Annotated in this window: 343 protein-coding genes, 1 tRNA gene, 5 pseudogenes and 2 riboswitches (1 of these 351 running past the window's edge); of the genes and pseudogenes, 196 read left to right on the forward strand and 153 right to left on the reverse strand. The window is 39.2% G+C overall.

Annotated elements, in window-relative coordinates:
* Positions 1-282 carry the 3' portion of a hypothetical protein gene (locus ALFOR1_RS06140; protein ID WP_104642379.1) on the forward strand. 141 nt of this gene lie to the left of the window's left edge, so the window shows 282 of its 423 coding nt (coding positions 142-423); its start codon lies off the left edge, out of view; its stop codon occupies positions 280-282.
* Positions 283-745: 463 nt separating this feature from the next.
* On the opposite strand, the gene ALFOR1_RS06145 is transcribed toward ALFOR1_RS06140, so the two are convergent.
* Positions 746-1210 carry an SEL1-like repeat protein gene (locus tag ALFOR1_RS06145; protein WP_104642380.1) on the reverse strand — a complete coding sequence of 155 codons (465 nt, stop codon included), beginning with the start codon at positions 1208-1210 and terminating at the stop codon, positions 746-748.
* A gap of 118 nt (positions 1211-1328) precedes the next feature.
* On the opposite strand from ALFOR1_RS06145, the gene ALFOR1_RS06150 reads away from it, so the two are divergent.
* Positions 1329-2621, forward strand: a complete 1293-nt coding sequence (locus ALFOR1_RS06150) for an NCS2 family permease (RefSeq protein WP_058548833.1) — start codon at positions 1329-1331, stop codon at positions 2619-2621.
* A 133-nt stretch (positions 2622-2754) separates the two neighbouring features.
* Here the strand turns inward: ALFOR1_RS06150 and ALFOR1_RS06155 are convergent, their stop codons facing one another.
* Positions 2755-3513: a hypothetical protein gene (locus ALFOR1_RS06155; RefSeq protein WP_058548834.1), complete on the reverse strand. Its 759-nt coding sequence runs from the start codon at positions 3511-3513 to the stop codon at positions 2755-2757.
* 320 nt (positions 3514-3833) lie between these two features.
* Between ALFOR1_RS06155 and cysB the strand changes: the two genes are divergently transcribed.
* Positions 3834-4811, forward strand: a complete 978-nt coding sequence (gene cysB / locus ALFOR1_RS06160; RefSeq protein WP_058548835.1) for an HTH-type transcriptional regulator CysB — start codon at positions 3834-3836, stop codon at positions 4809-4811.
* Positions 4812-4901: 90 nt separating this feature from the next.
* On the opposite strand, the gene ALFOR1_RS06165 is transcribed toward cysB, so the two are convergent.
* The 3 genes from ALFOR1_RS06165 to pabB form a co-directional block, all read right to left on the reverse strand.
* Positions 4902-6278, reverse strand: a complete 1377-nt coding sequence (locus ALFOR1_RS06165; RefSeq protein ID WP_104642381.1) for an L-serine ammonia-lyase — start codon at positions 6276-6278, stop codon at positions 4902-4904.
* Positions 6279-6379: 101 nt separating this feature from the next.
* A complete protein-coding gene (locus tag ALFOR1_RS06170; RefSeq protein ID WP_104643626.1) occupies positions 6380-6955 on the reverse strand; it encodes an NUDIX hydrolase in 576 nt (191 codons plus the stop codon).
* 6 nt (positions 6956-6961) lie between these two features.
* Entirely contained in the window at positions 6962-8308 is a 1347-nt protein-coding gene (gene pabB, locus ALFOR1_RS06175) for an aminodeoxychorismate synthase component I (RefSeq protein WP_104642382.1), read from the reverse strand.
* Between the two features lie 167 nt (positions 8309-8475).
* Here pabB and ALFOR1_RS06180 point away from each other — a divergent pair, with 167 nt between their 5' ends.
* The 5 genes from ALFOR1_RS06180 (at position 8476) to ALFOR1_RS06200 (ending at position 16649) form a co-directional block, all read left to right on the forward strand.
* A complete protein-coding gene (locus tag ALFOR1_RS06180) occupies positions 8476-10002 on the forward strand; it encodes a fumarate hydratase (protein WP_104642383.1) in 1527 nt (508 codons plus the stop codon).
* A 422-nt stretch (positions 10003-10424) separates the two neighbouring features.
* Positions 10425-11465, forward strand: coding sequence for a Leu/Phe/Val dehydrogenase (locus ALFOR1_RS06185; RefSeq protein ID WP_058548839.1), 1041 nt, complete (start codon positions 10425-10427; stop codon positions 11463-11465).
* A 105-nt stretch (positions 11466-11570) separates the two neighbouring features.
* Positions 11571-12209: a CatA-like O-acetyltransferase gene (locus ALFOR1_RS06190; RefSeq protein ID WP_104643627.1), complete on the forward strand. Its 639-nt coding sequence runs from the start codon at positions 11571-11573 to the stop codon at positions 12207-12209.
* A 336-nt stretch (positions 12210-12545) separates the two neighbouring features.
* Positions 12546-13370 (forward strand): M90 family metallopeptidase, encoded by an 825-nt coding sequence (locus ALFOR1_RS06195; RefSeq protein ID WP_104642384.1) that lies wholly within the window; start codon positions 12546-12548, stop codon positions 13368-13370.
* 105 nt (positions 13371-13475) lie between these two features.
* Complete coding sequence (locus ALFOR1_RS06200) at positions 13476-16649, forward strand: amidohydrolase family protein (RefSeq protein ID WP_104642385.1); 3174 nt, start codon at positions 13476-13478, stop codon at positions 16647-16649.
* 289 nt (positions 16650-16938) lie between these two features.
* Here ALFOR1_RS06200 and ALFOR1_RS06205 read toward each other — a convergent pair whose 3' ends face one another.
* Positions 16939-17307 carry a hypothetical protein gene (locus ALFOR1_RS06205; RefSeq protein ID WP_104642386.1) on the reverse strand — a complete coding sequence of 123 codons (369 nt, stop codon included), beginning with the start codon at positions 17305-17307 and terminating at the stop codon, positions 16939-16941.
* 150 nt (positions 17308-17457) lie between these two features.
* Here ALFOR1_RS06205 and ALFOR1_RS06210 point away from each other — a divergent pair, with 150 nt between their 5' ends.
* Positions 17458-18210 carry a Nif3-like dinuclear metal center hexameric protein gene (locus tag ALFOR1_RS06210; protein ID WP_104642387.1) on the forward strand — a complete coding sequence of 251 codons (753 nt, stop codon included), beginning with the start codon at positions 17458-17460 and terminating at the stop codon, positions 18208-18210.
* Positions 18211-18229: 19 nt separating this feature from the next.
* Here the strand turns inward: ALFOR1_RS06210 and ALFOR1_RS06215 are convergent, their stop codons facing one another.
* From ALFOR1_RS06215 to ALFOR1_RS06225, 3 genes are all read right to left on the reverse strand, one after another.
* A complete protein-coding gene (locus ALFOR1_RS06215; protein ID WP_173827045.1) occupies positions 18230-18994 on the reverse strand; it encodes a YdcF family protein in 765 nt (254 codons plus the stop codon).
* A 52-nt stretch (positions 18995-19046) separates the two neighbouring features.
* Positions 19047-19934, reverse strand: coding sequence for a LysR substrate-binding domain-containing protein (locus tag ALFOR1_RS06220; RefSeq protein ID WP_058548844.1), 888 nt, complete (start codon positions 19932-19934; stop codon positions 19047-19049).
* Between the two features lie 1018 nt (positions 19935-20952).
* Positions 20953-23322, reverse strand: coding sequence for a bifunctional diguanylate cyclase/phosphodiesterase (locus ALFOR1_RS06225; RefSeq protein ID WP_104642389.1), 2370 nt, complete (start codon positions 23320-23322; stop codon positions 20953-20955).
* Positions 23323-23505: 183 nt separating this feature from the next.
* Between ALFOR1_RS06225 and pyrC the strand changes: the two genes are divergently transcribed.
* The 9 genes from pyrC (at position 23506) to ALFOR1_RS06270 (ending at position 33043) form a co-directional block, all read left to right on the forward strand.
* The gene (gene pyrC, locus ALFOR1_RS06230; protein ID WP_104642390.1) at positions 23506-24558 is read left to right on the forward strand and encodes a dihydroorotase; all 1053 of its coding nucleotides are present in this window, start codon (positions 23506-23508) and stop codon (positions 24556-24558) included.
* Between the two features lie 455 nt (positions 24559-25013).
* Positions 25014-25217, forward strand: a complete 204-nt coding sequence (locus tag ALFOR1_RS06235; protein ID WP_004588138.1) for a cold-shock protein — start codon at positions 25014-25016, stop codon at positions 25215-25217.
* Positions 25218-26957: 1740 nt separating this feature from the next.
* Positions 26958-27728 (forward strand): DUF3450 domain-containing protein, encoded by a 771-nt coding sequence (locus ALFOR1_RS06240; RefSeq protein ID WP_058548847.1) that lies wholly within the window; start codon positions 26958-26960, stop codon positions 27726-27728.
* 7 nt (positions 27729-27735) lie between these two features.
* Complete coding sequence (locus tag ALFOR1_RS06245) at positions 27736-29100, forward strand: MotA/TolQ/ExbB proton channel family protein (protein ID WP_104642391.1); 1365 nt, start codon at positions 27736-27738, stop codon at positions 29098-29100.
* Positions 29100-29624 carry a MotA/TolQ/ExbB proton channel family protein gene (locus ALFOR1_RS06250; RefSeq protein WP_058548849.1) on the forward strand — a complete coding sequence of 175 codons (525 nt, stop codon included), beginning with the start codon at positions 29100-29102 and terminating at the stop codon, positions 29622-29624. The genes ALFOR1_RS06245 and ALFOR1_RS06250 overlap by 1 nt, the downstream gene beginning before the upstream one ends.
* Before the next feature lie 14 nt (positions 29625-29638).
* Positions 29639-30043 carry an ExbD/TolR family protein gene (locus ALFOR1_RS06255; RefSeq protein ID WP_006792384.1) on the forward strand — a complete coding sequence of 135 codons (405 nt, stop codon included), beginning with the start codon at positions 29639-29641 and terminating at the stop codon, positions 30041-30043.
* Positions 30043-30660, forward strand: coding sequence for an energy transducer TonB (locus ALFOR1_RS06260; protein WP_058548850.1), 618 nt, complete (start codon positions 30043-30045; stop codon positions 30658-30660). The genes ALFOR1_RS06255 and ALFOR1_RS06260 overlap by 1 nt, the downstream gene beginning before the upstream one ends.
* Before the next feature lie 11 nt (positions 30661-30671).
* The gene (locus tag ALFOR1_RS06265; protein ID WP_058548851.1) at positions 30672-31931 is read left to right on the forward strand and encodes a tetratricopeptide repeat protein; all 1260 of its coding nucleotides are present in this window, start codon (positions 30672-30674) and stop codon (positions 31929-31931) included.
* A 62-nt stretch (positions 31932-31993) separates the two neighbouring features.
* Positions 31994-33043, forward strand: a complete 1050-nt coding sequence (locus ALFOR1_RS06270) for a hypothetical protein (RefSeq protein WP_104642392.1) — start codon at positions 31994-31996, stop codon at positions 33041-33043.
* A 30-nt stretch (positions 33044-33073) separates the two neighbouring features.
* On the opposite strand, the gene ALFOR1_RS06275 is transcribed toward ALFOR1_RS06270, so the two are convergent.
* On the reverse strand, positions 33074-33400 hold the full coding sequence (locus tag ALFOR1_RS06275; protein ID WP_058548853.1) for a hypothetical protein: 327 nt from the start codon (positions 33398-33400) through the stop codon (positions 33074-33076).
* Between the two features lie 58 nt (positions 33401-33458).
* Entirely contained in the window at positions 33459-34439 is a 981-nt protein-coding gene (locus tag ALFOR1_RS06280) for a tRNA-dihydrouridine synthase (protein WP_104642393.1), read from the reverse strand.
* A gap of 234 nt (positions 34440-34673) precedes the next feature.
* On the opposite strand from ALFOR1_RS06280, the gene ALFOR1_RS06285 reads away from it, so the two are divergent.
* The 12 genes from ALFOR1_RS06285 to adk all read left to right on the forward strand — a co-directional run bounded on the left by ALFOR1_RS06285 (position 34674) and on the right by adk (position 46890).
* On the forward strand, positions 34674-35159 hold the full coding sequence (locus ALFOR1_RS06285; RefSeq protein ID WP_104642394.1) for an HvfA family oxazolone/thioamide-modified RiPP metallophore: 486 nt from the start codon (positions 34674-34676) through the stop codon (positions 35157-35159).
* An 84-nt stretch (positions 35160-35243) separates the two neighbouring features.
* A complete protein-coding gene (locus ALFOR1_RS06290) occupies positions 35244-36101 on the forward strand; it encodes an HvfB family MNIO-type RiPP peptide maturase (RefSeq protein ID WP_373864951.1) in 858 nt (285 codons plus the stop codon).
* A 25-nt stretch (positions 36102-36126) separates the two neighbouring features.
* Positions 36127-36879 carry an HvfC family RiPP maturation protein gene (locus ALFOR1_RS06295; RefSeq protein WP_104643629.1) on the forward strand — a complete coding sequence of 251 codons (753 nt, stop codon included), beginning with the start codon at positions 36127-36129 and terminating at the stop codon, positions 36877-36879.
* A gap of 72 nt (positions 36880-36951) precedes the next feature.
* Positions 36952-37074 carry a hypothetical protein gene (locus ALFOR1_RS20615; RefSeq protein WP_008132255.1) on the forward strand — a complete coding sequence of 41 codons (123 nt, stop codon included), beginning with the start codon at positions 36952-36954 and terminating at the stop codon, positions 37072-37074.
* A 172-nt stretch (positions 37075-37246) separates the two neighbouring features.
* Positions 37247-37792 carry an adenine phosphoribosyltransferase gene (apt, locus tag ALFOR1_RS06300; protein WP_104642395.1) on the forward strand — a complete coding sequence of 182 codons (546 nt, stop codon included), beginning with the start codon at positions 37247-37249 and terminating at the stop codon, positions 37790-37792.
* Between the two features lie 3 nt (positions 37793-37795).
* On the forward strand, positions 37796-40315 hold the full coding sequence (dnaX, locus tag ALFOR1_RS06305) for a DNA polymerase III subunit gamma/tau (RefSeq protein WP_104642396.1): 2520 nt from the start codon (positions 37796-37798) through the stop codon (positions 40313-40315).
* A gap of 59 nt (positions 40316-40374) precedes the next feature.
* Positions 40375-40701, forward strand: coding sequence for a YbaB/EbfC family nucleoid-associated protein (locus tag ALFOR1_RS06310; protein ID WP_058548860.1), 327 nt, complete (start codon positions 40375-40377; stop codon positions 40699-40701).
* Between the two features lie 6 nt (positions 40702-40707).
* Positions 40708-41316 (forward strand): recombination mediator RecR, encoded by a 609-nt coding sequence (gene recR, locus ALFOR1_RS06315; protein WP_058548861.1) that lies wholly within the window; start codon positions 40708-40710, stop codon positions 41314-41316.
* Between the two features lie 134 nt (positions 41317-41450).
* The gene (locus ALFOR1_RS06320; protein WP_104642397.1) at positions 41451-43352 is read left to right on the forward strand and encodes an MFS transporter; all 1902 of its coding nucleotides are present in this window, start codon (positions 41451-41453) and stop codon (positions 43350-43352) included.
* Positions 43352-44065, forward strand: coding sequence for an RluA family pseudouridine synthase (locus ALFOR1_RS06325; protein WP_104642398.1), 714 nt, complete (start codon positions 43352-43354; stop codon positions 44063-44065). Before ALFOR1_RS06320 ends, ALFOR1_RS06325 begins: the two co-directional genes overlap by 1 nt.
* 88 nt (positions 44066-44153) lie before the next feature.
* A complete protein-coding gene (htpG, locus tag ALFOR1_RS06330) occupies positions 44154-46067 on the forward strand; it encodes a molecular chaperone HtpG (protein ID WP_104642399.1) in 1914 nt (637 codons plus the stop codon).
* Positions 46068-46245: 178 nt separating this feature from the next.
* On the forward strand, positions 46246-46890 hold the full coding sequence (gene adk / locus ALFOR1_RS06335) for an adenylate kinase (RefSeq protein WP_058548865.1): 645 nt from the start codon (positions 46246-46248) through the stop codon (positions 46888-46890).
* Positions 46891-46976: 86 nt separating this feature from the next.
* Here adk and tpx read toward each other — a convergent pair whose 3' ends face one another.
* Positions 46977-47558: a thiol peroxidase gene (gene tpx, locus ALFOR1_RS06340; protein WP_104642400.1), complete on the reverse strand. Its 582-nt coding sequence runs from the start codon at positions 47556-47558 to the stop codon at positions 46977-46979.
* A 288-nt stretch (positions 47559-47846) separates the two neighbouring features.
* Between tpx and ALFOR1_RS06345 the strand changes: the two genes are divergently transcribed.
* A complete protein-coding gene (locus ALFOR1_RS06345; RefSeq protein ID WP_104642401.1) occupies positions 47847-48851 on the forward strand; it encodes a response regulator in 1005 nt (334 codons plus the stop codon).
* Between the two features lie 3 nt (positions 48852-48854).
* Entirely contained in the window at positions 48855-49826 is a 972-nt protein-coding gene (locus ALFOR1_RS06350; protein ID WP_058548868.1) for a sensor domain-containing diguanylate cyclase, read from the forward strand.
* A gap of 23 nt (positions 49827-49849) precedes the next feature.
* On the opposite strand, the gene ALFOR1_RS20620 is transcribed toward ALFOR1_RS06350, so the two are convergent.
* The 5 genes from ALFOR1_RS20620 to ALFOR1_RS06370 all read right to left on the reverse strand — a co-directional run bounded on the left by ALFOR1_RS20620 (position 49850) and on the right by ALFOR1_RS06370 (position 55637).
* Positions 49850-49981 carry an adenine nucleotide alpha hydrolase family protein gene (locus ALFOR1_RS20620; protein ID WP_255318943.1) on the reverse strand — a complete coding sequence of 44 codons (132 nt, stop codon included), beginning with the start codon at positions 49979-49981 and terminating at the stop codon, positions 49850-49852.
* Positions 49982-50075: 94 nt separating this feature from the next.
* Positions 50076-51590 (reverse strand): SpoVR family protein, encoded by a 1515-nt coding sequence (locus tag ALFOR1_RS06355; RefSeq protein ID WP_104642402.1) that lies wholly within the window; start codon positions 51588-51590, stop codon positions 50076-50078.
* A gap of 19 nt (positions 51591-51609) precedes the next feature.
* A complete protein-coding gene (locus ALFOR1_RS06360) occupies positions 51610-52893 on the reverse strand; it encodes a YeaH/YhbH family protein (protein ID WP_104642403.1) in 1284 nt (427 codons plus the stop codon).
* A gap of 31 nt (positions 52894-52924) precedes the next feature.
* Complete coding sequence (locus ALFOR1_RS06365) at positions 52925-54847, reverse strand: PrkA family serine protein kinase (protein ID WP_058548871.1); 1923 nt, start codon at positions 54845-54847, stop codon at positions 52925-52927.
* A gap of 208 nt (positions 54848-55055) precedes the next feature.
* Positions 55056-55637 carry a superoxide dismutase gene (locus ALFOR1_RS06370; protein ID WP_058549160.1) on the reverse strand — a complete coding sequence of 194 codons (582 nt, stop codon included), beginning with the start codon at positions 55635-55637 and terminating at the stop codon, positions 55056-55058.
* 267 nt (positions 55638-55904) lie between these two features.
* On the opposite strand from ALFOR1_RS06370, the gene ALFOR1_RS06375 reads away from it, so the two are divergent.
* From ALFOR1_RS06375 to ALFOR1_RS06390, 4 genes are all read left to right on the forward strand, one after another.
* Positions 55905-56243, forward strand: a complete 339-nt coding sequence (locus ALFOR1_RS06375) for a Grx4 family monothiol glutaredoxin (RefSeq protein ID WP_058548872.1) — start codon at positions 55905-55907, stop codon at positions 56241-56243.
* A gap of 673 nt (positions 56244-56916) precedes the next feature.
* A complete protein-coding gene (gltB, locus tag ALFOR1_RS06380) occupies positions 56917-61374 on the forward strand; it encodes a glutamate synthase large subunit (RefSeq protein WP_104642404.1) in 4458 nt (1485 codons plus the stop codon).
* Between the two features lie 9 nt (positions 61375-61383).
* Positions 61384-62799 (forward strand): FAD-dependent oxidoreductase, encoded by a 1416-nt coding sequence (locus tag ALFOR1_RS06385; protein WP_104642405.1) that lies wholly within the window; start codon positions 61384-61386, stop codon positions 62797-62799.
* A gap of 919 nt (positions 62800-63718) precedes the next feature.
* Complete coding sequence (locus ALFOR1_RS06390; RefSeq protein WP_232007047.1) at positions 63719-64777, forward strand: GGDEF domain-containing protein; 1059 nt, start codon at positions 63719-63721, stop codon at positions 64775-64777.
* Between the two features lie 138 nt (positions 64778-64915).
* Here the strand turns inward: ALFOR1_RS06390 and ALFOR1_RS06395 are convergent, their stop codons facing one another.
* The 4 genes from ALFOR1_RS06395 to nadK form a co-directional block, all read right to left on the reverse strand.
* Positions 64916-65230: a hypothetical protein gene (locus ALFOR1_RS06395; protein WP_104642406.1), complete on the reverse strand. Its 315-nt coding sequence runs from the start codon at positions 65228-65230 to the stop codon at positions 64916-64918.
* 199 nt (positions 65231-65429) lie between these two features.
* Positions 65430-67103, reverse strand: coding sequence for a DNA repair protein RecN (gene recN / locus ALFOR1_RS06400; protein WP_104642407.1), 1674 nt, complete (start codon positions 67101-67103; stop codon positions 65430-65432).
* A 75-nt stretch (positions 67104-67178) separates the two neighbouring features.
* Positions 67179-67736 carry a hypothetical protein gene (locus ALFOR1_RS06405; protein ID WP_104642408.1) on the reverse strand — a complete coding sequence of 186 codons (558 nt, stop codon included), beginning with the start codon at positions 67734-67736 and terminating at the stop codon, positions 67179-67181.
* A gap of 76 nt (positions 67737-67812) precedes the next feature.
* A complete protein-coding gene (gene nadK, locus ALFOR1_RS06410) occupies positions 67813-68697 on the reverse strand; it encodes an NAD(+) kinase (protein WP_058548878.1) in 885 nt (294 codons plus the stop codon).
* A gap of 154 nt (positions 68698-68851) precedes the next feature.
* Between nadK and ALFOR1_RS06415 the strand changes: the two genes are divergently transcribed.
* Together ALFOR1_RS06415 and grpE are read left to right on the forward strand one after the other, a co-directional pair.
* Positions 68852-69817: an HrcA family transcriptional regulator gene (locus tag ALFOR1_RS06415; protein ID WP_058548879.1), complete on the forward strand. Its 966-nt coding sequence runs from the start codon at positions 68852-68854 to the stop codon at positions 69815-69817.
* A 58-nt stretch (positions 69818-69875) separates the two neighbouring features.
* The gene (grpE, locus tag ALFOR1_RS06420) at positions 69876-70490 is read left to right on the forward strand and encodes a nucleotide exchange factor GrpE (RefSeq protein ID WP_104642409.1); all 615 of its coding nucleotides are present in this window, start codon (positions 69876-69878) and stop codon (positions 70488-70490) included.
* A 30-nt stretch (positions 70491-70520) separates the two neighbouring features.
* On the opposite strand, the gene ALFOR1_RS06425 is transcribed toward grpE, so the two are convergent.
* Complete coding sequence (locus tag ALFOR1_RS06425; RefSeq protein ID WP_104642410.1) at positions 70521-71723, reverse strand: Bcr/CflA family efflux MFS transporter; 1203 nt, start codon at positions 71721-71723, stop codon at positions 70521-70523.
* 186 nt (positions 71724-71909) lie between these two features.
* Here ALFOR1_RS06425 and ALFOR1_RS06430 point away from each other — a divergent pair, with 186 nt between their 5' ends.
* On the forward strand, positions 71910-72707 hold the full coding sequence (locus ALFOR1_RS06430; protein WP_058548882.1) for a M48 family metallopeptidase: 798 nt from the start codon (positions 71910-71912) through the stop codon (positions 72705-72707).
* Between the two features lie 110 nt (positions 72708-72817).
* On the opposite strand, the gene ALFOR1_RS06435 is transcribed toward ALFOR1_RS06430, so the two are convergent.
* The 3 genes from ALFOR1_RS06435 to ALFOR1_RS06445 all read right to left on the reverse strand — a co-directional run bounded on the left by ALFOR1_RS06435 (position 72818) and on the right by ALFOR1_RS06445 (position 76219).
* Positions 72818-73834, reverse strand: coding sequence for an alpha/beta fold hydrolase (locus tag ALFOR1_RS06435; RefSeq protein ID WP_058548883.1), 1017 nt, complete (start codon positions 73832-73834; stop codon positions 72818-72820).
* A 151-nt stretch (positions 73835-73985) separates the two neighbouring features.
* A complete protein-coding gene (locus ALFOR1_RS06440) occupies positions 73986-74774 on the reverse strand; it encodes a nucleoside-binding protein (protein ID WP_104642411.1) in 789 nt (262 codons plus the stop codon).
* A 131-nt stretch (positions 74775-74905) separates the two neighbouring features.
* A complete protein-coding gene (locus ALFOR1_RS06445) occupies positions 74906-76219 on the reverse strand; it encodes a Na+/H+ antiporter NhaC family protein (protein WP_058548885.1) in 1314 nt (437 codons plus the stop codon).
* Between the two features lie 354 nt (positions 76220-76573).
* Here ALFOR1_RS06445 and dapB point away from each other — a divergent pair, with 354 nt between their 5' ends.
* From dapB to ALFOR1_RS06480, 7 genes are all read left to right on the forward strand, one after another.
* Positions 76574-77377: a 4-hydroxy-tetrahydrodipicolinate reductase gene (dapB, locus tag ALFOR1_RS06450; RefSeq protein WP_104642412.1), complete on the forward strand. Its 804-nt coding sequence runs from the start codon at positions 76574-76576 to the stop codon at positions 77375-77377.
* 365 nt (positions 77378-77742) lie between these two features.
* Positions 77743-78879 carry a glutamine-hydrolyzing carbamoyl-phosphate synthase small subunit gene (gene carA / locus ALFOR1_RS06455; protein ID WP_058548887.1) on the forward strand — a complete coding sequence of 379 codons (1137 nt, stop codon included), beginning with the start codon at positions 77743-77745 and terminating at the stop codon, positions 78877-78879.
* 16 nt (positions 78880-78895) lie between these two features.
* A complete protein-coding gene (gene carB, locus ALFOR1_RS06460; RefSeq protein ID WP_104642413.1) occupies positions 78896-82114 on the forward strand; it encodes a carbamoyl-phosphate synthase large subunit in 3219 nt (1072 codons plus the stop codon).
* 47 nt (positions 82115-82161) lie between these two features.
* The gene (gene greA / locus ALFOR1_RS06465; RefSeq protein ID WP_104643631.1) at positions 82162-82638 is read left to right on the forward strand and encodes a transcription elongation factor GreA; all 477 of its coding nucleotides are present in this window, start codon (positions 82162-82164) and stop codon (positions 82636-82638) included.
* 321 nt (positions 82639-82959) lie between these two features.
* The gene (locus ALFOR1_RS06470) at positions 82960-84018 is read left to right on the forward strand and encodes a S66 family peptidase (protein WP_104642414.1); all 1059 of its coding nucleotides are present in this window, start codon (positions 82960-82962) and stop codon (positions 84016-84018) included.
* Between the two features lie 67 nt (positions 84019-84085).
* Positions 84086-84274, forward strand: a riboswitch (FMN riboswitch).
* A gap of 143 nt (positions 84275-84417) precedes the next feature.
* Complete coding sequence (gene ribB / locus ALFOR1_RS06475) at positions 84418-85071, forward strand: 3,4-dihydroxy-2-butanone-4-phosphate synthase (RefSeq protein ID WP_104642415.1); 654 nt, start codon at positions 84418-84420, stop codon at positions 85069-85071.
* Between the two features lie 484 nt (positions 85072-85555).
* On the forward strand, positions 85556-86140 hold the full coding sequence (locus ALFOR1_RS06480; RefSeq protein WP_104642416.1) for a class I SAM-dependent methyltransferase: 585 nt from the start codon (positions 85556-85558) through the stop codon (positions 86138-86140).
* Positions 86141-86202: 62 nt separating this feature from the next.
* Here ALFOR1_RS06480 and ALFOR1_RS06485 read toward each other — a convergent pair whose 3' ends face one another.
* On the reverse strand, positions 86203-87711 hold the full coding sequence (locus ALFOR1_RS06485) for an OmpA family protein (protein WP_104642417.1): 1509 nt from the start codon (positions 87709-87711) through the stop codon (positions 86203-86205).
* A gap of 238 nt (positions 87712-87949) precedes the next feature.
* Between ALFOR1_RS06485 and ALFOR1_RS06490 the strand changes: the two genes are divergently transcribed.
* Both ALFOR1_RS06490 and rhlP read left to right on the forward strand, forming a co-directional pair.
* The gene (locus ALFOR1_RS06490; RefSeq protein WP_104642418.1) at positions 87950-88294 is read left to right on the forward strand and encodes a VOC family protein; all 345 of its coding nucleotides are present in this window, start codon (positions 87950-87952) and stop codon (positions 88292-88294) included.
* Positions 88295-88306: 12 nt separating this feature from the next.
* Positions 88307-89137 carry a rhombotarget lipoprotein gene (gene rhlP / locus ALFOR1_RS06495; RefSeq protein ID WP_104642419.1) on the forward strand — a complete coding sequence of 277 codons (831 nt, stop codon included), beginning with the start codon at positions 88307-88309 and terminating at the stop codon, positions 89135-89137.
* A gap of 78 nt (positions 89138-89215) precedes the next feature.
* On the opposite strand, the gene ALFOR1_RS06500 is transcribed toward rhlP, so the two are convergent.
* From ALFOR1_RS06500 to ALFOR1_RS06525, 5 genes are all read right to left on the reverse strand, one after another.
* Positions 89216-90106 (reverse strand): dienelactone hydrolase family protein, encoded by an 891-nt coding sequence (locus ALFOR1_RS06500; RefSeq protein WP_104642420.1) that lies wholly within the window; start codon positions 90104-90106, stop codon positions 89216-89218.
* A 134-nt stretch (positions 90107-90240) separates the two neighbouring features.
* Positions 90241-90408, reverse strand: coding sequence for a hypothetical protein (locus ALFOR1_RS06505; RefSeq protein ID WP_158657434.1), 168 nt, complete (start codon positions 90406-90408; stop codon positions 90241-90243).
* Positions 90409-90540: 132 nt separating this feature from the next.
* A complete protein-coding gene (locus ALFOR1_RS06510) occupies positions 90541-92337 on the reverse strand; it encodes a SulP family inorganic anion transporter (protein ID WP_104642421.1) in 1797 nt (598 codons plus the stop codon).
* A gap of 617 nt (positions 92338-92954) precedes the next feature.
* Entirely contained in the window at positions 92955-96104 is a 3150-nt protein-coding gene (locus tag ALFOR1_RS06520) for an efflux RND transporter permease subunit (RefSeq protein ID WP_104642422.1), read from the reverse strand.
* Positions 96101-97282, reverse strand: a complete 1182-nt coding sequence (locus ALFOR1_RS06525; RefSeq protein WP_104642423.1) for an efflux RND transporter periplasmic adaptor subunit — start codon at positions 97280-97282, stop codon at positions 96101-96103. The genes ALFOR1_RS06520 and ALFOR1_RS06525 overlap by 4 nt, the downstream gene beginning before the upstream one ends.
* Before the next feature lie 169 nt (positions 97283-97451).
* Here ALFOR1_RS06525 and ALFOR1_RS06530 point away from each other — a divergent pair, with 169 nt between their 5' ends.
* Both ALFOR1_RS06530 and ALFOR1_RS06535 read left to right on the forward strand, forming a co-directional pair.
* A complete protein-coding gene (locus ALFOR1_RS06530) occupies positions 97452-97715 on the forward strand; it encodes a YkgJ family cysteine cluster protein (protein ID WP_058548899.1) in 264 nt (87 codons plus the stop codon).
* A 99-nt stretch (positions 97716-97814) separates the two neighbouring features.
* On the forward strand, positions 97815-98303 hold the full coding sequence (locus ALFOR1_RS06535) for a hypothetical protein (protein ID WP_104642424.1): 489 nt from the start codon (positions 97815-97817) through the stop codon (positions 98301-98303).
* Between the two features lie 59 nt (positions 98304-98362).
* On the opposite strand, the gene ALFOR1_RS06540 is transcribed toward ALFOR1_RS06535, so the two are convergent.
* Positions 98363-100216 (reverse strand): TonB-dependent receptor plug domain-containing protein, encoded by a 1854-nt coding sequence (locus ALFOR1_RS06540; protein WP_104642425.1) that lies wholly within the window; start codon positions 100214-100216, stop codon positions 98363-98365.
* Positions 100217-100556: 340 nt separating this feature from the next.
* Between ALFOR1_RS06540 and ALFOR1_RS06545 the strand changes: the two genes are divergently transcribed.
* A complete protein-coding gene (locus tag ALFOR1_RS06545) occupies positions 100557-101048 on the forward strand; it encodes a peptide-methionine (S)-S-oxide reductase (RefSeq protein ID WP_104642426.1) in 492 nt (163 codons plus the stop codon).
* Here the strand turns inward: ALFOR1_RS06545 and ALFOR1_RS06550 are convergent.
* The 5 genes from ALFOR1_RS06550 to ALFOR1_RS06570 all read right to left on the reverse strand — a co-directional run bounded on the left by ALFOR1_RS06550 (position 101045) and on the right by ALFOR1_RS06570 (position 107319).
* Positions 101045-101482, reverse strand: a complete 438-nt coding sequence (locus ALFOR1_RS06550; RefSeq protein ID WP_158657435.1) for a hypothetical protein — start codon at positions 101480-101482, stop codon at positions 101045-101047. The genes ALFOR1_RS06545 and ALFOR1_RS06550 overlap by 4 nt on opposite strands.
* A gap of 579 nt (positions 101483-102061) precedes the next feature.
* On the reverse strand, positions 102062-102613 hold the full coding sequence (locus tag ALFOR1_RS06555; RefSeq protein WP_104642428.1) for a DUF4136 domain-containing protein: 552 nt from the start codon (positions 102611-102613) through the stop codon (positions 102062-102064).
* Positions 102614-102721: 108 nt separating this feature from the next.
* A complete protein-coding gene (locus tag ALFOR1_RS06560) occupies positions 102722-105499 on the reverse strand; it encodes a coiled-coil domain-containing protein (protein WP_104642429.1) in 2778 nt (925 codons plus the stop codon).
* Entirely contained in the window at positions 105496-106044 is a 549-nt protein-coding gene (locus ALFOR1_RS06565) for a condensin complex protein MksE (protein WP_058548907.1), read from the reverse strand. The genes ALFOR1_RS06560 and ALFOR1_RS06565 overlap by 4 nt, the downstream gene beginning before the upstream one ends.
* 3 nt (positions 106045-106047) lie before the next feature.
* On the reverse strand, positions 106048-107319 hold the full coding sequence (locus ALFOR1_RS06570) for a hypothetical protein (RefSeq protein ID WP_104642430.1): 1272 nt from the start codon (positions 107317-107319) through the stop codon (positions 106048-106050).
* Between the two features lie 212 nt (positions 107320-107531).
* Between ALFOR1_RS06570 and nhaD the strand changes: the two genes are divergently transcribed.
* On the forward strand, positions 107532-108779 hold the full coding sequence (gene nhaD / locus ALFOR1_RS06575) for a sodium:proton antiporter NhaD (protein ID WP_058548909.1): 1248 nt from the start codon (positions 107532-107534) through the stop codon (positions 108777-108779).
* Between the two features lie 98 nt (positions 108780-108877).
* Positions 108878-109050, forward strand: a riboswitch (Lysine riboswitch).
* A 75-nt stretch (positions 109051-109125) separates the two neighbouring features.
* Entirely contained in the window at positions 109126-110517 is a 1392-nt protein-coding gene (gene lysC / locus ALFOR1_RS06580) for a lysine-sensitive aspartokinase 3 (protein WP_104642431.1), read from the forward strand.
* 9 nt (positions 110518-110526) lie between these two features.
* On the opposite strand, the gene ALFOR1_RS06585 is transcribed toward lysC, so the two are convergent.
* Complete coding sequence (locus tag ALFOR1_RS06585; protein ID WP_104642432.1) at positions 110527-111282, reverse strand: 4'-phosphopantetheinyl transferase family protein; 756 nt, start codon at positions 111280-111282, stop codon at positions 110527-110529.
* A 139-nt stretch (positions 111283-111421) separates the two neighbouring features.
* Here ALFOR1_RS06585 and ALFOR1_RS06590 point away from each other — a divergent pair, with 139 nt between their 5' ends.
* Positions 111422-112744 (forward strand): sodium-dependent transporter, encoded by a 1323-nt coding sequence (locus ALFOR1_RS06590; protein ID WP_104642433.1) that lies wholly within the window; start codon positions 111422-111424, stop codon positions 112742-112744.
* Between the two features lie 96 nt (positions 112745-112840).
* Here the strand turns inward: ALFOR1_RS06590 and ALFOR1_RS06595 are convergent, their stop codons facing one another.
* Both ALFOR1_RS06595 and ALFOR1_RS06600 read right to left on the reverse strand, forming a co-directional pair.
* Positions 112841-113821: a 2-hydroxyacid dehydrogenase gene (locus ALFOR1_RS06595; RefSeq protein WP_058548913.1), complete on the reverse strand. Its 981-nt coding sequence runs from the start codon at positions 113819-113821 to the stop codon at positions 112841-112843.
* Positions 113822-113917: 96 nt separating this feature from the next.
* The gene (locus ALFOR1_RS06600; RefSeq protein WP_104642434.1) at positions 113918-114463 is read right to left on the reverse strand and encodes a glutathione peroxidase; all 546 of its coding nucleotides are present in this window, start codon (positions 114461-114463) and stop codon (positions 113918-113920) included.
* A gap of 121 nt (positions 114464-114584) precedes the next feature.
* Here ALFOR1_RS06600 and ALFOR1_RS06605 point away from each other — a divergent pair, with 121 nt between their 5' ends.
* Entirely contained in the window at positions 114585-115466 is an 882-nt protein-coding gene (locus ALFOR1_RS06605; RefSeq protein WP_058548915.1) for an NAD(P)-dependent oxidoreductase, read from the forward strand.
* A 205-nt stretch (positions 115467-115671) separates the two neighbouring features.
* Here the strand turns inward: ALFOR1_RS06605 and sbcB are convergent, their stop codons facing one another.
* On the reverse strand, positions 115672-117117 hold the full coding sequence (gene sbcB / locus ALFOR1_RS06610; RefSeq protein WP_104642435.1) for an exodeoxyribonuclease I: 1446 nt from the start codon (positions 117115-117117) through the stop codon (positions 115672-115674).
* Positions 117118-117436: 319 nt separating this feature from the next.
* Here sbcB and ALFOR1_RS06615 point away from each other — a divergent pair, with 319 nt between their 5' ends.
* The 11 genes from ALFOR1_RS06615 to ALFOR1_RS06665 all read left to right on the forward strand — a co-directional run bounded on the left by ALFOR1_RS06615 (position 117437) and on the right by ALFOR1_RS06665 (position 129786).
* Positions 117437-117841, forward strand: coding sequence for a hypothetical protein (locus ALFOR1_RS06615; RefSeq protein ID WP_058548932.1), 405 nt, complete (start codon positions 117437-117439; stop codon positions 117839-117841).
* A gap of 386 nt (positions 117842-118227) precedes the next feature.
* On the forward strand, positions 118228-119493 hold the full coding sequence (locus ALFOR1_RS06620) for a cation:proton antiporter (protein ID WP_104642436.1): 1266 nt from the start codon (positions 118228-118230) through the stop codon (positions 119491-119493).
* Between the two features lie 278 nt (positions 119494-119771).
* On the forward strand, positions 119772-120179 hold the full coding sequence (locus ALFOR1_RS06625) for a hypothetical protein (RefSeq protein ID WP_058548934.1): 408 nt from the start codon (positions 119772-119774) through the stop codon (positions 120177-120179).
* Positions 120180-120627: 448 nt separating this feature from the next.
* Positions 120628-120966 (forward strand): methanolan biosynthesis protein EpsI, encoded by a 339-nt coding sequence (locus ALFOR1_RS06630; protein WP_104642437.1) that lies wholly within the window; start codon positions 120628-120630, stop codon positions 120964-120966.
* Complete coding sequence (locus ALFOR1_RS06635; protein ID WP_104642438.1) at positions 120959-122302, forward strand: SPFH domain-containing protein; 1344 nt, start codon at positions 120959-120961, stop codon at positions 122300-122302. Before ALFOR1_RS06630 ends, ALFOR1_RS06635 begins: the two co-directional genes overlap by 8 nt.
* Positions 122303-122486: 184 nt before the next feature.
* Positions 122487-122753, forward strand: coding sequence for a YrhK family protein (locus tag ALFOR1_RS06640; protein WP_104642439.1), 267 nt, complete (start codon positions 122487-122489; stop codon positions 122751-122753).
* Positions 122754-122827: 74 nt separating this feature from the next.
* Positions 122828-123343, forward strand: coding sequence for a M23 family metallopeptidase (locus tag ALFOR1_RS06645; RefSeq protein ID WP_104642440.1), 516 nt, complete (start codon positions 122828-122830; stop codon positions 123341-123343).
* A 234-nt stretch (positions 123344-123577) separates the two neighbouring features.
* On the forward strand, positions 123578-123988 hold the full coding sequence (locus tag ALFOR1_RS06650; protein ID WP_058548939.1) for a hypothetical protein: 411 nt from the start codon (positions 123578-123580) through the stop codon (positions 123986-123988).
* 521 nt (positions 123989-124509) lie between these two features.
* Positions 124510-127692 carry a pilus assembly protein gene (locus tag ALFOR1_RS06655; protein WP_104642441.1) on the forward strand — a complete coding sequence of 1061 codons (3183 nt, stop codon included), beginning with the start codon at positions 124510-124512 and terminating at the stop codon, positions 127690-127692.
* Positions 127693-127903: 211 nt separating this feature from the next.
* Complete coding sequence (locus ALFOR1_RS06660; RefSeq protein WP_104642442.1) at positions 127904-129352, forward strand: sensor histidine kinase; 1449 nt, start codon at positions 127904-127906, stop codon at positions 129350-129352.
* On the forward strand, positions 129352-129786 hold the full coding sequence (locus ALFOR1_RS06665) for a response regulator (RefSeq protein ID WP_058548942.1): 435 nt from the start codon (positions 129352-129354) through the stop codon (positions 129784-129786). The genes ALFOR1_RS06660 and ALFOR1_RS06665 overlap by 1 nt, the downstream gene beginning before the upstream one ends.
* 61 nt (positions 129787-129847) lie before the next feature.
* Here ALFOR1_RS06665 and ALFOR1_RS06670 read toward each other — a convergent pair whose 3' ends face one another.
* The 6 genes and pseudogenes from ALFOR1_RS06670 to ALFOR1_RS06695 all read right to left on the reverse strand — a co-directional run bounded on the left by ALFOR1_RS06670 (position 129848) and on the right by ALFOR1_RS06695 (position 138753).
* Positions 129848-131557, reverse strand: coding sequence for a two-component system response regulator (locus tag ALFOR1_RS06670; protein ID WP_104642443.1), 1710 nt, complete (start codon positions 131555-131557; stop codon positions 129848-129850).
* Between the two features lie 32 nt (positions 131558-131589).
* Positions 131590-133134, reverse strand: coding sequence for a PAS domain-containing sensor histidine kinase (locus ALFOR1_RS06675; RefSeq protein ID WP_104642444.1), 1545 nt, complete (start codon positions 133132-133134; stop codon positions 131590-131592).
* A gap of 204 nt (positions 133135-133338) precedes the next feature.
* Positions 133339-134508, reverse strand: a complete 1170-nt coding sequence (locus ALFOR1_RS06680) for an MFS transporter (protein WP_058548945.1) — start codon at positions 134506-134508, stop codon at positions 133339-133341.
* A gap of 285 nt (positions 134509-134793) precedes the next feature.
* Positions 134794-135794, reverse strand: a pseudogene (locus ALFOR1_RS06685) (LacI family DNA-binding transcriptional regulator).
* Between the two features lie 71 nt (positions 135795-135865).
* Entirely contained in the window at positions 135866-137392 is a 1527-nt protein-coding gene (locus tag ALFOR1_RS06690) for an MFS transporter (protein WP_058548947.1), read from the reverse strand.
* Positions 137393-137424: 32 nt separating this feature from the next.
* A complete protein-coding gene (locus ALFOR1_RS06695) occupies positions 137425-138753 on the reverse strand; it encodes a GH1 family beta-glucosidase (RefSeq protein ID WP_104642445.1) in 1329 nt (442 codons plus the stop codon).
* A 224-nt stretch (positions 138754-138977) separates the two neighbouring features.
* Here ALFOR1_RS06695 and ALFOR1_RS06700 point away from each other — a divergent pair, with 224 nt between their 5' ends.
* Complete coding sequence (locus ALFOR1_RS06700) at positions 138978-141545, forward strand: glycoside hydrolase family 3 protein (RefSeq protein ID WP_104642446.1); 2568 nt, start codon at positions 138978-138980, stop codon at positions 141543-141545.
* 88 nt (positions 141546-141633) lie between these two features.
* Here ALFOR1_RS06700 and ALFOR1_RS06705 read toward each other — a convergent pair whose 3' ends face one another.
* From ALFOR1_RS06705 to ALFOR1_RS06715, 3 genes are all read right to left on the reverse strand, one after another.
* Entirely contained in the window at positions 141634-143121 is a 1488-nt protein-coding gene (locus ALFOR1_RS06705) for a tryptophan halogenase family protein (RefSeq protein ID WP_104642447.1), read from the reverse strand.
* On the reverse strand, positions 143114-144664 hold the full coding sequence (locus tag ALFOR1_RS06710; RefSeq protein ID WP_104642448.1) for a tryptophan halogenase family protein: 1551 nt from the start codon (positions 144662-144664) through the stop codon (positions 143114-143116). Before ALFOR1_RS06710 ends, ALFOR1_RS06705 begins: the two co-directional genes overlap by 8 nt.
* A 95-nt stretch (positions 144665-144759) precedes the next feature.
* Complete coding sequence (locus ALFOR1_RS06715) at positions 144760-147729, reverse strand: TonB-dependent receptor (protein WP_104642449.1); 2970 nt, start codon at positions 147727-147729, stop codon at positions 144760-144762.
* Between the two features lie 572 nt (positions 147730-148301).
* On the opposite strand from ALFOR1_RS06715, the gene ALFOR1_RS06720 reads away from it, so the two are divergent.
* The 7 genes from ALFOR1_RS06720 (at position 148302) to ALFOR1_RS06750 (ending at position 153343) form a co-directional block, all read left to right on the forward strand.
* On the forward strand, positions 148302-149210 hold the full coding sequence (locus ALFOR1_RS06720) for an MBL fold metallo-hydrolase (RefSeq protein ID WP_104642450.1): 909 nt from the start codon (positions 148302-148304) through the stop codon (positions 149208-149210).
* Positions 149211-149288: 78 nt separating this feature from the next.
* Positions 149289-149939, forward strand: coding sequence for a hypothetical protein (locus ALFOR1_RS06725; RefSeq protein ID WP_104642451.1), 651 nt, complete (start codon positions 149289-149291; stop codon positions 149937-149939).
* Between the two features lie 3 nt (positions 149940-149942).
* A complete protein-coding gene (locus ALFOR1_RS06730) occupies positions 149943-150617 on the forward strand; it encodes a Crp/Fnr family transcriptional regulator (RefSeq protein WP_058548955.1) in 675 nt (224 codons plus the stop codon).
* A gap of 151 nt (positions 150618-150768) precedes the next feature.
* On the forward strand, positions 150769-151272 hold the full coding sequence (locus tag ALFOR1_RS06735; protein WP_104642452.1) for an Mpo1 family 2-hydroxy fatty acid dioxygenase: 504 nt from the start codon (positions 150769-150771) through the stop codon (positions 151270-151272).
* A 116-nt stretch (positions 151273-151388) separates the two neighbouring features.
* Complete coding sequence (locus tag ALFOR1_RS06740; protein WP_104642453.1) at positions 151389-152180, forward strand: SDR family oxidoreductase; 792 nt, start codon at positions 151389-151391, stop codon at positions 152178-152180.
* 61 nt (positions 152181-152241) lie between these two features.
* The gene (locus tag ALFOR1_RS06745) at positions 152242-152835 is read left to right on the forward strand and encodes a DUF2238 domain-containing protein (protein ID WP_104642454.1); all 594 of its coding nucleotides are present in this window, start codon (positions 152242-152244) and stop codon (positions 152833-152835) included.
* 64 nt (positions 152836-152899) lie between these two features.
* Entirely contained in the window at positions 152900-153343 is a 444-nt protein-coding gene (locus ALFOR1_RS06750) for a GNAT family N-acetyltransferase (protein ID WP_104642455.1), read from the forward strand.
* A 108-nt stretch (positions 153344-153451) separates the two neighbouring features.
* On the opposite strand, the gene ALFOR1_RS06755 is transcribed toward ALFOR1_RS06750, so the two are convergent.
* The 7 genes and pseudogenes from ALFOR1_RS06755 to ALFOR1_RS06785 all read right to left on the reverse strand — a co-directional run bounded on the left by ALFOR1_RS06755 (position 153452) and on the right by ALFOR1_RS06785 (position 157108).
* Positions 153452-153790, reverse strand: a complete 339-nt coding sequence (locus ALFOR1_RS06755; protein WP_024597909.1) for a hypothetical protein — start codon at positions 153788-153790, stop codon at positions 153452-153454.
* Positions 153791-153833: 43 nt separating this feature from the next.
* A complete protein-coding gene (locus ALFOR1_RS20670) occupies positions 153834-153977 on the reverse strand; it encodes a DUF3465 domain-containing protein (protein ID WP_232007048.1) in 144 nt (47 codons plus the stop codon).
* 126 nt (positions 153978-154103) lie between these two features.
* Positions 154104-154247 (reverse strand): annotated as a pseudogene (locus tag ALFOR1_RS06765) (transposase); the annotation flags it as partial.
* A gap of 90 nt (positions 154248-154337) precedes the next feature.
* Complete coding sequence (locus ALFOR1_RS06770) at positions 154338-154556, reverse strand: hypothetical protein (protein ID WP_104642456.1); 219 nt, start codon at positions 154554-154556, stop codon at positions 154338-154340.
* A gap of 83 nt (positions 154557-154639) precedes the next feature.
* Positions 154640-155014 carry a hypothetical protein gene (locus tag ALFOR1_RS06775; RefSeq protein ID WP_131692401.1) on the reverse strand — a complete coding sequence of 125 codons (375 nt, stop codon included), beginning with the start codon at positions 155012-155014 and terminating at the stop codon, positions 154640-154642.
* 600 nt (positions 155015-155614) lie between these two features.
* On the reverse strand, positions 155615-155794 hold the full coding sequence (locus tag ALFOR1_RS06780) for a DUF6435 family protein (protein ID WP_104642458.1): 180 nt from the start codon (positions 155792-155794) through the stop codon (positions 155615-155617).
* 138 nt (positions 155795-155932) lie between these two features.
* Positions 155933-157108 (reverse strand): PQQ-dependent sugar dehydrogenase, encoded by a 1176-nt coding sequence (locus ALFOR1_RS06785; protein ID WP_104642459.1) that lies wholly within the window; start codon positions 157106-157108, stop codon positions 155933-155935.
* A gap of 269 nt (positions 157109-157377) precedes the next feature.
* On the opposite strand from ALFOR1_RS06785, the gene ALFOR1_RS06790 reads away from it, so the two are divergent.
* The 3 genes from ALFOR1_RS06790 to ALFOR1_RS06800 all read left to right on the forward strand — a co-directional run bounded on the left by ALFOR1_RS06790 (position 157378) and on the right by ALFOR1_RS06800 (position 160664).
* Positions 157378-158421, forward strand: a complete 1044-nt coding sequence (locus ALFOR1_RS06790; RefSeq protein WP_104643632.1) for a flavin reductase family protein — start codon at positions 157378-157380, stop codon at positions 158419-158421.
* Positions 158418-159470 (forward strand): fatty acid desaturase family protein, encoded by a 1053-nt coding sequence (locus ALFOR1_RS06795; protein WP_104642460.1) that lies wholly within the window; start codon positions 158418-158420, stop codon positions 159468-159470. The genes ALFOR1_RS06790 and ALFOR1_RS06795 overlap by 4 nt, the downstream gene beginning before the upstream one ends.
* 192 nt (positions 159471-159662) lie before the next feature.
* Entirely contained in the window at positions 159663-160664 is a 1002-nt protein-coding gene (locus tag ALFOR1_RS06800) for a branched-chain amino acid aminotransferase (RefSeq protein WP_255318864.1), read from the forward strand.
* An 80-nt stretch (positions 160665-160744) separates the two neighbouring features.
* On the opposite strand, the gene ALFOR1_RS06805 is transcribed toward ALFOR1_RS06800, so the two are convergent.
* A complete protein-coding gene (locus ALFOR1_RS06805) occupies positions 160745-163312 on the reverse strand; it encodes a TonB-dependent receptor plug domain-containing protein (RefSeq protein ID WP_104642462.1) in 2568 nt (855 codons plus the stop codon).
* A gap of 532 nt (positions 163313-163844) precedes the next feature.
* The gene (locus ALFOR1_RS06810; protein ID WP_104642463.1) at positions 163845-164156 is read right to left on the reverse strand and encodes a DUF962 domain-containing protein; all 312 of its coding nucleotides are present in this window, start codon (positions 164154-164156) and stop codon (positions 163845-163847) included.
* 159 nt (positions 164157-164315) lie between these two features.
* Here ALFOR1_RS06810 and ALFOR1_RS06815 point away from each other — a divergent pair, with 159 nt between their 5' ends.
* A complete protein-coding gene (locus ALFOR1_RS06815) occupies positions 164316-166472 on the forward strand; it encodes a prolyl oligopeptidase family serine peptidase (RefSeq protein WP_104642464.1) in 2157 nt (718 codons plus the stop codon).
* A 115-nt stretch (positions 166473-166587) separates the two neighbouring features.
* Here ALFOR1_RS06815 and ALFOR1_RS06820 read toward each other — a convergent pair whose 3' ends face one another.
* Complete coding sequence (locus tag ALFOR1_RS06820; RefSeq protein WP_104642465.1) at positions 166588-167880, reverse strand: anti-phage deoxyguanosine triphosphatase; 1293 nt, start codon at positions 167878-167880, stop codon at positions 166588-166590.
* Between the two features lie 487 nt (positions 167881-168367).
* Between ALFOR1_RS06820 and ALFOR1_RS06825 the strand changes: the two genes are divergently transcribed.
* The gene (locus tag ALFOR1_RS06825) at positions 168368-169174 is read left to right on the forward strand and encodes a glucosaminidase domain-containing protein (protein ID WP_104642466.1); all 807 of its coding nucleotides are present in this window, start codon (positions 168368-168370) and stop codon (positions 169172-169174) included.
* On the forward strand, positions 169167-169835 hold the full coding sequence (locus ALFOR1_RS06830; protein ID WP_104642467.1) for a DUF2987 domain-containing protein: 669 nt from the start codon (positions 169167-169169) through the stop codon (positions 169833-169835). The genes ALFOR1_RS06825 and ALFOR1_RS06830 overlap by 8 nt, the downstream gene beginning before the upstream one ends.
* Before the next feature lie 49 nt (positions 169836-169884).
* On the opposite strand, the gene ALFOR1_RS06835 is transcribed toward ALFOR1_RS06830, so the two are convergent.
* From ALFOR1_RS06835 to ALFOR1_RS06845, 3 genes are all read right to left on the reverse strand, one after another.
* Positions 169885-170889 carry a LacI family DNA-binding transcriptional regulator gene (locus ALFOR1_RS06835; RefSeq protein ID WP_058548971.1) on the reverse strand — a complete coding sequence of 335 codons (1005 nt, stop codon included), beginning with the start codon at positions 170887-170889 and terminating at the stop codon, positions 169885-169887.
* Positions 170890-171019: 130 nt separating this feature from the next.
* Entirely contained in the window at positions 171020-172345 is a 1326-nt protein-coding gene (locus ALFOR1_RS06840; protein ID WP_104642468.1) for a glycoside-pentoside-hexuronide (GPH):cation symporter, read from the reverse strand.
* Positions 172346-172373: 28 nt separating this feature from the next.
* Entirely contained in the window at positions 172374-173702 is a 1329-nt protein-coding gene (locus ALFOR1_RS06845; RefSeq protein ID WP_104642469.1) for a GH1 family beta-glucosidase, read from the reverse strand.
* A 259-nt stretch (positions 173703-173961) separates the two neighbouring features.
* On the opposite strand from ALFOR1_RS06845, the pseudogene ALFOR1_RS06850 reads away from it, so the two are divergent.
* Both ALFOR1_RS06850 and ALFOR1_RS06855 read left to right on the forward strand, forming a co-directional pair.
* Positions 173962-175237, forward strand: a pseudogene (locus ALFOR1_RS06850) (sugar MFS transporter).
* Positions 175237-177789, forward strand: coding sequence for a glycoside hydrolase family 3 protein (locus ALFOR1_RS06855; protein WP_104642470.1), 2553 nt, complete (start codon positions 175237-175239; stop codon positions 177787-177789). The pseudogene ALFOR1_RS06850 and the gene ALFOR1_RS06855 overlap by 1 nt, the downstream one beginning before the upstream one ends.
* Before the next feature lie 390 nt (positions 177790-178179).
* Here the strand turns inward: ALFOR1_RS06855 and ALFOR1_RS06860 are convergent, their stop codons facing one another.
* Positions 178180-179343: a GGDEF domain-containing protein gene (locus tag ALFOR1_RS06860; protein WP_165491312.1), complete on the reverse strand. Its 1164-nt coding sequence runs from the start codon at positions 179341-179343 to the stop codon at positions 178180-178182.
* Between the two features lie 136 nt (positions 179344-179479).
* Positions 179480-180370, reverse strand: a complete 891-nt coding sequence (locus ALFOR1_RS06865; protein WP_104642471.1) for a TIGR01777 family oxidoreductase — start codon at positions 180368-180370, stop codon at positions 179480-179482.
* A gap of 353 nt (positions 180371-180723) precedes the next feature.
* On the opposite strand from ALFOR1_RS06865, the gene ALFOR1_RS06870 reads away from it, so the two are divergent.
* The gene (locus ALFOR1_RS06870; protein ID WP_104642472.1) at positions 180724-181758 is read left to right on the forward strand and encodes an AI-2E family transporter; all 1035 of its coding nucleotides are present in this window, start codon (positions 180724-180726) and stop codon (positions 181756-181758) included.
* 13 nt (positions 181759-181771) lie between these two features.
* On the opposite strand, the gene ALFOR1_RS06875 is transcribed toward ALFOR1_RS06870, so the two are convergent.
* From ALFOR1_RS06875 to ALFOR1_RS06895, 5 genes are all read right to left on the reverse strand, one after another.
* Positions 181772-182185, reverse strand: coding sequence for a lysozyme inhibitor LprI family protein (locus ALFOR1_RS06875; protein WP_058548978.1), 414 nt, complete (start codon positions 182183-182185; stop codon positions 181772-181774).
* Positions 182172-183509, reverse strand: a complete 1338-nt coding sequence (locus ALFOR1_RS06880; RefSeq protein ID WP_058548979.1) for an ATP-binding protein — start codon at positions 183507-183509, stop codon at positions 182172-182174. The genes ALFOR1_RS06875 and ALFOR1_RS06880 overlap by 14 nt, the downstream gene beginning before the upstream one ends.
* Complete coding sequence (locus ALFOR1_RS06885) at positions 183503-184177, reverse strand: response regulator transcription factor (RefSeq protein WP_058548980.1); 675 nt, start codon at positions 184175-184177, stop codon at positions 183503-183505. Before ALFOR1_RS06885 ends, ALFOR1_RS06880 begins: the two co-directional genes overlap by 7 nt.
* A gap of 3 nt (positions 184178-184180) precedes the next feature.
* Positions 184181-184441 (reverse strand): PepSY domain-containing protein, encoded by a 261-nt coding sequence (locus ALFOR1_RS06890; RefSeq protein WP_058548981.1) that lies wholly within the window; start codon positions 184439-184441, stop codon positions 184181-184183.
* A gap of 159 nt (positions 184442-184600) precedes the next feature.
* Positions 184601-184903: a YciI family protein gene (locus tag ALFOR1_RS06895; RefSeq protein WP_165491313.1), complete on the reverse strand. Its 303-nt coding sequence runs from the start codon at positions 184901-184903 to the stop codon at positions 184601-184603.
* 188 nt (positions 184904-185091) lie between these two features.
* Here ALFOR1_RS06895 and ALFOR1_RS06900 point away from each other — a divergent pair, with 188 nt between their 5' ends.
* On the forward strand, positions 185092-186516 hold the full coding sequence (locus ALFOR1_RS06900; protein ID WP_104642473.1) for a sodium-dependent transporter: 1425 nt from the start codon (positions 185092-185094) through the stop codon (positions 186514-186516).
* A 54-nt stretch (positions 186517-186570) separates the two neighbouring features.
* Here ALFOR1_RS06900 and ALFOR1_RS06905 read toward each other — a convergent pair whose 3' ends face one another.
* Entirely contained in the window at positions 186571-187212 is a 642-nt protein-coding gene (locus ALFOR1_RS06905; protein ID WP_104642474.1) for a CPBP family intramembrane glutamic endopeptidase, read from the reverse strand.
* A gap of 67 nt (positions 187213-187279) precedes the next feature.
* Positions 187280-187855: a septation protein IspZ gene (gene ispZ / locus ALFOR1_RS06910; RefSeq protein ID WP_104642475.1), complete on the reverse strand. Its 576-nt coding sequence runs from the start codon at positions 187853-187855 to the stop codon at positions 187280-187282.
* 172 nt (positions 187856-188027) lie between these two features.
* On the opposite strand from ispZ, the gene ALFOR1_RS06915 reads away from it, so the two are divergent.
* Positions 188028-188297, forward strand: coding sequence for an HU family DNA-binding protein (locus tag ALFOR1_RS06915; protein WP_058548986.1), 270 nt, complete (start codon positions 188028-188030; stop codon positions 188295-188297).
* 342 nt (positions 188298-188639) lie between these two features.
* Positions 188640-189218 (forward strand): type 1 glutamine amidotransferase domain-containing protein, encoded by a 579-nt coding sequence (locus ALFOR1_RS06920; protein ID WP_104642476.1) that lies wholly within the window; start codon positions 188640-188642, stop codon positions 189216-189218.
* Positions 189219-189291: 73 nt separating this feature from the next.
* Here the strand turns inward: ALFOR1_RS06920 and trpA are convergent, their stop codons facing one another.
* The 6 genes from trpA to ALFOR1_RS06950 are packed head-to-tail and all read right to left on the reverse strand — an operon-like array spanning position 189292 to position 195880.
* Positions 189292-190113 carry a tryptophan synthase subunit alpha gene (gene trpA, locus ALFOR1_RS06925; RefSeq protein WP_104642477.1) on the reverse strand — a complete coding sequence of 274 codons (822 nt, stop codon included), beginning with the start codon at positions 190111-190113 and terminating at the stop codon, positions 189292-189294.
* Complete coding sequence (trpB, locus tag ALFOR1_RS06930) at positions 190110-191294, reverse strand: tryptophan synthase subunit beta (RefSeq protein WP_058549169.1); 1185 nt, start codon at positions 191292-191294, stop codon at positions 190110-190112. The genes trpA and trpB overlap by 4 nt, the downstream gene beginning before the upstream one ends.
* Positions 191295-191301: 7 nt before the next feature.
* Positions 191302-192666 (reverse strand): bifunctional indole-3-glycerol-phosphate synthase TrpC/phosphoribosylanthranilate isomerase TrpF, encoded by a 1365-nt coding sequence (gene trpCF, locus ALFOR1_RS06935; RefSeq protein WP_104642478.1) that lies wholly within the window; start codon positions 192664-192666, stop codon positions 191302-191304.
* The gene (trpD, locus tag ALFOR1_RS06940; RefSeq protein ID WP_104642479.1) at positions 192659-193696 is read right to left on the reverse strand and encodes an anthranilate phosphoribosyltransferase; all 1038 of its coding nucleotides are present in this window, start codon (positions 193694-193696) and stop codon (positions 192659-192661) included. Before trpD ends, trpCF begins: the two co-directional genes overlap by 8 nt.
* Positions 193697-193707: 11 nt before the next feature.
* Complete coding sequence (locus ALFOR1_RS06945) at positions 193708-194310, reverse strand: aminodeoxychorismate/anthranilate synthase component II (protein WP_104642480.1); 603 nt, start codon at positions 194308-194310, stop codon at positions 193708-193710.
* Position 194311: 1 nt separating this feature from the next.
* On the reverse strand, positions 194312-195880 hold the full coding sequence (locus ALFOR1_RS06950) for an anthranilate synthase component 1 (protein ID WP_104642481.1): 1569 nt from the start codon (positions 195878-195880) through the stop codon (positions 194312-194314).
* A 450-nt stretch (positions 195881-196330) separates the two neighbouring features.
* On the opposite strand from ALFOR1_RS06950, the gene rnm reads away from it, so the two are divergent.
* Genes rnm through ALFOR1_RS06965 form a run of 3 tightly spaced genes read left to right on the forward strand, consistent with a single transcriptional unit; the run spans position 196331 to position 198651 of the window.
* Positions 196331-197185, forward strand: a complete 855-nt coding sequence (gene rnm, locus ALFOR1_RS06955) for an RNase RNM (RefSeq protein WP_058548993.1) — start codon at positions 196331-196333, stop codon at positions 197183-197185.
* On the forward strand, positions 197182-197802 hold the full coding sequence (locus ALFOR1_RS06960) for an L-threonylcarbamoyladenylate synthase (RefSeq protein ID WP_058548994.1): 621 nt from the start codon (positions 197182-197184) through the stop codon (positions 197800-197802). Before rnm ends, ALFOR1_RS06960 begins: the two co-directional genes overlap by 4 nt.
* A 6-nt stretch (positions 197803-197808) precedes the next feature.
* The gene (locus ALFOR1_RS06965) at positions 197809-198651 is read left to right on the forward strand and encodes a segregation and condensation protein A (protein WP_104642482.1); all 843 of its coding nucleotides are present in this window, start codon (positions 197809-197811) and stop codon (positions 198649-198651) included.
* Positions 198652-198708: 57 nt separating this feature from the next.
* On the opposite strand, the gene ALFOR1_RS06970 is transcribed toward ALFOR1_RS06965, so the two are convergent.
* Positions 198709-199554 carry a transporter substrate-binding domain-containing protein gene (locus ALFOR1_RS06970; RefSeq protein ID WP_104642483.1) on the reverse strand — a complete coding sequence of 282 codons (846 nt, stop codon included), beginning with the start codon at positions 199552-199554 and terminating at the stop codon, positions 198709-198711.
* A gap of 137 nt (positions 199555-199691) precedes the next feature.
* A complete protein-coding gene (locus ALFOR1_RS06975) occupies positions 199692-199859 on the reverse strand; it encodes a hypothetical protein (RefSeq protein ID WP_007375427.1) in 168 nt (55 codons plus the stop codon).
* 370 nt (positions 199860-200229) lie between these two features.
* On the opposite strand from ALFOR1_RS06975, the gene ALFOR1_RS06980 reads away from it, so the two are divergent.
* On the forward strand, positions 200230-200784 hold the full coding sequence (locus tag ALFOR1_RS06980; RefSeq protein ID WP_104642485.1) for a hypothetical protein: 555 nt from the start codon (positions 200230-200232) through the stop codon (positions 200782-200784).
* On the opposite strand, the gene ALFOR1_RS06985 is transcribed toward ALFOR1_RS06980, so the two are convergent.
* The gene (locus ALFOR1_RS06985; RefSeq protein ID WP_104642486.1) at positions 200771-201574 is read right to left on the reverse strand and encodes a M61 family metallopeptidase; all 804 of its coding nucleotides are present in this window, start codon (positions 201572-201574) and stop codon (positions 200771-200773) included. The genes ALFOR1_RS06980 and ALFOR1_RS06985 overlap by 14 nt on opposite strands.
* 392 nt (positions 201575-201966) lie before the next feature.
* Here ALFOR1_RS06985 and icd point away from each other — a divergent pair, with 392 nt between their 5' ends.
* Positions 201967-203238, forward strand: coding sequence for an NADP-dependent isocitrate dehydrogenase (gene icd, locus ALFOR1_RS06990; protein ID WP_104642487.1), 1272 nt, complete (start codon positions 201967-201969; stop codon positions 203236-203238).
* A gap of 12 nt (positions 203239-203250) precedes the next feature.
* Here the strand turns inward: icd and ALFOR1_RS06995 are convergent, their stop codons facing one another.
* The 4 genes from ALFOR1_RS06995 to ALFOR1_RS07010 form a co-directional block, all read right to left on the reverse strand.
* Positions 203251-203682, reverse strand: coding sequence for a hypothetical protein (locus ALFOR1_RS06995; protein ID WP_104642488.1), 432 nt, complete (start codon positions 203680-203682; stop codon positions 203251-203253).
* A gap of 410 nt (positions 203683-204092) precedes the next feature.
* Positions 204093-204299: a hypothetical protein gene (locus tag ALFOR1_RS07000; RefSeq protein ID WP_058549001.1), complete on the reverse strand. Its 207-nt coding sequence runs from the start codon at positions 204297-204299 to the stop codon at positions 204093-204095.
* 27 nt (positions 204300-204326) lie between these two features.
* Positions 204327-204776, reverse strand: a complete 450-nt coding sequence (locus ALFOR1_RS07005) for a GNAT family N-acetyltransferase (protein WP_058549170.1) — start codon at positions 204774-204776, stop codon at positions 204327-204329.
* A 79-nt stretch (positions 204777-204855) separates the two neighbouring features.
* Positions 204856-205803 (reverse strand): LysR family transcriptional regulator, encoded by a 948-nt coding sequence (locus tag ALFOR1_RS07010; protein WP_104642489.1) that lies wholly within the window; start codon positions 205801-205803, stop codon positions 204856-204858.
* Positions 205804-206184: 381 nt separating this feature from the next.
* Here ALFOR1_RS07010 and aceK point away from each other — a divergent pair, with 381 nt between their 5' ends.
* From aceK to ALFOR1_RS07025, 3 genes are all read left to right on the forward strand, one after another.
* A complete protein-coding gene (gene aceK, locus ALFOR1_RS07015) occupies positions 206185-207960 on the forward strand; it encodes a bifunctional isocitrate dehydrogenase kinase/phosphatase (RefSeq protein WP_104642490.1) in 1776 nt (591 codons plus the stop codon).
* Positions 207961-208011: 51 nt separating this feature from the next.
* The gene (locus ALFOR1_RS07020) at positions 208012-208974 is read left to right on the forward strand and encodes a zinc-binding dehydrogenase (RefSeq protein WP_104642491.1); all 963 of its coding nucleotides are present in this window, start codon (positions 208012-208014) and stop codon (positions 208972-208974) included.
* 103 nt (positions 208975-209077) lie between these two features.
* Positions 209078-209329, forward strand: coding sequence for a DUF2999 family protein (locus ALFOR1_RS07025; protein ID WP_007582532.1), 252 nt, complete (start codon positions 209078-209080; stop codon positions 209327-209329).
* Between the two features lie 73 nt (positions 209330-209402).
* On the opposite strand, the gene ALFOR1_RS07030 is transcribed toward ALFOR1_RS07025, so the two are convergent.
* Positions 209403-209903 carry a fasciclin domain-containing protein gene (locus ALFOR1_RS07030; RefSeq protein WP_104642492.1) on the reverse strand — a complete coding sequence of 167 codons (501 nt, stop codon included), beginning with the start codon at positions 209901-209903 and terminating at the stop codon, positions 209403-209405.
* 182 nt (positions 209904-210085) lie between these two features.
* Here ALFOR1_RS07030 and lepB point away from each other — a divergent pair, with 182 nt between their 5' ends.
* On the forward strand, positions 210086-210736 hold the full coding sequence (gene lepB, locus ALFOR1_RS07035; RefSeq protein WP_104642493.1) for a signal peptidase I: 651 nt from the start codon (positions 210086-210088) through the stop codon (positions 210734-210736).
* Positions 210737-210813: 77 nt separating this feature from the next.
* On the opposite strand, the gene ALFOR1_RS07040 is transcribed toward lepB, so the two are convergent.
* The 3 genes from ALFOR1_RS07040 to metG form a co-directional block, all read right to left on the reverse strand.
* Positions 210814-211380, reverse strand: coding sequence for a bifunctional 4-hydroxy-2-oxoglutarate aldolase/2-dehydro-3-deoxy-phosphogluconate aldolase (locus tag ALFOR1_RS07040; protein ID WP_104642494.1), 567 nt, complete (start codon positions 211378-211380; stop codon positions 210814-210816).
* Between the two features lie 155 nt (positions 211381-211535).
* Entirely contained in the window at positions 211536-211727 is a 192-nt protein-coding gene (locus tag ALFOR1_RS20470) for a hypothetical protein (RefSeq protein ID WP_227006927.1), read from the reverse strand.
* A 124-nt stretch (positions 211728-211851) separates the two neighbouring features.
* Complete coding sequence (metG, locus tag ALFOR1_RS07050; protein WP_104642495.1) at positions 211852-213873, reverse strand: methionine--tRNA ligase; 2022 nt, start codon at positions 213871-213873, stop codon at positions 211852-211854.
* A gap of 187 nt (positions 213874-214060) precedes the next feature.
* On the opposite strand from metG, the gene apbC reads away from it, so the two are divergent.
* Both apbC and dcd read left to right on the forward strand, forming a co-directional pair.
* Entirely contained in the window at positions 214061-215137 is a 1077-nt protein-coding gene (apbC, locus tag ALFOR1_RS07055; RefSeq protein ID WP_104642496.1) for an iron-sulfur cluster carrier protein ApbC, read from the forward strand.
* A gap of 5 nt (positions 215138-215142) precedes the next feature.
* Positions 215143-215727, forward strand: coding sequence for a dCTP deaminase (dcd, locus tag ALFOR1_RS07060; protein WP_104642497.1), 585 nt, complete (start codon positions 215143-215145; stop codon positions 215725-215727).
* Positions 215728-215743: 16 nt separating this feature from the next.
* Here dcd and ALFOR1_RS07065 read toward each other — a convergent pair whose 3' ends face one another.
* Both ALFOR1_RS07065 and ALFOR1_RS07070 read right to left on the reverse strand, forming a co-directional pair.
* Positions 215744-216529 (reverse strand): CLCA_X family protein, encoded by a 786-nt coding sequence (locus ALFOR1_RS07065; protein ID WP_104642498.1) that lies wholly within the window; start codon positions 216527-216529, stop codon positions 215744-215746.
* 20 nt (positions 216530-216549) lie between these two features.
* Positions 216550-217146 (reverse strand): tRNA-uridine aminocarboxypropyltransferase, encoded by a 597-nt coding sequence (locus tag ALFOR1_RS07070; RefSeq protein WP_104642499.1) that lies wholly within the window; start codon positions 217144-217146, stop codon positions 216550-216552.
* Between the two features lie 136 nt (positions 217147-217282).
* Here ALFOR1_RS07070 and ALFOR1_RS07075 point away from each other — a divergent pair, with 136 nt between their 5' ends.
* Together ALFOR1_RS07075 and ALFOR1_RS07080 are read left to right on the forward strand one after the other, a co-directional pair.
* Positions 217283-217627: an Hpt domain-containing protein gene (locus tag ALFOR1_RS07075; protein ID WP_058549012.1), complete on the forward strand. Its 345-nt coding sequence runs from the start codon at positions 217283-217285 to the stop codon at positions 217625-217627.
* Positions 217628-218041: 414 nt separating this feature from the next.
* Positions 218042-219259: a pyridoxal phosphate-dependent aminotransferase gene (locus ALFOR1_RS07080; protein ID WP_104642500.1), complete on the forward strand. Its 1218-nt coding sequence runs from the start codon at positions 218042-218044 to the stop codon at positions 219257-219259.
* Positions 219260-219320: 61 nt separating this feature from the next.
* Here ALFOR1_RS07080 and ALFOR1_RS07085 read toward each other — a convergent pair whose 3' ends face one another.
* From ALFOR1_RS07085 to ALFOR1_RS07100, 4 genes are read right to left on the reverse strand one after another with little or no spacing between them, the layout of a single operon-like run.
* Complete coding sequence (locus tag ALFOR1_RS07085) at positions 219321-219788, reverse strand: outer membrane lipoprotein (protein WP_058549014.1); 468 nt, start codon at positions 219786-219788, stop codon at positions 219321-219323.
* A 55-nt stretch (positions 219789-219843) separates the two neighbouring features.
* On the reverse strand, positions 219844-220461 hold the full coding sequence (gene lpoB, locus ALFOR1_RS07090; protein ID WP_058549015.1) for a penicillin-binding protein activator LpoB: 618 nt from the start codon (positions 220459-220461) through the stop codon (positions 219844-219846).
* Positions 220462-220472: 11 nt separating this feature from the next.
* Positions 220473-220898, reverse strand: coding sequence for a YcfL family protein (locus ALFOR1_RS07095; protein ID WP_104642501.1), 426 nt, complete (start codon positions 220896-220898; stop codon positions 220473-220475).
* Between the two features lie 8 nt (positions 220899-220906).
* Positions 220907-222271 (reverse strand): COG3014 family protein, encoded by a 1365-nt coding sequence (locus ALFOR1_RS07100; RefSeq protein WP_104642502.1) that lies wholly within the window; start codon positions 222269-222271, stop codon positions 220907-220909.
* 414 nt (positions 222272-222685) lie between these two features.
* Between ALFOR1_RS07100 and ALFOR1_RS07105 the strand changes: the two genes are divergently transcribed.
* Positions 222686-223555 carry a DMT family transporter gene (locus ALFOR1_RS07105; protein WP_104642503.1) on the forward strand — a complete coding sequence of 290 codons (870 nt, stop codon included), beginning with the start codon at positions 222686-222688 and terminating at the stop codon, positions 223553-223555.
* 18 nt (positions 223556-223573) lie between these two features.
* Here the strand turns inward: ALFOR1_RS07105 and ALFOR1_RS07110 are convergent, their stop codons facing one another.
* The 7 genes from ALFOR1_RS07110 to ALFOR1_RS07140 form a co-directional block, all read right to left on the reverse strand.
* A complete protein-coding gene (locus ALFOR1_RS07110; protein WP_104642504.1) occupies positions 223574-224260 on the reverse strand; it encodes a M15 family metallopeptidase in 687 nt (228 codons plus the stop codon).
* Positions 224260-225390 carry a succinyl-diaminopimelate desuccinylase gene (gene dapE, locus ALFOR1_RS07115; protein ID WP_104642505.1) on the reverse strand — a complete coding sequence of 377 codons (1131 nt, stop codon included), beginning with the start codon at positions 225388-225390 and terminating at the stop codon, positions 224260-224262. The genes ALFOR1_RS07110 and dapE overlap by 1 nt, the downstream gene beginning before the upstream one ends.
* Positions 225390-225734, reverse strand: a complete 345-nt coding sequence (locus tag ALFOR1_RS07120) for an ArsC family reductase (RefSeq protein WP_104642506.1) — start codon at positions 225732-225734, stop codon at positions 225390-225392. The genes dapE and ALFOR1_RS07120 overlap by 1 nt, the downstream gene beginning before the upstream one ends.
* A gap of 4 nt (positions 225735-225738) precedes the next feature.
* Positions 225739-226236: a PTS glucose transporter subunit IIA gene (locus tag ALFOR1_RS07125; protein WP_104642507.1), complete on the reverse strand. Its 498-nt coding sequence runs from the start codon at positions 226234-226236 to the stop codon at positions 225739-225741.
* A 3-nt stretch (positions 226237-226239) separates the two neighbouring features.
* Positions 226240-226626: an ACT domain-containing protein gene (locus ALFOR1_RS07130; RefSeq protein ID WP_104642508.1), complete on the reverse strand. Its 387-nt coding sequence runs from the start codon at positions 226624-226626 to the stop codon at positions 226240-226242.
* A gap of 227 nt (positions 226627-226853) precedes the next feature.
* Positions 226854-229013, reverse strand: coding sequence for a phosphate acetyltransferase (pta, locus tag ALFOR1_RS07135; RefSeq protein WP_104642509.1), 2160 nt, complete (start codon positions 229011-229013; stop codon positions 226854-226856).
* A gap of 2 nt (positions 229014-229015) precedes the next feature.
* Entirely contained in the window at positions 229016-230230 is a 1215-nt protein-coding gene (locus ALFOR1_RS07140) for an acetate kinase (protein ID WP_104642510.1), read from the reverse strand.
* Positions 230231-230486: 256 nt separating this feature from the next.
* Between ALFOR1_RS07140 and yfbV the strand changes: the two genes are divergently transcribed.
* Positions 230487-230933 (forward strand): terminus macrodomain insulation protein YfbV, encoded by a 447-nt coding sequence (gene yfbV, locus ALFOR1_RS07145; protein WP_104642511.1) that lies wholly within the window; start codon positions 230487-230489, stop codon positions 230931-230933.
* Here the strand turns inward: yfbV and ALFOR1_RS07150 are convergent.
* The 3 genes from ALFOR1_RS07150 to xthA are packed head-to-tail and all read right to left on the reverse strand — an operon-like array spanning position 230917 to position 233176.
* Positions 230917-231720 (reverse strand): putative RNA methyltransferase, encoded by an 804-nt coding sequence (locus ALFOR1_RS07150; RefSeq protein ID WP_104642512.1) that lies wholly within the window; start codon positions 231718-231720, stop codon positions 230917-230919. The genes yfbV and ALFOR1_RS07150 overlap by 17 nt on opposite strands.
* Positions 231717-232364, reverse strand: a complete 648-nt coding sequence (locus ALFOR1_RS07155; RefSeq protein ID WP_104642513.1) for an energy-coupling factor ABC transporter permease — start codon at positions 232362-232364, stop codon at positions 231717-231719. The genes ALFOR1_RS07150 and ALFOR1_RS07155 overlap by 4 nt, the downstream gene beginning before the upstream one ends.
* A 5-nt stretch (positions 232365-232369) precedes the next feature.
* A complete protein-coding gene (gene xthA / locus ALFOR1_RS07160; protein WP_104642514.1) occupies positions 232370-233176 on the reverse strand; it encodes an exodeoxyribonuclease III in 807 nt (268 codons plus the stop codon).
* 240 nt (positions 233177-233416) lie between these two features.
* Here xthA and ALFOR1_RS07165 point away from each other — a divergent pair, with 240 nt between their 5' ends.
* The 4 genes from ALFOR1_RS07165 (at position 233417) to rluB (ending at position 236198) form a co-directional block, all read left to right on the forward strand.
* Positions 233417-233848 carry an exonuclease III gene (locus tag ALFOR1_RS07165; protein ID WP_104642515.1) on the forward strand — a complete coding sequence of 144 codons (432 nt, stop codon included), beginning with the start codon at positions 233417-233419 and terminating at the stop codon, positions 233846-233848.
* Positions 233849-234070: 222 nt separating this feature from the next.
* The gene (locus ALFOR1_RS07170; protein ID WP_058549031.1) at positions 234071-234592 is read left to right on the forward strand and encodes an EF-hand domain-containing protein; all 522 of its coding nucleotides are present in this window, start codon (positions 234071-234073) and stop codon (positions 234590-234592) included.
* Positions 234593-234741: 149 nt separating this feature from the next.
* The gene (gene scpB, locus ALFOR1_RS07175; RefSeq protein ID WP_058549032.1) at positions 234742-235332 is read left to right on the forward strand and encodes an SMC-Scp complex subunit ScpB; all 591 of its coding nucleotides are present in this window, start codon (positions 234742-234744) and stop codon (positions 235330-235332) included.
* Complete coding sequence (gene rluB, locus ALFOR1_RS07180) at positions 235329-236198, forward strand: 23S rRNA pseudouridine(2605) synthase RluB (RefSeq protein ID WP_058549033.1); 870 nt, start codon at positions 235329-235331, stop codon at positions 236196-236198. The genes scpB and rluB overlap by 4 nt, the downstream gene beginning before the upstream one ends.
* Before the next feature lie 64 nt (positions 236199-236262).
* Here rluB and ALFOR1_RS07185 read toward each other — a convergent pair whose 3' ends face one another.
* Positions 236263-237009 carry a YciK family oxidoreductase gene (locus ALFOR1_RS07185; protein WP_058549034.1) on the reverse strand — a complete coding sequence of 249 codons (747 nt, stop codon included), beginning with the start codon at positions 237007-237009 and terminating at the stop codon, positions 236263-236265.
* A gap of 207 nt (positions 237010-237216) precedes the next feature.
* On the opposite strand from ALFOR1_RS07185, the gene ALFOR1_RS07190 reads away from it, so the two are divergent.
* Together ALFOR1_RS07190 and sohB are read left to right on the forward strand one after the other, a co-directional pair.
* Complete coding sequence (locus ALFOR1_RS07190; protein WP_104642516.1) at positions 237217-239646, forward strand: VolA/Pla-1 family phospholipase; 2430 nt, start codon at positions 237217-237219, stop codon at positions 239644-239646.
* A 101-nt stretch (positions 239647-239747) separates the two neighbouring features.
* Positions 239748-240764: a protease SohB gene (gene sohB / locus ALFOR1_RS07195; RefSeq protein WP_104642517.1), complete on the forward strand. Its 1017-nt coding sequence runs from the start codon at positions 239748-239750 to the stop codon at positions 240762-240764.
* A gap of 66 nt (positions 240765-240830) precedes the next feature.
* Here the strand turns inward: sohB and ALFOR1_RS07200 are convergent, their stop codons facing one another.
* Complete coding sequence (locus ALFOR1_RS07200) at positions 240831-242165, reverse strand: dicarboxylate/amino acid:cation symporter (RefSeq protein ID WP_104642518.1); 1335 nt, start codon at positions 242163-242165, stop codon at positions 240831-240833.
* Positions 242166-242358: 193 nt separating this feature from the next.
* Between ALFOR1_RS07200 and ALFOR1_RS07205 the strand changes: the two genes are divergently transcribed.
* Positions 242359-245664 carry an Ig-like domain-containing protein gene (locus ALFOR1_RS07205; RefSeq protein WP_104642519.1) on the forward strand — a complete coding sequence of 1102 codons (3306 nt, stop codon included), beginning with the start codon at positions 242359-242361 and terminating at the stop codon, positions 245662-245664.
* Between the two features lie 248 nt (positions 245665-245912).
* Positions 245913-248618: a type I DNA topoisomerase gene (gene topA / locus ALFOR1_RS07210; RefSeq protein WP_058549039.1), complete on the forward strand. Its 2706-nt coding sequence runs from the start codon at positions 245913-245915 to the stop codon at positions 248616-248618.
* A 302-nt stretch (positions 248619-248920) separates the two neighbouring features.
* Here topA and ALFOR1_RS07215 read toward each other — a convergent pair whose 3' ends face one another.
* The gene (locus ALFOR1_RS07215) at positions 248921-249163 is read right to left on the reverse strand and encodes a hypothetical protein (RefSeq protein WP_104642520.1); all 243 of its coding nucleotides are present in this window, start codon (positions 249161-249163) and stop codon (positions 248921-248923) included.
* A 242-nt stretch (positions 249164-249405) separates the two neighbouring features.
* Here ALFOR1_RS07215 and ALFOR1_RS07220 point away from each other — a divergent pair, with 242 nt between their 5' ends.
* Positions 249406-249957 (forward strand): TIGR00645 family protein, encoded by a 552-nt coding sequence (locus ALFOR1_RS07220; protein WP_104642521.1) that lies wholly within the window; start codon positions 249406-249408, stop codon positions 249955-249957.
* A gap of 121 nt (positions 249958-250078) precedes the next feature.
* Here the strand turns inward: ALFOR1_RS07220 and ALFOR1_RS07225 are convergent, their stop codons facing one another.
* A complete protein-coding gene (locus ALFOR1_RS07225) occupies positions 250079-251704 on the reverse strand; it encodes an alpha-glucosidase family protein (protein WP_104642522.1) in 1626 nt (541 codons plus the stop codon).
* 655 nt (positions 251705-252359) lie between these two features.
* Here ALFOR1_RS07225 and ALFOR1_RS07230 point away from each other — a divergent pair.
* From ALFOR1_RS07230 to ALFOR1_RS07255, 6 genes are all read left to right on the forward strand, one after another.
* Positions 252360-255152, forward strand: a complete 2793-nt coding sequence (locus ALFOR1_RS07230) for a TonB-dependent receptor (RefSeq protein WP_104642523.1) — start codon at positions 252360-252362, stop codon at positions 255150-255152.
* 121 nt (positions 255153-255273) lie between these two features.
* Positions 255274-256767 (forward strand): tryptophan halogenase family protein, encoded by a 1494-nt coding sequence (locus ALFOR1_RS07235; protein ID WP_104642524.1) that lies wholly within the window; start codon positions 255274-255276, stop codon positions 256765-256767.
* Positions 256767-258623, forward strand: coding sequence for a glycoside hydrolase family 13 protein (locus tag ALFOR1_RS07240; RefSeq protein ID WP_104642525.1), 1857 nt, complete (start codon positions 256767-256769; stop codon positions 258621-258623). Before ALFOR1_RS07235 ends, ALFOR1_RS07240 begins: the two co-directional genes overlap by 1 nt.
* Positions 258624-258710: 87 nt before the next feature.
* Positions 258711-260570 (forward strand): alpha-amylase family glycosyl hydrolase, encoded by a 1860-nt coding sequence (locus ALFOR1_RS07245; protein WP_104642526.1) that lies wholly within the window; start codon positions 258711-258713, stop codon positions 260568-260570.
* Entirely contained in the window at positions 260563-262059 is a 1497-nt protein-coding gene (locus ALFOR1_RS07250; protein ID WP_104642527.1) for an MFS transporter, read from the forward strand. The genes ALFOR1_RS07245 and ALFOR1_RS07250 overlap by 8 nt, the downstream gene beginning before the upstream one ends.
* Positions 262060-262068: 9 nt before the next feature.
* Complete coding sequence (locus ALFOR1_RS07255; protein WP_104642528.1) at positions 262069-264480, forward strand: glycoside hydrolase family 15 protein; 2412 nt, start codon at positions 262069-262071, stop codon at positions 264478-264480.
* Between the two features lie 104 nt (positions 264481-264584).
* Here the strand turns inward: ALFOR1_RS07255 and ALFOR1_RS07260 are convergent, their stop codons facing one another.
* Positions 264585-265601 (reverse strand): LacI family DNA-binding transcriptional regulator, encoded by a 1017-nt coding sequence (locus ALFOR1_RS07260; protein WP_104642529.1) that lies wholly within the window; start codon positions 265599-265601, stop codon positions 264585-264587.
* 279 nt (positions 265602-265880) lie between these two features.
* On the opposite strand from ALFOR1_RS07260, the gene glk reads away from it, so the two are divergent.
* The 7 genes from glk (at position 265881) to ALFOR1_RS07295 (ending at position 277117) form a co-directional block, all read left to right on the forward strand.
* The gene (glk, locus tag ALFOR1_RS07265; protein ID WP_104642530.1) at positions 265881-266873 is read left to right on the forward strand and encodes a glucokinase; all 993 of its coding nucleotides are present in this window, start codon (positions 265881-265883) and stop codon (positions 266871-266873) included.
* Between the two features lie 36 nt (positions 266874-266909).
* Positions 266910-267923 (forward strand): LacI family DNA-binding transcriptional regulator, encoded by a 1014-nt coding sequence (locus tag ALFOR1_RS07270; protein WP_024034047.1) that lies wholly within the window; start codon positions 266910-266912, stop codon positions 267921-267923.
* 323 nt (positions 267924-268246) lie between these two features.
* Positions 268247-270097, forward strand: coding sequence for a phosphogluconate dehydratase (edd, locus tag ALFOR1_RS07275; RefSeq protein ID WP_104642531.1), 1851 nt, complete (start codon positions 268247-268249; stop codon positions 270095-270097).
* 34 nt (positions 270098-270131) lie between these two features.
* A complete protein-coding gene (gene eda, locus ALFOR1_RS07280; protein ID WP_104642532.1) occupies positions 270132-270752 on the forward strand; it encodes a bifunctional 4-hydroxy-2-oxoglutarate aldolase/2-dehydro-3-deoxy-phosphogluconate aldolase in 621 nt (206 codons plus the stop codon).
* A 9-nt stretch (positions 270753-270761) separates the two neighbouring features.
* Positions 270762-271766, forward strand: a complete 1005-nt coding sequence (gap, locus tag ALFOR1_RS07285; RefSeq protein ID WP_058549053.1) for a type I glyceraldehyde-3-phosphate dehydrogenase — start codon at positions 270762-270764, stop codon at positions 271764-271766.
* A gap of 404 nt (positions 271767-272170) precedes the next feature.
* Positions 272171-275101, forward strand: a complete 2931-nt coding sequence (locus ALFOR1_RS07290) for a TonB-dependent receptor domain-containing protein (RefSeq protein WP_058549054.1) — start codon at positions 272171-272173, stop codon at positions 275099-275101.
* A 126-nt stretch (positions 275102-275227) separates the two neighbouring features.
* Positions 275228-277117, forward strand: coding sequence for an alpha/beta hydrolase family protein (locus ALFOR1_RS07295; RefSeq protein WP_227006928.1), 1890 nt, complete (start codon positions 275228-275230; stop codon positions 277115-277117).
* 122 nt (positions 277118-277239) lie between these two features.
* On the opposite strand, the gene ALFOR1_RS07300 is transcribed toward ALFOR1_RS07295, so the two are convergent.
* From ALFOR1_RS07300 to ALFOR1_RS07310, 3 genes are all read right to left on the reverse strand, one after another.
* Positions 277240-278526 carry a leucine-rich repeat domain-containing protein gene (locus tag ALFOR1_RS07300; RefSeq protein ID WP_104642534.1) on the reverse strand — a complete coding sequence of 429 codons (1287 nt, stop codon included), beginning with the start codon at positions 278524-278526 and terminating at the stop codon, positions 277240-277242.
* A 70-nt stretch (positions 278527-278596) separates the two neighbouring features.
* The gene (locus tag ALFOR1_RS07305; RefSeq protein WP_058549057.1) at positions 278597-279310 is read right to left on the reverse strand and encodes a YebC/PmpR family DNA-binding transcriptional regulator; all 714 of its coding nucleotides are present in this window, start codon (positions 279308-279310) and stop codon (positions 278597-278599) included.
* Between the two features lie 204 nt (positions 279311-279514).
* Positions 279515-281296, reverse strand: coding sequence for an ABCB family ABC transporter ATP-binding protein/permease (locus ALFOR1_RS07310; protein WP_104643635.1), 1782 nt, complete (start codon positions 281294-281296; stop codon positions 279515-279517).
* Between the two features lie 105 nt (positions 281297-281401).
* Here ALFOR1_RS07310 and ALFOR1_RS07315 point away from each other — a divergent pair, with 105 nt between their 5' ends.
* From ALFOR1_RS07315 to ALFOR1_RS07340, 6 genes are all read left to right on the forward strand, one after another.
* A complete protein-coding gene (locus ALFOR1_RS07315) occupies positions 281402-281863 on the forward strand; it encodes a hypothetical protein (RefSeq protein ID WP_104643636.1) in 462 nt (153 codons plus the stop codon).
* Between the two features lie 110 nt (positions 281864-281973).
* Positions 281974-283812, forward strand: coding sequence for a protein translocase subunit SecD (gene secD, locus ALFOR1_RS07320; RefSeq protein ID WP_104642535.1), 1839 nt, complete (start codon positions 281974-281976; stop codon positions 283810-283812).
* The gene (gene secF, locus ALFOR1_RS07325; RefSeq protein ID WP_104643637.1) at positions 283805-284737 is read left to right on the forward strand and encodes a protein translocase subunit SecF; all 933 of its coding nucleotides are present in this window, start codon (positions 283805-283807) and stop codon (positions 284735-284737) included. Before secD ends, secF begins: the two co-directional genes overlap by 8 nt.
* Positions 284738-284851: 114 nt before the next feature.
* Positions 284852-285328, forward strand: a complete 477-nt coding sequence (locus tag ALFOR1_RS07330; protein WP_104642536.1) for a GreA/GreB family elongation factor — start codon at positions 284852-284854, stop codon at positions 285326-285328.
* Between the two features lie 249 nt (positions 285329-285577).
* Complete coding sequence (locus ALFOR1_RS07335) at positions 285578-286117, forward strand: hypothetical protein (RefSeq protein WP_104642537.1); 540 nt, start codon at positions 285578-285580, stop codon at positions 286115-286117.
* A 677-nt stretch (positions 286118-286794) separates the two neighbouring features.
* Positions 286795-287166, forward strand: coding sequence for a hypothetical protein (locus tag ALFOR1_RS07340; protein ID WP_104643638.1), 372 nt, complete (start codon positions 286795-286797; stop codon positions 287164-287166).
* A 59-nt stretch (positions 287167-287225) separates the two neighbouring features.
* Here the strand turns inward: ALFOR1_RS07340 and ALFOR1_RS07345 are convergent, their stop codons facing one another.
* Positions 287226-287567, reverse strand: a complete 342-nt coding sequence (locus tag ALFOR1_RS07345) for a zinc ribbon domain-containing protein YjdM (protein ID WP_104642539.1) — start codon at positions 287565-287567, stop codon at positions 287226-287228.
* A gap of 305 nt (positions 287568-287872) precedes the next feature.
* Here ALFOR1_RS07345 and ALFOR1_RS07350 point away from each other — a divergent pair, with 305 nt between their 5' ends.
* From ALFOR1_RS07350 to ALFOR1_RS07360, 3 genes are read left to right on the forward strand one after another with little or no spacing between them, the layout of a single operon-like run.
* Positions 287873-289267: a RimK family protein gene (locus ALFOR1_RS07350; RefSeq protein WP_104642540.1), complete on the forward strand. Its 1395-nt coding sequence runs from the start codon at positions 287873-287875 to the stop codon at positions 289265-289267.
* A 3-nt stretch (positions 289268-289270) separates the two neighbouring features.
* On the forward strand, positions 289271-290380 hold the full coding sequence (locus tag ALFOR1_RS07355) for a GNAT family N-acetyltransferase/peptidase C39 family protein (protein WP_104642541.1): 1110 nt from the start codon (positions 289271-289273) through the stop codon (positions 290378-290380).
* A 17-nt stretch (positions 290381-290397) separates the two neighbouring features.
* Positions 290398-290910: an MgtC/SapB family protein gene (locus tag ALFOR1_RS07360; protein ID WP_104642542.1), complete on the forward strand. Its 513-nt coding sequence runs from the start codon at positions 290398-290400 to the stop codon at positions 290908-290910.
* Between the two features lie 45 nt (positions 290911-290955).
* Here ALFOR1_RS07360 and ALFOR1_RS07365 read toward each other — a convergent pair whose 3' ends face one another.
* Complete coding sequence (locus ALFOR1_RS07365) at positions 290956-292182, reverse strand: sensor domain-containing phosphodiesterase (RefSeq protein ID WP_104642543.1); 1227 nt, start codon at positions 292180-292182, stop codon at positions 290956-290958.
* 75 nt (positions 292183-292257) lie between these two features.
* Positions 292258-293268 (reverse strand): GlxA family transcriptional regulator, encoded by a 1011-nt coding sequence (locus ALFOR1_RS07370; protein WP_104642544.1) that lies wholly within the window; start codon positions 293266-293268, stop codon positions 292258-292260.
* Between the two features lie 124 nt (positions 293269-293392).
* Here ALFOR1_RS07370 and ALFOR1_RS07375 point away from each other — a divergent pair, with 124 nt between their 5' ends.
* From ALFOR1_RS07375 to ALFOR1_RS07385, 3 genes are all read left to right on the forward strand, one after another.
* A complete protein-coding gene (locus ALFOR1_RS07375) occupies positions 293393-295300 on the forward strand; it encodes a beta-ketoacyl synthase (RefSeq protein WP_104642545.1) in 1908 nt (635 codons plus the stop codon).
* Positions 295301-295654: 354 nt separating this feature from the next.
* Positions 295655-297469, forward strand: a complete 1815-nt coding sequence (locus ALFOR1_RS07380; RefSeq protein WP_104642546.1) for a CBM96 family carbohydrate-binding protein — start codon at positions 295655-295657, stop codon at positions 297467-297469.
* Between the two features lie 226 nt (positions 297470-297695).
* Positions 297696-298721, forward strand: a complete 1026-nt coding sequence (locus ALFOR1_RS07385; RefSeq protein WP_104642547.1) for an energy transducer TonB — start codon at positions 297696-297698, stop codon at positions 298719-298721.
* Between the two features lie 74 nt (positions 298722-298795).
* Here the strand turns inward: ALFOR1_RS07385 and ALFOR1_RS07390 are convergent, their stop codons facing one another.
* Entirely contained in the window at positions 298796-299980 is a 1185-nt protein-coding gene (locus tag ALFOR1_RS07390; protein ID WP_104642548.1) for a DUF1624 domain-containing protein, read from the reverse strand.
* Between the two features lie 139 nt (positions 299981-300119).
* Positions 300120-300536 carry an MgtC/SapB family protein gene (locus ALFOR1_RS07395; protein WP_058549073.1) on the reverse strand — a complete coding sequence of 139 codons (417 nt, stop codon included), beginning with the start codon at positions 300534-300536 and terminating at the stop codon, positions 300120-300122.
* A 347-nt stretch (positions 300537-300883) separates the two neighbouring features.
* Between ALFOR1_RS07395 and ALFOR1_RS07400 the strand changes: the two genes are divergently transcribed.
* Positions 300884-302389, forward strand: coding sequence for a BCCT family transporter (locus ALFOR1_RS07400; RefSeq protein ID WP_227006929.1), 1506 nt, complete (start codon positions 300884-300886; stop codon positions 302387-302389).
* Positions 302390-302543: 154 nt separating this feature from the next.
* Entirely contained in the window at positions 302544-302918 is a 375-nt protein-coding gene (locus tag ALFOR1_RS07405) for a hypothetical protein (protein WP_104642550.1), read from the forward strand.
* Here the strand turns inward: ALFOR1_RS07405 and fghA are convergent.
* Complete coding sequence (fghA, locus tag ALFOR1_RS07410) at positions 302872-303714, reverse strand: S-formylglutathione hydrolase (RefSeq protein WP_104642551.1); 843 nt, start codon at positions 303712-303714, stop codon at positions 302872-302874. The genes ALFOR1_RS07405 and fghA overlap by 47 nt on opposite strands.
* A gap of 68 nt (positions 303715-303782) precedes the next feature.
* A complete protein-coding gene (locus ALFOR1_RS07415; RefSeq protein WP_104642552.1) occupies positions 303783-304904 on the reverse strand; it encodes an S-(hydroxymethyl)glutathione dehydrogenase/class III alcohol dehydrogenase in 1122 nt (373 codons plus the stop codon).
* 131 nt (positions 304905-305035) lie between these two features.
* On the opposite strand from ALFOR1_RS07415, the gene ALFOR1_RS07420 reads away from it, so the two are divergent.
* The 5 genes from ALFOR1_RS07420 to ALFOR1_RS07440 all read left to right on the forward strand — a co-directional run bounded on the left by ALFOR1_RS07420 (position 305036) and on the right by ALFOR1_RS07440 (position 309760).
* Positions 305036-305908, forward strand: coding sequence for a LysR family transcriptional regulator (locus tag ALFOR1_RS07420; RefSeq protein WP_173827049.1), 873 nt, complete (start codon positions 305036-305038; stop codon positions 305906-305908).
* A gap of 137 nt (positions 305909-306045) precedes the next feature.
* Positions 306046-307263, forward strand: a complete 1218-nt coding sequence (locus ALFOR1_RS07425) for a lipoprotein-releasing ABC transporter permease subunit (RefSeq protein WP_104642554.1) — start codon at positions 306046-306048, stop codon at positions 307261-307263.
* Positions 307256-307954 (forward strand): lipoprotein-releasing ABC transporter ATP-binding protein LolD, encoded by a 699-nt coding sequence (gene lolD / locus ALFOR1_RS07430; protein WP_104642555.1) that lies wholly within the window; start codon positions 307256-307258, stop codon positions 307952-307954. The genes ALFOR1_RS07425 and lolD overlap by 8 nt, the downstream gene beginning before the upstream one ends.
* Complete coding sequence (locus tag ALFOR1_RS07435) at positions 307944-309188, forward strand: lipoprotein-releasing ABC transporter permease subunit (protein ID WP_104642556.1); 1245 nt, start codon at positions 307944-307946, stop codon at positions 309186-309188. Before lolD ends, ALFOR1_RS07435 begins: the two co-directional genes overlap by 11 nt.
* A gap of 107 nt (positions 309189-309295) precedes the next feature.
* The gene (locus tag ALFOR1_RS07440; RefSeq protein WP_104642557.1) at positions 309296-309760 is read left to right on the forward strand and encodes a YehS family protein; all 465 of its coding nucleotides are present in this window, start codon (positions 309296-309298) and stop codon (positions 309758-309760) included.
* 104 nt (positions 309761-309864) lie between these two features.
* Here ALFOR1_RS07440 and ALFOR1_RS07445 read toward each other — a convergent pair whose 3' ends face one another.
* From ALFOR1_RS07445 to ALFOR1_RS07455, 3 genes are all read right to left on the reverse strand, one after another.
* Complete coding sequence (locus ALFOR1_RS07445; protein ID WP_104642558.1) at positions 309865-311598, reverse strand: AMP-binding protein; 1734 nt, start codon at positions 311596-311598, stop codon at positions 309865-309867.
* Positions 311599-311776: 178 nt separating this feature from the next.
* The gene (locus ALFOR1_RS07450; RefSeq protein ID WP_104642559.1) at positions 311777-312949 is read right to left on the reverse strand and encodes a zinc-binding metallopeptidase family protein; all 1173 of its coding nucleotides are present in this window, start codon (positions 312947-312949) and stop codon (positions 311777-311779) included.
* 74 nt (positions 312950-313023) lie between these two features.
* Entirely contained in the window at positions 313024-313854 is an 831-nt protein-coding gene (locus ALFOR1_RS07455) for an SHOCT domain-containing protein (RefSeq protein ID WP_104642560.1), read from the reverse strand.
* 596 nt (positions 313855-314450) lie between these two features.
* On the opposite strand from ALFOR1_RS07455, the gene ALFOR1_RS07460 reads away from it, so the two are divergent.
* The 5 genes from ALFOR1_RS07460 (at position 314451) to ALFOR1_RS07480 (ending at position 323703) form a co-directional block, all read left to right on the forward strand.
* Positions 314451-317762 carry a transglutaminase family protein gene (locus tag ALFOR1_RS07460; protein WP_104642561.1) on the forward strand — a complete coding sequence of 1104 codons (3312 nt, stop codon included), beginning with the start codon at positions 314451-314453 and terminating at the stop codon, positions 317760-317762.
* Between the two features lie 118 nt (positions 317763-317880).
* A complete protein-coding gene (locus tag ALFOR1_RS07465) occupies positions 317881-320400 on the forward strand; it encodes a circularly permuted type 2 ATP-grasp protein (RefSeq protein WP_104643639.1) in 2520 nt (839 codons plus the stop codon).
* Entirely contained in the window at positions 320397-321275 is an 879-nt protein-coding gene (locus ALFOR1_RS07470; protein WP_104642562.1) for a transglutaminase family protein, read from the forward strand. Before ALFOR1_RS07465 ends, ALFOR1_RS07470 begins: the two co-directional genes overlap by 4 nt.
* A 42-nt stretch (positions 321276-321317) precedes the next feature.
* On the forward strand, positions 321318-322769 hold the full coding sequence (locus ALFOR1_RS07475; RefSeq protein ID WP_104642563.1) for a circularly permuted type 2 ATP-grasp protein: 1452 nt from the start codon (positions 321318-321320) through the stop codon (positions 322767-322769).
* A gap of 4 nt (positions 322770-322773) precedes the next feature.
* Complete coding sequence (locus ALFOR1_RS07480; protein WP_058549088.1) at positions 322774-323703, forward strand: alpha-E domain-containing protein; 930 nt, start codon at positions 322774-322776, stop codon at positions 323701-323703.
* 63 nt (positions 323704-323766) lie between these two features.
* Here ALFOR1_RS07480 and ALFOR1_RS07485 read toward each other — a convergent pair whose 3' ends face one another.
* Entirely contained in the window at positions 323767-324213 is a 447-nt protein-coding gene (locus tag ALFOR1_RS07485) for a DUF3010 family protein (protein ID WP_058403926.1), read from the reverse strand.
* A 382-nt stretch (positions 324214-324595) separates the two neighbouring features.
* Between ALFOR1_RS07485 and thrS the strand changes: the two genes are divergently transcribed.
* The 10 genes from thrS to ALFOR1_RS07535 all read left to right on the forward strand — a co-directional run bounded on the left by thrS (position 324596) and on the right by ALFOR1_RS07535 (position 335458).
* On the forward strand, positions 324596-326506 hold the full coding sequence (gene thrS, locus ALFOR1_RS07490) for a threonine--tRNA ligase (RefSeq protein WP_058549089.1): 1911 nt from the start codon (positions 324596-324598) through the stop codon (positions 326504-326506).
* Between the two features lie 63 nt (positions 326507-326569).
* Positions 326570-327130: a translation initiation factor IF-3 gene (infC, locus tag ALFOR1_RS07495; RefSeq protein ID WP_008466946.1), complete on the forward strand. Its 561-nt coding sequence runs from the start codon at positions 326570-326572 to the stop codon at positions 327128-327130.
* 211 nt (positions 327131-327341) lie between these two features.
* Complete coding sequence (gene rpmI, locus ALFOR1_RS07500; RefSeq protein ID WP_002960713.1) at positions 327342-327542, forward strand: 50S ribosomal protein L35; 201 nt, start codon at positions 327342-327344, stop codon at positions 327540-327542.
* Positions 327543-327557: 15 nt separating this feature from the next.
* Positions 327558-327920 (forward strand): 50S ribosomal protein L20, encoded by a 363-nt coding sequence (gene rplT / locus ALFOR1_RS07505; protein WP_004587841.1) that lies wholly within the window; start codon positions 327558-327560, stop codon positions 327918-327920.
* A gap of 713 nt (positions 327921-328633) precedes the next feature.
* A complete protein-coding gene (locus ALFOR1_RS07510; RefSeq protein ID WP_104642564.1) occupies positions 328634-330454 on the forward strand; it encodes a M14 family metallopeptidase in 1821 nt (606 codons plus the stop codon).
* Between the two features lies 1 nt (position 330455).
* Positions 330456-331097 carry an MBL fold metallo-hydrolase gene (locus tag ALFOR1_RS07515; protein WP_104642565.1) on the forward strand — a complete coding sequence of 214 codons (642 nt, stop codon included), beginning with the start codon at positions 330456-330458 and terminating at the stop codon, positions 331095-331097.
* A gap of 108 nt (positions 331098-331205) precedes the next feature.
* Positions 331206-331664: an Lrp/AsnC family transcriptional regulator gene (locus ALFOR1_RS07520; protein WP_002960703.1), complete on the forward strand. Its 459-nt coding sequence runs from the start codon at positions 331206-331208 to the stop codon at positions 331662-331664.
* 117 nt (positions 331665-331781) lie between these two features.
* The gene (locus tag ALFOR1_RS07525; RefSeq protein ID WP_058549092.1) at positions 331782-333338 is read left to right on the forward strand and encodes a SulP family inorganic anion transporter; all 1557 of its coding nucleotides are present in this window, start codon (positions 331782-331784) and stop codon (positions 333336-333338) included.
* A 225-nt stretch (positions 333339-333563) separates the two neighbouring features.
* The gene (locus ALFOR1_RS07530; protein WP_058549093.1) at positions 333564-334637 is read left to right on the forward strand and encodes a sensor histidine kinase; all 1074 of its coding nucleotides are present in this window, start codon (positions 333564-333566) and stop codon (positions 334635-334637) included.
* Positions 334634-335458: a LytR/AlgR family response regulator transcription factor gene (locus ALFOR1_RS07535; protein WP_058549094.1), complete on the forward strand. Its 825-nt coding sequence runs from the start codon at positions 334634-334636 to the stop codon at positions 335456-335458. Before ALFOR1_RS07530 ends, ALFOR1_RS07535 begins: the two co-directional genes overlap by 4 nt.
* A 71-nt stretch (positions 335459-335529) precedes the next feature.
* Here ALFOR1_RS07535 and pyk read toward each other — a convergent pair whose 3' ends face one another.
* Positions 335530-336966 carry a pyruvate kinase gene (gene pyk, locus ALFOR1_RS07540; protein ID WP_104642566.1) on the reverse strand — a complete coding sequence of 479 codons (1437 nt, stop codon included), beginning with the start codon at positions 336964-336966 and terminating at the stop codon, positions 335530-335532.
* Positions 336967-337345: 379 nt separating this feature from the next.
* Between pyk and gndA the strand changes: the two genes are divergently transcribed.
* On the forward strand, positions 337346-338719 hold the full coding sequence (gene gndA, locus ALFOR1_RS07545; RefSeq protein ID WP_104642567.1) for an NADP-dependent phosphogluconate dehydrogenase: 1374 nt from the start codon (positions 337346-337348) through the stop codon (positions 338717-338719).
* An 81-nt stretch (positions 338720-338800) separates the two neighbouring features.
* Here gndA and ansA read toward each other — a convergent pair whose 3' ends face one another.
* Positions 338801-339811 carry an asparaginase gene (gene ansA, locus ALFOR1_RS07550; protein WP_104642568.1) on the reverse strand — a complete coding sequence of 337 codons (1011 nt, stop codon included), beginning with the start codon at positions 339809-339811 and terminating at the stop codon, positions 338801-338803.
* 82 nt (positions 339812-339893) lie between these two features.
* Positions 339894-341759 (reverse strand): signal peptide peptidase SppA, encoded by a 1866-nt coding sequence (sppA, locus tag ALFOR1_RS07555; RefSeq protein WP_104642569.1) that lies wholly within the window; start codon positions 341757-341759, stop codon positions 339894-339896.
* Positions 341760-341978: 219 nt separating this feature from the next.
* Between sppA and ALFOR1_RS07560 the strand changes: the two genes are divergently transcribed.
* The 7 genes from ALFOR1_RS07560 (at position 341979) to ALFOR1_RS07590 (ending at position 347631) form a co-directional block, all read left to right on the forward strand.
* The gene (locus ALFOR1_RS07560) at positions 341979-343940 is read left to right on the forward strand and encodes an oxidoreductase (protein WP_104642570.1); all 1962 of its coding nucleotides are present in this window, start codon (positions 341979-341981) and stop codon (positions 343938-343940) included.
* A gap of 93 nt (positions 343941-344033) precedes the next feature.
* The gene (locus tag ALFOR1_RS07565; protein ID WP_104642571.1) at positions 344034-344717 is read left to right on the forward strand and encodes an HvfX family Cu-binding RiPP maturation protein; all 684 of its coding nucleotides are present in this window, start codon (positions 344034-344036) and stop codon (positions 344715-344717) included.
* A gap of 416 nt (positions 344718-345133) precedes the next feature.
* Positions 345134-345682, forward strand: a complete 549-nt coding sequence (locus tag ALFOR1_RS07570) for an NAD(P)H nitroreductase (protein ID WP_104642572.1) — start codon at positions 345134-345136, stop codon at positions 345680-345682.
* Between the two features lie 203 nt (positions 345683-345885).
* The gene (locus ALFOR1_RS07575; protein ID WP_058549101.1) at positions 345886-346263 is read left to right on the forward strand and encodes a hypothetical protein; all 378 of its coding nucleotides are present in this window, start codon (positions 345886-345888) and stop codon (positions 346261-346263) included.
* A 148-nt stretch (positions 346264-346411) separates the two neighbouring features.
* Positions 346412-346502, forward strand: a tRNA-Ser gene (locus tag ALFOR1_RS07580).
* A 52-nt stretch (positions 346503-346554) separates the two neighbouring features.
* Positions 346555-346941 (forward strand): hypothetical protein, encoded by a 387-nt coding sequence (locus ALFOR1_RS07585; protein ID WP_082660590.1) that lies wholly within the window; start codon positions 346555-346557, stop codon positions 346939-346941.
* A gap of 69 nt (positions 346942-347010) precedes the next feature.
* Positions 347011-347631, forward strand: coding sequence for an FKBP-type peptidyl-prolyl cis-trans isomerase (locus ALFOR1_RS07590; RefSeq protein ID WP_089347571.1), 621 nt, complete (start codon positions 347011-347013; stop codon positions 347629-347631).
* 148 nt (positions 347632-347779) lie between these two features.
* On the opposite strand, the gene ALFOR1_RS07595 is transcribed toward ALFOR1_RS07590, so the two are convergent.
* Both ALFOR1_RS07595 and ALFOR1_RS07600 read right to left on the reverse strand, forming a co-directional pair.
* Positions 347780-350155, reverse strand: a complete 2376-nt coding sequence (locus tag ALFOR1_RS07595) for a TonB-dependent receptor (protein ID WP_104642573.1) — start codon at positions 350153-350155, stop codon at positions 347780-347782.
* A gap of 133 nt (positions 350156-350288) precedes the next feature.
* The gene (locus tag ALFOR1_RS07600; protein WP_104642574.1) at positions 350289-350675 is read right to left on the reverse strand and encodes a YkgJ family cysteine cluster protein; all 387 of its coding nucleotides are present in this window, start codon (positions 350673-350675) and stop codon (positions 350289-350291) included.
* Positions 350676-350876: 201 nt separating this feature from the next.
* Here ALFOR1_RS07600 and ALFOR1_RS07605 point away from each other — a divergent pair, with 201 nt between their 5' ends.
* Positions 350877-351050 (forward strand): hypothetical protein, encoded by a 174-nt coding sequence (locus tag ALFOR1_RS07605; RefSeq protein ID WP_165491314.1) that lies wholly within the window; start codon positions 350877-350879, stop codon positions 351048-351050.
* Between the two features lie 265 nt (positions 351051-351315).
* Positions 351316-351744: a hypothetical protein gene (locus ALFOR1_RS07610; RefSeq protein WP_058549105.1), complete on the forward strand. Its 429-nt coding sequence runs from the start codon at positions 351316-351318 to the stop codon at positions 351742-351744.
* Positions 351745-351871: 127 nt separating this feature from the next.
* Here ALFOR1_RS07610 and ALFOR1_RS07615 read toward each other — a convergent pair whose 3' ends face one another.
* Positions 351872-352867 (reverse strand): alpha/beta fold hydrolase, encoded by a 996-nt coding sequence (locus tag ALFOR1_RS07615; protein WP_104642575.1) that lies wholly within the window; start codon positions 352865-352867, stop codon positions 351872-351874.
* 564 nt (positions 352868-353431) lie between these two features.
* Complete coding sequence (locus ALFOR1_RS07620) at positions 353432-353851, reverse strand: hypothetical protein (RefSeq protein ID WP_104643640.1); 420 nt, start codon at positions 353849-353851, stop codon at positions 353432-353434.
* Between the two features lie 284 nt (positions 353852-354135).
* Here ALFOR1_RS07620 and ALFOR1_RS07625 point away from each other — a divergent pair.
* Together ALFOR1_RS07625 and ALFOR1_RS07630 are read left to right on the forward strand one after the other, a co-directional pair.
* Positions 354136-354609: pseudogene (locus ALFOR1_RS07625) on the forward strand (hypothetical protein).
* A gap of 60 nt (positions 354610-354669) precedes the next feature.
* Entirely contained in the window at positions 354670-355227 is a 558-nt protein-coding gene (locus ALFOR1_RS07630; protein WP_370592839.1) for a DUF1287 domain-containing protein, read from the forward strand.
* Positions 355228-355292: 65 nt separating this feature from the next.
* On the opposite strand, the gene yfaE is transcribed toward ALFOR1_RS07630, so the two are convergent.
* The 5 genes from yfaE to ubiG all read right to left on the reverse strand — a co-directional run bounded on the left by yfaE (position 355293) and on the right by ubiG (position 361479).
* Positions 355293-355565, reverse strand: a complete 273-nt coding sequence (yfaE, locus tag ALFOR1_RS07635) for a class I ribonucleotide reductase maintenance protein YfaE (RefSeq protein ID WP_104642577.1) — start codon at positions 355563-355565, stop codon at positions 355293-355295.
* Positions 355565-356695: a class Ia ribonucleoside-diphosphate reductase subunit beta gene (gene nrdB / locus ALFOR1_RS07640; protein WP_058549111.1), complete on the reverse strand. Its 1131-nt coding sequence runs from the start codon at positions 356693-356695 to the stop codon at positions 355565-355567. Before nrdB ends, yfaE begins: the two co-directional genes overlap by 1 nt.
* Before the next feature lie 66 nt (positions 356696-356761).
* Positions 356762-359044, reverse strand: coding sequence for a class 1a ribonucleoside-diphosphate reductase subunit alpha (gene nrdA, locus ALFOR1_RS07645; RefSeq protein WP_104642578.1), 2283 nt, complete (start codon positions 359042-359044; stop codon positions 356762-356764).
* Positions 359045-360088: 1044 nt separating this feature from the next.
* Positions 360089-360769: an HAD family hydrolase gene (locus ALFOR1_RS07650; RefSeq protein WP_104642579.1), complete on the reverse strand. Its 681-nt coding sequence runs from the start codon at positions 360767-360769 to the stop codon at positions 360089-360091.
* Positions 360769-361479 carry a bifunctional 2-polyprenyl-6-hydroxyphenol methylase/3-demethylubiquinol 3-O-methyltransferase UbiG gene (gene ubiG / locus ALFOR1_RS07655; RefSeq protein ID WP_104642580.1) on the reverse strand — a complete coding sequence of 237 codons (711 nt, stop codon included), beginning with the start codon at positions 361477-361479 and terminating at the stop codon, positions 360769-360771. The genes ALFOR1_RS07650 and ubiG overlap by 1 nt, the downstream gene beginning before the upstream one ends.
* Before the next feature lie 178 nt (positions 361480-361657).
* Between ubiG and gyrA the strand changes: the two genes are divergently transcribed.
* The 10 genes from gyrA to ALFOR1_RS07705 all read left to right on the forward strand — a co-directional run bounded on the left by gyrA (position 361658) and on the right by ALFOR1_RS07705 (position 372427).
* Positions 361658-364357 carry a DNA topoisomerase (ATP-hydrolyzing) subunit A gene (gene gyrA / locus ALFOR1_RS07660; RefSeq protein WP_104642581.1) on the forward strand — a complete coding sequence of 900 codons (2700 nt, stop codon included), beginning with the start codon at positions 361658-361660 and terminating at the stop codon, positions 364355-364357.
* A gap of 116 nt (positions 364358-364473) precedes the next feature.
* Positions 364474-365556: a 3-phosphoserine/phosphohydroxythreonine transaminase gene (gene serC / locus ALFOR1_RS07665; protein ID WP_104642582.1), complete on the forward strand. Its 1083-nt coding sequence runs from the start codon at positions 364474-364476 to the stop codon at positions 365554-365556.
* On the forward strand, positions 365556-366833 hold the full coding sequence (gene aroA, locus ALFOR1_RS07670) for a 3-phosphoshikimate 1-carboxyvinyltransferase (RefSeq protein WP_104642583.1): 1278 nt from the start codon (positions 365556-365558) through the stop codon (positions 366831-366833). The genes serC and aroA overlap by 1 nt, the downstream gene beginning before the upstream one ends.
* Before the next feature lie 107 nt (positions 366834-366940).
* A complete protein-coding gene (gene cmk / locus ALFOR1_RS07675; RefSeq protein ID WP_058549118.1) occupies positions 366941-367651 on the forward strand; it encodes a (d)CMP kinase in 711 nt (236 codons plus the stop codon).
* Between the two features lie 95 nt (positions 367652-367746).
* Entirely contained in the window at positions 367747-369414 is a 1668-nt protein-coding gene (gene rpsA / locus ALFOR1_RS07680) for a 30S ribosomal protein S1 (RefSeq protein WP_058549119.1), read from the forward strand.
* 66 nt (positions 369415-369480) lie between these two features.
* Positions 369481-369768, forward strand: coding sequence for an integration host factor subunit beta (ihfB, locus tag ALFOR1_RS07685; protein WP_007583054.1), 288 nt, complete (start codon positions 369481-369483; stop codon positions 369766-369768).
* A 21-nt stretch (positions 369769-369789) separates the two neighbouring features.
* Positions 369790-370071 carry a lipopolysaccharide assembly protein LapA domain-containing protein gene (locus ALFOR1_RS07690; RefSeq protein WP_058549120.1) on the forward strand — a complete coding sequence of 94 codons (282 nt, stop codon included), beginning with the start codon at positions 369790-369792 and terminating at the stop codon, positions 370069-370071.
* Positions 370072-370073: 2 nt separating this feature from the next.
* Positions 370074-371210 carry a lipopolysaccharide assembly protein LapB gene (gene lapB / locus ALFOR1_RS07695; RefSeq protein WP_058549121.1) on the forward strand — a complete coding sequence of 379 codons (1137 nt, stop codon included), beginning with the start codon at positions 370074-370076 and terminating at the stop codon, positions 371208-371210.
* Between the two features lie 46 nt (positions 371211-371256).
* Positions 371257-371961, forward strand: a complete 705-nt coding sequence (gene pyrF, locus ALFOR1_RS07700; protein ID WP_104642584.1) for an orotidine-5'-phosphate decarboxylase — start codon at positions 371257-371259, stop codon at positions 371959-371961.
* 91 nt (positions 371962-372052) lie between these two features.
* A complete protein-coding gene (locus tag ALFOR1_RS07705) occupies positions 372053-372427 on the forward strand; it encodes a hypothetical protein (protein WP_104642585.1) in 375 nt (124 codons plus the stop codon).
* A gap of 22 nt (positions 372428-372449) precedes the next feature.
* On the opposite strand, the gene ALFOR1_RS07710 is transcribed toward ALFOR1_RS07705, so the two are convergent.
* Both ALFOR1_RS07710 and ALFOR1_RS07715 read right to left on the reverse strand, forming a co-directional pair.
* Entirely contained in the window at positions 372450-373283 is an 834-nt protein-coding gene (locus ALFOR1_RS07710; protein WP_104642586.1) for a CvfB family protein, read from the reverse strand.
* A 2-nt stretch (positions 373284-373285) separates the two neighbouring features.
* Positions 373286-374608 carry a DEAD/DEAH box helicase gene (locus tag ALFOR1_RS07715; protein ID WP_104642587.1) on the reverse strand — a complete coding sequence of 441 codons (1323 nt, stop codon included), beginning with the start codon at positions 374606-374608 and terminating at the stop codon, positions 373286-373288.
* A gap of 199 nt (positions 374609-374807) precedes the next feature.
* Here ALFOR1_RS07715 and trhO point away from each other — a divergent pair, with 199 nt between their 5' ends.
* The 5 genes and pseudogenes from trhO (at position 374808) to ALFOR1_RS07740 (ending at position 382875) form a co-directional block, all read left to right on the forward strand.
* Positions 374808-375815 (forward strand): oxygen-dependent tRNA uridine(34) hydroxylase TrhO, encoded by a 1008-nt coding sequence (gene trhO, locus ALFOR1_RS07720; protein ID WP_104642588.1) that lies wholly within the window; start codon positions 374808-374810, stop codon positions 375813-375815.
* Between the two features lie 214 nt (positions 375816-376029).
* Positions 376030-377041 (forward strand): annotated as a pseudogene (locus tag ALFOR1_RS07725) (efflux RND transporter periplasmic adaptor subunit).
* Positions 377042-377043: 2 nt separating this feature from the next.
* On the forward strand, positions 377044-380124 hold the full coding sequence (locus ALFOR1_RS07730) for an efflux RND transporter permease subunit (protein WP_104642589.1): 3081 nt from the start codon (positions 377044-377046) through the stop codon (positions 380122-380124).
* 142 nt (positions 380125-380266) lie between these two features.
* Complete coding sequence (locus ALFOR1_RS07735; RefSeq protein ID WP_104642590.1) at positions 380267-382165, forward strand: DUF294 nucleotidyltransferase-like domain-containing protein; 1899 nt, start codon at positions 380267-380269, stop codon at positions 382163-382165.
* Positions 382165-382875: a 3'-5' exonuclease gene (locus ALFOR1_RS07740; protein ID WP_104642591.1), complete on the forward strand. Its 711-nt coding sequence runs from the start codon at positions 382165-382167 to the stop codon at positions 382873-382875. The genes ALFOR1_RS07735 and ALFOR1_RS07740 overlap by 1 nt, the downstream gene beginning before the upstream one ends.
* A gap of 159 nt (positions 382876-383034) precedes the next feature.
* Here ALFOR1_RS07740 and ALFOR1_RS07745 read toward each other — a convergent pair whose 3' ends face one another.
* The gene (locus ALFOR1_RS07745; protein WP_104642592.1) at positions 383035-384615 is read right to left on the reverse strand and encodes a BCCT family transporter; all 1581 of its coding nucleotides are present in this window, start codon (positions 384613-384615) and stop codon (positions 383035-383037) included.
* 463 nt (positions 384616-385078) lie between these two features.
* On the opposite strand from ALFOR1_RS07745, the gene egtB reads away from it, so the two are divergent.
* Positions 385079-386350: an ergothioneine biosynthesis protein EgtB gene (gene egtB, locus ALFOR1_RS07750; RefSeq protein WP_104642593.1), complete on the forward strand. Its 1272-nt coding sequence runs from the start codon at positions 385079-385081 to the stop codon at positions 386348-386350.
* On the forward strand, positions 386347-387321 hold the full coding sequence (gene egtD, locus ALFOR1_RS07755; RefSeq protein ID WP_104642594.1) for an L-histidine N(alpha)-methyltransferase: 975 nt from the start codon (positions 386347-386349) through the stop codon (positions 387319-387321). The genes egtB and egtD overlap by 4 nt, the downstream gene beginning before the upstream one ends.
* Positions 387322-387327: 6 nt before the next feature.
* On the opposite strand, the gene ALFOR1_RS07760 is transcribed toward egtD, so the two are convergent.
* The 4 genes from ALFOR1_RS07760 to pxpB all read right to left on the reverse strand — a co-directional run bounded on the left by ALFOR1_RS07760 (position 387328) and on the right by pxpB (position 391929).
* Positions 387328-388113 (reverse strand): PhzF family phenazine biosynthesis protein, encoded by a 786-nt coding sequence (locus tag ALFOR1_RS07760; protein WP_331852083.1) that lies wholly within the window; start codon positions 388111-388113, stop codon positions 387328-387330.
* A gap of 37 nt (positions 388114-388150) precedes the next feature.
* Positions 388151-389824: an asparagine synthase B gene (gene asnB, locus ALFOR1_RS07765; protein WP_089347599.1), complete on the reverse strand. Its 1674-nt coding sequence runs from the start codon at positions 389822-389824 to the stop codon at positions 388151-388153.
* Positions 389825-390335: 511 nt separating this feature from the next.
* Entirely contained in the window at positions 390336-391268 is a 933-nt protein-coding gene (locus ALFOR1_RS07770) for a 5-oxoprolinase subunit C family protein (RefSeq protein ID WP_104642597.1), read from the reverse strand.
* Complete coding sequence (gene pxpB / locus ALFOR1_RS07775) at positions 391261-391929, reverse strand: 5-oxoprolinase subunit PxpB (RefSeq protein WP_104643641.1); 669 nt, start codon at positions 391927-391929, stop codon at positions 391261-391263. Before pxpB ends, ALFOR1_RS07770 begins: the two co-directional genes overlap by 8 nt.
* A 195-nt stretch (positions 391930-392124) precedes the next feature.
* Between pxpB and msrA the strand changes: the two genes are divergently transcribed.
* Both msrA and ALFOR1_RS07785 read left to right on the forward strand, forming a co-directional pair.
* Positions 392125-393414 carry a peptide-methionine (S)-S-oxide reductase MsrA gene (gene msrA / locus ALFOR1_RS07780; RefSeq protein ID WP_104642598.1) on the forward strand — a complete coding sequence of 430 codons (1290 nt, stop codon included), beginning with the start codon at positions 392125-392127 and terminating at the stop codon, positions 393412-393414.
* Positions 393415-393519: 105 nt separating this feature from the next.
* Positions 393520-394293, forward strand: a complete 774-nt coding sequence (locus ALFOR1_RS07785) for a type 2 periplasmic-binding domain-containing protein (protein WP_227006930.1) — start codon at positions 393520-393522, stop codon at positions 394291-394293.
* A 697-nt stretch (positions 394294-394990) separates the two neighbouring features.
* Here ALFOR1_RS07785 and ALFOR1_RS07790 read toward each other — a convergent pair.
* The 9 genes from ALFOR1_RS07790 to ALFOR1_RS07830 form a co-directional block, all read right to left on the reverse strand.
* Complete coding sequence (locus ALFOR1_RS07790) at positions 394991-395872, reverse strand: LysR family transcriptional regulator (RefSeq protein ID WP_058549139.1); 882 nt, start codon at positions 395870-395872, stop codon at positions 394991-394993.
* A gap of 336 nt (positions 395873-396208) precedes the next feature.
* A complete protein-coding gene (locus ALFOR1_RS07795; RefSeq protein ID WP_104642599.1) occupies positions 396209-396865 on the reverse strand; it encodes a 3-oxoacid CoA-transferase subunit B in 657 nt (218 codons plus the stop codon).
* Positions 396866-396879: 14 nt separating this feature from the next.
* Complete coding sequence (locus ALFOR1_RS07800; protein ID WP_104642600.1) at positions 396880-397578, reverse strand: CoA transferase subunit A; 699 nt, start codon at positions 397576-397578, stop codon at positions 396880-396882.
* Between the two features lie 45 nt (positions 397579-397623).
* Positions 397624-398526 carry a hydroxymethylglutaryl-CoA lyase gene (locus ALFOR1_RS07805; protein WP_058549142.1) on the reverse strand — a complete coding sequence of 301 codons (903 nt, stop codon included), beginning with the start codon at positions 398524-398526 and terminating at the stop codon, positions 397624-397626.
* Positions 398526-400517, reverse strand: a complete 1992-nt coding sequence (locus ALFOR1_RS07810) for an acetyl/propionyl/methylcrotonyl-CoA carboxylase subunit alpha (protein ID WP_104642601.1) — start codon at positions 400515-400517, stop codon at positions 398526-398528. Before ALFOR1_RS07810 ends, ALFOR1_RS07805 begins: the two co-directional genes overlap by 1 nt.
* 8 nt (positions 400518-400525) lie before the next feature.
* Positions 400526-401296, reverse strand: coding sequence for an enoyl-CoA hydratase/isomerase family protein (locus tag ALFOR1_RS07815; RefSeq protein WP_104642602.1), 771 nt, complete (start codon positions 401294-401296; stop codon positions 400526-400528).
* A gap of 12 nt (positions 401297-401308) precedes the next feature.
* Positions 401309-402916: a carboxyl transferase domain-containing protein gene (locus ALFOR1_RS07820; RefSeq protein ID WP_104642603.1), complete on the reverse strand. Its 1608-nt coding sequence runs from the start codon at positions 402914-402916 to the stop codon at positions 401309-401311.
* A gap of 10 nt (positions 402917-402926) precedes the next feature.
* Positions 402927-404102: an isovaleryl-CoA dehydrogenase gene (locus tag ALFOR1_RS07825; protein WP_058549146.1), complete on the reverse strand. Its 1176-nt coding sequence runs from the start codon at positions 404100-404102 to the stop codon at positions 402927-402929.
* Between the two features lie 48 nt (positions 404103-404150).
* The gene (locus ALFOR1_RS07830; RefSeq protein WP_104642604.1) at positions 404151-404585 is read right to left on the reverse strand and encodes a MerR family transcriptional regulator; all 435 of its coding nucleotides are present in this window, start codon (positions 404583-404585) and stop codon (positions 404151-404153) included.
* A gap of 330 nt (positions 404586-404915) precedes the next feature.
* Here ALFOR1_RS07830 and ALFOR1_RS07835 point away from each other — a divergent pair, with 330 nt between their 5' ends.
* The 7 genes from ALFOR1_RS07835 (at position 404916) to ALFOR1_RS07865 (ending at position 412624) form a co-directional block, all read left to right on the forward strand.
* Entirely contained in the window at positions 404916-406097 is a 1182-nt protein-coding gene (locus tag ALFOR1_RS07835; protein ID WP_104642605.1) for a thiolase family protein, read from the forward strand.
* A 103-nt stretch (positions 406098-406200) separates the two neighbouring features.
* Positions 406201-407691, forward strand: a complete 1491-nt coding sequence (locus ALFOR1_RS07840; RefSeq protein ID WP_104642606.1) for a CoA-acylating methylmalonate-semialdehyde dehydrogenase — start codon at positions 406201-406203, stop codon at positions 407689-407691.
* Between the two features lie 138 nt (positions 407692-407829).
* Entirely contained in the window at positions 407830-408987 is a 1158-nt protein-coding gene (locus ALFOR1_RS07845) for an acyl-CoA dehydrogenase family protein (RefSeq protein WP_104642607.1), read from the forward strand.
* Between the two features lie 10 nt (positions 408988-408997).
* The gene (locus tag ALFOR1_RS07850) at positions 408998-409783 is read left to right on the forward strand and encodes an enoyl-CoA hydratase (RefSeq protein WP_104642608.1); all 786 of its coding nucleotides are present in this window, start codon (positions 408998-409000) and stop codon (positions 409781-409783) included.
* Complete coding sequence (locus ALFOR1_RS07855; RefSeq protein WP_104642609.1) at positions 409783-410934, forward strand: enoyl-CoA hydratase/isomerase family protein; 1152 nt, start codon at positions 409783-409785, stop codon at positions 410932-410934. The genes ALFOR1_RS07850 and ALFOR1_RS07855 overlap by 1 nt, the downstream gene beginning before the upstream one ends.
* 10 nt (positions 410935-410944) lie before the next feature.
* A complete protein-coding gene (gene mmsB, locus ALFOR1_RS07860; RefSeq protein ID WP_104642610.1) occupies positions 410945-411844 on the forward strand; it encodes a 3-hydroxyisobutyrate dehydrogenase in 900 nt (299 codons plus the stop codon).
* 9 nt (positions 411845-411853) lie between these two features.
* On the forward strand, positions 411854-412624 hold the full coding sequence (locus ALFOR1_RS07865; RefSeq protein ID WP_104642611.1) for an SDR family oxidoreductase: 771 nt from the start codon (positions 411854-411856) through the stop codon (positions 412622-412624).
* A gap of 100 nt (positions 412625-412724) precedes the next feature.
* Here the strand turns inward: ALFOR1_RS07865 and ALFOR1_RS20475 are convergent, their stop codons facing one another.
* Positions 412725-412889, reverse strand: coding sequence for a phage integrase N-terminal SAM-like domain-containing protein (locus ALFOR1_RS20475; RefSeq protein ID WP_227006931.1), 165 nt, complete (start codon positions 412887-412889; stop codon positions 412725-412727).
* 305 nt (positions 412890-413194) lie between these two features.
* On the opposite strand from ALFOR1_RS20475, the gene ALFOR1_RS07875 reads away from it, so the two are divergent.
* A complete protein-coding gene (locus ALFOR1_RS07875; protein ID WP_131692412.1) occupies positions 413195-413425 on the forward strand; it encodes a hypothetical protein in 231 nt (76 codons plus the stop codon).
* Positions 413426-413586: the final 161 nt, after the last annotated feature.

Here is a 413586-nt window from a genome sequence, read left to right on the forward strand (position 1 = left end):
TTACTTTTAATCTTTGTATTGTCCCTATTAACATCTAAACGTAATTACAAAACCGCAGCTTTTAAAATAGTCCTCGCCTATTCAATCTATAGCGCAATGTTTGTTGGTGTTTTACTTCCATTTGGGCAAGCTATTTCATTTTTAATAGAGTCAGATTTTAATTTTCAAAGTTGGCAAAATATATATGGTAAATGGGCATTAATACAATTTGGTTCAGGTATTGTATTTAGTATAATTTCGCTCTATGCATTTTTCGGTTTAAAGCGTAATATCGTTAAATAACAATAGTCTAGGGTTACGACAGTTCGCTGTTGGCACACTAGCGAAGCTTGCCAGAGTACGCCTATAAAATTAACTATATCCTTAAACCTTTAATGTACTTGAGTGGCTAGCAACGTACGGGTGAACCCTTCCAGCGTTAATTGAGAAATTAGCTTAATTCCAGCATTGAATGGGAAATATTCCAAATTCCTATTGGAAAATCACTTATTAAATCCTCGCCGTATATAGATCCTAATTCCAAGCTTGAATGAGAAAGAACAGTTTAAAACTAGTGAAGTTAAAAAGTTTAAAAATAATCACTTAAAATCAATCGGTTACATTTAATTTAATGTGAGTCATAATATTTATATTAGTTGATATTTTTGTCAAAGGTGCGATGGCGGGTAGAGATAGATATTTTTATACAGTGTTTTATGCTCTATACAGTGTTTTATGCTCTATACAGTATTAAGCAAATGATTAATTAATCGATTTGAGGAGCATTAGGAATAAGGTGTGCGTACTGCAGCTGATGAATTTGCTCGTATAGGTTGGCGGCATAGCATTGAGCATCTTTAAATCGTTTAGTTTCTATATGCTTTCTTAGGTCGTTAACTGCAGCGCTAGCGGGTTCATAACCTTGGCTGCTAGCAAGGCTTAACCAAGCCGCAGCATGAAATACACTTTGTGGCACGCCTTCACCTTTTACAAAAAACAAACCTAAATAAAACTGTGCTCTTTGATTACCTGCCATTGCCGCTAGGCGCATCCACTTTGCAGCTAATGGAGCTTGTTTATTTTTTAAATAATACAGTGCTTTATTTAGTGTGCTTTGTTCATTATTTTTAGCATTAGCTACTGCAGGGTTGTTATCGGGTTGAGTAACAAAGCCTAAAATATTATCTAATTGTTGTTCTAAGTCGTGCCCGCTGGGTGTTGTTTTTAGCATATTGATTCATTTGTTATTTTAACTGCTTCAATAGTTTAGTATATCGCAAGGTAAAATGTCCTGTTAAAGATGATTTTTATGATAAAATCTGGCTACTTTTTACTATTACAAGCTTATTATGTTCGAAGCCTTATTTAAACTTAGCGAAAATAACTCAACAGTTAAACGCGAATGCGTGGCTGGCCTTACTACCTTTATCACTATGGTTTACATTGTATTTGTAAACCCAGCCATGCTTGCAGAGGCTGGAATGGATCAAGGGGCTGCATTTGTTGCTACCTGTATTGCTGCCGCAATAGGCTGTTTTATTATGGGATTATGGGCAAATTACCCGTTAGCGCTGGCTCCTGGCATGGGGTTAAACGCCTTTTTTACTTATGGTGTTGTACTGGGGATGGGTTATACCTGGCAAGCTGCGTTAGGGGCTGTATTTATGTCGGGGTGTATATTTTTATTTTTGAGCTTATTTAAAGTCAGAGAGTGGATTATTAACGCTATCCCTTTGGTATTAAAACGAGCCATTGCAACTGGTATTGGTGCTTTTTTAGCGTTAATTGCATTAAAAAATGCAGGTATTATTGTCGCAAGCCCTGCAACTCTTGTTCAATTAGGTGATATCACATCGGCAGGTCCATTATTAGCAATATTAAGCTTTTTTGTTATAGCAGCACTTTTATACCGCGATTTTAAAAGTGGTGTACTCATTAGTATTTTACTAGTGACTGGCATTGCTTTAAGTTTAGGGCTTGTTGAATATCATGGTGTGATAGCTATGCCGCCTTCAATTATGCCTACTTTTATGCAACTAGATTTTGCCGCGGCTTTTGAGCTTTCGATGCTAAGTGTAATCTTTGCATTTTTATTTGTTGATTTGTTTGATACCTCTGGAACTTTAGTTGCTGTTACTCAAAAAGCAGGACTCGCAGACGAGAAAGGGAATATGCCGCGTTTGGGTCGTGCTTTAAGTGCAGATAGCTCTGCAACAATTGCCGGTGCAATGCTTGGTACTTCAACTACAACGTCTTATATTGAGTCAGTAGCGGGTGTTTCTGTTGGTGGACGAACAGGCTTAACGGCTGTAGTTGTTGGCATATGCTTTTTATTAATGATGTTTTTTGCACCCCTTGCACAAATGGTACCGGCGTATGCAACAGCAGGCGCAATTCTTTACGTTGCTGTATTAATGCTACAAAATCTAAAGTTTGTAAATTGGGATGATATGACTGATGCAATTCCTGTTACTGTTGTATTGTTAATGACTCCACTTACTTTTTCTATTGCACATGGCATAGCGCTTGGTTTTATATCTTACACTGCGGTTAAAGTACTGTGTGGTAAGAAAGATCAAATTAGCATTAGCGTTTGGATTTTAACGGCATTATTTGTTATTAAATTTGCGTTCTTATCATAATAGAATAAAACGGTAATCATAAAAAACCCATACAAATTGATTTGTATGGGTTTTTTAATATTTGTAGCATGGATATAAAGAGTCGATAAGTTATCGCTGTTAATAACACCATGTATTATTTGGCAAACCTAATTTACCATTTCTTTTTAGGGGCAAATAAAACATCCAGATCGTCTTGTTCGGCTTCGGCTTTCTTTTTAAGGGCACTTGCATTAGAGGCTCTTAATTCAACACTAATTGCTTCTAGGTAGCCTTCAACTTCTTGGCGTTTTGATGTTACATACTCATCAGAGTAGGTAACAGCACTTAATGTTGCATATGCTTTTTCAAAATACTGTCTTGCTGAGCCAACCATGCTTGCTGAGCGAGCCGATAGACCTCGTTTTATTTGGCTTTCAATATTTATGCGTAATTGTAATTTTTCAAGACGTTTGTCCTCTACAGAAAAAACCTGACTATCAACACGGCCTTTACTGTGCTCAGAGCGTAAAATTGCGCGCAGCTTTTTTATACCTTGAATCAAACTTACCAGCTGCTTATCATTACTTGGTAATGCTAAAGACTCGCTATTATTACCTTGTACAGGGTTTGATAAGTGAGTTTTTGACTCGCTTAATCTACTTTTAAGCGCTTTAGAATTTGGCGAGTTTGAAACCATTGTATTTAATGCTTCATATACGCGGCGTTGTAATGCACGAATTATATTTTCGGATAAAGGAATATTTGCACTATTCATAAGTGCTTCTTCGGTTTCTTCAATAATTGCTTTTTGTTTTGTTAACTCTTTGCGGCGTTCAGCTTCTTGTTTTTCTTTATGTTGCTGCACAGCACTTACCCACAGCGCTATTACTATAAGCGCGACTATAAGTATTATTATGATAGAAACAATCATCTTTTAATTCTCTGATTCATAATCTAATTTGCTTAATCTTACATTAATTATACGTTAACTGTGTAGCTTTGCGTTGATAAACTTAAAAATACCCAGTTAATTAGGGTTTAGCTTTCTTAAAGTGTTGTAAGACGAAGGGATTATAAGATTAACCTGAATAAACATCGCTACCTCAAGCATATTTATTATGCTAGCCTTGAGTACTAATCAGATAATTGCATGCCTTAAGCACTAATGTGGCTTTTTATTCAAATAACACTTGGTTTTAACAGGTATTGCCTTTATAAATAATATGAATAACAACGTTAAAATTTGCAGCCATGAAATTACAACAACTCAGATACATAGTAGAAGTACAAAATCATAAATTAAATGTTTCAGCCACCGCTGAGAGCTTATTTACCTCGCAGCCGGGGATTTCTAAACAAGTACGAATGCTTGAAGATGAGTTAGGTGTACAAATTTTTGGTCGTAGTGGAAAGCATTTAACGCATGTAACAGGTGCTGGCGAAGATATTATTAATATTTCTCGTGAAATATTATCTAAAGTTGAAGGGATTAAAGCGGTAGCAAACGAACACACATTACCTGATCAAGGTAAGTTAAATATTGCAACCACACACACTCAAGCTCGTTATGCTTTACCAAATGTTATTCAAGGTTTTATGAAAAAATACCCTGCGGTATCACTGCATATGCATCAAGGCACACCTCAGCAAATCTCTGATGCTGCAGCACGTGGTGATGCAGATTTTGCAATTGCCACTGAAGCACTGCATTTATATTCAGATTTAGTTATGTTGCCTTGTTATCATTGGAATCGCAGTATAGTGGTGGCTAAAGATCACCCACTTGCCAAAAAAGCAGATAATTTAACTGTTTCTGATATTGCACAATACCCTCTAATTACTTATGTATTTGGTTTTACGGGTCGTTCGGAGCTTGATAAGGCATTTAGTGCTCATGGTCTTGAACCACACATTGTATTTACCGCAACCGATGCAGATGTTATTAAAACCTATGTACGGCTAGGGCTCGGCGTAGGCGTTGTTGCGTCTATGGCTATTGATCAGTTAAGCGATACAGATTTAGTGTGTATAGATGCTAGTCACTTGTTTGAAGCAAGTACGACTAAAATTGGCTTTAGAAAGGGCAGTTTTTTGCGTACGTATATGTATGATTTTATTGAACGTTTTGCCCCGCACCTAACGAAGGAGCGAGTAGAGCGAGCAAGTTTACTGCGCAATCAAGAAGACGTAGATAAACTTTTTGAAGACATAGAGTTACCTGTTAAGTAGCCTAATTAATCCGAGCTCTGGATAATTAAATTGAACGAATAATAAAAAGCCGCCCATTTTACAATAGGCGGCTTTTTGATTTTATCGCATTTAACATTCAATAATATTTACAGCTAACCCACCACGTGCGGTTTCTTTGTATTTAGTCTTCATGTCATTACCGGTATCAAGCATCGTTTTAATTACTTTATCAAGCGATACCTTTTGCTCTCCACTGCCACGAATAGCAAGGCGTGATGCGTTTATTGCCTTAATAGAGCCCATTGCATTGCGTTCAATACAGGGTACTTGCACTAAGCCACCAACAGGGTCGCAGGTAAGACCTAGGTTATGTTCCATGCCAATTTCAGCGGCGTTTTCAACTTGTACAACATTACCGCCTACTATTTCAGTAAGTGCACCCGCTGCCATTGAACACGCAACACCTACTTCACCTTGACAGCCTACTTCAGCGCCTGAGATCGAAGCATTCTTTTTGTATAAAATACCAATAGCCGCAGCTGTTAATAAGTAGCGTGTTGCTATATCGCGATCCACTTCTTTAATAAATGTGTGATAGTACATAAGTACAGCGGGCAATATACCAGCAGCGCCGTTAGTCGGAGCGGTAACAACACGGCCGCCGGCTGCGTTTTCTTCATTTACAGCAAGGGCAAATAAATCAACCCAGTCCATTGCGCGAAGAGGGTCGTTACTTACTTCAACATTAAGCTTTAAATATAAACTAGGGGCACGGCGTTTAACTTTTAGGCCTCCGGGTAAAATACCTTCGGTGCGCATACCGCGTTCAATGCAGGCTTTCATTACTTGCCAAATATTAAAGAGTTCATCTTTAATTGCTTCTTCGCTGCGTAGTGTTTTTTCATTTTTCATCATCAAGCTAGATACACTCAAGCCTGACTCTTTACACATTTCTAGCAAATCTTTGGCACTGCCAAATGGAAAGGGTGCAGGGTTTTCTTCTCTAATATCAAGCGCAGCTTGTTTTTCGTTTTCAAACTCTTCATCGGTAACAATAAAGCCGCCACCAATTGAGTAATAAACTTTATTATAAATTTTTTTGCCATTGTTTGAGGCAATAATTTCCATTGCATTTGAGTGCTTAGGCAGTGTTTTTCGACGGTGAAAAACAATTGCACCTTGTTTAGGGAATTTAGCTTTATGTGTTTGGTTTAGATAAATAACTTGCTCATTTTCAATAGTTGCCAAAATATCGTCTACTAAATCAGCATCTATTGTTTCTGGGTCGTAGCCTGCAAGGCCTAAAATTACCGCTTTACCAGAGCCGTGGCCTACGCCTGTTTGCCCTAATGAGCCGTATAACTCTACTTTTATATCGGTAACATTTGCTAATAATTGTTGTTCTTGTAAGTCATTAACAAATAAGCGTGATGCGCGCATTGGGCCAACAGTGTGTGATGAAGAAGGGCCAATACCAATGCTAAACATATCAAATGCACTGATCATAATGTGTGTCTCTACTTTGCTTTCTCAGCACGAGGCTGTTCTTTGAACGGTCGAGTATAATAACGTGGAATTGTTAGCATGTAACCAACAATAGTGAAGATTTAAACTGGTAGGGCAAGCTGTTTTGTAAAGTTTTTTATAATGCTTGCCGTTGCACCCCAAAGTAGTCCATGTTGAGTTGCAAAGCCTTGTAAGGTAATTGTTTTACCAAAGCGTTGAAAAGGCAAAGGCTGCCAATTAGCGTCGTTACTTAAATCGCTAAGTGAAAGTAAAAAACTAGCTTGAACTTCATTATGATCGTTCTCCCATGTAGTTGCTTTATTAAGTAAACCAACAAAGGGGCTAATATTAAAACCAGTTAAAGTAGAGTACTCAGGCAGTTGCCCAAGTACAGTTACATTACTTGGCGCAATATTAAGTTCCTCTTTAAGCTCACGAAGTGCAGTCGTACGAAGTTTAATATCGCTTTGTTCATACTTTCCACCGGGCAAACAAATTTCCCCTGGGTGATGATGCAAATAAGTAGGGCGTTTACACAATAAAATATGCGCATGATTATCTATATCGATAATCGGCAGCATGACCGCACTGGCGCGCTTTTTACGTGTATCTTTTAGCTGGTTAGGCGCAGTAATTGGGCTTAATTGAAACCGAGCCATAATATGTTCACTATTCAAAGCCACCTACTGTGTTAATAAAGGAAGGATTTTATTCACTTTATCGTATGTTTCTTGATATTCCAATTCGACTTTAGAATCAGCTACTATCCCTCCGCCGGCCCAACAGTAAATTTGTTGGTTATGGCAGACTAAAGTACGAATAGTAATACTGGTATCCATATTACCGCAGGCACTTAAATACCCTATAGAGCCACAGTAAATACTGCGTCGATGTGGCTCGAGTTCTTCAATTATTTCCATAGCCCTAATTTTAGGAGCGCCAGTAATTGAGCCGCCCGGAAAGGCCGCTTTTAACTGATCAACCGCTGTTTTACCTTCATCGAGCTCTGAGGTAACGGTGCTTACTAAATGATGTACTGCCGGAAAGCTTTCAATAGCAAATAAAGACGGCACGTTTACAGAGCCTGGTTTTGCAACTTTACCTAAATCGTTACGCAGTAAATCGACAATCATCACATTTTCTGCACGATCTTTTGCTGAGTTGGCCAGTAAATTAGCTTGATGCTGGTCCTCAAACGCATCGGCTTTGCGTGGTAGGGTGCCTTTAATGGGTTTGGTTTCAACTTTGTTATTATTTACCAAAATAAAACGCTCAGGGGAGATGGATAATATGGCCCCTTGCGGATGATTAATAAAGCTTGAAAAAGGGGCTTTGTTAGCCTCGCGCAATTTTATATAAGCGCTCCATGGTGAGCCTTTGTAGTGAGCGCTAAAGCGCTGTGCTAAATTAATTTGATAGCAGTCACCACTTTTTAAATAATCTTCGATTTTTGCAAATTTTGAAGCGTAGTCTGCTTGGCTCATATTAGATTGCCACTGGCTGTTAAGAGCAAAATTTTTACTTGTCACGCTTTTATCTAAGTATTGCTTATACAAGGCTAAGCGATCAACGTTTGGCTGAGATACATAAAACCAACTTTGCTGAAGCTTATCGTAAATTAGGGCATCTAAATAAAGGCCAATAGCCATTTGGGGTAAGTTAATATCATTAATAGCTTTACGTGGCATACTCTCAATTGTACGGCCTAGGTCGTAACCAAAGTAACCAAGCCAGCCACCATTAAAAGGCAAGTCGTAATCTGCTTTAGTGCAATCGAGCTTTAAAAGTTCGCTGTTCATAATTTCAAAGCATGATTGATTACTTTCAATATTATTAAAAAAACTTTGGTTATTTTTTACTTCAAGGGTACTTTGCGGCTCAATAGCAATAATATCAAAGCGGCTATTAATATGATTACTATTAGCTGAGTCTAAAAGAATTGCGTAAGGCAAATGCGCAAAATGCGCAAAAACTTCAATGCAGTTTTGCGTTATGGCTAATTTAGTACAATTTTTTTTATTGTTTAGCATTTACTGCCCCTTTAAGAACTGGCTCGAAACGGGCTGGGAGGGTATCATAAGTCAAATTTTTTTGGCAGCGTTTAAGTAAAAGCGCTGTAATTAAACAGTGCAAACCACCGTCACCGGTTTGATATAGATTACGCGACTATGCGTAACGGTAACTTAAGGAACCACTAATGAGTACAATCCGTCAGCAAGACTTTATTGATAGCATTGAAGATGCGTTGCAATACATCTCTTTTTATCACCCACTTGATTTTGTTCAAGCATTAGAAAAAGCTTACAACAAAGAACAAAGCAAAGCGGCAAAAGATGCAATAGCTCAAATCTTAATTAACTCGCGTATGTCGGCTGAGGGCAAACGTCCACTGTGTCAAGACACGGGTATTATTACGTGTTTTGTAAAAGTAGGTATGGATGTTAAGTGGGATAAAACAGATTTAACAGTTCAGCAAATGGTTGATGAAGGTACTCGCCGTGCGTATTTGAACCCAGATAACCCGCTACGTGCTTCTATTGTTGCAGACCCTGCAGGCACACGTAAAAACACGAAAGACAATACACCTTCAGTTGTACACATTGATTTAGTCGCTGGTGGTGAAGTAGAAGTAATGGTTGCGGCTAAAGGCGGCGGCTCTGAAAACAAAAGTAAAATGGTAATGCTAAACCCATCAGATGACGTTGCTGCATGGGTTGAAAAAACATTACCTACAATGGGTGCTGGTTGGTGTCCGCCAGGCATGCTAGGAATAGGTATAGGTGGCACTGCTGAAAAAGCAGCGGTAATGGCAAAAGAGTCGTTAATGGATCCGGTTGATATTCATGAGCTTATGGAGCGCGGCGCAGAAACTACGGAAGAAAAACTGCGTTTAGAAATTTTTGAACGTGCTAATAAATTAGGTATTGGCGCACAAGGTTTAGGTGGCTTAACAACGGTTGTTGATATTAAAATTAAAACAGCACCTACGCATGCTGCATCAAAACCAGTGGTAATGATCCCTAACTGTGCTGCAACTCGCCATGTACACTTTACTTTAGACGGTTCGGGCCCTGCTGACTTGAAAGCACCTAAACTTGAAGATTGGCCACAAGTAACATTTGAAGTAGGTGAGGGTACTCGCCGAGTTGATCTAAATACATTAACAAAAGCAGATGTTCAAGAATGGAAAATGGGTGAAACCGTTTTACTTTCAGGCACTATTTTAACAGGCCGTGATGCTGCGCATAAACGTTTGCAAGACATGATCAATTCAGGTGAAGGTTTACCTGAGGGCGTAGATTTTGATAACAAGTTTATTTACTACGTAGGTCCAGTTGATGCCGTTGGTGATGAAGCTGTAGGCCCAGCAGGCCCAACTACAGCAACACGTATGGATAAATTTACCGATATGATGCTAGAAAAAACTGGCATTGTAGGCATGATTGGTAAAGCCGAACGTGGCCCTGCTACAGTTGAATCTATTAAAGAGCATAAATCAGTTTACTTAATGGCTGTAGGCGGCGCAGCTTACTTAGTATCTAAAGCGATTAAAAAAGCACGTGTTGTAGCCTTTGAAGATTTAGGTATGGAAGCAATCTACGAATTTGAAGTAGAAGATATGCCAGTAACAGTTGCTGTAGATAGCGAAGGTGCAAATGCACATACGCAAGGCCCTGCAATTTGGAAAGCTAAAATTGAAGAGCTAGACGGTAAATTAAAATAAGCCGTTAATTTTAAAAAGCGAGTTTAGGCTCGCTTTTTAGTATTCTAAATTCTCTTATTAACTAATTTAACACCTCAGACCAGTTTTGATTACTCCCCTCTAATTTTCATAAACCTATACACTGTGCGCATTGCAGTATAATTGGCACTTGTACTTTAAACTTTACATCTATTAGTTTCTTCTCGTTTACGTAAGCGTAAGTTGTTGTGGTTTTTATTAATTTAGTTTTTAAAATTAAAATAGTTGTTTATTAAGGTTTTTTTATCTTTAAAATGGCTTTTGTTGGGTTGTTTAATTTAAGCTTGATGTTTTCATTGGGTTTATCATCCATTGGTGTGGCGAACCTGAATATGAAGTGGTAAAGTCTCGTGAATTTCCAGCGCGTATACCCTCTCACGGGTTAATTTTTCGGAGTATTTAAAGTGGCTGTATTTAACCAAGCTGAATTTGATAACCACGAACAAGTGGTTTTTTGTTCTGATGAAGAGTCAGGCTTAAAAGCAATTATTGCTGTACATAATACCAATTTAGGCCCTGCTGTTGGCGGCTGTAGAATGTGGGATTATGCAAATGACGACGATGCAGTTTACGATGTGTTGCGTTTAGCTAAAGGCATGACATATAAAAATGCAGTTGCACGCCTACCATTTGGTGGTGGTAAGTCAGTTATTATTGGTAACGCTAAAGAAATTAAATCAGAGCAGTTATTTCGTGCTTTTGGCCGAAAGCTAGAAGGGTTAGGTGGTAGCTATTACTGTGCAGAAGATGTAAATATCACTTGCGACGATGTTGCCCTGATGAATAAAGAGACAAACTACGTTTTGGGTCTTGAAGGTAAAAGTGGTAACCCATCGCCATTTACTGCTTACGGTACATTTTTAGGAATTAAAGCCGCATTACAGCATCAACGCGGTCATCAAAACTTTGCGGGTATTAAAGTGGCTGTACAAGGTTTAGGTTCAGTTGCTTATGCGCTGTGTAAGTATTTATCTGAAGCAGGTGCAGAGTTGTTTGTTACTGATATAAACCAAGACGCTATTGAAAGAGTAGTCAATGACTTTAATGCAACAGCGGTTGGTATTGATGAAATTTACGACTTAGATGTAGATGTATATGCGCCCTGTGCGTTAGGTGCAACGATTAACGACTTAACGATTCCGCGTTTAAAAGCGACGATTATTGCAGGCTGTGCTAATAATCAGCTGGCAGAGTCTCGCCACGGTGAAGTTATTCGTGAAAAAGGCATTCTATATGCACCAGATTACGTAATTAACGCTGGCGGTATTATTAATGTTTATTACGAAACAGCACCTGAAGGTTACAGTAAAGCTGCATCTAATAAGCATGTTGAGGTGATTTTTGATACTTTGACTGAAATTTTTGCTCGTAGCGAAAAAGAGCAAAAATCAACGCATTTAATTGCTGATGAGTTAGCACAAGAGATCATTAAAAACGGTCTTTAATCAGTAATTACACAATGAAAGGCGTACAGAGGTACGCCTTTTTTGTTTATACTTTAAGGTGTTAATTACACTCACACGGATATTATGACTTCTTCAACTCCTTTTATGCAGCCTTTTGATTTAGAAAGTTGGTCTCGCACGCAGCACTTTGAGCTTTTTAAAAACTTTGCTCAGCCTTACTTTAATGTTTGTGTGCGTATAGATGCACAGCAGCTTTATCAGTATTGTAAAACGCAGAGCTTATCTTTTTTTCAGGCTTATATATTTTGTACTTTAAAAGCATGCCATGCTTATGAGCCGGTAATGCTACGTATTTTAGAGCAAAAGCCTTGGTTGCTTAATCAAGTACGAGCAAGTGTGGTTGAGCTTGATAAAAATGATACATTTATTTTTAGTTATTTTAATAGTAAGAGCACATTTGCTGAGTTTGCAGTTCATGCCAGTGAAGTAAGTAAAAAAGCTAAATCTCAGCCGCTTTTTTCAGATGCGTTTGAGCAAACAGAAGGGCAAGCCGATTTAATTCACATCTCGGTTTTACCATGGTTAAACTTTAGCGCGTTTTCGCATGCGTTTAGTAATGGAGAGAGTTTAGGGATCCCTAAATTTGTGTTTGGTCAATTTGATAAAAGTACAGGAACCATGCCTCTATCTGTTGATGTACACCACTCGTTGATGGATGGATTGCATGTCGCTAAATTTATCAACGTACTGCAAAGTGCCTTTGATGACTTTTGTAATAGCTGATTGGCAGGTAAGCTAAAGCTTATTATTAAATAACCTGTACTCTGGATAATAAACCTATCTCTAGCTGCTACTTTAAGCGCTAACTGTGTTGAATTTACTTGCAATAGGCTAGCTATTGACGCGTAAATTCGCCTTGTTTTCATTAAAAATCTCTGGCTAGAGAAAATAAGCTTAAATATCATCATAATTCAATACGTTAGTAAATCTCTTAACCAGAATTCAGGTTAAATAATTTTAAAATAACGTGCGCTCTATATTAAATGTGAAGCCATATGCAGTTGAAAAACAACATCCCCGGACATATTTATATAACATAAATTAATTTAGGACGTCCTTATGATAAATGGACTGTTATTACTCATTTTAGTTGTGTTTGTTATTGTGTTTTGGCGATGGCCTTCAATACAAAACCGCTTATGGCAAAAAAAGTATAAAACTCTCTCCTTAAATTCTCAGCAAAAAGATATCTTACTCCGCTGCATGCCTATTTATAAAAAAATGACTGACGCAGATAGAGAAAAGCTAGAGCACCATATTGTCTGGTTTTTAAACGAGAAACGCTTTTTAGGGCGCGATGGTTTAAAGCTAACACCTGCCATGAAATTAATTGTAGCTGCCGACGCGTGTGTACTTGTGCTAAATAAGCCATGGCCGCTTTATAAAAACGTGAAGGAGATATTACTATACCCAAGCGCTTACTATGCGCCGCAATCAACCCGCGATAGGGCAGGGCTTGTTAGTTATCATAACGCTGTACGTTTGGGTGAGTCGTGGCCTGGCGGCACCTTAGTGCTTAGTTGGCACGATGTGCTGGAGGGAAACAGATTACCTAGCGATGGCCATAACTTGGTATTTCATGAATTTGCTCATCAGCTTGATCAAGAAACAGGTAAAACATCGGGTACGCCACTTTTAAAAAGCGCTGCACAATACACAGAATGGGGGCGTGTATTTAGCCGTGCATTTACTCAGTTAAAAACACATGTGGCGTATAGTATGAGCCATGTTATACATAGTTATGGTGCAACTAATGAGGCTGAATTTTTTGCTGTGATCACAGAAACATTCTTAGAAAAACCAGCTGAACTTAGACATCACGATCCTGAAATTTATCGTCTGCTGGTTGATTACTATCAATTTGATCCTATTGTTTGGCATTAAACCTACATAAACTGCGTTTTATCATATAACGCTGGCAAGTTAGGCTTGTTTTTGTTGCAATCATGTAAAATAGATTTAACTGCAACAATAACAAGCGAGAAACGCATGAAAAAAATGCTTCATACAGTATTGGCACTTTCAGTGTCATTGGCTCTAGGGCATGTAAATGCTGCCGAAAAAGATGAACAAAAATGGCAAGTAGACTCTCCTAAAGGCCAGTTTGTTGACGCTGCAATTAGCGTTGAACAAGGCACATGGATGAATATTGATGTAAGCCCTGATGGAAAAACAGTTGTGTTTGACCTGCTCGGTGATATTTATACAATGCCAATGAGTGGCGGTACAGCTACAAAACTTACCTCAGATATTGCATGGCAGATGCAGCCTCGCTTTAGTCCAAATGGAAAACACATTGCTTTTACCTCAGATCAGGGGGGTGGCGATAATATTTGGATAATGGATTTAAATGGCGAAAACCAACACGCGGTTACTGATGAAACCTTTAGGCTTTTAAACAGCCCCGCATGGAGCCCTGATGGCGATTACCTAGTTGCACGTAAGCACTTTACTGCAAGCCGCTCGTTGGGAGCTGGTGAAGTGTGGCTTTATCATAAGGCGGGTGGTAAAGGTGTTCAGCTTACTAAGCGCGAGAACGATCAAAAAGATTTAGGTGAGCCAATGTTCTCCCCAGATGGACGTTATGTTTACTTCTCACATGATGCAACGCCAGGTAAAACTTTTCATTATTCAAAAGATTCAGTAGCCGGTATTTATAAAATTAAACGCTACGACCGTGAAACGGGCGAGATAGAAACTGTTATTGACACTATGGGGGGAGCGATAAGGCCCACACCGTCGCCCGATGGCAAAAAGTTAGCGTACATTAAGCGCGATGACTTTCAAACCAGCCTTTATTTATACGATTTAAGCAGCGGCGAGCACACTAAGCTTTACGATAAACTTGAGCGTGACATGCAAGAAACGTGGGCAATTCATGGTGTTTATCCAACCATTGCATGGACGCCAGATAATGAAGAGCTGGTATTTTGGGCTGGTGGTACTATTCACAAGCTAGATGTTGCAGACAAATCTGTTAAAACCATACCTTTTAAAGTGCAAACAAGTAAAAAAATTCAAAAAGCAGTGCGATTTACACAAAATTTAGACACCGACGAGTTTGATGTAAAAATGCTGCGAAATGTACAGGTAAGCCCAGATGGCGCAACGGCTATTTTTGAAGCACTTGGTTATATTTATAAACGTGATTTAGAGTCGGGTAAGATTAAACGTTTAACTAAACAAACTGAGCATTATGAGTTATTCCCGCAATACTCTCGTGATGGTAAAAAAATCGTATACACCACTTGGAACGATAACAAGCAAGGCACGGTACGTGTTGTATCGTCGCGCAGCGGACGTGGCGATACCATTACCACAGAGCCTGGCAAGTATGTAGAGCCAACATTTAGCCCAAATGGTAAAACGGTTGTGTACCGAAAAGCCACAGGTGGCAGCATATTAAACCCTAAGTGGTCTTTAAACCCAGGCATTTATAGCGTAAGCGTTAAAGGTGGTAAAAGTGAGCTGATTTCTAAAAGCGGGTATCAACCACAGTTTGGTGATGAAAGTGATCGCGTTTTTATTATGAGCCCATGGCCAAAACCAACGCTTAGCGTAGTAGATCTTAAAAGTAAAAAAATACGTAAGCTTTATGAGTCTGAGCATGCAACTGAATTTAGAGTTTCACCAGATGGTCAATATTTAGCGTTTGCTGAGCGGTTTAAAGTGTTTGTAACACCTTTTGTAGAAAGTGGCTCAACAATTAATATAAGCCCTAAGGATAGCCAGTTCCCTATAGAGCAATTGTCTGCTCGTGCGGGTGAAAACATTAGCTGGAATACTAAAAGCAATACGCTTTATTGGACTTTAGGCCCAGAGCTTTACCATGCAAGTTTAGAGGGAATGTTTGCAATTAATAAAGCCGATGATGCTGACTTTAAAGTAAAAAGTGGCGATAACATCGGTTTTAGTAAAAAAATGGCTAAGCCTAAAGGCATGATTGCGTTAAAAGGCGCAAAAATTATTACCATGGATGGCGAAAAGGTCATTGAAAATGGTGTGATAATTACAGATGGCAAGCACATCAAATCAATTGGTACAGCTAATGAAGTAACCATACCAAAAGATGCAAAAGTAATTGATGTAACAGGTAAAACGATTATGCCTGGTATTGTTGATGCACATGCACATGGCTCTCAAGCAAGTGATGAAATAATTCCACAGCAAAATTGGAAAAACTTTGCAGGTTTAGCGCTGGGTGTCACTACAATTCATGACCCATCAAATGATACAACAGAAATATTTACTGCCAGTGAAATGCAAAAGGCAGGGATGATTGTTGGCCCGCGTATTTTCTCTACAGGGACCATTTTATATGGCGCAAATATGCCGGGTTATACGTCACACATAGATTCGTTAGAGGATGCTAAATTTCATTTAGAGCGACTTAAAAAAGTGGGGGCGTTTAGTGTTAAATCGTATAACCAACCACGGCGTGAGCAGCGCCAGCAAGTAATTGAAGCCGGGCGTGAACTGGAAATGATGGTAGTGCCAGAAGGTGGCTCATTATTGCAACATAACTTAAGTATGGTGGTTGATGGCCACACAGGTATTGAACATTCTATTCCTGTTGAACATATTTACGATGATATAAAGCAGTTATGGTCACAAAGTGATGTAGGCTATACACCTACATTAGTTGTTGCTTACGGTGGTATATGGGGTGAAAACTATTGGTATGATAAAACGGATGTGTGGAACCACCCACGTTTAAGTAAATTTGTGCCTAAAAATCAATTATTACCGCGCTCTATGCGCCGCGTAAAAGCGCCTGATCATCACTATAATCACTTTAATAATGCACGTGTGGCAAAAGAGCTGCAAGACTTGGGCGTACTGGTTAATTTAGGTGCCCATGGGCAGCGTGAAGGGCTTGGAGCACATTGGGAAATGTGGATGTTCGCTCAAGGCGGAATGAGCTCACTGGAGGCTATTAGAGCATCAACGCTCGACCCAGCCAAATATTTAGGGCTTGATAAAAACGTAGGCTCGCTTGAAGTAGGTAAACTTGCCGATTTAATGGTAATAGATGGCAATCCACTTAAAAATATTCGAGATTCGGATAAAGTTGATTACACCATGATCAATGGTCGTTTATTTGATGCAAGTACAATGAATGAAGTGGGTAAAAAGGCACGCGAACCGCTTTATTTTGAATAGCTTTAATTATTATTTTTAATTTTTATAAAGCGGCTAATAGCCGCTTTTTTAGCCCTGTATTATTAGCAAAGAATTTAGCATGCTAATAATCGCTTTTATTGGTGTTGTATTTGCTGCTCATTTGCATTTTTGGCGTGTTCTGAATGAGAATTTTTTAACGCAGGTAGCGACACGTTTAGCCCCGCAAAATAACTAAGTATTATTGCGGATGAGTATTACATGCTCAATTAATAAATAGCAGACACAAAAAAACCGCTTAACGCGGTTTCTTTAAAATCACAAATGTTGTTTAAACAACACCGCGCGGTAAGCGACAGTCATGATCTTTGCGAGCTAAAATTATAATCCAAAGCTCTTCAGCTGTGTAACCTTCTTCATTTTCGGTAATAACAGAGAACGGTGCTTTTTTCTGTGCTTTAACAGGCGCAGCAGTTTTCGTTTTAGTTTTTTTAGCCGGCGCTTTTTCTGCAGCTTTAGGTGTAGTTTTACCAGAGCTTAATTCTTCAGTCAGCTCAGCTACGTCAGCTAGGCGTAAATTTTTTCCGCCATCAATGCTGTACCAGCCTGGTTTAGTTGTAATTTCAGGTTTTTTACCATTAGCAGCTTCATATGCAGCTTCAAAGGCAGATAACACTTCTGTTTTGTCTAGTTTGCTCATCAGAGACCCTATACGTTGTGAACACAGATAAAGAAGTCGTATTTATACCTATTTTAAAACTGTTTTTCAATTTTTTGCGATTTTCCTTCCATTTTTCACCTATAAACGCCAAAATTTGCACAAAATTCAGTGTTAAGTAAGGTAACGTGTATGCAACGTAGAGAATTTAACCAACTTCTAAATGACATTTTAAAACCGCATTTAATTAAAGATTTTTGCCCGAATGGATTACAAGTTGAAGGTAAAAATGAAATTAAAACCATAATTACAGGTGTAACAGCAAGCCAAGCACTTATTGATGCAGCTATAGAAAAAAATGCAGATGCTATTTTGGTTCACCATGGTTTTTTTTGGAAAGGGGAATCTCAACCGATCACAGGTATGAAAAAGCGCCGTATAAGCGCACTACTTGCAAATGATATAAATTTATTTGGTTATCATTTACCACTGGATATTCACCCGTCTATTGGTAATAACGCGCAGCTAGCTAATTTACTTGGTATTGAGATAGAAACTGGGCTTGAGCCAACTACCAATAGTGTAGCAATGAAAGGACGTTTAAAAACTCCGCTCACAGGTAGTGAGTTTGCCAATAAAATTGCCAGCGTTTTGCACCGAGAGCCATTGTGCAGTATTGTTCGCGATGAAAAAATACAAACCATTGCATTGTGTACAGGTGGTGGGCAAGGCTATATAGATTTAGCAGCAGAGCAGGGAATTGATGCCTATTTAACAGGTGAAGCGTCTGAGCAAACTATTCACAGTTCGCGTGAGCAAAATATAGATTTTTTTGCTGCGGGGCATCATGCCACTGAGCGCTATGGAGTAAAAGCATTGGGTGAGCTACTAGCTAAAGATTATGGTTTTGAGGTTACCTTTATAGATATAGATAACCCGGTATAACTAAAATACTTATTAGATACTAAAGCGCTTCTGGATTTATCCAGCGGCGCAAATTAACCCACGCTTTTCCCAGCACTTCATGTGCATACTGTGTAACCACCCTTAAAGCCTCTGCATTTGGAATAAACTGCTTATATAAAGGAAGGGCTGCAAAATTATGGTAATCAGTCGCAGCTGTTATTACATCTATTCCTTGGGCGTTAAATAAATTTTTTGCACGGGGCATATGAAGTACAGAAGTAACCAAAGCAACGTTAAAATCAACCAGTTTGGGGGCTAACATTTTTGCCTCAGCAGCAGTATCCATAGCGTGTGGGTTTTGACTAATACGGTTTTTATTCACTCCTAAACTAATGGCTGTTTTATACATTAAGGCGCTATTAGTGACATTTTCGTAACCACCACCAGATACAATAAGTTGAGCATTAGGGTATTGCTTTGCAAGCTTTACACCTTCTACTAAACGGCTAAGTGCACAGTTACCAAGCTGGTTGTTGGCACTGAGCCCGGTATTTGGGTTTATGTCGCAGCCAAGTACAACAATCTTATCTATTTTAGGGTGTTTTAAAGTATTAAACGCAAGTGAGGTTGGCTCATTACTTTTAATAATTTGATGTGCGAAAAATGGCGTACTAAGAGAAAGTAAAACGAATAAGCTTAAACTCGAAAGAACAAGTGCTGATTTACGCCCTCTAAATGCAAGCAACAGCATTATAAAAGCAAACAGAGAAAATAAAGGGAGTGGCATGAGTAAGCCACCTAAAATCTTTTTTAATTCAAACATAATAAGTAACATAAATTATAATAGTGCTTTATGTTACTTATTAGCGTGTAATTTATCGACCGTTATTTAGTTTACACGTATTTAAAAAGTGGCGATAAACGGGGTTATCTTTCATATCTTTTTTCATTGCTAAATACATTGGGCGTGTTAAGCCAAGTGCACCAAGCGGAATTGATTTAATTAACCCTTGGCTTTCGTAAGGAGTAACGAGCCAATCAGGTAATGCCGCTACACCCATTCCAGCACTTACTAATTGAAATATAAGCAGCCCTTGGTCAACATTTTTTAGTGTGCCGTCAAAGCGTGCATTTTGAATGAAATGTTTAAAAATATCTTGGCGTTCACGTGGAATAGGGTACGAAATAATAGTTTCGTTTTTTAGATCAAGTGCGGTTACATATGCTTTTTTAGCAAGTTCGTGATCTGGTGCCACAATAAGCTTTAATTTAAAATCAAATAAATGTGCGTACTCTAGTTTGTCTGGTTCACGGATATCTGAGGTTAATACTAAATCTAGCTCATCACTTAATAAATCAGGAATAGCGTCGTAACTAAAGCCACGTTCGTAGTCTATTTTTATATCTGGCCAAAAATTATTAAACTCTTTAATCGTAGGCAGTAACCAATGAAAACACGCATGGCATTCTACGCTCAAACGCAGTTGTGAAATAGGTTGGTTAAGGCTTTCTTTTAATCTGCATTTTGTTGCTTCTACCTTTGGTAACACCTCGTTTGCGAGTTCCAGTAACAACATTCCCTGTGGCGTAAAGCGAACAGGTTGAGTTTTACGTTCAAATAACTGGCAATCTAATTTGTTTTCTAAGTCTTTTATTTGATGAGACAACGCCGATTGTGTCAAAAACAGCTCGCGTGCTGTATTAACCAAAGATCCAGTGTCTTTTAAGGTGGCAATGGTTTTTAAATGTTTAATGTCTATCATCTTTAAAAATTCTCATGGTGAAAGTGAGTTCGGCTTAGATTAATTACATACTACGCTTTTCTAAAAAACGTTTCAACGTCTAGATGGCTAAAGCAAGGTTATTTATTCTGGTTTTCCTTCTTAATATTAAATTACTTAATGAAGATGTTCATTTTAGGGCTTGTTTGATGAGTTAACTATGAGCTTAGCTCATGTTTAGTTTAAATCTACATAATTAATCTGGACTATAAATAATAAATCTATATCAAGCAGCTAAATTACATACTTATTAAGAACTGGCGGGGCTAAATGGATTGTTTTTTCAATGCGAAAGTGAATATTTAAACCCTAGTTTGGGTAGTGAATACAATAATTTGTTTAGTAAAATACCTAGGGCGTGTTGATCTTTGCGGATTGAAATTTGTTCAATCTAGGGGCGATTTAATCGCGGCACGAGGTTTGTAACCTAGTGGGCTCGGTAACTGCTCCTGCGTTACCCTACTGGCTTACATCCATGTAGGCAACAAAGAGTTTATCGCCCCTAGGCAAAACCCGAAGGGCAGCGCATGTTTGGCATTTATGCTGCGTTATCGCCTATTTATGGGGAGTAACCACCCTTCATAGGCTCTGCTTTGCCTAAAAACCAAACATACTGCTGCAAACTAAACCATTAAAGAACAACACGCCCTAACCAAATTAGAGGGATATTTTAAAGAATGAATAAACAAAGGTATCTAAAATGCAAACGCTGATAGGCGCATAAGGCACTCTGCATTGCAATTACCTAATGCTTCATTTAATACCAATCCGCAGTAATACTTAATCATTTTCATGGGCTAAATGTGTCGCTATCCGCGTTAAAAAATTCTCATTTAGAACAACTAAATAGCGAATTTTTTGCCTTGCTATCAACACGTTTATCCATCCTCAAAATAGATCACTTAATTATGCGGATTGGTATAAGGCGTTCATTAAGAGTCAATACATCAACTAAAATAGCGTAATGCTCCGGTTAGTTGATGTATTAATGTGTAGGTGTTTAAAGGGGCTTATTAATTAACTTAATTGCTTGGCTCGCGGTGACAGGCTTTGATTTTAAATAACCTTGTCCGTAATTGCAGGCGGTTAATTTTAAAATAGCAAGTTGCTCTTGTGTTTCGATACCTTCAGCAACAACCTCAAGTTGAAGTGATTGCGCCAGAGATAAAATAGCTTCAACAAGGGGGTTAGTTGAATCTTGAAGGTGATCAATAAAGCTTTTGTCTATTTTTAAAATGTGGATAGGTAATTGGTGCAAGTAACCAAGCGCCGAATAGCCTGTACCAAAATCATCGAGGCATAACTTCACTTTTAATGGTGAAAGCCCTTCGATTATGTGTGTTGCCAGCTCTAGGTTTTCTATTAAGCCAGACTCTGTAATTTCTAAGCATAAAGAGCCAAGAGGTAATTGGTACTTATTGTAAATTGAGTGAATTTGAGCAACAAAATCAAGGCTTGCAAAATGACGTGAAGATACATTAACGGTTACTTTTAAAAAACGATGACCTTGTTTGTGCCATTTAGAAATATGCTGTGCAGCTAGATCAAGCAGGTGCAAATCTAAGTTAATTATTTGCCCTGTTGTTTCAGCTATAGGTATAAAGTCATTAGGTGGTACAAAGCCTTTTTTAGGGTGATGCCAACGTACTAAAGCTTCAAAGCCTATTACTTCACTACTATTAATAGTAAATATTGGCTGAAAATAGAGTTCAAACTCATTATGCTCAATACCGTGCTGTAAATCGTTTTCAATATCTGCATGGGTTTTAAGCTTTTTACGCATAGTATTATTGAAAAACTTTACTTGCCCGCGACCGGTCGATTTTGCTTCATACATGGCAGCGTCAGCTTGTTGTAATAAAATATAGGCTTTATCGTCAATACTATCGCTGTAAGCTATACCAATGCTTGTTGAGGCTTGTAATAGGTGACCATCTACATTTAAAGGTTTAGAAAGTGCCGTTTGTATGCGTTTTAACGCTTCACTGACCTGATTTTTATGGGTGATATTTTCCATGAAGATAGCAAATTCGTCACCGCCTAAACGTGCAAAAGTATCGGTATTACGGACGGTGTTTTTAATGAGTTCACAAATTTTAATTAAAAAGTGATCACCCACCTCGTGGCCTAAAGCGTCATTTATACTTTTAAATCGGTCAAAATCTAAATATAAAAGTGCATGGCTTGTGCTTTTTTTTGCACGGGATAAGCGTAAGATAGCGTGTTTTATCCGCTCAATAAGTAAAGAGCGATTAGCAAGGCCTGTTAGTTCATCATGGAGTGCTTTGTGCTCTAGCTCTTGACGGGCTAATTGCCGGTCTATTGCCATACTTATTTGGCGGCTAACGTAGGTTAATAGAGCGCTGTCGTGTTCATTATATTGCAAATTTTTATCATAGCTCTGTACAACAATTACTCCACTTATTCTCTCATTTGTTTTAAATGGAACGCCAAGCCAGGATTCAGATAACCTACCAATAAGTTTAAAGTTGCCAGTATTAATGTGTTGCTGATATTGTGATTGGTTAAGTAATAAAACACGATCTGATTTTAACAAATAGTAAGAAGCCGTATCTTTTAGCTGCTCTTTTGAGATTTTTTTATGGGCATGACTTTGGATCCCTTCTTCGACTATATAAACCAGATCAAGAATATCAACTTGCTTATCGTACAAAGCAATAAAGAAGTTATCGGCAGGAAGTAAGCTATTTATAATGTTATGAAGTGCTTCAAAAAAAGTGTCTAGATCACTGGCTTTGTAGGTTAGATTAGCTATTTGTAATAAGCTATTTTCTAACTTTTGAGCATTGTTAAGCTGCTCAACTGTTTGCTGTAAGTTATTTACCGTATTTACCTGGTTTATTTTTGCACTAAGTAGATGAGCAACCGTTGTTAGTATTTCAAGGTGAGCATTAGTAAAGTAATTTTTGACAGGGTGCTCACAATCAATAACACCTAAAACTTGTTCCTTGTATATAAGCGGAACACAGAGCTCTGATTGAGCAGGGCGATTATCGGCAATATACCGACTGTCTTTAGTTACATCATCAATAATGACTGCTTTACCTGTACTTGCAACTGCACCTGTAATGCCTTCACTAAAGCGAATTATTTTACGCTCAGCTTGGTATTTATCCCGTGCATGAGCAATACCCATAGAGGCGACTTGATTTAATGTATCAGTGTCTCGATCTGCAAGGTAGATAACGCAATCAACAAATCCTAAGCGGTTGACTACATGTGTTGTAACGTACTCAAATAACTCATCGAGTGTGTCGAGTTGTAATAAGCTAGATGAAAATTGATTAATGATACTGAGTTGATCAGTTTTTATTTCAAGGGCTCTAGCTGCGTCGATTTGATAAGGCATAGGCAATTTATATTATTCTTTTTATTTTTTGATACAGGTACTAAGTTAACTCAATATTTTCTTGAGTACAAAATAAAGCGATAAATAGATTTTATAAAGCGTAAAGCGATTCTTTTTAATAAAATCTTTACTCCAAAACCTCATATGCCTATGATCGGATAAATTCAGCCGTGGAACAAAGTAATGACAAGTAATACATCTAACACCGTAACAACTCTCACTATCACTCGCCCAGATGACTGGCATGTACATTTAAGAGATGGTGATCAGTTAAAAGATACTGTGCGCGACATTAGCCGCTACATGGGTCGAGCTATTATTATGCCAAACCTTGTTCCACCTGCAACATGTACTGATACTGCATTAGCTTATCGTGAGCGCATTATGAATGCTGGTCCACAAGGGCAGTTTGAGCCTTTAATGGTGCTTTACTTGACGGATAAAACGACTCCAGACGAAATCAAGAAAGCCAAAGCAACGGGTAAAATTCTTGCTGCAAAATTATATCCAGCAGGAGCGACTACTAACTCTGATTCAGGCGTTACATCAGTTAAAAATATTTATCCTGTTTTAAAAGCGATGCAAGAAGTCGGTATGCTACTTTTAGTGCACGGTGAAGTAACAGATTCTTCAATAGATATTTTTGACCGTGAGAAGGTGTTTTTAGATACTATTTTAGGCGATGTTGTTGCTGATTTTCCTGAATTAAAAATAGTTTTGGAGCACATAACAACAAAAGATGCTGTTGAATTCGTTATGGCTGCACCGCAGAACGTAGCCGCGACCATTACAGCACACCATCTTCTTTATAACCGTAATCATATGTTAGCGGGTGGTATTCGCCCACATTATTACTGTTTGCCTATCCTTAAGCGTAATACTCATCAGCAAGCTTTAATGGGGGCTGCAATTAGTGGTAATAAAAAGTTTTTCTTAGGGACTGACTCTGCACCGCATTACAAAGACAAAAAAGAAGCTGCGTGCGGTTGTGCTGGGGCTTACACAGCTCATGCATCAATTGAGTTGTACGCTGAGGCTTTTGAAGATGCAGGTGCTTTAGATAAACTTGAAGGGTTTGCAAGTCACTTTGGAGCTGACTTTTATGGCCTTGAGCGCAATACAGATACAATTACATTAGAAAAGAGTCCTTGGAAAGTACCCGCAACTTATACTTTGGGTGATTCTAAAGTCGTGCCTATAAAGGCAGAAGACACTATTGATTGGCAAGTAAAATAGTACGATTAAATGTTTATAAAGCCACAAATGAAATTTTGTGGCTTTTTTAGTTTCTTACCATTGGGTTTCTAGCCTCTTAAAAGAATATGATATTTAAGTACTTTTTATAAAATGCTTAAATAAGCCCTCTATTTATAGTTTTTAAATCATACAATAGTATATTTAAGATTATTTCTGCTTTTAAATTAACCATTTATCATTAAATTAAAGAAAGTTAAGTTTCTTATTAAATAAATCCCAATTAATAGAGCCAAAAAAAAATTAATGTGTTAATCTTAACTTGCTTTGAGTTTTTGCGTATTGAATTTACGGATATTGTGCTGCGTTTAAGGTTACCGGTTAGGTTAAAACTTGTTCCTGTACTATACCTCCAGAATTTTGGGCACTGACTCAGGGAGGATATAGCCATAATAATATGGCTGAATTTTAATTATTGACTTACAGGAAAATTTAGTATGTCGGTTACTGGTAAAGTAAAGTTTTTCAACGAAGCTAAAGGCTTTGGTTTCATTGAACAAGAAAATGGTCCTGACGTGTTTGTACATTTCAGCGCAATCACTGGTTCTGGTTTTCGCACTCTTAGCGAAGGTCAAGCAGTGACATTCAGCATCAAACAAGGTCAAAAAGGCCCTGAAGCTGAGAACGTAGAAGTAGCATAATTTTAATTATGTGAACCTTAGTTCATCGTGGTGAAGCAGACATCTGTTTCACCATAATCCCCTAATCACAAACTCTAACTTTCCATTTAAACTCAAAATCCCCAGCTTACCTTGCAAACTCATTTAAAAAAACTGATAAAAATAACGACTGTTATCAGCATTGACCATTATGTACTACCACAATTGGTTTATGACGATTAGGTAATTATTAAAGTTTATTTTATCAAACCAAATAGTACTCATAACTTAATACCTTTGCTCAATATAGATTAATAATTAATTAAGTACCTCAGAATTTTATCCCCGATTAAAAGTACCTTTAACTCTATGTATTACTAAAATGATGAGCTTATATAAAAGGGAGTAGTGTTAGGGGGGGAGGCTATTGGCGTTCATAGGTAATATTTTTCTAAGAATGAAACTAAATAGTATCACGCGGTTTTAACCTAGTGGTATTAGAAACCATTCTTGCAATACCTAAATGTTCCATCATTATATTACAGCAGGCTGAAAAGGTTTCAGTATCCAGCCTACAAACTATACTTAGTATCAATCCACAATAATACTCAATCATTTTGCGGGGCTAAACGTGTTGCTACATGCGTTAAAAATTCTCATTTACGACCGCAGGGATGCAGAAGTTATAGCAATTGCCGAGAACAACTAAATAGCAAATATTTTACCCAACTATAAACACGTTTTCCGGCCTCAGAATAGATCACTTAATTAAGCGAATTGGTCTTATTGAGTAATAAAAAGAGTCAAGCAGGTTTAGGGCGAACCTAGATGGTTGCGCTTATTTAGATTTTACAATGTCATATCAAAGATGTGCGATGGCCACACTTTATAGACTCTGCCTTGATTGAATAGCTGACTAATTACTAGGGCGTATTGATCTTTGCGGATTGAAATTTGTTCAATCTAGGGGCGACTAAATCGCGGCGCGAGGTTTGTAACCTAGTGGGCTAAGTAAAAACCGAGTAAAGCTTCCGCGTCCTGCTCACGCCCCTTACCTACATCCATGTAGGCAACAAAGAGTTTATCGCCCCTAGGCAGAACACGAAGGGCAGCGCATGTTTGGCATTTATGCTGCGTTATCGCCTATTTATGGGGAGTAACCACACTTCATAGGCTCTGCCTTGCCTAAAAATCAAACATACTGCTGTAAATTCAATCATCAAAGATCAACACGCCCTGGGGTAGGAGTGCGAAATATAAATAGAAGCAAAGCTTTTATCTATATTTTCAAAATGGCTTTGCTCTACTCAATCAAGTGATACTAAAACCGCACACTGTTGTTTTTTTGTGCGACAAACGGTTTGTTTTATAGGACGAAGTGTAAAAAAGGTGAGGAAATGTACCGAGTAAGTTTAAAAAATAACTTTTGTTATAATTGTATCGTTTTTTTTGAGTTTTTTTCAGTGCGAATTCAGTTTTAGTTAAATGTTACAATTATGTTGTTGTTTGTCAGTGTAATGCGAATAAATACCCCCCTCAAAAGGCTTTAATTGATATATCAAAAAAAAATGTCGTTGCAATAATGTTAACAGTTGTATGCTAATACTTTAGTGCAACCTTTATCTTCGCTATTTATTTACTGATATCAGCAAACATCAAGTTGACAGCATCAATTGCATTTAGCATTATTGGTAGGTTGATATCTATTAAAAGATATCAGGGTTGTTCTCCTCGGAGGATAATTAAATTATAAAAGTAACATTACTTAATTGGTTGGGAACTATGTCTGTTAAAATCAGAAAGAGTCTTGTAGCAACTGCGTTGGTTGGCGCTTTTGCATTTGCAAGCAGCAATGTGATTGCAGATCCTTTGAATGACGTGCAAAAAGCAGGTCAACAAATTCAAAAGGCTGCTGTTAAGTCTCAAACTAAAATTGACAATGTATATGGTCAAACTCAGGAGCTAATCGCTGAGTACCGTAGCGTTGTTGATGAGACTGAACTTATGAAAGTATACAACGATCACGTAGCACGTTTGGTCGCTGACCAAAACGCTTCTATCGAGTCGTTTGACCGTCAAATCGCTACAATTGACAACACAAAGCAAAACGTTGTGCCTTTGATGTATCGCATGATCGATACGCTTGAGCAATTCATCAAAGCGGACGTTCCATTTAATCTTGAAACGCGTCTTGGACGTGTTGAGAAACTTCGCGACATCATGGCTTCTGCGTCTGTAACGACGTCAGAGAAATTCCGCCAAGTTCTAGAAGCGTACACAGTAGAAACTGCTTACAGTTCAGCTGTAACAGCTTCACAAGGTACTTTAGAAGTTGATGGCAAGAACATTAACGTTGATATCGGTCGTTTAGGTCGTATTTCATACGTAGCACAGTCTTTTGACTTAAAACACGCTTGGGTGTGGGATAACAACACTAAAGAGTGGAAGAAGTTAGGTGATGAATACCTAAAATCAGTTAAAGAAGTGATCCGTATGGCGCGTAAGCAAGCGACACTAGAACTTGTTAAACTACCAATTTTTGGCGCGGAGTAATTAAATAATGAAGAAACTATTTAAAGGTTTTGCTGTTGCAGCAGTACTATCTGTTTCTGCAGGTACCGCGCTTAATGCACACGCAAATACTGGTGCTTTAGATAAAATTCTTGAGCAAGTTAAGCAAGAGCGTATCTCTGAAGGTAAAATCAATAAGCAACGTGAGCAAGAGTTCCTTTCAGAACGTGCTGACAAGCAAGCATTACTTAATAAAGCAAAAAGCCAACTAGCTGCTGAAAAAGCACGTGGTGATAGCTTAGCTAAGCAATATGCACAAAACGAAAATACTTTAGCTGAAAAAGAGCAAGCTCTTCAAAACGCTCAAGGTACACTTGGTGAAATGTTTGGTGTTGTACGTCGTGCAGCTCAAGACGCTATCGGTTCTATCGAAGCTTCACTAGTAAGTGCTGAAAAGCCAGGTCGTGCTGAAGTATTACGTTCATTAGCAGCTGCTAAAGAACTTCCAACAGTTCGTGAACTTGAAGAACTTTGGATTTCACTTCAAACAGAAATGACTGAGTCAGCGAAAGTTTCTACTTTTGAAACTGAAGTTGCTGGTCTTGACGGTAATACTTCAATGAAGCAAGTAACTCGTATCGGTAACTTTAACTTAGTTACAGACGAAGGTTACTTAATCTACTCGCCAGAGACTAAGTCTATTCAGCCTTTAGGTAAACAACCTGATAGCTACATTTTAGACGGTATCTCTGCTCTTGAAGGTACTTCTGCAGATAACTATGCTGGCGTATACGTTGACCCGACTCGTGGTGCAATCTTACGTATCAACACGCAGAAGAAAACGCTTATGGAATACTACGAGCAAGGTGCTGAAGTTGGTTACATCATCACAGTACTATTAGCTGTAGGTCTATTAATCTTCTTAGTACGTTTTGTTGATTTAGCGCTTACTACTTCTAAGATCAAGTCTCAGCTTAAGAACTTGTCTACACCGAATACAAACAACCCACTGGGTCGTATTCTTAAAGTGTACCATGACAACAAGACTCAAGATGTTGAAAACCTTGAACTTAAACTTGATGAAGCTATTTTACGTGAAACTCCACGTGTTGAAGCTGGTATCAACATCATCAAGATTCTTGCTGCAATCGCACCATTACTAGGCCTACTAGGTACTGTAATCGGTATGATCTTAACGTTCCAAACAATCACATTGTTCGGTACAGGTGATCCGAAGATCATGGCAGGTAACATCTCTCTAGCTCTTGTAACTACAGCGCTAGGTCTTATCGCAGCACTACCACTTATCCTACTTCACTCAATTGTTGCAGGTCGTAGTAAGTCGGTATTACATATCCTTGATGAGCAAAGCGCTGGTATCATCGCTACTCACGCGGAGAAGGAGAAAGCCTAATGCTAGTCCTGATGGAGATATGGGAATCTATCAGGGATTTTGTTGGCACAGGCGGTCAGGTTTTATACGTGGTCGCGATAGCACTCTTTCTTATGTGGGTTTTAATGATTGAGCGCTATTGGTTCCTACTTGCTGAATTTCCTCGTTTGACGAAGGACATTGTAGCCAAGTGGGATGCCCGCCAAGACACTACGTCTTGGTACGCACACAGAATCCGTGAAGCATGGATTTCTGAAGCGTCTGAAAAATTAGATCAGCGTATGTTGTTGATTAAGACATTAGTAGCTATTTGTCCTTTAATAGGCTTACTTGGTACTGTAACGGGTATGATCGCGGTTTTCGAAACCATGGCAACTCAAGGTACTGGTAATGCACGTTTAATGGCATCAGGTATTTCAATGGCAACAATCCCAACAATGGCTGGAATGGTTGCGGCACTATCTGGAGTTTTCTTTAGCTCACGCCTTGAGGCAAGAGCGAGAATGGTGAAAGCCAAACTTGTAGATAGCATGCCTCATCACTAGAGAGAGAATTAAATATGGCACGTAAACAACGTTTTCGTGAAGAAGAAGAAGCAGCGGTAGATATGACGCCGATGCTTGACATCGTATTTATCATGCTTATTTTCTTTATCGTAACTACATCGTTCGTTAAAGAGGCTGGTATCGAGGTCAATAAACCTAAAGCGGCTCAAGCTACGAAGCAAAAAAATGCTAACATTTTTATTGCTATACGTAGTGATGGTGCTATCTGGATTGATAAACAGCAGGTTGACGTTGAACGTGTTTCAGCAAAAATCGAAAGTTTATTAGCAGAACAACCTACTGATGTTGTAATTTTGCAAGCTGATAAAGAAGCAAAACACGGCACAGTGGTTAAAGTTATGGACCAGATCAAAGCGACGGGTGATAACCTAAGAATTTCAATAGCTGGAGATCAGTAATGATTCGTTTTCTGTTTTCACTGATTGCAGGTGGGGCAGTTACTTTCGGCTTGTTCTACTTCATGGCTTACCTCATCTCTGGTGGGGCTGACCGTAATACGGAACAAAAAGAGCAGATCATAGTCGAAATAATGACGAATCCGCCTGAATCTAAGGTGCAGGAGAGGAAGCGTGTACCGCCTCCACCTCCGCCACCGCCAAAGCAGCCGCCTAAACCGCAGCCGCCACAGCCGGAAAATAATAATCCTAACCCTGGTGCTATGTCATTTAACATGGGTAGCATTGATGTAGGTAGTTCAGCTGGTGGACTAAGTGGTCCAGGTGCATTTGGACGAGATGGTGATGCGACACCTATCGTTCGTATTGAACCAAAATATCCAACGCAAGCAGCGCGTGATGGTAAAGAAGGTTGGGTTCAACTTTCATTCACAATTGATGAGTTAGGTGGTGTGACCGACGTTGAAGTAATCGACGCTGACCCTAAACGTATCTTTGACCGTGAAGCTAAACGTGCACTGCGTAAGTGGAAATACCGTCCTAAGATCATTGACGGGAAACCACAAAAACAACCAGGTTTACAAGTTCAACTAGACTTTAAACTTAACCAAGGCAACTAAGGAGGCGAGTAATGAGAAATTTTTCTAAAGTAACTGCTCTTGCAATTCTTATGTCTGTGTCAGGTGCTACATTAAGTGCATCTGTTTTAGCGGCGCCAGATTACGCAAAGATTGAAGAGCGTAAGAAAGCAAAAACTAAAATCATGGGCGAGCGTACTGGTAAAAAAGTAATTAAAGCATTTGATTTGTACAACGAAGAAAAAGTTGATGAAGCTATTGCTTTGCTTAGAGAGATTGAACCTTCGAATGACTTTGATAAAGCGACCGTAAATCGTTACTTAGGTAGCATGTACGCTCAAAAAGAAAAGTATGCCGATGCGATCAAATACGCTAAGCAAGCAGTTGCGCCTGATGTTTTAAACTTTGCTGACCAAGAACAGACACTAAAGCTGTTAGGTGATTTATACGCCGGTACTGAGAAGTACCAAGAAGCCAAAAAAGCTTATGTAGCTTGGATGGACTTTACAGGTGAAGAAGATCCAACAGTTTATACACGTATCGCTCAAGCTAACTATCAGCTAGAGCAATACCGTGACGTTTTTGAACCAGCTGATAAAGCAATTAAACTTCAAAAAGAGCCTAATAAAGGCCCTTACCAATTAAAACTAGGTGCATACTTTGAGTTAAAAGATTATGCAAACATGGTTAAGATTGGCGAAGAGATTGTTCGTGTGTGGCCAGATGATAAAAAGGCTTGGGTTAGCTTAGGTAAATATTACCTACAAACCGAAGACTATTCTAAAGGTCTAGCAACTATGGAAGTTGCATACAAGAACGGTTACTTTGAAAATGAAGTTGAATATAAAGTTTTATCAAACTTTTACTCTCTAAACGAGATTCCTTTTAAAGCAGCTATAACGTTAGAAAAGGCCGTTAAAGGAGATAAAGTAAAACGTACTAAGCAGAATGTTAGCGCGATTGCGAGTAACTACCATCGCTCTAAGAATCTAGAAAAAGCTGCTAAGTATTACGAAGAAGCTGCTAAATTTGATGAAGATGCTGAGCTTTACCGCAAAGCAGGTTCATTACTTTTACAATCTGAAAAATTCAGTGCTGCTGTTGTTCGTTTGAACAAAGCGTTAGAACTTGGTTCTGACAAAAAAGGTACTATTTATTCAGACTTAGCTGAAGCGTATTACTACCAAGGTAAGTATAAGCAAGCATATGCTGCTATTACTAAAGCTATGGACGACCCACGCACTCGTAAGTTTGCTAAAGGTTGGTCTACTTATATTAAAGATAAAGCCGCTCGCAACGGTGTTAAAATTTAACTTTAATTAGCTTAAGCAACTTATTAAAAAGCCCCTCAGGGGCTTTTTTTATTGGAAAAACTATGTATAAAACGCTCTCATTTTTATCACTTATGTGTCTGTTTTTAGCTGCATGCTCAAAGCAACCTCAACCATTTACATCATTTGAAGACGCGCAGACGGCTTTAAAATCTCTAAATACCGCACTTGTACAAACAAAAACAATAAAAATAGATACGTTAACTGACGAGCAACTCGTTTTCTCTGATGCGTATTTGGCTAAGCGTCATGCTATTTATCAAAGCTTAATGGATATGCAGCTTGAATCGAATCAAATTGCTCAAGTGAACTATTTAGTTATTGCTGAGCGATTTCCTGAGCGTTACTTTAATTGGCCAGCTCAGATAAACGTACTTGAAAACATGCTTGCTTTTGATGGTACAAAACACAAACCAGACAACATTATTAAATGGCTAAAATTGACTCAAGATCAATTAGATAGTGCTAAACAAAGTAATTTAAAGCTAAATAAAGTTGAGCTGTCTTTATTAAATTCGTATGTTGATGAAACACTTAAAAATAATAAAGTTCAAGGTGCTCTGCAAAGCCACTTAAGGGCATTTAGCGTGTATTTAAGTAATTACAAGGTTCGCGGGAGTGTAGGACTTCGCGGTCTTGCTAATGGTAGCGAGTGGTATCAAAGTAAGCTTAATTATTTTAGTGGCGCTGTTCACTCTCCACTTGAATGGGCTTCATTACTTAATAAAAAAATAAATATGTTAAAAGTTACAGAGTCTATATCTAATGTAGATGTCCCTAAAACACATGAATATTCTTTTATAGTTCAAGTTGTTAAAAGTAGTAAACAAATCCCAGGTTTAGGTTGGCAAAGCCATTACCTCGATTTACCATCAATGGCAGCTAACATGAATGCTTCTGCTTCTAATAGTGCTTTAATGCTAGTGATGATGGAAACTGATGTTGGTATTCATTATCACGCATGGACACTACCTCAGGCTAAGGTAAACTTAATTAAAAGATTAAAAATAAGCCCAGAGTTTGCGCAGTATCTAGTGGAAGATATTATTTTATATCCAGGGCAGTCATTTAGTTTTGCATCAACAACGTTATGATTATTACCTATGCTAACGTGATAAGTACGCTTATTTAGCGCACTTATCACAGCGCTGCGCTGCTGGATCCTTTTCAAGTAAGGTTGCGGGTATTTCTTTTTCGCAATCGCAGCAATATCCATACTGGCCTATATCAATTTGGCTTATTGCAGCCTCAAGTTGAGTCATTCTATTTATTAAAGGGGTGTATTCAGGTCCGAGTTTTTGCGCAACATGGTCAAGCCAATCATTTCTTCCAATGGTCAATAATTCACACTTTAATTGCTGGTAACAAGAGTGGGGGGATTCAGACAGCATTGCCATTATAGCTGATTGGACTTTAGTTATCTCATCATCGAGTTTTTGCTGATGGTTCATATCAGTATAACCTTTAAAATTGGCTTATCGTTATACTGATATTATCTAGGGTTTAAACTTAACCGTTATGATTTGAATCAAGTTGCGGTGCTTTGGCATATTTTTTTAATACACCTGCAACATCTTCTTTACTTTTCAAGCGTCTAATTTCATCAAATAGCTCAATTGCTTGAGGATACTGGCGTTTTAAGTAGCCAAGCCATTGTTTAGTTCGTGATGCAAAATACTTTTCGTCTTTTGCTGGGTCTTGATGAATAGCAGAATGAATTAGATGATAAATTATATGTTCCCACTCTAAAGCATTATATTGTTCATTGTTAACATGAGCTTTGATTTTTTTTGCTAAGTCAGGGTGAGAAAGAGCACCTCGGCCAAGCATTAAATCAGTGCACCCGCTGCGTTTTTGGCACAATAAAGCATCCTCAACCTGCCAAATTTCACCATTCGCAACCACTGCAATATTCTTGTTTTTTATAATAGGAGGGATCTTTTCCCAGTATGCAGGAGGATTGTAACCATCTCGTTTGGTGCGAGCATGTATAGCAACGCTATTTGCACCAGCACTTACTACTGCATCAACTATTTCCTGGCTATTAGAATCATCATCAAACCCTAGACGAATTTTTGCGCTTACCTCATGGTCATTATCTACAGCATCTCTTACGGCTTTAATAATGGTATACATGTGTTCAGGATCTTTTAGTAATACTGCGCCGCCACGGCTTTTATTAACCGTTTTTGCAGGGCAACCAAAGTTAAGGTCAACGCCATGAGAGCCGAGCGAGATTGCTCTTATTGCATTTTCAGCAAGAGGGTTTGCTTCTTGTCCAAGTAATTGTACACGTACTGGCGTTCCTGCGCGGGTATAACCATTATTGTGAAGCTCAGGACAAAATCTATGGAATACTTTATCGGGTAAGCATGCTTCTACAACTCTCACAAATTCAGTTACACATAAGTCGAATCCACCTATATCGGTAAGTAACTGGCGCATTTTGAAATCAACAACACCTTCCATAGGCGCTAAAACAAGCTTCATAAAATATTTAATGTTTTGCTAAAAATTGGACGCATAGTTTAACCGTAAATCTTAAATTGATAAATCTGTATTTGTCGTCCATATTTATTTCAATAAAGTGAATAGTAAAAAAAATGAAAATAAATGAAAGATTTTATTATCAGTCAGGTCTACTTAATTATACCAACTACATACAAATGTAAAAATTGCGTGAGTAGTTTTAGAATACAACCCTTGATAAAAGAGAGTCATAATATGAATACAGTTAAAAAAAATACAATCGCGTTAACTTTAGGTGCAGTAGTTGTTGGCTCTGCAAGTTTTGTATCTACAGATGTACAAGCTAACCCATTTGAGTTTCAAGAGCTAGTTACAGGTTACCAATTGGATGCTGCAGAAGGTAAATGTGGCGAAGGCAAATGTGGGGGCGACGCAAAAGATAAAAAAGAAGGTAAGTGCGGCGAAGGCAAATGCGGCGGTGACGCAAAAGATAAAAAAGAAGGTAAGTGCGGCGAAGGTAAATGTGGCGGTGACGCAAAAGCTAAGAAAGAAGGTAAGTGCGGCGAAGGCAAATGTGGCGGCGACGCAAAAGCTAAGAAAGAAGGTAAGTGCGGCGAAGGCAAATGTGGCGGCGACGCAAAAGCTAAGAAAGAAGGTAAGTGCGGCGAAGGCAAATGTGGTGGCGATACTAAAGCAAAAAAAGAAGGTAAATGTGGCGAAGGCAAGTGTGGTGGCCAATAATCATTTTGATGTAATTGCTTAAGTTATTCAGCTGCAATTATACTAAAAGGGCCATTGGGCCCTTTTTGCTTTAAGGAGACAATAATGAAAACAACTCAAAACGCCGGGTTTGGTATGGTAGGGCTCGGCCTTCGTCGTGAGATGCTTGATGAGCTACTTGAGCATGTACCCAAGCAAGTAGATTTTATGGAAGTGGCACCTGAGAACTGGTTAAAACTAGGTGGGCGTTTTAAAAAGCAATTTAAAACATTAACTGATGTTACTAACTTTGTTTGTCATGGATTATCGCTTTCAATTGGTTCACCTGAGCCATTAGATATTGAATTTGTGAAGTCACTTAAAACTTTTTTTGATGAGCACAATATTAAAATATTTAGTGAGCATTTAAGTTATTGCTCCGGCACTGGCCATATGTACGATTTAATGCCAATTCCGTTTACTCAAGATGCAATCGCACATGTTGTTCCTCGCATTAAGCAAGTACAGGATATTTTAGAGCGCCAAATAGCGATAGAGAATGTTTCTTACTATGGTGCGCCTGGCCAAGAGTTATCTGAGCTTGAATTCACCAATACTATTTTAGAGCAAGCTGATTGTAAGCTATTGCTAGATGTTAATAATATTTACGTTAACTCAATTAATCATGGATACAATGCTGAAGAGTTTTTAAATGGGCTGCCTTCAAAGCGTATCGCTTATGGCCATGTTGCAGGGCATTATAATGAAGCCGAAGATTTGATTGTAGATACCCACGGTGCAGATGTTATAGACCCTGTGTGGGAATTGCTAGATAAAGCTTATGCAAAGCACGGTGTTTTTCCTACACTGCTTGAGCGAGATTTTAATATTCCAACGATGAATGTATTAACTAAAGAGCTAGACATTATTCATGAGCTGCAAAGTAAGTATTTAAATTCGTCTTTAACTAAGCAAAGTGCTTAATATTTGTTTAAAAGAGTATGCAATTATGAGTTTTATTGAAGTACAAAACGAATTTATGGCACATATTCGCCAGCCTCAACAAAATAAAAAGCCCAGCGACATAGAAGACAGGCGAATGGCTATTTATCGTGACTTATTTTTTAATAATGTAGATGGATTTATTTCATCGGGTTTTCCGGTATTGAAAACCTTATATAGCGAAAAACAATGGAAAAAGCTCGTTAGGCAATTTTTTAGTAACCATGATTGCCATTCACCATACTTTTTAGATATAGCAGGCGAATTCATTAATTACTTATCAAGTGATTATAAAATACAAAAAAATGATCCTCCCTTTATGTTAGAGCTTGCTCATTACGAATGGATAGAGCTTGATGTATCTATTGCTATGGATAATCCGCAAGAGCAAAAGCTCAATGCAACTGATATTACACATGCTCCGCTATACTTATCGGTTACAGCGCGTAATTTAAGTTACCAATATCCGGTTCAAACTATCAGTGTAGACTTTCAACCTAAGCACCCAGCCGAGCAACCAAGTTATTTTGTTGTTTATAGAGATGCACAAGACGATGTGCAATTTTTGGCAACCAATGCAATGACGGCTTTATTACTTTCAATTATTGAAAATAGTAATGGCATTACCTTTGACGAAATTTGTGAACAGGTATTAAGCCATGCTCCACAGTTTAGCCCAGAACAAATAAACCAAGGCGCACTTGCTACGCTTAATGCAATGGCGGAGCGCAGAGTAATAGTGACAAAAAATCAAGATTAAGCCCTTTATAGATGTTTTTACATCGTCTATCATGGCAACCTAATTTATCGTGCTTAATAAAGGGTTGTACCCATGTCAGATGATAAAGATTTTAAAGATCCGTTTAATGCTACTTACTTTATTGCTTTTTTAGCGGTATTTGCAGGTATTGGTTGTTTAAATGCGATTTTAGGCTGGATCACTAGCTTAACTTAAAATGTATTTGCATCGAGAGGCTGTTGTTAGCATCAGCCTTGACCATTTTAATTTTAATCCTCGTAAATCTTCCCGCTCTTTCTTTTTTATAATTATTGCAAACTCGCAATTTAAGGTCAGTTAAGGTTATAATCACCTGCTTTGTAATATAAACCATTGAGCAGTTAAAATTATGACTCAAGTAACACCAGCAATTATCAAACACAGCATAACTACAATTGCTGATTATCCAAAAGCGGGCATTATGTTTCGCGATGTAACCACATTAATGGCAAACCCTGACGCGTTTAAAGCAACAATTGATGCTTTTATAAACGAGTATAAAGATCAAGGTTTTACTAAAATCATTGGTACAGAATCACGTGGCTTTATTTTTGGCGCACCTTTATCTTATGCTTTAGGTATTCCATTTATTCCTGTGCGTAAGCCGGGTAAATTACCACGAGAAGTTATTCGCCAAGATTACTTATTAGAATACGGTGAAGACACACTTGAGCTTCATGTTGATGCAATAGTACCAGGCGACAAAGTGTTGTTAGTTGATGATTTACTTGCAACAGGCGGTACAATTGAAGCCACGGCTAAGCTTGTAAATAAACTTGGCGGGGAAGCAACTGATGCAGCATTTGTAGTTTCACTTCCAGAGCTTGGCGGCGAACAACGCATCGAAAAAATGGGTATTAAAATCCTAAAATTGGTTGAATTTGAAGGCGAGTAATCGATGAGTTATCAGGTTCTAGCGAGAAAATGGCGTCCACAAACCTTTCATGAATTGGTTGGGCAGTCTCATGTTAAACAAGCGCTGGTTAATGCGCTTACACAAAATAGACTGCATCACGCGTATTTATTCACTGGAACCCGAGGTGTGGGTAAAACCACCATTGCGCGTATCTTTGCTAAAAGCTTAAATTGTGATGAAGGCATTTCTGCATCTCCTTGTGGAAAGTGTAGTAGCTGTACAGATATAGAAGCAGGTCGTTATATAGACTTACTTGAAATAGATGCAGCCTCTCGTACTAAAGTAGAAGATACCCGCGAAATACTTGATAACGTGCAATATGCGCCAACGCGCGGGCGTCATAAAGTATACCTAATAGATGAAGTTCACATGCTCTCAAAGCATAGCTTTAATGCCCTTTTAAAAACGTTAGAAGAGCCACCAGAGCATGTGAAATTTTTATTAGCGACAACCGATCCACAAAAATTACCTGTCACTATTTTATCTCGTTGCTTACAATTTAACTTAAATGCATTATCGCAAAGTGAAATTAAAGCTCAGTTAGAGCGTGTATTAACTCATGAGCAACTAAGTTTTGACAATGATGCGCTTAGCATTATTGCAAAAGCGGCTGATGGCAGTATGCGCGATGCGCTTAGTTTAACTGACCAAGCGATAGCGCAAACAAATGGTGATATAAATAATCAAGCAGTACAAACTATGCTTGGTTTAATGGATACGCATTATAGCCAAAGTTTACTTGCCGCATTATTAGCGCAAGATGGCCCAGCGCTTATGAATGAAATAGCGCAAGTTGCTAGTCGTAACCCAAATTATGTAGCATTACTTGATGATTTAATTGCACTTACGCATTTAGTTCAATTAAGTCAGCTTATTCCTGAAGCTGCAGCACTTGATGAAAAGAACGTTGATTATATTGCACATGTTGCTGAGCATACGAGTGCACAACAGATTCAAGTGTATTATCAACTCCTGTTAAATGGTAAAAAAGATTTACAGTGGGCACCAGAGCCTCGCCTAGGCTTTGAAATGATAATGCTAAGGCTATTAGCATTTGAGCCAACGCAAACCGAGCATAAACAGGCTGTGCCTTTAGCAGCTCAAGAGCCTGTTGAAAATAAACCAGTTAGAGCGAGTGCACTGCGAGATATATTAAATAAAAATAAAACATCGCAAAAAACAACAGGTAACCAAAGTAGTCCTTCAACTAACAGCACACAAGCTTTAGATAATACTTCACAGCTAAACACTCAAAAACAAGAGTCAATGGTTCAAGTACCACCTGTACAAGAGCCGTCAGTTGCCAATGAAGTTTCGAATACGCAGCCCGCTACAATTGAGGCCAAGCCGCCAGTTCAACAACCTGAACAGGTTAATGAGCAGCCAAAAAGTACTGTAATTTCAGATGCACAAGCTCAGCATCAAAGTGAAGATGAAGCTTATATGCAACATAGCGATGCTGAGCAAACACTCGCTTCGCAATTTGACGATATAATGAACAGTGCCGTAGAGCAGGGATTTAACCCTGCGCAAAGCACTAATTCAGAGTCACCCTCTGAGCCGGCATCAAGTGAAAGTGCGGTTAGCCAAAATACGAGTACACCAATTGCAGAGCAAGACGCTCAGGCGCAATCGGCTATTGCCCGTATTTTACGTGACAGAAATATATCGGGCGCAGGTAGACTTTCAGGTGCAAATACTCGCACTGCTGAAAATAACGCATCAGAGCCGTTAACCAAGCCAAGTGCAAAAGAACCTAGCCAGCATCCTAGAATGCCAAAAGTAGCAACGAGTCAAAATGCACAGCCAGCGAGTAATGAAAGCGCACCAAACCTTGATGCAATTGACGATGCACCACCATGGGCAACCAATAGTGCAGGTGAGAGTGAAAAAAAGCATGAGCTCCCAGTAACAGGGGGCCAAACAGAGTCACTTAATCAAGCAAATACAAAACCAGCACGTAAGATTGACTTTAAAGAAAAACATCAAACAATTACTGAAAACTTAGCGCCAGAGTTACTTGAACAAATTAATCCTCAAAAGGTGGTAGAAGCCGCCCCTGAAGAGCCAAGTATTCCGGTGCCCGATGATTTTCAAAGCCCGATCAGCGAAATTAGGTTTGCACATCAGCAAGATGAATGGGCTTATTTAATTAAGCGTATGGGCTTAGGGGGGCGTATGCGCCAGTTTGCGTTGCACTCCATTTTTACTAAGCAAGGTAACAATTTGCATATTGATGTTGATGAATCACAAAAACATTTAGATACACCTGTGCTTCGCCAAAAATTAGATGCAGCACTATCAAGCATTTATGAGCATAATGTATCGCTTAGCATTAATTTTGCAAAAGGGGTGATAGATTCACCTTACTTAATTCAACAAAAAATAGATGTAGGTCGTCATCAACAAGCAATCGATGTGATCACAACGGATGACAATATAGTGCAGTTTCAGCAGGTATTTAGCGCGGAAATTGACGAAAATAGCATTCAGGCATTGTAATTAAATACAATCGCCCTTATCTTCATGACAATTAAAGTTTAAAAGAAAGAGAGAAAATTATGTTTAAAGGTGGAATGGGTAACATGATGAAGCAAGCGCAGCAAATGCAAGAGCGCATGCAAAAAGCCCAAGACGAAATCGCAACACTAGAAGTTGTAGGTGAAGCGGGCGCAGGCCTAGTTAAAGTAACTATGCTTGGTAACCATAATGTACGTCGTGTTGAGCTTGATGAAAGTTTAATGGAAGACGACAAAGACATGATTGAAGATTTATTAGCAGCAGCATGTAATGACGCTGTACGACGCGTGGCTGATGAAACACAAGAGCGCATGGGCAAAGTAACTGGCGGTATGCAATTACCACCAGGTATGAAAATGCCGTTTTAAGCAAATATGCAACTTTCAGATAGTTTAACTCAGCTTATTGAAGCATTGCGCTGTCAGCCAGGCATAGGCCCAAAGTCAGCGCAGCGTATTGCCTTTCATTTACTTGAACGCGACCGCAAAGGTGGCACTCAACTTGGTAATGCGCTCACTAAAGCAATGACTGCGGTAGGACATTGTCAATCGTGCCGTACGTTTACAGAACAAGCACAATGTGACATTTGCTTAAGTACTAAACGTCAAGACAGTGGGATTTTGTGTGTTGTTGAATCACCAACAGATGTACTGGCAATTGAGCAAACAGGGCAATATCAAGGTTTATACTTTGTTTTAATGGGACATTTATCACCTATTGATGGTATTGGTCCTAAAGAAATTGGCCTTGATGTACTAGAGCAAAAGCTTTCTCATGGTGGTATAAACGAAGTTATTTTAGCGACTAACCCTACGGTTGAAGGCGAAACAACAGCGCATTATATTGCTCAGCTTTGCCATAAATATAAAGTAGGCGCATCAAGAATTGCTCATGGTATACCTGTCGGTGGTGAGCTCGATTTGGTCGATGGTACCACACTTATGCACGCCTTTAGCGGCCGTCGTGCGGTAATGCAAGACTAAAGCAGCTATTTGAAATTTACTTTAAAAGCCTACATTGTAAAATATGTAGGCTTTTTTTGTTTTTAAAGCAAAACATAAGGTAAGATTAGCGCTTTATATGATTAAGCATTAGTAGCGAGTGACTAAGGGACAAAATGCAAAATAATAAAAAACATCCAAGTGCATTACTAAACAGTAAGCGTTTTCTACCGCTTTTTGTTACGCAGTTTTTATCAGCCATAAACGATAACGTATACAAGCAGTCGGTGCTTATTTTATTGGTTTTTCAAGCGGCAACACTTGCAGACGGTGCATTATATTCGAATATTGCTGCAGGCTTGTTTATTTTACCATTTTTTTTATTTTCTGGTATGGCAGGGCAACTTGCCGAAAAAACAGAAAAATCAAAGCTTATTAGGCTTGTAAAGCTATGCGAAATACCAATTATGGTCATTGGCGCTGCATCAATTTTAACGCAGCAAGTATGGCTAATGCTTGCAACAATATTTTTTATGGGATTGCAAAGCACCTTTTTTGGCCCATTAAAATATTCAATATTACCTCAACATGTTGCTCCAAACGAGCTCACTAAAGCAAATGGTTTAGTGGAGTCGGGTACGTTTGTGGCAATTTTATTAGGGACTATATTTGGTACTTATTTTATTACTCAAACAGTGGGTCCTGTTGTAATAAGTATTGCAGTATTGGTACTGGCTACACTTGGGTATTTTAGTAGCCGCTTTATACCGGTAAGTGAAGCGAATGAGCCTAACTTGCACTTTACGTACAATATTTTTTCGTCAACTAAAAATGTATTTAAAGCGCTTAATGCACAAACAGAATCTGTGGGTAAATCTGTTTTAGGGATCAGTTGGTTTTGGCTTATAGGCGCTATTATTTTAACCGCACTACCAAATTACGTTAAACATGTGATGGGCGGCGATGAATTAGTAGTAACCAGTGCGTTGGTGGTCTTTTCTTTAAGTATTGCAATTGGTTCTCTGCTGTGTGAAAAGCTTTCACGCTCTCGTATTGAGCTTGGTATTGTGCCATTTGGGGCTATTTTAATAACGCTTTTTTTGTATTTATTAAGCCAAGAACCAGCAATTGAGACGTACATTACTCCAAGTGAAAACTTATTAACCCTTAAGCAAGTTTTAAATACTGGCGATATGATCTGGCATTTTATTTGGATGGCTGGAATTGGTATTGCTTCAGGTTTTTATACAGTGCCGCTGTATGCGTTAATTCAGCAGCGTACTGAGGAGTCGAGCCGATCACGCGTCATTGCCGCTAATAATGTTCTTAATGCATTGTTTATGGTTGGCAGCGCTATCTTAAGTATTATTACGCTGTCTGTTCTTAAGTGGCATATTTCATCACTACTTTTATTACTCGCAGGTCTTAACTTACTTATTTCAATACATATTTATACTAAAGTGCCTGAGTTTTTCTTACGCTTTGTTATTTATATATTAGCGATATGTATGTATCGCGTACGTACAAAATGTGAGGTTAATATTCCATCTGAAGGGGCTGCGGTGATTGTTTCAAACCACGTTAGCTTTGTAGATTGGATGTTTATTTTAGCTGCTTCACCAAGGCCTATACGCTTTATGGTATTTGCGCCTATTTATTATTCTCCTGCTTTACATTGGCTATTTAAAATGGCCAAAGCAATTCCAATAAATAGCGAAAAAACAAACCCAGAAGCGTTTAAAAAAGCGTTTGATGATGTAGCCAGTGCACTTGAGCGCGGCGAGCTTGTGGGCATATTTCCAGAAGGGAAATTAACTAGCGACGGTTCAATTGATATGTTTAGGCGTGGCATTGAGCGTATTATTGAACGCTCACCCGTGCCTGTTATTCCTGTGCACTTAGGTGGATTATGGGGCAGTGTGTTTAGCCGTAAAGCTAAGTGGCAATTACCTCGATTAAAGTACTCTTTAGTATCGGTTACAGCAGGTGAGCCAATAGCAGCAGATAAAGTGACTGCCGATAATTTACGCGAGCAAGTATTGGCTTTAAAAGCGCTGCATTCCAAAGATATTGATTAATGGTTGAACCTTTGAGTGCGCCTCATACAATTGTTGATAATTTTATAGCGCCCAAGTGCCATGAAGCTATTAAAATACTTTATCAAGATGATGCTATTTTGATTATTAATAAACCCAGTGGATTATTAAGTTTATCTGGGAAGAATCCACTTAACTGGGACTCAGTACACTACCGGTTAGTAAATGGTCAAAAAGGATTAACAGCGGCCTTTCCTGAGGCTAAATTACCGCATCGGCTAGATTTTGGCACATCAGGTATTATGATTGTTGGGTTAAATGCCTCTGCGTCTAAGCATTTAAATAAACAGTTTCAAAGTCGAGCAATACAAAAGCGTTATTTAGCGATGCTAGAAGGAAGTGTGACTACCTTGCAAGGTGAAATAAATTTGCCTATAGCAAAAGACAAAGAGCGCTTTCCTTTAGTCAAAATATGCAAAACCACAGGTAAAGAAGCAATTAGTAAATACACAGTGCTCAAAAGGTTATTAAAGCCTGAACGTACATTTGTGCAATTTACACCTATTACAGGACGTACGCATCAACTACGTATTCATAGTGATGCAATAGGACACCCAATTTTAGGGTGTGATTTATATAAAAGTAAGCGCAGTGAACAAATGGCTGAACGTTTATTGCTACATGCCAGTGACGTATTTTTTGATCACCCAATAACAGGGCTTCCTTTTCATGCAAAGTGTCCGTGCCCGTTTTAATCTTTTTTAAACTTTTCCCTTGAAGTTGATTCACCTCACCCCATATTAAGTGCATAACGCAGACACTTTGCAAATTGGAGATACATAAATGACTGCAGCACAAAAAGAAACATTAGGCTTTCAAACAGAAGTAAAACAATTATTAAACTTAATGATTCACTCTCTTTATTCTAATAAAGAGATATTTTTACGTGAACTTGTATCAAACGCATCTGATGCGGCAGACAAGTTACGCTTTTTAGCACTTTCAAATGGCGACCTTTACCAAGGTGATGCTGACTTACATGTACGTATTAGCGCCGATAAAGAAGCAAATACAATTACAATTTCTGATAACGGTATTGGTATGACCCGTGATGAAGTGATTAACTCGTTAGGCACAATTGCAAAGTCAGGGACTGCTGAGTTTTTCAAAAACTTAACGGGCGATCAAAGTAAAGATTCACAGTTAATTGGTCAATTTGGTGTTGGTTTTTACTCAGCTTTTATCGTTGCTGATTTAGTGACGGTTCGTACGCGTAAAGCCGGTGAAACAACGGCTTACGAGTGGGAATCACAAGGTGAAGGCGAATACACGCTTCAAGAAATTGAAAAAGAAAGTCGTGGTACCGACATTATTTTACATCTTCGTGATGAAGAAAAAGAATTTGCTGATGATTACCGCCTGCGTGGCATAGTAACTAAATACTCTGATCATATTTCAACACCTGTGCAAATGTACAAAGCAGAAGTACCAGAGTCTGAAGGTGAAGACGGCGAAAAAATTCCAGCAGTACCTGGTGAGTGGGAAAGTATTAACCGCGCAACAGCATTATGGACACGTGACAAATCAGAAATTTCTGATGAAGAATACAAAGAGTTTTACAAGCACGTAAGCCACGACTGGGAAGATCCACTTAGCTGGGGACATAATAAGGTTGAAGGTAAAACTGAATACACCAGCCTTTTATACATTCCTAAAAAAGCGCCTTTCGATTTATGGAATCGTGACCGTCAAAGTGGTTTAAAACTTTATGTACAACGCGTATTTGTAATGGATGATGCTGAGCAGTTTATGCCAAGCTACTTACGTTTTGTAAAAGGTTTATTAGATTCAAACGATTTACCACTAAACGTATCTCGCGAAATTTTACAAGACAACAAAGTAACACAAGCTATTCGTAAAGGGTGTACATCGCGCATTATCAAAATGCTTGAGCGTATGGCTAAAAACAAAGCTGATGACTACCAAGTGTTTTGGAATGAATTTGGCCAAGTAATGAAAGAAGGTCCAGCGGAAGACGCAGCAAATAAAGAAGCTATTTGTAAGTTATTACGCTTTTCTTCAACTCATACTGATTCAGAAACGCAAGATGTATCGCTTGAGCAATACGTTGAGCGCATGAATGAAGGCCAAGACAAGATTTATTATGTAGTGGCTGACACTTTCACTTCGGCTAAGAACTCTCCACATTTAGAGATTTTCCGTAAGAAAGGCATCGAAGTATTACTACTAAGTGACCGAGTTGATGAGTGGATGATGAGCCACCTGACTGAATTTGCTGATAAGCAGCTTCAATCAATTACGCGTGGTGATTTAGACTTAGGTAAGCTTGACGACGAAGAAACTAAAAAAGCACAAGAAGAGTCTGAAAAAGAAATGGCAGGCCTTGTTGAGCGCATTAAAACATCGCTAGGTGATGATGTAAAAGACGTGCGCTTTACGCACCGTTTAACAGATTCTCCAGCGTGTGTTGTAAGTGATGACAATGATATGAGCTCACAAATGCAAAAGCTAATGGAATCTGTGGGTCAAGCAGCACCAGAGGCAAAACCGGTGTTTGAACTAAACCCAGAACACCAACTTGTTAAGCATTTAAATGATGAACAAGACGAAGATAAATTTGCACAGTGGTCACATGTTCTACTAGACCAAGCATTGCTTGCTGAGCGTGGTACATTAAAAGATCCAACAGGATTTGTTACACGCCTAAATAAACTTATGTTAGAACTTAGCAAGTAATTGCTGATTGGCTAAGTAAATAAAAGTACAAAGTTTGTACACATTTAAAAAGGAAGCGTTTGCTTCCTTTTTTTATGCGCTGCAAAGTAGGCAATTAGTATAAGTTACTTGAGTATCAGCGGCGCTTGTGGAAGAATTCAGGCTTTAAAAATAAACTTCCATACTAGGGGACAATGATATGCGCATTATTCTTTTGGGCGCGCCGGGTGCTGGTAAAGGTACTCAAGCTCAGTTTTTAATGGACAAGTACGGTATTCCACAAATTTCTACTGGCGATATGCTTCGCGCAGCTATTAAAGAAGGCACACCACTGGGTCTTGAAGCAAAAAAAGTAATGGATGCAGGTCAGTTAATTTCTGACGATATCATTATCGGTTTAGTTAAAGAGCGTATTGCTAAAGCTGATTGTGAAAAAGGTTTTTTACTTGATGGTTTCCCACGCACTATTCCACAAGCAGATGCAATGAAAGAAAATGGCGTAGTGGTTGATCACGTTATTGAATTTGATGTGGCTGATGAAGTAATTGTAGAACGTATGGGCGGACGTCGTGTACACCCAGGCTCAGGTCGTGTTTACCATGTAGTTTACAACCCACCAAAGGTTGAAGGTAAAGACAACGAAACAGGCGAAGACTTAATTGTTCGCGCAGACGATACTGAAGAAACAGTACGTAAACGTTTAGGCATTTATCATGAGCAAACTATGCCATTAGTTGATTACTACCAAGCTGAAGCTGCTGCAGGTAACACGCAGTACCACAAACTTGACGGTACACAAGCCGTTGAAGTTGTGAGCGCACAGTTAGGTGAGCTTTTAGGTTAATTTAAAGCGCACTAAAAAACCGCCAAATGGCGGTTTTTTGTTTTTACTAATCCGCAATAATACTTAATTAAGCTAATTGGTAAAAATTAAAGTGTTTTAAGCTTTTCAATCACACTATCGTATTCTGGCTCTGTAGATAGGCTGCTTACTAGCTGTTTATAAATAACAGTATGACTCTTATCTAAAACAAATACTGAGCGCGTTAACAGACCCATATCTTTAATAATTAAACCATATTTTTGACCAAAGTCACGCCATACCGAGTCAGACAGCGCAGTAACTTTGTCTATATTTTCAGCTTTACAAAATCGTTTTTGAGCAAAAGGTAAATCTGCACTAATTGTAAGCATTGCTACACCCGGAAATTGCGCGGCGACTTTTTCGTTAAAATGTTTAGTTTGTAAACTACAAATACCGGTATCAAGACTTGGCACTACACTTATTAGTACGGCTTGGCCTTTATAATCCTCAAGCGTTACAGGAATAAAGCTGCCATCAACCACTTTAAAGTTCGGTGCGCTATCACCCACAGCGACCCCGTTACCTAATAAAGTGACAGGCTTACCTTGTGCCGACACTTTTCCTGCATCAAGCGTGTTTTCTGGGTAATCGGCAGCAATAGCAACAGAGCAAAATGCACTCAATGCAAACACAACGGAACGAAACATAGGGTATTTCCTTTTAAATTAACGCAATAGGTGTCAGTGTATTATACTGCGTAATAGTAACCAAGTGATTATGTAGCTCTTTAGCGGCTTGCTTTGAGATTTAAACTTTGTTTAATCTTGCAAGTTAAGCACGTACTTATGGACTCGGAATTAATTCTGTAATATAAAAATTGTAACCAAGACAATCTTTGATTAACATGAAGTTACAAAATATATCTTTAATAAAAAAAACAATAGCCTTTATAAATCATTTTGATGCTCATAACGGGTTTAAAACAGAGAGATAGTATGTCAACAACGGTATTAATATGTGATGACTCAAAATTAGCGAGACGCCAATTAGCTCGTTCATTACCTGAAGATTGGGATATTAAGGTTGAATTTGCACTGGATGGCGTTGATTGCATAAAACAAATTAAACTAATCCAACCAGAAATACTGTTTTTGGATTTGAATATGCCTGAAATGGATGGGTACGAAGTTCTCATCGCGATGAAAGAGCAAGGCTTAAACATTCTTACTGTTGTTGTCTCCGGAGATATACAGCCAAGCGCGCATCAACGCGTTCTTGAACTTGGTGCAATCGACTTCATACAAAAACCTTGCTCTGCTGAAAAACTCGCCCATATTATTGAACACCACGGAATTAAAGATAAGGCAATGCGTGAGCGACTATCTCATTCATTAGGTGAGCAAGTTGACCCTGATGTACGAGATATATATCAAGAGCTGACCAACGTTGCTATGGGCCAAGCTGGTGACTTATTAGCTCGTCTACTAAAGGTATTTGTAGAGTTGCCAATTCCAAATGTGAACATTTTAGAAGTTAATGAGCTTGATATGGCGCTTCAGTCTATTGATAACAATGCTGCTACCTCGGGTGTGTGCCAAGGCTTTATTGGTGGTGGAGTGTCTGGTGAAGCATTATTACTACTAAATGACTCTAGCTTTAAAGAAATTGCCTCACTGATGAATTACGACGGCGAGCTAAACGATAAGGTTGAGCTTGAGCTCCTTATGGATATTAGTAATATTTTGATAGGTGCAATTTTAACAGGCCTTTCAAAGCAGCTTGATATGTCATTTAGCCAAGGGCACCCAATAGTACTTGGGCAGCACAGAGATGTGTCTGATTTAGTAAAATCAAACAAATCACGTTGGCAACGCACGCTAGCGATAGAAATAAGTTACGGTATTGAAAACCATGATATAAATTGCGACCTCATGCTGTTATTTACTGAAGATTCACTTAAAACTTTGAAATTCAAAGTTGCTTACCTATTAGAAGATTAAGTTATGGCCGCTGATTTAGAAATGAATGAGATCCATTGGTTAATGGATATGTTTAATACTGTAGATGTAGGCCTTGTGGTACTCGATAGGGATTATAAGGTATGTGTATGGAATGGTTTTATGGAAAATCATTCTGGGCTACTTCCTAGTGCCGTTAAAGATAAAGACTTATTTGATTTATTTCCTGCAATAGACGAAAAATGGTTTAGAAGTAAATCAGAATCTGTATTTGTACTAAAAAATCGCTCTTTTACTATTTGGGAGCAGCAACCTTATATTTTCCGCTTTAAAAATTACCGACCAATCACGGGTAAAGCAGATTATATGTATCAAAATGCCACGTTTATTCCTCTTACGAATACGATGGGTGAAGTGAGTCATATTTGTATAATTTTGTACGATGTAACAGATATAGCCGTAAATAAAAAAGAGCTCGAAGAGTTAAATAGAAAGCTTGAGCAGGTTAGTCAAACTGATAGTCTTACTCAGCTTTCAAACCGTGGGCATTGGGAAGGTACACTTCGCCAAGAATTTTTAAGAGTGAAGCGAAGTGGGGGATGCAGCACTTTATTAATGTTTGATATTGATCACTTTAAAAAAATTAATGATGAATATGGCCACAGCTGTGGTGATGAAGCACTTCGTCATCTATGTGACTTACTGAGAACAACACTTCGAGAAACAGATATAGCAGGGCGCTATGGCGGTGAAGAGTTTGTAGTTACTTTACTGGACACAGATAAAGATGGCGCGACAATATTTGCTGAGCGTTTAAGAGCATTAATTGAATCAACGCCTGTAAAATATAAACACTTTGAAATACAGATGACCATTAGTATAGGCTTTGCCGGTAGCAGTAATGACTTTAAAAATCATGAACGTTGGATTGAAGCTGCTGACAAAGCGCTTTACCACTCAAAGGACTCTGGTCGAAATAAAGTGACCGCCTATGTAGATATAAAAAATGACACTTAAGCGTCATTTTTTAAGATTTGTTGTTAAAGTGGCGGTAAAACCAAAACATCAGTTTTAATGAGTTTCATCATTTTCTCTGCAGTATTATCAATCAACGTATTTTTAATACCTAAGTTTCCTACAGATCCAATAATGACTAAATCGGCATCAGGCATAGCCCCTAGTCTTGGAAAAACTTGGTCTGCTAAGCCCGCTTTACTTACATAATCGACTGAGACAACGAATACAAAAAGCTTTTTATTATTATATTCACTCTGTTATATGGCGTGAATCATCGTTTGGGCATTGCTCTAGTATTGATACGTCACCAGTATTTGACTCTTGCTCCAGCTTTACCTTAAAGCCCCATAGTCTGTAAAGGTGTTTTAGTACTTCCTCATGAGAGTTTGCAAGTGGGATTTTATTATGCGGAACGTATCTTAGCGTTAAAGATCGATTGCCTCTAATATCAACGTCATATACTTGAATGTTTGGTTCAAGATTACTCAAATTGTATTGTGCAGAAAGAGCTTCTCTCACTGCTTTATAGCCACTATCATCATGAATAGCACCTACTTCTAAGTGTGAGCTATTAGCATGATCAACGATAGTAAATAGCTTAAATTCACGTATGAGCTTAGGTGATAAAAACTGACTAATGAAGCTCTCATCTTTAAAGTTTTCCATAGCAAAATGTAAGGTGTCTAACCAATTGCTCCCTGCATATTCAGGAAACCAACGTTTGTCTTCATCTGTAGGGTTTTCACAAATACGGCGAATATCAACCATCATATTAAAGCCTAGAGCATATGGGTTAATACCTGAATAATAATTACTATTGTAAGGTGGCTGATAAACTACATTAGTATGGCTTTGTAAAAACTCAAGCATAAAGGCATCGCTTAGTTTTCCTTCATCGTATAGATGATTCAAGATAGTGTAATGCCAAAAAGTGGCCCAGCCTTCGTTCATTACTTGGGTTTGCTTTTGCGGGTAAAAGTATTGCGAAATTTTACGCACTATACGGATTATTTCACGTTGCCAAGAACCCAAAAGAGGGGCGTTTTTTTCAATAAAATATAATATATTTTCTTGGGGCTCTTGCGGAAAATGCTTCTCCTGCTTTTTTGCTTCCTGTTGTTGAACAGGTATAGTCCGCCATAGCTCGTTAACTTGAGATTGCATATAATCTTCACGTTCTTGCTGGCGCTTCTGCTCTTCAAATAATGATATTTGTTGCGGGCGTTTATATCTATCTACACCGTAATTCATTAAAGCATGGCATGAGTCGAGCAGCGATTCTACCTCACTAATACCGTATTTTTCTTCACAACGACTAATATAATTTTTAGCAAATACTAAGTAATCAATAATTGATCCCGCATCAGTCCAGGTTTTAAATAAATAGTTACCTTTAAAAAATGAGTTATGACCATAACAGGCATGTGCCATAACTAGAGCCTGCATGGGCAGGGTATTTTCTTCCATTAAATACGCAATACATGGATCAGAGTTAATCACTATTTCGTAGGCTAAGCCCATTTGCCCGCGTTTATAGTTTTGCTCTGTCTGAATAAACTTTTTACCATATGACCAATGACTGTAGCCTAAAGGCATACCTACACTTGAGTATGCATCCATCATTTGTTCGGCGCTAATAACTTCAATTTGATTAGGGTAGGTATCTAACCGGTAGTGCTCTGCAACGCGAGCAATTTCTGTTTGGTACTCGTGTAATAAGTCAAAGGTCCAATCGGGGCCATCATTAATACGTTTATTACTCATATTATTACCTCGCTTAGGCTTATGCTGTACCTTGCTGTTGGCGGCTCTTTTTAAATAGCTCCCTAAATATAGGGTAAATGTCTTCGACACCTTGAATGTGTTGTATAGCAAAATTATTGTGGCTTTGTGTTATGCCCTCGTATTCACGCCATAGACTTTGATGAGCACGCGTTGTAATTTCAATATAGGCGAAATACCTAACTGCTTTTAAAAGCTTGTTCCGTAATATTTGCCCACAGTGAGGGGTATCATCAGCCCAGTTATCGCCATCGGATGCTTGTGCAGCATATATATTCCATTGCTCAGCGTCGTAACGATCTTTTATTATTTCATTCATTAACTTAAGTGCACTTGAAACGATGGTGCCACCTGTTTCTTGCGAATAAAAAAACTCTTGCTCGTCTACTTCCTTTGCTTGTGTATGATGGCGAATATATACCACCTCAATATCTTTATAGCTGCGTGTTAAAAACTGATACAGCAAAATATAAAAGCGTTTAGCCATATCTTTTGTGGCTTGGTCCATAGAGCCAGATACATCCATAATACAAAACATGACCGCTTTGCTGGTGGGGTGAGGGCGTTTTTCATAATTACGAAAGCGCAAATCATAATTGTCTATAAATGGCACATTTTTAATTTGTTGTTTTAATAATTTAATATCCTCTTGCAGTAATGCAATAACCGCTTTATCGCTTTGAGGTTGCTCAAGCTCCATTGCAAGCTGCCCTTCAAGCTCTGCGAGTCGCCTTTTTTTACCCGCATTCATAGCTACTCTTCGGGCTAGGGAGCCTTGAAGTGAGCGCACTATATCTATATTACTGGGCATGCCATCGCTACAAAAACCAGCACGATGCGTTTTCATTTGTACTAGTTTATCAAGTTGATTTTCTTGCAAATTAGGCAGTTCTAAATCTTCAAATAGTAAATCTAGGTATTCATCTTTTGATATAGAAAATACAAACTCATCTTGCCCCTCGCCAGAATCACTCGCATCGCCATCTCCTGCGCCACCACCTTGGCCACTTTTAGGGCGTTCAATTTTATCTCCTGTAGAGAATTGATCATTCCCCGGGTGAATTTGCTCTCTATTTCCTCCTCTGCCTTGATGAAAGGTAGGCTCGCTGATATCACGCTGCGGAATAGAAATACTTTCACCAGAGCTTGAGTCGGTGACACTGCGTTTGTTTATTGCATCTGACACAGCTTCTTTAATTTGCTTTTTATAGCGCCTAATAAAGCGCTGGCGATTGAGCGTACTTTTGTTTTTTCCGTTTAAACGCCTATCAATAAAATTCGCCATAATGACCTCCTAAAAACTACAAATATGAAGGCTATTGCGACTTTCTAACTCGTAAATACCATTCAGAAAGCAAGCGAACTTGTTTTTGTGTATAGCCTTTTTCGACCATACGGTTTACAAAGTCTTCGTGTTTTTGTTGATCTTCCGCTGATGTTTTAGTGTTAAACGAAATAACGGGTAGTAAGTCTTCTGTATTTGAGAACATTTTCTTCTCAATGACAGTGCGTAACTTTTCGTAACTGGTCCACAGTGGGTTTTTACCGTTATTATGGGCACGAGCGCGAAGTACAAAGTTAACTATTTCGTTTCTAAAATCTTTAGGATTAGAAATACCGGCTGATTTTTCAATTTTTTCAAGCTCTGCATTAAGTGCTGCACGGTCAAATAGTTGGCCTGTATCTGGATCACGGTATTCTTGGTCTTGAATCCAAAAATCAGCATAAATAACATAGCGGTCAAAAATATTTTGGCCGTATTCAGAATAAGACTCTAAATATGCGGTTTGTAGTTCTTTGCCAATAAACTCTACATATTGTGGTATTAAATAGCCTTTTAAAAAGCTTAAGTAGCGCTCTTCAACTTCGCTACTAAATTGCTCTCGTTCAATTTGTTGCTCTAGCACATAAAATAAATGTACAGGATTAGCTGCAACTTCAGTGGTGTCAAAATTAAACACACGGGACAAAATTTTAAACGCAAAACGGGTAGAGAGCCCCGTCATGCCTTCATCAACACCTGCGTAGTCGCGATATTCTTGGTAAGATTTTGCTTTAGGATCTGTGTCTTTTAAGGTTTCACCATCATATACCCGCATTTTTGAATAAATACTCGAGTTCTCAGGCTCTTTTAATCGGGATAACGTGGTAAATTGTGCCAGTGTTTTTAGTGTGCCAGGCGCACATGGCGCATTATAAAGCTCGCTATGCTCTAGTAATTTATCGTAAATTTTAATTTCTTCGGTTACACGTAAGCAGTAAGGCACTTTTACAATGTAAACACGATCTAAAAACGCTTCGTTATTTTTATTATTTTTAAACGTTTGCCATTCTGATTCATTAGAATGGGCGAGGATCATGCCATTAAATGGCAGAGCACTAATGCCTTCGGTACCATTATAATTGCCCTCTTGAGTAGCTGTAAGTAAAGGGTGTAGCACTTTAATAGGCGCTTTAAACATTTCTACAAATTCCATTAAACCTTGGTTTGCAAGGCATAATGAACCCGAATAAGCGTATGCATCTGGATCGTTTTGCGCAAAATGCTCAAGTTGGCGAATATCAACCTTACCAACCAATGCAGAAATATCTTGGTTGTTTTCATCTCCAGGCTCGGTTTTGGCAATACCAATTTGGTTTAAAATAGAGGGGTAGCGTTTTACTACTCTAAATTGACTAATATCGCCGTTAAATTCTTTTAATCGTTTGCCAGCCCAAGGTGACATAATCGTTTTTAAATAGCGGGGTTTAATGCCGTATTCTTGCTCAAGGACGCTAGCATCTTCTACCGCATCAAATAAAGATAAAGGGTGGTCGTTAACTGGTGAGCCTTTTATAGAATATATGGGCACTTGTTGCATTAGGTATTTTAGTTTTTCAGCAATAGATGATTTACCGCCGCCAACAGGGCCGAGCAAATAAAGTACTTGTTTACACTCTTCAAGCCCTTGGGCTGCATGTTTTAAATAAGAAACTATTTGTTCAATAGCGTCTTCCATTCCATAAAAGTCTTCAAAGGCAGGGTAGCGTGCTACTACTCTATTGGAAAATAATCGACTTAATCGTGCATCCGTTGCAGTATCAACCATTTGGGGATCGCCTATAGCCATAAGTAAGCGCTCTGGTGCGCTGGCGTAGGCAGACTTATCAGTTTTACAAATCTCAAGGAATTCGCTAATACTGTACTCTTCTTCTTGTGCCGCTTCGTATCGTGCTTGGTAATGCTCAAAAATCGTCATAATAACCTCCGAAACCCGCTAAAAAAGGTGCTTACTGTTTAAAGTCTAGTCACTATTTCGTATTTTTGTGCAATAAAATTAAAAATTTAAGTGAAAAAAGATCATGTTGACCAATTAACGAATTGCCGTCGTATAACACCACTTTTATTAAAAATTGAGCATAAAAAAAGACGCCTAAGCGTCTTTTTAAATTAGCTAAAAGCGCTAATTAAGCGAAGTTTGCGTTTGCAAATTCCCAGTTAACTAGTGACCAGAAACCTTTAAGGTAATCTGGACGCACGTTACGGTAATCGATGTAGTAAGCATGTTCCCATAAATCCACTGTTAGGATTGGAGTAACACCTTCATCTGTTAACGGAGTCGCTGCGTTAGACGTATTTACGATATCTAATGAACCATCAGCAAGTTTAACTAACCAAGTCCAGCTAGAACCGAAGTTGTTAACTGCTTTATCATTTAATGCATCTTTAAACGCATCAAAAGAGCCCCATTTAGCGTTGATTGCATCAGCAACTGCGCCAGTTGGCTCGCCGCCGCCATTTGGAGATAGGCTGTTCCAGTAGAAAGTGTGGTTCCAGATTTGTGCTGCGTTGTTAAATACGCCGCCTTCTGAAGAACATACGATTTCTTCTAGAGATTTGTTTTCAAACTCAGTACCAGGAATTAAACCATTAAGTTTAACAACATAAGTGTTGTGGTGTTTACCGTGGTGAAACTCTAGAGTTTCTTTTGAAATATGTGGCTCAAGTGCATCGATTGCATATGGTAGTGACGGTAGTTCAAATGCCATTTTTCTATCTCCATCTTCTTTTGGTTGATAATCCGTTTGGTTATACGTAATGCCTGTACAAACAGGCCACTTACCTATACCAACCGGGAATATAGTGTTACTATAATTGTTGAGTATTTTACTCAAGTTTTAGCAAACAGCAATGCTATTGCTAAAGACTATTTCAATTGCGGCTTTATTTGCCCATTTTAAGTTATATATCTGTGGTCACAATGATTTATTTTCAAGGCCTAGGTATATTCAGCTATCGTCATTTTGAGGTTGTAGATGGAAACCATTGATAAAATTAAACAGCAGATTTCAGAAAACCCAATAATCCTTTACATGAAAGGGTCACCTAAATTACCAAATTGTGGTTTTTCTTCACAAGCGTCACAAGCTCTAATGTCGTGTGGCGAACCATTTGCATATGTTGATATTTTACTTAATCCAGACATTCGTGCTGAACTTCCAGCATACGCAAATTGGCCTACGTTCCCACAACTATGGGTAGAAGGCGAGTTAGTTGGTGGTTGTGACATTATCATCGAAATGTTCCAACGCGGTGAGTTACAGCCGCTAGTTGCAGAAACAGCAGCTAAATATAAAGAAGCTGACGCAGAGTAATAGTTACTTTGCTAAATTACTAAAGCCACGTTAAACGTGGCTTTTTTGTATGTGAAATATAGCTACTACTTATACCTGCCTTTTATCATGAATAATTGATCATATACCTCACTGTAATAATTCATCACTTCAGCTAGAGTGCGTTCGGTACCTTAAGCAATCTTATATCGAGTTTAAATAATCCCACGTTGTAGTTATATATTATTAGGTTCGGGTCTAGTTAGATAAAAATGCACTAAAAGCGTAGTAAAACAGACGCAAATTTTAATAACTATACTCATGAATGCTTAAAAGTCGTTATCATAATCCTTAAATTTCCTAAAACCTCACTAAACTATCTAAATGTTAACTGAATTACACGCACGGTAGTGAATATTTATTCAATACATTGCTTGCTTACGTTTACGTAAGGTGTAACTGTTTGAGTCCTTTATTTTTACAAAGTGTTAAACTTGACACCAGTGTCATAAAAAAATAACGGTCAAATAACCGCTAATTGTTAAAACTTATAACTAAAAAAGAAATCTTGCCTTGAAGTGAGAAATATTCAAGAATGTGAATATGTATTCAAAATAATATTGACTCTATTTACTATAGAGGCTAGTTTTGTGCGTCTGTTAGCAAATCGTCGAGCAGTTCATTCACGTTAACAGTGCAGCAAGGGGAGGGGTCTATGTTATACGACTCAAAATTAGAAAAAGATAATTGTGGCTTTGGCTTAATAGCCCAAGTTAATGGTCAGGCTAGTCATAGGCTTATACGTACAGCTATAACTGGACTTGATCGCATGCAGCATCGCGGTGGTATTTCTGCCGATGGTAAAACTGGTGACGGCTGTGGTTTATTACTGCAAAAGCCTGACAGTTTTTTCCGTGCTATTGCCAGTGAACATAATTGGCACTTAGGTAAAAATTACGCCGTAGGCATGGTTTTCTTAAATTCAGATCCCGTTTTAGCACAAGCTGCAAAACAGGTTTTATGTGAAGAATTAGAACAAGAAACACTTAAAATACTAGGCTGGCGTGAAGTGCCAACCGACCCTTCAATGCTAGGTCCTATTGCTACTCAGCAGTTGCCTGGGTTTGAGCAAATTTTTGTTAGTGCGCCTGAAGGTTGGCGCTCTAAAGATTTAGAACGCCGTTTATATGTGGCACGTCGTCGTGCAGAAAAGCGTTTAGCGCAAGATGAGTCATTTTATATTGCAAGTTTATCTGGGTTAGTCACTATCTATAAAGGCCTTATGATGCCTGCAGATTTGCCTAACTTTTATTTAGATTTAGCCGATATTCGTATGACCAGCGCTATCTGTGTTTTCCATCAGCGTTTTTCTACCAATACTCAGCCGCGGTGGCCTTTAGCGCAACCATTTAGGTATTTAGCGCATAATGGTGAGATAAATACTATTGAGGGTAACCGTCAATGGGCGCGAGCTCGCTCGTACAAGTTCTCATCGCCGCTTATTCCTGATTTACAAAGCGCAGCGCCATTTGTAAACGAAACCGGCTCTGATTCTTCAAGCTTAGATAACATGCTTGAGCTGTTTTTAGCCGGTGGTATGGATTTATTCCGTGCTATGCGTATGCTTGTTCCGCCTGCATGGCAAAAAAACCGTGCAATGGATGATGATTTACGCGCATTTTATGACTTTAACTCTATGCACATGGAACCATGGGATGGCCCAGCGGGTATTGTAATGTCCGATGGTCGCTTTGCAGCATGTAACCTTGACCGTAATGGCCTTCGCCCAGCCCGCTATGTTATTACACAAGACGGCTTTATCACACTTGCATCAGAAGTGGGCATTTGGGATTACACTGCCGATGAAGTAGTCGAAAAAGGCCGTGTTGGACCAGGTGAATTATTAGTAATTGATACTAAGCTTGGTAAAATTTGGCACTCAGATGAAATCGATCAAGATTTAAAATCACGCCACCCTTATAAGTCATGGCTTGAAGAAAACGTTAAGCGCTTAACACCATTTGAAGAACTTACTGAGCAAGATGCGGGTAATCGCTCATTTGACGACGAAACGCTTGCGAAGTACCAAAAAATGTTTGGCTACACAAATGAAGAGCTCGATAGTGTTATTCGTGTAATGGGTGAAAACGGCCAAGAAGCGACAGGCTCAATGGGCGATGACACGCCATTTGCTGTGTTAAGTGAAGGGCATCGTTCACTTTACGATTACTTCCGTCAAAAGTTTGCTCAAGTAACCAATCCGCCTATCGATCCGCTACGTGAAAACCATGTAATGTCACTTGCTACTTGTATTGGTAGTGAGCAAAATGTATTTAACGAAACAACAGGCCACGCTAAGCGCTTACAGTTCGATACGCCTATTTTAATGTACGCAGACATGCAGCAACTACTTAATGCTGATGACGAGCACTACAGCTACTGTAAAATAGATATTACTTATACAGCTGAAGAGGGCTTAGAAAAGGCAGTGGCGCGAATTTGTGATTCTGCACAAGAAAAAGCCGCAGCGGGTTGTGTCATGCTTATATTGACTGACCGTAATTTTAGCGAAACAAGCTTACCAGTTCCTGCTGCTATGGCGGTAGGTGCAGTACAAAAGCGCCTTGTAGATACAAACCTTCGCTGCGAATCTAACATTATTATTGAAACGGGTAGTGTTCGCGATGCTCACCAATTTGCCGTACTACTTGGCTTTGGCGCAACAGCGATTTACCCATACCTTGCGTACGAGTCACTTGTTGCAATGAGCGACAGTAAAGTGATTGAAAAATCGTACTGCGAAGTAACACTTTCGTACCGTAAAGCCATCAATAAAGGCTTATACAAAATAATGTCTAAAATGGGCATAAGTACAGTTGCATCGTACCGTTGTTCAATGCTTTTTGAAGCGGTTGGTTTATCTGATTCTATGGTAGAGATGTGCTTTAAAGGCGTTGCAAGTCGTATTAAAGGTGCGTGTTTTAGTGATTTTGATAGTGATCAGCAAAAGCTTCATAAACTGGCCTTTAGTAAGCGCAAGCTACTAAGCCATGGTGGCTTATTAAAATACGTGCACGGTGGTGAGTACCATGCTTATAACCCAGATGTTATTCAAACGCTGCAAAAAGCTGTACGCTCTGGAGATTATAAAGACTACGGCGCTTACGCAAATTTAGTTAATAATCGTCCAATTGCTACTTTGCGCGATATGTTAGCGCTTAAATTACCTGAAAAAGGCATTAGTGTTGATGATGTAGAGCCAGCTGAAAACCTATATAAACGTTTTGATTCAGCAGCAATGAGTATTGGCGCACTCTCACCAGAAGCACATGAAGCGTTAGCTATTGCGATGAACCGCTTAGGTGGTTGTTCAAACTCAGGTGAAGGCGGTGAAGATAAATTACGTTTTGGCACTGAGAAAAACTCACGAATTAAGCAAGTTGCTTCTGGACGATTTGGTGTAACGCCGCACTACCTTCGTAATGCTGATGTAATTCAAATCAAAGTGGCGCAGGGTGCTAAGCCTGGTGAAGGTGGGCAACTACCGGGTGAAAAAGTAACGCCGTATATTGCTAAACTTCGTTATTCAGTTCCGGGTGTAACACTAATATCACCACCACCGCATCACGACATTTACTCGATTGAGGATTTAGCTCAGCTAATATTCGATTTAAAACAAGTAAATCCTGAAGCGATGATTTCGGTTAAGTTAGTGTCAGAGCCTGGCGTGGGCACAATTGCTACAGGTGTAGCTAAAGCATACGCTGATTTAATTACTATTTCGGGTTACGACGGTGGCACAGGTGCAAGCCCGCTTACGTCTGTAAAATATGCAGGTAGCCCTTGGGAATTAGGCCTAGCAGAAACTCAACAAGCACTTGTTGAAAATGGCCTTCGTCATCGTATTCGTCTGCAAACAGATGGCGGCTTAAAAACAGGTTTAGACATTATAAAAGCGGCTATTTTAGGTGCAGAAAGCTTTGGCTTTGGTACCGGCCCAATGGTTGCGCTTGGTTGTAAATACCTACGTATTTGTCACTTAAATAACTGTGCAACCGGTGTAGCAACGCAAGACGAAACACTTCGTCAAAAGCACTACCATGGCTTACCAGAAATGGCGATGAACTACTTTAAGTTTATAGCGCAAGAAGCACGCGAGATCATGGCAAGCTTAGGTGTTGCAAACTTAACTGATTTAATTGGCCGTTTAGATTTACTTGAAGCGATTGAAGGTAAAACAGCTAAGCAAAAGAAAATAGATTTATCATCTGTGATTGCTCAGCCTAATAACCCAACGGGCGAAACATTATTTTGTAGCGCACCAAATAGCTCTCATTACTTAGGTGAGTTAAACGAAACGTTATTAGCTAAAGCACAGCAAGCCATTGATACATCATCAGGTATTTCGCTTGTAAGTCGTATATGTAATACAGATCGCTCAGTAGGAGCTATGTTATCTGGCTATATTGCATCTAAACACGGTAACCAAGGTATGGCTGCTGACCCTGTTGCAATTGAGCTACACGGTACTGCAGGGCAATCATTTGGTGTTTGGAATGCCGGTGGCTTAGAAATGACGTTAATAGGCGATGCAAACGACTACGTGGGTAAAGGCATGGCTGGCGGTAAGCTCGTTATTCGCCCACCACTGGGCTCATCCTTTGAAAGCCATAAAGCGACTATTGCAGGCAACACGTGTTTGTACGGTGCGACGGGCGGTAAATTATTTGCTGCAGGTTGTGCGGGTGAGCGTTTTGCTGTTCGTAACTCAGGTGTACAAGCCGTTGTAGAAGGCGTAGGCGACAATGGCTGTGAATATATGACCGGCGGCGTTGTTTGTGTACTTGGTAATATTGGCGTTAACTTTGGCGCGGGTATGACAGGTGGTTTTGCTTATATTTTAGATGAGCGAAATGACTTTGAAAAACGCATTAATCCAGAGCTAGTTGAAGTCGTAACACTTGATGATTTAAGTTCGCACCAAGAACATTTACGCGGCTTAATTGCTGAACATTTAGAGCTTACTGGCTCATGTCGTGCAGAAACCATTTTAGCTAACTTTGAATTGTATTTACCTATGTTCAAGCTAGTTAAACCAAAATCAAGTGATGTAAAAAGTTTACTCGGGCATCGCGCTCGCAGTAGCGCAGAACTTCGTGTTCAAGCGCAATAAGGGGGCAGTATGAGCGAAAATGTATATCAATTTATAGACGTGCAGCGCGTAGATCCGCGCAAAAAACCAATCTCGTCGCGTAAAAAATCTTTCGTGGAAATTTACGAACCCTTTTCAGAGAATCAGGTGAACTCACAAGCTGACCGTTGTTTAGATTGTGGTAACCCGTACTGTGAATGGAAATGCCCAGTGCATAACTACATTCCTCAGTGGTTAAAGTTAATTAGAACAGGCCGCATTTTAGAAGCTGCTGAGCTTTCTCACCGTACAAACAGTTTGCCAGAGGTATGTGGACGTGTTTGCCCACAAGACAGACTGTGCGAAGGGTCGTGTACGCTTGATGAAGAGTTTGGTGCAGTAACCATAGGTAATATTGAAAAGTATATTACCGATACGGCATTTAAAATGGGCTGGAAACCAGACATGTCATACGTGACATGGACGGATAAAAAAGTAGCTATTATTGGTGCGGGTCCGGCTGGTTTAGGGTGTGCTGATATTTTAGTGCGTAACGGTGTAAAGCCAGTGGTTTTTGACCGTCATCCTGAAATTGGCGGCCTGCTTACTTTTGGTATTCCTTCTTTCAAACTTGAAAAAGAAGTAATGCAAAAACGTCGTGAAATTTTCACCGAAATGGGTGTGGAATTTAAGCTAAACGTTGAAGTGGGTGTAGATATCACCATGGACGAAATTTTAGCTGACTACGACGCGGTATTTTTAGGTGTAGGAACGTATCAAAGTATGCGTGCTGGCCTTGAAAATGAAGATGCGCCAGGCGTGCACGACGCACTCCCATTTTTAATCGGCAATACTAACCGTGTAATGGGTTACGACGAAAAAAATCAAGCGTGCATTGATATGGCCAATCAAAAGGTTGTAGTACTGGGTGGTGGTGATACCGCGATGGACTGTGTACGTACTTCTATTCGCCAAAATGCAGCTAAAGTAACGTGTGCGTACCGTCGTGATGAAGAGAATATGCCAGGCTCTAAACGTGAAGTTAAAAACGCCAAAGAAGAGGGTGTAAATTTTACGTTTAATGTACAGCCAACAGGTATTGTACTTGACGTTAATGGCCATGTTGCTGGTGTTAAAATGGTTAAAACACAACTAGGTGAGCCTGATGAAAACGGTCGAAGTCGTGCAGAAGTAGTGCAAGGCTCAGAGCATGTACTTGAGGCTGACCAAGTTATTATGGCGTTTGGTTTTAAACCACATAAAATGGATTGGTTAGAAAAGTACGATGTAGAAATTAACCATTGGGGCGGTATTAACGCACCAGAACAAGGTGAATTTACACACCAAACAACTAACCCTAAAATATTTGCTGGTGGCGATATAGTGCGTGGTTCTGATTTAGTTGTAACGGCTATTTTTGAAGGGCGAAACGCTGCTGAAGGTATCATGGATTATTTAGAAGTTTAGTTATTTGTTCTTCTAAATAATTTTAAAAGCAAGCCAAATGGCTTGCTTTTTTCGTTTAAAGTAGACAATGTTCAATGTGGTTTGTGTAAACGGTCACGGAACTACGGGCTTTCACGAGATGGTACTACCAATTCGCAATAATACTTAATCATTTAGCGGGGCTAAACTGTCGCTTCCTGGGTTAAAAAAATTCTCATTTACGACTGCATGGATGCAGAAGGTAGAGTAATGCAGGAGCAATTGCCAAGAACAACTAAATAGCAATTTTTTTGCCTAGCTATAAACACGTTTTTCCAGCCTCAAAATAGATCACTTAATAAAGCAAGTTGGTATAATTCTATTTTAGATAAGGCAGATCACCTTTACGCTCGGACTTGCAGCATTGTGTTGAGTGTTTTACAAGGCAGACTTTATATATGTGGTTATTTTAATTAACTGGGAAGCATATGCCCTAAAAGGCAAGTAGGTGCTGTCTTGTGGGCGTTATAAGGTGGTTTTGTACACTTTTCACCTGCAAAGGTGTAGATAAAATGAAAGGTTATAGGCGTTCTTTGATGGCGTTTGCGTGGGCGAAAGTCAAAATAGTTCGTAGAGTAATTAGCTACCTACTTTGATTCAAACTCACAACATGGTTAAGTGTGTATGAAATTTGAGCTAACTTAATCTCGAAAGGCAAATAGTTTTAGTTTAAAAAAATCTAAAACCGTAGGTCTATATTTTGATTTTTAAGTAGGGTTAGAAGTCAGCGTTGAATGCTATAAAGCGAAGATATTGCGGTATTTTTTACTAATGACATAAGTTGACTAGGGCATTTAAAAACTTGATAAAAAGATTAAAGCAGTACAAAATCGCTTTTTGTTTACCATTTTATTACTTTTTGTTTATAAATTAGCTTAAATACATAAGATTTAAAGGAACTATGTACGAATATTCAAACAATTCAGAAAGAAAACTTATTGTTCGATTTTTTTCTTCTATAGGCTTTATTGCTACATTTTCGATGTCGAGCCTTGCATTTATCAATAGTAGTTTTCTACTGTCGTTCGCATTATTTGTGTCTGCGTGTTTTTATATTTGGGCATTTAGTTCAGTAAAAGGGTTAGAACGATCAGCTAGTGCAATCCTTTATAATTTATATGCACTTATGTTTTACTTAGTCGTTACAGGAGGAGTTGAAGGTACAGGGCCTATATGGATATTCATAGTATCACCTGTTACTTATTCAATACGAGGACTGAAACGCGGTACATTTGATATAATATTATTTTTATTGGCTATTATTTTGGGGTTCCATTTTGCTGATAGATTTAATATTTATGATTATAACCCAGAACAGTTACCACTTAGGATTATGCTCTCTTTTATAATCGTTGCACTACTCAGTGGTTATTACGAATACTCAAGAGAAAAGTACAATAGTAAAATAATTGCTTTGAGCCAAAAAAATGAACTATTAGCGACTATTGATCCACTTACTAATTTACCCAACCGACGCTTTACCATGGATAAGCTAGCTACTTTTAAAAAAGAGTTAAAAGAAGCAAACATTCCATTTGTACTTTTATTAGCAGATGTAGATAACTTTAAAAAAATTAATGACGAATTTGGTCATGATTTTGGTGATAAAGCACTTATTCATTTATCAAAAACATTTCAAAAAAACATCCCTAAAAATGCAATTGCTTCACGCTGGGGCGGTGAAGAATTTTTAATTATCCTTCCAGACTCAAACCTCGAAAATGGAATGCAAATAGCTGAAAAAATACATAATTCACTTAAAAATTCAGAAGTGCAACACCTCGAAAATAGTACTAGTTTAACACTAAGTATTGGGGCTATTTCTGCAAGCGTTGAGCGATCAATAGACTCTGATATTAAACTCGCAGATGAGCTACTGTATAAAGCAAAAGAGCAAGGCAAAAACAGAACGTGCTCTTATACCAACCTGCATAAATCTTTGATTAATTTAACGAATTAAATTGCACTATAACGTCGTTAAAATTTTTTATTTAGAACAACTAGATACAAAAATTTTTGCCTAGTTCTAGCGTGATTTTCTTAACGTTAAATAGACCTCATATACAAGCAGATTGGTATTATTGAAGCTTGCCAATTTTTAATCCATAGAAAATGAATCTAATGAAGGTCTTGTTTTTGCTTTTCGTCGTTTTACACTCATAAAGCACGTAATATTTAACGCAATCTGTAATGCAATTAGCAGCCATAAATTAGTCTTTAAACTATCAGCTTTAAAATGAGTTAAATAAAAAGTTATAGTCGCTATATGGATAACTAAAACACTATTTAAAAACTTAAATAGTCGTTGTTTAAAATCGGTATGCTTATATTTACTAAACAGTACTAAGCATGCGCTTAATACTAATAAAGCCCAGCTAATAGCTACACAAAAATCAACTAAGGTATTTTGCATATTGTAACCCTTTAGTGTGTTTGTTATTTAAAAAAACAATCGTAATCATAATTTCATTGGTAATAAATCGTGACTTGTGTTTAGTTGTTCTGCCAATTATTCTTAATTTTCTCAACTTTTTATATCACGCAGTTAAAGCCAAGTTTATTATTTTTAATTGGTTAACCTGTATCGCTGATTGGCATTCATCATAGAAACGTTAGCTGTGCGCCATAATAAGCTCTTTAGCATTCGCTTTTGCTGTTTTACTCACGTTGTCTCCGCCTAGTAACCGTGCAATTTCGTTTATTCTGCCGTCTTTATTTAAAGGGAGCATATGTGTAAAGGTTTCACCTTGGGCTATTTCTTTAGCGACAAAAAACTGCTGATGTGCACTGCTAGCTACTTGTGGCAAGTGGGTAACACATATAACTTGTGTAGATTTACCTAGTTGACGTAATAATTTACCCACCGCTGATGCAGTAGGGCCCGATATACCTACATCTACTTCATCAAAAATCAAGGTTGGAGTTGTAACCTTTTGCGCAATGATAACTTGTATAGCAAGGCTTATACGGGAAAGCTCACCACCTGATGCTACTTTAGCCAAAGGTTGCAGAGGTTGGCCTGGATTGGTTGATACTAAAAACGATACATTATCAAAGCCTAAGCTATTTGGTGTGCGGTCGCTTTGCTGTGTTAGTGCTATTTCAAATACACCATTTTCCATTGATAAATTAGCCATACTTTCACTTATCAATACATTAAGTGTGTTGGCATATTTATAACGGCTTTCACTTAGCTGTTCTGCAGAGTGTTTGTAATTAATTAGTGCGCTATCTATTTCAGATTCTAGCTGTTCTAAACGCTGCGAATTATTACTAATAGACTCTAGTTCTTGGGAAATAGACTGGTGAAACTCAACAAGTTGCTGGGGTTTTATATGGTGTTTACGTGCTAAGTCCATTGCGCCACTTAAGCGCGTTTCTACTTCGGTTAAACGAGCGGGATCTAAATCTGCTTGCTCTGTATAATTTCTTACTTCACGGCTCGCTTCTTCAACTTGTACTGCTGCTTCATCGAGTAATGCAGCGACGCTTGCTAAACTTTCGTCATACTGAGCAAGTTGAGCAAACTGTTGAGCACTGTGTTGTAGCATAGAGCACGCATTTTGTTCATCACTTTCATATAAATGTTGTAGCTCACGCTGGCAAGATTCTAAAATTGTTTGGCTATTACTGAGCTTATAATGCTCAGCTTCTATTTGCTCAAACTCACCTTCTTGTAAAGCAAACTCATCGAGTTCAGCAACTTGGTATTCTAATAATTGCTTTTGAGCAGCTTGTTGTTGCTGCTGTTGCTCTAGGTGTTTAAATTCTTTTTGTAGGCTAGCAAATTGCTTATAGTTTAAATTTACTGTTTCAACTAAATTGTGGTGGCCAGCATATGCATCTAAAAGCTGTAACTGGTGTTCTGCTTTTAGTAAGTGTTGATGAGCATGTTGCCCATGAATAGAAATTAAGTACTGGCCAAGCTCTTTTAATTGGGACGCAGTCACTGCGCTGCCATTTATATAGCTTTTGCTACGGCCATTTTTACAAACAACACGGCGTAATAAACATTCATTTTCAGCAGTGCTTAGTAAGTGCTGTTCTAAAAATGATTGAGCCAGAGGCAATGCTGATAAATCAAATTGAGCACATACCTCAGCTTTATCAGTGCCTGGGCGAACAGCAGAGGCTTCTGCGCGCTCACCTAAGCATAGTGATAAAGCATCAATAGCAATAGATTTACCAGCCCCTGTTTCGCCTGTTATTGCGGTCATACCGCTGCGCCACTCGGTGCTTAAATTACTTACGATTGCAAAATTTTTAACTTCTAAACCAATTAACATACTGTTCATCCATCCAGTCAATTAACTGTTAATTTATACAGTGTTTTGGTTTTTTGCAAATTAATTTTATATTATTTAAGCAACACTCGCATCTTGAGCGAATTGAGGATCGGAAGTTGATGGGATTGAATTGGCTGTATCATCTGCTATATCAGTAGGTTGTGAGAAATCATCGGTTTTAATATTACTAATAAGTATAGGTAATGCATTTGTATAAAAGTTCTTATTATACAAAATACCTTGCTGAGGTAATTCAGATACAAAGTACTGTATATTATCAATCAAAGGTTGAATAAAATTTGTTTGGTTTACTTTAATTAGCTCGTTAGTTAGCGTATTGGTAAGTAAATCAGCAATATCTTCTAATTGTTGTAGGTTTTCATCTGTATGTGGTTGCACTACAAAAAAGTTACTTAAAATGGCTTGAATACGAGGAATATACTTTGGACGAATTATTTTAGCATCAAGTAGTTCGTTCAATTTAGTTTTAAGACGTGCGTTCACATGGGAAACACGTTCATTGAATAGCTTTTTTTTAGCTTCTATTGCTTTTTTACGGTTACTCTCAATTTTTAAATAACTTGCTAAAAGCGTAATTAGCAGCAGTAGAGCAAAGAATACTACATAAGTCATTGCTATCTGGTTCCAAGAAGGTTGATTATTATTAGACGCTATATTTTGCTCTATAGTACTAAATTTGGCAATAAGATTAGTATAAACGACTGCCCCAATTTAATTTAGTACGTAAAACGTTGTAGTAGGAGTAATTTTTAGGATGAATTAAGCGCAATTGTTTATCAGCTTTTTTAATAACTACTTCATCACCAGGTAAAACAGCAAGTACAACATGGCTGTCGCAACTCACTTGTAAGCTATCGGTGTTTTCTAGGCTTAACTTTAAGCGCACTTCATTATCGGCATCAACCACTAAAGGCCTGCTTGATAAAGTATGGGGGAACATTGGCACTAGTGAGATTGCATTAAGCTCGGGTGTTAATATAGGCCCTCCACCCGACAGAGAATAGGCCGTAGAGCCCGTAGGTGTTGATACAATTAAACCATCAGAACGCTGAGAAAACACAAAGTCGTTATTAATAAATGCTTCAAATTCAATCATGTGAGCAACTTTGTCGGCATGAAGCACAGCTTCGTTTACCGCTGAATTTGCACTTTTTAGTTCGTTATGACGATATACTTCTACCTCTAGTAAAAAGCGTTTTTCTTCGAGGTACTCACCACTAAGTACTTGCTCAAGGCTTGCTTCAAATCCTTCTGGATTTAAGTCAGTTAAAAAGCCTAAATTTCCTCTGTTAACACCAATTACCGCTATATTAAAACGTGCCAGTACGCGTGCGGCACCTAACATATTGCCATCACCACCAACTACTATAGCTAAGTCTGCTTGTTCGCCTAAGTCGACTAATTTAACAAGTTTATTTTGAGGGATATCGTCTAACTGGCTTCCTGTACGTTTTTCTACTATTACCTCAAAACCTAACGCGAGTAAAAAAGTATGTAATCGCTGAAGTGTTGCTGCTGCACCAGGGTGATTAGGTTTGCCAATAAGGCCAATAGTTTTAAAAGGTGAATCCATAATGTACGCACATAAAGAGTTAATATTCGTAGAGTAACCCAAAAGAGAAGTGTTTGAAAATACAGATTATAGTAATATTACAAACCTTCAATTTTATTGCTAATGAGTTAAGTAAGTGACTTGAATTACAACCAAATGCCCCGATATCTCTTTCATGCAACAAGATGTAGATAACATGAAACTAAACCCAAGAGATCAGCAAATTTTTTCAGCTGTTATGAACATGTACTGTAATGGTGAAGGCCTCCCAGTTCCGTCAACAAAAATTGCTAAACTTAAAGGCATGGCAGTGTGTTCGGCAACGGTACGTAACGCGATGGCTCGACTTGAAAAAATTGGCTTACTTTATTCGCCTCATACTTCTGCGGGCCGAGTCCCTACAACACAAGGGTTTGATTACTGGTTTGATGAATACTTTACGCTCGCTGATATTGCAAATTATTGGCAACCTGAGCAAGCACAATTAGTTGAACTAGCACACGGACTTAGTCAAAAGTATCAAGTGTGTTGTTGCGTTGGGTTACCCCAAGCAAGCTCTCAGCAAGTGTTTAGAGTAGAAGTACTTGATTTTGACTCAACTGATTGGCTTATTTTATTAATAGATAGAGCAGGGCAGAGTCATAATATTTGTATTGATAAACCACATGACTCTTCAGATAGCGTACGTTATCAATTTGCTACGTGGTTAAATACCGTTTTTAGCCAGCAAACCTTAATGGAAGGCCTTTATAGAATGCAGGCTATGGCTAATACTGCACCTAATAATTGCCACGATTCATTAACTCAGTGGACGCGTCAGCTTAGCCAAAAGCTAGGTTCTGATAACAGCATTGTAGTGGGTGAAAACTATTTATATAAAAAAATAGACTGCGAACAAAATCTAAATATTGGCGTGTCGTTTTTAAATTTTGTTGAAGATAAGCTTGCCTTTAAAAATGGTGTATCGGTTTTAAATACGGGTAAATTACCTTTTACTGAGTGCGATGAACTTATTGTGCTTAGTGTTCCGTATTTTCAAAATCAAGAATACCAAAGCCGCTTTTGCGTAATTTGCCCTAAATCGGCGCAAATTGAAGAAATAATCCAAGAATTTAAATTATTAGAGTCATCTAACTCTTGAATCTTTTTATTCAATCCCCATAATTACCGCAGTTGTAAAGAATTGGAGCACGTATTTTATGTCTGAGCAGACAAAAAACCCTGAGCAAGAAGTAGAACTAAACGAAGAAGTAGCTCAAATGGAAGCTGATGTTGAAGCAGCAGTAGAAGCCGCAGAGCAACATGAAGCTGATCAAGAGCAAAGCCCTGAAGCTGAAATTGCGATGCTATATGCAGAGCTAGAAGCTGCAAAACAAACTATTGCTGATCAAAAAGACAGTGTAGTACGTGCAGCAGCTGACGTTGACAACATTCGTCGTCGCGCAGCACAAGATGTAGAAAAAGCTCACAAATTTGCACTAGAGAAATTTGCTAACGAATTACTACCAGTTATTGATAACCTAGAACGCGCTATTGAGTTTTCTGATAAAGAAAACGAAACATTAAAGCCGTTACTAGAAGGTATTGATATGACGGTTAAAAGTTTTAACGATGCCGTTGCTAAATTTGGCGTTGAAATTGTAAACCCACAAGGCGAGCAATTTAACCCAGATTTTCATCAAGCAATGTCTATTCAGCCAAGCAACGATGTAACGCCAAATACAGTATTGGCCGTTATGCAAAAAGGCTACACATTGAATGGCCGTTTATTGCGCCCAGCAATGGTTATGGTTTCAAAAGCGGCTGATGCTTAATTTAGCCCTTTAACATATTTAAAAAATGCCTCAAATTGAGGCATTTTTTTTGTCTAATTTGTAGTGAATTAATTGTACTAGCATAGTTAAAAGCACGGCACTAAACATCAAGCTTGAAAACGGAACAGAGCTTTTAGCGTGCATTAGCGCAAGTAGTGGTCCAACTAATGCGCCACTGCCAAAACGAAGTGTGCCAATTACAGCTGTCGCAGTTCCTGTGTTTTTTTCAAATTTCATTAATATTAGTGAGTCGGCATTACTTGCGGTAACCCCTAAACTCATCATCAACGGCGCAATGGCAGCCACAATATAATATAAAGAGAGGTGTAATAAACTAAAAGTTAGTAGCGCCAGCCCAGATATAAACCCGCAAGCAAGCCCTATATACAGCATCTTACGAGAGCCAATCCTTGGTACAATTCGGGTGTTTAAAAAGTTACCAAACATAAGTGCCATAACGTTAAAAGCAAATAACACACCAAACAATTGCTCAGATACTTTATATAAATCTAAATATATAAACGGTACTGAGGTTAAAAAGCAAAAAAAACCAAACGATACAAACATAGAGCTTAAAATGTCTGCTCGAGCATCTTTATTACTAAGCACGGTTTTATAGCTATCAAAAAATAGGGCTAGGCCTTTTTTCTCGTTTGTGTGAATGGGTATATCAATTAAATGCACTTGTACAAACGCAAGGATCACAAAACTGTAAGCAGCCAATACTAAAAATATACTAGACCAAACAGAAAACCCTAATATAAATGAGCCAACAGAAGGAGCAACTAACGGCGCTACCATCATGATCATTGACACATACGACATGCCTTTAGCCGTATTTTGTTGATAAATATGCCTAATTACACCTGGCACAACCACTGTGGCTGCTGCACCTGTAAATGCTTGCACAGCTCTTAGTGCCCAAAAGGTATGTATTTCAGTGGTAAATGCCAGTGCTACAGAGCTTATACCAAACAAAGATAAGCCAATACGCGCGAGTTTTCTGCGGCCAATTTGATCGGCTATAGGGCCAAAAAATAACATACCTAATGAGTAACCCGCCAAATAAATACTTAACGAAATTTGTACATTTGGCATGCTGGTTTGTAAATCGTTCGCAATTACCAGCATGGCGGGTAAATACATATCTATTGCCAAAGGAGTAATTGCCACAATACTGGCTAATAAAGGTAATAAAATACGGGTATTAAAAGACGAGGCTGAGGCGTCCATGAATAAACTCAACAATCACTAAAAACAAGGCCTATAGTGTAACAGGGCATTGGGGGTGTATAAACTTAGTTTGCCTGCTAAGTTAATAAAAATAAATTATCAAGCAATACAGTGCAAAGATTCTAAACTGGCACTGTGTTTGCTATTCTACACACAATAAAAAATAACGACTTGAGAGAAAATACCATGAAAAAACTAGTACTTGCCGTATTAGCAACTGCAGTTTTAGCAGGCTGTAAAACATCACCAACAGGACGTACTCAAATTGCACTTTACTCAGATCAACAAATGAGTGAAATGGGCACCGCTAGCTTTGCCGAAATGAAAGCGTCTCAGCCAATAAATAAAGATGCTAAAACAAATTCTTATGTAAATTGTATTGCTGAAAAAGTAGTCGCTGTTTTACCTCAAGAATATGCGTCTCAAAATTGGGAAGTAGTGGTATTTGAAGATGAATCTGCTAACGCTTTTGCACTACCTGGTGGTTATATTGGTGTTCATACGGGCTTATTAAAAATAGCCACCAATCAAGACCAATTAGCAACAGTACTAGGGCACGAAGTCGGACACGTAATAGCAGAGCACTCAAATGAGCGTGTATCACAAAGCTCAATTTTAGATACTGGAATGCAATTAGGTAGCGCTGCACTTGAAATGGGCAATATTCAATACCGTAACGAAATAATGCAGGGTCTAGGGTTAGGCGCACAATACGGTGTTGTTTTACCTTTTAGCCGCTCACATGAATCTGAAGCAGACGAAATTGGTTTAGATTTAATGGCTCAGGCCGGTTTTAACCCACAAGAGTCGGTAACGCTTTGGCAAAATATGAGCGCCGCAGGCAGCGGTACAACCCCTGAGTTTTTATCTACTCACCCAGCGCCAAGTAACCGCATTAAAAATTTACAAGCGCAAATGAGCAAAGCACTTAGTGAGCAAAGCACTGCTAAATCTCAAGGCAAAAAACCGCAGTGCACACTGTAGTTATGCGTTTTATTAGTTAAAGTTGTACACGTTTAGTATTAATACGTAATTAATATAAAACCCCTGTAAGTATTTTACCTACAGGGGTTTTGTTTTATTTTTAAGCGTGGTTATTCAGCAGCAAGTGCTTGTTTAAATACAGTTTTAAAGCGTTCAAAATCTTCTATTTGTGGTAAATGCCCTAAATTATCAAGCTCATATAATTTAGCATTAGGGATAAGCGATGCAGCATTTTTGCCTAACTTATCGTAACGGCCAAGCTCATAATCTACACCGTCTTTTTTCCAGTTTCGGCCGGGTCCTGTTCTATCACGAGTGCCAATTATTAACTTAACTGGCACAGCAAAGTCTTTAAATTCTGTAATTACCGGTTGAGTAAAAATCATATCGTACGTTTTAGCGTTAACCCACGCCATTTGCTCTTTATCTGGGCCTTGTATTTGCCCTGTAATAAAGTCGGTTAATGCTGAGTATGTGGCGTTCCACTTTCCATCGTAATAATTTTTTTGTTGATAACGTTGAACACCTTCAGGTGTTTTTGCTAATTCGTTTTTATAGAAAAAATTAGTATCTTTGTAATCTACATATTGTAAGTAGTTTTCAAGCCCTATTGGGTTTAGTAAAATCAGTTTAGTTGTTGTGCTGGGGTACATTAATGCAAAGCGACTTGCCAACATACCGCCCATAGAATGGCCAACTACAATCGTTTCTTTTAAATTAAGAGAGTCAATTAATGCATGTGTATGATGGGCAAGCGCGGCAAATGAATACTGATAGTTGGTGGGTTTAGATGATTTACCAAAGCCAATTTGATCAGGCATTAACACGCCAAAGCCAAGTGATTGTAGGTACTGCGCTGTAGTCGTCCAATAATCAGCATTAAAGTTTTTACCGTGCATAAGCGTTACTGTAGGCATATTTTCTTTGGTAGGCTTTAGGTAAATATACGCCATTTTAAGAGACTGCTTTTGTGATTCAACGCTAAAGTAATTTACTTTAAAATCATATTGATAACTGCTTAAAAGCGCATCGTAAGAGAGAGACTCTGTATTTACTTCACTACTTGCTAAAGCATTATTAGTTAAAGCTAACAAAGCAGAAAAACAAATAACTTTAATAGATGACATGTTGATACTCCTAGTAAGGCAAGCGTGTGGCTTAAATGAAGTACGACAATAGCTAAGTATTAAACACTGTTCAATTAAATACTTTTCATGGCATAAAAAAGGAGCACTTAATAGGGCTCCAATTTATGTAATTTTAACGCAGAGTGATTGCTTAAAATGTCCATTCTACATGTATTTGCGGAACTGACTCTGTGACCTCAGTACCTAGCTTGTTATGCCAGTATTGAAGTTCCATACCGAGTAATAAGGTATTTTCTTTCATTTCAAGTGCATGACCCATATCCCATACTAAAATAGGCTGTGCGAGTATCCACGCTTCTACATCGTTACCAAATTCGTCTTCACGTTCAGCAATATATTCGGCGTGGCCTTTAAAGCTAAATTTTTGTGAGCCAATAGTAAAAGGGTATTCAAAAGCAACATCAAACATCCAGCTATTTGTTTCAATAGGTGCGCCGCCTTTGGCTACACCTTCACTGTCGTCAATGTAGGCAGTTACTAACGTTTGAAAAAAGTTAAACCCGGGTACATCCCAGCTTAACTTAACGCCCGGCAAGTATTTCATCATTTTAGCGTCGCCAGCTACGTTAATACCGCCGGTAAGGCCAACATCTAATAACGCGCCTACGCCAATTTTTTCACCGCTAATGGCCGATAAGCTTACCGTAGAATACCATTCGCCGTAAAAATCGCTATCTTGATAGCCGTCAGTTGTATCGTCTTTACTGTAATCGATAAAAAAGAAGTTATCGCCGTAATCGTAACCCGATGCATGTTGAATAGAGTAAACAGTGGTATCCGACTCTTGCTTAGTAAAAGGGTTTTTTTGGTCGCCATTATTAATATGTAATGCTGTGCTGCTCCAATTAGCGGCAAAAGCAGAAGACGATAAAGCAATTGATGTAAGGGTAATGAGAGGAAGTAATTTTTTAAATTTCATATCTGTATTTAACTATAATTTTAGTGACACGCGAAGGCGCGCATTATAGCAAAAGTGATTGATATGTAGAGTATTATTTTAACATATGTTGCAGCTTACTTATTAAGCTGCAACATATAAAGACTCGTTTATTATGCTTTGTTGCGGCGCAAACAGATTATAGTAATTGCCGTAAACGCTAAAATAAAGCAGTAGTATGATGAAGTAGATACTTCCCATGGGCTAATTTTAAATGTAGCACCGAGTAATAAGGCTTGTGCGCCATAAGGCAATGAACCCTGAGTTACACAGGCAAATATATCAAGTAAACTTGCAGAGCGTTTAGAGCTTATTTCGCCATCCTCAGCGAGCTTTTTAGCAATAGGGCCGGCAACAATAATAGATACTGTATTATTAGCTATACACACATTACTAGTTAAAACTAAAGCCGCAATACCTAGTTGATCAGCCACTTTACGGTGCCATTTAGCGATTACTTTAGTAATGGCTTGAATTTTTTGGGCAATGTAATCAAGGCCACCGTTAATACGAATAAATTCAGATAAGCCACCAATAAACATAGAAAGTAAAAATATTTCCTGCATATCAGTAAAGCCTTTGTATATGTCTTTTACAAAGCTTGCACCTTCGTAGCTGCCGGTAAAGCCCATTAAAGCAGCAAAAACAATACCGCTAAATAACACTACAAATACGTTCATACCCGCAACAGCCAATATTAAAATAAAGGCATACGGCAGTACTAATAACAAATCGTAATCTTTCGTTTCTACGGCTTGTGGTGCAGGTGTTAAATATAATAATAACGCGATGGTGAGAACGGCAGCGGGCACGGCTATTTTTAAGTTTTCTTTAAATTTATCTTTCATTTCACAGCCTTGCGTACGAGTAGCTGCAATAGTCGTGTCTGAAATAATAGATAAGTTATCGCCAAACATAGCGCCAGATACAATAGTACCGGCCATTAATGCAGGGTCGATGCCTGTTTTAATAGATACCGCATAAGCTATTGGGCCTATAGCACCAATAGTACCCATTGAAGTACCCATAGCCGTAGATACAACCGCAGCAATTAAAAATAAGCCTGGCAGCAACAAAGCGGGAGGAATAAGCGATAAGCCTGCGTTTACAACAGCATCAACACCACCGGTTGCACTTGCCACAGCCGAAAAGGCACCCGCAAGTAAGTATATTAAACACATGGTAATAATGTTGTTGTGCCCAGCACCTTTAATAAAGGTTTCTACACATTGGTTTACTGTGCCTTTATTTAAAATAAACGCAAGCATAATGGCTGGCAAAATAGCCACAGGGGCGGGTAGTTGGTAAAACGCGTAATCAACCCCTTGCGATTGCAAGTATAAACCTGAGCCTAAAAATAGCGCTACAAAGGTAAGTAGGGGGAGTAAAGAAAGTATTGCTTTGTTTTTGTTAAATGATGGCTGCATCATATTCCTCATAACCAGTAAAATTTATCACAGCCAAAACTCCTCTTTTAGCTGAATTTAGCAGTACAACTTTTTATTTTAAAAAGTTGTTAGCCGCAGCGTCCGCAAGCCAAAGACCAAATCGACGCGAAAGAGAAGTTTAAATGTATAGATGGCTAAAGTAAACTGGTATTGTTATTATTATAAAATTAAAAGGTCACCTGACTATTGCATGACTTTTAGATAATATCTATAAAGCAACGCGATTTTCAGCGATTAATATTTATCCAGCTGCATAAAAATACCCACCTGCGTATTTTGCAATGTCCGGATATATGGCTAATAAACGGATTCAAATTAAATTAGGTAAAAACCATGACTACAAATCGAATAGGTGTTTTTGGTGCTAACGGCAGAATGGGCTTAGCCTTATTAGAAGCCGCGACAATTAAAGAGCAAACACAACTTACAGGCGCATACGTTCGTAGCAGTTCATCGTTATTAGGTATTAATGTAAATCAAGTAAATAGTGCAGCCGATAGCGCTGTAAGCTTTAGTGTTGAAAGTGAAGTGAATAATGTAGATGTGTTAATCGATTTCACATTGCCACAAGGTATGCGTAATCATTTAAAAACAGCGGTTGCGCAAAAGCTACCTATGGTTATTGGTACCACAGGGCTGAACGCTGATGATATGGCGCTTTTGAACGATGCGGCAAAGCACATTCCGATTGTATTTGCCCGCAATTATAGTGTTGGCGTAAACGTGCTATTAAATTTGGTACAAACAGCAGCCACTAAATTTGGCGATGATTTAGATATAGAAATATTTGAAGCGCACCATCGTCATAAAATAGATGCACCATCGGGTACTGCTTTAGCTATTGGTGAATCAATTGCAGATGCAAAGGGCTGGAACCATGACGAGGTTGCAGTATACGACCGCAGCCAAGTAGAAACGGCTAAATCGCAAAATGAAATAGGTTATTCAGTACTAAGAGGTGGAGACATAGTAGGTGAACATACCGCATACTTTGCCACAATGGGCGAAAGGCTCGAATTAACCCACAAAGCAAGTTCAAGAATGACCTTTGCACTAGGTGCTGTAAGGGCTGCATGCTGGTTGCAAAATAAACCGGCAGGACTTTATGATATGCAAGATGTGCTTGATCTTAAGTAGTTTAGTTACTTTTTTACCTGTTTGGGTCTAATTTCACCTAAAGCGACTTGTTTGTAACAATTTACCAAATAGTGTTAGACCTAAATAGTAACTTAATGTAGAATGCAGCCAATTTGCCAAAAATTACTAAATGCGTGTTTCCAATTATACCCAAGTGGCTAGTAAAACCAGGGGTTTCAGTGGGAATGATAAGAGTTTTAGGCAAGAAAAAATGATTGAAGGTTTAGCGTTTTATATCGGCATCATTTAAGACTGCGTAAAACAATTATAAGCTCACAAAAAATCTGGTTTTGACGATCCCTCTGGGTATTGGCGGGGTGTTAAGCAATTGCTTACTCCCGTTTTTTACTGTTAGGAGGTTTAACTTGACTAAATCCGCTCTGTTAGTCCTAGAAGACGGCACAGTGTTTCGCGGTACTGCAATCGGCGCTGACGGCATGTCAGTCGGTGAAGTAGTATTCAATACGTCTATGACTGGTTATCAAGAAATTTTGACTGATCCATCATACGCGGAACAAATCGTAACTTTGACGTACCCACATATCGGTAATACGGGTACCAACAGCGAAGACGAAGAAGCGAATCAAATATGGGCTAAAGGCCTAGTGATCCGTGATTTGCCACTGCTAGCAAGTAACTTTCGTAACGAGCAATCGTTAGATGATTACTTAAAAGAACGTAATATTTTAGGTATTGCGGACATCGACACCAGAAAGCTAACACGTATTCTGCGCGACAAAGGCGCACAAAACGGGTGTATTATCGCTGGTAGCGAGCTAGACGAAAACAAAGCGTTAGAAGCCGCGCAAGCCTTCCCAGGTTTAAAAGGTATGGATTTAGCAAAAGTTGTCTCAACCAAGGAAAATTTTGAGTGGCGCGAATCAAGCTGGACATTAGGTGAAGGATTTAAAACCCTAGATACCGCTGATGAAAAGTTTCATGTTGTTGCCTACGACTTCGGTGTTAAACGTAATATATTACGTATGCTAGTTGATCGCGGCTGTAAATTAACCGTCGTGCCAGCGCAAACCTCAGCAGCCGATGTACTTGCTTTAAACCCAGATGGTATATTCCTATCTAATGGGCCTGGCGATCCTGAGCCATGTACTTACGCTATTGATGCAATTAAAGCCTTTTTAGAAACCGACACGCCTATTTTTGGTATCTGTTTAGGTCATCAGTTATTAGCCCTTGCCTCAGGTGCTAAAACAGCAAAAATGAAATTTGGCCACCACGGTGGTAACCATCCAGTAAAAGATTTAGACCGCGACGTAGTAATGATCACCGCACAAAACCATGGTTTTGCTGCAGATGAAGCGTCATTACCAAGTAACTTACGTGCTACGCACAAATCGTTATTTGACGGAACGCTTCAAGGTATTCATCGTACAGATAAACCAGCGTTTAGCTTTCAGGGTCACCCAGAAGCAAGCCCAGGCCCGCACGATGCAGCCCCATTATTTGACCACTTCATCGACTTGATGCAAGCGCGTAACAACTAATTTAACTGGAGTAATAATGCCAAAACGTACCGACATAAAAAGCATTCTTATCTTAGGCGCAGGCCCAATTGTAATTGGTCAAGCTTGTGAATTTGATTACTCTGGTGCTCAAGCGTGTAAAGCACTCAGAGAAGAAGGCTATAGAGTTATATTAGTTAACTCAAACCCTGTAACTATCATGACCGACCCAGAAATGGCCGATGCAACGTACATCGAACCAATTCACTGGGAAGTGGTAGAAAAAATTATTGAAAAAGAAAAGCCAGATGCAGTACTCCCTACAATGGGTGGTCAAACAGCATTAAACTGTGCGCTTGATTTAGACAAGCACGGTGTACTGGCTAAGCACGGCGTTGAGCTAATTGGCGCAACAGCTGATGCAATCGACAAAGCAGAAAACCGTGAACGCTTTGACGTAGCAATGAAAAACATTGGCCTTGAATGTCCTCGTGCTGAAATTGCTCATTCAATGGAAGAAGCTAAAGATACAATGAGCCGTATTGGCTTACCGTGTATCATTCGTCCTTCTTTTACCATGGGTGGCACCGGCGGCGGTGTTGCTTACAACATGGAAGAGTTTGAAGAGATTTGTGAGCGCGGTTTAGACTTATCGCCAACGAACGAATTATTGATTGATGAATCACTGATTGGTTGGAAAGAGTACGAAACAGAAGTTGTTCGTGACAAAAAAGACAACTGTATCATTGTGTGTACTATTGAAAACTTTGACCCAATGGGCGTGCATACAGGCGACTCAATCACGGTTGCTCCAGCACAAACTTTAACCGACAAAGAATACCAAATTATGCGTAATGCCTCTATGGCTGTACTGCGTGAAATTGGTGTTGAAACCGGTGGTTCTAACGTACAGTTTGGTATTAATCCAGAAGATGGCCGTATGGTTATCATTGAGATGAACCCACGTGTATCACGCTCATCTGCACTTGCTTCTAAAGCAACGGGTTTCCCAATTGCTAAAATTGCAGCAAAACTAGCAGTAGGCTACACGCTTGATGAGCTTCAAAACGATATTACTGGCGGTAAAACACCAGCGTCTTTTGAGCCTTCAATTGATTACGTTGTAACTAAAATACCTCGCTTTAACTTTGAAAAATTTGCCGGTGCTAACGACCGTTTAACAACGCAAATGAAATCAGTAGGCGAAGTAATGGCAATTGGTCGTAACCAACAAGAGTCATTACACAAAGCATTACGTGGTCTTGAAGTTGGCGCAACGGGTTTTAACCCAATTGTGGCACTTGATGACCCTAAAGCACGTGAAAAAATCATTCGTGAATTACGCGAGCCAGGCGCCGAGCGTATTTGGTATATTGCTGATGCAATGCGCCATGGTATGAGCGTTGAAGATGTTTACGAACTGACTAAAGTTAACCGCTGGTTCTTAGTGCAAATTGAAGACATTTTAAAAGACGAAGCTAAAATTAGTGACGTTGGCATGGCTGGCCTAAATGCAGACTTTTTACGCAAACTTAAGCGTAAAGGTTTTGCCGACCCGCGTATTGCTGAAATTGCCGGTGTTTCTGAAGCTGAAATTCGTAAAAAACGTCATCAACTAAATATTGTGCCAGTGTACAAACGTGTTGATACGTGTGCAGCAGAATTTAGCTCAGACACAGCTTACATGTACTCATCGTACGATGAAGAGTGTGAAGCAAATCCAACAGACAAAGACAAAATCATGGTTATCGGTGGCGGTCCTAACCGTATCGGCCAAGGTATTGAATTTGATTACTGTTGTGTTCACGCAGCCCTTGCGCTTCGTGAAGACGGCTACGAGACCATCATGGTTAACTGTAACCCTGAAACGGTATCTACCGATTACGACACATCTGATCGTTTATACTTTGAGCCAATTACGCTTGAAGACGTACTAGAAATCGTCCGTGTTGAAAAACCAAAAGGCGTAATCGTGCAGTACGGTGGTCAAACACCACTTAAATTAGCGCGTGAGCTTGAAGCGAATGGCGTGCCAGTGATTGGTACTTCTCCTGATGCGATTGACCGTGCAGAAGACCGTGAGCGTTTCCAACAGTTAGTAGAGCGTCTTGATTTACTACAGCCAGAGAACGCAACGGTAACATCAACTGAAGAAGCACTACTTAAATCAGTTGAAATTGGTTTCCCACTGGTTGTGCGCCCATCGTACGTATTAGGCGGCCGCGCAATGGAAATTGTATACGACGAGCAAGATTTACGTCGCTACATGACCGAAGCCGTGTCAGCATCAAACGAGGCACCAGTATTACTTGACCGTTTCTTAGATAACGCAATTGAAGTTGACGTTGACGCAATTTGTGACGGCGAGCAAGTAATTATTGGCGGTATCATGGAGCACATTGAACAAGCGGGTGTTCACTCAGGTGATTCAGCATGTTCGTTGCCAGCACATTCTTTATCTCAAGAAGTGCAAGATGTAATGCGCAAGCAAGTAACCGATATGGCACTTGAGCTTGGCGTAGTTGGCTTAATGAATACACAGTTTGCTGTAAAAGATGGCAAAGTGTACTTAATTGAAGTAAACCCACGAGCAGCACGTACAGTACCGTTTGTATCAAAAGCAACCGGTGTTGCACTTGCAAAAGTAGCTGCGCGTTGTATGGCGGGTCAGTCACTGGCAAGCCAAGGCATTACTAAAGAAGTGATCCCTCCATATTACAGCGTTAAAGAAGTGGTTTTACCATTTGCTAAGTTCCAGGGTGTGGATCCTATCCGTGGCCCAGAGATGCGTTCAACAGGTGAAGTGATGGGTGTTGGCGATACTTTCGCCGAAGCGTTCGCAAAAGCACAATTAGGTGCAAGCAACACTTTACCACGCGGTGGTCGCGCGTTACTATCTGTACGTAACAGCGATAAGTCTCGTGTTGTAGAGCTTGCAAAAACCATGACAGACCTTGGTTTTGAAATTGATGCAACAGGTGGCACAGCAGAGGCTTTAAAAGAGGCCGGTATTGAAGTACGCCGTGTAAACAAAGTATATGAAGGCCGCCCGCATATTCTTGATAACATCAAGAATAAAGAGTACAGCTATATCGTAAATACCACCGAAGGTCGCCAAGCGATCGAAGATTCGAAGGTGTTGCGTCGTGGTGCATTGCAAAACAAAACCAACTACACGACAACCTTGAACGCGGCATTTGCTAACTGTACTGCTAACCAAGCAGACGACCGTAGTAAAGTGACGTCAGTTCAAGAGCTACACCAGCGATTGAACTAAGGAAATGTACCAAGGCCATTAAGGCCTTGGTGTTAAGTGAGAAAAGTATGCAATCAATTCCGGTGACAGTTCGTGGCGCAGATTTACTGCGCAAAGAGCTTAACGAATTAAAAACAGTTACCCGTCCTAAAATCGTAAATGATATTGCGATTGCACGTGAACATGGTGACTTAAAAGAAAACGCTGAATACCACGCTGCGCGTGAGCAACAGGGTTTTTGTGAAGGCCGTATTCAAGAAATTGAAGCTAAGCTTTCAAATGTGCAAATTATCGACGTAACTAAAATGCCTAATACGGGTAAAGTTATTTTTGGCACTACGGTGACTATCGTAAATGTAGAAACTGATGCCGAAGTAAAATACCGTATTGTAGGGGATGATGAAGCAGATATTAAAAACAACTTAATTTCTGTTAATTCGCCTATCGCGCGCGGTTTAATTGGTAAGCAAACAGATGATGCTGTAACCATTAAAACGCCAAAAGGCGACGTTGAGTACGAAATCATTGATGTTGAGTATCTTTAATATTTAGCTCACTGTAACGTTTAAATAAAAACCGATGCATTCGCATCGGTTTTTTTATGTCTTGAATAAATCACGATACTAATACCAACTCCAATAAATAGCCGATCTATTTTACTTGCTAAAACAACCCATTTCTTTGTTGTAAATTTCGTAAAGGGAACAACCATTTACATCAATTTACGCCTAGAAATGAGTTGTTTTTTCGGCGTAAAATTTAGAACACATACTTAATGGAGTTGGTATAACAAAGGTATTCATATTGCATAAAGAGTTAACATGATGATATAGGTACATAATCACTTTATTAAAAAGGAACACTCAATGGCTAATATACTTTATCCAGCGCCTTTAAAAGTAGGCTCTAAAATTGCTATTTGCTCGCTTTCATCTGGGCTAAAAGAAAAGTATCACGGACGATTAGATATAGTGATGGACGGATTAAAACACCGTGGTTACGAGGTAGTAGAAGGCGAATTTTTACGCCAAAACAAACCTCGAGAACAACTTGATGCCAAAGCCCATGCACAGCAGTTAATGGGCTTTTTACTTGATGACGAAATAGCAGCTATTATGCCACCAATGGGCGGTGAGCTTGCAATGGAAGTGCTACCGTTACTCGATTTTAACGCTATAAAAGCGGCAAAGCCTAAATGGCTGGTGGGCTTTTCTGATGTGAGCACTATTGCTTGTGCATTAACGGCCAAATGCCAATGGGCCACTCTACATAGCGCAAATTTAATGCAATTACACCCTGATGAAAAAAATCCGTATAGTTTACAAATTTTTGAAACTTTGACCTACGAAGCGGGGAGTAAGTTTGAACAAGGTCCTTCATCTTTACATCAAAAAGTGAAACCTAATTATGCTCAAAACCCTGATGAACTTTTAAACCCCAGCGAGCCAACTCATTGGCAATGCTTAAACTCTACTGATAAACGCACGATAGAAATGTCAGGGCGCTTATTTGGTGGGTGCTTAGACACAGTAGGTTTATTGCTCGACTCCCCCTTTTTAGCATTACACGAATTTAAAAAACACAGTGCATCAGAAGGATTAATTTTATACCTAGAAAACTCAGAGCTTACGCCGACGACGGTTGCTCGGTTTTTACTTTCACTAAAGTTAGCCGGAATATTTGACGATATTAATGGCCTTATTTTAGGGCGAAGCGAAATCACTCAAAGTAATTACGACGCCTTTGATTACCGCCATGCGCTTGATGTGGCTCTAGGCGGATGTTTGTTTCCGGTAATTTTTGATGCCGATATAGGTCATGTACAACCTAATTTAAACCTGGTAAATGGCGCTTCATGCTCGCTTATTGCTGATATTAATGAAGGTAAAGTACTTAAAGCATCATTAAATACTGAGCTTTCTTAACTTTTATTTTTGAATAACCTATTAATACAGGCGTATAATGCGCATACCGTAAACGTATAAGTTTGCGGTAAATTCTCAGGGCGGGGTGAAATTCCCCACCGGCGGTATGTTTTACTCAATACTTTTTTGATTAAAACGAGCCCGCGAGCGCTTTATTTAATTTATTTTTACAATATTGAAAAAGTTAAATGAAGGTCAAGCAGATCTGGTGAGATGCCAGAGCCGACGGTTAAAGTCCGGATGAAAGAGAATATAGCTTATTACACTACGCCATAAACAGAGCTTTTTGGCGTGTGTTTTTAATGCTGTTTTTTGGCTAAACATACAAATTTATTTTGTATGGCTTTGCCATGCCTTTCAGTGTCCTGAATCTATTTATTTTTTATTTGGAATATAATGATGATTCAGTCTTTACTTACTCAATTTGGCGAAAGCCACACCCGTGTAGAAAATGCCATCGCCGCACTGCAGCAAGGCCAAGGCGTACTTGTTGTTGATGACGAAAACCGCGAAAACGAAGGCGACTTTGTATTTTCTGCAGAGCATTTAACTCCCCCTCAAATGGCCGAAATGATCCGCGAAGGCAGCGGTATTGTGTGCCTTTGTATGGGCGATGAACGCATTAAACAACTCGACCTACCGCAAATGGTAGCTAACAACACCAGTCAAAATAACACAGCTTACACTGTAACCATTGAAGCTAAACAAGGCGTAACAACCGGTGTATCAGCAACCGATAGAGTAACCACGATTAAAGCGGCAACCGCCGATAATGCTAAACCGAGCGATTTATCACGCCCAGGCCATGTATTTGGTTTAAAAGCGCAAACCGGTGGTGTACTTGTACGCCGAGGTCATACCGAGGCATCTGTTGATTTAATGCAGCTGGCTGGTTTAAAACCATTTGGTGTTATTTGCGAACTAACTAATCCTGATGGCACCATGGCGCGTTTGCCACAGGTAAGTGACTATGCTAATAAACACAGTATGACCGTGGTATCGATAGAAGACTTAGTGCAGTATATTCAAGCACGCGAACTAAAAGTTAGCTAGTTTAACTGGTTAGGTTAAATTTATTATAAAGCCCAACTTTTAAGTTGGGTTTTGTATTAAGAAGTAAATAATTTATTACTCTAAATTTAATAACTAATATTGAGAGTTAAGTGCTATCTAAGTAAAGTTAATAAATCTGAGTGTGAACTATTAACGTTTTAAGCAGGGTCCCTTTAGTTAGGTTGTTAAACCTTATACGACTCACTGTGTATTGTGCTTTAGGCCAGTGTTCCCGTTACTTTTTTACTTAGTTTTATTGGTTAAACTTTAATGTATTAAGTATCTATTGTGCAGGTGCTAATAGGCGTTATAACTTTAGTAGATGCGAGTTAAACTCATAATATGGCTAGGCGTTACTTCAATGGTAAAGCTTGGCCTTTAGCCTAAATTTTACCTATTTACTCCCCTCGCTATTCGTGAAATTATTAAGTGACTAAAGTACAATTTATGCAGAATGTGTAAAAAATTTAGCTCAGGAGTAGTTATGTGGGATGAAAGGTACGACAGTGAGCAATACGCTTATGGCAAAGAGCCAAACGATTTTTTAGCCCAGCAATATCAACAATTACCTAAAGGCAACGTTATAAGCTTGGCCGAAGGTGAAGGGCGAAATGCCGTGTTTTTAGCAAAAATGGGTTATAGCGTTACTGCGGTTGATGGCTCTAAAGTAGGTCTTGAAAAAGCAGCAAAGCTTGCCATAGAGCATAATGTAAACATTGAGCTTATACATGCCGATTTAGCAGAATTTGATTTTGGAGAGGCAAAATGGGATGCAGTGGTCTCTATATATTGCCCTTTACCGAGCGCGGTACGCTCAGCGGTATATAAACGCGCTGTAAAAGGTTTAAAGCCTGGTGGGGTATTTTTACTTGAGGCCTATACGCCAGAGCAAATAAATTATAATACCGGCGGCGGCCCAAGTGCAGATACTAAAACATCAAAAAACGATTTAGAAGATGACTTAACAGGGCTTAGTTTTGTACATTTAGAAGAATTAAAACGAGAAGTGTTTGAAGGCTCCTATCACACCGGTTTAGCATCGGTCTTGCAGGCTATAGCTAAAAAATAAATTTTACATAGGTTTAGGGCGCCTGTTATAGCGCCCTTTCTTTTTTTGGTTTTGAACAGAAGCTAATTTTTCTTACCAGCTAATTTCTCAACCAATTCAACCCGCCTATTAAGTTCGCGACCTAATTCATTACTGTTTGTGGCAACAGGTGAGTAGGGGCCTGCGCCATGAGCGAATAGCCTTGATTTTGATACACCGTAATTAGTTATAAGCGCCTTAACAACAGCATTAGCACGCCGCTCAGAAAGGTTTAAATTATACTCAGCTGATCCTTTATCGTCGGTGTGCCCAACCACATATAAGCTCAGCTGTTTATTTTTATTTAATACTTGTGCAATGGTATCTAAAGCCTGTTTTGACTCTGATTTAATACTGGCTTTATCGTAATCAAACAAAACACCATATATTGAGGCTTTTCCTTTTTGCGCTAATTGCTCTAATACTTTATCGCTATTAGTCTCGATTAGACCAGTTAGCAATGGCTTAGTTTGTATAACCACTAACTGAATACGTGAATGGCCTTGATAATTTCCTATAAAAAATACAGCGTAAGTCGTTTGCTCATCAAGTACCTTTTTCATAACCTGATAGCGAGGCTGCTCTGAGTAGTTATAAATTGATTCAACCGCTAAAATATCACCTAACTGTTTTATATCATCTCTAATTTTTCTTTTATTTGTATTTTTACTACATGAGCTTTTTTGACACGAAAATACAGTTTCAAATCCCTCTTTAACTAATGCGCCTACATAGTTGTGGTAAATTTTAAGAGAAGATACGTTGTTTACCACATAGGTAATTTGAGTGAGGTCACCTGTTACATCAAGTGTTGGGATTTGTTTTGTTTTTTTATTTACAACACCTACAGGAATGCTAAATTCTTCATAGTCTACCTGCTTAAAATCCTCAATATAACTGCCAGGATAGCGACTCAGTAAAGGGTGATCTTGAGTTCCTTTTTTATCTTTTTTTGGAGCTTTATTACTATTTTCATTTGTTGTTTTTTTAAGTGCACTGAGATCGGCGATTATTAAACCGGTTTCAATCTCTTTTATATCTATAGTAGTTAGCTGAACACCCGTTTTATTTTTATATTGTCCTACATAAAGAGTAACAGCAGCCTCAAGTTTGTCAGTGCCTTTGGTAGCGTATATATAATAGGGGTTTCTAAATGCATTACCTGGGCTAAAATAGCTAGACTCTTCGCCTAATCGCTTTTTATTTTCGTAGCTTTCACCTGAGTAACATTCATCTAGCAAACACATATAGTTGATAGTAAAGCCGGCTTTAATAAGTGCTTTTTGATAGTTTTTGGTAACCTTTAAAGAAGCTACATTTTTGATGTCGTATGAGTAATGGTTTGTAGAGCCAATAAATGAGTCAAAAGTGAGTTGCTGGGCCTTTTTAGCGTTGCGATCAAAATTTGTAACAAGGCGAGTTTGCTCACCTTCTAACATAACTTTATTTTGTAATTTTGCACCAGGATAAGGTGATAGAAACGGCTTAGCTTGAATATTGAATGTACTGAAACTACAGGCAAAAACGATGACTAATCTAGTTATATATTTCATTAAAATTTCCTTTTTATATTGAAAGTATTCACCGACTATAAAACAGCTGATTTTTAAAGTCATCCTACTTAACATTATAGTTTTACTTACATTTATTTTTTAAGCTAGCGCATTAGCACACTGTTTTGATTTACGTTTACTTAGTGACGAGTGCTCATAAAAATGAGAATCTAATTAAGGTCGCTTTCAAAAAAATAAATTGTTAAACCTGCTGCCTAAAATAACAATGGAGAAAACAATGCAACTAGATGATATTAGAGTGTTTGTGCCGTGTAAAAACTATCAACAATCGTGTGCATTTTATCAGGCGCTTGGCTTTAGTATTGAGTCAGCCTCTGCTGATTTAAGTATTGCAACATCAGGTGAATGCAGCCTCTTTCTACAGCGTTACTACAACCAAGAATTTGCTGAAAATTTAATGCTGCAAGTGTGCGTATTAAACATAAATGAAGCCTTTGACATTATTAGTAAGCTCATTAACTTTGATATTCGCTTTGAAGGGATAAAACAAGAGCCGTGGGGTAAAGTGATTTATTTATGGGGACCATCAGGCGAGCTTTTACACGTAACTGAATTTAATTAAAAAGGAATAATAATGAAAAAAAATACGTTTTTTGTCATGTTGATGGTTTTTTTACTGACCTCATGTAGTGCGCTTGTGAGTAATCATGCAGGTAAAAATACGCGTTCTAGCAGTTTGGTTGACTTTCTTTATCCAAACGAAGATAGCCGTGCTACGTATAAACCAGAAATTCCAGTGTTAAAATTACCTGTTACAGTGGGCATTTCATTTGTGCCTTCTAAAGATTGGCGAGCAAACGGTATTGAAAGTCAAAATGAGGTAGAGTTGCTCGAAAAAGTTAAAAAATCGTTTTTGCAGTACGATTACATTGACCGCATAGAAGTAATTCCAAGTACGTACCTTAAAGGTGGAGAAGGGTTTTCAGCGCTTGAGCAAGTAGGTCGACTATACGATGTAGACGTAATGGCATTGGTTTCTTACGATCAAGTAACACAAACCTATGAAAATAACGCCGCATTATTGTATTGGACCATTGTAGGTATGTACGTGATTCCGGGTAATGAAAATACTATTCAAACCTTTGTCGACACTGCGGTTTTTGATATAAAAAGTAAAAAAATGCTTTTTAGAGCACCCGGTATCAGCAAGCTTGAAAAAAGAACCACCGCTATTAGTATTGACGAAACGCTCAATGAAAAGTCACTTGAGGGCTTTAATTTAGCGGTTACCGATATGAGCTTAAATTTAGATGCAGAATTAGCCCGCTTTAAAACACGGGTAAAAGAAGAAAAAATTGCAAAAATAGAAAATAAAGATGGCTCGAGTAGCGCAGGGGCGTTTAGTGTGTTTTTTCTAGTTTTAACATCGCTACTTGTTTTAAAGCGCAGATATGTAAATAACTAAATATATATAACTAAGTCGCTAAATACTTAAATTTAAAACGCCACATTATTTAATTTATGCGGCGTTTTTTTATGGTGTTTAGCTTAATTTTTCATTAAAAAACGCTAAGGTACGCTGCCAAGCAAGTTCTGCTTTTTGCTCATCATAACGCCCCGTAGAGTCGTTATGAAAACCATGATTAGCGCCTTCGTACATGTGCATAGTGTACTCAACATTGTTAGCTTTTAAGCTCTTTTCATAATCAGGCCATGTAGCGTTAACACGTTTATCAAGTTCACCTAATTGAATCATCAAAGGCGCCTTTATATTTTTGTGCAGTGACTCACTGGCAGGAGTACCATAAAAAGGCACGCCAGCGCTAAGTAAATCACTATCAACGGCTGCTAAGTAATTAACAATATAACCCCCAAAACAAAAACCCACAGCCCCTAGTTTGCCGTTACTATTTGAATGATTTTTTAAAAAGTGAGCGGCGGCTACAAAGTCGTTTTGAATTTTAGCTCTGTCCATGGTTTTTTGCATTGCACGGCCTTCATCGTCATTACCCGGGTAGCCACCAAGCGGGAAGAGTGCATCGGGGGCAAAGGCAATAAAGCCTTTTTTGGCTAAGCGCCTTGCTACATCTTTTACGTAAGGGTTTAACCCTCGGTTTTCGTGAATAACTAATACAACAGGCAGTTTACCTTCAATTGTGCTGGGTACTGCTAAGTAACCTTTGCCTTTACCATGCCCGTTTGGCGAATCAAATTCTTCGTAGGTGGCTTTAATATCGTCATCATTAAACGATACTTGCTCTGCAAACGCGTAATTAGGCAATAGCGCCGATGTAAGTACACTCATTGAAAACCCAAGTGCAGCTAAACCGCCAAGTTTTTTCATAAATGTACGTCTGTCCATTAAGCCGTGGGCGTATTCGTCGTACCAATCAAAGGCTTCTTGTGGGATATGGTCTGATTGCGGGTTATTCATGGCTGCTCCTTCCATTATTATTAGTTATGTATTGTTATTTATTACCATAACGTATTAGGAGTAAAAAACGAGCAGTTTATCTCTTTATTTATCGAACCTTTTTAATAAATAAAAATTAGTTATTGAGTTTTAGCTTACCTGCCTGATAACCCTTCATCTACCCCCATTAAAAAATCAAGTCCCACAAACGCGAACGATATAGCAATGGCGCCTAATAGCATTAAGTTACGGTTATTCTTTTTGTAGCCAATTGTAGTTAACACGGCAAAAGCAATAAATAGAATAATTTGTACGAGTGGCATAGTTACATCCTTTTATGTATTGGAGACCATTTAAGGGCCTAACTTACCAGTTTAAAAAAATTTAAACAATTGATTTAAAATAAAAAACTCGGAAAACTCCGAGCTTTTTAAGTAAGTTACCTAATTGGCTTATTACGCCATAGCGTCGTTGGCTACAGGGTATTTAGGGTCTTCAACAATGTTAACCTCAACTAAATCACCGGCTTTTCGTAATAACTGGGCAGACTCAGGGCTTAAGTGGCGTAAATACAACGTTTTTCCTAATGCTTTATAACGTACGCTTAAACCATGTATAGCTTCAATACCTGATTGGTCGCACACTCTAGCATTGGCAAAATCTATACACACTTTTTGTGGGTCGTTATGTGGGTTAAACCCTTCTTTAAACGAGGTTATAGAGCCAAAAAATAAGCTGCCTGCTACTTGGTAAGTTTTTTGAGTTTGAGACTCATCGCTGCATTGAATACGAACTTCTTTTGCAGAATTCCACGCATAAACTAAGGCTGAAATAACAATACCTATGCCTACTGCAACGGCTAAATCAAGCAATACGGTAACGGTTGATACCACAATAATAATAAATATTTCAGACTTTGGAACGCGGCCAAATAAGCGTAAAGATGACCATTCAAAGGTTGCAATAACTACCATAAACATAACGCCAATTAATGATGCGACAGGGATCATTTCAATTAAGCTTGGGAAAAACAAAATAAATACCAGCATAAATAAAGCGGTAGCAATGCCCGCAGCACGGCCTCGGCCGCCTGAATTTAAACACACCATGCTTTGGCCAATCATGGCGCAGCCGCACATGCCACCAAATAAACCGCTTAAAATATTGCCCGAGCCTTGTGCCACAGACTCGCGATTACCTTGCCCGCGGGTTTGTGTTATTTCATCAATAAGCGAAAGGGTCATAAGCGTTTCAATTAGCCCAACCGATGACAAAATAAGCGCAAGCATTATCACAGTGATAAGCGCATCGAGCGAGTCGCTATTAGTTAAATCCCAGCTAATTTGCGGAAAGTGAAAACTCGGTAAAGCACCTTTTAAACTGCCATCAAGTGGGTCAATGGTGTCTTTTAAGCCTTCAGCTACTTTTTGCGCTTCGTTAGCTTGCCATTTAGCCGTAATTTGCGCATCGGTTGGGCGCTCAAGTGCAATATTTTGCGCCACTTCACTGTATTGCCCATGAGGTACTTGATTTTTTATAGCTGCAAAGTTTTCAGTAATGATTTCTTTTTCAATCATTGAGGTACGCTGCGTGTGCACAACATCGCTAACAAGTTTTGACTCAAGTGGCGTAAAGGTGACCAGCGCTGTACACACTGCTATTGCAGCAAGAGGGGCAGGAACTGCTTTAGTATAGCGCGGTAAAAAATACACAATTGCCATGGTTAACGCAATTAGCCCCATCATGGTAAGCATAGCTGGGCTGGTTAGTTGCATCCAATCGCCTGCGTAGGTAAACATATCGTGTTGCTTATCGTAAACTACACGAACGTTTTCTTTAAATTGGCCAAATTGCGCCATACCAATCACAATAGCTAAGCCGTTTACAAAGCCAAGCATTACTGGGTGAGGTAACAGCCTTATAAACTTGCCCATTTTAAGCGCGCCAAATATAACCTGTAGCACACCGGTTAACACCACAGCAGCCAGTAAATACTCTAGCCCAAACATGATAATAAACGCGGTGGTTACTACGGCCATAGAGCCCGCCGCGCCCGAAATCATAGCAGGACGGCCGCCAAAAACAGCGGTAATAAAACCAATAAAGAACGAGCCATACAGCCCCATCATAGGGTCAATACCGGCTACAAAGGTAAACGCGACGGCTTCGGGAATGAGTGTTAGCACGGCGGTTAAGCCTGCTAAAACGTCATTTTTTAAATTAGCGCTGCGTTTGCTTATTAAATCAAACATAGAATTCCTCAGGTGCATAAATAAACTACATGCCATGGCGCTTTAAGCGAATAGCAGTGTGTTTTGGTGTTTTAAAATTTACGTGTATAGGGCGTGTTGATCTTTGCGGATTGAGATTTGTTCAATCTAGGGGCGATCAAGTCGCGGCGCGAGGTTTGTAACCTAGTGGGCTAAGTAAAAAACCGAGCAACAAAGAGTTTATCGCCCCTAGGCAGAACCCAAAGGGCAGCGTATGTTTGGCATTTATGCTACGTTATCGCCTATTTATGGGGAGTAACCACACTTCATAGGCTCTGCCTTGCCTAAAAACCAAACATACTGCTGCAAATTCAAACGCCAAAGGTCAACACGCCCTCGTTATTAGAGCTAAGTGGAGGGCACTTAACTGACAAGCGGCTCAAAACCATTGCGGTGTGAGCTAATGCTAAGCAATAAAACTATTACGTGTTAGCGGTGCTTTAAATTGAGGGCGCATAATACGCTGATAAACATAGAATAATTACATACAATTTATTTGAAACACTTTATAAAAACTATTAATAATGCAGGGCAATATGCAGGCAAATAAAAAGCTCGGCGTATTAGGCCGAGCTTTTTTGGTTGGGAGTATAGATTATTTAGTTATTTGTAGGTGTTGGTTGAGCACTTACAGGTTGCGATTTACCAAGTAGTTTACGTGTTGGGCGCTTAGCATCTTCTAGTGCTACGTATTGGCAAGGTATAAGTATTAAGGTAATTATCGTGGCAAATAGCACACCAAAGGCCAGCGATACCGCCATAGGAATAACTATTTTAGCTTGTAAGCTGGTTTCCAAAATAATAGGCATTACTCCAATAAATGTAGTAATAGAGGTAAGCAATATGGCTCTAAAGCGTTTAGCACCTGCTTGCATAACGGCCTGTTTTACAGCCATACCTTCTGCGCGGGCTTTGTTTACAAAATCAACCATAACGAGTGAGTCGTTTACTACAATGCCCGCTACCGCAATAATGCCAAACATAGATAGACCGCTCATGGTCATGCCTAATATTACGTGACCAAACATTGCACCTACTACACCAAATGGAATAACCGACATTATAATAAGCGGCTGCGAGTAAGAGCGAAGCGGAATAGCTAATAACGCAAATATAATCATCAGGGATATAGCAAAGTCGCGTAACTGCTCATCGGCGCTGTCCATTTCTTCTTGTACGCGTCCAGCCACATTACTTTTAACGCCTGGGTAGCTTTTAAGCAGCGAAGGTAAATAGGTATCGCGAATTTCTTGTGCAATGGCAAACGGTTCAACTTGGTCAGTATTTACCGCTGCCCATACATTAACGGTACGGTTTGAGTTTTCACGGCGAATACGGTTTACACCATCTACTAGTCTAACTTCGGCTACTTCGCTTAATGGCACTTCTGCACCGGTTGGCGTAATAATACGCGCATTTTGAATATTACTAATGGAGTTGCGCTCGCTCTCTGGGTAGCGGATCATGACTTTAATTTCTTCGCCTTCGCGTAAAATACGCTGTGCTTCTAATCCGTAGTAACTAAAGCTTACTTGCGATGCAACATCCGCAAGGGTTAGTCCCATGCTGTAGGCCAGTGGTTTTAAATCAAGCTGTACTTCGTCGGTGGCACTTTGTAGTGAGTCGTTTACATCGCCTACACCTTCCATGCTTTGTAATTTAGCCTTTAATTTACCGGCTACTACTTTTAACTCATCAGCATTTTTGCCTTGCAGTCTAAAACTTACGTCGCCATCATCACGCCCGCCACTAAAAATATTATCTTGAATATTAAGCGTTTTAACACCTGGTAGCGGGGGCATTTGTTCACGCCATAACGCGCTTAATTCAAAAGTGTCGATAGGCCGCAAGTGTGGCTCTACTAAAATAGCCATAATGTTTGCTTGAGTACGCCCACGTAAGCTTACCGATAAATCGCGTATCATGCTTTGGCCGTATTGCTCTTTAAGTTCTTTATCTACTTTAAGTAAAACGTCTTCTATTTTACGGGCGGTTTCAAGCGTTGCTTGCTCCGAAGAGGCAAGGTTCATTTCAAGTGTAATACGCGGAAAGTCATGCGGAATTTTAGGGTTAGGCACAAACTTAACTAAGCCGCCTGCAAACATACCTGCACTCACTATTAATATACATAAAAAACCTATAATTACGGTATATCGATAATGTATACAATGGCCTATAAAAGGCGTGTAGTAGTTTTGTACAAAGTGTTTTAAACCGCTATCAACCACATTACGCAGTTTATGTAATGGGTTTTTAGGGTTTGGTTTACGTGGGTTCATGGCTGCAATATGTGCAGGTAATATTAGCTTTGATTCAATCAGTGAGAAAATCAAACACAATATAATAACCACACCAATGGCTTTAGAAAACGCAGCGCCTGGGCCCGATGCCATAGCTTGCGGTAAAAACGCCGCGATAGTGGTTAATACCCCAAAGGTTGCAGGCATCGCTACACGCTTAACACCACGAATAACGTTATCAAGGCTATGGCCATGTTTTTCAATTTCGGCACTGGCCGATTCGCCCACAACTATGGCGTCGTCGACCACAATCCCGAGTACTATAATAAAGGCAAATAACGACACCATGTTTATGGTGATGTCTAAAAAGCCAATTGGCATAAACAAAAAAGCACCTAGAAAAGACACCGGTAAGCCCATCATTACCCAAAAAGCTAAACGCAGCGGTAAAAACAGCGCCAGCACTATCATTACTAAAATACCGCCCCATACCATGTTGTCGATCATCATATCGAGTCGACCTTCAAGGTAGTAAGTTAAATCAACAATAGGTGAGAGCTTTACGCCTTGCGGAAGTTTTGACTGTTTTTCTGCCATGTAGCCTTTAAGAATTTTAGCTACATCGGTTATGTCTTGATCTTTTGAGGCGTCTACTTCAAACGAGAGTGAGTTTTTACCATTATATTTAGAGTAAAGTAGGCCTTCTTCAAAGCCGTCGTTAATTGTAGCTACATCGCCTAAATTAATTTGTGCGCCATCGGCAAGCGTTATAAGTGGAAGCTTTGCAAACTCGCCGCCACGGTAGGCCTGCTTTTCAACACGCATTGAAATATAGCCTGTGTCAGAACGAATTTGCCCTGCCGACATATTGGTAGAAAAGTTTTGCACTGCACTTGATACATCTCTAAACGTTAGGCCGAATTCACGTAGTTTATCGGGGCTTATTTCTATGCCAATTTCGTAATCTAGGCCACTGTAAAAATCGACTAAGTTAACGCCTGGTAAGGCGAGTAGTTCATCTTTTATGTCATTACCTAGCTCTTTAAGCTGGTAGTAGCTCATGTCGCCATAAAGCGCGAGGATCATTACCTCTTGCTGAAATTTTTCACGTTGAATAACGGGGCGTTCCATCCCAGCTGGAAAGGTATTAATAGAGTCTACTTGCGCTTTTATTTCGTCTAGGGCTTCTTGTAGGTCGTATTTTTCTTCTATTTCTACCCACGCTTGCGAATAACCTCGGTTAGAATAGGTTATTAAACGTTTTATACCCTCGGTACCCTCAAGGTTTTCTTCTATTTTTATGGTTATACCTTCTTCAACCTCTTGCGGGGCTGCGCCTGGGTATACCGCTTCAATACTCACCCAGTTACTTTCAAACTGCGGAAATGCCTGTTTACGAATTGTCAGCGCCGTTAAAAGCCCGCCAATAAGTATAAAAATCATAATTAGGTTTGCCGCAACTGGGTTACGTGCAAACCAAGCAATTAAGCCTTTTTCTGAGGTACTCATGGCGTATCCTCTTTAAGTGCTAATTGAGTTACATCGCTTTTAGGCTCATTGCCTTCTAGCTTAACCGCCATGCCTTCTGTTGGGTATTCAAGGGCAGAGGTAATAAGTTGCTCGCCATTATTTAACCCTTGGTCGGCTATTACCATGCCATTTTGCTCACGTACAATATTAAGCGTTTTAAAGCTAAGAGTTTGATTGTCATTTAAAATAGCAATTTTGTTATTTTTAACTAAATGGTGCGGGACAATAATCGCGTTATCCAGCGCTCGCCCTTCAATTGTGGCGTTAATGTACGAACCAAAACGAAGTGGCTTAGTGTTATCAGCATACGGGGTAGGTAACTGCGCAACTAAATAGCTCATACGGCTGGTTTGATCAACAATCCCTTCACTACGCACCACTTTGGCTTGCCACGTAGTTTGCTTACCAGCAAATTCTGCGTTAAGCGTTACCTGTGCGCCAATACCGCCATTATTTAAATATTGCAGCTCTTTATCTGCAACCGGTAAACGTACCTCTGCAACTGCTGTCGCGCTAAGCTCACCAAATTTACTGCCTGCGCTTACAACAGAGCCTAAGCTAATAGTGCGCTCATTTATAATTGCATCGTAAGGGGCTTTTATGTACGTACGTTCTAAGTTACGTTTAGTGCGTTTTACACGGGCTTGAGCAGATTTAAAATTTGCCATTTTTTCAGCAAGTTGTGGTTTACGTAAATAAAGCTCCGAGGCAATCGCATCGCTTGAGTCTGATTTAATACGTTCCCATTCTGCTTTAGCCACGTGGGCTTGTGCACGCTCTATTTCAAGTGCTGAACTTGCTTGTGCAAGGCCTGCTTGTGCTTCAATAAAGTCGGCTTCGTAATCATTTGGATCAATTCGTGCTAAAATATCGCCTTGCTTAACAAACGCGCCTTCTACAAATTGCCCGGCTACTGAAATAACTTGCCCGCTTACTTGAGCAACCAGCTCGGTACGGTCTTTAGGTTTTACAACGCCGTACGATTTTACATCAAGCGTAATAGCATCAATGTTTACACTTTTTGCCGCAACCAGCGGGCGAGTGTCTTGCTCTGGTTTTTCTTCTGGTGGCGTTTTCATTGCTGAAAGGCCAATTGCGAGTGCAATCCCGGCAGCTAAAACCGCGATTGGTAGTAAAATTTGTTTTTTAGTAGCCACAAGGCATTCCTTCATATATTTGGTGACAAGGCAATAATACGCAATAAAGTGTTTACAAGGCGTTTGAAGATGTAACAAAGCATTACATGTGTGTATTACAAATAAACAATTGACTATGCATGAGTGAAAGTACACTGCAAATTGCATAGTTTTATTAACTGAGGTTATTATGAAAACTGAGCCTATGACGTGTCGTTTAGGCTGCGGTGCGTGTTGCATTGCACCGAGTATTAGCTCCCCAATCCCAGGAATGCCGAATGGTAAAAAAGCCGGAGAGCGTTGTATTCAGCTAGATGAGCGTAATTTATGTAAATTATTTGGCGATGAAAGTCGCCCAAAAGTATGTAGCGATTTTAGCGCCACATTTGATGTGTGTGGGTCAACAAATGCAGAGGCTCTAGCGCTTATAACCGAGCTTGAGCAATTAACCTAGCTTACGAGGTTAATACACATATATTTACATTTAAGGTAACGCTAAGTACTTAATAAACTCAGATTGGAGTATTAATACTTCAATTTACTAAGGGAATATATGATCAGAGTTGATTATTCACAGTACTCATTAACTGAGCTTGAAGAAGCCATAAAGAGCATAGATAAACAAAAGTACGTTGGAAATTATCAGGCTCTAATGAATGAGTATTCTAAAAGAGAAAATAACTTAGCTGCTTATAATGAACAAACCGAATCTCAGTTAGAATCTAGTGAACCAAATATAAAAACAACAAGTGAATTTGAACGCTTATTAGGAATATGTTTTTTTGGGCTTATTTTTGGTGCTCCAATAGGAGCAGAGGTTGATCCTAATACTTTAACTGGTTCAGATATATTTATCTCTTTGTTATTAATCACTATGTTTGGTGGTTTATTAGTTCATTCATTTAACAATGGCTGGACTTTTGGAGGTAACAATAAATTTTATATTAAAGAAGACCCTATTATGTTTACCGTTGCACAGTTAATTTATGCATGGCTTTTAGGTTTATTTTCCGCTGTTTTTGTACTTGCAGTATTTTCCTAAATTAAATTTATTAGGTACCCACCTATAAGCAGGTACCTAATAAATTCCTAAAGTTTTAATTACCAACTATACGTTGCGCTTAACGTATATTGCTCACCGCGTCCTGGTGTACCTGGTATTTCTTCAAACGACTCATTCCATAAGTTATCAGCCGCTAAAGTAATAAATAAATTGCTTAACTGAGGCGGGGTTATTTTAAGCGTTAGCTGGGTAAATAACGCGTTGTCGTGGCCGTTTCTAAGCGCGTTTTTGTGTTGTGTACGCCATTCGTTATCTATTCTAAATTCTAAAATATCAGTTGGGTTGTACACAGCGCCGAGTGTTAAACGGTGATCAGGAAAGTTTAACGCGTAAAAACTGGCATCAATATCGGCAGCGCCATAGTTTTCTGATTTATGCAAATAGGTGTAGCTAGCAATAAGTTTTGCAGTATCAAAGTGCTTAGTCGCTAAAAATTCAACCCCTGCAGTATCAATATCAACCGGGTTGGCAAAGCGCGCAGAGGTGGAGTCAAAATTAAAGGTCCAGTCGGTTAAGTTATTATCTTTTCGATAAAAAATAGCCGAGTTTAACTGCCAGCTTTGCTCTTCAAGTAATAAACCTAGCTCTAAGTTTGAAGTCGTTTCGCGCTCAAGGTTGTAGTTACTTCTAAATAACCCGCCAGAATCGCTACCGCCAATGGCTGTATAGCCTGCAACTTGACTCGCCTGCGCGTATGATAAATAAAGGCTTTGCGCTGTGCCGTCATTATTTTGGGTATTTAAGGTTATATCACCAATGGCTGATACCTCAGCATCATCACGATTTGTATCGTCATACGCAGCCCCTAAACGAAATATAAGCTGTTGGTTAGCCTTTAGCGCCATAGTGTATTGGGGCAATATACTCAGTTTATAATATTTTCGTGAGGTAAAGTTGTTTTCAAGTGTTGTTGATTCAATTGAATCATCAATAAATTGTGCCGAGTAATTTATTGCCAGTGCATTGCTTTGTGTATGGCGGCCCGAAAGAGCAAGCGATTTAACTTCACTTTTATGAAACGCTTCAAATGCACTTGGGTTTTCGCGCGAGTAAATATAGTGATCGTCATGGGTACGGTAATACGCCGATACTTCAAAGTGACTGTTATCAGCGTAGGTTTGTTTGTAATTAAGCATCCAAAGGCGTGTTTCTAGATCTTCAGTTTCGTTAACGCCAAAAGGGGTATATAAGTTAGGCCAGCCAAAAAACTTATCTTGCGAGCCATAAAATAAATCGGTTTGGCTATGCTCGCTTGCTAATTGCACGCGTGCAGAGGCGCGCGAAAAGTCATGATCGCCATTATCAATAGTGCCATCACTTTGCGAATGAGAATACTCACCTTCAAAGCCAAGGGTATAGTTAGCTAAGCTATCAAGTTGTGTGTTTTTAGCAGCGTGAATACTTTGCAGGTTAAAGTCATTTGTACCAGTACCAAGCGATACACTACCGCCAGTAATAATTGGTTTCCAACCAAACGAAACTGTACCTACAGAGCTGTTCATACCGTACAGTGCGTTATCAGCACCGGTTAAAACATCTGGGCCACTTAGCATTTGTGGTGCTATGGGTATTTCAGCAAAATAATGACCAGATTGCGGGTCAAGCAGGGTAGCACTTCCCACTCTAAAACCGGTGTTTTCAAAAATACCACCACGAATAGTTACATCAGCTTGTGCCTCAGCCATATTACGCGATTGAAGATCAACACGCGGGTCGTACTCTAAATTAGAAATAGGTGAGTCAAATGTACCCACAGGCAGTTTATTCGCAGTAGGTGAGGCTTCAACCGTTATTTGCTCAATTGTTGACTCATCAGGTTGTGTATTGGCATAAGCAAATGGGGTAACACTGCATAAAAGGGCAGGTAATATAATGTGTGGTGTGCGGTTCATGTGTTTCTCGTCGTTTTTTATTTGAAGCTGCGGTTACAATAAATTTCAAAGCTCATACTTGAGCATGATAAAATAGCTAAATATAACAGCAGTCATTTTGTGCGCGATTGTACATTAATTTGTTAATAACTGCATTTGATAACCATTTACGTAATACCGACTTTATTAAAAACATGGTCATTCTATCGTATTAAATAGCACACTCACTCCGTTAAAAATTATTTATATAGAACAACTATATGTCATAATTTTCGCCTTGTTATTGCGCTATTTTCTTGGCGCTATAATAGAACACTATTTTAATGCAATCGGTATAATCACTTATTAGGTAACATTTATAATGGATACTAAAGAACATAATACTATTTACTTTGCTGGTGGCTGCCTGTGGGGTGTACAAGAGTTTATGAAACACTTACCAGGCGTTGCTAGTACGCAAGCGGGTCGTGCTAATGGTACAAGTAAAACGACAGATGGCGAATATGATGGTTATGCAGAGTGCGTAAAGGTAACTTTTGACCCAAACGCCGTTAGCCTAAATAAGCTGTTTGACTACTTTTTTGAAATTATTGACCCATATAGTATTAATAAACAAGGAGATGACGTAGGCCCTAAATACCGCACTGCTATTTACAGCAAACACCAAAACCATTTAGACGCAGCAAGCAATTATATAAATAAGCGCAGTGATGCCGAAAAAGTTGTAGTAAGCGTTGAGAAGCTTACTAATTACGTACCAAGCGATCCTGAGCATCAAGACCGATTAACTAACAACCCTGGTGATTATTGCCATATACCCTTTGAGTTATTGTATAAATACAAAGCGAGTTAATTAAAACTATTGTTTATTTTTTGCTTAGTTTTTCTTTTTTTACGCGGAAACATGTCTCTACTTAGGTATGGTACTGCTAAAAAAAAGATCCCACATCCTAAGTAAAAAAGAAGGTTAAAAATATAAGCAAATGGAGAGGTCGAGAAAAAATAAACCTCAGATTCAACACGATAATCTGTTGGTGTATGAACATAACCGTCGTATATAGATTTTACTGCGATTATTATAAGTAATAACCCTAAAGCAAAAGAAAACAAAGAGAATGCTACTTGGTTCAACAGCATTCTAGTATTACTAATATTAGCGTGTTTTATTTTTGGCTTCTTTCTTGGTTTAGTATTATTTGATTGCTTCATGTTTACTAAAAAAAGTAATAAGCATAGCTGTAAATATTCCGGCAAAGCCAACGGTTGAGAAAATTGAGCTATATTCACTTTTAATACTGAAAATATTTAGTAGGCTAGTTATTAATAAAAGTGATATTCCAGCTGTTTTTAAAACTTCTAGTGTTTTATTTAAACCAAACCATTCAAGGCAAGAAGGGCATTGCTTTTCAATAAAAATCCTTTTTTATTAGTGTTTATTATATTTGTACTATTAATTTTATTCTGACAGCTAGGGCATGTAGGTTTCATTTTAATCCTTTATTTAACCTTTTTATTCTCTTAATACTCTAAAACAAATATAGCTTGATCTTCAGTTTACTGTAAATACCATTCGCAGGGAGTTATGTAAGTGTTTTTGCTAAAATCTATTTATAAAGGTAATACTGTCAACGCTACTTTAGATAGGCTCAAAACTTTAATTATATTAGAAAAATTATACATAATTTAAAGCTCTCCTTCTTGCACAAATAATTAGCGCCTACAACTTAAATTTAGCTCGGGGTAGTTGTAGACGTGCAGCTTGCTGACGTGACGAGCATAGCTCGTAATTACTTAAATCTAAAGTCCCAAAACAAACAGCCACAAAAAAGCTCACATACTGTGAGCTTTTAAACAACTAACTTAAACTTACAGCTGCTTGTGCGGCGGGAAGTTGCTTAAAATATTAGCGACTGTTTCTTTAATTGACGCTTCGCGTTGCTCAGGCGATTGGTTTTTCTTTAAACGGCCTTCTTTAGCACCACGCCATACAAGTTGATTTGATTCGCGGTCGATAATATCAATCACTAAAGTGCCTACTTCATACTCACGGGCTGTTGTATCACGTTGAAAACCTGTACCCCAGTATCCCCAACGAGCGCCGTAACCTACGTTAAAGGTATCTACTTCAAGCTCTTTATCTACCGATGCATGGTAGTTAACAAGTACATCCGCTTGTGCTGCGTCTACTAAGCTCATACCCAACGTTTGGCTAAGCTCTTTATTAACAGCGGTACGTACGCGTTTTTCCATTAAGCCGTTAATTTGATAATTTGTGGTGTCTTTAGTTAAGCTCGCGTTTTCTACCCAAGCAAATGTTTTAAAATTACTAAAGTTAGCTGATTTGTCGTAATCCCAATCAGGGGTTTGTGTACAGGCTGTAAGTAGTGCTAGCGCTGCAACAATAAGTATATTTTTCATTACGTTTGCTCCAATAAAATGCGTTACCTTAAAATAACACACATCATTTAAATGTGTATTATTTTAACGTTCTATATTTTAGTTTAATAGCTGAGCCTTAATGGCCAATTAACTGTGTTCGACTTCTATCCAATCTTTTTCGTCTACCCAGTTTTGTGCGCCATCTTTTACTGAACGAATAGGCACAATGTAGTCACAACTTATTTGTGGCTTAACCGAGGCAAATATAGGCACAAAGCCAAAGCTCAGTGCAGTTTCTATAATTGCTTTTTGGTTTTGCGGGTCGATATCAGCCGCTTCATCTATATAAATAGGTATACGGTAAAGGTTTTGTTCTTGATCGCTTAATAAGTAACGAATAAACAACATGCCGCATAATAACTTAATAGTAATACGAGTTCCGTTTGAGCCGGCTGAGTCTATTTTTTCAAAGTGTTCGGTTTCACCTGCGCGGTTTACCACTTCAAAACGAATGTCGAACAAATCAGTTAAGGTGAGGCCTGCTTTGTCCGAGGCAAGTTTTATTAAGTGATCTTTTGCTTCGTTTACTGCGCTTTCGCTAAAGGGTTCTTGGCTTAGTAAATCAAGGGTGTCGCCTTGCTCAAACTGATGCGACGTGCTGATAATAGTATCAATACTATCAACCAGCATTTTGCGCGGTATTACGTTAATTTTAAACGCTTGAAGGTTAGAAATACGGTGCTGGCTTATGCCTTTATTAAAGCTATTCATCTCGCGGCGAAGGCGGTCTAAATCTTCCCTCAAGCCTTTAATGGTTGCGGCTACTTCGGTTAGTGCCACGCGTCCTTGGCGCTCAACGGCATCGCGTTCGTTATCAAGGTTGTGAAATGCGCTAATTAATTTTTGGTATTTAGTAAATTCGTCGTTTTCGTTATCGAACTTAGTAATGCCTGCGTTATATACATGCAAATAGGTATTACGTACGTTTATGTCAAAATTGCGCAGCTCTTGGCAGTCTTTATTAAAGTGATGTACTAAATCGCTTAAATTATCAAAATCGACAGTTATATCAATCATGTATGGGGTTACTTTACCGCTGTATAAATCGAGAGTGTGATCAATTCGCTCGCTTTTAACTTGGCGTAGGCGCTCGGTTTGACGATTAATTTGCTCTTGTTTCGATTTAATTAACGAGCGTCTATCTGCAATTGAGCCACTATTTTTTTGAATGTCTTGCAGGTAGTCGTCAACTTGTTCGCGCTCTGCTAATAATTGCTCTTTTAGCATGGCTTGCGCGTCTACCGACTGCTGCATTACCTCAAATTGCTCTAAACGTTTTAGGGCGCTCTCAAGGCTCATTAGTTCATCGTAGAGTGCGTCTTTTTCTTTTTGTTTATCGGCAACATTTGCAGCCACTTCGCGCTGTTGTTTAAACTCTTTTAATGAGTGTTCAAGTGCACTCAACTGCGCTGTTAATTGCTCTTTGTTTTCGCCGCTTTGCATGTGTACTGGCGAGAGCTTTTTAAGTTTAATACTTGCGCCTGGAAGCGTTAGCACACCGCCTTTAACATTTTCACTTAATAGCGATAAAAACTCCCCAAAGGCGTCTTCGTCATTAATGGTTATATCGCCATTAGTGGTGGTTGCAAACGAGAGTAGGTCGGGGTTTAAAATGCGCGATATTTCTTCTACTTCTTTAAGTGATAGGTCTTCGCGCATACGGGTAAACAAATTAAACTCAAGGTTTTTAAGCTGCAGTTTTAAACTTTTGATTTGTTTTTGCGTTTCGCTAATACGGTAATCAAGCGTGTGCAGGCTTTGCCCTTGTGCGCTGGTAATAGAGTGCGAAAGCGACTCGTAGTCTTGCTTAAGTTGGCCAAGGTTGGTTTTAATTGTGGCTTTATTTACCAGTTCAAACTCGCTTTTAAGGGCGCTGTAATCTAAAAACCATTGCTCAATTTGAGTTTGTTTGCGCTCTATATCGCGCGATTGCTGTACGTATAGGCTTTGTTTTTTCTCAAATTCGTGCTTTTCGTGTTCAATGTCTTCAAGTGCTATACCAAGTTCACTAAGCTGCTCTTCTTGGTAGGTGTCAAAGTCAATGAGTGCTTGGTCAATTTTAGGCGCGTACGCTGCTAATTTACCTTTAAGCACGGTTTGATTTTCAAGCATTGATTCAAGTGCGCTTATTGGCTCTTGCATTGATTCAAGGGCTTTTAATTCGCGCTTAGCCCGGTTTACTTTGTCAAACGAGCGACGCCATACTTCGTAAAAATCAACCTTAGAGTTTGACATATGTCGCTCAAACACACGCAGCATAAAGCGTTTAACATCGCTTGCGCCTAATTTGTGTAAGTTAAGAATACGCCTAAAAATTTCTTTATAAATAGCGGAGTCTTGCACGTTATTAAGCGGGATCATTTTTAAATTAATGTCGCCATCAAACGGGGTTGCGCCACCGGTAAGTAGGGCGTTCAGCTCTTGTGCTTTTAGCTCAATAGGGTTGTAATTAAGCGATTTTAAATGATTAAACAGCCTGGTAAACTTAATTATGGTATTACCTTGCGTGTACTGCTCTAAATCAAGTTTGCCCTGGTAACAAAAGTACTGATGTGCGTAACCGGCTATTTTACCAAGGCCCGCTACACCAATAACAACCGAGCCATGAGGGAGGTTAGCTTCTAGTAAAATGTACGACTGATCCGATGAAAAATAAAACTTACGGGTTTCATCTAAATCGTGTCCGTCCCATTCGGTTAAGCGTAAATCGTTAATAAGCGGAAATTGCAGAGCGTTAATAACCGAGCTTTTACCGGTATTGTTAGGTGCACAAATAGAGCTGCTTTTATCAAGCGGGATCACACATTTTGCATAGCCTGCAGTATTAAGTAAGGCGAGTTTACTCAGTCCGTATAGGTTTTTCATTCCTCGTCCTCCGTAATGTAGGTTTCTTCGTTTACTTCCATGAGTGCATCAATATAGCGGTGAATAGGCGCTTGTAGCATAAATCCGCCTTCTACTTCGCGGGCAAGGCCTAAACGTACCATGCGCAGGTATACGTCTTTACGTAAATCTGAGCCCGAAAATATCTCAAGCTGATCAAATAAGTGTTTGTTAATTTGCACTAAGGTTTGCATCAATTCTAAATCGTTTACGTCATCAAACAAGGCGCGCATTGGGTCTTTACCCGTATTGGCAAAATGCTCAATTAAAATGTAAATAGTAAGTGCGATAGCACGGGATATTTTGCCCATATTTGGCGTGCTTTCGTCACTTGTAAAGTAGTAAAAGCCGCGGCTGTCGTGTTTTAAATCGTGGCCAAGGGCGTTAAATAAAGCACTGTAGGCGTCTATGTGTTGGTCAAGCTCTTGCCACATTACGTTGTCTTGTTCGCAAATATGATAACCCGCAACTAATTTTTTATTAATGGCTTGCAGGTGTGTTAGCTCGTCTAGGTTTATATGTGTCATGTGTTACTCGTCTGCCTTTGTATCTGGCTGAGGCGCTGAATTAAATGGGTATAATGAAAAGTGTTGGCCGGCTATTTTTACGCGCGTTTTTTCATCGCTTTGGCTAATATGCACGTCGCTGTCGCTGACTAGTTTTTGATACAAAAATAGCATTTCGTCGGCGTCTAGGTCGGGATAGCTTTCATCTAAAAATTGCAGCAGTGGTTGAGGCTTTTTGCGTTTTTTATTAAAGCGTTTTGCAAAGGTTTTTTTAACATCGTGGTAATCAGGAATGTTAGGCGTTACAAAAGCCGGTACGTCTTGTTGCTCTGGAAGCTGGTATTCTTCATGTTCAAATTCCACTAAGCTTGCCATGTAAGCCACTATATGGCGCTGCTGCCCAAGCGAATAGCGCTGCGCATCGCTTACAAAGTTTGGCTGTACCGCACTCAGCATGTTGTCTACGCCATTTTTACGCACCAGGCCGAGCACTTTTGCCGCTTGGCGGGTAATTAAGTTATTACGGCGTAGTTCTTCGCGCAGTGGCATGAGCATATCGGCACTTTTACGTAAGCTTTCTCGGCCAACTAAATGCATTTCGAGTATACGGGTACGTAACTGCTCAAGCATGCGTTTGTCGTTGTAGGCTTTACCCGAGCGCTCAATGTGCTCTATTTGCTTACTTATTTGTTGCTCAATAATTGTAAAGCAGGCATGAAAATCGCCCCTAATATCGACCATTTCAAGCATCGGCTCTATGTATTCGTCAAAGGCTTCTATTACGGCTTTGTAGCGCTTTTGTAAAGATTGCACAGCGTGATCAGACTTAGCTTGCTCAACAATATTTAATATGGCGTTTTCGTTGTGCGCGTAGAGCTTCATTATTTTACGCACCCGATCATCCATAATGCGGCTAAAACGGCGCAAATCGTCAAAGTCTTCCATTTCGCCAGCATTATCTAAACGGTTTCCTAGACGGGCTAAGTCATCAACCAAAACGCTAATTTCTTGTGCTAAACCTAGGTGTTCTTCTTGTAATAAAAAGGTCGCAAAATCGGCAATGGCACGGTTAATTTCAAGCTGAGAAGATTTAGCCAATGGAATGAGTATATCTTGATTGAGCAAGCGATTTGTTTCTTTGTATATGCGCTCGTTTGTCCATGTGGGCTGCTTTTGCTTAATGGCGTTTTGTACGTCTTTTAGGCTAAAGTCGGCCATTTTAAAACGTTTAAATAATAGCTCTAAAACACCCCAATGTTCGCTAAGGGTATTTAGCAGCTTTTTAGCTGGGATCATATGAGGTTACAACATCCTAGTATTTTATTATTGAGTTCTTACAAAGGACTCATTATTACGTATTTTGCCTGCATATAGTATTCGTTTTTAAGACCATTTAATAATAGTTTTTGCACATCTGTGGTGCTAAAATCCGCACCAAAATTAGGAACGATCAAATGTGAGTTATTTGAACGTTCTGTTAAAACTATATCAAAGGTTATTTAACTACCATGGTCCCCTCGATAATTTTAACCCTAATAGCGATTGCCTTTTTACTGATCGTTATAGAAGATATAATTCACGTAAATAAAGCTAAAACAACACTCTTTTTTGGAACGCTTTGTTGGATTATACTTTTTGTTAACCCTCTTCATGGGCAAAGCCCAGCAACTATTCAGCATCTTCTTAACGAAAACATATTAGAAATAGCCTCACTGTGGCTGTTTTTAATGGCCGCTATGACCTTTGTTGCGTATTTAAACTCTAAAGGATTTATAGAAAATATTGTGCACCGGGTTATGCCTAAAAGCATTAGCGAACGGCAGCTTATGTTTTTAGTGGGCGGCTTTGCTTTTTTGTTTTCGTCTATTTCTGACAATGTAACCGCTACGCTTATATCACTTGCTGTGGTTATGTCGTTAAATCTTGAAACTAAAAAGCTCATTAAATACGCCACACTTATTGTGTTTGGGGTTAACTCTGGCGGTGTATCGCTAATAACCGGTGATGTAACCACCTTAATGATATTTTTGGACGGCAAGGTTTCTATTGCAAACTTATTACTGCTTATAGCGCCTGCGTTTATAAGTGTAATGCTATTAGCGCTTTTACTCTCTATTGGTATGAAAGGGCAAATAGAGTTTGTGGGCTCGCAAAAAAAACGTATAGAAAAAACCGACATTACCATCGCCATCATTTTTTTATCAACCGTGGTAAGTACGTTAACACTTAGCGTAATTTATAGCGTACCGCCGCTATTAACGTTTTTATTTGGCTTATCGGTTATGTTTTTAGTGGCGCAATTTTTAATGCGCAAAAAAGATATAAACAAAGACATCATCGATTTTGTGCGCGACATAGAATACGACACGCTACTGTTTTTTGTGGGTGTGCTTTTACTTGTTGGCGCATTAAAAGAAATTGGTATTTTAAGTAAATTTACCGATTTATATACAGTAATGGCACCTGAATACGCTAACTATTTAATGGGAATACTATCGGCAGGGGTTGATAACGTACCGCTTACTGCTGCGCTATTAAAAGCAGATATAGTAATGAGTCAGCAACATTGGTTGTCGTTTACCTATGCAACAGGTGTAGGTGGGTCAATGCTTATAATTGGTTCGGCAGCGGGTATTATTGCCATGAGCAAACTTAAAGCACTTACTTTTACTAGCTACTTTAAATTATCGCTGCAATTATTAATTTGTTATACCGTAGGTTATGCAGGCGCTTACTTTATGGGTGGTTTTGTTTAATATTTACTATAAATGCTTGACACCTAGACGTCTAAACGATAACTTTCAAAGCCCCGCTAATTAGCGGGGCTTTGTTTTATTAGCCAATGGTTAATAAAGCATTCAGAAGAGGTGCGATACTTAGGTATTTAATGGTAGGTGACGAACGCCAATAACCATTAAAGAGGGAAGTACTCGCCGAGAAAAACAATGGTACGTCGCTATTGTTTTTCGGTTTATGGGGCTGAATCCTCAAAACTGTCACCAATATAGGTGGAGAGCTTCTGGCAGCGGACTTATCTTCAAGCATTCCTTTGCCAAGTTCTTCTTGTTTTATTGCGGTTTGGATACCGCGAAAGGAGACTAAATGACTACCCAATCAGCGCCACAAACAGTGCCTAAAACAGAGTTCAGCGCAAAATCAGATTACATCGTTGCCAAATTTGGCGGAACCAGTGTTGCAAACTTTGAAGCGATGAGTCGCTGCAGCGAAATTATCGTTGCAGATAAAAGCGTACGTATTGTAGCTGTGAGCGCCAGTGCCGGCGTAACTAATCACTTAGTTGCACTGTGTAAATCAAGTATTACCCCAGAGCAGCGCCAAGAACACATAGACGGCGTGCTAGCCATTCAGCACGCTATTTTAGATGAATTATCGCTTGATGCCGATTTAGCCGTAGGCTTTAACGAAACATTAAAAGCATTCCAAACACTAGCGCTTGAAACACTAACAACTGATCAGCAGCACGATGAGCTACTTAGCTTTGGTGAGCGTTTATCGTCGTACTTATTTGCACAAGTGCTGCGTTTAAAAGGCTTAAATGCTGACCGTTTTGATGTACGAAAAGTACTTAAAACCGACAGCCAGTTTGGTAAAGCAACACCTAATGTTAAAGCCACAGCGCAAGCGGCTAAAGAAGTATTAATTCCGCTATTAGATGAGCAGGTAATTGTGACTCAAGGTTTTGTTGGCAGCGACGAATTTGGCCAAACAACCACGCTTGGCCGTGGTGGCTCAGATTACAGCGCTGCATTACTTGCTGAAGCGATTAACGCTAAAAGCGTACATATTTGGACCGACGTAGTGGGTATTTTTAGCACAGACCCTCGTTTGTGTGCAAAAGCAACACCTATAGCCCGTTTAAGCTTTGACGAAGCCGCAGAAATGGCCACCTTTGGCGCAAAAGTATTGCACCCAGCCACTATTTTACCAGCGAGTCGCAGCCACATTAATGTATTTGTAGGTTCAAGCCGTGAGCCAGAGCGCGGTGGTACATGGATTGAGCGTGAAAAATCGCAGCAACCAGGTATACGCGCCGTAACACAACGTAAAAACCAAATATTGCTCACCCTTAAAAGCCCTGAAATGCTATTGGCAAGTGGCTTTTTAGCCCGCGTGTTTACCATTTTAAGTGAGTTTAATATATCGGTAGATTTAGTTACTACCTCTGAAATAAGCGTAGCCATTACCCTCGATAACGCGCCTAATGCCTCTCGCCCAGAGCTTGAGCAAGCGTGTTTAGATAAGCTTGCTGAATTTTGTCATGTATCGGTTGAAAACAACTTAACGTTAGTGGCGCTTATTGGCTCAGAAATACAGCTTCGTCAGCACGAAATGAACCTAATGAATGTACTAAAAGAGTTTAATATTCGTTTAATTTGCCATGGTGCAAGTAAGCACAACCTTTGCTTTTTAGTAGAGCAGGGCGAGTCAGATAACGTGGTACAAGCTATACATAGCCGCCTATTAGAGGTGTAAAATAAACAGTTAAAGTATAAAGTCTGTTATTAAAAAGCATCGCCAGTCGGTGCTTTTTTTATGCGCTACAGTTACATCAAATTGGGTGTGTTTGTCATTACTTTCAACGGTAACACAGTTACTTGACGCACTGAGTGTTGCCATATTTAACTCGTTAAACACATTAGGGCTAAGCAATTTAGCAATAGGGCGGCTGGTGGCTTTAGCAAGCGACTCTTTTAATGTCCAAATTCTAAAAAAGGTATTAGCTTGGGTTTGCGTATTACTTGGCTTGGCAATTAGTGCTATTTCGTCTGCGTGATAAAAATGCTTAGCGAGCTTTTCAAATGGGCGCTTTAAGCTTATTTTTTCAATATCAAAACCAAACTCAGTTTTAGCTAAGTTAAGTGCTACGCCAACCAAACCATGAGAGTGCGAAATACAGGTATTAATAACCTCGTCACTAACATATAACTGTAGTTTTGCGCTCGCTTCGTCAAATTGAGTGCTCATAGCATTTAGCGGTGTGTTTGCGTAGTGTGGCTTAGCTATTTTAACCAGCTGTTTTAGCAATATACGGGTAGCCAAGTATTCTTGTTTTGCTTGCGCTCTTTTACGGCGGTTTATAACGCTCAGCTCAAACGGGCTAAAGTAATCAGGTAAATTAAATTTACTCACATCTAGTTTTGTAGCATCAAATAATAAAATACTGTTATTAGCTAACGGTAAGTTTGTTAATTGAATAGGAGTAATACTTAAGGTGTTTTTAAAATAATGTGCGGTCATAAATGCTTAAAATGAGTGAGCCGCTGTAATTATGAGCGGTTAGCAGAGCTTATTTATTCAACGAGCAATTTTATTACTCAGCTGGCATGAAATATGGTTTAATTCACAACTATCAAAATAATAACAGATTTGTAGATGTATGGCACAAGTGCGTGATGGCTTTCAAAGCCGATTTGGTTTTGTTTTAGCCGCTGCTGGCGCAGCAGTGGGTTTAGGTAATATTTGGGGTTTTCCTACACAAGCGGCCAACCATGGTGGTGGTGCATTTTTACTCGTTTACTTTATTGTCATTTTTTTATTGGCATTGCCGGCGCTTTATACTGAGCTTTACTTAGGTCACAAGGCACAAGCAAATCCAGTAAAAGCCCTTGGCGATGCATGGCAAAATACTAATAAAAAAATAGGTGCTGCCGCAGGTTATATTGGCCTTGCGGGCGCTGTGGTTATGCTTAGTTTTTATTCTATTGTAGCTGGGTGGATGCTTTCATACGCCATTGAGCCCATAACCTCATTTTTTGGCTTTGATGCCGCAAGCGACTTTTTACACAGTGACTCGGTACTGCGTAATTTTGTATTTACGCCACTTATGCTTATTTTAACAGCCAGCATTATTTTAAAAGGGGTTAAGTCGGGTATTGAAACCTGGTCGCGCCGTTTAATGCCGTTGTTACTGGTTTTATTAATTGGCTTAATTGTTTATATAGCCAGCTTAGATGGCGCAAGCGAAGGTTTTGCCGCGTATTTAATACCTGATTTTAGCCAAGTGCTCGACCCAAATTTAATTATTGCAGCAATGGGGCAGGCGTTCTTTTCGCTCTCATTAGGTGTAGGTTGTATGATGATTTACGGCTCGTACTTACAGCCAGATGCAAACCTTCCAAAACTAACCGCAAGCGTTGCACTACTCGATACAAGCGTGGCGTTTTTAGCCGGTTTACTCATTGTGCCTGCCATTTATGTAGCGCAGCATAACGGTGTTGAAGTGTTTAACGGCGGTAAATTAATTGGCGAAGGGCAGCTTATTTTTGCCATTTTACCAGAGCTATTTAACACGATGGGCGAAATTGGTTTATTAGTCGGCTTGTTGTTTTTTGTACTTATGTCAATTGCATCGGTTACATCAACTATATCAACCACTGAGATCCCGGTTGCCTTTTTAGTCGAAAACCATAATGTGAACCGCACTAAAGCAACGTGGGCAGTCAGTTTAGTCGTACTTATATGTGCAAGCGCGATTATATTAAACTTTGATTGGTTATTTGGTTTGGTAATTATGCTGTTTACCCAATACCAATTACCGCTTATGGGATTATTTTACTTTATTACAGTAGGTTGGATGTGGCAGCGTGGGAATAAATTACATGAAGCAACAACAGGGATTCACTATTGGTTTGCTCAGTACATTCGTTTTGTGTGCCCAATATTAATGACCCTGGTATTTGCTAACGTAGCCTTTGGGTGATTATGGCTAAGCCATAGAGCTAGCATTAAAAATAGATTAATAAAGCGAAGTGAACTTATAAACTCACTTCGCTTTTTTGTGTCTATTTAAAATAACTTATAAAACCTCATTAGTTAGCGGCTTACTTTCACAAACTTCCAGCGCATTTTGTATGGTTGTATTGGCAATCTCGGTAAGTGCTTCTTGGGTAAAAAATCCCTGATGACCTGTTACTAATACATTTTTAAAACTGACTAAGCGCGAGAATATATCGTCTTGATTTATTTCATCGCTGTGGTTTTTAAAAAATAGCTCAGACTCTTGCTCGTACACGTCGAGCCCTAAATACCCCAGTTTTTTAGTTTTAAGTGCGTTTATACACGCTTTACTATTAAGCAGCGCACCGCGAGAGGTATTAATAAGCATAACGCCGGGTTTCATTTTATTAAATGCTTCATCATTTATTAAGTGGTGAGTTTGATCTGTTAGTGGGCAGTGCAGTGAAATTATATCGCTTTTAGTGAGCAGCGAATCTAAATCGGTAATGGTGTAATTACCAGGTTGTGCATATGGGTCGCACACTAAAACGTTTGCACCAAAGCCATTTAATATATTACAAAGCGCAAGGCCAATTTTACCGCAACCTATTATTCCAACCGTTTTGCTGTGCAGGTTAAAGCCTAATAAACCGTTTAAATCAAAGTTGTCTTCGCGTACGCGGTTATAGGCCTTATGCGTTTTACGGCTAAGCGTAAGCATAAGTGCAATACAGTGCTCTGCTACGGCTTCTGGGCTGTATGCGGGTACGCGTAATACGTTCATGCTATTTGCTTTTGCAGCAGGTAAATCTACGTTATTAAACCCCGCACAACGTAGTAAAATGGTTTTTATACCAAAGCTTGCAAGCTGCTTTATTACAGCGTCATCAACGGTGTCGTTTACAAATACACATATAGCATCAAAGTCTTTAGCTAAAATGGCGGTGTTTTGATTAAGAGATTGCTCTAAATAAGTAATCGATACACTACCTTGGCCTGTAATGCTTTGCTCAAAAAAAGGCTGCTCGTACTTTTGAGTGCTAAAAAAAGCAATGTTCATGTTATTAGCTCCAACGCTTATATGCTCATCTTTATAACATTAAACTACTTTTAGGTAATCCGCTTTAATAAGCGCCACTTTATTGTTTTAAAATAACTAAATGCCTTTTAATGCTGCAAAGTTTGTTACTATTTTTGGGCTTTTTTTACCACTCGTTTTTTTTTGCAAGTTGGCTTCAATAACGTGTTTTAGCGTTTCGGGCTTGGTACGTGGTGCGTAACGCGCAACTAGTTGCCCTTCGGTATTAATTAAAAACTTTGTAAAGTTCCACTTTATTGCGCGGTTTTGAGAAATACCACGCGTATGCGATTTTAAATAATTAAACAGTGGGTGTGCTTCAGGGCCGTTTACCATTACTTTCCCAAACACCTCAAACGATACGTTAAATTGCGCTTGGTAAAAGTCTTTAATGGCTAAATTATCAAGAGGCTCATTTTGACCAAATTGATTACACGGAAACGCCAATATTGTAAATCCGCTGCTTTTGTATTCTTGATACAGCTTTTCGAGGGCGCTTAATTGCACCGAAAAGTTACACTTACTGGCTGTATTAACAATAAGTATGGTTTTGCCCTTTAACTGGCTAAGAGGAAAACTTTCACTGTTATAAAGTGGTGCGTTAAATTGATAAATGCTATCCATAGGTTACCTACTTAATTTCCAAATAGTGGAAATTTTATAAAGACTTTCATTCGCTTTTTCGCTACCCGATTGACATAATCGAGGCCTAGTTTCTAAGTTATCAGTTTAATAGGTCATTTTTATGTCAATGAAAGTCGCATTTATAGGTTTAGGCGTAATGGGTTACCCAATGGCGGGTCATTTAGCAAAAGCAGGGCACAGTGTATGTGTTTATAACCGTACTACAGCTAAGGCCAAAACGTGGACAGAACAATACTCTGGTTGCTTTGCGCCCACTCCACGCGAAGCGGTAAGTAATGCCGAAATAGTTTTTATGTGTGTTGGTAACGATGACGACTTACGTTCTGTAGTATATGGCGACGACGGTGTTTTAGCGGGCATGCTGCCGCACACTGTTTTAGTTGATCATACAACAACCTCAGCTGAAGTAGCCCGTGAGGTAGCAGCAAAAGCGGCGCTGCAAAATATCGACTTTATAGATGCGCCTGTATCGGGCGGGCAAGCGGGCGCTGAAAATGGTGTTTTAACGGTAATGGCCGGTGGCAATGAAACTGTATTTGCAAAAGCACAGCCTGTAATGGCGGCATTTAGTCGTTTTAGCCAGTTGCTAGGCGAAGTTGGCTCTGGCCAATTATGTAAAATGGTTAATCAAATCTGTATTGCCGGCGTAGTGCAAGGCTTAGCCGAAGGCCTGCACTTTGCTAAGCAAGCAGGCCTTGATGGCGAAAAAGTAATTGAAACCATATCAAAAGGCGCAGCCGGTTCGTGGCAAATGGAAAACCGCTACAAAACAATGTGGGCAGGTGAGTACGAGTTTGGCTTTGCGGTAGATTGGATGCGTAAAGATTTAGGTATCGCACTTGATGAAGCTAAAAACAACGGCGCTACTTTACCGATGACTGCAACAGTCGATCAATACTACGCCGATGTACAAGCACTTGGCGGCGGCCGATACGACACCTCAAGCTTACTTGCACGAATAGAAGCGCTGCATAAAAAATAACGTTTCACATTTTAAAGATTTAAAGATGCGCTTTTCGCGTGAGCAAACTCAACGTCTACCGCGAAGGCGTAGGTATGGAGTTTACTTATAGACCCGAATTGCTTGCGTGACGGGCGAAGCCCATAATAATTTAAACAAAAACGCGACGCTTTAATTACTAAGCGTCGCGTTTTTTAATGCGTTATACAAACAAACTTAAAGCAAATTACATGCTCTGCGCATAGTTATAAAGCGCCTTTAAAATGGTTAGGTTCTTTTCGCTGTCGTCGTGCTCATGGGCCAAGTTTTCAAGGGTGATCATAAAATCTTGAGCGCTAATTGATGGTTGATCTTCCCCGTGCATTAACTTGTTTTGACAATACTGGCGCCATTGATCAAGTTCTTGCTGGTTTAGTGTTTCTGGCCAGTTTCGTGCACGGTATCTAAACAGTAATGTATTGAACTTTTTATCTTCAAAATCTAAATTTAAACCCGCGAGCTCGTCTGGCTTAGTATCGCGAATAATCGCAAATTTAGCTTTGTCGGCGTGGCTTGTAAAGCCATCGTAAAGTAAGTAATCAACATTAGTGGTTGCGCTGTAATCGCCTTTTTCGTTAAACACTTCAGTTACCTTATCGCGAAGGTCGGTATTGGCTTTTAAAATAGCTAAGTTAGCTAAGCACTGCTCGCGGTCAATGCCAAGGCGGGCAGCGTTTTCAGGTAATAAGGTTTTAGCTGGGGCTAAAATAGGGCACTTGTTTAAATGCACTAGTTTTAAGCCAACAGGTAAATCGTCCTCGGCTAAATCTACGCGTTTGGTGTATAAACGTTTACGTAACTCTTCTACGTTTAAATCAATGAGTACTTGCGGGTTTTGGGTTAAATCAAAACAAATAACGGCGTTATTATTTACCGGATGAAAGCTCATAGGCGCCACCCATGTTGTACAACCTTGCGTTGCAGGAATACGCGATGATGTATGTACAAGCGGAGTCATGTTAAATACATCAACTAGATCACCGAGCGCTTTTTTATTCCGCAGTCCAAAAAAGAAGTTATAAAGCTTTGGCTGTTTTTCTTTTATTAGTTTAGCCAGTGCAATAGTAGCGGTCACATCGCTTAGCGCATCGTGCGCTGCGGCGTGTTCAATACCATTAGCTACAGTTAAATGTTCTAACTTAAAGCTTGGGCTGCCATCTTCTTTTAACGGCCATTCAATGCCCTCAGGGCGAAGCGCATAGCAAGCACGTACTAAATCAATAATATCCCAGCGGCTATTATTGTTTTTATATTCACGCTCGTATGGGTCGTAAAAGTTACGATAAAAGCTATAGCGGCTTACTTCGTCATCAAAGCGAATACTGTTATAACCAGCCACACAGGTATTTGGCGCACTAAATTCGGCATGAATCTTTGCTATAAACTCAGCTTCTACCAAGCCTTTTTTCATCGCCACTTGTGGCGTAATACCCGTGATTAAACACGCCTCAGGGTGAGGTAAGTAATCCGCTTGTGGCTTACAATATTCAATAAGCGGCTCGCCAATTACATTTAAATCAAGATCGGTACGAATACCTGCAAATTGGCTCGGCTTATCCTTTTGAGGGCTCGCCCCCCACGTCTCGTAGTCGTGCCAATAGATTGTTGCTTGATTTTGCTCTTGATATGCCATGCTGAAAACCCTGAGTAGTTAACTTTAAAGCGCCTAAATACGCGCCAAGTTACTAAAATTATGAATTATTTAGATTATGGCATATGGGCGGAGGAGTTTATAGGTTTGCGATTGATAAGGGAGTTAAATTAGTTGGTGTTAACTAATTATATTTAATGCACTTGCTATAAATTGCTTACTAGTTTGGCATTAGACTAAAGTCTATAAGTTAATTTTCTTCACTTATTGGTTTTGTTTTAATCGTTTGTCGTTTTTATGGTAATTCTCTAAAGTTCAGTTGTCGGCAACAAGCACGACTTAACCAAACAGGATTATGACCATGAAAACACTTATCAAAACTATCGCTCTTAGCTCACTACTTACTTGTTCAGCTGCTGCAATGGCTGATCAAAGTGATTACAAATTAATGGTTATCGAAACTGCAACAGCGCCGCAGCCACTTGAGCAATCATTTAATAGCTGTGCACTTAATGTTAAGTCAAAAAACTATGCACAAGCTGAAGAAATTTGTACAAAAGCAATCGCACTCTTAAAAGATGCAGATGGCCCAAAATTTAAAGTACGCCAGCTTACCTCTTACGCTCTAAGTAACCGTGGTGTAGCGCGTTTAAAATCGAATAACGAAACTGCAGCATTAGCCGATTTATACGAAGCGAACCAAATGTCTAACAGCACTATGGTATCGCACAACTTAAATCGCGCTAAAGAAGAGCTTTCTTTATAAAAGATTGCTTATAAAGTGTTTTATAAAACACTTTAATTAAGCGAGAGTACAAAAAAGCCATGTTAGGTTAAACCCTTATATGGCTTTTTTGCGTTTTTGCTATTTATAAAATGCACAAATGCAGTGCTACAGTAAGCCTACTTATACTAATCGCAATAATACCTAAGCGTTTTGAGGCGCTAAAGCGAGGCTAGCTGAGTTAAAAGTTGCTCATTGAAAACTGCATGAATGCAAAAGGTAATTCAATGCAGAAACAATTAGTGATAACAACTAAACAGTGATGTTTTGCCTTGTTTATGTAAGGCTTTAGTACCTAAAACAGCTAAGTTGATTAAGCGAACGGGTATTTAAAATAATAACCAATTACTATTTATGGATAAATTAATATGGAACCTACCGTCGCCTCTTCAGGCACTTTAACTATATTTGAAATTAGCGCGATATTTTTATCGATTACTGCATTACTCACCTATGTGAATCATCGCTTTATTGGTTTGCCAACCACAATTGGTGTAATGGTTATTTCTATGCTGGTTTCTATTACCGCGATATTTTTGGGCTTTTTAGGGTTTGATGATCTGATAGATTATGAGGTGAGCTTACTCGATCAGCTTAATTTTACGGAGGTTTTACTTGATGGCATGCTTTCTATGTTGCTTTTTGCCGGGGCGCTGCATGTAAATGTAAGCGATTTAAGGCGTTATAAATTACCGATTGGTATTTTGGCATGTGTGGGTACGCTTGTATCTACCATTATTATTGCTGGCGCGCTTTATTTATTACTGCCATTACTTGGCTTTGATTTATCGTTTATTTGGTGTTTATTATTTGGCGCGTTAATTTCGCCAACCGATCCGATTGCTGTTATGGGTATTTTACGCTCAGCGGGGGCGCCTAAAAGTATTGAAACTGTAATAGCGGGTGAGTCGTTATTTAATGACGGAATAGGGGTGGTGGTATTCGTTTTATTACTGGGTATTTTATCAAGTGGTGATATTCCTACAACCTATTCTGTAGCGCATACGTTAGCTGTTGAAGCGGGTGGTGGAATTATTTTTGGATTAACACTTGGTGGCATTTTATATTACTTACTTAAAAGTATAGATAGCTACCAAGAAGAGGTATTACTTACTCTAGCAGGTGTTATTGGCGGTTATGCGCTGGCAAGCCATTGGCACCTATCGGGGCCACTTGCGATGGTTATGATGGGGTTAATGGTGGGCAACCATGGCCGTAATTTAGCCATGAGTGATAAAACACGTCATTACGTTGATTTATTTTGGGAGCTTATTGACGAAATTTTAAATGCCATTTTGTTTGTTTTAATTGGGCTTGAAGTTGTAATGATTGCCTATTCGGGCAATTTATTAGCCGCTGCTGTGTTAACCATATTAATTGCTTTATTAGCACGCTTAATTGTTGTGGGTATAACAACCACCACTTTTAATAAGCAATTAGCATTACCCTCTGGTGCGTGGAAGGTATTAACGTGGGGAGGATTGCGCGGCGGTATTTCGGTGGCGCTTGTTTTGCAGCTTCCTGATGGTGCAGAGCGAAATATTTTACTTACCTTAACTTATGCTGTGGTGGTGTTTTCTATTTTGATCCAGGGGTTAAGTGTTGGCAAAGTTGCTAAAAGTATTCGTAAGTAAACTGAAATAAATTAGTTGTATTTTATTTATACGGCTAATGTTGCAAAAAATAGCGTGTTTTACTGGCATGACCTAAATTTTGTTTAGGAATCAGTTGCTAATAAGGGCTAATTGTTACTCGATTTTATAACAAATTAGCTCACGTATTAGACTAAAGTCTATAGGTTAATTTTCTTCACTTATTACGTTTGTTTTTCTCGTTTGTCGGCGCTGAGCTATTACTCTAAAGTCCAGTTGTCGGCAACAAGCACGACTAACTTAATTAGGAAAGGCAAACCATGAAACGTACACTTTTAAAAACCATCGCTCTTGGCTCATTACTAACTTGCTCAGCAGCTGTAATGGCTGATTCAAGTGACTACAAACTAATGGTTATCAAAACCGCTACTGCGCCATTGCCACTTGAAGAGTCATTCAATAGCTGCGCACTTAACGTTAAATCTAAAAATTACGCTCAAGCTGAAGAAATTTGTACAAAAGCTATCGCACTTTTAAAAGATGCTGAAGGCCCTAAATTTAAAGTACGTCAGCTTACATCTTACGCGTTAAGCAACCGTGGTGTTGCACGATTAAAAGCGCATAACGATACAGCAGCTCTTGCCGATTTATACGAAGCAGTACAGGTTTCTGAAAATTCAATGGTAACGCATAACTTAACTCGCGCTAAAGAAGAGCTTTCTTTATAAGAAGCTCTAGCTAGCGCAAGTTTCAAAAAAGCCCCTGCAAGGTATAACCTGCAGGGGTTTTTTTGTGCACGATATAAAAGTTCACCGTTGTTTGCAGACCCTCGCTTGCAAAAAACTTCATACCTAGACTCTTATTTAGATAGATTTAGTATTTAGCGATTGGCTAATGTTTTATTTTTTACCTGTTTTTTAGACGGTTATTCTGTAAAATCACGCATTAACATTTGTGAAAAAAATTCACACTTGTGATTAAGGTGATTATTCAACTAAATATAATACCAATCCGCATAATTAAGAGATCTATTTTGAGGATGGAAAAACGTGTTGATAGCAAGGAGAAAAATTCGCTATTTAGTTGTTCTAAATGAGAATTTTTTAACGCAGATAGCGACACGTTTAGCCCCTAAAAATGATTAAGTATTATTGCGGATTGGTATAAGTAGGAATTATGATTTTTTATATTGTTGGGTTGAGTACATTGGTTATTATTTTGTGTATAGCTATTTATGTCATTTATAGCAATGTACGCACAAGCCGAGTAAGAAAAACAAAAGAATACAATGTGTTATTTGATAAAGATACCATTGTGGATGATCTTATTACTCAACTTACTGATAAAAACCAAGCCCAAGCAGACGAGCATAAAACAATAAAAGGCAAAGAAGAGATCCTTGCAACATTTATTGAATTGCATCGTTCAGGTAGTTTTTGTGCGCATTTAAGCGAGCAAGAAATTATTTACTTTGTTAAGAAAAAATTAAACATGGAGAGTAGTAACAATGGATAACGAAAAAGTAATCCCAGCAGAAAAAAGTGAGTCGTTTATGAGCCGTTTTGGCCGCCGTAATGTCATTGTGGTGTCGTCAATTGTTGTTGTATTAGCGGTTATTGCTACGCTTACATCGCAGGTTATATCGTGGAACGAAGCAGATGAGCGATTAGTACACCAATCAGCATTTACTGGTAATTTAACGGTGATAAATCAGGCTGGACCTTACTTAAAAGCATTTGGTACTACCTCTGCCTATAAAAAAGTAATTTCTATTAACTTTACTGGCGATAGTAGTGCAACAGCAAGCGCGATTGTACCGTTAATTCCTATTCGCTTTTTAGATACAACAACCGGTGGTGCCCGTGGTGTGTCGCGTTTTAGATTACCGGGCAATGTACCAGCTAGTGAGTCTGGCGCATTACGTGGTTTACTTAAAATACACGAAGAATTTGGCTCACAAGAAACTCTAATTTCTAACCTACTAATGCGTGCCACAACTGAAAATGTTAAAGCGTCTGCACGTATGATGTCGGTAGAGCAACATTACTCAGGTGGTAATGGCCAATTAAGCCAAGATTTTTCTGATCAGCTAACCAACGGTATTTTTGTGACCGAGCAAATTATTAGTACTGGTGAGCGTGATAAAACTGACGATTTAAGTAATTTGAGTAAACAGCAACGCGTTACTATTAATATTAAAAAAGACAGCGAAGGCAATGCACTGCGTAACGCACCTATTTTAGGCGCTTACGGTATTACAGTAGTTGATGCGAGCATTATTGATATTGACTACGAAAGTAAAGTTAACGCACGTCTAGAGGCGCAAAAACAAGCAGCAGCAGATGAAGCGCTTGCGCGTCAAAACCTTAAAAAAGCAGAGCAACAAGCACGTACAGAGGTTGCACTAGGTGAGCAAGCTATTGCTAAGCAACGAGCTGAATCTGAAAAGCTAAAAATTAAAGAGCAAATTGATGCTGAGCGTATTAAAGCAAATGCGATTATTTCAGCACAGCAACGTGTAGCGGTTAAAGCGGAGCTTGCAAAAGAGCAAGAAGAGATATTAAAGCAACAACGTTTAGAAGCACTTGGTATGGATGTGTTAGCTGAGGCACGTTTACGTGCTAAGTCGGCTGCGCTTGATCCTAAATACGTTTTTGATGAAACATTAAAAGCTGAAGTTAAAATTCAAACTGCTTTATTTACAAGTTTAGGCAATAGCCGCCTAGTACCTGAAATTGTTATTGGTGGTGCAGGGCAAGGCGAGCAAAGCAACGGTTCTGAATTTATGCGTTTACTAGCTGCTGACGCCGCTTTAAGTCTTAAAAAGCGTTTAGAAAAAGAGAAAAAATAAACGATTTATTAAATTCAAAAGTTATGCTGAGTTTTAGGTTATAAAGACTATACAAATCAAAACGCTGTCTGATATTTCAGTCAGCGTTTTTTATTGAGTGCAATTTGTTATTGTATTGTGCAGATAAGCCTATATTTTGTAAAAACAGTTTTTTAAATACACAGTAAAAAAGTGAGTAGTATTGATGGATAGCAGAAATCAGCTTAATTTAGACTTAGGGCAAGAGCATATTACCATCCAACGTCGTTATGAAGCACTGGGAGCATTAAACGATTTTTTGATTGCAGTGTGGTTTTTAATTGGTAGTTTTTTCTTTTTAAATGACTCATTAATAGAAAGCGGTACGTGGTTATTTATAGCCGGCAGTGCGCAATTGCTTATAAAACCTGTTTTGAAGTTGATAAGCCTAGTACATGTTAGTCGGGTATTTCACTCAAATAATGTACCTTAAATACGACTCACAATGCTTTCAGGTAGTATGGTTAATAATTTAAATTAACGACTATTAATATTAAGGATAAAGCTTTGAAAGTACTCAAGTGGGCTTTGGCCGCAATCATTATTTTATTAATAGTGGGTTTACTAATACCCGAAAAAATGACGATTCCAGTAAAAGGTGCCACAAGCAAAGATTGGAACCACAATACGTTTTGGTACGAGCCTTGGGGCAGATCGGGTGTACACAAAGGCATTGATATTTTTGGCACTAAAAACACGCCCGTTGTTGCCTCAACAAACGGTATTGTTATATTTGCAGGTGAGTTAACCCGAGGTGGTAAGGTGGTTGCGGTACTTGGGCCTAAATGGCGCGTGCATTATTTTGCACATTTAAATGACTACTATGTAAGTGCAGGAGATGTAGTTAGCATAAACAGTCAAATTGGCTTACTGGGCGATACCGGTAATGCTGCAGGTAAACAACCTCATGTGCATTATTCTATATTATCGCTTTTGCCTATGCCGTGGCTTTTTACATCGCAAAGCCAAGGTTGGAAAAAGATGTTTTTTTTAAGCCCACATGAAAAGCTAACAGCTAAGTAACTACGCCATTTTGAGATAAGCTAATAGTTAAAGGTTAACCAGATACAGCGATTAACTGTAACTAAGCTTTTTAATAAGTAAATTACATACCTTTTATCGCGGGTATTAGACTAAAGTCTATAGGTTAGATTTATTCACTTATTAGGTTTGTTTTTATCGTTTGTCGGGAAGGGTGGAAGTATCTAAAGTTAAGTTGTCGGCAACAAGTACGACTAACTAAACAGGAAGATAATCATGAAACGTACACTTTTAAAAACCATCGCTCTTGGCTCATTCTTAACTTGCTCAGCTGCTGCAATGGCTGATCAAAGTGATTACAAATTAATGGTTATTGAAGATTCAATAACAGCAGCCCCAGAATTTGAACAGCCATTTAATAGCTGTGCACTTAATGTTGAATCAAAAAAATACGATGAAGCTGAAGCGGTATGTACAAAAGCCATTGCTTTACTTAAGCAAAGCCGTGGCCCACGTTTAAAAGTACGTGAACTTACATCGTTTGCATTAAGCAACCGTGGTGTTGCACGCTTAAAAGCAAATAAAGATACTGCTGGTATTTCTGATTTATACGAAGCAGTACAAATTTCTAAAAACTCACTTGTATCTCATAATTTAACTCGCGCTAAAGAAGAACTTTCTTTGTAGGCGAAAGTTAGAAAAGCCCCAGTTAGCTAACTGGGGCTTTTTGCATTATGAGAGAAAATACTTTAGATTCCTTTAAATTGCCTATATAGCAGTAATCCCCACCCGAAATGTTAATTAATTGTTTTTCCATCTTTAGCCGTACTCGCGGCCTATTTGTAACCTATTGAATAATAGTGTTTTAAATCGCACATTAATATTGTTAGTTTCGCATCATTTTTAAAAATATATCCAATCGCAATTTTGAACAGTCGATTATATCTAAAATCGGGATTTTTCTATTTTAAGCCATTGTAAATTAAACCTTTATTAGCAACATAGAGCTTTATATTTATGTCCTTTTTATTTAAAGTAATAACAATATTGCTGATTCAGCTAGCATTAATGTTTATTTGATGTGCTCACGATTAAGTTGAGCAAGTTGTTTTTGCGCGTTAGTTACTATTTCTAATTAAAAAAACTATTTAAGTAACAGCGTTTTTTAGGGAGCTACGCAATTTTTGCGTAGGTAAAAGGATTTAAAAATGAAATTCAAATTCAATTGCGTAGTTGCGTCTTTTATTGCTGCAACTATTAGCCTTTCTGTTACCGCCGAAGATATAGAGCTTTACGTAAACCACAACGTAGAAACCGATGAAAAGCCTCGAGTTTTAATTGTATTCGATACATCTGGGAGTATGTGGAGTAAGCTTCCTAATAATGGGCCAAGAAAAATTGATGCCGCTAAAGATGCAATGACCGACTTGGTTAATAATAATGAGTCTATTGATTTTGGTCTTATGCGCTTTCAAAGTAACTATGGCGGTTATGTTATGGCTGAGATTGGTTCTTCAAGAGCTACGGTTAAAAATCAGATAAAGAGCTTACCTGCTAGTGGCAGTACACCAGTTACTGAAACATTATGGGAAGCTTATTTGTACTTAACTGGCCAACAAGTTTTATATGGGTATGAAGAATATTCAGGAGATGAAGATTTTTTAAGTAAAACTGTTACTTATGAAAAAAACCATTATAACAAAAAGAAAAAAGTAACCACTCTTACATATATTTCGCCATTCGGAACTGATTTAGACAGCGATGAACGCTGTGATAATTCTATTAACCTTATTTTAATGACGGATGGCGATCCTCAAAGTGACACTGAAAGTAATAATGATATATACCATCTTTATAAATCTAAATTTGGTTCAAACCCAAGTACAACAAGTGGAAGTTATTTAGCTGCTCTAGCACAAATAATTCACGGAACAAGTGACGTAGAAGTTGATCTGTACGATAGCACACCTGAAATTGCGGATACTGGTAGAGTCTTTACCATAGGTTTTGGCAGTGGAATGAGTACTAATGGTAAAAAGCTACTTGAAAAAACAGCTCAAGTCGGTGGCGGAGAATATTTACATGCCAATACTTCTGCAGAACTTTCAGAAAAATTAAATAGCACCATTTCTAAAATAAGAGAGGTAAACGATACCTTCTCTTCCCCAACTGTAGCGAGCAATAATGTTGATCAAACTCGTAGCCGCGAAGCTATATACTTTACAATGTTTTACCCTGAAACCGGTGCTCGCTGGGGTGGAAACTTAAAAAAGTTGGCTATGTCGGGCTCTACTATTGTTGATTCTGATGGTAATGAAGCAATAGGTGATGATGGCTTAATTAAAGAAGACGCTCGAACGTTTTGGCTGCCTACTAATAAATCAGCGGACGGTAATTTAGTAGCACAAGGTGGAGTAAACGCTTTTCTTTCTACCTTAGATGGGCAAGGTCGTAAATTATACATAGATTCAGGCGGTAGAATTGTCGATTTTACCTTCGATAAAGTAAAAGAAATTTTAAATATTGTTTCAGAAACCTTAGGCGGTTTAATACCAGGCACAGATATTTCAATTTCTCTTAACGATATTAATTGGGCAAGAGGCATAGACGTTGACGATGAAGATTCAGATGGCTCATATGTTGATCAGCGCTCTGATATTTTTGGAGATCCACTTCACTCTAAGCCTGTTTCTATAGATTACGGTGATGGTGATATACGTATCCTTGTAGGAACTAATGCCGGCTTTTTACATATGTTTAATGACAAAGGCGATAGCGTTGAAGAAGAGTGGGCTTTTACACCAGCTGAGTTATTAAAAAATATACCAGCGCTTCGCTCAAACCAAGCTAACTCTAAAGTGTACGGTATGGATGGCCCAATTAGTGTGTACTTTAATAACCAAAGCCTAAATAGCAAAGGCTTAAATGATGGTGTTGTTGACGCATCACAAGGTGATGAAGTTTGGGCGTTTGCCGGAATGCGCCGTGGTGGTAATAATTACTACGCACTTGATATCAGCACTCCAGATAAGCCAAAACAATTATGGAATAAACCCATTGTTGGAGGCTCTGAAGATTTTAAATACTTAGCTCAAACATGGTCTAAACCACAAATAGCGTACATAAAAGCGTTTGGAGATGAACCGCTATTGGTATTTGGCGCAGGCTACGATACAAATAAAGATGAAGCAATCAGAAGCGAAGACGAAACAGGACTCGGCATTTATATTGTTAAAGCGAGAACCGGTGAGAAGGTTTGGGCATTAACGCCTGAAGATAATAACTTTCAAGGAAAGCACAGTATTGCAGCTGATATTGCAACGCTTGACTCTGATTACGATGGCTATATAGACCGCTTATATGCAACAGATACTGGCGGTAATGTATGGCGTGTAGATATGCCAGGGTCAGATAAAAATGACATTTCTTATTTTAAATTAGCAGAACTTGGGAGCTCATTAGCTTCACAAGACAGGCGCTTTTTTTACAAGCCACTCGTTGCACGTACTATGTTTAGTAAAGCGAGTAAAACTACAAACGAAAATGGCGTTGAAATAACAACACGATTAGATACGCCATACGATGCAATTGTTATTGGTAGTGGCAACCGCTCAAACCCGCTTGCAACTAACGAGCAAGATCATTTGTACATGATCCGTGATGAGCATACTGTTACACAAACATTTAACTCAGAAGATAAACCTACCGCTATTGTTCCAAGCGATTTAATGCTTATGAATGACGACCCGTTTGGAAATGCATTAGATAACGTTGATGACTTTGTGGATCTAGAGGTTGACCTTGCTGGCTTTAAAGGTTGGCGTTATGAGCTTAGTAATGGCGAAAAATCGCTAGCAGCGGCAACCGTAGTTGGTGGTGTTGCCTATTTTACTTCTTTTACACCTGCGCTTGAGTCAAATAAAAACCAGTGTTCGTTAACGGGTGGCGGCGGGGCTATGTATGCATTTCACTTGCACTATGGTACTAAGGTTTACGACCAACTTAAATTTACTACCAGTTACGATGTACCTGATACTGCTCAGTTGTATTTTGGTGAAGGTGACTCATGTATAGACGCTAACAATAATGGATTATGTGATGTTCCAACACCTGATGATGGTACCCCAGACGACGATGGCCCAGATGGTGGCTACGAGTACGAAGAAACAATCCCAGTGAGTCAGGTTAGTCAGTTTTATTTAATTGGCCCTAGCCTAACAGGCGAGGGTGCGGTAAATCCAATAAAGCCTGTTGAAATTACAGGCCCAGGTTTAACGGTTGTCGATGGCAAAGTTAAGTTAGTTAATGATAGCGATACTTTAGGTTTTGGTTTTAAAACTCAGCAAACTTATATTTATAAACGCGAAGAGTATGAATCAGGAGATCAATAATAAGCTTCCTTAATTTGTAAATTAGTAAAGCCCAATATAAAAAGTTGGGCTTTGTTATTTTTATTATACCGCTTTAAATTATTTAACTAGCATTAGTAAATAAACACTGTTAAAACCTGATACCGTTAGTATAAAATACATACAACTCAAGAGTGGTTACATAGCTTATTTAAGGCCAGTCATATTAAAATTATAAAAGTCTGGCTTACAAATGAATATCTCTAAAAAGCTTTTGCTCATTGTTGTATTAACGTGTTTAGAAGTAAGTATTACTGTTTTTTCGGCATTTGAAATAGCTAAGGGAGCGCAGTTTCATCAGCTCAATTTTCTTCATTTAAAGTATATAAATCAGCTAGACAAAGCGGTTGATAAAATACTGCCAAACACTCAAATTAACTTAGCAGCAATAGAGGCGAATATATTAGCGATTCGTCAACAACCTATGAACTGTTTAAAAGCGGCCAATGCATTAAATAAGTTAGTAATGAATATTATTGATACACGTCATGCACTTACGCTTTGTAAGCAAGATGTGAAAAGGGCAAATACAACCTTACAGTCTGTGAATGATTACAAAAATGATAAAATTAATCGGGCCGAATTTTTGTTTATTCTTAACCATGCTTTAGATGAATTTAACGATAACTCAGAGCAATTTGAAGGGCCAATTACAAAAACTGTATCGTTTATATTTGTTACTTTTATCCCTTTAGTCATTGTTATTTCAATCTTTAATGTTATTTATATTAGTTATTTATCGCGAACTATTTCAAGCTCTATTCGAAATCTAACTACGTTATTGTCTAGTAAATCTAATAAAACAGATTTAGAAGATAACTTTTCAAAGAGCACACCTGATGAACTAAAAGAGCTAATAAGTGCTGCTAAAAAAAGAATTGAAAACGATTTACTAAATATAGAAAGCAGTAAAGAGTTAAAAGCCATTGTAAGTAGTCAAACCGATTCATTACAGCTAGCAAACGATGAGCTGGCTCAGTTTGCTTACAGAGCGTCGCATGACTTAAAGGCGCCATTATCTGCGGTTAAATCTTTATCGCGCTTTATAGTTAAAGATATAGAAAGCAACGATACAGCCGAAGCCATCAGTAATGCAAAAACTATAACAAAGCAAATGGAAAAATTAGAGTCGTTAGTCGTTGATATTTTACAGCTTGCTAAAGCCGATATTGGTAATGAAGAAACGTCACCGATTAACTTTGAACAGCTTATTGTTGATGTAAAGGAGCGTTTATATTGGCTGATGCAAGATATTCCTTGCCAGCTTGAAATACACATAAATCTAGAGGTAGAAATAATCTCAGATAAAGTGCGCTTTACACAAATAATTGAGAATTTAGTCTCTAATGGCTTAAAGTATTACGATAAAAATAAGGTATCACCTTTAGTAAAATTAGACATTAGTAACAACGAAAATAGCATTATTATTGTTGTTACTGATAATGGAATTGGTATTCCTAAACCCTTCCAAGCGCAAGTGTATGGCATGTTTAAGCGCTTTAACCCTGAGTTATGCAGTGGGTCTGGTTTAGGTTTATCGATTGTTAAAAAGCATGTTGAATATTTTAAAGGTGAAATTACGTTTCAAAGTTCTGAGCAAGGCACTATATTTAAAATAATCATAGCATTGGATAAATTATAATGACAAAAATCAAACCACCAGTTCTTATTATTGATGACGATGAAGTAGATAGGTATATTCTTAAACGCTTAATAAAAGAGGCGCAATTAGAACTTAGAATTTTTGAAAAAACAGATGGTCAAGAAGCCCTCGATTTTTTAGAAGACTATGATGCCAACAAAAAAAAATACCCTGATGAATTCCCACCCATAATTATATTTTTAGATATTAATATGCCGAGGGTAAATGGTATTCAGTTTTTAAATGCATTTGCACAGTTGCGCGTTAAAATAGACATTAGTACATGCGTTATTATGATGTTTAGTACGTCAGAGCGAGAAGAAGATAAAGCCAATATAATGGGGCATGAATTTGTAAAAGACTACTTGGTAAAAGGCGCATTTACTTCACAGCAGTTAAAAGAGAAAGTATTAAAGGTAATAAATTCTCGATAAGTTGTATTAGTTACGAAAAGAACTGTTTTACTAGGGCTAATCGTAACTTTTTTAGCAATAGCTATTTTTGGCTAAGGCAACAATCAATAAGCAATTGTTCAATGTTTTCAGCAGGTATGGCTTTTGAAAATAAAAAGCCCTGCATAAAGTTTATGTTTAACTCTTTACATAAAAAATGCTGCGATTGTGTTTCTATGCCTTCGGCAATAATTTCAAAATCGAGTGCTTTTAACATCAGTGATAACCCTTCAATAATTTTAATGCTTTTTTCACTTTCGGCAACTTGCATGCTTTTATCGAGCTTTACTATATTTATTGGGTACGTTGTTAAATGAGAAATTGAAGAGTAACCCATACCAAAGTCATCTAACGCTATTTTAAAGCCTTTCACAGATAGGCTGTTGAGTACATCAGCTATTTTTAAGTTGTCTTCAATTAATGCCGTTTCTGTCACTTCTAAAGTAATATTATGTGTATTAATTTGATACTTATTTACTTCAACTAATAATTTTTCTACAAAGCACTCGCTTTGAAGCTGCACCGGCGAAATATTAATTGCCATATTTAGTGTGTCAGAGTATTTATTTTGCCACTGGGCAAGTTGTTTTAATGCTGTTGATATTACCCAATTTCCGAGTTCGTTTATAAATCTCGACTCTTCTGCAATGGGTATAAATTCATCCGGGTTATAAAATGGAGTAACATCAGGCCACCTTATAAGCGCTTCAACACCGCATATTTTATGAGTTTTTACACAATACACTGGTTGGTAAAATAACCTAAATGCGTCGTTTTTTAAGTAATTTTTAATATTGTTTTGAATTTCCACTCGGCGGCTAAATTCATATTGATATTGTTCTTTGTAAAAACTGTTTTTGCCCTTGCCACTTTGTTTTGAGCGATACATCGCTATATCTGCACATTTTAATAAATCATGCGAGTGTGTTGCATCGGTAGGGTAAATGGCACTGCCAATACTTACACCACAGCTAATAGTCGTGTTATCGATAACGAATGGCTCAGCGGTATGGTTTAATATTCTAGTGGCTACTTTACCTATTTGACTTAATTGGCTTATACCGCCAATTATTACTGCGAACTCATCACCACCAAGTCTTGCAAAGCCTTCGTCTCTTCGTAGGCAATTATTAATTCTTGATACGAGTTGCTTTAAAATCTCATCTCCGACATTGTGGCCAAGGGTGTCGTTAATATTTTTAAAGTTATCTATATCAATCACAAGCAGCGCTACACTATTTTTACTACGTATATTACTGGCGATAGTTGATTTGAGGATTTCTTCAAAATGGTAGCGGTTAGAAAGCCCTGTTAATTGATCTCGCTCGGCCATTCGCTTAACTGCAAGGTAGCTTTCTAACATGCGTTGTTCTGATTCGAAACGTTTTTTAGCAAATAATATCGCTTTATTTAAGCTTGCACTCGTTATATCATTTTTAGGTAGAAAATCCTGGGCGCCTGCTTCTATACACTTTAATGCAAGTGATGGGTTTTCAGATGTGCTGATCATTATTATGGCAGTATTACCAAGGTTTGGTTTCGCCCGCATTTCTCGCAGTAATTCTATGCCGTCTTCTTTGGGCATAGAATAATCAAGCAAAATCACATCAAAATGCATATCTTCAATGGCATATAACCCTTCAGATACTGATTCTACTTCGGTAATACTATGAAGTTGCATACCGTCCGTCATCAGCATTTTTCTAATTAATTTACGATCTACTATATCGTCGTCAACTATCAGTATATACATGTTCTTCCTTAGAGTCGGGAGTCGTACTATGGCTAGTAACTATTATTACTGTATGTATGGTTTTGCTTGTTTTTAGGCCAAAATACAGTAAATGTAGTGCCTGATTTTCCGTCGGAGCTAACCTCTACCTTGCCGCCAAAATTAGTTACGTGTTTTTTTACGACTGAGAGGCCGATGCCAGTGCCTTCTATTTCATCGCGTGAGCGTAATGTCTGAAACAACTCAAATATAAGTGAAAAGTATTTGGGGTCTATACCTGGGCCGTTATCACTTACCTCAATAATGTAGTGATGCACTGATTGCTTTAAGCTTATATTAACTTCACCGTGCTCTTTATTATTGTGTTTTATAGCATTACTAATTAAGTTAAGAATAACCGTTTTAAAAGGCACCGCAGGAATATTAATTAAAGTATTATTTGTATCGACAGTGACGGTTATTGATTTTGGAATATCTAAAAGCTGCGCTACATCTTCAAAAACAGATTCAAGAGATATACTCGTTAACGTTACATCGCACTGGTCAATTCTTGCGTATTTTAGTAAATCTTCCAGCAGTGTTTGCATACGATTGGCACGGCTAATAACGAGTTGGAAGTTTTCGGCATGCTCCTGAGGGAGTAAATCTTTACAATCATCAGAGATCCATTCAAGCAGTCGCTTAATGGCATTCAAAGGTGCTTTTAAATCATGTGATGCAATGCTTGTAAATTCATCGAGATCTTTATTGGCTTTAGTTAATTTATTAATTAAGCCTTCTATTTCACTTAAGTCTCTACAAACACACATAATATAAGGTGCGCCGGTACTGTCTTCAAAACGTTTTTTTGTTGTTTCTACAGTAATATATTGGCCATTGGGTGCATGTAGTTTTTCAATGACTTTACTTTGCCCGGTTTCGAATGCAATTTTGTCTTGTGCTAAAAATGCTTCTGCATCTGCTTCATCAAAGGACTCTATGGTAGTGAAGCCTATAACCTTATCTTTTAAATGTACGGGGTACATATTTAAAAAGGCGTCATTCGCATACACTATTTTAAACTCTTCATCTTTTACAAAAATAAAATCACGGTTTAGCTTAGAAATAGTGGCTTGTAGCTCGTTTATTTTTTCTTGCTCTATTATTTTTTTACGGTTTTTTAAGTGATTTACTATATTTTTTTGCAAAACCTCAAGCGTAGTCATTTCTTTTTGCGACAGTGGTTGATCATTTTTTTTATCAAAAATAAGCCAACCAAATAGAAGCTTGCTAAATAAAATTATAGGGGCAGTTACTCGCCAAGTGTAGCTGTGAGCACTGTGTGAATTTTGCTGGGGGATCTCAATTAACCTGCACTCATTACTAGTGTAAAGTGCAAGCTCAGTATCGCTTACGTTTAAACTTTCACCATAGTGCGCTAACTTAATTTTATGCTCAGGGTAATTGGCGACGATTGCACAGGATTTAGCACCAAGCAAGTTCACAGCAAGCTCGCATACGCTATCTAGATTTGTTTGAATATTATCTTCAAGTAAAACGTGCCACAACTTGTAGGGATTTACTGATGGGGAGCCTATGTAAGATTCAACAGTTGGCATTAAAAGTCCTTTTAATTTTAGCCTGAATTTAGTTTACAGTGAATTAACCTTAGAGTAGCAGATTGTTGCAGATATGTGTGTTATTTTGAAGAGGATATTTGCGCTTTATATAGCAATAATAAATAAATCAGATAAAAAAGTGTGTTTGTTAAGCATTTTTATAACACCCCCTTAGTTATAAGCTAACTAAGGGGGTGTTAAAGCTTAACCTGCGACAGGTGTTTTTCCGGCATGTATGTTAGTAATACTTTTAATAAACATATAAATACAGGTGCTAATTAGGCAGCCTGCTAAGTAAAACACAATACCGTTTGGCGCATTAGACAAATGTGCGCTTAGCATTGGGCCAAATACCGAACCTATACTGTAGCTTAAAAGCATAATTTCGGTTGCCGACACTATTTTTGCCATAGGTAGGCTATCGCAGGCAAGCGTAATAGCAATTGGGTATAGAGCAAAGCTGCAGGCGCCTAGTATTAAATAACTTATTATTAATCCGGCCAAGGTATTTGCTTGTAAAATACCTATTGCACCTGCTGCGCCCACTAAACAAAACATACCCATAAGTAAACTTTTTTCCAGGCGAGTAGATAAGTAGCTAACCAGCGGTTGCACTAACATTCCACCTAAAATTATTACAGCCATTAGCGTGCCAGTGTACTGCGCCTGCTCTGCTTGAGATGCAATATAAACAGGCATTAAGCCATAAATAGGCCCAAGTAATAAGCCTGAGGCTAAACAGCCGAGCATAGCCGGATGGCTTAGGTTTTTAATCTCTTTTAAATATAGTTTTTGTAGTTGTTGTTTTTCTGGTTGGCCTTTAGTAATTAATAAAGGCGCCAAAATAGCAAAGCACAATAACGCAGCCACAAATAAGTAGGGTGTAGCACCTTGTGTACCTAGCGGTCCAATAGCGAGTTGCCCAACAGCGCTGCCTCCATATAACGAGGTCATATATAGGCCTAGGCGTTTAGCCCGTGATTTTGCTGTATTTGTCATAAGTAGCCACGATTCAACTACAACAAACACACCTGCGACAGCAATACCTGCAATAAATCGAGCAATTAGCCAACTAATAGCGTTCGGTAATGCTAGCTGGGCTAACACACTCAGTATTAATAAACTTAAAAACAATATAAACGCAAAGCGATGGCCTACTTTAACCACAATACGTTCTATTGTGGTTGCGCCTATAAGTAACCCCAAATAAAAAATACTAGCAAGCCATGGAGCTAGGTTTTCATCTAATTTGAATGCAGATAACGAAAGCGGAATTAAGCTCATTAAAAAGCCAGATGCTATGGCAAAAAAAGATAAGCCAATAACGGGTGCTAGTGGGTTGTTAGGTGCATTGTAGGCGGCAGGTTCAGCCATTTTTTTTAGACTCGGTGAGTTAAATAACTCCAGTTTTAAATTGTAAGGAGTTACTTTAGTAATAAAATTTGCGCGAATTTAGAGCTAATTGATAGATAAGTAAAGTGATTTCTGGCGTTAAATATACAAATTAATTCTTAAGTGAAATTTTAGATCTGGAATACTGTTTTTGTAGTATTTTTATGAGGTTATTGTTTTATATTTGTTAGCAATAATGGTTAAAACCCCAACTAGAATTGGGGCTTAATTATGATGTGAATAAAATAATAAGGCAGAGCTTTAGTGCTAGCTAATATCGGGAGTTGAATCGCGTAAAATTAACTTAGGCTCAAACACCTGATTTACCGTTATGCCGCTTTTTTTATAAATATCTTTAAGCACTAAATTTGCTGCTGCACGGCCCATTTCGGGTACTGGGTTATCTATTGTAGTAAGCGTAGGGTAAAGGTAATTGGTAAAAATAACGTTATCAAAACCAATTATTGCTAAATCTTTAGGTAAATTAAAGCCATGCTCGCGGGCATACTTCATTGCACCCGATGCCATTTCGTCATTGGCGCACACAAGAGCCGTAATTTGCGCTTTATGTTGAATAAAATGACGTAGGCCATCGCTGCCACCGGTTTCTTTAAAGTCGCCCACATAATACAAGCTTTCGTCAAAGGTGAGGTTATATTCTGCAAGCGCCTTTTTGTGGCCTTTTAAACGATCTGAGGCATCTTCTTTAAATTGTGGACCGGCAATATAAGCAATACGTTTATGCCCTTTATTGATCATAGCTTTTGTTGCAAGGTAGCCACCCATAACATTATCGAGACTAATGCAGTTTTGCTCTATTTCTTTAACGTAGCGACTCATTAAATAAATAGGGGTTTTACCTTTACTGAGCTCAATTAAGTACTCGTTAGATACCGCTTCTACGTGAGCAATAATGGCGTCGCAATTACGGCTAGTTAAAAATTCAAAACCGTTTTTTCTTTTTTTTCATCACTGTGGCCGGGCGTAATAATTACGTGTTTACCAGCTATACGTAATTGCTCTTCAATGGCCGACATCATTTGTCCAAAAAACGGGCCGTCTAACTCAGACACTAAAATGCCTACACTGTTAGTACGGCTTGATGCTAAAGAGCGTGCAATAGAACTTGGCTGATAGCCGAGCTCTTTCATCGCCTCTAACACCTTTTTTTTCGTTTTTTTACTTACGTAGTCGTTGTCGTTAAGCACCCTAGATACAGTTGATAAAGACACACCTGCCATTTCTGATACTTGATAAATAGTCGCCATTTATATCCTAGCTTGTACGCATTTGTTTTTAATAAAAATTTATAAAACATAAGTTGTGATTAAAAGTTAATTTACACATTACTGCGCCTAATTGCTAAATCTTCTGTTATTTTTTGGGTCATTGCGGGTGTAAGCGGATAAATAAGCATCAACGCGGCGCCTAAAAAAGCAAAAGCAGCTGGGATCCAGCTCATTAGTAACTGCATAGCGGGTAGGGCGTGATTAATTGTAAGCTCATCCATACCGTTATATCCATAGCCTGCAAGTACCACTAATACGAGTGCCCCAGCAAAACCACCACCAGTTTTTTGCACAAAGGTACCTGCTGAATAAATAAGCCCGGTAGCACGGCGTTTATTTTTCCACTCGGAGTAGTCGGCAGAATCTCCTAGCATGCTAAAAAACAAAGTAGGCATCATGGCTGCAAAAAATTCAGCCGCGCAGCCAAAGGTAAATACAGCGACAATATTATTGCTAGGCACCCAATAAAATGCAGTGGTTAATAAGCCGCTTAGCAACAACGATGCAATAAATAAATTGCGTTTGCCCATAATTTCAGCCAGCTTGCCTGTAGCAAGTGCACCAAATATAGATACTATTAATAAGGCAATAAAATATTGCCCTGCCATTAGTTCATCAGCAACGTGGTACTTAAAGTAATAAGCAATAACACCGTATTTTATACCGTTAAACATCATGGTTAAAAAGCCAATACCTAATAAAACAAGCCAAGGTTTATTTGTTAGTAAATCGACCATATCGCGCTGCGAACCGGTTAGGTTTTGTTTATTTTTATTAAGTAGTTTTTTTATAACAACAGTCATTGCCGCCATAACTAAAGCAAAAAATAGCCCGCTGTATAAATCGCGATAATAAAAAAACAGTGTTGTTGATAACAAAGGTAATATTATAAATGGCAGGTTTTTAGTTAAATCAAACAGTTCTGATTTTAAACACCCTTGCTCTGAAGCTGGCGCTATTACGCGTTCTTTAGTGCTTACAAAGGTAATAACCATGAGCGCAATAAGTAAACTTGCGAACAAATACATAGTGAGCTGATAGCCCTTGGCGTTATCACCGCCTCCAAAATAAGCGACTAAGTCGGGTAAAAAGCCCATCACTAATAACCCGCCTGTAAACGCGCCTGCAAATCTGAATCCTGATAGCTTTGTGCGCTGGGTGTCATCGGGGGTCATTACGCCCATAAGTGCAGAGTAGGGTACGTTACTGACTGTATAAGCAAGTGTTAAACCAATATAAGTAACGTAGGCATAAATAAGTTTATTGGTTTCGCTAAAGTTTGGTGTGGTAAAGCACAGCACCATAAACAAACCTAAAAAGGGCGCGGAGTAGAGTATCCACGGCCTAAATTTTCCAAAGCGCGACTGCGTTCTATCGGCAATCATGCCCATAATTATATCGGTTACACCATCAGATAATCTAACCACTAAAAACAGCATGGCGGCCGCTGCAGCCGATATGCCAAAGGTGTCGGTATAAAATACCGCTAAATAGGCCAATGCGCCGCGCCATACTAAATTAGCACCCGCGTCACCCATGGCATAACCGACTTTTTCGTATAAAGGGAGTTTGTTCACAGTGTGTGTTCTTATTGTTATGAGCCGCTAATTTAGCGGCTAGTTATTAATTTTCTATACGCTTTACCGCTGGCTTTAACGGTGCGTGTTTGGGTATCGTAATCTACATGTACTATACCAAAACGTTTTAAATACCCTTCTGCCCATTCAAAATTATCCATGAGGCTCCAAGCAAAGTAACCATCTACTTTAACGCCTTGTACTGTTGCATTATGTAGAGCATTTAAATGTTCATGGTAATAGTCAATACGGTCGTTATCGTTCACTTCACCGTCTTTAAATTCGTCAGCCATAGCTGCGCCATTTTCGGTAATATAAATAGGCGGTAGGGTGTATTTTTCGTTCAACGATACAAGTAACTCTGTAAGTGCTTTAGGGTAAATTTCCCAGCCAATATCGGTCATTGGGGCTTTGTGTGGCAGCTCATGATAAAAGTCTGTTTCGCTTGCTTGATAATGCATACGGGTATAAAAATTCACGCCTAAATAATCAAGTGGCTGTGCAATAATGTCCATATCGCCTTGTAAAATATCAGGGCGCTGGGCTTTAGGTAATTGGTTAATAATATCAGGGTATTGACCTTGCATTACTGGCTGCATATACCATTGATTTATGTAGTCATCAGCAAATGCAGTGGCGTTCAAATCTTCTTCGCATTGGGTAACTGGGTAGCAAGGCGTAAAGTTAAGCACAATACCGTTGAGTGAATTAGGGCTATTTTTAGCAAGTACTTGCATCGCTAATCCGTGGCCAAGTAGTAAATGATGGGCAGCTTTTCGCCCGTATTCTCGCCCAACAATACCAGGTGCATGTACGCCAATTTCGTAGCCTAAATAAGAGCTACAAAATGGCTCGTTTAGTGTTGCGTAAGAATGTACTCGCTCACCAAAGGCTTGGGTAATTAAATCGGTGTAATGTGCAAATTCGTAAGCCGTGTTTCGGTTAAGCCAGCCGCCTTCGTCTTCAATATGTTGTGGTAAATCCCAGTGGTACAAAGTAACAAATGCTTTAATATTACGACGTTTTAGCTCATCTAAAATATCGGTGTAAAACTTAACGCCTTTAGGGTTTAAATGGCCTGCTTTGGTCATTACACGCGGCCAAGAAATAGAAAGCCTGTAGGCGTCTACACCTAGCGACTCAATTAAATCTATATCATCTTGCCAACGAGTGTAATGCTCACAGGCAACATCACCATTTGAATTATCAGCAATTTTACCTTCTTTACTACAAAAGGTATCCCAAATGCAGGGGAGGCGATCTGCTGCGCCACCCTCAATTTGAAAAGACGCTGTGGCCACACCGTAAGTAAAGTGTTTGGCTAAAAGTTGTGAGCCACTAGGTAAAGATAATTGTTTCATTAAGCGAAAACCCCTGCTTTATTTTTAGTAAATTTGCTTTTATAAAGTTAAAGTTGGAAGCGCTTCCATAATTAATTTGATTAATCGCCGGGTATAGTATTTAATAACTTTCAGGAAGCGCTTCCATATTTAGGTTAGTGGCTATTGTTTAACAGGTCAATAGTTATATTTAAATAAGCAAATTACATTATAAAAACACACCCAGACAACACAGGGCCATAACAATGAAAAAAAGCTTAAACACAAAAGCATTAAAAATTCTTTCCCTTTTAGTAGGAGGAATATGCGTTTTAACAGCCTGTAATAAACAGCAAACGCAAGTTAGTAACAATCATACTAACGCCTCGGAGCATGAGCAGGGCGATATAACACTTTGGCCAACTCTTAAAAACAAAGTACAAAAAAGTGCCGAGATTGAAAATACAATTGCTGGTTATTTAAAGTCGATGACGCTTGAGCAAAAAGTAGCGCAAATGATCCAACCAGAAATTCGCGATATAACCGTTGAAGATATGCGCAAATATGGGTTTGGATCTTATTTAAATGGTGGAGGCTCTTTTCCTGATGCTAATAAGCATGCTACTCCTGCTGAATGGATAGCGCTTGCAGAGAGTATGTATCAAGCATCGGTTGATGATACGCTTGATGGCAGTAAAATCCCTACCATGTGGGGCACCGATGCCGTACATGGACATAATAACGTCATTGGTGCGACGTTATTTCCGCATAATATTGGTTTGGGTGCTGCTAATAACCCTGCGCTTATAGAGCAAATTGCAGCGGCAACAGCGGTAGAAGTAATGGCTACAGGAATTGATTGGGTATTTGCACCTACCGTAGCTGTAGTGCGCGATGATCGCTGGGGCAGAACCTACGAAGGCTATTCAGAGGACCCTGCAATTGTTCGCAAGTATTCAGCCGCTATTGTAAATGGCTTACAAGGTAGAGCCGACGGCGACTTTTTAAGTGATAAACGCGTAATTAGTACTGTTAAGCACTTTTTAGGTGATGGCGGTACAGTGGATGGCGACGATCAAGGTAATAATATAGATACCGAAAAAGACTTGTACAACATACATGCGCAAGGTTATGTAGGTGGCTTAACGGCAGGTAGCCAGTCTGTTATGGCGTCGTTTAATAGCTGGCATGGTAAAAAAAATCATGGTAATAAATACTTACTTACCGATGTACTCAAAACCAAAATGGGTTTTGATGGCTTTGTAGTGGGGGATTGGAATGGCCACGGGCAAGTTGCCGGCTGTACTAACGAAAGCTGCCCACAAGCGGTCAATGCGGGGCTTGATATTTTTATGGTGCCTACAAGTGCTTGGAAACCACTTTATAACAATACAATAGCGCAAGTAAAAGCGGGTACTATTCCCATGGCTAGAATAGATGATGCCGTTGCGCGTATTTTACGTGTTAAATTACGCGCAGGTTTATTTGAAAAACCAAGCCCTGCCAAGCGTAAATTCTCAGGTAAAGTAGCGCTAATTGGTGCGCCAGCACATCGTGATATTGCCCGCCAAGCGGTGCAAGAGTCTTTAGTACTGCTTAAAAACAATAACCATATATTACCGATTAACCCATCAAGCAATATACTTATAGCAGGCGATGCGGCCAATAATATTGGTAAACAATCGGGCGGTTGGAGCATTACGTGGCAGGGCACTAACAATAAAAATGAAGACTTTCCTGGAGCCACCTCTATATATGCCGGGTTAAAAGCGCAAATAGATACAGCAGGCGGTATCGCTATTTTAAGCCCAAATGACACTTTTGATACCAAACCCGATGTAGCCATTGTTGTATTTGGCGAAGAGCCATACGCAGAGGGGCATGGTGATAAAGACAACCTTGAGTTTGAACGAGGTAATAAACGCTCACTTAAAATTTTAAAAGCGTTAAAACAGCAAAATATCCCGGTTGTATCTGTGTTTATATCGGGCAGACCAATGTGGGTTAATAGCGAGCTAAATGCATCTGATGCGTTTGTAGCTGCATGGCTTCCTGGCACTGAAGGCCAAGGCATTGCAGATGTTTTACTAGCGGATGTAAATGGGCAAGTACAACATGACTTTAAAGGTAAGTTATCGTTCTCTTGGCCTAAATCGCCACTGCAAACGGCTGTAAATAAGGGCGATGAACATTATGCACCGCTACTACCTTATGGATTTGGGTTAACCTATAAAGATAAAAGTACCCTTGCCAATAACCTAAATGAAGACTCAGGTGTTGATGTAAGCAACCTTGCGACGCTGTCTATATTTAATGGTAGCTTTAAAACGCCGTGGCGTTTGTTTTTAAACTCTAATAACAAGCAGCATCAAGTGGCTAGCAATAGTGTAAAGCTTGGCGGCATTACTTATCGTACTGAAGATAAAACCATTCAAGAAGATGCGATGGCGTTTAATTTTATAGGCTCTAGCGCAAGCTATATTGAAATTAACAGTAACTTTACTGAAGACAAAGTAGCTTACATTGAGGCCAATTCAGCACTTAGTTTTAGCTATAAAATAAATACAATGCCAACAGAGCAAGTACAGCTAGGTATGAAATGCGAGCAAGGCTGTGGTGGCGAGCTTAATATAACCAATGAGCTTAAAAATTCAGCCTTAAATACATGGCAAACCATGAGTATAGATTTAACCTGCTTTGCTAAAAAGGGCGTTGATTTTGCCAGAGTAACCAGCCCGTTTATTATTAAAACGGCAGGAGAGCTTAGCGTTTCAGTTGCAGATATTAGCTTTATACCACAAAGCGCAAATAGCGCCACGGTTAAGTGTGAGTAATAGCATGTTTATAAGTTAAGTTTATTGTGTGTTGTCTCAAAGCCCTTTTTTAAGGGCTTTTTTAAGGGCTTTTTTTTAAAGAGGGTATTTATGCAGGGCAATATTGTTTTAAAAATTCATGATGCGGCGGTAATTGGCTAACGCGCTGTTCTATTTGCTGTTTAATACCGTGTAAAAAACGGGTGAGTTCTTCATTGTTCATCATGCTAGCTATTAAGTGGTGCTGTTCAGGCCCAATACCTTGTCCAAGCATAACTTGTACCCAAGAGTCGACTCTAAAAATATCACCATCGTCTAAAAATACACGGCCAGTTTGTTTAAACAAATCAATTTCATGCTTAAGTGTTTTTGGCACTTCCATGGCGCTACAATGCAGCCAAAATTCGCTGTCATCGCGATTAGTTACTTTGTAATGCAGCACAATAAAATCGCGAATATTTTCAATTTCGCTTTTAAGTTGTTTGTTGTATTCATCAATGGCGTGATTGGTTATGCCATTAAACGGAAATAAACGCATAAAGCGAATAATACCCGACATAATTAAATGAATGCTGGTGGACTCAAGTGGTTCAACAAATCCACTAGCAAGACCTAGCGCAAGGCAGTTTTTGTTCCAGCCTTTTAAGCGACGCCCAGTTTTAAATTTAATAACACGGGGTTCAGTAAGCGCTTCACCTTCAATGTTATTTAGCAATAACGCTTTAGCTTGTTCGTCATCCATATATTGGCTGCAATACACTAACCCATTGCCTACACGATTTTGCAGCGGTATACGCCATTGCCAACCACTTTTATGGGCAATAGAGCGGGTAAGTGGCAATACGGTATCGCTGGTTGATTTTGTTTGTACTGCAATGGCGCTATTGCATGGTAGTAAGTGCGACCAATCTTCGTAGCCCGTATGCAATGCTTGCTCTATTAATAAGCCTCTAAAGCCGGTGCAATCTATAAAAAAGTCGCCGTTTATTTGCTCGCCACTATTTAAAAGTAATGATTCTATATGGCCTGTTTTAGCGTTTTTTACTACTTTTTGTATTTTACCTTCAACACGCTTTACACCTAATGGCTCTGAAAATTCACGTAAAAACTGCGCGTAGCGGGTAGCATCCATATGGTAGGCGTAGTTAATAGGGTTTTGTTGGTTAAACGCAAATTTACCGGCTTTAGCCGCCTGCAGCTCGTAACAGTAATCGCCAAAAGGGTTGTTTATTCCTAAAGTTTTGCCTTGTAGCCAAAAGTGATGAAACTCACCCGCCCAACATTCTTTGCCCGTTACGCCAAATGAGTGAATATAACGCGTGTTTTCATCGCCCCAGTTTTCAAAGCTAATGCCTAATTTAAAGCTTGCTTGAGTGGCTTTCATAAAAGCTTGCTCATTTATACCTAGCAATTTATGAAACGTACGAATAGGCGGAATTGTTGCCTCGCCAACGCCTACAGTGCCAATATCGTCAGATTCAACAAGGGTAACATGTATATTTTTGCCAATTAATTTTGCAAGTGCAGCCGCGGCCATCCAGCCTGCAGTACCGCCTCCCGCTATTACTACGTTTTTAATAGCATTTGTTTTAGTCATTATGTGGCTGCCTATTATTAGATAAAAGATAATTTAAAAGCTCGCGGTTACTCGGTAAGCCTTTTAAGTATTGCGCTATTTTTTCACGGTTTTGCTGATAATAGTAATCCCCAGCACGTGGGTCGTTAAATGCATTTTGTGCAGATACAGTTTGTGTATTAAAGCCCATGCCGTATAAAACATACTGGTAACTACTTGATGAAAATACTTCTTCGTTTTCAATAAAGTCAAAGCGGCTAGGGGGCTGAAATTGCCACAGTTTTAGTAAGTTTTTTAGCCGCTCTGGTGCAGTTGTTAAATCGCGAATGTTTTGCCAGTAGGGGGTATCGTCGCGTTCGCTTAGCACATAATGAAGTTTTAAAAATTCGACAACACGTTGCCAACGCGTGCTAAAGCGGTCATTAAAACGTGCTTCAAGCTGGCTCATGTGGGTGCGGTTTTGTGGTAGTTGCTCGCTCAGCATACTAATTGAAAGTTCAACCATGGCAAGTGCAGAGGCTTCTAGTGGTTCTAAAAAACCAGCTGACATACCCACGGCAACACAGTTTTTAATCCAAAATTTTTGCCTGTATCCAGGGCTGAATTTTAATACACGGTAATTAAGCTGCTCAGCTTGTTGCTCGCTGGTACTTTTAGCTATGTAGCTTTTTAAAGTATCGGTTGCGCTTTCATCACTTTGGTATTTACTACTAAACACATAACCTGTACCACGGCGTGTTGGCAGGGCTATATCCCAAATCCAGCCGTTACCTTGCGCAGTAGAGAGCGTTGCTGAGGTAATATTTTGAGTAGGATGGGAGTTAGGTATTTGCGCCGCAACAGCGCTATTATTAAATAAAATATGATCTTGCGCTATAAATTCACTTTTAAAATGCTCCCCAATTAAACGCGCACGAGAGCCTGAGCAATCTAAAAATAAATCTCCTGTTATATTGCCATTATTATTGGTTTTTAATGAGGCTATATAATCCTTTTCGTCATTAATAACCTCGGTTACATCGTCAGTAATATGCGTAACGTTTAAGTTTTTAACGCTGTGATTTTTTAAAAATTCAGCAAATTTACCTGCATCTAAGTGGTAGCCATAGTTAGTAACGGCTGCATATTCTGGGGTTTGTAATTGCTTTGGCGCAAGCGCTGCTTGGCATACAAAGCTTTGCATATTAACTACATCAGCAAACTTTTGGGTGGGCGCTATGCGTTGCCAACTTGCGTGTAAATTAGTGTGCTCGTAGCCTTGAGGGTTCATAAAAGGGTGGTAGTAGTTTTCTCCCTCGTTGAGGTTGCGCCAATTTATAAATTTAGAACCTTGCTTAAAGGAGGTGTCGCATTGGGTTATAAAATCAATTTCTTTAATGCCAATGCGCTGCAACGTGTTACGCATTGAAGGCCACGTGCCTTCGCCTACACCTAGTATTGGCACATTTGCTGACTCAATTAACGTGACACTTAAATGTGGATGCTCAGCAGCTAATAAACCCGCGCTTAGCCAGCCGGCTGTGCCGCCACCTAAAATGACTATTTTTTTTATTGGTTTGGTCATGAGTTAAAACCCTAAACTTGATAACACATAAACTATATCGTTTTAAATACAAAAAAGCCGCTAGTAAAAACTAACGGCTTTGCTTTGTATTACCTTTAGAAGTTGTAACGCATACCAATATTGTAGCGTGCGCCTAGTTGTTGCAGGTTCCATAATTGCACTGAAGTTCGGCCATGTTCGCGGCTGTTTTGCTCAGTAATATTTATACCTTCAACAAAAAACGAAAGCTGTTCGCTGTAGTTGTACGCAACGTTAAAATCGATTTGATAATACTCTTCAGTAAAACCTGGCTCGTTAACGTAACGTGCAGCGCTATTTAAAAACTTATCACGCCAGTTATAGGCAACACGGGCTTGAAAGTCATCGTTTTCGTACATAGCAATAAAGCTAGCTGTATCGCTTAAACCTACTAGTGCAAATTGCGTAGTAGTTGGGTCTGCGTTTACATCAAAGTCTATATCGCCATTAACGGTAGTGTAGTTTGCTTGAACGCCAAAGCCGCTTTCACCAAAAAAGTGTTGAAATGCAATTTCAAAACCATCAATAGTGGCGTTTTTATTGTTAGTAGGTACTTGTGCCGTAAATTCGAGTAGTGGGTCATCGCTGTTAGCAATAACATCGTATGCGGCTTCAAACTCTTCGTAGGTCATAGAGTCAAAATCTACGCCATTTTCGGTGGCGGCAACCATTTGAAATAAGTTTGAATCGGTAATAGCTAGCCCGCGAGATTCCAGCTCTGCAATAGCAGCTTGTGCACGAGGGCCCGCAGTTGCATCACGTAAACCATAGTAATTTTGTGTCATTGGCGTTAAACCAATAAAGTTTTCGATATCTTTTGTGTAATAGCCAACCGACACATAACTTGTTTCTGCAAAGTACCATTCAGCCGATACATCAATGTTATCTGACTCAAGCGGCACTAAACCAGGGTTACCAGTTGAAGCCGTGGCGGGCGACGAACCTGCCAAAATTGTTGGACCGCCAGGTACGCCCACAGTAGCGGCAGAGCTTAAGTTATCATACGTTGGGCGGGCAATTGTTGTACTGTAAGAAAAGCGCGCTTTAACGTTTTCGATTACTTCTATGTCAAAGTCAAAGCTTGGTAAAAAGTGATCGTAGCTAGATTTAAGCGTGAAATCTTCTTTGTTTGAGCCAAAGCGTACATTGAAATCGTTATTACCTTCCCATGCTATTGCATTTGGTAAATCGATATTAGCTGTTGAGGTAATGTCGGTAGACTCTTGGCGTGCGCCAATAACTAGGTTATAGGGCATATCGCCAATGTAACCTGTGTAACTAAATTGCACGAACGCGGCGGTTATGTCTTCTTCAATAGAGCGGTTTGTGGCAAATGCGCCATCGGCTGCAAAGTTAAAGCCGTATTGCTCGCCTGCCCAATAACCTATTTGTGAAGCGCTGCCCGTATACCCTTGATTAAATGAACCTGATGTATCGTAATCATCAAACTCAGCTAAAAAGTTGGTAGGGTTTAAGTAACCCTCTGGCAGCTCACCTGGGTTTTCAATACCCCAGTTACCCATAGTGTTACGAGTTAGTGATTGTAGTGAATGGCTTTGCATAGAGCGAGACTCTATACCAAAGTCAATTGCACCGTTTTCAAGCTCGTATTTACCATGTAGCCTAAATTCGGTTACCTCAGACTCTTGGCTTGCAAAGTTTGAGTCTAAAATAGACGTCCCCACGTCTGATGGATCTAAGGTGTTATTACAATTTAAGTTTTCTCTACGGCAGTCGTTAAAATCGATGCTCATAGAAGGTAGCTCACGGCTAAAGTCCACTTCTTGTGCGTTAACTACGTTTGCGCCAAGGCCTGCATTAACCCAGCTACCGTATGGCGCATCAGGTTTACTGGTGGCTTCTGAGTTATGTGCATCAAACATAAAGCTCAACTCAGAGTTAAAGTAGTACTCTACATTTAAGCCGATTGAGTCATTTTTATTTACTTGATTAAGCTCTTGAAACGCTAAGCCTAAGTCGCGAGTTTGTTGATCGCGGCGTTCTTCTCGGTAGTAAATTGGGGTTTTTACAGTGTTGTCGTCAAAGGTAAGTGCGCTTTTGTAGTTATCCATCCATATTGATTGCTCAGCACGCGCTTCAAATAAATCTTGTTTAGAGTAGGTGTAATCAAGCGTAGCTGTTAAGTCATCAATAGGGCTATATTGCAGCGTTAATTGCGCGTTTGTACGCGTGCGTTCTCTGTCGGCTATGGTATAACGCAAATCTGATGGCATTGAATAAAGCTGGCCAATCTCTGGTGCGTTAGTAAGTACAATATCGTCAGCCGCTTGAGGAATAGTGCCGTCATATGCCGATGTATTCCACTGATTTACAAATGCGCCAGTTGATGAGCTATCGCGTTGTTGCATGCTTGCCGTTAACGATGCGCCAAATTTAGCTTCGCTGTCGGTCCAGCTAATAATGCCCGAAAGCTCAGGTGTAATATCATCGCCTACGCGATTAGTTGTATCGTGAAGTGCTTTAACTCCAATACTTGAAACAAATCCAGGGTTATCGAGCGGGCGGGCAGTATTAATATTAATTGTTGCGCCAATACCACCAGATGCAATACTCGCTTTACCTGTTTTATATACTTCTACCGATTTAACGCTATCAGACGCTAAATTAGCAAAGTCAAAAGCACGAGAGCTTGGTGTACCGCCACCCGCTGGCAAAGAAGCTGCCGGCATAGTACGACCGTTAAGGGTTACCATATTGTAATCGGGGCCAAAACCACGAACGGTCACTTTAGATCCTTCACCGTTTGAGCGATCAATCGACACACCGGTAATACGCTGTAGCGATTCGGCTAAATTGGTATCGGGGAACTTACCAATATCCTCAGCAGAAATGGCGTCTACCACACCTGCTGCGTCGCGTTTTAAACGAGTTGATTCTTTAATACTGCTTTTAAAGCCAGTGACCTGAATTACTTCAACGTCTTGGTTTGCTTCTTCTTGTGCAAGCAACTCTAAAGATACAGATGCGCTTAAAATCAGAGATATGCTGGTCGCTATCTTTGTTTTTCTTACAATATGGTTAGCCATTCGGTTTCCCTCGTACTTTTATCATTATTATTAACAGCCAGTATGGAACTGTTTTTGTGTAATTAACAACATTGTCAAATGTGTGGAAGCGCTTCCAGAAAAGGTAATTAAAAATCGCCTGTGTGGAAGCGCTTCCAGAAATGCTAGTTTAATTTTTAAATAGGGTCAACCAAAGTTTTAACAAAATGAGACTAAATTGTTTTTAAAATGTACCCTAATTAAATTAACGTTATAATTTACAGTTGGTTATGAATATTGTGCTGGAGTGGTTTTGTTACATCGTTTTAGTCTATAAGGCTGGGTTATTAGTTGATTGAGTTATTAACTGCATTAAAAGTAAAGGGGAAGGGTGTACAGGGTTAAATTAGTTATATAACTATACATAGCGTAAAGGCCGTTTGTCACACACCTAACATACTGCATCGTTTACTGATTATACTTAACCTTAACTCTGGATAATAAATCTATCTCGAACAGCTATTTTCAACGCTAGCTGCGTTAAATTTACTTGCAATAGGCCAGCTATTGGCGCGCAAATTCGCCTTATTTTCATTGAAAATCTCGGAGCAGCAATGATCAAACCTTACTTATATTTAGCAGCTACTAGTTTAATGTTTACCTCGTTTAGTAGTGTAAGCGCCGAGCAATGTAATGATATGAGTTTGCAAGTTTTAGGCTCTGGCGGGCCTGAACTTAATGATGGCCGAGCGTCTACTAGTTACCTTATTTGGCATAATCACAAAGCCAGAGTGTTAGTTGATGTTGGTTCTGGGGCAAGTGTTGGCTTTGATAAAGCAGGTGTAAAATTTAACGATATCGATGCTATTTTATTAAGCCATTTACATAGTGACCATGCAGGTGATTTACCTAGCTTTATAAAAGGTAGTTATTTTACCCAACGTGGAAAAACCCTTGCTATATATGGCCCGCAAGGTAATCACATTATGGCATCAACGAATGAGTACACACAAAATCTACTAGGCGATAAAGGCGCATTTAGATACTTAAGTGATTACATTAATGGCAATGAAAGTTACACCCTTGATATTCGCTCTGTAAAATCCAGTAAAGAGCAGCCTTTTAACCACTCCTTACAAAACGACTTAGTGGTTAAAGCATTAACAGTAAATCATGGGCCAATACCGGCTTTGGCATGGCTCGTAAATATTGCGAGTTGTGAACTTGTGTTTTCTGGCGATATGACTAATAAGTTAGGCACATTTACTGAATTTGCCAAAAATGCTGACGTGGTAGTGATGCACAATGCCATTGATGAAAACTCATCAAGTGGGGCTAAAAATTTACACATTACACCAAGCGCAATTACAGCCGTTTTAAAAGTAGTTGAACCCCGTATTACTGTTATTTCGCATTTTATGAATCGATCATTAAAAAATCAGCAACGTTTTAATAAATCGTTAAATAAAGCATTAAAAAGTAAAGTAATTTTTGCAGAAGATGGTCTACTTATACATTTATAGCGGTTATATGAATTAGGGTATTGCGAGCACTTTAGTTTATCGCTATGTTAAAGACTGATTTTTTACATGGACTTTCTTATGCGCATATCTTTTTTAGCGAGTTTTTACTCTTTTGTGCTTATATCTTTGTTTGGTTGCGATAACCAAACCTCTTCGCATAACAAAGCACAGCTTGATCATATAATAAAACCTTCTTCAAACTCACAATCAAAAAGCCCAGCTGCAAAAGTTAACGAACCAGCAATTGTTTTAGGCTTACTTGCTACTCATTGCAAAAGCAACGAAACGGCTTATATAAACGCTAAAATGCAAAAAGTATTACGTAATCCAAGTAAAGATAAAGCGTACGCCTTAGAGCCAACTGAAAATGTACTTTCTGTTTGTCTTGCTAAAGATGGCTCTTCACTGAGCTATCGTTTTGGGCGAATTGACGACATAGGACTTGAAAAACAAGCCAGTACAGATGCTCCTTTTGGCAGCTATTATCGTCAAGTTGGTCGTATTGGAGAAAGTATTTTGTTTTTTAATAATGGGCCGTATCATTATTACATTATAAACTCTGGCGGTATGGGTAGTGGTGTATCGGTTAATGTATTTAAAGACGACGCACTAATAGCGGAGCTATTTTCAGGAAACGAACCCTATAACGATTTTATAGTGGCCACAGATTTATCATTACCAAAAAACCTAGTTAAAGAACTACAGCCTTTTAATCAGCAAATGCAATAAATTATGAGCCCCGAGCAACAACGTATAATTGAACAAGGCGAATGGTTTAAAAACCGCAGCCCTTATTTAAAAAGTTTTTTACTTACGCAAGGTAAAACACTGTCGCTTAATGCTCAGCAGTCTTTGTTTTTACGCGGCGATCAACACGATGGGCTGTATGCTGTTCTTTCTGGCGTCGTTAGAGTGAGTGGCGTAAGTAGTGAGGGTAAAGAAGCTGTGCTTAGCTTTATCGATTCGTCACTTTGGTTTGGTGAATTAACGTTATTTGATGGCGGCTTACGTACTCACGACGTACACGCACAAACAAATGTGACGTTATTTTTTGTACCACAGCGCTGCCTTGGGCAACTTTTAAATGAGCAACCCAAGTATTGGCAAGATTTTGGGCTATTACTAGCGCAAAAGCTGCGAGTAATGTTTAGCTCTATGGAAGATCAAGCCTTGTTAACTGCCGAGCAAAAAGTGTGTAAACGGCTTTTAATGCTAAGTGAGCATAGCGACGTTAACAAAGCACTTGTTTTGTCTCAGCAACAACTTGCCGACATGAGCTACCTAACACGTCAAACTATTAATCAAATTTTACAGCACTTAGTAAGCCTTAAAGCGATAAGTTTAGGCTATCAGCGCATTACTATTTTAGATAAGCAAAAGCTAAAAGTGCTCGCTACACAAACGTAGCTATTAGCTCTTTTTTAAAAGGTTTTTACAAAGCTCCTAGAAGCGCTTGTTTATTAGAGTTTGTTTAATTTTATAAATGTCGGGTATATGACATTGTTGCCAAGTTAACTTTTGCTAAAGTTAGCTTTGCAAATAAAAAAAGGACAACATAATGAAAACCCTTCAACAACAACTAGGTACCTATGGTTTGTACCACCGCTCTAAACGTAATGTGCTTACTCACTTTTTTGGTATACCGCTTATTGTATTTGCAGCGCTGTGTTTACTGGCACGTATTCAAATTCCACTTGCTAGTGTAGTTATAGATGGCGCACAGCTGTTTGTACTTGCCTCTGCTGTTTACTATTTTATGCTGAGCATTTCGCTTGGGTTTATTATGGGCGTGTTATTTACATTATTACTGGTTGCCGCGCAGCCTATAGCAGCTATGGCTTTTTGGCCTTGGTTAAGTATTGGTGTGGGCGTGTTTGTATTTGGTTGGGTGCTGCAGTTTATTGGCCATTACTATGAAGGAAAAAAACCGGCCTTTGTAGATGATTTAATCGGTTTAATTATTGGCCCGTTGTATGTAACTGTTGAGCTGCTATTTTTAATGGGTTTTTATAAAACATTAGAAGGAGAAGTGAACGCAATAGCAGGTCCAACAAAAGCGTAATACCAAGCGACTTAAATATTTAGTTGTTCTTGCGTGCTAAATAAAGCGTTAACCTCTTTATAAATAAGTAATAACTTAACACGCCCTCGCACCTGACAACATAAAAGGCTAAACACATGGACTATAAAAATAAAACAGTGTGGATCACAGGCGCATCATCAGGTATTGGCAAGGAGCTCGCAATACAGTTTGCAGCACTGGGTGCCAACGTTATTTTATCAGCTAGAAGCGTTGATAAACTTAACGAACTAAAGCAAAGTTTACACGGCGATGGGCACCTTATTGTGCCTCTTGATTTGTCAGCACCTGAGGCTGTTTTGGCTCAGGTTACTGATTTACTCGATACATTACCTGCTATCGATATTTTAATTAATAACGGTGGGGTATCGCAGCGCAGTTTATTTTTAGAAAACGAATTTAATGTTTACCGCCAGTTGATGGAAGTTAACTATTTTGGCCTCATTGCACTCACTAAAGCGGTAGCGCCTACTATGGTTGAAAGGCGCAGAGGCTCAATAGTCTCAATTAGTAGCGTTGCGGGTAAAGTAGGCTCTAAATTTAGAACGGGCTATTCAGGCTCAAAATATGCGGTAGTGGGTTTTATGGATTGCCTGCGTGCAGAGCTTGCTGAGCATAACATTCATTGCTTAACTATTTGCCCAGGCTCTATTAAAACAGCCATTGCACATAATTCGTTAAACGAGCAAGGAATAGCGCAAAACAAGCCAGAGCACTCAATAGAAAATGGTATGGATGTAAGTGTAGCCGCTAAAAAAATGATTCACGCAATTCATAATAAAAAAGACGAAGTTATTGTTGGCAAAGGCTTAAGTGGCTTAGCGCCTACAATTAAACGTTTTTTTCCTCGTTTATTTAATCGATTAACAGCTAAAACAAACTATAGGTAGCATCGTACGATTTAGAGATATAAAATGCTGTAAATTTGATCAGTTTAGACAAGGATTCTAAATGAAGTATGTATGGCTTGGGCTGTTTTTTATTGTATTGATTTGGTCCGGAATTAACCCGAAAGATCAGTTTACTTGGCTGCTAGAAGTTATCCCCGCAATCATAGGTTTAGTGCTTATGGCAAGCAGCTATAAGCATTTTAAACTCACCCCCATTTTATACACCTTTATTTTAGCGCATTGCATTGTGCTGATGATTGGCGGGCATTACACCTACGCCGAAGTCCCTTTTTTCGATAATCTATTTGGTAGCGAGCGTAATAACTACGACAAAGTAGGGCACTTTTTTCAAGGGTTTGTACCTGCACTACTAGCACGCGAAATTTTACTGCGCAAAAAAGTAGTAAATGGTCGAGGCTGGTTAATCACCTTTGTTATTTCGGTATGTTTAGCATTTAGCGCCTTTTACGAATTAATAGAGTGGTGGGTTGCAGTGTTAAGCGGCGAAAACGCAGAAGCGTTTTTAGGCACGCAAGGTTACGTGTGGGATACCCAATCAGATATGGGACTGGCGTTATTTGGGGCTATTTGCTCATTGTTAATGCTTTCAAAAGTACACGACAAACAGCTTAAAAACGTTAAAGATTATTTATAGGCTATAGGAACGTTAAAGACTATATAGAAACGCTTATAAAATATTAATAAAAGACTATTAACTTATGACTGTAAACACTAGTGATTACTCAATCAGCACAGACAAAAGTAAACTTAACTTTAACGTTATTTATAACTTTATTGCTAATAGCTATTGGGCCAAAGGCATTCCTAAAAGCGTGATGCAATCAGCTATTGATAACTCAATGTGCTTTGGTGTTTACAGCGCTCATAACGAACAAGTTGGCTTTGCCCGAGTAGTGACCGATAAAGCAACCTTTGCCTATTTAGCCGATGTATTTATTGCCCCGCACTTGCAAGGTAATGGGCTGAGTAAGTTACTTATTAAAACAATAGTAGAGCACCCTGAGCTGCAAGGGCTCAGGCGCTTTTTATTAGCGACTTCTGATGCGCATAGTCTGTACGCGCAATATGGGTTTAAGCCAATAGACAACCCCGCACTGCTAATGCAAATAAATCCTGCCAATGTGTATGGTGATAGTAAGTAGAGAGTACTTTCTAAAGTGGGGTTATTATTTTTATGATTCACTATATAGCTAATTAGTAAGCTGTTTTTTGATGTTATAAACTTTTTGGCGGTAGATATTAATACTCTTTTAAATACGATATTTTTTCTTCATTGATAGAGCATAAGAAAGTACAAATAGAGCCACCCACCAAGCAGCAAATACCCACAATCCAGGCTTAAGTTCACACCATTCTTTAATGTTAATAACACCATATATAAACAAACCTAGAGAGATGAGTGGTAAAATAAATAAGGAGTAAAAAAGATATTTAATAAAGTTTGATAGAAGTTTTTGATACAGTTTATGCTCATTATCAGAGCGAAACTCGATCATTAAAAAAATACATTGTGAAGATATAAGCAAAAGTATTACTTGTAATAAACACCAGCCTAAAGCCGCCAAAATTGCGATCCATTGCATTGTCATTTTCGTTTTCCTTACCTTTTTACTTTAACAGATTGCTATAAAGCTATTGGTATATTTTACCTTTGTGTTTTAACCAACCACCAACATGATATCCGTTGGGATCTTTATGAGTCCAGTGTACTACGGCCACTTTTTTATTCCACTCATACTCTCTATAAAATTGAACATTATCACTTTTCGAAATCAAATTAATTTTTGGGGCTAGGTCAATGTTATGTGCGATTAAAATAGTAATGCTGAACTTAATTTAAGAATAAACTTTTGATGACGCCAGCCTTTATTATCGACGTTTAATATAGGAATCTTTTCGTCAACGACTGAGCATTAACGGATGAATATCAAGCGTCTTAGCAACCTCCTTTATCAAGACATCGTCTCGTAAGCTTAGTTCGACTGCTTTGATTTTGAAATTAACTGGGTAAAACCGTGTCTTTCTAGCTTGAGTATATCTAGGCATTTTAGTCTCCTCATAGTGATGAGGAGGTGTCCACTAAAACGGGTGAGGAGCATTTTCCGTTTAATGTTCTTGTTATATGCAATTAAGCACCTAAACATTAGATGCATTATTATTTGAAACATCATTTTTAAGTGCCAAAACTGCGACAAAGATTAGACCTAATGGCGGCATAAATGACAGTAAAAAACCAATGAAGGTTGTTGGTTTAACATTTTGGGTTTTACGTTTACCGAGATAATAACTTAAGCCAGTAATTACGATCATTGATATGAAAATAAATTGGCCGAGAATTGTTGCATTGATATCCATACGAAACTCCTTTTTTGCATATAACGTTCCCATAAACCAGACGCAAAAAAGCGCCGCTTTTTTGCGTCTGGTTTATGGGCTTGTTATGTGTGAACATCAAAGCAGAGTTCCCCACCGATTATATTTACCAATCCAAAATCACCTGATAGATCAAAACCATTTTCTGTTTGGCAGAGTGTATCTATATTGCCATAATCCGTTGAGCCATCAGGGTCTGTGGTTGAAGGCGTTGATTCCATAGACTTTAAGCCATTTATACACTGTAAATTTACAAACTTTAGTATGGCTTTTCGATAACAAGTGCACTCATCATCCTTGGGCTTGGAATAGTGATCGGATTCAGGCCAGATACTTGCTTCTAGCACAAAACAAAGTTGATCACGTTCATGCTCCCAACTCAGAACGAACGAATCATTAAGGTCAATACCTTTGAATAGATTTATTTGAGTCCAGTCCATAATCATTTACACATAACAACTTTATCAAAGGACACTTTCCTCTTTTTATGAGCAAAGTATGTCCTCTTTATTATTTTTAATATAAATAACAAATACTGTAACACACTGCGAGTATTAAACTTTAAGTCGGGGTGTTCTTTTTATAACAGGCTGAAAAGAGGAAAGTGTCCTCATTTTCTGACTTAGGAGGAAAAACGCCATCGCTTTAGTAAATGTAGCAACTAAATTTTTAAAAATGAAAAACCAAAACACTTTTTAAAATCATTGAATATTCATTAAAAACGGTGGCGATAACGTAAGTAACGGCCTCAAGTACACTTTTTTGTATAAGCTTATTATAAAAGGTGATTTTTGGCTGGTGGAGGCTTTAAAACAAAAGGTGATGAATTATTTACTAAACGCGTCTTCCTTCATTTTAAACAGGGCAGACACGATGTTTATACCAATCGACTTAAATATTTAGCCTTTCTGACGTGCTAAATAAAGCGTTAACGGCGTTATAAATTTTTCATGTAGAACAGCTATATGTCGAAATTTATGCCTTGTTATCACTTTATTTATCCGTCGCTATAAATGTCTAATAACTTAACACGATTGGTATTATTTGGATTTTTTAGCCTCTAGAACTTCTATTTCACTCCAGGTTTTTTCGGCTTCTGCGCTTAACATGGCGTAACTTTTAATATCGCCTTTGCGCTGTGCCTGCATACCTTGTTCTAATTTTGCGTCGTACTCTTTACGTAACTTTTTTGTTGGATCTGATTTGAATATTGAAAACATGGTGACTCTCTTAAATTTACAGTAATTATAGCTTTATCGTACGCTACAAAGAGATAAATAGTTCTTTTAGTGACAAGGCGTTTACCTTATTAAATAAGGCAAACGCTGTATTCATTATACTTTGATGATTTAAGGGGTTTACGTTTGCGGCTCTAGGCGTTTAATACCTTGGCCATCTATGCCTAAATAAATAAAACCATCACTGCCTTGCGCTAAACTGCGTACTCTGCCTATACCATCGAGTATTTTATGTTGCTTAACAACCTTGCCCTTTGAGAGTTCTAGTGCGCTAATAAAAGAAAACTTCATAGATGCGAGTAATAGCTTACCCTTCAGCTTTGGGTATTTATCACTCGTTACATACAACATATCGGAGGGAGCAATAGAAGGAGTCCAGTGTAATACGGGGGATTGCATGCCGTCTTTTTCTTTAAGGTCTGTAAACTTGGTGCCGCTGTAATTAACGCCATAACTTACAACAGGCCACCCGTAGTTAGCGCCTTTTTTTATTATATTAAGCTCATCGCCGCCACGAGGGCCGTGTTCATGAGACCATAAAATATTATTTTGTTTATCAAACCACATGCCTTGTGGATTACGGTGCCCGTAGGACCAAACTGCATGCTTTGCATTTTTTTGTTTAACAAACGGATTATCTTTAGGAATACGGCCATCAGCGTGTAAGCGATATACTTTACCGCCATCACGGGTTAGATCTTGCGGGTTTATAGTGCGCGAGCCGCGATCGCCAATTGAAAAATAAACATAACCTTCATCATCAAACACAATACGGCTGCCATAGTGTTGGCCTTTGGTGCTGTTGTGTTCGCCTTTATATAGCAATTGCTGATCAGATAACTGGGTATGATCATCATTTAGCTTAGCGCGCATAAGGGCGGTGTTACTTCCACTTCCAGTGCCCTCACTGCTTGAGTAACTAAAGTACAGCCAGTGATTTTGCTTATTGTCGGTGTGCAGTGATAAATCAAGCAATCCACCTTGGCCATTTGCATCTATTTTAGGTAGCCCAGACACTTTAGTTAATGTAGTGGTATTTTTAGGCAATAAAAATAATGTACCACTGCGTTCAGATATTAATAAGTCACCATTTGCTAAAGGTTCAATAGCCCAAGGTATAACCACACCTTCTGCTGCTGTTACTACGTTAACGTTAAGCGCTAAACCATCGAGCTGTTTGTGGTTTTTTATATAGTCATTATTAGCATTTACAGGTGTAGACATACCAAGCATTGCAACAGTTAAGCCCGCAATTATTAGTTTAGGGAGTGTGTTATGTGGTACTGAGTTGATCATAATGGCTTCCAAAATTAATCCAATCTTACATAACCTTAGCATGGCATAAATAATTTTGTTAAGCGTTGAGTTGAACGAAAAATACACATTTATTTTTTAATAAAATGTCATTAACCACAAATCTGTTTTATCAATTAACGCTAAGTAAAGTTGAATATTTACTCTAATACGGTTGAAATTAATATTTTTGAGCGTACACTTGTGCGCTGAAGTTTGAGCGTACACGTGTACGGTCAAAGTAATTTAGTTTAAGTAGAGATTTATCCATGATGATGACTCAGGTATTAAACCAATTTTCTAAATGGTTTTTACACCATCAAAGTTTTGCAGGTTACATAGAGCCAATTATGCAAACTTTTAAACCAGCATGGCGCGCTAATTTATTCAGGGCGCAGGTTGCTGAAATAAATGAATTAAATGGCAGTTTTTTAAGTGTATTACTTAAACCAAGTAAACATTGGCAGGCACATACTGCTGGGCAACATATTAGTTTAACCGTAGAAATTAATGGCCGTTTACTCACGCGGGTATTTACGCTTGCCTCAAGCCCCGAGCAATTTAAAACAACGGGGTTGGTGCGTTTATTAATTAAAACTAATGAGCAAGGGCGTTTTACACGCCTTTTAAGCGGTGCTTTACGAGTGGGTGAGTGGTGCAATATTTCGGCGCCAACTGGTGAGTTTGTTTATAAAAACACGCAAAAAGCTGCGACTTTTATTGCAGGTGGCTCAGGTATTACTCCAATGTTTGCCATGCTTAGTGAGCATTTAAATACTACGTCTCAAAAAGTGTCGTTAATATATTTTGCTAAAGCCACAGAGTATCAATGTGTCGATGAGCTAAATAAACTTGCTGGGGATTTTTCGCACTTTTCTTTTTTACTGTTAACACGTGAACAGTCGGGTGATATTACTCGCAACATTAATGTTTGGGAAAACCCAGATATATACTGTTGTGGGCCAGCGGGCTTTATGCAAACGGTGAGTGATTTTGCTATAAAGCACGATTTAAATTACTACCAAGAGGCATTTGGTTTAGCACTGCCAAGCTTAAATGACGACAGCCAATTTAATGTGCAGGTTAATAGCAGCGGCTATGTAGTAAGCGCCAATAATGCCTTATTGCCTCAGTTTGAAGCAAAACAATTACCGGTTAAACGCGGTTGCGGTATTGGTATTTGCCATCAATGCCAATGTATTAAAAAATCAGGCGTGGTGCGCAATTTAAAAACAGGTGAACTGAGTGATAACGGCGAGCAATTAATTCAACTTTGTGTAAGCCAACCTGTTAGCGATTTGGAGTTACAATTATGAAAAATATAAACTTTGATCAGCTTGCAAGCGATTTAGATACCATAAAAATGGATACGCTTGGCAAAGTAGGGCAACAAGATGCTGATTACATTCGCGCTGTTGTACGCAAACAGCGAGTGTGTGAATGGAGCGGGCGAATTTTGCTTATGCTTGGTTTTATTCAGCCATTACTGTGGGTTGCTGGTGTACTGTTATTAGCGCTAGCTAAAATTTTAGACAATATGGAAATTGGCCATAACGTTATGCACGGCCAATACGATTGGATGAACGACAAACAGCTTAACTCACAACATTTTGAGTGGGACATAGCGTGTGATGGGCAAAGCTGGCACCGCGTACATAACTTTGAGCATCATACGTATACTAATATTATTGGTAAAGACAGAGACTTTGGTTATGGGTTATTACGCTTAAGTGATGACTTTAAATGGCGCTTTAAAAATGTATGGCAGTTTTTTACGTATATTAATTTAAGTGTGCTCTTTCAGTGGGGGGTGTCGTATCACGAGCTGGCAGCTGAACGCGTGTTTATTGGTAAAAAGAAGGAAAACCGTGAAGGGGGTGTATCGCACGCTACTTTAAAACAACGTTTTTTTAGTAAGGGCGCCCGCCAGTTAATTAAAGATTATGCGATCTTCCCATTACTTGCAGGGCCTTTATTTTTATGGGTGTTAGCGGGTAATTTAGTGGCAAACTTAATTCGTAATTTATGGACATCAACCATAATATTTTGTGGGCACTTTACCGAAGAGACCGAAACCTTTAAAGAAGAAGACTGCGTAAACGAAACCCAAGGGCAGTGGTATTATCGCCAAGTATTGGGCTCGTCTAATATTAAAGGGCCGCATTGGTTTCATGTTTTAACTGGGCATTTGAGCTGTCAAATTGAGCATCATTTATTTCCTGATATGCCATCGTCGCGCTATCAAGAAGTGGCACCACAAGTACAAGCTGTTATGCAAAAGCACGGTATTGATTATCATACAGGTGGCTTTTTTAAACAGTACAGCTCGGTATTAAAACGTATTATTAGATACTCGTTCAAATAAATAATACGCTCTTAAAAAGCCGATTAATAAGCATATATTAATCGGCTTTTTTGTATGCGCTTCGCAATGTGTTTAATTTATAAACAGCACTTGCAAAAAATTCTTTTGGTTAATTAAAAAAGCCTTACTTTAGCTATGGTTAAATGATGTGTGAATGTCATACAATGGAGAAAAATAGACCACACAAGAGAGATTAAAATGGCCGCATTTGGTACCGTGTTTATGCCGCAGATGATTCAAGCTCGTTTTTCTGATAATGAATGGAACGAAAGCTCAATTGTCCCTTCCGATAAACTTGAACTTCATGCTGGTGCGCACGTTCTTCATTATTCAAGCACATGCTTTGAGGGCTTAAAGGCCTTTCGTCGTGAAGATGGTTCTGTTTATATTTTTAGAATGGATGCAAATATTGCCCGTATGCAGCAAAGCTCTGCTTTGTTGAGTTTACCTAGTTTTGATGGCGATATGTTAAAAAACATGATTTTAGAAATAGTGCGCGAATACGCAGACGAAACGCCATTACCACCAGGCTCTATGTATATTCGCCCAACCCACATAGGCACTGAGGCTGCAATTGGTAAAGCGGCAGCACCGTCTATGAGCTCACTTTTATATACATTATTATCGCCTGTGGGCGATTACTTTGCAGGCGGTGCTACCGCACTACGTGTATTACTTGAAGAAGACGGCATGCGCTGTGCGCCGCATATGGGTATGGTTAAAAGCGGTGGTAACTACGCCAGTGCACTTGCACCTATTAGTGCTGCACGTGAAAAGTATCAAGCAGATCAAATCTTATTTTGCCCAGGTGGCGACGTACAAGAAACCGGCGCAGCTAACTTTATTTTAATTGATGGCAACGAAATTATTACTAAAGCGCTTGATAGCACGTTTTTACATGGTGTAACGCGTAATAGTATTTTAACCATAGCCAAAGATTTAGGTATGACAGTAAGCGAGCGTAACTTTAGTGTTACTGAGCTACTAGAGCGCGCAGCTAAACCAGGTACAGAGGCTGCACTTTCGGGCACTGCTGCGGTACTTACTGCTGTGGGTACGTTTATTCATAACGATAAAGAATACAAAGTAGGTACTGGCGAGCCAGGCCCAACTACAGCACGCTTACGCCAAGCATTGAACGATATTCAATGGGGCAGAAGCGAAGATAAGCACGGTTGGTTAACTAAAATCTAATTGATTTTATAAGCTTACATTAAAAAGCCACCGATTAGGTGGCTTTTGTATTTTTAAGTATTTTAAATAGTTTGGTACAGTTAAAACTTCATTTCAATTTTGCCGTATACGTAGCGTCCGTTAAATCCATACGGTGAGAAGCTAGAGTAAGCAAATAAGCGCGAGAAGGTTGTTAGCTCTTCAACGTTTTCTCGTGTTGCATCTGGGTATACATCAAAAATGTTATTTGCACCTACGCTCAACGATACGTTATTGGTAAGCGCGTAACCGATGTCTAAGTCGGTGATCCATTTTGGTTTTAACACTTCATTTAGTTCAGCCGTAGATGATGGATCTTGAGTTTCGCCGTAACGAGTTGTTCTAAGCGTGGTACGAATATCATCGTTAGTCCACGTAGCACTTAAATTGTATTTGTTACGGGGTGTACTTACCTCAAAACGACGCAGCTCAGTGCCTGAGAATAAGTTGTCTTGATCGAACCCTGCTCCTTGTAGCTCGGCTGGTGGATCGATAATATTTGTTACTTCGTTTTTGCCGTAGTTGTAGCCTAAGTTAAAGGCAATATCGCCATAGCCATCGGTTGCTACATTGTACGAAGCAACTACATCAACACCACGTGTTTTACTATCAATCGCATTTAAGAAAAAACGACCCTGTGTTGCGCCAGTGCCTGCTAATAGTTCTTCAATTGCATCGCCCGACAAATTGTTAGATAAAACGATACGGTCATCAATTAATATTTGATAGTAATCAACCGATAAGCTGAAGTTGAAGTCGGTAGACCACGTAAAGCCGACACCGTAGTTAGTGGCTTCTTCTGCATCAAGACCTGGTGAGCCAAGGGCTTGTGCTACATCGCTACTTGGTGCAAAGGTGCCTGTTTCGGTTGGCTCGCCATCAACAAATACTGTTGCAACAGATGTAAAGTATTGTTGTTGTAAAGAGGGCGCTCTAAAACCTGTTGATGCCGATGCACGAATGGCTAAATCTTCAGTGAGCGAATAACGCGTTGCAATTTTACCATTGAGCGTATCGCCAAAATCAGAGTAATCCTCGTAACGCGCTGCAACAGCTATGTTCCAATCATCTGTAAGGTAGGTTTCCAAATCGATGTAAAAGCTAACATTGTGGCGGCTGTTGTCACCTTCAGACTCTGGGGTAAAGCCTGGAAATACTTGCGAGCCTGCAGCACCAAACGGGCCATCTTCACCAGTAACTTCACCACCTGGGCCAAATGTCCCTTGTGCGTATGACGCTTCTTCGCCTGCTTCAATTTTGTAACCTTCTGTACGATACTCTGCGCCAAAAGCAACACTTACCGAGCTGTCTAAAAAGCTTACATCTACTTCGCGATTAAAATCTACGTTTAAAGTAAGCTGATCGTAAGTCAGGGTGCCGGCATCAAAGCTTGTTTGGCTAGTAGGGCCGTATGATGTATTTAAGCTATTTATAACACCAAACTCAAATGCATCTTGACCATAGACTGCCGATACATCGTAATTCCATTCGCTTAAAAATCCTTTAACGCCAAGCGCTAATGAAAAGTCGTTTATGTCTGAGGTGATCACCGGTAAAAAGCCGTCAGGGTAAATTTCTTCTATATTACGGCTGTCGCTTGCACGGCGATAAAACCCGCCGCCTTCACCTTCACGTTTAGAGTAAGAACCAAATGAATAGAGCTCAGCATCGTTAGTGAGTTGTAGAGCTGAGTTATAAAAAACAGAGAAATCTTCTACATCACCATTACCAAAGTTATGGTTGTAACGGTTTACTGTGAGTTCACGAGGGTCGAGTGAGCCATCGTCTAAGCGATCGTAGTTTTCGCGTTGATCGTAGTCTGAACGGTTTGTAGAGTGGCGGTCGCGGTATTCAGTCGAAATGTTTAAAAAGCCATTTTCGCCCAGTTCAAAACCCATATTACCTTGAAGCGTTAAAGTTTGTCCGTCTGTTAATGAGCGATCGCCGCCTTCGGTAAATGCTAAATTACCATCGCTACCCTCAGATACAGATTCAAGCTGAGGTACGCCATCCATTTCGGTTACATTTGCGCCATAAATTGCAGCTACAGATCCGCCGCTACTTGCACTTTTAAGTACAATATTAATAACACCCGCTATTGCATCAGAGCCATATTGCGCAGCTGCACCATCGCGCAATACTTCAATGCGCTCAATAGCGTTTGCTGGTATTGCATTTAAATCTACAGACGAAGAGCCACGACCTGTTGAGCCATTTAAGTTAAGTAATGCATTACTGTGACGGCGCTTACCATTAACAAGTACTAGAGTGTGATCGGGTGCTAAACCACGAAGCTGTGCAGGGCGTACATGGTCACTACCATCAGTAAGAGATGCCTGCGGAAAGTTAAAGCTTGGTAATAAGTTACTTAATAATGCGTTTGTTTCGGTAAGGCCTGAGCTTTTAAGTGCATCGGCGCCAATAATATCAATAGGCACAGCGCTGTCTTCTACTGTGCGGCCTAATCGGCGAGAGCCAATAACGCTTATTTGTTCTATGTCTTTTTGTGCTTGTGGCTCTTGTTCTGCAGCATTAATTGAAAAACTACCCAGTAAGGCTGCTGATACGCTTAACGCCAGCAGTTTTTGTGGGGCAGTTTGTTGTAATTTAAATAATGGTCTTTTATTCATGTTGTTTTTCCCTCAAACCCATTGAATTATTTTGGTGTTGTATAAGTAAACCCTTTGGGCTTACTTAGGCTTTTATATAAGCCTGTTTTTAACAAATTGCTTTGTTACTTAGAACATATACGGCATTAACAAACTGAGTCAATTGAATAACATTCAATTAAACTGAATGTTTTTATAATTACATTTTACTAATTTTTATATTCAAAGTGATTTTAGTTATATAGAAATAGAGATGTGTAAGTTACTGATGGGCAATAAGTTATTTTTAAAAAGGCGGGTTAACGTTTAATTAACTGGTAAGATGAGGTGGTAATTTAAAGTGATTGTTTGTAAAGGTCTATTTTTATTGGCTTGGCAATTAATTAAGATCTAATTATAAATAAATTTAAAACATAAAAATAAAAAACGGCTTTTAAATGTTAATTAAATTAACATTTAAAAGCCGTTTAAAAAATAAGTACGTTGTAATAAATGCCTATACTTTAAATATAGAAGAAACTGCCTTTTTATAAAAAATTGATATAAAAATAAGTTAAAATTTTATTTTGCCAGTTAGCATATCTTTAAACATTACCCAATCTCCCCACAAACTATAAAAAGGATGTTTAAAAGTTGCGGGGCGGTTTTTTTCAAAAAAGAAGTGCCCAATCCAAGCAAACCCGTAGCCAATAACAGGCAATAACCATAATAGGCTGTATTGCTGTTTTAATAGCGCGATTATAATAACTGCAAGTACAAGTACGCTACCCACAAAGTGTAAACGGCGGCAGGTAACATTTCGATGTTCTTTTAAATAATAAGGGTAAAATGCCTTAAAGCTCTTAAACGAGTGTTCGTTTTCCATAATGTAGTCTTTTATAGTTATTAATTATAAATACCATTAAAGCTTAAGTTTACATTTGTTTACAGCAATAAATGTTGCATAGCGCATCTGAATAGACAGAAGAGCTAAAAGTTAATAGCTTAAGGCTATTATTTATAACAAAGAAGAACGGAACTCCTAATGTTTAAACATACTCTAGCATGTGCTCTACTTGTAGCACTTAGTGGCTGTTCAGAGCCAACCAATACGGTAACGCAAGAAGAAGTAAAACCACCTATGAAACAAGTTAACGCAGTTATATACCCAGAAACAAAAAAAGGTGACGTAGTAGATACCTATTTTGAAGAAACTTTTGCAGACCCTTATCGCTGGCTAGAAGATGATATGAGCGAAGAGACCGCTGATTGGGTTAAAACGCAAAACAATTTAACGTTTTCTTATTTAGAGCAAATACCTTATCGCGATAAGTTAAAGCAGCGCCTTAAAAAACTAATGAACTACGAAAAAATAGGTTCTCCTTTCACTGAAGGCGATTACACCTATTTTTACAAAAACGATGGACTACAAAACCAATATGTTTTGTATCGCAGTAAAAATGGCGGTGAAGTTGAAGTATTTTTAGATCCAAACAAATTTAGTGACGATGGCACGACGTCTATGTCGGGTTTATCGTTTTCAAAAGATGGCTCATTATTAGCGTATCAAATATCTGAAGGCGGTAGTGATTGGCGTAAAATTATTGTTATTGATACTCATACTAAAGAGCAAGTTGAGGAAGCACTTGTTGATGTTAAATTTAGCGGTATTGATTGGCTAGGTAACGAGGGCTTTTATTATTCAAGCTACGATAAACCTAAAGGCAGTGAGCTTTCGGCTAAAACTGATCAGCATAAAGCGTATTATCATAAATTAGGGACAAAGCAATCTACCGACAATGTAGTGTTTGGTGAAACTGATGCGCAAAAACACCGCTATGTTGGCGCTGATGTAACTCATGATGGTCATTACTTAATTATTTCGGCAAGTACGTCTACTTCAGGTAATAAGCTATTTATAAAAGACTTAACAAAAGAAAACAGTGAATTTATAACGGTTGTTGATAATACTGATTCAGATATATCAGTTATTGATAACGAAGGTAGTAAGCTGTTTTTAGTTACTAACTTAAATGCGCCAAACAAAAAAGTAGTGACAGTAGATGCTGCCAATCCAACACCTGATAACTGGGTCGATTTAATTCCAGAGACAAAAAACGTATTAAATCTTACAAAAGGTGGCGATACCTTTTTTGCCAACTATATGGTTGATGCAATTTCGAAGGTAAAACAGTACAACCAAAAAGGTGAGTTGATTCGTGAAATTGCCTTACCGGGTGTAGGCACCGCACGTGGGTTTGGTGGTAAAAAAGATCAAACAACGCTTTATTACTCATTTACTAACTACACAACACCGGGCACAACCTATACATTTGATGTATCAACTGGTGAATCGGGTGTTTATCTTAAGTCGGCTATTGATTTTAATAGCGACGATTACACGTCTGAGCAAGTGTTTTACACATCAAAAGACGGCACAAAAATTCCGATGGTCATTACCTATAAAACAGGCATTAAACTTGATGGTTCAAACCCAACTATTTTATATGGTTACGGTGGTTTTAATATTAGTTTAACACCAAGCTTTAGCCCGATTAATGCTGTGTGGCTTGAGCAAGGTGGCGTGTATGCCGTTGCTAATATTCGTGGTGGCGGTGAATACGGTAAAGATTGGCACAATGCAGGTACAAAACTTCAAAAGCAGAATGTGTTTGATGACTTTATTGCCGCAGCTGAATATTTAAAAGATAAAAAATACACCTCTAAAAAGCGTTTAGCACTTCGTGGTGGCTCTAACGGAGGCTTATTAGTTGGCGCTGTAATGACGCAGCGTCCTGACTTATTTCAAGTGGCTCTACCTGCTGTAGGCGTACTTGATATGCTGCGCTATCATACATTTACCGCGGGAGCTGGCTGGGCATACGACTATGGCACCAGTGAGCAAAGTAAAGAAATGTTTGAATACATAAAAGGGTACTCACCACTTCATAATGTAAAAGCAGGTGTTGAATATCCAGCCACTATGATCACCACGGGCGATCATGATGACCGCGTTGTCCCTTCACATTCGTTTAAGTTTGCAGCTGAGCTTCAAGCAAAGCAAACAGGTAGTAATCCAACGCTTATTCGCATAGAAACAAATGCAGGGCATGGCGCAGGTACGCCAACAAGTAAAACGATTGAGCAATACGCTGATATATTTGGCTTTACCCTATATAACATGGGTATTGAGTCTTTATAAAAGCGCTAACTAGCTAAGCAAAAAGGCCGAGTAAATTTAATTTACTCGGCCTTTTTAATATTGATTACGGCTTATTATACCAATTCGCTTAATTAAGTATTATTGCACATTGGCACTACTGTACGGGTGAGAATAAACGCTGATAGGTTTTATAAGCGTATTCGTCGCTCATGCCGCTTAGGTAGTCGCAAATTATTCGCATCCCTTGGTTTTGTTTTTCAGCGTCTATGTAAAGTGCTTGAGTTGTTTCGGGTAATAAACGCAGCGGGTCGCTTGCAAACGCTGTAAATAACTCTATTAGTAAATTTTGACCTTTAAACTCTATTTGCTGCATCTCGGGGTCGCGTATTAAGCGTTGAAATACAAAATGCTTGAGTATTTGTAGTGCGTGCTCGTATTGCGCGTCTAACTTTGCGGTGTACTTTAAAATAGGGCATTCAAAGACATCGTTTTGAATATCTAAATGTATATGAATAATAAAGGTATTAACCAGCTCGCCTATCGCATCTTTTCGCTCATAATCATTTTTTGAAAATAAACGCTGCGTGAGAGATTCAAGCATGGAGTTTAACCACTCATAGTTAAGCGCTTTTAAATGAGGCAGAGCATGGGTTTGCCAATCATCTAATGTGAGCACTTGCGTGGCGATTGCATCTTCTAGGTCGTGCACTGCGTAGGCTATATCGTCGGCATGTTCCATTATGGCGCTGTCGAGTGATTTATACGTTGTTTTGGCGCGGTATTTATCTATAGGTGCATTGTTACTTAAAAGCTGCTTATCGCTTTGACTAAGGGGCTCTATGATCCAGTTAAATATAGCGCAATCATCGTTATACAATCCTTTGGCGGGTCGCCAATCATCAGCTTTAATAAATGAGCGTGTGTTATTTACCTCTGGAATGGTGTGCCATAACTCGTTTATAAATGCAGGGTATTTGATAAAGCCCAGTAAAGTACGGCGTGTTAAGTTCATGCCATGACCGTTCGAATAGGGCTCAAGCTTTGCAACAATACGTAAGGTTTGCGCGTTGCCTTCAAAACCACCGTGATCTCGCATCATGTAATTAAGGGCTATTTCGCCGCCGTGGCCAAAGGGCGGGTGGCCAATATCGTGTGCTAGGCATAAGGTTTCAAGTAGCCCAGTCGAAGGAAAGTGCTCAAAATCACTGTGTTGAGTTCTTAAATGGCGCAGTATGCCGGTGCCAATTTGCGATACCTCTAAAGAGTGCGTTAAACGTGTACGATAAAAATCGTTAAGGCCAATCCCCATAATTTGAGTTTTAGCTTGTAAGCGCCTAAATGCTGCTGCATGAATAATACGAGAACGATCTACCTGCCAGGGTGAGCGATTATCGTTTGGGCGGTGTTTATATTGCTCTATTATTCGGCTTTGCCATTGTTTATCCATACTGCTTTACTCACAAAACGTTATTAAACACGGTATTAGCTCAGTATACCTTTGCGGTTATAAATTGCGAATGAACAAAGTGCGTTATTCGCCTTTATAAAGTGGCTTAGGTATAATGCGCGTTCGTATGTATGTGTATTACCCATGCATAAGCAGGGCGTGTTGATCTTTGTGGATTAAATTTGTTCAATCTAGGGGCGATTTTATCGCGGCGAGAGATTTGTAACCTAGTGGGCTCGATAACTGCTCCTGCGTTATTCTACTGGCTTACATCCATGTAAGAATAAGTAAAAATTGAGCAACAATGAGTTAATCGCCCTTAGGAAGAACCCTTTGGGCAGCGCATGTTTGGCATTTATGCTGCGTTATCGCCTATTTATGGGGAATAACCACACTACATAGGCTCTGCTTTGCCTAAATGCCAAACACACTGCTGCAAACTTAATCACTAAAGGTCAATACGCCCTAATATTAATAGAGAGAATAGATGTTAAAAACGATTTTTAAGCTTTTACTAACTGTATTTTTTGTTTGGGCACTTGCTTACCCGTTTATACAAAGCGATGACATTGATTTAGACGAGCAAACGTCTGAACAACCAAAAAAAGTTAAGAAAATAGAAAAACCACTTCATAACGTTAAGCTACCAAAATTTTCTGAATTTGCTGATGTAAAAGAAAAAAAGCATGCCTTTTTTAGCTTTATTCGACCACATGTAGATGCTGAAAATAAAAAAATATTACAGCAACGTGCAAAATTAGAAATTGCTCGTATGATGCTTGAAAATAACGAACCTCTTTTGAAAAAACAAAACAAAGATGCGGCTCAAATATTGAAGTCGTACGGCTTACCTGAAACGGTTAATACGCTTAATATTACTCAAGCGCTGCGCCGTGTGGATATTATTCCTAAAGAGCTGGCGCTAATGCAAGCTGCGAATGAATCGGCGTGGGGTACTTCACGGTTTGCACGCATAGGCCTTAACTTTTTTGGTCAGTGGTGTTACTCAAAAGGCTGTGGCATGGTACCAAAGCGCAGAAACACAGGGGCTGCACACGAAGTTGCTGCGTTTAAGTCGGTACGTGCTGCTGTTAGCTCATACTTTAAAAATATAAATACTCATAATGCTTACAAAGAGCTGCGCGCTATACGAGCAAACTTACGTTTAGAGCAAAAGCCAATTTTAGCCACAGAGCTAACGCATGGTTTAATGTCGTATTCAGAGCGTGGCGAAGCTTATATAGAAGAGCTAAACACAATGATTAACCAAAATAGAGCTTACTTTGATGAATAAAGGTATTTTAAAAAGAACTAAAGCGATATCACTATTATTGCTAAGTGCTGTAGCACTAAACGTTAGCGCTAAAGAATTTGTTATGTCGTATGACGGGTTTTATGATCGATTAGAGGTTGTCAATAAAGGCGATTTTCAATATGCACGAGTCAACTTTTACATTAGCGATATTGCGACCAACGAAGCGTGTGCAATAAAAAGCGGCACAATTTTAACCGAAAACAACGAATACCCGCTTAACTTTACCGATAAAGCTCAATTACTTTTGCCGTTTGATAAACAGCTTGATACCGACAAAGCTGTTATTGTCGTTGAGCCGCAAAACCCAAACCATGATTGCCAACTTAAATTGCAAATAGAGGCAAATGAGCTTGAAGGGCTGACACTTTCTAAGCAGTCTTTATATACCATTAATACCGAATTAGATGAACTGCTAACTGACTTGTCCGGCTTTTTTGTAAGTAAGCTAATGTGGTTTTTACTGCCAGAGCAAAAAGGTGTTGCGGCTACATTTAATGCACCAACACAATTAGCTGACAAAAATATTAAGTGTGAAAAATCAGTTTGTTACTTTGCAGTTGAAGATGACTGGGAAGACGACGCAACCATACTAGGTAATATTAATAATGTAGTTAAAGTAACGCCTTGGATTGCAAAGTAAGTATTTAACACTCGATACAAAAAAACGGCGCGTTGCGCCGTTTTTGTTTTTACTTTAATAACGCCTGAGTAGAATCACGGTTAATAAGCGTTGGCTCAAATACCCTATTTATTTCTAAGTTTTTATATTGGTAAATATCTTTAAGCACCATTTTAGCGGCCATCTGACCCATGTTTTCTACAGGGTTGTCTATAGTTGTCAAAGTAGGGTACAAGTAGTTTGCAAATATAACGTTATCAAACCCGATCACCGATAAATCATTGGGTAAATTATAACCATGCTCACGAGCATATTTCATTGCCCCAGAGGCCATTTCGTCGTTGGCACAGACTAACGCTGTAAAAGGTATGTTTTTATTAATCAGTTGCTTTAACGCTTGTGTGCCACCGACTTCATTAAAGTCGCCTTCGTAAAAAAGCTCATTATTAAATTCGATATTATGCTCGGTAAGTGCTTTTTTATGGCCTTTTAATCGGTTTCGAGCATCGGCTTTAAATTGCGGACCTGCTATGTAGGCTATTTTTTTGTGGCCTTGCTCAAGTATAGATTTACTCGCTAAATAACCACCGAGTTCGTTATCAAGGCTAATACAATTATCTTTAAGTGGTTTTACATAGCGATTTATTAAGTAAACAGGGGTTTTACCTTGGCTAAGTTCTATAAGGTATTCATCGCTTACGGCTTCAACGTGCAGTATAAGTGCATCGCATTTACGGCTAATTAAAAACTCGATACCGTCTTTTTCTTTATCGTCTTCACTGTGGCCTGTGGTGATAATTACATGTTTTCCGGCGGCTCTAAGCTCAGACTCTATTCCTGCCATCATTTGTGCAAAGAAAGGACCGTGCAGTTCTGAAACTAAAATACCTACGCTATTAGTACGGTTAGAGGCAAGAGACTGTGCAATAGAGTTTGGTTTGTAGCCTAACTGCGCCATGGCATCGAGTACTTTTTTGGTTGTTTTTTCGCTGACGCGGGTGTTTTTGTTCATTACCCGCGAGACAGTGGCTAACGACACACCGGCAAGATCTGATACTTCATAAATAGTGGCCATATTAATTGTTTACTCGCTTATCCTTAACTGCTTCGGGTAAATAATACCGTAGAGTGCATACCCAAACCACCTCAAGATGTAAGTTTCAGTTTTAATAAAAAGAGACTTTCATTGTTGCTCTAGGTATATATTAATTAGTTGTTGTTAGTTTAGTTTGAATGTTTTCAACAACGTGGTTAGTTAGTGTATATTTTTTCATTATGTAAGCCACAAATAATGAGCCAAAAGCCGGAAGTACTGTAAAAGAGAGCAAAATACCGTGCTGAGTATCGATAGTTTGTATTACATCTGCCTGATAGCTGTAAAAAGAAAGCAGCCATCCTGCAATTGCGCCACCAACAGCAACACCCATTTTTATAAAAAATATAACGCCGGAATACACCAAGCCGGTTATTCTAACACCTGTTTTTTCATGCCCGTAATCTATGGTGTCAGCCATTTTTGCCCATAATAAAGGCGTGGCCATATCTAAAAAGAACTTCCATAAAATAAAGGCGGTAAATGCCAGCACTAAAGAGTCTTTACTAATAAAGTAACTAAGCGCACAAATAGCAGCGGCAATTAGTTGTAAGCCAATATAGGCTTTTATTTTACAAAATCGCTTTGCCAGCGGTTGTGCTAATGCGCAGCCAAGCATACTAGCTGCAACGCCTAGGGTCATAAATAGGGTAATTAAATCGTCACGGCCTAAATAATATTTTACGTAGTAAACGGCAAGGGTAAGCCTTAACACTTGACCGGTTAGTAAAAAAAAGGCAGCAAGGCACAAAGTACGCCACTGATCGTTTTTAATTAGTGCTTTAACACTTTTTATAAAAGGAATGTTTTGCTCTTTTGGCTGCTGTATTCGCTCTTTTGTGCCCAAAAAGCACAGTAAAAAAAGCACAAGGCCTAAAATACTCATGGCTGTCATGGTGTATTGGTAGCCTTTAGCCGCATCGCCTTGGCCAAAATATTCAACCATTGGCATAGTACAGCCAGCCACAATCACACCGCCTAACATGCCAAACACAAAACGATATGACTGGATAGTAACTCGCTCTTTTGCGTCGTTTGTAAGTACACCGCCTAGGGCGCAATATGGAATATTTATTGCGGTATATGCCACCATAAGTAGCGTATAGGTAGTAAAGGCATAAATTATTTTATCAGTGCCTTTTAAATCGGGAGTGGTAAACGCCAAAATACTAATAATGGCAAATGGCAGGGCAAGCCATAATAAATAGGGACGAAAGTGCCCCCATCGTGTATGCGTTTTGTCGGCTAGGTTGCCCATAACAGGGTCGGTTACAGCATCAAAAATACGCACTGCTAAAAACATAGTGCCTACTACCGCAGGCGAGAGCCCAACTACATCAGTATAGTAGAGCATTAAAAACATCATAACCGTTTGAAAAATAATATTGCTGGCGGTGTCGCCGAGGCCATATGCTATTTTTTCTTTTACACTTACCATGTTTATTTTATCCCGCTTTATTTTTATTTTATCGATTAGAAATAAGTGCTTTATAAGCGTGGCCACTTGCTTTAATAGTACGTTGTTGGGTTTCATAATCAACGTATACTATGCCAAAACGTTTTAAATACCCTTCAGCCCATTCAAAATTATCCATTAAGCTCCACGCAAAGTAACCAATAATATTAACTCCTTGCTCGGTTGCATTATGTACGGCATTTAAATGCGTGTGATAGTAGCTAAGCCTATCTTGGTCGTTAACCTCACCATTATTTATGGTATCTGGCATGGCTGCGCCATTTTCTGTGATGTACATAGGCGGTAACGTGTACGTTTTATGTAAATCGATTAGTAAATCAGTAAATGATTGCGGGTAAATTTCCCATCCCATATCAGTAAGAGGACCCTTAGGTGCTATTGGTTCATATATATGTGTAGGGTGCGCTTTATATACTTGGCGAGTATAAAAATTTATGCCTAAGTAATCGATTGGTTGCGAAATTAACGCCATGTCGCCTGGGTGTATGTCAGGTAAATGATCCTTAGGTAATTGGTTTATTATATCTGGGTAGTGGCTATCCATAATAGGTTTCATGTACCACTGATTTAAATAATCATCGGCGTATTTGGCACAGTCTATATCTTCTTGAGAGTTTGTAAGCGGGTAAGCGGGTGTAAAATTAAGCACAATACCATTTTGTGTATTAGGTGATGTTTTATTTAGTACTTTCATAGCTAGGCCATGGGCAAGTAATAAATGATGTGCCGCTTTTTTACCATATTGTTTTCCTACTAGGCCTGGAGCATGTATGCCAATTTCATAACCTAAAAAAGCACTACAAAAAGGTTCGTTTAATGTAGCGTAAGAAAACACACGCGTTCCAAATGCGCGTGTAATTAGTTCAACGTATTGCTCAAATGCGTAAGCTGTTTGTCTGTTAAGCCAGCCGCCTTCATCCTCTAAGTATTGAGGTAAATCCCAATGATAAAGCGTAACAAAAGCTTTTATGTTTCTACGATTTAGTTCATCGAGTATGTCAGTATAAAATTTAACGCCCTGTGGGTTAAGCTCGCCAGAGCGCGTTATTACACGCGGCCATGATATAGACAATCTGTAAGCATCTACACCTAATGAGGCAATTAAATCTATATCTTGCTGCCAATTGTTATAATGATCACAAGCAATATGGCCATGCGAACTGTCAGCAATTTTACCCTCGGTGTCACAAAATGTATCCCAAATACATGGTAAGCGATGTTCATACCCTCCTTCTATTTGAAATGATGCAGTAGCTACACCATAAACAAATTCTTTTGTTAATAGAGGTGAATGAGATGGTAATGATATTTTTGTCATTAGTTACAAACCTTTTTGAGATCTAAATTGCACGCTTAGCGCTTTTATTTACTGCTTTACAGCGGGTACAACACATTAATAAAAATAAAAGTTGTTGAAATATGTAACATGTTCGTATTTAATTAGCCGTGAAAGCGCTTACATTTTTAGATTAATGTTAATTAATCTTCAGGTCAACTCTTTAATACTGCGCCTTAGCGGGGGATTGTATTAATAATATACTGAAGATCAATTTATAATAATAAATTGCGGAGAGCACATGGCTAGTTCAGCACCACTGACATCACACACACAGTCGCAAAATTACCAAGATAAAAACTATGGTTTTGCACTTACTTCTTTAACTTCACTGTTTTTTATGTGGGGTTTTATTACCTGTTTAAATGATATTTTGATCCCGCATTTAAAAGCGGTTTTTGATTTAACTTATGTGCAAGCAATGCTTGTGCAATTTTGCTTTTTTGGCGCTTACTTTTTAATGTCTTTGCCTAGTGGCTATATTGTTAAAAAGCTTGGTTATAAAAAGGGAATAGTGGTTGGACTGCTTATTGCAGCATTGGGGTGCGTACTTTTTTACCCTGCAGCCGCTATGCACAATTATCCAGTATTTTTGTTTGCCTTGTTTGTATTAGCTAGCGGCATAACATTACTGCAAGTATCTGCTAACCCTTACGTTAGTTTATTAGGCTCACCTAAAACTGCGTCGTCTCGCTTAACGCTTACTCAAGCTTTTAACGCACTAGGTACTACTGTTGCCCCATCATTTGGTGCTTTATTAATACTAGACTCGGCGTCTGAAGCATTTTTAACACCCGCGCAAAATGCAGAGTCGGTACAACTTCCTTATTTACTTTTAGCAGGCATGCTTATTTTACTAGCCGGTATTTTTGCATGGCTTAAATTGCCAGACATAATGAGTGAGCAAAAAGAAGCGGCTGAAAAGTCAGATACAATTGAGGGTAGTGCTTGGCAATACCGTCATTTAACACTCGGCGCTGTGGGTATATTTATGTATGTGGGCGCAGAAGTTGCTATTGGCAGCTTTTTAGTAAGCTTTTTAGCACAAGAAAATATTGCCGGTTTAAAAGAGCATGTTGCCGCTCATTACATCACTTATTATTTTGGTGGAGCTATGGTTGGACGGTTTATTGGTGCTGCTGTAATGCAAAAATTACCTGCTGGCAAAGTACTTGGCTTTAACGCAAGTATGGCTATTATTTTAGTGGTTATTGCTATGAGCACGTCGGGTCAGTTAGCCATGTGGTCAATATTATTGGTTGGTTTATTCAATTCTATTATGTTCCCCACTATTTTTAGTTTAGCGTTAAATGGACTTGGTAAGCATACAGCGCAGGGCTCTGGCATTTTGTGTTTGGCGATTGTAGGGGGGGGCAATAGTGCCACTTTTACAAGGTGCGCTTGCTGATAGTGTGGGTGTTCAACTTTCGTATGTTTTACCTATTTTATGTTACATATTTATCGTGTTTTATGGTTTAAGCGGAAGCAAACCAGTTCAAGCTCAGGAGGCTCTATAATGAAAACCCCTTTTACACTTAATAAAATCGCACTTGCCACATTAATTGCATCGGTAGGTAGTTTATCGGCTTGTTCAAATGACGCGACAACACCCCCTGAAACTAATAATGCTTTATCTAAAACAGAGCAAATTTGGCCAAAACTTAATATTGCCGTAAAACAAGATCCAGCGATAGAAGCCAAAATTGCGGATTATTTAAAAACGATGACTCTTGAGCAAAAAGTAGCTCAAATGATTCAACCAGAAATTCGTGATATTACCGTTGAAGACATGCGCAAATATGGCTTTGGTTCATACCTTAACGGTGGTGGTGCATTTCCTAATGGTGATAAACACGCAACACCTATGGATTGGGTTGCACTGGCAGAGAGTTTTTACCAGGCCTCTGTAGATGACTCGCTTGATGGCACTAGTATTCCGACAATGTGGGGCACCGATGCTGTACATGGTCATAATAATGTAATTGGCGCGACTTTATTTCCACATAACATTGGTTTAGGCGCTGCTAATAATCCTGATTTAATAGAGCAAATAGCGTCTATTACTGCTGTGGAAGTAATGGCAACAGGTATTGATTGGGTGTTTGCTCCTACCGTTGCTGTTGTTCGCGATGATCGCTGGGGAAGAACTTACGAAGGATACTCTGAGGATCCTCAAATAGTACGTGATTACTCTGCTGCTATTGTAAATGGTTTACAAGGCAAAGCCGATGGCGACTTTTTAAGTGATAAGCGCGTTATTAGTACCGTTAAGCACTTTTTAGGTGATGGCGGTACAGTAGATGGCGATGACCAAGGTAATAATATCGACACTGAGCAAGATTTGTTTGATATACACGCCCAAGGTTACGTTGGTGGGTTATCGGCAGGTAGTCAATCTGTAATGGCGTCTTTTAATAGCTGGAACGGCATTAAAAACCACGGTAATAAATACTTATTAACGGACGTTCTTAAAACGCGTATGGGTTTTGATGGCTTTGTTGTTGGTGACTGGAATGGTCATGGTCAAATTGAAGGCTGTACAAACGAAAGCTGCGCGCAAGCGGTTAATGCAGGGCTTGATATTTTTATGGTGCCAACAGGTGCTTGGAAGCCTTTGTACGAGAACACAATTGCGCAAGTTAAGTCTGGCGAAATCAGCATGTCACGACTTGATGATGCGGTAAGTCGTATATTAAGAGTTAAACTCCGTGCCGGTTTATTTGACAAGCCAAGCCCTGCTAAGCGCCAGTTTTCGGGTAAAACAGAGTTAATTGGTGCACAGGAGCACCGCGAAGTTGCACGTCAGGCAGTTCGTGAGTCGTTGGTATTACTTAAAAATAAAAACAATATATTACCACTTGCTGCAAACCAAACAGTACTGGTTGCGGGCGATGGCGCTGATAATATTGGTAAGCAGTCGGGCGGGTGGAGTATTACGTGGCAAGGTACAAATAATAAAAATGCTGATTTTCCTGGTGCAACGTCAATTTACAAAGGGCTTGAAGAGCAAATTTCAGCCGCAGGTGGTAAAGCCATATTAAGTGCTGATGGTTCGTTTGAGCAACGTCCAGATGTAGCCATTGTTGTATTTGGCGAGGAACCATACGCAGAAGGTCATGGCGATAGAGATAATTTAGAATTTGAGCGCGGTAATAAAAAATCTTTAGCACTTTTAACGTCATTAAAAGCCCAAGGCATTCCAGTTGTATCGGTATTTATATCGGGTCGCCCTATGTGGGTTAATAGTGAGCTAAATGCATCTGATGCGTTTGTCGCTGCTTGGTTACCGGGTACTGAGGGCGCAGGTATTGCAGATGTAATATTGAAAGCTAAAGATGGGGCGACCCAACATAACTTTAAAGGTAAGTTGTCATTTTCATGGCCTAAATCGGCTGTGCAAAGCACAGTTAACAAAGGTGATGATGATTACAGCCCATTACTACCGTATGGCTTTGGTTTAACATATGGCGATAAAAATGTATTAGCTGATAACTTAGACGAGAACTCTAAATTAGACAACTCTGCACTTACCAGCATGGATATTTTAGTGGGAGCACCAATAGCCCCGTGGAGATTACTACTTAAATCGGGTGATGAACTTTTAGATGTATCTAGCAGTACGCACGAGTTTGGCGCAATTAAGTACCGCACTGAAGATAAAACAGTGCAAGAGGATGCGCGTCAATTTAACTTTAGCGGTACTGAAAAAGCCAGTGCAGAAATAGTGACCAGTTTTGCAGAAGACACCATTGCTTATTTAGAAGCCGATGCGGTTATAAGCTTTGACATTAAATTAAATGAGGCACTAACGGGGCCTGTTGATTTAGCAATGACATGTTCAGGTGCATGTGGCGCAAGTATTGATTTAGCAAAAATAGTAGACAAAACGGTTGTTAATAAATGGCAATCAGTTTCTGTAGATTTAGGTTGTTATGCTGATAAAGGGGTGAATTTTGCAAGCCTCACTAGCCCATTTAGTTTACACAGCAGTGCTAAGGCTTCGGTATCGGTAGCAAACATACAGTTTGTGCCTAATAAAGCCAAAGATGCAACACTCACTTGTAAGTAGTTAAAACTCTTAATGTAAAACTATATTATGTTTAAGCCCTTCGATTGAAGGGCTTTTTTATGCTGTAAGATAATATTTAATACTAATTCGCTATTTCGTCGTTCTCGGCAATTGCTCCTGCATCTATGCAGTCGTCAATAAGAGTTTTTTAATGCAGGTAGCGACACGTTTAGCCCCGCAAAATAATTAAGTTTTATTGCGGATTGGTATAAGTAGTACTAAGGCGAGTCTATATGTAAAGTTTAGAGTACGCTGTTTGCAGGTTTCCTTTAGAAGCTCACAACTCTTTGTTACCTAAATGGGTGTAAGTTAGCGAGTAACGTGCGCACTAATAAATCTCGCGCTAGGATTGGCACTTTTGAAAAAACAAACCCTAAAGCTCTAAATATTCTAGCTTTGCAATAACAGCTGTTTTTCGTCAAAGGTGACAACTTTGTCTCTACCGGTTTCTTTAGCAAGATAAAGGCGTTTATCTGCTAATGATAGTAAATCCTTTATGCTCATTTGCCCGTTTAATGCTGTGCTTACTCCAGCACTAACAGAGAGATTTATGTGAGCGCCTTTATAATAAAAAGGTTGCTTAGAAATATTTTCACGTAAATACTCAGCAGATTCTCTTGCTGCACTTAACGAATAGTCAGGCAGTAAAATTGCAAATTCTTCTCCGCCTATTCTTGCGCTGATACCGGTATTTATAAATTGTTCTTTAATATTTTGAGCGATCCATTTTATTGCCTGATCACCCGTATCATGGCCGTATTCATCATTTACGCGCTTAAAAAAATCAATATCTAAAATAATTATACTAACGCTTTTATCTTTATTACTAAGCTGATTGAGTGACTCTTTGGCTTTATTAAAAAACCCTCTTCTATTAAGAAGCTGTGACAGAGAATCTGTGTTAGCGAGGTTTGAAAGCGTGTATTCAGTATTCGAAAAAAGTAAAAAGGGTAATATGAGGGCACTTAAGGTCGCTAATATTAAATGACTGATAAGGATTATTTGTAATGGAGCGGTAATATCAACTACGTTACTACTAATAACAGGGATTGATAGCACAGCTACTTGTAAAAGCATGACTCCACTGTGCACTAAAAAACAGGTGGTTAGCGCTTTTTGCTGAATTTTAGCAACAAAGCTCATGCTTTTAATTAAATAACCTGAATAGATAAATAGCCCAGCAATAATTAAACTGGTCAACATTTTTGCTGCATCAAAAGGATAAATAGCTAATAGTAAAAACGCAGAAAAACCAAAAATGCAGTACAAGGGCATTAAACTAATATTTTGTGTATTTTTGTATTTAAACAGTCCGACGATTATTAATAATGGGCTTAAAATAATAAAAATGTTTGCTAAATAATGGGTAACGAAAGGGAAGTCTATGTAAACCCGAATACTTGCAAATACCTCAGCCGCTGCGAAAGAAAAACAAGCAAGGCTAAATAATAAAAATGCGGGTTGGCTTTTGTATTTATAAACAGATACAAAAAAGAAACCTATCATAAGGTTAAGGATAAAAGAGAGGCAGATCACAGTAGGAAGATGTAACATGATTGGTTCTCTTTATAAGTAATTAATATAGTAAATTAACCCCCTAATTATTAGGTATTAATTGTGAAAGGTCAACAAGGTTAAAAGTACTACTTTTAACCAGCTATAATATTACCTTTTTAAATGTTAACACACGCTAAACCAAACTCTCTAAAGCAGATTTTATATCGGTATGGTGAAAGCGATAATGATGTTCTTGCAACTTAGTTGGTTTAACAAACTGACCGGTAGTGAGCAAATCAGACATTTCACCCATTAGCACTTTAAGTACAAAGGCTGGCATAGGAATGAATGCCGGGCGTGATAGAGCTTCCCCTAAGCGTTTGCTAAATTGAGCATTGCTAACAGGGTTAGGGGCTGTTGCGTTTACAGGCCCCGATATTTCTTTGTGCTTTATTATAAACAATATGAGCTGTGTCATATCGTCAATGTGTATCCACGACATACCTTGCTCACCACTTGCGATAGGGCCGCCTAAACATAGCTTAAACGCAGGTAACATTTTGGCTAGTGCCCCTCCTTTTTTTGATAGGACAATGCCAGTTCTTAATAAGCACACACGAGTTTGCTCTGATTGAGCTGCAAGCGCTGCGTTTTCCCAGTCTTTACACAGGGTGTGCGCAAATTCATTATGTGGTTCATCAAAACTTTCGTCGATGACCTTATTGCCTTGACGGCCATAAAAGCCTATAGCGCTGCCAGATATAAACGTGTGTGGTGGGGTAGAGCACGCTTTAATAGCGTTTGAAATTTGCTTGGTGATAATAAGGCGGCTATCGCGAATTATTTGCTTTTGTTTGTCGCTCCAGCGCTTATTTACAATAGGCTCGCCCGCAAGATTGATAACAACATCAACAGTATTAAAATCGACATTGTTAATATCACTTACTGCTTTTACTTTATGGCTTAACAGTACATTTGCTTTGGTAGGATTACGGCTAAGCACGGACACCGTGTTGTGATGCAGTAAAAAAGGGCATAAATGTTTACCTATTAGCCCTGTCGCGCCTGTAATAAATATATGCATTATTAATCCTTAAATTAAATGTGAGTAAGTAACCTAAACGCTTGTTATTAAACATAGCTTAATAACATTTAATTGTTAACAGCAATGAATTTAGTTACTAAAGGCCTGTTTTTTTACATGCAAACTTGCTTTGTTTTAAATGAAATTTATAGCCAAAAAATGCAAGCTTACTGTTTTTATGACTCAATATTTTAATAAACCTATTAACCGTTACGCAGATTAATTAATACTCGCAGCACCCAGCTTTGCAAATTTATACGTAAAACTCACTTTTATGATCACTTGGTAAATATTTCATTTAATTGGCTTTTGCCTTACACTAAAGCCTTATCATTAATAAAAGGATTAACGAATTGGCAAGTTTAACTGGCGTAAATAAAAGCTTAATAGTTTTTGCTGCCTTGGTCGTAGTACTCGCAGGTATTAAAGCAGCGAGCGTGATTATTATTCCCTTTATTTTAGCGGCATTTATTGCCATTGTTTGTAATCCATTAATTAAATTTTTTGCACGTTACAGCATTCCTAAAGGTATAGCGGTAATGCTGGTTGTGCTAATTATTGTTGGCTTAGGGGTCAGTCTCGGCGGACTAGTTGGGCAATCGGTAAATGACTTTTCGCAGCAGCTCCCAGATTACAAAGCCAAACTTCAAGAAGATTTTGTATGGTTAGTGGACCTAGCTTCTCAATACAATATTTTAATAAATAAAGACCAAATATTGTCCATGTTTGACCCAGGTAAAATGGTTGATGTAGCCACCAATATGCTTACTGGTTTAGGTGGCGTAATGGCTAATATGTTTTTGATTATATTAACCGTTGTTTTTATGCTATTTGAAGGCCCAATGCTGCGAAACAAAATTCACGCGGCACTTAAAGACCCCGATAACAAAATGAAGCAGATTGACCGCTTTTTAGAATCTATAAATTCATATCTTGCCATCAAAACCTTAGTAAGCCTCGGCACAGGTATTATAGCTGCGTTTTATTTATGGATTTTAGATGTTGATTACTTTGTATTGTGGGGCGTATTAGCATTTATGTTTAATTACATTCCTAACATTGGTTCTATTATTGCCGCAGTGCCTGCTGTATTGCTTGCTCTTATAACACAGGGCCCTTTAATTGCGGGGCTTGTAGGCGCAGGCTATTTAACTATAAACACGGTGATGGGTAATATTATTGAACCTAAGTTTATGGGTAAGGGCTTAGGGCTTTCTACTTTGGTGGTGTTTTTATCATTAATATTTTGGGGATGGTTGCTGGGCACTGTAGGTATGTTGCTATCTGTACCACTGACTATGATTGTTAAAATTGCACTTGAAGCAAGTGAAGAAGGGAAGTGGATTGCCACTATGCTAGGTAGTGGCGAAAAAATAGAGCAAGATTGAGTTAATTAATTTACTAGTTTACTGGCATTTTTAAAATGTCAGTAAACTGATGTGTTAATTGAATTTCACACTGCTTGTAGCTTATCGCTGCTGTTGTAGCATTAGGAAGTTTTAGTAAATAGCGCCATTGGCAGCTGCTTTCGATATATTTTTCGTGATTAATAATACTTCTTTTAAATAAAGGTAACACTTGGGTATTTCCTGTGGAGTCCTCTATTTGTCCTAGCTCATACTTACGTTTTTGTATCCATGTGCCTTGTACTTGCTTTGCTCTTTCAAGTTCACTATCAAGGCATTGAATGTATCGCTTAGCTTCGTCAGTACTTGCGTTTGCTACTAAAGTACAGGTGTCATCAGCAAAGCTGTATTGGCTTGCAATTAACAGCACACTTGCTGCTAATCTAGTAAAAGTATTATTTTTTGTCATTGTAATTAAACTCTAAAATAAATTGCGCACCGCCTAAGTTATCAGACTTAGTAATAGTAAGCGTGCCGTGATACGACTTAACTAAATCAGATACAATTGCCATGCCTACACCGTGACCACTTTCGTATGTATCAAGGCGAGTGCCACGGGTTAATAGTGATTCGCGCTTATCTTCTGGCACACCTGGGCCATCATCACTTATACCAATACATAGCGTTTTAGCTTGGATCACTTGTACTTCAACTTGTGAGCGACACGCTTTGCAGGCGTTATCAATTAAGTTACCAAGTAGCTCCATTAAATCGGTTTGATCACCCAAAAAGTAGTCTTTTTCGGTTACAGTGCAATTAAATATAATATCTTTATCACGGTAAACTTTGGCCATAGCACTTAAAATAGAGTCAACCACAGGCTTAACCGGCGTTTGTTTTTTCCATGTGTCTGATGCGCCAGTAGCAGCACGTTTTAACTGATGCTCGATCATCACATTAATTCGGTCTAATTGTTCTTGTGCGTCGGCATCGTTTGCAAGCGGGCTTGATTTAAGCACTGCAAGTGGTGTTTTAAGTGCATGTGCAAGGTCACTTAATGACGCTCTGTATCGTTCTTTTTGGCGCTGTTGTGACTCAAGTAATAAATTAAGGTCTGACTTTATTGTTTGCAGTTCAACAGGGTAGAGCCCTTTAATTTCTTGAATATCGCCCGATTCAATTGCTTTTATCTCTTTATCGAGGCGTTGCAGCGGCCGTGCACTCCAAATAAATCCAATCGCCATAAGCCCAGCGATTGCAATACCCATAATGAACATCCAATCAACCAAGGTTTGTTTGAAACCATCCATTAGTCTAAGTAGTGCATCGTTTCGTTTTACTAATATAAAGCGGGCTTGTTCAGATTGGTCAATGTTATTAAGAATGACTGTAAGACTCAGTTGCCAATACACTGTATTTTTATATTCTACGCGGCGAAAATCAGCGGCACCTGCCTTAGTCTCTATTTGCTGGGGAACAAAGTTAACATTAACCGCCGACTCAGAGTGCCAAATAGGATCGTTGTCGCGGTAAATCATGGCGTAGGTATCTGAATTTAATCTGTTGAGTTCTGGCGCGAGAATAGTGCTTGGCATAATAATACCATGCTCTGTAAAGTCCACTTCAGAGATTAAAGAGTAGAGCTGTGCTTCGAGGGTTTTTTCTGTCGCATCAACTAATGAAGCGTAATACGCTTTACCAATTGAGTAAAATAATATGGGCAGGGCGACTAATAAAACAAAGACAAGGATAAATCCTTGCCTTATTTTAAGCGATATTTGAGGTGCTACCACTGACTTTTAAGCCTGTAACCACGCCCGCGTAGTGTTTCTACTGGGTTTAGTGTGCCTTCAGGGTCAAGTTTTTTACGTAGGCGAAGTACAAATACTTCAATTACATTCGAATCAAGATCGAAATCTTGGTCGTATATGTGTTCAGTAAGCTCTGATTTAGAAATCACTTTTTGAGGGTTAACCATTAAGTACTCAAGTACTTTGTACTCGTAGGCTGTCAGGCTAAGCTCTTTATCATCAACCCATACTTGCTGTGAGCGTGTATGAATTTTAATCGGGCCCGCAGTCATTTCTGGGTTTGCCTTACCTGCACTTCGACGAATTAATGCATTACAACGAGCAATTAACTCCTCCACATGAAATGGTTTAGTTAGGTAATCATCTGCACCTGCATCTAAACCTTCTACTTTATCTTGCCAGCGGTCACGCGCTGTTAAAATTAAAATAGGAATAGTTATGCCTTGTGCACGTGCCTTATTAATTAGCTCAATACCGTCTATTTTAGGTAAACCTAAATCAACTACGGCCATATCAAGCGGGTATTCTGTAATGTGGAAAAGACCTGCTTCACCATCGTGGCATAAATCCACACTGTAACGCTCTTTTTCTAGTGCATTACGTAGGTTATCTGCTAAATGTAAATCGTCTTCTATAACTAAAATTCGCATTTGTTAATCCTTTTTCACTTCGCCGGTTTTTTTATTTATATGTAAATCAACGACGTGGCCGTCAGATTTGAGTATTCGTACGGTATAAAAATCTGTTTTTTCGGTAATTTTAAGGGTTTTACCGTCTATGGTTTGTTTTGCAAGTACTACAGCTTTCTTTTTGCTTACCTCAGTTTTTGCTGTTTTTGTACTCGTTGTGCTTGCTTGAGCTAAATTAGCAAAGCTAATACAAGCAATTAAACTAAGGCTTAATAATACGCGCATGACGGAAACTCCTAGACCAGACCCACCTAGTTTAATTAACTAAGTTACTAAAATTCAAGTAAAAACGTTTAATTTAGTTTTACTTCGGTAATTTTAATTAAAATCTTGTGAACAAACCCTGAATTGTGAGATAGCAACTGACCTCAGGGCATTTCACAATTAAGCAGGTAATACTTTTTTAAACGGTTTAACTACTGAATTATCGTAAACGCCGCCAGCTACGTAGGGATCAGCAGCAGCCCATTCGCGGGCCTCTTCTAACGATTCAAATTCGGCAACTACTAAAGAACCTGTAAAACCAGCATCTTGTGGGTCTTCGCTATCAATGGCAGGTAAAGGACCCGCTGTAAATAAGCGGTTTTGAGAATCAAGCTCATGTAAACGTGCTAAATGAGCCGGACGAGCTGATTTTCTGAGCTCTAAGCTGTTTTCAACGTCAGTTGAGTAAATCATGTACAACATAGTAAATCTCATAAATTTTGTTAAATTTGATTAATCAAATAATACCACAGCGTTGATACTTGGTGAATTAAAAGCGTATTTACACAGGTTTACACCAAGAATTATTTTTTACGCTGCAATTGCTTGAAAAGCGTTGTGTAACACTGGTAGAGTCGCTTGGATAACATAAATAATAACAAGGTTAACGCATGAGCGAAAATAGAGAGCACTTTAGTTCCCGCCTCGGATTTATATTAGCAGCTGCTGGGTCTGCAGTTGGCATAGGTAATTTAGTTGGTTTTCCTGTTTCTGCAACAAAAAATGGTGGTGGCGCATTTTTACTCGTCTACGCTCTATTTGTTGCATTTATATGTTTACCAGTGATGATGGCCGAAATGGCAATGGGGCGTAAAGCGCAAAAAGATCCTTTAGGCTCTTATAAAATTTTGGCTGATAACGATAAAAAATGGAAAATTGCAGGTTTTTTAGCTGTATTAACTCCATTTATGATTGCTGTATTTTACATGGCTATTACTGTTTGGATTTTTGGTTACTTAAGTCAAACAGCTATGGGCAATTTAGATGTACTTGCCGATCCTAGTCATTTTGGCAGCTTTATAAACAGCTATACCGTGTTTGGCTACATGGCTGTTGTTGTTATTATTGTTAACCTCATCTTGTTAGGGGGTGTTAAACAAGGTATTGAAAAAGCAGCTAAGTTTTTAATGCCTGCTCTGTTTGTAATGCTTTTAGCACTTGTTGCCTACGTACTAACGCTCGATAACGCAATGGCTGGTGTTAAGTATTATATAATTCCTGATTTTTCTAAAATGAGTGCAAGTGTGTTAAATGGTGCACTAAGCCAAGCATTTTTCTCATTGTCTTTAGGTATGGGTATTTTAATGACGTATGCATCTTACATATCTAAAAAAGATGACATAGTAGGCAGTGCTAAAATGGTTGCCATTACCGATTCGTTAGTTGCATTTGTTGCAGGCCTAATGGTGTTACCGGCTATATTTAGTTTTGATCCAAATACAGACCCTGCTGCACTTTCAGACTCATCTGTTTCGATGATTTTTGTATACTTACCAAAAATATTATTAGCGCTGCAAAATGACATTGGTTACTTTGGCGCATCGGCCGTCGCATTTTCGTTTTTCTTGTTAGTCTTTTTTGCAGCAATTACATCGCTGGTCTCAATTGTAGAAGTACCTACAGCAACACTTAGTGACCGCAAGGGTATTAGCCGTAAAAAAGCACTTGGCATTTTAACCTTAGCAACAGGTGTATTAACTGTTTTATGTACTATGTCGTTTGGTATGGTCGATAGCTTAACGTCATTTACTAGTTATGGCAGCGGCAATAAAAGCTTTTTTGACATTGTGTATGATGTATTTTACGACACTATTTTACCGTTTAACGGCTTAATGGTGTGTTTGTTTGTAATGTATCGCTGGAAAAAAGTGCGTTTAACGCAAGAGTTAAGTCAAGGCTCGCCAAAGTATGCAGGTAGCTTTACAGAAAAATACGTAAACTTTTCGCTTTCAACGTTCATACCGGTTATTTTATTAGTGATATTTATTAATACCGTAGCCACTAAGTTTTTTGCTTTTAAGTTATTTGGATTTTAATCTTAACTGCTTTTTAAACTCGATTAGCCGCGTTATTTAACGCGGCTTTTTTGTTTAACTAAGTGCACCAGAATCTAAGTAGCTGCCAATTCCAAGGGTAAACATCCAAATGCCCCACAAGCTATGTTCAATAACACACACAAACGTTGAGCGGCTTTGTGCATAGGTATACGAAAAGAGTAATCCGCCTAAAAATGCTAATCCTACGGCAATCCAATTTGCATACACTATATGCGCAAGCGCAAACACAGTGGCACTAACAATTATACGAACCCCTTTTTTAGGCATAATGCGTTTATAGCGATGGAAAAAGTAGGTTCTAAATATTAGTTCTTGCGGTAATACTGAAAGCAGCGGATACAACACAATTAAAAGTAGCCAGTCGCTAAATGAGTTTAGGGGGAGGGTAAACCAGTTTCCTTGGTGGAGAATCCCGTAAAACATACCCGAGAACAGGGCGCCTAAAAAAAAGAAGCTAAATATTCGTCTTTTAACAGCAGAGAACTGCCCAAGGCTTGTGAGTCTAAAGCGTTTAAAATGCGGATCGCTAAGCAGCAACATACAGCAAACACTCATTAAAATTATTAATGCAGGAATAAGCCAGTTAGCTAAATAATGGCGTAACGCAAAGCCTATTAAAGGCAACGTTATAAAAACGAGGGTAAATTCAAACCAGCGGTATTGATTGGCGTTCAAGGTCGTCTCTGATTGCGTTTTTTTACAAACTAACAAGCAAAGACGACATTTTTATGACGATATAAACTTACTTAGCAGGTTCTTCTTCGTCCGGTAGGTATTTGTATAAAGCAATAATAGTGGCAAAAATACTCACAAAGGTAATGCCCATTAAGCCAAACACTTTAAAGTTAACCCAAAAATCGAGTGAAAAGTTATAAGCAATGTAAATATTGAGCACCGCAATACCGGCTGTTATGGCAACCCACATTAAATTAAGTTTATTCCATAGAGGCTCTGGCACGGAAATTTCTTGTTTTGAATCGTTCGCGTTTTCGAGTATTGAGCTTAATGCTTTTTTAACCAGATTTTTATTAAGTGCATAGCGGCTTACAAGTAAGGTTAAGCTTAAACCAGCGTAAATTATTGTGGCTTTCCATTTTATATACTGCTCGTCATGAAAAACTAAAGTCAGCGTACCAAATACAGCGGCAATCCCAAAAAATATCCACTGACGGGTAGGCACTTTACCGTGTTTAAAGTAGCTATAGGCAACTTGGATAAGTGTAGTTGCCATTAAAAGGCCCGTTGCCCAGTAAATATCAACCAGTTTAAATACCGCAAAGAATAATATGAGCGGAATGTATTCAATTAATGCGTGCATATACTACCTAAATTATACAAAAAGAAGTCAGGGAAGTTTTTACCACATAACACCAAGCAACTACAAGGTTGACTTGTTGCCCTGTAAGCCTTAGCCTGCGTGGCTTTATTTATTCATCATCATATTCTTACGCTTAACCACCCCTGATTAAGCGTGCATTTAGGAACCTAAAATGAACAAAGCCCAACTTATTGCCCAAATAGCTAAAAGTAGTGACCTTACAAAGAAAGATACCCAAGCTGTACTTGCAAGCTTGCAAAAAGTGATTACTAAATCGCTCTCAGAAGGTGACCAAGTGCAAATTAATGGTTTTGGCACGTTTGCATTAAGTTACTACCCAGCGCGAGCCGGGCGTAATCCGCAAACAGGCGAAGCTATTGAAATAGAAGGCGCAAATAAAGCCGTATTTAAACCAGCTAAAGCATTAAAAGATCTTCTTTAAATAGGTTTATTTAGCTCTTCTTGGCGCTATTAAATATAAAAATTATGGGTTTTGCCCATCACGTCAACAAGTTGTACGCCTACAAAAAAAACTAATGCCGAGCATGAGTTGTAGGCGCTGGACTTGCTCACGCGAAAGCGAAGCTTCAGTATTTTAATCATTGAGTATCAGAGCTTTGTTGTATCTGGTCTATGTAGATTATTCATAACCTCTAAATGATTTACATGGCTTAAGGCATGTCATTCATTAATCTTTATATTTTTCAGGGGCTTATATTTGGCATTTCTTATGCTTTTAATAAGATGATTCGAACACTTTATTAAATGTTATAAGGAGATCTAAATGACTACATTACAAACCAGCACACGTTTACAAGGCAAAAAAATTGCAATTTTAGCCACAGATGGTTTTGAACAAAGCGAACTGTTATCCCCACGAGATGCTTTGTTAAACGCAGGTGCCGAAATCGAAGTAGTATCTATTAAAGAAGGTCAGATCACCGGTTGGGACGAAGATAAATGGGGTGACAAAGTAAGCGTTGATAAACTTGTGACTAATGTAAGTGCAAATGATTACGATGCGTTGATGCTACCTGGTGGTTTATTTAACCCAGACTCTCTTCGTCAAGATAAACATGCAAAAGCATTTATTGACGGCTTTTTTGGCGCAGAAAAAAATAAACCTGTAGCGGCTATTTGTCATGCTCCTTGGTTACTTGCCGAGATAAATAAATTACGCGATCGCACTGTCACTTCATTCCCAAGTATTAAAAGCGATTTAATTAACGCTGGCGCAAATTGGGTAGATAAAGAGGTAAGTGTTGATCAAGGCTTAGTAACAAGTAGAAGCCCTGCAGATTTAGAGGCGTTTAACGCTAAATTTATTGAAGAAATTTTAGAAGGTAAGCACCAAGCTCACTAAGCTTTCTCAGTACGATTTTAAAATAAAAAAGGGCATTTTAAATGCCCTTTTTTAATGTGTAAATTTAAACTTATTATAATGCGGTTGCAGCTTTCATTTCGCTAACGAACGCTTTTAACTGAGCGGTCATTGCATCTAAATCATTAAGGTTAGCCTCAATAATTTTAACGACGGCTGAGCCTGAAATTGCACCGGCAGCACCTGCATTTAGCGCTGCTTTTACATCATCGGGTGTTGAAATACCAAAGCCCAATAAAGCAGGGGCTGCATGGTATTCTTTTAATTTAGTAACAATGTTGCCCGCTGGCATTTGCGCTTTAGTATCAGTACCGGTAACACCTGCACGCGACAGTAAATACGTGTAACCACGCCCGTAAGACGCGCACTGGCGCAGTGTATCGTCATCGGCATTGGGTGTAGCAATAAATATTGGGTCTACACCATTTGCCATAGCGGCTTTCCTAAACATTTTAGACTCATGCAATGGCACATCAGCAACTAAAATGGAGTCCACGCCTGCCGCTTTTGCATCTTTATAAAATGCTTCAAGACCGCGCTTAAACACAAGGTTAGAATACAGTAATAAACCGATAGGAATATCTGCATTGTAATCGCGTATTTCTTTAATAATATCAAAGCAATCTTGGGTGTTAATATTTACATCAAGCGCGCGAATATTCGCTTTTTGAATAACAGGGCCATCAGCGATTGGATCTGAAAACGGAATACCAAGCTCAAGTGCATCAGCGCCACCGTCAATTAGGCTTTTAATAATCGCAATACTTTGCTCTTTACCTGGGTCACCAATAGTAACAAAGGGTACAAATGCACCTTGTTTTTGCTCATCCAGGGCGGCAAATGTTTTACCGTAACGATCTGTATTTAGCTGGCTCATAGTTGACCTCCTTGTGATAAAACAGTGTGTACGTGCGTTAAATCTTTGTCGCCACGGCCACTTAAGTTAACCACTAAAATGCTTTCTTCTGTTTGCTCTTCTGCGTATTTAAGTGCATAAGCAAGGGCGTGGCTTGATTCGAGTGCCGGAATAATACCTTCGTTTTTAGCCAGCGCTTGGAACGCATCAAGTGCTTCTGTATCGGTAATACCAACATATTGAGCACGACCGGTTTCGTGTAAAAAAGCGTGCTGTGGCCCAACTGCTGGGTAATCAAGACCGGCAGATACCGAGTATGACTCTTCTATTTGACCATCGTCGTTTTGCATAATGTAAGTATACGTACCGTGTAATATACCTTTGGTGCCTTTACAAATGGTAGCGCCGTGCTCGTGGGTATCTAACCCTTTACCAGCAGGCTCAACACCGATAAGTTTTACACTTGGCTCGTCAATAAAGTCTGTAAACATACCAATAGCGTTAGATCCACCGCCAACACACGCAAGTACCGCGTCTGGTAAGCGACCTTCAGCTTTTAATATTTGCTGTTTAGCTTCTTCACCAATAATTTTTTGATACTCTCGTACAATTGTTGGGAATGGGTGAGGGCCCGCAGCGGTACCAAGTAAGTAATGTGCCTCTTGATAATTTGCAGACCAGTCACGTAGTGCTTCGTTTACCGCATCTTTTAGTGTGCCAGAGCCTGCTGTTACCGGAATAACCTCTGCGCCCATTAATTTCATTCTAAATACGTTTGGCTGCTGGCGCTCAACATCTTTAGCGCCCATATAAATTCGGCATTTTAAGCCAAGTAATGCACACGCAAGAGCCGTTGCAACGCCGTGCTGGCCTGCGCCGGTTTCTGCAATAACTTCTTTTTTACCCATACGTTTAGTTAGCAACGCTTGACCAAGTACTTGGTTAGTTTTGTGCGCGCCACCGTGTAATAAATCTTCACGCTTTAGGTAAAGTTTAACTTTAGGGTTTTTAATTAAATTACGCGTTAAAGTAAGCGGCGTAGGGCGCCCTGCATACTCGTTTAGTAACTTGGTAAATTCTGCCTGAAATTCAGGATCTTTTTGTGCTTTGTTAAATTCGTTTTCTAACTGCTTAAGCGCAGGGACAAGTAGCTCGGGTACAAACATACCGCCAAACTCGCCAAAATAAGCTGGATTTTGCATTTTAACCTCAATAATTTCTGATGCTTGTAAAAGCATTTTGTAATTTGTTAGGGCACTTTTTACCCGCAGATTCTTCAACGCCTGAGTTTAAGTCAAGGCCAAGGGCACCTTGAAAAAGCGCGTCTTTAATATTTTCTGGATTTAAACCACCCGCTAGCATAAACGGTGTGGTTGCATCGCGAAGCACCGACCAATCAAATGCTTTACCTGTACCACCAGCTTGTGTATCGCTGTGGGTATCGTAAAGGTGGCGCTCTACGCCATTTACAGGTGTTGGTAGCGTATCTTTAATTGCTTGTGCTTTCCAAATTTCACACCCGTTAGGAAGTTGTGTACGTAAAGTGGCAATATAATCGTCACTTTCTTGTCCATGTAATTGAACTGCCGCTAATTTTAACACACTTGCGTATTGAGCTACTTGCTCAATTGGTGCATTTACAAATACACCTACAAAGTTTAACGGAGCGCTTTGGCTAAGCTCAATAGCACAGTCTAAATCTACATATCGTGGTGATTTAGGGTGAAAAATAAGCCCACCATACACAGCACCGCTGTTATAAGCTGCTTGCGCGTCTTGGCTACGCGTTAAACCGCATACTTTGTTATCACCAAGTATCACTTTTTTACAGGCTTGCTCTAAATCGCGCTCGGCCATTAGGGAGCTGCCAATTAAAAAACCATCGCATAGCGGTGCTAGGCGTTTAACATCTTGATGGGTATAAATACCAGACTCTGAAATAACCACTTTATCTGCAGGAATGAGTTTACGCAGTTTTTCGGTGGTGGCTAAGTCAGTGCTTAAATCACGTAGGTCACGGTTATTAATACCTATAATTTGTGCATCGAGCGCAAGGGCGCGGTGCACTTCTTCTTCGTTACTTACTTCGGTTAATACCGACATATTAAGCGAGTCAGCTACTGCGTGTAGGGCTTTATATTGCTCATCATCAAGTACTGAAAGCATTAACAAAATAGCATCACCGCCATAAATTCGCGCCATATACACTTGGTACTCATCAATAAAAAAGTCTTTACAAATAAGTGGTTGCTCTACTTGGCTACGTACAAATTCTAAATAATCAAAGCTACCTTGAAAGTACTTTGCGTCTGTAAGTACGCTCATACAGGTAGCGTATTTTTTATAAACAGAGGTGATCTCTGTTAAATCAAACGGCTCGCGTATTAACCCTTTTGATGGAGATGCTTTTTTGCACTCTAAAATAAATTGTGTACCCGGTGCTGCCAGTGCTTCATAAAAGCTGCGACTGGTTGGCTCTGCTAGATGCTTAAAGCTTTCAAGCGGGCGGGCTGCCTTGCGTTCAATAAGCTCTAATTTTTTATCAGCAACAATTTTGTCTAATACATTAGCCATGACTTACCTCAATAATTGCATTTAATGTGTCCATGGCCTTGCCTGAACTGAGTAATGTTTGTACGTGTCGTGCGCCATCTTTTAATGATTGCACTTTATCGCTTAGGTATAAAAGTGCAGCCACATTTACCACAATGGCAGCGTTGTGTGCGTCTGTGCCTTTACCTTGCAATATAGCAAGGCTTGCATTTGCGTTGTATTGTGGGCCTTCACCTGCTAGTTGTTCAAGTGAATAGTTTGCAAGGTCAAAGTCGCTTGGGTTTAATGTGTACTGTGTTATTTCGCCATTATTAAGCTCAACTACGTTGGTTGGGCCATGAAGGGCGATTTCGTCAGTACCTGAGCCATGCACGATCATTGCGCGCTTAGTGCCTAATGTTTTAAGCGTTTGTGCCATGGGCATACATAGCGACTCGTCGTACACACCTAGTAATTGCACATCAGGCGCCGCAGGGTTAGCAAGGGGGCCTAAAATATTAAATATTGTACGTGTTTTAAGTGCAGTACGTACGCTCATCGCATGGCGTACGCCGCTGTGGTAATGCGGTGCAAACAAAAAGGTAAAGTGTGTTTGCTCAAGGCATTTTGCAGCTTGTTCTGGGCTCATATCAATATTAATGCCCAGTGCTTTGAGTAAATCGGCTGAGCCTGAATTACTTGATACACTGCGATTACCATGCTTTACCATATTAATACCCGCGGCCGCTGCAACAATTGCAGCGGTAGTGCTTATATTAATTGTATTTGAGCCATCGCCACCGGTACCACAGCTATCAGCAAGTTGTGAGCTATTTGTATTAAAAGCGACCGCGTTTTCACGCATTGATGCGGCAGCGCCGGCAATCTCATCGCTCACTTCGCCTTTTATTTTAAGGCTAATAAGTAAGGCTGTTAGCTCTATTTCGCTCATGTTGCCTTGCATTATTTCATCAAATAATGCTTTTGACTGCTCATAGCTTAGTGATTGATTTTTAATAAGCTGCTCAATAGCATATTGAACATTTATGGGCTCTTGTCGTTGTGTACTCATAATGTCCTCTATTAATTTGCGCGTGTTAAATACGCGACACTTTGCTGAAGTAGCATCGCACCATTTGGCGTAAGTATTGATTCAGGATGAAACTGATAGCCCAATGCACTGTCTTCATGATGGTAAATAGCCATAGGTATGTCTTCAAATTGTGCTATTACTTCAATATTTTTAGGTACTTCAGTTGCCATTAGCGAATGATAACGCGCTACAGGCATTGTACTTCCCATGCCATCAAATACAGGGTGTGCGTTTAAATCAATGATTGATGACTTACCATGTACGGTTTCGCCAGCGTGACCGATTACTCCGCCATAACTTTGTGTTAAAGCTTGCTGGCCTAAACAAATACCAAGCATAGGAAATTGACCTTTAGCAAGTTCAATTAGCTCCATTAAGCAGCCGGCGTCGCTTGGTGTACCAGGCCCTGGTGATAGAACTAATAATACTTGGCCAGGCTCTTGGCGCATTTTGTTAAAAATAACGTCAGCGTTTATGTTGTTTCTGTATACAACAAGCTCACACCCTAACATGGTTAGTTCATCAACAAGGTTGTAGCTAAACGAATCAAAATTATCTAAAAAGTATATTTTAAGTGGATTTTCATTACTCATTTTATACCGCCTTATAAGTAGATTTTATGGCGGTAATGACCGCTTGAGCTTTTGCGCGGGTTTCGTTTGCTTCTGATTGCGGATCTGAGTCAAATACGACTCCTGCGCCAGCTTGCACATACGCCGTATTGTTTTTTACAAACGCAGAGCGAATAACAATACAGCTATCCATTGCTCCATCGCCGGTTAAATAACCTACTGCACCACCGTAGCTTCCACGGCGCTTACCTTCTGTTTGGCGTACAAGTTCTGCGGCACGTACTTTTGGTGCACCAACAAGCGTGCCCATGTTCATACACGCTTGATAAGCATGTAGTGCGTCAAGTTCAGGTTTTAAAGTACCTACTACGCGTGACACTAAATGCATTACTTGTGAATAACGGTCTACTTTTAATAACTCTTTTGCAAAACGAGTACCTGCAACACTAATACGTGCAACATCGTTACGCGCTAAATCGACAAGCATTAAATGTTCAGCACGCTCTTTTTGATCGTTTCTTAGCTCAAGCTCAATACGGCTATCTAAGTCTGGGTTTATTTGTCCGTTTGCAAACTTACCACGCGCTCGGGTACCTGCAATTGGATACACTTCAACTTGTTGATTACTTACATCGTACTTAAGCGCCGACTCAGGAGAGGCGCCAAATAAAGCAAAGTCTTCATCGCGCATGTAAAACATGTATGGGCTTGGGTTTTGCTTTTTAAGTTGGCTGTAAGCATGTAACGAGTCAGGGCAGGGCAATGAAAAAGTACGTGAAGGCACCACCTGAAAAATGTCGCCATCGACAATATTCTTTTTAAGTTTAACTACTTGCTCGCAGTAAGTTTCATCGCTTATATCAACGTTTACTTCACATTCGCCAGTTTGCATGTCTGCGCTAAATTCTGCCGCGTTGTCGCAAAGGGTATTTAACCGTTCAAGTTCTTTACCTACTTCAAAGCAATTTGCATGAACATCTGGGCCATTAAATACATTACCAATAAGCTCAGTGGTTTGTTTTTGATGATCAATAACAACTAAGGTTTCGGCTAGGTAAAATACGTAATCTGGGCAGGTGTTTTCGCCATCAGGTACATCGCTTAATTGCTCAAAATTTGCCACCATATCGTAGGCAAATACACCGCCTAAAAATACCGAAAATGGATTTTCGGTGGTGCTTTGAATACTGTTAATACAGGTACGAAGAGCGCTGAAGGCATTATCGGCAACAAGCTTACTTGCTTCGTCTATATCTCTGCTGATGTCTTGGTAGTTAAGTGTAAGCGTTGTGTCGTTTAATTGTGAATCGCAGCTCTTAACATTTGCTTGTAAGTAGCTTAATAATTGTTTGCCGTTATTAGATTGTGCGTTAACAGTTACCGTTTTTCCCTTACATACAATACGCAGGGCACTATCAACTAAAATTAAACTTTTAACACTGTCTTTAGAATCAATTTCAGCTGACTCAAGCAGCAGCGAATTAGGCTTATCAAGTGCAGCATAAAGTGCAAGTGGGCTACTTATGTATTCACGAACTTGCGTAATGCTTGTTACTTCGCCTGGTGTGGTAGTTATATGACTAAAAATCAAACCTCATTCCCTCAAAAAATTAAACCCCGCAATGCGTTAGCAATGCGGGGTTAGAATAACGATATCTAAATTACAAACAGATCATTACCGTCCCGCTATATCAGGCGCCACCACCAACGATGTGTAAGAGTAAGACCGTTATTCATGTTTTTTTGCCTCAAAATTAAAAAATATAATTACGTAAAATTTAGTTATAAAAAAACCCGCATTATGCGGGTTTTGAATTTTTGCTAGACACGACAATTCATCACCCAATAATTATGAGTGCCACCACCAAATAGTGTTTTGAATTGAATTGATCATTTTTATTAATTCTTAATGTGTCTGAAAGTGGCTACAGTAAAACGTATCTAGTGCTTTTGTGTCAAGTGTTTATTTAAAACAATTTAGTCAAAAAACTTGTTATACTTACATAAACGCCATTAACCCTTAATTTTAAGCAGTTTTCTTTTGATAAAATACGATTTACATAGCCACACCACGCATTCAGACGGGCAGTTAACGGTTGAAGAATTACTTACCCGCGCCGTTGATAAAAATATAGATGTGTTTGCTATTACCGATCACGATACTGTGGCTGCTATTAAGCCCGCTCAAGAATTTATTCAAACCGAAAATTTGCCTTTATCATTAATTACCGGGGTAGAAATTTCGACCAAATGGGAAAGCTTCGAAATACATATAGTGGGTTTGAATGTTGATATTGATAATTTTGACCTTACTTCATTGTTAACGCAGCAGCAGCAAAAGCGTGAAGTCAGAGCGCTAGAAATAGGCGCAAGGCTTACAAAAAACGGTTTTGATGGCATTTATGAGCAAGCCAAAGAGCTTGCACAAGACGCGCAAATTACTCGTGCGCACTTTGCACGCGCGCTGATAGAGCGTGGTGTAGCTAAAAACTTCCCTGGTGTATTTAAAAAATATTTAGGTCGCGGTAAAACCGGCTATGTGCCAAGTAACTGGTGCAATATGCAAACCGCCATTGAAGCAATTCATTCAGCGGGAGGTATTGCAGTAGTGGCACATCCTGGGCGTTATCAAATGTCTAATAAATGGTTACGTAAATTGTTAACCGAGTATAAAAGTGTTGGTGGTGATGCAATGGAAGTTGCACAGCCTCAACAAGCTCCTAGTGAGCGACAATTTTTAGGTGAACTGAGCCGAGAGTACGATTTACTCTGCTCGCAAGGGTCTGATTTTCATTTTCCGACAAGCTATTTAGAGCTTGGCAAAAACTTATACTTACCTAAAGACTGCCAAGGTGTTTGGCAAGCATGGGAAGGACAAGAAGGGGCATTAACATGAGTCAATTATTTCATATTCATCCTGATAACCCGCAGCCACGACTTATTAATCAAGCCGTTGATATTATTAAAAAAGGCGGCGTTGTTGTTTATCCAACAGATTCTGGTTACGCCATAGGGTGTAACTTAGGTAACAAACAAGCTAAAGAGCGTATAGAGCGCATTCGTGGCATTGAAAAAAACGATAACTTTACACTTGTTTGCAGAGACTTATCAGAGCTTGCTACTTATGCAAGAGTAGATAACCAACTGTTTAGATTAATTAAAAATAATACGCCAGGGCCTTATACCTTTATTTTTAAAGGTACAAAAGAAGTACCAAAGCGTTTGTTAAACGAAAAGAAAAAAACCATAGGTATGCGTGTTATTGAGCACCCAATTGCCTGTGCGTTACTTGCTGAGCTAGGTGAGCCGCTTATGTCGTGTTCACTTATTTTACCAGGGCAAGAGTTTACAGAATCAGATCCTGATGAAATTTTAGAGCGCTTAGATAAACACGTCGATTTAATTATTCACGGTGGCTATTTAGCTGAACAAGCAACAACAGTAATTGATTTATCCGAAGACGATATAAAAATACTACGTGTTGGCTGTGGCGATACTAGCCCGTTTGAGTAAACACTGTTGAGTGACAAGCCCGAAAATAACGGTGTATCGAATGAACTTGAGCCAGTGCAGCAAAAGCTGCCACTGGCTTTTTTGCACGGTAAAGCCGTAGTTGATAAACCCGAAGATCTATACATTCCCCCTGATGCGCTTGAAATCATTTTAGAAACGTTTGAAGGCCCACTCGATTTACTACTGTATTTAATTAAAAAGCATAAGCTAGATGTGCTTGAGCTTTCTATTTTTAGTATCACTGAACAGTATGTAAGCTATGTTGAAATGATGACCGAATTTCAACTAGAACTCGCTGGCGAGTATTTAGTTATGGCGGCGCTGCTTGCACAAATTAAATCGCGGTTACTATTACCTGTTCACGAAGAACTTGAAGAGGAAGAAGATCCCCGTGCTGAGCTTATTAAACGCCTGCAAGAATATGAGCAGTTTAAAACAGCCGCCGAAAATCTAGATGAGATCCCCCGTGTTGGCCGTGATATTTTTATTGCGCATGCCGCAATGCCAACCGCAAGTGATAATAGCCCATCTTTACCAGAGCTTGAACTTAAAGATTTAATGCTTGCACTTAGCGATGTAATGGCACGAGCTAAAACATTTGAGCATCACCAAATAACAGCAGAAGTACTATCAACCCGCGAACGAATGAGTCAAATACTGCAGCAACTATCTAAAGCCGATTCTGCTGTTGTATTTAATGAACTGTTTACTCTAAGTGAAGGCAGAAGCGGTGTAGTGGTTAGTTTTATAGCTATGCTTGAGCTGATAAAAGAGGGGCTTATAACGTGTTTGCAGGTTAATCCACAAAGCTTAATTTATGTAAGTTTAAGCGAAAACGCTACTATATAGCCTCCATAAGTAGTGTTTTAAATAACCTTCAAGTGAAAGCTCAGTTATTAAAGGGCGTTACTTTTTTGCTAGTACCATTCTTTGTTGAAATAAAGGTTTTAAGTGCTCTGGCAGCCAGCGCATAAGCAATTCGTTATATTGCTTAGTGTGTTTAATTTTTTTAAGTTGTTCGTTAAGTATTTTTATATCCTCAGCACCTTGTGCGTTTTTAGTACAGCCAATATATCCATAACTTAAAGCTGGCGCTTCTTTAAGTGGGCGCTGTGTGAGGTTTTTATCAAAATGCATCGATTTAGCTAAGTAGTAATGTTCGCTTGGATAACCTAATAAAATATCAATTCTTTTTAAATTAAGCATATACGTTAAGCTCGCTAAGCTATCGCGAGTAGGGCGTATAACTAAGTCTATGTCTGGTGTACTGTTTATAACTGTATCTATTTCTTTACCGTAAGAACGACTCATAGATACACCAAGCGTTAGTTTTTTATCTTGTATTAGTTCAAGTAAAGACACCTCGTTCGCATCTTTAAGTTCTAACGCGTTTGCTAAACGTGCGTGCATAGCAATAGATGGGGATAAACCCGTCGTCGAACTTTCATCTGTAAAGTAAATATGCTGTTTTCTAAACTCATTTTTATAAAGGGACAGCGCACAAGCGTTATGCGAAGTATTAGATAGTTCTTGAACTACTTTACCTGAGGGGATGATCATACGGTTAAAAGTAATATTGGGGAGCTGTTTTTCAAGTAAAGTAATAATACTTTCATCGCGGCCTTGATGTTGGAATTGGCCATTTAAAATATAATAGGGTGCAAAGTCGTGTGCTAACCAATTAATGGTTCTAGCATTACTTATTGAGGTTAAACAAAAAAATAGTAATAAGCTTAAAAATACACGGCGCATTACAGCAGCTACCAGTAATTATTATTATAGCTCTATTGTAGGCATCAAAGTGTTAAAAAGTAAAATGCCAGCAACAAGGCTGGCATAATTTTTATCAATAATTGCAGTAATAAGAGGCAATTAAAGTTATATATTGTTTAGCTAGCTTTTAGCCACTTAACAAATTGGCGTGCATCACTCGCTTTTTGAAATAATGCATTTTTTAAACCTTGTGTATCACTAAAGATAACACGATGTTTATTTACAGAAATTGATTGCACTGGATGTGCGATTTGGATCATAGACCCATTATATTTATAAGACATAATAAAACTCACTTTATTCTTGCTATTTATTCTGCGCTATATTTTTATAGCAAATTGCAGTCAATAAATTAACGATGTTGTGTTTAGCTTCATTACAGTGTTGACGATCTTTATGACACTTTTGCGATGATTCAAAAATCATCTCGGTATTATTTAAGGGGTTCTCGCCGTACAATAACTTAGCTTTCAAATATACGTTTTGCGGGGCTTACTGGATCAGGGTAAAAAGGTTAACCGCGGTGGTTTTTTAAGACCAGAGAGGAAAGGTAACCCAAATAAAAAATGTGTGCAAGCTATTTATTTAATAATTATTTATAATTAACTTTATCAACTGCTTATAAGCGATGCTTTTAACTATAAAAAGGTAAGTATGAATTACATAATAGTCAGCGATATTTTTGGATTAACACCAGCTTTAACCAAGTTATCAGATGCGATAATGGCTAAAACAGTGATTATTGAACCTTACGATGGTAAGTCGCAACCATATGATACTGAACAATATTATTATGATAAGTTTATAAAAAATAGTAACCATGATAATTACGCAGCTAAAGTTAAAAATGTATTTGACGAGCTTGATTCACCCACCGTGTGTATTGCATTTAGTGCTGGCGCAAGTGCAGCATGGCGAGCACAGTTATTAACAGGCAATCCACATCTTAAAAAGCTCATTGGTTTTTATCCATCGCAAATTAGAAATAATTTAGATGTAAATGCAACTATCCCTTGCGAATTTATATTTCCACAACATGAACCCCACTTTAATGTTGATGACATTATTAATTCTTTAGCGTTAAAAGTAGGTGTTAAGTGTAGCAAGACGACATTTTTACACGGCTTTATGAACCAATACTCAGTAAACTTCAACGCAACAGCATTTGATGAGTACATTCATTATATAAATAGCGCTAAAGCTTGCTAAGCTGCGTTTTTGTAACCAGAGGAAAATCAGTACGTGTATTGTATTTGGCATAAAGTGTGGTAAAAACACTGCTTCGCGAGAGCTTATCAAGCTCTTTTATAAATGTTTTTGCGCTTGAACGAGCGGTTCTACAACATGCTTGATACTGTTTTATGATACTTGCTACGTTTTGTCCTTGCTTTTGTAAGGCTAAATCAGCTTCTACAAAAAAAGCTGCCCCGGTCCAATAAACGCGTTGTTGTGCGCGTTGCTTCCACATATCATTTGAAAGCTCATTAAGGGGTTGTTGTTTTGTTTTAGTTTGTAAGCGCGCTCGCTCAAATCCAGCGTTTAGGCGCTGAACAAATTGCGCTTGGCTAATTACACCGTTGTCACGCATTATTACGTTTTGCATGTAACTGGCAAATCCTTCACTTAACCAAAAACCAGAGTAAGGTAGTAATGGCAAATATAAGTGCGAAAGCTCATGGTAAAGCGTCCAATCTTTTGTAAACGCTTTTAAGCTTGCATAGCGGTCAATATGCAGCTCAAGCCCATCGGGGTTATTACGCTTTACACTAGCCCACGGCACCGGTTCAAAAACAAAATATTGTGGCTTTAAATATATAGGTAAGGTGGTTTGCTGTAGTGGGCCTAAGGTATTTTGTGTTTTTGTAAGGCTTTGATTTATCCAAGTAGATACTGTTTTTTGACCGTTAGTAGTAAGGGAGTCTAAATTATGAATAACTACATCAATAGCAAAAGCGTTTAAAGAATACATTGAGAACAAAAATAGCCAAAGTAACTTCATTTATACCTCCTTTAAAGTAGAGTTTGTTTAATCGCGGCGCGAGATTTGCAACTTAGTGTGCACGTTAACTGCTCCTACGTTACCGTATAGCCCTACATTCATTTAAGCAACGGCGCCTAGGAAGAACCCACTGGGCAGCACCTGTTTATGGGAAAAACCACACTACATAGGCTCCGTCTTGTGTAAATATAAAACAGACGATTGAAAATTTAATCTTGAAAGATCAACAGATACAAAATACACACTTGATATTAAGACCCACTATTTACTGAAATAAGCACATTTAAATCAGTATTTTTTTAACTAATATCAATTATAAAAAGCAAATTACATACACATTCCCCCAGGCATGATTTAATCAGATCATTCTATTTTAAGTATAGGTATTAACCATGGCTTATCAGCATATTAAAATCCCTGAACACGGAAAAAATATTACTATTGATGCTAAAGGCCAGTGGCATGTTCCTGTAAATCCTATTATTGCTTACATTAATGGCGATGGTGTAGGGCAAGAGGTAACACCTGCAATGCAGCATGTAGTTAATAACGCCATAGAACACTGTTATGGCAATGCTCGAAAAATTCACTGGATGCAAGTATATAACGGCGAGCAAGCTGCAAAATTATATGATGGGGATTGGTTCCCTCAAGAAACCATTAACGCCGTGCGAGCCTGCAAAATAGCAATTAAAGGACCGTTAACTACACCACTTGGCGGAGGTTTTCGCTCATTAAATGTAGCGCTTAGACACGAGATGGATCTATTTGTAAATATGCGCACTATTAAAGGCTTTAGTGCGTTGCCATCACCTTTAAAAAACCCTTTTTTAACTAACATTACCGTGCTGCGTGATAGCAGTGAAGACGTATATTCAGGAATAGAGTGGCAAGCGGGCAGCATAGAAAGTGAAAAAATGCTCGACTTTTTATGTGAAGAAATGGGCGTAACCAGACTGAGGTTTTCACAAGAGTGTGGCATAGGCATAAAAAATATATCTAAAGAAGGCTCTGAGCGCCTTGTTCGCTATGCAATTAATTACGCGCTTAAAAATAATAGCGAATCGCTAACGCTTGTACATAAAGGTAATGTACTTAAATTTACAGATGGCGCCTTTAAACGTTGGGGTTTTTCGTTGGCACAAAATGAGTTTAACGCTACCGCACACGAAAACGGTCGTTGGCTTGAAATACCACGAGTAAATAAACCTTCTTTAATAATTAAAGAAGTGATAGCTGATAATATGCTGCAGCAATGTTTAATGAACCCTGAGCAATTTGATGTGGTTGCAACTACAAATCAAAATGGCGATTTTTTAGCAGATATGCTTAGCGCACAAGTGGGGGGAGTAGGAATAATGCCTGCAGCAAACCTTAATAACGATGTCGCTTTTTTTGAGCCAACCCATGGCACGTTTGAGAGAATAGCAGGGCAAAATAAAGCAAACCCAAGTAGTAGTATTTTAAGTGCCGTTTTAATGCTTAAGTTTATGAGGTGGAATGAAAGTGCATTACTTATTGAAAACGCATTAGAGAGTGCGTTTAAAAACGCAGATCTAACATTTGATTTAGCGCAAGCGCGCCAAGGTGTTGCAGGCAATGCTCATAACTCGACAACCTTAAGCTGCACAGACTTCGCACAAAAGGTTATCGAGCACTTTTAAACACTTCCATTATTAAGCTGCTGATGCAGTTTTTACTCTATGTACGCAAGGGCGATTAGTTAACTGCGCAGCACGGTGGTAAATATCGTGTGCATTTGGCTCATCGCACTGTGTACCGCTAAGCGTATCCATCAAGGCTACAACAATAATTGCAGGAACCTGGCAGCAATATTCATCTAAAACCGCTTCAGTTGTTTGCGCATCAACATGACAGCGAGGATGATTATGAAGCTGGTACGCGTTTAATAGAGTATCTACTTCTAATACATCATCGGGTTGATGTTTTGTTTTGCGGCATTTACAGCCAAATTCATCAACTAATGTAGCTAGCGCTTGGTATGCGTCTGTTGTGTTGGTTTTAGTGCATAACTGCTGGGTAATAAACTGATGTAAATTTGCATCAATAAATAACCCGTCTTGTTGTGTGAAGCTTGATGTTGTCATAATAATTACTCTTAGTTTGTTGGCTTAACTTCACTCTAGCGCTAAGAGTAGTATTAATGAAATTGTTGTTTTCAATAACTGATATTGATCTTATCAATATTAAAATTGTAGCTGAGTAAAGACAGGCTAAACTCCACTGAGCATCCTTAATTAAAGTGGTGCAAAAACCTATTAAAATGCACAAAACTGGGACATATTAAATAATAAGGAAAAACATCGCCGTATTAGGCTGCTGATTTTAAATGTCTTTTTCCTTTTAGCTAGGTTGGCATCAAGGTTGCTAAATATGAAGGGTAGGGTTCACTCCTATTTCTACGATTTAAAAAGCGCCATGGTATTTTCCCAAAGTTGAATACCATGGCGCTTTTTTATTAGAGCATTCATTTTATTTAGCCTTAGCAACAGCAATGTTAAATTTTAATAAAATAGGGAATTGTTACTAAAATAGTACCCACAATTAATAGCATGCCTACGCTACTCATAAAGTACGGAAACACCAATAACGACAAACCAGTACAAAGTGGCACTACGGCTTTTTTTCTTCGTCCGTATGTAAGGTAGCCAATACCAATTCCGCCAAATAAAACACTCCATGCAATTAAAGATGTACTATCCATTTTTATTACCTATTTTAAAGTACTGTTTCATGTAATTACCGACATAGCCAGCTTTTCGATACCATGTGAAGGAGTCCATCTTTTGAATTCCACAAAACCATGCTTTTTATATAAATTTATTGCGGGAGTATTAGCAACCGCAGTCTCAACTCTTGCAAGAGAGATATCACCCATCGTTAAAACATGATTTATTAGCTTACTTGCAATACCTTTTTTAAAATAACTAGGATCAACGGTTAAACTACAAATATCTATACACTCATTGTTTATATTTACTTCAATAACGGCCGCTAAACATTCATTTTCGGTGAAGCCATAAAAGGTTGTTTCTGACTTTTTAATATCTTCGGCATTACGTGCTAAAGGAGGAAAGTTAAGTGCACCTATCAATTTAGCCTCAATTGCATAGGATTTTTGAAATACAGCAAATATTATATTAACTGTCTCGGTATTCTTATTATTAAGTTTGTTTATCATTACATTCTTCAGCAAAAAGTAAGCCGTTAACATCATGCGCAATATTGAAAGTTTTTGTGCCTAATGAGGCGTTAATAAATTACCTATCTGCTACCGTTTTAGCAAACTCAAGCAACTCACGGCGTAGCCACTGATGAGCGGGTGCATGATGAAGTAGTGGGCTCCAGATCATTTTTACCTCAATAGGGACTATTTGAAATGGCACTGGGCTTATCACTAAGTTGGTGTGGGTTGTTAATAATTTAGCCTGCCTGCGCGGTAAAGTAGCAATAAGTTGCTCTGATTGGCATAGCAAACTTGCAATCATGTAGTGGCGTGTAAACACCCGTATTTTACGCGTTTGTTCTAGCTGCCAAAGTGCTTCATCTACCCAACCTAGTTTTTGCTTGCCAGACTTATTGGTAACGGCGGCTTCTGGCCCCCAGCCTGCACGGTTTACCCAAATATGTTCTTTTTGTAGGTAATCATCAAGGCTTGAATGCTGTAAAAAGGTATTTTTAGGATGTGTTAAACAGCAATAATTATCGCGCCATACACTGGCTTGATGAAACGAGCGTGGTAGGCCGTTAAAACGATTTATAGCTAAATCGATAGTGCCTTTTTCCATATCTTGCAGATTTACATCGCTTGGGCTGAGTACATCAAAGTTAACGCCGAGGTTTTTAGTGAGCTGCTCGGTAATAAAAGGGGCAATTAAAGTCGATTCAATGTAGTCGTTTGCCATTATTCTAAAAGTCACCTCTGCCGTTGCTGGATTAAATTGCTCACTGGGCTGAGTAATCGCCTCTGCCATTTTTAACAATGCTTCAACCTCTGGTTTGAGATGCATTGCTTTTGCTGTTGGTGTCATAGAGCCTGCGGCTCGCACAAGTAGCGGGTCGTCAAATAAATCACGTAATCGTTTGAGTGCGTTACTCATGGCTGGTTGTGTTAGCGCGAGTTTATTTGCAGCTTTTGAAACACTTTTTTCATCTATTAATACATTTAAATAAACGAGAAGGTTAAGATCGACATTTCTTATATTCATATGGGCGTGTTGGCCTTTCAGGGTTGAAATTTGTTCAATCTAGGGACGATTTAATTGCGGCGCGAGATTTGCCACCTAGTGGGCTAAGTAAAAATCGAGCAACAAAGAGTTAATCGTCCCTAGAAAGAACCCTATGGGCAGTGTGTATTTGGCCTTTATGCAGCGTTAAAGTACATTTATGGGGAGTCACCACACTACATGTACTTTGCCTAGCTTAAAAACCAAATACACGACTGCAAAATTAACCTCGAAAGGTCAATACGCCCAATAAATTCTATTTATATGCTTTATTAATTACCTAAATTAAAGCCTGCTTGCTAAGGTGTAAACAATTAATAAAAAATAACCGCTATAAGTGGTAAAAATAAAAGTGTTGTAAACATGCCAAAAATATTAACTAATCAATCAGATAATGCGATACAACAAGTTATAGCTACTAAGTTGGCTCGAGCTGTGTTTGCAGGCTTTGAAGCTATGTTTGCGCAGTTTTTAAATATAACACTGGGTGCGCAGAGCCGGTTTGAACAACAAAAATATCACGATGTACAAAGTGCCATGCGAGAGCGCTTACAAGTGTACGAACGCGAAGTAAAAAATGTGAGTAATGCGGTGCGGGTTATCGCCTACAGCGAGCTTAATTGCCCGCAAACGTGGCAATTGGCGAAAAATATTTATGGTGACATGCTACAAAATCATGAAAACAAACCCATAGCGCATACCTTTTTTAATTCGACCTTTGGTGCTATTTGGGATGATAAAAAAATTCGTACCGTGCATTTGTTTGTATTAAAAGCAAAGTACAGAAGCGAGCCACGCTCGTACGAAAATTTAGTTAGCCGAATATCATTTAAAGATGGGTTTAACCATGCGGTTAAAACGCTCATTACCCGCCAAGTATTTAGAGTGTCTTTTAGTAATTTAGATGCTGATTTACAGGCATTACAAACAACGTTAATGGCAGGTGCAAAGCAGCAATGTAAACAAGTGTATGAGCTTATAAATTTAAACAACGGGTTTATAGAATACGCAAACTCTCTATTTTTTAGAAACAAAGCTTGCTACTTAATAGGGCGCTGCATTGCTAAAAATGGCGATAACATGCCTTTTGCCATCGCTATTTTAAATACCAGTAAAGGATTGAAGCTTGATGCCGTAATGATGGGGGCCGATCAGCTTAGTTTGCTGTTTGGTTTTGCCCGTACCTATTTTATGGTTGATACCGACCAACCTGCGCGTTATGTGGATTACTTAAGCGTGCTTATGCCCCATAAAAAACGTTTTGAATTATTTAATGCGATTGGTTTTATTAAGCATGCTAAAACTGAGTTTTACCGTTACAAGGTTGATACCACTAAAAATAGCCCTGCTAATTTTAAATACATAGCAGCGCCTGGCACCCCTGGTATGGTTATGCTGGTATTTACTATTGAAGGGCTCGACTACGTTTATAAAGTAATAAAAGACAAATTTAGCGCGCCAAAAACAGCCACAAAAGCGCAAGTTAAAGACAAATACAGTTTTGTAAAGCAAGCAGATAGAGTAGGTCGCTTAGTCGATACGCACGAATTTAGGTATTTAGCGTTTGACTTAAGCCGCTTTAGCGACGAGTTACTTAACCAAATGAAAGCGCAAATTGGCAGCAGTATGGTTATATCGGGTAAGGCACTTATTTTAAAACACGTGTATGTAGAGCGTAAAATGATGCCACTTAATTTGTACATCAATAGTTGTAATAACAAAGCATTACAGCAAGTTATGGACGACTACGGTAAAGCGATTAAAGACCTTGCCGGTGCAAATATATTTCCGGGTGACATGCTTATGAAAAACTTTGGTGTAACCCGTTGGGGGCGTGTTGTATTTTATGATTACGATGAAATATGCCCACTTACCGATTGTCACTTTAGAGACGTGCCAAACGCTCAAAATGCACTTGAGGAGTTAAGCAGTAATACTTACTTTGATATAGCAGAAAACGACATATTTCCGAGTCAATTTAAGGTGTTTTTTAGCGCAAACGACGCAGCGTTTAACAATTTTAATAATTTGCACAGTAATTTGTTTTTAGCTGAATTTTGGCAAGGTTGTCAACAGCAAATAAGAGCGGGTTACTTACCCGATGTGTACCCGTATAAACAAAGTTGGCGGTTTAAATAAAAATAACTAACCCCATGTCTTAATTATTACAAAACTTAATACGGAGTAACAATGAAATATATTTCTCATGAGGGTGGCACCCTTGTATTTAGTGAAACCGAGAAACCGGTTTTAAAAAGCCATGAAGTATTAGTTAAAGTTGCGGCAATAGGTGTTAACCGTGCAGACTGCATGCAGCGCCAAGGTAAATATCCGGCTCCAAAAGGGGATAGCCCCATTTTAGGTTTAGAGTGCGCAGGCACCGTAGTTGAGCTTGGTAGCGAAGTTGACAAAAGCTGGTTAGATAAACGCATTTTTAGCTTATGTGCGGGTGGTGCTTATAGTGAATATGTTGCTATTGATGCCAAACAATTAATGGAATTATCTGATGAGCTAACCATGGTTGAAGGTGCAGCCATTAGCGAAGTGTATTTAACTGCTTTTGGTGCCATGTTTGAACTCGGTAAATTACAAAAAGGCCAAACAGCGTTAATTCACGCAGGGGCTAGTGGCGTAGGTGGCGCAGCAATTCAAATGGCTAAAAGTGCTGGTGCTACTGTGGTTATTACCGCTGGTACGGATGATAAATGCCAACACGCAAAAGAACTCGGTGCTGATCATGCAATTAACTACAAAACCACTGACTTTGTAGAATATATGAAAGCAAATGAGTTAACAGCTAATGTAATTGTCGACCCTGTATCGGGCAGCTATTTGAATAAAAATGCAGCTATTGCTGCTATGGATTGCCAAATAATCATGCTTGCCTTTTTAGATGGGCGCTTTGCAGAAGTTGATTTTGCGGTGCTTTTACAAAAGCGCATTTCGTTTCATGCATCAACGCTTAGAAATCGTAGCATTAAGTTTAAGCGCCAAGTGCGCGATGACCTAGTGGCACGTTTTTATAATGATATTGCCGCTAAAAAATACGACTTTAACGTGTATAAAACATTGCCTTGGAGCGACGCAAACGAAGCGCACGCTATATTAGAGCGTAATGAAAATGCAGGTAAAGTGGTTTTACTTGTAGAATAACTACGAGATGTAACACTCAGACGTGCGTTGGCGTTGTTAATGCATGGCTCAGCTAATATAATTTAGTAAATATAAAATACGTACAAAACACACAAGGTTAAAAATGAACCCAATACTAGCAATACTTAAAGAGCACAATGTAAGCGACGAAAAAGTAAAAGCATTGTTTGAAGCGTTTACCCAAAATCCAATGATGGCTATGGCGCTTGTTCAAGAGCTTGGTATTCCGCCTGAAAAACTACAGCAGTTAATGGCCGTGGTTATGACTCAGCCGCACTTAATTAAAGAAGCAACTGACGAACTTGGTTTGGATTTTGAAAAAGTAAAAGAAGCGAAAGAAAAACTAAATCAATAACATGTTGTACTATATATAGACAAAAAGCATAAGTGTTCGCTTATGCTTTTTTTATTTGGTTAATTCTACACGCTTACTCTTTTGGCATGAGTACAGTGTCGATTACATGAATCACGCCGTTGCTTGCTTTTACATCAGCTTTTACAACTTTGGCGTCGTTTATCATTACGCCCATGCTGTCGGCTTTAACCATAACGGATTGGCCTTGTAGTGTTTTCGCACTATCTACCTTCATTACATCGGCTGCCATCACTTTTGCAGACACTAAGTGGTAAGTTAATACCGCCGTTAGCTTATCTTTGTTTTCAGGCTTGAGTAGCATCTCAACTGTGCCTTCAGGTAATTTAGAAAATGCAGCATCCGTTGGTGCAAATATAGTAAACGGTCCTGTACCTTGCAGTGTATCAACTAAACCTGCGGCTTTAACAGCAGCAACAAGAGTAGTAAACGAGCCATTTTCTACGGCTACTTCGACAACATCTTTTTTCATACCATGATGATCAGCATAAGCCGCTGTATTAAATCCAAAGCTTGCAGTGGTGAACAATAATGCAGTAGTAATTTTCTTAAACATGTTAATTTCCTTTCAGTTAATGCCCGTTGGTTTCGTTAACTGTTACGGGCCTTAAATTTAATCGATCATTTAAAATTAGGTGTAAACATGTTTTGTTACATCCTTAATTGAACTGCAGTGAAGTAATTAAGTCATATAATGACTTACTCAATTAGAGACTTGTTCAAGTAAAGGGAATAGATATGAAACTCGCTTATAAGTTTTGGAAAAATAATCGTTCTCTCATCGTCTTCATTGCACTGATGAGTGTGTTTAGGAGTGCCGTAGCTGATTGGTACGAAGTGCCTACAGGCTCAATGAAGCCGACTATTCAAGAAGGGGACAGAATTTTAACCGATAAAATGGCCTACGACATTCGTGTGCCGTTCACTCATATTAAACTATTAAAATTAGCAGACCCACAAACAGGCGATATTATTGTATTTGACTCGCAAGCGGCTGATAATCGGTTAATTAAGCGCGTAATAGGCGTACCTGGCGACACTATCGCGCTTGAAAACAATGAGCTCATTATTAATGGTAAAAAGCTTAATTATGCAGATCAGCGAAGCAACATAGACTCGCTTGATAAAATTGAAAATTTAAACGGGCTAGAGCATTCGATAAGAGTGGCAAATATTCCTTCACGTTTATCGGGGTTTGATGCAATTACAATTCCTGATGATTATTACTTAGCAATGGGTGATAACCGCGATAATAGCGCTGACTCGCGTGTAATTGGTTTAATTCCGCGTGATGAGTTATTAGGAAAAGCAGAGCGCGTTATAGTGTCCCTTGATTACGATAACTATTATTTACCAAGAAAGGATCGTGTATTAAAAAAATTGAATTAAGTAATAATTAATTTTTAGAGCGATCAATCAAATTTATGAGCGTACATTTAACTTATCTTATAAATAAATTAAACTGCCTATTGAGGCAGTTTACTTATATAACTTTTTACCAGCCTAGTAAGTGTGCTGCGTTCTTGTTCGTTATTAACTACTTTACAAAAATCACTACTAACTGCAGCACCACATGCACCAGCTTCAAACCATTGTGTTAAGTTATCTAAATCAACACCGCCAACAGGCATAAGTTGTGCCTCGGAAAATGGACCCGTTAATGCTTTAAAATAATCAATCCCCATACTGCCTGCAGGAAATACCTTAATAATATCAGCATTATACTCTATTGCCTTAGCTACATCAGTAGGTGTGAGTGCGCCCACTAAAACGGGTAAACCATGCTGGTGGGCAAGTTTTACCACTGCTTTATTAGTATTTGGTGTAACTATAAATTGTGCACCTGCATCAATAGCTTGCTGAGCCAGAGTAGTGTTTATTATGGTACCAGCGCCAATGAGTGTATTTTTATAGGCGGTGCGTGCTTTTGTTATTTCATGTTCAAAGCCAGGCGTGTTTGACGTGATCTCTAATGCGTTTATCCCCGCATTTATTAGGGCCTGTTGACCTTTCAGGATTAAAATTTGTTCAATCTAGGGGCTATTTAATCGCGGCGCGAGGTTTGTAACCTAGTGGGCTAAGTAAAAACCGAGCAACAAAGAGTAAATTGCCCCTAGGCAGAACCCTTCGGGCAGCGCCTGTTTGGCATTTATGTTGCGTTATCGCCTATTTATGGGGAATAACCACACTACATAGGCTCTGCCTTGCCTAAACACCAAATAGTCTGCTGCAAATTTAACCTCGAAAGATAAACAGGCCCTAAACAATCAATTAATGGAGCTACATCGGTTTGTTGTTTTAAGCGCAGTATGGCGACTAACTTATGTTGCTTTATTTGGCTACTTACTTTTGTTCTGTAGGCATCTAAAATTTGGGTCATAATTACAATTCACTTTATTTAATGCAAAGGCGTTTGTATAAACGGCTAGACTTAATATACGGCTAAACATTACTTTTTCTCATAAAAAAACCGCTGATATCAGCGGTTTATTTTAATTATTAAATTACATTACACGCATACCAGGCTCTGAGCCATCGTCTGGGTTAAGAATGTAGATTTCTTTACCGCCAGGACCTGCGGCTAATACCATGCCCTCAGACATACCAAAGCGCATTTTACGAGGCTTAAGGTTTGCAACCATTACTGTAAGCTTACCTTCGATGTCCTCTGGTGCATAAGCTGATTTAATACCTGCAAATACTTGGCGAGTCTCGCCGCCTAAATCAAGAGTTAGTTTAAGTAGTTTGTCAGCGCCTTCAACGTGCTCTGCTTTTGCAATTTTAGCTACGCGTAAGTCTACTTTTGCAAAGTCATCAAACTCTATCTCATCGCTAATAGGCTCTTTTGCAAGTGGGCTATTAGGATCAATGGTTACTTTTGACTCTAAGCTTTCTTTTGATTCTTCAACCATTTTATTCACTTTATCCATTTCTACACGTTGCATTAACGGCTTAAACTTATTAATAGGGTGGCTTACTAGTGCATTTTGAACACCATCCCACGCTAATTCATCATTTAAAAACGCTTCAACGTTTTCAGCCATTTCTGGTAATACAGGTTTTAAGTAAGTAATTAATACGCGGAACAAGTTAAGGCCAAGTGAGCACACTTCGTGCGCTTCTTGCTGTTTTGTCTCGTCTTTAATTAACACCCAAGGAGCAGCACCATCAATAAACTGGTTTGCCTTATCGGCAAGCGCCATAATTTCACGAATTGCACGGCTGTATTCGCGGTTCTCGTAATGGGCAGTAATACTTGGTGCAGCTGCTTGAAACTCTTCAAGTAGTTCTGGCTGCATAATGGTGCTACTTAGCTTGCCATCAAACTTTTTAGTAATAAATCCTGCACAACGGCTCGCTATGTTTACCACTTTACCTACTAGGTCTGAATTTACACGTTGTGCAAAGTCTTCTAGATTTAAATCAAGGTCAATAATACCGCTGTTTAATTTAGCCGCGTAGTAATAACGAAGATACTCTGGGTTTAGGTTGTCTAAATAAGTACGCGCTTTAATAAACGTACCCTTAGATTTAGACATTTTTTCGCCATTTACGGTTACAAAACCGTGTGCAAATACGTTTGTAGGCTTTCTAAAATTAGCGCCTTCTAGCATTGCTGGCCAAAATAAGCTGTGGAAGTAAATAATGTCTTTACCAATAAAGTGATAAAGCTCTGCGTCTGAGCCTTCAGCCCAAAACGCATCAAAGTCGATGCCTTTTGTGTCACACAGGTTTTTAAAGCTTGCCATGTAACCAATTGGTGCATCTAGCCAAACGTAGAAATATTTGCCTGGTGCATTTGGAATTTCAAAACCAAAGTAAGGCGCATCACGGCTAATATCCCATTGTTGTAGGCCATCGGTGAACCATTCATCTAGCTTGTTAGCCATTTCTTGTTGAATAGTACCTGAGTGTAACCACTCTTTTAACATGCCTTCAAATGCTGGTAAGTCAAAAAAGTAATGCTCTGAATCTTTTAAAATAGGCTCAGCACCAGACATAACAGAGCGTGGGTTAATTAGCTCTGTTGGGCTGTAAGTTGCGCCACACGAATCACAGCTGTCGCCATTTTGGTTTTCAGACTTACATGTTGGGCAAGTACCGGTTACGAAGCGATCGGGTAAAAATATGCCTTTTTCAGGGTCAAACAATTGCGAAATAGTGTGCTTTTTAATATGACCGGCATCGTTTAGGCGGTTATAAATAAGTTCGCTAAATTCTTTGTTTTCTTGGCTGTGAGTGCTGTGATAATTATCAAACTTAATGTTGAAGTCGGCAAAGTCGCGTTGGCGTTCAATGCTTACATTTTTAACCATTTCTTCAGGCGTGATCCCTTGCTTTTGCGCATTTAGCATAATTGGCGTGCCGTGAGCATCGTCGGCACAAACATAATATGCTTCGTGGCCTTGTAGCTTTTGAAAACGTGACCAAATATCAGTTTGAATGTATTCCAATAAATGGCCTAAGTGAGTAGGGCCATTAGCATAAGGTAATGCGCTGGTAATCAGGATCTTTCGCTGCGTCATAATCATTCCGAATTGAGGATAACTCATCATTTTAATAGTGAAAATGGAGATTATCAGTAATTTATCTACAAGCTAGAGGGCAAGAGTGCGCACAGCTTATGGATTTTTGTTAATTGACTGGTGTTAATGCCCTGAATGTTACATAATTCCGTGGCACTTTTCATCAAAGAAACGCTATTTAATTGCTATGTTTGGACTGTCGAAACTATTCTCTTCTAAATCGGTGCAAAAACAACCGATTATTACTGCCTTAGCGGCGTATCGTAGTGCGGCTTTTGCCGTAGGAATTGATGAGAGCTTCATTGATTCTATTTCTCAAAACGACGATAAATCAATACTTATTAAATTGACACTGCCATTTGCAGCGCAATCAGAAATGCCACATGTTCAGCAGCATGTAAGTGAAAGCTTAAGCGTGCCTGTGGTCATTGAATCTGTGGTTAACATTAAAGAGCCTGCCAAATTTAAAGCCATTAAACACATTGTGCTTATTGCCTCGGGTAAAGGTGGTGTGGGTAAATCTACCACCGCGGTAAATTTAGCGGGTGCGCTTAAAAATGAAGGCGCAAAAGTAGGGATTTTAGACGCTGATATTTATGGGCCATCTATTCCTATGCTTTTAGGACTCGTGGGCGCAGAGCCACAAACCAAAGATAACAAACTACTACAGCCATTTGATGCCAACGGTATTAAAGCCCAGTCAATTGGTTTTTTAGTGCCAAGTGATGACGCAACAGTATGGCGAGGGCCAATGGCATCGGGCGCGCTAGATCAATTATTAAACGAAACCGATTGGGGCGAGCTTGATTATTTAATTGTAGATATGCCGCCAGGTACCGGTGATATACAACTGACTATGAGCCAAAAAGTACCCGCAAGTGGCACCGTTATAGTTACTACTCCACAAGATTTAGCTCTGGCCGATGCGCAAAAGGGCATCGCCATGTTTAATAAAGTAAACGTACCTGTGCTTGGTTTAATTGAAAATATGAGCCATTACATTTGTACTCACTGTGGTGAAGCAAACCATGTATTTGGTAAAGACGGCGCACAAAAATTGGCACACAAGCATGGCGTGCCAGTACTTAGCCATATTCCTCTTGCGATAGATATTCGAGAATACTCTGAGCAGGGCAGACTTATTGCCAGCGATAACAGCGCCGCAATAAGTAAAACATACAGCGCAGCAGCGAGGCTAATGGCCAGCACGCTTTACTATCAACAGCATCACAATGCGATTGAAATTGTGATTACAGAAGATTAATAAAAATGAGACTTTCAGACACACATATTAAAGAATACTTAAACGATGGCCGTATTGTTATTGAGCCTGCGCCAACGAGCGAAATGATTTCTGGTGTAACAGCAGACTTGCGCTTAGGGAATAAATTTAGAACTTTTAACGCACACAATGCAGCGTACGTTGATTTAAGCGGCCCTAAAGATCAGCTAAATAAAGCCATGGAATCAATAATGAGTGAAGAGATTGAGCTTGCCGATGGCGAAGCTTTCTTTTTGCACCCAGGCGAGCTTGCTCTTGCTATTACTCATGAAAAAGTAACATTACCTGCTGATATAGTAGGCTGGTTAGACGGGCGTTCGTCGCTTGCCCGACTTGGTTTAATGGTGCATGTAACTGCACACAGAATCGACCCAGGCTGGAGTGGTAATATTGTTTTAGAGTTTTACAATTCAGGTAAGTTGCCACTAGCACTGCGCCCAATGATGAAAATTGGTGCTATGAGTTTTGAAATGCTCTCAGGCCCGTGCGAAAACCCATACAATATTCGTAAAGATGCAAAATATAAAGATCAAAGTAGTGCGGTAGCAAGTCGTATTAGTGACGATAAATAACCAGTTAATATAGACATTACTCGTCTATTTTATGAAGCGCATAACCCAGTAATTCAAAATAACGGTTAAGCGCTTTATTTGCTTTATTAACATGCTGATCATTTGGGTATATTAAATTACTGCTTTTTAAGCCACTAACCAAAAAGCTATTTTGAATAGTGCTGTGAGCATCTATACAGGCTTCAAAGCAGCGCGCTGCTAATTCCTCAGGCATACTCATGTAATTCATGTTATGCGCTTGGTCGTGTTTTATGCACGTTTGTACAAATTCATTTGCATCTTCCCCATCAAAATCTAAAAATACGTTTTTGTAAAAATCGTTAAGCGCACTATTAAGTGGGTGCGATAAATTAGGCGTATTTGAAAGCCATAATTTTGATGCAAAACCAAAGCGAGGTTTTGCTGCAAATAAGTGCTCGCTTATATGATGATCAAATGCATGAAACCATTCGTGAGCCAATGCGCCACCGCCCGCATTTTTAGCTAAAGCAAGGGTTTGTGAAGCTGCGTTATAATGCGCTTGTACGCCTTTTTGACCGCCATGCCCAAAGGCAAAATTAAGTTTACCGCGAAGGCCTATCGCTTTAGGCGGTAAATGGAGTATTTGTGCAAGGTCCGCTAGGGCATCGTAAATTAAATTAGCACTAATAAAACGCTCTTCTTTGGTTACCCATTTACCTACCACCATAGATCTAAATCCAAACGTGTTTCTTATATCGCTAAAATCAACTTGGTCGTCAAAGCGATAGTCTGGGCCTTGGCGAGTAAAGCCTCGCTTTAATCTATTGGGGTAATTACGCATTAAAGTTTATGGCACCGTATTTAAGCTAAGTAACGTGCTTTTACGTGCTCAGGCATGTGTTGGGTTTGTTTTTGTATTAATTCATCTAATAAATTATAAAGTGGAGCAGGGTTTAACTGCTCTATTAAAAACAAACTATGAGCAACGGCTTCAAGTGTTGAAAGGCTATCGGCTCTAGGGGCTTTTCGAATAGCGTAGCGGCTTTTAGGTAATTGCTTAAAGCTGATTGTTTTAAACTGATTTAATAACGTAGTGAGTTGTAATATTTTGTAGGCTTTTTTCCATGTGCCATCTATCACGATTAAATGAGTGATTTTGCTTAACTCAGCGCTTTGAGCTTTATCATCTAAGTTTATAGCCTGCTCATTAGGGTAAAGTAAAACCGTTGTTTCTAAAGGCAGACTTTTTAATATATCAAAGTCGTTATTATTTTCACCTTTGATTATTTGGCAACCACTTAGGCTTAAATTAAGTAATTTAGCGGTATTTTTTGCTATTTTTTCTTCACTGGGGTGTTGTAGAATAATAACGTTTACGTGGTTATTTACATCTTTAACTGCACTACAAATACAAGTAGAAAGTGAAAAATTACAATTATTACAAAGTGTGCGTGCCATTTAATAAACTTTTTTGCCAGTATGATCCTCATAATTATACATTTATAAGGTAATTAAGTTGGTTTTTTTTACGCATCAATATAGAGTAATAGTATTGACATAGATTTAACACGGATTGTTTTTAAGGGCTTAAAATATGACACAAATTAGTATTGATGAATCTGCATTAGAAAGTATGGAATCGTTATTAGGTGAACAATTTCCGGATACGCTTGATTTTTGCTGTGCAGAATTTGAACGTTTAGGTACAGACGTTATGGCTACTATTGGCCAAGATAAAGAAGCGGCTATTCGCCACTCTCACAGTTTAAAGTCTAACGCTGCGCAGTTTGGCGCATCGAGCCTTGCTGAAGTTTCTCGTATTATTGAGCAAAGCTTAACTGTTGACGATTTAGCGCAAGCAACCGATGCCTCAAATAATCTGATGGAGCAAGTTAAAGGCTCTCAAGTTAAATTAAATGAGTGGTTAGCGTCTCGTTAAAATAAGCGGCTTAAACGTGAATTTATTTCAGTATTAAGCACCTAAATTGACTAGCATTTTACGCCTTTACTAGGTTAGTCTAAATACTCACTAGGGCGTGCTGATCTTCCGGGATTGAATTTGCAACGAGTGTCTGGTTTTTAGGTTAGGCAGAGCCTATGCGGTGTGGTTTTTCTACATAAATCGACGATAACAACACATAAATTCCAAACATGCATTGCCCAGAGGGGTCTTCCTAGGGGCTATTTTTTCTTTGTTACTCAATTTTACTTATTCTTACATGAATGTAAGCCAGTAGGGTAACGCAGGAGCCGTTAGCGAGCCCACTAGGTTACACACCTCGCGTCGCGATTAAATCGCCCCTAGGTTGAACAAATTTAATTTATAAAGCTAATACGCCCTAAAGAGGTAATAATGTCTGAAATTAAAAAGAGTCACAAATTAGAAGGTGTATGTTATGACATTCGTGGGCCGGTTTTAGCGCAAGCTAAAAAAATGGAAGACGAAGGTCAAAAAGTATTAAAACTAAATATAGGTAATCCGGCCGCCTTTGGCTTTGATATGCCAGAAGATATGCACCGCGATATTATCCGCAACTTATATTCAGCCCAAGGTTACTGTGACTCTAAAGGCCTCTATTCAGCCCGTGTGGCTATTTATCAGCATTACCAACAACGTGGTTTACATAACTTAGATGTAGATAACATTTACATTGGTAATGGCGTAAGCGAGCTTATTCAAATGATCACCCAAGCGCTATTAAATAATGGCGACGAAGTGCTTATTCCTGCACCTGACTATCCTCTTTGGACTGCATCGGTTACGTTATCTGGTGGTAACCCAGTGCATTACTTGTGTGATGAAGAGCAAGATTGGTTTCCGGATATTGCTGATATAAAAAGTAAAATTACATCTAAAACTAAAGCCTTAGTACTAATTAACCCTAATAATCCGACGGGTGCAGTGTATAGCGACGATTTACTTATGCAGTTAATAGATATTGCGCGTGAGCACAAGCTGTTACTGTTAAGTGATGAGATTTACGAGAAAATTTTATACGATGGTATAACGCATACGTCTATTGGATCACTTTGCGATGATGTACCAATCATTACTTTTAATGGCTTAGCTAAAACGTATCGTGCAGCGGGTCTTAGAATGGGCTGGATGGTTTTAAGCGGACGTACTTCGGTTATGGATGATTTACGAAAAGGCTTAGAAATACTTTCATCTATGCGTTTATGTGCCAATGTACCTGCGCAATACGCAATTCAGCAAGCGCTCGGTGGTGTGCAATCAATTGATAGCCTAATAGACCCAGGCGGGCGTTTATACGAGCAAAGAGATATTGCTTGGCGCGGTTTAAATGCAATTGAAGGTATTAGCTGTAAAAAACCCAAAGGTGCATTGTATGCATTTGCTAAAGTAGATACGGCCCATTTTAACGTTAAAGACGATGAAAAAATGATGTACGATTTGCTAAAAGCCGAAAAAATATTACTTGTTCACGGTAGGGCATTTAATTGGCCTGAACCTGATCACTTTAGATTAGTATTTTTACCAAGCAAAGATGACTTGTCGGATGCAATGATTAAAATGAAGCGTTTTTTTAGAGATTATCGACAAGTGTAACTACTATAATGCATAAAAAACGAGCCAAATTGAGCTCGTTTTTTATTTATAAATATATACACTAATACGCTTTATCTACACGTACAGTGTTATCACTCAAGTAGACTAAGCGTACATTGTCGCCTCTGCTAAAACGCATTGACTGGTCTTGATCTTGAACTACCATAAACTGGTCGCCATTTTCGACTTGTATTAACAGTTCAACAAAATTACTTTGCTGATAATGGCTTTGCTGTTGCTTATTGTGTGCAACACTTCCGCCAATAACTGAGCCTAAAATAGTTGCCACTGTGCGCCCACTTCCGCCACCAAACTGATTCCCTATTACGCCACCTAGTAAAGCGCCGCCGAAGGTTTTCCAACCGTTGTTTTTATCTTGTATGAGTTCTTGTTCGGTAATATTACGCACCGATTTTACATCACCAAATAAAACCTGTTGAACAGGTACAGCTTTATTTCGCTCATATTGGGCAAAAGTTGGCGCGCTCATAGTAATTAGAGCACACATTACTAATGTTATAGCTTTCATAATAACCTCCTATTGGTAGCAAGTACGGGCTTATTAGCCCGTAAAGGCTTAGTAACTACCAACCAAATGTCGATTTTTCTTTCGTTTTACGAATTTCAGTTTCGTCAGCCCATTCTACAAGGCCGCTTTCCATATCCATTAAGCGCATTGTAAATTTGTAATATACGTCTGATTTGTCTGCATTTGATTTAACTATGCTCGATAAGTTTCCGTATAACATGTATTGCGCTCCAATTTGCTTACCAAAGGCAACGGCTGTTGCTGGGTTAACAAGGGCGTCTTCGTTTTGAAAATTAAGTTGTTCACGCACTGACTCAACACGTGTCATATCTACAAAACGAAACTTACCACTGCGAAGCATTTGCGTAGAGATTGAATCTGTGATTGATTCTGTATCAATGTGCTCGCTGGTTTTGTTTTTAATACGCTCTACAAATACAACAGGGCGCTTGTTAGCGGTCATTGTGCCAACAACCGGCGAGCTTAATAATGAGTCGGTCATTTGGCTGGCAACTTTTTGTAAATCGGTAGAGCCAAAGTTAATATCGGTTGTTTCTACAGCTTGTGCATCGCCGTAACTTACAACTGCTTTATTTGCACAGCCGCTTAATACTAACGCGCTTAAACCTACTAAAGCATAAGTAGATACTGTTTTAAATTTTGTGTTGATCATTGTTGTTTCCTCTAATCTTTAAATTCTTGTGATTCGGTAGACACTTCTCTAACAGCTAAAGAAAACGTAACCGCATCAGAGCTTGGTGCTAAGCCCGGTAATTGAGTTTTTGCAAAACCAAATAGGGTAAGTGCTTGCCAAGGCGAGTGATTGCCTTTAATTATAAAACCGTCTTTATCAAACCAATTAAATTGGTACTGTAAATATTGTGACTTTTTATATTGGCTAGAAAGTGTGACTACCACGTCGGTTAACTGGTTAGTTTGACGCGTTTTTACATCAGTAATTGCCAGCTTATTACCTAAATCTAGGTTATCAACACGCAACTGCTCATTAAAACTGTTTTTGCTTTGTTCAACTGATATTCCTGATGTAACAGGTTGGGTTGCACATGCACTTAGCATTAAGACTGCAAGTAGTGGCACTATGTATTTCATGATGACTCCTAGAGTTGAACTACATGGTAGTTGAAGTAGTTATTAATAGAGGTTAGGTAAATTAACGTTAACCTTTGCTTACTAACGGTAAAATTTATAGGCGGGTGATTGCCTATATTAACTAAGTGCTCGCCTGCGTTGACGCTACTGCGAGCTACACTTATTTGATTAGGAAGCGTAAGCCAGCTGCGAGTATCGGCTTGCTCAGACGCTAAATTATAAATATTGGCCAGTATATTTCCTACATCACCAGCGCTGCGGGCAAGCTCTGCTCTGACTTTTTCTTTAGCGACTAGGCGCAGTACTTGACGCGCTACTTTTGCAGGTATTTGTTCTTCTAATGTTTTTGCTGCAAGTGCTTCTATATGTACTAATGGGCTTAGCTCCAAACTTTGTGAGTCTATGTTGATATTATTTACACCACGCACGTAGGCGTTATCTTTATATACTGGCATTGCAAGGCTATAAAAACGTGCATCGCCACCGGATGTATATATTGGTAGGCGTAATTTAAACTCATCTTGTTTAGGCACTAAGCCTTGTTCAAATAGCACAACTACCTCGCCTTGATTTGCAGATATGCTTGATGCATCGCTGTAGCGCTTTTTAAATTCAGCTAAGTCTTGATCAAACCCTTGTTTTTTAGCAAGGCGCATTACATCACGCTGTAAATAAATGTTATCTGGTTGTATAGCTAGTGCTTTTTTGTAATCTATATAAGCATCGTCATATTGTTTAGCGCTTTGGTAAAGCAAAGCCGATAAGTAAAACGTATACGCATTTTGAAAGCCATTTTTAACGTCTCGTGTAACGTTACTCATACTTGGGTAGTGTTGCTGTGCTTCTTTTACTGTTGAGTCTATGTCTGTTTGGTTTTCTGCTAAAGCATCTACTTGAACTTTGTTAGCTCGACGCACTTCTACAAGTGCGCCTTCAATATCATTTTTATAAACATAATTTAATGCTTTAAAACTATGTAACATGCTCATTTCGTAAGCGGGCGGTACATATGTAATGGCTGAGTCGTTAGTAAATAATGCATTACTTTGCTCAAGCCCTGCACTTAACTGAACTTTTGCAGCTTCTCGCTTATTTTGCATTTGCGTATACACATTTTCAAACTTGGTTTGAGCATCTGATGGTGCGTTTGCTAAATCGTTTAAACGAGCTTGTTCTAATTGGTTAAGTAAGTAGCTGCTGTGCATCGCGCTATTTTTAGCAATGAGCGACTGTGCTTCTTCGAGATTATTATTTTCGATCGCATGTCTTACAGGTGTCATTTGAGTGGCGTAGTCGTTAAATAGGTCGTTAAAACCCATTGTGCTACAACCACTTAAAATACAACAAAAGCTTAAAATTATACTGCGGCGCACTGAGCACTCCTCTAAATTTACTTTCACACATTAACATGTTTTTTTTAGTTATATGTACGAAACATTGTAAGAAATCGTAGAGTAACGTTGGTGAACAATACGTGAATTTTTATATTCAATATATTGCTTCAAGAAAATCATAAATCAATTTTTGAGTAGATAGTCGTTCTTGTTGAGTCGCACAATTACTGTAAAACAGATTTTATTAAAATATAACGTTATGCCTAGTATTGCTTACTAGGGTTATCGGTTTTGTATCAAGGTTTTAAATGTGTAACCTAATTTTGTAAAAGCACATACACTCTTTGCACCACAAGGCTAATCCTGTTTAAATGAATCAGCCAGCTGAGTTTAATGTATAAAATTAATCGATTGCTTATATAAGGCTATTATTTTTGTTTTTAAGGAATTTTTTTGAAAGCCACTTTATATACACTTATTGCTTTAATTGCGTTTGCCGCAAATTCTTTGTTTTGCCGTATGGCGCTCGCGCAAGGTTACATAGACCCGTGGAACTTTACAATAATTCGCCTTTTAAGTGGTGCTGCCTGCCTAGGGATTATAATGGGGGTTTATAGTTACAACTTAAAACGTAAAGGTGCATTTAACCGTGAAATTTTAAACGATAGAGGGAGCTGGCGAAGCAGTATTACCCTATTAGTTTATGCGCTGAGTTTTTCAATTGCGTACGTAGAGCTTGATACTGGCACTGGTGCTCTTATTTTATTCTCAGCGGTGCAGTTAACGATGATTGGCTGGGGAATTTATAAAAAAGAGCAATTAAGTGCATTGCAATGGGCAGCATTTATCGTGGCGTTGGGTGGTTTTGTGTATTTAATGCTGCCATCAGCCGCTGTGCCTTCAGTTTTAGGCGCATCCCTTATGGCATTAAGTGGCGTAGCGTGGGGTATTTACAGCATACGCGGTAAAGTATGTGTATCGCCGCTTCGTACTACTGGGTTTAATTTTATTAGAAGTTTAGTAGCTGTGCCTATTTTATTGCTAGTGGGTATGAGCTATATAAAAACGGTGAGCATTGAAGGAGTTTTACTAGCATGTGCGTCAGGTGCGATAGCATCAGGTGTTGGTTATAGTATTTGGTATGTAGCTATGCCGCTGCTTAAAAGTACACAAGCCGCTGTGGTGCAATTATGTGTACCGGTACTTGCAGCTGTAGCTGGGGTGCTGTTTTTGTCTGAGCAATTAACGGTTGAATTTGTAATAGCAAGCTCACTAATACTAGGTGCTGTGCTGGTCTTTATATTAAATAAGCACAAAGCCTAGTGATTAAGTAAACCCGCATTATGGCGGGCTTACGTTACTTATAAAACGTTTATAAAGCGCAGGTAGGTTGGCTAAAATAGCTGACTTACCAAGTAACTCACTGTTATTAATACACTCGTAAAGTATTTTCTCGCTAAGCACATCAACCATTAATTGTGATTGTTTAATATGGCTAATATGCCAAAGCTCAGGCGCAACCCCGTCTAAATCATGTTTATAAGGGCGATAAAAACCAAATTTAGCTAAGTTATTGTTAAGCCAATTGCTCAAAGGGGCGAATGGGCCGCCTTGCTCATACTCATTTGGAGTTAGCTGCAATCTGTAATCGTCATTTACTGCCGCTTTATCAAATATATCAAGGTCGGTGCCTAAATGATGTCTACTTGCACCGGGCAGGGCAGAGTAGCGCATTATAGCAATACACTTATTTATATCCGTTAATTTGGTTAAATCTACGGGCTGTTGCTGCTTATTATAAACAGGGCGACTACCTGAAAATTTATTGTTCCAAATCATCGATTGGCGATCAAAATCTCTAAAGCTTGAGGCAATTGTTAGATCAAAACCTGCATTTTTAGCTGCATTTTGTAGCGCTAAAAAATCATCGATAATTCTGCTATGTAAACGATGGCTTTGAATATCAGTTAAATGTGTATCACTTTGCCCTGTGATACACTCATAGGCTATTAAGTTGCTTAAGGCCATTATGTTAAAAGGTTTTCGAGGATTTGTTCGTAAATATAGGCAAGTGCGATTAAGTCATCTGTACTTACACATTCATCTACTTTATGAATTGTGGCGTTACGCGGTCCAAGCTCAATAACTTTTGCGCCTGTTTGCGCTATAAAGCGTCCATCAGATGTCCCACCGGTGGTTTCTAAGTTGGTAGTAAGCCCTGTAACAGATTTAATAGCACTAACAGTGGCATCCACAAGCGGGCCGTGCTCAGTTATAAATGGCAGACCATTCACTATCCAGCTTAGTTCGTAGTTTAATTTGTGCTTTTGTAATATTGCGTTTACTCGTGCTTGTAATTGCTCATGCGTTACTTCGGTACTAAACCTAAAGTTAAATTGTATTTCAAGCTCACCTGGTATTACATTACCCGCACCAGTACCCCCATTTATGTTTGATACTTGAAAGCTAGTTGCTGGGAAAAACTCATTACCCTCATCCCACACTGTTTGGCTAAGCTCAGTAATGGCTTCAGATGATAAGTGAATAGGGTTTTGTGCTAAGTGTGGGTAGGCTACATGGCCTTGTATACCTTTTACTTTTAAAAAGCCAGTTAGAGAGCCGCGGCGACCGTTTTTAACTACATCACCTAATACATCACATGATGATGGTTCACCAACTAGACACATGTCGATTTTTTCACCGCGCGCTTCTAATGTATCTATTACGCGAGTTGTGCCATTTATAAATGGACCTTCTTCGTCTGAGGTAATTAAAAACGAAATAGAGCCTTTGTGATCAGGGTTTTTAGTAACAAAACGCTCTGTTGCAACGAGCATTGCAGCAAGAGAGCCTTTCATATCAGCAGCGCCACGGCCATGTAGCAAACCATCTTTTACCAAACCCGAAAACGGTGGATGTTGCCAATTTTGTGCTGGGCCTGTAGGTACAACATCGGTATGTCCTGCAAAGCAAAAATGCGGTGACTGAGTGCCTTTACGTGCCCATGTATTTAGCGTGTCAGTAAAAAATAATGTTTCAATATTAAAGCCAACCGCCTTTAGGCGATCGTTCATCATTTGTTGGCAGCCAGCATCTTCAGGTGTTACCGACTCTCGCTGAATAAGTGCTTGTGCAAGTGCAATTACATCATGTGTCATTATTTAAAAATCTCATCATATTGTGCAGCTTTAAAGCCTAAATGGTAGCTACTATTATTTACAAGCACAGGGCGTTTGATCATTGCTGGTTGTTCAACAAGTAGCTCTATTGCAGACTCTTTGGTAAGACTTTGTTTTTGCTCATCAGATAATGCGCGGTACGTGGTGCCACGTTTATTAACTAGCTGTTCCCAGTCAAGTTTGTCTGCAAACGTGTTGACCATTTGTGTATTTACGCCATCTTTTCGATAGTCATGAAAAGTAAACTCAATATTATTATCTGCTAAGTATTTTTTAGCTTTTTTTATGGTATCGCAATTGCTTATGCCGTATAGAGTGATCATAAATCTACTTCTTTTTGATAATAGTTAATAGGGGATCTGCACCCGCATTTACATGCGTATGCGAGTAATGAAACGTACCTAAGGTATGGCCGTTGAGTAATATTAAACTTGCTAGCATGGGCGTATCAAGCTTACGCAGGTCAAAATACGCAAGACGCTGACCTTTATGTATTTCACTGCCGTTAAGCTGGGCAATATGGGTATGAGTAATAGGTTGTGAGCCAGAAATAGTTAAGTTTATTAACACTTTTAGGCCATTTTTAGCCTGCAAAATAAACTCAGTACCTGCGTTTTTTACTTGAAGTAATGTGCCATCGAAAGGCGCTAAAATTTTATGACTGCTAAGGCTCACCATAATACCAGGACCAAGCGTGCCATATTTAAAAAACGGTTCGGGATGGCTATCAAGCATGGCTACTTTACCAGTAAATGGGCTAGTAATTGTAATTGCATTATTGGGTGTTTTATTAACGGCTAAATAATCAAGTTGCTGTGCTTTCATTGGCTAATCTGCTACCACATTGTAGCCATCATTTTTTAACGCTTTGAGCGCTTTTGTAGCTGTTTGTTTTTTTACCAAAATATAGTCTGTATCGTAAGTTGATATTGAAAAAATAGAAATTTTAGCACTGGCGAGTACGCCTGATATATTAGCCATTATACCTGTGAGCGAAAAGCCTAATGGGCCAACCACTTCTAGTGCTTGCCAGTCAGGCTCTGTATCTAAGCTTTGGATTTCAAATTCACTAGGGCAAACAATCGATAGTTCATCGTGAGTTTTAGAAATAAAAAATAAAGGCTGTTTTAACAGTGCCGAAGGTATATTGGCATCAACGTCTAAACTATGAATAGATAAAAGCGTGCTGTGTAATTGTAATGTTTGTTTTGACATTAAACGCCTGCGATACAGCCATATTGATAGCTTTATAGTATAGATTATTGGATTTAAATTAAAGGTGTATCAGTGACTAAAGTAGCGGTTTGTAGGCAGGCTTTAATAAATATTAAAAACTTACCCACAATTTCTGTGGATAAGTATGGGAATTGGTAGGTATAAATAGCCTAACTTATTAATTATTAAATAAATAATAGCTAGGCTATAAAAAGCACACGTTTAGATTATTGCGTAATTAAAGCTTCTGCTTGGGCAGCTTGAATAGCCGTTAATGCAATAGTGTATACAATATCGTCAACTAATGCGCCGCGGCTTAAATCGTTAACTGGTTTACGCATACCTTGTAGCATAGGGCCGATACTTATTAAATCGGCACTACGTTGTACAGCTTTATAGGTTGTGTTACCGGTATTTAGGTCTGGGAATATAAATACGGTTGCTTTACCTGCAACTGGGCTATTTGGCGCTTTTTTAAGAGCAACATTTTCCATAATTGCGGCGTCGTACTGAAGGGGGCCATCAATAATTAAATCAGGGCGTTTTTGCTGTGCTATTTTGGTAGCCTCACGTACTTTTTCTACATCGGCACCAGTACCAGATGTACCTGTACTGTAACTTATCATTGCTACACGTGGCTCTATTCCAAACGCGGCAGCTGAGTCGGCTGATTGAATTGCTATATCAGCAAGTTGCTCTGCATTTGGATCTGGGTTTATTGCACAGTCGCCATATACAAGAACTTGATCAGGCAGTAGCATAAAAAATACAGAAGATACGAGCGATGACCCAGGGGCTGTTTTAATGAGCTGAAGTGGCGGGCGAATAGTATTAGCAGTGGTGTTTACTGCACCCGATACTAAGCCATCTACTTTACCTTGCTCTAGCATCATAGTACCCAGCACAACGTTATCTTGCAGTTGCTCTTGCGCCACAACGGCCGTTAAACCCTTTCCTTTACGTATTTCTACCATAGGTTCAATGTAGTCGTTAATAATACTTTTAGGTTCTACAATGCTTACGTGCTCGTTTAACTCTATCCCTTGTTGCTCTGCAATACGCATAATTTCATCGCGATCACCTAGTAATATAGTTTTAGCTATACCACGTTGCCCACAAATAGCGGCAGCTTTAATTGTGCGTGGCTCGTTACCTTCAGGCAGTACGACTGTTTTACCTGCTTTGCGGGCTTTATCTGTTAATAAGTAACGAAATGCTGGTGGTGACAGCTTACGTGTTTTACCAACACTTTTAACGAGCGTATCTAACCAGTCCGAATCGATAAACTGTGCATTATGATCTTTTACTTTTTCAATACGCTGGTCATCATCGCTAGGTACTTCCATATTAAAATTATGAAGCAGTAGGGATGTGCGCCATGTATCGGCTTCGGTTGCAAGTATTGGTAAACCCGTTTGCATAGCTTGTTCACACAGTGCCATTATGCGCGCTTCAGGTTCAAAGCCTCCGGTTAGCAATATTGCGCCAATTTTAGTGCCATTCATGGCTGATAAACATGCAGCAACAAGTATATCTGAGCGATCGCCAGGTGTTACTAGTAATGCACCGGGAGTAAAGTGATTCAAAATATTTGACACAGTTCGAGCACAAAATGTAATACGACGCAGGCGACGATGTAGCATGTCACCTTCGTTAATAATGGTCGCTTTTAGATACGCACTTAAATCTTTAACGCGTGGTGCAACTAAGTCAAAGTCCCACGGGATGGCACCAAGTAACATAAACGGGTTTTTTCTAAAAATAGGTAAAGAAGCTAAGCGGTTTAGCTCGTTATCTAATTCTTCAGCTTTGTAGGCGTCGACTAAATCCGCACGTGCGCGGCCTTCTTCATCAAGAGGGGCATTTACTTTATTAAAAATACAGCCAAGAACACGTGGGTGGTCAATACCGCCGTAGTTACCCGCTGCGATTTCAAGACGATCTTCTATTTGCGTAATATTGTAGTTGCCGGGGGTAAGTACAAAAACAATGTCGGCACCGAGTGTTTGCGCTATTTCGCGGTTTACGCGCCCAGCATAAGGTTGCCTACGGGTAGGAACCATACCTTCAATAATAGCAACTTCATCATCGTTAATTTTACTTTCAAATCGCTCAACAATTTCTTCAAGAAGGTCGTCACCACGGCCATCACCGATCATTTGTTCGGCGTAATCCAATGCAAAGGGAGTAGGCGGGTTAATAGGTGAGCCCTGAGTAACTATTTGCGTTGATTTTTCTGGCCCAGTTTCGCCTGAGCGAGGCTGTGCTATTGGTTTAAAAAAGTTAACTTTAACCGTTTTTTGCTCTAAAGCGCGCACTAATCCAACAGAAACAGAGGTTAAGCCAACGCCTGTAGACACCGGGATAAGCATAATACGACGTGCCATAATTACAGCTCCTTCACAATGTTTGCGGCATCTAGGGCAATAACCCATTCTTCGTTAGTAGGCATTACTACTGCTTTTGGTATTTTATCTGATGTGCTAATAATACCTTGCGTGCCAAAGCGAGCGTTTAAGTTTGCTTGCTCGTCACAGTTAAGGCCTAAGTAGCCAAGCTGTTTGATTACATTTGCACGAATAATATCGGAGTTTTCACCAATACCGCCGGTAAAAATAAGTGCATCTAGTCGTTGTAATGGCACCATGTAAGCTGCAATTTGTTTAGCTAAACGATAACAAAAAATATCAAGCGCCAATTGTGCTTTTTTATGTCCTGCAACTGCGGCTTCTTCTATTGTACGGCAATCATTAGAAAGCTCACTGATACCTAAAAGGCCACTTTCTTGGTTTAATAAGTTATCAATTTGTTTTGCGTTGTAATCTAGCTGGGTAGTTAAAAAATTAAATAAACCTGGGTCAATATCACCACTACGAGTACCCATAACTATGCCTGCCAGCGGTGTTAAGCCCATGCTTGTATCAACGCTTTTCCCGTCTTTAATTGCGCAAACAGAGCAACCATTACCTAGGTGAGCGCTAATAAAATTACTTTGCTCAATAGGCTGGTTTAGTAACTTAGCTGTTTGGCCTGCAACGTAATAATGGCTTGTACCATGCATGCCGTAACGTCTTACACCGTAGTCGGTATAAAGCTTATAAGGTAATGCATATAAGTAGGCAACTTCATCCATGGTTTGATGAAAAGCGGTATCGAATACGGCTACCTGCGGTAAGCCTGTAAAGGAATTTTGCGCTGAAGAAATACCTAACAAGTTAGCATGGCCATGCAAAGGTGCTAAAGATGATGCTTTAGTAATGCCTTCAATTACAGCATCATCAATTAAAACTGATTTCGTAAAATGCTCACCACCATGAACAACCCGATGACCTACAGCAGTTAAGTACTCATCAAGGTTGTGATCTTTTATTAAGGTTACAAGCGTATTTATAGCCTCAGCATGTGCTTGGTTTGCACCCAGCTCAATTACTGTTTTAGCGCCATTATATTTGTATTTAATAGACGGCGCGTCAGCACCTAAGCGCTCAGCTAGGCCCGAAATTATTTCGTGTCCATCGTTTGCATCAATAATGGCAAACTTTAAGCTAGAGCTACCACAATTTAGTACTAAAACATGTTGTGACTTAGGGGAGGTTGTTGGCATAGATTTAATTTCCATAAACAAATTAGTAAGTGAGCGTTAAGTATTGGGCGTTACACTTGAGCTGATAATGGCTAAAAGTTTAATTTAGCACTGCCTATTTTAACTTAGTTCAGCAATTTAGTTTAGTGTTTTGGCTGATTTAGCAGCTAAATTAAGTGTTTTTACCGATAAAGTGTAACTCCCTTATTTTGTGTTACACTTTGGAAATAGCCAATATTGAACTTGAATTTAAAAGCAGTATCTGTGAGGAGTCATGATGCAAAAAAGTGTGATGTCACAACTACAAACGGGTCGTTTGTATGCTAAAAACTGGCCTATGCGCAAAGAGCTGGCACCTTTATTTTTAGAATTTAGGGTAATAAAAGCAACTGAATTAGCTATAACTGTGATGCCAATTTTAGCTATGCTTACTTTGTTTTTTCAGCTTAACTACTTAGGCCCTGACTTTTTACCACAAGCAATTGCTAGCGCATTATTTTTTATATCACTGCCTCTACAAGGTATATTTTGGCTAGGTAAACGAGCACAAACACCTTTAGAGCCCGCAATGCAAAAATGGTACACCGAGCTTTATACAAAAATGGTAGAAAACGGTTATCAAGTTCAACTTAATGAGAACAAGCCCCGTTACATGGAGCTTGCTAGCTTACTTAAAGATATGTTTGAAAAAATGGATAGGGCGTTCACTAAAGAGCAGTTTTAATAAACTGAGTTATGTAAAACGATAAGGTGACCTTGTGCTCACCTTTTTCCTCGAGCGCTGTCCAGTGCTCGGGTCTAAATTTCCAAGCGAATGGCGTCATCATAATCAAGTTTTTAATGTCGGTTACACCGAGTGTAACGGTTTCAGTTAAAAGCGATTGTGCTGATTTATCAAAGCCTTTTGGTGTTGTTATTTCTGTGTGTTCATTTATATTTGAATAAATGTACGATTTGAGTTCTTTTAAATGCCAAGGCCCAGGGCTTACTACTACTAAGGTTGTGTTTTCATTTGCTAGGCGCGCTAGCTCTAGCTCAAATAAAGGAGCAAAAACACTAACAAGTACATCAGCAAATTCATTTTTAAACGGGGCTTGGCTTATAGAAGCCACGCTAAAATGGCAGTTAGGGTAACGCTTAGCGGCATATTTAACCGCAGACTTTGAAATATCAACGCCGTATACTTGCGCGTTCGTTTTATTTGCTATGGCTTGAGTATAAAACCCTTCACCACAACCTAAATCTACAACAGTATTAGCGCTTATATTGCTAATTGTATTACTAATGCTTTGCTGTAAAAAACTGTAATGACCAGTTTCTAAAAATGCACGTCTAGCTTGCACCATTTCTAGAGAATCGCCCGGTTGCTTCGAATTTTTTTGCTGTACTGGCAGCAAGTTAACATAACCTTCTTTTGCAAAATCAAAACTATGATTATTAGTACAACGAAGCGTAGAGTCTGTTTTTATAAGTGTTTGGTTACACAGTGGGCATTGATATTGTAGACTCATGAGTCTAGGTAGTCCTTATCGTAAAAAGTTTTAACCCAGTGTGGGCGGTAAGTGATCATAATGGTAATAGCCATACCATTGAGCATTGCTTCAGGAAACCAAATTATAGCACTCAAATAAACGTAGTTATCAGCCAGTTCTTGCCAATTGTATTGACCTATTGCCAGATAAAATAATGCACCTAAGCTTATTTTTATACAGGCAATAAACCCAGCTGTTATAAATGCACAAACAAATATATAAACAAAAAAATGGCGGGGTAAATATTGGTAACTGATTAAAAAGCCAAGGTAGCTCAATAATATAGGTATAAAGGCGCCAATAAGTATTTGCATGGGTAACAGATTAAGCTCGATTTGACCAACGGCAGTCAATAATGCACTGGCTAGCACAGAGCTTAAAATAGCTGATCGCCACCCTAAAACTAAGGTCGCTGCCGTAACACCTAAAATGTGTAAATCGAGGCCTGTTAAAATACCGGCTTTTATACGCCAAAGCACAGAAAATACTATAGCGCATGCAAGTACACCCGTTTGACGTGCGGGTGTTGTATAAAGTGCTTTATATGTTTTTTTATCAAAGCTTAGTAAAGCGATAATAATAACAAGGGCCCAAAGTAGCCCTTGTAAAGTAAGACTAATCATCAAAACTATTTAAATGTAGACCAAATAGGTGCGTGATCCGATGGTTTTTCAATACCGCGTAACTCGTAATCAATACCTGTATCTATGCAGCGTGCTGCAAGGTCTTTAGTAGCAAGTACTACGTCGATACGAAGGCCTCGGTTATCAACAAACCCTTTAGAGCGGTAATCAAACCATGAATATTGATCGTTTGTTTCGGGATTTTGCTCTCTAAAGGTATCTGTAAAGCCCCAATTTAATAATGTTGCTAACCACTCACGCTCTTCTGGTTGGAAAGAACATTTACCTGTTTTTAACCAGCGCTTAGCGTTTGCATCACCAATGCCAATATCTAGGTCGGTAGGGGAGATGTTTATGTCGCCCATTACAATTACGTCTTGCTCTGGTGTGTGGTTAGTTTCAAGGTGGGTCATTAAATCTTTGTAAAACTGGCGTTTATAAGGAAATTTAGTTTCGTGATTAATGTTATCGCCTTGTGGGAAATAACCATTCATAACGGTTAGGTCGCGGCCATTATCTTGTTCAACGGTTACGCTTATCATACGTTTTTGTGATTCATCAGTATCTGTTGCAAACCCTTTTAAGACCGATTTAGGTTCTTTTTTGCATAACATAGCTACACCGTAATGTGCTTTTTGACCGTGAAAATAAACGTGGTATCCCATTTTTTGAACATCTTCTAATGGGAATGCTTCGTCATGAACTTTAATTTCTTGCAAGCCAATAACGTCTGGTTGATGTTTATCTATTATTGCTTGTAATTGATGAAGGCGGGCACGCAGACCATTGATATTGAAAGAAATCACTTTCATAAAATTTACCTTAAAATTGGTTCTATTTAGTGGCATAAATTGTATCAGTAAATACGCGTACATAACATGACTGAATTGAGTTAATAGCTGCACAAATGTTGATCAAATGATGGCTAAAGTTTAAACATTGTAAATGCATTATTAATTAATTAAATAAATAAAAAATTCAATTGATATTAACTATTTTGAATATATAATGCGCAAAAATTACTTGTTTAGCTCGTTCAAATAGGATCTCTCATGAAAACACAACTACTTTTAGCTACCGCTTTATTTGCATCTGCAACTGTTTGTGCACAAAGCAACACTTACTTCAGCCAAGACAACAAACTTGAGTCTAAATTATGTGTATTAAGTGCTAACGAAGGCTTTAGCGTTGCCCGTAAAGAAGCTGCGCAACATGGCGTTTATTTATCTCGTTTTTCTAAGAGTATTTTGTGTAACGGTGAAGACATTCGTGATATCGCTAAAAAAGCGACGGCAAGTACTTCATCAGTAGATAAAGTAGAAGTATTTGCTAAAGATGCACACCAAGAAACACAGTTATGTATGACTGCACTTAAAAAAGGTTTAGCACCAGTACGTCAAAAGATTGGTAACTTAAACTCTTTAAAATGTAATGGTCAAAACGCAACTGAGTTTGTTAAGCGTTACCAAAACGCTGCAATTTAATTTTAAGCTAAAAATTATCTTTTAGAAAATGCCTGGTTTTAACCGGGCATTTTTTTGCAAAAATTACAAGGTAGGCTGCAATCATTGCAAAGCTAAGTAATTGATTAGAGTATATAAAATAAGCTAAAAACCACTAACCAATTGATAGTTAGAGTGTTATTTATATTGGCATCGGATTTGTATTAGTTAAAGTGACATTTACTAACTACAAGGATACGTCTTATGAAAAAGTTAACACTAGCAACAACTATTTTAGCATCTTTGAGCTTAGCGGCTTGTGCATCAAACCAAGGTTTAGAAAAAATCGATAGCGATTTTGCAAGCTTAGATAACGACAGTGATGGTTATATTTCAAAAGTAGAAGCAGATGATGACAGCATCTGGGGCCATTTTTCAAATATTGATACCAACATGGATAATGAAATCAGTCGTAAAGAATTTAACGCTTACATGCAATTAAATACCGGTAAGGTAGCCACTGACAGTGAAGTTAGTGAGTCAGCATTTAAAGCTAAAATAGCAAAGTTTGATAAAATCGAAAATGATTTTAGAAGCTTAGATAACGATAAAAATGGTTATATTTCAGTAGAAGAAGCTGACGATGATGATATTTCGAACCATTTTGGATACATGGATGGTAATAACGATAAGCGCATCAGTAAAGGTGAGTTTAAAGGTTATATTAAAAAATACGGTAAAGCGGTAGCTGAAGATGATGCTCTTAAGGTATTAAGACACAGCTAATATTACCTAAATTAGTTAATAAAAACAGCCAGCATTAATTGCTGGCTTTTTTGTGCATTTAATTTAGATAAAAGGCAGATATATTTTCCACCTTTTATGATGTTCTGTCATAATAGATGGCTGTGTATTTTAAAAGGCTGAGCAAAATTATGGCAGGTCGTCGAATTAGTGATGAGCAATTAATTGAGATCATTGAAGCGGCTATATTTGTCGCAGACAAACCAGTTAGTAAGCGCCATTTAAAAGACACAGTACTTGCTGATTTAGCTATATCAATGGCAAGAATTAACGCTGCAATTGAAGCTATAGAAAGCCACTTTCAGACACGAGGTATACGCCTTGTAGAAGTTGGCAGCGGTTATCGGTTTGAGGCTTGTAGTAGCTTAAGCCCTTGGCTGAGCAATTTATGGCAAGAACGAGCGCCTAAGTATTCGCGCGCGCTTTTAGAAACGTTGTCGTTAATAGCCTACAGGCAACCAATAACACGTGGTGAAATAGAGCAAGTAAGAGGCGTTACTACCGGCTCAACAATTATAAAAACCCTTCTCGAGCGTGAGTGGGTTAAAGTGGTAGGGCATAAAGAAGTGCCGGGTAAACCGGCATTATATGCAACTACTAAGCAATTTTTAGATTATTTTTCGTTAACAGGTTTAGAGAATTTACCTGCTTTGCCATCAGATCAGCAAAGCAAAATTAATCAGTTAATGAGCGATCCTTCTGTGAGAGAACCATCCGAATGAGTATACAAGGTGAAAAGTTACAAAAAGTCTTAGCCCGTGCAGGCGTAGGCTCACGCCGTGAAATGGAAAAATACATTGATGCTAACCGCGTTAGTGTAAATGGTAAAGTAGCTAAGTTAGGCGACCGTGTTGAAGAAACCGATTTAATTCGTGTTGACGGTCATACTGTAAAAATTGAAGAAAAAGCAGATCGTATCTGTCGTGTAATTATGTACAACAAACCAGAAGGTGAGTTAAGTACACGTAAAGATCCTGAAGGCCGTCGTACTGTATTTGATCGCTTACCTCGTATTGACGGTGAACGCTGGATTGCAGTTGGACGATTGGATATTAATACTGCAGGCCTAATGTTATTTACCAATGACGGCGAGCTTGCAAATCGTTTAATGCACCCAAGCTACGAAGTAGAGCGTGAATACTCAGCTCGAGTATTTGGTGAAGTAACGAATGAAACAGTTAAAAATCTTACTCGTGGTGTTGAACTAGAAGATGGTCCCGCTAAGTTTTTAAGCGTAAAACCAATGGGCGGCGAAGGTATTAACCGCTGGTTTAACGTTACACTTAATGAAGGGCGTAACCGCGAAGTTCGTCGTTTATGGCAGTCTCAAGATGTTGAAGTATCTCGCCTTATTCGTATTCGTTACGGTAAATTAGAACTTGATAAGCGTGTACCTCAAGGTGGCTGGAATGAGTTAGACCTTGAAACAGTTAACTATTTACGTAAAACAGTTAAGCTTGGTCGTGAAACACAGACTAAACTTTCGGTTATGCCTGAAAAGCGTAAAGATAAGCGCGCTAAAATCAATCAAATACGCAAAGCGGTAAAAAAGCACAATCAACGTGTTAAGCAAACTAAACGTAAGTAATTACTAGATATTTACAGACAAAAAAGCCGCAATTTATGCGGCTTTTTTATGATTGATGTGTATTTTATTTTTTCTGTTGCGCATCAAGTGATTCGCCATTTACAGATGCTGAGTCATCACTCATTAAGTATAAGTAGGTTGGCATTAAATCCTCAGGCGTGGCAAGTTTGTCTCTGTCTTCACCTGGATAGGCTGCAGCACGCATAGACGTCCTGGTTGCACCTGGATTTATGCAATTTACACGAATAGACGTCTTACCTACTTCGCACGCCCATGTTTGCATCATGCCTTCTACAGCAAATTTAGAAATAGCATATGGTCCCCAAAATTCACGGCCTTTTCGTCCGACACCTGATGATGTGAAAACGACTGATGCACTTTTTGATTTACGTAGTACAGGGAAAAGCGCTTTAGTGATCATTGCTTGTGCCGTTACATTTACTTTCATTATGTTTTCAAAAGTAGATGAACAAAAATGCTCTAACGGGCCAAGAGATCCTAAAATTCCGGCATTATTAAGTAACCCATCAAGGCGGCCAAATTGGCTTTCTATAGTGGCTGCTAAATCACGATAGTTTTGCTTAGTCGCCCCTTTTAAATCCATCGGTACAATAGCGGGCTGTGGGTAACCAGCATTTACTATTTCATCGTAAACACACTCAAGTTTATTAGTTGTTTTTCCTAATAAAATTACTGTTGCGCCGTGTTTAGCATAGTTTATTGCGGCTACTCGGCCAATACCATCGCCTGCGCCAGTGATCAAAATAACTTTGTCTTGCAGTGCGTTTTCAGCTGCTTGATAAGTGTGCATAAAATTACCAATTAATAAAATTTTTGTGATTTTAACATAGCAAAACGTGAAGTAATCGAATTTATTGTAAATTTAGGTGGCGAAAATAGAAACTTTACGTTAAGTTTAACTGGTCTAATGTCTCATTAATAAACTGGTTACATTATTTTAACTTTAACACACTGAAAAAACACACTATAAAAATAAGATATGTGCGGAGCCAACAATATGAAAAAAATGCTACTCTCACTCTCTGTTACAGCTGCATTAGCAGGTTGTGGCGGCGGAGAAACGTTAGAAGACGTTAAGAACGACACAGCAACTATAGTTCCAAATGCAACGGTTACTTTCGATCCTGCAAATGGAATTTTATCAGTTCCTAATGATTTATTAATGAGCGGTACTCAAGACGGCACACTTAATATTCCTGGGGAATTAGATGATGACAACATATCTATTTCTCGCGCTGCTTATTCAGACCCTCAACTTGCTCTGGGTGCTTTAGATGGTTGGTCTTCACAAGTACCCTATAAAATTGATTTAACGTTTCCAAGCGGTGTTTCGCTTGATGAAACATCTGCTGCAAGTCCTGGTACGCTCAGAATTTTTGAAGTTGTGATGGGCGCAAGTCTAACGGATGCAGAATGTTCTGTAGTTACCGCTGGTACAGCCTGTAAATTAGTAGGTGAACTTACATTTGGTGTAGATTTTATAACTCAAGCCTCTGGTGATGGAGTCGCTGTTATACCGCTTAAACCATTTACACCAGGTAGCTCTTACATAAATGTTTTAACTACAGGGCTTAAAGATTCGTTAGGACGTCCTATTCAACCTTCTTCTACTTACGCTTCTGTAAGTGAAGAAGCTCCGCTTATTACCGATGCTCAACTTGGGTTACAAGGCGCTGTAAATAGCTACGAAAACGTGGTTGTAAGCTCAGGAGATATTACCAAAGAAGATATTATCTTTTCTTCTGCGATGACTATTCAATCAGCAGGGCCAGTACTTGGTACTATTAAAAATTTACTTGCAGCTAGTTTGCAAAATGATGCATTGCCAACACCAATGGTTAATGTACCTGAGCAAGATGTAGTGAATGTTCAGCAAGTTTTTGCAGCAGCTGGTGTTACAGTATCAGCTGCTTTTTCTGGTGTTCAGTATTTAAAAGGTAACATTACATTACCTATGTATTTAGGAACACCAACAGGAACAGAAATAAGCGATTTAAACGATACATACTGGCAAGGTATGTGTGATAACGCCGTTGCTATTTTGGGGTATAAAGCAGCAGTTGGGGAATCGTTTCCTACAGAGCCTGTGAGTGAGAATGATGCGCTCTGTTCAGCTTTAAGCGATGGCCAACTTCGTGATTTAGGTTTGGATTCTACTCGACACTTAACTAAGTATAATTCTATCCCTAAAGTTCAAAGCATGGCTGATGTGCCAGTACAAATAACTAAACCAATTTTACCCGTTATAAACGGTATACGCGCACAACTTCAGTTAGATGCAATTGAAATGCCTGAAAGTGGCTGGCCAGTAGTCATTATGCAACATGGCATAACTACAGATAAAGAAAGCATGTTAGCACTGACCGCGCAACTATCAATTCAAGGATTTGCTACAGCAGCAATAGATCACCCTCGCCATGGTGAGCGTGGAGTTGATGTTGATGATGATGGAACAGACGACTTTAATGCAACAACGGGCTCTGTGCTTAGTTACATGAATTTAAGTTCATTGCTTGTTGCGCGTGATAGTTTACGTCAATCTTCAGCTGATTTATTAGGTTTACGTTTAGGGTTAAACTTTATAAATGATGCAACGATTAACGCACAAGACGTCACTTACATTGGTCATTCATTAGGCTCTATTGTCGCTCCTGCATTTATTTCACAAGCAAATAATCCATTAGCGCCAACGGTTGATCCATTATTTAATGTAAACACAGTAGCACTTGCGAGTGGCGGTGGCGGTATTGCTAGCTTCTTACTTGAGTCGGCAGCATTTGGTCCATTTATTCAAGGTTCAGTGTTATCTCAAGCTGGCACAACAGAGGCAGATGAGTTTAACGCATATTTACAGGCTGATGCAGTGTCTAACTGTGGAGTCGTGTTACCAGATACAGAAGCATATTTAACGTGTGGTTATAACGAGTATGTAGCTTCTTTAACTACAGCTGGTGAAACAAGCAAGCTTACTAATATTCAAGGTGTGTTTACTCAGTTTGCATTTGCTGCACAAACAGCCCTTGATAGCGGCGACCCAACAAATTATGCGGCAGCGGTACAAGCTTTAGGTACACCTGTTTATACAAATGTTGTTGTAGGTGATGGCGCAGATAATAAGCCTGATCAAGTGATACCACCAATGGCTGCAAATAACCCTATTTCGGGCACAATTCCACTGGCCACTTTTATGGGGCTAGAGACTGTAAGCACAACTCAAGCGTTGAGTGAAACACCAGCAAGCTACTTAGTTAAATTTACTAAAGGGCACCACGGTTCTATATTAACGCCTGCTCAAGATGCTGCAGAGGCGGCTACTGTAGAAGGGAGCGCGGCAGCAAATGCAGAAATGCAAATGCAAGTTGCTGTTTACTTAGCAACACGTGGTCGTATGTTATTAGTAACAAATAGTGAAATTGTTACTGATTAATCTATTACTTTAAACGTTAACTTATAAAAGCCACTGTATAGTGGCTTTTTTTTGGTTAAAAGCATGATAAATTAGCTTAAATTTATAAATGGAGAAACCAGTTGGAATTTTTATACGAATACGGTTTGTTTTTTGCCAAAACAGTGACATTTGTTATCGCAATTGCCGTTGTGTTAATGCTTATAGTTGCATCCGCCGTTAAGCCAAAATCGAAAAAAGGTGAGATTGAAATTGAAGATGTATCTGAAAAACTTAACGAGCTCAAAGAAAGTTTTTTGCACAATACATTGTCTAAAAAAGAGTTAAAAGCGCATCAAAAGCAGTTAAAAGCTCAGAGTAAAAAATCAGTTAGTGATGAACCAAAGCCTCGTTTATATGTAGTCGATTTTACGGGTAGTATGGATGCGCACGAAGTAGAAAGTTTACGAGAGGAAGTGACTGCTATTATTTCGATTGCAGATCCTAAAACAGATAAAGTATTAGTGCGTTTAGAAAGTGGTGGTGGGGTTGTTCATGGCTATGGGCTTGCAGCATCTCAGTTACAGAGAATTAAAAGCGCGGGTATTCCTTTAAGTGTAGCAATTGATAAAGTAGCAGCAAGCGGCGGTTATATGATGGCTTGTGTAGCTGATGAAATACTTGCAGCGCCATTTGCAATTGTAGGTTCGATTGGGGTGATTGCACAAATTCCTAACTTTAATAAAATATTAAAGAAAAACGACGTAGACTTTGAACAAATTACAGCAGGTGAGTTTAAACGTACACTCACATTATTTGGCGAAAACACAGATAAAGCACGTGAAAAGTTTCGTGACGAAATTGAAGAAACTCATGGTTTATTTAAAACCTTTGTAAGCACGCAGCGCCCAAGCCTAAATATTGATTTAGTGGCTACAGGTGAGCATTGGTTTGCAACGCAAGCAATTGATAAAGGCTTGATAGATGTTATTAAAACCAGTGATGATGCTTTATTAGAGCAGCAATCTGAGCGTCAAATATATAAAGTAAAATATAAAGTTAAAAAGGGGTTAAGTGATAAACTAGCACTTGGATTAAGCAGTGGTGTAAATAAGGTAGGGGTCAGCTTACTTTCAAAATTTAAGTCAATGAATCCCTAATTATTAAAAATAAAAAAAACCTTGATGCAAAACATCAAGGTTTTTTTATAACTATATTTCTCAGTATTATGAGTCGATAGACTTATGATAATCTTCTAAGTCTTTGGCAGCATTTGGGTCGTTGAAAATGCTCTCATCAAGCTCGCCTTCTGATTTAGCAACCACACAGGTAATCATACAATCACCGGTAACGTTAACCGCAGTGCGTGTCATATCAAGTAAGCGGTCTACGCCGATAATTATTGCAATCCCTTCAACAGGAAGTCCTACTTGGTTAAGCACCATTGCTAGCATAATTAAACCAACACCGGGTACGCCTGCAGTTCCTACAGAGGCAAGTGTTGCCGTTAATATAACCATTAAATAATCAGAAATAGTTAAATCAACACTAAACACTTGAGCAATAAATACAGTAGCTACACCCTGCATAATAGCGGTGCCATCCATGTTGATAGTAGCGCCTAGCGGTATGGTAAACGACGCCACTGAGTTGTTTGCACCTAGTTTTTTTGTTGCTGTTTCAAGCGTGATAGGCATAGTTGCGCTAGAGCTTGAGGTACTAAATGCAAATAAACAGGTGTGCTTCATTTTTGCTAAGAAAATAAGTGGGTTTAAGCCTGTAAGCACTTTAAGTAGTAACGTGTAATTTACAAGCGCGTGTAATAATAATGCCAATACAACAACACCAAAATACTTGGCTAAACTAACAATTAAGTTAAGTTCAATAGTTGTAAATAATTTAGCCATTAAGAAAAATACACCGTAAGGTGCAATATTCATTAGTAATGTTACAAGTTTTAAAATAACTGTATTTAAGTCTTCAAAAACACTTGCTACACGCTTGCCAGTTTTACCACTTAATGCCATTGCTACACCAAATAATAGTGCAAACACTATGACCTGAAGCATATTACCTTTAGCCATTGCTTCAAACGGGTTAGTAGGGAACATATCTATAATTACACGGGCAAGGGTCGGTGCTTCTTTAGCATCGTAAGTTGCATTCGATGGAAGGCTAATCCCTTCACCTGGGCTGAATAATAAAGCAAGAGTAATAGCAACCGTAATTGCAACCGCAGTGGTTAGTAAATATAAGCCAATAGATTTTCCACCTAAACGACCTAATTTTTTAGGATCACTTAAACTACACGTACCACAAACAAGCGATACAAATACAAGTGGTACAACTAACATTTTTAAGCTGGCTATGAATATTTGGCCACCAACATGAAAAATACCATCTACGAAAAAGGCTTTAATTGGCAAAGAGAATAACCCAAGTGGTATTAGATAATCGTCTTCACCAGCTAATATAGCCTGAAATACAAAACCTACTGCAACCCCAAGCGCCATACCAATCATGATGCGAGTGGTTAAACTCATTGAACGGATTTTTGACATATTCCCTGATCTACATTTTATAAATTTGCCATAGACTACCAGCAAGGAAATATTTACTACAGAAAAAATTAGTATTTATTTAAAATTATTTTGCGCAAAAAAGTAATAAAAAACTGAGATTTTAGACTAAGTTATAGGTTAATATTAAGTGAAAATTAATTTTACATATAATAACAACGCTAGGGAGAGGTTCATGCCTTTAATGCGACTGCTCGGCATTTTATTGCTTAGTTTTTTACTCACAGCCTGTGGTGGCGGTGGGTCACTTGAAAAAGATGGCACCATCGGTGATGACGATGATACAACAACCGAGACATCCACATACACTGTGAGCTTAAAAGGTTACCTGCAATCAAGTGATACGGAATCTAATACCGTTACAGCTGCAGCACCTCTCCAGCTAAAAGCTACACTTGAAGATGAAGACGGGGATGCAGTTGCTGGTGAACGAATAACCTTTACCTTAGCTGATACAATAGGTGAGCTAAACCCAACTACGGGTACAGCCCTCACACAATCAGACGGTATAGCGACCATTGAGCTAACGGCTGGTGAAAATGCAGGTGCAGGGGAAGTAACAGCAACTTATACAATCGACAGTGTTAGTTACACTGATACATTTGCTTTTGAATCAGATGGTGCCCAGTCAACAGATCCTCAGTTAGAAGTTACTATAGTCAACTCATCAGGTGAGTCAGCTAGAAGTGTTGATTATGAAAACCCAGTTACGGCCCAGGTTGTGCTATTAATTGATGATGAGCCAGCCGCTTTTAAGTTAGTTGAATTTGTACTAACAGGTTTAGGTACAATTAATCCAACAAATGGTACTGCATTAACGAACGACCAAGGCATTGCAACTATCAGCCTTTTAGCTGGAACAGAAGCTGGTGCAGGTTCAATAGTTGCTACTTACACTGATAACGAAAACACAGTATTTAGCTCTGATGCATATACTTTTACTACCGAAGGCGACGCGCCAGTTCAAGGTGAGTCATTAGATTTTTCAATTAGTTTAAGTCTTACATCTTCAACAACACTTGCAGAAATTAGTACCATAAGTGCTACAGACAGTGGTGTTATAAAAGCAACAATTTTAGATGGCGATGGGGTTGAAGTTGACGGCGCTGTAGTTAATTTCTCTTCTACGTTAGGTAATTTGATTCCAAGTATTGGCACAGCGTTAACAAACGAAAGTGGCGTGGCTTCACTTAATTTAACCTCTGGGACTGTTGAAGGTGCCGGTGAAATAACAGCACAATATGAAGGAGTTGAACAAACGTTAGGTTTTTACACTCGAGGTGATGCTGTAAATCCTGATCAAAGCACTGCTGATATTAGTTTTTCAATTTTAGAAAATTGCCCTGCAAACTTTAAGTCAGTAAGAGATGCAAGCTCGTGTGAAGCAGTCACAAGTATTTCGGGCGACTCAACCGCTATTCTTTATATAGAGGTTACAAACGAAGACTCTACTACACCACTTACGCAAACATTGGTAACAGCCACAACTACTATTGGTACTATTACCCCATCAACCGGTACCGCTATTACCGATGCTAATGGCATTGCACTGTTAGATATTGTACCAGGGCAAGATGTAGGTGCTGGCGAAATTACAGTTTCAGTACTTGATAGTAATTTAACAAAGGCATTTCAAATTGCTGCTGTAGATATAGAAATTGCTATTTCGAGCTCAATTGCTGCTGATGAGCTTTTAGCCGCAGGTGCAACAGCATTAATATCTATAGAAATCTCTAAAGATGGTGAATTATACACTACACCGTTAACCGTTGAGTTTTCGTCTGGTTGTGTGAGTTCAGGACAGGCATTAATTGACGAAACAGTTACTAGTATTGGTGGATTTGCACGCTCAACTTACCGCCCATTAACCTGTGTTGGTGGTGATATAATTACAGCAACAGTTATTACCGGTGGTGATACAGTTTCTGCAAATACAACTATTAATGTATCACCAGCAAATATTGGCTTTTTACAGTTTGTAGAAGTTACTGAACCTGTGATTGCTCTAAAAGGTACTGGTGGTGCTGATAGAACTGAGATATCAGAAGTAACTTTTAAACTTGTTGATTCAAATGGAAACGATTTGGCATCAAGAACTGTTAATTTTGAACTTTCTACGTCTGTAGGTGGAATAACATTAGGTACCGCCAGCGCGATTACTAATGCCAGCGGTGAAGTTACAACGTCAGTTCTTTCAGGCTCTATTGCTACACCAGTACGTGTAATTGCATCAAGTGAAGAAGACGTTGATGGCAGTACTGTTATTGTAACGGCTCCTTCAGATATTCTTGTTGTCAGTACAGGTATTGCTGATCAAAATAGCTTTTCATTATCGCGTTCTATTTTCAACCCTCATGCTTTGAATGTGGATGGTAATACAGTTGCGGTTAACGCTCGCCTAGCTGATCATTTTAATAACCCTGTTCCAGATGGTACTGCGGTAACATTTATTACAGAGGGCGGAGTAATAGAACCTAGCTGTGTAACAACAAGCGGTACATGTAGTGTAACGTGGACCAGTAGTAACCCACGACCATTTACTGATTCAATGTACGAAAATAGCATTACTCAAAAATGTGATGGTGGATTACCTTGTCCATTAGGTATTTTAAATAACGACCTAACGGTAGATTTACCACTTGGTGGGCGCGCTACAGTTCATGCATATGCAATTGGTGAAGAGACCTTCTCAGATTTAAATGGCAATGGTTATTTTGATAGTGAAGACTTCTTTGATGATTTATTCGATATTCCAGAAGCATTTATTGATAATAACGAAGATGGCAGTTATGGCGGTAAAGATTGTAATGATGGTACCGACCCATGTTCACGTGATAATTCAACCGGCGATGAGTTTGAAGAATTTGTAGATTTTGATGGTAATGGCGCTTGGACTACACAAAACGGTTTATACAACGGCTTATTGTGTCGTGAAGAAGGTGAAATCGCAGGAATATGTAGCCGCCAAATGGTTAATGTGTTCCAAAACCAAGAGATTGTAATGTCAGGCGATACGGCATTCTTTAGATTAGTAACCTATGCTGACGATTGCTCGGCTATTGTAGGTGCTAGTGCATCTGAAGTGCGTGTGAATAGTGATCCTACAAGCCCGTTAGTTCGTCGTTCACAAAACGATGCAACCAGTCAGTTAATGTGTCAGGTTGATTCAATAGACTTAACACAAACTGCAACAGGTACGTCTAGTTTAAGTCTTACAGTATTTATTGCGGATATTTATAACAACCCAATGCCGGCTGAGACAACCATTTCTATTTCAACAGATAATGGTATTTTGATAGGAACCGATAGTTATACTTACCCTAATACAACAAGTATTGTACCGGTAGGGTTATCGTTTGGTATTACGCGTGAGGATTTGGATGGCGGTAATGAGCAATTTAGTGGTTTTTTAACTATCAGTGCAGAAGCACCATCAGGGTTAGAAACGACACTTTCAATTAACGTAACCGACGATTTATAATCGTTTTAAATAAAAAATGCCAACCTTTCGGTTGGCATTTTTCGTTGTGTTCTATATATTCCACATCAAATAATCTAAAAACACCTGTTTGTTTAATTTAACAGCAAAAATTGTTCGTTTATTCAGTAAATACAGAAAAGTTTGTATTAAAAGCTTGTAACAATTAGTGTTTGTAGATATACCTATAAATATTCGCGCCGTTTATACCGGCAAACACATTTTAAATATTTGGTTAGAAATAGGCAACTATGGGCAAATCGCTAGTAATTGTAGAGTCACCTGCTAAGGCTAAAACAATTAATAAATATTTAGGTAATGATTTTATCGTAAAGTCCAGTATCGGACATGTACGAGACTTACCTACTTCAGGTTCGAGCAAAGCTAAAGTGCCGGCAACTAAAACGCCAGCAGAAGTACGCAAAATGGAACCAGAAGAAAAAGCAGCGTATAAACAGCAACGAGATTACACAAATTTAGTTGCGCGTATGGGTATCGATCCTGAAAAAGGATGGAAACCTCATTACGAAATATTGCCAGGTAAAGAAAAAGTTGTTCAAGAATTACAAAAATTGGCTGAAAATGCAGACCAAATATACCTCGCAACGGATTTGGATAGAGAAGGGGAGGCAATTGCTTGGCACCTTCAAGAAATTATTGGTGGAGAACCTGAAAAGTATAAGCGTGTAGTTTTTAACGAAATTACTAAAAATGCGATTCAACAAGCTTTCGAAACCCCTGGTGAGTTAAATACCGATATGGTTTACGCTCAGCAAACACGTCGCTTTTTAGACCGTGTTGTAGGCTTTATGGTTTCGCCTTTGTTGTGGGCAAAAGTCGCACGTGGGCTTTCAGCAGGTCGAGTACAGTCAGTTGCAGTTCGTTTACTTGTAGAGCGCGAGCGTGAAATTAAAGCATTTATTCCAGAAGAATTTTGGGATATTCATGCTGATGTTAAAAACGCTGAATCAGAGTTACGTTTAGAAGTAGCCAAACAAGCAGGTAAGCCATTTAAGCCTGTAAATGAAGCACAGGCTACAGAAGCAGTTAAAAGCCTTGAGAATGCCGAATATAAAGTAATAAGTGTTGAGGAAAAACCAAGTAAGAGTCGCCCAAGTGCTCCTTTTATTACTTCAACTATGCAACAGGCTGCAAGTACTCGTTTAGGGTATGGTGTTAAAAAGACCATGATGCTTGCTCAGCGCTTGTATGAAGGTGGTTACATTACCTATATGCGTACCGACTCAACTAATCTATCTAAAGATGCTGTTGAAATGTGCCGCGAATATGTAACACAAGAGTTTGGTGATAAATATTTACCAAAAGATCCAATTAATTACAGTTCAAAAGGTAATGCACAAGAAGCGCATGAGGCAATTCGACCTTCGAGTGTAAGTGTGCTTTCTGGGCATGTAGAAGGTGTAGATGCGGATGCTAAAAAGCTTTATGAGCTAATTTGGCGCCAATTTGTAGCGTGCCAAATGGTACCTGCAGAATACGACTTAACAACACTGACTGTTGCAGCTAACGATTTTCAACTTAAAGCTAAAGGGCGAGTGCTTCGCTTTGATGGTTGGACAAAAGTACAGCCGGCAGTACGCAAAAAGAATGAAGAAGATCAATCATTACCAGCTGTTAAAGAAGGCGAAGTACTTAGTTTAATTGAGCTTGACCCTAAGCAACACTTTACTAAGCCGCCAGCGCGTTTTAGTGAAGCAAGCCTAGTAAAAGAGCTTGAAAAACGTGGTATTGGTCGACCATCTACGTATGCATCAATTATTTCAACGATACAAGATCGTGGTTATGTACGCGTAGAAAACCGTCGTTTCTTTGCTGAAAAAATGGGTGAAATAGTTACCGACCGTTTAGTTGAAAACTTCACTGATTTAATGAATTTTGATTTTACAGCAAAAATGGAAGGTCGTTTAGATGACATCGCCGAAGGCGAACGTGTTTGGACACAAGTACTTGATAAATTTTATGCTGATTTTTCTACTCAGTTAAACATAGCTAAAGATGAACCCGAGCAAGGTGGTATGCGCCTTAATCAAATGGTTGAAACCGATATTGACTGTCCTACATGTGGCAGAAAAATGGGGATTCGAACAGCATCAACGGGTGTGTTCTTAGGGTGTACAGGTTATAGCTTACCGCCTAAAGAGCGTTGTACTACAACGATGAATTTAGTGTCGGGTGATGAAGCTGTTGCTGCTGATGTAGAGGATGAAGAAACTGAAAAGCTAATGCAAATGAAGCGTTGCCCAATTTGTGAAACGGCAATGGATTCATACCTTATCGATGAAACTCGAAAACTGCATGTCTGTGGTAACAACCCTGCATGTAAAGGGCATATAGTTGAAGAGGGCACTTTTAAGATTAAAGGTTACGATGGGCCCATTATCGAGTGTGATAAATGTGGTTCTGACATGGAGCTTAAATCAGGTCGTTTTGGTAAGTACTTTGGCTGTAATAACGAAGAGTGTAAAAATACTCGTAAGTTACTCAAAAATGGGGAAGCAGCGCCACCTAAAGAAGATCCTGTTCATATTACTGAGCTTGAATGTGAAAAGTCTGATGCATACTTTGTACTGCGTGATGGTGCGGCAGGTATATTTTTAGCTGCTAATACGTTCCCTAAATCACGTGAAACACGCGCACCTAAGGTAGAAGAGTTAAAACGCTTTAGAGATCGTATTTCACCTAAGTTTTATTACTTAGCAGATGCCCCAGTTAAAGACCCTGATGGTAATCTTGCCGTTGTGCGTTATAGCCGTAAAAATAAATCTCAGTATGTAATGACTGAAGTAGACGGTAAAGCAACTGGCTGGACTGCTCATTATGAAGCGGGTAAATGGGTAGAAGAAGCGAAGAAAAAAGCTGCGCCTAAAAAGAAAGCGGCTGCTAAAAAAGCACCAGCTAAAGCAAAAGCAAAGCCTAAAGTTAAAAAAGAAGATTAATAAGTATTTAGTTACTTATTTACCTTTTTATAGCACATAAAAAAACCGGAATGCACAGCTTGTGTCATTCCGGTTTTTTTGTACCTAGTTATACCAACCTGCAATAATACTTAATCATTCTGCGGGGCTAAACGTGTCGCTATCTGTGTTAAAAAATTCTCACTTAGAACAACTAAATAGCGAATTTTTTGCCTAGCTATCAACACGTTTTTCTAGCCTCAAAATAAATCAATTAAGCGAATTGGTATCAAATGTTTTCGCAACGGCTTTATTAGCAGTACATTCAACTAGGTGTATTGGTATTAAATCTTAACAGAAGATACTTTTTTATAACCTTCAGATTCAAGCTCATCATTTACGCATCTTAATACGTAGGCATTTATCTCTTCATTGCTTACGTCATCATCTTTAGCCCAGTTAACACACATTTCTGTGTACTCTTTTATCATTTCGGCTGAAGCTGTTGGCGTATCGTCTGCTACCGCGTAAGTCGCAGATACTGCAAATAGTGGAGCTACGATTAATGCTAACAATGCTTTTTTCATTCGTTTATTCCTAAATAAATGGTGTGATGACTGATTTAACTAGTTTAAATTAAAGTACAAATCAGTAGTGCCCAATCCAGAACAATTCTGTTGGTAAGTTGATTTTTAATCGAAAACGAAATAAAAGATAACGAAAAATTTTTATCGTGAAGATGAGAAAATTACGCTTAAATTATATTATAAGTATTTGTGTTGTAATAATTTATAAGCTAAGGTCGCTTTTTTTATAAAAAGTAAAATGAATGGCTGATCAGCAATCAAATATCCCTCACGCACCTCGTAAAGTACACAAGGTGGAGCAAGGGTTAGAATCGTTTATATTTGCAGGGCGTTGGTTACTCGCGCCGTTTTTTGTAGGCTTATTGTTTGCAGTAATACTATTACTTATAAAGTTTTTTAAACAACTTTATTTAATGGGCATTGCAACCTTTAGCGCAACAAATCAAGAATTACTCGTTGGTATACTTACGCTGGTTGATACAGCCTTATTAGCAGGTTTGCTTTTAATTATTATTTTTAGCGGCTATGAAAATTTTGTCTCAAAGCTCAATATTGAGGGCCATGAAGATAGGCCTTCATGGATGGGGAAGGTTGGTTTCTCTGGTTTAAAAATGAAACTCATTAGCGCTATTGTAGCCATATCTGCGGTTGAGCTTTTAAAGGTATTTATTAATTCAAATATTCACTCAAGTGATGAGTTATTTTGGAAGGTGATTATTCATATTACTTTTGTAAGCTCAGGCGTATTATTTGCGCTCACTGATTATTTAAATAGTAAAACACAATCACATTAAAAAGGTTAAGTTAGTGCTTTGGTGGCAGCTATTTCGTCTCATACCGACAAAAGTGGCCCCAAGATTTAAGCGCACAAAAAAGCCCGATAAAATCGGGCTTTTAAAATATGTTAGGGCTTTATTAATTTACAAAAGCAAAATAGCACCCAAAACCGCTTATGCTTAACGTATTACCCTCTAAAGTGGCATTACAATGAGATAGTGAATCATGCGCTTCAGTCACTGTTTTACTCAGCTCAAACGTTTGATTTGTGCCAGCTAAATTAAACACACACATCATTGTTTGCTCGTTTAACGTTCTGTAAAAGGCAAGAATTGGCTCAGCAGTATCAATAAACTCTATGTTGCCTTCTAATAACACAGCATGCTCTTTACGCCATGCCATAAACTCACGGTAGGCATTAAGTATAGATTCTGAATCTTTATCCTGAACAGATACAGCACTTTGAGTGTGCGCGTTATCTACAGGTAACCAAGGTTTTGCATTACTAAAACCTGCATGTTTTGAGCCATTGTTCTCCCAAGGCATCGGTGTTCTGCAGCCATCACGACCTTTAAAGTTTGGCCAGAAAGTAATGCCATACGGGTCTTGTAAGTCTTCAAATGATACAGACGCTTCACCTAAACCTAGTTCCTCACCTTGATACATGCATACACTGCCTCGTAATGAAGCAAGGAGAGCTGTAAGCATTTTACACTGAGCTGGGTCTATTTCACCGTTTTGGCTCCAACGACTTGCTACACGCTCTACATCGTGGTTACTAAACGCCCAACACGGCCAGCCCTCGAGCATGCGCTGCTCAAGTGTTTGTACAGTTTCTCTTATGTATTTACTTGAATAATCATCAGTAAGTAGTTCAAAGCTATAACCCATGTGTAGTTTGTCACCACCTTGAGTGTACTCTGCCATTGTCGCCAATGAATCTTCTGATGAAATTTCACCTAACGATACAGTGCCTGGGTACTTATTAAGTAATGCGCGTATATCTTGCATAAACTCAATATTTTCTGGCTGAGTGTTATTATAATAGTGATACTGAAAGGCATACGGATTGTCTTCACTAAAACCACGTCCTTGGCGTTTATCTTTAGGTTTAGCTGGATTATCGCGCAGTTGTGCATCGTGGTAGCAAAAATTAATTGCATCTAGCCTAAATCCATCAACCCCTTTTTTAAGCCAAAACTCAACGTTATCAAGTACTGCGTTTCTTACTTCTGGGTTATGAAAGTTTAAATCAGGCTGTTCGGTTAAAAAGTTATGTAAATAGTACTGACCACGACGAGGTTCCCATTGCCAAGCGCCGCCACCAAATATAGATAACCAGTTATTAGGCGCTGTACCATCTTCTTTAGAGTCAGCCCAAACGTACCAATCTGATTTATCATTATTTTGATTTTCACGACTATCTAAAAACCATTGATGTTGGTCTGATGTATGACTTAATACTTGGTCAATTATAATTTTGATGTCGCGTTTATGTGCCTGATCTATTAACTCATCAAAGTCGTTCAAGTCACCAAAAAGAGGGTCTATGTCGCGATAATCGCTGATATCGTAACCAAAATCTTTCATAGGTGATTTGAAAAATGGAGAGATCCAAATAGCATCAACACCAAGGCTTTTAATGTAATCAATGCGATTAATTATCCCTTTAAGATCACCAATACCATCGTTATTGCTGTCTTGAAAGCTTCGCGGGTAAACCTGATAAATAACCGCACCTTTATACCACTGCTGTTGGGCCATGCTTTTCTCCGTCGTTCCACACAGTATTTATATTGTTATTAGTTTGATTGAAACAATCACTAAATTTTCAAAAAGCATACGTGAAGGGGGCTACTCTGTAAAAAGTCTGCATACGTATGCAGCTAATTTACTTACTTAAATGCGCTTTTAAAGAGGTGTATTTAAGGTGCTGTTTTTTTTATTGCTAGCTTTACCAATCATGCTTTTTACTTATGAATAAAATAGTGCGGTCTGTTTTGGTGCTTATTTTAAAAGGCTTGCACGGTATTGGTGAAAGTGATGAATGGTCTTACCAATTTCATAAAACATTAAATTATTAAAGTAACTTATGTAAATATTAAAAATTGCTTTATTTAACGCTATTTACACGCTGTATCATGGGTAATTCATAGTGCGAACATATGTATTTTTATAAGACTCATTAACAATCCTGTTGCACCATAATAATAAATTTAAAATCAATAGCTTAGCTTTTATTTTGTGAACCAACTGTTAATTTATATTACATTGCATGGTCTTGAATACGTATGCATAAAGTTGTTAATAAAATAATTCGAGCGTTAATATTGATGCTGACAACAAAATTAGCTCGCCTGTTTGACTATCACTCAAATAAAGAAGCGGGTATCACAATATGGGTAACGGGAAAAACATCATGTCTATGTTCAAACCAAGTATATTAACTTTGGCATTAGCAACTGCAGGTTTAGCAAGCTTCACCTCTGTAGCGGCGCAAGAAGATACAGTTAAAAATGATGACGTTGAGGTTATCGAAGTAAAAGGCTTTCGTGGCAGCGTTGTAGAATCAATCAACACAAAACGCTTTTCTACACAGGTTGTAGAATCTATCTCTGCTGAAGATATAGGTAAACTACCTGACTCATCAATTGCTGAGTCTATTGCACGCTTACCTGGTTTAACAGCGCAGCGTTTAGATGGTCGCGCAAGCAGAGTATCAATTCGTGGTTTTGGTGAAAACGAAAGTGGTACTACATTTAACGGCCGCGAACAGGTATCTATCAGCGATAACCGCGGCGTAGAGTTTGATCTTTACCCATCAGAAATAATGAGCGGTGTAACCGTATATAAAACACCAAGTGCTAGTTTAGATGCTGATGGTATTGCGGGTGTTATTAACATGCAAACAGTTCGACCTTTGAGTAAAGGTGAACGTGTCGTGCAAGTTAATGGCCAATACGAGCAAACTAGTTTTGATAAACTAAACTCAGACGGAAACGACGACGGTTACCGTGGTACATTCTCATATATTGATCAGTTTGCTGATGACACTATTGGTGTTGCATTTGCACTGAACACCATGAGCTCACCAAATCAAGAAAAACGCTGGAATTCATGGGGTTACCCTGAGTTCACTGCTGAAGATGGGAACTCATATTCAATTTTAGGCGGCGCTAAGCCTTACGTTCGTTCATCAACACTTGAGCGTGACTCAGCAATGCTCGTATTAGAGGCTGCGCCTACTGATAAATTAAATATGACGTTTGATGCGTTGTATGTAGATTTCACAGATGAGCAAATTTTACGCGGTATTGAAGTTCCTTTTGCTTGGGGTCAAGGTAGTATTGATGCAAGCAGTGCTACAGTAGATGCAGAAAGTGGATTTATAACAAGTGCTTTAACACAAGGTCAACGTGTAGTAGTACGTAACGATTACCAAGAGCGTGATGCTGAATTAACTGCATTTGGCTTTAACACTAAATACGATATTGATGATTCATGGTCAGTAGAGTTTGATGCAAGTTACTCGCAAGTTGACCGTAAAATTTGGAGTATAGAAAGCTACTCAGGTACAGGGCGTGGTGATTCTCGCGGTGTTGCAGATAACCTAGGTTATGCCTTTAACGGCGGCAATACTGGCGCTACTTTCTCACATGACTTAGATTACAGCGATTATGATCTAATCCAATTAGGTGGACCTCTTTCATGGGGCGCAAGCTCTGCACTAAATGATGCATATGGATTAACTGGCACTGAGTATGAAAACCAAGCTCAAGACGGCTTTATTAATGCACCTACCATTGAAGATGAACTTGTAACACTTAAGCTAGCAGCTTCTAAAGTATTAGAAAACGAATATATTAGCTCAATTGAATTTGGCTTAGGTTATAAAGAACGTGAAAAGTCTAAATCTTCGCAAGGTTACTTTTTAACCTTGACTGATTTTTCTCTTGAGAACCCAGGTATGGTTAGTGTGCCAGAGCAATATCGTTTAGGCAGTGTTGGTTTAGACTTTATTGGATTAGGCGACATGATAGCCTACGATGTAAATGGTTTAGTTAATGATGGTTACTACGAAACACTAGATGAGAGTTTAACTAACTCTAGCCATACAACTAAATCGTGGACCGTAAAAGAAGAAATCACCTCAGCATTTGCACAAGCTAATATTAATGCTGAAGTAAATGGTCTTCCATTAACGGGTAATGTGGGGGTGCGCTATGTTCATACAGATCAATCTTCTCAAGGTAACGCTTTTGGTGTAGATGATAATACTGGTTTAGTCATTGCTTCACCTACAGATATTGGGCACGATTATTCTCACGTTTTACCAAGCTTAAATTTATCACTTGCGATTGATGAGCAGCAAACAATACGTTTTGGCGCAGCTAAAACGATCTCACGTGCGCGCATAGATGAAATGAACGCCTCTGTTAATGCATCATATAATGATACACCGGATGAAAACGGTAACTACTGGTCTGTATCCGGTGGTAACCCTAATTTAGAACCTAAAGAAGCAACAGGCTACGATTTATCTTATGAAAACTACTTTAGTGATGAAGGTTACTTCTCTGCTGCATTTTTCTATAAAGACTTAACACAGTGGATTTTTGACGGTACTTACGCAATTGATATGTCGGGTGTTGCAGATCCATCTAATGGAGAAATTCCAGCTACATCAGAGGGCACAGGTAGCGGTAAAGTAAATGGTGGCGGCGGTGACCTATACGGTTACGAGTTATCACTAGCGTTACCATTTAAAATTTTCCACCCGTCACTTGAAGGCTTTGGTTTAATTGCAAGCCATACAGGTATTGAGTCTGACATAGAAGATCAAAACGGTAACGAATACGAGTTACCGGGTCTTTCAGATAAAATTCAAAGCTTAACGGTTTACTACGAGATGAATGGTGTGCAATTACGTACTAGTATGCGTAAGCGTAGTGCCTTTAAAGGTGATGTATACGGTTTAGGTTTTAACACCGAGCAAGTAGATATCCTAGGTGAAACAATTTGGGATGTTCAAGCGGGTTATGACTTTTCTGAAGCCGGTATTGAAAGCCTTGAAGGTTTATCAATTCAGTTCCAAGTACAAAACTTAACAGAAGAGCCGTTTACATCGCTTTCTGGTGATAACGCGCTACAAGTTCGCGACTACCAAGATTACGGTCGTACTTACTTGTTAGGCTTTAGCTACAAGCTATAATAAAGATTGTGTGTAGGAGCCCTTGTAATTTGTGTTACAAGGGCTTTTTTATAGCTACTCTATCTAATACCAATCCGCAGTAAAACCTAATCATTTTGCGGGGCTAAACGTGGACAATAATATGAAACCAATAAAACACGTTGTCATTGCAGGCGGTGGCACCGCAGGGTGGATAGCTGCAGCTTTGCTAAATAAAGTGTTAGGCAAAGTAATTGACATAACGCTGATTGAATCAAGCACAATAGGCACTATAGGCGTTGGTGAAGCAACAATTCCGCCTATTATTCAACTTAATAACGCACTGGGTATAAACGAGCAAGATTTTATAAACGCCACCAATGCATCTATTAAATTAGGTATTGAGTTCGAAAATTGGAAAACTCCCTCTCATAGCTATATGCATGCTTTTGGCTCATTCGGAAAAGACTTTCCTTTTTGCGATTTTTACAATTTTTGGGTAAAGGGGAAAATTACCGGCTCTGAAGATAGCCTATGGGATTTTTCGTTAAATTACCAAGCCGCTCAACAGCTTAAATTTGCACCATTAAATACTATACCTAATACGCAATTACCTGGCTTGAGTTATGCGTATCACTTTAATGCAACTCGCTATGCAGAGTACTTAAAAACGCTTGCTACTTCGCGTGGCGTTAAACACATAGACGCTAAAATAGAGCAGGTTAATCAATGTCCGCACTCAGGCAATATTACAAGCCTCACACTTGATAATGACACCGAAATTAACGGCGATTTATTTATAGACTGTACCGGTCAGCGCGCTTTGTTAATAGAGCAAACACTTAATACAGGCTTTGTGGACTGGTCTCATTATTTACCATGTGATAGCGCCGTTGCTGTGCAATCTCAAGGTACTGATTCGCTAAAACCTTATACTCGCTCAATTGCGCATAGCGCAGGTTGGCAATGGCAAATTCCGCTGCAAAACCGAGTGGGTAATGGGCTTGTTTACTGTAGCCGTTATTTGTCTGATGAGTCGGCCACGCAGTTACTATTAAATAATTTACCCGCTGAGCCAATTACAGAGCCACGCGTTATAAAATTTAAAACAGGACGGTGCTTAAAGCAGTGGCATAAAAATGTGGTTTCGGTTGGACTCGCCAGTGGCTTTTTAGAACCGTTAGAGTCAACCAGTATCCACTTAATACAAAGTGCAGTAACCCGTTTAATAAAGCTGTTTCCGAATAATGGTATTAGCGATGCGTTAGTTGCAGAGTTTAATAAGCAAAGCGTGACAGAAATTGAGCACATACGCGATTTTATTATTTTGCATTACAAACTAACAGAGCGAGAAGACTCGGCGTTTTGGCGCCAGTGTAAGCAAATGGAAATTCCCGATTCATTAGCTCATAAACTCAATTTATTTAAACACACAGGCAAAGTAGTACGTGAAAACGACGAACTATTTGCAGAAGTTGCTTGGCAGCAAGTGTTTATAGGCCAAGGACTTATTCCCGATGATTACAATAGTATTGTTGACTCATTAAGCAGTGAACAACTTAACGATTTATTTTCTACATTAAAAACTCTTATTACTTCAACGGTAGAACAATTACCTACTCATAAAGATTTTTTAGCAAAAATTAAAAAGGCCTAATGATGCGATTTTTAAACACACTTTTACTTGTAAGTGCATGCACCTTACCAACCATTAGCTACGCACTTAACGTTGAACCTGCCAATTGGTGGGTAGGCATGAATAAAAACACGATTAACATCATGGTGCATGAGCAAAATATTGCAAACGAGCAAATTAAATTAGCTAAATACAACGGCGTTAAGTTAAATAAAGTAACCCGTACCGATAATCCAAATTATGTATTTTTAAATATTACCATTACCGACGCCGCTAAAGCTGGAACGCTTAAATTTAATAGCAGTGAAGCGAGCCAAAGTTTCGAATTTCCACTACTTGCGCGTGATAAAAACAGTGTAAAGCGCCAAGGCTTTACCTCTAACGATACCCTTTATTTAATCAACCCAGATCGCTTTGCTAATGGTGATGAGCAAAACGATACTGTTCCTAGCATGTTAGAAGCGGCAAACCCGAGTATAAAAGGTGGGCGCCACGGTGGTGATATTCAGGGCGTTATAAACGCGCTACCCTATTTAAACGATTTAGGCGTAACACAGCTTTGGTTAACCCCAGTGCTTGAAAACAACATGCCTAATTATTCTTATCATGGTTATGCAATTACAGACTTTTATAAGGTTGACCCACGAATGGGCTCAAACCAGTTATACAAAACGTTATCAGTAAAAGCAAAAGAGCAGGGTATTGGCCTGGTAATGGATATGGTCCTCAACCATTTTGGCTCTGAGCATACTTGGGTTGACGATAAGCCAACTAAAGATTGGATTAACTTTAATGGTGAGTTTAATAAAGGCAAAAATGCCACCAGCCATGCGCGCCAAACTATACAAGACCCACACGCCAGCGAGTACGACAAACGCCAGTTTAACGATGGTTGGTTTGTAGAAACCATGCCTGATTTAAATCAGCGCCAACCACTGTTAAGTGAATATTTAATTCAAAACGCTATTTGGTGGATTGAATACGCGGATTTAAGCGGTATTCGCGTTGATACCTACTCTTACTCAGATAAAGCATTTTTGAGCGATTGGACAAAAGCCATTATGCAAGAATACCCAGGCTTTAATATTGTAGGAGAAGAGTGGACCTCTAACCCTGCAATTGCCTCTTATTGGCAACGTGGTAAATACAATCAAGATGGGTATACATCAAGCCTACCAAGCGTGATGGACTTTTCTTTGCAAGAGTCGGTAATTCAAGCGCTAAATGAAGATGAAAGCTGGAATACGGGTTGGGTTAAAGTATATCAGTCGTTGGCGAATGACTTTTTATACCCTGATACCAATAACATTATGGTATTTGCTGATAACCACGATATGAGCCGTGTATACACCGAACTTGAACAAGATGTTGCAAAAACTAAAATGGCCATGACGCTATTTTTAACTACGCGCGGTATTGCACAAATGTATTACGGTACGGAGGTTTTATTAGATAACACCCCAAGTAAAGACCATGGTGATATTAGAATAGACTTCCCGGGTGGATTTAAAGGCCAAACAAGTAATGCATTTACAGGTAAAGGGCTTACCTTGCAGCAGAAAGACATGCACAAAACAATTAGTACCTTGCTTAACTTTAGAAAAAACAGCACAGCGCTAGATAAAGGCAAATTAGTGCACTTTACGCCTCAACAAGGTGTGTATAGTTATGCGCGTATTAGCGACGAGCAAACTGTATTGGTATTTATGAATAAAAACACAAAAGAGCTAACGAAGAATATTGAATATATGCAGGAGGTAATACCAAAAAATGCTAAAGCGCTTAACATATTTACCAACAAAACACAGTTACTAGGTAACACAGTGGCTTTACCAGCAATGAGTGCAACGGTATTAGTTATAAATACCCCTCAATAGTTTACCTGAATACGTATGCAGCAACTGTATGGTTGCTGCACTAATCTTTAGTATAAAGTTATAAAAATACTGACAAAAAGACGCACAATGAAAAAATCAGTTTATCTACCCGCAATTCTGTGTAGCGCACTTATTGCTATGGGTTGCTCAGAAAGTAACAAGCCCGAGCAACCACAAGCGCCAGCACAAACACAAAACGAATTAACCAAGCCTGTTGTATACCAAGTATTTACTCGCCTATTTGGTAATACCAACACTTCTAATATGTCATGGGGCACAAAAGAGCAAAATGGTGTAGGCAAATTCGCCGATTTTAATGACGCAGCTCTTAAAGGTATAAAAGAGTTAGGTACCACACATGTTTGGTACACCGGCGTGCTACATCATGCGTTAGTTGGGGATTACACTGATTATGGGATTTCTCAAGATGATCCTGATGTAGTTAAAGGCAGGGCGGGCTCACCGTATGCTATTAAAGACTATTACGATGTAAACCCTGATTTAGCAGTTAATGTTACTCAGCGCATGGATGAATTTAGCGCACTTATTGAGCGTACACATAACCATGGCATGAAAGTAATTATTGATATAGTGCCTAACCATGTAGCGCGAAACTACCAATCCCTTGGCAAACCTAAGGGCGTTAAAGACTTTGGCGCACAAGACGACACCACTAAAGCGTACGATAAAAATAATAACTTTTACTACGTACCAGGGCAGTCTTTTCAGGTGCCAACATCGCCAGAGTATAAGGTTTTAGGGGGTAATGAACACCTATTAGCGGATGGCTTTTTTAATGAAACGCCCGCTAAATGGACAGGTAATGGTGCCCGTGCAGCAAAACCCGATATAAACGATTGGTACGAAACAGTAAAAGTTAATTATGGCGTAAAGCCTGATGGCAGCTACGACTTTGTTCAATTGCCAAGTGAATACAAAAATAAAGACTACCGTGCTCATTATGCATTTTGGCAAGATAAAGAGCTTCCTAACAGCTGGTACAAATTTAGAGACATAGTACTTTTTTGGCTCGATAAAGGCGTTGATGGCTTTAGATACGACATGGCCGAAATGGTGCCAGTAGAGTTTTGGAGTTTTTTAAATTCGTCGATAAAAATGCAAAAAAGCGATGCCTTTTTGTTAGCTGAAGTTTACAACCCGCTAATGTACCGTGCGTATATTCACCAAGGTAAAATGGACTACCTTTACGACAAAGTAGGCTTTTACGACACATTAAAAGCCATTATGCAGGGTAAGCAAGCTGCTAATACTATTTTTGCAGCCCAAAGCCAAATTACTGACATTGAAGCGCACATGCTGCACTTTTTAGAAAACCACGACGAGCAACGTATCGCAAGCCCTGATTTTGCAGGTAATGCTGCTTGGGGTAAACCGGCTATGGTGGTTTCTAACTTAATGAGCCGCGCACCCACGTTATTATATTTTGGTCAAGATGTGGGAGAAGATGGCTCAGAAAACGCAGGATTTGGCACAGCTACACGCACCAGTATTTTTGATTACATTGGCGTACCGGCGCATCAAGCGTGGATGAATAACGGCAAGTTTGACGGCGCTAATTTAACGAAAGAGCAGTCGGCACTTCGTGATTACTATAAAGCCATTATGTCACTTAATAGTTTACCTGTTGTGGTTGGGGGTGAAATGACCGAGCTTAGCGTAACAGGAAGCGAGCGAGTTGTTGGCTTTATGCGCAAACTTGGCCAACAAACGCTGTACGTTTTAAGTAACTTTAGCAAACAACCTCAAACTATTACGGTTAACTTATCAAAAGCGCAATTAGCAGCACTTAGCGAACACACCCAATTGCATGACTTACTTGAGCAGCACAGCACCGAGATCACATCAGGGTCGCAAGGCGCAACATTTACACTCACACTTGATGCATTTAGCAGCGCAGTATTAACAAATAAGGCTAATAATGAATAATCAAAATAATAGCGACAAGCCAAATCTAAGCTTTTGGCAAATATGGAACATGTGTTTTGGCTTTTTAGGTATACAGTTTGGTTTTGCTCTGCAAAACGGTAATGTGAGCCGTATATTTCAAACATTAGGCGCACAAGTTGATGATATTCCCATTTTATGGGTTGCAGCACCGCTTACTGGTTTAATCGTACAGCCTATTATTGGTTACTGGAGCGATAAAACATGGGGGCGCTTTGGTCGCCGCCGTCCGTTCTTTTTTATAGGTGCAGTGTTAACAACGCTTTCACTATTTATTATGCCGCATTCACCAACGCTTTGGATTGCCGCTGGTATGTTATGGATAATGGATGCGTCAATCAACGTAACCATGGAACCGTTTAGAGCACTTGTAGGCGATAACTTGCCAGAAAAACAACGCGCTACAGGTTACGGGTTACAAAGCTTTTTTATTGGTATTGGTGCGGTACTAGCCTCAGCATTACCATGGATGATGACCAACTGGTTTGATGTAAGTAATACTGCAGCGCCTGGGCAAATTCCAGAGTCTGTTAAATACTCATTTTATTGGGGGGGGGTGGTGCTACTTGTTGCTGTGCTTTGGACCGTTGCACGTACAAAAGAGTACAGCCCAGAGCAATTAGCGGCTTTTGAAAAGCAAAGCGCTCAACCTACTACAAGCAAACTGGTTGATATTAACTTTAATAAAGGCGCCATTATTTTTGTAGTGCTGGGTTTAGCAACCCTTGCATTAGTCATGGGCTTATCGCTTGAAAAAGAATTATACCTATTAGCTGGTGGTTTATTAGCGTTTGGTATTGTGCAGTGGATTGCAGCAGCGCTTAAAAGTGCTAACAAAACTCAAGGTGGTTTTTACCAAGTAGTACAAGATGTATTTACAATGCCAGAAGCCATGAAGCAGCTTGCCTGGGTGCAGTTTTTTAGCTGGTTTACTTTATTTGCCATGTGGATTTACACTACCGCAGCAGTAACAAGCTTTCATTATGGTAGTAGCGATGCAACCTCTAAAGCATTTAACGATGGTGCTGACTGGGTGGGTATTTTATTTGCCGCCTACAATGGCTTTGCAGCTATTGCCGCTATGTGTATTCCGTTTTTAGTTAAAAAAATGGGCTTAAAAGGTGCGCATTGTTTTAATTTATTGCTGGGCGCGTTAGGTCTTGCAAGCTTTATGTTTATTCAAGACCCTAAAATGTTACTTATTCCTATGATAGGCGTTGGTTTTGCGTGGGCCTCTATTCTATCGCTACCATATGCCATGTTAAGTAACGCCTTACCAAGTAACAAAATGGGCGTTTACATGGGTATTTTTAACTTCTTTATTGTTATACCGCAGTTACTTGCCGCCAGTATTTTAGGGCTTATTTTACGTCACGCATTTTCAAATCAGCCTATTTACGCATTATTAATTGGCGCAGCCTCGTTCGTTGTTGCCGGCATTGCTGTAATGCGCGTAAAAAAATCCAATTAAGGACACACAATGAAAAAATATAACCTTATAACTGCCTCACTCTTAACATTAGGCTTAACTGCCTGTGGTGCACAAAACACAAGCACAGATAATAAAAATACCGCTGCACAGGTTAAATCAGCACCTGGCGCACCTGGTGTAGAGCCATTTTGGGCTTATGCAGGTAAAACAGGGATTGGCACGTCTTACGAGCAATACCAAAAAGGCCAATACAGTGATTCAGCTGCAACGGGCGATGTATCTAAGGTGTGGTTTTCAATTGCTAAAGGCATGATCACCGAAACCATGTTTGGGCTTATCCACCAAGCGCAGATTAAAGACATGCAGTTTGTTGTTACAGGTAAAGACTTTACCGTAACCGAAGCTGATGAATTAGATGTCACCATAGATTACTTATACAAAGATGCGCAAGGGCGCCCACTTTCGCTTGCCTACAAAGTAACAAGCACTGATAAACAAGGGCGCTTTAGCCTAGAAAAACACATATTTACCGACCCAGATGGGCAAACATTATTTGTTCGCAGTGTGTTTAACACTGAACTTGAAGGGTTAAAAGCTTATGTTGTTGTAAACCCTTACATAAATAATAACGGATTAGGTGACTTTGCTAAAACGACAGAGCAAGGGCTTGTGGCATGGGAAGACGATAACTATTTATCACTTCAATCAGCAACCCCTTTTAAAGCTAAAACAGTAGGTTTTACAGGTGAAAGCGATGGTATTAATGCACTTAAAACAACTCAAGCGCTAAACACTCATTATACAAATACTGGCGAAGCTGCAGGTAACGTAAGCATGTTGGCTGAGCTTGGCGAAATAAGCGCTAACACCACCTTCGATGTAGCACTTAGTTTTGGTAAAACACAGCAGCAAAGTATACAACAAGGCGAGCAAAGCTTAGCAAAAGGCTATCAAGCAGTGCTTGATCACTATAACGGTAAAGGTGAAGCGCTCGGCTGGCAAGATTACCTTCAAAGCCTTAAACCACTTAATACCATGGTTGAGCAAACCGCCGATAACGGAAAGCTTTTATACACCAGTGCCATGGTTTTAAAGGCACAAGAAGATAAAACCAATGCCGGTGCGCTTATTGCGTCATTGTCAAACCCTTGGGGCGAAACCGTATCTGCTAAAGAAGGCTCAACCGGTTATAAAGCGGTATGGGTGCGCGATTTTTACCAAGTAGCCATGGCATTTATGGCGCTCGGCGATACCGCCACCGCAAAAACAGCATTCGAATACCTTGAAAAAGTACAAGTAAACAGCAAAACACCGGGTAATAAAGGAGATACAGGCTGGTTTTTACAAAAAACACATGTAGATGGTGAGCTTGAATGGGTAGGTGTACAACTTGATCAAACCGCTATGCCTATTATGCTTGCTTGGAAGTTACATAAGGCCAATGTACTTAGCGACGAAGAGCTAAAAAGTTGGTACGGCAAAATGTTAAAACCAGCGGCTGATTTTTTAGTTGATGGCGGCCTTGCTAAAATTTTATGGAACGACACGCAAATTACACCACCGGCTACCCAACAAGAACGTTGGGAAGAGCAAGAAGGTTACTCGCCTTCGACTACTGCGGCAATAGTAGCTGGCCTTATTACAGCCAGTGATATTGCAACACTAAGTGGCGATGATAAAAACGCAAAGCGCTACTTAAGTACGGCTAGAAAGTACAACAACGATATTGAATCGCACATGTTTACCACTAAAGGCAACTTAAAAGGCGAAAATAGTGATGGTGAATACTTTATTCGCATAGGCCAAGATACCGATGCAAACTCAGACACTAAAATTAACGCTAATAATGGCCGTGAAGGGTTTAATAAAAAGCAAATTTTAGATGGCGGGTTTTTAGAGTTAGTACGCTATGGTGTACGTGGTGCAAATGATGAAAGCATTGTTAAAACACTACCTGAGTACGATGACGAAACGCTTGAAGATAACCTACAAGTTAAATACAGCTTTAGTTTTGACGATGGCAGCGGCACTTTTGCAGGCTACCGCCGCTACGGTAATGATGGCTACGGCGAAGATGAAGTTAAAGGCACAAACTATGCTGAGGGTGGCAGCAATACACCAGGCCAACGTGGTCGTGTATGGCCATTTTTTACAGGTGAACGTGGCCACTATGAAATAGCTGCAGCCAATGCAAACAACGCACTTGATGATGCAAAACAAGCACAAATTAAAAACAGCTATGTTAAAGGCTTAGAGCAATTTGCTAATAATGGCTTAATGCTACCAGAGCAAGTATGGGATGGCGTAGGTGTAAATAAAGCAGGTTACAAGCTAGGTGAGGGCACTAATTCAGCAACACCACTGGCATGGACACATGCTGAGTACGTTAAACTGGTACGTTCATTGAGTGATAAACAAGTATGGGATCATTACCCAGTTGTAGAGAAAGCATTAAAGTAGAGTTATTTTGAAAAATTTAAAAGCCATGGTTAATAGCCGTGGCTTTTAGGTTTTAAAATGAGGCTTGAACGTTAAGCTGTTATATTAGTTTTAGTTATAGTGACTTAGCTGCTCCCCCTAGCAATCAATGCTGGTGGTAAAAGGGTGCTTTGCACTTCTTCTTCACGTATTAATTTAAGTAGGTTTTCTACTAGCATTTGCCCTGCAACGGTAGTGTCTTGCGCTATGGTAGTAAGCGGTGGATTAATATAGCTCGCAATAGCTATGTTATCAAAGCCCACAACGGCCACATCGGTAGGTACTTTTATATTGGCTTCTTTAAGGGCGCGTATTGCGCCAATTGCTATTAAATCACTGGCGGCAAATAGTGCGTTAAACTTAATGTTATTAGCAATAAGTGAGCGTGTTGCATGATACCCCGACTCCTCAGTAGAGATAGCGTTAGCCATTTTTCGCTCATTTATAGTTACGTTATTAGCTAACAGCTCATCTTTAAAGCCTTCAAAGCGGGCAAAAAATTCTGGGCTGTGATCAGATGCATCACCGATAAACGCGCAATCGGTGCGGTTATGGGCAATTAAATGGCCAGCGGCTAGTTTGCCCCCGCCGTAGTTGTCGCAGCATACAGTAAGATCTGGGCGGTTATCTACTGTGGCGCCCCAGCATACAAACTTAGTGTTTTGGTCAAGCAAGGTTTTAAATTTTGGTTGAAAGTCTATGTAATCACCATAGCCGAGCAAAATAATGCCATCGGCTCTGTGGCTGTCTTCGTAGTCGGCTTGCCAATCGGCACTAGCTGATTGAAACGATACTAATAAGTCGTAACCTTCTTTTGCACAAGCACGGGTAATACTGCCCAGCATTGATAAAAAGAATGGATTGATTTGTGATTCATCTGATGTTGGGTCTTCAAACAACAATAGCGCAAGGGTACTACTTTGCTGAGTACGCAAGTTGCTGGCATTTTTATCAACTTTATAGTTAAGTTGTTTTGCTATGTCGTGGACGCGTTTGCGTGTTTCTTCATTAACAAGGGGGCTGTTACGTAAAGCGCGAGATACAGTTGATTGTGAAACCCCTGCATAATGGGCAATGTCAAATGAGGTGGCTTTACCTTTCATTGTTACAACTTAATTAAATGCTAAATAATTGTGTCATTTTCGACTATTAGTGAATTATTTCAAGCTTTTTGCGATTTATTATTGATCTAATCCTGACACCGGTGTCATAATGCCAATGTTTTATCATTTTGTTGTCAAAACGTATTAGCTGCTATTTTATATAGCAGCCTTTTTTACTGTGATAGCTACTTTGAGGTGATAGCTCAAAGTGTATAAATAACAACGCATAGTCGTTGTAAAATAATAAGCATAAGCCGCTTACACAAAAGAGATAATACCATGAGCCAAAATTCTTCTGCCCAGTTTAACCCTATCTTAGTTGCCGATATTGGTGGCACCAATGCGCGCTTTGCATTAATTACCGACTTTAATGAGCAAACTAACCAATTTGTTATTGAGCATATTAACATATTTCCCAGTGCTAATTTTGGCTCTTTAGAAAGCGCACTTGAACAATACCTAACAACGATTCCTCATGTTACGCCAACTCAGGCATGTTTAGCTGTTGCAGGCCCTATAAAAGCAGGCCAAGTGCATTTAACCAATTTAGGTTGGCACTTTAGTGTTAGTGAATTTAAAGCACATTTTAATTTAACACAATTAGAAGTAATTAATGACTTTGCTGCATTTGCCTATGCAGCGCCGTATTTAGACTCAACGCAGAATATTACTATTAAACCAGGGCAAGCCGATGCTAACGCGAATATAGGTGTGATAGGCCCTGGTACAGGTTTTGGCGCTGCGTGCTTAGTGCGTACCGCGCAATCTAAGGCAGTGTTAAGCTCTGAAGGCGGCCATATGACGCTTGCACCGGTAAACGAGCTTGATTCTTTATTAATAAATGAGCTTCGTAAAGAGCACCCTCATGTTTCAATCGAAACTGTTTTTTCAGGCCCAGGTATTGCTCATTTATACAAAGCAATGGCTGCTGTGAAAGGGGTTCCAGCTAAAAACTTAGATGCCGCGCAAATTAGTAGCTTGGCTAACAGTGGCGAGTGTGAAGTGTGTGATGCAACACTTAACCAATTTTGTGATTGGATAGGCAGTGTTGCTGGCGACTTAGCAGTAGTATATGGGGCATTAGGTGGCTTGTTTATAGGCGGTGGTATTTTACCACGTATGCAAAGCAGATTATTAGAGAGCCGTTTTGTAGAGCGTTTTTCGCAAAAAGGCGTAATGTCTCAATATGCAGGCCAAATTCCGGTTACGCTAGTAATACAAGATAACATTCCGCTTATTGGCGCTGGTGCGTGTTTATATAACAGCAATTAGTTTTTTGCTTAATGGTTGTATTTGGATAATGAACAAATGAAAAAAGTAACCATAAATAGTGTAGCAAGCCATGCGGGCGTTTCTAAGAAAACGGTATCGCGGGTTTTAAATAATGAGCCTAACGTAAGTGCTGCCACTCGCGAAAAAGTGCTTAAAGTATTTAAAGAGCTTGACTATACGCCAAACCCAATAGCACGCGGACTAGCACAAAATCGTAGCTTTATTATTGGCTGTTTGTACGATAACCCAAGTAAAAGTTATATAACGCGAGTGCAAACAGGTGCACTTGCTGCCTGTAAAGAGAATAACTACAACTTATTAATACACCCATGCGAATTACGTGGCGATGATTTAATTAACGATATAGAACAGTTATTACAAACATCACGCTTAGATGGCGTTGTACTTACCCCGCCATTTGGTGATTTTGAAAAGCTCGCTAATTTTTTAAAAGCTAAAAAAATACCTTATGCACGCGTTGCATCAGCACTGCTTGAAGATGATTCAATTTCGGTGCGTAGTAACGATGAGCAAGGCGCTTATGAAATTACTGAGCATTTAATTTCGCTTGGGCACAAATCTATCGCCTTTATTAAAGGGCACCCTGATCACAGTGCAACTCAGCAGCGCTTTAAAGGTTACAGACGAGCTTTAGCAAGTCATGGAATAGAATTTGACGAGCGCTTGGTAGAAGAGGGTAACTTTAGTTATCACTCAGGTGTAGACAGTGCACGCAGTATTTTAGATTTATCGCCAAGGCCTACGGCTGTATTTGCATCGAACGATTACATGGCGGCAGCGGTGCTAAAGCTTGCCACACAACGCCAATTAAGAGTGCCAGATGATATATCTATTGCAGGGTTTGATAACGCACCAATTGCACGCCATATTTGGCCAGGCTTAACTACTATTGCACAGCCAGTTGAAGAAATGACTAAACAGGCAGTGACACAGCTTATTTCGCATATTTCACAACCTCAAGAACAGCCATACCAAGTTACGCTAGAGTCTAGGCTAATCACGCGAGAGTCTACAGCGGCCATTAAGTAAACTTTTTTTGTTTTTCACAGCAACCCGAATATGAGTGACGCTTATTCGGGTTTTTTTTGTGCGGTTTTTACTAGATAAACTAAAATTACCATGTTCATTAATTGGTCACGTTAAAATTTTACACTATTTTTGTTACCCAGGGTTGACACCGGTGTCAATGCTATGCGTTAATACAGTGACACCGGTGTCAGGGTTGTTGTGAGAGGCTCCCTGGTAGCGTACCTTTGAACGGGTAAATCAAAGATGCTCAGTGCAGTTATTTACGTGGAGTCTGTAATTGCTACTGAGCCTTTTTCCTCTAACTGATAGAGATGAGCTAAATTATGTTGCACCCTCGCATTAAAGAAGTCACCCAACGCGTTATTGAACGCAGTAAACAAACCCGTCAAGATTATTTAGATCGTATTTCGCACGCAAAAAAACAAACAAGAGTTCGTGCTGGACTAGGCTGCGGAAACATCGCTCACGTTATGGCTGCATGTAGCAGCGACGACAAAGCGCGCTTAAAGGCTGATGAACAGCCTAATCTTGCTATTATCAACTCATATAACGATATGCTTTCGGCCCATGTGCCATACAAAGACTACCCAGATTTAATTAAAGACCTTGCAACTAAGTACGACGCAACAGCACAAGTTGCTGGTGGCGTACCTGCAATGTGTGATGGTGTTACGCAAGGGCGTGACGGCATGGAACTATCGCTTTTCTCACGCGATGTTATTGCTATGTCTACAGCGATTTCATTATCGCATGACGTGTTTGACGGCGTATTTTGTTTAGGCGTATGTGACAAAATTGTCCCAGGTTTATTAATTGGCGCATTATCATTTGGCCATTTACCTGTGTTCTTTTTACCAGCAGGCCCAATGCAATCTGGTATCCCAAATAAAGAAAAAGCACGTATTCGTCAAAAGTTTGCACAAGGCTTAGTAAGCCGCGAAGACTTGCTAGAAGCTGAAAGCGCGTCTTACCACAGCGCGGGTACTTGTACGTTTTACGGTACTGCTAACTCAAACCAAATGCTTATGGAAATAATGGGCTTGCACCTTCCAGGTAGCTCATTTATCAACCCATACACAGAGCTTCGCGATGGACTAACAGGTAATGCTGTAGAAGCCATGCTTAAGCAGCTTACAGATGATAAAGAAAGCCCATGTTTAGCAGATGTGATCAGCGAAAAAACCATTATTAATGGTTTAGTTGGCTTGCTATCAACAGGTGGCTCTACTAACCACGCTATTCATATTGTTGCTATTGCAAAAGCTGCGGGCATTCAAGTTACATGGAAAGACATGTCTGATCTATCAGAAGTGGTTCCACTACTTACGCGTATTTACCCGAACGGCTCAGCAGATGTAAATCACTTCCAAGCTGCAGGCGGAATGGGCTTTTTAATGCGTGAACTTGCAAGCGCTGGTTATTTGCATACCGATGTTAAAACAATGCTAGGTGATGGCCTTGCACCGTACATGACAGAGCCGCGTCTTGATAAAGACGAAAGCTTAATCATGAGCGATTCAAATGGTCCAACTAAAGTTAAATGGGTAGATTGTCCTGAAAACTCTCTTGATGAAGAAGTGCTTCGCCCAATCAACAACCCATTTAGCAAGCAAGGTGGCTTACAACTACTTACTGGTAACTTAGGTAAAGCAGTAATTAAAGTTTCTGCCGTTGCTACTGAGCACCAAGTTGTTACCGCGCCTGCTAAAGTATTTAGCTCACAAGGCGAGCTTCAAGAAGCGTATAGCCGTGGCGAGTTAAACCAAGACTTTATTGCTGTGCTTAAAGAGCAGGGCCCTAAAGCTAAAGGGATGCCAGAGCTTCATAAATTAACGCCTGTAATGGCAACACTTCAAGATGAAGGCTTTAAAGTAGCTATTGTTACCGATGGCCGTATGTCGGGTGCATCAGGCAAAGTACCTGCTGCAATCCACCTAGCGCCAGAAGCTGTTGAAGGTGGCATTATTGCTAAAATTCACGAAGGTGATTTAGTAACACTAGATGCGCCAAGCGGTATATTAAAAGTACATGTTAGTGATGAAGAGCTTGCTAAGCGTGAACTACAACTTAGCCAACCAAGCCTAACATTTGGTACAGGCCGAGAGTTATTTACTGGATTTAGAAATATTGTAAGCAGTGCCGATTTAGGCGCGAGTGCTTTTGGACTTGAATAATAATTGCCACACACAGGGTAATGAGGAACAAGTAATGAGTATTGAAAAAATCTTAGCGTCGGCACCTGTGGTGCCAGTGGTTGTAATCGAAAAACTAGAAGATGCAGCACCACTAGCTAGAGCGTTATATAACGGTGGCTTAAAAGCCCTTGAAATCACGCTACGTACACCTGTTGCTGTTGAAGCAGTAAAACTTATGAAGGCAGAAGTTCCAGAAGCTTTCGTTGGTACAGGTACAGTGGTTGATAAAGCAAGCTTTGACGCTTCAGTAGAAGCGGGCGCTGATTTTATGGTAAGCCCAGGCGTAAGTGATGAATTATTAGCATTGGCTAAAAATTCAGATATTCCATTTTTACCTGGAGCTGCAACTGCGAGCGAAGTTATGCAGTTAGCAAGCCATGGCTTTAAGTATTTAAAGTTTTTCCCAGCTGAAGCCGCTGGCGGAACAGCAATGCTTAAGTCGATTGGTGGCCCATTACCACATATTACTTTTTGCCCAACTGGTGGCATTAGCCTAGCAACTGCACCTAACTACTTAGCACTTAATAATGTTATTTGTGTTGGTGGTACGTGGATGTTAGATAAACAACTTATTGAAAATAAAGACTGGCAAGCCATTGAAGCGCTTGCTCGCCAAGCAAGTGAACTTAAATAGGAGTCTAAAATGATTAATGTAGCAATTAACGGTTATGGTCGTATCGGTCGCAATGTATTACGAGCGCTTTACGAGTCAGCGCAAAACAGTGAAATTAAAATTGTAGCAATTAACGATTTAGCACCTGCTAACGTAAATGCACACTTAACACAGTTTGACTCAGTTCATGGTCAATTTTCTAAAAAAGTAACACTTGCAGATAACACCATGCTAATAGGTGATGACGTAATTACGCTTACTCAAGAGCGTGACCCTGTAAACTTACCGTGGAAAGAGCTAAACGTAGATATCGTTTTAGAATGTACGGGCTTTTTCACTAAGCGTGAAGACGCGGCTAAGCACATTACAGCTGGTGCTAAAAAAGTAATTGTATCAGCACCTGGTAAAGACCTAGACGCAACGGTAGTACATGGCGTTAACAGTGATGTAATTAACGCTGATAGCAACATTATCTCTAATGCATCATGTACTACTAACTGTTTAGCGCCAATTGCAAAAGCAATTAACGACACAGTAGGTATTGAGCAAGGTAGCATGACTACAATTCATGCTTACACAAACGATCAAAACTTATCTGACGTTTATCACCCAGATCTATACCGTGCGCGTAGTGCAACACAATCTATGATCCCAACTAAAACAGGTGCTGCTGCAGCTGTTGGCTTAGTACTTCCTGAGCTTGCGGGTAAATTAGACGGAATGTCGGTACGTGTACCTACTATCAATGTTTCTTTAGTAGACTTTACGTTTATCACTAAACGCGACACAACAGCTGAAGAAATCAACGAAGTAATGAAAGCCGCAGCAACAGGTTCAATGAAAGAGATCTTAGAATACAACGAGCTTCCGCTTGTTTCTATCGATTTTAATCACAACCCAGCGTCATCAATTTTTGATGCAACGCAAACTAAAGCTGACGGCAAACTAGTCAAAGTAATGGCTTGGTACGACAACGAGTGGGGTTTCTCAAACCGCATGTTAGACCAAGTTAAAGCATTAGGTCAGTACTTATAATTGACCCTGTAAAAGTTTAGCTTTATCCAACCAAGCCGCGTATATCGCGGCTTTTTTGTATCTATAGAACATTTATATTTAACCTCCAAATCTTAAAATTCAAGCTCCCTAATTCACAAAGTTAACAATAAGTACAGATGTAATCAGTGTGTTTACAGTTGTTTACAAATCAAAAGCATAGTTCTTAATTTTAACTGTGATCTATCTTGTTGAATTTAATGGTTTTTGTGTTTAATCTCAACTTTGTAATTAACACTTAGTATCTTGTCTATGTTTTTGAAGCCCCTCGATGTTGAAATTATGGTTTTATTAATACTATTATTAACAGCTAGTTAACGTTGTTAGGTGTTGACTGGTTTCATAATTATAAAAACCATAGGTAGCTATGGCCCAGGGAGAAATAAATGTTTAATAATAAAGTATCTAAAGCAGTCAGTTTAGCATTAGCATGCTCAGCTCTGTCTTACACATCGTTCTCATTTGCAGCAGAAGAAGAAAGTGCAGAAAAAGTAGAAAGAATCCAGGTTACTGGTTCTCGTATCAGAACTGATAGCTTTGCTAGTGAAGTTCCAATCGATATTATCACTGTAGAGGATGCCGAAAATGAAGGTATTAAAACGCTTGGTGACTTGTTAAGAACTAGTACAGCAGCTGCTGGTTCAAACCAAATAACTTCTGCGCTTAGTGTTGGATATGTTACTGCCGGTGGTAAAGGAACAGAAACTGTTTCACTTCGTGGTTTAGGTGCATCTCGTACGCTTATTCTATTAAATGGTCGTAGAGCAGGCCCTGCAGGTACTCGCGGAGAAGTTTCAGGCTTCGATTTAAATACTATCCCACTTTCTACTGTAGAGCGTGTTGAAATTTTAAAAGATGGTGCCTCATCTTTATACGGTTCAGATGCAGTTGCCGGTGTTATAAATATTATTACTAAAAAAGGCGACTCAAAAACAGTTACTGTTGATGTTAGTCAACCATTTGAATCAGGTGGTGAAGAACAACGTATAAACTTCTCTTACGGTGAAGAATTTAGTAAAGGTTCTTTTCGTGTAACAGCAGATTATAAAATTACAAAAGAATTAAAACGCGGAGACCGTGATTTTCTTGATTGTTCTGAAAGATTATTAACATATGAAGACGGCTCTTCAGCGGATCCTATCGATCCTCGTACTGGTGAAGCTCACTGTAATGAAACAGGTTATGGATTATGGGTATATAGTGGTGGAGCTTCTAATATAATTGGCAGTGGTCCGCAGCTTGCTTATGATTACGATGGATTCTTTGGTAATAATGGTTACAGTAACTATAACACCACAGCTTCAGAAGCTGGTGATTTAAGAACGCCTGATGGTTGGTACCCAGTTTCTTATGATAAAGAAAGTGATGGATGGTGGAATATGGATCATCCGTTCCGCGATGAAGAAACCATGAACCCAGAAAATAAAGTATGGTCAGTATATGCGTTAGGTGATTATCAAATTACTGACGATATTACAGCTTATGCGGAGTTTATCCATAGTTCTAGGAATACAAAGACCCAAAGCTACCGTCAATTTTGGACTGCTGATGTTGGCATAATCCCAGCTGATAACTTTGATGGTTTCTCTGGAGACGCTTTCTTCCTACCTGTAGCTTTATCAGACCACTATTCTTCAGATACCACTGTAGATTATACCCGTGTTGTTTTAGGCGCTACTGGTAGTATTGGATTTTGGGATTGGGATGTTTCTTACCAGAATAGTTATAACGACGGTGAATATAAAAATGATATTTTTTACCGTGACTCATTGGTTATGGCTCAGCTAAATACTGCAAACGGCACATCGTGTAACGGTGAAGTTACAGAGTTTTCAAATAAAACTTGTGTAGATTTACCATGGACTGATCCTCAGTTCTTATACGGTAACCCTTCTGATGAAGTTAGAAACTTTATCTTTGGTGAAGATATTGGTAATACTGTTTATAAGCAGCAAACTTTTGAAGCTTATATGACTGGCGATATAGTGGAAGTTCCTGCAGGTTCAATTGCGACTGCATTTGGTATTTCAATCCAAAAAGACGAAATTGATGATACTCCTGGTGAAAACACGTTAAACGGAAATTCATGGGGCTTATCAGGAGCAGGTAAAACTGCTGGTTCTCAAATTTCTCGTGCGGTATATGCTGAGTTTAAAGTTCCACTAATTAATGATATGGATTATGTTGATTCATTAGATCTAACAGCATCAGCACGTTGGACTGATGTGTCTACTTACGGCAATGATACAACGTTTAAGCTAGGTTTGAACTGGGTTATTGTTGATGGTCTAAGTGTTCGTGCAAATCGTGGTTCTTCTTTCCGCTCTCCTGCATTGTTTGAGCTATTCTTAGCAGACCAATCTGGCTTTAGTGGTCAGTTATCGATTGACCCGTGTTTAGATTGGGCTAATGAACAAGCGGCAGGTAATATCACTGATACTGTAGCTAATAACTGTCAAGCTGCGGGTATTCCTGCTGATTACACTGCTGGCGGAAGCTCTGCAATTATCTACACTAGTGGTGGTGCTGGTCGCTTGAAAGCTGAAACAGCAATAAATGAAAACATTGGTGTTGTATGGACTAGTCCTGAAGATACTTTTGCTGCGTCAATTGATTACTATGACATTGTAATCTCTGATGAAGTAACTAGTTTATCTGGTAGCCAAATAACGAGCAGATGTTTTGAATCTAAAGATTTCGCAAACGAGCCTCTATGTGATCTATTTACTCGTCGCAACGGTGATAACAATGATTACGGTATAGATGAAGTTAGAAGTGGCTATGTAAATGTTGCAAACCAAATTGCACGTGGTGTTGATTACAACTTTACTTATCAAGATGATTTTGATTTTGGTTCACTGCGTATGCGCTTAGAGCATACAATGCAAATTGAACGTAAATATAAGTTATTTGAAGACAGTGAAGAAAATAACTACGTAGGTGAGTTAGGTGAGCCTAAGCATACAGGTAATGTTTCTTTAACTTACTCAAAAGATGACTACAGCTTAACGTGGACAACTCGTTATGTAGATTCAACTAATGATTACGAATACTACAATGATTCGAAAGAAACTACTTACCGTGGCGAAACTGTTTATGCTACTCGTGAGACAAGATGGGTAACGTATCATTCACTTTCTGGTACAGTTGATACTGATATGGGACTTAAAGTAACAGCAGGTATTGCTAACTTATTTGATGAAGAGCCTCCTATTTTATCAGCTAGTGGTACTTTAAATGTTGGTAATGCGGCATTGTATTCTCAATATGACAGAGTTGGTCGTCGTTTCTTTGCGAACGTAACTTATAGCTTCTAATTATTGAATATTTCTAAAGCTCTCAATATGAGAGCTTTTTTATTTTAAGGACGTAAATAAATGTATTTCTCTCGGTTGTTTTTTTTGTTGATTTTAATATGTTCGTTCAATGTAAGTGCGGTTAAAGTGGAGCAATCTGTTTTATCTGCTTACGCTAAACATTCACAATTTATTGATATTAAAATATCGCCATCGGGTGATTATATCGCATCAACATCACGTAATGATGAAGGTGTGATTAGCTTAACGGTATTAGATTTAAATAAAAATGAAATTATATCCGTAACACGAGGCAAGGGTAATGAATCTGTAAGTACATTTACATGGTTAAATGAAGAAAGATTATTGCTTACTATGGCAAGAGAAGTCGGATCTTTTGAGTTACCAAGACCCACTGGTGAACTTATAGCAATGGATGCAAATGGTAAAAGAAAAGTTATCTTAACAGGCCCTCGTTCTAAAACTGGGGATATTAGGTTCTCATCTATTATTGATATTTTACCTACTGAACCAGATCAAGTGTTGATTTATAGCGTGGAATGGACTGCGTCTGAGCCATATTTAGACTTATATAGAATGAAAGTAACTACTGGTCGTAAACGTAGCTTAGGTAGGGTTCCTATGCGAGTTTACAAAGGAAGCGGTGTTGCTGTTTACACTAATAAAACTGGCGAACCATTAGCAGCCCAAGGCATCGATCCTAATAGAGGTAATAAAGCAGTACTTATGGCCCGTTTAAGTGTTGATGATGATTGGAAGGTTATACTCGAAACTAATCAATATGAAGGCTCTTTTACTCCATTAAAATTTATTGATAATGAAACTTTAATAGGTTTAAGTGATTTAGAAACGGATACACAATCAATAGCAACATTAAACATAAGAACTAAGAAGCACACTGTGTTGGCATCACATAATGAAGCTGATTTGACCCCTGTGTTTAGTGTTAAAACAGGCCAAGCAGATGAGATAGTCGCAGGGGCATATGAGTATGATGAGGTAGGTATCGTATTTCTCGATGATGTAGACGATCCTGCAAATCAGGCTCTTATTAAGAGCTTAATGGGCACTTTTAAAAATCAAAATGTACGTGTAACTTCTTCTACGTACGACAATAAAACAATGATATTGAGTGTTTCATCAGCTAATACCCCTCAAAAGTTTTATGTGTATGATAATGAAAAACGTAAACTTTCAGTATTAACAGCGAGCAAACCATGGCTAAAATCTTCTTTAGTTCCGAAAACACAAATCATTACTTATAAAAATCGTGATGGTGACCTTTTAACAGGGCTTTTAACGTTACCGAAAGATAAATCAACTAATTTACCGCTTATCTTATTACCTCACGGTGGTCCACATGGAGTTCAAGACTCAATAGCAAATTTGAATTCAGATGTAAAAGTACTCTCTAGCCACGGGTACGCTGTTTTTCAGCCAAACTATAGAGGCTCAGGTGGATATGGTCGCTCATTTTTAACGAGCGGTTTTAAAAACTGGGGGACATCTATGATTGATGACATGACTGACGGCACTCGAACACTGATAAAACAAGGTATTGTCGATAAAACCAGAATGTGTGTTTATGGCGGTTCTTATGGTGGTTATGCAGCACTTCAAAGTGTTATTAGAGAGCCAGAACTGTATAAATGCACAATAGGTTTTGTAGGTGTTTATGATTTAGATTTAATGTACACCGAGGGTGATATTAAAGAGAATGAATCAGGTACTAACTATCTAGATACAGTATTACCTACAGGTAATGCAAGAATTGCTCAATCACCAGTACATAATGTAGATAAAATTAAAGTGCCTGTTTTTATTATCCAGGGCGAAGAAGATGTTCGAGTACCGAAAGAACATGCGTTTAAGTTAAGAGATGAGCTTAAAAAGCGCAATATGCCTTTCGAGTGGATGATGAAAAGCGGTGAAGGGCATGGTTTTTATAAGCCAGAAAATAATATTGAGCGTTGGACTGAAATGCTTGATTTTCTTGATAAACACATAGGTAAATAGTTTCTATACTATATAAATAAAGCCACTCAATGAGTGGCTTTTTGTTTTGTGGTTTTTAACTGATATGGGTTCTTTAAAGCTGTGCTGAGTATATTAAAAGCGTGAGCAATTTTAAGATCTACCTAGCTTAATTTTGATTCAATTATCTTAAATTTTGGTCTTTTTGAAAGCTCATGTTGCTTTGCCAGCTGAGCTATATCGGACATTTTACCAAACAGTTCGCTTTGCTTATCTGCTGTGCTAACAGTACTTAGTAAATCCTCAATTAAACACCCAAAAGCACGCACTTCTATTAACTGTATTTGCTGCTGCTGATATTCGCTGAGCATAGCTAAGTTTGTAGCCGCACCAAAATCGCCAAATAAAACGTCATATTGTTCATTTATCATGGTGTTGTGTGCGTAAATATCGCCATGGCTTACGTAATTATCATGTAGGTGAGTTAGCGTATTTGCCATCTGTTTTGCTATTTTATAAACAGCTTCAATAGGGTAATTACAACCATCATTAAATGTATCGCGCGTACACGTTTCTAAACTTGGTGGTAAACCCAAATTTGTATAATTGGTATCTATTAATTCCATTACTAAGCCAAGCTGTTTGCTTTGCTCTATATAGCTTAATACATTTATTAGGTTTGTATGATTTGCAGCTTTTAGGCAGCAATTTACTTCATCAAGCGGGTAGCCATCACTCGTTATTGCCCCTTTAAATAGTTTTACAGCAACATTACTATGTTTTGCTTTTGCAAGGTGTATAACGCCCGATGCACCTTGACCTATTACTTTTTTAAGCTGAAAATTTTCAAGCGGGGTATTTTTTAAAGTACTTTTAGTTAAGCACTGAGCTTTATTAAATTCATTACCTGCAAAGGCAAGCCAAGCAAGTTTTGGTAATTCTAGTAGCCAATCATCGAGTTTTGTTAGGTTGTTTGCAGAGAGCCTCACAAGCTCTAAATTAGTACAGTTAGCCATGCTTGTCGGTAAATGTTTTAGGTTATTACCTGCAAGCGCAAGCTTTTTAAGCTGGGTGTAATTACCAAAGTCTTCAGGGAGTTCGCTTAACGTGTTATCGGTGAGTATTAACCACTCAATATGTTTTGGTAGGCTTTTTAGTGCAAACTCTGAAATTTGATTACCTTTAAATGCGACCATAATTAGAGCAGGGCATTTAGCGAGCACTGTAGGAATATGCTTAAACTGGTTAAACGATAAAAACACGCGTTTTAAACGGTGCAAACATGTAAACTCAGCTGGTAAATCAGATAAATTATTATTTGATAAATCGAGTACTTCTAAGGTATCTGCAAGGGTAAATATTTCAGGTGGAAATTCAGTCAACTCTTCAACGAGTTGCAAATGTGTTACGCCATTCAACTTACCAGCTTTAAGCTCCGCAAGGGTATTCATAAATTTTCAAAAGCCTTTTAAAATGAAAAAGCCAACATCTCTGTTGGCTTAAATTTAAACTATAAAAAGTTTAGAATTGTGCGTTATGGTAAACGTTTTGTACGTCGTCACAGTCTTCAAGCATAGCTAAAAAGCGTTCCATTACTTCAACATCTTCACCTTCAATAGGCGCTTCAATTTGTGGAACAAAGGCAATTAAATCTTCGTCAAATTCTGTAACGCCCATTTCTTCAAGTGCTGTGCGTGTGTTGTTGTATTCAGTATGCGGAGCAAAAACAGTTACTTTGCCGTCTTCTACTTCTACATCTGTTACATCTACATCAGCCATCATTAATGCTTCAAGTACTGCTTCGTCGTCATCACCGTCAAAAACAAAAATAGCGAGGTGATCAAATAAATGTGAAACCGAGTTTTGTGCACCAATTTTAGCATTTGCTTTAGTAAAACAAACACGTACATCAGCAAAAGTACGTTTGTTGTTGTCGGTTAAACAATCAACAATAATCATACAGTTACCTGGGCCGTAGCCTTCGTAACGAGTTGCGGCGTAATCTTCACCGCCACCACCTTTGGCTTTATCTATAGCTCGGTCAATTACGTGTGCTGGTACTTGGTCTTTTTTAGCGCGTTCAATTAAACGGCGTAGTGCTAGATTACCATCTGGATCTACACCACCGTTTTTAGCGCATATGTAAATTTCTTTACCGTACTTAGAATAAACTTTAGTTTTAGCACCCGCAGTTTTAGCCATTGAATCTTTTTTGTTTTGGTAAGCTCTTCCCATCTGCGTTTCGCCTTAATGTATTTAAATAATAGAATAAAATTGCAAGGCCGTATTCTAAAGGTAAAGCGGCGTTATCGCCAGTAAATGGCTGTAATTAACCTAAACTGTGGATAACAAACCTATCTCTAGCAGCTATTTTAAGCGCTAACTGCTTTGAATTTACTTGCAATAGGCTAGTAACTCTCTTAACCAAAGTTCGGTTAATTAATCTTCCTGCTGCTGTAATTGCCACATTTGTGCATATTGGCCATTCTTTAATAAAAGTGCTGAATGCGTGCCTTGCTCAGCCAGTTCACCTTTGTTAAATACCAGTATGTTATCGGCGTCTATAATGGTTGAAAGCCTATGAGCTATCACCACGCTGGTATGGTTTTGAGTAACTGCACGCATTGCATTTAATATTGCTTGTTCAGCGTGCGAGTCGAGTGCTGAGGTTGCTTCATCAAATATTAAAATAGGGGAGCGCTTTAAAATAGCGCGTGCAATAGCAATACGTTGTTTTTCGCCGCCTGATACCTTTAAACCCCGTTCGCCAACCAGTGTTTTATCGCCGTTTTCTAATGTTGAGATAAAGTCTTTTAAATGCGCCATTTCTATTGCTTTATCTATTTCAGTACCGGTGGCTGATGGCCTGCCATAGGCTATGTTTTCTCGTATGGTGGTATTAAATAGCACAGTGTCTTGTGGCACTATAGCAATGGCGCTGCGCAGGCTATTAAGTGTAACTGAATCTATGGCTTGGTTATCTATAGTAATAGTGCCCGAGCTGACATCGTAAAAGCGATAAAGTAACCGTGCTAATGAGCTTTTACCTGCTCCACTTGCCCCTACAACAGCTACTTTACTGCCTGCATTTATTTTAAAGCTAATATCATTGAGTATTGGGCGATTGGCATTGTAACTAAAGCTTACATTATTAAACGCTATGTCGCCGTTAGTAAGTATTAGGTTTTGTGCATTAGGTCGCTCAGTGACTTGTGGCTTTTTATTAAGTAAACCCAGCATGTTTTCTAAATCGGTAAGCGCTCGCCTTATTTCTCTATATACAAACCCCAAAAAGTTAAGCGGTAAAAATAATTGGATCATGTATGCGTTTATCATTACAAGTTCGCCAATTGTTAAAGCGCCAGTTACCACTTCTTTGGCGCCTAACCACATTAGCGCCGTTATAGCACTTGCAATAATTAGTGCTTGGCCAGAATTAAGCGCCAGTAACGACATTCTATTTTTCAAACGGGCGGTTTCCCAGTTTGCTAAAAATGAGTCGTATGTTTTGGCCTCAAATTCTTCGTTGTTAAAGTATTTTACAGTTTCAAAGTTAAGAAGGCTGTCTATGGCGCGGGTATTACTCAAATTATCGGCGGCGTTTGCCTCACGTATAAAGCGGTTTCGCCACTGCGTTACTGTTACGGTAAAGGTAATATAAATAGCAACCGCTAATAAGGTTATTAACGCAAACCAAACAGAAAATAGCGTCCCAAAAATAATAGCAACGGTGAGTATTTCAAAAAGAGTCGGTACAATATTAAACATCAAAAAGCGCATTAAAAAGCTTAACCCACTCGTGCCGCGTTCTATATCACGGCTTATCCCGCCGGTTTGTCTATCTAAGTGAAAGGCAAGCTCAAGCGAGTGTAAATGTTTAAAAACTTTTAAACCAATATCGCGCATAGCGTGCTCTGTTACACGAGAGAACACTGCATCGCGTACTTCGCCTAAAAAAACACTTGCAAACCTAAGTCCACCATACATAAGCAGTAGTAACGCGGGAATAGCTAAAATTGGATTAATTGATTTATCTACCGAGTCGATAATTTCTTTTAATGCCCAAGGCATTAAAAGCGTTGCGCCTTTAGCACCTATAAGCGCTAAAAGTGCAATAAATACCCGCCCTTTAAATTTAGTAATGTAAGGCCACAGCGTTTTAATGCTTTGTTTTAAGGTCATGGCATCGGCGCGTTTTTCTGTGGTTTGTCTAGAACGCATTAAAAGCCTCGGTAAAATTAAATTGATTACTAAATAGATATGCATTGTATTTTAAATACTTGCCCTTATATACTACGCATCCCTTATTTTAGTTTTAAAATAAATATGTTTAAATTTCGTGTGTTTATAACTGCCTTTTTGCTACTTGCTGCACTTTTTAGTGTGCAGAGCAATGCTGCGCAAACAACACAAAATTTAAACCCTGCTGTAACTTCACACATTTTATTTACAGATGCCGTTGATATAACTAAAACAAAGTCTGTCACAGAGTCTGCAGGCGTACCTGCACCTAAAAAAACGCATCAAACAGATTTTTCAGCTCACCAGCCACGCCTTACTGCCAACAATTCATCGTTTTTTTTGCACAGTGTACAAAGTGAGCCAGAATACGATGTTGTTTTTGAGTTTTTTGCGCAGCATCTTGTAAGGCAAATATTTTTACGCCCCCAAGCTGTAAATGCTATTCAGCCTTGGTATACACTTGTAACGCATAGTAAAAAGTCGCGGCTCAGTGGCTGGAAAGATGCGAACTTACTCTATAGAGCAGTAACTACCTACCACGCTTAATTTTCTTATTTAATTTTTATTAGGTTTTAACGTTTTACGTTTAAGCCTTGAGATTAATTGTACTTTTAAAAAGTACGTTGCCAGTAATTTACTGGCAATAAGGAAAAAACATGTTAAGTGTAAAAAAAGAGCAAAAGCCATTTATGGCTAAATTTAAACTAAGCTATATAGCCATGCTTATTGTGCTGATTTTATTAGCTATTAGCGCATTACCCAACTTATACCCTAATAAATCGTGGTTGCATGTAAGCAACGCGCCACATAGCGAAGCCCAAGTCGTACCAAGCACTAAAGCATTAGTTACTTTTTTAAATAACCAAGGCTTAGACGTTGAACAGGGCCTTGATAAGCAATCAACTATAAATATTCTGTTAAACGAGCCAACTAAAAGCGCCCAAGCGCAAGCGGCTATAAAGGCGCAGTACCCAAACACGCAAGTTAAAATTGTAGAGCATGCAACAAGTCCACCATGGTTACAAAATTTTGGTTTATCACCAATAAAGCTTGGTCTTGATTTAAACGGTGGTGTGCTATTCGTACTCGACGTAGATTTAGATAAAGCCGTTGATGAGCAATTAGTGAATGCGTATCAACAAGCTAAGTCAATTATTGTTAAGCAAAAAGCGCACGGTCTTAAAGCGCAGCAAACTGAGCACGGGTTTGAAATAAACGCATTGCCTAATGCAACCGAAAAGTTAACCCCTGTTATTGATGAGCTACAAAGTCGCTTTGCTAATTTAGCGGTTACAACAACCAATAACGGCAATGTTAAAAACGCCAAGTTTAGCTACTCAGAGCAAGGGCGCAGCAACTTTGATAAAGAAGTAATGAGCCAGACGCTTACTACGCTTCGCTCACGCATTGAAGAATTAGGCATAACCGAAGCTGTAACACAGCGTCAAGGTAAACAGCGTATACGTATTGAGCTGCCTGGTGTGCAAGACCCAACTGAAGCTAAGCGCATTATTGGCGCGACTGCATCTCTTGGGTTTTATCAGTTAAAAGAAATTGGTGGTAAAACATTTAATATACAGTCTGGTGGCACTATAAACCTTGACCCTGTGCCTATTTTTACCGGCGATCACATTAATAATGCAAACATTGGCCGCGACGATTGGGGTAAGCCACTGGTTCAACTTAGCCTAGATGGACAAGGCGGCGATGCCATGTCGGCTTTTTCAAAAGCTAATATTGGTAAGCCTATGGCCACGGTTTACTCTGAGTACTCTCAAAACGCAAGCGGTGAAACCGTTAAAAAAAGCGAAGTTATAAACGTGGCGAATATTGCTCAGCATTTAAGCTCACGTTTTAGTATTACCAATATGAAAAGCCAGCAAGCAGCGGCCGATTTAGCCTTGTTATTACGAGCAGGCTCACTAACCGCGCCTGTAACAATAGTGCATGAGCAAACAATAGGGCCAAGCCTTGGCAGCGAAAACATTAGTAATGGTTTAGCCGCATTAATGCTTGGTATGGGTATTACACTTGCCTTTATGGCGCTGTGGTATCGCCGTTTAGGGCTTATTGCAAACGTAGCGCTGTTGTTAAATTTAACGTCGCTTGTTGGCCTAATGTCGTTATTACCGGGGGTTGTATTAACCCTTCCGGGTATTGCCGGGCTTGTGCTTACTATTGGTATGGCGGTAGATACAAACGTTATTATATTTGAGCGAATTAAAGAAGAGCGCCGTAAAGGGCGTACGCCATACCAAGCAATTCAGGAGGGTTATAAACAAGCCGCAAATACAATATTTGATGCCAATATAACCACTATGATCACCGCGCTTATTTTATACGGCATAGGTTACGGGCCAGTTAAAGGCTTTGCCATAACATTGGCACTTGGATTGATTACTTCAGTATTTACTGGCGTGTACGTATCAAAAGTACTAAGCCAAACGTTATATTTAAAATTGGCTAAAAAAGCAGGAGTAAATGTACATGCTTAACACTTTTTTAAAGGGCGAGGCGGGTACGCGCCTGCGTTTTTATGGCATGCTTTTGAGCGCCATACTTGTACTGCTGTCGGTGTTTACGCTTAGTCAAAAAGGGCTTAATTTTGGCCTAGACTTTACCGGTGGCTACCTAACGGAATTTACCACCAGCCAAAGTGTTGAGCTAAAACAACTTGAGCAATTTATTACTAAAAATCACAATGGCGAGTTTGAGCTAACCGCGCAAGGTAATAGCCATTTTCAACTACGCGAAGCGCCTAGCGATTCAACAGCAAATAGTAATGATTGGCAATCTGCCATTACTCAAAACGCAGATATAAACGCTGAGGTTTTATCATCAGCGTATATTGGCTCACAAGTAGGTGATGAACTGTTTGAACAAGGTTGTTTAGCACTATTTTCAGCTATGGTTGCAGTAATGCTTTATTTAGCGGTGCGGTTTGAATGGCGTTTAGCCGTAGGCTCTGTGGTTGCGCTTGTTCATGATTTACTACTCGTACTGGGGCTATTTTCGCTATTAAGTATTGAGTTTAATTTAACCGTACTTGCCAGTTTACTCGCCATTATAGGTTACTCACTTAACGATTCCATAATAGTGGGTGATAGAGTACGCGAGCTTTTACGTGTTAAATCTAATAACGCACTTAGCCCTGCAAGTATTATTAACAATGCGATAAAAAGCACCTTAACGCGTACACTTATTACATCGGGTACCACGCTTGCTACAGTTGCAAGTGTTTGGTTACTCGCAGGCGCGCCATTACAAGGCTTTGCCATCGCGCTATTTACCGGCATTGTAGTAGGTACCTTCTCATCTATTTGTATTGCCGCCACGTTACCCGAGCTTTTAGGGTTAAGTGCTAAAAACTACGAAGAAAAACTAGATGTAAAAACCCAAGCATTAATGGATATGCCATAAATGCGAGTCTTTATAATTAAGTAAACATATCGGCGCTTAAAATAATGGTTTTAAGCGCCTTATAACGGTAAAATTAACCACATAGTTTACCGTATTGGTTATTAGCGCTCCCTCATGAACAAAACCCACGTAATTGAACACCTTAAATTTGCACTTGAAGCACAATTAAATAGTGCAAAACAAGCAGCAAAAGCTGCGCACGACGCCGCAACTCACGAAGAAAGCGTAGCAGAAACGCAATATGACACCCTAGGGCTCGAAGCCGCATATTTAGCACAAGGCCAAGCCGAGCGCGTAAACGAGTGCTACAAAAGCATTAAGCAATTTGAAGCCATTTTTAAAGAGCCTACTCACAATAAAGTGATTATAAGCTCACTCGTTCGTTTGGAAGATGAAAACACCGCACAAAAATGGTTTTATTTAGGCCCAGCCGCAGGCGGCTTAACGGTTGAAGTAAAAGGGATAATTATTCAAGTTGTTACACCCGAAGCCCCGCTGGGCAAACAACTTTTAGGCAAGCAGCTTGATGATGAAATAAGCCTGACCATTGCAGGCAAAAACCATGAATATGAAGTGGTAGAAATTTTATAAAACATTGGTTTTATATGTAGGTCGGATAAGCGAAGCGCCATCCGACAAAGCCAATTTGTCTCATAACATTATTAAAAGTCGTTTTGGTGTAAAAAAGCATAGCCAACTTTAAAGCGCAGCTAATTATCTGTTTACATTAAACTTATTAAGTGGAATTATTGAAGTATGTTATATGCGCTGTTTTGGTGTGTTATAAATCACCAAAATGGTGTTCAGTAAATTGTTATTTTTTTCTGGCTTAGGTGCTAAATGAAATCTAAAAGAACTCAATTTCAACAGCATCTTTATCACGAGATAGAAGATGAAGAAAAAGCAGAATCATACTTAAGTGATTCCATGCCTCTTATTGGCGAAATAATTATGTATTTTAATGGACTGGAAAGCTCATTAGATTCATTTTTATGCGAAACCTTTACAGATAGAACTGATTCAACTGGTTTAATAGTTCTACATAAAATGGGGTACTCAGCCAAAGTAGATTTGTTTAAACGTTTCGCTGACGACTTCCATCTCTGTATGGAGAAACCTTTTGATGGCTATGGTGAGTTAATGGCTAACTTAAAGGAGTCAGGACGTTTACGAAATTTAGTGGCTCACGCTGATTGGGAAAATACTGACAATGACGGTTATACCTATGTGTCTTTACGTATCAGTAAAAAACAGATGGAACAAGAATACGTACAGTTTTCGATAGAGTCCCTACAAAAAATTATAAACCTAATATTTGACACTCGCACTTGTTTAAGTAATTACTGGGAAGCGAAAGAGGCGTATCTAGGTCGGTTGTAATAAACATAAAGGACGCAAAAAAAGCAGGCTTGAGCTCCTTCGTCGTTAATTTTAGCCTGCTATATTGCGCCGGTTGTGCGAGGCGTTAGGTTGCTATATGGAACATCGAACATTTAAAGTTTGTGATAATAGTGAGTGTGGAAACTTTGATTCCTTTCCTCTAGCTCAAATTGTTTGCTCAGAATGCGGGCGTAACCTTACTTCTCAGCAAGAAGTTGAAGGGCGAAATTCCGTCACGATTTGGATTATGGGCAACCGCTTCAAGGTCTTCTTTACTCTGCTTCTTATACCTATTTTGATTGTGCTTACGTTGAATCTAATGAAAATGCTACCAGTGAAATTTTCTCTGGGAATCTTAACCTAGTATATTTTCGCTCAAATCAGCATGACCGCTAGGCTATATCCTCTTTTTGTAAAAAAGAACTACGAGTACAAGACAGATTCTAAAGGTCACATTTTTTTAGCTTGCTTGTTTGCGCCAGTTATTGTGTCTTTTACCCTAGTTTGCATTAACATAATTAATTATACACCTACCTAAATTTTGAAAATTAAGATGAGTGTCAGCCTAAATAAATAGTTTGAGCGTAGCAATTTTCGCTACGCTATAAATGCCCGCTGAGCTGGGCAATAGTAAACAAGGAAGTACTTTGATTCATAGGTTTTTATCAATATCTGCGATGATCTTTTTATTATCAGCTTGCACTACAGGTAAGCTTTATTACACGAAGGCTTCAGGCGAACGTGTTTTAGGGTGTGATGTGGAGTTTGTTGGCTTACCAAGCGTGGATAAGTTTGCGGTTGAATATGCACTTAGCCTCTGCGCGAAAAGCTCTGTGAAAAAAGGGTATTCCATAGATAAAGAAAAGGAATACCTACTTACCCTAGAGCTTCAAATTCCAGAGCCAAAATGCGGCGAATCATGGAACCATAAGTCGGCAAAAGAACAGTACAAAACTGGCAAACTGTCAAAGAAGGAATATGGCTATATTGTTGCTCACATTGACTTGGGTTTAGCGGTTGTTAACGAGTGCTCACGGATAACTGAATAAAATCAATTATTTCGATCGTTTTGGCGAGACATGCAGGATGCCTTCGCCCTTTATCCGACCTACGAGTTAGCCTTTTTCACAAACTTTGCTGTTACCATCATTTCGCCAATGCCTTCTACTTTACAATCAAGCTCGTGATCTTTTTTATCAAGCACACGCCTTACGACCGCTTTGGTGCCAATTTTAATGACTTGTGAACTGCCTTTAATTTTTAAATCTTTGGCTACGGTTACTTTATCGCCATCATTAAGTAGTGTGCCGTTGGCATCTTTAACTGAAATTGCGTCTTCATCGTTTGTACTATTTGGGTTCCATTCATAGGCACACTCAGGGCAAATAAGCAGTTGCTGGTCTTCGTAAACATATTCAGATTGGCACTGTGGGCAGGCAGGATGTGACATTTATAACGCTCATAAAATATTAATTTTGCGTATTTTAATCTGCATTAATAGGAAAATATAGTTAATCAATATTTTTTATCTTCACGCTAAAAATATCTCGTTTGTGTGGTTTTTAAAAAGGGCATATAAAGCATATGTCGCTTAAGCAATTTAAGCGCTAACACTTACAGTAGGTATTTGTTAAAGCACCCATCGTATTAAGTGATACGCGCAATGCCCACTTAGTACGATGGGTGTTTCTATTTATAGTGCTGAGTATTTTATTAGGCATGCTTTTTATATTTCTGACTTAACTAGGAAAAGTCGTGTTTAAAACCTTAATAGTGGTTGATAACAACGAGCAAACACTTGCTCAATCGTTCGAAAATGTAATTACGTTTAATAGTTACTTACGTGATTACCCAAAACATAATGAACCTAAAACTCGCATTATTAATTTATGCGACTCAAGCCAATACTTGAGTAAGGGTTATTATTGCTCTTTGCTTGCTGAGGCGCGCAAACACCAAGTTTTGCCAAGTGTTAAAACAATAAATGCGCTTCGTAGCGGCCAAGCTCCTATGTTAAATGTTGGGCAAATTGATGGCGAAATTTACTTTGGTAATGCGCTAAACGAATTACAAAGTAAAGCGGCTAAATCGGTATTTAAGCAATACCCAGCGCCTATTTTATATGTAGATGAGCAAGGCTTATTGCAACAGGGCTCGCTAAGTTCTTTAAACGATGAGCAATACAGCAATTTTGTAGCAAAACTAAATACGTTTACCCAAACACAATGGCGCATTGGAAATGTGCAGCGCCGTTTTAGATGGGATATGGCAATACTTGTTGATCATAACGAAAAAGTACCACCGAGTGATAAAGATGCCATTGCCCGTTTTATAAAAGCAGCTGCTAAACATGGTATTAATGCGCAAGCACTCAGTTTTGATGAAATAGACAATATTGCCCAGTTTGATGCGTTATTTATTCGCCAAACTACAGCGATTGACCATCCAACGTATCGCCTTGCAAGCAAAGCGCAAAGCCTAGGTTTAGTGGTAATTGACGATGCTGAATCTATTTTACGTTGTTGTAATAAAGTATATTTACACGATGCGTTTAATTATCAAAAAGTGCCCAGTTTAAAAACGGTTGTAGTGGCTGATCTATCAGCGCAAACGCTTGAGCAATTAGAAGAGGCGTTTACCTATCCGCTGGTTTTAAAAATGCCTGAAGGGTCGTTCTCTAAAGGTGTATTTAAAGTTGCAAACCGCAGTGAGCTTGAAGCTAAATTAACCGATCTGTTTGAATATAGCGCATTGGTACTTGCACAAGAATACATGTACACAGAATACGATTGGCGAGTAGGTGTATTAAATGGCCGCGCTATATATGCGTGTCGTTATTTAATGGCACGCAACCATTGGCAAATTTATAATCACGATGCTAAACGGTTTTTCTCTGGTGGTTTTGAAACGCTACCTACCTTTGAGTTACCAAAAGTTGTTTTAGATGCCGCTTTAAAAGCATGTAAAACTGTGGGCAAAGGCTTATATGGCGTAGATGTTAAAGAACATCAAGGCAAAGCATATGTGCTTGAAGTAAATGACAATCCAAGTATTGATCACAAAGTAGAAGATGGCTATTTAGGCGACGAACTATACATGATCATTATGGATGAATTTAAACAACGCTTAGAAGCGCGAGGCCGTGGCTAATACATGAATAACCTTGTTATTCGAAAAGCACTTAGCAGTGATTTAAACGCACTAATAGACGTTGAAAACGCTTGCTTTAATAACGATAAATTGAGCCCGCGTAGTTTAAAGCGCTGGTTAAGTGCTAAGCACGGTATTTTGCTCGTTGCAGAAAATGGCGAGCAAGTATGCGGCTATGGGCTTGTGTGGTGCCATAAAGGCACACGTTTAGCACGTTTATATTCGCTTGCTGTAAAACCCACAATGCAAGGTAAAGGCATTGCTAAAATGCTATTAGCTGTGCTTGAAAAACAAACCAGTGAGCGTGGGCGAATTTACTTACGATTAGAAGTGGCCGTCAATAACGAAAGTGCTATTGGGCTATACAAAAGCTTGGGTTACAGAGTGTTTGGTCAATATAGCGATTATTATGACGATCACAGCGATGCATTGCGAATGCAAAAAAATATTCGCCAAACGAGTGAGCTAAAAGTAGCGCGATTAACGCCATGGTATCAGCAAACTACCGAGTTTACCTGTGGGCCAGCGGCGTTATTAATGGCAATGGGGGCACTTAAGCCAACAACCGAGCTTAGCCAATCACATGAGCTGGCACTTTGGCGCGAAGGCACCACTATTTTTATGACATCGGGTCATGGTGGTTGTCATCCGTTTGGTTTGGCACTTGCTGCTAATAAGCGCGGCTTTAAAAGCGAGGTCATGGTAAATACCACAGAGCCTTTGTTTTTAGATGGCGTACGCAATGAGAACAAAAAAATAGTACTTGCAACAGTGCATCAACAATTTGTTGATGGTATTGCACAGGCAAATATACCGCTTACGCATAAAGATGTTGAGCTTGAGCATATTGAACAGTGGTTAAGTCAAGGCTTTAGTGTGCTGTTACTAATTAGCACATACCGGTTTGATGGTAAAAAATCACCTCATTGGGTGTGCGTTACCCACCTTGATGAGCACTGCGTGTATGTTCACGACCCATTTTGTGAGCCAGGAAGCGACAAACAACTCGCAATAGATTGCCAGTACGTGCCTATAGCGCGCAGTGATTTTAGTAAAATGTCAGCATTTGGTAGCCAACGTTTAAGAACCGCAGTAGCCATTGCTAATAATTAATAGGTTTTAAGTAAAGAGTGACTTTTTTAGATTTAATTGATGTAGCCCCTTATTCGTGGGCGGCCATTGGTACCGCCGCTTTTTGCGGTGCCATAATTGGGTTAGAACGGCAATTGCGCGGTAAACCTGTGGGTATTCGTACCTCAGCCTTAATAACGCTGGGCACGTATTTGTTTTTATCGACCGCGTTTAACTTACAAGGGGATGTAATTGATCATTCGCGTGTAGTGGGGCAAATAATTACAGGCATTGGCTTTTTAGGCGCTGGCGTTATGCTTGCAAAAGACGGAGCCGTTGTAGGGGTTACCTCAGCTGCAACCATTTGGGTGCTTGCTTCAATTGGTGTAATGATAGCTACAGACAATTTAGGCGCTGCTATTAAACTTTCAGTGCTGGTGGTCGGTATTTTATACGGTGTAGATGTACTGGAGGCAAAATTTAAAAGCCTCAGCAAAGGGGTACACACTAAAGTAAAAAATTATCAAAAACGTTATTATCGAAAAGAATTTAACGACCCAGAACGCCACTGATTTAACGCCACTAATTTAGTGGCGTACTACGTTAAAATGTATTAGTTAAAGCGTGACTGCTTGATACTCTATTGCCTCGATAATTGGTGCTGGGCGACCAATAAAATAGCCTTGTACGTTATCTACATTTAGTTTTCTGAGTGTGAAAAGCTCATCTTCATTTTCTATGCCTTCCGCTACAATTGAACAATTAATTGCTTTTGCAAAACCACATAGCGCCTTTGCTAATAAAAACTTTCTACGGTCGTTATTTATATTTTGGGTAAGGCTAATATCAAGTTTTATAATATCGGCTTCTAACTCTAATATATGCTGAAAAGACGAAAACCCAGCGCCTACATCGTCTATTGCCAGCTTTACGCCTTTTGCTCTTAATGGCTCAAGTGCAGAGCGCATAGCCTGGTAATTTGTAATAGGAGAGTGTTCAGTCACTTCTAATATTATTCTGGTGCAATCTACATCATTTAATACGTTATTAATTGCACCCGATAATATATGCGCTGGCGATGTATTAATGGTTATGTAGGCATGGGGGGCAAGCTCATCCATGCAGTGCAGGGTATTTTGTATAGCAAGCATTTCTAGCGCTTCACCTAGTCCTAAGTTGTCGGCATCTTTAAACCATACATCGGGTGTTTTGTAAGGTTCAGTAAAAAATCGAGAAAGCGACTCGTAACCCGATAGCCGGTTAGTCGCTAGGTTAAAAATGGGCTGAAAATAAATAGTGATGGCTTTTGTTTTTATAATATTTTCAATGAGTATTTTTGTTTCAATACTTAATGTATCAGATTGTGCTTTTTGCTCTATTAGCTCGCTAGCAAGCTCTGATATTAGTTTTAAAAACGCCAAATCTTTATTATCTAAATTGTTATCAAATATCGTTTTATAGCAGCAAAAGGTACCGTAAATTTTACCTGATGCTAAAACTATAGGTACACCAATATATGAGCCAATATTTAATTTTTTTGTGACCGGCATAGCCTTAGTTATTGGGTGTTTATGCGTGTTTGGTATGATAGGTTCAAGGTCGTTATCTGAGATTTTTTTGCAATATGTTTGGCAAATGGGGTCTGAATTACCAACTGCTACACAGGTGTTGTTGGTTTGGTTATCGACCACTTTAAAAACGCGATCTGTTTTTGTAAACTCCGATATAAACGCAACATCCATTTTAAGATGTTTGCGCACAAGCGAAAGAAGGCGAAATAGTTTTTCGTCGATAGAGCCATCACTTTGTTGCTCAAAAAGCTGTTTTTTTATTTCATCGCTCATACAATAACCTGAATCGAATTTTATGTAATAGTGTAATTTATATAACAATAAAAGCCACTCAATAACTATTATGCATTAACCAAATAATTTTCTTCTTACTACTTTTCTGTATTCGCTTGGCGTTTGGCTTAGCACTTTTTTAAACACGCGAGTTAAATGGCCTTGGTCGTTATAGCCGACCTCAAGCGCCACTTCTTGAATAGTTAAATTAGACGACGCTAATAATTCTTTAGCACCTTCAACCCGTAATTGCTGCCAATATTCTATAGGGCTTTGATTAGTTGCAAGCTTAAAGCGCCGTGTAAAGGTACGGTAGCTTAAACTAAATTGTGCCGCTACTTCTTGTAGGTTTAACTCGCTGGCTAAATTGGTTTTAAGCCAAAACTGAATTTGCGCTATAAGTTCATCAGGGTGGCGGTCAACCGCGCCTTCAAGGTAGCGCTGATCTTCGTAAGGTTTACGTACTTCGTGCGAAAAGTTACGCTCTACGTGCTGCGCAGCTGCTTTGCCGTAATATTGGCTAATAATATGTACGATCACATCGGCAAGTGCATTTAAGCTTGCCACCGTATACATGCGCTCAGATTGGGTTATAAAAAAGTCGGGTTTTAGGCTGACCAATGGATAGTCGTGGTTAAATTGTTTTGCATAATGCCAGTGGGTTGTAGCGGGGTGCCCATCAAGTAACCCTGCCTCTGCAACTAAGCAATTACCAGTACCAACACCAATTATATGGCTGCCAGTTTCAAAGCTTTCTTGTAGCCACTCAACTATCTCTTTATTAGTACGAACGACAGGGCGAGGGTTTCGCCATATGCCGGGTACTATAATTAAATCGTTATACGGTGCGTTAGCAGTAGTGCAATCGGGGACTATAGCAAGGCCAGTACGGTTTTGTATTGGCTCATTACTTTTAGCAATTAAATTTATACTAAGTGGTCTAAAGTCAGCTTGGTTTAAATGCCCTTTTGCATAGGCTTCACCGGCTCTTAGCATTTCAATGGGTAGCGTTAAGCTGGTAATAAGTAAGTGTGGGTACACAGTAATTGCAATATTTAACGCGGGATTAAGCGATTTTTTATTCATTCCAAAGCTCCGACCAGTACTCTTTGGCCTTTAATGCTGAATATTTGGCTATTAAAGCACAAAGTGCTGTGGTTAATCCATTTAAACTGTGTGCTTCTCCAATAACACGCTTTAAAGGTTAATTATGACAGCATTACCTATAATTGTAGGCATGGGCGGTATTAACGCCGCAGGCCGAACTTCTTTTCATCAAGGTTACCGCCGTATCGTGTTAGATGCATTAAACGCACAAGATCGTAGTGAAACATTTTTAGGCCTCGCCACATTAATGAACTTGGTAAGCGTTGTTGATGGTAACCTTCAAGACACAGATGGTAATAATGTTGAGCAAAGCGACATAGAAGCACGCTTTGGTGAGCAAATTATTGCTGGGACGCTTATTCGTAAAATTGAAAAAGAACATTTTGACGCAGATGCCACGCCTTGGCAGCAAAAGATGACGTTAAAGTCCTCTGATGAAAACGCAATTGTGTTTGAAACGCGCGCACGCGATTTACCAACCCCAGTGCCTGCCAGTTGGAAAGTACAAGAGCTTGAAGGCAAAAAAGTAAAAGTGACTATAGCGGCAGAGCTAGATGTAAAATTAGATTCTACCCGTGATAACCCAATTAAATCGGCAGGGCAGTTTCCTACCGGGTTTGATCCATCAATAATGTATAACAGCCGTTACCAACCACGTGGTTTGCAAGCCACTATATTTGCAGCAAACGATGCGATTAAGTCAACTGGTCTTGATTGGCAACGCATAATGAATAGCGTAGAGCCAGATAAAATAGGTACTTATTCAGCCTCAGTTATTGGTCAAATGGACGACAAAGGATTAGGCGGTTTAGTTAAAGCACGCCAGCAGGGCGATCGTGTTAGTACAAAGCAATTAGCACTTGGCTTAAACACGATGTCGACTGATTTTATAAACGCATACGTTACAGGTAATGTAGGTACTACGTTTTCTACCTCGGGTGCATGTGCCACATTTTTATATAACTTACGCGCTGCAGTAAACGATATTCAAGCAGGGCGTACCCGTGTTGCGGTGGTAGCAAGTGTTGAATGCGCTATTACGCCTGAAGTAGTAGAAGGCTTTGGTAATATGAGCGCCCTTGCCAATGTTGAAGGCCTGCGCCGTTTAGATAATTTAAGCAGTGAACAAGAACCAAATTACCGTAAAAGCAGCCGCCCATTTGGTGAAAACTGTGGTTTTACATTAGGTGAAGGCGCACAAGTGGCCATTTTAATGGACGATGCGTTAGCACTTGAATTAGGTGCAGATATTATGGGCTCAGTACCGGATGTATTTGTAAATGCCGATGGTATTAAAAAATCAATCACCTCACCGGGCCCTGGTAACTACATTACGATGGCAAAATCAGCGGCATTGGCAACAAGCTTACTAGGTAAAGACGCACTACAAAACCGCAGCTTTATTTTAGCGCATGGTTCAAGTACACCGCAAAACAGAGTAACAGAGTCACTTATTTATCATAAAGTAGCGCAAACCTTTGCCATTGATAGCTGGAAAGTAACGGCACCAAAAGCTTATGTAGGGCATACAATTGCCCCCGCCAGTGGCGATCAGCTTGCTATTGCGCTGGGTGTATTTAGCCATAATATTATGCCGGGTATTACTACCATAGATAAAGTTGCCGACGATGTTTATGCTGATCACTTAGATATACGTAACAGTCATTACGATTGCGGCGATATGGACATAGCTTTTATAAATTCAAAAGGCTTCGGCGGTAATAACGCCACTGCTACAGTACTTAGCGCTAAAGTAACACTACAAATGCTTGCTAAGCGTCATGGTGATGAGGTTATGAGTAATTATGCAGATAAAAATACATCTGTTATTGCTGCGCAACATACCTATAAAGCGCAAGCAGACCTTGGTAAGTACGAATTAGTATACCGTTTTGGCGATGGCGCCATTGACGATAACGACATTGTAATAGGCGAAGACGGCATAGAGCTTCCTGGTTTTGAGAAAGCAATTTCGTTTAGTACAACCAACTCCTATCAAGATATGTTTTAAGCACACATACTTGAATCCCAAGGCGCTGCTTAAAGCGCCTTTTTTTATTTAAATATTAATTCAATTTAAAAAGCATCATATTATTTTTATATTTAAAGTTATGATATGTAATTAAAAATTGAAAAAGTAAGTATATCTCATTAGTTTTAATGCTGGCTTTAATTGAAAATTATTATATCTGTTCCATACTATTTATTAATAGATAAGCCATATCAAAACTATTCCTAAAACTAAAAAATTATTAATTTGGCTATTAACTGTACTTACAATTATTTGTAACTAGGTTTTTAATCACTTGGTTTTCGGCTGAGCTGATTTTAATACTCAATATTATTAATCGACTTAGGAATAGCAATGAAATTAACATCATTAATTAAATGGCTTATTAGAGCAAAGTACCTCACTTTTTATATTATATTTTTTGGGTCACAGGTTAGTTTAGCTTCAACTGTTTTATTTGATGACACACCACAAAATGGAACATCATTATGGTCTACTTCATCAAGTAAATCATCATTAACACAAGCAGATGATCCCGTCGCAGATGGTTCTATTGCAATAGCGATGAAAGCTCACAATTGGACACAATCTGGATTACGCATTGCTAAAATCCCTCCTTATAAAGATACAATTCTTGAAGCAAAAATTTTCAGAGTGTCAGGCAGTAAAGGAACATTGATGTTTCGCCGTGGAAAAAACTCTTTAAAAATAAATCTTGATGAGTCCAATAGTGAATTTTGGACACTAAATGGACAGCCTGGACACAGTGATTATATTGATAATAAATGGCATAAGATTCAAATTCACCTTAAGCATTTTGATTTAAACGAGGGGGAAAATGTTTTAGCGCTTGGAATTCAAGGGCCACAAGGGACTGGAACGTTTTACATGGACTCTGTGTCTTTTATTGAAAGTGAACCAGATATAAGCACTTCTCCGCCTATTTCTGGGGATTGGGTTGTGTCTTTTGAAGAAGAATTTGATTCAAACGTACTTGATCCAAGTTACTGGCACGTTGGAAAGCAGTATTTAGGAATGAGTGGTATCGCTGGGAATGCGGGTGGTGAAAATATTGATGTTGAAGCAGGTATGTTAACGCTTAAGGCAGAGAGAAGTAATCTTGAACAGGGGAGTAAATCATATAAATACAAAGGTGCAGAAGTCAGCACTTTTAGAAAATTTAAACAGCAATATGGGTATTTTGAAGCGAGGATAAAGCACGAGTCTACACACGGTGCTTGGCCTGCATTTTGGTTGCTCCCAGACAAAGGTATTTATGGTAATAATTCATACAGAAGACAAGCATTATTAAAGTTTGATCTTAATGACGTCCATGAAGCTGCTTACTCCGCAATTTTACGGTTCAAAATCTCAGAAGCAACAAATAAAAGTAGTATTGCAATACATAAAACACTTACAACGGACTGGTCTGAAGATACTGTTACTTGGAATACTAAGCCAAAAATTGATCCTGCTTGGTTTGTTCAAAGATATGGAGAGACAACAGGTAATATAATTGAAGTTGATGTTACTGATTATATACGCGATCAACAAATTGCTGGTAAAGAGGCTAGTTTTGCATTAGTAGATAATTACATGCGAAAGCAGCTTGTTGAAGTTTTTAGCACTGAGACCAATAATTTAAATGACAGACCTATTTTAATTGTTAATGAAAACAATATTGTTGCAACGGATGATGCATACGTTCGTGGAGGAGAGTACTCAGATGAAAATTATGGTGAATACTCATCTCTTCTAGTTAAAGACGTGTGGGGTGACACTTCGTCTACCTTTGGTAAAGGAATGGAGTTCGATATTATGGAGTACCTAGGAACTTGGGGAGAAGGTGTAAGTTGGTCAGCTCTTCACTGGGATGGTTATGGTAGTAAGCATATATCAAAAGACTCTGGGGAGCTTTACCTTAATAGCTCGGACAATGGCTTTCATGTTTATGGTATGCATTGGGAACCTAATTATGTTGCTATGTACATAGATGGAGACAAGGTCTGGGAGTTTGAGAGCGAAAGAGTAGGTAGTTTACCCTCATATATAATATTATCATTACAAGTAGGTGGCTGGGATGGTAATTCAAGTAATATTGATGATGACTTTTTTACTAATATGTTAGTAGATTACGTAAAAGTTTGGAAAAAACCGGAATATGATTAGTCGTTTATATTAGTATTTATAAATTTTAATTAAGCGTATTAACTATAGTTAACCTTTATATAGTTTCACTGAATTTACGGCGCTGTTTAAAGCGCCTTTTATGTTTTGACTTTACCAAACTGATAGTCTGTTGATTAAAAAACCATCATGTTGGTTGTTTCTTATCTTGCGATTATAGGCTAGACTTGTTTTTATAATAGAAACATAATCTAGGATGGATAAATCGATGAAAAAACTTTTACTCGCACTCTCTCTCGCTTCAACCTTTGCTCCCTTATCAGTATCAGCAGATGATTTTGTACCAGCACAAGTGATAAATAAAAATTACGACCAGCTCACTAATACGTCACCGCGTGCATCAAGGCTAGAAGGGATTAATTTAAGCAGTTACGTGGTTGATGAAAACGGGCTGGTAAGTGATATCGAAATTGTGGCCACTGCAGGGCAAAAAAAGTATCAACGAGAAGTTATCGATTACGTTTCTAAACTTAATTATAAAAGTGCACGACTTAATGGCGGGGCTATTTCTTCAGCTAAAACTATTACTGTAAGCTCACAAAATGTACATTCCAGTTTTTCTAACGATCAAGCATCTCCAGGGTTTTTCAACGATTATGAAAAAGCCAGCCAGCTTATTGATGATAAAAGGTACGATGAAGCTAAAACGTATATTACAGAGCTTGAAAACGAGCATACTAAAAATACTATTGAAATTGTTTTACTCGCGTGGCTTAAAAGTCAACACAGCTACTTTGTACAAGACTGGCAAAGCTTTGATGAGCATATTTATGAAGCGTTTTTATTTAGGGATAACTTACCCGACCAAATTAAAAAGCGAGTGATTAAAAATGCACTGCAGTGGTTTATATCAAAGCAAGATTATGTGCGCGCTTACGATGCTATTGAGGCATTAGGCGATATAGAATCTATAACCTTTTCAGAGCAAAATAAAGCGCAGTTATTAGCGCAAGTGAACGATATATATAAAAATTCGGGTGATATAAATCAGCAAATATTGCTTGAGTCTGAGCAAGCTGTTTTACCTTTATTGTCGAAAAGTGAAGTTGAACTAAAGACTGAAAAGCCTTTATCTAAAGTGCAGCTTCGCTGTGAAAATAAAGTAGTAGATTACGATACAAGCGCTATTGATAAAATTGTAATTTCGAAAAACGACGTGCGCTGTGGGTTACTATTAAAAAGCGCTCAGGCTCAAACAGTTATAATTAAACAAAGTGGTGAAAGCTTTTTATAAATATCTGCTAAGTATACTTACTAATTATATCCCCGCAGACTAATGCGGGGTTTTTGTTTTAAAGTATTTAAATTTTATATATATTTAGCAATTAAACTGTGTTTGTTATTTCGCTTCCAGGTAATGTAGCGCTTAGCAAGTAAGGTGGTAAGCCCAATCACTACAGCTATAAATGTAAGCGTTGCTATGTAGCTCATCCCATAACCTGGAGGTAAACCCACAAGGGTTTCTCCGTAAGTCATATCACTAAAGTTAAGCCCTAAAAAGGGAATTAATAGCCAAGCTATTGCATGCAATAAATACAAATGTACAAGGTATGAAAACATACTGGTTTTACCGAGTACTTGTAAAAAGCCATGAGAGAAGTCTACTTTAAAGTGGCTCAAAAGCTTAAGTGCTATAAGGCCCAAGCCAACTGTTAACAGCATAAACTGTAAGGAAAGAGGGTATTTTGTTGGGTTTAAAAACGACATAACGGTTTCAACAGTATTACTATGAACTGTAAATATTGAAGCGTCACCGTATAAGTTAAAACCGCGTAGCATTGTATATAAAGCTAAGCAACTTATACCCAGTAAAGCTGCATGGTTTATCGCTTTTGTACTGTATTCTTTCGCTTTGTAATAAACACCGGCGCAATAAGCGAGTGCCATTAATCCTATAATGGGGGCTACAGGGTAGGTTGTTCTGATTTTAAAGTCGAAAGGCAGTTCGAGTACATTTTTTTGATGAGCTATAGACCAAAGCGTATTTGCTAGAGTATTAGGCTCAAAACTTACACCATCAAACATATTGTGGCCAAATACTAATAGCAAACCCGCTATAAATACAGCATGTAAGCCAACTAAACGAAGTAGCCCCAGCATTACAAAGCCCCAACCTATAGCCCAAATAACTTGTGCGTATAACATAGGAAATAACGGGTTAAAGCTCCACGACCATGAGACGATAGTAAATTCAAACAAAATGAGTACTAAACCGCGGACAATCAGGTTTTGTGAAAATGCTTTGGTAGAGGCGTATTTATGCTCGGTTATAGCCGCAGACAGCCCCGCTAAAAATACAAAAAGAGGCGCACAAAAGTGCGAAACAAAACGGGTGAAAAAGGTTAGGGGATCAGTCCCCGGAATAGTCATCGGATCGGTCACAGAATAATTTAGGCAGTAATACATGCCATGGTCTATAACCATAAATATAATAATAATACCTCGAAGTAAATCAATGTGATGTAGTCGAGGCATTGCGGATGTAATCGACATTACTAAGCTCAAAACGCGCGGTGAAATTTGCCCGCATTATATGTTATAAAATAACGCCATGCGAATTTGAGGGAGTTAGTTTATATACATTAAGCTAACTCTTTAAAGTTTGTAAAAAGTTTAGTATCCAGATTGGTGGCTATTTAAACTTTTTAACGTACCTGAGTGTTATAAAATTAATAACAGCGAGCAATATCGCTATTTCATAACGGCTATACGCTACAGCAATGCCAATTAACCCCATATTCCAAATACTTGCTGCAGTTGCAGTGCCTGATGTTGACTTATTATTTTTTAAAATTGCACCACCGCCTATAAAACCAATGCCGGTGATTATGCCTTGCAGCATTTTAGATTGCGCCTCAGCACCATCTAGTACCGACATCGCTATTAGTGCATAACCACATGATGCTACGGCAACTAAAGGGAAAGTTCTTAATCCTGCACCATCGTGGCTGCGCTCTCTATCGTAAGCCATAGGAAGAGCAAGCAAATAGGCTATGCCAAGGTGAATTAAATTATCTATGATTTCATTCCACTGTAAATCAATTTCCATTGTTATTCCTGTTGGTAAAGTTTGTAAATTAAAAGCAATAGATAAGCCAACTTAAAACTAATTATAAAACAGTGGTTTATTAGTTAATTGTGCTCCTAAAGTTAAAAGAACTAGAAACATTTACACAATCAGTTACGCTTTTACTCAATAATGAACATAAATAGCAATGTGCAGACGTTGCTTTTTAGAGAATTTTAATAACACGTTTTTCATTACTTCCGCCGAGGTTTTCACCTATAAAACCCTAAATTAGCTCACTTAATTAAGCAATTGGCAGAAGAACATTTGAACTGTGTATTAAAGCGCCTTATTCTTTTAAACATAAACAACATATGCGCGAGAGCCACTTGCACTTAACAACTTCAAAGCTTGAAAAAACAGCCTTATTACTTTGCATTAGTTTATCTATTGTCGCTTTTTTATTTCCTGAATTACTAACGACAAACTTGCAGCCAGTTATTAATGATTTATTAGGCTTGTTAGGAGCACCATTTTTTATTTTGGTAAATCTTCTACTATTTGCGGTAATTGCCATTGCGGTTAGCCCAATTGGGCAACGTAAAATGGGTGGAGAACATGCCCAGATTGAATTTAGTCTGTTTGGCTGGCTTTCTATGCTTTTTGCGGCGGGTATGGGGTCTGGGTTAATTTTTTGGGGCGTAGCTGAACCTGCACTTCATTCAGTTAATTCTGTACTAAAACAAAGTTTATATGCAAACACTCAAACTAGTGGCTTGGCGCTTACACTTGTAAATTGGGGAGCGCATGCATGGGCACTGTATGCGGTGTTTGGTTTAGTTTTAGGAGAGCTTAGTACTCAAAGTGGTAACGCTGGCGATATAACAGCGCCTGTAATTAATGCAACCAAAGGGGTTATTAATAGAGGTTGGCAATTAAAGTTGAGCTTTAGTATTAAACTTATAGCCATATTTGCAATATTTTTTGGCGTCGTAGGGACTATTGCAAACTCAACGTTATTGCTTCGTAAAGGATTGGAGTTAAAGCTTGGCGTTGAGTCGGTATTGCTTTCAGGTTTTATTATAATTAGTTTGATCGTTATTTTATATACGGTTTCTGCAAAGCTTGGCCTGAAAAAGGGTGTTCAAGCGCTGAGTAAGTTTAATGTTTTTTTAGCTTTTGGGCTGATTATATGGTTATTATTTTATGTACCGATAAAACCAATTATTGATATAGCAATAGGGGGTACTTGGGATTATATTCAACTAATTACTACTGGTACTTGGCAATTAGAAAGCGTACTTAAAAACCCTGAGTGGGCAAATGGTTGGACCTATAATTATTACTTTTGGTGGTTAGCTTGGGGGCCATTTGTAGGTGTGTTTTTAGCTAAAATAAGCCAAGGTAGACCAGTCTGGCAATACATTGTAGGCGTAGTGTTTGTACCTACCTTTGTAACCATAATATGGTTTAGTGTTTTTTCGGGGTCGGCCATAGCGTGGGACCAAACGCATAATGCAGGTATTTTAGCGGCTATTAAAGCCGATTATACACAAGGATTATTTGTGTTTTTTGCACAATTAGGCTGGCAAGGAAGTATTTTAATTTGGTCAAGCTTGCTGCTTTTGCTAATTTTTGTAGCAACATCAGCAGACTCAGCAATACTTGTAATAAAAGAGTTAAGTTCGTCAAATAAAAATATGCATACTAATAACTCAGCTAGTTTATATGGGTGGTCTTTTGCTTTAGGTTTATGTGCCTTTGTATTACTTGTTCAAAATAACGAACCACTCAATAGAAGTGTTGCCATTATTGGCGCGCTTCCCTTTTTGGTTATTTTTATTTTACAGCTGGTGGGTTTTATTAAAGAGTTTGTAAGTGAATTTAAGCACTAGGCGTATACTAATTTTAAAAACATGAGTAAGCATCGTATTAAATAGTAGATTTACTGTGTTCAAAATTAATTATATTGATTAGATATACATATTTTTACAATGCTGTTTGTAAAGTTGTATATAATTTAGGTAATATTTTTGATCAGGATGAATCATGAGAACGCTAACTGTATTTTTATGTGTTATTTACCTAAGTGGCTGCACTGTCGCCGGTGCTATAATTGATGGGCAAGCACATTCAAATGCACGTGATAATAAATATAGTAATAGTCCTGCTCGTTCAGAGCCTTACAAAAATCCACTCGAACCTGTACCTACAGACAAAAATGGGTTCAGTTTTACTGATATTGGATTGAAAATAGATTCATTACTGATCAATTTAGTAAAAGGTGAGAGCAATACTGTACAAGTATGCAGGCAAGTGAGTAGGGTGTTGAAAGAGTGTGTAGAAGTAGATAAATCAAACCTACACACTAATGAGACTACGCAGTCAAAAACTGACTATGAAATAATAAGTGTTGGTCAATAAAGCTACTTATAAAAAAGTAACTATGATCGTACCCTTCTTGCATTTCAAGCGTCAACGGATAAGCTTTCTCGTGAGCGACAGCTACTAGGTTTTGTGGTTTAAGTTGCTCTTCTAAAAACCCGTCTGCGCCTCCTTGAGTGGCTAGCATAGGTAGGTAATCGTCTTGCTTTGCTAGCTTCATAAGTTCGCACGTATCGTATTGTGCCCAAAGCGATTTATCATTGCCTAAATAACCTGTAAACGCTTTTATGCCCCAAGGGCAATTTATTGGGTTAACTATTGGGCTAAATGCAGAGGCACTTACATAAGCTTTTGGGTTTTTAAGTGCAACCATTAAAGCACCGTGCCCACCCATAGAATGACCACTAATTGCTTTGGTACTTGTTACCGGAAAGTGCTGCTCTATAAGTTCTGGTAGCTCATCAACCACGTAGTCGTACATATTAAAATGTGTATTAAAAGGTGCTTGCGTTGCATTTAGATAAAAGCCAGCACCTTGACCAAAGTCGTAATTATCATCATTGGGTACGTTATCGCCACGCGGGCTTGTATCAGGTGCAACGATTGCTATACCCAGCTCGGCGGCTTTTTTAAACGCGCCCGCTTTTTGCATAAAGTTTTCGTCTGTACAGGTTAAACCCGATAGCCAATAAAGCACAGGTACTTTGTTTGTTTCACTTGCACCTGGTGGTAAAAATACCGCAAAGCGCATAGTGCAATGTGTACTTGTTGCAGGATGAGTATATTGCTTATGCCAACCACCAGCTACTTTTGTACTTGAAATATTCTCTAACATAAAAATCCTTAAAAGCCGCAAACCTTTAGGTTTTACGGCTTTTTATTAAGTCGTTTACTAAGTACTTATTAGTAATGAATTACTGTACGAATACTTTTACCTTCGTGCATTAAATCAAATGAATCGTTAATTTGTTCAAGGCTCATTGTATGAGTAATAAAGTCGTTTAGGGCAAATTCACCCGCCATGTAGCGCTCAACTATTTCAGGAAGTTGCGAGCGGCCTTTAACGCCACCAAATGCGCTACCACGCCATACACGACCAGTAACCAGTTGGAAAGGGCGTGTAGAAATTTCTTGGCCAGCACCGGCTACACCAATAATTACCGACTCCCCCCAACCTTTATGACAACACTCAAGGGCAGAGCGCATTACATCAACATTACCAATACATTCAAACGAGTAGTCAACGCCACCCTCAGTCATTTCAACAATCACTTCTTGAACTGGCTTATCGAAATCTTTAGGGTTAATTAAATCTGTTGCGCCAAGTTTCGTCGCAAGGTCAAATTTACTGGTGTTAATATCAACACCAATAATACGACCAGCACCTGCCATTTTTGCACCAATAATTGCAGATAAACCAATACCACCCAGGCCAAAAATTGCAACTGTGTCGCCAGGTTTTACGTTTGCAGTATTTGTAACAGCGCCCATACCCGTTGTTACACCACACCCTAATAAACAAATTTCTTCAAGTGATGCTTCTTTATTTACTTTGGCTAATGAAATTTCTGGAAGTACTGTGTACTCAGAAAACGTTGAGCAACCCATGTAGTGGTAAATTGGTTGACCGTCTTTAAAAAAGCGTGTTGTGCCGTCTGGCATTAAGCCTTTACCTTGTGTTTCGCGTACTGCTGAACACAAGTTAGTTTTGCCAGATGTACACATTTTACAAACGCCACATTCAGCTGTGTATAAAGGAATTACATGATCGCCCACTTCAACACTCGTTACGCCTTCGCCAACTGCGTATACAACGCCTGCGCCTTCGTGGCCCAAAATAGCTGGGAATATACCTTCAGGATCTTCACCTGATAAGGTAAATGCATCGGTATGACAAACACCAGTAGCGGTAATTTTTACCATTACTTCGCCTTTTTTAGGCATCATCACATCAACTTCTTCAACGCTTAAAGGTTGGTTAGGGCCCCAAGCTATCGCCGCTTTTGATTTTATAAATTCAGACATGTGTTTATCCTTTGTAGTGGTATTAAATATCAATTGTAGACCCAATTTGTTTGGGTAATGCGACTATTGTATTTGTTTCTCATACAATGATAATCTCTGTTTTATTAAAACACTTTTACAGTATGGTAATAATGGCGCGTTGGGACGGGATTGACGAATTTATAGCGGTCGGTGAAGAAGGGAGCTTTACTGCTGCGGCAAAAACGCTAGGGCTTTCGGTTGCGCATATTAGCCGGCATGTAACCGCCCTTGAGCAACGTTTAAATACCCAGCTCTTAACGCGTACCACCCGAAAAGTTGTTCTTACCAAAGAAGGAGAGATTTTTTTACATCAAATAAAACACTTACAGCATGCAATGGACGATGCTACGCAAGGCCTTGCAACACATCAAACTACGCCTAAAGGAAAAATTAAGCTAACGGCCCCTGTTATGTATGGGGAGACATTTATTATGCCTATTGTGCACAATTTTATGCACGATCACCCTGAAGTAGAAGTTATTGCCACACTAAGTAACGAACAAGAAGATTTACTAGAAGGTGGGTTCGATTTAGCAATACGGTTAGGGCATTTAAAAGATTCAAGTTTAAAAGCACGAAGATTAAGTGCTCGGCGCTTTATTATGTGTGCATCACCTTCGTATTTAAGGCGCTTTGGTGAGCCGCATACCTTGGGGGAATTAAATAACCACCAATGCTTAATAGGTAATAGCAGTTATTGGCGTGTACACGAAAGTGAGCGTGAAAAACACATTAAAATTGCTGGCAGGCTACACTGCAATAGTGGGTGGGCACTTGTTGATGGTGCTAAAAAAGGCTTAGGAATTGTGCAACTGCCTGACTACTACATAGGGAACGAAATTAACAGTGGGGAGCTTGTGCCTATTTTAACGTCATATCAACCTAAGCAAGAAGGTGTGTGGGGCATTTATCCGCCGCGTCAATTTGTAACTACTAATGTACGTGTATTGCTAGACTATTTAGTTGCTGGCCTTAAAGAATAAATTGCACTAAATAAATTGCTGAAAAATCAGCCAAGTCTCAGATTTATAAATTATTTCTTACATTTATGGTCATATTCAATAGCGCTAACTTCGTGCTATTATAGCCGCACACTTTTAACATAAATGTTTTAAATAATATGTTTCAACCGGTTAGCTTATTTATAGGACTTAGATACAGCCGCTCCTCAAAAGGGAACGCGTTTATATCGTTTATTTCGTTTTTTTCTATTGCCGGTATTGCTATTGGTTTAATGGCTTTATTTACTGTAAGTAGTGTAATGAATGGCTTTGAGAATAGCTTAAAAACAAATATGTTAGGGCTTATACCGCACGTAGAGGTTCAAGCAAACAAACACACCAACGCACAAATGACAGAGCTTAAGTTAAGCTTAGAGCAATCTCCTTATGTAAATCATGTCAGCCTTTATAGGCACGGCGAAGCTATATTACAGACTAACAATGACCTTCATGGTGTGTTGTTACAAGGATTATTTGACGACAACGGCTCGATTTATAAAGTTACGGATAAAATAGTTCAAGGTGATTGGCAAAGCGTTGTGAACAGTAATTACAACATTGCAATTAGTCGTTACTTGAGCCGAAAATTAGGGGTAGGAGTAGGCGAGAAGCTTCGTGTAATTATGCCTAATGCTTCAACGTATACGCCTCTTGGTCGTGTGCCTAGCCAACGTTTATTTAAAGTGGCTGCTATTTACGAAACCGGCTCTGAAATAGACATGGCTCTTGCATTTACAAGCGGTGCGTCGTTACAACGAGTATTAAAGCTTAGTAAAAATACTGCACCAAATTTAAGCGTATCGTTATATGAGCCTTTTGAGCTTGATGAATTTATTAAAGCAAGCCAGTTTATTTTAAAAGAGTATACCCATACCGATTGGCGCAGCACCCAAGGAACACTTTTCGCTGCTGTAGCAATGGAAAAACGCATTATGACTATGTTACTTGGGCTTATAGTGCTAGTGGCAGTGTTTAATATTGTCTCGGCGCTCACAATGATGGTGAGTGAGAAGCAAGGTGAAGTCGCTATTTTACAAACCCTTGGTTTAACGCCCTCACAAGTGCAAAAAGTATTTATGGTACAAGGGTTATATAACGGTGTAATAGGCACTGCTATTGGCGCTTTTTTAGGTGTGCTATTTAGTTTATATATTAACGAACTACTGGCTTTTGTAGGCTTGAACTTATTAGCTGGGGCTGAGCTTCCGGTTAAATTTAATGCATTAAGCCTTACTATTATTGCGTTAGGTAGTATTGCAATGAGCTTTTTAGCTACTTTATATCCTGCGCGCAAAGCCGAAAAAGTAAAACCAGCAGAGGTACTGCGTTATGAATGATTTAGTTATTAGCTGCGAAAATTTAAGTAAAGTTTATCAAGATGGCAACAACAAAGTTGAAGTTTTAAAAGGTGTTGATTTAGCACTACAGCAAGGAGAAATGCTTGCTATTGTAGGCAGTTCTGGCTCTGGTAAAAGTACGTTGTTGCATATTTTAGGCACCCTTGATAGCGCAACTTCGGGCAGTGCAAAAATTAAAAACCAAGAAGTAGCTAAGCTCTCACGCACTCAACAAGCTGCATTTAGAAATCAAAATTTGGGTTTTATTTATCAGTTTCACCATTTATTGATGGAGTTTAGTGCCGTAGAAAACGTAGCAATGCCACTACTCATTAAAGGGTTAAGCGCAAAGGCTGCAAAATTACACGCGCTGGAGATGCTAGATAAAGTAGGCCTTGCTCATAGAAGTGCGCATAAACCTTCAGCACTTTCTGGTGGTGAGCGGCAACGCGTTGCTATAGCGCGTGCTTTGGTAACTAAACCTGCATTAGTACTTGCAGATGAACCTACTGGTAATTTAGATAAACAAAATGCGATTAAAATTTACGATTTAATTAATGAGCTAAATAAAAGTTTAAATACCAGCTTTGTGGTTGTAACACATGATTTAGAGCTCGCAGATAAGCTTGGAAAAATAGCATATTTAGATGATGGAAAATTATTAATTAAAGAGTCGCAGCATGTTGCTTAGTGCATTTTTAAGTGAACGCTTTAGAGCCTATTCAGGCCATAAAGACGAAAAAAACGGATTTGTTAGTTTTATAGCTAAAGCCTCTACTGTGGGGATTTTACTAGGGGTTGCGGTTTTAATCGTTGCACTGTCGGTAATAAATGGTTTTGAGCAACAATTAGTGCATCGCTTATTAAGTGTTGTACCGCAAGTAGAGTATGTAGCGCCAAGCAGGCCAATTGCCAATTGGCCTGAAAAAGTTGAACGATTAGAGCAGCAGCCACATGTAACAGGCGCTGCACCATTTATAGCTGTAAATGGTATGGCACAATTTAAAAGCCAATTAAAAGCAGTTGAAATAAGAGGTGTCGAACCATCACTTGAAGGAAATGTATCGGCTGTTAATCAGTTTGCAGGTGGTACTTTAGTAAGCCAGCTTGGCCAAGAAGATGTAATTTTAGGCAAGCAAATAGCTGTGCTGCTTGATGCTCACATTGGCGATAATGTCACTTTATTAATTCCGCAAATAAGTCAAAAAGGGCAATCACTACTTGCACCTAAACGTGTAACGCTTACTTTAGCTGGCATAATAGAAATGGGTGGGCCAATAGATAGCACTGCTGCGTTTATTCATTTAAATAAAGCGCAAAGCGTTTTAGGCTACGATAGCAGCCAAGTTACTGGGCTTCGCCTGAGGGTTGATGATGTGTTTTCGGCTCACCAAATAGCGCTCAAAGTAGGGCAAAGTATTAGTGATTATGTTTATGTGTCTAGTTGGTTTAGAACGCAAGGCAGCTTGTATCAAGATATTCAAATGGTGCGCACTATCGTTTATATAGTGGTGTTTTTAATAATTGCTGTAGCGAGTTTTAATATTGTGTCCTCTTTGGTAATGGAAGTACGAGAAAAACAAGGCAATATAGCTATTTTAAAAACCATGGGCGCTAAAGACAGCACTATTTTAGCTACTTTTGTAATGCAAGGTTTAACCCAGGCTTTAGTTGGTGTTCTTTTGGGTACTTTAGTTGGGGTAGTACTTGCATTAAATATTAGTGAACTATTTACTTGGGTAAGCCAATTGTTTGGTGCTAACCCGCTTGAGGGCGTGTACTTTATTGAGTTTTTACCAAGTAAATTAGTACTTAGCGATATTGGTATAACTGTAATAGTCACATTTGTATTAGCAATATTTGCCACTATTTACCCTGCATGGCAAGCTACACGTGTTGATCCCGCCAAGGTACTTGGCAATTAACCTTACTAAAACAATAGGGTCGGGTTTGTAAAGCTGCTAAACTGCGCGTTTATAAAATGTTGAGCGCTATTGCTTAGCCTTACTACTCCCTTACTCAGGAAATTACTTTGACAAATAACGATATTTTACGCCGTCTTCGCTACACCTTTAACTTAACAGATACTGCCATGGTTGATATTTTTGCTGCAGCAGAGGCTATAGTAACTACAGAGCAAGTCATTGCATGGTTAATAAAAGAGGGCGAGCAAGAGTTTGTTAAAATTTCAGACACTGAGTTTGCAACGTTCTTAAACGGGTTTATTAATACTAAACGCGGTAAGCGTGACGGTGAGCAACCAATACCAGAAAGTAAGCTAAATAATAATATTATTTTTATGAAGCTGCGTATTGCGCTAAACATGAAAGCAGAAGATGTAATAGCAACGCTTGCACTTGTTGACTTTGATTTGAGTAAACACGAATTAAGTGCGTTTTCTCGTAAAGTAGAAAACAAGCATTACCGAGTGTGTAACGATCAAATACTGCGTTTATTTTTAACTGGCGTTCAGCAGCAATACCGCCCTGCAGAGTAAATAAAGCGAGTGACTGTTAACCTCTTTGTAAATTTAATCTTTAAAGGTCAACAGATCCTAACAGCTCAGCAAATGCTGAGCTTTTTTGTATTTAGGGACTGAGATTAAGAGAAGGCTTTGTCTGATAGCGCTTCTTGCATTTGCTCACGCATTTTGAATTTTTGTAGTTTGCCCGTTACTGTCATTGGGTAACTTTCTACAAAACGAATATACCGAGGCATTTTAAAGTAGGCCAATTTGTCTTTTAAAAATTCACGAATTGCTTGCTCATCAAGTATTGCATCTTCTTTTGGCTGAATCCACGCACACACTTCCTCACCGTATTTTTCATCGCTAATACCAAATATAGCGGCATCTTGTATACCGGGGTATGTATAAAGGACCTCTTCAATTTCTCGAGGGTAGACGTTTTCACCACCACGAATAATCATGTCTTTAATTCGCCCAACAATGCTAACAAACCCTTCGCTATCCATAACACCTAGATCGCCTGAATGAAGCCAGCCGTCACTATCTATTGTGGCTTTTGTTTTTTCTTCGTCATTCCAATAACAGCGCATTATGCCTGCGCCTTTAGAGCAAACTTCACCGGGTAAACCTATTTTTTGAATATTACCCAGTTCATCAATAATTTTAACCTCAGTATGAGCAAGGGCGCGCCCAACGGTGGTTACTTGGCGCTCTATTGATGAGTCTGTTTCAGTTATATTATTTATAGGGCTGCATTCTGTTTGTCCGTACGCAATTAAAACCTGATGCATATTCATCTGGGTTTGAACTTTACGCATGACTTGTTCAGGGCAAGTAGAGCCTGCCATAACCCCCGTTCTAAGTGACCTTAAGTCATATTCATTAAAGGTGCTGAGCTCAAGTTGACTAATAAACATAGTGGGAACACCGTGCAGTGCTGTACAACCTTCTTGCTCAATTACATCAAGCGTTGTTTTTGCATCAAACGAATCACTTGGATAAATAGCTGCTGCTCCTTTTGCAACACATAACAAACTGCCAAGCACCATTGCAAAGCAGTGATATAAAGGAATGGGAATACATAGCTTGTCTTGCTCAGTAAAATGCATGGACTCTGCTACAAATAGCGCATTGTTTAATATGTTTTTATGAGTAAGCGTTGCACCTTTTGGGTTACCTGTTGTGCCCGAAGTAAATTGAATATTTATGTCCTGATCGGCACTTAAATTTGTAGCAATAGCGTTAAGTTCAAGCTCATGAGCTGACGTGGCCATCTTCATAATATCTGAAAACGAAAACATGCCAGCGCTTATCTCATCACCAATGCGGATCACATTTTTAAGACTAGGTAAGGCTTGAGCTGAAAGCTTGCCATTGTCACAATGTTTAAGTTCTGGCGCTAAACTATTTAGCATATCTATATAGTTGCTGCCTTTAAACTGTGAAGCCGTAATGAGTGTAGAGCATTCAACGCTATTTAATGCATATTGAAGCTCGTTTGGCCGATAGGCTGGGTTGATGCATACCATAATGGCACCAATTTTTGCGGTAGCAAATTGAGTTAGGCACCACTGAATATTATTTGGTGACCATATTCCTACCCGATCTCCTGGCTTAACGCCTATGGCTAATAACCCCATAGCGAGTTGATTTACTTCTTTTTGAAACTCTTTATAGGTTAAACGGATGTTTTGATGATTTACTACCACCGCGAGCGAATTGGGGTTTTTGTCGACAATAAAATCAAAGTAGGCACCAATGGTTTTATTGGTTAAAGGTGTATTTCGTGAGCCTTTAAAATAGCTTTGTGACAACGGCAATGTGTTTATAAGTTCTACTTCTTTAACCGCTTTATGTTGTGTGTGCATGTGTTTCTCCGTGTCGATGTGTGTGACGTACATAAACTAAAGTTTAAATAAACATATATTGTCGACAAAGAGAAGGGTGGTTAGACTAATGTATTAGCTATAATTGTGAGGTAGTATATAAGGGTTGCATCTAAAGCTAGGCATAAGTTTCTTAATACCTTATGCCAAATACGCTAAGTTAGTCAGTATGTGTGTTAACTAATTTGGGCATTAAGTTAAGTCTGTTGTGAATCGCATGATGAATAAATTCAAGCTTTGTTCTTACTGCTTGCGTTAACACAAACGGATAGGCATCGGCTAACCCCATGCTACGGTTAAGAGAATTTAATATAATCGAAAACTCCATCCAACTATCTAAAATTGATGTTATTGAAGTTTGCCCATAAAAATAGTGTGAATTTTGTGGCAGTCTTAGCTCATCAGCTTCATCTATTTCATATTCGCTACCGGTAATAGAGCCTGTAATTGAAAAGTTTTTTGCAGTCTCTAGTGTGTCAATAATATGCATGTAGTGAGCCCATGTTTCAGCCCAGTCTTCAAATGGGTGCATAGTGGCATACTCGCTAATAAAGTTTTCATGCCAATTAGCGGGTGCACCATTTTTATAATGTATGTCGAGGGCTTCTTGGTAATCAAGCGCATCATCGCCAAAGTATTGCTTACATAAAGCATGTTTCTCTGGTGAGTTGGCAATGAGTTGATCAAAATAATAATGGCCTAATTCATGGCGAAAATGCCCTAGTAAAGTACGGTAACGTTCACCCATTGCATGCTTTGTATGTGAGCGCGCTATATCATCTGCTTCAGCTAAATTTATAGTGATATGCCCACAATTATGTCCGGTAAATACATCCTCATGACCTGCGAGCTTTGTGACAAAGTGATCGTTTACGTTTCTGTCTGTTATAAAGTCAAAACTTAAACCATTTACAGGGTCTTGGTTTAAGTTATTAAGCGGAACACAAAGTGCCTTTAAAGTATATAAAGCACGGCGCTTAGCCGTTTCCATATTGCGCCAAAGCGGAATATGTTTGTCTATAGTTAAATCGGGAACTGTTTCATTAAAGCGACACGCAAAACAGAGCGTTTCGTCTTTATCTACGGGGGGGTCAAACGTATTCAAATTAACCATGCCATTACATGCGCCAAAGTGTGCGTTGTTATCACATTTTTGATAAGGCACATCGGGTTGCTCTGCCTTGAAATATAATCCTGTTTCCTCGTTAAATTCGTAGGGTTCAACAAGGTTAAAATTGTCGTCAATTCCTAAAGTACGACCACAGGCTAAACAATGACTACTTTCAAAAAAAATGGTGAGGTTATCTTTACAGTTACATTTAAAGGTTTTCATATTTTTACCGTACTAGCAAAAAGGGCATAAACAACAAAACGGGTTATGCACGTGAACAGTCGCAAAGTTACGCACTATATGCGTTGTAATAATTCAGTCTTTTTAGTATTAAACTCACTTTCACTTAGCGCACCTAACTCTTTTAAATGCGCAAGCTTTTCGATTATTTCGAGGGTTTCAGCTACCGAAAACGGCAAAACATTCCCTTGTGTATTTATTATATTATTTACCGCTTTTTGTGGCTCAATTTGTTGCGTTTGCTGAGCTTGTTGATCACTTGCTGGGTTATTTACAGGTTGCTCAATAGGGGCTTGTGTTGCTTGTGCAAAATTTTGTTGCTCAGACTGAATAATAGTATCTGTTGGTTGTGAAATTAATGGCAAACTATTTACGCTAATGTTTCCCCACTGGCTGTTAAACGTAAGGGAAGTTTCGCTACCTTGTTGCTGGCTTACACCACTAATTTGGTGATCAAGCGTATCGTAAATAGTTATTTGACCATTTAGCTCAACGGCTAACCTGTTTGGGAATACCGCATAACGGATATTATTTTGCGCGCCACTACTAAAGGGGCTACCCAAATCAGTTGGCCACCATTGAGCGCTACCTGGTGTACCTGCTGGTATTACAGGAAATACCTGGTTAGCACTTAAAAGGTTAGCCAGTTCATTACATAAGTTATCGACGGTATTTTTTAACCCGTTATTAAACATATCACCAACCATGGTCATACCGCCTCGCATCCACTGACCCGAACCACCAAGCTCAGGGCAATTAAACTGTGCCATTGAGCCACCACCATGATTTACTGCTATTAGCATATGCACTACGGCATCGTAGCTAAGGCCATAACGCGCAGATATACCTTTTACTAAATTATCGCCAGTATCAGTTAGCGTTTGCATAAAATAGGTGTCCTTTAAATTAAGGGTGTGTCATTTGCACATTTCCATGGTGCATTTGATGATAATAAAAGCGTGAAGATTAATATTACTTTAATCGTTTTGCTTTAATCTGAGTTTGACTAATTCTTAAAACATAAATGGTTAAAAATCGCTCCACTATAACAGCTTTATAAATTTAAATAGCAGTATTTAGTATGAACTATTTTTTAATGCTCGGCGTGCTTATTTAAAGTGAAATAATTTAAATCAGTTGTTTTTTATTTAGCCATTAATGGTTTTATAGAATACAGTTAGTAAAACATTAATGGATATTTTTCTTTGTTAATATTCAATATTTTAAATTGTTGTAATTTAATAAAGACTAAATTTTTGTCTTTTTTGGTGCAGCATTTGCACCAAAACAAAGGCAAATTTTTTAATTACGTAAATTTGTGAAAGCTAATATCTATGTGAATGGCCAATGGGTGTTTTTTAGCTGTTTTTAAGGCCTCGTATAAGTAAAAATTTTATGGAATATAAATTGCACAATATTGCTTAGGATAAGTCATATTTTGTAATACCTAACTGGCTATACATTATTAAAGGGGAATTAATCAATGACAATTACTGTTGGTATAGCGCACCATACTCAATACAAGTACGACCGAGCGGTAAACATGGGGCCACATATCTTTCGTTTACGTCCTGCTCCGCATAGCCGCACAAAAATAAAAAGCTACTCGATTAAAATAGTCCCTGAAGATCACTATATAAATTGGCAACAAGACCCTTTTGGCAATTATCAAGCAAGGGTTGTGTTTAATAAGCCTACAACAGAGTTTAGCTTTACGGTTGACCTTGTTGCTGAAATGACCGTGATTAACCCTTTTGACTTCTTTTTAGAAGAATACGCAGAAGAGTTCCCTTTTAAATACGATAAAGTGTCAAAAGCAGAGCTTAATCCTTATTTAAAAAAGCGAAAGCCAAGCCCTAAATTCGTCGATTTAATTGAGTCTTTACGCCCTGAAAAGCCTATTAGAAGTGTTGATTTTTTAGTAGCGGTTAACCAAGCTATTTATAACTTGGTAGGGTATGGCATTCGTTTAGAGCCTGGCGTTCAAACGGCAAATGAAACACTAACTAAAGGTACTGGTTCGTGTAGAGATTCTGCATGGTTATTAGTGCAACTTTTTCGCCATTTAGGCTTAGCTGCTCGCTTTGTTTCTGGTTATTTAATTCAACTAACGTCAGATCAAAAATCATTAGATGGTCCAAGCGGCCCTGAAGAGGATTTTACCGACTTACACGCATGGACTGAGGTTTACATTCCTGGTGCTGGTTGGATAGGGCTCGATCCAACGTCAGGCTTATTTGCAGGCGAAGGGCATATCCCGCTTGCGTGCACGCCTGAGCCAAGCTCTGCTGCACCGGTATCGGGTGGTATTGATGAATGTGAATCTGAGTTTAGTTTTTATAATAAAGTGACGCGTGTTCATGAAGACCCGCGTGTGACTAAGCCATACTCTGAAACACAGTGGAGCGCTATAAACCGTTTAGGTTTACAAGTTGATGATATTTACAATCAAGAAGGGATCCATTTAACCATGGGCGGTGAACCTACGTTTATTTCAATAGACGATATGGAGCACCCGCAATGGAATACAGAAGCTGACGGCAAAGAAAAGCGCGTACTTGCCCAAAACTTATTTGTTGCTATGAATAAGGTATATACAAAAGGCGGCTTTACACATTACGGACAAGGCAAGTGGTACCCAGGCGAACCATTACCTCGTTGGCAATATGCATGTTATTGGCGCAAAGACGGACAAGCGCTTTGGAAAGATACAAACTTACTCGCTGATCCTAATAAAGACTATAAATTAGATCACACAGACACCAAACGCTTTACCGAAAAGCTCTGCGAGCAAATAGGCTTAGAAACAAAAGCAATTACAACTGCCTATGAGGATATTTTATATCATTTATGGCAAGAGGCCTCACTACCTAATGAGGTCGGCCCAAAAGAGCCTGAGTTGTTAAATGCCATGAGCCGAAAAGGCTTTTTAGCAAAAATGGAAAAAGGAATAGAAAACCCTGTAGGTTATGTGCTGCCATTACAATTTAATGAAAGTAGACACTGCTGGCAATCTTGCCTGTGGGAATTTAAACGTGAACACTGTTTTTTACTACCTGGTGAATCACCGCTGGGCTATCGACTTCCACTTGATAGTTTACAGTGGAGCGGCAATATAATTGACCGCGACCCATTTGATATACCAGCAAGTTTTGAGAAGACTAAAAAACTTAAAAAAGGCTTTATTGGTAGTGAAATGATCAAAACGGCTATGGCACTTGAAGTGCGAGAAGGGCGTTTATATATTTTTATGCCACCAACGAGTCATTTTGAACATTACATCGCATTATTAAATGCAATAGAAAGCACGGCTAAAGCGCTTTCAATACCCGTTGTTATAGAAGGCTACAGCCCGCCGAAAGACAGCCGTATAGAAAAATATGCAGTCACACCTGACCCTGGTGTTATTGAAGTAAATATACATCCTTCAACCTCATGGAAGCAGCTAGTTGATAGAACAACAACACTGTATGAGCTTGCTAAACAAACGCGCTTAGGTACCGATAAGTTTATGGCAGATGGTCGCCATACAGGTACTGGTGGTGGTAATCATGTAACACTTGGAGGCGAAACGCCTGATCAAAGCCCATTTTTACGTCGTCCAGATATATTAAGAAGCTTTATTACCTATTGGCAGCATCATCCGGGGTTATCTTATTTATTTTCAGGTTTATTTATAGGCCCTACAAGCCAAGCACCACGTGTAGATGAAGCGCGTGATGAGCTGCTTTATGAACTTGAAATTGCCTTTTCGCATATGCCTGAGGGCGAAGTGCCTGAGCCATGGCTAGTGGACAGACTACTACGTAATTTATTGGTCGATTTAACAGGTAATACGCACAGAGCTGAGTTTTGTATTGATAAACTGTATTCACCTGATTCACCAACGGGGCGCTTAGGTATTGTCGAGTTTAGAGGTTTTGAAATGCCGCCGCACTCGCAAATGAGCCTAGTGCAAATGTTATTACTGCGTACCTTACTTGCTTGGTTTTGGAAAAAACCTTACCACAAACCATTGGTACGGTGGGGTACAGAGCTTCATGATAAGTTTTTATTGCCTCAGTATGTTGAAGACGACTTAGCTGAAGTAACGCGTGACTTACAAGAAGCAGGTTTTGCGTTTCAATTAAGCTGGCTTAATCCATTTTTTGAATTTAGGTTTCCGGTTTGTGGCACACGCGAACTCGATAACGTAACGCTAGAATTAAGAACCGCAATAGAGCCTTGGCATGTACTGGGTGAAGAGGCGAGTGCATCAGGTACTGCACGTTATGTAGATTCATCCCTTGAGCGTGTACAAATAAAAGTAAAAGGCGCTATAAGCGATAGATACATTGTTACTTGTAATAGCCGTAGAGTGCCGTTAAAAGGGGTTAAAGGAAAAGGGCATGATGAACTTGTGGCGGGGATTCGCTACCGAGCTTGGCAGCCACCTACAGCACTGCATCCTACTATTGGTGTACATGCACCATTAGTCTTTGATTTAATTGATACCTGGGAAGGGCGCTCATTAGGCGGATTTGTTTATCATGTAAGCCATGCCGGAGGACGCAACCCTGAAACGTTACCTGTTAATGCATTTGAAGCAGAAGGGCGTAGAGTCGCACGTTTTTGGGAACACGGTCACACGCCATCGTTGTTAGCATCTGATCAACCAAGTTGGAGCCCATCAGCCGCTACACGTACGTTTACTAGTGCAGAGACGGTGAGTGACTTTGTAGTACCTGATGAAGAAAACGTTAATATGGATTATCCAAATACGCTTGATTTAAGACGACAACCACGATTTAAATAAAGCATAAATAAGCTCAATAATGATGTTATTCCACTTTTAAATTAATTAAAGTGGAATAATCTATATTCAATTCTAGCCTTAAAGTTAATGTTATAGTTTTAAGGTGGAGCACTTTAATTTGTACATAAATAATAACGCAATGCCTGAGTTACCACAGTGGTTGTCTTTGTATCTTGAAAAAGGCCACGGGCATGACGAGTTAGCAAATCACAGTGGTTTGAGTCCTGAGCATTGGGATACATTATTTAATCGTTTATCAAGCTTAACGGGCGAAGATCTCAGTAGTCGTGCAATTGAAATTCGTCAGCTTCTTCAAAATGGCAATATTAAAAGTGAAAGTAATCAACAATGGCACTTAGATCCACTGCCATTTATGTTCTCCGGCAATGATTGGAAAGCCCTTGAAAAAGGGATCAAGCAACGCACCTCATTACTTAACAAGGTGCAGAACGATATTTATTCTGAGCAAAAGCTACTTTTAAATGGGCACATTAGTGCCGAAAACCTGTATCAAGACAGTCACTTTATGCGTGAGGGCTTTAGTTTACCTAAAGACGAGCTTAAACTATTTTTTACGGCACTTGATGTGTATCGAACGCCTTCTGGCGAATTTAAAGTATTAAAAGATCACTGCCAATGCCCACTTGGCCTTGGGTTATTACTAAAAAGCAGAATTATTGCGCGTCGCGTAATGGCCGAAGAATTTGCCGAATGTAATGTGCAGCAAATAAAAGATTTTTTAAACTTATTTCAAGAGGGTATTAATGAATATATTCATTATATGGATGACCCTCGAATCGTTATTTTAACCCAAGGTATAGACGATCCTAACTATAATGAGCATGCGTTTTTATCAACCTACTTTGGCTATACCTTAGTACAAAGCGCCGACTTAACGGTTAGAAACGGCGAAGTGTGGCTAAAGTCATTGCAGGGGCTTGGAAAAATTAACGTGATTTTGCGTTGGATCCCTGACAATAGCATTGACTCATTAGAACAAACTGAATATTCATTGCATGGTATTGCAGGGTTATTGCAAGCTGTACGCGAGGGCACCGTTAAAGTTTTAAATCCGTTTGGTAGTGGTGTTTTGTCATCTGCAGCGATTCAATTTAATTTAGATAAGCTATGTGAGCAGCTTTTAGGTGAGCCATTATTAATTCCAGGGGCTAAGTATTATAAGGCCACTGAAGCTGAGGATTTAGATTGGAGTACACTTGAATTCACAAGCTTCAAAAATCCTGAGTTTAAGCTCGATGGTGAATTAGATGCAAAAAAAATTAAACAACACATTCAACAAAATCCAGATGCGTACTACTTTCAAGAAAAGCCTGTATTTAGTAGTGCCCCCTTTTGGCAAGACGGTAAATTAATAGCCAAACCTGTCATTTTTAGGTGTTATGCGTTAACTACAGAGCATGGCATAGAAGTACTGCCCTCAGCCTTGTGTTTATCTACACAGGCACGAAATTTAGCCGGTAAATCGGGGTGGCTCAAAGACACATGGGTAAACACGGTCGATAATATTGACTTAGAAGAACAAAATGCACCGGTACCTATTCGTAAAAGAATGGACGTTACTCTGCTCGAAGGAATTATTTCAAGTAGGACCGCTGAGCATTTATTTTGGCTTGGCCGTTACTTAGAACGCTGTGAAAATACGATTAGGATTCTACGTATTTTTATCGACCGCTATACCGAACTTGCTATATATCCCGATTTAATAAGGCGTAATATTGTTGCTAGGTTACTCACTGCTATCAAGTCGCAGCATATTGTATACCCGTATATTGAGCAAAGTATTACAAATGAGGAGTTTGAGACCCGTGATGCTAAGCTAAGTGCTTTTGTGTTACTTGCAGATGAGCAATGTGCTGGAAGTATTATTAATACGCTTAAATATTTAGCTAATGCATCGGTACAAGTACAAGAGCTATTATCTCATGATAGTCGTCGTATTATTGACGAAATGAACGAGCAAATAAAAATACTTAAGCACGTTAATATCAATATATCTACGCGCACCATTCAAAGTATTTTAGATAAAGTGATTGGCCTTATTATGGCTTTTAATGGCTCTCTGGCAGATTGTATGCCAAACAGTAATGGCTGGTTTTTACTTGAGATAGGTAGACGCATAGAGCGCAGCCTACAAATAACGTCTTTGGGAAATACATTACTCACCCAAAAACTAGATGAACCTGAAGAGCTAGGTTTATTAGAGGCCGTACTCAGTAGCCAAGTGAGTTTAGTAACCCATAAACGCCGCTATAGAATGTACCAAACAATAGGCACGGGGCTTGAGTTATTATTGCTAGATGCAGAGTACCCCCGCTCATTATTATTTCAACTTGAACAAATAAATCAGCTTTGCCAGCATTTACCCAATAAACGCAGGCAAGGCGTAATTGCAGCTCATGAAAAAGCTATTTTACTCTCCAAAACGAGCTGTTATGTAACCGAAAAAGATTACCTGCAAACAACAGAAAACGGACAGCGCAAACATTTAATTGAATTTAGCCATAACATAAGAATAAACTTAGATACTTTTTGTGATGTATTATTACTACAGTATTTTTCTCATACACAAACGGCTAATAAATTGAACTGGACTAATATTGAGCAAGCTCAATCGTGAAATATAAAATTAAGCATTCGACGACGTATAACTATACTGATTTTGTAAGTTTGTGCCAAAACCAAGCACGTTTAACACCTAAAACTAATCGTGGGCAGATTTGTCATAGTAGCCACATAAAGATAGAGCCCATTGCTAACTATGTTCAAGAGTTTACAGATTACTTTGATAATAAAGTCACTGCGTTTGAAATAGCAACACAACATAAAAAACTAACAGTGACCATGATAAGTGAAGTTGAGCTAATTACGACTGCAAATAAAAACTTAAATACTGCTGTTATTAGCTGGGAAGAAGCGCGTGATTTTTTAGCAAAACCAAACACAGCACAATTATTAAAAATATCTGAATTTATTTTGCCCTCTCAGCTTACACCTATTGAGGAAGCCTATAAGGATTATGCGTTAGTGTCGTTCTTAGCTAATGCTAATTTAATAGATGCCTGTAAAGATTTAATGGCACGAATATTTCATGAGTTTCACTATGATCCCGGTTTTACAACTATAAGCACACCTTTAAGTGTTGTTTTTGCACAAAAAAGGGGCGTCTGCCAAGACTTTGCACACTTTGCACTCGCGTGTTTACGCAGCATAGGCTTAGCTGCTAGGTATGTTAGTGGCTATATAGAAACACTACCACCTGAAGGCGAAGAAAAGCTTGAAGGCGCAGATGCAACCCATGCATGGTTTGCACTGTTTGTTCCTGATTTTGGCTGGGTAGACTTTGATCCAACAAATAATATTTTACCAAGTGGGCAACATGTAACACTTGCAGTAGGGCGTGATTTTTCTGATGTAACACCGCTTAAAGGTGTTGTATTTGGTGGGGGGTCTCAACTACTTGACGTAGCTGTAGATATGATTCGATTAGAATAAATTAACAACTTCATAGTTATTATGGATAAGACGGAAGGGTGTATGAAAATTGATTGGAAAGCGTACCAAACGAATGGCTTTTTTGATGAATTAATAGACGCACAAGGAAATATTCGATCACATGGCAAACAGCTTGCGCAATTTTTTGCTGGTTTATCTGAAGAAGAACTCATAAAAGCCAGAGCGGTTGCTGATTTAGCGATTAAGGAAATGGGTATTACCTTTACGGTTTACAACGAAGGTAACATGATCGATAGAGCATGGCCGTTTGATATTATCCCACGTACTATTGGTAAAAAAGAATGGCAAAGTGTAGAAGTTGGTTTAAAACAGCGCGTTGAGGCTTTAAATTTATTTATTGATGATTTATATCACGATCAAAAAATTATAAAAGATGGGGTTTTCCCAAAAGGACTCCTAGAAAAGTCCGTTAACTTTCGTACTCAGTGTGTTGGCATTAACCCACCTAATAAAATTTGGGCACACATTTGTGGCTCTGATTTAGTGCGCGATGGCAACGGCACTATGTACGTACTTGAAGATAACCTGCGGGTGCCTTCTGGTGTATCTTACATGCTTGAAAACCGCTCTGTAATGAAGCGGGTATTTCCTGAACTATTTGAACAAGCCACTATTTTACCTGTTGATGATTATCCATCGCAATTGTTTGATACGTTAGCGGCTATGTCTCCACGTAAGCAAGATAAACCCGAAGTGGTCGTACTTACGCCTGGCGTATTTAACTCGGCATATTTTGAGCATTGTTACCTTGCTCAAGAAATGGGGTGTGAGCTGGTGGAAGGCAGAGATTTAGTCGTCGAAAAAGACGACTGTGTATACATGCGAACCATAACTGGATTACAACGAGTTGATGTAATTTACCGTCGAATAGATGACTTATTTTTAGACCCAGAAGCATTTTTACCTGAGTCCCAATTAGGTGTCCCTGGTTTGATGCGTGCCTGGTCTAAAGGGAACGTAGCTCTTGTGAATGCACCTGGTGCAGGTGTTGCCGATGATAAAGTTGTTTATGCATATGTACCTGAAATAATAAAATATTATTTGGGTGAGGAAGCTAAGCTTGAAAACGTACCAACCTTTAAATGCCTCGATCCTAAAGAGTGTGACCATGTTATTAAAAACATTGATAAGCTTGTTGTAAAGCCAGCTAACGAGTCTGGTGGTTATGGATTATTAATTGGCCCTAAATCGACTAAAAAAGATCAACAAGAAACGATTGCTCAAATCAAAGCGGATCCGCGCAACTGGGTGGCACAGCCAACACTTGATTTATCAACTGTCCCTACGCTTGATGGAACGCAAGTAGATGGGCGCCACGCTGATTTAAGGCCGTTTATTTTATCATCAGGTAAAGATACACAAATAACGACAGGCGGTTTAACGCGAGTTGCTATGGTGAAAGGCTCTTTAGTCGTTAATTCATCACAAGGCGGTGGCAGCAAAGATACATGGATTGTGGACGAGGAGGCTTAATAATATGTTATCAAGAGTAGGTGAAACTTTATATTGGGTTGCTCGCTATGTTGAACGTGCTGAAAATGTGGCCCGTTTGATCAACGTAAATAACATGCTAATGATGGACTTACCAAAAGGTGTTTGTACTGGGTGGGAGCCGTTAATAGATATTATTGGCGCACGAAAAGCATACCAAGAAAACCATACCGATTATAGCGAGCAAAAAGCACTGCGTTATTTATTGGTAGGTAGCGATAATAACTCCTCGATATTGAACTCGATTATTAGTGCTCGCGAAAGCGCACGTACCATTCGTGACGTTATCCCGCGTGATGTATGGGAAGAAATTAACTCTTTGTATTATTATGTAAAAGATAACCAAAAAGAAGGGTTAACAAAGCGCGGTCGATTTGCTTATTTAAAACAAATTATCGAGTCAGCTCATTTAATTTTTGGTGCGTTAGATGCGACAATTAACCACGATCATGGATTTACTTTTATACGCTTTGGCTCATTAATAGAGCGCGCAGATATGACCTCGCGAATTTTAGATATTCGCTCAGAAACACTTATTACTAGCGATGAGGCAAAACCATTTGAAAATATTCAATGGATAAGTTTATTACGTTCACTCAGTGCTTATCAAATGTACCGACAAGAGATGGGTGTGCGCGTGCAGCGCTCAGATGTGCTTGAATTTGTAATGCACAGTGAAGTGTTTCCTCGCTCTATAATGTTTTGTTTAATGGAGTTAAAAAAGCAGGTAAGTGTTTTACCAAACTCAAAAGGTATTATCGATTTAATTGAGATTGCAATTAAAGAGTTAAAGTCAGAAGAAGTCAGACAATTAAAAAATGGTTTTTTGCATAAATATATTGACCAAATACAAATTGAATTAGCGGGTATTCATAATGAACTTGCACAAACTTACTTTTTAAAGCCAGCTGAGTAACTCTAGGTTTTATACAAAAAAAACGCGCCATTTGGGCGCGTTTTTACTTTAAAGCTTGTTAAATTACATTTCGTCACTACGGTACGTTTTTTTCATAATGTATACGTAGGCATTAACAAATGCATTTTCTTGATATTTTTTAAGGCCGGTTTCTTCAAAAGCAATAGGGATAGGGTTACGCTTAACTTGCTCTTTAATCTCGGTTGTTGAGAACACGCGAACATCTAAGTTTTCAATTAACTGAATAGCAGTTTCCATTTTGAAACCTTTAGCGCTGCCTGCAAATTTACCTTTAGGTTGGCGTTCGCGAATAGCCACAGAGTCAATTTGGTAATCTTGCATTAGCTTTGCAAAATCAAATTGAAATTTGCGCATTACTTCAGTGTCATTGCCATTACCTAAGGTAAAACGTGTTTGGCGCACATCGCGAATATCAAATACGTCATTATCTTTACTTAAAATACAAAGTAGTACGTCACTACCGGTAATTTCTACACCACATGTTCTCATTGCTGTTCTCTAATATAACTTAATTGCTTCGTATTATACCCAACCTCTATTAAATTGCGAGGACAAGCAATTAACTGTTGTTTAATTAATGCGATATTTAAAATTGTCACATTATTGATTTAAATTACTTAACGCAGCACTAAAAATAGCTTAATAAGGTAAAATAACGCTGAATGTAGGCGCTTTAAACTTGTAATTGTTACTCTATCACGCGACAATATCTTTTTTGTAGTTGAGCAGACTCAGCATCTACATTAGCCAACTAAGGCGAAAAATAGTCAATGCTTATTCGTAAGAGCGTTGTCGAGTCATTCTCATTTAATTTTATTAGAAAATACACGTGATACATTGTAGGTGTCACCACTGTATGTAAGGATTTATAATGCCAGTTATTACTCTCCCTGACGGCAGTCAGCGTAGTTTCGAAAACCCTGTAAGTACTCTTGATGTAGCAAACGATATTGGCCCTGGTCTTGCTAAGGCAACCATTGCAGGTCGTGTTAATGGCGATCGTGTTGATGCGTGTGATCTTATTAGTGAAGATTCTCGTCTTGAAATCATCACCGCTAAAGATGACGACGGCTTAGAAATTATTCGTCACTCTTGTGCTCACTTGATTGGACATGCAGTTAAGCAACTTTTCCCTGAAGCTAAAATGGCTATTGGTCCGACTATTGATAACGGTTTTTACTACGATATCGATATGGAACATTCTTTGTCACAAGATGACTTAGACGCCATTGAAAAGCGTATGCTGCAACTTGCAAAAACAAACTACGACGTAGTGAAAAAAACAGTAAGCTGGCAAGAAGCACGCGATACGTTTGAAGCGCGTGGCGAAATATACAAAATTGAAATTTTGGACGAGAACATTGCAAAAGATGACCGTCCAGGATTATATCATCACGAAGAATATGTAGACATGTGTCGTGGTCCTCACGTACCAAACATGAAATTCTGCCAAAACTTTAAAATAATGAAGGTAGCAGGTGCATACTGGCGTGGTGATTCTGAAAACAAAATGCTACAACGTATTTATGGCACAGCGTGGGGCGATAAAAAACAACTTAAAGCGTACTTAAAGCGTTTAGAAGAAGCTGAAAAACGCGATCACCGTCGTATTGGTAAAGCACTTGATTTGTGGCATTGGCAAGAAGAAGCGCCAGGCATGGTATTTTGGCACAACGATGGTTGGAGCATTTACCGTGAGCTTGAAGAGTTTGTTCGTGAAAAACTACGTGAATACAGCTACGAAGAAGTAAAAGGTCCAATGATGATGGACCGTTCATTATGGGAAAAATCAGGTCACTGGGAAAAATATTCAGACGCAATGTTTACCACTGAGTCTGAAAAGCGCGAATATGCTATTAAACCAATGAACTGCCCAGGCCACGTACAAATTTTTAACCAAGGTTTAAAATCGTACCGTGACTTACCGCTTCGTATGGCTGAATTTGGCTGTTGTCACCGTAATGAACCATCAGGTGCATTACATGGCTTAATGCGTGTACGTGGCTTTACACAAGATGACGCTCACGTTTTCTGTACTGAAGAACAAGTAATGGACGAAGTGTCAGCGTGTATTAAGATGGTTTATGATACATATGAGACGTTCGGTTTTGAAAAAATTGTAGTTAAGCTTTCAACTCGCCCTGAACAACGCATTGGCGACGATGAAGTGTGGGATAAAGCTGAGCTAGCATTAGCTGATGCACTTAAAGCAAACGACATTGAATTTGATTACCTTCCGGGTGAAGGGGCGTTTTATGGTCCTAAAATTGAATTTACTTTGTACGATTGTTTAGACAGAGCGTGGCAGTGTGGTACAGTGCAACTAGATTTTGCATTACCAGGTCGTTTAGGTGCAACTTATGTAGCTGAAAACAACGAACGACGCACTCCAGTTATGATACACCGTGCTATATTAGGCTCTATTGAGCGCTTTATTGGTATTTTAACTGAAGAGTATGCTGGTTTATTCCCAACGTGGCTTGCACCAAAGCAAGTTGTGATTATGAATATCACCGATAAACAAGCACCTTATGTGCAGGAAATTGTACAAAAATTAAATAAACTTGGAATTAGAGCCGCAGCTGACTTGAGAAATGAGAAGATTGGCTTTAAAATCCGAGAACATACACTTAAGCGTATTCCTTACTTACTTGTTGTTGGCGATAAAGAAGTTGAACAACAAGAAGTAGCAGTACGTACTCGCACAGGTGAAGACCTAGGCAAATTTAATGTTGATGATTTTGTAGCTAAAATTAGCGAAGAAATTAAAAGTCGACAGTAAAAAAAATCGAGTGTGTAGGGCATATACAAACAGCCAAACTACACACTTATATTATTGATATTCTTGGAGGAACGTACTATTAGAGGCGGCAAGAAAGGGCAACAAACAGCTCAAAAAAATCGTATTAACGAAGAAATTACAGCTCAAGAAGTTCGTTTAATCGACATCGACGGCGAACAAGCTGGAATTCAGTCATTAAAAGACGCACAAGCTATGGCTGATGCAGCGGGTGTTGATCTCGTAGAGATTAGCCCAAATGCTGAGCCGCCTGTTTGTAAGGTTATGGACTACGGTAAGTTCATCTTTGAAAAAAGCAAAGAACTAAAAGAGCAGAAGAAGAAGCAAAAGCAAATCCAGATTAAAGAAATCAAATTCCGTCCTGGCACGGATGAAGGTGACTATCAGGTTAAGCTTCGCAACTTACGTAAGTTCTTAGAAGCTGGCGATAAAGCTAAAATTACGATCCGCTTCCGTGGTCGCGAAATGGCTCACCAAGAAATTGGTATAGAATTATTAAACCGTATCAAAACCGATTTAGAAGAGTTAGCAGTAGTTGAGTCTTTCCCAAATCGTGTTGAAGGCCGCCAAATGGTTATGATGATGGCGCCTGTTGCTAAAAAATAATTTTTAGGCGATAATACGCACCGAATTTAGCTCAGGTACCCAAGTAATATGCAAATATTCACCTGTGCTAACCGGTTTTAAAGTAAAATTGCGGCATTTATGCTGGGTTTTCACCGGAATATGGCAGTAAGTTAGGCCTAAAAGTGGAGCTATAGAAATATATCTCACGCCTGCTTACTAATTTTAAAGCAATACATTTGGAGTTATTGCAATGGCTTACAAGCTAAAAAGTCACAGTGGCGCTGCTAAGCGTTTCAAAAAGACTGCTTCTGGCGGTTTCAAGCGTAAACAAGCGCATCTTCGTCATATTCTGACTAAGAAAACTTCTAAGCGTAAGTTACACCTACGTCCTAAGATGATGGTTCATAAAAATGACCATGGTCTAGTTTCACGTATGTTACCATTCGCTTAATAGGGGTTTTTAGAAATGGCAAGAGTTAAACGCGGCGTTGTCGCACGTGCACGTCACAAAAAAGTTTTAAAACAAGCGAAAGGTTACTACGGAGCACGTTCACGTGTTTATCGCGTAGCTTTCCAGGCTGTTACTAAAGCGGGTCAATACGCTTACCGTGACCGCCGTGCGAAGAAACGTACTTTCCGTCAATTATGGATTGCACGTATCAATGCAGCTTCACGTCAAAATGGTCTGTCTTACAGCCGTTTTATCAATGGTCTTAAAAAGACGTCTGTAGAAATCGATCGTAAGATCCTTGCAGATATCGCTGTTTACGACCAAGTTGCATTTGCAGCGCTTGTAGAAAAAGCAAAAGAAGGCCTAGCGGCAGCTTAAGTTTTTTCATATAAGTATTAAAAAGGAGCCCATGGCTCCTTTTTTTGTGTCTAAAATTTGAGTATCTTCAAAATATTAACTAATACAAATGCGTAATAATGCTCAATCAATTTTAGGGGCTAAACGTATCGCCCCCTTCGTTAACAAATTTTATGTAGGACAACAAAATAGCGAGTATTTTGGTTAGCTAACAACACGTTTCTTCACCTTTAAAATAGATCACTTAATTAAGCGAATGGGTATTAGGGCGTGTTGATCTTTGCGGATTGAAATTTGTTCAATCTAGGGGCGATTAAATCGCGGCGCGAGGTTTGTAACCTAGTGGGCTAAGTAAAAGCCGAGTAACAAAGAGTTTATCGCCCCTAGGCAGAACCCGAAGGGCAGCGCATGTTTGGCATTTATGCTACGTTATCGCCTATTTATGGGGAGTAACCACACTTCATAGGCTCTGCCTTGCCTAAAAACCAAACATGCTGCTGCAAATTCAACCATCAAAGATCAACACGCCCTAGCTATAGAGGCGTAAATTTACTCATAAACGGTAGAAAAAATATATAAGGTTTATGGATATACTCATTTTATTGACGTTAGCATTATTCATTTTATAAGTTACTGTTATTGGCTGTGTATTTTTGTTGAATCACCGCAGTTTTAAAATATAAAAAACTTTAATTGATATAATTTTGTTATTAGAGCGTTTGTTAGAGAATAATATGTTTGCAAGTCTTTTGGTTTTGTCTGCGAGTCTGGCATATGACGCACATTTACCACCCCTAATACAGTGGCAAGGTAAAAGAAGCAGTGAGTTACTACAAAAAGAAGGTCCGTTAACAACAGACTTTGAATTATCTGCAGGTGAAATTTCACCAAACTACGAAGACACTATGGCATTTGTAGATAGGCTAGTTGCAGCAAACCCTACTCAATTTAAATCTCAAACCATAGGTTACAGCAATAGCAAACGTGCGATAAAGATGTTGGTTGCGAGCGAGCAAGGTTTTTTTGAAGCTGGGCAAATGGCTAATAGCACTAAACCGACTATTTTTATTCAAGCTGGTATTCATGCCGGTGAGATAGATGGCAAAGATGCTATGTTTATGTTGCTGCGTGATATTGCAACAGGAAAACGCCGCGATATTTTAAAAAAGGTAAATATATTATTTATTCCTATTTTAAATGTCGATGGGCACGAGCGTAGCAGTGCCTTTAATCGCATAAATCAGCGCGGCCCTGCAAAGATGGGTTTTCGTACGAACGCTAATAACCTCAATTTAAATCGTGATTTTACTAAACTAGATACCCCCGAAGTCAAAAGCGTTTTAAAGGTTATTAATGCCTATAACCCAAATTTATATGTTGATGTTCATGTAACTGATGGCGCAGATTACCAGTACGATGTGACCTATGGGTATAACCCTGTATTTGCGAGTGAGTCTCCGGCAGTATCAGATACATTAAATCATTACTTTAAGCCGTTAATAGATGAAAGGCTTGCTGAGCAGGGGCATACCCCTGGGCAACTTGTATTTGTTATGGATAAACGCGATTTTAAAAAAGGGCTAGCGGGCTGGGTAGCGACGCCTCGCTTTTCAAATGGATGGGGAGATTTAAAATCATTACCTACAATTTTAGTTGAAAACCATTCTCTAAAGCCTTACAAACAACGCGTTTTAGGAACTTATGTATTTTTAGATGGTGCGATTAATGCATTATCACAACATAGCCATGTACTAGCTAATGCGGTAAAAAAAGAACAAGAATTTGTACCTAAGCAGTTAATAGTTAAACGTGGTTATTCAAAACAAGCTGATACAATTAGTGAATTTAAAGGTATTGAGTATTCCTCAAGTATGAATGCGCTTTCAGGGCAAAACGAGGTTAAGTATATTGGCAAACCTCATACATATTCAGACTTACCTATATATTGGCAAAAAGAAGTAATTAGCACAGTAGAAGTACCAAAGGCGTTTTTCATTCCACCAGTTTATAGCAATATTATTGAAAAGCTAAAGTTACATGGAGTATCAGTTAATAAGCTAGAAGGGGCTAATACCCAGCCTTTAAAAAAGGCCAAAGTTATTGATTATGCATTTGATAAAGCTCCATTTGAAGGGCGCTTTAGGGTGTCGGCAAGCTTTGATTACCTCCCCGCAATAAATGTTGATTTAGATGGATGGTATCAAGTCAATACTCAGCAAAAGGCCGGTGAGTTGGCGGTACATTTATTACACCCTGAAGCACCAGATTCATTTTTTGCGTGGGGTGAGTTTAATACTATTTTTCAGCGTACAGAATACATGGAAAATTATGCACTTATTCCGTTTGCACGCCAAATGCTTAAAGATAATCCTAAGCTTGCACTTAAGTTTGACGAAAAATTAAAAGATAAATCATTTTCTGAGGATGCTGATGCACGCTTAAATTGGCTATATGAACAAAGCCCGTTTTACGACCAAGCATATTTAAAATACCCAATACTAATGTCGTTTGAAGAGCCTGTTGTTATTCCAGATCAAAAGAGTAAAGAGATATAACATGCAAGTTATTACTATACCGGTTACCCCTTTTGCTCAAAACAGCCGAATTGTTATATGTAATGAAACTAACCAAGCTGTGGTGATAGACCCAGGTGGTGATACAGATAAGATAATTACTGCGCTGAATGACAGGCAATTAGATTTAAAAGCTATTTGGCTAACTCATGGTCACTCAGATCATGTTGGTGGTGCCGATATATTGCGCAAGCACTTTAACATACAAATAATTGGCCCTCAGAAAGATGAAGTTTTTTGGTTCGAAAACTTACCAATGCAAGCCCAAATGTTTGGCTTTACACCTATAGCTCCATTTTACCCTGATATTTGGTTAAATCATGACGATGTTGTAAGCGTAGGTAAGCTTAGCTTTGTTGTTAAACATTGCCCAGGCCACACGCCAGGGCATATTGTTTTTTACCAACCGCAATACGAAACCGTGATTGTCGGAGATGTCATTTTTAAGGGCTCAATAGGGCGCACAGACTTTCCTAAAGGAGACAGTCAGCAGCTTATAGAGTCTATACGAGCGCATATTCTTACCTTGCCAGATAACACAAAAATTCTTTCTGGACATGGAAGCGACACCACCGTGAGTTTTGAAAAACAAACAAATCCATTTGTAAGCGGTAAATTTGGCTAAATAGCGTTATCTAATGCTTAAAATGGTTATAAAAATTCAAAAATATGCAGACTGTTTTTTAAAATGGCTGTATAATTTAACCAGTTTATTTGATAAATAAGAAATAAAATGTCTCTAAATCACGTAGATCGCCAAATATTGGCACTTTTACAACAAGATGCTAGTTTATCAACCGCAGAAATTGCCGATAAAGTAGGTTTGTCTCAGTCTCCATGCTGGCGCCGAATTGCTAAGCTTGAGCAAGATGGTTATATAAAAAGCAAAGTTGCTCTTCTTGATGAGAAAAAGCTCGGCTTTGATATGCTAGTATATGCACATGTTCGCTTATCTAATCATGGTAAAAAGAACCTTGCTGAGTTTGAAAAACTAATTATGAGTTACGATGAAGTAACCGAATGCTACACAATGGCCGGTACTATGGATTTTATGTTACGCATAATTTCTCAAGGCATTGAGGGTTACGAGCATTTTGTACGCGATAACCTATTAAGTTTAGAATACGTACAAGAAGTTCATTCAAACGTAACAATGACGTGTGTAAAACGCAGTACTTCTCTTCCTTTATAAAAAGCACTTCCTGTTTGGCTAAATCTTAGCTTAACCACATAATGACAATTGTTAACTGAGCGCTAATTTGATAAAATTTAGCGCTTTTTTTGATACCGATAACACCTGAGGAACTCAATGTTTAACTTACTCAGTAGAGCCCCAAGCTCTGCTAAAAACGATATTCTATCTGGTTTAACCGTGGCGCTTGCCTTGGTACCAGAAGCTGTTGCGTTTGCCTTTGTAGCAAATGTAGAACCTTTAGTTGGTCTATATGCCGCGTTTATCGTTGGTTTAATTACGGCAATATTTGGTGGCCGTCCTGGGATGATTTCAGGTGCTACCGGTGCACTTGCTGTTGTAATGGTAAGTTTAGTACTTGATCATGGTGTTGAGTATTTATTTGCAACCGTTTTACTCATGGGAATACTGCAAATTCTTGCAGGGGTCTTTAAGCTTGGTAAGTTTATTCGTATGGTTCCTCACCCGGTAATGCTCGGCTTTGTAAATGGTCTAGCTATTGTTATATTTTTAGCACAACTAGGGCAATTTAAAGTGCCTGATGGTGCCGGTGGGCAGCAGTGGATGACAGGCAGTCCGCTTTTCATCATGCTTGGTTTAGTTGCACTGACTATGGCTATAATTCATTTTTTACCTAAATTAACTACCGCTGTGCCATCTTCATTGGTAGCTATTGTAACCGTCACTGGTTTAGTAATCGGTTTTGACTTAGAAGCACACACCGTACTTGATTTCTTAAAAGGTATGACAGGTAATGAAGCGGCAACTATTGCCGGTGGCTTACCAGAATTTCACATTCCTATGGTGCCGTTTACTCTAGATACACTGTATATTATTTTCCCGTATGCACTTATTTTAGCCGCTATTGGTTTAATTGAATCTTTATTAACACTTAGCTTAATAGACGAAATTACTGAAACTCGTGGCCATTCTAACAAAGAATGTATAGGCCAAGGCGCAGCAAACGTAACGTGTGGCTTTTTTGGTGCGATGGGCGGTTGTGCAATGATTGGCCAATCAATGATCAACATTAATTCAGGTGGTCGCTCACGTTTATCAGGTATAAGCGCGGCATTAATGTTACTAGCCTTTATTATTTTCGCATCGAGCTTAATAGAAATGATCCCACTTGCTGCCTTAGTAGGTGTTATGTTTATGGTTGTGCTTGGCACATTTGAATGGGCAAGCTTTAAGATGATGAAGCGTGTACCGCTATCTGACGCTTTTGTTATTGTGCTTGTATCGGGAGTAACAGTTATTACCGATTTAGCTATTGCAGTATGCGTAGGTGTTATTGTATCGGCATTAGTATTTGCTTGGCAGCACGCAAAACACATTTACACTACAAACTATATTGATGAACAAGGTGCAAAAGTATATGAGCTGCACGGGCCGTTATTTTTCGGCTCAGTTAAAAACTTTTCAGAGTTATTTGATGTTAAAAATGACCCTAAAGACGTGATAGTCGAGTTTAAACACAGTCGTGTTTCTGATCACAGTGCAATAGAAGCAATAGACAGCCTTGCTGATAAATACACTAAAGCGGGTAAACAACTTCATTTACGCCACTTAAGTAAAGACTGTACACAGTTATTGCATAAAGCCCGTGATTTAGTTGAAGTTAACGTGATTGAAGATCCAACATATAAAGTTGCATCAGACAAACTAGCTTAACCTGTACTAAGTGACGCAAATTTAAAAAGCGAGAGGATAAAACCTTTCGCTTTTTTAGTGCGATGATAAATGTTTGCGGTAAGACTCGCATAAAGCAAGATAGGTGGTACTGCTAAGCAAACGGATAAATCTATATAATAATGAAAGCTGACTTTAAGCTTCACAATAAAAATAATCGAGCCTAATATAAAGTTAGTATTTAACTATACGGAGTAAATGTAAATTTTGAACTGGCAATCCTTAGTCGATAACAGACAACGCTTTTTTTGGCTTTTGCAAATTGCAGGTTGGATAGGTTATGCGTTAGTAAATTACATTGGCTCTAAAGTATTTGAAATGCGCGACATCTACGTATTTGTTATTTTACTAAACGCGTATGCTGGCTGTTTAATGACTGTGCCACTTAGGTACATTTATCGTAAAATTTGGAACGCCTCACCATGGGTGTTAATGATTGTTGTATTTGGTGCTTCGTATATTACGGGCACTTTATGGGCGGTTGTTCAAAAATTTAATTTATGGGAAATATACCGTCATGGGTATAGGCCTGAAGAGTGGTTTTATTACCTACAACAAGGTTTAGATTCTGTTTATATTATTTTATGTTGGAGTGGTTTGTACTTTGGCGTTAAATATTATCAGCTACTACAAAGTGAGCGACAAAAAGCGCTAAAAGCCACAACTATGGCACACGAAGCGCAATTAAAAATGCTCAGGTACCAGCTTAATCCTCATTTTTTATTCAATACACTAAACGCTATCTCTACATTAATTTTGGTGAAAGAAAACAAAGATGCTAACTTAATGGTAGCAAGGCTAAGTGACTTTTTACGCTATACACTAAATACCGATCCAATTAAAAAAGTACCTCTTGAGCAAGAGCTACATGCATTAATGCTTTATCTTGAAATAGAGCGGGTACGTTTTGATGAACGATTAAAAGTAAATGTAGATATAAGCGAACAAGCCAAAGAGGCATTAGTGCCAAGCTTAATTTTGCAACCAATTATTGAAAACGCAATTAAATACGCTATTGCCCATTTAGCGCAAGGTGGTGTGATAGATATAAAAGCACAAGTATTTGCAAACGAATTATTATTAGAAGTTGGCGATAATGGCCCCGGCACCGAAATACTCGATGGCCAATTAGTAAATGCCCAAGGGGTAGGGGTTGCTAACACCAAAGATAGATTAAAAACGTTGTATGAAAATAATTATTCGTTTGTATTATCACATAATACGCCAAGTGGATTAAAAGTTAATCTGCGAGTACCGTTTGAAAAGGCTGTGAAGAAATGACTAAAATAAAAACACTTATCGTTGATGACGAACCCTTAGCAAGAAAAGGTTTAGCAGTAAGACTAGACGAGTTTGCTGATATTGAAGTGATAAAATTATGTAGCTCAGGCGCAGATGCAATTGAAATGTGCCAAAGTGAAAAAATAGATTTGGTTTTTTTAGATATTCAAATGCCAGGCATGAATGGCTTTGAAGTAGCAAGAGCGCTAAGCGAAAGTACAAAAGCATTACCTGCGATTGTATTTGTAACTGCTTTTGATCAGTTTGCTGTTAAAGCGTTCGAAATTCATGCGCTAGATTACATTTTAAAACCCGTTGACGATAACAGACTAAAACAGGCGGTAGAAAAAGTGCATACCTATTTAAAAACGCAGCAAGACAACGCCCATAAGAAAAAACTAGCGAGTTTTGTAGCCGGAATTACTGGTAATAATTGCGAAGAAATATTAAAAAAATTAGCCACAGGCGATACGCTAACGGATAGACGCTACCCAGAGTCATTGGCTGTAAAAGAGCAAGGTGAAATAATACGTGTCCCAGTGGCAACTATTCAATGGGTAGATGCAGCGGGTGATTATATGTGTTTACATTGCCAAGACGGACAAACACATATATTACGTAAAACGATGAAGGAGCTTGAGCAAGAGCTCGACCCTCATTTATTTGTTCGCGTACATCGCAGTGCAATCGTTAATACAAAGCAAATAAGTAAACTGGTTACGCAAGTAAGTGGTGAATATTTATTAGTACTTGAAAACGGACAAGAGCTTAAAGTGAGCCGAAGCTACCGCGATAAAGTAAAAGCAGCGCTAGCCAGTTAGTTTGATGTTTTACAAACATAAAAAATGCGAGCTTAGCTCGCATTTTTTATATTAGACGTTTTATTACGCTATTATGCAACAGTCACAATTTTCATTGTATTAGTTGCACCCACAGTTTCCATTGAATCACCGTGAGTAATAATAACTGTATCGCCAGACTGTAATGAGCCTTGAGCTACAAGCGTATCAAGTGCAGCTTTTACCATGCCGTCTTTTTCAGTTTTTGTAGAATCAAAAAACACAGGGTAAACACCACGGTAAAGTGCTGTTTGACCAAGTGTGCTTGCATGGCGTGAAAGCGAGTAGATTGGTAAACCTGAGCTTATACGCGACATTAATTTAGCTGTGCTGCCTGACTCAGTAAGTGTAACAATCGCTTTTACAGAGTCTAAGTGGTTAGCAGCATACATAGCTGAAAGGGCGATAGATTCTGCATTGTTAGAAAAACGACTGTCTAAACGGTGCTTAGATACGTGCGTTTCTTTTTGCGATTCAGCACCTAAACAAACACGTGCCATTGTAGCTACTGTTTCTTCTGGGTAATCGCCTGCAGCAGTTTCAGCTGAAAGCATAACCGCATCGGTACCATCAAGTACCGCGTTTGCCACATCCATAACTTCTGCGCGCGTTGGCATAGGGTTATCGATCATCGATTCCATCATTTGCGTAGCAGTAACCACTGTACGGTTTAATGAACGAGCACGACGAATAATAAGTTTTTGCTTACCCATTAACGCGGCATCACCAATCTCAACACCTAAATCACCACGAGCAACCATTACAGCGTCAGATGCTAAAACGATATCATCAACAGCTTCTTGCGTTTCAACTGCTTCTGCACGTTCAATTTTTGCAAGTAGCTGTGCTTTTGAGCCCGCAGCCTCTGCAAGTGAGCGCACATAGCGCATATCGTCACCACTACGTGGGAATGATACCGCAATGTAATCTACGTCAATTTCAGCCGCAGTGATTAAATCTTCTTTATCTTTTTCAGTAAACGCAGGAGCAGTTAAGCCACCACCTAAACGGTTAATACCTTTATTATTAGATAATACGCCGCCAACAGTTACGCTACAGTGCACTAAATGACCGCCAACTTCTTCAACAGTAAGTTGGATTAAACCATCATTTAATAGTAATAAATCACCTGGCGTTACATCTTGTGGTAATTCTTTGTAATCAATACCTACCGCGTTTACATCGCCTTCGCCTTTTTCCATTTTGGCATCAAGGGTAAACTTTGCACCTACAGCAAGTGTTACTTTACCTTCTTTAAAAGTAGAAACACGGATTTTAGGGCCTTGAAGGTCTGCAAGAATTGCAATGTGCTTACCTAATTTTTTGGCGATATCGCGAACAGCTTGTGCGCGGTCTTTATGATCTTGGGCAACACCATGTGAGAAGTTTAAACGTACTACATTAGCCCCAGCGATAATAATTTTTTCTAGGTTGTTATCTCTATCGGTAGCAGGCCCAAGGGTAGCGACTATTTTTGTGCGTCTTAGCATCAATTTCTCCTGTGTGCTTGGTGAAAGCAGGTTGACTGTTATTTTGTTTACTAAAAATATCTATATTAGAATAAAACGTTTTTAGTTGTAGGCAAACTTCAAAGGTTTACCACTATTTTATACAAAACTATTGTGTCATCATTATGACACCGGTGTCAGAATGCGTCAATGATCTTAATTTCAAATAGCGGTGCTTTTAGTCACCCCTAGAGCATTGATGTTTGATATAATTACGTAGCTTATTTATCTGTAATAAAAAAGCATGTTGTATTGGCTCATGGTTAGCATTTTATGACTGCATGAGTATAATGCACGCGGTATTATTTAATTTATACACTGAATTTTCTAACCAAATAGTTGTTACCGAGGAGGACACTAAATGCAAGTTGCATTAGTAGGGTTAGGCGTTATGGGAAAAAATCTTGCCCTAAACTTGATAGAAAAAGGGATAACGCTAGTCGCTTATGACAAAAACCCACATGCGGGTGAAGAGTTACTAAGTTGTGCTAAATCTCAAGGCATGGCTGATCGACTTCACATTGTTTCTGATTTAAGAGACATGGTAAGACGTTTAGAAGCACCTCGTTCTATTTTATTACTTGTTCCTGCTGGAGAACTAGTTGATGCTGTTTGTAATGAACTAGTAGAAGCGGGCGTAGAGTGTAACGATATCATTGTAGATTGCGGTAACAGCAATTATAAAGATGGTATAACGCGTAAACTTAAATACCAAAACAAATTTGAATTTGCCACCATGGGCATCTCAGGTGGGGCCGAAGGCGCTCGCCACGGTCCAGCTATGATGGCGAGTGGTTCTGAAGGTGGTTGGGGAAGAATTGAACCGTGGTTTGAAAAAGCAGCTGCGAGTTTTAATGGTGAATCTTGCTTTGCACGCGTTGGTCAATCTGCCAGTGGCCATTTTGTAAAAATGGTTCACAACGGTATTGAATATGCTCTTATGCAGCTTATTGCAGAAGTATATCAACTACTTCGTATTGGCACGGGGCGATCACCTAAAGAAGTTGCTGAAATATTTAACGATTGGTCTCAGGGTCAATTAAACAGCTACTTATTGTCTATTTCTAGCCACATTTTATCTCTTGAAAATCAAAATAATGTGCCTCTTGCGGACTTAATTGATAACAAAGTAGGTGCTAAAGGTACAGGCCTTTGGACTGCGCAAAATGCATTAGAGCTTGGTATTGCCGTGCCATCACTTGTAGCTGCAGTGCAGGCTCGTCATTTAACTAACGCGTGTAACACGACTGCTGCACATGAAATGTCGTACGCAGCGAAATCTACCAATAATGTTGATATTGATTTAGAAGAGTTAAAAGACGCGTTCTTACTTGCAAGCTTGTTAGCTTATCGCCAAGGTTTAGCGCTTATTAAAGGTGCATCGCGTACTCACCAGTGGAAAGTTGATTTATCTAAAACACTTCAAACGTGGCGTGCTGGTTGTATTATTCGTGCTGATTACCTAGATAGCGTTGCGCAAGGTGTTGAATTTATTGACACCCTTGAAAAAGAGTCAAACTCTTTACGTAAAATCACCGGCCAAGCAGTAATGACTGGTTTAGCATTCCCGGTATTGGGTGCTACGCAAACGTATTTAGCAACACTTACAACACCTAGTAATGGGCATTTAGTACAAGCCCAGCGTGATTACTTTGGTGAGCACGGTGTAAAAACTCACAGTGGCGAGGCTTGTCACTTAACTGACTTAGTGGATTTAGACGCTAAAGTTAGATAATTATTCCCTAACCAATGTTTGGTTACGTAATACAATAAAGGCACGCTAAATAGCGTGCCTTTTGCCTTTTGGTAAACAAAGTTACCGGCTTAATTCACCGCGTAAATTGTCCTGCATTAAATGGCGTATAGTTTCTACTTCAAGGTTTTGGCTAAGTAAGTAATGCAACTTAGTTAAACACGCCTCTAAAGTCATATCGTAACCACTAATTACACCAATATTTAAAAGTGCATTGCCGGTTGCATAGCCGCCCATATTTACATGGCCTTTTAAGCACTGGGTTAAATTAATAATGACTACGCCACGTTTACTTGCTTGCTCAAGTATGGCTAAAAACTCTGGATCTTGCGGGGCATTACCTACACCAAAACTGAGTAGTACTAATGCTTTTATACTGCCGTTAACTAGGCTTTCAACAACTTCTTTACTTATACCTGGGTATAAATAAAGTACACCAATTGGCTGTGGTGTAATTGAGGTTACCTGTAACTCGTTTTCAACATACGGGCTAAGCTGGCCTTTAATGAGCTGAATATTAATACCAGATAATGCTAGAGGCTCAAGGTTGGGTGATGCAAACGCATTAAAACCATCAGCATGTGCTTTGGTCGCTCGGTTGCCTCTAAATAACTGATTATTAAAAAATAAGCTTACTTCAGCTATTGGATAATTAGCAGCTAAATACATTGCATTTAGTAAGTTTACTTGCCCATCAGAGCGCAGCTGAGACAGTGGTATTTGTGAGCCAGTTACAATAACCGGTTTTGTTAAGTTCTCGAACATAAACGACAGTGCCGATGCAGTGTATGCCATCGTGTCTGTACCATGAAGTACAACAAAGCCATCATAATCTTGGTATTTGCTTTTAATATCATCAGCAATAAGTTGCCAATGCTCGGGCGACATATCTGAAGAGTCGATAAGAGGGCAGTATTCGTGAATATCAAATAAAGGCATTTCTTCACGATTAAATTCTGCGTTATTAACTACAGTTTCGGTTAAAAAGCCTTCAGCTGGGATATAGCCACGGCTCGATTTTTTCATCCCTATAGTACCGCCAGTGTAAGCGATATAAATACGTTTACGTTTCATAAAAAAAGCCCAGTAAAAAAACTGGGCTTAGTATAACGTTAAGCAGCTTTAAATACAGCTGCTTAGACAAGAAGATGCACTTTTATTGTGCAACACTACAGACTAAACAGCGAGCGTATACTCCTTGTGGATCGTTGTAATCTTTAAGATTCTCTACTTCTGTGCTTAATTGGCTAATAACGCTTTGTAAATTAGCTTGCGTCGCTAACACTGACGTTTTTTGTGTTTGTAAACCAAGCATTGATTTAATTGACGCATTACCAAAAATATCTTGAATCATTTTTTCTTGTGGGCTTAAATCTTGTTTGATTGTTTTAACTTCATAATGATTAAGCTTAGCAAGTGCAGCGGCTGCTTCAATTGCGTCTTGCTTATCACCTAGTTTATCAACCAAGCCAAGCTCTTGCGCTTTAGAGGCAATCCAAACTCGACCTTGAGCAATTTCATCTACTTGCTCTGGGGTCATGTTACGCGCATCGGCAACTACAGCTAAAAAGCGACCATAAGCTTCTTCAACGCTCATTTGAATAACTTCAGCCATTTTCTCGTTTAACGGGCGAGTAATTGAAAAACCAGCCATTTCGGTTGTAGCAACACCGTCTGAATAAACACCAATTTTAGACAGGGTGTTTTCAAATGTCATAAAGGTACCAAATACACCTATTGAGCCTGTAATTGTACTTGGTGCTGCCCAAATTTCGTTAGCTGCTGAGGCTATCCAATAACCGCCAGAAGCAGCAACAGAGCTCATAGATGCAATAACGGGTTTACCGGCTGCTTTTAATGCAAGTACTTCGGCGCGAATAACCTCTGAAGCAAACATGCTGCCGCCACCTGAATCTATACGAAGCACAACAGCTTTAACTTTATCATCAAGGCGAGCTTTACGAAGCAGGGCTGCGGTAGAGTCACCACCAATTTCCCCAGCTTTACGTTCGCCATCTACAATAGTCCCTTTAGCAACCACTACAGCCACTTTTTCGGTAATAGGATTATCAAATTCGATAGGTGGTTTTACTAAGCTTAAGTACTCACGAAATGATACTTGCTTAAATGTTTTACCATCTTCTTGTGCACCTACTAAATCTATTAATTGTTGACGAACTTGTTGATTTGTTTTTAAAGAATCAACCCACTGGTGATCAAGTGCATATTTACCTGCATCACCACCGGCTGCTTTCATTTTTGCTAGGTATACATCCATTGTTTCATCAAAGTTTGACTCATCAAAAGGGCGTACCGCTGCAACATCTTGCTTGTATTCACTCCAAAGCGCCCCTAACCAAACTCGGTTAGCTTCTTTAGCTGCATCAGACATATCATTACGGATAAATGGCTCTACCGCAGATTTAAATGTACCAACACGAAAAATATGCTGTGTTACTTCTAGCTTTTCTAGTGCATCTTTAAAGTAAAGTGGGTACATACCATAGCCTTCGATAGCAACACTTCCGTAAGGATGCATCGCAACTTCGTCTGCGTGAGAAGCAATATAGTATTGCGCTTGAGTATAGTAATACCCAGATGCAATAACTTTTTTACCTGCTTGTTTAAATGTTTCAATAGCATTGGTAATTTGCTTAAGTTTATTTAAATGCGCTTTAGGCATTTCTTGTAAATCAAGCAGCATGACAGTAATACGGTCATCATTGGTTGCTTCATTTATTACTTCAACAATATCGTCGAGTAAAATTTCGCTTGGTGCTTCAGAGCCAGAAGTTGCATCGTTTATTGCGGCTTCTACTGGGTCTACATATGTTTTCTCTTCAACAATAGGGCCATTAAGATTTAGCCTAAGCACAGAGCCATTTTCTATAATTATTTGATCGTCATCACTTGAAAGCGAAACGAAAAATACAATGACCAGTAATAAAAACAGAATGTTGAGTATTAAGCGGCGTGAAAAATTTATCCCAGCCCAAATACCTTTAAATACCTTTGCTATCAAAATAGCTCCTTAATTTGGTACAGCTAATACATTAGTCCCATCTTAGCCTAGAATAAAAATAAATTTAACTGCTAAATCGTAACGAAGTGTTTATGAGAGACTATAAATGTAAGTTTCGACTACATTTTTTAATTAAATGCTGGCACATATTGCTTATTACTTGCCATTGAAGCAGAATTAGCTAATGTATACAGGTTAGACCAGTTAACGGGGCACAGGATGTTAGAACAACAATTAGAATTAAAACACACACAATTACGCAACCGCTTAGTGATGGGGTCAATGCACACAGGCCTAGAAGAAGGGTGGCATAATCGTAAACGCTTACGCGCTTTTTATGAAGCACGTGCCAAAGGCGGTACGGCCATGCTAATTACCGGTGGTTACAGTCCTAACTTACGTGGCAAATTAACGCCAATCTCCTCTTCTTTTAACAGCTACTACGATGTATTTAAACATCGTGCGTACACAGACGCTGTACATAAACATGGTGGTAAAATTTGTTTGCAATTGTTGCATGCAGGGCGCTATGCGTATCATCCATTCAATCAAGCACCAAGTGCAATTAAAGCGCCTATTAATCCTTATAAACCTAAAGCTATGTCACTTAGCTCAATTAAAAAAACTATTAAAGACTTTGCTCACTCAGCTTATATGGCTGAAAAAGCAGGTTACGATGGCGTAGAGGTTATGGGTTCAGAAGGTTATTTAATCAATGAGTTTATGGCGCCGCACACGAATAAACGTGAAGATGAGTTTGGTGGCAGCCTAGAAAACAGAATGCGACTTGCGCTTGAAATAGTTAAAGCTGTTCGAGCAAAAGTTTCTGAACAATTTTTAATTATCTTTAGATTATCGGTCATTGATTTAATCCCTAATGGCTCAACACCAGATGAAGTTGTTATTCAAGCCACTGAACTTGAAAAAGCTGGTGTAGATATTTTTAATACAGGCATTGGCTGGCATGAAGCACGTGTACCAACAATTGCGAGTATGGTGCCGCCTGGGGCATTTAAAGAAGCATCAAAACGCTTAAAAGATGTAGTGAATGTGCCAGTTATTGCGGTAAATCGTATTAATACCCCTGATATAGCAAACGATATTTTAAATGCCGGCGAAGCCGATTTAATTTCAATGGCGAGGCCATTATTGGCTGATCCTGAGTTTTTTAATAAATATGCTAACCAACAATCAAAGCAAATTAATATATGTATTGGTTGTAACCAAGGTTGTTTAGATCACGTATTTAAAAATAAACGTGCAACTTGTTTAGTTAATCCCCAAGCTGCGTTTGAGCTAGATTACCCATTAGATCAAGCTGCTAAGGCCAAAAATGTACTTGTTGTAGGTGCAGGTCCTGCAGGGTTGTCAGCTAGCTGTTACTTGGCTCAAAAAGGGCATAAGGTTACGTTAATTGATCAAAAAACTCAGATGGGTGGCCAATTTAACTTAGCAATGCAAATACCTGGTAAAGAAGATTTTAATCATACATTGGCATACTTTACTAATGAACTTGAGCGTTTAAAGATAAATGTTGAACTAGGTAAAGTGTATGACGACTCAATGATTAACAACTACGACGATATTGTGTTTGCAACGGGTGTACGCCCTCGTGAAGCATCCGTTAAGTGTAGTGACGGCAAACGTGTATTTGCTTATGATGAAGTTATACGTGGTGAAGTAGAGCTAGGTAAATCAATTGCTATTCTAGGGGCTGGCGGTATCGGCTTTGATATGGTGGCATTTTTAAGCGAACATAAGTCACAAACTATTAGCGACTTTAAATCACAATGGGGTATAGAGTGTGAGCCACAACCGCATAAAGATGACCGCCAATTATTTATGCTTAAAAGAAGTGCAGGTCGCTTTGGTAGTGAACTTGGTAAAACGACAGGTTGGATACACCGCCAAGTAGCGAAGCAGCATGGTGTTAAACAAATTGCTGACTGTCAGTATCAAAGCTTTGACAATAACGGTTTAACTATTACGGTAGCAGGTGAAACACAAGTACTTCCTGTTGACACGGTTATTGCTTGTATTGGCCAAGTTTCTAATGATGAAGTGCTAAAAGAGCATGGCGAAAACGCTAAAGTACATGTTATTGGTGGTGCTAAACTCGCTGCTGCTATTGATGCTAAACGTGCTATTTTTGAAGCATTACAAATAGCGAGAAGCATTTAACATTTGTAAGTAAAATGAAATAGTTTTTTAATTCATGCGGTCTTTGTTGTTTATAGTCTATAACTTAATAAACATTGAACACACAGGATACGCATGAAAAAACTAACCCACCTTTATGAATCAGCAATAGGTAAATTATCGTTTTTAGATGGTTTACCGGCTTTACTTTTTCGCCTTATTTTAGCTCCGGTTATGATCATTGCAGGTTATAACAAGCTTGCTATAAGTGGCGATACCCAAGGTTTTTTTAATAATTTATTAGCGTCACCTGATGTTGTGCAATGGTTTGGAAATAGTGAATGGGGATTAGGTTTACCATTTCCTGATGTACTGGCTTTTTTAGCCGGTTGGAGTGAGTTTTTAGGTGGTTGGTTTTTATTATTTGGCCTGTTAACTCGCTTGGTCAGTATCCCGCTTATGTTTACAATGGTTGTAGCTGCAACATCAGTACATTGGCATAATGGTTGGTTTGCCATTGCACCCACTAACCCCGACACGAGTGCAGCACAAGTACTTGATTGGTTATCTATCCCTGGAGCAAAAGAAAGCCTCGAAAATTCACTTGAAGTACAAGAGCGCATAGGCAAAATTCGCGGGTTAGTTGATGAACATGGTTTTCCTGATTATTTATATGAAAAAGGCAAACCTTCAATTTTAAACAATGGCATTGAATTTTCAGCCATTTACTTTGCGATGCTGCTTAGCTTGTTTTTTGTAGGTGGAGGGCGCTTTGTAAGTGTAGATTATTGGCTAAAACGAACCGTTGTAAAACGATAGTGTGGTTTAAATATATTAAAACGGCTGTATAAATATTTTATACGGCCGTGTGCGTTTTATGCTGATAATATTTATATCCAATGATATTTATCTACTGAACTATTTTATTAATTGAATAATTTCTAGCTGTGTTATACCAATCTGCGATAATACTGAATTATTTTTTTGGGTTATACGTGTCACTATCTGTGTTAAAAATCTCATTTACGACTGCATGGATGCAGAAGGTAGAGCAATTCAGGAACAATTGCCGAGAACAACGAAATAACAATTTTTTTGCTTAGCTATCAACACGTTTTCCATCCTAAAAATAGATCACTTAATTAAGTGAGTTGCTATTGAACGTGTATATAAGTAGATTGGTAATATTAAGGTTTTAAATGCTATTCTAGCATTTTGAATTTTGAGATATTATTATGAATGCTATCGAGCTTTTACTTACTCGCCAATCAGACTCTAAACTTACTGAGCCTGGCCCATCACCTGAGCAACTCGACATAATAAAACAAGCAGCACTGCGTGTACCTGATCATGGCTGTATTGCACCGTGGCAGTTTATTATTGTACAAGGCGACGCACGCCAAAAATTAGGTGAAATATATCATCAATGTGCTCTAGCCGAGCAGCAACCAGAAAAAGTAATTAATCGAGCTAAAGAGCTCCCCCTTCGAGCACCAATGATTGTAATTGCTATTGCTAAATACGAAGAGCATCCAAAGGTGCCACGTATTGAGCAGGTGCAAAGCGCAGGGTGTAGTGTGCTTGCAATGCAGCAAGCCGCGTTTGCACAAGGTTTAGGGGGCGTATGGCGAACAGGTTATTTTGCTCAAAGCCAAGGTGTTAAACAAGCGCTAAAACTCAATGAACAAGACGAAATTGTTGGATATCTTTACTTAGGTACCCCAGAGGTTGATTGCAAAAAGCCTGCGCGACATAAGCCTGAAAATTATTTTACCTTTTTGTGAAATAGTATGAACTTTTTGCAATTTGCATAGTCATATTTCATTAAGGTTACAAATAGTAGTATAAATAGGTTAATGGCTTGGCTGTGAGAAGCGCTCGGAAGCATCAAATTTACTAATTCTTCTTCAGTTTGTTTTTTAATCGGTTGTTTTTTGATACATTATGGAAAGTCTTAATAAAAATAACGATAAAGAAGACGAAAACTATGGGAAATTTATTTTTACGTGAAAAAGAAAACTGGCTAGCGTGGTCAATTTGGGGAATTATTGGTGCCTTTGTTACTTTATATGTTGCAATGAGTACAAATGCATCTCATTTTATGGTTATCTCAGCGATGGGGATGCTGGCACTACTCACAGTGTGGATGCAGCAAACTAAACGATTCGACTTTGGTCGCGCGTTTAAAGTGTGCTGCTATGTTTTATTGCTAAGCATTTTACCTGCCTTTATGTTTGTTGTTGTACCCAGTGATGATTTAAATCGTTTTGATTTAATTTTTCAAAGCGTCACCTTTACTGCATTAAGCTTGTTAGCATGTTTAATATGTTCATGGATTGCACGCCGACCAAAACAATACTACTAACACTTGTTAATCCATTAACTGATTTTTATAAATATGAGTTATTAAAAGAGTAGGGTGAGTGTATTTTCATCAATAAATTAATATTTTATATAAATATATATTTAGCTCTTTACAAATAATGCGTTTAGCCATATCATGCGCGCCGTACGGAGAGATGGCAGAGTGGTCGAATGCACCGGTCTTGAAAACCGGCATGGGTTTATAGCCCATCTAGGGTTCAAATCCCTATCTCTCCACCATTATTTAAAAAACCGCCTTATGGGCGGTTTTTTGCTATGTGGAGTTTAATAAATGAAAAACACAACAAATCTATCAACCTCACAGCGATTAATTAAGCATATTTTATTATGGACTGTGTTTGGTTATTGTTATCAAAGTGCTGTTAACTTATTAGTTAAAATGGCCCTAGATGCGCAGCCAGACTACCCAATGGCAACTGCACTTATTTATGGATTGGGTTTTAATATTTTAACTGCTCACTTAATTACAAAATACGATACGGTTTGGCCTGTAATTGCAGCTGCATTTATCGGTTTTGTAGGGCTGATTGCAGTACCATTTATACTCTTTGGTGGTTCAGGATTACTAGCAACCCCTTTACTTGTTGGAATTTTATTCAGTTTGCCGCTGTGTAGTTATATTGTTGGCCTAATTAAGGTAAAACTCAGCAAAAACTAGCCCCAAACGGCTTTTATTTTGTGTTAGCATGTACGCGTCTTTTAACTAACAAAACGTGAAATACACATTATGTCAGATAATTTTACTACAGATGCTGAAAAAGCAAGTTACGGTATTGGCTTACAAATGGGTGAGCAACTTAAGTCTAATCCTTTTGAAGGCTTAAACCTAAATTCAGTGTTTGAAGGCATGAAAGATGCGTACGCTGGTAGCGCTTTTCAAGTTGAGATCCCTGAGATCCAAGCTGCATTCGAAAAAATCAACGAAGAGATACAAGCTCGTCGTGAAGAAGAATCTAAAGTACTTTCTGCAGAAGGTATTGCTTTCTTAGAAGAAAACGCAAAACGTCCTGAAATCACTGTTACTGAGTCTGGTCTTCAATATGAAGTACTAGCAACTGGCGAAGGCGAAAAGCCTACTGCTGAGTCTACAGTACGTGTTGATTACCACGGAACATTAATTAACGGTACTGTTTTTGATAGCTCTTACGAGCGCGGTCAACCTGCTGAGTTTCCAGTTGGTGGCGTAATCAAAGGCTGGACTGAAGCATTACAAATGATGCCTGTAGGTACTAAATGGCGCATCTACGTTCCTCATGAGCTTGCTTATGGTGAACGTGGCGCAGGTGCTGCAATTGCACCTTTCTCAACGCTTGTATTTGACGTTGAGCTACACGAAATCCTTTCTTAATTATTAATTAAGAATTTAAAAAGCCGTGTTCAAATTGAACACGGCTTTTTTGTGTCTGTAATTTAGGAGTTTTATCTATTCTAAAAATAAAAAACCGCATTAATAAAATGCGGTTTTTAAATATATAAACTAAAGAGCTTGTTAGTTGTTAAAAGTAGCCGCGAACACCAAAGCGGAAGTTTCTACCTGGTAATGGTGCTTTATCTTTGATAAATGAGCTGTGCACAAAACCTAATTCGTCGGTAATGTTATCTACATTTATATAAAGCTGCGCATCTAGCGTACCTAAACCTAGTTGGTAATTAGCTTGGGCATCAAATAACGTATAGCCATCGGTTTTTGTTTCAAATGCGGTTACATCATTTTGATCAAAGTAATGAGTACCAGTAAGTGTTAGCTGTAAATCGCCTAAATCATATTGTAATTCAGAGCCTAACTTATTAGCTGGAATTCGTGGTAGGTTACCTTCATCGTCTTTTAGCTTTGCACGAGTTGAATCACCAAACACTTTAACCATAGCACTAGATGTTAGTTGGTAATGAGCGTCAAATTCAATACCATAAAGTTCTGCGTCTTTACTTGTGAATTGGTAAACCGCAACAGCATCATCATGCGCGCCAATCGCTGACTCTAACCCGTCTTCTTCATCGTAAACTAAACCTGTATTTTCTTGAAAATAAAAGTTTTCAATATCGTTATAGAAAAAGTTAACTGTATAGCCAAAATTACCGTTAAAACGTCTAAAGCTTAAATCAAGGTTTGTTGATTTTTCTTGTTCAATGTCTTCTGGTTCAAAGTGGGCTTCGTTGTCTTCTATGTGGTAGCCTAAGCCAAGTTCATAGGTACCTGTAGCAATATGTAAACCATTAGATAAAAGCTCAGCTGAAAGTGGCGCTCGTTCAGAGTGAGATAAGCTCAATGCTACGCTTTGTCCGGGCGTGTATTGCCAAATAGCACCCGCAGATGCACTTACGTTTGTAAAGCGTTTGCTATAAGCAATGCTTTCTTCTTCGTCATGATCTTCCTCTTCTTCTTCATCATGATCGTGGCCATGCTCAGCCTCAGTAATGTTGCTTTTTATCTTATAGTCTTCAACACGGGCACCAAGCTCAATGGTTACATCACCAAATTCACGCTCTTCAAGTAAATATAAAGCATGAGTAGTTGTCACACTTGCAGGAGTAAATGCTTCTTCGCCAATAGCGTCGTAGTCAGAGTCGCTATAGTGATAGCCAATCATACCGTGCCATTGACCTAGTTTGTGTTCGACATTTAATCGCGTTTCAGTGGTTTCATTTTTAAAAGTTGTACCAATTTCACCGTCTTCAATTTCGCTATGTGAGTAGTCCGTGTAGCCAACACGTAAATTAATGTTTTCTAGCCAGCTATTATCTACAGCATAACTAATTAAACCCTGCCAACGGTCTTGTTCTAGCTTTGCATAAACCGACTCTTCTTCATCTTCATGCTCTTCGTGTTCTTCTTCGGTTTCACCTTCGTGATCATGCTCATGATGCTCATGTCCCGGAATACCGTAATCGGTATCAATACTACCGTAAGAAAAGCCAACCGTTAGGTGCTCTCCAACATAGCTAGTACCAAAGTTAAGCGTTTCGCTATCAATAAAGGTGTTTTCTACAGAGTTTTCTGTTTCTACATCGCCATCATCATCGGTAATAGTAAATGTTGGTGTTTGGTAATCGTCACCACTGCGTTTTGTGCCATCAAAGTGAAAGTTAAAGCCTTCATTACCCGTTTCAAGCTTTGCAGCAACGGTGTTTGAATTTGATACTGTATCGTGGCGGTATTCAGCTGCACCGGTAAAATCGTCAATATTACTCGTAGGAATGCGGTTATCAACTACGTTTACCACACCGCCAATAGCACCAGATCCGTAAAGTAGTGTACTTGGACCGCGAAGAACTTCAATTTGTTCAGCTGCTAAGCTGTCACTTGATGTTGCATGATCAGGGCCAATACGTGATGCGTCACTTGCATCCAAACCGTTTTGAGTAATTTTAACGCGAGGTCCATCTAAGCCACGAATAATTGGACTTGATGACACAGGGCCAAAGTAACTTGCATTTACACCAGGTAACCCTTTAAGTGTTTCACCAAGTGTTGGCTTTGATTTATTTCTTAATTCATCACCAGAAAGAACGCTTACTGGCGAAATCATTTCTAGACTATTTTTATGAAGCGCAGAGGCGTAAACAACGACAGTTTCAACCGATGTTGGCTTAAGTGAAACTGTGACATTATTAGAAGATTCTGTAACGGCAATGCGAGAGTCGATGTAGTTATCTTTACTGATATGAAGCTGGCTATTAGCGTCAACTTCAATAGCAAACTCGCCTAACTCATTACTTTTAACACCTTGGTTTTTGCCATGTACATGGACAGAGGCATTTTTTATAGGTTGATTTTTATCATCGGTTACTTTACCCGTAACCGTTGCAGCAAGTGCTGTTTGAGAACATAAAACAGAAAAAATAGCAGAAGAGATTAATGTTAACTTTGTCATGGGGATTTTGTTTCGAAGTTACTATGTTGTGATATAATATAACACCGTAAAATTGACGAATCAACAATGTTATACTATAGCTCTATACTTCGCGTTTAAACAGCAAAAATCATAGATAAACAGCTTTGTTTATTTATCTACTGTCTATCATGAGTATATCGAGTTTTTGCTGAGCTCTAGTTTGGTTTTTTATGTCACTTGGTTCGATCATTTCGCACTCATCTCGGATCATTTCGGGTATAAGGCTAGGGTAGTGTCGGCAGTCTTCTGGGCGGTCGAGATAAATACTGCATGTGTACATATTTTTAGCAAGAGGCTCTTTTTTGGGGGCTATTTCTAAAAATGGGCAGGTAGACAAACGCATACCTGTTTTTGGGTCGAACCAAATTTCATTGTTTTTAACGTATTCGTAAATTTCGGGATTAAAAAGCTCCCATAAATCTATTTCTTCTTTTGTTGCGCTTAAATCGCCACCGCCGTACTTAATACAGCATTTACCACACTGGTTACATTCTTTCATAATTTAGTTGGTTGTTAACGAATTTAAGTTGGCTGCTAGTGTAGCACTGAATTTATTTTTAGCTGTTCTAAAAGGTTAGCATTTTTGATAATAAACTAATCATAATACTGATTATACACCTTGTTACCCTTTATAGCGTGCACATCAATATGAATAGTTTAGGCTGAATGTCTATTAGGAATAAATTAGCAGGGAGTAACCATGAAAGACGCTTTAGATAATTTTAAGACAGAATTTAATGCAAAACGCTTGTATTGGAAAAATCTGAAAAGCTACAAAGCAAAAGTGTTCATTATTCTCTTATTTGTAGCTGTTATTGCGCTAAAAATATTTACGACTGTTTTTACCTTCGATTGGATAGTGGGTTTGTTTTAGTACCTTTTTCCGTTTCTACCTGAGTACGTTAAGTTATTGCCCTAATTTGAATAAAATTTTAACCACAAAGCGTTTAACGTCTACGCTATGGTCATTATTAATGTATTATTACGCCATACAGCTAATTCAATAAATCAGTGGTTAAAATAAGCTTTTAATCACTGAAAACACTATTTTTACTAAAGTAAAAGGCATTAAACTGAATAAACTACTCAAGGTTAGAGAGTAAAAGCATTTAGTTTAGTAACCTAAAGGATACCTCGCAATGATGAACACAAAAGTATATAAAGCGGTACATGACCTTGCAGAAGATTTAATGGCGGCAGCTAATAAAAACAACCGCGAAAAGTTTGAATCGTTATTTGCTGAGCTAAAAGCTATTTGTATAGAAAATGAAAACACATCCAAAGATCACCCAGTACAGTGGGAAACCCTAGCCGATTTTACTGAAGAGCTAGAAGAGGCAATCACCACTTACGAAAAAGCACTAGCAAAATCTGTTGCCATTAATAACAAAGATCATATGTCATCGGTGGCTTATTCAATGGCGACATTACAGCTAGAGCTTGGTCAAAAAGATGAAGCTATTAAAAATCTGCAAAGTGCTAAAGTTAGTGCTAATAAAATTGAAGACAAAGAACTTAAAGCTGAAATACACGACCTACTAGAGTCACTTATTGAAGAAGAAGGTTAAATAGATAACTTATCCATATTAAATGTGATTCTTGTGGATTTAGCTTGAGCTTAATAAAGCGCTGATTGTTTATACCCTCAGCGCTTTTTATGTTCGCTATAAATACTAAACCAAAAGAAAAGGCTTACTATTGAGTTAGCTTATTCATAAAATCGACAATGTACTTTGCAATTTCTACAGGTTTTTCTTCAACACTAAAGTGCCCTGAATCGAGTAAATGTAGTTCAGCGTTCGGTACATCTTTTAAGTATGCTTTAGCGCCTGCGGCTATAAACGCAGGGTCGTTTTTACCCCATACAATTAACGTTGGTGGTTGGTACTTGCGTAAATAAGCTTGCCATTTTGGATAGTCGAGAAGGTTGTTGTAGTAATCTTGTAGCAATTGGACTTGAATTACTCTATCGGATTTGGTTTGTAAAAAGTGAAGATCGTGAGTCCAGCTATCTGGGCTCATCACTTCTGGGTAACTTTGTACGTCTCGTAAATATTGCTTATTAATAATGGCTTTATTAGACGTGAACGAATAAATTTTATCCCTCTGCGCTTGTGTTTTGTCCTCATTCGCGGCTTTAAAAAACGCTTGCCTCGCTACGGTTAACCCTTCTAAATACGCATTGCCATTTTGTACAATAAGTGCATCAAGCCTATTTGGGTTATTTAACAACATTCTAAATCCCACAGGTGCTCCAAAGTCTTGTATATATAGGCTGTAGCGTTTTATTTTTAGCGTTGTTAGTAACCCTTCAACGTATTGAGCTAGTAATTCAAAAGTATATTTTTGAGTTTCTGGGTTTGGGCGTGCGCTATAACCAGAACCTAGATAATCAGGCGCTATTATATGAAAGCGACCGGATAAAAGAGGGATTAGTTCGCGACAGCTGTGAGATGAGGACGGATAGCCATGCAACAACACAATGGTTTGTTCATGTTGCGTACCCGCTTCTCGGTAGAATATTTTTTTACCGTCGACGTTTGCATATTTATAAGTAGTTTTTGAAGGCCATGCTGCATCTGTTGCATATACTTTAGCAGTAAGTGTCGACATAGAAATTAGTAAAAACACAATAATAGAAACGATGTGAGCAGGTTTTATTTTAAGTTTATTTTGTATATTTGGATGCATAAGTAAACTCGTGTTTTTTGTAATAACGCTTTATTAATTTACTAGACCTGTTATTTACACATTTATATTCAGATTATAACGTTGTAGTTTCACAGCAAAGAAGGGTACAGCAGAAGTAAGTGTAGCTTTGGATCTTACAAGATACTTATGAGCTAACAGTGGGTTAGGGCGTTAGCTCTTTATTCGCCGCTTTTTTGTATTTGAAATAGCTTATTAAATAAACGGCTATAGGAATCGTTGGGCTTAAAAAGATGTGATGATGAAAATAGATACCACGTTCGTCATATAGAAACACATATAACACGACCGCAAACGTTGAAGGTAAGGGAAAGATGATTGCACCGTGCCCAACAGCCGCAAATAGTGTCCACGAGAAAACACTAGGCCAAAGCACTGCTCTGATGTAAGCACCTTTATTAGTCGCTTTAGCCTTCTTAGCGTAATTACTTGAAATAAAATAAGATATTACCGTTGGAAACAAAGTTAAAATGATACTTAGCAGTATAAGCATAGTGATTCAATTCCTTTTGATATTATTTTCATAACCCAGTTTTTCACAACTTATTAATTGGTTTGAGTTGATACCGTTTTTAAAGCAGCAATTTGCTTAATTTCAACAGCTGTTAATGCCTGATATAACCTAGGATAGGGCCAACCATAGCCCCATCTGAAAGTCGATGGTGTATAAGGGCTGCCACCAAATCGAACTCCAACAAGCATAAGGTTCGCTATACTCGTTTCGCCGGCTTCAATAACACACTGTTGCAAGGCTTTATCTGCTTCTAAACGTTGCCAATAAGTGCCACCTTGCCAGTAGGCGTAGTCGTGCGCTTTACAACATGCAAGCCACAACTTTTTATGTTTTGTGGTGCCGTCCGGAAAAGCACTACAGCCATCTGATGTGAACGGTTTTATATTTTCAGCATTTGCTGTATTACTTAATATGACCAGTAAGACAATGGGACTGAAACGCAATATTTTCATGCGAAATAGTGTATTAGTAAAATTATACATGATTTTAAGTGTTGCTATTTTAGTTACAAATGATAACACTTTAAAAAATATAAAAAAGATTTTTACTGTTTATAGACCAGTTATGCTTATATGATAATTTTGATTAAGAGCTTTTTGTTTAGATACTCTATACGTTCTATTTTCTTAGATAGTTGAGAGGTGATAATACTAAAAGTTCTGGTTAAAAAATTTACTACAATATTTGGTTAAGGTTTACACATGGTGTGTTGCATTTGTACTTTAGGGGATAAGCTGTGCTAGAACAGATAGAAAATTGGATTGACTCTACAAATTTAAAATACAGTAGTCAAAAAGTGAGTTGTGATAAATTCAGTAATGAATTTGATGGGTTTTATCCTACCGAGTTTTTAAAAAACGCATATTACGTTGTTGTAGACCAAATACCAAAGCCAGACTTTGTGGGTCTACGAGAAATGGGCCTAGGTGATTTTGTCGATATGGACGCGGCGGGTATAACGTATAAAAATACTTATTATATACTTCCCCACGTCGCTACTAATTTAAGGGTTCATTTTCATGAACTTGTTCATGTTGCGCAGTAGCTTGAGTTAGGCGCTGACGCATTTATGCATCGTTACATTAGTGAAATTCAACGTGTGGGATATCACCATGCTCCGCTCGAAAAGATGGCATACGCGCTTGACGAGCAATTTGCTAGTCGTGGTAAAAAAATAGATGTGCCAAAATATGTAAGTCATACGTTGTAATTAGCGCTGAATTTTAAAGGAATTTATATGAACAAAACGTTAGGATGCTTTTTTACTTTAATGTGTATTGATGCACAAGCTGTCACGTTTGAAGAAAGTATAGTATCAGCCTTACTAGAGCGAACAAAACACAATATTACCTACGACGGGGCTTACCACTCAATTGCTTACCCTGGTGGTGATGTGCCTGAAAATATTGGGGTATGTACCGACGTTATAATCAGAAGTTACAGAAAGTTAGGTATAGATTTACAAAAACGTGTACACGAAGATATGTTGCAAAACTTTGCATTGTATCCTTCTAAACGTATATGGGGTTTAACTAAGCCGGATAAAAATATAGACCACCGAAGAGTGCCTAATTTACAAACTTATTTTAAAAGACATGGGCACATGTTGAGTATCTCTGCTAACCCAGCAGATTATGAAGCTGGAGATATAGTTACATGGATGTTACCGGGCAATTTACCGCACATTGGTATGGTGATTGATGAGCACTCAAAAGAGACAGGCAATCCGTTTATAGTTCATAATATTGGTCGAGGGCCCCAAAAAAGCGATATGCTTTTTAATTATAAAATTACAGGGCATTATCGATTCGTACCAGAAGGCTTTTAGCTAAGGCATTAATATTTAACTTAAACTCTGTACTATAAATTTCCTCAAGCAGAATTTAAAAATGCTTATTTTAAACTAATACTTATATTACCATTGGGTTTACAGCAGCACAGCAGGATTTCACCTTCGCGTACAAAGGCTAAAGGCTCTTCGTTGTATTCAACATTACCTGTGAGTAAGGTCGCTCTACATGCTCCACAATAGCCTTCGCGGCATTGATACGCTACGTCTATTTTTTGGGATTCTAAGCACTGTAAAACTGAAGGGCAGCCAGTGGTAAATTCTATACACTGGCTGTTATCTGCAAGCGTTATGCTTGCAGTGGGTTTGTCACTCATTATAAATCAAAGTCACCAAATTCTGAGGCATCTACTTGTGAATCAATTTGACCAACAAGGTATGAGCTAATTTCAGCTTCTTGTGGTGCTACTTGCACGTTGTCTGATACAAGCCATGAGTTGATCCATGGAATAGGGTTGCTGTTGTTATCAAACTGAGCAGGTAGGCCAATAGCGGTCATACGTGCATTAGTAATGTATTCAACATACTGACATAAAATGTGTTTGTTTAAACCAATCATAGAGCCATCTTTGAATAAGTACTCTGCCCATTCTTTTTCTTGCTCAGCTGCTTCTACAAACATTTTAATGGCTTCGTCGCGGCACTGCGCAGCAACAATCGCCATTTCTGGGTCGTCTTTGCCATCTTGCATAATGTTTAAAATATGCTGAGTACCCGAAAGGTGAAGTGCTTCATCACGTGCGATTAGCTTGATGATTTTAGCGTTACCTTCCATTAATTCACGTTCAGCAAACGCAAACGAACATGCAAAGCTAACGTAAAAACGAATTGCTTCAAGAATGTTTACCGACATCATAGCAAGGTAAAGTTTCTTTTTAAGTTCGAATAAATTAACAATAACTGTTTTACCGTTAATCTCGTGCTTGCCTTCGCCATATAGGTTGTAAAGCGATACAGAATTAATTAAATCATCGTAGTACGTTGTTACTGCATCAGCACGCTCGCTGATTTTGTCATTACTCACAATATCATCAAAAATAAGCTCTGGTGATTGCGTTACGTTACGAATGATGTGCGTGTATGAGCGACTGTGAATTGTTTCACTAAATGCCCATGTTTCTATCCACGTTTCTAGCTCTGGAATAGATACAATAGGAAGTAGGGCAACGTTAGGCGATCGCCCTTGAACACTATCAAGCAATGTTTGATATTTTAAGTTACTTAAAAATATGTGCTTCTCGTGATCTGGTAATGCTTGAAAGTCTAACCGGTCTTTACTTACATCTACTTCCTCAGGACGCCAAAAGAAAGACAGTTGCTTTTCAATTAACTTTTCGAAAATAGGGTATTTTTGTTGATCGTAACGCGATACGTTTACAGTTTGGCCAAAAAACATTGGCTCTTGCATTTGGTTATTATGATTACGGCTAAAAGTAGTATAAGACATGTTTATCACTCAAAAAACTATCAGAACAAAGCGGGCTAAACGCCCGCTTAAAATTAAAATCAGCAACTATATTTTACACGCGCCGCCTGCACAATCGTCATCTTCGACTTCTGGCGTGTCGTCTTGTGCATCAGATGCACCATCGCGTGTATTATGGTAGTACAAGGTTTTAACACCTAATTTGTAGGCGCCTAGTAAGTCTTTTAATAAGACTTTCATAGGTACTTTACCACCTTCGAATTTGCTTGGATCATAATTAGTATTGGCCGAGATAGTTTGGTCAATAAATTTTTGCATTATGCCTACAAGTTGCAAGTAACCATCGTTTGATGGAATATCCCACAATAGCTCGTAATTATCTTTCAAACGTTCGTACTCAGGCACAACTTGTTTTAAAATACCGTCTTTACTTGCTTTAACGCTAATGTGACCACGTGGTGGCTCAATACCGTTAGTTGCGTTAGAAATTTGCGACGATGTTTCTGATGGCATTAACGCACTTAGTGTTGAGTTACGCATACCGTGCTCTTGAATGCTCGCACGAAGTGAATCCCAATCTAGGTGAAGAGGTTCATCACAAATTTTGTCTAGGTCACGTTTGTACGTATCTGTTGGCATAATACCTTGAGAGTACGTTGTTTCGTTAAACTTAGGACATGCACCACGTTCTTTAGCAAGCTCATTAGACGCTTTCATTAAGTAATATTGAATCGCTTCAAATGTTTTGTGAGTTAGCGCATTTGCGCTGCCGTCTGAATAACGCTTACCGTTTTTAGCTAAGTAGTATGCGTAGTTGATTACACCTATACCTAACGTACGACGTCCCATAGTGGCATTACGTGCAGCCGGTACTGGGTAGTCTTGGAAATCAAGTAAGTTATCAAGTGCACGTACTGCAAGCTCAGCGAGTTCTTCAAGCTCATCAAGTGACTCTATTGCACCTAAGTTAAACGCAGATAGTGTACAAAGAGCAATTTCGCCTTCTTCGTCGTTCACGTTATTTAGTGGCTTAGTTGGCAATGCAATTTCTAAACATAAGTTAGATTGGCGAATTGGCGCCACTTTAGAAATAAACGGGCTATGCGTATTACAGTGATCCACATTTTGTAAGTAAATACGACCTGTGCTCGCACGCTCTTGAGCAAACATTGAGAAAAGCTCAATTGCTTTAATACGCTTTTTACGAATTGAGTCGTCTTGCTCGTATTTAATGTATAACGCGTCAAACTCGTCTTGGTCTTCAAAGAAGGCGTCGTAAAGACCTGGTACGTCTGATGGGCTAAATAACGTAATGTAGTCGTCTTTAATTAAACGAGAATACATTAATTTATTAAACTGTACGCCGTAATCTAAGTGACGAACACGGTTGTCATCTACACCACGGTTATTTTTAAGTACGAGTAGGTTTTCTACTTCTAAGTGCCAAAGCGGGTAGAACAATGTTGCTGCGCCGCCGCGTACACCGCCTTGTGAACAGCTTTTAACCGCTGTTTGAAAGTGCTTGTAAAATGGAATACAACCGGTGTGGTATGCTTCGCCGTTACGAATATGGCTACCTAGAGCACGAATACGACCTGCGTTAATACCAATCCCCGCACGCTGAGAAACGTATTTTACAATAGCTGACGACGTTGCATTGATTGAATCAAGGCTGTCGCCACATTCAATAAGTACACAAGAGCTAAATTGACGAGTAGGCGTACGTACACCCGACATAATAGGCGTAGGCAATGATATTTTGAACATTGATACCGCATCGTAAAAACGTTTGATGTAATCAGTACGTGTTTCACGTGGGTAGTCAGAGAACAAGCTCGCGGCCACTAAAATATATAAAAACTGTGCACTTTCGTAAATTTCACCCGATACACGGTTTTGAACTAAGTATTTACCTTCAAGCTGTTTTACTGCTGCGTAGCTAAAGTTAAGATCGCGAGAATGATCTAGGTATGCATCTAGCTCGTCAAGCTCTTGCTCTGTGTAATCTACAAGTAAATGAGCGTCGTAGCGTTTGTCTTCAACCATTTTTGTTACGTGGTCAAATAAACGTGGTGGCTCAAACTGACCATACGCTTTTTTACGTAAATGGAACACGGCTAAACGTGCCGCTAAGTACTGGTAATCAGGCGATTCTTTTGAAATCTGATCTGCAGCTGCTTTAATAATGGTTTCGTGAATATCTTTAGTACGAATACCGTCGTAAAACTGAATGTGTGATTTTAATTCAACTTGCGAAACCGATACGTTTTTTAAACCTTCGGCGGCCCATTCAATAACGCGATGGATCTTATCCAGATCAAGAGGCTCTTTACGCCCGTCACGTTTGCTTACAGATAACTGTTGGTTCATTTGCCTGTATTCCTTGGGGATTATGTATTTTGACCAATGCTTTATACCTCGCAATAGCAAGGTACATACTCATTTATTATAAGTTTCACCGTATTGGCGAATTTAATTGAATAACATTTGGCCACAATATCTGGTGTTGTTCAATTTAGAGATCACAAGATAGTGTGGTCTGAGTTGTTTTGCAAGGGACATAATTGCCCCTGTTTGTGGATAACTTTGGGATAACGTAATTGTGTTAGTAGACACTCACCTTCGAACAATCATTTAAGTTGAAATATGTAAAAATCAACTAATGATCTGCTAAATTTACGCAATTTGAAAATAAATTTCGACTGGTTTTTTTATCATCAAGCTTTGCGTAAAAACTAACACGATCACAATATATAGTGTTTATTAATTAACATAGCACTATATGTGGCTTCAGTGTACTACCTAAGTGAATTGTTTAGTGTTCATGGTAGAACGCTTTTATAAATGAAAAGCATAATTAGAGGTAAGATATAGAAATGGGCTAAAAGATAGCCCATTTAAATTTATACAAAGAGCATGCTGCTCAGTGTAATAATTTTAAAAATACCTATTATTACACTTTCTGATATTTCTATAGATAAACTGAACTTCAACTTTAGTTATCCTAAATCTGAGTTTAGTCACTTGCCGATAATATAAGAATAAGATACGCTCAAACTTCCACACTAGGGCGCTTTCCTAAAATTTTAGCAAGTGTCTTTGCTAACATCATATTCAAACCTTGGGTATGATGTTAGCCCCTCCACCTAGTTGAAATATCAATTCCATCAAAGTGTTAATAAAACTTTAATGTGGTCTGAGTTGTTTTGCAAGGGACATACTTGCCCCTGTCTGTGGATAACTTTGGGATAATGTAATTATGTTAGTAGACGCTCACACATAAATGACAATTAAACTAATGATCTGCTAAATTTACGCAATTTGAAAATAAATTTCGACTGGTTTTATTATCATCAAGCTTTGCGTAAAAACTAACATAATCACAATATATAGTGTTTAATAATTAACATGGCACTATATATGGTTGAATCCATCAATCGGACTTTGCCAGTTAAAGTTGGCATTCCAGCTAACAGCTTCGTCAATGCTAGGTACATAGCCCCAAAGTGCTGTGGCGGTATGCATACCTGCAGCTTTGCCTGCTTGAATGTCACGCTGTGCATCGCCAACGTACAAGCAGCGTTTAGGGTCTACCCCCATCAGCTTTGCACTATGTATAAGTGGTAAAGGTGAGGGTTTAGCCTCAGCTAAAGTATCGCCACTGATCACAACACTTGCATCTTTTAAAGCGGGAATAGCAGCCACTAAAGGATCAGTTAAAAAGCCGGGCTTGTTAGTCATGATCCCCCATTTGATCTTTTTATGAGAAAGCGCAATAAGTAGTGGTTCTATACCAGAAAAACAAACGGTTTGATTTGCTATGTTTGCAGCATACTCATCAACGAGCTGTTTTATAAGTGTGCTTTGTGCTTGCTCAGGCCATAACGTTTTAAAACCAGCTTCTAATAATGCACCAGCACCGTTAGAGGCAGCAGGGCGATAAACATCGCTGGTTACTTCATCTACGCCTTGCGAGCGAAGTACAGCATTCAAAGCAGCGCCTAAATCATCTGCGGTATCAAGAAGCGTACCGTCTAAGTCAAATAAAAACGCATCGTAATTTACAAGTGAAGTGGGGGTTTGAGAGCTAGCCATTAAGCTAACTTCTCAAAATGAAGTATGTAATTAACGCTTACATCTGTATTTAGTGTGTATTGCTTTGAAAACGGGTTATACGTTAATCCTGCACTTGCACGCACTTTTAATCCAGCTTGCTCTGCCCATACGATTAATTGCGCAGGCTTAATAAACTTTTTATGGTCGTGCGTACCTTCTGGTACCATTTTTAGCAGCTTTTCAGCGCCAACAATGGCATACAAGTAAGACTTAGGTGTTTTATTAAGGGTAGAGAAAAAAACGTCTGCGCCTGGTTTAGCAAGCTCTGCTACAGCATGAATGATAGAGGCAGGGTCGGGCACGTGCTCTAACATTTCCATACAGGTAATCACGTCAAAGCGTTCAGGATGCTGTGACGCAAATTCTTCGGCAGGTACTTTTATGTAATCTACATTTACACCTGTTTCTAAACTGTGTAATTTGGCAACAGTTAAGGGCTCTTGCCCCATGTCTATGCCTGTTACGTTTGCCCCCATACGCGCCATACTTTCACTGAGTATGCCGCCACCGCAACCTACGTCGAGTGTTTCTTTGTCGAATAGGCCTTGAGTTTTATTAGCTATAAAGTCTAATCGTAATGGGTTAATTTCGTGAAGAGGTTTAAACTCCCCATCTTGGTCCCACCAACGCTCTGCGATGGCTTCAAATTTTGCTATTTCTGCGTGATCTACATTTTGATGTTCGGTCATAAAATACTTCCTCGTCAATCTGAGGCCATTATATAGGGCTAAATTGATAAATCGCAAAGTTTTGCGCCTGTAAATCCAAATTAATTGTGATAGCATGGTCACTTAGAAATAATAACAAATACTCTTGGCGCCTAATACCGGGTTGCAAAGAGCTGATACTGAAGGAATGTGATATCAAATGACTGATCTCGCCAATGAAATTCTGCCAGTCAATATTGAAGACGAGTTAAAAAACTCCTACTTAGATTACGCGATGAGTGTAATTGTAGGACGTGCACTACCAGACGTACGTGATGGTTTAAAACCTGTTCACCGCCGCGTTTTGTTTGCAATGAACGAGCTTAGTAATGATTGGAACAAGCCTTACAAAAAATCGGCCCGTGTGGTCGGTGATGTAATCGGTAAATACCACCCACACGGCGATAGTGCAGTTTATGACACAATAGTCCGTATGGCACAGCCATTCTCTCTACGTTATATGCTTGTAGATGGCCAAGGTAACTTCGGTTCGGTTGATGGTGATTCAGCAGCGGCAATGCGTTATACAGAAGTACGTATGGCAAAAATGTCGCATGAGTTATTGGCCGATCTTGAAAAAGAAACGGTTGATTTCGTACCTAACTACGATGGCACAGAGCAAATTCCTGACGTTTTACCAACGAAGGTTCCTAACTTATTAGTAAATGGTTCATCAGGTATTGCGGTAGGTATGGCGACTAACATCCCACCACATAACTTAACTGAAGTGGTTAATGGCTGTTTAGCACTTATTCAAAATCCTGATTTAACTATTCATGAGTTAATGGATTATATCCCAGGCCCTGACTTCCCAACTGCTGCAATTATCAACGGTAAAAAAGGCATCGAACAAGCCTATTTAACTGGCCGTGGTAAAGTGTACATGCGTGCACGCGCCGACATCGAAACCGATGAAAAAACGGGTCGCGAAACAATCATCGTTCATGAAATTCCTTATCAAGTAAATAAAGCACGCTTAATTGAAAAAATAGCTGAGCTTGTTAAAGATAAGAAAATTGAAGGCATTAGCGCATTACGTGACGAATCTGATAAAGACGGTATGCGTATCGTCATTGAGATAAAACGTGGTGACGTAGGTGAAGTAATATTAAACAACTTATATTCTCAAACCCAGTTACAAACTGTGTTTGGTATGAATATGGTTGCGTTAATAAATAATCAACCTAAGTGTTTTAACTTAAAAGAAATGCTTGAAGAGTTTATTATTCACCGCCGTGAAGTAGTAACTCGTCGTACAGTATTTGACTTACGTAAAGCTCGCGACCGTGCACACACGCTTGAAGGCTTAGCAATTGCACTTGCTAACATTGACCCAATAATTGATCTTATTCGTAAATCTCCAACACCTGCTGAAGCTAAAGTTGCTTTAACAGCGCGTCCGTGGGAATTAGGTAATGTACAAGCAATGCTTGAAAAAGCCGGCGAAGACAATGTAGCTCGTCCTGATTGGTTAGCTGCGGAGTTAGGTATTCGTGATGGGCAGTACTATATTTCTGAGCAACAAGCTCAAGCAATATTAGATTTACGCTTACACAAGTTAACAGGTCTTGAACATGAAAAGATTTTAACTGAATATCAAGCGCTTTTAGATTTAATTGCTGAACTATTATACATTTTGGCTACACCTGAGCGTTTAATGGAAGTTATTCGTGATGAGCTAGTTGAAATAAAAGAGCAATATGGTGATGAGCGTCGTACTGAGATCAACGCTGCTGCACACGATATTAGCTTAGAAGATTTAATTACTGAAGAAAACGTCGTTGTTACGCTTTCTCACGAAGGTTATGTTAAGTATCAGGCGTTATCTGATTACGAAGCGCAGCGTCGTGGTGGTAAAGGTAAATCTGCAACGAAGATGAAAGATGAAGATTTCATTGAGCGTTTATTAGTGGCAAACACGCACGATACAATATTGTGTTTCTCAACTGCAGGCCGTTTATACTGGCTCAAAGTTTACCAGTTACCACTTGCAAGTCGTGCTGCGCGCGGCAAGCCAATTGTTAACTTATTGCCACTTGAAGATGATGAGCGTATTACTGCTATCTTACCTGTACGCGAGTACGAAGATGATAAATACATCTTTATGGCTACAGCATTTGGTACAGTGAAGAAAACACCACTTACAGCATACAGTCGTCAACGTGCGAGCGGTATTATTGCGGTTAACCTAAATGAAGGCGATAGCCTAATTGGTGTTGATATTACCGATGGTAGCAATGAAATTATGTTGTTTACTGATGCAGGTAAAGTTGTACGCTTTAAAGAAGCTGAAGAGTCAGCAGTGGTTGATGAAGACGGCAACCCAGTACTTGATGAGCAAGGTAACCCTGAAATTCGTTTCAAAGGTGTACGTCCTATGGGCCGTACTGCTACCGGTGTTCGTGGTATTAAAATGGCAGATGATCAACGCGTAGTATCGTTAATTGTACCAAAAACTGACGGTGCTATTTTAACCGTTACTGAAAATGGTTACGGTAAACGTACACAACTTGAAGATTACCCATCTAAGAGCCGTGCAACACAAGGTGTTGTATCTATTAAGGTGAGTGAGCGTAACGGTGCTGTAGTAGGTGCTGTACAAGTTGACGATAACGATGAAATAATGATTATTTCTAATCGTGGTACCTTAGTACGTACTCGCGTTAATGAAGTTTCTACGGTTGGACGTAACACGCAAGGTGTTATTTTGATCAGAACTATTGACGAAGAGCAAGTAGTTGGTTTACAACGTATCGAAGAGATTGAAGTTACAGAAAGTGACTTAATTGATATTGAAGACGTTGAAACAGTTGATGCAGTTATAGACGAAGCCGTGGATGACAATCCTCCTTCTGAATAATTGAAATTGAAAAAGCGGCTAAGGCCGCTTTTTTTAATGTTGTTGAAAAAAATTAATAGAGCATAAATTTTATTATTTATGCTCAGTAGTTAAATTACTGGAATGAGGCAAAGGTAATGAGTAAATACAATTTTTGTGCGGGGCCAGCCATGCTTCCGCAAGCGGTTATGCAAAAAGCACAAAAAGAATTTTTGGATTGGCAAGATTTGGGTGTGTCTGTGATGGAAATAAGCCATCGCAGCAAAGACTTTTTAGCACTCACAGCTAAATGCGAAGCCAGCCTTCGTCGATTAATGAACATTAGTGATGAGTTTGAAGTGCTATTTATGCACGGTGGTGGTCGCGGTCAATTTAGTGCCGTTCCTTTAAACTTGCACCAAGAAGGTAAAGCTGCGGTTTATTGCGAAAATGGTGTGTGGTCTAAAAGTGCAACGGATGAAGCTAATAAGTTTACTAAAGCAACCTCTATTGATGTACGTAATGATGCTAATGGCGAGTTTTCAATAAAACAAGTAGCTGACTGGGTTTTACCTGCTGATGCATCGTACATTCACTACTGTCCTAATGAAACGGTAGATGGACTAGAAATTTTTGAAGTACCAACACACCCAACGGCGCCAATTGTCGCAGATATGTCATCGACTATTTTATCGCGCGAGATCGACGTTAATAAATTTGATTTAATCTATGCTGGTGCACAAAAAAATATCGGTCCATCGGGTATTTCAATCGTTATTGTTCGTAAATTATTACTCGAGCGTAAAGGTCTAGCAAAGCCAGGGATTTTAGATTACGCCCTTGAAGCAAAACAGGGTAGCATGTTTAACACTCCACCTACTTTTGCATGGTATTTAGCTGCACAAGTATTTGAATGGCTCGAAAGTAATGGCGGCGTTAAAGCAATGGAAGCTCAAAATATTGCAAAAGCGCAGTTACTTTATGATTTCATTGATGAATCTTCTTTTTATACCAATAAAGTAGCTAAGCATTGTCGTTCACGAATGAATGTTCCATTTTGGCTTAATGATGAAAGCTTGAATGAAAAGTTTGTTACGCAATCTAAAGACGCAGGTTTGTTAGCACTTGAGGGTCACAGAATAGTTGGCGGTATGCGTGCAAGTATTTATAACGCAATGCCTCTTGAAGGTGTTCAGGCGCTTGTGGATTTTATGGCTAGCTTTGCAAAGGAGAATAGCTAATGGAGCAACTTCGCTTAGAGCCTATTTCTCGTGTAAACGGCTCAGTAACTTTACCTGGGTCAAAAAGCTTATCAAACCGTATTTTATTATTAGCAGCACTTGCTAATGGAACAACCGTTGTAGAGAACTTACTTGATAGTGATGATATTCGTCATATGTTGGGGGCTTTAAAGCTTTTAGGTGTAAATGTAACACTTAATGAAGAGCACACCATAGCGACTGTAAATGGCGTAGGTGGCATTTTTAAAACGCCTAGTGAGCCTTTGTTTTTAGGCAATGCGGGTACGGCATATCGCCCTTTAACAGCTGTGCTTGCGGCTGTAAGTGGCGAATATGAGTTAATAGGCGAGCCACGCATGGAAGAGCGCCCAATAGGGCACTTAGTTGATGCACTGCAAGCACTAGGCGGTGACATTACTTACACTAAACATAAAGATTATCCACCACTTAAAATAGTGGGTGGGCAAATAAATGGCGGAGAAGTTGAAATTGACGGCAGTATTTCAAGTCAATTTTTAACGGCTTTATTAATGGCAGCTCCTTTATTTAGCGGTGATACACACATAACAATTAAAGGTACTTTAGTCTCTAAGCCTTATATTGATATTACTTTAGGCGTTATGGCTCGTTTTGGAATTAATGTTCAACACGATAATTATGCAACCTTTAAAGTAAAAGGTGGTCAACAGTACCAATCACTTGAACGCATAATGGTTGAAGGTGATGCATCTTCGGCTTCTTATTTTGTTGCAGCAGCAGCTATTGCTGGCGGCGAGATTGAAATTAAAGGTGTTGGTGCTAAATCGGTTCAAGGTGATATTGGTTTTGCAAAAGTAATGGAACAAGTAGGCGCTAAAGTAGAGTGGTATGATGAGCGTTTAGTGGTTAGAAAGGGCGAATTAAAAGGCGTAGACATTGACGCTAATTCTATCCCTGATGCTGCTATGACACTTGCAACCGTTGCGCTTTTTGCCAAAGGCCCAACAGCTATTCGCAATATATATAACTGGCGCGTAAAAGAGACAGATCGTTTATATGCAATGGCTACCGAGCTTCGAAAAGTAGGTGCGCATGTAGTCGAAGGTGAAGATTTTATAGAGATCACACCACCGGAAACATTTAATGACGTTGCTATTGATACCTATGACGATCACCGTATTGCTATGTGTTTTTCAATGGTTGCCGTAGGCGGAAAGCCTATAACCATTAATGATCCTAAGTGTACTTATAAAACATTCCCTACTTTTTTCAATGTTTTAGCGTCGGTAAGTGAATAGGGCTTTTATAACTATTTATAAAAAGTTACACACTTATAGCAGATATATTTTAATAACTGACGTATAATGTCGCGGTTTATTTAGGTGTGCATTGCAGGAGGTTTTAAATGCAGGCGTTATTAATGCCCGTGATCACCGTTGATGGCCCAAGTGGTTCAGGTAAAGGAACTGTTTGTCGCTTGTTAGCCGACAAGTTAGGGTGGGATGTGTTAGATAGCGGTGCGATTTATCGCGTTTTATCTTTAGCTGCACTTCATCACCAAATTGCATTAGATAATGAAGAAGGGTTAGTCCCGCTTGCTGCAAACTTAGATGTGCAGTTTTTGGTAGATAGCCAAACTAATGCAGGAAAAGTTATTTTAGAAGGCGAAGACGTAACAACCACTATTCGTAATGAAGAAGTGGGTGCAGCTGCATCGAAAGTAGCTGCTTTACCTCGCGTTCGTGAAGCACTATTACGTCGCCAGCGTGCGTTTCGCACTGAAAATGGCTTAATTGCTGATGGCAGAGATATGGGCACTGTGGTATTTCAAGATGCGCCGTTAAAAATATATTTAACCGCTAGCGCAGAAGAACGTGCTCGTAGACGCTTTGTTGAGTTGAATGAGCGCGGCCATGATGTTACACTAAGTGGTCTATTACAGGACATTCAAGCTCGTGATGAGCGCGATATGAATCGTGCCGTTGCTCCGCTTGTACCTGCAGAAGATGCTATCGAGATAGACACTAGTGAGCTTAATGCTCAGCAAGTGTTTGATAAAGTTATAACTTTAGTTGATATTGCAATCTCTGAAGGTCGGCTTCCTAAACGAAGCTAAACACTTTTTATGCGCCAGCAGGATGCCAGTGCTATTTTAACAACCCCATGCAGCATGGTTGCTTATTGGTATTAATATATGAGACGTATATTCGTATGTCAGAAAATTTTGCGCAGTTATTTGAAGAAAGCTTAAAGGGTTTTGAAGCAGAGCAAGGCTCTATTGTTAAAGGTACAGTAATCTCTATCGAGAATAACATTGTACTTGTAGATGCTGGTCTTAAATCAGAAAGTGCTATCCCTGCAGAGCAGTTCAAAAATGCTGCTGGTGAACTTGAAGTTGCTGTAGGCGACGAAGTAGATGTTGCACTAGATGCAATTGAAGACGGTTTCGGTGAAACTATCCTTTCTCGTGAGAAAGCGAAGCGTCACGAAGCGTGGATCCGTCTTGAGAAAGCATGTGAAGAGCAAGAGACTGTTACTGGTGTTATCAACGGTAAAGTTAAAGGCGGTTTCACAGTTGAAGTTGATTCAATCCGTGCTTTCCTACCTGGTTCACTTGTTGATGTTCGTCCAGTACGTGACACAACTCACCTTGAAGGCAAAGAGCTTGAATTTAAAGTAATCAAGCTTGACCAAAAACGTAACAACGTTGTTGTTTCACGTCGTGCAGTTATCGAGTCTGAAAACTCACAAGAACGTGAAGAGCTTCTTGCTAACCTTGTTGAAGGTCAAGAAGTTAAAGGTATCGTTAAGAACCTTACTGACTACGGTGCATTCGTTGACCTTGGTGGTGTTGATGGTCTACTACACATTACAGATATGGCTTGGAAGCGTGTTAAGCACCCTTCAGAGATCGTTAATGTTGGTGACGAAATCGCAGTTAAAGTTCTTAAATTCGACAAAGATAAAACTCGTGTATCTCTAGGCCTTAAACAGCTTGGCGAAGATCCATGGGCAGCTATCGCTGGTCGTTACCCAGAAGGTTCTAAACTTTCTGGTCGTGTAACTAACCTTACTGATTACGGTTGCTTCGTAGAAATCGAAGAAGGCGTTGAAGGTCTAGTACACGTTTCTGAAATGGATTGGACTAACAAGAACATCCATCCTTCTAAAGTTGTAAGCCTTGGCGACAACGTTGAAGTTATGGTTCTTGAAATCGACGAAGAACGTCGTCGTATTTCTCTTGGTCTTAAGCAATGTATTGCTAATCCTTGGCAGGAATTTGCTCGTCTTCAAAACAAAGGCGATCAAGTTACTGGTAAGATCAAATCAATCACTGACTTCGGTATCTTTATCGGTCTTGACGGTGGTATTGATGGTCTTGTACACCTTTCAGACATTTCTTGGAATACACCTGGCGAAGAAGCTGTACGTGAATTCAAGAAAGGCGACGAAATCACTGCTATCGTACTGCAAGTTGACCCAGAGCGTGAACGTATCTCTCTAGGTGTTAAGCAAATCGAAGCTGACCCATTCAATAACTACCTTGATGCAAACAAAAAAGGTGCTATTGTTAAAGGTAAAGTGACTGAAGTTGATGCGAAAGGCGCAACTGTTGAACTTATCGAAGGCGTTGAAGGTTACATCCGTGTAGCTGATATCGCTCAAGAGCGCGTTGAAGATGCAACTACTGTTGTTTCTGTAGGCGACGAGATTGAAGTTAAATACGTTGGTGTTGATCGTAAGAACCGCACTTTAAGCTTATCAGTTAAAGCTCTTTTCGAAGCAGAAGAGAAAGAAGTACTTGAGAAGCTTAAGAAAGAAGAGCCAGTGTTTGAAAACGCAATGGCAGCTGCTTTCGCAAATGCACAAAAAGACTAATATATAATTAGTTTTTAGTTGGAAGGGCATTAATGCCCTTCCTATATCTCTTTTTAAGGAAACGCTATGACTAAGTCAGAATTGATAGAAACACTTGCGGAACAACACGCACACGTTCCAGTGAAAGATGTTGAAAATGCAGTAAAAGAAATTCTTGAACAAATGGCCGGCTCATTATCTACTTCGGATCGTATTGAGATCAGAGGTTTTGGTAGTTTCTCTTTGCATTTCCGCGCTCCTCGCACAGGTCGTAACCCTAAGACTGGCGATACAGTTGAGCTTGAAGGAAAGCATGTACCTCATTTTAAACCTGGCAAAGAATTGCGCGACCGCGTAAACGAGAGTATTGCCTAGTTAACTCATTGGAGTAGTTACTTGTTTAAGGTATTAAAAATTATTCTGGTTGCGTTTTTTCTCATTTGCGCATTTGTATTGGGATCTCAAAACCCACAATTAGTACAAATTAATTATATTATTGCCAGTAATACATTACCTTTAGCTGTAATAATAAGTATCTGCTTTTTAATAGGTGTTGTAATTGGCTGCTTTATAAGCTTTAAAATATTTTCTAAGTTAAAGTGGCAAAATTACCGTTTAAAAAAACAATTAGCGCCTGAAAAAGATAAAAACAAGCTTGCCGCTAATAAAGACGCCTAATTATGATTGAGCTTTTGTTTTTACTACTGCCTGTAGCTGCCGGTTACGGCTGGATAATGGGTAAAAATAGTGCTAAAAACCAAGCTCATCAACTTAACAGACAGATCACATCTGAATATAGTAAAGGCTTAAAGTTTTTACTTGATAGAGAAGAAGATCAGGGTTTAGAGCATTTAATCAACTTGCTCGAAGTAGCCGCTGATTCTGTTGAACATTATTCTACATTAGCTACTATGTTTCGCCGTCGAGGTGAACTAGACCGCGCTATTAAAATTCATGAACTCCTTTTAAAGCATCCTAGCTTAAGCGAAAAAGAATCTGCAACTACGCGTTTAGAACTTGCCGAAGATTATATTATGGCGGGTTTACTTGATAGTGCAGAAGAGCATTTGGTCTGGCTTGTTAAAGCAGGTGAGCCTGAAGCGCTTGACCCTATTATTACTCTTTATTCGCAAACCCGAGAGTGGGAAAAAGGCATCAATATGTTTGAAGCCCATAGCGAGCTATTTTCTAAAGAGCAGCATTTTAAAGCCATTGCTAACTTTTATTGTGAATTAGCATTGAGTAATAATAATCCTCAATTAATGCGTAAAGCGATAAGCTTAAATTACAAAGCAATTAGGCCGCTTTACGAACTAGGTTTAACTGCTTATACAAGCGAGGATTACGTTAAAGCTATTTATTACTGGCGTGAACTTGTTTGTCAGTTTACGTTGTTTGCCCCGTTATTTATTGATGAGCTGGCGCATAGCTATAAACAATTAAATTTAACTCATCAGTTTCATGATTTATTAAATGACCTTTTAGATAAAGGTGGCGTGCTAATAAAAATAAAACATTGCCAAGCTTTATTAGAGCAGGGGCATACCAAGCAAGCATTTGATTTTTTAACTGATAGTTTAAAGCGCCAACCGACTATTCGCGGTTTTAGCTTTTTACTGCAGCTTATGGGTAATCAAAATAAAAATACAAAAGAAGTACTCAATGAAATTGATAAGCTTGTTACTTCGTATATAGCCACAAAACCTGATTTCCAATGTCAGCACTGTGGATTTACCAGTCACACAATTTACTGGAATTGCCCATCTTGTAAACATTGGGAAACCATTGTGCCAAGTAGAGGCTTAGACGGATTTTAATAACCCCTAACTATTTATAACTTTACTGCCATTCATTAGGATAGCTATGTCTTTCGAACATTCAAAAAAAATTCTTATTGCCCTAGATTATGATTCTCAAGAAGCCGCCCTTAGTTTTGTAAAGCAACTTTCACCTGATACTTGCCGTCTAAAAGTGGGCAAAGAGATGTTTACTTACTTTGGGCCTTCATTTGTTAAAGAGTTAATTGATTTAGGCTTTGATGTATTTTTAGATTTAAAATTTCATGATATCCCTAATACGGTAGCTAAAGCAGTTACTGCAGCGGCAAATATGGGCGTGTGGATGGTGAACGTACATGCATCTGGCGGTTTTGAAATGATGAGTAAAGCTAAACAAGCACTCGAAAAATTTGGCGATAAAGCACCACTTTTAATTGCTGTAACTGTATTAACAAGTATGGATGAAATTGAGCTAAAACGCTTAGGTGTAGAAAAGTCAGCACAGCAACAAGTTATGCATCTAGCTAAATTAGCAAAAGAGGCAGGACTTGATGGTGTTGTTTGCTCAGCTCAAGAAGCTAAAATTTTAAAAGCTGAACTAGGTAATAATTTTAAATTAGTTACTCCTGGTATAAGGCCTGAGGGAAGTGATGCTGGCGATCAAAAACGTATTATGACGCCTAAACAAGCAGTAGATGCCGGAAGTGATTATTTAGTTATTGGTAGGCCGATTACTAAAGCTGACAATCCAGTAAAAGTATTGGAAGATGTTAACAGTTCAATAAGCTAGCTTAACAAAAACCAGTTATTTAGTGCTAAACCCTTACCTTATGTAGATTTTGTGTTACATTAATAAAATCAAAATGTTGTAGGGGTTTATTTTGAAGTTATTTTTAGGTTCTATATTAATTATAGTTGCTGGTTTTTCGGTTAATAAGTATGTATTTTCAAGTAAAGCATATGATGGTGTTAGTACAGTTACAGATATAATTTCTGTGTATCCTGTTAATATGTTTGATTTTAAAAAAACAATGGAAGACTACGCACATCACTTATGTTACAAAAATGAGGCGACTCTAAACACACAACATATTACGGTAACTGAGTGCTTATCGCAGCATGAAAACAAAAAGTTAGAGTGTGAAAAGAAAGTATTTCGTTTAGCGCCACTTAATTTAGAAAGTGAAGTTGAAGTGTTAGATTATTCAAGGCAATACACACAATGTACATTGCCTTATAAATATATTTTAGGTTAGAACTCAGCGGATATATTTTATATTAAGATTTTAAGCGAATGGATTTCGCTTCAATCTCTATTAGCTCTTGTTTAAATAATCCACCAATTGCTTTTTTATAGTTAGCTTTACTCGTTGAGAAAACCTTTTTTATAAGCTCAGGATCTGACTTATCACCAATGGCAAGTATTCCACCTTCTTGTTTGAGCTTCTCTAAAATCTTTTCACTAAGATTACTTACTTTACCCATGCCAGGCCTTTCAAGTACAACGTCAATTTTACCATCTTCACGTACCTTTTGAACAAACCCTTTAAGTTTTTGCCCAACAAATAAATTTTTGAATACCATGTTATAAAATACAACACCAAAGTGAGATTCTTCAATTAACACTTTGTAACCAATGTCTGTTTTACCAGCAACAATCAAATCAACTTCTTGAAGGTGTGAATATTCAGGCTCATCTTTTGATAAAAAGCGGTTAAAGTTATTCGATGCGCAAATACGCTGACTTGCATTATCAAGATACAAACGAACTAAGTATGAATGGCCTTCTTGCATTCGTGGCTTTTGTTCGTTAAATGGAACTAGTACGTCTTTATCAAGCCCCCAATCTATAAATGCACCAATACTGTTTATTTCTTTAACGCGAAGTAGGGCATATTCACCAACTTGAGCATGTGGTTTTTTAACGGTGGCAGTAGGTAAGTTAGCATTATCTAAATATATAAATACACTAATGCTATCACCTGCTTCAAGCTCATGTTTAATTTCTTGTTTTGGTAAAAACACTTCACCTAAGTCATGGCCATCAAGGTAAGCACCTTCGTTACTTACTTCTTTTACAAATAGGGTTTGTGTTGTTCCTAGGTAACTCATAATTATTCCTGCTCAGGCTTTTTTTTGCGGCGCATTGGTGAATCGCCATCGATATTCATAGGGGCTTTAATTGGTGCCACTGGTTTTTTAGGTTTTGCTTTGCGTTTAACGTGTGGTTTTTTAACCTGCGTTACTTTTTTAGTTTTTACAGTCGCAGCAGGTTTTTTCTCTTTAATACCTTTAAATTTAGCTTTTAAACCTTCAACACTTGCAAATACAAGCTCATCGTTCAAAAACGATTTTATTGCTAAATAGCTTGCCCAGTCTTTAGGGCCAACAAGCGATAAAGCATTACCTTTAAAACCAGCACGGCCTGTACGGCCTATACGGTGTACATATTCTTCTGCATGTTTTGGTAAATCAAAGTTTATTACGTGCGTTACACTTAATAAATCTAAGCCACGTGAAGCGACATCGGTGGTAATTAGTATTTTAAAGTTTTCACGGCTAAACGAGTCCATGATTTCAAGGCGTTTGCTTTGTGTTAAATCGCCAGCGAGCGCGACCGATTTAAACCCTTTTTCATTTAAAGCTTCACTTAAACGGCTGGTATCGGCACGTGTTGCTGTAAAAATAATACATTGACCAACATCGTCTTGCTTTAAAAAGTGTTCAAGTAACGCTTCTTTGTGATCAAGGTGATCAGCTAAATAAAGAGTTTGTTTAATATCACTGTGCTGCTCGTTTGCTGCGCTAAGCGTAATTTGTTTTGGTTTTTTTAATAAGTTGCGTGAAAGTGCATCTACTTGTGCATGATCAAGTGTTGCCGAAAACAATAATGTTTGGCGCAAACGGTGATTTGCTTGCTCATTAATCATTTTAAGTTGTTCAGTAAAACCTAAATCTAGGATACGGTCAGCTTCATCAAAAATTAACAGCTCTAAACCACTTAATTGTAATGAGCGCTTTGTGATGTGATCGGCCAAACGCCCAGGTGTTGCAACAACAAAGTGCGGGTCGTTACGCAGTGCTTTAATTTGATCGTTAAAGTTTTCACCGCCTAATATTTTTACAGCTTTGATATTTGCGCCTGCAATTAATAAGCGCAATTGAGTAAATACTTGCGTTGCAAGTTCACGGGTTGGCGCAACGATAAGTACACGAGGATCGCGTTTACTGAGCGCTTTTTGTTTCATTACTCGCTGAACAGCAGGTAACAAAAACGCTAATGTTTTGCCCGACCCAGTTTTAGACTGAGCGAAAATGTCATGCCCTGCAAGTGCGGTAGGCACTGCATGTGCTTGAATATCTGTGGGCTGGGCGATCCCTTGATGTGCTAATTGTGTTTCAAGGCGAGTATCAATCCCAAGATCAGTAAAGTGCAAAGTCGTGTTCTCCAATGTGCAACTTAAATTAATGGCCGCATTATAGCTTACACAAGGGTTATGCCGACAGTAAAAACCAATCTATAGCGCTATTTTTTGCAATTAATTATAAAAAGCGTAAAATACGCGCCCCATATGCGCCGGATTTACGATTCGGTAAACGCCACTTAAGGCTATCAAAGCAAAATAGGAAACAAAAATGACTGCTGTTCATAAAGATAATGTAACAAACGAGCACTTTGTAGTATGTGCAATGTACAAGTTTGTAGGCTTACCCAATTTTGAAGCGCTACGTAAACCACTTTTAGAAGTAATGGAAGCAAACGAAGTACGTGGTACTTTATTACTTGCAGCTGAAGGTATTAACGGTACTGTATCGGCAAAACGCGAAGGTATAGATAACTTACTCGCGTGGTTAGACACCCAAGATAACCTTAAAAATATAGTTACTAAAGAGTCATACGATGACGAATGTCCGTTTTACCGTACAAAAGTAAAGCTTAAAAACGAAATCGTTACCATGGGTGTTGAAGGTGTTGACCCACTTAAAGTGGTAGGTAGCTATGTTAAGCCTAATGAATGGAACGCACTTATATCTGACCCTGAAGTTATTCTTATTGATACACGTAACGATTACGAAATAGAAATCGGAACTTTTCAAAATGCAGTCGACCCTAACACTAAAACTTTCCGCGAGTTCCCGCAGTGGGCTAAAGAAAACTTAGACCCTGAAAAACACAAAAAAGTGGCTATGTTTTGTACCGGCGGTATTCGCTGTGAAAAATCAACTGCCTACATGAAAGAGCAAGGTTTTGACGAGGTTTATCACTTAGAAGGTGGTATTTTAAAATACCTAGAAGAAGTACCAAAAGAAGAAACCATGTGGGAAGGCGAGTGTTTTGTATTTGATAACCGTGTAGCGGTAAATCATGATTTACAAAAAGGCTCATACGATCAGTGTCATGCGTGTCGTATGCCAATCACTGAAGAAGAAAAGCAAAAACCAGAGTACATGGAAGGTGTATCGTGTCACCATTGTATTGATGATGTGACTGATGGGCAACGCGCTCGTTTTGCTGAACGTCAAAAGCAAATTGAGCTTGCTAAAGCGCGTGGCGAAGGGCACATTGGTAATGAAGCCCAAGCTGTTTTACAGCAACGTAAAGAAGCTAAAAAAGCGCAAAAGGATGCTCAGCGCGGTAAATAATATTTATATATTACATTTTATTAGCCCAGCTTTTGCTGGGCTTTTTTGTTTTAGCTACCACATAAGTACGCTGGTTTAGATTATGCTTAAATTGGTATTACAAACGCTATTTCATCTCATTGTTCTGCCAATTTATCGCTCTAACCTAGTTATTGATCAAACAGCTGTTAAACTTCGTACGGTAATGTAAATAATAATTAATTAGGGTGTTACTTTGAAATCGCGAATTTTATTAACCAGCATGTTTAGTGCTTTAGTATTTGTTACTTTACCAGCAATAAGTGCAAATGTAGTGGTACAAAAACTAACATTCGAGCGTGCTAAGCAACAAGTTCAAGCTGTTGGTAATACTGAGGCTATTCATTCAGTTATGTTATACCCAGCGGTGGGTGATAGGGTAACCGCTGTACATTTTAAACCAGGCGATAAAGTGAAAAAAGGCCAGACCTTACTCGAACTTGATTCACGTAGACAAAAAGCCGCACTTGATGAAGCTAAAATTAAACTTGCTGATACGCAACGAATACTAGAGCGATTACAGCAAAGCCAAGCCAAGGGGGGCTGTGCCAAAAAGTGATGTAGATGATGCTAAAACGGTTGTTGAACTTGCAAAAGTTACTTTAACTCAAGCACAAACAGAGCTTGAGGATAGAAAAGTTATTGCCCCTTTAAACGGTATTATGGGCCTCACTGATGTAGAAGTTGGCGATAGAATCTCTGAGCTAACTGAAATAGCGAGTATTGATGATACCAGTGATTTGTACATTAATTTTAATGCGCCAGAGTCAGCTATATCTATGCTTCGTAATAAGAGCAATATAACAGTATTTCCGTGGCAGTCAGAAAAGCCAATTAAGGCTGAAATTGCTTACATAGATTCAAGAATCGATCCCCAAACACGTACCCTGCGTGTAAAAGCAAAGCTAAACAACGCCAACCAGCAGTTTTTACCGGGTATGAGTTTTAGAGTTCATATTGAAGTGTTAGGTGATAATTATGCCGCAATACCAGAAGCTGCATTACTGTGGGGAGCAACGGGGCCGTATGTGTGGACAAGTGTTGATAACAAAGCCACACGCGTTGAAGTAAAAATAGAGCAGCGTCTTTCAGGGCGTTTATTAGTATCTGGGCCTTTAAATAAAGATGATATTTTAGTTATTGAAGGCGTACAGCGCTTGCGTACTCAGCAAGCGCTAAGCTTCAATGCAGCAGATACGCAGGAGTAGGTATGAAACAGCAACCTATGATGCAAGACTTACCATCAATGGCGATTCGCCGCCCAGTCCTCATTGTGGTACTTAACTTACTTATTATTATTGCCGGCATTGCAGCTATTGCAGGGGTTGAGGTTAGAGAGCTTCCTGATGTAGATAGGCCGCGTATTACTGTTTCCGCTCCATTTCCAGGTGGCTCCCCAGAAACAGTAGACACTGAAGTAACCAGTAAATTAGAAGGTGCGGTAGCTCGCGTAAGTGGTGTTAAATCCATACGAGCGCAAAGTGAAGAAGGAAACTCGCGTATTGTCGTTGAGTTTAGACCAGGTATTAATTTAGACGATGCCGCCAATGAAACGCGAGAATCGGTAGCGCGCGTTCAACGCGATCTCCCTGAAGAAGTTGAGCGAGTATCAATTATTAAAGCCGATAATGATGCAGAAGCCGTTGTCTCATTAACGGTCTCCAGTGGTAGTTTATCGCTTGAAGCACTAACTGAGAGAGTTGATGTTGACTTAGCCCCACAATTTTTAACTATTCCAGGGGTTGCTGATGTACGTTTAAACGGTGATAGAGAGCGAGTATTAAGAGTACGAATCGACCCGCTTAAACTGAGCAGCTTTAATTTAACTATCCCAGATGTAGCACAAGTACTTAGCCAAGCGCCATTTGATGTACCAGCAGGGAGCTTAAAGGCAAACGATCAGCAAATTATCGTGCGAGCTGATGCTACGTCGATAACCCCTGAACAAGTGGGCGACATAATAATTCAAGGCGATACCCGTATTAGCGATATTGCAGCTGTTTACTTTGGGCCTGCCGATCCGCGCTCTATGGTAAGACTTAATGGTAAACCTGTTATAGGCATGGAAATAATTCGCCAAGCACAATCAAATACAATAGAGATATCTGACGAAGTGCTAAAGCTCATCAACAGTATGCAAACACGTTTTCCTGAAATGGAGTTCACCCTTACTTCTGATGATGCACAGTTTATAAGAAGCTCAGTTGATGAGGTCATTTACTCTTTATTGCTTACTGTACTATTAGTAGTGATAACACTATGGGTTTTTATCGGCTCTTGGCGGGCCACACTCGTACCGGCATTTGCAATTCCCGTTGCCTTAATTGGCTCGCTCGCACTCATATGGGCACTTGGATTTTCGATTAATATTTTAACGTTACTCGCCCTTGTACTTGCTACTGGTTTAATTGTTGATGACGCCATTGTAGTAAGCGAAAACATTCAGCGACAACGAGGCTTAGGGCTAGGTAGGCGTGCAGCTGCGGTAATAGGCACACGAGAAGTGTTTTTTGCAGTAGTGGCAACTACAGCCGTGTTGGCTGCTGTATTTATACCTATCGCCTTTTTACCTTCAACTGCAGGGCGATTATTTAGAGAGTTTGGTGGTGTACTTGCAGGTGCGGTTATTATATCAAGTTTTGTAGCGCTATCTTTAGTCCCTGCACTTACCTCTAAATTAAAGCTAAAGCAGGGTGGTTTTCATCCATTTGCAAAGCTAGGCCACTGGCTTGGTGGTATTTATACAAAATCAATTCATAGGGTGCTTGATCATGCATGGCTTACGTTTATTGCTTGTTTATTAGTTGCAGGTGGCTCTGGCGCTTTATATACGAGTTTAGACAGTGAATTATTGCCAAGTGAAGATCGCGGAAAAATACGTATATTTGCACGCGGACCTGATGGTGTAGGGCTTAATTTTATGGATAGACAAGCCATAAAAATGGAAGATATTTTATTACCCTTTATTGATAGTGGCGAAATAGAATCAATTTACACCGTAGTTGGCCAGTGGGATCCAAATATCGTATTTATTACTGTGCCACTGAAACACTGGGATGAAAGGCACTTTAGCCAACAAGAAATAATCAACAAAATTCGTGAGCCCTTGGGTAATATTCCCGGTGCTCCTGCATTTCCAGGCGGTGCCAATAGTTTAAATTTACGTGGCCAAGGAGGTGGTGTGGAGATTGCTTTACTAGGGCAAGATTACTTGCAAATATTCAAAGTCGCTCAGCAGTTCTCTGCAGCACTTGAAAAAGCAGTACCCGAAGTTGCACCTGTGCGTATTTCTTATCAGCCTTCACAACCACAGCTTAGAGTAAATATAGACAGACGACGCGCACAAGAGCTTGGCGTTGCGCTCAGCGACATTGCTATTACACTAAGAGCGGCCATTAATGGCGATGATATTGAAGATTTAAACATAGGTGATCAATCTGTTCCCATAATGTTGCAAGCACAGAATCAAACAATAAACGATCCGAGCGATTTGGCTAATTTATACATAAGGGCAGGTAATAACAGCTTAGTGCCTTTGAGTAGTGTGGCTTATATTTCTGAAGAAGGCGTAGCAGCTGAACTAGAGCGACATGCGCAGCGCCGCTCTATAGAGCTAAGTATGGAATTGCCAGAAGGATTAACTATTGCATCGTTGGTTGAACAAATTAAGTTAGTGTCTGAGCAATCGCTAGCGCCAGGTATTGCACTTGCGTTTAAAGGTGAAGCACTGACTTATGAGGAAACATCTAGCGAAGTACTTGTAACTTATGTACTGGCTTTTTTAATTGTATTTTTAGTGTTGGCTGCTCAGTTTGAAAATGTAAACAGCGCGATTGTAGTTATGATAACCGTACCATTTGGGATTACTTCTGCAATTTTAGCGCTTTATTTAACGGGAACATCGTTAAACATATATTCTCAAATCGGCTTAGTTATGCTGATAGGTTTAATTGCTAAAAACGCCATTTTACTGGTTGAGTTTGCCGATCAATTACGCGACCAAGGGTTATCAGTAAGAAATGCAGTAGAACAAGCCGCATTAGTACGTTTAAGACCAATTACCATGACTCTTATATCAACCTTGTTAGGTGCGTTACCATTAATTATGTCTACAGGGGCAGGTGCTGAAGCACGTAATGCCATCGGTTGGGTGGTATTTGGCGGCCTCGCACTGGCTGTTTTGTTTACGCTTTACCTTACGCCTGTTATTTATTTAGGCTTAGCACGGTTTACAACCCCTCGAGGCGATGAATCTAAAGAGCTTGAACAAGAACTTGAAAAGCTAACTTAAAGTGCAATTATAATTATAGCCACTACACTTTTAATTTTAAAGAGTTGTGGCTATTAGTTAAATCTTGCTTGGCTATATTTGTTTGTTAAGATAGCCACTTAAGCATATACATGCCTTATTGTGTGCTCACAAGGAATCCCCAATGCAAGCTGAACAAGTTGAAATAGCGCAGTTTTTAGCGCAGCACCCACCATTTGATGATTTACCAACTAAGGCTCTAAACGAGCTTGCTCAACAAGTTGAAGTAGCTTATTACCGATCACAAACCGACATTTTAACGCTTGGCCAAGACATAGCAGATTTATTTGTTATTAGAAGTGGCTCTGTCGAAATATATCGTCGTAACAACGAACTCTATAATCGTTTAGAAGTTGGCGGAATATTTGGTCAAATGGGCCTACTTATGAATCGCAAAGTCCGCTTTCCTGCTAAAGCACTAGAAGATACGCTTGTTTATTGTATTAACGTTGACATATTTAATCGCTATTGTGATGAATTTGATTCGTTTGCAGATTACTTTGAAGAAGATGGCAATGTACGCCTTCGCCAAGCAATTGTTGAGCAGGCAGACGGGAATGACTTAACCACTGCAAAAGTAAAATCCTTGATTCATCGTGATGTTGTGACTGTTGATACGCAAACCACAGTACAAGATGTAGCTAAAATTATGACTGAAGAAGCTGTCTCGTCAGTTTTAGTTACCGATGTTAATAAGCCAATTAGTGATGACCCAGAAGAAGATGACGCCCAAATCGCAGGTATTATTACCGACAGAGATCTCAGAACTAAAGTGGTTGCAGAGGGCTTAGCGCTTAACGTAAAAGCTGAGCAAATTATGTCAACTAATTTGGTATTGTTAGATGCAAACGCGTATGTGTTTGAAGCGGTACTAGCTATGCTTCGCGACAACTTACACCATTTACCTGTAGTTCAAAAACGCCGCCCAATTGGGGTTATTTCTCTTTCTGATATTTTACGCTATGAGTCACAAAGTAGCTTATTGTTAGTACGCGGAATATTAGCGCAACAAACAATCGAAGATTTAGCACACTATGCGCGCCAATTACCCAATGTTTTTGTACGTATGGTAAACGAAGATGCAAATTCGCATATGGTCGGCACTGCAATGGCCGTAATAGGGCGTACATTTAAGCAACGTTTATTGGTCTTAGCTGAAGAAAAGTTTGGCCCGCCACCTGTTCCGTATTGTTTTATAGCCCTTGGCTCAATGGCACGCGATGAGCAGCTAATTGTAACCGATCAAGATAACGCGCTTATTTTAGATGACAGTTACGATGACGATAAGCACAACGATTACTTTCAAAATATTTCTGATTTTGTATGCGATGGCTTAGCGCAATGTGGCTATACCTATTGTGATGGCGAAATTATGGCGTCATTTAAAAAGTGGCGTAAAACACGCTCGCAGTGGTTTGATCAATTTACACAATGGATTGAGCAGCCTAAGCCGCAAGCGTTATTAAATAGCTCAATATTTTTTGATTTAGATGGTGTATGGGGCAAAACCAAGTGGGCGGAAGAGCTTAAAAAATTTATTGCTAAGCAAAGTAAAACTAATAGAGTGTTTTTAGCAAACATGGCTTCAAACGCACGTAATAGAACACCACCTCTGGGCTTTTTTAAAGGGTTTGTCCTTGAGCATAATGGCCAGCACAAGCGCTCAATGAACCTAAAGCGTAGAGGAACAGCACCTCTGTCAGATGTAATAAGAGTACATGCTTTAGCCATTGGCTCTCGTAAGCAAAACTCGTTTGAGCGCTTAGAGGATATTATAGAGGCCAAGTTACTTCCAGAAGGTAAGGCACAAGATTTACGAGATTCACTGGAATACATCGCCATGATGCGGATACGTCACCAGGCTTGGCAAATAGAGCAAGGTGAAGAGCCAGATAATGACCTAGACCCGCATTTATTGTCACCGTTTGAGCAGCGTAATTTAAAAGAGGCGTTTGCAATACTTGAAAAAGCACAAAGCTATTTAAAATTTAGTTACTCTGCAAATGTAGGTGTAAAACACTGATGAGTAACCGCTCGTATAACAAAGCTAATTGGGAAAAAAAATATCAGCAAAATGCCTCTAAAACTAGAAATATTTTTTTAAGGCATTTTTATACTCATGCATTCAGTGATATTAAAACCCCTCTAAAAGATGTTCCTTTTGTGGCTTTAGATTTTGAGACGACTGGTCTAAATAGCGAAGTGGACGATATTGTGAGTGTTGGTTTAGTACCGTTTAGTTTAGAGCGAGTGTTTTGCAAGCAAAGTAAATACTGGGTTGTACAACCCCGAAAGAGCTTAAGTGAAGAATCCATAGTTATTCATGGTATTACCCACTCAGAAGTAGATGAAGCTCCTGACTTAGCCTCTATTTTAGGGCCTTTATTAAATGCGTTAAGTGGTAAAATTGTTGTTGTGCATTATGCCGCCATTGAACGTCACTTTTTAAATAATGCTTTATTAGCTCGTATAAGCGAAGGAATTGAGTTTGCATTAGTAGATACAATGGAAATAGAACGAAAAGCGCTACATGCACGACAAGGGTTACTAGGGCGGTTATTTAAAAGTAAGTTAGGCTCAGTAAGGTTAAATGATTGTCGAAAACGCTATTCACTGCCTGCTTATCATAATCACAATGCGTTAATTGACGCATTAGCAACGGCAGAGCTGTTAATGGCGCAAATTCAATATCATTACAGAAGCGATACAACACTGAGTGAGATTTTAAGCTAACAGCAGCCTTGAGTGATGGTATTAGTAGGTCTTGCTGCCCTGAAGGGAAGAGTCTACATAATGTGATTACATTGTTCACAAGAGCCATTAGGGCTTAACTGTAAACATAAAAAACGCCGCAATAATGCGGCGTTTTAGTGTTTAAAATATATTACTTATTTACTTAGCTGAGCGTGGCTCAGTACGTAAACCTAATAATAAGCTTACACACATAAGTAATAATACAATGGTGAATGGTAAGCCAGTTGATACTGCACCTGCTTGAAGCGCTTGAATAGCCTCTGTACCACCAATCCAAAGTAGAGCTGCTGCAATAGCGCCTTCTACCGATGCCCAAAAGATACGCTGTGGCACGGGTGCATCAATTTTACCGCCTGCTGTAATAGAGTCTATTACAAGCGAGCCTGAGTCAGACGAAGTAATAAAAAATACTAACACTAACACAATAGCAATAAACGATAAAATATTAGCCATAGGTAGTTCATCAAGCATTTGGAACATGGCTAACGGTACATCGGTTAAACCGTTTGTGCCTAAGCTACCAACACCTTTAACCACTTGATCAATTGCAATACCGCCGTAAATCGACATCCATAAAATAGTAACTAGCGTAGGGATTAGTAATACCGCAATTAAGAACTCTCGAATAGTTCGACCACGTGATACGCGTGCTATAAACATACCTACAAACGGTGACCACGAAATCCACCAAGCCCAATAAAATACAGTCCAGCCATGCATCCATGTTTCGTCTTCACGACCATGAGGATTACTAAGAGGAATTATATTTTCAACATAACCCATAATAGTATTAGGTACATTACCCATAGCAACAGCAAAACCCACTAAGCAAACAAACACTAATAATGCAAAAGCAATTAACATGTTAATGTTACTTAAAAGTTTTACGCCGCCATCAATACCGCGCACAACTGAAATAATAGCCAGTAGTGTTACCCCCACTATAACTAATATTTGAGAGCCAACACCGCCATCTGTTCCAAATACGTGGTTAATACCAGCAGATGCTTGCTGAGCACCTAAACCTAACGATGTAGCAAGGCCAAACAAAGTCGCAAGCACGGCTAAAATATCAATTATATGACCAGGCCAGCCCCAAGCTTTGTCGCCCAATATTGGGTAAAAAATAGAACGAATTGAAAGGGGTAACCCTTTATTGTAGGTAAAGAATGCCAAAGAGAGCGCAACAACTGCGTAAATTGCCCATGGGTGTAATCCCCAATGGAACATAGTTGCACCCATGGCAAGTTTTGCAGCTTCAGGTGTATTTGCTGTTACGTTAAGTGGTGTTTCATACCAGCCAGTAAAATAGGCTACAGGTTCTGCTACGCCCCAAAACATAAGGCCAATACCCATACCAGCAGCAAATAACATGGCAAGCCAAGAGATACGAGAATGTGATGGTTTAGCATCATCTCCACCTAAGCGAATGTTACCGTAAGGAGATACAATTAATGCTAAGCAAAATAATACAAAAAAGTTTGCTGCCCACATAAATAAAGCATCAAAATTATTAATAATATCGAGCTTAACACCGTCAAGTGCGGCTTTTGCAGTTTGCGGCTCAGTAACCAAAATGGCGATTAAAAAAATGACAATCAGGCCTGCACTAATACCAAAAACAGGGTTGTGTATATCAAAGCCCCATTTTTGTACATTATCCTGACCTACGGTGTAATCCGTATTGTCGATACTATATTTGTCATGATTTTCCTTCATGCAATACCTCTATTGTTGTCCTAACAAGCCAAAATAAATCGGCGTTATATCGAATTACATTAGCCTTTAAATATTAAGTAAAAAGTAATACTGTGATTATTTGAAGACTAACTAATTTGAAGAGTGATCATACAGCTACTAGTGTATGAGTTAAATATTAAATGTAAATGAATTTGTATTTAAAACGCTGTTTATATAGCCAAAATTATGATTTAGTAATGTTTAATCTAAAATTGATAAGTTCAGTGAGCGTTAAAAAATAGTTTGGTATTAAAAGCATTATGGTACTTAATAAAATAAAAAAGATCATATTATTTTTTATTGTTTAATACTTACTAATGAGAGTTGTTATTATTTTATAGGCTGATGTTTTACTTTAATCAAGTTGTAATATGAATATGATTTAACACTACTCAAGGTCTAGGCTATATTTTAAGTAAATAGGCAAAGGATTAATACTATTATGAGTCAGAGCGCTGCAAGCACCTCCCACAACAATGAGTTGGTTAACCGCTTTATAAATATAAGAAGCGAAAGTTTAAATATTATTGCTTCCCTCAGTGCTGAAGACTGCCAGCTACAAGCGATGGCAGATGCAAGCCCCATTAAATGGCATTTGGCACATACAACATGGTTTTTTGAAACGTTTTTATTAAGTGTCTATGATGAGCAGTACGGTGTATTTAATCCACATTTTAAAATGTTATTTAACTCTTACTATAACGGCATAGGAGAGCAATTTAAGCGTGCAAACCGCGCAAGTTTATCAAGGCCAACGCTTGAAGAAGTAATAGCTTACAGAGCCTACGTGGATAAGCATGTAACTGAGTTACTAAACACCTCATTTGATGATCATATTAAAAACATTATTGAACTGGGCTTAAATCATGAGCAGCAACATCAAGAACTAATGCTCATGGATATAAAATATAATTTTTCTGTCAATCCTTTATATCCAAAGTACCTTTCTGAATCACAGCACCAAACAGACATACAAGATAACGTTAAAGCTATTGAGTTTATAGAGTTTGACCAAGCAATTATAAATATCGGTACTAATGCAGAAGCCGAATTTGCATACGATAACGAGCAGCCAAAGCACCAAGTACTCATTCATCCATTTAGCTTTGCAAACAGATTAGTTACTAATGGCGAATATTTAGAGTTTATTAATGCAGGTGGGTATAACACCGCCGATTATTGGTTGAGTGATGGCTGGGCAAACATTCAAGCAAATCAGTTAACGCAACCGCTATATTGGCAATGCATTAATGAACAGTGGTACGAATTTACACATTATGGGCTACAGCCACTAAATTTAGACGCCCCCATTTGCCATGTTAATTATTTTGAGGCCAGTGCTTATGCTCATTTTGCAAAAGCGCGTTTGCCAACTGAATTTGAATGGGAGTATGCAGCTCAAAATAGTGAGGTGTATAAAAAGGTTGATGTCTACTTAATGCCGGCGCAAGCAAAAGGTGAAGCAAACATAGAGCAATTAAATGATGCATGTTGGCAGTGGACGAATAGCGCATATTTACCTTACCCCGGCTTTAAACCAATTGAAGGAGTAGCTGGCGAATACAATGGTAAATTTATGAACAATCAAATGGTGTTACGTGGCGGGTGTGTACTTACACCAAAAAACCATTTGCGACAAACCTATAGAAACTTTTATTACCCACACCAAGCGTGGATGTGCAGCGGAATTAGACTAGCAAAGGACATACAATGAGCCAACTAACAGCAATAAAACAGTGCAACATAACCGACACTGAGTTTTTAACCGATGTACTCAGCGGGCTCGCACAGCAACAAAAAACACTTCCATGTAAGTATTTTTATGATGACAAAGGCGCTGCATTATTTGAGCAAATAACGTCACTAAAAGAATATTACGTTACACGTACAGAACTGGCTATTTTAGAGGATTACTCAAAAGCAATTGCAAATATGCTTCCTGAAAATCTATCAATAATAGAACCTGGTTGTGGCTCGGGTAAAAAGGTTGCGTATTTACTTGCTCATATGAGCAATGTTAATACGTTTGTTCCTTTTGAAATATCATCAGAAATGCTCAACTACTCCCTAGCGCATTTATCGCCGTTATTTCCTGAGTTATCTATTTCGCCACTACTCGGCGACTTTACTCATAGTCAAATGGTAAAGCAGCTAACCAAAGATACATCCCTAGATAGCCAAACAAACTTAGTTTATTTCCCAGGCTCGACACTTGGTAACTTTGCACCAGTAAAAGCGATCGAAATTATGAATAACTTTCACCGCTTATGTGGTGTTAATGGTTATGTATTAATTGGCATTGATTTAGTAAAAGAGCGCCAAGTATTACTTGATGCCTATAACGATAAAGCGGGTATTACCGCAGCATTTAATAAAAACCTACTACAAAGAATTAATAACGAGCTTAATGGTACTTTTGATTTAGATAACTTTAGTCACGAATCGCGCTTTAACGAACAGCATAGCCGCATAGAAATGCACTTGGTGAGTAAGTGCGACCAAAGTGTGGTGATAAATAACCAACGAGTAGACTTTATTAAAGGTGAAAGTATTCATACTGAAAATTCACATAAGTATACTCTTGAGTCGTTTAAACAACTTGCAGGGCAAGCTAACTTAAACTTAGAGCGAACATGGCAGGATGATAGCAACTACTTTGCACTTTGCTTATTACGACCGCAATAAGCTTATTTAACTCACTTCAACATGAGCGTTGTTATATATAAACTGTAACAACGCACCATTACTTGATTTTTGCTCTAACTTAACTTTATTTAAACCGGTTAGTCTAAATATGATTGGCGCAACAACCGATACCGCAGAGCCTGTGGCTGCATCTTCATTTACGCCAAATTGCGGTGCAAAGTACCTAAAATGCGCCACTGCTTTCTCGTTGTTAAAACTTAACATGCTCAGCGCAATAACTGCATTGTTATGAGCTTTAGCTAAGCCGTTAAAATCAACCTGTAAGTTTTCTAAATCTTCTTTTGAATCAAATAGCAAAACTGTATAACCATTTTTATTTGCACTACTGTATGTCGCTTTAATAGGGAGGGAAAATAAAGTAGTTAGATCTTTTGTATAGTTTGTTTTATAAAAGCTAAGTGTTTGTAATTTGAGGTGTGCTTTTTGCCTTTTAATATTTATATTAAATAGCTCATCAGAGGATGACACAAATACTTTAGGGCAGTAATTAAAATGATTTATTAAGCATTTAGCGGCCGCTAACGACCCATGTCCGCAGCGTTTAATTTCGTTTTTTTGATTAAACCAACGAATTTTACATCTGGGTTTGGATATTTCATTAAGATTTAAAAATACGGTAGCAGGGTGCTTAGACTTTGATGCTATATGCTGCATCATTTTAGAGGTAAGCCCATTTTTATAAATAACTATTAAGGTACTTGAGCCTAATAAGTTAAGTTTATGGCTATAAAAAACAGATTCGGTAAAGGTATGTTTAATAAAGCGCAGCATGAGCCAAAAAGGCCTATGCTGCGTTAAACAAGAGCGTTTAGCCTTTGCTTGCATATGCGTCGTTATGAACGCCCGCAGCACGGCCAGAAGGATCTGCATTATTTTGAAATGATGCATCCCAAGCAAGTGCTTCAGGGGTAGAGCACGCCACTGACTTACCATGTGGTACACACTTAGCTGATGCATCACCTGGGAAATGCTCTTCAAAAATTGTACGGTAGTAGTATGCTTCTTTAGAGTCTGGTGTATTAATAGGGTATTTAAACTTAGCGTTAGCAAGTTCTTGATCGCTTACTTGCTCGTTTACAAACTCTTTTAATGTATCAATCCAGCTGTAGCCAACGCCATCTGAAAACTGCTCTTTTTGACGCCATAACACTTCCTCTGGTAGGTAGCCGTCAAAGCCTGCACGCAAAATGTGTTTTTCAATTTTGCCATCTTTACACATTTTTGCTTCAGGGTTAATGCGCATTGCAACATCAACAAATTCTTTATCAAGGAACGGTACACGTGCCTCAACGCCCCAAGCCGCCATTGATTTATTAGCACGTAAACAGTCAAACATATGCAGTTTAGACACTTTACGGTTTAACTCTTCATGAAACTCTTGTGCGTTTGGCGCTTTATGGAAGTATAAGTACCCACCAAATAGTTCATCTGCACCTTCGCCCGAAAGCACCATTTTAATACCCATTGCTTTAATTTGACGAGCCATTAAATACATAGGGGTTGATGCGCGAATAGTGGTTACATCGTACGTTTCAATGTGGTAAATAACTTCACGTAGTGCGTCAATACCTTCTTGAATAGTAAAAATGATAGGGTGGTGAACAGTACCGATCATATCAGCCACTTTTTGTGCAGCCGCTAAATCAGGTGAACCTTCAAGACCAACAGAGAATGAGTGAAGCTTAGGCCACCATGCATCGCTTTCATCATTATCTTCAATACGTTTAGCTGCAAATCGTTGTGTAATAGCCGAAATAACAGATGAGTCTAAACCACCAGAAAGTAGCACACCGTAAGGCACATCACACATTAGCTGGCGCTTAACTGCAGCTTCTAATGCTTCTTTAACGTCTTGAGCTTCTGCGCTGTTATCTTTAACTGCGTCGAAAGTTTCCCAGTCACGTTTGTAATAAGGCTTAAGCTCTCCATCTTTACTATAAAGGTAATGACCCGGAGGGAACTCTTCAATGTGCTTACATATTGGTGAAAGCGCTTTAAGCTCAGAGGCAACATAAAAGTTACCGTGCTCATCGTGGCCAGTGTAAAGTGGAATAATACCAATGTGATCGCGACCAATTAGGTAAGCATCGTTTTCTTCATCGTATAAACAAAATGCAAAAATACCATTTAGGTCATCTAAAAACTCAGGACCTTTTTGTTTGTATAACGCTAAAATAACTTCACAGTCTGACTGAGTCTGAAATTCGAAATCAACATTTAGCTCTGCTGCCAGTTCTTTGTGGTTATAAATTTCGCCATTAACCGCTAAAATATTTGTTTTTTCAGGGTTGTATAAAGGCTGTGCGCCGCTTGATACGCCAACAATGGCTAGGCGCTCATGCACTAAAATCGCTTTTTCAGATGAATAAACACCAGACCAATCAGGACCACGGTGCCTAAGCAGCTTAGACATTTCAATTGCTTGGGTACGCAACTGAGCGGCGTTAGATTTAATATCTAATACACCAAAAATTGAACACATAGTAACTCCTCATTCCTATTATGTGTGCAGCAAGGCAACTTTGCGATGCTGCGAAACCTTGTTTTATCAGAAATAATTACTCAAGTCACACTGCTTTTACAATTAATTAAGAATAATTTATGCACCAAGGGAAAGTTGAGTGCACCAAAAAGGTTAAAATGTGGTTGCAATGATTGTTTTTACACCATTATTGCTGTTCAATGCTTGAGCTATCGTGAGCTTGAGCGTGTTTATAAGCTACATTTACATATAATTTTAGCATCATGATGGTGCGTGATGTATAGAAGACAAATGCAAAGTATCCATTAAATTTAAATCTAAAATGTGTAGCATTAATAATATCAAAGCATACTTACAATGAGCCATTTATGGGTTCTAGCATTTGCTATACATTCCAAATACTACTTTATGGGGAAGGCTTACGCCGTGACTTTTAATTAAAAGTGCCTTGGTTATTTAATTTCAAACATATTTTTTTACAAAACACAACATGAGGCACTTTTATGACAGGTTACCTTTTATATTTAAGTGCAATTTTTAACTGTTCTAAATGGCCATTTAATTTGCGCTGCGCTTTAGCTGCATCTTCAATCGTGACGTATTCAAACTTTACTGAATCGCCCGGTCTAAATTGTGCGAACTGATGAAGATCAGCTTCTATTACCGTCCCAAGTAGAGGATAGCCACCAGTAGTTTGAGCATCATTTAGTAATACAATAGGTTCACCGTTTGGGGGTAATTGTATGCTCCCTGGGCTAACGCCTATTGATGGCAGTGAGTGAGTATGTTTAAGGGAGTTGGCTGCGTTTTCAAGCCTGACTCCCATGCGGTTACTATTGTGGGATACCTTAAAGCGTGTATTTACAAAAGTATCTGTAATTTCTTGACCAAGGGTGTTGCTATGTGGACTTGAGTGAACCCTAATTATTTGCCGTTTAGCAGGGGTTAACGCACCTGTTTGTTTAAAGTCATTATTAATGTATTCGTCTATAGGTAAAATATCGCCTGCGCTAAGCGCATTGCCATTAAGCCCGCCAAAACATGCATTTAAATCAGTAGCGCGCGACTCCATAATAAGCGGTGTTTTAATACCACCTTTAACCGCTAAATAGGCTCTTAAGCCTGCGCGACCTGTATTAAAGCACATAGTTTGATTGGCTTTGACGTTATAACTCCAGCCTGGGTAAATTGGTTCACCATCAATGCTTGCTTGTAAGTCGGCACCATGAAGTGCTATTTCGGTACTGCATAAAAACGTCAACTCGCATAAACCAACAGTGATCTCAAGCACTGCATCGTTGTCATTATTATTAATTAAACGATTAGCAATAATTTGTGAGTAGGGATCTAAACTGCCTGTTTTACTTACCCCTAAGTGTCTATAACCTGTACGACCAAGATCTTGAACGCTCAATTGAACACCCGGTTTTATCACTTTAATCATGTTTAATAGCCTCGCTTAAACTACACGGAACAAACTCAAGCGTATCACCTGGGTTAATTAAGCATGGGGTTTGTAGAGTATGATCAAATAATAAAGTGTTAGTGTGTCCAATAATATGCCAACCGCCAGGAGTGTCGGCTGGGTAAATGGCTGTTTTGTCAGCACCAATGGCAACAGACCCTTTTGGTACCTTTGTGCGGGGCTCACTGCGCCTAGGGGTCTGCAAACGTTCATCAAGTCCATGTAAGTAAGCAAATCCGGGTTGAAAACCTAAAAATAAAACGTGGTAGTGGGTTTTACTATGGATACTAATAACGTCTTCAGTGGTTAAATTATTATATTTTGCAACGTAGGCTATATCTTTGCCGTTATAAACAGTATTAATTTTATGATGCTGAGATTTAAAAGACGCATTTTTAATGTCGCCCCAAATTGCTAATAGTGATTTTTGCCATTTATTTAAATTTTCAGCGTTTTTTAAATACAAGGTAAGAGAGTTCATCGCGGGTACTACATCAGCAAAGTCGCTGCTTTGTTTACAATGTGCTGTAAGTGCCCAAATTTTCTTTTGGATGGAGAGTACGTTATCTGGCTCTAAATGCGATGCATCAAAGAGTAATGAGCTGTTACTTAATGCATAAATGTAAGGGATTTGACTCATAAATAACCCGATTAAAACAACATGCTCTAACGCTAACACAGATAAATTAATTAGTTCATAGTGTTGCGATGAATGAATAGGCATAAATAAATTCTTCAAGCTAACCTGAACTCTGGTTACTTATAAACGTATAGATGAAATTAAAAACACGATAAGGAGGTCTTACTTAGCACGTACATGTTTAAGAGGCATTTTATGAAACACCAGCATTTATTATATTTATCGGGCGCAGCTATTATATTTAGCGCAGGTAGTTTTGCTTTATCGATGGAAAAAGTAGAACACAGTAATTTAGAAGCCACAACGCATGTTGAAACCATAGTATTAGGCTCTGGGTGTTTTTGGGGAGCTGAAAAACGTTACGAAGCGCTAAATGGCGTGATTAATGCGGAGTCGGGTTATGCTGATGGAAGCGGTTTTAAAGCAACGTATAATAACATTACTGATCAATCACGCCGGTTTGATGAAAATAATTACGCTGAAGTTGTACAAGTTATGTATAACAGCAATATTATTTCCTCAGAGGATTTACTTAAAAATTACTTTGAAAGCCACGATCCAACGCAAATAAATCGCCAAGGTAACGATGTCGGTACTCAGTATCGCTCAGTTATTTTAACCACTTCAGATAAACAAGCCGAAATTGCAAACCAAGTTAAGTCGCAGTATCAGCAATTATTAACTGCCGCTAGTTATGGCAACATAACCACTCAAATTAAAGCGCTTGAAGGGTTTGTATCAGCCGAAGAGTATCACCAAAATTATCTCGAAAAGAACCCAAATGGTTATTGCCCAGATCATTCTACCGGTGTTGTTTTTAATAAAAAACCAACTGAAAAAGTTGATAACGCCATGCTTTTAACCGGCAAACAAATTGTTGTTCTTGATTCACGAGAGTACTGCCCATACTGTGAAAAGTTTAAAAAAGCAGTGGCTAACGATTATAAAGGCACAGTGCCTATGTCGTTTCGTCATGCAGATCAGCTTGAAGGTTTAAAAATTAAATCGGCAACGTGGGCTACGCCTACCATACTTTTTTTAGAAAATGGTGAAGAAGTATACAGTCGTCAAGGTTATGCAAGCCCAGAGGAGTTTTATAAAGCATTAGGCGCATTTAAATTAGGCGATAGTGATGCCTATAAGGTTGCTTTTAATGCCCGTACAGACAGACCTTATTGTAAAGAGTACAAAGAGTTTAAAAACACACCCGATGGCACGTTTGTAGATAAGCTAAGTGGTGAGCCACTATTTGATACACGCGATAGGTTTAACTCAGGCACTGGTTGGCTTTCATTCAAGAATCCTGTTAAAAATAGTGTCACTCAACACGATGATAGTAGCTGGGGTATGACACGCATTGAGCTTAAATCTAAAAGCACAGGTATTCATTTAGGGCATTTATTTCCAGGCGAAGGGCCAAGAGGCACAGACCGTTACTGTATTAATGCAACGGTGCTTGAGTTTATCCCACGTGATAAAAGCTAAACATAAATAGTAAAGCCCGATTTAATCGGGCTTTACTATTTATATAGGAAAACTTTAACAAATCATGACTATGATATATAAATTAAATTAAGAATTTAAAATAGGATGAACATCATTATTAAATTGCTTAACTACATAGCGCTGATTTATGGAGCTATAACTACGAGCTTTGTAGCAGCCCAGCCAATTGAGAAGTACGTAGTCGGTGTAGAAAATATAGAATACCTTCCTTACTACGATGGTAGCGGTACAAATAAACTTGATTACTATGGTTTTAGCCGTGATTTATTAGAAATGTTTGCTGATAAGCAGGGTATAAAACTAGAGTTTTATTCACTACCTATTCCACGATTGTATAAAGAGTTTATAGAGCATCACCACGTAGACTTTAAATATCCTGATAACCCTAATTGGCAAGTGGGTTACAAACAGACGCTTAATACAGCCATTAATTATTCTGAACCCTCTTTAGTTACTCATACAGGCATAGCAAGTTTAAAACAAAACATTACACTCAAAGACTGTAAATCACTTGCTAAGGTGCGCGGTTTTACTTTGCAAGGATTAAATGAACTCACCACCAAGCCATCACTAAAAGTAGTTGAAACCAACAACGTAATCGAAATGATCTACTTACTATACAAAGAGCGAATAGACTGCATATACATATCTCATGATGTACTTGAATATAACTTAGGCGCGTTTTTTGACACCACAGTGCCGGTTTATTTTCAGCACCATTTACCAGTAGATGAACAAGCCTTTTTATTATCTACAATAAATTATCCTAAGTTAGTTGAAAAATTTAATGCTTTTTTAAAAAACAATAAGCAAAAAATAAATGCACTTAAGCTAAAGCATAAGATAATCATTGAATAAATAGGGGGGATAATAAAAACGGCCCATATAAAGTCACCACCTTACATGAACCGCTTTTCACACTGACAACATCTTACACACACAATATAAGATTAGGTTTGCTACAAAGTAGCTAATTTGATTACTGGGTGGAGCTGGTGGAATAAAAAACAGTTCAAACTAAGTCACCACCTAATTTGAACTGCTTTTTCACACTGACAACATCTTACACACACAATATAAGATTCGGTTTGCTACAACGTAGCTAATTTTATTACTGCGTGGAGTTGGTGGAATAAAAAACAGTTCAAATTAAGTCACCACCTAACTTGAACTGCTTTTTCACACTGACAACATCTTACACACACAATATAAGATTCTTTTATTACCTAGTTAGAGCTATCACCTCTAAAAAGGTTGCATTTATTTGGTGCAAAACAATAAATTACTTTAAATAACTAAAGATATTTCATTGCTTGTTTGCGATGGATTAACTTTAAAATAAACCTACAAACTCGACAAACGATAAAAATAAAACTAATAAGTGAAAAAAATTAAGTTATAGACTTTAGTCTAGGGTTGGTTTTTAAGTGCTTGTTTATTAATAAGTAAAACTAAAAGATCGCAAAGGGGAATAATAGGGCGGCGATTAAGTAACTATTTTTAAATAATTAAAAAGTAGTATTGCGTGCTTTAGGTGCTCGTCGCCCTATATAAGTTAACTTTGAATTTTTCGAAAAGTAGATACAACCCATTTTGCAAATAAATCTAGTGCCGGATTGGGTGTGTTAGTTTCATGCTGAACTAAGTAATATTTATCTTTAGTGGTAAGGGGCCGCTCAAAAAGTTTATATAACCATTGTTCATCAATCCAACTTTGACTAATTGGTAATGGGATAAGTGAAATGCCTATACCTTGCTGTGCTGCCCGTGCTACACCAAACATACTGTCTATCTGAATAATTTGTGTAGGCGAAAAGTCATCAATCCCGGCTTTTTCAGCCCACTGATGCCATGCCCACGGGCGCGCTTTGTGTAGAATAAGCGGTACTTGATTAAGCGCTTGGCAATGATCGTCTTTCCATTGCTTTAAAAGCTTTTCATTACATGCAGGTATGTACTCAAGATTAAACAGCTCTGTAGCTAAGCCTTCAGTGGGTTTACTCGATGACAAAACAATCGATAAATCACTATGACGCGTTAACTCTTTACGGGTTTTTAGCGTATCCATTTGCAAGTTTATATTAGGATGCTCTGACGTCCACTCACTTAGCTTTGGCATAAGCAATTCGCTGGCAAAAAATTCAGGCAATGTAATTGTTAAATTAGTATTTTGTTGCATTTGACTAAACTCATTAATAGTGCCCTCCAGGGTGCTAATAATGGGAGATATAGCATCAAAAAAGTTTTTTCCTGCTGTAGTTAAACTAATAGAGCGTGTTTTACGTTGGAATAGCTCTATTCCAAGTTGTTCCTCAAGTTGTTTTATTTGATGGCTTACCGCAGACGGCGTTAAGTACAGCTCATTGGCTGCATGCTTAAAACTTAAACTTCTTGCTGCAAAGCAAAAAGAGCGGAGGCCACGTATAGGAGTTTGCATGTTTTCCAGTATTATTTAATTTATTAAGACGCCTATCTAAGGCAAAAATCGAACCAACTATTTAATATAATAATATCAATTAGTTAAAAATAAAATTGACGCTAGTTCACAAAAAAGGTGCAGACTATCTACAAATTAGTGCAATTAATCTAAGCGCTTACATTTTATTTATAAAGCTATTATAGATATAAATTTACTACAGATGTATGAATAAGACAGTAATAGGCAAAAAAAATCCCTCTTGCGAGGGATTTTGGGTAACTCAGCGCCATTGGCACTGGGAATGAGGTCGGTACATGGTAAAGCTATTCAAATTTATGTGATTAGTAACATAATTTAAAAAACCATTTCTGGTACTTCACCGTCAACAAGTAATTTACCTGCTGTTTTACTAATTATTTCATCAACTGATACGCCAGGAGCACGTTCTAATAAATGAAATGCGCCGTCTTTAACTTCTAATACGGCTAAATCTGTTACTATTTTTTTAACGCAATTAACGCCTGTAAGCGGTAAATAGCAGTTTTCTAGCAATTTAGAATCACCATGCTTACTTGCATGGGTCATAGTAACAATAATATTCTTTGCCCCAGCGACTAAATCCATTGCGCCCCCCATGCCTTTAATCAGCTTTTTGGGGATCATCCACGAGGCAATGTTGCCGCTTTGGTCTACTTCAAATGCACCCAGAACGGTTAAGTCTACATGACCACCCCGTATCATGGCAAAACTATCTGCACTATTAAATATGGCTGCACCTGTTGCAGCTGTCACGGTTTCTTTACCCGCGTTTATCATATCTGCGTCTAGCTCGGCTTTTGTTGGGTAGGGACCCATACCTAAAAGCCCATTTTCTGACTGTAACATAACTTCAATACCATCAGGTACATAGTTTGCGACGAGTGTCGGAATTCCTATGCCTAAATTAACGTAGTAGCCATCTTTAAGTTCTTGTGCAACGCGCATTGCAACTTGTTCACGTGATAATGCCATAACTGTGCTCCTGCTTAATCTCGTGTTGTTACACGTTCAATGCGTTTTTCAAAGTTACCTTTAATAACGCGATTTACAAAAATACCTGGGGTATGAATTTGGCTTGGCTCAAGCTCACCGGGTTCTACAATTTCCTCTACTTCGGCAACGGTAATTTTACCTGCTGTTGCCGCCATAGGGTTAAAGTTCATAGCGGTGTGTCTAAATACTAAATTACCAAAGCGGTCGGCTTTCCACGCTTTTACAATGGCAAACTCACCCGTTATAGACTCTTCTAAAATATAAGGGCGACCGTTAAATTCTTTTACCTCTTTACCCTCAGCAACAGGCGTACCGTAACCTGTGGCGGTATAAAACGCCGGGATACCCGCACCGCCTGCACGCATTTTTTCAGCAAGCGTGCCTTGTGGGGTAAGCTCTACATCTATTTCGCCGCTAAGAAGTTGTTGCTCGAATAGGGCGTTTTCGCCAACGTATGAGGCAATAACTTTTTTTATTTGTTTGTCTTTGAGTAAAATACCCAACCCAAAGTCATCTACACCGCAGTTATTAGAAACTACCGTTAGCTCTTTGGTTTTCATGTGCTTAATTTGTTTAATTAAGCCCTCAGGAATACCGCATAAACCAAAACCACCAGCAATTATGGTATCGCCATCTTTTAAACCTGCCATTGCAGCTTCGTAACTAGAAACCACTTTATCAAAACCGGCCATGAGACTCTCCTCATTGTGTTAACTGCCATTTGGCGAGTCAAACTATTATTTTTGTGTGTTGTGCAGTGCAATTGCCACTTTACTTACAGGGGCTTTACCTAGTGCTTGCGTAATTTGCCAACCTGCGTTACTTAACCTTTGTAAATCAATTCCGTGCGTTATGCCAAGCCCATTGAGTAAGTAAACCACATCTTCAGTGGCAACATTTCCTGACGCACCCTTTGCATAAGGGCACCCGCCAAGGCCTGCAACAGCGGCATCAACCGTTGCTATTCCTAAGCTCAGTGCTGCGTAAATATTTGTGAGCGCTTGGCCATAAGTATCATGAAAGTGAACCGCTAATTTAGTCTTATCTATGTGTTGTAATAATAAAGATAACACCTCGGTAATTTTATTGGCGGTACCAACTCCTACGGTATCGCCAAGGCTTACCTCATAACAGCCAAGTGCAAGTAGCTTTTGTGTTACTTCTAGCACTTTTTGTGGCGCTATGTCACCTTCGTATGGGCAACCAGCAATGCAGCTTACATAACCACGCACGCGTATGTTATTGGCTTTTGCAAACGCCATTACTTCACTAAAGCGTTCAATACTCTCATCAATGCTGCAGTTTATGTTTTTTTGGCAAAACGATTCGCTTGCAGCAGTAAAAATAGCAAATTCTTTAACACCTGCATCCAGTGCAGCTTGGGCACCTTTTAAATTAGGCGTAAGGGCGCTTAAATTTACGTGGGGTAAATCAAGCGCTTTTATCACGTCTGCTGAGTCGGCCATTTGTGGCACCCATTTAGGTGATACAAATGCACCTGCTTCTATATCTTTTAAGCCTGCATCACTGAGTGCATTAATTAAGGTGATTTTATCTTTTGAAGACACCGCTTTTTCGTTTTGCAGACCATCGCGGACACCCATTTCTACAATACGCACTTTTTTAGGAAAGGCGGTCATTACGATGCCTCCTGCGCCGTGGTATCTTCTACAATTGCAAGTAGGGCACCATGGGTTACAAGTTCGCCCTCGGCAAAACAATAACTTTGTAAAATACCATCGTGTGGAGCGCTCAGCGTGTATTCCATTTTCATGGCTTCAATAATAACAACCGCATCGCCTTTAGTAATGGTGCTACCTACATCAGCTAAATGTTTAACTACTGTGCCATTAAGTGGCGCAGCAAGTGGCAATGCGTCATTTTCGTGGCTGCTAATGTAATGTTTAGTATTTAGAGCAAGCTTGATTTGCAGCGCAGCAAACATCACGCTAATACTGTTATCAACGTGGCTTACGTGGGCGGTAAATTTTTCGCCATTAATAAACACGCTGCATACGTTTTGGATTATTTCACCGGTAACCTCAAACGGTTTTTCATTATGGTTAATGACATAACCCGTTTTAGTTTTAACGGCGTTTATAGGTAAATCTGTAAATGGAACATCCACTTTTTGCGGTGCATTAAGCGTAAAACCACTTAATTGTTGCCAAGGGCTTGAACTTTGAACAGCTGCGTTTTTAGCGCTAAGCGATTCAAGGTAGGTAAAGGCTGCAATTACGTGTGCTTTTTCAAGTGCGATACTATCTATACTCACCAATGCATCACCTTGCTCAGCAATAAAGTGGGTACTTGGCGCACCTTGAGCAAACGTAGGGTGGCTTGCTAAGTTATGTAAAAAGCCAATGTTAGTGCTAAAACCCGCTAAGTGAAATTGCTCAAGTGCATGGCGTAAACGCGATAATGCTTGCTCTCGGTTATCATCATGCACAATCAGTTTTGCAATCATAGGGTCGTAAAACGGGCTTATTTCATCGCCTTGTGCAATACCGGTATCAATACGTACAAACTCACTGTTAAGTGGTGTGCTTAACGCTTCTATTGTGCCCGAGCAGGGAATAAAGTCGTTACTTGGATCTTCTGCATAAATACGCGCTTCAAAACTATGACCCTGTAATTGAATATCACTTTGTGTTAATGGCAGCGTTTGCCCAGCGGCAATATTAATTTGCCAATTAACTAAATCTACACCAGTTACCATTTCTGTCACAGGGTGTTCTACTTGCAGGCGCGTGTTCATTTCCATAAAGAAAAACTCATCACCGCACAGCAAAAACTCAACGGTTCCTGCACCTCTGTAATTTATTGCCAGGGCACAGCGTACTGCGGCTTCACCCATTTCTTTACGTAGTTCATCGCTTAAACCAGGCGCTGGCGCTTCTTCAATAACTTTTTGATGACGGCGCTGCAGGGAACAATCCCGATCACCTAAATAAACACAGTTACCGTGGTTATCGGCAAATACCTGTACTTCAACATGGCGAGGCTGGTTAACGTAGCGCTCAAGCAGTACTAAGTCGTTACCAAAACCGGCTATTGCTTCACGCTGTGCGCCCTCAAGTGCAGTTATAAAATCGTTAGCTTGCTCAACAACGCGCATGCCTTTACCGCCGCCACCAAAGGCCGCTTTAATAAGCACGGGATAGCCAATTTTTTCAGCCTCAGATTGTAAAAAAGCAGGGTCTTGATTATCACCATAATACCCAGGCACTAATGGCACATTGGCACCGGCCATTATTTCTTTAGCGCGGGTTTTAGAGCCCATAGCCTCTATGCTGCTTGCAAGTGGGCCAATAAACGCAATGTTGTTTGCTTCACAGGCTTTAGCAAATTCGCTGTTTTCAGATAAAAATCCATAACCTGGGTGAATACAGTCAGCGCCTGCATTTTTAGCTACTTGCAAAATTTTATCGGCGACTAGGTATGAGTCTTTACTTGGTGCAGGGCCAATGTGGTAGGCCTCATCAGCCATTTTTACATGTTGTGCATGTTTGTCGGCGTCAGAATAAACAGCAACTGTCGTTAGGCCCATTTGTTTTGCACTTCGCATTACACGGCATGCAATTTCACCACGGTTGGCAATTAATATCTTTTTTAAAGTGTGTGTGTTCATAGTTAATCCTACAGTTGCCAAGCGGGAGGGCGTTTATCAAAAAAGGCACTTAGCCCTTCTTGGCCTTCGTCCGATACACGAATTTTTGCAATACGTTCGGCCGTGAGCTCAATAAGTTCATCGTTAATTGGCTTATTTGCTACATCATTTATTAATGATTTAGCGGCTTTTACAGCTACAGGGCCGTTATCGATTAATGTTTGCAGCATGTTATCAAGTGCACAATCTAAATTGCCGGTTACCTGATGAACCAAACCAAGTTGTTTTGCTGTGTGGGCATCAAACACCTCGGCGGTTAAAAAGTAGCGGCGCGCAGCGCGCTCACCAATTGCTTTAATTACATAGGGGCTAATTACCGCAGGGGTAAGTCCTAATTTTACTTCACTTAAGCAAAACTGGGCGTCATCTTTACTTAGGGCAATATCGCAACATGCAATTAAGCCCAGAGCGCCGCCAAACGCAGCGCCTTGTACAGCACATATGGTTGGATGAGGGGAGGTCGCTAACACCTGCATTAATTTAGCGAGCTGCATAGAGTCGGCAAGGTTATCGGCGTAATTGTTATCAGCCATTGATTTCATCCAGGCTAAATCGGCACCTGCAGAAAAATGCTTTCCTTCAGTTTTTAAAACCAAAGCGCGAATATCGAGCGTATTTGCATGCTCTATGCACTGAATTAGCTCGTGTATTACTTCACTATTAAATGCGTTACGTTTTTCAACTCGGCTTAAAACAAGTACAGCCACATTAGATTTTGTTATTTGTAGTGTTACTGACATTTTTCGCTCCGGTTACATTCTAAATACGCCAAACTTAGAGTCTTGCTCTGGTGCATTTTTAGCTGCACTTAAGGCAAGGCCTAATACGTTACGAGTATCGGCAGGGTCAATAATGCCATCGTCCCACAAGCGCGCGCTTGCGTAATACGGATGGCCTTGCTCTTCGTATTGATCAATAATTGGCTTTTTAAAATCGCTAACTTCTTGCTCGCTCATGCTATGGCCTTTACGTGCTAAACCATCTTGCTTAACTTGAGCCATTACACCTGCGGCTTGCTCACCGCCCATTACTGAAATACGGGCATTGGGCCACATCCACATCATGGTTGGTTCAAATGCGCGGCCACACATACCGTAGTTACCAGCGCCGTAAGAGCCACCAATTAGCACCGTAAATTTTGGCACATCGGCACACGAAACCGCCATCACCATTTTAGCGCCGTGCTTTGCTATGCCTTCAGCTTCGTACTTTTTACCCACCATAAAGCCGGTAATATTTTGTAAAAACACTAAAGGAATATTGCGCTGTGCACATAGTTGAATAAAGTGCGCGCCTTTTTGCGCTGACTCACTAAATAAAATGCCGTTATTAGCCACTATGCCAACAGGGTTACCATAAATGCTGGCAAAACCGGTGACGAGCGTTTCACCAAAGTAACGTTTAAATTCATCAAACGATGAGTCGTCCACTGTGCGCGCTATTACTTCACGTACATCAAACGGCTTTTTAAGATCGGTGCCTACAATGCCATAAAGCTCGTTTATATCGTAACGTGGCGGTTTAACATCCTCTAAAAGAGGGGCTGTAGGGCGCGTGTAATTAATACGCTCAATACATTGGCGCGCAATAGACAGCGCATGCTCGTCATTTTCTGCAAAGTGGTCAGCCACCCCCGATGTTTTACAATGCACATCCGCACCGCCTAATTCTTCAGCGCTTACTACTTCACCTGTGGCTGCTTTTACAAGTGGCGGGCCTGCTAAAAATATAGTGCCTTGCTCTTTTACAATTATGCTTTCATCGGCCATTGCGGGTACGTAGGCGCCACCTGCGGTACACAAACCCATTACCACAGCAATTTGAGGAATTCCTTTACCCGACATACGGGCTTGGTTGTAAAAAATACGCCCAAAATGCAATTTATCAGGAAATACATCGTCTTGCTCAGGTAGGTTAGCACCGCCCGAATCAACTAAATAAATACATGGTAAGTGGCAGCGCTCAGCGATATCTTGCGCGCGTAAATGCTTTTTAACGGTAAGCGGAAAGTACGTACCGCCCTTTACCGTGGCATCGTTTGCAATAATCATGCATTCAATGCCTTTAACTCGGCCAATACCGGCAACTACACCCGCACAGGCAATTTCTTGCTCGTACACACCAAAGGCTGCAAATTGCGAAATTTCTAAAAACGGTGATCCTTCATCTAATAAAGTACTAATGCGGTCGCGTACAAATAATTTACCTCGGCCTTCGTGACGCTCCTTTAAAGCAGCGCCGCCGCCCAAGCTAATGGTGGCCACTTTGCTTTGTAAATCATCAACTAAAGACGCCATGTTTTTGTGATTTTGCACAAAAGTAGGGTCGTGTGGATTAACGCTCGATTTTAATATCGTCATAATTTAATCCTTAACGGCTTTCGGTGAATAGTTCGCGGCCAATTAGCATGCGGCGAATTTCTGATGTACCAGCGCCAATTTCGTATAATTTGGCATCACGTAGTAAGCGCCCTGTGGCGTATTCGTTTATGTAGCCGTTACCACCTAAAATTTGAATGGCATCTAGCGCCATTTTGGTGGCAAGTTCAGCGGCATATAAAATAGCACCAGCGGCATCTTTACGAGTGGTTTCGCCGCGGTCACACGCTTTTGCAACAGTATAAACGTATGAGCGCGCTGCGTTCATTTGCGTATACATGTCGGCTACTTTGCCTTGAATTAACTGAAATTGACCAATAGGGGTGTCAAACTGTTTACGCTCATGAATATACGGCACAACTATATCCATACATGCTTGCATTATGCCAAGGGGGCCTGCAGCAAGTACCACTCGTTCGTAATCTAGGCCGCTCATAAGTACTTTAACGCCTTCGTTTAAGTTACCTAAAATGTTCTCTTCGGGTACTTCGCAGTTTTCAAACACCAGTTCACAGGTGTTAGAGCCACGCATGCCAAGCTTGTCGAGCTTTTGCGCGGTAGAGAACCCAGCAAAGCTGCTTTCTACAATAAAAGCGGTAATTCCTTTAGCGCCGGCTTCTAAATCTGTTTTTGCGTAAATAACAAATGTATGTGCGTCGGGGCCATTGGTGATCCACATTTTATTACCATTTAAAATGTACTTATCACCTTTTTTCTCGGCTTTAAGTTTCATAGATACCACGTCAGAGCCTGCGTTTGGCTCGCTCATGGCAAGGGCACCAATGTGTTCGCCGCTAATAAGCTTTGGTAGGTATTTTTCTTTTTGTGCTTGGTTACCGTTACGGTTAATTTGATTTACACACAAGTTTGAATGCGCACCATAACTTAAGCCAATTGAGGCACTAGCTCGGCTAATTTCTTCCATGGCTATTACATGCTCTAAGTAACCTAAGCCTGCACCGCCAAAGTCTTCAGATACGGTCATGCCTAGTACACCCATTTCGCCCATTTGCGGCCAAAGCTGATTAGGAAACGCGTTATCTATATCGGTTTGTTCAGCCAGTGGCGCTATTTCTTGGCTTGCAAAGCTATTTACGTGGTCGCGGATCATATCGGCGGTTTCGCCAAGGCCAAAGTTCATCTCTTTATAAAGTGAAATAGTGCTCATGATTCATTCCTGTGTGTGTTGTCAGTGTGTTTTTATTATTAAAATAGGCTACTCGTCTATTTTATTGAGTGTGTCTCTGCAGCGGCGCTCCGCTGTCACTAATTCCATAAGCACAACTTTTATGTCGTCCATTTGCTGAGAAAGGTCGGCCTTTTTCTCTGCTATTAAGTCGAGCATAGTCACCAGCTGTTTAGCGCTTGATTTATCAGCGTCGTACAGTTCAAACAGACGGCCTGTTTCAGCAAGCGTAAAGCCTAAGCGTTTACCGCGTAGTATAAGTTTTAAGCGAACTTTGTCGCGTTTTGAATAAATACGGGTTTGGCCATTGCGCTCTGGGCTTACTAAGCCTTGGTCTTCGTAAAAACGAATAGAGCGGGTAGTAATATCAAACTCTTTAGCTAAATCGCTAATGCTAAAGGTTTGTTCGTTACTGCCAGGTATGTTGGCTGAACTTGCAAAGTTTGTTTGGTTATCTGGTTTCATAGTTGTGTTTACCTCATTCGAATAACTCCAATATAAGTGAAGTTTACGTAAAGGTAAAGCTCGGTGTGGTATGAAACTATTTATAAAGGAGTGTTGGCGTGAAATGTTAAATTTAATTATTAATATTCAGTGGCTTATTTTTATTTATGTTGATTAACCGTACTACTGGAAAATAAACCTTACACTTTTAAAACTAAAAATTAAGCGTTTTTTAGTTGACGTTAGCGTAAACGTTAGTATTGTGTATGGGTATTAAATAATAAATGAATACTAAATTAATAGAGCAAATATTCTAACAACTATTTGCATAAAAATACAACGGAGTTAGTTATGACTTTAGAATCAGTGGTAATTGTAGCAGCTAAGCGTACGCCTATGGGCGGCTTTATGGGCGCATTAACCGATGCACAATCTACCGAGCTTGGCGCTACCGCCATTGCAAGTGCACTTGCACAAACTGGTTTAGCTAATGATGCAATAGATGAAGTAATTATGGGCTGTGTATTGCCAGCGGGCCTTGGCCAAGCGCCAGCACGCCAAGCAATGTTAAAAGCAGGCCTTGCTCTGGGCACGGGTGCTACCACCATTAATAAAGTATGTGGCTCTGGTTTAAAAGCCGCCATGCTCGCAAACGACTTAATTAAAGCGGGCTCAATTAGCAGTGCAATTGCTGGCGGCATGGAAAGCATGAGTAACGCACCGTATTTTATACCTAAAGCACGTGGCGGTATGCGTATGGGCCACGGCGAAATTAAAGATCATATGATGAGCGATGGCCTAGAAGATGCTTACGATAACAAAGCAATGGGCTGTTTTGCACAAGATACTGCCGATGAGTACGGCATTGGCCGTGAGCAAATGGATGAGTTTGCACTGGGCTCGTTAAGTAAAGCCAATGCGGCAATTGAAAACGGCAGCTTTGAAAACGAAATTGCGCCGCACACCATAAAAACCCACAAGGGCGATGTAACCGTATCGGTTGATGAGCAGCCCGGTAATGCCCGCCCAGAAAAAATACCAAGCCTGCGTGCTGCCTTTAAAAAAGACGGCACCATCACTGCGGCTAATTCATCGTCAATTTCTGATGGTGGCGCAGCGCTTATATTAATGAGCGAATCAAAAGCAAAAGAGCAAGGCTTAGCACCGCTTTGTAAAATTGTAGCGCACAGTACGCACTCTCAAAAACCAAGCGAATTTACAGTAGCACCTGTGGGCGCTATGAACAGTGTGCTTGAAAAAGCAGGCTGGACAACTGCTGATGTTGACCTGTGGGAAATTAACGAAGCCTTTGCCATGGTTACCATGCTTGCTATTAACGAATTAAAACTTGATGAGAGCAAAGTAAACGTAAACGGTGGGGCGTGTGCTCTTGGCCACCCAATTGGTGCCAGCGGCGCGAGAATTTTAGTCACGCTTATTCACGCACTTAAAAACCGTGGCCTTAAAAAAGGAATTGCGTCTTTATGTATTGGCGGCGGCGAAGCTGTAGCCATGGCTGTAGAGGCTTACTAACAAAGCAGTTAATTAACTAACAGCAACTAAAATGCACCGTACTCATACTAATAACAAAACGGTGTCATTTTTTAAAAGAACACACTAACAACAGGATTTACCCATGCACCAAGTTCCACTACTTATAAATGGCGAATTTGTTCAGTCGGCTTCAAACGAGCTTATTGATGTAATTAACCCAGCAAACCAAGAAGTACTTGCGCAAGTTCCATGCACTACCGACTCAGAAATGGATGCAGCTATTGCCTCGGCCTCAGAAACATTTAAAACATGGAAAGATGTGCCCATTACCGAGCGTGCTCGCATTATGATGAAATACGCGGCGCTGTTAAAAGAGCACCACGATGAGCTTGCGACCATTATTTGCCATGAACTAGGTAAAACGTTTGAAGATGCAAAAGGCGATGTATGGCGCGGTATTGAAGTAGTAGAACAAGCTGCAAATGCACCATCATTAATGATGGGCGAAACAATGGAAAACGTTGCCCGTAAAATCGATACCTATTCTTACATGCAGCCCCTTGGCGTATGTGCAGGCATTACGCCGTTTAACTTTCCGGCGATGATCCCACTTTGGATGTTTCCGCTAGCTATTGTATGTGGTAACACCTTTATTTTAAAACCCTCTGAGCAAGACCCACTCACACCAATGCGTTTAGCTGAGCTATTTATTGAAGCCGGCGCACCAAAAGGCGTATTGCAAGTGGTTCATGGTACAAAACCGCAAGTAGACCGCTTATTAGAAGACAAAGCCGTACGTGCAATTTCGTTTGTGGGTTCGTGTGCTGTAGGTGCATATATTTATTCTAAAGGCACACAAAACCTTAAGCGCGTGCAAGCGTGTGTGGGTGCTAAAAATCACATGGTTATTATGCCAGATGCGAGTAAATCGCACGTGGTAAATAACCTAGTTGGCGCATCGGTTGGTGCTGCCGGTCAGCGCTGTATGGGTATTTCGGTGTCTGTGTTTGTAGGGCAAGCAAGTGAGTGGGTAGATGAAATAAAAGCAGGCTTTGAAAACGTACGCCCAGGCGTGTGGGATGACAAAGACGCAGCCTACGGCCCACAAACATCAAAAGCCGCAAAAGAGCGTATTTTATCGCTTATAGCAAGCGGTAAAGAGCAAGGCGCCACCTGTTTAATTGATGGCTCAAACTACACAGTAGAGGGCTACGAGCAAGGTAACTGGGTTGGCCCAACTCTATTTACCGATGTGACAAAAGAAATGGACTTATACAAAGAAGAAATCTTTGGCCCTGTGCTTGCCTGTATGTTTGTAGATACGCTTGATGAGGCAATTGCCCTTATTAACGAAAGCCCGTACGGCAACGGTACCTCGTTATTTACCTCAAGTGGCGCTGTGGCTCGTAAATTTCAACACGAAATTGAAGTAGGCCAAGTGGGTATTAATGTGCCTATTCCGGTGCCGCTGCCGTTTTTCTCGTTTACGGGCTGGAAAGGCTCGTTTTACGGCGATACACACACTTATGGTAAGCAAGGTATACGTTTTTACACAGAAACTAAAACCATTACCTCACGTTGGTTTGAAGACGACATCGCTTCAGGTCCAAACATGAGCATTAACTTAAAATAAACACACTCAAAAATAATAAAGAAGGGCGCAAAGGCTAAACCCGCTGACAAGCAACTAGAACACACACATCAGCCTTTGCCGCTCTTCACTCATTTACCCTAATGGGACACACTAACAACACAATTAAAGAGGTCTACCATGGACTTTAACTTATCAGAAGATCAACAAGCCTTTGCAGAAACTGCACGCCAATTTGCAGAATCAGAACTTGCTCCACATGCAGCAAAGTGGGATCGCGAGCATATTTTTCCTAAAAATACGATTAAAGCGGCGGGCGAGCTTGGCTTTTGCGGTTTATACACGCCAGAGGAAGCCGGCGGCCTTGGTTTATCACGCTTAGATTCAAGCATTATATTTGAGCAGCTTGCTATGGGCTGTACAGCTACAACGGCCATGCTAACTATTCATAATATGGCCACGTGGATGGTAGCAAGTTTTGGTACAGATGCAGTTAAAGATGCATACGTAGAGCAACTAGTAATGGGCAAGCTACTTGCCTCTTATTGTTTAACTGAGCCAGGGGCGGGCTCAGATGCAGCATCACTAAAAACAAAAGCTGTGCTTGAAGGTGATGAGTACGTTATTAACGGCTCAAAAATGTTTATATCGGGCGCGGGCGAAACTGAAGTTTTAGTGGTAATGGCACGTACCGGTGGCGAAGGCGCTGCGGGTATTTCGGCATTTGTAGTCCCTGCAGACGCACAAGGCGTTGAATACGGTAAAGCAGAAGAAAAAATGGGTTGGAACGCACAACCAACACGCTTAATTAGTTTTGAAGATGTGCGTATTCCGGCGCATAACTTATTAGGTAAAGAGGGTGAAGGCTTTAAATTTGCCATGCAAGGCCTAGATGGCGGGCGCATTAATATTGCCACATGCTCAATTGGTACAGCACAAGCTGCGCTAAACACGGCAAAAGAGTACTTAAAAGAGCGCACTCAATTTGGTAAACCCTTGGCTGCGTTTCAGGCTTTGCAGTTTAAAATTGCAGATATGAACACCGAACTTGTAGCTGCACGCCAAATGGTAAGGCTTGCGGCATTTAAACTTGATACCGGCGATAGTGAAAAAACTACCTACTGCGCCATGGCTAAACGTTTTGCCACCGATGTTGGCTTTAACGTGTGTAACGAGGCACTGCAAGTACATGGTGGTTACGGTTACATAAAAGAATACCCGCTTGAGCGCCATGTACGTGATGTACGCGTTCATCAAATTTTAGAAGGCACTAACGAAATTATGCGTGTAATTATAGCGCGCCGTATTTTAGCCGAGTCTGCAAGCGACGTTTTATAAGGAGCAAGTTATGTCACAATCTAACCCGAGTATTGAACTGACTACCGAAGGCCATGTTGCTATTTTAACTATGTCTAACCCACCAGCTAATACCTGGACAAAAGACACCTTAATTGATTTAAAAAACAAAGTTAACGAGCTTAATAGCAACAAAAACATTTATGCCTTAGTGCTTACTGGCGAAGGCGAGAAGTTTTTTAGCGCCGGTGCCGATTTAAACGTATTTGCTAGTGGCGATAAAGGCGTTGCCGCTGATATGTCGCGTGTATTTGGTGAAGCCTTTGAAGCACTCACTAATTTTACAGGGGTGTCGGTTGCGGCCATTAACGGTTATGCCATGGGCGGCGGACTAGAAGTAGCGCTTGCATGTGATATACGCATAGCAGAAGAGCAAGCACAAATGGCACTGCCAGAGGCAAAAGTGGGTTTATTACCGTGCGCGGGTGGCACGCAAAATTTAGCATGGCTTGTAGGTGAAGGCTGGGCAAAACGCATGATTTTATGTGGCGAGCGCTTAAAAGCCGATAAAGCCTTACAAATTGGCTTAGTAGAAGAAGTAGTCCCACAAGGCGAAAGCTTTTCAGCGGCGTTAAAACTTGCGAACCAAGTAAGCGAACAAAGCCCAAGCTCGGTAGCTGCATGTAAAACGCTTATACAAAAAGGCCGCCACCAACCTATGGCAAGCATATTACCACTTGAGCGTGAATTGTTTGTTGGGCTGTTTGATACACAAGATCAACAAGAGGGCGTTAATGCCTTTTTAGAAAAACGCCGCGCTAATTGGGTAAATGGCTAATGAGTAATTTAACGTTATTAAATAATGCCGACGACCCCGTGCTATTTGAAACGGCAAGTGCAGCAAATGGCAGCTTAATTGGGCTTATTACACTCAACGTACCTAAAGCATTAAACGCCCTTAATTTTGACATGATCAAATTACTCGAGCCGCAATTGCGCGCTTGGCAAAGCGATGATGCAATCGCAATGGTTATTTTAAAAGGCGCAGGGGATAAAGCATTTTGCGCTGGTGGCGATGTAGTTAGCCTTCATCATGCAATGGCGCAAGGAAAACCAACAAGCTTAGTGGAAGACTTTTTTACCCTAGAGTACCAGCTGGACTACCTTATTCATTGCTACGAAAAACCACTTTTAGTATGGGGGCACGGCATAGTAATGGGGGGCGGTTTAGGCCTAATGGCCGGTGCTAGCCACCGCGTAGTAACCGAAACATCGCGCATTGCTATGCCAGAGCAAACCATAGGCTTATACCCAGATGTAGGCGGTAGTTACTTTTTACATAAAATGCCACAAAGTGTCGGGCTATTTTTAGGGCTAACATCGGCCTCTATTAATTGTGAAGATGCACGCTTTGTATCGCTTGCCGATCACTTTATCGACAGCACTAAATATGATGCCATGCTAGCGCAAATTTTAGCGGCTAAGTGGGGCAAAACCGCAAGCTTAAATCATGAGCGTTTGACTAAATTATTAACCGATTTAGATAACCAATCTGCGCGTATGCCCAAAGGCAATATTAAAGCTAACTTAGCAACCATTCAAAAATTAGCTGAATTTAATACGCTACAAGAACAAGTTGATTATCTTTTAGGCCTAGCTACTGACGATAAATGGCTGCAACGCGCCCAAAAATCACTTAAGCATGGTTGCCCACTAAGTTGCGCGCTAGTAAGTGAGCAGCTAAAAGCCAGTAAAGGCAAAAGCTTACTAGCGTGTTTTAAAATGGAGCTGGGTATGTCCGTACGCGCTGGCGAAGTAGGTGAATTTCAAGAAGGCGTAAGAGCACTATTAATAGATAAAGACGGCGCGCCTAATTGGCAATACAAAACACTGAATGATGTACCACAAGCAATAATAGAGAGCTTTTTTGCTAACCGTTTTGGCGAAAATCACCCACTCAATAGCTTAGACACCCCAACACACACATAAAGGAAAGACGATGACTAAACTCAATATTGGTTTTATCGGCTTAGGTAATATGGGCGGCCCTATGGCGGCTAATTTAATTAAAGCCGGCCATAATGTTACAGCATTTGATTTAAACCAGTCGGTCTTAAATGAACTTACAAGTAAAGGCGCACACGCAGCTGAAAATGCAAATGCATGTGCAACCAATGCCGATATACTTATTAGTATGTTACCTGCGGGCAAACATGTTAAATCGCTTTATTTAGGCAATAACGATGATAGCGGCTTAATTAATGTGCTTAGCAAAAACACCTTAGTGATAGATTGCTCAACAATAGATGCAGAGTCGGCCCGTGTGGTTGGCAGCGCACTTGGCGAGCAGGGTATTAGCTTTGTAGATGCACCGGTATCGGGCGGTGTTGCTGGGGCAACCGCAGGCACGCTTACGTTTATTGTAGGTGGTAGTAAAGCCGCGTTTAATACCGCACAACCTGTGCTTAATGATATGGGTAAAAACATATTTCATGCAGGTGATATTGGCGCAGGACAAGTTGCAAAAATATGCAACAACATGCTTCTCAGTATTTTAATGGCAGGCACGAGCGAAGCCCTGCAAATGGGTATTAATAATGGGCTAGATGCAAAAGTACTCAGCGACATTATGACTGCAAGCTCTGGCCGTAACTGGACCCTTGAACTTTACAACCCATGCCCAGGCGTAATGGATACAGCCCCTGCAAGTAACGATTACAAACCGGGCTTTATGGTCGATTTAATGGCTAAAGATTTAGGGCTTGCCATGGAAGCCGCGCAGCAAAGTAATTCTTCAACCCCAATGGGGTCAATGGCTAAAAATTTATACACTATGCTACAGCACCAAGGTGCTGGCAGTGATGATTTTAGCGCCATTTTTAAACTGTTTTCTAAGTAGGAGTAAGGCGTGGAAATTAAAAATAACACGGTAGTAATAACCGGTGGCGCACAAGGCTTAGGCTTTGCAATGGCGCAAAAATTTGCCCTTATGGGCGCTAACATCGCACTTATAGATATGGCGCAAGAGTTATTAAACAACGCATGCGAGAAACTAACACAGCTTGAAGGTGTATCTGGCACTATTAAAGGCTACGCCTCAAACGTAACTGTTGAGAGCGAAGTAGAAAACGTATTTAATACCATTAATAGCGATTTTGGCCACATTGGTGTGCTTATAAACAACGCCGGTATTTTACGCGACGGCATGTTTATAAAAGCTAAAGACGGCAAAGTGGTTAAAAAAATGTCCCTTGAGCAATTTCAATCAGTAATTGATGTAAATCTCACTGGCGTATTTTTAGCAGGGCGTGAAGCTGCAAGCCACATGATTGAATCAGGCAAAGGCGGCGTTATAGTCAATATGTCGAGCGTAGCGCGAGCAGGTAACATAGGCCAAACAAACTACGCGGCATCAAAAGCAGGCGTAGTAGCACTTACCACCACGTGGGCTAAAGAGCTTGGCCGCTTTGGTATACGCGTAGGCGCTATTGCACCAGGTGTAATAAGTACCGCCATGACCGACGCCATGAAACCCGAAGCCAGACAACGTATGCTTGCAGTAACACCCGTAGGGCGTTTAGGCGAAAGCGACGAAATTGCCCATACAGCACAGTACATAATCGAAAACGACTTTTTCACCGGTCGCGTGGTTGAAATAGACGGCGGTATTCGTTTGTAAACCGAACTGGGTTAAAATTGATTTAAAAAGCATGGCGCTTGTGGGCTGTGCTTTTTTGTTTTAAAAAATGCCTAATAAGAGTGGCTTTTGAATCACCTCTTTAAATAATAAGCTCAACCTCATTATCTCCCATTGTTGTTGGGTGCCTCATAGAGTTAAATCGAATAAACGAAGCTATCCAGTATAAATACGCTTTAATGGTACTTTTATCATAACGCTTTAGATACATTTGTTCGGCTATCATAGTTAAAAAAGGTGATTTCATGATATGAATCTCTAGCAAAATTTAACTGTATATATAGACAGTGTGTATTGTTTTGTCCAGTATTACTGATCTCCACCATTTCGGTGTATTTGTGCATTGATTAAAAAATATTTTCCAGTTAACTAATTGTTTACAGGTGTTTATTTGATGGTTAAGATAAATGCACTGTAATATATGGACATTTGTCGGTTTATAAAACGACAAATGTCGTAGACAAAATTGTTATGTGCTTGGAGTTAGTATTGGTCAAAATAGTAGAAGAACTAATTGTTAGCGGGAAATGGCTCTATGATGAAGCTGTAGATATGGAGGCTCATATTATTAAAACTAATTTCAAGCCTGGTTCTGGCGACCACGAAGATGAACCTGTCGTTAGAGAGGATCGTTTTGGTGAGTTTTATGGTCTTCATATTGGCGCATACTCAAATACTTCTACTTTTCAGGGAGGAGCATATTCGTCAATTGAAGAAGCACAAAAATATGCGTCAACGGTGTGTCCATCACTAGTATGGAACAAGCGTGAGCCTCGCACATAACGCCCAGCTCAATCCGACCTCCACTGCGTTGCTCGTTTTGTGCTTTTCCGCTACGCTCGCACAAAACAATCAACTCCGTTCCGGCGGCTTAGCTGGGCGTTGGTATGACTCCCACTGTCAAGTTAAACGCACTGATCCCTGCCTAACTTTTTTAAGCCATA

This window comes from Pseudoalteromonas carrageenovora IAM 12662, assembly GCF_900239935.1.
Taxonomy (GTDB): domain Bacteria; phylum Pseudomonadota; class Gammaproteobacteria; order Enterobacterales; family Alteromonadaceae; genus Pseudoalteromonas; species Pseudoalteromonas carrageenovora.

Coding starts and splice junctions, on each gene's coding strand:
- ALFOR1_RS06145 (WP_104642380.1), bottom strand. CDS start 1,210: ATGCTAAAAACAACACCCAGCGGGCACGACTTAGAACAACAATTAGAT.
- ALFOR1_RS06150 (WP_058548833.1), top strand. CDS start 1,329: ATGTTCGAAGCCTTATTTAAACTTAGCGAAAATAACTCAACAGTTAAA.
- ALFOR1_RS06155 (WP_058548834.1), bottom strand. CDS start 3,513: ATGATTGTTTCTATCATAATAATACTTATAGTCGCGCTTATAGTAATA.
- cysB (WP_058548835.1), top strand. CDS start 3,834: ATGAAATTACAACAACTCAGATACATAGTAGAAGTACAAAATCATAAA.
- ALFOR1_RS06165 (WP_104642381.1), bottom strand. CDS start 6,278: ATGATCAGTGCATTTGATATGTTTAGCATTGGTATTGGCCCTTCTTCA.
- pabB (WP_104642382.1), bottom strand. CDS start 8,308: ATGCTAAACAATAAAAAAAATTGTACTAAATTAGCCATAACGCAAAAC.
- ALFOR1_RS06180 (WP_104642383.1), top strand. CDS start 8,476: ATGAGTACAATCCGTCAGCAAGACTTTATTGATAGCATTGAAGATGCG.
- ALFOR1_RS06190 (WP_104643627.1), top strand. CDS start 11,571: ATGCAGCCTTTTGATTTAGAAAGTTGGTCTCGCACGCAGCACTTTGAG.
- ALFOR1_RS06195 (WP_104642384.1), top strand. CDS start 12,546: ATGATAAATGGACTGTTATTACTCATTTTAGTTGTGTTTGTTATTGTG.
- ALFOR1_RS06200 (WP_104642385.1), top strand. CDS start 13,476: ATGAAAAAAATGCTTCATACAGTATTGGCACTTTCAGTGTCATTGGCT.
- ALFOR1_RS06205 (WP_104642386.1), bottom strand. CDS start 17,307: ATGAGCAAACTAGACAAAACAGAAGTGTTATCTGCCTTTGAAGCTGCA.
- ALFOR1_RS06210 (WP_104642387.1), top strand. CDS start 17,458: ATGCAACGTAGAGAATTTAACCAACTTCTAAATGACATTTTAAAACCG.
- ALFOR1_RS06215 (WP_173827045.1), bottom strand. CDS start 18,994: ATGTTTGAATTAAAAAAGATTTTAGGTGGCTTACTCATGCCACTCCCT.
- ALFOR1_RS06220 (WP_058548844.1), bottom strand. CDS start 19,934: ATGATAGACATTAAACATTTAAAAACCATTGCCACCTTAAAAGACACT.
- ALFOR1_RS06225 (WP_104642389.1), bottom strand. CDS start 23,322: ATGCCTTATCAAATCGACGCAGCTAGAGCCCTTGAAATAAAAACTGAT.
- pyrC (WP_104642390.1), top strand. CDS start 23,506: ATGACAAGTAATACATCTAACACCGTAACAACTCTCACTATCACTCGC.
- ALFOR1_RS06235 (WP_004588138.1), top strand. CDS start 25,014: ATGTCGGTTACTGGTAAAGTAAAGTTTTTCAACGAAGCTAAAGGCTTT.
- ALFOR1_RS06240 (WP_058548847.1), top strand. CDS start 26,958: ATGTCTGTTAAAATCAGAAAGAGTCTTGTAGCAACTGCGTTGGTTGGC.
- ALFOR1_RS06245 (WP_104642391.1), top strand. CDS start 27,736: ATGAAGAAACTATTTAAAGGTTTTGCTGTTGCAGCAGTACTATCTGTT.
- ALFOR1_RS06250 (WP_058548849.1), top strand. CDS start 29,100: ATGCTAGTCCTGATGGAGATATGGGAATCTATCAGGGATTTTGTTGGC.
- ALFOR1_RS06255 (WP_006792384.1), top strand. CDS start 29,639: ATGGCACGTAAACAACGTTTTCGTGAAGAAGAAGAAGCAGCGGTAGAT.
- ALFOR1_RS06260 (WP_058548850.1), top strand. CDS start 30,043: ATGATTCGTTTTCTGTTTTCACTGATTGCAGGTGGGGCAGTTACTTTC.
- ALFOR1_RS06265 (WP_058548851.1), top strand. CDS start 30,672: ATGAGAAATTTTTCTAAAGTAACTGCTCTTGCAATTCTTATGTCTGTG.
- ALFOR1_RS06270 (WP_104642392.1), top strand. CDS start 31,994: ATGTATAAAACGCTCTCATTTTTATCACTTATGTGTCTGTTTTTAGCT.
- ALFOR1_RS06275 (WP_058548853.1), bottom strand. CDS start 33,400: ATGAACCATCAGCAAAAACTCGATGATGAGATAACTAAAGTCCAATCA.
- ALFOR1_RS06280 (WP_104642393.1), bottom strand. CDS start 34,439: ATGAAGCTTGTTTTAGCGCCTATGGAAGGTGTTGTTGATTTCAAAATG.
- ALFOR1_RS06285 (WP_104642394.1), top strand. CDS start 34,674: ATGAATACAGTTAAAAAAAATACAATCGCGTTAACTTTAGGTGCAGTA.
- ALFOR1_RS06290 (WP_373864951.1), top strand. CDS start 35,244: ATGAAAACAACTCAAAACGCCGGGTTTGGTATGGTAGGGCTCGGCCTT.
- ALFOR1_RS06295 (WP_104643629.1), top strand. CDS start 36,127: ATGAGTTTTATTGAAGTACAAAACGAATTTATGGCACATATTCGCCAG.
- ALFOR1_RS20615 (WP_008132255.1), top strand. CDS start 36,952: ATGTCAGATGATAAAGATTTTAAAGATCCGTTTAATGCTACTTACTTT.
- apt (WP_104642395.1), top strand. CDS start 37,247: ATGACTCAAGTAACACCAGCAATTATCAAACACAGCATAACTACAATT.
- dnaX (WP_104642396.1), top strand. CDS start 37,796: ATGAGTTATCAGGTTCTAGCGAGAAAATGGCGTCCACAAACCTTTCAT.
- ALFOR1_RS06310 (WP_058548860.1), top strand. CDS start 40,375: ATGTTTAAAGGTGGAATGGGTAACATGATGAAGCAAGCGCAGCAAATG.
- recR (WP_058548861.1), top strand. CDS start 40,708: ATGCAACTTTCAGATAGTTTAACTCAGCTTATTGAAGCATTGCGCTGT.
- ALFOR1_RS06320 (WP_104642397.1), top strand. CDS start 41,451: ATGCAAAATAATAAAAAACATCCAAGTGCATTACTAAACAGTAAGCGT.
- ALFOR1_RS06325 (WP_104642398.1), top strand. CDS start 43,352: ATGGTTGAACCTTTGAGTGCGCCTCATACAATTGTTGATAATTTTATA.
- htpG (WP_104642399.1), top strand. CDS start 44,154: ATGACTGCAGCACAAAAAGAAACATTAGGCTTTCAAACAGAAGTAAAA.
- adk (WP_058548865.1), top strand. CDS start 46,246: ATGCGCATTATTCTTTTGGGCGCGCCGGGTGCTGGTAAAGGTACTCAA.
- tpx (WP_104642400.1), bottom strand. CDS start 47,558: ATGTTTCGTTCCGTTGTGTTTGCATTGAGTGCATTTTGCTCTGTTGCT.
- ALFOR1_RS06345 (WP_104642401.1), top strand. CDS start 47,847: ATGTCAACAACGGTATTAATATGTGATGACTCAAAATTAGCGAGACGC.
- ALFOR1_RS06350 (WP_058548868.1), top strand. CDS start 48,855: ATGGCCGCTGATTTAGAAATGAATGAGATCCATTGGTTAATGGATATG.
- ALFOR1_RS20620 (WP_255318943.1), bottom strand. CDS start 49,981: ATGCCTGATGCCGATTTAGTCATTATTGGATCTGTAGGAAACTTAGGT.
- ALFOR1_RS06355 (WP_104642402.1), bottom strand. CDS start 51,590: ATGAGTAATAAACGTATTAATGATGGCCCCGATTGGACCTTTGACTTA.
- ALFOR1_RS06360 (WP_104642403.1), bottom strand. CDS start 52,893: ATGGCGAATTTTATTGATAGGCGTTTAAACGGAAAAAACAAAAGTACG.
- ALFOR1_RS06365 (WP_058548871.1), bottom strand. CDS start 54,847: ATGACGATTTTTGAGCATTACCAAGCACGATACGAAGCGGCACAAGAA.
- ALFOR1_RS06370 (WP_058549160.1), bottom strand. CDS start 55,637: ATGGCATTTGAACTACCGTCACTACCATATGCAATCGATGCACTTGAG.
- ALFOR1_RS06375 (WP_058548872.1), top strand. CDS start 55,905: ATGGAAACCATTGATAAAATTAAACAGCAGATTTCAGAAAACCCAATA.
- gltB (WP_104642404.1), top strand. CDS start 56,917: ATGTTATACGACTCAAAATTAGAAAAAGATAATTGTGGCTTTGGCTTA.
- ALFOR1_RS06385 (WP_104642405.1), top strand. CDS start 61,384: ATGAGCGAAAATGTATATCAATTTATAGACGTGCAGCGCGTAGATCCG.
- ALFOR1_RS06390 (WP_232007047.1), top strand. CDS start 63,719: ATGTACGAATATTCAAACAATTCAGAAAGAAAACTTATTGTTCGATTT.
- ALFOR1_RS06395 (WP_104642406.1), bottom strand. CDS start 65,230: ATGCAAAATACCTTAGTTGATTTTTGTGTAGCTATTAGCTGGGCTTTA.
- recN (WP_104642407.1), bottom strand. CDS start 67,103: ATGTTAATTGGTTTAGAAGTTAAAAATTTTGCAATCGTAAGTAATTTA.
- ALFOR1_RS06405 (WP_104642408.1), bottom strand. CDS start 67,736: ATGACTTATGTAGTATTCTTTGCTCTACTGCTGCTAATTACGCTTTTA.
- nadK (WP_058548878.1), bottom strand. CDS start 68,697: ATGGATTCACCTTTTAAAACTATTGGCCTTATTGGCAAACCTAATCAC.
- ALFOR1_RS06415 (WP_058548879.1), top strand. CDS start 68,852: ATGCAACAAGATGTAGATAACATGAAACTAAACCCAAGAGATCAGCAA.
- grpE (WP_104642409.1), top strand. CDS start 69,876: ATGTCTGAGCAGACAAAAAACCCTGAGCAAGAAGTAGAACTAAACGAA.
- ALFOR1_RS06425 (WP_104642410.1), bottom strand. CDS start 71,723: ATGGACGCCTCAGCCTCGTCTTTTAATACCCGTATTTTATTACCTTTA.
- ALFOR1_RS06430 (WP_058548882.1), top strand. CDS start 71,910: ATGAAAAAACTAGTACTTGCCGTATTAGCAACTGCAGTTTTAGCAGGC.
- ALFOR1_RS06435 (WP_058548883.1), bottom strand. CDS start 73,834: ATGTCATCTATTAAAGTTATTTGTTTTTCTGCTTTGTTAGCTTTAACT.
- ALFOR1_RS06440 (WP_104642411.1), bottom strand. CDS start 74,774: ATGAAATTTAAAAAATTACTTCCTCTCATTACCCTTACATCAATTGCT.
- ALFOR1_RS06445 (WP_058548885.1), bottom strand. CDS start 76,219: ATGCAGCCATCATTTAACAAAAACAAAGCAATACTTTCTTTACTCCCC.
- dapB (WP_104642412.1), top strand. CDS start 76,574: ATGACTACAAATCGAATAGGTGTTTTTGGTGCTAACGGCAGAATGGGC.
- carB (WP_104642413.1), top strand. CDS start 78,896: ATGCCAAAACGTACCGACATAAAAAGCATTCTTATCTTAGGCGCAGGC.
- greA (WP_104643631.1), top strand. CDS start 82,162: ATGCAATCAATTCCGGTGACAGTTCGTGGCGCAGATTTACTGCGCAAA.
- ALFOR1_RS06470 (WP_104642414.1), top strand. CDS start 82,960: ATGGCTAATATACTTTATCCAGCGCCTTTAAAAGTAGGCTCTAAAATT.
- ribB (WP_104642415.1), top strand. CDS start 84,418: ATGATTCAGTCTTTACTTACTCAATTTGGCGAAAGCCACACCCGTGTA.
- ALFOR1_RS06480 (WP_104642416.1), top strand. CDS start 85,556: ATGTGGGATGAAAGGTACGACAGTGAGCAATACGCTTATGGCAAAGAG.
- ALFOR1_RS06485 (WP_104642417.1), bottom strand. CDS start 87,711: ATGAAATATATAACTAGATTAGTCATCGTTTTTGCCTGTAGTTTCAGT.
- ALFOR1_RS06490 (WP_104642418.1), top strand. CDS start 87,950: ATGCAACTAGATGATATTAGAGTGTTTGTGCCGTGTAAAAACTATCAA.
- rhlP (WP_104642419.1), top strand. CDS start 88,307: ATGAAAAAAAATACGTTTTTTGTCATGTTGATGGTTTTTTTACTGACC.
- ALFOR1_RS06500 (WP_104642420.1), bottom strand. CDS start 90,106: ATGAATAACCCGCAATCAGACCATATCCCACAAGAAGCCTTTGATTGG.
- ALFOR1_RS06505 (WP_158657434.1), bottom strand. CDS start 90,408: ATGCCACTCGTACAAATTATTCTATTTATTGCTTTTGCCGTGTTAACT.
- ALFOR1_RS06510 (WP_104642421.1), bottom strand. CDS start 92,337: ATGTTTGATTTAATAAGCAAACGCAGCGCTAATTTAAAAAATGACGTT.
- ALFOR1_RS06520 (WP_104642422.1), bottom strand. CDS start 96,104: ATGAGTACCTCAGAAAAAGGCTTAATTGCTTGGTTTGCACGTAACCCA.
- ALFOR1_RS06530 (WP_058548899.1), top strand. CDS start 97,452: ATGAAAACTGAGCCTATGACGTGTCGTTTAGGCTGCGGTGCGTGTTGC.
- ALFOR1_RS06535 (WP_104642424.1), top strand. CDS start 97,815: ATGATCAGAGTTGATTATTCACAGTACTCATTAACTGAGCTTGAAGAA.
- ALFOR1_RS06540 (WP_104642425.1), bottom strand. CDS start 100,216: ATGAACCGCACACCACACATTATATTACCTGCCCTTTTATGCAGTGTT.
- ALFOR1_RS06545 (WP_104642426.1), top strand. CDS start 100,557: ATGGATACTAAAGAACATAATACTATTTACTTTGCTGGTGGCTGCCTG.
- ALFOR1_RS06555 (WP_104642428.1), bottom strand. CDS start 102,613: ATGAAAAATATACTTATTGTTGCAGCGCTAGCACTACTTACAGCCTGT.
- ALFOR1_RS06560 (WP_104642429.1), bottom strand. CDS start 105,499: ATGAAAAACCTATACGGACTGAGTAAACTCGCCTTACTTAATACTGCA.
- ALFOR1_RS06565 (WP_058548907.1), bottom strand. CDS start 106,044: ATGACACATATAAACCTAGACGAGCTAACACACCTGCAAGCCATTAAT.
- ALFOR1_RS06570 (WP_104642430.1), bottom strand. CDS start 107,319: ATGATCCCAGCTAAAAAGCTGCTAAATACCCTTAGCGAACATTGGGGT.
- nhaD (WP_058548909.1), top strand. CDS start 107,532: ATGGTCCCCTCGATAATTTTAACCCTAATAGCGATTGCCTTTTTACTG.
- lysC (WP_104642431.1), top strand. CDS start 109,126: ATGACTACCCAATCAGCGCCACAAACAGTGCCTAAAACAGAGTTCAGC.
- ALFOR1_RS06585 (WP_104642432.1), bottom strand. CDS start 111,282: ATGACCGCACATTATTTTAAAAACACCTTAAGTATTACTCCTATTCAA.
- ALFOR1_RS06590 (WP_104642433.1), top strand. CDS start 111,422: ATGGCACAAGTGCGTGATGGCTTTCAAAGCCGATTTGGTTTTGTTTTA.
- ALFOR1_RS06595 (WP_058548913.1), bottom strand. CDS start 113,821: ATGAACATTGCTTTTTTTAGCACTCAAAAGTACGAGCAGCCTTTTTTT.
- ALFOR1_RS06600 (WP_104642434.1), bottom strand. CDS start 114,463: ATGGATAGCATTTATCAATTTAACGCACCACTTTATAACAGTGAAAGT.
- ALFOR1_RS06605 (WP_058548915.1), top strand. CDS start 114,585: ATGTCAATGAAAGTCGCATTTATAGGTTTAGGCGTAATGGGTTACCCA.
- sbcB (WP_104642435.1), bottom strand. CDS start 117,117: ATGGCATATCAAGAGCAAAATCAAGCAACAATCTATTGGCACGACTAC.
- ALFOR1_RS06615 (WP_058548932.1), top strand. CDS start 117,437: ATGAAAACACTTATCAAAACTATCGCTCTTAGCTCACTACTTACTTGT.
- ALFOR1_RS06620 (WP_104642436.1), top strand. CDS start 118,228: ATGGAACCTACCGTCGCCTCTTCAGGCACTTTAACTATATTTGAAATT.
- ALFOR1_RS06625 (WP_058548934.1), top strand. CDS start 119,772: ATGAAACGTACACTTTTAAAAACCATCGCTCTTGGCTCATTACTAACT.
- ALFOR1_RS06630 (WP_104642437.1), top strand. CDS start 120,628: ATGATTTTTTATATTGTTGGGTTGAGTACATTGGTTATTATTTTGTGT.
- ALFOR1_RS06635 (WP_104642438.1), top strand. CDS start 120,959: ATGGATAACGAAAAAGTAATCCCAGCAGAAAAAAGTGAGTCGTTTATG.
- ALFOR1_RS06640 (WP_104642439.1), top strand. CDS start 122,487: ATGGATAGCAGAAATCAGCTTAATTTAGACTTAGGGCAAGAGCATATT.
- ALFOR1_RS06650 (WP_058548939.1), top strand. CDS start 123,578: ATGAAACGTACACTTTTAAAAACCATCGCTCTTGGCTCATTCTTAACT.
- ALFOR1_RS06655 (WP_104642441.1), top strand. CDS start 124,510: ATGAAATTCAAATTCAATTGCGTAGTTGCGTCTTTTATTGCTGCAACT.
- ALFOR1_RS06660 (WP_104642442.1), top strand. CDS start 127,904: ATGAATATCTCTAAAAAGCTTTTGCTCATTGTTGTATTAACGTGTTTA.
- ALFOR1_RS06665 (WP_058548942.1), top strand. CDS start 129,352: ATGACAAAAATCAAACCACCAGTTCTTATTATTGATGACGATGAAGTA.
- ALFOR1_RS06670 (WP_104642443.1), bottom strand. CDS start 131,557: ATGTATATACTGATAGTTGACGACGATATAGTAGATCGTAAATTAATT.
- ALFOR1_RS06675 (WP_104642444.1), bottom strand. CDS start 133,134: ATGCCAACTGTTGAATCTTACATAGGCTCCCCATCAGTAAATCCCTAC.
- ALFOR1_RS06680 (WP_058548945.1), bottom strand. CDS start 134,508: ATGGCTGAACCTGCCGCCTACAATGCACCTAACAACCCACTAGCACCC.
- ALFOR1_RS06695 (WP_104642445.1), bottom strand. CDS start 138,753: ATGAAACAATTATCTTTACCTAGTGGCTCACAACTTTTAGCCAAACAC.
- ALFOR1_RS06700 (WP_104642446.1), top strand. CDS start 138,978: ATGAAAAAAAGCTTAAACACAAAAGCATTAAAAATTCTTTCCCTTTTA.
- ALFOR1_RS06705 (WP_104642447.1), bottom strand. CDS start 143,121: ATGACTAAAACAAATGCTATTAAAAACGTAGTAATAGCGGGAGGCGGT.
- ALFOR1_RS06710 (WP_104642448.1), bottom strand. CDS start 144,664: ATGACCAAACCAATAAAAAAAATAGTCATTTTAGGTGGCGGCACAGCC.
- ALFOR1_RS06715 (WP_104642449.1), bottom strand. CDS start 147,729: ATGGCTAACCATATTGTAAGAAAAACAAAGATAGCGACCAGCATATCT.
- ALFOR1_RS06720 (WP_104642450.1), top strand. CDS start 148,302: ATGATCAAACCTTACTTATATTTAGCAGCTACTAGTTTAATGTTTACC.
- ALFOR1_RS06725 (WP_104642451.1), top strand. CDS start 149,289: ATGCGCATATCTTTTTTAGCGAGTTTTTACTCTTTTGTGCTTATATCT.
- ALFOR1_RS06730 (WP_058548955.1), top strand. CDS start 149,943: ATGAGCCCCGAGCAACAACGTATAATTGAACAAGGCGAATGGTTTAAA.
- ALFOR1_RS06735 (WP_104642452.1), top strand. CDS start 150,769: ATGAAAACCCTTCAACAACAACTAGGTACCTATGGTTTGTACCACCGC.
- ALFOR1_RS06740 (WP_104642453.1), top strand. CDS start 151,389: ATGGACTATAAAAATAAAACAGTGTGGATCACAGGCGCATCATCAGGT.
- ALFOR1_RS06745 (WP_104642454.1), top strand. CDS start 152,242: ATGAAGTATGTATGGCTTGGGCTGTTTTTTATTGTATTGATTTGGTCC.
- ALFOR1_RS06750 (WP_104642455.1), top strand. CDS start 152,900: ATGACTGTAAACACTAGTGATTACTCAATCAGCACAGACAAAAGTAAA.
- ALFOR1_RS06755 (WP_024597909.1), bottom strand. CDS start 153,790: ATGACAATGCAATGGATCGCAATTTTGGCGGCTTTAGGCTGGTGTTTA.
- ALFOR1_RS06770 (WP_104642456.1), bottom strand. CDS start 154,556: ATGGATATCAATGCAACAATTCTCGGCCAATTTATTTTCATATCAATG.
- ALFOR1_RS06775 (WP_131692401.1), bottom strand. CDS start 155,014: ATGGACTGGACTCAAATAAATCTATTCAAAGGTATTGACCTTAATGAT.
- ALFOR1_RS06780 (WP_104642458.1), bottom strand. CDS start 155,794: ATGTTTTCAATATTCAAATCAGATCCAACAAAAAAGTTACGTAAAGAG.
- ALFOR1_RS06785 (WP_104642459.1), bottom strand. CDS start 157,108: ATGATCAACTCAGTACCACATAACACACTCCCTAAACTAATAATTGCG.
- ALFOR1_RS06790 (WP_104643632.1), top strand. CDS start 157,378: ATGATGACTCAGGTATTAAACCAATTTTCTAAATGGTTTTTACACCAT.
- ALFOR1_RS06795 (WP_104642460.1), top strand. CDS start 158,418: ATGAAAAATATAAACTTTGATCAGCTTGCAAGCGATTTAGATACCATA.
- ALFOR1_RS06805 (WP_104642462.1), bottom strand. CDS start 163,312: ATGAATAAAAGACCATTATTTAAATTACAACAAACTGCCCCACAAAAA.
- ALFOR1_RS06810 (WP_104642463.1), bottom strand. CDS start 164,156: ATGGAAAACGAACACTCGTTTAAGAGCTTTAAGGCATTTTACCCTTAT.
- ALFOR1_RS06815 (WP_104642464.1), top strand. CDS start 164,316: ATGTTTAAACATACTCTAGCATGTGCTCTACTTGTAGCACTTAGTGGC.
- ALFOR1_RS06820 (WP_104642465.1), bottom strand. CDS start 167,880: ATGGATAAACAATGGCAAAGCCGAATAATAGAGCAATATAAACACCGC.
- ALFOR1_RS06825 (WP_104642466.1), top strand. CDS start 168,368: ATGTTAAAAACGATTTTTAAGCTTTTACTAACTGTATTTTTTGTTTGG.
- ALFOR1_RS06830 (WP_104642467.1), top strand. CDS start 169,167: ATGAATAAAGGTATTTTAAAAAGAACTAAAGCGATATCACTATTATTG.
- ALFOR1_RS06835 (WP_058548971.1), bottom strand. CDS start 170,889: ATGGCCACTATTTATGAAGTATCAGATCTTGCCGGTGTGTCGTTAGCC.
- ALFOR1_RS06840 (WP_104642468.1), bottom strand. CDS start 172,345: ATGGTAAGTGTAAAAGAAAAAATAGCATATGGCCTCGGCGACACCGCC.
- ALFOR1_RS06845 (WP_104642469.1), bottom strand. CDS start 173,702: ATGACAAAAATATCATTACCATCTCATTCACCTCTATTAACAAAAGAA.
- ALFOR1_RS06855 (WP_104642470.1), top strand. CDS start 175,237: ATGAAAACCCCTTTTACACTTAATAAAATCGCACTTGCCACATTAATT.
- ALFOR1_RS06860 (WP_165491312.1), bottom strand. CDS start 179,343: ATGTTACATCTTCCTACTGTGATCTGCCTCTCTTTTATCCTTAACCTT.
- ALFOR1_RS06865 (WP_104642471.1), bottom strand. CDS start 180,370: ATGCATATATTTATTACAGGCGCGACAGGGCTAATAGGTAAACATTTA.
- ALFOR1_RS06875 (WP_058548978.1), bottom strand. CDS start 182,185: ATGACAAAAAATAATACTTTTACTAGATTAGCAGCAAGTGTGCTGTTA.
- ALFOR1_RS06885 (WP_058548980.1), bottom strand. CDS start 184,177: ATGCGAATTTTAGTTATAGAAGACGATTTACATTTAGCAGATAACCTA.
- ALFOR1_RS06890 (WP_058548981.1), bottom strand. CDS start 184,441: ATGCGCGTATTATTAAGCCTTAGTTTAATTGCTTGTATTAGCTTTGCT.
- ALFOR1_RS06895 (WP_165491313.1), bottom strand. CDS start 184,903: ATGTTGTACATGATTTACTCAACTGACGTTGAAAACAGCTTAGAGCTC.
- ALFOR1_RS06900 (WP_104642473.1), top strand. CDS start 185,092: ATGAGCGAAAATAGAGAGCACTTTAGTTCCCGCCTCGGATTTATATTA.
- ispZ (WP_104642475.1), bottom strand. CDS start 187,855: ATGCACGCATTAATTGAATACATTCCGCTCATATTATTCTTTGCGGTA.
- ALFOR1_RS06915 (WP_058548986.1), top strand. CDS start 188,028: ATGAACAAAGCCCAACTTATTGCCCAAATAGCTAAAAGTAGTGACCTT.
- ALFOR1_RS06920 (WP_104642476.1), top strand. CDS start 188,640: ATGACTACATTACAAACCAGCACACGTTTACAAGGCAAAAAAATTGCA.
- trpA (WP_104642477.1), bottom strand. CDS start 190,113: ATGAGCCAGCTAAATACAGATCGTTACGGTAAAACATTTGCCGCCCTG.
- trpB (WP_058549169.1), bottom strand. CDS start 191,294: ATGCAAAATCCAGCTTATTTTGGCGAGTTTGGCGGTATGTTTGTACCC.
- trpCF (WP_104642478.1), bottom strand. CDS start 192,666: ATGGCTAATGTATTAGACAAAATTGTTGCTGATAAAAAATTAGAGCTT.
- trpD (WP_104642479.1), bottom strand. CDS start 193,696: ATGAGTACACAACGACAAGAGCCCATAAATGTTCAATATGCTATTGAG.
- ALFOR1_RS06945 (WP_104642480.1), bottom strand. CDS start 194,310: ATGAGTAATGAAAATCCACTTAAAATATACTTTTTAGATAATTTTGAT.
- ALFOR1_RS06960 (WP_058548994.1), top strand. CDS start 197,182: ATGAGTCAATTATTTCATATTCATCCTGATAACCCGCAGCCACGACTT.
- ALFOR1_RS06970 (WP_104642483.1), bottom strand. CDS start 199,554: ATGCGCCGTGTATTTTTAAGCTTATTACTATTTTTTTGTTTAACCTCA.
- ALFOR1_RS06975 (WP_007375427.1), bottom strand. CDS start 199,859: ATGTCTTATAAATATAATGGGTCTATGATCCAAATCGCACATCCAGTG.
- ALFOR1_RS06980 (WP_104642485.1), top strand. CDS start 200,230: ATGAATTACATAATAGTCAGCGATATTTTTGGATTAACACCAGCTTTA.
- ALFOR1_RS06985 (WP_104642486.1), bottom strand. CDS start 201,574: ATGAAGTTACTTTGGCTATTTTTGTTCTCAATGTATTCTTTAAACGCT.
- icd (WP_104642487.1), top strand. CDS start 201,967: ATGGCTTATCAGCATATTAAAATCCCTGAACACGGAAAAAATATTACT.
- ALFOR1_RS06995 (WP_104642488.1), bottom strand. CDS start 203,682: ATGACAACATCAAGCTTCACACAACAAGACGGGTTATTTATTGATGCA.
- ALFOR1_RS07000 (WP_058549001.1), bottom strand. CDS start 204,299: ATGGATAGTACATCTTTAATTGCATGGAGTGTTTTATTTGGCGGAATT.
- ALFOR1_RS07005 (WP_058549170.1), bottom strand. CDS start 204,776: ATGATAAACAAACTTAATAATAAGAATACCGAGACAGTTAATATAATA.
- ALFOR1_RS07010 (WP_104642489.1), bottom strand. CDS start 205,803: ATGAATATAAGAAATGTCGATCTTAACCTTCTCGTTTATTTAAATGTA.
- aceK (WP_104642490.1), top strand. CDS start 206,185: ATGCCAAAAATATTAACTAATCAATCAGATAATGCGATACAACAAGTT.
- ALFOR1_RS07020 (WP_104642491.1), top strand. CDS start 208,012: ATGAAATATATTTCTCATGAGGGTGGCACCCTTGTATTTAGTGAAACC.
- ALFOR1_RS07025 (WP_007582532.1), top strand. CDS start 209,078: ATGAACCCAATACTAGCAATACTTAAAGAGCACAATGTAAGCGACGAA.
- ALFOR1_RS07030 (WP_104642492.1), bottom strand. CDS start 209,903: ATGTTTAAGAAAATTACTACTGCATTATTGTTCACCACTGCAAGCTTT.
- lepB (WP_104642493.1), top strand. CDS start 210,086: ATGAAACTCGCTTATAAGTTTTGGAAAAATAATCGTTCTCTCATCGTC.
- ALFOR1_RS20470 (WP_227006927.1), bottom strand. CDS start 211,727: ATGACCCAAATTTTAGATGCCTACAGAACAAAAGTAAGTAGCCAAATA.
- metG (WP_104642495.1), bottom strand. CDS start 213,873: ATGACGCAGCGAAAGATCCTGATTACCAGCGCATTACCTTATGCTAAT.
- apbC (WP_104642496.1), top strand. CDS start 214,061: ATGTTTGGACTGTCGAAACTATTCTCTTCTAAATCGGTGCAAAAACAA.
- dcd (WP_104642497.1), top strand. CDS start 215,143: ATGAGACTTTCAGACACACATATTAAAGAATACTTAAACGATGGCCGT.
- ALFOR1_RS07065 (WP_104642498.1), bottom strand. CDS start 216,529: ATGCGTAATTACCCCAATAGATTAAAGCGAGGCTTTACTCGCCAAGGC.
- ALFOR1_RS07070 (WP_104642499.1), bottom strand. CDS start 217,146: ATGGCACGCACACTTTGTAATAATTGTAATTTTTCACTTTCTACTTGT.
- ALFOR1_RS07075 (WP_058549012.1), top strand. CDS start 217,283: ATGACACAAATTAGTATTGATGAATCTGCATTAGAAAGTATGGAATCG.
- ALFOR1_RS07080 (WP_104642500.1), top strand. CDS start 218,042: ATGTCTGAAATTAAAAAGAGTCACAAATTAGAAGGTGTATGTTATGAC.
- ALFOR1_RS07085 (WP_058549014.1), bottom strand. CDS start 219,788: ATGAAAGCTATAACATTAGTAATGTGTGCTCTAATTACTATGAGCGCG.
- lpoB (WP_058549015.1), bottom strand. CDS start 220,461: ATGATCAACACAAAATTTAAAACAGTATCTACTTATGCTTTAGTAGGT.
- ALFOR1_RS07095 (WP_104642501.1), bottom strand. CDS start 220,898: ATGAAATACATAGTGCCACTACTTGCAGTCTTAATGCTAAGTGCATGT.
- ALFOR1_RS07110 (WP_104642504.1), bottom strand. CDS start 224,260: ATGGCCTTAAGCAACTTAATAGCCTATGAGTGTATCACAGGGCAAAGT.
- dapE (WP_104642505.1), bottom strand. CDS start 225,390: ATGACACATGATGTAATTGCACTTGCACAAGCACTTATTCAGCGAGAG.
- ALFOR1_RS07120 (WP_104642506.1), bottom strand. CDS start 225,734: ATGATCACTCTATACGGCATAAGCAATTGCGATACCATAAAAAAAGCT.
- ALFOR1_RS07125 (WP_104642507.1), bottom strand. CDS start 226,236: ATGAAAGCACAGCAACTTGATTATTTAGCCGTTAATAAAACACCCAAT.
- ALFOR1_RS07130 (WP_104642508.1), bottom strand. CDS start 226,626: ATGTCAAAACAAACATTACAATTACACAGCACGCTTTTATCTATTCAT.
- pta (WP_104642509.1), bottom strand. CDS start 229,013: ATGGCACGTCGTATTATGCTTATCCCGGTGTCTACAGGCGTTGGCTTA.
- ALFOR1_RS07140 (WP_104642510.1), bottom strand. CDS start 230,230: ATGCCAACAACCTCCCCTAAGTCACAACATGTTTTAGTACTAAATTGT.
- yfbV (WP_104642511.1), top strand. CDS start 230,487: ATGCAAAAAAGTGTGATGTCACAACTACAAACGGGTCGTTTGTATGCT.
- ALFOR1_RS07150 (WP_104642512.1), bottom strand. CDS start 231,720: ATGAGTCTACAATATCAATGCCCACTGTGTAACCAAACACTTATAAAA.
- ALFOR1_RS07155 (WP_104642513.1), bottom strand. CDS start 232,364: ATGATTAGTCTTACTTTACAAGGGCTACTTTGGGCCCTTGTTATTATT.
- xthA (WP_104642514.1), bottom strand. CDS start 233,176: ATGAAAGTGATTTCTTTCAATATCAATGGTCTGCGTGCCCGCCTTCAT.
- ALFOR1_RS07165 (WP_104642515.1), top strand. CDS start 233,417: ATGAAAACACAACTACTTTTAGCTACCGCTTTATTTGCATCTGCAACT.
- ALFOR1_RS07170 (WP_058549031.1), top strand. CDS start 234,071: ATGAAAAAGTTAACACTAGCAACAACTATTTTAGCATCTTTGAGCTTA.
- scpB (WP_058549032.1), top strand. CDS start 234,742: ATGGCAGGTCGTCGAATTAGTGATGAGCAATTAATTGAGATCATTGAA.
- rluB (WP_058549033.1), top strand. CDS start 235,329: ATGAGTATACAAGGTGAAAAGTTACAAAAAGTCTTAGCCCGTGCAGGC.
- ALFOR1_RS07185 (WP_058549034.1), bottom strand. CDS start 237,009: ATGCACACTTATCAAGCAGCTGAAAACGCACTGCAAGACAAAGTTATT.
- ALFOR1_RS07190 (WP_104642516.1), top strand. CDS start 237,217: ATGAAAAAAATGCTACTCTCACTCTCTGTTACAGCTGCATTAGCAGGT.
- ALFOR1_RS07200 (WP_104642518.1), bottom strand. CDS start 242,165: ATGTCAAAAATCCGTTCAATGAGTTTAACCACTCGCATCATGATTGGT.
- ALFOR1_RS07205 (WP_104642519.1), top strand. CDS start 242,359: ATGCCTTTAATGCGACTGCTCGGCATTTTATTGCTTAGTTTTTTACTC.
- topA (WP_058549039.1), top strand. CDS start 245,913: ATGGGCAAATCGCTAGTAATTGTAGAGTCACCTGCTAAGGCTAAAACA.
- ALFOR1_RS07215 (WP_104642520.1), bottom strand. CDS start 249,163: ATGAAAAAAGCATTGTTAGCATTAATCGTAGCTCCACTATTTGCAGTA.
- ALFOR1_RS07220 (WP_104642521.1), top strand. CDS start 249,406: ATGGCTGATCAGCAATCAAATATCCCTCACGCACCTCGTAAAGTACAC.
- ALFOR1_RS07225 (WP_104642522.1), bottom strand. CDS start 251,704: ATGGCCCAACAGCAGTGGTATAAAGGTGCGGTTATTTATCAGGTTTAC.
- ALFOR1_RS07230 (WP_104642523.1), top strand. CDS start 252,360: ATGTCTATGTTCAAACCAAGTATATTAACTTTGGCATTAGCAACTGCA.
- ALFOR1_RS07235 (WP_104642524.1), top strand. CDS start 255,274: ATGAAACCAATAAAACACGTTGTCATTGCAGGCGGTGGCACCGCAGGG.
- ALFOR1_RS07240 (WP_104642525.1), top strand. CDS start 256,767: ATGATGCGATTTTTAAACACACTTTTACTTGTAAGTGCATGCACCTTA.
- ALFOR1_RS07245 (WP_104642526.1), top strand. CDS start 258,711: ATGAAAAAATCAGTTTATCTACCCGCAATTCTGTGTAGCGCACTTATT.
- ALFOR1_RS07250 (WP_104642527.1), top strand. CDS start 260,563: ATGAATAATCAAAATAATAGCGACAAGCCAAATCTAAGCTTTTGGCAA.
- ALFOR1_RS07255 (WP_104642528.1), top strand. CDS start 262,069: ATGAAAAAATATAACCTTATAACTGCCTCACTCTTAACATTAGGCTTA.
- ALFOR1_RS07260 (WP_104642529.1), bottom strand. CDS start 265,601: ATGAAAGGTAAAGCCACCTCATTTGACATTGCCCATTATGCAGGGGTT.
- glk (WP_104642530.1), top strand. CDS start 265,881: ATGAGCCAAAATTCTTCTGCCCAGTTTAACCCTATCTTAGTTGCCGAT.
- ALFOR1_RS07270 (WP_024034047.1), top strand. CDS start 266,910: ATGAAAAAAGTAACCATAAATAGTGTAGCAAGCCATGCGGGCGTTTCT.
- edd (WP_104642531.1), top strand. CDS start 268,247: ATGTTGCACCCTCGCATTAAAGAAGTCACCCAACGCGTTATTGAACGC.
- eda (WP_104642532.1), top strand. CDS start 270,132: ATGAGTATTGAAAAAATCTTAGCGTCGGCACCTGTGGTGCCAGTGGTT.
- gap (WP_058549053.1), top strand. CDS start 270,762: ATGATTAATGTAGCAATTAACGGTTATGGTCGTATCGGTCGCAATGTA.
- ALFOR1_RS07290 (WP_058549054.1), top strand. CDS start 272,171: ATGTTTAATAATAAAGTATCTAAAGCAGTCAGTTTAGCATTAGCATGC.
- ALFOR1_RS07300 (WP_104642534.1), bottom strand. CDS start 278,526: ATGAATACCCTTGCGGAGCTTAAAGCTGGTAAGTTGAATGGCGTAACA.
- ALFOR1_RS07305 (WP_058549057.1), bottom strand. CDS start 279,310: ATGGGAAGAGCTTACCAAAACAAAAAAGATTCAATGGCTAAAACTGCG.
- ALFOR1_RS07310 (WP_104643635.1), bottom strand. CDS start 281,296: ATGCGTTCTAGACAAACCACAGAAAAACGCGCCGATGCCATGACCTTA.
- ALFOR1_RS07315 (WP_104643636.1), top strand. CDS start 281,402: ATGTTTAAATTTCGTGTGTTTATAACTGCCTTTTTGCTACTTGCTGCA.
- secD (WP_104642535.1), top strand. CDS start 281,974: ATGTTAAGTGTAAAAAAAGAGCAAAAGCCATTTATGGCTAAATTTAAA.
- secF (WP_104643637.1), top strand. CDS start 283,805: ATGCTTAACACTTTTTTAAAGGGCGAGGCGGGTACGCGCCTGCGTTTT.
- ALFOR1_RS07330 (WP_104642536.1), top strand. CDS start 284,852: ATGAACAAAACCCACGTAATTGAACACCTTAAATTTGCACTTGAAGCA.
- ALFOR1_RS07335 (WP_104642537.1), top strand. CDS start 285,578: ATGAAATCTAAAAGAACTCAATTTCAACAGCATCTTTATCACGAGATA.
- ALFOR1_RS07340 (WP_104643638.1), top strand. CDS start 286,795: ATGATCTTTTTATTATCAGCTTGCACTACAGGTAAGCTTTATTACACG.
- ALFOR1_RS07345 (WP_104642539.1), bottom strand. CDS start 287,567: ATGTCACATCCTGCCTGCCCACAGTGCCAATCTGAATATGTTTACGAA.
- ALFOR1_RS07355 (WP_104642541.1), top strand. CDS start 289,271: ATGAATAACCTTGTTATTCGAAAAGCACTTAGCAGTGATTTAAACGCA.
- ALFOR1_RS07365 (WP_104642543.1), bottom strand. CDS start 292,182: ATGAGCGATGAAATAAAAAAACAGCTTTTTGAGCAACAAAGTGATGGC.
- ALFOR1_RS07370 (WP_104642544.1), bottom strand. CDS start 293,268: ATGAATAAAAAATCGCTTAATCCCGCGTTAAATATTGCAATTACTGTG.
- ALFOR1_RS07375 (WP_104642545.1), top strand. CDS start 293,393: ATGACAGCATTACCTATAATTGTAGGCATGGGCGGTATTAACGCCGCA.
- ALFOR1_RS07380 (WP_104642546.1), top strand. CDS start 295,655: ATGAAATTAACATCATTAATTAAATGGCTTATTAGAGCAAAGTACCTC.
- ALFOR1_RS07385 (WP_104642547.1), top strand. CDS start 297,696: ATGAAAAAACTTTTACTCGCACTCTCTCTCGCTTCAACCTTTGCTCCC.
- ALFOR1_RS07390 (WP_104642548.1), bottom strand. CDS start 299,980: ATGTCGATTACATCCGCAATGCCTCGACTACATCACATTGATTTACTT.
- ALFOR1_RS07395 (WP_058549073.1), bottom strand. CDS start 300,536: ATGGAAATTGATTTACAGTGGAATGAAATCATAGATAATTTAATTCAC.
- ALFOR1_RS07405 (WP_104642550.1), top strand. CDS start 302,544: ATGAGAACGCTAACTGTATTTTTATGTGTTATTTACCTAAGTGGCTGC.
- fghA (WP_104642551.1), bottom strand. CDS start 303,714: ATGTTAGAGAATATTTCAAGTACAAAAGTAGCTGGTGGTTGGCATAAG.
- ALFOR1_RS07415 (WP_104642552.1), bottom strand. CDS start 304,904: ATGTCTGAATTTATAAAATCAAAAGCGGCGATAGCTTGGGGCCCTAAC.
- ALFOR1_RS07420 (WP_173827049.1), top strand. CDS start 305,036: ATGGCGCGTTGGGACGGGATTGACGAATTTATAGCGGTCGGTGAAGAA.
- ALFOR1_RS07425 (WP_104642554.1), top strand. CDS start 306,046: ATGTTTCAACCGGTTAGCTTATTTATAGGACTTAGATACAGCCGCTCC.
- lolD (WP_104642555.1), top strand. CDS start 307,256: ATGAATGATTTAGTTATTAGCTGCGAAAATTTAAGTAAAGTTTATCAA.
- ALFOR1_RS07435 (WP_104642556.1), top strand. CDS start 307,944: ATGTTGCTTAGTGCATTTTTAAGTGAACGCTTTAGAGCCTATTCAGGC.
- ALFOR1_RS07445 (WP_104642558.1), bottom strand. CDS start 311,598: ATGCACACACAACATAAAGCGGTTAAAGAAGTAGAACTTATAAACACA.
- ALFOR1_RS07450 (WP_104642559.1), bottom strand. CDS start 312,949: ATGAAAACCTTTAAATGTAACTGTAAAGATAACCTCACCATTTTTTTT.
- ALFOR1_RS07455 (WP_104642560.1), bottom strand. CDS start 313,854: ATGCAAACGCTAACTGATACTGGCGATAATTTAGTAAAAGGTATATCT.
- ALFOR1_RS07460 (WP_104642561.1), top strand. CDS start 314,451: ATGACAATTACTGTTGGTATAGCGCACCATACTCAATACAAGTACGAC.
- ALFOR1_RS07475 (WP_104642563.1), top strand. CDS start 321,318: ATGAAAATTGATTGGAAAGCGTACCAAACGAATGGCTTTTTTGATGAA.
- ALFOR1_RS07480 (WP_058549088.1), top strand. CDS start 322,774: ATGTTATCAAGAGTAGGTGAAACTTTATATTGGGTTGCTCGCTATGTT.
- ALFOR1_RS07485 (WP_058403926.1), bottom strand. CDS start 324,213: ATGAGAACATGTGGTGTAGAAATTACCGGTAGTGACGTACTACTTTGT.
- thrS (WP_058549089.1), top strand. CDS start 324,596: ATGCCAGTTATTACTCTCCCTGACGGCAGTCAGCGTAGTTTCGAAAAC.
- rpmI (WP_002960713.1), top strand. CDS start 327,342: ATGGCTTACAAGCTAAAAAGTCACAGTGGCGCTGCTAAGCGTTTCAAA.
- rplT (WP_004587841.1), top strand. CDS start 327,558: ATGGCAAGAGTTAAACGCGGCGTTGTCGCACGTGCACGTCACAAAAAA.
- ALFOR1_RS07510 (WP_104642564.1), top strand. CDS start 328,634: ATGTTTGCAAGTCTTTTGGTTTTGTCTGCGAGTCTGGCATATGACGCA.
- ALFOR1_RS07515 (WP_104642565.1), top strand. CDS start 330,456: ATGCAAGTTATTACTATACCGGTTACCCCTTTTGCTCAAAACAGCCGA.
- ALFOR1_RS07520 (WP_002960703.1), top strand. CDS start 331,206: ATGTCTCTAAATCACGTAGATCGCCAAATATTGGCACTTTTACAACAA.
- ALFOR1_RS07525 (WP_058549092.1), top strand. CDS start 331,782: ATGTTTAACTTACTCAGTAGAGCCCCAAGCTCTGCTAAAAACGATATT.
- ALFOR1_RS07535 (WP_058549094.1), top strand. CDS start 334,634: ATGACTAAAATAAAAACACTTATCGTTGATGACGAACCCTTAGCAAGA.
- pyk (WP_104642566.1), bottom strand. CDS start 336,966: ATGCTAAGACGCACAAAAATAGTCGCTACCCTTGGGCCTGCTACCGAT.
- gndA (WP_104642567.1), top strand. CDS start 337,346: ATGCAAGTTGCATTAGTAGGGTTAGGCGTTATGGGAAAAAATCTTGCC.
- ansA (WP_104642568.1), bottom strand. CDS start 339,811: ATGAAACGTAAACGTATTTATATCGCTTACACTGGCGGTACTATAGGG.
- ALFOR1_RS07560 (WP_104642570.1), top strand. CDS start 341,979: ATGTTAGAACAACAATTAGAATTAAAACACACACAATTACGCAACCGC.
- ALFOR1_RS07565 (WP_104642571.1), top strand. CDS start 344,034: ATGAAAAAACTAACCCACCTTTATGAATCAGCAATAGGTAAATTATCG.
- ALFOR1_RS07570 (WP_104642572.1), top strand. CDS start 345,134: ATGAATGCTATCGAGCTTTTACTTACTCGCCAATCAGACTCTAAACTT.
- ALFOR1_RS07575 (WP_058549101.1), top strand. CDS start 345,886: ATGGGAAATTTATTTTTACGTGAAAAAGAAAACTGGCTAGCGTGGTCA.
- ALFOR1_RS07585 (WP_082660590.1), top strand. CDS start 346,555: ATGAAAAACACAACAAATCTATCAACCTCACAGCGATTAATTAAGCAT.
- ALFOR1_RS07590 (WP_089347571.1), top strand. CDS start 347,011: ATGTCAGATAATTTTACTACAGATGCTGAAAAAGCAAGTTACGGTATT.
- ALFOR1_RS07595 (WP_104642573.1), bottom strand. CDS start 350,155: ATGACAAAGTTAACATTAATCTCTTCTGCTATTTTTTCTGTTTTATGT.
- ALFOR1_RS07600 (WP_104642574.1), bottom strand. CDS start 350,675: ATGAAAGAATGTAACCAGTGTGGTAAATGCTGTATTAAGTACGGCGGT.
- ALFOR1_RS07605 (WP_165491314.1), top strand. CDS start 350,877: ATGAAAGACGCTTTAGATAATTTTAAGACAGAATTTAATGCAAAACGC.
- ALFOR1_RS07610 (WP_058549105.1), top strand. CDS start 351,316: ATGATGAACACAAAAGTATATAAAGCGGTACATGACCTTGCAGAAGAT.
- ALFOR1_RS07615 (WP_104642575.1), bottom strand. CDS start 352,867: ATGCATCCAAATATACAAAATAAACTTAAAATAAAACCTGCTCACATC.
- ALFOR1_RS07620 (WP_104643640.1), bottom strand. CDS start 353,851: ATGAAAATATTGCGTTTCAGTCCCATTGTCTTACTGGTCATATTAAGT.
- ALFOR1_RS07630 (WP_370592839.1), top strand. CDS start 354,670: ATGTGTATTGATGCACAAGCTGTCACGTTTGAAGAAAGTATAGTATCA.
- yfaE (WP_104642577.1), bottom strand. CDS start 355,565: ATGAGTGACAAACCCACTGCAAGCATAACGCTTGCAGATAACAGCCAG.
- nrdB (WP_058549111.1), bottom strand. CDS start 356,695: ATGTCTTATACTACTTTTAGCCGTAATCATAATAACCAAATGCAAGAG.
- nrdA (WP_104642578.1), bottom strand. CDS start 359,044: ATGAACCAACAGTTATCTGTAAGCAAACGTGACGGGCGTAAAGAGCCT.
- ALFOR1_RS07650 (WP_104642579.1), bottom strand. CDS start 360,769: ATGGCTAGCTCTCAAACCCCCACTTCACTTGTAAATTACGATGCGTTT.
- ubiG (WP_104642580.1), bottom strand. CDS start 361,479: ATGACCGAACATCAAAATGTAGATCACGCAGAAATAGCAAAATTTGAA.
- gyrA (WP_104642581.1), top strand. CDS start 361,658: ATGACTGATCTCGCCAATGAAATTCTGCCAGTCAATATTGAAGACGAG.
- serC (WP_104642582.1), top strand. CDS start 364,474: ATGAGTAAATACAATTTTTGTGCGGGGCCAGCCATGCTTCCGCAAGCG.
- aroA (WP_104642583.1), top strand. CDS start 365,556: ATGGAGCAACTTCGCTTAGAGCCTATTTCTCGTGTAAACGGCTCAGTA.
- cmk (WP_058549118.1), top strand. CDS start 366,941: ATGCAGGCGTTATTAATGCCCGTGATCACCGTTGATGGCCCAAGTGGT.
- rpsA (WP_058549119.1), top strand. CDS start 367,747: ATGTCAGAAAATTTTGCGCAGTTATTTGAAGAAAGCTTAAAGGGTTTT.
- ihfB (WP_007583054.1), top strand. CDS start 369,481: ATGACTAAGTCAGAATTGATAGAAACACTTGCGGAACAACACGCACAC.
- lapB (WP_058549121.1), top strand. CDS start 370,074: ATGATTGAGCTTTTGTTTTTACTACTGCCTGTAGCTGCCGGTTACGGC.
- pyrF (WP_104642584.1), top strand. CDS start 371,257: ATGTCTTTCGAACATTCAAAAAAAATTCTTATTGCCCTAGATTATGAT.
- ALFOR1_RS07710 (WP_104642586.1), bottom strand. CDS start 373,283: ATGAGTTACCTAGGAACAACACAAACCCTATTTGTAAAAGAAGTAAGT.
- trhO (WP_104642588.1), top strand. CDS start 374,808: ATGACTGCTGTTCATAAAGATAATGTAACAAACGAGCACTTTGTAGTA.
- ALFOR1_RS07730 (WP_104642589.1), top strand. CDS start 377,044: ATGAAACAGCAACCTATGATGCAAGACTTACCATCAATGGCGATTCGC.
- ALFOR1_RS07735 (WP_104642590.1), top strand. CDS start 380,267: ATGCAAGCTGAACAAGTTGAAATAGCGCAGTTTTTAGCGCAGCACCCA.
- ALFOR1_RS07740 (WP_104642591.1), top strand. CDS start 382,165: ATGAGTAACCGCTCGTATAACAAAGCTAATTGGGAAAAAAAATATCAG.
- ALFOR1_RS07745 (WP_104642592.1), bottom strand. CDS start 384,615: ATGAAGGAAAATCATGACAAATATAGTATCGACAATACGGATTACACC.
- egtB (WP_104642593.1), top strand. CDS start 385,079: ATGAGTCAGAGCGCTGCAAGCACCTCCCACAACAATGAGTTGGTTAAC.
- egtD (WP_104642594.1), top strand. CDS start 386,347: ATGAGCCAACTAACAGCAATAAAACAGTGCAACATAACCGACACTGAG.
- ALFOR1_RS07760 (WP_331852083.1), bottom strand. CDS start 388,113: ATGCTGCGCTTTATTAAACATACCTTTACCGAATCTGTTTTTTATAGC.
- asnB (WP_089347599.1), bottom strand. CDS start 389,824: ATGTGTTCAATTTTTGGTGTATTAGATATTAAATCTAACGCCGCTCAG.
- ALFOR1_RS07770 (WP_104642597.1), bottom strand. CDS start 391,268: ATGATTAAAGTGATAAAACCGGGTGTTCAATTGAGCGTTCAAGATCTT.
- pxpB (WP_104643641.1), bottom strand. CDS start 391,929: ATGAGTCAAATCCCTTACATTTATGCATTAAGTAACAGCTCATTACTC.
- msrA (WP_104642598.1), top strand. CDS start 392,125: ATGAAACACCAGCATTTATTATATTTATCGGGCGCAGCTATTATATTT.
- ALFOR1_RS07785 (WP_227006930.1), top strand. CDS start 393,520: ATGAACATCATTATTAAATTGCTTAACTACATAGCGCTGATTTATGGA.
- ALFOR1_RS07790 (WP_058549139.1), bottom strand. CDS start 395,872: ATGCAAACTCCTATACGTGGCCTCCGCTCTTTTTGCTTTGCAGCAAGA.
- ALFOR1_RS07795 (WP_104642599.1), bottom strand. CDS start 396,865: ATGGCATTATCACGTGAACAAGTTGCAATGCGCGTTGCACAAGAACTT.
- ALFOR1_RS07800 (WP_104642600.1), bottom strand. CDS start 397,578: ATGGCCGGTTTTGATAAAGTGGTTTCTAGTTACGAAGCTGCAATGGCA.
- ALFOR1_RS07805 (WP_058549142.1), bottom strand. CDS start 398,526: ATGACCGCCTTTCCTAAAAAAGTGCGTATTGTAGAAATGGGTGTCCGC.
- ALFOR1_RS07810 (WP_104642601.1), bottom strand. CDS start 400,517: ATGAACACACACACTTTAAAAAAGATATTAATTGCCAACCGTGGTGAA.
- ALFOR1_RS07815 (WP_104642602.1), bottom strand. CDS start 401,296: ATGTCAGTAACACTACAAATAACAAAATCTAATGTGGCTGTACTTGTT.
- ALFOR1_RS07820 (WP_104642603.1), bottom strand. CDS start 402,916: ATGACGATATTAAAATCGAGCGTTAATCCACACGACCCTACTTTTGTG.
- ALFOR1_RS07825 (WP_058549146.1), bottom strand. CDS start 404,102: ATGAGCACTATTTCACTTTATAAAGAGATGAACTTTGGCCTTGGCGAA.
- ALFOR1_RS07830 (WP_104642604.1), bottom strand. CDS start 404,585: ATGAAACCAGATAACCAAACAAACTTTGCAAGTTCAGCCAACATACCT.
- ALFOR1_RS07835 (WP_104642605.1), top strand. CDS start 404,916: ATGACTTTAGAATCAGTGGTAATTGTAGCAGCTAAGCGTACGCCTATG.
- ALFOR1_RS07840 (WP_104642606.1), top strand. CDS start 406,201: ATGCACCAAGTTCCACTACTTATAAATGGCGAATTTGTTCAGTCGGCT.
- ALFOR1_RS07845 (WP_104642607.1), top strand. CDS start 407,830: ATGGACTTTAACTTATCAGAAGATCAACAAGCCTTTGCAGAAACTGCA.
- ALFOR1_RS07850 (WP_104642608.1), top strand. CDS start 408,998: ATGTCACAATCTAACCCGAGTATTGAACTGACTACCGAAGGCCATGTT.
- ALFOR1_RS07855 (WP_104642609.1), top strand. CDS start 409,783: ATGAGTAATTTAACGTTATTAAATAATGCCGACGACCCCGTGCTATTT.
- mmsB (WP_104642610.1), top strand. CDS start 410,945: ATGACTAAACTCAATATTGGTTTTATCGGCTTAGGTAATATGGGCGGC.
- ALFOR1_RS20475 (WP_227006931.1), bottom strand. CDS start 412,889: ATGAAATCACCTTTTTTAACTATGATAGCCGAACAAATGTATCTAAAG.
- ALFOR1_RS07875 (WP_131692412.1), top strand. CDS start 413,195: ATGGAGGCTCATATTATTAAAACTAATTTCAAGCCTGGTTCTGGCGAC.